This is a genomic window from Rhabdobacter roseus, assembly GCF_014202275.1.
Classification (GTDB): domain Bacteria; phylum Bacteroidota; class Bacteroidia; order Cytophagales; family Spirosomataceae; genus Rhabdobacter; species Rhabdobacter roseus.
This window is the reverse complement of sequence record NZ_JACHGF010000003.1, coordinates 402,960-757,355: the sequence shown is the minus strand read 5'-3', so window position 1 is coordinate 757,355 and position 354,396 is coordinate 402,960. Positions and strand designations below refer to the sequence as shown.

The following is a 354,396-nucleotide window of genomic DNA, read 5'->3' as shown; positions in this document are numbered from 1 at the left end:
TACTTACAGGTACTTACAGGTACTTACAGGTACTTACAGGTACTTACAGGTACTTACAGGTACTTACAGGTACTTACAGGTACTTACAGGTACTTACAGGTACTTTACAAAGTACCCAGGGCGTGAAGTAGCGCTTCGATCTGCTCGGTGCTGGTAGCGGGGAAGTTGGCAATCCGAATCTGCGACGCTTTAAAATCACCGTACCCGCTTCCTACTACCAGGCCTTGGGCTTTCAGAGCCTGGATGACCTCCGCCGACGGCTGGGCCGTATTGGCTACCACGACTGTCTGCGAGCGGTGCCGGGCCTCCTGCACGAAGGGCGCGTAGGCGTCGTGCTGCTCCAAAAATTTGTACAGCAGTTTGGCCTTGTGCTCGGTCTCTTTCCGAATCGTATCCACGCCGACCCGGTTCATGTCTTCGGCTACTTTTCCCAGCGTATAAATCCCCATGACGTTGGGCGTCGACGGGGTTTCGTTGGTTTGGGCAAATTTCCACAGCGTAGGCAGGTCGTGGTGGGCACCGATGGTGAGGTTGTCGTACTTGCGCAGGCGCTGGGCTTTTTCCAGGCATTTTTCGCTCACAATCCACACGCCCAGGCCCGCGGGCAGGCCAAAGGCTTTTTGGACCGAAAAGAACGCCGTATCCACGAGCTTGAAGTCCAGGTCGGGGTAGGGCGCCGACGACACCATGTCCACGGCCACAAATTTACCGGGATGGCTGCGCTTGAGCTTATGGATGTCCGAGACGCGCATCTGCACGCCGCCGCTGGTTTCGTTGTGCGTGAGGGCAATCACCTCGGCGTAGTCGGGTACTTCCAGCTCGGTGGCGTCGAAGCCCTCACCGAGCGGTTTTTCTACCTTGTGGGCAAACTTGTGCAGCGCCTGGGCGTACTGATAAAACTTCTTGGAAAAAGATCCGTTGACCGCATGAAAGCTCTCGTGTTCCACGCAGTTGAGCAGGATGCGCTCCCAGGCTTCCGACGCCGACCCCAGAAAAAACACCTGGTGCGTGTCGGGGATGTTGAGCAAGGTACGGAGCTGCTCCACGGTGAAGCGGTGGAGGTCGCGGTAGGTTTGGCTGCGGTGCGAAACAGAACCCAGCTGCTGCTCCAGGAACGAGTGGACGTGCTGCGCAAAGGTAGGATACAGCGCGGCCGGACCGGGCGTGAAAAAGGTGTATTGCATAAAACCCCTAACGGGAAATCATAAAAAGTAGTAATGACAAAAAGCCGGATCAGGTACCTGGTTGATTGAAAACTAGTACAGCATCCGGAACCGGATGGTACCTTCGATGGCTTTCAATTCCTGCACAAACTCTTCCGAGTAGTTTTTAGCAATATCCACGATCACGTAGCCAATGTGCTCGTCGGTTTTGAGGTACTGGCCGGTGATGTTGATATTATAGTTGGCAAAAATACTGTTGAGCTTTGCCATAATCCCCGGCACGTTGTGGTGAATGTGCAGCAGCCGGTGCGAGGTACCTGGCTTGGGAAGCTGTACTTCGGGAAAATTGACGCTGCCGTAGGAGCTCCCGTTGTTGATGTACTCCAGCAGCTTGGCGGGTACGTAGTGGCCAATGTTCACCTGCGCTTCCTCGGTACTACCCCCGATGTGCGGCGTCAGGATCACGTTGGGCAGGCCTCTCAGCTCGCTTTCAAACGATTCATCGTTGGTTTTGGGCTCTTTCGGGAACACGTCCACGCCCGCTCCGGCTACGATGCCGCTTTCGATGGCCTCGCGCAGCGCCGGAATATCCACCACGTGGCCGCGGGCCAGGTTCATGAATATCACGCCCCTTTTCATGAGGTCAAATTCCCGCTTGCCAATCAGGTTGGTATTTTCCTTGCGGCCATCTACGTGCAGGCTTACCACGTCCGAAATCCGGAGGAGCTCTTCCAGGCTCTGTACCTTGCGGGCGTTGCCGATGGCAAGTTTATCCACCACGTCATAAAAATACACCTCCATCCCCAGCGCTTCGGCTACCACCGACAGCTGCGTGCCGATGTTGCCGTAGCCAACGAGCCCGAGTTTTTTACCACGTACCTCAAAACTACCCGTGGCGGATTTGTCCCAGTTGCCGACGTGCATCTGGTTGCTTTTGGGCACAATGTTCCGGATCAGCATGATCATCTCGCCCACGGCCAGCTCCACCACCGAGCGGGTGTTGCTGTAAGGCGCATTGAACACCACCACGCCGCGCCGGGCGGCCGTTTCGAGGTCAATCTGGTTGGTGCCGATGCAAAAGGCCCCGATGGCCATCAGGCGGTTGGCGCTCTCAAGTACCCGTTGGGTAATCTGGGTTTTGGAACGAATCCCGATGATCGAGACGTCCTTGATGCGCTCACAAAGTTCGTCTTCGTCGAGTGCGCCTTTCACAAATTCTACCTTGAAGCCTTCTATCTCAAAGGCCCGTACCGCGGCCGGGTGTACGTTTTCCAGCAAAAGTACCTTGATGCGACTCTTAGGATACGACTGGCTGCGGCTCAATTTATTATCGTACAGGAATTCATCCAGCGAAGCCGAGATATGGTCGGCTACCTGCGTGACGCGGGGCCGGGCAATGTTTTCGGTAAAAGCATAAAAACGGTTGGCCAGGCCCGCTTCGCGTAATTCGTAGTCGGTGTAGCCGTCGCCGATCACGTATACGTCGCCGGGGAGGCTGAGCGTGCGCAGCAGTTTTATTTTACCGCCGTCGGTAGACAGCACGTTGGTTTCGTCAATGCCGATGATGTGCCCCTGCTCGTCGAACCGGAACTCGTTGGCGTAGACGTGGTTGGGTAAAATACCTAGCTCAGTCACGATCGGGACGATGAATTCCTTAAAGCCACTCGATACAATAAAGATATGCTCGGCGTGGTCGGTCAGGAACGACTTATTGCGCTGAAACGAATCGGATATCTTGGTACGTAGAAATTCAACCAGCTGCTCAATGTGCGGACGCCCCGCCGACAGCAACTCGATGCGGCGGCGAAGCCCTTCGGCAAAGGACATCTCGCCGTTCATGCCTTTGTCGGTCAGGTCACGGATGTGTTGCACCACGGCATCACGCTCCGGATGACCGGCTAGCGCAATATGGGCCAGTTCGTCGAGCCCTTCCACCTTGGTGAAAGTACTGTCAAAATCGATAACGAAGTACGTGGGGGTAAGTGTTTGAGTCAGCATGCAGGAAAAGAAAAGCGAATGTCTGGTTTGGAACGGCCAGGTACCTTGCTCCGTGTAAAGCACACAAGTACCCGGATTCTTTGTGACAAAATTACAAATCGGAAAGGTACCTCACTAGAAATATTTTTTCTAAAAGACACAACTTGTTTTTGTCCAAAACAAAAGTAAAAATATTTAATGGAAGGAAGGGTGCTTTAAAAACTGGAGCGCCCGGGTTTCGGACCAGTAGGTGCCGTCGCGGGCGAGCCGAGCGGGGCGGAAGCCGCAGTGCCCACCGTGCAGCGTAAGCTCGAGCCACACGTTCGGCAGGTCGGCCATGAGGCTTTGGGGCAGGCTGTCGGCGGGTACGAGCGGGTCGTTGAGCGCATTAACAATGAGTGTAGGTACCTTGATGCCCTCCACAAAGTACTTGGCGCTGCACTGGGCGTAGTAGTGGTCGGCGCCGTCGAAACCGTGCAAAGCGGCGGTATAGATATGATCAAAATCGTAGAAAGACTTCACGCGGCGGTACTGCCGGAAGTCGATCTGGTCGGGGTAGTGCTTGCCTTTAAGCTCCACTTTGGGCCGTAAAGTACTCAGAAAGCGCCGCAGGTACACGCGGTTTTCGGCCCGTTCGATGGCCCGGCTACAGGCCAGGAGATCCATCGGTACACTGAAAACCACCACTTTCTCTACGGCCGGAGGCAGCAAACTACCCTGCTCGCCCACGTACTTGAGCGTAAGGTTGCCGCCCAGACTGAACCCCATGAGCTGAATGGACAAGTACCCCTTCTGGAGCGCGTGCTGCACCACCAGATCGAGGTCGTCGGTAGCACCGCTGTGGTAGAAGCGCAGCTGCTTGTTCATTTCGTCGCCGCAGCTGCGGTAGTTCCAGGCCAGGCAGTCGTAGCCCTGGCGCGTGAGCAGCCGCACCATGCCCAAAATGTACTGCCGGGTACTGTTGCCTTCCAGGCCGTGCGAGAGGATCACCAGCGGCGCGGGGCCGTTTCCCTGTGCAGTAGCGTAGGCCCAGTCCAGGTCGAGAAAGTCATCGTCGGGCGTCAGGATGCGCTCCCGGCGGTAGGGTACGTCGGTGATTTTACGAAAAAGCGCCGGGTAGATACTTTGGAAGTGACCGTTAGGGAGCCAAAAGGGCGGCTGGTGGTGATCGGTACGAAGCAGCGGCATTGAAGAATCAACAGAATGAGGTACTTGTGATTATTGTAAAGTACATGAAAAGTACCCGTTTCGTTCCCGGTTGTCGGCAGAAGCTCCTGCTTGGCGGCTTCCGTAGGATAGGAGCGCGCAGTAGGTACTTGCGGGAAAGCATTCAATTATTGATTTTTTTTAAAAATACGGGAAGAGTTCCAACCTCTGAACGGGTAAAAGGATCATACACAAGTATTACCAGTAGTTGACCATGAAAAAAGTACTTTTATTTTTAGTATTAATCAGCCTATTGCCCGGCTGTAAAAAAGACGAGCTGATGAGTGCCGATGAAATATCGCTGATTGGCAAGTGGAATTTAACCGAATTTTGCGTCAGCGCGGGGGCCGGACCCTGTGAAACCAAGTTTTCCACGGTAAGCTATGCGCAGACGGTTCAGTTTCAGAAAGACGGCTCCTTCATTCAGTCCGTACCCGAGCCCGGCAAATTCCAGACGCCCCTAATCAGTTCGGGACAGTACCGCCTCCTGAACCAGAGCCAGATCGAGCTGCAGTTCGACCAGGCTTCCAACCTAGAGTCCCGTACCGTCTGGACCTACGAGCTCGCGGGGAAGCGGCTGACGCTCTATCCGCTCTGTATCGAGGGTTGCTATTACACCTACGTAAAAACGAATTAGCGGGGCTAGTTCCGGCGCTTCCTTTCGGACTGCCGCATGGGCATGCCGTCGATGAGCCCGAAGAGCTCCTGGGTACTTACGGGTTCCGTTTTGCGCAGCTTGATCCCCGTATCCTTTCCAATCAAGAACACCCCAAAAGTACCCGGTTGGTACTGAAAACGGGCCTGAAGGTAGTTTCGATCGGGGGTACTTAGCGTATTTTCAAATAGCTCCACCAGTACCAGATCCCGCTCGTTCACGCCTGAACGGGCTTCGGTCCATATTTTTTTCTGCGCCAGGTACCTGGCGTCCGCCTCAGAAGGTGCGCAAAGTACCACCACCCGCTTTTTCCAGGCCAGCGCCGCTAGCTGCGCTTCCAGCTCCGGCGGCGCAGAAAGCGGTTGTAGCAAACTACCCACGAAAAGTACGGACCAGAGCCACATGGTTTAGTTCAGTTTTTGAGGTACTTACAAAAGATCCTCGCTGCGGTCTAGCAGCAAGATCGACGACTGGGGCACGATGACGTACTTTTCGTTGTCGTATTCCAGCTCAATGGCGTTGCGCTGGAGGTACAGCGCCAGGTCGCCTTCCTGCGCTTGCAGCGGCATGTACTTCACTTTTTCTTCGGTTTCTTTCCAGGGCTCGTCCTCGGCGGCCGTCGGAATGGGATAGCCCGGCCCTACTTTTACCACGTAGCCGCTCTGGATCTGTTCTTTTTCGGTTACCGTCGGCGGCAGGTACAGGCCGCTGGAGGTACGGTCACTAGGGTTTTTGGGCCGGATCAGGACCCGGTCGCCCACGATGATGAGGCGGCGTAAACGGTTATCGGAGGTTACTTCGTACATGGTATCAATGTCAATTGGGGGAAAATCGTTCGAAATTGCTTTTTCGTAAAAAAGGCTACGAAAAAATGATGCGAAGTACCCCCTTATGCCAAGATGGCAGGCTTAGAACTGGAAATAGATAAACTGGTTGGAGGTAAAAACGCCCAGAAAGTACGTCAGAAAAGCAATCAGGACCAGTAGCCCAAAGAACGTAGGGGTACTTTGGGTAGGAATTTTGAGGTAAAAATGCTCCTTGATTAACAAAAAAAGTATAAGTACCAGGCAGAACACAAACTCGGCAGTATTGAAGGGTATGCGCAAAGAGTCGCTCCAGGAAAGGGTGAAGATCCGTCCCAGAATCATGAACGCCTGCCCGACGGGCGCTTTGTCGTTTCGGAAAAAGACCCAGGTCAGCATTACCAGTCCGAAGGTAGCCAGGATGCTGAGGGTAGTGATCAGTAGGTTGTTAGGCAGCCGGATGGCTTTTTTTCGGAGCCACTTGTCGCGCAGGCCGCCCAGCACCGAGTACAGGCCGTGTAACCCGCCCCAGATCACGTAGTTCCAGCTGGCCCCGTGCCAGAGGCCGCTTACCAGAAACACCGTAAAAAGGTTGAGCTGGCGTCGGCCTTCGCCGCGGCGGTTGCCACCCAGTGGGATGTAGAGGTAGTCGCGAAACCAGGTGGAGAGCGAGATATGCCAGCGGCCCCAGAAGTCGGAAATGGAGCGGGCTTCGTAGGGGCGGTGGAAGTTTTCCATGAGCGTAAAGCCCATGACGCGCGCCGCGCCGATGGCGATGTCGGAGTAGCCCGAAAAGTCGCAGTAAATTTGGAAAGTAAAAAAGAAGGTAGCCACCAGCAGCGTGAGGCCATTGTGCTCGGTGGGGTTGTTGTAGGCGTAGTCTACCACCAGCGCCAGCCGGTCAGCAATGACTACTTTTTTAAAGAGCCCGAAGGCCATCTGCATGAGTCCTTCCTTGACCTGCTCGAAATCGTACTTGAAGTAGCTATGGTACTGAAAGAGCATGTTTTGCGGCCGCTCAATGGGCCCGGCCACCAGCTGCGGATAAAACATCACGTAGAGCGCGTAAATGCCAAAGTGCCGCTCGGCGGGCTGGTTGTGGCGGTACACCTCGATGGTGTAGCTCATGGCCTGAAACGTATGAAACGATAGCCCAATGGGCAGAATCACCTGTCCGGCGCCGTTGGTGAGCCACTCGGCTATGCGTGAGGGGATGAGCCCCCCCAGCGGCGGAATAAAGCCGCGCAAACCTACGGTAGTCAGGAGTTGATTGACGCTATCTTGCAAAAAATCATAGTACTTAAAAAAAGCCAGGATGCCGATGTTGGAGATCAGGCTAATAACCAGCAGCGCTTTTCGACGGCGCTGGTCGGACGCTTTTTCAATCCAGATACCGGCGAAGTAGTCGATCACGATGGTCCCGAACAGCACCAGCAGGTAGATCGGCTTGAAGACCATGTAAAAGTAGCAGCTCGCCGCCAGTAGCAACATCCACCGTCCCCGCCACGACAGGCTGAAGTACGCCAGCGTCACCACCGCAAAGAAAATCAGAAACTGAATGGAATTAAAAAGCATTGGCTTAGACGTACTCGCGGTTGACGATCTCTTCTTTTATGATGAACAAAGGACGATTTTTGGCCTGAAAGAAAATACGAAGTACGTACTCGCCGATGATACCCAGCGCTAGGAGCTGCACGCCACTGAACAAAATAATGACGAAGAGCAGCGCCGTAAAGCCTTCGATGACCCCTGTAATGAAAAAGCGTTTGATGAGAACCACGATCAGGTAGATCAACGCGACGGTAATGGCGGTGGCTCCGGAATAAGTCATGAATTTGATGGGAAATTCACTGAAATTGAAGATACCGTTGTAGGCCAGCCGCAGCAGCTGCTTAAAGGAATACTTGGACTCGCCCGCAATGCGCCCGTCGCGCTCGTATTCAAACCCGATTTGCTTAAAGCCAATCCAGGAGCGCATGCCCCGCAAGTACCTACTCTCTTCGGGCATTTTGATCAGGACATCGGCCACGCGGCGGCTAATGAGCGCAAAATCACCGCTATCCAGCGGAATATCGACGTAGGAGATGGATTGCAGGAGGCGGTAGAAGAGGTAGTAACCGGTGCGCTTGGCCATGTTTTCCTTGCGCTTGCGCCGCACGGCGTACACCACGTCGTTGCCTTCCTGGAAGAGCCGGTAAAAATCCGGCAGCAGCTCGGGCGGGTCTTGCAGGTCGCCGTCGATGATGAAGAGCGCCTCGGTACCCCGCGCGGCGGCAATGCCCGCCGAAAGCGCCAGCTGGTGGCCGTGGTTGCGGGAGAGAAACACCCCGTGGTAGCGGTCGTCTGTGAGGGCAAGCTGCCGAATCAGGTAGGCGGTATTGTCGCGGCTACCGTCGTCGATCAGCACTACCTCGATGGATAGCGGCAGGCGGTCCATGAGCGCGTTGAGCCTTTCGATCAGGTGCGGCAAGGATTCCGACTCGTTGTAGAGAGGGGCTACGATGGAGAGCTGGGGCGTTTTCAAAGAGGTGTGCAGTTTGTTGGTTTTAAGTGTTTAATTAGGTCGAGTGATTTCCAGACTACGTACAATCCCGCCTTGAGTACTTCCGTCCCGGATTTTGAAAAAGCCTACTTCGTAGGTACCTGGCGCAATGGCGGCGCGGGGTATTTCGATTTTCATGCCTTCTTCGTAGCGAATAAACGGATTCCGGCCCATGTATAAATTCTGATTCATTTTGAAGGGATAGAAGTTTTCCTGGTTTCGCAAGAAAACGTAGGTACCGTCGTCGTCCGCTAGAGACGTGTTCCAGCCCCGGGGCTCCTGGATCAGAATTATATCCTCAAGTACCTCCGTCTGAATGTCGTCCGGCTGCGCGTAGGGGGTACTTAGTTCTAGCATGGCGTTGAAATACCCGTCGAACTCCCTGGGGTAGGTGTAAATGCCGCGTTGGGTTACGTCCTTCATGAGGTCGTCGGTATACTGGGCGGCCTCTGATCCGGGTTGAAAGCCCAGCCCGAAGGCATGGTGCTCCTGGTTGTAGGCCGACACCAGCAGGTTTTTTCGGCGCTCAATAATACCTGGGAGGTAATGCAGCATGCTCATGGCCCAAATGCCCATACTCAGCACCAGTGCTGCTTGTACGCCTTTTTTCTGCCGGGTACCTGAGTAGGTACCATTGAGCCAGGCCAGGTAGCACGTAATCAGGAACAGCGCCGGGTAAATCTTATAATTACTCACCACCATTACCATAAACCCAAACCGGGGCCTAAGAAAGCCGATGATGGCGGCGTTAGCCAGCAGAAAAAACAACAGACCGAGGGTGAAATCCCGCAGTACGGGACGCTGCGCGCTGGAGGTACCTAGCTTGCTCAGCCAGCCGGGTACTTGGAGGTTTTTCCCGAAATTGTTCCTAATCCAGGGCAAAACCAGGCCCAGCAACCATGCAAGTACCCCCGTCATCAGGACGATCGCTACCAGAATGGGCACGGCCGTACGTACTTCGATCGACCGTTCGGGGGCAAAATCAAAGAGCCCGCCCAGGAAAGCAAAAAAGCCCAGAAACGACAGATGCGGGTGCTGCATAAAAAAAGAAATGCTTTCCTCATTGCCCTGGGTTTCCATGCCCCGAAAATAAAGTACCCCCGAAACCAGCGCGGTACCCACCCAGGCGGCCAGGTACCTGTATTGGGAACGCAGCAGCAGGATGGCCACGCCGCCCGTCCAGACGAAGAGGCCGCTGCTCATAGCAAAACTGGCACATACGGCCGCCAAGATAGCCCAGCCCAGGCGGTTGCGGGCCAGCAGGTACATGCTCAGGCACACAAAGAAAACCACCGGCTGATGCTGAAGCCCACAGATGGCCCACAGGAAAATCATGCTAGGCTGGAGCTGGAAAAGCAGGAACGCGGCGGGGATGAAGTACCAGGCGGGAAACGCGCTCTCTTGAAAAACCCGCCACAGGATCCAGAAAGTACCCATGGTAAAAAAGGCCCCCGCTACGTGCAGAAACGTAAAATTGAGGGATTGGGTAAAGGAAAAGTACCCTGCCGTGAGTAGCTTAGCAAAGACCATCCGGTGTTCGTTATTGGCTTTGATCAAGAGCTGCCAATGTTGTCCGAGGCTCTCCGCAGCTAGCCATTGGCGAAGAAAATCTGGGAAGACCTCGAAGTCGTCGAACCAGGGCACATTTATGGAGTAGCGCAGCAGTACGTACCACCAGAAAATTAGTGGCAACGCCAGGGCTATTCCCGTAAGTAGTTTCCGGTAGGGCTTCATTCGGTCGTGGGCTTTTCGAGTAGGTGGATGGTTTGTTTGCCAAAGTACCCGGCGGTACATTTATTCCACCAGTGGCTTTCGCTTTTTTCAATATCGCCCACAAACAGCGACGGCGGGCGGTGCTGGATGGCGGGTAGGTACACTTCACTGGCTTCCGTTTGCTTGATAAGCGCGTAGCGGGCGTACATTTCACGGTCGAAGGCCGCCGCTCCGCCCCGCAGCCAGTCGGTGTAGAGCATGCGTACCTGCGGACTTCGGTAAAACGATAGCGCCACCAGCAACGCCAGCACCACGCATACCCCAACGTAGAGTAGGGGCGGGAAGGCAAAGGTTCTTTTTTGGGCTAAATAATGAAAAACTACCCCCACTAAATAAAACCATCCCACCAGAAAGAAGAAGTACACGCAGTTGATCACCCGGAGGGTAGGCTCGATGCCAATGCCGTAGTACGATGGAAACAACTGCGCCGAAAGTACCCCTACGTAGAGAAGCAGCACGTACAGCGGAGGTACCGCAAAGTACGTACGGGCCTGAGGAGCCATGCGCGAAAGTACCAGCAGCCATACCACCGAGAAGAGCAGCAACGGTGTCCGGGTGATCCACTCGATGCTTAGCACGATGAGTTTCCGGAACGAAGAAAGTGCCGAAGCCACCACGTTGCCGCTGAGGGGATTGCCACCCAGGCGGGCTTCGTTGCCGGGGGCCGAAAAGAAAAGGTAGCAGGAAAAAACCGCCACGACCACCATGCCGAGCATGAAGGCGTCCCAGCGCCGTTGGAAAAGTACCCGGTACCCGCACCAACCCGCCAGCAGCAGCATGATCACCAGCAGGTTGGTTTCGCTGCTACCGATGGTGGCAAACAGTAAAAAACCAGCGAACAGGGCCGTAAGCCAACGCATGAGGGACGTTTCGAGCCGGTACCAGCGCAGCACCACCACGATCCAGCAGAGGGTGAGTAGGGTAGGTACCGTGTAGGTGACGAAGGCGGCCATCCAGTAGTAGGCCTCGGCCACGCTGGGTATTTTGAGCAGGTACAAAAAGAAAATGACCCCGGCAAAGCCCGCGTGCGCCCAGCGCGAGAGCGTGGGCGTCAGCTGGCGCGCCAGCCAGTACAAAGCCCCGACGGTACCCGCGAGTAGTACGACAGGAAGTACCTTGAAGCCCTCGATCCAATGAAAAAGCAGGGGGTTGGAGTGGTTGAGCAGAATGCCAAAGTACCTACCCGTCCAGCCGGTGTAGTAGTAGTTCATGGCCTCCAGCCAGCCATATTTAAAAACCGTATCGATGTAACAGTAGTCGTCGACGGGCGAGGGATGGTTGTAGTAGGAAAGTGCCAGCAGTGGCAGCATGACGCTACCCAATAAGAGGAGGTTGATCCAGTTGCCGACGGCTCTGTATTTTCTGTAAAAATCAATCATGAATTACTTTTTCGATGATATAACGAGGGCGCGCCTTGACCTCTTCGTAGATCTTGCCAATGTACTCGCCGATGAGCCCCAGCGCCACCATGTTTGACCCGCTAAAAAACGTAACCGGCAGCAGGGTGGAGGTCCAGCCCGGTACGGTGTAGCCAAACAGATACGAAGTTAAAATGTAGGTAACGATGAGCAGGGCCACCAGAAAATTGATGAAACCAAAGTACAGTACCAGGCGCATCGGGAAAGTAGAAAACGAGGTGATGCCGTTCCAGGCAAAAAGTACCATTTTGTGCAAAGGGTACTTCGTCTCGCCGGCCAGGCGCTCAAGGCGTTTGTAAAAAACTTTTTCGCTCTGAAAACCGATCAGCGGCACCACTCCGCGCAGGAAGAGGTTTACTTCCCGAAAATTACCCAGCTCCTGAAGTACCCGGCGGTCCATGAGCCGGAAGTCGGCGTGGTTAAATACCACCGGTACGCCCATTTTCTGCATGACGCGGTAAAAGCCTTCGGCCGTAGCGCGCTTGAACCGGCTGTCGGAGCTCCGGTCGTTGCGAACGCCGTACACAATCCGGGCCCCCTCGCGGTGGCGCTCCAGCATGGCAGTGATGGCGTGGATGTCGTCCTGAAGGTCGGCGTCGATGGTAATGAAGCAGTCAAAATCATCGACGTGGTGCTCCAGCCCCGCCATGATGGCGCTCTGGTGGCCGAAGTTACGCGAGAGCTTCACTCCGATCACCACCGGGTCTTTTTGCCCGAGCTCTTCGATGATCTCCCAGGTACGGTCGCGGCTACCGTCGTTGACGAAGCATAGTTTACTGTCCGGAGCAATGAGCCCGCTGGCCATGATTCCGGTGTAGTACTCCCGCAGCGTGGCAAAGGTATGGTGCAGAATGGCTTCTTCGTTGTAGCAGGGAATAACCAGAAGTAAACGCGGAGGTTTCATGGACGCTGAATGGTGATAGTCGGGCAAAAATAATAGTATATACGGAATAGTAGCAGGCAAAAGTAGTAAATGGTCAACGAAGGTACCTCAGGATTGCCGCGATCCGCGCCGCCCGAGGCGGGTATTGGCCAGCGTGGGGTACGCCACTACGGCCAGCAGAATGACCAAAGTACCCAGGTAGAATCCGAAGGTCATGCGTTCTTTTTCCCCAAAAATAAGGAAGGCCAGCGCAATGCCGTAGACGGGCTCCAGGTTGATGGTGAGGTTGAGCATGAAGGCCGAGAACTGCTTCATGAGCTGGGTACCCATGGAGTAGGCGTACACCGTACACACCCAGGCCAGCACCAAAATCCAGAGCCAGTCCTGGGCGCGGGGCCAAAGGGGTACTTCGCCGCTCCAACCCAGGCCGTGAAACACCAACACAAACAGCAGCGAGCAGACACTCGCGCCGATCATCTCGTAAAAAGTAATGACGAAGGCATCGTACCTTTTGACCAGGTGGCTGTTGGCTACGGTAAAAAGGGCGGCCAGAAAAGCCGAAGCGATAGCCAGTAGCAACCCCAAGGCGTGGTCGAATTCAAACCGAAAGACAATGTAAAGCCCCACTACGGCCACCAAACCCAGGCCTACTTCCAGCGGACGCACCCGCTGCCGGTTGATGAGCGGCTCGACGACGCTCGTCCAGAGCGAAGTCGTGGACATGCCCGCCAGGCAAACCGAAGCCGTAGCTACCCGCGCTGAGGCAAAGAACAAAATCCAGTGGGTAGCCAAAAGCAGCCCAACCAGCAACATACGGACCAGGTCGCGACGCGGCACGTCGAACGACTGCTTCCGCACAAGTACCACCACCGCCAGGCCCACGGCCGCCAGCGCCGTGCGGTAAAAAACCAGCGCCACCGACGACACCGACACCAGTAGCCCCAGAATAGCCGTAAACCCCCAGATAAGTACCAAAAAGTGCAGCTGCACGTACGCGCGCAGCGGCGGCGTGGCGGGGCGGGTCATCGGGGCAGGGTTTTGAAAAGAACCAAACCTATGAAGGAGAAGATGATGTTGGGCAACCACACGGCCAGCAGGGTATTGATGTTCCCGGCTTCGGCTACGCCTTTAGATAGCAAAAAGAAAAGGATATAAATAAACGCCAGCACAAAACCTACGGCGATTTGCCAGCCCACGCCCCGACGGCTTTTCCGGGCCGACACGATCACGCCGATGGCCGTCAGGATCAGGATGGCGAAGGGCTGCGTGAAGCGCGTGTACTTCTCGATCAGGTACACTTCCAGGCCGTCGGCACCCCGGCTGCGGAGCCGCTCGATGTACTCGTTGAGCTCGGGCAGGGTGAAGGTTTGGAAGAGGTTGTAGTTGCTCTCAAAATCCTTGGGCGATAGATTGAGCGTGGTGTCGATCAAAGTACCGTAGCTGAGGCTTTCGCGGGGGCTGAGGCTGTCCAGGGTACGGATGCGGTAGTCGTGGATGGCCCACTTGTTTTTGTCGGGCTGCCACACGATCCGGTCGGCCGAGAGCTTGGCGCGGAGCGAATTGCCCTCGATGGTTTCGAGCGTAAATTTACTCCCCGTTTTGGTGGCTACGTTGTAGCTTTCGAGGTAGGCGTACACCTGCGGGGCAATCTTGATGTGGACATTCCGGCCGCTGAAATAAAATTCGTCCTTGACGTACGTTTGCTCGAAGCCGTTCCGAACCTTATTGGCCTTGGGCAAAATCCAGCCTACCATGATAAACGTAATAATACCCAGCACGGTAGCTCCCGCAAAGTAGGGGAGCAGGATGCGCCCGAAGCTGATGCCACTGCTCAGCATGGCCACGATTTCGGTCCGGGCGGCAATGCGGGAGGTAAAAAAAACCGTAGCAATAAAGACCATCAGCGGACTGATGTAGTTGATCCAGTAGGGAATCAGGTTCAGGTAGTAGTCTAGCAGGATGGCCCGCACGGGTGCTTTCTTGTCCAGGAAGTTATCGATCTTCTCGGTGTAGTCGATCATACAAATGATGAGTACGATCACAAAGGCCACAAAAAAGTAAGTGAGGAGGAAGTTCTTGATTAAGTACCGATCCAGGATTTTTAGTTTCATGGCAGCCTCAGAGGCGTTGAACGAGTAGGTTTTTGGATACTTCTTGACTTACAAACAACGTACGCTGACTGCTCAGTAGTACCACAATGGACTTATCGTAGTCATTTATTTCCCGAATTTCAAGCTCACAACCCAGCGTAAGCCCCGAGCGGTCGAGGTGTTGCAAGAAGGACGGCGTGTGCTCCAGCACGCCCATCATCAGTACTTTCCCGCCGGGGGGGACTTCGGAGAGCTTCAGGTAGTCGGGCTTGGGCATGTTGCCCTTGGCATCGGGAATGGGGTCGCCGTGGGGGTCAAACTGGGGATTGTCCAGAAACGAATCCAGCCGCTCCACCAGGCGGTCCGAGGGGATGTGCTCCAGCTCTTCGGCGATGTCATGTACCTCATCCCAGCCAAAGCCCAGCTTCTCCACCAGGAACACTTCCCACAGACGGTGTTTTCGAATTACTTTTAGTGCCACCTTTTCGCCTTCCGGCGTGAGGCGCACGCCCTGGTACTTTTTATAATGAATAAGCCCCTTCTCGGCCAGCTTCCTCAGCATGTCCGTCACGGAGGCCGCGCGGGTAGAGGTACTTTCGGCCAGGGCGTTGGTACTTACTTCCGCCCCCTCGCGACCCGACAGGCTGTGAATGATTTTCAGGTAGTTTTCTTCGGTGAACGAATTCTGCATGGAACGGCGATCAACAACAGGACAAGCGATGATGAAAGCAAAAATACAATTTACTTACGGGATTTAAAAAAATTTAGATTAACCTAAAAAAATATTTAAATATATAATTACATTTGCTTTCGACTTTTGAGGTACTTTTTTCTCGGGATAATATAAAGAATAAACTAGCTATGACTAACAAGGTACTTTCCCGTACCATTGCTGCCGACGCCGACCGATTTGCCGAGGTAGCCCGGCCTTCCCTGCCCGAAGTATATGCTACCATTCCGGTACCTGACGGGGCCAGCCGCTGGAAAAAAATGATGGCTTTTTTGGGGCCCGGCCTAATGGTAGCCGTGGGATACATGGACCCCGGCAACTGGGCCACCGACATCGAGGGCGGCTCGCGCTTTGGGTATCTGTTGCTGTCGGCGGTGCTGATTTCGAACCTGTTTGCGATCCTGCTGCAGCACCTGGCCCTGAAGCTGGGCATCGCCACCGGGCGCGACCTGGCCCAGGCCTGCCGCGATTACTACTCCCGGCCGGTGTCTTTTGCGCTGTGGGTACTTTGCGAAATCGCCATTGCAGCCACCGACCTGGCCGAGGTGATCGGTTCGGCCATTGCGCTGAACCTGCTCTTTGGCTTGCCGCTGTCGGTCGGGGTGGTACTTACGGCCTTCGACGTACTGTTGATCCTGTACTTTCAACACAAAGGTTTTCGGGTGCTGGAGAGCATCGTGGCCGGGCTCATGGTGATTATCCTCATGAGTTTTCTGTACGAAATCGTAGTGTCGCAGCCTTCGCTGGCGGGGATTCTGGGCGGACTGGTACCCCAGGCGCAGATCGTCACGGACTCCTCGGCCCTGTACCTGGCGATCGGCATCCTGGGCGCAACGGTGATGCCGCACAACCTCTACCTGCACTCGAGCATCGTGCAGACCCGCGCCTACCGGCGCGACGACGCGGGCAAGCGGAGCGCCATCCGCTACGCCACCCTAGATTCTACGTTGTTTCTGGGTATTGCTTTTTTTATCAATGCCGCCATCCTGATTCTCTCCGCCGCCGCTTTTCACGAGAGCGGGCGGCTGGAAGTAGCAAACATTACGGATGCTTACCACCTGCTGGACCCCGTGCTGGGCGTGAAGTTGGCCAGTATTTTGTTTGCTGTGGCGCTGCTGGCTTCGGGGCAAAACTCCACCCTGACGGGTACTTTGGCGGGGCAAATCGTCATGGAAGGCTTCCTGAACCTACGCCTCAAGCCCTGGATTCGGCGCCTCATTACCCGGCTGATCGCCATCGTGCCCGCCCTGATCGTGACCCTGCTGTACGGCGAGGCAGGTACCACCGAGCTGCTGATTCTCAGTCAGGTCATTCTCTCGTTGCAGCTAAGTTTTGCCGTCATTCCGTTGGTACTTTTTACCAGCGATCAGGGCAAAATGGGGCGTTTTGCCAATTCCCGGCCCCTGAAGGTACTTAGCTGGGCCATTGCCGGTATCATTGTGGTACTGAATGGGTACTTGCTGATAGATACCTTTTTTTGAACCGAAAAAAGTATCCTTAAATTTAATAGGGAGTACGGTAACATCTTTGCGGGCGGTTTCCTAACTTTCGCCGTTTTTTTAGGCTGAAAGTACATGGATACCCACAAACACATTGACAAGATTTCGGCGGCGGGCGCCCTGGTCGCCTTAGGTATCATCTACGGCGACATTGGTACTTCACCCTTGTACGTGATGCAGGCCATCATCGGAACCGAAGACATTACTCCCGAAATTGTATACGGCGCTTTATCCTGTATTTTCTGGACCCTCACGCTACAAACGACCGTCAAGTACGTGACGCTCATCCTGCGGGCCGACAACCGCGGGGAAGGAGGGATTTTCGCGCTCTACGCGCTGGTGCGTCGCCACGCCAAGTGGCTCACCGTACCGGCCATCATTGGCGGAAGTACCCTCCTGGCCGACGGCATCATTACGCCGCCCATTTCGGTTTCGTCGGCCATTGAAGGGCTCCGGATCATCTACCCTACCATCGAGACCATCCCCATCGTACTGGGGATCATCACGCTGCTGTTTTTGGTGCAGGCCTTTGGTACCAAGATCGTGGGCCGGGCGTTTGGTCCCATCATGCTCATTTGGTTCACGATGCTGGCCGTGCTGGGCGTGAGCCAGATCATCCTGCATCCGGAGGTATTTAAGTCCATCAACCCGTACTTTGCGTACCAGCTACTGGCAAAACATCCCGAGGGCTTTTGGCTGCTGGGAGCGGTATTTCTTTGTACAACGGGGGCGGAAGCGCTGTACTCAGACATGGGGCACTGCGGCCGAGGAAATATCCGCATCACCTGGGGGTTTGTCAAAGCGGCGCTGCTGCTCAACTACATGGGGCAGGGAGCCTGGCTGATCCTGCACAGCGGGGAGTCGCTCCACGGGCGCAAGCCTTTCTTCGAGCTTATGCCCGACTGGTGGCTGCTACCGGGCATCATGATCGCCACTTCCGCGGCTATCATTGCCAGCCAGGCCATGCTAACGGGTTCCTTTACGCTTATATCGGAGGCAATCCGCCTTAATTTCTGGCCTAAGGTACGGCTCATCTACCCCACCAACGAAAAAGGCCAGTTGTACGTACCCAGCATCAACTGGCTACTCTGGACGGGCTGCGTGGCCATTGTACTTTACTTCAAGGAGTCGTCCAACATGGAAGCCGCCTACGGGCTGGCCGTGAACATGACCATGATCATGACCACCTTCCTGATGTCGTACTACCTGTACGTACACCGGGTCAATATGTGGTGGGTCATTGGGTTTCTGGTGCTGTACCTGTCCATTGAATTCTCTTTCCTGGCCGCCAATCTGCTCAAGTTCATGCACGGAGGCTGGGTATCGTTGCTGCTGGCGATCCTGGTCACGAGCCTGATGGTGGTGTGGCTGCGGGCCTTTTACATCAAGCTGCGCCTTACCGAGTACGTGAAGCTAGACACCTACCTGCCCGCCCTGCGCGAGCTAAGCCGCGATATTAGTATTCCGAAGTACGCCACCCACCTGATTTTCATGACCAACGCCTCGCGGGTTAACGAAGTGGAAACCAAGGTGATGTACTCGATTTTTCAGAAGCGCCCCAAACGTGCCGATGTGTACTGGTTTGTGCATGTCGACACCACGGATGATCCCTACACCATGGAGTACAAGGTGAACGTGATTGAAGAAGACAACGTCATCAAAGTGACCTTCCGCCTGGGCTTCCGGGTCGAGCAGCGCATCAACCTCTTTTTCCGGCGGGTCATCGAAGACATGGTGAAGAACAAAGAGGTGGATATTACGAGCCGCTACGAATCGCTGAGCCGCCAGAACCGCACGGGCGACTTCCGCTTCGTCGTGCTGGAGCGCTTTCTTTCCTTCGAAAATGACCTGCCCGTCATGGAGCAGCTGGTGATGAAAGCGTACTTCTTCATCAAAGATTTTACCACACCCGAAGACAAGTGGTTTGGGCTGGACAGCAGTTCGGTAAAAGTGGAGAAAGTACCCCTGATCATTCGTCCGGTCGAAAACGTGAAGCTACGGCGGGTATACAGCTAGGTACCTGGAGGGGTAGTTTATAGAAATCGTTTTTGCATGAAAGGTCGTTTTTTGAGGTACCTGCCGGTCATTCTTTCCGTAACTATTGTGGGTGGAATAGCCTTGGCGTACGGCTTGTGGCCGGCGTTCCGAACCTTTGGACAAGAAGCCTGGGAGATCCTGACCAGTAACGAAGAAGCCCGCATTGCCGACTGGATCGGTGGGTTTGGCTTTTGGGCTCCGCTGTTACTGCTGGCCCTTTTCCTGGTGCAGATGCTGGCCTTTGTCATCCCGTCCTGGCTGCTGATCCTGGTGTGCATCCTGGCCTACGGCCCCTGGTGGGGAAGCGGGCTGGCCCTATTGGGTATTTTGTTCGCTTCTACAGTTGCTTATGTACTGGGCCACTCACTCAGCAAAGATGTACTGGTGAGGATGCTTGGTAAATCCAAAGAGAAAAAAATGGAGCAGTACCTCGACCACTACGGGCTGGGCCTGGTGGTGGTGGTGCGGTTGGCACCCTTTCTGTCCAACGACACCGTCAGTTTTGTGGCGGGCCTGGTGGCCATGTCCTACGTACGTTTTTTGCTGGCTACGGCCGTAGGCATCACCCCGCTGATTGCCCTGCTGGCGTACCTGGGCGAGAATACCGACCAGCTCAAGCGCGGGCTACTCTGGGCCAGCGTAGTGTGCCTGGTGGGGTTTGTAGGGTACATCTGGTGGGACCGGCGTCAGGGGGCCAAAAGCGAAGGATGAGGGGTACTTTCGGGGCGAATCCTGGTGGCCAGGTTGCGGAGCATGCCGTCGAAAACGAAAAAGTGAAAGGGAATTACCGCGTACCAGTACAATCTGCCCAGCAGTCCTTTGGGGCGAAACGTAGCCGTTTGGTGCAGTACGTTCTGCTCGTCGATCCTGAACTCCAGCCAGGCTTCGCCGGGTAGTTTCATCTCGGCAAAAAGCAGCAGCCTTTTTTGTTTTTTATCGGCCAAAAGTACCCGCCAAAAATCCAGAGAATCGCCCGCATTGATGTGGCGCGGCGAAGTTCTGCCGCGGCGCAATCCTACGCCTCCGGCCATTTTGTCCATCATACCGCGGATTTTCCACAGCCAATTGGCGTAGTACCAGCCGTGGGTACCTCCCAAGGCCCAGATGTTTTCCAGTACCTGCTCGGGCTCCTCGACCTGAATCTGACGCTCGTCTTTGAAGCAGCCGTGGGTAGGTACGGTGATGTAGTTCGACAGGCGCGTCCGGATGCGCCCGCTGACGAGGGAGTCTTTCCAACTGGAGATAATTTCGTTTTGCTCGATCTTTTCAAAGGCCGACCGGATGGCTTCTTCAAACGAAAGTAGCTTGATTCCCAGTACCCTGGCCAGCTCATTTTCTTTTCCAATTACCTCTACGGTCATGCTGTTGACCAAATTCACCGCCAAAGAATACGAGGTAGAAGTAACGAAGTAAAGCCAGTACGACGACAGCCGGGGCGTCATGACGGGCACGGTGATGATCCAGCGGCGAAGCTGGCGAAAGGCCGCCAGCCGGAGTAGCATTTGCTTGTACGAAAGTACCTCCGGGCCCACGATGTCAAAATGCCGCTGGTAGGTTTCCTCTACCAAAAGTACCTTGGCCAGGTACTCGATGACGTTTCGTACGGCAATGGGTTGTGAGCGGGTGTTAAGCCAACGCGGCGCGATCATCACGGGGAGTTTCTCCACCAGGTCACGCATGATTTCGAAGGAAGCGCTGCCCGAGCCCAGAATGATGCCCGCCCGCATGGCTGTGAAAGGGTAGCGTCCCTGGGCCAGAATATCCTCTACTTGCTTGCGGGACCGCAGGTGCTTGGAAAGCTGGCCGTCGTTGACGATGCCGCTCAGGTATACCACGTGCTTCACCGAAGTGCCCTCCATGTAGCCACAAAAATGACGAGCTGCTGTGGATTCCAGCTCGTCAAAGTGAGAGGAGGAGGAGGACATGGAATGGATTAAAAAGTAGGCCGCGTCAATATCTTTGGGAATAACCCGCAGGCTTTCTTCTTCCAGAAAATCTACCTCTACTACAGAAATCCGGGCGGACTCACCGTACTCGTAGCTAAACCGGCCGGCGTCCCGTACGCAGCAAACTACCTCGTGTCCCGCCTCAATGAGTACGGGCAGGAGACGCTTGCCGATGTAGCCGGTGGTACCGGTGAGTAGTATTTTCATGTAAGGATAGGACGCGCTGGTCTACCTCTCCTTAAACCACTATAAATAAATATTGTTTAACGAAACCTCTACACAGTTACTCAGCAGGTACCCTGCTAACCCGGCAGGAGCTACTTGTCTTCGTCCCAGAGGTCGGCCAGCAAGTAGGGCGAGCCTTCGCGTGCCCAGGTACTTCCGTCAATGAACCGCAGGTGGGCGTCCAGCATACTGATTTGCGCCATGTCGTCGGCGTCGAGCTCAAGGGTTGTGGCCTCAAAGTTTTGGCGCAAACGCTCGGGACTCACCGACTTCGGAATCACCGAAGTACCTCGCTGCAGCGCCCAGGCTATAAGTACCTGCGCGGGCGAAGCGGCGTGCTTCTCGGCAATGGAAGCGACGATCTCGTCTTTGAGCAGTACGGGTGCGTCGGCCTTGATCAGGTGCGGGGGGCGGTCGTTGGAGCCCAGCGGCGAGTAGGCCGTCAGGATGATGCCCTCCTGCTGGCAGAATTCGAGCAGCGGGGTTTGGGGTAGATAGGGGTGCGACTCCACCTGATTTGCCTCCGGTGCGATGCGGGCACTGGCGAGTAGTTGTTTTATTTTATAGATACTAAAGTTAGACAGACCAATGTGCCGCGTCAGGCCCTGGTCTACGCCCGCTTCCATTCCGGCCCAGGTTTCGGTCAGGGGTACTTCGTCCAGGCTCACAAATTCATCGAGGCTGGTGGGGAAGCCAATGCCGTCTTTCAGCGCCACCGGCCAGTGGATCAGGTACAGGTCCAGGTAGTTGAGCTGGAGGTCTTTTAACGTTTTTTCCAGGGCGGGTAGCACACTGGCCTGCCGATGGGCGCTGTTCCACAGCTTGGAAGTAATCCAGAGCTCCTCGCGCGTGCAGGTACCTTCAGCCAGGGCGTCGCGCAGGGCCTGGCCTATTTCGGCTTCGTTGCCGTAAATAGCCGCGCAGTCGATGTGGCGGTACCCGATCCGGAGCGCCTGCCGAACGGCCTCGTATACTTCGCCTTCTTTGGATTTCCAGGTACCCAGGCCGAGGGCGGGCATGGCGTCGCCGTTCTTAAATGATAATGTTTTCATGATTAGTAGGTTCGTTGTGGAAAGGGAGCAGATTCAGGGATTGTTTAGGTATGCATGATGAACCAAAGGTACTTTGCGGGACTGATCAGAACCGGAACCCCCAGGTACCTTGTTCGTAAAGGTCCCCAAATTAGTGGGACTGCACCGATCTTGCAAAAAATAGACCTTTATTCCCGGCAATTTACCGAATGGTTTTACCTTTGAAGGTACAAAGTAGGTACTTTGTTTTCGAAAAGAACATTCCGTTTCGTTAATCATACGCTGTATTCATGAAAATTCTTATTACCGGAGGAGCGGGCTTTGTGGGCTCGGCGCTGGCCATTGCCCTCAAACAAAACTACCCCCACTACCAGGTACTAGCCCTGGACAACCTAAAACGCCGGGGCTCGGAGCTGAACCTGAGCCGCCTGAAAGCGGCTGGCGTGGAGTTTACCCACGGCGACATCCGTAGCAAGGAAGACTTCGACGCCCTACCCGCCGTAGACGCCGTCATCGAGGCCTCGGCGGAGCCGTCGGTGCTGGCCGGGCTGGACGGTACCCCCGATTACCTCATCAACACCAACCTCTTCGGGACGGTCAATTGCCTCAACTACGCCCTCAAGCACAAAGCTAATTTCATCTTTCTCTCCACCAGCCGCGTGTACCCCATCAAGACCATCGAAACGCTGAATTTCGTGGAGGAAGCAACGCGCTTCGCCCTTTCCGACGAGCAGCCCGTACCGGGTGTATCGGCAAAGGGCATCGCTGAGAATTTTCCGCTGGACGGCGCCCGCTCGCTCTACGGTACTACCAAGCTGGCCTCAGAGCTTTTGATCCAGGAATACAACGAGTTTTACGGCCTGCGCACGGTCATTAACCGCTGCGGGGTACTTACGGGCCCCTGGCAGATGGGAAAGGTAGACCAGGGCGTGATGGTACTCTGGATCGCCAAGCACTACTTCCAGCAGCAGCTAGGGTACTTTGGCTACGGCGGTACCGGCAAGCAGATCCGGGATATGCTGCACGTGGCCGACCTCTACCGGCTCATCGACTGGCAGCTGCACCACCTGGACCAAGTCAACGGCGAGATCCTGAACGTAGGGGGTGGGCTGGAAAGCAGCGCCTCGCTCCAGGAGCTCACGCAGGTATGTCAGGAGGTGACCGGCCACACGATCCCGATCAAGGCCGTGGCCGAAACCCGCACGGCGGACATCCGGCTGTACGTAACCGACAACACTAAAGTAACCAACCTCACCGGCTGGAAACCCGAAATCGGCATCCGGCGGATCGTGGAGGACATCACGGCCTGGCTCGCCGAAAATGAAAAAGACCTGGCCCCGATTCTTAAATAAGGAAGCAAGCTGAATGATCTGTGGTACTGCTAGAGAGCGGTACCACAGCTATGGACTCTTTTATGTCAAATTGCTTTTTGTGAGGCACTTACGTTTTTTTTAACCTTCGTTTACCCTGGGCAGTGCATGCTCTTAATTTAAAGAACAATCTGATTTTAATCCGCTAAGGCTTTCTGTATCTCCCGTTCCAGTTCGTCAGAAAATCCTTCACTCAGGTACACCACTTTCCCGTATTTGTCAATCAGTATATAAAGGGGAATCGCGGACAGATGGTAGGCTTTCCTGGAATGCTCATTGCCCATAAGCATCGGGAAAGTGACCTTGCTTTTTTCCACACGTTTACGGGCTGTTTCCAGCTGATCGGCCTCATGCGTAATCCCGTAGACCTGAAGCCCCACTTCTTTATAACGATCATAAAGCTGCTGGACCTTCGGCATTGAGGCTATGCACGGAGCGCACCATACTTCCCAAAAATCCAGTAGGGTTACTTTTCCTTTCGCTAGAATGGGATATTTTTTTGTGTCTTCAAAAGAAGGTAGCTCCATTACCGGGGCCATGTTACCTTTTAACCGCAGTAGAGTATTCTCAGCCCGGATCGGGACGGCTTCCTGCAGGTAGTTCCTGAGGAACAGGGGTTCTGAAAAATCATACTGCTGCTCCTGGCTCGTTTTAAGTTCTAGAATCTGAAAGTTCAGATCTTGAACCTTCCCGAGCGTTTCCTGGTGCTGTTTCACCGAAATAGGCAACATCGTCTTTTTGTCAATCGTCACTAGCTTGTAACGCTTTATGACATCATGTTCCCTTAAATCAGGGTAGTTAAGGGTAAGAGAATAGCTATCTTGGTTCTCGGAAGCCGTAATTCCGACGGCACTGCTAGTATCCAGCTGGATCAGATCTTCTACGATCATCTGTCCGCCGGTAGTACTGAAAAAGAGGTTCGGAGAAGGGTTTGATATCATCCGGTAGGTTCTTTTGGAAGTGTCTGCTACATAGGCGACGCGCCCGTCGTAGACGGTTTGCTGGTCAAATCCATCTCTCTGCGCCCAGAACAAAAAGCCGATCGGTTTGTCGCCGCTGTCTTTTTCCAGTATGGCCCTTCCCGACATATTCCGTAAGTCCCCGGTTACCAGCGTATCTGTCCGGTTTAACCTATACGAAAATGATTTTAACTCAGCCTGACGGCTTTTTACTGCGGCAATAATGTCAAAAACATTCTGACCTTTGGCTAGATCATGAAGTACAAGACCAAAAAATGCAATTAGGAAAAATGCCCGTCTTTTCATCTGAAATAAGGTTTATGTCTTGGCAAAATAAATCCTATTCAAAAATGTTTCCTTTACGTTTAGTCCAGACAGACAGTTATTTCGACCTAAGCAGTTTTCGTGTTGTTTTGTCGAAATATTTGCCGGTTTTGTCGAAAATGAAGGGCTTTCCGGAAAGAAGGTCGCTAGGTTATCAAAACTCCTGATAAATTTCTTGAAATGAAGTTGTTTAAAAATATCCTGAAGCCAGAGATCAGACCTGTTGAAGTCGCGTTCTTCCTCATCTACTTTATACTTTTCCCTGTATTGAGCAGTTTGGAATACAATTTCAACGAACGGAATTCAACTGTACTTTTCTTCCGGGAAATTCCTGAACGGGTGCTTTACGGAGCACTCAACATCCTTCCGTTCTGGCTTTACTACAAGTTCCTTGTTGAGCGGTATCTTTTTTCAGGGAATCGGGTTTATTTCTCTCTGCTGCTGATCGGGTTCCTGATTTTATTGAACTACTACTATGTGCTCAATTACAGGTTGATCTCTCATATGCATTTTCTGCCGGAAAGCATCACCTCCCGCGCAGAAAGATGGTACAAAACGAATACCGTTATTCATTTTAGCGTCGTCTATATTTTACGGGAGTTGCTGGTCATCACCGCGTTAGCCTATTATATAAGAGCCGCTAGGCTGTCGAAACAGGTAGAGACGCTACGCCGGCAGCAACTTGAAATGGAGCTTGATTCTCTGAAAGCTCAGCTCCACCCGCATTTCTTTTTCAACACGCTGAACAATATTTACGGACTGGCCTTGCAAGGATCAGCTAAAACTGCCGACCTGGTTGCTAGGCATACCGGGATCATGCGATACATCCTCTACGATTCCGCCCGTCCCCATGTCGGTCTGGAGCAGGAGATAGATTTTATCCAAAACTATGTGAGCGTAGAATCTGTGCGGTTTTCTGAAAGAATTTCTATTTTATTTGACACGCAAGGGATTACAAACAAGGTCTGCATTGAGCCGCTCCTACTTTTACCATACATTGAAAATGCTTTCAAACATGGTATCCGAAATGAAATTGGCACCGGGTATGTACAAATCATCATTTGTCTTTTGGGAAATCAATTAGTTATGGAAATCAAAAACAGCAAACCAGCTATAGAGTTAACTGACGCCCGATCCGGCATTGGCCACACAAACGCCCAAAAAAGGTTGGCACTACTTTACCCACAAGCACATTGGGTTGAGATAATAGAGAATTCGGATCACTATGAAGTACACCTTAGCATTAATTTGAAGTCGCGATGATAACCTGTATTATTGTTGACGATGAACCTCTGGCAAGGCTGGTGCTGGAAAGCCACATTTCTAGGACACCGAAACTTCATCTTCTGGGAAAATATGCCAATGCCGTTGAAGCTTTTGAAGCAATTGCCAACACCTCACCGGATCTGATTTTTCTCGACATAAAAATGCCTGTTATAAGTGGAATAGATTTTATCAAAAGCTTAAAAAATCCACCGGCAGTCATCTTCACGACTGCTTTCCCGGAATACGGAGCCGATAGCTATGAGCTGGAGGCTGTTGATTACCTACTTAAACCGGTTACGTATGAAAGGCTTGCTAAGAGCATTTCGCGCTTTCAGAGGCTTCAGGACAAGAAGCCTGAAAGCACCTACTCCTATTTCAAGGTGAATGGAAAGTTGTTAAAAATTGAACATCAGGATATCTTGCTGGTCCAATCAATACGAGACTATTTACTTCTTAAAACCATCACCGGCAACTATATTACGCACATGACGATGAAAGCCGTTTGCGATTTGATGCCGCAGGGGCAGTTTTGTCGAGTCCATCGGTCGTATTTGGTTAACTTGTTACGTCTGACGGTGATAGGTAAAAATGAGGTATATATCGGTGAGATCCGTATTCCAATAGGTGGTCACTACAAAGGAAAGCTGCCTGAGCTGTCAGACTTGCAATGAAGAGGAGTATTCTATAGTGATTAAATCCTTCATTCTGACCGGGATCGTAGGGTAACGGCCCTATGCCAAACAAAGGGTACATGCTGGGGAGTTTTTTGCGCCTTATACCTCACTTACTTATTCTATCAAGTAGGGTATAATAAAATCAGGATAAATAATGATTTTCTTCACTACAGTTACTACGCGGCCTATTTGTACCCATACGTATATCAGTAGGCAGTTGTGTTCTGGGTTGAGATAGGGAGGTACGTGGCAAGATTCTTTTTCTTTAACCAGTCTTTCAATCTAAAAACTCAAACTAAACTTAGTAGCTATGAAACGCACCATTTTTTTTACGGCTCTGATGGCATCTGTTGTCTTCGGAACCATGGCACAGACAACGCCACAGGGCACACCAGCACAGACTACGCCACAAAGCACGCCGGGAACTACGGTACCACAGAACGCAGGCAACCGCACATCAACGACTCCCTACATGGGACAGGGTACCTACAATTCGATGGATATGAATAGAATTCCCCAAAACATTCAATCCAGCTTTGGTACTGATTATTCGGGCGTTACCGGTGCCACTTGGGAATACAATAATGATGTTTACAGGAGTTCGTTCACCCAGGACGGCAAAAACAGGTCGGTTCTCTACGGGCAGGATGGTCGGATGATCGAAACCCGGACCAGTACGAATACGAGCGATCTGCCGTCTTCCGTACAGAGTGCACTTAAGAAACAAAATGCAACCTCAGCCTACGAAATTCAGGTAGGAGACAATACGTACTATTCCACGCAGGTAGGTGGAAAAGAAATGTACTTTGATTCAAAAGGAAGCGCCGTGAAGATGCCGAAACGGTAGGAAGAAGTAAGCTTGAACTAACGGAGCCGGAGTGCGTACTCATGCTGCACCTGGCGACCAAAAATAAAGCGACCGTCCCTGATTAATCAGAGGCGGTCGCTTTGTTTCTTGTAGTTTCGTACTACGCTTTTCAAGTTATTCTTAAATAAGGCGTAGTCTGAGACGGCACGCAGCGTAGAGCAAGATTTCATTTTGGCTCTAAGTACCTAAAATACTACCTTTAAAGTCCAATAAACTTTATGATGCTATGAAGAAACTGATCGGTAGGCAGAGATCCTGAAAACCTAGGCTTCGATAAAAACAATGGTTGAAATTATCTTAACAATTTTAGGAGTTTGCTTGATAATCGCTGGAATCGAAAAAATTCGGGAGAATAATTATTTGAAGGTCTACGGTATAAAAGTGAGAGGGGTAGTTTACTCATTAAAGATGAGAGAGGAATTTTATTATCCTATTGTCAGGTTTCGGACAAGAGAGGATGTTTGGATAACAAAAGAATTAGGATCTGGCTCTAACCCAACTCGTTATCGTGAGGGTACTCATGTTGATTTAGTCTATGACCCCGAAAATCCCGAGCTGGTCGAATTAGATTCTTATTTTAACTTAGCAATAGTACCCATACTAGTTATTATAATCGGTATGGCGTTGGTCGTTTACGTCTTCTTGGCTTTATTCGATATAGTATAAAAAAGGGTTAATCGAAAAGACCTAAGCAGGGCTTGGTGCTAGCTGTGCTACTACTATTTAGAAGTACCACAGGCTATGCAAGGCATACAGCCAATCCAGGTACTTCAACCCATCGCCTCCCGCAACATCGCAATGCTCTTCCGGACGCCGGACTCGGCGGCCTCTTTGCCTTCAAATTCCAGGGAAATGTATCCCTGGTAGCCTGCTTCGCGCAGGATGCCAAATATTCGCTTGTAGTCGAGGTCGAGGGTGTACCACTCGCCGCCGCCGTAGTAGGTTTTGGCCTGTACGAAATTGGCGTGGGGCGCTACCATTTTTAGCTTGTCGTAGGGGTTTTCCAGGAAGTTACCGGTGTCGAGCAGCACGCCCATCCAGGGCGAGTCGATGGCCTTACGGATACGCAGCAGGCCTTCGGGCGTGGAGGTGAGGCCCCAGTGGTTTTCGAGCGCTAGCACCACGCCGCACTCGGCGGCTTTGGGCAGGCACTGCTCAATGCTGTCGATGCACCATTTGAAGCCGTCGTCTTCGGTGTAGCCTTCCAGCACGGACTCCACACCACGGTTGGCCATGAGGTCGTCGAACGATTGGATCGTGTTCCAGCGCCCGGAGTTGAGCCGGATACTCGGAATCCCCATTTTATAAGCCAGCTCAATGCAATTTTTGGTGTGCTCGATGTGCTTGCGGCGTTCGGCGGGATCGGCTTCCACAAAATCCTGATGGATCGAGAGGCTAATCAGGTCCACGCCGTTTAGGAAAGCGTGGCGCTTGAGCTTTTGCAGGTAGGCATTGTCCTCGCTTTCCATTTGCCGGTGCAGGATGTCCACGCCCTCCACGTCCAGCGCCGCGGCTTCGTCGATCACCTTCTCGATGGGTACTTTGGGCGTCCGGAAGTGCCAGTAGGAGTAGGTAGAGATACCCAGCTTGAAGGGCTTGGGAGCCGCCAGCGGCTGGCTGTACGCCAGGGAAGAGGTAGCTGCCGCCAGGCCTAGGGTACCTGCCAGCGATTTTTGCAGAAAACGACGACGTGCAAGCATAGGGATAAAGGGTTAATAAATTTTTTTAATAAGTACCAAGATGGTCTTTTTTTCTCGACTTACCTAGTACGGAAGCCGGAAAAGTAGCCAGTGCCGTCGTTTTTTTGTTATACTTACGAAAGCAACTACTTCATCCGACAGAAAAATGAAAATCATCGAGTGTCCGAGGGATGCCTGGCAGGGGTACCTGCCGTTTATCCCCACGGAAGAAAAGATCAAGTACCTAAGTACCCTTCTGCGGGTGGGCTTCGACACCATCGACCTGGGTAGTTTTGTGTCGCCGCGCGCCATGCCGCAGGTACGCGACACGGCGGAGGTACTTAGGGGCCTAGACCGGACGGGTACTTCGAGCCGCCTGCTGGCCATCGTAGCCAACGAGCGGGGCGCACAGGAGGCCTGCCAGTTCGACGCGCTGACCTACCTGGGGTACCCCTTTTCGATTTCGGAGACCTTTCAGCGGCGCAATACCAACGCCACCATCGAGGCGTCGGTGGGGCGGGTGGAAGCCATGCAGGTACTTTGCGAGCAGTACGGTAAGGAGCTGGTGATCTACATCTCGATGGGCTTCGGAAATCCCTACGGCGACCCCTGGGCCCCGGAGGTGGCTTTGGAGTGGATCGAAAAACTGGCGGCGCTGGGCATCCGGACTTTCTCGCTGTCGGATACCGTGGGCGTGGCTACTCCGGAGACAATTACGGAGCTATTTACCGGACTATTAAGTACCCCGGAATCTAGGACGGCGCTGGAATTTGGGGCGCATTTCCATACTACCCCGCAGCACTGGCGCGAAAAGGTAGCGGCGGCCTACGCGGCCGGTTGCCGCCGGTTCGACGGCGCGCTGCTGGGCTACGGCGGCTGCCCCATGGCACAAGACGAGCTCGTGGGTAACATGCCTACCGAGAACCTCGTGGCTTTTGCCCAGGAAAAAGGCGAGGCGCTGGCGCTGGACGAGGTACTTTTGGCACAGGCCCGCCAGCAGTTTGCGGCCTTGGTACAGTGAGCTAATGGTTGAACCAAAGTACCTTGAGGGTAATGTGCTAAGGTACTTTTTGAAACATAAACAACGATGCGTTTTTATTCCAAAGAAGCGGTTCAAGCCTTTGAGCTAGGTAGATTAAAGTACCTCCAAACGGCTCTGAACGGGCACGTATTCACCATCACGCTGGCGCGGCCCGAAAAGCGCAACGCCTTCACACCCACCATGGCCGAGGAGATTGCGTTCGCGTTGGCCTATGCGCATTACACCCCAGCGGTACGTTGCGTGGTGCTGGCCGCCGAAGGACCGGTGTTCTGCGCCGGGGCCGACCTGAATGCCTTTCGGGATGCCGCGGCTGATTTGAAAAATCCGGATTTACCTCTTCCTCAGGTACCCATTACGCTCGGCGACGCGTTCATCGACTTACAGAAGCCGTGTATTGCACAGGTGGAGGGGCCGGTATTGGCGGGGGGATTTTTGCTGCTGGCGGGCTGCACCCTGGTGGTAAGTACCCCCGAGGCTACCTTTGGCCTGCCGGAAGTGAAGCGCGGGCTGTGGCCCATGCAGGTGATGGCGTCGCTGCTGCGCATTTTGCCACCGCGCCGGGTACTTGAGCTGTGCCTGACGGGGCGGTCGTTTTCGGCCCAGGAGGCCCTGGCGATGGGGCTAGTTACGGGCCTGTCGGCGCCGGACCAGATCGGGCAGGAGGTACAGACCCTGGCGAAGCAGATCAGCGAAAACGCCCCGCTGGCCATTCGGGTGGGTATGGAAACGTTCAACGCGCTCTTTGAAGTACCCCCCACCCAGCAGCACGCGTACCTGAAAGCCCAGCTCGACCGGCTGGTGCAGTCGGAAGATGCGCGGGAAGGCATCGCTGCTTTCCGCGAAAAGCGCCCTCCCCGCTGGGAGGGGAAGTAGGTACTTTACTGCTTCGGACGAATAATCTTCACCTGCTTGGGCGCACTGATGTCTGACTGCACGCGGCCGTCGGGGCGTTTGGTGTGTTTTACTTTCACGAGCCCGTGCGGGGTAGGGAAGGTACCTTCGGCAAAGGTGAGGTCGCCCAGGTGCGGCTCCACTTGGATCACCTTACAGCCCGGCTCCATCACCTTGATGCCCAGCACGTGCTCGGTGAGCCAGGGCGTCGGTCCGGAGGCCCAGCCGTGGGCCAGGCTATGCCGAAAACCCACGTAGCAGTAAGCACCGTAGTCGCCGTGAATATCCTTCTGTCCCGGCTGAGCGAGCCGGTCGATGCGCGAGGCATTGGGAAGCCAGTCGAGATTAAAATCTTCCCAGAAGGTAGTGGCACCGAGCTGGAGCATGGCTCCCCAGTACTCCCGGATGTTGTCGAGGGCACCCTGGTAATCACCGGCCTGGGCTTTGGCCTGTAGCATGTAGTAGCCGTAGAAAGTTGAAAAGTGGCGCGCGCCGTCTACCGCAAGTACCTCCCGGTTGGCCTGCTCGGCGGGCATCAGCCCTGCCAGTGCCAGCAGCGCCGCTGCCTGCTTGGAGTGGTTGGGGTTAGGAATGTACCTGCGCAGCCGACCGAGTGCTTCTTCGCAGGTACTTACCGCTGCTTTTTCGCCCAAAATACCCGCCAGCTCAGCTCCCGCTTGCAGCGCCAGCACCATCATGGCCTGCAGGCCCGCGTGAATGCCTTCCTTGTTTTCGCTGGAGGGCCAGTCCAGAAAGCGGCCGTCGAGCTTTTCGCGGTTTTGTTCATCGATTTTGGTACTTAGTAATTCCAGCAGCTTCACCAGGTACTCGCGCTGCTCGCGGAGGTACTTGAGGTCGCCGTGCTGCCGGTACCAGTCGCGGTGAATGATGATCCACCACATGGAGTAGGTACTGATGCCGTTCATCCACTGGGGCAGGGGCGTGATGTCGCGCGAGAGGTCGAGGCTTTTCGGAACAACGTCATTGTACCCAAAAACGGTATTGATGGTTGATACCTCCGGGTGCATGTCGCCTACCCACACGAGGCGGTCGCGCTTGATGCCGTCCCAGAGGTAGTCTTGCATGTTGAGGTGTACGGTATAGGCACCGGTTTCCCAGATTTGATTTAGGAGCGTATCGCTACTCCGGAAGGAGCCCAGGTAGGGAATATCGCGAAAGATAAAAATGGCGCGTACTTCCTTCAGCGCCAGCTCCACGTTGCTATCCACGACGTCGATGCGCACGAAGCGAAAACCCGTGTTGCCAATCTCGAGCTTTCCCAGCCAAGGTACCTGTACGATGAGGTCGCGCATGGCGTGGTCGTTGGTGGCGTTTTGGGTAGGCTCGATGTCCGACATGGCTTCGCTCACCGACTCCCCGAAGCGCAGCCGCACCGTAATTGGCTTGTTGCCGGGCCACATGCCCGTCACGATTTGCAGGCCACCGTGCAGCTCCTTGCCAAAGTCCAGCAGCAGGCCCGGTTTCTGGGTGTCGGTACTTTTGAGGCGGCAGAGGTCTTTGCCCGAGAGGTCGGCCTGGCCGTTGCCGGGCTTCAAAAGTACCTGCTCGTTCTGGATGGCGGCGTTGGGTGTTTTCCAGAGAATGCGGACCGGCGGCAGGTACCTTCGCGTTGTGGCTTCGGTCTGGGCCTGCGGTGCCCGGGTGGCTTCAAAGATGGGTGGGAGCTGGGCCAAAACGATGGTTTGGTTGAGGAACCCAATGATAAGCAAAATCCAGGTACTTGTTTTCATGCTGCGGTAAAAGGTCAGGGTAGTTGGGAGGTAGTGCGGGTTGAGTGCACCCTCGGAAAATAGGAATCCGCAGGAAGGCGCAAGTCGTTGATAAACAAGATTTATACATAACCATGGTAGACTGGCTGTACTAGTACGGGTATTTTTATGAATCACTTTCATGCGGTATCCTACTAGCATAGAGTACTTTACTTTTAAAAAGTACTTAATTTTAAGTACCTATTTTTTGAATCGTTGCCCTCGGGACGATGACATGCGTTACAAACGCAAGAGATCGGGGAGGATTCGCGTTGCAAACGCGAACCAGCGTCGAAAAAAAGCCCCCCTTCGGCTAGGAAAGGAGGCTTGAAATGTCTTGGATGATACAGGATAGAAGTAGCGATGATCTTAATTGACCTGGGTGATTTCTATCTCTTCCCCAAAGCGGTTGTGAAATTTAAATTCCACGACACCAAGGGAACTGTCCTGCATGAGCTTTACCCAGCTTTTGTATTTAAAGAACCACCGTACCTGCTCGGAGATGAATCCTTTGGTAAAGTACGCGTACAGAAACGGATGCAGGGCCACCGTAATTCCGCGCTCATTCTGCTTGGTAAGGATGTAGTCCAGGTTATTAAGAATAATATCCGATACCAGGATGCTGGCCTGAATGGTGCCGGTGCCACCGCAGGTAGGGCAGGTTTCGCGGGTAACGATGTTGAGCTCCGGCCGGACCCGCTGCCGGGTGATTTGCATCAGACCGAACTTAGAAAGCGGCAGGACGGTATACTTGGAGCGATCGTATTTCATCTCCTCCCGCATGATGTCGTGGATCTTCCGCTTGTTTTCGGCTTTCTTCATGTCGATGAAGTCCACCACGATGATACCCCCCATGTCGCGCAGGCGTAGCTGACGGGCAATTTCCTTGGCGGCTTCGATGTTGACACTGACGGCCGTGGCTTCCTGATCTTCCTCGGTGTTGGATTTGTTGCCGCTGTTGACGTCCACGACGTGCAGGGCTTCGGTATGCTCGATGATCAGGTACCCTCCGGCGGGCAGGCTTACCGATCGTCCAAACAGCGACTTGATCTGCTTTTCTAAACCGAATTGTTCAAAAAGCTTATTCTTGCCGTTATGAAACCGCAGGATATTTTCTTTGTCGGGCGCAATGGTACGGATGTACGTTTTGATGTCGTCGTATACCTCCTTGGAGTCTACGGTGATGCTATCGAAGGATTCGTTGAGCATATCCCGCAGGATCGAAGACGCCCGGTTCATTTCACCGATGATGCGGTCGCGGGGTTTGGCGTCGCGCAGGGCTTTGATGCCATTTTCCCACTTTTCAATGCAGGTTTGCAGGTCACGATCCAGCTCTTCCACATCTTTACCCTGCGCCACCGTACGGACGATCACGCCGAAGTTGGCGGGTTTGATGGAAGACATGAGCCGCTGGAGACGGGTACGCTCCTGCTTGTCGGTGATCTTTTTGGAAAGATTGACAGAATTGGAAAAAGGAACAAGTACGATATAACGGCCTGCGATGGAAATATCGCAGGAAAGGCGAGGCCCCTTGGTAGAAATGGGCTCTTTGACAATCTGCACCAGAATGGGCTGATTCTTGGAAAGTACCTTGTCGATTTTACCCAGTTTTTCAATTTCGGGTTCCATCTTGAAGTTTGCCAGCTTCCCGGAGTTGACGCGTTTGGCAACGGCGTCTTTCGTCAACTTGTTCAGGGAGTTGATGTTGGGTCCTAAATCGAGATAATGCAGGAAAGCATCCTTCTCGTAGCCCACATCCACAAAAGCGGCGTTAAGTCCCGTGACTAACTTCCGAACTGTACCGAGGTAGATATCGCCAACGGTAAAGTTCTGATCGGGTGCTTCGACGTGGTATTCAAGTAGACGTTTATTCTGCAAAAGGGCTATACGCTCCCCCTTTTGAGTAGAATTTATGATTAATTCGTTACTCAATGTATAACCAATTGATTGGTCTTTTAAAGTTGATAATTAGGCACGGCATTTCGAAGAGAAATGCGGAGGAGTAGGAAAAATACAAAGCGTGAGACCAGATCTCTGTACCTAACGGCAGCCCCCAGTCTCACGCTTGTCCTTACTTCTTCTTATGTCGGTTCTTTCTTAGACGCTTCTTTCTCTTGTGCGTTGAAATCTTATGTCTCTTTCTTTTCTTTCCGCAAGGCATAGCTTATAACGGTTAAATGTTAATGTGAAAAATTACTTGAATACCTTCTTCGGTGCTTAGGGCAAGCACCTGTTTACTTTGATCATTCATCGAGCCGCTGCTCCAACTCGCCAATGGCCTGCTGAATCACCGGATCTTTTTCTTTCTTTTTGACATCGGCCAGTACTTTACGAGCTTCGTCGTTACGTCCCAGCTCCACCAGGCACACGCCCAGGTAAAACTGCGCCTTCGTGTTGGAAGGGCTGTTGATCAGGATTTGCTGGAAGCGCTCCACCGCTTTGGTATACTGGTTAGAACGCATCGAGAGTATACCCAGATTAAATAACGCCAGCTCATTGGTAGGGTCGGCATCGAGTACTTCGCGGAGCAGCATGATTCCCTGCATGGGTGAGGCCGTGTTGACGTAGGTCATCGCCATGTTGGCTTTGGCTGCTAGTAGCTCGGGATTCAGGTCGAGCGCTTTTTGGTAAGACGCCCTGGTTTTTACGCCCAGCTGAGCGGCTTTGGTTTCTTCTACCGCAAACCCGTAGGCTTCGTAGTAGCGATCACCGGTCCGCAGCCAGTTCTCCACCGACGGGATAAGCAAGGCTGCTTGCTCAGCGTAGTAAGCGGCGCTGTCTAACCGTTGCAAACGGCTGTAGGCGTCGGATAGTTTTATGGCCGCCTCGGGGCGCTCCCCGGGCCCGGCCTGGGTGTAAGCCCCGCGCAATTCTTCAATTTGCCGGAGCTGCTCAGGCGCCAGAGGCTGAGCCGAGTGGTTGTCGGCCGGGGCCCCATCTCCTCTCGCGTCATTTTCTGGTGCCTGAGCTGTACTTTGTCCGGCATCCACATCCTGGTTTTTAGTATTGACTACCACCTTGGGTAAGCTGTACAGCGTACCCACTAACGTAACGGCCAATACGCAAACCAACACAATGGACCTCTTCATACTTTGCTTTTGTTAGTGCAAATAATCTCCTTCGGGTAGGAAGGGAAATTACTTTTCAACGACGGCTTTTAACTTGTCGCTCGTTTTTACTTGCTCAACGAAAATTTTGGCCGGCTTGAAGCTGGGCACAAAGTGCTCGTCGATGATCATGGAAGTACCCTGCGAGATGTTGCGAGCAACCTTGCGGGCACGTTTCTTGTTGATAAAACTACCGAAACCCCTTACGTAAAGATTTTCGCCATCAGCGAGTGAATCTTTAACCACGGTGAAGAATGTTTCCAGGGTCTGCTGAACATCAGCCTTTTCTACACCGGTTTTTTCAGAAATCTGAGCGATTACGTCTGCCTTAGTCACTGTGTTTACTAACTTTAAAATGAATATTACTCCGTTTGAAAAAAATTGTCTTTCCGTTTTTGGGAGTACAAAGGTAGCGTAATTTTACTAAAACTTAAAAGTATAGCCTTTTCATTTTTTTTATAATTCACTAAAAAACAGCGAGTAAAACTTACTAATGAGCTTGGAAGTAGAGATAACGCCGTCCGAATTTAGCGAAAGAATTATCCGCTGGTACCACCATCATCATCGCGACTTGCCCTGGCGGCATACCACCGATCCCTACCAGATATGGCTGTCGGAAGTCATCCTGCAGCAGACCCGCGTGGCGCAGGGGTTGCCGTACTACCTCCGGTTTGTGGCGGCCTATCCTACCGTAACCGACCTGGCCCAGGCCGACGAAAAAGACGTACTGAGGCTGTGGCAGGGGCTGGGCTACTACTCCCGCGCCCGCAACATGCACCAAACGGCCCGCCAGATCGTGGCGGAGCAGGGAGGTACTTTCCCAACTACCTACGCCGGGTTGCTCAAACTAAAAGGAATTGGTACCTACACGGCAGGAGCCGTAGCCTCTTTCGCTTTTAATGAAGCCGTCGCGGCCGTGGATGGAAACGTGTACCGGGTACTTGCCCGGATTTTTGGTATCCGGACGGACATACTAAGTACGGCAGCCAAGAAAGAATTTGCCGACCTGGCCCAGTACCTTATGCCTGCCGACGACGCAGCTACCTTCAACCAGGCCCTCATCGAATTCGGAGCCATTCAGTGCCAGCCCGTAGCACCCGACTGCCTGCTGTGCCCCTTCAATACGCTGTGCTACGCTTTTCAGCACGGGGCGCAGGCGCTGCTGCCCGTCAAGGCCAAGAAAGCTAAAGTACGCGACCGCTACCTGAACTACATCGTGCTTGAGCAGCGGGGAAAACTGGCCATGCGCGAACGCACCGGAAAGGACGTGTGGCAGGGAATGTACGATTTTTACCTCGTAGAAACAACCCAGGAGGTCGAACTACTCGACGACTTACTCCCTGACGCGTACCTCACTAGCTGGGCGCAAGCCGGAAAAGGACTACCTGTACGGGGGCCTTACGTACATTTGTTGTCGCACCAACGCCTGAAAACGCGTTTTTGGCGGTTTGAGCTGCCCGAGCAAACGAGTCTGCCACTGCCCGTCGGCATGGTCTTTTACGACGAAGAGGAGATTGAGCAACTACCCAAGCCCGTTTTGATCGATGCGTATGTGAAAGAATATTTTTTTTCTTAACTTTATAAAATAGTTCAAACGAGCAACGGCTCACGTAATACTACTTTTGACTAACTGATAAAATATGGCAGGAAGCGTTAATAAAGTGATCTTGATTGGAAACCTCGGTAGCGACCCGGAGGTAAGGTACCTGGAAGGCGGCTCGTCGGTGGCCCGCTTCAACATCGCTACGTCCGAATCCTATACCAACAAAAGCGGGGAGCGGGTCGAGCAAACCGAATGGCACCGGATCGAGCTTTGGGATCGACTGGCCCAGATTGCCGAAAAGTACCTCCGCAAAGGAAACTCCGTTTACATAGAAGGCCGCATCCGGACCGAAAACTGGACCGATAAGGAAGGGCAGCAGCGGTCGGGCGTGACGATCCGGGCCAGCAGCATGACCCTACTGGGGGGCAGCGGTGCCGGCTCCGGTGGAGGAGAGTCCTCCGCACCAGCGGCAGCGGCTCCCAGGGCTACTACCGGTAGTGCTCCGGCGGCACCGCGTACCCCCGACCCCGTACCGCCGACGATGGCCGCCGGGAGTGCCGATGACGACGATCTGCCCTTCTGAGCTTAGGTACTTTATACAAAGCCCCGCTGCGGCGGGGCTTGCTTCTTTTTGACAATAGCCCTATACTTGCTCCATCAGATTTTATAGCCCCAGTGGAAGAAATACCCGATAGTGACGATCCCCTATCCCGAACGTGCTTTCGCACCGTTTTTTACCGCAATGCCCCCCTTCCTGCTCTCGGGCTTGTCCCCGAGATGGTTCAGATACCTACCCCCGAGGTTGTTGCCGTAGCGGTACTTCTGCTTTTTTCTCTCTTTTTTTCGGCTGTTCGGGCGGCTTACGCGGCCATCCCAACCGTGGAGGTACCCTGGGAAAGAAAACCCAGCGCTGACTATATACCACTCGACCAGGCCCAAAGGCTTACCCTGTCGCTGGTTCAGCGCGTCTTTACCTTACTCGCCTTTTTGCTGGGGGCCCGGCTGTTTTGGACGCTGCTGGAAACGGCGGAGCTCCGTACCTACCCCTGGGTACCGGTGGCAGTACTGCTCTTTTGGCTTTGGCTGGATGCCCTGGTGCGCTTTTATGCGGGGCGCCACGCACTGCCCCTGGTGCAGCGGGTAGGGGCAGTGCTGGGGCCCGTCATGCGGCTGGCCAATCCCCTCAACCGCCGCCTGGCCGCGCTGGCTACCCGCTGGGGTGTACTCCTGCCCGAGGGAGCCGAAGCCGCCGCCGAACGCCTGGAGAAGCAGTCGGAAAGCGAGGAGGAGCGGGATTTGCTGCGCGGACTGGCTACTTTCGGACAAACCACCGCCCGCCAGGCCATGAAGCCACGGCTGAATATCACCGCCTTTGACATGGAGCTGGATTTTCACGAGCTCATGGATAAAATCAACAAGTCGGGCTACTCGCGGGTACCGGTATACCAGGAAACCCTCGACTCCGTAGAAGGTATCCTATACGTGAAAGATTTATTGCCGCACCTGCACCGCGACGAGCACTTTGCCTGGCAGAAGCTGATGCGCAAAGCTTACTTTATTCCCGAAAGTAAACGCCTCGACGACCTCATGCAGGAGTTTCAGAACCGGCGCGTACACATGGCCATCGTGGTGGATGAGTATGGCGGTACCAGCGGGCTCATTACCCTCGAAGACATCATTGAGGAGATATTCGGCGACATCAACGACGAGTACGACGAAGAAGAGGAAGTGAATTACAACCAGGTAGACGACAAAACCTTTGTTTTTGAAGGAAAGGTACTTATCAACGATTTTTGCCGTATCCTGGGTTTGGAGTCGGACTACTTCGAGGAAATCAGGGGGAGTAGCGAGTCGCTGGGCGGATTACTGCTTGAGCTCTTCTCGCGCCTGCCCCGCACGGGCGAGCAGGCTACCCACCGTGACCTGACTTTCAAGGTACAGTCGGCAGACAAAAAACGGATCAAAAAAGTACGGGTGCTGGTGAGCTAAGTAGCTCGCGAAAAAATAATATTGCAGCAACAACAAATTGTTTTCGGATCTGCAAACTTCTACGTAATTTTGCCCGGCAAATAACAATATGATTATTTGCCCATGAGCACAGACCCATCCAAAGTCCTTTACGAGGCGCTTACCTACGACGACGTACTACTTCTTCCTGCTTACTCGGAAATTCTCCCGCGCGACGCATCTACGATTACCCGTCTTACCCGCAACATTCAACTGAACATTCCGCTCGTTTCAGCGGCTATGGACACCGTGACTGAATACGAGCTGGCCATTGCGATGGCCCAGGAAGGGGGGATTGGCATTATCCACAAAAACATGACGCTGGAAGCACAGGCGGAGCAGGTACGGAAGGTCAAACGCTCAGAAAGCGGCATGATCCTGGACCCGATTACGCTCACCGAAGGAGCTACCCTCGGCGACGCGCACCAGATCATGCGGGAATTCAAAATAGGGGGGATTCCCGTGGTGGATAAACAAAGTCGGCTGATCGGTATCCTAACCAACCGCGACCTGCGCTTTCAGCGCGACATGGGGCGGCCCGTTACGGAGATCATGACGAAGCAAAACCTGATCACGGCTTCCGAAGGGCTCTCGCTCGATGACGCCGAGTACATTCTTCAGGAATATAAAATCGAAAAATTACCCATCGTGGATAACGAGTACCGGCTCACGGGACTCATTACCTACAAGGATATTCTCAAACGGAAATCACACCCCAATGCCTGTAAGGACGAGTACGGTCGCCTGCGGGTAGGTGCCGCCGTGGGCGTAACGGCCGACCTGCTCAAGCGGGTAGAGGCCCTGGTGAAAGCGGGGGTCGACGTCATCAGTCTGGATACGGCTCACGGGCATTCCAAAGGGGTACTTGATGCCGTCCGAACGATCAAAGAGGCCTTTCCGAAGCTGGACGTGATTGCCGGCAATATTGCCACGGGCGAAGCCGCCAAAGCGCTGGTAGCCGCCGGAGCCGATGCCGTGAAGGTAGGCGTAGGGCCGGGAAGTATCTGCACTACCCGGATCATCGCCGGGATCGGGGTACCGCAGCTGTCAGCCGTGATGGCCGCTGCTGAGGCCCTAAAAGGCACGGATGTACCCGTCATTGCCGACGGTGGCGTGCGCTTCTCCGGGGATGTAACCAAGGCCCTGGCCGGTGGGGCCAGCACCGTCATGATCGGCTCTATGCTGGCCGGGACCGACGAAGCACCGGGCGAAATTGTCATTTATGAAGGGCGTAAATTCAAAGCGTACCGGGGCATGGGCTCGGTGGAAGCGATGGAGGAGGGCTCCAAGGACCGGTACTTCCAGGATGCCGAAGACGACGTGAAGAAGCTGGTGCCGGAGGGAATCGTGGGGCGGGTACCTTTTAAGGGAAAAGTTTCCGAAATTCTGTACCAAATGGTAGGAGGCCTCAAAGCGGGCATGGGCTATTGCGGCGCGGGCGACATTTCGGCTCTCCAGAAAGCGCAGTTTGTGAAGATCACCACCGCGGGCGTGAAAGAAAGCCACCCGCACGACATCATGATCCAGAAGGAAGCTCCCAACTATTCCTCACGCTAGGGGTACTTTGGTGCTGTTTTTTGCAAACTTTCAGAAGGAGAACCGGAGAGTCCGATTCTCCTTCTGGCGTTTTCAGGTACCTAAAAATCCATTTCACACAATACTTTTGATAAGTTCATTTTCATTCGTATAACTTTGTGACAAACACAGTTACTACACCCTAAGCCCTTCTTTTATAGATAGTATGAAAAAACTTTTCAAAGTACTGGGTATCGTCCTGGCAGTGGTAGTCGTTGCCGTTGTCGGAATCGTAGGCTATATTTTTCTCTTTTTGCCCAACGTAGGTGACGCCCCCGACCTCAAAGTAGAATTGACGCCGGAGCGCGTCCAGCGTGGCGAGTACCTCGCCAACCACGTGATGGTTTGTATGGATTGTCACAGCCGTCGCGATTTCACGGCCTTTTCGGGCCCTTTGCGTCCCGAAACCTTTGGGGCGGGTGGTGAGAAGTTTGATCATAATGAGGGTTTTCCGGGTACGTTCTATTCGCGCAATATTACCCCCGCAGCCCTTAAAGACTGGACCGACGGGGAAATCTACCGGGCCGTAACTACTGGCGTGAGCCGCGACGGCCACGCGTTCTTTCCGGTGATGCCGTACCAGTATTATGCCAAAGCCGACCCCGAAGACATCAAGGACATCATTGCGTACCTGCGTACGTTGCAGCCCATTGACAACGAGGTACCTGCCTCCAAGCCTGATTTTCCCTTCAACGTCATCCTACGCACTATTCCGCAAAAGGCGGAGCCTAGCCAGCGCCCGGCCGTGACCGATCGGGTAGCGTACGGGAAGTACCTGGCCAACGTAGCGGCCTGCTACGAATGCCACACCAACAACGACGACAAAGGGCAGAAAATACCCGGTATGGACTGGGCGGGAGGCTGGGAAATGAGCCTGGGCGATGGCCGCATAATACGTACCTCTAACCTAACCCCGGACCCGGAAACGGGCCTTGGTGCCTGGACAGAAGAGGCCTTTGTAGCCCGCTTTAAAGCCTATGCCGACAGCTCCTATCGACCTCATGCCGTAAGTAACACAGAGTTCCAGACGATTATGCCCTGGATGATGTACGCGGGCATGAAGGAAGAAGACCTTAAGGCGATTTTTGCCTACCTCAGAACGGTACCACCCATCAAGAATAAGGTGGAGAAATTCTCGATCGAACCGGTCGCAGCGAAATAAAGTTGCTGTCAGCTTCTGTAAGTAAGACTAGGTACTTTGATTCATGCCAAAGTACCTAGTCTTACTATCCCCCAAAGCCCAACAATCCATAGTGGAGTACGTACAGCCCCGCCAGCCCCAGCCATAGCAGGTACCCTACCTGTAGTAGCGCGGCGGCACTTTCGTGCAGAAACCGAAAACCCAGGTAGAGTAAATACATCAGCGGAAAAAAAGACAAGCCCAGCATGGCGGTGGCTGGGCTGGCGTTTCGGAAAAACCACACGCCAGTCAGTACGAGCAGCAGCAGCCAGGTACCTTCTTCCAGCCGTTTGGCGAAGTACGTGCGATTGCTTTTTTTGAGCTTGCTTAAAAACCGAAGCACCGATACGCTTTTGACCACAAAACCCAGCAGTATGAGCAGCGTGGGCAGTAGCGCCAGCAGGAAGATAACGGGGCGCAGGTACCTGCTGCTCAGCGATGAAGAAGTACCCTCAGCCTCGGGTTGCCAGAAGGCCGAATACAAAGTACCTGCCTGCGCCAGGAAAGTACCCAGCGGCTCTGACGCCATCGCCGGATCAGGGATAAAGAAACGCCCTTCGATGTAGTAATTTTCGAGGTACTTGTAGGTACCTATGGTGAGGGCGATGAGCGCAAAGAGCAGCAGCCGAAAGAAAATTAGCTTGGCGGCGGCGTCTACTTTCCAAAGTACCAGTGCTACCACCACTACCAGCGGCAGGCCAAGTACCAGAAAAGTACCCTGCGTCAGGATGCCCAGCCCCAGTACTACCGCCAGGGCTATCTCGTGGGTTTGGGAGGGCTGGTGAATGTACTTTGAAAGCACCCAAAGCAACAAGATGCCCAAAAAGTACGTCAGGGCGGTGTTGGATACCGTCAGGGAGCCCAGCAGAAAGGAAGGCAGCACCGCCGCGAGCAGGAAGCTGCCGTTGCGCAGAAGTACCTCCGAAAGGAGCTGTTTGCTCAGCTGGTATAAAAAGTACAAACTACCCACGGAAAGTAGCAGCGAAAGTAGCTGCTGGGCCTTTTGGCTACCCGGCTCGTCGAAACGGGCAAAGAGGCTGGCCAGCAGGTAGTAGAGAGGGGGCTGCCCGGCGGCGGGCAGCTCGCTGGTGAGGGGAAGTCGTCCTTTTTCCAGTATAAATTGAATGACGTCGGTTTGGGCGGAGTCGCCCAGGGGTGGGAGGATAAGGTAGACCAATACCCTGAGCGCTATGCCCAACAGGAGCAGGTAAAGGAGCGCATCTTCTCTTTTAAAAAAAGTAACCAAGGGGGTTCAGTAAATAGAAGTTAACGAAAGGGTACTACAAGGAACGCTGAGGAGGGCAAAAGTAAGAATATTCTTGATAAAGTGCTGAATAGGTACCTTAGGAAGAAATTTCTTTCAGATACCTGCGCTTTTTGTCACTGAATACTTCCCGTTATCATGAAGACGAGCAGGTCTTTTTTCATATTTAGTTAGTAATATTGGGCAAAAAAACGCTTGATCCTTGATAATTGAAACGCGCGCCTACGCCCGTGCCGGGCTGTTGGGTAATCCTTCCGACGGTTTTTTTGGTAAAACCATTTCCATCTCGGTCCGAAATTTCGGTACTTCCATATCCCTATACGAGTCGCCCGAGCTGCACATCGAGCCCCAGCCGCAGGACGGAAGTACCTTTAAGAGCATCTACCACCTCCGTGACTCGGTGAGTATGCTGGGCTACAACGGCGGCATACCGCTCATCAAGGCAGGTATCAAGAAATTTGGCGAGTATTGCGAGGGCGCGGGCATCCGCCTGCCCAACCGCAACTTCACCGTGCGCTACCGCTCCACCATTCCGCGGCAGGTAGGTATGTCGGGCTCGAGTGCCATCGTGGTGGCGCTGATGCGCGCGCTGATGCAATTTTACAAAGTAGAGATTCCGCTTGAGCTATTGCCTCAGCTCGTCATGACCGCCGAGACCGAGGAGCTGGGCATCACGGCCGGCCTGCAAGACCGCGTGATCCAGTGTTACGAAGGATGCGTGTACATGGATTTTGACCAGGAGCTGATCGCACAGCGGGGCTACGGGCAGTACGACCGCCTTGATCCGGCGCTGCTGCCCAAGATTTACGTAGCGTATAACACCCAGCTGAGCAAGGTCTCGGGAAAGGTACATAGCGACGTGCGCGCCCGATTCGACCGCGGCGATGCCGACGTGATAAGTACCCTGGGGCAAATTGCCCAACTAGCCGCTGAGGCCAAAAAGGCTTTGCAGGAAGGCCGCCCCGACGACCTGCACGAGCTCATGAACGAGAACTTCAACCTGCGCACCAAGATCTATACCATTTCAGAAACCAACCAGCAGCTCATCCGGGCGGCGCGGGCCTGCGGCGCTTCGTCGAAATTTGCCGGCTCGGGCGGTACTATCATCGGTACCTACCGCGACGACGAAATGCTGAATCGTCTGTTTGTGGAATTGAAAAAATACAACGCCCGCGTCATCCGGCCCTTTATTGTTTAAGAGAAGAAAGCAAGAGGATACGAAATTTATCTTATTTGATTAACCCAATTGATTGACTACTACTCCCATGATTCGTAAAGCCGTAATACCCGCCGCCGGACTAGGTACCCGTTTTTTGCCCGCTACGAAGTCGATGCCGAAAGAAATGCTGCCCATCATCGACATCCCGACGATCCAGTACGTGGTGCAGGAGGCCGTAGATTCGGGAATTGAAGATATTCTGATTATTTCGGGAAAAGGAAAACGCGCCATTGAAGACCACTTCGACCGCAACATCGAGCTCGAATCGCGCCTGGAAGAGAAGGAAGACCGGCTGTGGTACAACGAAATGCGCCGCCTGGCCGACATGGCCAACGTGCACTTTGTGCGGCAGAAAGAAGCCAACGGCCTCGGTGACGCCATCTACTACGCGCGCCACCACGTGGGCAACGAGCCCTTTGCGGTACTCCTCGGTGATACCATTATGGACTCCGTCATTCCCGTGACCCAGCAGCTTATGGATACCTACGAGCAGTACGGCGGCTCGGTGATTGCGGTGGAGGAAGTACCCGCCGACAAGGTGAATCGCTACGGCATTGTGGGAGGTACTTCGCTCAGCGACATCATCATGGAGCTGACCACGCTGGTGGAAAAACCGGCCGTGGACTTGGCACCTTCCAACCTGGCCATTGCGGGGAGGTACATTCTCTCGCCCGAGATTTTCCAGGCCATCGAGCAAACGCCCAAGGGTAAAAACAACGAGATTCAGCTGACCGACTCGATGCTGCTGCTCCTGAAGCGCGAAAACATCTACTCGCACCTGATCGAAGGCAAGCGCCACGACATCGGTAACAAGCTCGACTTCCTGAAAACGACCGTGGAATTTGCGCTGAAACGTAAAGAATTTGCGGCTCCCTTCCGGAAATTCCTGGAGGAGATTCTGGCGGAATAAAAACGAACGAACCCAGAAAGGTACCTGACGATGGACTTGCTGCACGAGCTTACCGAAACCCGCCGCGAAACGCTGGGGTACTTTGCGTTGCCGGAGGAGGATCTGCAAAAGACCTACCAGCCCGGTAAGTGGAACGTGCGGCAGCTCCTGCACCACCTGGCCGACGCCGAGAGCGTGCTCTACGACCGTGTCCGGCGCGTCATTGCCGAGCCGAAGCAGGTGATCTGGGCGTTCGATCAGGATGGTTGGTGCCAGCAGCTCGACTACCTGACGTTTCCGCTGGAGATCAATAAAAATATTTACGCGTCGATTCGCGAGGCGGTGATTCAACTGGCCCAAACCCACTACGCCACCGCCTCCGACAAGACCTTCGTCCACAGCGAAACGGGCCTGCGTACCCTAAAAGACGAATTCGAAAAAATTACCTGGCACAACGCCCACCACCTCAGCCAGATCCGGCAGGCGTTGGGTTAGTTCGCGTTTGGGGTTAGTTCGCGTTTTCAACGCGAATTTTGCGTGAAACCGCGTTTGTAACGCGAATCCTTCCCTAATCGGCTATTACTTGAATACTGATGTTTTGGCTGGATGTGTACTTAGGATAATTTATCTGTTTTGAAAGTGCCTCGGCCGGATACTTTGCGTTGGAAACGCTTTGTTCGGGAAGTTTGCGTTGCAAACGCGAACCAGCCACCCGTTAATACATAAAGCCAAACAGCCATAAAGGTACCCTCTGGCCCGAACCCATCTCGATGTCATCGGCGGCGATGAGGTAGTTGGGCGTGTCTTTAACTTGAGCAGACGTTTTGCCTTTCCCCCCCACTTCAAGCACGAAATCCTGAACAAGAAAGTCCCCGCTTTTGGGGGCAAGTACCTCGGCCGCTATGTTCTGAAGCTGACTCAGCAAGAAGGTTTCCCTAAGATTTCCTACGTCGGGGTTCGCGCGTAAAGCGTATGCGAGGTTAGGATTCCCAAGATACACTTTATCGGGCTTTTGCAAGGTAGCCACCCCTTTACCCTCGGCGACGAGTGTATTGAGCAGGCGCGCGTCCCTTAGTTGGTATAAGTATTGGTACACACTGTCCCGACTGAGGTCAAGCTTTCGGGCCAGGGCCGAAACATTAGGTTTAAAGGGCACTGATTCTGCAATGACGCCTAGCAATTTCTTTACCTTGATCGCCGTTCCGGTGTTGTAAGAGGCTATATAGGCAAGATCGGTATCAACAATGGCGTTGATGATCTGTTCTAGCTTGGGAAGGTACTCGTCTTCCCCCTCAGCAATGATGGGCAGATAACCCTTTTGCAGGTACTTTTTGAAATGCGGCAAGGGCTGTACCTTTTCCAGTACGCTTTGGGAAAAGGCACGGTGCTGGGTTGCCACATCTTTCAAAGCAAGAACCTCGTAGCTAATCTCCTGAGTAAAAAGCAAGTATTCCCTAAAAGAAAGCCCTGCCAAAGAGTAACTAATGACGCGTCGGCTCAAATCGGCTTCACCCCGGTAAATATCCAGCGCCGAGGAGGCCGAGAAAACGACTTGCAGTTCGGGTAGTCCATCGTAGATATTTTTCAACTCCCTCGACCACCGGGGGTACTTGTGTACCTCATCAATAAAAAGTAACCTCCCTCCCTGCTTGTACCAATCCGTGGCAGTTTCCAGTAGCGTGTGGGTGTAAAACCACGTATGGTCAGCAGTAATATACAGGGCATGGGCAGGTAGTCCTAGGTCAAATTTCAGGTGCTGGAGCATGAGCGTTGTTTTGCCCGCCCCGCGGGGTCCCTTGATGGCGATCATACGCTGTTGCCAATTGATCTTTTGGTGAAGGTACCTCCGAAAAGTATTGGTTAATTGCCGTACAAGATTATCCTGAAATTCGATAAGAATATCCATAATTGTCGATTAGAAAAGACAAAAATACATTAAAAGTGTCGACTGAAAAAGACAAAATTTGGTTTTTGCCCTTTGGTGAATTGCATTTATAGGATCAAAGTTCGGGTCGGTTCGCATTTACAACGCGAATTCTTCTGCATCGCTCTGAAGGTAGTACAGGTTGTGGGGTACTTTCAACGGAGCATTTACCAACGAGAATAAGCCGTAAAACTTATTATAATGATTCTCTTTCAGCCTTTTAGAGATACAGCCGCCCTCCAGGGTGTCAACAATTTTAACCCGTAGGCGTTGTGTTACTACGACCTGACCCTATAAACTACCTCCGCCATGGAAGCAGACGTAACCATTGAAGTAAACGGCAAAAAACACATGCTCCGGGTAGACCCGGCCACGCCACTACTATACGTACTCCGAAACCAGCTGGAGCTCAATGGCCCCAAGTACGGCTGTGGCCTGGAGCAGTGCGGCTCCTGCATGGTCCTGATGGACGGCGTGGCCATGCCCAGTTGCCGGGTACCCGTGGAGTCGATGCAGGGCCGCGCCATCACCACCCTGGAAGGCCTTACTCGTGCCGATGGCGCGTTGCACCCGGTGCAGCAGGCCTTCGTAAACGAGCAAGCCGCGCAGTGTGGCTACTGCCTCAACGGTATGGTCATCTCGGCGGTGGCGCTGCTCCAAGCCAACAAAAAGCCCGATGAGGCGGCCATCCGGGAAGGCCTGCAGCGGGTACTTTGCCGATGCAGTGTGCAGCCGCGCGTGATCCGGGCCGTCCAGCGGGCAGCGGGGACGTTACAGTAAGTCGTTTTTTAACTGATTTTCCAGTATGAAAAGTACCCCTTTCAATCCCGAGCTATCCCGGCGAAAATTCATCAACAGCCTCGGTTGCCTTACCATTGGCTTTTCGCTCACAAGTACCCCCTGGGCATCGGCAGAGCCCCTGCTGGCGGAAGAAAAACTACCCGGCAGCTTGCAAAAGCATCCGCGCATCGACGCCTGGCTCGAAGTACTGGGCGACGGCCGCGTGCGGGTACTAACCGGGAAAATGGAGCTCGGTCAGGGGCTCCGCATCGCCATAGCGCAGGTAGCCGCCGAGGAGCTGGACCTGGAGGTGGAGCAAGTGGAGGTACATTTGGCCGAAACCGGCCGCACGCCCAACGAAGGCTACACCGCCGGGAGCGGCTCCATGGAAAACACCGCCATGTCGGTGCGCTACGCGGCGGCGGCGGCCCGGCAAGCGCTGCTCGAACTGGCCGCCAAGCAGTGGGACGTAAGCACTGACCGGCTCAGCATGGCGAGCGGACGGGTACTTTGGGACGCCAGCAAAGAGCCGCTTACTTTTGCTGAGCTCCTGAACGGAGCCCAGCTTGAACAGGAGGTAAAACTACCCGTCCGGCTCAAGGCGCGGTCGGAGTACCGCTACGTGGGCAAGCCCATTCTCCGAAAAGACATTGAGCAAATGGTGCGGGCGCAGCCCTTCTACGTGCAGGACCTGCGGTTTCCGGGCATGGTGCACGCGCGGGTGGTGCGGCCCCCGGCCTACGAAGCCAAGCTGCTGGAGTTTAACGAAAGTACCTTTCAGGCCAAAGTACCCGGACTGCTGAAAGTCGTGAAAAACGGTAGTTTTCTGGGCCTCATCACCACCGACGAGTACCAGGCCGTGCAGGGGCAGCTCTTGGCCAGGGAGCACGTGCGCTGGTCTACGCCCAAGCCACTGCCCCAGGGCCAGCCACTTATAAACTACCTCAAAAAACTACCCACCAGTAGCCGTACCGTCAAGGAAAAAGGTGCGGTGGAGGTGTTGGATAAACCTACTAAAAGTACCTGGAAGGCCGAGTACTTCAAACCTTACCAAATGCACGGCTCCATTGGGCCTTCGTGCTCGGTGGCGCTCTACGACGGCCAGGTACTTCACGTCTGGACGCACACGCAGGGCGTATTTCCGCTCCGGGACGCGCTCAGCAAAATGCTGGGCATGAAGCCTGAAAGCCTGCACGTAATCGGCGTGCCGGGTTCCGGCTGCTACGGGCACAACGGCGCCGACGACGTAGCCGCCGACGCGGCCCTGCTGGCGCTGGCCTACCCCAACAAGCCGGTGCGTCTGCAATGGTCGCGCGAGGAAGAGCATGCCTGGGAGCCCTACGGCAGCGCTATGTGGATGGCCGCTGAGGCCAACCTCGACGCCTCGGGGCGGATCACGCACTGGCGCTACGGGCTGTGGTCCGACAGCCACAGTACCCGGCCGGGTGGCAACGCGGGCAATCTGCTGGCGGCCAGGTACCTGGAGAAATCCTTCGAGCGGCCGTCGTCGGGCTACAGCGGCGGGGCCTACCGCAACTCAGAGCCTTACTACGCCATTCCGAACTTGAAAGTAGACTCCCATTTTTTCGAAGGGCCGCTGCGGGTGTCGGCACTGCGGAGTTTAGGAGCCTACGGCAATATTTTCGCCATTGAATCTTTCATGGACGAGCTGGCGCACCGGGCCCAAAAAGATCCCATCGAGTTTCGGCTCATGCACTCGGAAGACGAGCGGTCGATGGAGGTACTTAAAAAACTACAGGAGGTACTTCGACCCGAGAAGCTAAACGCCAACGAAGGCATTGGCGTGGCTTTTTCGCGCTATAAAAACGTGGCCAGCTACTGCGCCGTGGCGGCCAAAGTAGCCGTGGATAAAAAAACGGGTGACGTGCGGCTGCTCAAGATGTGGGCCGTCATCGACGCGGGCGAGGTCATTAATCCCGATGGCGTGAAGAACCAAACCGAAGGCGGCATGGTACAGGCCGCCAGCTGGACGCTCAAAGAAGAGGTACTTTTTGACAAACAGCACGTCAGCAGCCGCGATTGGTACTCGTACCCCATTTTCCGCTGCGGCGAAGTACCCGAGGTTGAGGTGGTGGTGATCGACCGGCCCAACGAGGAGCCACTCGGAGCAGGGGAGGCCGCCCAGGGACCCGCCGCCGCTGCCGTGGTCAACGCCATCTACCGGGCCTGCGGCAAGCGGGTGCGGCATTTGCCGGTAAAAGCGGCTTACCTGAAATAGCAGGGGGTACTTTGAAGCAGGGAGCAAAGGGCAGAGGGCATGGGGTACTTTGGGGAGAGGTACTTTGGAGCGAGAAAGTTGGTGCGGGGTACTTTTTATTCATGAATAAGGTATTTTCGTTTTACCGTAAGCAAGAAATTTTGTTTTCGTAGAATTAGGCTTAGTACAATCATGCACGTAGAGCAAATCTATACCGAGGGACTGGCGCAAGCCGCTTACTACATTGAAAGCCAGGGCGAAGTGGCAATCATCGACCCGCTGCGTGATGTTGAACCCTACCTACGGCGGGCCGCCGAGCGCCAGGCTACCATTAAGTACGTATTGCAAACCCACTTCCACGCCGATTTTGTGTCGGGGCACCTGGAACTGGCCTGGCAAACGGACGCTACCATTGTGTATGGCCCTACGGCCAAGCCCGCTTTCGATGCCTACGTGGCGCAGGATGGGGAGGAACTGTGGGTAGGTGCATGTACGCTCAAAGTACTGCATACGCCTGGCCACACGATGGAGTCAAGTACCTACCTGCTGCGCGACGAAGCAGGCCGTGACTACGCCTTGTTTACGGGCGATACGCTCTTCCTGGGCGACGTGGGGCGACCCGACCTGGCCGTCAAAACCGACTTGTCCGAAGAGGACTTGGCCCGGTACCTCTACGATAGTCTTCGCCACCAGATTCTGCCCCTGCCCGACGACCTCATCCTGTACCCCGGCCACGGCGCGGGCTCGGCTTGCGGTAAGAAAATGGACGACGCCAAGCAGGGTACTTTGGGCGAGCAAAAAAAGAAAAACTACGCCCTCCGCGCCGATATGAGTCGGGAGGAATTTGTTCAGGAAGTACTGGAAGGCCAGGAAGACCCACCCAGGTACTTTCCTTTTAACGCCGCCCTGAACCAATACGGCTACGAAAAGCTGGATGTAGTACTGGCGCGCGGCCTTCGGCCGCTGGACGTGGCTAGCTTCAAAAGTACCTGGGCCGCAGCCGCAGCGCTGGTGCTGGATACGCGCCCGCAGGCCCAGTTTGTGGCGGGCCACCTTCCGGGGAGCGTGTTCATCGGGCTGGACGGCCATTTTGAAACCTGGGTAGGTACCTTGCTCCCCGACCTCCGGCGGCGCATTCTGCTGGTAGCGGAGGCGGGCCGCGAGCAGGAGGCCGTGACGCGGCTAGCGCGGGTAGGGTACGACCAGCCCGCAGGGTACCTGGCGGGCGGGCTCGACGCCTGGCAGGTAGCCGGTGAAGCAGCCGAGCGCACGGAAGAAATTTCGGCGGAGCGCTTCGCGGAGCTTTTCGACGGCCCCAACCTGGATGTACTGGACGTGCGCAGTTCGCGCGAATACCAGGAAGCACACGTGCTGGGGGCGGCGCATTTTCCCCTCAATGCCCTATCTAAGAAAAGCCACTACCTCGACGCCAACGACCGCTACTACCTCTACTGCGGCAGCGGCTACCGCTCCCTCATGGCTACGTCTTTCCTGCAAGCTCAGGGCCTGGACGTGGTCAATATCCCCGGTGGCTACCAGGCCCTGAGCCAAACCAGCCTGGCTACGGAAGCCGGGAGCTAGGGTACTTTTTCCAAATCCAGTACAGCAGGTACTTGTGTCCCCAGGCAGGCATCGGGCTACCCGGATACATTTTACAAGATGGTGCATAGTTTTTGACGGCGCTTGCCTTTTAGGACCAGGTACCCTCAGCCTTAGGATAAGTAATCCTCCTCGTTTGCTAAAATATTTCCGGAGATTAGGAGTTATTTTTGTAAAATTGGGATCTAATCCGTTGAGTATTGCTGGTTTGGGGAGTTTATTGAAACGTCCATGTCTTTACAGGTAGGTGATTTTTTTGAAGGATCGTACCAGCTCCAGGAAGAGCTTGTGCCCGGTCGGAGGTGGTTATCGCTGGATTGGACCCTCGATCAGCCTGCCCCCGTCGTGATCGAGCTCATCCCGGCCCACTACGACGAAAACCTGCATTGGCACCCGGCGCAGGTACCTGGCCTGCGTAGGCTCGGGCAGTCGCGGGCGCTCGGTGCCAGGTACCTGGTATGGGAAGCAGACCAAAGCCGCGAAAGTACCCCTCTGCTGCTCGAACAGCTAACGCCCGACGAAAAACGGGCCATTTTCCAACTCATCGATACCCTGCCCGTTGCGGCTGGTGAGGCCATTTTGTCGGTCAATACGCCCGAATACTGGCGGCTGGGCCCCGATCGCCTGCTGCTTTTTTACCGCAAGCAGCTCAGCGTACGGGCCAACGCCGCCGAAAATGAAGAGATCAAGCGTTTCTGGAAAGAGACACTACCCGGCGACAAGCCCGTTGCCCTGCCAGAAGTACCTCAGGTAGAAGATGCGCCCGAGGTGCAGTCGGCCGAGACCACTGCCACCACCACTGCCGCTGAAACCAGCCCGGCTTCTCCTAAGTACTACGCCTACTTTGTGCTGGCCATTGGTACGCTGCTCGCCATTGCGGTGTGGTACACCAAGGAAAGCCAGGGCGCACCGGACCCCATCCACGTGCCCGTTTCGCCATCGCTGGCGGCCTTTGACCAAGCCCTGAACCGGGGTATTGCCGAAGAAAAGCGCGGGGAATTTCAGCGGGCTATGGAGTACTTTCGGATGGTGGCCCGGATGCCCTATTCGCCCGAGATCCGGGTAAAGGTAGATAGCCTGGCGCAGGTCTACGAAGCACGCGCCCAGGCCGACTGCGAGCGCTTCCGTGAAAGTAACAGCCCCAACCTGTACCATATCCCCGACCAGTACTACCAGTACGCCGCTTTGCTGGCCGAAACCACACCGAAACGATGCGAATAAAACGTCTACTTTACCTCTTTTTTGCGTTAACATTAGCCCAGAGCGCGCAGGCGCAGCTGTTTCAGAACCGAAACCTGTACGATGTATGGATTACGGCCGAATATAAACTGAATGCGGGGCGGTTTGAAGAAGCCCTGAAACTTTACGAAACGGCCCCCGAGGTACCGGAGTTTCGGAAACGACTCGCTACGGCCCGCGAACTACACGCCCTGTTTCAGCAGGCAGAGCGCCTGTATCGTAGCCAAAAATACGCCGAAGCCCTTGAGATATACAGCCAGTACCGTGCCGTGGACAAAGCGCTGGAAGTGGCAGTTTTTGAGCGCCGAATCCAGGCGTGTTTGCAGCAGATCGACAAGGTACTTAGCAAAAAACTAAGCGAAAGTACCCGCGTGGTGGCGGGGTTTGAGTGGGCCTACAAGGGCGAGCGGCAGCTTTCGGTGCTGGATACGGCGGGAGCTCTGCGGAGCTTTACCAAAGCCCGCCAACTGGGCGCTAGCCTCAACTCCACCCTGCGCGAGCAGTACCAGGAAGGGCTACGGGAAGTGCAGGCCATGCGGGATTGGGGCGCAGCCTACCGGCAGGCCCTGGAAACCCGCGACCCGGAGCGGATTGCGGCGCTCCTGAGAACCTACCGCCTGGTTTCGAAGTACATCATCGGCACGCTGGAGTACGAAATAAAGAGCCAGGAAGAAATACTATCAGGCGGAAATGCGCAGGACCCCGCCACGCGGCTTCAGCGGTACGCGGCGGAGTGTAGCAGCGAAAACCTCCTCAATTACATCCGAAACAACCAGGCGCAGCTGACGCGGGCCCACGACATGCTGGAGGTGCTCCGGGAGTACCGCCAGATCGAAGCGAATATTGCCGGCTTGAAAAAAGATCCGGAAAATGGGGCTTTTCTGGAAAGTGCCTACAACAGCCTGATCCATAAAGGAACCCAGGTACCTCAGGTAGGTACTTTCCTGCAACTTTGCGCCCAAAAAGAGTACTACCACTACCTAATGCAGGCAGCCCGGCAGCTGGAAAAAGAAGGGGACGAAAGTACCCAAAAAGACAAATACGAAGCCGCTACAAGGTACCTGGTGAACGCCCGCCAGCTCAACCTGCCGGAGTACTGGCTCGAAATTGACGAAATGCAACGCCGGATTTCCGACAAGCTGGGCTGCGAAAGCTCCTTGCAGGATTTTGAACGGGCCGTTGTGGACGTCCGGCAAAACTTAGTGAATTGCCGCATCCAGGAAGGCAAGCGCGGCTGGGACGAAGCCTGGGCCAAGCTAAGCGCCTGTGCGCCCAACGAGACGGGTTTGTGGCTCCGGCACCGCTCCTTGCGTGACTCGCTCTACTACCTGGCGCGCGCCGACAGCCTGTTTTCGGTACTATCTTCGCAGGCCAACCGGGAGCTACAGCTCAAGCAATGCAGCGAAGCCCGGCAGCTGTACCTGCGCATGAGTAGCCTGGCCGTCTGTGACGCGCCAGCCCGTGAGGTTTTAGTGGCCGACGGCCTGCGAGCGGTGGCTGAGTGCGAAAAAAGCATTTGCTACGCCGTGGCCAAAGACCAGGCTACCGCCGCCGCCGCTGCCAAAGAATGGCAGCAGGCCTACGACTACTACCAGCAGGCCCACGACTGCGCCAGTCCGGCGCAGCAGGAGATTATTCGGCAAATCATGGCTGATCTGGAATGCGACGCCTACCCCAGCCGCTGCTACAAAAATGTATTTTTTGTGCGCTTGGAGCCTACGCTGCGGGTGTCGCTCAACAAGCCCGCTTATACCGAAAACGACGTGAAGGAAACTACCGGCGCGGGTTACCATACCGCAGCGGGCCTGCAGTTGTCCTTCATTACCCATAAAAATCCCGTCGACTTTGTGGTAGGTGCTGATTTTTTTCGGACTCAGTACCAATCCTTAGGCACGGTGCAGGGCACGAGCTATGCTACCAATGAATTTGATATTTCCGGCTTGAATGTACACGCGGCCATCAAGCTGCACCGGCCCAATACCGCTCCCGAACGCCTCCGTCCGTACCTGAAGCTGGGGGTAGAAAGTATTTTTCCGTTGAGCTACCACCGCCAGGACTTCATCTCTGCACGCTCTACCAATGACCGCTCCCTGCTCAAAAAGCAATCGCTGGCCGCTCTGGGGGCCGCAGGAGTTGAAATCCAGCGCAAGAAGTTTGGCTTTTTTGCGGAAGTAGCCGGTACCTATAATTTTTCGGGTATTTACAACACCAACGCCATAAACGGCGCCAGTACCCAGAGCAGATCCGAAGCCTACTTCCGTACGCTGGGTGTACGTGTGGGCGTGCGGCTCTGGTAAGCCAAAGTACCCCTGCTTGTGATCCAATAGGATTATTGCCGGTTCCCCACCGAAAGCCCAAAGGTGATGCGGGTGTCATTCCGCTGGCGGCCCACTTCCACAATACTCTCGTACGAATTCTCGAAACTCGTTCGCAGCGTGACCCAGCGGTTGAGGGGTAGTTCCAGCGAGAGGAGCGTATTCCAGCGTAGGTTGGAGAAATCCGTAATGGAGGGTTGAAGAAATGTGATATGATTGATCCGGATTTTATCCTGCAAAAAAAGATGCTTCCCTTTGACCCGGAACGAATTCCGCTGGATCACCACCGAAGACCGCTCCCGGAAGTCGGTCGACTCGTGAATGATGGCGTTGGTGAGCGTGATGATATTCTTGTCGGTTTGCAGGAGCCGGTAGCCCACACCCGCCCCGGCCAGCTGCCGGAGCGCAATGCCGCGCAGGTTGCTGGTTTCGACGGTACCCAGGCCAAAAACGTAGGTTTTTCGTTTCTTGAATACATCAATAAACAAATCCAGGTAGGTATCGCGCTCGGCCAGTACGTTGTTTTGTTTGCCGTAGGTAAAGCGCGGATTGGTGGCCATGGAAATGACCGGTCCCGTGGCCAGGATTTCCGCCCGAAGTACCATCAGGCTGCGGTTGACGTTGCCGCGGGTAAAGTTGCCGTCGCCGATGAAGCGGTAGTTGAGCGTGTCTACCAGCACAAATCCTCTCAGAACCAGGCTGTCGGCGGGTTGGAGCAGCAGCGAGTCGGGGCGGGGTACTTGCGTCGTATCCGGGCTGGTTTCTTGCGCGTAAGCCGCTGAGGTACTTAGGGCTACGCCAAAAACCAGGAATAGGTACTTTGGAGAAAATCGAAGGTACTTTTTCATCTAGCATTAATTTTATTCTACGGGAGTTACAACTTCTTCAGAGAACCAAAGTTTGTCCTGATGAGTAGTTGTTTTAAAATTCACTTTCCCGAAATAAAACTATGCGAAGTACTCTTTATCTACCTACGTTTTTATAAAAAAAATGTCTAAAGGTACCTTTCCTGCCTCAAAATCCTACTTCAACCGTCAGTCCCGGAAGTACCTCTTCGCCGCTAATTTGGAGAGAAGTACCTTTTTTTATCTCGATGGAGCCATCGGCCCGGTACACGAAGACTTGTTTGTTTTCCCGGTCGATGAGCCAGCCCAGGCGGGCCCCGTTGGCACGGTAGGCTTCCATTTTGCGCTGAAGATCGGGCAGGGAATCACTAGCCGACCGTACCTCCACCACCAGGTCAGGACAGATGGGGGCAAACCGGCTCCGCTCGGTGTCGGTAAGGGCTTCCCACCTATCCTTGACGATCCAGGAAACATCCGGTGAGCGAACGGCGCTGTCGGGCAGCGTAAAACCGGCGGACGAATCGAAGACGTAGCCCAACCCGGTTTCGCGGTTCCAGAGGCCTAGCTGAAATCCTAATTCAAAATTGTAGTTGCCTGTATCTGATCCGGTTGGTGCCATAACGATAATATTGCCGTGCTTGTCTCGTTCCATCAAAAGCTGCGAATTGGCCTGGCATAGGTCAAAAAACATATCGTCCGTCATACCCGCTACCGAACGTATTTTTAGGGGTAGTTCCATATCCTGATTGCCTAATGATTTATGCAAAGTAACGAATTAATGGGACAAAACGTTTGAGAAAACAGGCCTCTCGACACGGGCTAAGACGAAAATTATAGAATGGAAGTTACTCTGCCAAGTACCCCAGCAACAGCCGGGCCAGCAAGCCCAGAAATACCAGCAGACCAAGCAGCCACCGGCGTTTGGGAGGAGACACAAAGCGCATAGAGCAGGGGCATTAAGGTACCTGAGCAAAGGTACTTTAAAGGTACTTTTACTCAAACCCGTTTTTCCACTTCTGCGCAATCTGGCGGGCCGTTTCGAGCATGGAAGGTACCCAGGCTTCGACGTTCCAGGCGGAGTGGCGCAACGAGGAGGCGGCTAGTAAATCGCGCGCTTCGGGGTAGCTTTTGGCGTTTTCCAGGATGTGGGAGAGCTCCCGCTGTTGCTGATGGAGCGAAAGATCTTCCAAAGGTAGGGTAGTGGGTAGGCCGGTCGGTAGTGGCCCGAAGTCGTTTGTTGCGGGCTGGGGTAGTTTGTCGTTCAGGCGCTTTACCAGGGTATCCATCCGGATGAAGTCCCGCTGAAAAGCCAGCCGACGCGCGTCGGTGTCGAGGGCGGTACCCAGTTGCTCCATCACCACGTACTTGAGGTTGGGGCACATGGGCAGGGTCGTTTCCAGAAGTGCGAAAACTGCCTCGGGTACGGCGTCGTCGTGGGTGTCGCGCCGGATGGGGTACTTGTCGTCGGTAGTAGCGGGCTCCCAGCTTCCGCCCGAAATATGAATTTCCCGTACGCGTTCCAGTGGGTACAGCCGGATCACCTCCTCAAAGTCCAGCCGGAAGTTGTGCAGCTGGCAGTAAAGATTATGCAGGTCAAGGATGATAAACCCGTTCACGGCCCCCACGAGTTTTTCCAGGAATTCGCCGTGTTTTTTAACCTCATCCAGCGAGTAGGCAAAGGCCAGGTTTTCGAGCCCGACCGGGCATTGGCCGGCCTCTTGAATCCTACGCAGCCGGTCGATGCCCAGCTTCAGGGTGGTGCTGGTGTAAGGTACCCCCAGCGGAGCTCCCTTATGAAAATCAGCTCCGGTCATGTACCCGAAGTGCTCCGTGATGTGGTCGAAGGGGTACCTGGCCGCCAGCGATCGAAGTTGCCGGAGCCATTGGTCCTGCTGCTTGGACCACTTTCCCGCAAACAGCGAAAAGTACACGCCGTGGCCGATCAGCCGGTCGTTTTCGGCAAAGGTACCGATGAGTTCTTCGAACCAGCCGGGCAGGGTAGGGTACTTGTAGAGCGCGTCAAAAGACCACTCCACCGCCTCTACCCGCTCCGCCTCAAAAAGCGGCAGTGCCGCCAGCAGGAGGTTGGGGTCGAGGTTGCAGGCGATGGAGGAAAGTACTTTAGGCATGTCCAGTGGAAATCAATTACCCCATGCCGCAGGCCGGGCAGGAAGCTAAGGTTTTTTCTTCTTTTTTCTTCCCGTTTTTCGGGCCAATGTCCTCACCCGTGCAGGCAGTGACTGATGCCACAATGACGGCGGCCGCCATGGCTTTCAGGACGGAAGCAGGTACTTTCATACAATACGAGGTTAGTTATTTTATGATTACAGCTAAGTGTAGGCCGGAGCGCGCCCGCCTGAACAGAAGAGTCCTTTTGGAGCGAGATGGTTGGAACGGTAACATTTTTTGAGGCGTGTATCCTGCTTTTAGCCATCGGAAAAGTACCTGCCTACCAGTAAAATGTGAATAAAGCGGGTAATTTCTCAACAAAGTGTTCCCCAGTAACACCCGGTATCCCGCTTTGAGTGCTTTTTTCGCCTATAGGTACCTCAACCCGCGCGTCTCTATACGTCAAAGTAGCGTATTAGATAAAGTTCAATTGTGTAAATTATTGATAATTAGCGGTTTATTAATTATGGCGATGTGCTTTACAGTTGCTATAGGTTACAAAGGCGTGCTTAAAGGCTCCCCAATGTACTGGAACTTCCGGTTTTAGGCACTTTTCTTTATGGGCAAAGTGTAGAAAAAAACCTACTAACTATGAAGCACCTTTTTATGAAGCATCTGTTGTATGCAGGTGGGTTGGCCTTACTGACTTTTCTGAACGGCCAAGCCCAGGTGTTGCCTGGAAACACTACCTCCGGTAGTCAGGATACTCTAAGCACTACGAGCAGCGATTCCGCCAAAACCATACAAGGCCGGATTATCGACGCTGCCAACCGACCCCTGCCCGGGGTATTCGTTTCTTCTAACGACAGTACCATCACGACCCGCACCGACAGCCTGGGTGAATTCCAGCTACCCTACGAAGCAGAAATCGATACGCTACGCCTTTCAAAACCGGGCTACAACGCGCGCAAAGTGGCTGTGCTCGGACGACTCATGATAACGACCTTTTTGACGGGCGGACCACCCGTGCCGCAGGCTGCTGCTACCGACAGCCTTACTGCTCTGGGCCAGGATACCGCCGCTACGAGCCAGGGAGCCGTGGTACAAGGTGACTCTGCGCAAGCAGCAGTAACCGGCACGGGTGCCCGGGGAGAAATACGAGGTAACGTAAGCGCCAAACAAGAAGGGCCGCTACCCGGCGTGAACGTGGTGATCAAAGGCTCGACCCGGGGTACCAATACCGACGCTCAGGGGAACTACGCCCTGGTACCGCTTAGCCCGACCGACACGCTGGTTTTCTCCCTAATTGGGTACCCGACCCGGGAAGTACCCCTTGCTAACCAGACCCAGATCAACCTGGTGTGGGAAGAAAATGCCGGACAGGTACTGAAAGAAGTGGTGGTGATCGGGTACGGTACCATGGACCGTAAAACCCTCACTAGTTCCGTCTCTTCTATTGGTAAAAGAGAGATTGAAAATGAACCCATGCCCAGCATTACCCAGGCCATCCAGGGTAAGGCGGGAGGCGTGCAGGTGACGCAGCGGGGCGGGAGCCCCGGCGGGGGGGTAAGCATTCGGGTGCGGGGTACTACCTCCATCAACGCCAGCTCCGAGCCTTTGTACGTGGTAGACGGAATCCCCGTCAACAGTACCACCAACTTCGTGGGCGGCAGCGACTACAACCTGGGCGGAGGTACCCAGGGGATCAACATCCTGGCGTCCATCAACCCATCTGACATCGAGTCGGTAGAAATACTCAAAGACGCTGCCGCTACGGCCATCTACGGGTCGCGGGCGGCCAATGGGGTGGTGCTGATTACGACGCGTCGCGGCGATGCCAACAACAGTACCATTAGTGTGAACGCCTACGCCGGAGTATCGGAAGTACCCCGTAACCGCCGGTATGACATGATGAACACGCAGGAGTACATTTCCTACATGCAGGATTACTACCGCTACGCCGGAACGCCCATCCCCGCCAGCGTAACCAGCACGGCCGCCGACGTCAACTGGCAGGACCAGATTTTCCGGACCGCGCCCATCCAGAACTACGAGCTCTCGGCCCGGGGCGGCTCTGACAAAACCCAGTACTTTGCCTCGGTAGGGTACTACAACCAGCAGGGTACCATCCTGAACTCGGGTTTCAGCCGGATTAGCTCCCGCATCAACCTCGACCACCAGCACAGCGACAAGCTGAAACTGACCGCCAACGTAAACCTAACGCGGGCCATCAACAACCGGATTCAGGAAGAAAACTCCAACCAGGGAGCGACCAAGAACGGAATCAGCTCCCCGCCCAATATTCCGGTGCGCAACCCCGACGGCTCCTGGGCTTTTGACCCCATCAATACCCGGCGCGAAAATCCGGTGGCCTTTCTGACGCTGGCTAAAAACGACGCTGAAACGTTCCGGATACTTGGTAATGTATCGGCCGAGTACTTCTTCACGCCGAGCCTGAGCTTCCGGAGCAACTGGGGCGCCGACATGAGCTATATCAATGAGGACTTTTTCATGCCGCCCCGCTTCATCCGAAACTTTGCCGCAACGGGTGGGCTGGGGTCCAGCCGGGTGTCGCGCGATCAGCTTTGGATCAACGAAAACATGCTCACCTTCGACAAGCAGCTAGAATCCCACCATTTTAACGTGCTGGGTGGGTTTTCTTTCCAGGAATCCAAATTTACCTTTACCGAAGCCCGTCGTAATAATTTTTCTTCTAATGACATCCCGGTCATCTCGGCAGGAGGTACCATTGCCGCCGCCAGCGCGGGAATCGAGGAATGGGCCATTGCTTCCTACTTCGGTCGGTTGAACTATAGTTTCAAGGACAAGTACCTCTTTACGGCCAACTACCGGATCGACGGCTCCTCTCGCTTTGGTAGCAACCGGCGGTACGGAAATTTCCCGTCGTTTGCGGCCGCCTGGCGGATTTCGCAGGAAGAATTCCTGATGCAGAGTAACCTCATCAGCAACCTCAAACTACGGGCCAGCTGGGGGATCACCGGAAACCAGTCCATTCCCAACTACGTAGCCCGCTCGGTGTACGGTGGTGGTGCCAATTACATTAATAATCCGGGCTTTGTGCCCGGAAATCTCGGCGATTCGAACCTGGGTTGGGAAACAACCCGCCAAACGGACATCGGGCTGGACCTGGGGCTTTTCAACGATCGCATTACCATCCTGGCCGACTACTACATTAAAAATACCTCCGACCTGCTCATCAACGTACAGATTCCGCGGACTTCCGGTTTCCAGACGGCCTTCAAAAACATCGGGGAAATCCAGAACCAGGGTTTTGAATTTGAACTGACTACCAACAACCTCGTTGGGGCCTTCCGGTGGACTACCTCGCTGAACATGACCTTTAATCGCAACAAGGTACTTTCCTTGCCCGAAGGCGACCTATTCGGCGGTACCGGCAACGTTAGCCTGGCCCGTGAAGGGCAGCCACTGGGGATTTTTTACGGCTGGGAAATGGTAGGAGTGAATCCGGAAACGGGCATGATCGACTTCGCAAAAAGGGATGGTACCGTAGGTGCCCCCACCGACCCGCTCGACCGCAAGATCATTGGCGATCCGAACCCGCTTTTCTTTGGGGGAATTACCAATAATTTCAACTACAAAGGATTCGATCTCAGCATCATGGGGCAGTTTGTGTACGGCAACGACGTATTCAACTACCAGCTGGCCGAAATCTCCGACGGCTTCAACGCCAGCAGCAACGGCCTGAGCGACTGGACCCGCCGTTGGCGCAACCCCGGCGACATTACCGATATGCCGCGCCCCACGCCGGGCTCGTTCGACAACGCCGCCATCTCTACCCGCTGGGTGCAGGACGGTTCCTTCTTCCGGTTCCGGAACGTAACGCTGGGTTATACGTTTCCCCAAAGCATGATGGAAAAAATTGGGGTGAAAAACCTACGCATCTACGGTACCATCCAGAACGCGCTGCTCTTCACCAAGTACCGAGGCTACGACCCGGAAGTGGCTACGCAGGCGGGTTCAAACCTGGGCCTGGTGTATGGATTCGACTACGGAAGCTACCCCCAGCCCCGGATTTTTACGGGCGGGATCAACCTTTCGTTTTAACCTAGAAGTACCTGAAGTTGCTATAAAAATCCCCGGAGTAGAAAGGGACCCATTCCATAAAAATAATTGAGACATCCGATGAAAACCAACATAAAGTACCTGTTTTGTATGCTGGCCGGTCTGAGCCTGTCGTCCTGCGACAACTACCTGGACAAAGTACCCATCGACCAGATCGGGGCCGAGCAATTTTTTAATAACGGCGTCAACGCCCAAAGTGCGGTCACGGGTGCCTACCGCACGCTGGAGTCGTCGTACTACTACGGGCAGGCGTTTATCCTCATTCCGGAGTTTGCGGCGGGGCACATCCGGCACTACCTCAGCTTTCCCGAATTTCTGGAGTACACCGAAAACCGCATCCGGGTAGACAATCCCTGGTCGTTGAATATCTGGACGGCCTCGTACACCACCATCAATGCCACCAACAATATCATTGAAAGGGTACCTGGCATTGAAACCGACATCACCGAGGAGCTCCGGCAACAGCTGATCGGCGAGGCGAAGTTTATCCGGGCGTTGGTGTATTTCAACCTCGTCAGAAGCTGGGGCGACGTACCGCTGGTACTTACTCCTACGCAATCGTCGGAAACGGCGGGGCTACGGGTGTCGCGGCAACCCGCGGCCAACGTGTACGCACAAGTCATAGCCGACCTCCAGGACGCCGCTACCAGCCTGCCGGAGGCATACAGTACCCCTGAGCAATCCAAGGGCCGGGCTACTTCCTGGGCGGCCAAAGCGCTGCTGGCCAAGGTGTACCTCTACCAGGAAGACTACGCGCAGGCCGCCCAACTGGCCGAGGAGGTCATCGAGTCTGGGCGCTTCTCGCTGGAAAGTGATTACTCCACTATTTGGGTGAATGAGAACAGCAACGAGGCCATTTTTGAGCTACAGTTCAACGAGCAGGCTACCAACGCCCTGGTGGGCGTAAGCAACCCGGTGGGGGCCACCCAGTTTTACGCCAGCGACCTGGCCTACCGCCTGTTTGAACCGACGGACCGACGCCGCAACTTTGCCATCAATACCGTGGTCGACAACGGCGACACGACTTTTTACATCGGCAAGTACCGGAACGTGAGCCCGCCCACGCAGAATGTTCCCGTGCTCCGGCTGGCGGAGCTGTACCTGATCCACGCCGAGGCCACGGCCCGCGCCGCTGGTAGCGTGAGTACGGCCGCCTACCAGTCCTACAAAGCCGTCCGCGACCGCGCGGGGCTCACTACTCCGGCGGTCGCTACCTTCACTACGGTAGCCCGTTTTGTGGAGGCCATTCAGCAGGAAAAACGGCTGGAGATGATCTTTGAGGCCGAAACCTGGTACGACTACGTACGCACTGGCTTGGCCCAGGAAGAGCTCATGCAGGTACCTAATGCCAACTTTTACCTGTTCCCCATTCCCCAGGGCGAGCGCGACCTTAACCCCAACCTGACCCAAAACGCGGGGTACTAAACAGAAATGAAAGAGAACGTGGGGGAGTGCAGGCACGCAGCGTAGTAGTAGGATAGAGCGATAGGAGCGTGCCGCCTCCCCCATTTAGTGGTATGTAAAGTAAGTTAGGGTATTTATTGCCTTATAACGTTGCCGGAATAGTCAGAAGCTTTGGAGCTGGAGACGTATTTCGGCAACGTTTTGTATATAGAGGAAGTAAGCAAGCTTCCTAACTTTCTAACTACAAGGGGGTCTTGTGCCATGGCGGTGTGCGAGTACTGATGCTTTTTATTAAATTGCCAACGGGTAGTATTTTACGCAGTATTAATTGACCCCACCCGTTATCCCACACAAATACACATGCTAACCAAGAAAACCCTCTCGGAGCGAGACATCTGTACCAAGTTCATTACTTCTGTGCTGGTAAAGGCGGGCTGGCAGGATATGTTTTTGGAAGAAGTATAGATACGTTGTTTAACTTCTATAAGCACTATGGCAAAACCACATCTACTCTACACCAAACCGACAGAAGCTCAGGGAACCTATAAACAGCCTGCCCGGAACCCAGGAAATCAGCCAGAAGATAAGCCAGAGCCTAATTATGGACCGATGCAGGATGACTTTAGAAAGTACCTCAGCGCTTTTCAGGCAGCTCGTATGCATCGGCATCAGGCTAGGTCGCTCCAGGTACCTGCGCATCTTGATTACATCCGAATCACTTTTTTTGATGTATTTGATAATGCCGGATTTGAAGCACGTTACCGGGACAAGTTTGGATTAGTGGCCGTGCAGGTAGATCACTTTGGCCGACGGGTTCTTTTTGCAATCCAGAGTGAGAGTAGGTTCCGTACTTTCTTGCATACGCTGCAAGCGTTTGTCGATACCATTTCGCCATGGGGAGATTTATCCAATCCAGATAGGGATATCCTCTTCATAAAAGAATTTGAGCTTTTGACCACGGTTGATATACTACCTAATATAGATGAGCCAAGCGATGTACTGTTAAGTCTGGTCGAAAAACAGCTAGAAATTAACACATCTTTTGTGGAAATTCAGCGTGCCCTTTTCTCTTACCTTGACAGCCAGTCTATAGATTATGAATCAATACCCGAAAACAACACCATACAGCTTTGGAACGTAGCGCTGGAGCAACTTCGTGAGCTGGCTGATAATTTTGACATTCTTTATTCTGTGTACCCTAATTCACTGGGTCTTGTTTCACCAGGGCGTTTTGGAACGGCTACCCGTAGCTTTGGTTTCACTGCTAATCTTCCCCCTGACAATGCACCTATCATTGGTGTCATAGATACCGGAATAAGCGACCAGACTCCATTAGCTGATTTGATCATCAATTCCCAAGAAAACGATCCTTATGACCTCACGGGTACTAATTCGCGAGTTGACAACTGGGACAAGACCTGGGGGCATGGAACGGGAGTAGCTGGCATTGCCGCTTTTGGTGAAAAGTTATATCCAGCCGCGCGTGGAGCGATTCAGGCTGATGCTTGGCTGCTTTCCATCAAAGTACTTGATGACCGTGTTTCACGCGTATCTGATAGAGCTATCAGGAAAGCCATCATGAGAGCATATCACGAACTAGGTGTGCGCATTTTTACTCTCACCATTTCAGAAAGAATTAAGAATGACAATGAGACAGTATCCGCATTGGCCTACATGCTAGATGTATTAGCATGTGAATGTGACTTAGATATTTTGATTTGTATTGCATCGGGTAACATGCGTCGCGAAATAATAGACTTGAATACGAACACTTGTCTGCCTTACCCAAATCATTTTATCCACGCCGATAATAATATTCATGTTCCAGCAGAAAGCATGAACAATCTGACGGTGGGGGCGACAGCAAATAATTTAAACCCGACTCTTCAAGTTGCTGGCCTTGCCAATGACGTTTCGTTCCCAGCCGTTTTTACTACAAAATGTCATGTGGATTTTGATACTTCGGGTCTTACTCAAAATCAGAGAAATAAACAATTTGGGAAGCCAGATATACTCTACTACGGTGGAGATCACGAAAGAAATGGAGAAAAGCAAGTGACAGGTATTTCGGTACTTACCCCTAAAATAGGTCAGTACTGGATGAAGGAAACAGGGACAAGCTATGCTACCCCCTTTGTCGCAAACTTGGCGGCTCGTATTCTATCAGCTTACCCAAAATTATCCATGCAAACGGTAAAGGCTCTAATTATAAATTCGGCCTCTCTACCTCGACTTGACAATACATTCGCTGCTCTCCCTAAATCTTTACTTAATCGGGTATTAGGTAAAGGAACTCCTGATGCTTCGAAATGCCTTTCCTCGACTGATCACCAAGTCACTATTATTTTGGAGGACTCTATAGTACCGGAACATATAGGCACATATACTTTAAAATTTCCCGGCTACCTTCAGAAGTCAGGTCGTGCAACGGGATTATTGGCATTTCACGCTACCTTATGCTTTAAGTTTAGGCCTATTCAGCATCGTCAAAGTACCTATTGCCCTGTTCATATAGCTTTCGGTATTTTTAAAAATAAACCGCTAGATGAAATAAATGGGAAGGGCATGGGGCCAATACGAGATGAAAAGACCAAAGAGGTAATTGAAAAAGGCTATAAATTGAGAGAACCGTGGTCGCAGGACCCTTACTACAGAGGTAAGCTCCTATGCAACACGCAAAAGGTTTCTTTTGTCGTAGGGAAGAAAGATATTCTCAATGAGGACTTTACTTTTAAAGTGGCCGTCAATTCGAAATTGAACAAGCTACTAACAGCAGCTCAGAAAGCAGCGTACGCCACCACTGTGGAGTTTTCATTGGTGATCCGGATCGAGGAGCGACCCTATAAAAATCAGTATATTGGTTCGCTCTACAATGGGTTAAAAGTAGAAAATGATCTACAGGTACTTACAACCCTGGATGCTGATCTGGAGGCAGAGGCTGAAAGCGAATTATAGTTTACAGCAGATGGTGGCGTTCCTGTGCGATGAGGTTGGCCCATATCTCCGTTTGAATGCGTTGTTGTGCTTTGACAAAAGGTGGTTTCTGAGCTAATAAACTACGTTTAATGGCTGTTAGTAGTGTCTTTTGAATAGAATAGTAGGACAAGCCAATGGAGTCTTTCATTATCCTTTTGGCTTTATTCGGATTATCGAAGGTAAAGGAAGAGTCTTTAAGTGTCTTGTCAATGAGCTCCTTAATCTGTGCCTCCGTTGGCAAGTCTAGCTGTACTGAAAGGTCAAAGCGGCGAAGTAAAGCATCGTCGATCATATCCTGCTGATTGGTAGCTGCAATAACAATACTACTTTGGGGCAAGTAGTCGAATAGTTGCAAAATCGTATTAACAACCCGCTTCATTTCGCCATGATCCTGGCTATAGTCCCTGACTTTCCCTAGGGTATCGAACTCATCCATGAAAATGATGCAGTCCTCAGTGGCAGCTCTTCGGAAGATCTTTGCCAAGTTCTTACTTGTCTCTCCGAGTTTGGAAGAAACAATAGCGCCCAGGTTAATAACAATCATCATTTTTTCTAGTTCGCCCGCGAGCACGTAAGCCGCCAAAGTCTTACCGCATCCGGAGGGTCCGTAGAAAAGTACCTTATTGGATATGGGCAGTTCGTATTTTTGGAGTATATCAAGCGAGCGGTGCTCCTGAACGAAGTAGTCCAGGTTCTCCCGTACTTCACTACTACATACAAGGTGGCTGAGCCGGTAGTCGGAAGTCAATTTTTCGAGGATAAAATCAGCTACCTCGCGATCTTCCTCTCTAATGGAATGCTTTGATGATCCGTGTCTTAGGATGCCTTTAGTCTCCTGCTGCCGGATGGCATCCTTCAGAATTGATTGCAATTGGAGGGCGAAATTGACTTTCCGGGACTGTTTAGAATGCTCAATCAGCTCATTTAAGGTAAACAGCAGCTTCTCCTGGTCATTTTCCAGACCATACTTGGCAATCTCTTTTATGTAATCAGCTTGCTGCATTGCCTTTTAATTAGAGCTTTGTATGCAAAAATATAACGGTACTAATTATAAAAGGTTAGTATCACGCGATAAGTAACTTCAAGAGTTGGTCATGAGAAGTACTTACAAATTTCATACTAAAAAAAGTGTTTCTTGGCATCTTTGAGATTAAAGTACCATTTTTTTATTAAAGCTGCTCTTAATTAGGCAGATATTTATTCTAAGGACGTAGAGCGGGCGCTGAAAGAATAGCGTAGCTACGGCCGAGAAGTAACCAGTACCCCACAACACCTTCCTTCGCCGTACCCCCCAACACTCACACCCGCAGCAAACCCCGGAACGCCCGCGCCCCGTAGTACGACTCCGCACCGTTGTGGTACACAAATACGTGGTCGAAGCGGCGGTCGCAGAAGAGCGCGCCGCCGAGTTTTCGGATGTCGTCCGGGGTTTTTATCCAGCTCGACGTTTTGGTGTCGAACTTCCCCAGCTGCTGCAAGGCCCGGTATTGTTCTTCCGTCAGCAGCTCCACGCCCATCTCCGCGGCCATACCCAGGGCGCTATTAGCCGGTTTATGTTCTTTCCTTGATTCCAGCGCCTGGTGGTCGTAGCAGATACTGCGGCGGCCCTTGGGGCTTTCCGGCGAGCAATCACAAAAAAGGTACTCGCTCGTCGCTTCGTCGTAGCCAATCACGTCCGGTTCGCCGCCGGTTTCTTCCATGTCGTCGAGTGTCCAGAGTTTTTCCGGGTTGGCTTCCAGCCGGGCCTGTACGTCGGCCCATTGGAGGCCCGGGTGGCGGTCCGTATTTTTCTCAAAACGGGCTTTCAAAACGCGGAGTAAATCCTCGCGCTGCTGCGCCGACAATTCCTTATTGGAGTTTGTGTTCATTGGGTCGTTTTTAGGACAGGATTACGGATGAATGATGCATCGAAACAACTTTTCGGTCGGCGGGCCTAAAGTACCACGACACCACCGTTAGCGCGAGCAGGAGCAGCGAGGGGGCTATTTCGGCCAGAGAGCTACCCGCCGCCAGGTGCGAAAATACCGCGCCCGACATGGCAAAGAAAAAGCCCGCGTAGGCCCACTCTTTCAGTACCGGAAACCGCGGGATGAGCACGGTTACCGCACCGAGGAGCTTCCAGGTACCTAGCAAAGGGATGAAGTAGGTAGGGTAGCCCAGCTTGGTAATGACCGCCACCTCCTCTTCCACGTGGAGGAGCTGCACCAGGCCGGTCGATACCATGCCCAGCGCCAGCCAGGCGGTCGCAATCCAGTAGATGATTTTAGTCGTTCGCTTGTTCATAGGTACTTTAAATTAATGTACGGGACGCAAAACGGCTTGTAATTTGTTATGGGCCATGTTGAGGCCCTGCGCAAAGGGTAGTTGCAGCATCTGGTCGCGCAGGGCCACGGACCGGTACACGATCTGCATGGTGAGCAGGCTGGTGTCGTCAGTGCGTTTAGTAAATTCCAGAAACTCCAGCTGCACATCAAAAGGCGTGTTTTCCATCTCAAAGGTCCGGGTGATTTTCTGGTTTGGGACAAACTCATGAATTGTCCCGTTGGCCCGAAATACCACGTTTCCCTGGGCGTCGGAGGTCTCGAATTGGTACCCGCCGTGCGGCTTGTTATCCAGCTTAAGTACCTTGGTGCCCATCCACTGCTCCACGATCTCGGGCTCCACGTACACCCTGAAAAGCAGCTCTAGGGGTAGTTCAAATTCCCTCGTGATCGTCAGTTGCTGTTGGCCGTCTTCGGCCTGAATTTTCGTTTTGTGCGGCATAGGGTTTATGGTTTGGGTAGGTGGTTTTTCATGATGGCCTCCAGTTTGTCAAAGCGCTCGTCCCACATCGCGCGGAAAGGCTCCAGGAAGTCGGCGATTTCCCTCATTTTTTTAGCATTCAGGTGGTAGTACATTTCCCGGCCACTGGGTTCTTGTTTCAGCAGTTCGCACTCGGTGAGTATGTGCAGGTGCTTCGATACGGTGGGCCGGGCGGTATCAAAGTGGGCGGCGATGGCCCCAGCGGTCATGGCCTGGGAAGCCACCAGCAGCAGGATAGCCCTCCGGGTGGGGTCGGCTATGGCTTGGAATACGTCTCGTCTTAGGTTCATCGCGTAGCTATTTGACTACAAATATATATGTAGCTATTTAGCTACGCAATTTTTTAGAAAAAAAAGAATGAGAGGGGAAGTTGGTATTGGTGATCGTAGTGGTCAAGGTACTTTGAAACTTTATAAAAGCGGTACCTCAATTATTGGCACTAGGCTTTCGTAGCTTGTTTTAGGGATGAGTCATGCGAACATTGGTGATAGAAGAGGCTTTAAAACACAAAAAGGGCTCGAAAAAGCCCTTTTTGACGGTACCTGGTATTAGAAAAGTGACCCCGACGGGGTTCAGCTATTTACATCAGCTATGTATTAATAATCAACATTTTACATCTGTGAAATTATAGGATCCCTGAAACGCCCCTGAAACATACGCCATAGGTACTTTCTGAGCCCTGCAACTTTCCGTTTCTTCGTGGCCAGGTGGCGGTAAAATTGTGCTCACTTTTAACTCCAAAAGCACATGATTACTGTCATCAAAAAGTACATAGGTGGGCCTACGAGCAATGGTTATTCCTGCGATACCTACGAGGTCACCATTAAGGTCTTTGGCTGGGTGATCTTCCGGAGGGAGCACCAACGGCGATAGGCCAAAAACCTGACTCTGATATTAATTAGGGCTTAAAAAGGATTGATGCCAGGAAGATTTTCTCGTGGTAGTTGCCATCAGGACTATACCATATGCAGTTGTAGGCTTCGCCTTCTTGAAGGCCAAAATACTCAAATTGTACAGTCATCTTTGGTCCACCAGAAGATAGTTGTACTACGTCGCCGGGCTTGAATTTTTTTTGTGCTTCCATAGGGGTTTGATTACCGTTTTAGTTCTATTTTATTCTGCGGCCGCAACTGATCTACCCTTGCAGGCCGACCAGGTACGCGGAATATTGTTTGGTTCAATTTATTTCAAACATTCACTACTAACCTTCAGAAGTAGACTCTATGAATAGCTCAGACAATAACAATTATCTGCCAGGTAGGTACAACTACATAAAAGAACATCAGATCCATAATGAAGATATTCAGTCACTAATTGACAAGGTATACCATGATGAGAGAAATTTTATGTTGGAAGCATTTGATAGAGGAACGATTATGAAGGCAGGAGGGGCTGTATTTATTACCTGTTTGGTGGAAAGGATAGATGACGAATCTATGTAAAAATTAAAGTATTGTAATGAGAAGCAAGCTCATCATCTTTTTTCATAAAAATTTCTCCATCCTCAAATAAGACTTTATTTAATATTTTTCTAACTATGTCATCTGTGCTTTTAGATATTCTACACAGTTCATTATAATCAATATTCTTTTTTAAGGCTTGACCATGCATATATTTTGACCTAATATCGTACGCCTCTTTTATACGTTTGAAATTATTTAATTTAACATTTTTATCTCCACCTAAATATATCGTTGCTCTTTCAGAAACTTTGTGGGTAATTTCATGGTTTTCAGTAGTAAATAAACATTCTAATATTACTATGTAGAAAGATATTTTCATAGGTAGAAAAGAATGAGACCTGGCTAAGTGAAGGAATTTAAAAGCTCTCTCCACTCTATTATAAATATATTTGGCAAAATTTAAGTCAGATGGGTTTATAGATGGCGAACGTAATATTGGATCATCAAGATTTATATTATTACCATAATCCTTTTTTGATATAAATTCAGTAAGTCTTTTATGACTTGCAACTACTTTATTAAGTTCTGCAAGGCTAAATGCTACATCACAATATGTTCCATTACAATTACTAAAAAAATCTCTTCTACTATTTCTTGATATTTTACCATCTACATTTAACCAGCATTGTGTGCTACACACACTATTGTCCTTTATCAACCATAGCAAATTAATATATGCCGCAATAGCTTCATTAATTTTTAAGCAAAGCTTATTTGGGTCAATAATTTCAAAATATGTACATAATTCATCATAATTATACTCAACGGTAAGGATTGGGTTTTGTGCCATCGAAATCAGATCAATTCCACCAATTTGTTGTATAATGCTTGGCGTATTAATAAAATTACTTATTAGCCCCCCCCCATTTTTTCTTATAAATATATATGGATACCTACCATCTTTTAGGTCTATTTCTGTTTTGAAATAATTAAGTGTTGAATATGCAATAGCATTCATAGGGTGGATTTGTGTTTTTATAAGTACCCCCTATTTTTAGGGGTTTGCACTATTTCTTCTTTTTCTTATACTTAGCCGCTGTATCAGGCCTGAACCAGAACCAGCTAATCATTTTTGAGCTGAGAAATCTGCTTCTTTAATTCCTCGTTTTTTTCTTCTTCCCTTTTCAAAGCCTTTCGCTGAAGATCAATCAGCTCATCTTTCAAAATCGTGACGTAGTTTGAACTAGGCTCACTGACAATATTTTTCTCTCGATTTGAAAAAACTGGGTCTTCACCGCCTTCACCAAGCAAGAGCCAATTAGTATCCACTGAAAAAAGCCTAGCAATTTTTGCTAATGCTTCTCCAGGCAGACTGGTTAATCCCTTTTCAAATCGGTTGTATGTTGTTTGGGCTACCCCAATTCTTTTAGAGAACTGATTTTCACTTAGTTCTAAATATTCTCTAAGTCTCTTAACTCTCAGAAAGTCAGACATATACCCGATTTGACTAAAAAATTATTCAAATATGCTTGCTTTTTACCCAATCTTGCTAGATCTTTGGGCTGTACTTATTCCAATACGCAATGTACAATAAGGCAAACCAAGAAGCAAATACGGAAGTGCAAGCGGGCGGCTCGATAAAAGAGCGGCTGCTGAGCCGGTTTGAGCGGGCTCGGGAGGCAGTAGGCCCACATTGGCGCAAAGCCCTGGCCGAAGCAGATGCCTACTTTAACACCAAGGCGGGCTACGACACCATGATGGCCGTATCTGGAGCGGCATCTTCACCCCGCCAAGCCAACGTAGACCGCATCGAGCGCGTAACGCTGGCCCTGGAAAAACTAGCAGGGATTGAAAACGGGCCGGTGGTATGAGGTGGCGGTGGTTAAAACGAGCCTGGCATAGGTACCTGGGCTTTGATGAGCAAGAACTGACGCAAACGGAGGCCTTCACCAGGGCCTGGATGGAGCACTTACTTAATAATAAATACTTTATGAAACCACGCTCAATCATCGTCATCAGAATCCCTGAACGGGAACAACAAAGATGCCTTGACTACCTGGAGTCCAGCGCGCATGAGAGCAAGATTATAACGCCGCTCTGCCGCCAGATCAACCTCACGGAGGCGCTGTACCAGGTACTCACCGACCTGGTAGATGCGGGCTTCGAGCTGCTGGACGTAGAAGGCTACACCATCACGCGGTACGAGAAGGAAACAGGTGAGTGGAAGTACCCCTTTGCGGTACTGCTCAATCAGGAGCTCTCGGAGTTTGACCCCGCCCAGCTCCTGCCCGAAGAAAGGCAGGTACTGGAAGTGCTTCATGCCTCACTAGCCGCCAAGGGGCTGCTCCACCCCGACCTGCTGGAGCAAGCACCCAACTACCTGGAGCTATGCAGGCTGCTCAGGATGCCGTTCTTCCTGGTGGTGCAACCTGATAAACTGGCTCACTTCAGCACGCTCGACCTGCAAGCACTAGGCATCGGGCGGCCCTGGGAGCAGAGTCGGCTCATCCGGTTCGGGCCGGGGGTTATCTAGTCCAGTGGGGTGTCCAGGGGCGCTATTTTGAGTACCTGACTGCCGTCCGGTAGGGCTACTAGCTTGAAATGATAGCCTTCACTAGCCAGTAAAAAAACAGGATGGTCAGGCCTGAATAGTCCAGCAGCGATAAGCTTCTCGGCGGGTTTTTGAAACAAAAGCTCACCCACCGAATGCTCCAAAACGGCAAGCTCAGTGACGGGAGGAAAGACAGGTTTCGTAAATAAGTGGGGGTACAGCGCCTGGAGCTTCTGGGCTACTAAGGGATGATAATCAAAGTACTTGACCTGTTGCTTTTCACCGCGGCGAATCTGAATGAGGCCTCTGGCGTCGAGCTGATTGAGATAGTTCCAAAGTTCTCGTCCAAGTGGGGTTTTGAAATCTTCGCCTTTGAAGATAGCCGAGAGGGCGGCTTTGGGATTGCCTTTGGCTTCACAAATCGAAATGAGGCACTTTAACTCAGGGCCATCAGGGGGTAGAATCTCCCACAGTCTATTTCGGTAGGCAAATTCCAGGCGGGATGAAATGGCTTGGTTTGACATGGAGTACTTAAAGTTTTGATTGTAAATGAACGAAAAGTGGGCTTCACTCACAACAGCCCGGTAAAATCTGACAGGCCGCTATGAACACAAACACCTTCACCGTACTCCAGTCCCTACCCGAAGACCAGGTGGAGCTGATGCACCAGGTGGTAGATACCAACCGGGCGCTTTTTGAGCTACTGAACGGCAGCGTGTACCTCTCGGAAGAGCAGGCCGCGCAGCGCCTGGGCGTGAGCAAGAACACCTTCCGGAAGTGGGTGGATGCCGGGAAGTTTCGGCAGTTCAAAATCGAGGGCCGCAACCAGTACCGGGCCTCGTACCTGGACGAGGACTTCGAGAAGCACTTCCTGGTGCAGGCCTACCTGGAGCCCTCCGTGCGGCCCGCCCACCGCCCCGCCCGCCGTACCACCCGCCTAGCCGAACGCGCCTTATGATCATCGTTTTTTCACTATACACTACACTATACATGCTGCTGCTAAGCCTGGGCCGGTACGTTACCGCCCGGGCCGAGCGGCCACCCGAGCCGTAACCCATTTTTAACCCCGGAGCCGTGGCTCCATAAACATCTGAGCACGTATGAGTAAGCCAAGTAAGAGCGCCGTCCGGCTGGACGGCGTGCAGGTGGGGTACATCCCTGCCGCCCGCCTGAAAACTGCCCTGGTAGAGCTGGGGGCCACCGGTGGCTACCGGTGGGAGAACAACGTAATCGTAGCAACGCCTATGCTGAAGTACCGGAGTACCCTTGTGAGAATCTTGAACCGGCTGGTGGTATGAAACTCCTGAACAAACGAACCCTGCCGCAAGTATCGCGGAAAGAGCCGGAAGGTGCTCTCTTGTCGGTGAAGCCGACGGGGATGATTTCCCTCATTGGGGCTGCCAAGGAGCTCCTGGATGTATGCTCTGGAGACTGCGTATCGTTTGGGCAGGATGACGACGGGCAGCTGTTCATTTTTCCGAAGGCACCTGAGGGCTTTCTCCTTCGTGGCACCAGCTCGAAAAAATCGCTCATCTTCAGCCATGTGGTATTGGCGGATTATATCCTGAAGATGGTACCTGAGAAACTCAGAGGTACCGACGTGGCCTCATACAGGCTCATAATTGGGAAAGTAGCTACCAAGCACACTGTCGACGGAAAAAACTACAAGGGGTACCCGGTGATTACCAACTCGGCATTAGCCATGCCCAAGAAAGGAGGTGAGCAATGACAGAGCAAGAACGACTGGTTGAGCTGGGTGAGCGCTATTTGAAAGCCGCGATTGCTGTGTGGGAGAAGGACTACCAAAACCACCGCAAGCTTGGAGCATGGGTACATGAGCAGAGAGTAGAGCGAATCATTGCCGTGGCGCAGGTGATCGCGACGGCTGACCTGGCAGCAGCGCAGCGGGAGAGTGAAGTACCCCAAACTGTGATCGATGTGGAAGCTTTGACGAAAGGAGGTGAGGGACAATGACGCACGAACGCCTACACCTATTTTTTGAGGAGTACCCTGGGAGCCAGGAGCCGGAGGACTGGCATACGCAGCTGGCCGTGCGGGCCCAGCACATGACGCTGCACCGGTGGCGGATGGTACCCCAGCTCGACGGCATGACCAAGCCCGAGGAACAACGACTGGCCTTTTTCTACTTGGAGGGCGGCGAATGGCGCGTTTGGGTACGCGACGCCCAGGGCGAGCTCCAACTGACCGACTTCCGGGCCAAAAACCAGCTGGAAGCGCTCAATGAGGCCTACAAAATCCTAGGACAGTATGAACTACTATGAAGCCAGAAAAAGGAACGATCGGCCAGTCGAGGGCTTGGGCCGAAGACTTGTGCAAGCGCTTAGAGCAGCTTGCCAGGCCATTGGAGTACTGGGACCAGGTACTGGAGCTCTGGCGCACCGGAGCCGAAGAAGCCCGCAAACGCGACCAGCTGGAAAGGTACCAGAAGTATTGGCCGGAGGAGCGATTCATGATCCGAAACCGGCAGAAGGCGCTCAGCGCCTTCCTTGAAAGCAAGTTGTAAGAAAGTTCATGATTTGGTGTGGATTTAGTGCAGGGGGCCCCATGCCTTACGACCGCGCGGCGGTCCGCAGGGGCAGGAGTGGTGTGGAGTAGCTTATGGAAGCTCGCCGGCGCTGCATAGAATATTGAGGGGAGCAGCCCGGAGGCGCTGGTTCGAGGCCAGCCACCACTACAGGGTAGAGCAGAAGCCTACTAGAGTGCCCGAACCGCGCTGGGGTAACGCCCGGCGCGGGTAAGGGAAGGTACTTTCAAATAACCACTAAAAACCTACGAAAATGGCTACCTGGCATCTGGGCAAAATCGCCTACATGAAAGAAGACGAGACCGGCCGTCTGAAACAAATCCGGGAGGCGCACCTGATCGACGCCATGAGCTTCACGGAGGCCGAAGCGCGCCTGATCGAGCTCCTGACGGAAGAACTGGAGACGAGCTTTGAGGTGAAAACGCTGACGCCCTTCCCGCTCACGGACGTGTTTGGCCTGGATGATGATGTAGTAATGGGCGACGAGAACACCGTCTGGTACCAGGTCAAGGCCTCATACCAGACGGTAGACGAGCGCACCGGCAAAACGAAGCGTACGGCGAATAATTTTCTAGTATATGCTTCCAGCGTCCGCGATGCCTACGATGCCCTCAGCATGGCCCTGAGAGGTTTCCTGCTCCCTTACGAGATCGAGGCCATCCGGCGTACATCGATCCTAACCGTACGACCTTATGCTGCCACGAATTGAGATTTCGGAGGTAGTACGGCGGGCCTTCCAGGCCATCGATGCGCACAACCGCAGCTGCCCCACGCAGCCCGTGACCCGTACCACCCACACGCCCGACGGTGAGCCCGTGGTGCAGGTGGTACACCGGAGGGTAGGGCTGATCCCGGAGGCCATCAGCACCACGTACCACGCCCTGGTGACGGAGTACGTGCGGAGCTACAACCGCACGGCCTCCATTATGCCCGCCGGTGCCTACACCCAGGAGAGCCCGCCCAGCCTGCGCACCAACAACGTACGCCTGGCTCCCTACTGCCGCTGCACCGATAGGACGGTCAGGAACCACCTGAAGCGCCTGCGGGAGCTGGGGTTCATCCGGACGAAGTTTCACGGCACACGGCAGGATTTTGAGGTGTGGATAAGCCCAAAATTTTTGTTCGGGCCGGAGCCGGAAGCACCCGCCCGCCCGCTCGAAGCCGCCCCCCATGGCCTTTTTGAGGGGCAAAACCCGAAAGATTTTCCGCTTAAGAGTACTCACAGAGAGATAATAGAAAAAGGAGAAACTACGAAAGCGGATATGTTTGTGGGGCACGGAGAGAACAGTCAGGGACAGAGGGGTCGAGCAGAAACGCCCGCCCTACCCCTAGAAGCCCCGGTGGTTTCCGGACGGAGAGAAGATCAAGCTGGGGGGGGCGCGGCGCCGCGGCGGGCGGCGATGGCCCCGCAGCGGGCCGCGCAGGGGCCAATGCCGCAAAGCCCGAAGGGCCTGCCCCAAAAGCACCTCAAGATGCTGGTGGAGTTCTGGATCTACGCCTGGCGGGTGATCTACCCCGGCCGGGAGTTCAGCGCCCAGCAGCAGGAAAAAGCCCTGGCGGCGATCATGACCGGCGTGTACAACAACTTCACCGACCCCCTGACCGACGCCGAATGGCTTAACGTACAGGTATACCAGCTCGGCAAGCTCGACAAGGCCGGGCGCTACTACGAAAACCACCCCGACGCCTACCGACCCGATCCCTACGCCGTGCACAAGGCCGGGAAAGGGTACTTTGATCGGGAAAACCACCGCGGATTCATCGGCATTGAGGCCTGGGTGAAGAAAGACAAGATAGAGCTCAAGAAGCGCCGGGATGACTACGCCCACCAAAAGCGCTGCGACCGCCTGCTGGTAACCGCCCGGCGCGACTTCCTGAAGCTCCGCACCGGCCAGCCGCCGCGCAAAGAGGTAGCGGGCAAAACCGAGATAGGCCTGTACCTGTACTACGACGCCATTTTTGCGGGGCTGGGTACCCAGTACAAGGATCGGTTTAACCGGATGTACCAGGACCGCTACAGCACCGGATTCAAGCCCCCCAGCTTCCAGGCCGCGAAGCGCGCCCGGCGTGCGGCCGGTGAAGTAAGCCCGGCCACGATCGTGTACGTGGAAGACTACATGCAGGGCGACGGCGAAGGGTACTACAGCAGTTAATTTTTAAGCGTTTTTTATAACTAATTTTTTCATTTTTTATTCCAACCATCCATAAACATCTGAGCAACAATGCAAATGGAACCACAAACCCAATTTCTTTTTTTGCCTGTTTACCGACCTTCCTACCGATTCTTCCAGGCCGTCCTGGGGCTGATCTGGCTCATCGCCCTGGTGGTGGCCACGATCGTAACCCTGGCCGCTGCGCCTATAGTACTGGTGGGTGGAGCCGGGTACCTGGCCTTGCGCCGCCTGGTGCAGAAAGGGGGTGCTGCACAATGAAGCATCGTAGATTCGTAGGTCAGCAGACCTCCAACCGCAAGCCCCTCACCGAGGAGCAGAAGGCGAAGCAAAAAAGCATGGCCAGCTGCTACATGGTGGTGAAATTTCACGACGGGAACCAGTGGAGCAAGTGGAGTAACGAATGGGCCCAGCCCCGAATCCGGAACATCAATGACGCCATCAACGAAATGTTCCGGATCATGGAGCAGTACTTCAAGGGCCGGGTACATAGCGCGGCGATCTTCGACACCCGGATGACCAAGGACGCCCGGGCCGACAACAAGATCTACCAGTACGAAAATGGATGCTGGCAAATCGAAAAACCTTTTACCTGGTAAGCTATGCTACAGCAGCGCTTTGCAACCCCCGCCAAAAACCTGGAGCCCGCCAAACTGAAGCTGACCTACTACGAGGCCAACGCGGTGTTTCTGTACATCCAGGAGAAGGCCAGCAAGGTAGACGGGCCCAACGTGCACGACGAGCTCATCGTACTGGCGGAGTACTACCGCTCGGGCAAGCTGCTCAGCCAGGCGGTGCGCCACGAGCAGCGCAAGAAAGCCAGCCTGATGGTGTACACGATCCCGATCAGCATAGTACGCCTTCTCCACCGGCGCTGGCAACAGGAGCCGATCAGCATCCTGATGCAGGCCGCGCTGAGCGCCTTCGATTGGGTACTTACCCAGCGCGGCCTGAAGCCGGACCCGCGCGAACCCGAAATTTTCTCGTAACCACTTTCAAACCCCCAAAGTACCTATGCAAGATCCATTCAAAACCATCGTTGGCGCGGCTAAATCGCGCACTAGAGAAGATAGCCAGAAGGCCATCCAGGAGCACCTGGATTCAGGCGGAGATTACATCATGATTACACTGAAGCCAGCAACTTACGAGGGTATTCATGCGCTCGAATTGCACGTGCTATCAAGCTTGTGCAGGGAGCATACAGTCTTGTTGCTACAAGAAGCCGCCAAGTGCCACAAACACGCCCGGCCAGGTACGGATAACTAAGGAGCTATGGAAAAGTCCGATTACTACCATCGAATGTACTTCATTCAGATGCTATTGAAGTACTTCTGGGATGTGGGCAAGCTCCAGCAACTGCGGGCCAAACGGCTACCCTACATGGCCCCCCTGGAGGCCGCCCTGGCTGAGCGCCGATCTGGAGTACCTCCGAAGCCCAACATAGTGGAGATATGTAGTAGCAGGTCTTATGAGGAAAACCTACAGTACCTGCCGCTAACGAGCCTGGAAAATATCCACGAGCGATACACCACTGAGCTGAAATGCATCGACGAAGCCCTGAAGCAGCTGGAGCCTGAGCCTGCTTTCTTGCCGGGCGGCGTGTCGAAGGTAGTGTATGTAATCCCGGAGGTACTTTATGTCCCAGATCAGCCATGAAAAAGACCATCTTCTACGTCGATGAGCCGAAGTACCAGGAGCTGAGCAAGGTACTTTCATCCAGTGAGATTTCGCAGTACGAGCGTGTGAGAGGTACCGTGTTCTTACATTCCAAGGAGTACGTGGTACACAGCGCCATTAGTGAGCCTCCCCACCAGGGCTGGGCTCGTTTGTGGGGGCATGAGGTAGTGGAGCTGAGCCAATACGAAGGTACCTTAATGCCACTACGGCAGAAAGACCACCGCTGCGAAGTGGACTTTGGACGTCGGGAACGCGGCTACGCTGGCCAGATCGTGGACCACGGCAAGCGCCAGCTGGTGATGACTGGCCAGGAAATAGAGTTTCGGAGCTCCGGTACCGGACAGCAGATTAGCTTGTTTTGAAATAAAATTTGGTTAGGCGACCAGGTCCTTGCCATGGTAACAGAATTTACTACTGTCAAAATTTAAATTTTATGAGTAGAAGACAAACCTACTACAAGCACCCCGAAGCGGCGAGTGCCTTTAATGAGCTCATGATCGAGCTGAAGAAACAGGCACTGGGGCATACTACCGTTCCTCTCACCCTGGAGCAGATCGAGAAGGTAGAGCGGCTGGTGTTCCCGCTCCTGGAAGAGCGCCAGGATACCCCACCTGGTGCATATTACCACCGAAGATAATTCTGAATAGCAGCTGACCAGGCGCGCGGTTTTCGGAATATTATTTGGCAGTTCAGTTATAAGTTAATTTTCTTACATGAAGACGCATATCCTTAAAGTTGATAAAGACTTGTTTCCGGACCTGGAAACGGGGGTCAAGAATTTTGAGGTTCGGCTCAATGATCGTGACTTCAAAGTACATGATTACCTTATCCTGAAGGAGCACTGCCGGGAAACCGGGAAATTCACCGGAAACATAGCCCGGCGAATCGTCAGGTACATTCTGCCCGGTGGCCAGTACGGCATTGAGCCCGGCTACGTAGTGCTAGGCTTGCAGTAGCTTGCCCTAAACAGAAACGCCCCACCTGACGGCGGGGCGCTTTCCGGATACCAATGTTTCCATCGACATCTGAGCGGGAGTAAAAGTACTATTTTAACGGTGAATAATGAATGGAAGCAACGGAAAAAAATCAGGAGCTGGAAAGGGAAATCGCTGAGTACGAAAAATCCAGAGCGGAACTATGGGGGAATGTGAGTGAACTGGTGATTGCTATATGCCAGGTAAGCATAGGGTTGCAGATCAATGGCTTCCTGATCTACCAGCTTTGGAAGTGGATTATCGTGCCTACGTATGGGGTAGAGCCGATCACAGTAGGGCAGGGATTTGGGGTAGGGATATTTTTGGCACTTTTCCGAGGTGAGATTCCTAGCCTTAAGAAGGGGAACAAAAGAATAACGGTGGCTGAATACAGGCACAGGATACGATACTCCTTGCAAAAACTAGCGTTATTCTTACTTCTGGGCTGGCTTGCTTCACTTTTTGTGTGATCTCGTAGCTGATTTTGGTCACGAATCAAAATTTTTTACAGGTATTTTAGCGAACGTAGAAACTAAAATTAGGGAAAAATTGTACATTGGCGGATAACCTTCCTCCATTGCACAACTCAACGGAATTTCTACGGACAATCTCCCTCACCAGGGTGGCGGGCGCGTATATGCGGTACCGCTTGGGCGGGGGCCTGATGGCGCTAGGACTGGACGTCCCCACGGACCCGCTGGCGCAAGACCTCTGGGTGATGGTGCAGGCCCCGAAAGTACTGGTACAGTACGGTGCCCGCGACCTCATGACAACGAAGCTGGATGGCGACCTGCCGATCCAGGTAGACTACTACCACCATACCCGCCGCTACGGCCTCCTGAGCGACTTCGAGAGCATTGTATTTTCGCAGAAAGCGGAAGCACACCTGCGGGTAGACATCTACATCGAGCTGGCCCAGCTGGGGCTGCCGTCGCCGACCAAGGTGGTGGAAAAATGGAACGAGCTACTTAACTTAGGTGACCCGGACTGGGCGGAGCGTGTGGTACGGACCTACCGAAACCACAAGAAAGCTAGCTACCCGGTGCTGGGCGCTGAAACCGAGAAGACCACGACGCTATGATCTTAGAAAGCCTGAACCGGGGCGACGGCCAGAACGCGGCCGCGATCCCGCGGATAGAGCTGCTGCCCTGCCGGTACGTGACGCGCTGGCCCGGTAGCCGAAACGGCATCCTGAGCGGAACCATTGGCCTGGCCACGACGGCCCAGTGGGTGCGGCTGTACCTGACGGACCAAACGGCGGGCTTTCAGGAGTCGATGAAAAACACCGTGCAGGGGCGGCTGCATAGCTTCCGGGTGGAAGGCTTCTACCCCGGCGACTCCGAGGAGCTGCGGCGCTTCCTGGGCCTGACGGACTGGGAGCGCCTGCTGTGCCGGATCACCGACACCCAGGACCGGACGCGCGTGATAGGCTCCAGGGACAGCGGCCTGGAGCTGGACTACGATAGCGTGATCGAGGCGGAAATGGGCGGGCGTAGGGGCACGCGGATGGCCTTCGCGGGCGAGATGGCCATAGGGAGCGCGCTGTACTTCTGGTAGGTACCCTAGCAACTTTCCTTCACTATTTTTTGGCGAGTGCGTAATGTTGTAGCCGACATTAAGCACTCGCCTTTTTTTATGCTCAGGAATTATCAATTGTTGACGTCGTTGCTCCTCGAACCCTGGTTCGTGGATGCGGCCTATGCCGAAATGATGTTTCCCTGGGTGATGGAACTGCTGGAGGGTAAGCTTGAAAAACCTAAAACCAACGCTCAGGAGTATGAGAAACCTGTATGTTATTTTTTGGACGAGCAGCTTGCTGCTGTTGATCTGGCTACCGTGGGAGCGGGCGGATCTGGAACCGGACTGTTCGGAGGCGTACCTGCCGGTAGTACCGCTGTCGTACCGATTCGTGGAGCCATTACCAAGTACGACGGTATATGCAACCATGGCGTCGAGACGTACCTGCGCTGGGTGGAAGCAGCTGATAGCGCGCCCAACGTCAGCCAGGTGGCGCTACTCATCGACTCCCCCGGTGGCCAGGCTAACGCCAGCTTCATGCTGGCCGAGCGGATTGCCCGTATGCAGAAGCCTACTCTTGCGTACGTCGACGCCGGAATGGCGGCATCCGCGGCATACCTCATTGCCAGCGCGGCCGATCAGATCCACGTAAACACGCCGGTGGACCTGGTGGGGAGCATCGGGGCGATGATCACCCTGAGCGACTACGGTGCCCGGATCCAGGAGTCCAGCGCGAAGGTGTGGGAAATCTACAGCCGCCTGAGCTCCGAAAAGAACTTGGCCTACCGCCGCCTGCGGACCAACAACGATACCTCGCTGTACGAGGACATGCTGGACCAGGCGGCTGGAGAATTAATCACCAGCGTAAAAAAGTACCGGGGTGACCGACTGAATCTGTCGGCCGGGGACCCCTTCAAAGGCGCTACTTATAGCGCCGTGCAGGCGCTTAAGCTGGGCCTGATCGACGGCATAGGCCCCCTGAATGAAGCCCTCCTCTCTCTCGAAAAAATGCCGAAAGGCAAAAGTACCATTAGTAACACAACTCAACTTTCCAATCAAAACGAAGAAACAGATATGTCTCTTAGAAAGGCCTTAATGAGCTTCTTGACTAGCTATCAAGAAGAGTCACCCGAAGTAGAAGCCGAAGCGACTACGCCGGAAGCTGCTACTGGAACCCCTGCGCCTGCGGCAACCGCCGAAACCCCAGCCGAAACGCTGGAAGCCCGCCTGGCAGCCCTGGAAGCCAACGCTACTGAGCTGGCTACCCTGCGCCAGGAAAACGCCAACCTGACGGCCCGGCTGAAAGACAAGCCCGCCGCTGCGCCTACCGCGCCGGTGGTGGCCCAGGAAACGGTACCGGCTCCGGTGGAAGTACCGGCGGGTGTAACGGACTTTACCAGTGAGACGGACGAGCTGATAGCTGGCCTGAAAACCAAGTAGCCGGAAGTACCCCTGAATAGGCGGTTTTAACTATTAACACACACTTTTTTTCTAATTAATAATGGCACTTACAGACATTCAAGCCATTGCCGGGTACGCCGGTATGTACTACCAGAAGATCATCCGGGAGATCATGAACGGGCTCGACATTGCGAACGACCTGTACCTGATGCGCAACGTAACGGCTCCCCGCAACCTGTGGGGCTTCGACGCCGCCGAAGGGATGCGCCCTCTGGACTACACGGTGGAAGACACCAACAAGGGGAACGGTACCTTCAACTCGCGAAAACTCGAACCCGAGATCGCGATGAAGCTGCTGAAGATCTACCCCGAAGAGCTTCGGGACACGTTCATCAGCGAAGTGCTGAGCGAAAAAGCGGTAGACCTGCCCGCCAGCTTCGCGGCCTACTTCTGGGCCGAGCACGGCAAGAAAGTAGCCGCCGAGATCAACAACAACGCCTACATGGGCATCAGCGCGGCTGGGGTAGCGGCCTTCAACCCGGCTACGGTATACACCGCGGGCAACAAGGTACGCTACACCACCAGCGAGGGCAAAGAGTACTTCGAGGCCACGGCTACTACCCAGGCGGGTGAGACGCCGATCAGCCACCCTGGCAAGTGGAAGAACATCAACGCCAAGTGCCTGGCCAAGGGCTTAGGTACCCTGATCGCGGAAGAAATCACGGCTAACAAGCTGACGAACGTATCCAGCACAGGGGCGATCACGCAAGCCGATTCACTCGACCAGATCGACGGCGAAATGTGGGCAGACATTCCGGAGCTGGTGAAAAATGCACCGGGTGGGGTGACGTTCCTGATGTCGCACGCCAAGTACGACCTGCGCGTGGCCAAGCTTCGCTCGTTGAAAAATGCGGGGGGCTTCTACACCGAAGCGGATATCGATCGCTACAAAAACGAGATCATCGACTCGCACGGCCGGGGTAAGATCAAGCCGGTGAGCTGGCTGCACGGAAGCGGGCGGGTGATCTGGACGATCGACAAAAACCTGGTGATGGGTACCAACCAGCTACCTGGTGCGAACCCCTTCTCTCGCTTCATTGAGGGCCTTCAACACACGAAGACGATCATGAAGGTGATCACCTGCTACCAGATCCAGGATCTGCGGTACATGGGCGTGAACGACGTCGCTTAATCATTGTTCCCACTAGCCCCCGGCCGGCCACGGATCGGGGGCGCTATTGCTACAAAATCATGTCAAAAGAAACGAATAGATTCCTGACGAAGGAAGAGCTGGAGAAGCTCTCGAAAGAGGAGCTGGTGCAGCAGGTGCTGAAAGCGGACGAAGAGATCAGCACGAGCGAAGCCATCATCCAGGAGCTGAAGGCAGAGCTGGCCAAAGCGGCCGACGAGATCCTGACGGCCTCCGGAGTACCTACGGTGAAGGTAGGCAAGGATACCTACGAGGTGGTGATCCCGACCTTCCGGTACAAAGGTAACCAGTACACCGCGCTGGACGTGGTGAAGGACGACAAGCTGGCCGCTGAGCTGGTGAAGCGGGGATCGGGCGTACTGCTGAAGAAATCGAAGTAGGCCCTGCCAGGGAAAATTAGTCATTAACACTTAACGCTATACACACATGAGCGAATACGCAGGTATTATGCAGCCCCCTTTCGGGACGGGGCCCAACCTAATGCCCGGCCTGGCGCAGGTACTGTACTTCGCGTCGGTAAACGACATCGAGACCTTCGGGACTCCGGAAGCCAACCCAGCCAACGCTGTAGACAAGTACGTGATCAAGACGCCCCACGTGATGAAGGTCGGGAAGATGTTTCACAAAATGTACGTGAGCATTGAGAAGGGGCAACTCAAGTACGAAAAACTGGGCGGCCGGGACGCCACTGGCTTCAACGTGAACGCTACCAGCTATATGCCAGGTGACTCGCCGGAGCAAAACTACTTTGCCAACGAAGCCCAGGGCGACCGGTTCATCATCCTGGCGAAGCGCGCCGACGGGAAGCTGGCGCAGGTAGGTTTGGAGGATTTTCCGGCTACGATGCACGCCCTACACGACTCGGAAACCGTGACCGGCGACGGATCGGGCTACGGCGTGAACATCCAGGCGTACATGCCCTTCAAACTGCTGTACGACGCGGCAATCCCGCTGACTCCAGCCGCCGAAGAGTAACATGGCCAAGAAAAAGAAAGCCGCCGAGCCAACGCCTAAGCCCTACGAGATCGTGGGGCTTAGGAAATCCGACCGGATGCCGGTGGTGATCGATGGGCGCGAGGTAGACCTGGCCCGGATCACGCCAGAGCTGGAAGCCTGGCTCAGGGCGCGCAAGGACATTTGTCCTTACATACGATGGAATAATGGGTAGTTTTTTCATAGGTTAAAGAATGGGTTTGTACAAGAAAGGCCGGGAGCGTTGCACCTGGCCTTTCTTGTACCCCACGCACGCACATGATACAGGAAATAGAAGCCTGGCTGGCCGAGCCGGTGTACTGGACCGGCGTGGAGCTCTACCAGGCGCACGGCAGCAACGCCGTGCTAAAACGGCTCTTTGCGGGCTCCAGCGACGGCTACAACAAGCGCAAGCTTACCGAGGAGCTGGCCAGGATCCTGGACGAAGCCCGGGAGCGGGAAGCGGCCAAACCGGTGGTGGAAGAAACCGACGAGATCCGGACACTGAAGGCCCGCGGCGCTGCACTGATGGATGAGCGCAGCGCCCTGAAGGAGCGCGCGCGCACGCTGATCAGCCAGGGTACTACCCAGGGCGACGAGCTGAAGGAAATGGCGCACCGGCTGGCCTACGGCCTGCGCCAGGAGCTGGATGACGTGTACGGCCGGGTGAAGTTCTGGGAAACGCATGGGTACCTGCCCGAAACCTCCGAAGCGGCCGTGCAGAGCGTGGCCGACCTGGTGAAGCGCCGGAATACCCTGCGTACCTACCTGACGCCCAGCCGGGGCGGAACGCCGGAAAAAATACGGCTCTGGCAGGCTGAGCTATTCGAGAAAGAGGCACTAATCAAGAAATTGACAGAAAATGATACTAGCGAAACGCGATAGGGATCTGGACGTGCTGGTGAAGGCGGCGAACGAAAACGCCCTGGACAGCCTGGAGCCGCGCCTGAAGGAAAAGATGGAGCGCATCGAGCACATCAGCCAGCTTTACTTTTCGAAGGATTTCAAGTTCGAGTCGGAAGCGGAGTTGGCAAGGCGAGTTGCAAAAAAATACGGGATCACGGCCATGATGGCCCGCAAGGAAGTGGACCTGTGCAAGCAGCTGTACGTATACGCCAACCCGATAGACTGGAGATTTGAGCGGGCGCTGCTATTGCACTCCATCAAGGAGAACATTAATACCTGCCGGGCAATTGGCGACGAGAAAACGGTCCAAAGAGAGCACAAGAACCTCATTTCAATGCTGCCTGAAGACCCAGGCGACAATGGTGTTAGTATGGTCAATATTAACGTGATCAACTACAACCCGACGCTGGTGGGCGCGGTGGAGATCCCGGATCTGGACAAGAAGATCGAGTCGATGATTGCGAAGGACAAGCGGGAGCAGGAGAAGCTGTTTGAGGACCAATTTGACGCCTGGGAGGACGTGAAAGATGAGTAACGTAGTTGCCTCGTTGGACCTGGATGAGTTGCTGCTGAACGACCGGGAGGCCGCGCTGGCCATGGCCAACCTGAACTGGAATCCGGAAGATCTACCGGCCGACGTGCAGGTGACCCACATGCACTACAACAAGCCCCAGCTGCGGAGCATGATGGTAGGGGCCAACGTGGAGTACGCCGTTTGGGGCCGCGGTACCGGCAAGTCGGAAGGCTTGATTTCGCCCAGGACGAAGCGGAACGTGGAAGTGATGCCGCAGGGGCACGGCTGCTTTGTGGGCGCGACCTACCTGCAATTGCTGGAACGTACCCTGCCGCCGGTGGTGAAGGGCTGGGAAGCCATGGGCTGGAAGCGCGACCGGGACTTCTGGATCCGGAAGACACCGCCCAAAAGCCTGAACGTACCCCAGCCGATCGTGGGACCCTTGACGCCGGAGCACTGTATCTTTTTCCGGAACGGAGCCGTGGCCAGCCTGGTGAGCCAGGACCGGCCGGGCTCCGCCAACGGGAAAACGGTACACTGGATCGCCGGGGACGAAGCGAAATTTCTGGACAAGAAAGCGCTGGACAATGAGCTGCTGATGACCAACCGGGGCGATGATCAGTATTTCGGCGGTATTCCGGAATTTCACTCGATGCTATTCTGTACGGACATGCCGACCTGGAAGAGCGCCATGTGGATCCTGGAAATGGAAGATAAGATGAAGCCGGAGCGCGTGGAGCTGCTGAAGGGCATCCAGGTCGAGATCTTCAAGCTCTGGCAAAAGTACCTGGTGTACGAGGGGCGGAAGAAAGCGGCGATCTTTAACCAGATCCGGCAGTACCAGAAGTACTGGGATGAGATCCGGGCCAACACGACCTACTTCTCCGAAGCCAGTACCTGGGAGAACGTGGAAGGCTTTGGGCGCAAGAACATCCTGGCCATGAAGGAGCGCCTGCCGAAGTTCATCTACCGGACGGCCATCCTGAACATGCGCCCGGGTGCGGGGGAAGAAGACTTCTATCCGCACCTGAACGACCGGCACCTGTACGATGCCTACGATTATGGCCACTTGGATAAGCTGGAGTTTGGCACGACGGCCGACGATTGCCGGAAGGACGCGGATCTGGATCCGGGGCTACCCCTGCATACGGCCCTGGACTACGGAGCGCACATCAACAACGTGGCCACTGGCCAGCTGAAGGGCTTCCAGCGCTTCGACGTGATCAGCGGGATGGACGTGCTGCAACCCCAGCGCCTCAAAGACCTGGCCAAACGTTGGTGTGATTACTACGAACCCCACCGGCGCACGAACAACATCGTGTATTACTACTACGACCATACGGCGCTCCAGGGCAATGCCATCTCGGAGTTCAACTATGCCGATGAGTGGATCGCCTTGGTATCTAAGCGGGGCTGGAAGGTGAAGAAGATCTACCTGGGCAGGACCCCAGCACCGAAGAGCCGGTACGAGATGTGGGGCGATCTGCTCCAGGGCAAACATGCGAAGATACGGGCGGTTCGATTCAATCGCAACAATTGCAACTACCTGCTGGAGAGTATGCGTGGTGCCAAGGTGAAAGCCGGAACCAAGAACGGTGAGTACGAGAAGAACAAAGCAGATGAACGCAATCCGGAGCTCGACCAACGTACCACCACGCACTACTCGGATGCAGCTGACACCCTGCTCTGGGGCGTGACTACCAACCAGGTGCGCAAGCTCAGTGGGGTGGCAGTAGTAACGTCATCGTAGCCAGGCACAGGCCTCTTACCTATTGCACTATCTCAGACCTGGGATAGTGCAATTTTTGTATTAGCTCAATCATATATCGCCCCCCAGGCCCCTACTGCAATTGCAGTTGGCGACAGTGCACGGTGGGGTGTCGAGAGAGACAAAGTACCTTTTTTGGAAATTTGCCGGGGGCCAAATGGCTGCGAGTAAGTAAGTTGAGTTGTGCTAGTAGTGTAAAAAGGGCAGTTTATGCGTTGCAAATCTGTAACGCTGCAATTTTTCACTTCAGCGCCCACTTTTTTTCTTGTACCACGGTGAAGGATCCAGCGCTCTCCAGGAGCTTTTCCATCTTGTCCAGGCTGGGCCACTCGTCTTTGTCCAGGCGGTGCTTGTAGCTGCGGCGGCTGGCGCTGGTTAGGCTGGTTTTTTTCCAGAGATAGGGGTTATTCACCAGCTGACGGAAGGCTTCCTGTGTCGTCATTAAAAAATTCCTTACACTCATCAAATGTTATATAATCAATTTGAAGGCCTCCTGACTGGGCAGGTTGGTCCATTGGCTTCCATGCCTTTTGGCCCAGGGCGCGCTGAGCGCCTTCGATTAGGTACTTACGTTGGTCCATTGGCTTCCATGCCATTTGACCCCAGCGATTAACGGGTCCATAATCAACCGGACCAAGAGCGGGTAAGATGCGCGAGTCGGATGGCGAAACGGCTGGAATTTGCTCGAAAAAGCGTTCCCAGAAATTCATAAAATCGGTTTCGCTGCCCGTTGCGTCATTTTCTGTCACCTGGGCTGATTCGGGATTGAGCGAGCTTGGAGATTGTTTTCGGGGGGCCATCAGAAGCTTTTGGTTTTGTGATTCAAACATTCCAAAAATTTGAGTTCTCCCAAATCTACGAAAAAAGAAGGTACCTGGCCAGCCTTGCAACTTTCCTTTCCTTCGCTTGCCGCTGGGTGTAGCTTGCACCCATGAATAAGCCGTACATCAAAGCCAAAGACATGCTGGAAGCCATGAGGGAGACGAAGGCCTCCGGCGAGGGCGTGCCGTTTGTGGTGGGCTTCCTGACGGCCGACCGGCGGCGGCGTACCGGTGGCCAGTACCGGGTCATGAAAGCCACGCTCAGCCAGGGCGGGAAGCGCTCCGGAAGTGTGGCACAGCGCGTGATCAACCTGGTACCCTTCGGCACCCATGATGTACAGCCGGTGCACTTCGACAATATCCTTTTCTTCAATGATCATCCTGTTTCATGAGCCAGATTGAATACCTCGTTGATAGTAATAGCCTGCTCGTGGCGCATTCTGCGGCGCATGGTGTGATGTTCACCAGCGGGCGACCGGCGGCGAACCCGACCATGCCCCGCACCGAGAATACGACCTACGGCTCGACGGACGAAGTGGAGTTTTGGGGAGAAGGGAACGACTTCCCGCAGCAGATCATCGACCAGTACTCGAAAAATACGCTGATCCCGCGGCTGCTGGGGGATCGTACTTCGGAGCTGATTGGCGGGGGGCTGGTGGCCATGCGCCGCGTGGGCGTCGATGAGCGCGGGAACGACGTATTCGAGTGGGTTGATGACCCCGAGATCACGGCTTTCCTGGACGATTTTCAGGTAAACCGCGCGCTGTACGAGCTGGCCAACGACCTGCTGTGGTTTTTCAACGCCTGGGTCGAACTCATCCCCAACGAGGACCGGACCAAAATAGTCGGTTTCGTGCATCAGGAGGCGGCTTTTTGCCGGTGGAGCAAGCAGAAAAAAGGCAAGTGCGAAAAGGTGCTGATCTCCGCGGATTGGCCCAATAACAGCCCGGATACGACGATTACACTACCGGCCATCGATCCCTACGCTTGGGGCTCGATTGACCAGGTACGGGCCGACACGAAAACCAACTACATCTACCCGATCAACATCCCTACGGCCGGGAAAGTCTTCTACCAATTACCTTTTCATGTCGCAATTATTTTATCAGGCTGGCTGGACATTGTGCAATCTGTACCGAGCCTTAAGAAGTACTTCATGAAAAATGGGATGTCGCTCAAGTACCACTTCGAGATCGACAACGAGTACTGGCCACAGTACTTCGGGGAAGCCGCCTGGGATGAAGCCAGCCCGGAGGAGCAGCTCAGCCTTAAGAAAAAATGGCTGGACGGGATGCTAAAGGCACTCACGGATATTGAGAAGGCCGGGAGCTCCATCATCACCGAAAAAATCTACGACATGCAGGGCATTAAGGGATACCGCAACCTGGTAACGATCACGCCCCTTAACGACCTCACCAAGGACGGCAAGTACCTGGCCGACGTGCTGGAAGGTAACGCCCAGATAGCCTACGCCCTGGGCGCGGATCCGACCGTTTTCGGCTTTGCCGGGGGCGAGAAAATGGGCGCTCGTAGCGGTGGATCTGACAAGCGCGAAGCCTACCTGATTGAAAAATTCCGTCTCCAGCCCATCCGGAAGTTCCTCCTGGAGCCCCTGGCCTGGATAGCCCGCTACAACGGCTGGGAGCAGCGCTACCCCGGCCTCAAAATACTGACTCGAGACTCTATTCTAACGACCACCGACACCGGCTACGGTGCCAAACAAACTGCCCAATGAAAATACTTTTCTGCTCGACCGAGGAGCTGCGCGAATTCGTGCCGGTAGGCGTGAACGTAACCTTCGAAAACCTAAAGCCCTCGCTGCTGGAAGCCGCGGAGTCGATCCTGATCCCGTACCTGAGTGAGGAGCTCTACGACCGGATCCTGACCAAGTACCAGGCGGCTAATACCGAAATGTCGGAGCCGGAGCAGGTACTGTTCCAGCGGATGCGCCTGGTGGTGGCGCGCTTTGGCCTGGCCATGTACGTGCCGGAGGGTGAAGTGAAGGTGACGGACTCGGGCATTAGCACGATCGGGAAAAGCGAGAACCTGACGGCGGCTTATGATCACCAGGTCCTGCGCCTGGTGGAGTCGCTTATCCAGAAAGGCTTCGACGCCCTGGAGCGCCTGCTTACCTGGCTGGAAGCTGCGCCGCAGCTGACGGCTTTCCCGGAATTCGCCAACTCGGAGCAGTACACGCGCTCGCTGCGCGGCCTGGTGCGGAAGGCGGGGCAGCTGTCGGACATCTACCCGATTGGCGGTAGCCGCATGACGTTTAACTCGCTGCTGCCGGAGCTGCTGAACGTGGAAGATGACCGGCTGAAGCCCCTCATTGGCCGCGACAAGTACGCTACCATCAAGGCTGCGGCTAACCTGGCCGACGAATACGACGACCTGCGCCGGGTAGCCTGCAAGGCAGTCGTATTCCAGGCGGTGGCGAACGTGATCCGGCTCCAGCAGGCGATCCAGCTGGACGCCGGTGGCCTGCGGGTGTATGGCACCACCATTTCGGGGACCAACAACACGAAGTTCTACAAGGTACCTTCGGAAAAGGACCGCCTGGCGGCCGCGGCCGAAGCCCAGGCCCGGGCAGACTTCTACTGGGACGAAGTAAGTACCCTGCTGGCCGAAATCAACAACCCAGGCGGCGGGCGCTTCGAGCCGGATTTTCTATCCATTGGCGGCTTAACGATGTTCTAAGATGAGAGAAATTAAGCTACTTATTGGCGAAAAAGAGCGCGTTTTTAGGGGGCCATCCTGCTACGCGGAAGTACCCGAAAAGATGCTCCTGCCCCTGCGAGGGTTGCTGAGCGCCGGGCAGCAGCAGGCGCATTACCGCCTGGCCATTCCGTGCCTGCTGTACGGGATCCCAGGCGATGTGATTTCGATTTTTTTCGACGAAAAAAAACGCCACCGGTACCAGGCCGAAGATGGCGAGCCCGCCACGCTGACCCTGCTTGGCGAAGAGCTGCTGAATACCTGCAACTGGGTGTATACCGAAGCGCCGCCCAGCTTCTGGATCCTGCAACGAATCACGGTGGATAAGCGGGTGCAATGGGCACCGGCCCACCAGCTGGCCAACCTGACGTTTGGCGAATTCATGCTGGCCGAAACCTACCTGAAGCGTGACCTGGCGAAGCTCTGCGCGCTGCTCTACCGGCCGGGGAAATCGATCTGGCCGTACAGCCGTCAGGATGCCCGCAGGCCCTTCGACGAGTCGCGGGTAGAGCCGGATGCCGTGCGCTTCCGGAAGCCGGAGTACCGCGCGCTGTGCGAGACTATTGCCTGGAACTACCAGGGCATGATCCCGCACCTGATGCAGGTCTTTCCGCACGTATTCCAGAAAAAAAAGCCGGACGACCTGGCGGTACCGGAAGCGCCGAACGCGACGCCCTGGCTGGATGCGGCGCTGTCGATGGCCAACGAGGACCCGAACCGCTTCCGGGCGCTGGAACACGAAAACCTGTACGTGGTGCTGAAAATGCTGGATAACCGGATCCGGCAGAATAAGGAACTGGAAGAAAAATACCGCAAGTAATGTACTCCGGAAACCTATACGAAACCTACTTCCGCGGGCTGGCCGAAAAACTGGCGGACCTGGGCCATACCGAGGCCAAGCCGCGCTTTTGGGTGAACCATGAGCTGGGCAGCCTGAGCGAGCTAAACGCCGCCCTGCGCTCCAATTTGCGGGTACCGGCGCTGGTACTCGAGGTAGAAGAGCTCGATACCGACGGCTCCGGTACCGGGCAAAAGGTTAGCCTGGTGGGCGGCTTCACGGTGCTGGACAAGGTGCAGTCTGCCAACGCACTGTCAGTCCGGGACGTGCGCCACAAAACCAAGACGATAGCCCGCAAGCTCGTCAACCGGATGAAGCGCGACAGCCGGGCCATGTACAACGAAGAAAGTACCCTGCTGCTGGCGAACGCCATCCAGCTGGGCAATATTAAGCAGTACCCCGCGCCGCTGATTTTGAATGAATTTACGGGCTGGTGCGTCGAATTTGAGTGGCTGGTACCGGACGATATTTCGTTTGGGATGGGCGATTTCGCCTAGCAACTTTCCTTCCTTTCGCCTGGTGATGCACCTACCTTCGATCCATTAACCTGAAAGGTAGTATGGCCATTACGATTGTCCGCGAACCGGACGAACTAAGCTTTTCCCTGAATAAGATCCTGTACGAGTTGCAATCGGACGCCCGGGTGGTGAATCCGGGCCAAACGGCCATCAACAACGTGATGGTACAGGGGCCGCTGGTGGCCGGTACCGTGATCGCGCTCCGCTGGAATGGCCTGGAGGTGCGGATGCAGGCCGTGACTACCGTCACCAACCAGGGCTTTGAGTTTCCGGCCGGGGATGGCTCGGCGGCTTACGTGCAGTCGATCGTGGAGTATTTCGCGGAAAACTACTACCTGTCGCGGGATTTCGAAGTGAGCTACCAGGCCATTGGCATCTACAACTACATCCGTTTTGGGGCGCGCCAGGTAGGCCGGGCGTACGAGTTCCTGTTGCAGGATCCCCCCGGCGCGCACCTGGTAACCATGCGCCAGGGCATAGAAAAAGTGGTGCGGACGAACTTCCGGATCCACGTAGAATGCTGGATGGAGAAGGTAGACGGGAGCGGCTTCGAGCAGATCCTGTCGGAAGCCCTGGACACCGACGAGTCGGGCGGGGCGCAGTGGAACCTGTCGGAGCTGCTGCATCCGCAGCTGGCTCCGGATCTGCCGGTCTGGGCGGGCATGAGTACCCAGACCAACACGAAATCAATCCGCCGGTACTACATCCGCTACGCCGAAGCCTGGGGTGATCCCTTCCAGATCGGCAAGATCCAGAGCGCGCAGCCCAAGCACGTCACCCTGGGCGGCACGCCCTACAAAGACGGCGCGGCCGCCACGGTACTGGAAAAAGTAAGCGGTGGCCAGCCCGATAAAGACTTCGCGCTCCGCTATGGGCCCGAAACCCGGACGGTGTTCCCGGATGAACCCCAGTACCTGACCTTCCTGAACGTACGGGACGACATCGACGCGCTGAGCGTACGCATCCGGGCGCAGGTAGTAGGCTCCGGCGAAACCGAGGTGAAGGTACTTTCGCACGGCGAATGCCCGCGCTACGGCAAGGTAACGGCCGCGGTGGGCTTCGCGCAGCTGAGCCTGCATACGCTGCTGACGACGCAAAACGTGAAGCAGTACACGGTACAGTTTTTCAGTGGCGCTACGGCGGTGAGCCGCAAGTATGCCTTCCTGCTGGACGTGTCGTACCGGCCGTACCGCCGGTACTTTGCCTTCCTGAACTCCCTGGGAGCCATGGACGTGGTGACGACCTGGGGCAAGCAGAGCTCAGAGCTCCAGCTGACCAAGCGTACCGCCGTACGCTTCCTGAGCCCGGATTACCTCCTGACCGACGGTACCTACAGCGACTGGAATATCTCCGGCCGGCAACGGTTCGACGCCGCCACCGGCTACCGTACCCGGCGCGAAATAATCGCCTTCCGGGACTTCTACCAGGCGCGCTACAAGTACCGGCTCACGGCCGGAAAAGCGCTGCCCATCAGCCTGGTGAACAGCAGCGTGAAGGAAGGCCAGGACGGCGACAACTACTTCGCGGCGCTCTTTGAATACACCTACCAGTACGAAGACGATACCTGGTCGGAAGACCGCGACGCCACGGAGGCCGAAGAGTACCTGCCGCCTCCGGGCTTTCAGGGCGTCACCGGCGACCCGATCCTGATCCAGGTACCGCCGCAGCAGGGTTTCAACGAGGACGGTTCCCCTCAGTTCGATAGCGAACCTACCGAGGGCAGCCCTAATATCGTGCGCTCGGGAGCCATATTCGAAGAGCTGAAAAAGAAGCAGGAGAAGCTACCCGCGGGCTCGCTGGGGCAGTACCTGCGCGGCAATGGCACCCTGGGTAGCCTGGCCGGGGACGTGATCCCTCTGATCGGGAACGAACTCCAGGTCTTCAAGGCCGACGAGCTGCCGGAGTGGATGAGCTCCGCCAACTTCGCCAAGAACCTGAGCAACATGCCCCTGGACTACCAGGTACCTTCGGGCTTCTACTTTTCGCCCAACGGCACCCTAGAGCAGGGTTGGCCCATCGAAGGGCGCGTGGTACTCCAGCGTACCCTGGGCGGTGCGGCCGGGGGCCGGATGGGTGCTGACCTGGTGCAGGCCGAAGGCGGCGGCGTGTACGCCCGCACCATTAACGAGGCGGGCGAAGACAGCCCTTGGGTGGAGCTGGGAGGCGAAGACTTGCGCCCCCCCCGCTTCCCTGACCAGCCAACCCTCTTTTTCACGACCGGACAGCCCTTCTCCCGAATCATCAACCTGGCCAATCAGCAGATTTCGCATCATACGAACGAAGAAATGTATATCAAGGCATTGATCAAGGGGCCCGCCTGGGCTGAAGCGGCTTTTGAGGCGCTTCAGGCAACCATTACCGGCACACCAACCGAAACCGGGCCGACTGAGCTCATCTTGCTCGTAACGGACCAGGACGGCCTCGAGCAGCACGTTATTTTCAGCGTCGACGTCACCGATAAGCCGGTCAGCCCGGAAGTGACGATCGCGGCGGAGCTCTACGACATGGCCACCGGCAGCCCGGTTTTCGTGGGTAACATCACGGCCGGGATAAGCCTGAAGTGGCTACCCAAATTCAACATTCTCTTCAAGGTCACGGGCCAGCACAACAAGGTTGGGCAGGCCATCGAGGGGCCGGAAGATACCTTTCAGTGGGGTATTCCCAATGGCGAAAACGCCGTACCTGGTGGTGCCATGGTAGGGAGCTCTCAGCACTGGATTTTCGGACCGGGCGGGCACTCCAACAGCCAGCCCCAGGGTGCCTACATAATTCAGCCCCGCGCCTACGTAGACGACCAGGTGGTGGCTCAGCCTTCCATTGCATTCACCCTGACGGACAACGCCGTCAACATTACGGCCCGGCTCTTCGATATGTCGGGTAGTACGCCCGTTGATAAGGGGCCCATTTCCAACGGAGCGGAATTCGACTGGCTCCCGAAGTTCAATATCCAGATGAAGTTGTCGGGAGGTACCTTCGACCAGGTGAGCTCCAAGCTTACCGGACCCAATGGAATAGACCAGTGGGGACCGGAGAATACCTTCGGCGATACGCACTGGGTATTTGGTCCGGGTAACCACTCCAACGGCCGCCTGCCTGGCGAATATGTATTCGAGCCGAAAGCCTTCAAAACGGGCGACGTCGTGGCTCAACCCTCGATCTCCTTTTCGCTCAAAACGGACCAGGTGCAGGCCTGCGGAATACGGCCGGTGATCCAGAGCATTGATTACGCCAACGCCACAGGCCTGGGCTTCACGCTTAGCCCCAGCAGTGCTACCCGGATCGACTGGGCCATCAAGCAGGGGAATAACATCATCCGGGAGGGTACCGAGCTGGTGCCTACCCAGGGCGGTGGTGTGGGGCTGAGCTTCGGCACGATCCAGCCAGGCAATTATATCCTGGACGTTAAGGGCAAGAGCTGTACGTCCATTGTATCGTCTGCTTCGTTCACGGTGGCGGCGGCTCCGCAAAGTGGCATCTACATTACGTCCGGATTCGGGGCCAATGCTATCGTGAAAGTACCCAGCGTACCCACGTCGGGCGGGGCCTACCCCTTGCCCGTCGATTGGGATGTATTTTGCGACTTCGGGGCCATCACGGCCAACCTGGCTACGGTGCAATTAGAAGAATTTCTGAATGGGCAGTGGGAGCCTTGCATGATTAGCATCCAATCCACCACGTACCAATACCCCGGAACGGTACAAGGAGAATACGGATTTTTCACCTCGTTCTTAGGGGGCGAATTAAATAACCGGACCATCCTCAATGGCCCCAATGCTCCCCGGAGCGTAGATCGGAGCTCAACCCGCTGGCGCGTAACCTTCAGGGCGTATCAGGGAGCTACATTGGTCACTACCAAGCAGGCCGACTTTTCGTTCGTGAGTATTCAGCCGCGGGTAGCCTCGCAAGGCCGCCCCGATGTACTTGACCTTACTATTACCGGTGCTCCGGGCGCGTGGTTGCTAACGGACAATAACACCTCACAGCCGCAGGGCGGAAAGGAGTGGTGGTACCGGATTGGCAACGAGTTCGTGAAGCAACAAAGCAGGCTTATTAACTACCCCTGGAACAGCAACAATCCGGGCAGCGTGATGAAAATGGGTGTGAACATCGGGGCGTCAGGTATCGGCGACGGTACCGAGGGCTCCGGGCCGGTCAACTTCCAGTTTTTCAACTATGCCGACGTAGGCGGAGTATCTGTATTCTTTTTCAATTAACCACCAGTAACCACCAGCATGAAAATGATCACGTATCTGTTTTGGGACTCGTTCAGAAACGAGCTCTTGGAAGTAGTCGAGTTGGATGCCAAGCTATCCATGGAGGCGCTTATGGCGAAAAGCGCTGAGCTCAACCAGAAGTATCATCTGCGGCCGGGGCGAGGGCTTTTGATCGAAAAACCCTTAAATCATCAGCAGGATGCCTAGTATATCTTTCGTAGAGCTTGTTCCGCCCGACTGGAATGCGCCACAAACGCAAGTTTCGGAGTGGGCCGACATAAGCCCCAATATTACGCTACCTGCCGGGCACGCGCACATCATGACGCCGAACCTAAGCAAGTGGTCGGTGGCGCACATCCTGCAAAAGGGCGTGACACACTGGGCTGAACGATGGATGCCCGAGAACGAACGGGCGGCGTTCCGCGCCGCTAACCCCGACAACGAGTACAACGATGTACCCCGGATACGGGAGTTGTTTCCCGAGGCGAATCCCAATGTGACAGATGGCCCCTGGTGGCCCAATGGTATCCCTAGTTACCAGCAAGCCGCCGACCGAGGATCCAGTATCTCCATTCGCCACGACGTGTGGGTCGGGGAAACGATGGAGGGCGAAGACTACGTACCCGAGACGTCGTCGATGTGGACGGGCTTTTATAGTACCCTTATGCCGCGATATGACGCCAGAAAGCTACAGACGGGCAGGCAGCACCTGGTGGCACACAACTACTTTGCGCGCTGGGGCAATGCCAACGACAATGCCTACAACATTACCTTGGGGGCGAGAGCGAACAAAAAAGCGCTCTATTCCACCGACCCGGCCAATATGCCCAATACGGTGTACAAGCCAGGTAACTCGCTTGGGCTTACGAACCTGATCGTCATGGACCTGTACATCAATCTTCGTGGTGTCGATCCCGTGGCCAGTTATATCTACGGGGCTATTCACCAGATGCACATGGCCGAGCGGCTCGGGAAATTTGCGGGGCTTTTCTGGTTCGACGTACACGAATGGTTGCCTGGTTATGCCCATAACGTCTACACGCCGGAAGGCCGCTTCGAGCGTAGCGACAAATGTCCGCTTGACCCTGCGATCCAAATGCTCATTCCCATCCTGGCCCATGAGTATGGCGTGATTTCGATTCAGTGGGGTTTTTGGGCTAGCAGCAGCGATGACAAAAAGCGAATAGGGGACATCTCCGAGTGGGCCCCTGGCAAGGATCGTTGGTATCCGGGCAACGGAACGTCAACCGCACCCTATCCGTACTACTCGGGCAGCCCCAACTACATCATGCCTTCCTATGCGGCCGATGTACCCCACTTCGGCCTGAGGGCCTGGGTTGAAACGGGCGGACAAACAGTAGGTGGTACAGATTACTACTGTGACTACCGGATTAACAACGGTACCTGGGTGAATAAGCAGGCTGACGGTAGCGACATCCTGAATGCCTACTACGATGGCACCTGGACGGTGAGAGCACGTATCAAGGACAACCTGATGAGCGTCCTGGTATTCAATGTGCGGAACGGTAACACGCCCAAAACAATTGAGTTTCGGCACCCTACCAATAACGGTATTACTTACACGGGAACAGTCTGCGGGTGTGGAGCACATATGGTCTTAATTAACTTGTAATGAAACAGCTTCTAATCCTACTTCTGATCTGCACGGCGCTGAGCTCCTGCCGATCCATCCAGCGCTCGCTGAGCCAGGCCGACAGCACGGCCGTCCGCAGTGAGCAGAGCGCCGAAAAATGGAACCGGGAAATCATCCGGGAGTACCAGCCGTACCCGGTGCGGCTGGACAGCCCCATCTACCACCCCCCGCAGATCCACGTGCTGGAAACGAAAGTACCTGGCCAGCCGGTGCTGATCCGGGAAGTGATCCGGGACCAGGGTGAGCGCAGCCAGGCGAAGCAGGAAGAGAAAACGGTGGCCACGGTGGAGCGGGCGGTGGAGAAAGACTACAGTACCCTGATCCAGATCGCGCTGGCGCTGTTCGCCCTTTTCCTACTGCTGCTGGGGGTGGGCTTCCTGATCGTGGTCTGGGCGCTGCTCATCCGGAAGCGCTAGCCTGGCACTGGCAACTTTCCTTCACAATCTGAGCACGGGGCGGCAACTTGCCGCCCTAATTATTTCTGCAATGACCTTCCTTGATTTCCTTATTGACAACTGGGATAGAATTTTCGGGCTTGGCGGCACGATTACCGGCCTGGTGGGTTGGATCTCGGAGCGAGGTAAGCGGATGCGCGATAACCGCAACCACGACGTAGCATTCTGGGAAAAAACCATTGAAGCCCAGAACGCGCACATCGAGCGCCAGAACGCCCGTATCGAGGCACTCGAGAACAAATACGAGCGCCGGATCAAGGAGCTGGAAACGCACAACCAGCAACTACAGGAGGAAGTGACTGAACTCTCTTCCCGCTTGGAAAAGTACGAATCGACGAAGCGTAAACCAATCCCCCAAAAAGCAACCACCTAACATGAATATACAGGATATTTTTCTGGATCCGGTGCAGGCTCCGGCCGCGCCGGTGCTACTCTCCAACCGCGACATCCGCCGGGCGCACAAGCGCCTTCAGCTGGCTTGGGAGCATCTTCTACGGGTATGGGCCCAACGGCACCCGGACGACCCGGTACCCTTCCTGAGCCAGGTATACCGCTCGGCGATCGAGCAACGGGCGTACTACGCCCAGGGGCGCGAAAGCCTGAGCGTAATTAATGAGCTCCGGGATAAAGCGGGACTAGCTCCTATTGATGCGGAAGAAGCCTGGCGTAAGGTAACAAACTCCCCCCCCGGCCGCTCCAAGCACGAGCGCACGCCTAGCGAGGCCATCGACGTGGCTTTCGTGAAAAAAGGCACTAAGCGCGACCTGGACTGGACGCCGCGGCTCTTCCTACAGGTCGCTAAGATCCTGCGCGAATTCGACCCCAAAATAACCTGGGGAGCGGATTGGAACCGCAACTGGAATACGAAAGACGAACGCTTCATCGACAGCCCTCACTTCGAAATCTAACCTCCTACTATGGCACTTACGAGTACCCCTAAGCTACCTGAAGCCAATTTTGAGCGGATCAAGTCCGACGACTGCCAGGTGGCGTATAATTTTTTTCGGGACGGCCAGGCCGACAACATTGCGGGCAACGTATACAAGCTGCGGTTTCGGGCCTCCGGCGTGCAAGCGCTGGAAAAAACCGGCGTGATCACCAACTCCCGCGTGGTTTTTGCCCTTACGGGGCCAGACAAAAGTACCCTCTCTGCCGGTGAGTATCAACTCACCCTGGTGCAGATCCTAGCCGGGGGCGTGGAGCGGACTCTTTGCCGGGGTACTTTGAGCTGGTACGTATCCAAGGGCGGGACTTTCGGGATGATAGACCCCCAGGATATTACGCTCAATTTCGTGACCGCCAGCCAGGAGCTCATTGCCACGCTTGGCATCGTAGACCTGGGCACGCTGGGCTCCACGGCCGCGGCCGCTCAGGCCGGTACCTACGCCCAGCAGGCCCTGGACGCGAAAGTCCTGGTAGAGCAGAAGATTACGGAGGCGAATACCCTGGCTGTCCAGGTTTCGCAGGATAAGGAAGTGGTGGCAGGTGATAAGGTGGCGACTCAGCAGGCAAAGAGCGAAACGCTGGCTATCTACCAGCAGGCACTGGCGGTAAGTACCCAGGCGCGCGTTTTCAAGGATGAGTACAACGCGGGCACCAATACGCCGAACCTAAGCACCATTACCAAGGCCGCGGGTGATTTCTATAAGGTTTCGGTACCGGGCACGACGACCATCACCGGCGGTAGCATTGCTGCCAAGGTCGGCGACGAATTCACCTGGAACGGAACCAAGTGGGTTCACACCCCCGCCAGCGATGACTCGTCTGGAAAAATTGCCTCCCTGGAAGAGCGCTTCCTGGCCTCCAAGAACCTGTTCAACCAGGCTACGCTGTCGGCCAGCGGGAATTTTATCCACGGAGGTACCGGCGTGGTGACGGCCGGGGCTTCGTACGCCTATTCGGATTACATTCCCGTCACGCCCGGCAACTACTACGGTAAGGGTGTCATTTTCCACCCTGGCGCTACTGGCGTGGGCGATGGGATGCGCCACGTGGCCTTCTACAACGCCAGCAAGGTGTTCGTTTCGGGGGGCTACGATGCCTGGACCAAGACGGTTATGGTGCCCGAAGGGGTAGCCTTTGTGCGCATTTCGATCACGGTTGGCAATGCGGATACCTTCCAGTTCGAGGCGGGCAATGCGGCCAGCAGCTACGTACCCTACAGCCAGAAAACGCTGGGAAGTACCTTGGTGCCTGCGGAAGCTGTGAAGCAGGACACGACTCACCGCCTGGTGACCGACGCAGAAAAGACAGCCTGGAGCGCCAAGCTGGGTGATGGCGACCTAATCCATGAGACAGTTCCGGCTTCGAAGAATCTTTTCGATCAGAGCGCCGCGACTATTGGTTTTTTTATTCACGGGGGCACCGGAACTGTAACATCCAATGCCCAATATGCTTATTCAGATTACCTTCCCGTAGCCCCAGGCAGCTACTACGGGAAAGGAGCTATCGTACAAGCAGGCTCTTCGGGGTTAGGCGATGGTATGCGCCACATAGCCTTCTACAATGCCAGTAAGGTATTCGTGGCGGGAGGTTATGATGCCTGGACCAAGGCGGTTACCATTCCGGCCGGGGTAGCTTTTGTGCGGATCTCGATCAGCGCCCTGAATCTGGATAGCTTCCAGTTCGAAGCGGGCAACGCGGCTACCGATTACGTACCGTTCTATCCGGAAAGAAACATTCTAACAAAAATCAAAACCTTTGAGCTGTCGCAGCCGCAGGCTACGCTACCCGACGCCGGGCGGCGGATCGGTCTGATGGACGTGGAGCGGGTACTGGTGATCGGGGACTCCTACTCGGAGAGCTACTCCACCCTGGTGGGCAAAAGCTACCTGGCCGTGCTGTCGATGTACTCGGACTGGAACGTGGAGAACTACGCCAAGTCCGGCGATGATTATGATTTCATCCTGACGCGGATTAAGAATAACGATCCTACCTACAAAGGTGTGGGCATTAAATCCTTTACGGGAGGCGGGTACGCCTTCCTGATCAGCTTCACCAACGATAACAATAAGGGCGTGATCAATAGCACCGATCAGCTCAACAACTACGTGGTGAACCTGAAAAAGGTAATGGCGGCCGTGAAAGCCCTGGGCTACCGTCCGGTGATTTGTACGGAGTACCACAACATCAACGGGGCCAACGGGGGCGCGCTGGTGCAGGCCGTGCTCAGCCAGGTGGCGGCTCAGGAGGGGGCTATCTTTGCGGATGTCTACGAGAAAACGCGCTACCTGCGGGGGAGTGACTACGCGCCGTTCTGGGAAGGGTCGCACCCCGGCCCTCGCACCTGCACGTTGTTTTGGGCTAATTTGTTGCCCTACCTAAAATCCCTTCCCAGACCCAAATGGGGTATCAAGATATACCGCAAGCGTGACGCGGTGGCCGTGGCCACGGTGGCTGATCTGCGGTACACAGACCCCGTGGAGCGGGCCAGGAAGTTCAAGGAGATCCTGGTTACCCAACGGGCCATTGCCACCGACAAGCAGAACTACTACGATGCCCTACCGACCTGGTATGCGTTGCCCACCGGGCGCATCCAGACCGTGGGCGAGTACCTGGACCTGATGCTGGGCAGCACGCTAGCCATGCCGGACTACGCCCTGCTTGAGTTCGTGATCAACGCCACGGCGGCGACTACAAAGAAGCTGCGGCTCTTTGTGGGTAGCACCACCGCTACGGTCTACCTGTTCAACCGGATCTTGAACCAGTGGGACGCCGTGGCCAACCAGGCAGGCTTTGTGACCCTGACCAATTTGCAGGACTACCTGGAGTATGACAAGGTATCGGTACTGCTGCACCAGGTGGGTGGGTTCAACTTAGCGGCTCCCTACCTGGAGTTTACGGGCGTGGAAGGCAAGGACTACTACGCCCGACCCCTGCCCCAGGAGCTGCGGACGTCGGAGCTGCTCACTACCCGCAATTTCAACGCAGGTACCACCGGCTGGACCGTGACCGGGGCGCTGGCACCCTTCGTGCCGACCGACGGGGCCCGGCCCACGGGGATTACCCAGGTGGTGCCCGTCAGCGCGGGCAACTACCCCTCGCAGACGGTTACCTTCTCCGCCGCCGCCTACAAACGGAAGGCGCAGCTGAAGGTGATTGCGCGCCGGAACCCGCCGATCTTCGACTACAACCAACCTTTTCCGGGTAGTGCGCCCATTACGCTGGACACCTACGACAACGCCAACGTGAGGCTGCATATCGTGAAGGGCACCAACAATGCCACCTTCCGGGAGCTGATTGGGTTGCACTGGACGGAGGCGGTTTTTGAGTTCGATTTGGCGGCCGGGGATACGACCTTCACCTTTTCCATAATGCGCGATGATGCTGATTATGAGCTGGCGGATGTGAGCTTGAAAATTGAATAGTATGCTAGAAATCCGCAACGAAGCCAACCTGCTCCTCGATCTCGACCCGGATACGGCCGTCGAAATCGAGTACAACAACTGGCTGCTGGGTAGTGGCGAGGAGCTGCCGGGTACCTTTAGTTATCCCGTGAGCTTTCCGTTGTCGGATAACAACAAGCGCTTCCTAGGGTACTCGTACCTGCCCGAAACCCGCCCGCGCGACGTGAAGGTGGCCGTGGCCCTGAACGGGATGCCGCTCAGCCGCTGCACGCTCAGCTACCGCGTCCAGCGCGACGGAGCCAGCGGGTACCTCAAGATCGACTCCGGCGAGCTGGCCAGCCGGGTGAAGGGCCGGTACCTGCACGAGGCGTTCACGGAGCGCTTCTGGCTGTGCAACAACGCCACGGACATCCGCGCGCGCATGAAGGCCATTGCCCAGGCCGCGCCGGGTACTTTCCCCGTTACGTTTTTTCCGGTCTACAGCCCGCTCTTTGCCCCGAAGCAAAGCGAAGCCCCCGACGTGCAGTTCTACTACTACAGCCAGTACCTGAACGCCTGGAATGGCCAGGATTTCGTCACCGACTTCACGACGGGCTCCGTGTTCGGCGTATATCCGCGCGGCTTTCACGTGGTGCCTTACCTGTACCTTACGTACGTCATTGAGCGCGTCTGTGCGCTGTTTGGGTACCGGGCGGTAGGTACCTTCCTGCAACACCCGGAGGTACGTACCTGGACGGTAGACAATACCCAGACCATCGACAGCGCCATCCGGACGCCGCCCCCCGGTGGGGTGCGGATCAACCTGGGCCTGCACGTGCCTTACTTGCCCATTACGGATTTTTTGAAAGCCCTGCGAGACGACCTGGGCGTGGGGATCTACTTCGACTCCGGTACCCTGGAAGCGCGCTTCGAGCTGCTGGATACCATCCAGCGCGCCCCCGCCCAGGACCTGTCTCCCTTCGTGCTGAAAGGCTACGACAACGAGATCCCCGACGAGAAGGGGTACTCGGTACTTTCGTACCAGGATAACCTGGACGAAATCTACAAGGACACCAACCCCGTCACAACGAAGATCAAGCAGGCGCAGAAAGAAGTGAAGTGCAGCATAGGTACCCTGGCCATGCAGCGCGTGCCCAACAGCGAGGGCAACAACGTAAACTGGTACGTGCCCAGCGCGCGCATGAAGGGCAATCTGAACTCGGGCATCTACCGCGGGCTGAGCGACTACTTCAGCACCGGCTACAAGCACAAGAATGAGTTTGGGCTGCGGCTCCTGAGCTACCGCGGCTTCCACCGCGCGGCCGACAACCAGCAGTACCCCCTGGGCACGAGCATAAGCCGGAATTATTTCCAGGAAAAAATAGGGGACTGGAGCCTGGATCCGGAGCAGAACGACAGCGTGTACCGCAAGCTCACGCTGCCGTACTATTTTTTCCAGGCCAACGCCCGGCAGATCCGGTACGAGCTGCTGCTGCCGCTCCGGCAGCTGCGGGCGCTCCGGATGTACGAGCCCCAGCTGATCCGGGGTGAAAACAGCGTGCTGACCAGGTACCTGGTGCAGCGCCTGAACGTATCGCTACCAGGTTGGCGGGGGCAGATCCCGGTCAAGGCTTCCTTGCTGGTACTGCTCCCTCCGGATGCGGTACCCAACCGGCCGAGCACGGAGGAATTCTACGTAGAGCTGCTACTGGAAAACTACGAGTACATCAACAGCGCGGCCGCGGACATTACCTACGCCGACGTGGTGATCCGGGTCTGGGCTGACGCGGGCAAGACGCTCCCCGCCAACCCGTCGAACCTGCCGGTGACCTACGAAGAAACGTCCGGGATCCTGTCGCCCTGGGGTGGATCTACCTCCATGGCCACCATCACGGCGCAGGTATCGGGCCACGAGTACCGCCGCCCGCGCGTGGCCATCCGCTACGAAGACCATACCGAGGATGCCAACGGGGACGTGATCACGACCCTGGACTACCTGCTGCTGCCGGGCGCGGGCTATGTGGCCTTGTAGATCAGTTCCCAAAACTTAATTTTGTTTTGGGAGCTGGTACCTGGTGCCGGTGCCAAATATAATTCCGCGGTAGCGGGCTTACCAGTCGTCCTTGCTGTCGGCGACGTGCTTCTGAATGGAAGAAAGTACCCCCTTGAAGTACGCGTCCAGGTAGTCGTACTCGTCGTTGGTGCTCTTGATCAGGTTCTCCTTCATCCGTTTGCCGCCGCCCGTCGCGTTATGGGCGTCGAGTACGGCCTGGCGGGTAGGCAGGGCGGCCGTCAGGCCCGCCTGCGGGGTCGAAACCGTGATGTTATTAATCGAGAGCCGGTACCGGCCGGGCTTGGCTTCTACCGTAAGTTGGTAGGTGTAGTTGCGGGGTACCACCGCCGCGGTGAGTCCGGACCCAACCGTAGTAACATGGCTGAGCGCGCCGTTGAGCACTACTTGCGACGTGTCGCGGTACTGGATGGTTTTCTGGTAATCCTTGAAGGCCTTGACGGCCCACTGGTTGGCCTTTTCCAGGATCTGGGCCTGGGTTAGTTTTTCAGCGGTAACTACTTCCTGGTAGGTGACCGGCTCCTGGGCCAACAGAGGGGCGCTGACCAGGATACATAGGCAGAAGAAAAGCTTTTTCATGTTTTGGATAAATAGGTGTAGTTGATTCGAAACCTTAAGTAAAGTACCTGCCTACGCCTATTTACCCCTGCATCTTTCCTTCACTATCCAGATCAGGCTGTGTATCTCGCAGCCTGATCATTTTTTTACTATGGCCATAACGAAAGGGGTACTCAGCCGCGCCAAGCGCTCCAAGGCGCTGGGCAGCACGGAGCGTGTGATTCCCGACCTCCCCAATAACCAACTACCGGAAATGGTGCTGGACCAGGTACTGGAAGGTACCATGCGCGATTTTGTGAAATTCTCTACGGAGAAATACCAAAAGAGCATTTGGCAGCTGGATGTCCGGCATGAGGGCGATCTGTACGAATCTTTCAAATCCCGGATCACGAAGGGTACCGGCAAGGTGACGGGCGAGATCCGGTTCAACTTCTACGGCCGCTTTGCGGACATGGGTGTAGGGCGGGGCATCACGCTCATTGAGCGCCAGACCGGCCGGGCGCTCACCGACGGCCGCAGCCCCGGCAGGATCACCCGCAGGCCGAAGCCCTGGTTTAGCCAGGTGTGGGGCCGCGAGCGCCACCGCCTGGCCGAAGTGGCCGCGCGCGACGTGGCCCGCGCCGTGCAGGAAAACCTGGCGCAGAATCTACCCTCCGGACAAATCCCCCTTGAATTCTAATTACCATGGGAAACACACCCCAAAAATCGGTCGTACAGCTCGTCATCGATGGCGAAGCGGGCAAGGCCTCCCTGAAGGAACTGGGTACCGCCCTTCAGCAGGTCCGGAAGGAGCTGCGCAACATGAAGCAGGCTGAAGGCCAGAGCGACGCCGACTTTGCCAAGGCCTACGCCAAAAAGGCGCAGGAGGTAGAAAAGGTAGGCGTGGCCTACCACCACGAGGCCGAGCGGATCAAGGAAGTGACGAGCGCCCAGAGCGCCCTGGCGAAGTCGACGGTACAGCTGATCGTGGACGGCAAAAAAGCCCAGGTGAGCATGAAGGACATGGAGAATGCCGCCAAGCAACTCACCAAAGAGCTCCATAACCTCAAGCAGGCAGAAGGCCAGAGCGACGCCGACTTCGCCAAGGCTTACGCCGAAAAAGCCCGGCAGGTGAAGACCGTCAACGAGGAGCTGCACAGCAGCAAAACCCGCGTGAACGACCTTACTGCGGCCGGGAAAAACTTGAAGGCAGGTTGGAAGGATGTCTTCGTGGGTTTCCTGGGTGGTACGGCCGTGACGTACCTGACGGATCAGCTCATGCAGCTGGGTAGCCTGGTGAAGGATAAGGTATACGCCGTGAGCGATTCGTTCGCCGACGTGGCCAAGGCCGCCGACATGTCAAAGCAGGAGGTAAAGGAGCTGAATAGTGAGCTGGGCAAGATCGACACCCGCACGCTGAACGAGGATCTGCGCAAAATGGCGGAGTCGGGCGGGCGCTTCGGCGTGGCCAAGGAAGAGATGCAGGGCTTTGTGGATAGCGCCGACAAGCTCAACGTGGCCCTGGGCGACCAGTTCGACAGCGTGGAAGACCTGAGCGAAAGCGTGCTAAAGATGCGGAATATCTTCTCCGATATAAAAAGCGACAATATCGGCGAAGACCTGCTGCACATCGGGAACGCCATGAACGTACTCGAGGCCTCCGGCGCGGCCAGTGGGAAAGGCCTGGCCGACTTCGGCAGCCGGATCGGTGGGGTGGCCATTCCGCTCGGATTCACGTCTGGCCAGGTACTGGGGCTTTCTGCCACGCTCGAAAACCTGAACGTGACGGCCGAGCGCGGATCCACCGCCGTGAACACCATCTTGCAAAAAATGCTCAACGACGTCGAGGGCTTTGCCAAGGTAGCCGGGATGTCGACGAAGGAGTTTGAACAGCTGCTGAATACCGATCTTTTTGGGGCTTTTGTGAAGGTGGCTCAGGGGGCGAAGACGAGCGGCGCCCAGGCTACCACGTTTGCCAAGATCCTCTCCGACCTGAAGCTGGAAGGCTCCGGGGCTAGTGAGGTGATGATGAAGATCGGCGCCAACGGTGAAATGCTGGCGGATCAGGTAGGGCTGGCCACGAAAGCGATCGGGGAGAGCAACAGCGTCCTGGGCGAATTCGAGAAAAAAAATAACAACGCGGCGGCGGTTATCGACAAGCTGAAGAAAAAAGCCGATAGCTTCCTGGAGTCGATTGCGTTGGTAGGAATGGCTCTGGTAGAATCCTTCGGGAAGGTTACGGGCATGATCTCCGGTACCGGCGAACAGCTGGAACAGCTGAGCGCGCAAATGGATAAGGTAGCCCGGGCCGAAAGCAAGCTACCCCCGTTGCTGAAGCGCTTCGACGAGCTGAAGGCCAAAACTACCCTAACGAAAGAAGAGCAGGAGGAACTTAATAAGGTCCTGGACGCCATCGCGGACCTGGTGCCCGCGGCCGTTACGGAGTTCGATGCCTACGGCCGGGCGCTGGACATTAATAAGGAAAAGGTAAGGCTGTATACCGAAGAGCAGAAAAAGCTGCTGGAGACCATGCGCCAGAGCCGGATCGAAACGCTGCGAACCGAAACGCAGATGCTGGGAGGCCGGGCCGCGCACCTGCAAAACGTGCTCAACCGGGGCTACGAGGATGTAGACCTGGGCATGGGGCAGCGGGGAAAGCGCAACCTAACCGACGCCGAGCGCCAGAGCATGCGGAACGAGCAAGCCCAGATCCAGGCACAGATCAAGGCCCAGCAGGGGGAGCTCCACGACCTGGAAATGGTAGACCGGCGCAAACGACGCGGCTATGAACTACCCTCAGAAAAGCCTACCTCCGGCAACAACAAGCAGCCGAAAGTACCGGGGGACGATACTACGTCAACCACCTACACACCAGGGAGCGGCGATGATGACGACGATAAGAAAGCCGACCAGCGCAGGCAACGCCAGCTGGATGCCCAGCGGCAGCTGGAGGCCGACCAGCTCGACGGTTTGGAACGGGAGCTCCAGATAGCCCGGAACAAGTACGCCAAGCTGCGCGACGAAGCGAAAGGGCATAGTGACGAGATCGCGAAGATCAACCAGATGGAGGCCGACGCCCTGGTGAACATCCGGCACAAGTACTACGAAAAAGCCGAAGAGCAGTACGACAAGCAGCAGGTCCATGCTCAGGAGAAAGCGGCTCAGGAGAAAGAAAAAAAAGCGAAGGAGGAGCAAGCCAAGCGCGATAAGGAGCTGGAAGAGCAGCAAAAAGCCGACGAAGCTCTGCTGAAGGCAGCCTACGGCGAAAAGACCACCGAAATAGGCAAGCAGGAGCTAAGCGGCGAGCTGCTGGGGCCGGACGCGCACCAGGCTAAGCTCGATGCCGAAGAAGGGTACCTGATTTCGCTCTTCCTGCTCCGGCAGGCCTACGGCGAGGACACCAGCGACCTGGAGCAGCAGATTGCCGAAAAAGACATTGAGCGCGCCAAAATGCGCCGGGATGCGGCTGTACAATTTGCGCAGGAAATGCAGGCGGCGGAGTTTGAGCTGGCCGACGCCAAGCGGGAAGCCCTGACGGAAGGCGTATCGACGCTGAAAGGGTTCTTCAAGGAGTCGAGCGCCATTCACAAGGGGCTTTTTGTGTTCGAGAAGGCCATGGCCATCTCGGATATCATCGTGAAGACCCAACGGGAGATCGCGGCCATCAAGCTGGCCTACGCGGCTATACCCGGCGGCCAGGCTATATCGACGCCCCTGGTGGTAGCGGCCAAGATACGCGCTGGTATTAGCATAGGTACCATTGCCGGGCAGACGATCCAGTCTTTCATGCCGGGCCGGGAGAAAGGTGGCTACACCGACATGGCCAGCCTGCACGTTTCGACCCAGCCCGCGGGCTACGTGAACCGGCCTACGCTCTTCGACCTGGGCGGCCGCAGCTACATCGCGGGCGAGAAGTACAAGCAGGAGTACGTCATCCCGAACGACATGCTCAAGGACCCCGTAATGGCGGCCACCGTGGCCCAGATGGAGCAGTGGCGGCTCAGCGGCACCAAGCCCAGCCAAGCCGTGGCCCAGGGCGCAGCCGGTACCGAAGGTGGTACCTCCACCGCCGCCCTCGAGAGCCTGATGATGATGCACATCGAAGAAACCCGCTCGCTCCGGATGGCCATGCTGTCGGGGGCTATCAGTACGCAGCTGAACTACCGGACGGTGGAAGAAACCCAGGCGTACCTGAATCATATCAGGCAGGAGACGGCGATGTAGTTTTTTTTTCAAAAAAAACGTTGATAGCGCTTGTTATGTAACATAACAAGCGCTATCTTTATGGAGTCAATTAAACATATCAGAAAGATGAATTTATTTCAACTCAAAATGCTGAGAGCCGCCCTTAGGCAGTCCCTGCGGGATCAGTCGGAGGTACTGACGGAGGAAGAAATTAACCAGATCCTGGACCAGATCAGTACCCTCACAAAACTGATCCAACGATTAGAAGAAAAGAAAGATTAAAAAATGGGGAGGGCTTCGGCCCTCCCCCCTAACCCAATCATTGCTTATGAAAACGAAAGAAGAATTAAGGACCGAAATCCTGAACCTGATGAGCCAGGCTGATAGTACCATTAAAGAGGCTCAGAAGTACCTGATCGCTCAGGGCGAAGTGGTAGACCTTACCGAATGGGTAACGATCAAAGAGTACTGCAAGCGCTTCGGCATCAAAAACACTGAGACGGTAAGTAACTGGATCAAGCGAGGCGTGATCCCGGCCGAAGATACAATGGTGATAGAAGACCTGAACAATATTCGCATGGTAAGAGCGAAAGAGTATCATGTTGGGGCCGCGAAAGCGACCTGATATGTTTAATTGACAAATAGTGTCAAACCCCCGCTGGCTTTGCTGGCGGGGGTTTTTTTATTTTATTGAAAAAAATATTTGCCATAGCTTGCATATATTAGTTATAGCATATACATTTGTACTGTTGATCGGTTGATCAACCCGGCTGGCGGGCCGGACCATAAACCTCAAATTTCTTACAATCATGTTAACCGTAACCACTTCCGCTTACAACCTTTCCCAAATCATGAACGATGCCTGGGCGCTCGTACGCCAGGCCGGCCAAACGCTCTCCGAAGCTCTTCGGGCCGTATGGGCCCAGGCCAAAGCGGCCGTAAAAAAACTGAACATTGACTTGTCAAAAATATCCGAGCTCAGTGTTACCGACTTGCTTTCGCTCCGCAAAGCCATCGATGCAGAAATTGGCTCACGCCCGGCCAGTGAAGATCCTGCTCCCGAAGTACCCAATACTCCTACTTACACCTTGAGCTGGGATAGTGGCGTGTGCGACACCCGTAAGCACGGTAAGCCATACATTGCCCGTATTGTGGGAATTGCGGATAATAAGCTGGATCGGGAATTTATTGGCCTGCCCATGAGCTATGGAAAAAAAGGCGCTGTACAGGTAGCAGGTACCTTTACGGCGAAGGAGGGAGAGATCCTGGAGGCCCGCGAGGGCGGCAGCTGGAAAAACGAGTACCGCTACTTCTATGTAGTAAGAAACGGCGAGCTCATCAATTTTGCGGATGCTACCGAGGCCTCCAAAAAAATGGATGTGATGAAGTATATGATGGGGGCAATTAGCCTTGAAGAACTAACGAAGTAACCAAAAAGCCCCGGGCGCTGGCGGGCGACCCGGGGCAAAAGTTGATCATAAACCTCTTAAATTTACAATCAATGGCAAAGATAGATAAAAAAACGAAGTACCTGGTGCTCGACACCGAAACCACCGGGGTTACGCCTGAAGACGAAGCGCTCTCGATCGCGATCGTCGACCAGGACGGCCAAGTAATCCTGGATACCTACATCCGCCCTGAACGCCATACCGAATGGCCCAAAGCGATGGAAACGAACGGCATTACCCCAGAATTCATTTTTCAAGGTACCTTCCCTACAATGGCAGACCTTACGCCGGTGTTGGAAGTTCTACTGCAAGGCCAAAGGGTAGTGATGTACGGAGCCGATTTCGATACGCGATTCTTACCCATTTCGTCCCTGGAAGGTAGTGAGGTAATCTGCTGCATGAATCGCTTTTCTGAGTATATGGGTGTACCAGATCCGAAGCGCCCAGGTGAATGGAAACGGCACAAGCTGATACTGGCAGCGGAGCACGTTAGGTACGAATGGATAGGTACCCCTCACGGAGCCCTGGCCGACGCCCTGGCCACGCTGGCCGTGTGGCGGTTCCTGGAGCTCAACGATACCGCCGACCCGGAGACGGTAGTAATCTAATGGCCTCCGAAAATAATAATCGCCCGTTCCTGGACTTCTACCAGGAACGGCTGATCGGCATGAAAACCGGTATCGTGAAGTCGATCCATGGGGACCTGCTTTCGCCGCGCTCCATTGGCTCCTACGAGACGATCTACAACCATGCTGTCAGGTTCATCGGTGACAAGGTGGTCTATCCGGACGAGATGGACGAAACCTGGTATGAAGGCTTCCGGGACTACTTAATATTTCTGGATCTCCGAAAAAACACCATTTCCAGTACGCTGGGTAAGCTGAAGACCTTTCAGCGGAAGCACTGCAAAGCCGAACGCATTTTCTTCCCGGCCGACGATTTCAAATTGAGCAATGAGCTCACGACCAAAGTATTCGTTGGTCCGGAGGAAATACACAAACTCCTCCAAAGCAGGTACAATTGGGGTCGAACCCGAATCCGGGATGCCTTCGTGCTGCAATGCCACTGCGGGCTACGCTTTTCGGACATGCGTCGGTTGCTGAAAGAACCCCGGCTCTATGTCATCCAGGTACAGGATCGGCTCTTTTTCCGAATAACAACCCAAAAAACGGACCAGGACGTGGTGATACCCATCTCGAAAATAATGCTGGAGATCCTGGAACGGCGCAACTGGGACTTTGGGGGAATGATGTCGATCCAGCTCTATAACCGGTTTATCAAGGAAATCTGTAAGCAGGCTGGGCTGACGACGGAGGTGGTGGAGCGCTACACGAAAGGAGGGAAAAAACACGCCGTGGTACGACCCAAGTACGAGCTGGTAAGCTCCCATACCGCCCGGCGTAGCTTCGCCACTAATGCGTTTCTGGCGGGTGTGCCCAGCATGAAAATTCGGAAAATCACGGGCCATACCACCGAGCAATCCTTCCAGACCTACATTCGGGCTGATAGTCTGGAGTCAGCCCTGTCATTGGTCGATCACCCGTTCTTCCAATAACTTGTATATATTTGCTCTAACTAACATTCCTGACATGACTGACGAGCAGAAATACAAGATCATCAAGGCGAAGCACAAGCTCATTGATAAGGATATAGCCGGGTGGTTTGGCTACTCGTCAGTACAGAGCTTCAACGCTACGCTCAATGGTAAGCGGAAAATTATTGCTGGTGTAGTGAAACTATACGAACATCTTTTTGGAACTATTGAATAAGAAAAATATGAAATTTCAACGCGTTAAAAAAATAATTACGAATCCTTGGGGACTGCGGGGCTTCATGGTGCTGGATCAGGACGGAGAGCAGATCCCTGAGCTCAACTGCGCCAACGAAAAAGTAGATAATCTTGATTTTTTCAAGAAGCGCTTGGAGGAATATTGGGCCGATGAAGATACCGAATGGATCGACGGCGGGAATTTACCCCTGCCCAAAAACCTCCTGAAATAACAGTTACTCCTTCTCCGGTACCCTGAAAACGACGTCCACCAGGTCGTCGTTTTCGGCTTTGGAGGCGGCGTTGATGTAGTTGATGGTGACGCTGGGGCTGGAGTGATCCAGGGCACCGGACACGGCATTGAGGTTCCCGCCCGACCTCCGGAGGGCAATGTCCGCGAAGCTATGCCGGGCCACGTGAGTACTGATCGAAGGGAGCCCTAGCCGGGCGGCTACCTTCTTCAGGTTGTTGTTCACGATCGAGATCTTGGCGTCGAGCACCTCCCGCCAGCGATCTTCGGTATAGTCCTTGGGCTTGTATTTTTTCAGAAATGGAAAAATATAGTCATCGGCTCCCCGCTTCATGGGCTGGTAGTGCTCCAGGATTTCCTGCGCCCGGGCTACTATTTTTTTCGATCGGGTTTTTTCCGTCTTCGATGCCCGGTACTCACAGCGGCCGTTCCGGATGTTGGTCCAGCGGAGCTGGAGCAGGTCGCTGGCCCGCATCCCTTGCAGGAAAAAAGCCAGCATGAAGAAATTCCGGGCGTGCAGCATGTTCCCGCTCAGGCCTTCCATGGTATCCAGCGCCAGGATCTGCTCCTCGTTCAGCTTGGCCCGCTTCGAAATCGCTTTCTTAAGCTTCACTACCCGCCAGGGGTTGTTGTCCGCGCGAAACATCCCGGCGTTCAGGGCCTCGTTGTAGATGGCCTTGATGGTTTTCATGTTGGCGTGTACGGTATTGGTGCTGTTGCCCAGGCTCCGAAGGTACTTTTGGTAGTCCAGGATGAAGTCGTAGGTAATGTCTTCGAAGTAGAGCGCCCGCTTGCTGCAATAGGTTTCGAGCTTATCGACGACGGAGGTCTGGGCCTTCCGGGTGGACGGGCTTTTCAGGCGCGCGATCCGGCGGTCGGCGAACTCGAAAAAATTTTCGGTAAGCGACACGCCCCGCAACTTTTTTTGCATGTCTCCGGACGAGATCCGGGTACTTCGTAGCTGGGCGCTCAGCTGGGTTTGCTCTATTTCGAGCATCTTCGATTTTAGCGCCGCATTTATCTGGGCAGCGTGGGGGTGGGACTTCCGGACTTGTTTTTTTTCCGGGTTCCACTGGTGGGGCAGTAAGGCGAAGCCCGTCGACACGCGCCGGAGCCGCCGGTTCTCCGTGATCCGGATCTGGATGTTGTGGGTACCATCCTTCCGTTTATAGTTATCTAGCTCGAGCTCAAATGTCATTTCCCCTGAAACATCCCTGAAACATTTTGTTGTATATCTTGCTATATTCTGATATGGATACAGCTCCGAAACGACCAAAAAGGGCCTCTACTAGCCCTTTTTGTAGCAATTTGTATCAACTGATGTCAATTTTGTGACCCCGACGGGAATCGAACCCATATCTAAAGTTTAGGAAACTTCTATTCTATCCGTTGAACTACGGGGTCGTGGTGAAGGTGGTGGAGAAAGTACCTGTCAAGGTACCTAATTATAAAAAAGACACCTTCCGGGGCCGAAGACCAACCGAAAGGTGTGCGAATTTCTACAATTTTCCTTTTTCTACCAAATCCCTACGCGTCCCAGTCGAGATCGGTGAGCTGGATGTTCTCCCAGTTGGGGTAGATCCGGAAGTGTTTGTCCTTCACAAGCTCGGCCAGATGGTCCCGCAGGTCGTTGAGGTTTTCCTTTTGCTCAGCCGAGATAAACACCACGTGGTCGGCTTTCTGGGCAATGTAGCTGCGTTTGAGCTGCTCGATGAGCGTTTCGGTGGGAAGTACGTCCACAGGCTGTGCGGGCTCCGTTTCTTCGTCCCACAGACCCGCCTCGGCGGCTTGCTGGTACAAATCTATTTTGTTAAATACCAAAATGACGGGCTTGTCGGCGGCCCCGATTTCCTGCAACGTGGTATTGACTACCTCGATGTGCTCCTCAAACGAAGGGTGCGAAATATCCACCACGTGCAGCAGGATGTCGGCCTCGCGCACCTCGTCGAGCGTGGATTTAAACGACTCAATGAGCGTAGTAGGTAGTTTACGAATAAACCCGACCGTGTCGGTAAGCAGGAACGGGATGTTCTCGACGGTCACCTTGCGCACGGTAGAGTCTACGGTGGCAAAGAGCTTATTTTCGGCAAAGACGTCCGCCTTGGCCAGGCGGCGCATCAGCGTGGATTTACCTACGTTGGTATAGCCCACCAGCGCTACGCGCACGAGCCGGTTGCGCTCCTTGCGGCGGGTAATGCTCTGCTTGTCGAATTTCTCGAGCTTGTCTTTCAGAAGGCTCATCCGATCCTGCACAATCCGGCGGTCGGTTTCGAGCTCTTTCTCCCCCGGTCCGCGCATCCCCACGCCCGCCTTGATGCGGCTCAAGTGCGTCCACATGCGGGTCAGGCGCGGGTACATGTACTGGTACTGCGCCAGCTCCACCTGGGTTTTGGCCTGGGCCGTTTGGGCGCGCATGGCAAAGATGTTCAGGATCAGGAGGCTACGATCCAGTACTTTTATTTCTTCCTCTTTAAAAGTACCTTCCAGATTCCGTACCTGCGAGGGCGAAAGGTCATCGTCAAAGATGATCATGTCCACGGGATTGTCCGTCACAAAGGCTTTTATATCCTCCAGCCGCCCTTTGCCTACGTAGGTTCGTAGGTCGGGGCATTCGAGTTTTTGGGTAAAAGTATGGAGCGTTTTTACACCCAGCGTACTGGCCAGAAAAGCCAGCTCGTCAAGGTACTCCTGCGTTTTTTCGGCGGTTTGCCGCTGGGTACTTACGGCCACCAGCACGGCAGTCTCCTGCTGCTTGGCGGTGGAATTCATTTTTGATTTATCGATCATGCGGTGTCGGAATCGGTACTAAAATTACAGGTACCTTGGGCAGGTGCCTGCTACCCGGAAAAGGGTAGATTTTTAACCGAAACAGGGGCGTAAAAGTTCAGGGGAAATTTTCGAAAAGGGAGTTCACATTGAATTTTTTTGAGAAAAAAAACGGAACCTTCGCAGAATATACGAGGAGTTTTTTAGTTTTGTCAAAATTTCTACGCCCATGTTTGTGCTCGCTCTGGCTTAATAAAGCCTCTCGGCCTTAAACGGCCTTCCCACGTTGGTCCCTGCTCCGTTACCCAAAACGTACCGGACCCGTCTTCCTTTTCTTTCTACGTAATTTCTCTTTTTTATCATGAAAAAGTGGCTTAAGCTGCTTCGTATGTCCTTGGATGGCTCGGAGCAAACCTATACCCAGGGCAGCATCAATCGCGCTATTTTTCTTCTTTCCGTTCCCATGATCCTGGAGATGGTCATGGAGTCGCTCTTTGCGGTGGTAGACGTCTTTTTTGTTTCCAAAGTCAGTACCGAAGCCGTAGCTACCGTAGGCCTCACCGAGTCGGTGATCACGCTGGTGTATTCCGTGGCCATAGGCCTTAGCACGGCTGCCACGGCGGTAGTAGCCCGGCGCGTGGGCGAGGGCAACCCCGAGGAGGCGGGGCGGGCCATTGGGCAGGTGATCCTAATTTCGCTGGCGATATCGCTGGTCATGGCGCTGGCAGGTACCTTGGGTGCCGGGCACGTGCTGCGCCTGATGGGCGCCGACCAGCGGGTGATCGAAGAAGGTACCACCTACGCCCGCATCCTATTTCTGAGTAGTCCGGTGATTGTGCTGCTGTACTCGCTGAGCGGGGCACTTCGGGGGGCCGGGGCGGCGTCGGCGGCGATGCGCTCACTCTGGATCGCCAACGGCCTGAACATCGTCCTGGACCCGCTTTTTATTTTTGGATTGAGCGTCTTTCCCGAAATGGGCGTCACGGGGGCGGCCGTGGCTACTACGCTGGGGCGCACCGTGGGCGTGGGCTACCAGCTCTACTACCTCTTTGCCAACAAGAAAGCCGTCACCATCCAGTGGCCCGACTTTAGGCCGGCCTGGGACGTGATCCGAAACATCATCAGCATCGGAGCGGGTGGTACGGGGCAGTTTTTGATTGCCTCGGCCAGCTGGATTTTCCTGACGCGCATCCTGGCGGAGTTTGGCAGCGACGTGGTGGCGGGCTACACCATTGCCATCCGGGTGATCATTTTCACGCTGCTACCCGCCTGGGGCATGGCCAACGCCGCCGCTACCCTGGTAGGCCAAAACCTGGGCGCCCAGCAGCCCGACCGCGCCGAGACCTCAGTATGGCGAGCAGCCCTCTACAACATGGTGTTCCTGGTTACGCTGGCGGTACTTTTCTTCACCATGGCCGAGACGATCATCGCCTGGTTCAGTCCGCTTCCGGCCGTAGTGGATACGGGGGTTATGGCCCTTAGGGTACTTTGCCTGGGGTACGGCTTCTACGCCTACGGCATGGTGGTGGTCCAGGCCATTAACGGTGCCGGTGATACGCGTACGCCGATCTACCTCAACCTGATTTGTTTCTGGCTGATCGAGATCCCCGTCGCTTACCTACTGGCATTGGTGCTGGAGTGGGGGCCCGTGGGGGTATTTGCGTCGGTACCCATTGGAGAATCCATTCTGGCCATTCTGGCCATCCTGGTTTTCCGGCGCGGCCGCTGGAAGCTGGTGAAGGTATAAAGTACCCCTTTTGTAAGCACCATAAATAAAAAATCGGCGGGGAACTTCCCCGCCGATTTCCATAAAAGAGCAATACGATGTCAATAAAGTGGAGTAAAAAAAGGTAGATGAGCCCCGGTGTTAGTAGCCGTCGTTCTGGTACATGCGCGCGGGGTCGAGCTTGTTTTCGTCGAACGGAATGGGGTAGTAGCGGTCTTTACGGGTGAAGTTGGCCAGGCGGGCGGTACCGTAGTCGGCCTGGTTTTTGGCCCGGAAGTAGCTCACCAACTCGTCGGTGTTGAAGAACCGGAGCAGGTCGTACCAGCGGTGGCGCTCAAAGGCCAGCTCCACCCGCCGCTCGTGCAAAATCGCCAGCTTCAGGCTGGGGTACTTGCTGCGGTAGGTTAGGTCGGTGATGGCCACGGCGTATTTGGGCAGCTGAGCGCGCTCCCGCACCATATCCAGGTACTCGATGGCCTTGGTTTCCTCGCCCAGGTACATGTGTACCTCGGCCAGCATCAGGATGACGTCGGCAAAACGGAGTAGAATCCAGTCGTTGCCGCCGAAGCCGTTGGTACCGGCCGCCGCGCTCACGTCCCGAAACTTGGTGATGAACCAATCTTTCACGGCGGGATCTTCGGCGTACTTCACCGAAAAGGTCTTGCGCAAATCGCCCGCTTCGTACTCCTTCACCAGATCCAGCGAAACCCGCGCGCCCACGCCCGTACCGGGTTTGAGGGAGTTGATGGTCTCGCCCTTGGCCTGCTGGTTGGCGGCAATGGATGAAGAGTAGTTGACGTCGCCCTGGCGGTTCACGATCTGAAAAATCACCTCCTGGTTGGTGGCCTTCTTGGCTACATCGAAGACATCGGCGTAGGGGATTTCCTTCAGGCTGCCGAAGGTACGCATCCCGTAGGCGGCGGTGAGGTAGTTTTTGGCTTCGTTGAGGTAGTTGGTGCGGTTGGCGGCATCGAGGGTGGTGGCCATGGTAAGGTACACCTGGCCCAGCAGGGCGTTCCCGGCGGTTTTAGACACCCGCCCCACGTTGGCACCGGTTTGGCGGTTGGGCAGCGGGCTGCTGGCTACCTCCTTCAGATCCGCCACGATTTGCTGGTACACCACCTCCTGTTTTTCGCGGAAGGTGTTGGCCGTTACTTCGTCGGCGGTACGGAGCTGGGTAGTTACCAGGGGTACATCGCCCCACTTGCGCACCAGGTGAAAGTAGATCAGCGCCCGGATGAATTTGGCCTCGGCGGCGTACTGCGCCTTGGTTTCGGGATTGCTAAACGGGATATTATCAATATTAGACAAAACGGCGTTGCAGCGCGTAATGGACTCGTACATAGCCAGCCAGTGGCTGCGCAGGTAGGTGTTGCTGGGCAGCAGCGAAAAATCGTTGAACTGGAAGGGCTCCCCGGCGTTGGACTGGTTGTCGTTGCGGCCGGCGTCGTCGGAGCGCTCGTCGGTAAAGAGGGCGCTGTTTTCGCCGATGGTGTTGGAGCTCCGTAGCGACTGATAAGCGCCATTCAGGGCGAGCAGTACGTCGTTTTCGGTTTTGAAAAACTGGGACGTCGAGATCGCGTTCGGATCGTACTGCTCCAGGAAGTCGCTGCTGCACGCGCTCAGCGCCAGCAGAGCTACCACGGAAACTACCTTTATCAATTTCGTTTTCATTTTTACTTTATATAAAGATCTTGAATACTTAGTCAGGTACTTATCAGAAAACCACTTTGGCTCCCAGATTGAAGCCGCGCACCAGTGGGTACTTGCCGTAGTCGACGCCGGGCGTGAGGTTCGCGCCGTTGTTGTAATCCACCTCGGGGTTGTAGCCCAGGTACTTGCTGAAGGTAAAGGCGTTGTCCACGCTGGCGTAGAGGCGCAGGTTGCTCAGGCCCAGGGCCCGCAGGCCGCCGGGCAGCGTATAGCCCAGCGTGAGGTTGGTGCAGCGGAAGAACGAACCATCTTGCAGGTAGAAAGTCGAGAGGCGGGTGCTGTTGCTTTGGGTACCTCCGCGGGCGGCGCGGTACACCCAGCCGTTGCCGGGCTCGGCTTCGGAGCGGTAGCGCTCGTTGACCTTGGAATACTGGTTGCCGGAGCCTTCCAGGTTGTAGATGTAGTAATCCTGTCCGTCAAGTACCTGGTTGCCGTAGGAGCCGTTGAAGGCGGCGCTGAAATCAAAGTTCTTGTAGCTCATGGTCAAAGACAGTCCGTAGGTAAACTTGGGGTGCGGGTTGCCGATCACGCGCTTGTCTTCGTCGTTGACAATACCGTCGCCGTTGACGTCCTCAAAGTACAGGTCACCGGGTTTGAGCGGATTGCTCGACGCCGCCGAGCGCGCCGGGCCTTTCAGCACGTAGCCCGCGGGGAAAGACTGCGTGGCGGCGTTGAAGTTTTCGTTGTCGAGGGCGATGTTGGCCAGATCCGACTCCCGCACCATGCCCATCACCTTGAAGCCGTAGAACATCCCGATGGGCTGGCCCGTCTGCGTGACGTGCGTTACGTAGGAGCGCTCCGCGCCGGTGGAGCGGATGGTACTGGCCCCACCCATGTCAAGTACCTTGTTGCGGTTGAGGCTGAAATTTCCGCTTAGGTTCAGGTTGAAGTCGCGCGAGGAAATCACCCGGCCGTCAAGTTGCAGGTCGAAGCCCTTGTTCTGCACCTTGGAGTCGCGCAGGTTAGTCAGCATGGTCGAAGCACCCGACACGGCCGAGATCGACTGGTTGAAAAGCAGGTTGAAGGAGTTACTGAGGTAGAAGTTAGAAATCACCTGCAAGCGGTCGTTGAAAAGACCCAGATCCAGGCCCACGTTGTACTGCGAGGTGGACTCCCAGCCCAGGTTCTGGTCCCGGAGGTTGCCCGACCACATGGCCGTAGCAATGGTGTTGGTTCCAAAAACGACCCCGCCGGGGTTGGCCATCACCTGCTCGTGGTTGTAGTTCCCGATGTTGTTATTGCCGCTCAAACCCCAGCTGGCGCGCAGCTTCATGGTCGAGGCTGTGCCGAGCAAACCAGCGTAGAAGGATTCATTGGAAATATTCCACCCCGCCGACACCGACGGAAAGTACCCCCAGCGGTTGAGCGGACCGAAGCGCGAGGAGCCGTCGGTCCGGAAGGAACCCGTGAGGAAGTAGCGGTTATCGTACTGGTACACGGCGCGCGCCAGGTAAGACAGCAGCGTGTGGGTCGATTTACCCGTACCCGAGTTCATGAAAAAGTGCGCCGGATCGGCCCCTTTGCCCGTAATTTCGGGAATGCGGTCGTTCTGGAACCCCTGCGCCGACACGCTGATGACGTCGCTGGTGGTTTGCTGGGCGGTGTAACCCGCCAGCAGGTCGGCGCTGTGCTTGCCCAGTTGTTTTCGGTAGTTCAAGGTAAACTCCGCCAGTTGGTCCTGCTGCGCGAGGGTCTGGGCCGTGGCGCGGGCGGCAGCAATGGCCTGGGGCGAACCGGGCGGGTTGGCCCCGCTGCTCAGGCTGGTGGGTAGGTAGTATTCGTACTTTTCGTTGTAGGTCTGCATACCCAGGTTAACTTTCGCCGCCAGACCGGGCAGGATTTCGTAGGTAGCATGGCCGTTGTAAGTACCCCGCAGGCCTTTGCGCGTGATCTTCGTCTCGGTAGCCAGGGCTACGGGGTTTTCGATGCTCTGGAAGCCGTAAGCCGCCTGCTGCGAAGCCGCCTCGTACTTGGCCAAAGTACCGTCTTCGTTGTAGGCCCGGAAGAACGGCATGTACACCAGCGCGCCCAGGATGGGCCCCTGGTTGAAGCGGCCTTCCTGTACCTCGCGGTTGTCCGACGACGTAAGGGCCAGGTTCACGCCCACGCGCAGTTTCTTATTGATGTTGGCATCGACGTTGCCGCGGAAGTTGATGCGCCGCTGGCCCGTACTCAGGATAATCCCTTCCTGGTTCTGAAAACCGCCGCTCAGGGCGTAGCGTACGTCCTGGGTACCTCCCGAAAAAGCCAGGTTGTGCCGGTGTACGGGCGCATTGCGGTAGAGCGCATCCTGCCAGTCGGTGTCGTACTGGGGCTTGATCATCGTTTGGGTGGGGAAGTCGTAGAGGTAGGTCGGGATGCTTACCGCAGAGGCGTTGCCTACGTTGGCGATGCGGGTGGGGTTGTCGTGGGAGTACATGGCGTCGTTCCAGGGCTTACCGGCGTTCACGACCAGGTCGCGGTAGGTACCGTTGCGGGCGTCGATGACCAGCTGCGCAAATTCCTCGGCGTTCATCAGATCTACTTTTTTGCTGAGCTGATGTACCCCAAACATGTAGTCGTATTCCAGGCGGCCTTTGCCTTCTTTGCCACGCTTGGTCGTGATCAGCACCACGCCACCGGCCGCGCGCGAGCCGTAGATGGCCGCCGAGGCGGCGTCTTTCAGAATGTCGATGGACTCAATGTCGTTGGGGTTGATGAACACGTCGTTACCCGCCGGGTAGCCGTCGATCACGTACAGTGGATCGGAGCTGGCGTTGATGGAGCCCACACCCCGCACCCGGATCTTGGTCCCCACGTAGGGTGCGCCGCTCACCTGCGCGATCTGCACCCCGGCTACTTTTCCCACCAGGCTTTGGCCTACGGTCGGGGCGGTGAGGTTTAGTTCCTTGGCTTTCACGCTGGAAATGGCCCCCGTCAGGTCGCTTTTTCGCATGGTTTGGTACCCTACGGCCACCACCTCTTCGAGCATACTGACGTTTTCTTTGAGCTGCACGTTCAGGGTACTTTGGGTGGTCACGGAGATTTCCTGTGTGATGAACCCAATGAACGAAAACGTCAGTACGCTGCCCTCGGCCACTTCCAGCGCGTAGCGCCCGTTCTGGTCGGTGACGGTACCTTTGCGGGTATTTTTTTCGATGATACTCACACCCGGCAGGGGCTGGTTGCTCTCGTCGGTGACGGTACCCGTGATTTGGCGCAGCGTCTCAAAAGTACCCCTGGCGGTACCCAGGGCTTGCGTGGCGGCACCAAGTAGTACGACCAGGAGCGGTACCATCAGTGCCCGGATTTTGGTAAAATTACCTTTCATGGGAAGCGATTGATTAGTTGTATTTTTTGGATAATAAATAAAAGAGGAATGGAGGGTTCGTCTTCCGTTAAAGGGACGCCAAAGCGCCCGGAATTAACCAAGTAGTACCCTTCATACTTCTCGGGTTATTTTTGAAAATGAAACCTCAAAGGTACCTGAGTGGTATTAAGCAAAAAGTAACCAAATGTTAACGAACCATTATCAATGGGTAAAGGGGCGGGAAGGGGTACTTTTGAATGCCAGTAAAAGGGTTGTTTTGTTTTGGTACTTTACCAGGAGTGTTTAGTGAAGTGCACGTTGTTTCTTCGGGCCGATGATACGGCAATCCCTCGTTCTGAGGTACCTACCAGCGCGAAGCCCTCCAGTTCGTCGGTGGGGGCCAGGTCTACGATCTGGAGCACCACCGCCTGGCCCGTCTCGACGGACTTCGGAAAGTCCAGGTAGGTGAAGCGCCAGCGGCGGCCTTCGATCTGGTTCTGGATCAGCACCAGGATGTTCTTTTCGGGAATCCAATGAAGGTTTTGGACCCAGGCTCCGCAGCTGAATTTCTTGAAAAGTACCCCTTTTTCGCTCGTACGCTTGGCCTGGCGGAGTGCCTCCGGGTCGTAGAGCCGCACTTCGTTGGCGCGGTTGCCGTAGTCGGCCGTGGCGACGTAAGGCTTGCCCCGGTACTGCACGTATTCGGGCCGGGTACCCTGGATGCAGGCGTCGTCGTCGATGGTTTGCCGCAGGTTGCCGTCCAACGTACCCATTTTCAACAGCCCTTCCCAGTCTACGGCGTAAATCACCGCTTTCCACAGGGTACCTTCCGGGTTGAGCCGGATGCTGTTGCCGATGAAAGTAGGCTGGCCGGGGTGGTAGGCCAGGCCGGTGGGGTGGTTGATCACGTCCTGCCCGTCGATGGTGAGCTTGACCTCCCGCCGCGTGTAGGCCAGGCTGTCGCCCTGCGGGCGGTATTCCCGGATCATACCCACCTCGCGGTCGCCGTAGAGGTACACCCGCTTGTTGAGGTAGGCCACCCCCTGGCAGGCCCCGAGCGAGTCGATGGTGACCGAGCGCTGAAGCTGCACGGCGGGCACGAAGGTAGTAAGCGCCAGGGTACTTAGTGAAAGAAGCAGGACGGCGGTTGATTTGGCAAACATGGCGATGATGCGGGTAGTTTAGGGGTCCAGAGGCTCGAACGGATTACTGTGCAGGGCGCCCAGTACGGGGTAGTACTCGGTTTCGGTGTTGGAGAGGCGCTTGCCCGGCCGGTAGGGTAGGTGGAGTAGTTCCTTTTGGCAGCGTTCTTCGAACGTGGAGCTTGAAATATAAAAACTTTGCGACTTGGACGTAGAAATGAGGTAGGGCTTGTCGAACGGCAGGCCGTAGCGGTAGATCAGCCGGGCGCAGTTGCGAAGGTTGGTGGTGGTGTGTCGGGCGTGGGGTTCCATCAGGATGGCGCTCTCGGGTACTTTCATCGTTTCGACGAGGTACTTTTTCATTTCGTAGGCTTCGGAGTAGGGCGTCTGGTAGGGATGTACCCGCCCGCCCGACACCATGATGAAAGGCGCCATTCCCTCAAAGTACCTCAGCGCGGCCGTGCGGCAACGGAGCAAGCCAATGCCGCTCAGCGCTACCTGCGGCTCGCTGGGTCCGGAGCCCGGCACCAGAATGAGCGAGTAGGGGTACTTGTCCCAGGAGGTACTTTTCAGGCGGTCGTAGGCGGCTTTGTTTACCGTGGCCGTCATGGGCTCGAAGTCGGCGGCTTCGGAACGGTGGTTGATTTCCAGAAAACGCAGCGCGGCGTTGAGCGTGGGCTCGAAGAAGAGCGTCGCCTTTTGGCTTTCGTCGGCAATGGCTTCGGTGGCGGTATACACGAGGTCAAAGTACCGGCGGCCGCGCGGGAGGTAGCTGATGGAGTCGATGTTGGGGTAGTGGGGTTTTTGGCCTTCGGCGTACACGCCCAGGGCGTAGTTGAGGCCGCGGGCGTCTTGCTCCCAAGCCTTCACCAGCAGCTCGGCGGAAGGTACCTTGCCGAATAGAATGTACGTACCCGATGGCACCAGATGCTGCGCCACCAGCTTTCCCAGGGCGTTTTGGGGCTGGTAGAGCTGCTTGAGCCGATCGCTGACGCGGCTGATTTCCGCCTCGCTGAGTTTCATGCGCTCCGTGAAGCAGGTGTGCGTTTTTTCGCATTCGGTGAGGGAGCGGCTCAGTTGGGTTCGTTTCGCGCGGGCCATTTCGGCCAGCTCGGCGTCCTTTTCCAGCAGCCGTTTTACCTCATCCACCTGCTGAAAAAGCGTGAGCAGGTAGTAGTTTTTGGTTTGCACTACGGAGGTACCTTCTAGCAGCACGTAGCTGGGTACCTGGGCTGAGCTGGGGAGCGACCCCAGCAACAGGGCGGCTACCAGCCAGTAAAAAGGAAAGAATCGGGACACGGGGCAGTGGGTTGAGAATAACGACGCACAAAGTAACCGCTCTTGTATTAAGCCAGGATGAAGGGAATGTTACCGGGAAAAAAAATTGCTTTGTGTGACGTTCGTTACAAAAGTGTTGTTATGCTTCCCGTAGGTTTGTACCGAAGAAGTACCTTATTCTCTACTTATGAAGATTGAACAAATTTATACCGGATGCCTGGCGCAGGGTGCGTATTTCATTGAGTCGGCCGGAGAAGCGGCGGTGATCGACCCGCTGCGTGAAGTAACGCCCTACCTCAAACGCGCCGAAAAGGACGGGGCCACGATCAAGTACGTCTTTGAGACCCACTTCCACGCCGACTTCGTGTCGGGTCACCTGGACCTGGCCCAGAAAACCGGCGCGACCATCGTGTACGGCCCTAACGCCCAAACGGGTTTTGCGGCTCATATCGCGCACGACGGTGAGGAATTTCGGGTTGGTGAAGTCACGATCCGGGCACTGCATACGCCCGGCCATACCCTGGAAAGTACATGCTACTTGCTGCTGGACGAAAACGGCAAGCCGACGGCGCTCTTCAGCGGCGATACGCTCTTCATCGGCGACGTGGGCCGGCCCGACCTGGCCCAAAAGACCGACCTGACCATGAACGACCTGGCCGGGTACCTGTACGACTCGCTGCGCAATAAAATCATGACCTTGCCCGACGACCTGATCGTGTACCCGGCGCACGGCGCGGGCTCGGCCTGTGGCAAAAACATGAGTAAGGAAACCTCCGACACGCTGGGCAACCAGAAGAAATTCAACTACGCCCTGCGGGCCGGACTCACCAAGGAGGACTTCATCCGGGAAGTGACCGACGGCCTGCTGGCTCCGCCGAAGTACTTCCCGCAGAACGTCCGGCTCAACAAGGAAGGCTACGATAGTTTCGACGAGGTACTTGAGCGCGGAGCGCAGGCGCTGAGCCCGGAGGAATTTGAAGCGGGCGCCAACGAAACGGGCGCACTCGTGTTGGATACGCGCGCCGCGCGCGATTTTGCCCAGGGCTTCATTCCCAACTCCATCAATATTGGCATCGACGGGAGCTTTGCGCCCTGGGTAGGGGCGCTGGTACCTGACCTGGAGCAGCCGCTGCTGCTCGTTACGGAGCCGGGGCGCGAGGAGGAGGTGATTACGCGGTTGGCGCGCGTGGGCTACGACTTCACGCTGGGGTACCTGGCGGGTGGCTTCGAAGCCTGGCAGCAGGCGGGCAAGGAGGTCGATTCACTGCCGTCGATTTCGGCGTCGACGTTTGCCCAAAAGTACCAGACGGGCCTGGACGGCGTGGTCGTAGACGTGCGCAAGCCGGGTGAGTTTGAAGCCGAACACGTCGAGGGGGCGATAAACCTACCGCTCGATTTCATCAGTGAGCAGATGGCCGAATACTCCCGCAGGGGTACTTTGTACCTGCACTGCGCCGGTGGGTACCGCTCCATGATCGCCGCCTCCATTCTGAAAGCGCGCGGCTTTGAGCAAATCGTGGACGTGGCGGGTGGCTTTGGGGCTATTGCTCAAACCGAAGTACCCCGTACGAACTTTGTGTGCCCCACCACCCTTCAGAAAAGTTGAGTAAGTTGGATTAACAAACACCCATTGATCAAGCATGAATTTACTCGAACTGATCCGCGAGCCCTGGCCCTGGTACGTGGCCGGGCCGCTCATTGGCCTTACGGTGCCCGCGCTGTTGCTGCTGGGTAACAAATCCTTCGGGATTTCGTCGTCGCTGCGGCATATCTGCGCAGCTTGTTTCCCGGCCGATATTCCGTTCTTTACGTACAACTGGCGGAAGGAAGTCTGGAATCTGTTCTTCGTGCTGGGTATCCTGCTCGGCGGATTCATCGCTACGTACTTCCTGGCTAACCCCGCCGACCTGGTGGTAGCCGAAAGTACCCGCGCCGAATTATCGGCCTTGGGCATCCGTGATTTTTCGGGCCTTATGCCCGCCGATATTTTCACCGTGGAGAATATCTTCACTCCTACGGGGCTGATCTTCTTCGTGCTGGGGGGCTTTTTGGTGGGGTTTGGAACCCGCTACGCCGGGGGCTGTACTTCGGGCCACGCCATCATGGGGCTCTCCAACCTCCAGTGGCCGTCGCTGGTGGCCACGATTTGCTTCATGGTGGGCGGCTTTGTAGGTACCCATGTGCTGTTGCCGTGGCTGCTGAACCTCGCCCCCTAAATCCCCCTCTCCTTTTAGTAGAGGGGGACTTGCTTAGTTAGTGCGCTTTTTGGGACGGTCCTGAACTTCAACGCACGGTCCCTTCTCCTAAAAGTCCCCTTTCTTTCAGTAGAGGGGGACTTTTAAAAGTACCTATAAAATCTCTGAACGCTATGAATAAAATTGAAAAAGACCTGGAGCTAAACGCGACCCTGGCGGAAGAATTTGTTTGTGACGCTCCTAACGAGCAGGCGCAGCCGGAAGGACCGGTGGCGAACCTCAAGTACCTTCTCGTGGGGGTACTTTTCGGGATTGTGTTTGTTAAAGCCGAGATCATCTCCTGGTTTCGGATTCAGGAAATGTTTCGTCTGGATTCCTTCCACATGTACGGAGTCATTGGCTCGGCGGTGGCGGTAGGCATGCTCTCCATCTTTTTGATCAAGAAATTCAACATCAAAACCCTGAGCGGCGAGTCCGTTCATCTGACGCCCAAGACCTTCAACCGCGGACAAATCTACGGTGGGGTACTTTTCGGGCTGGGGTGGGCCATCACGGGGGCTTGTCCGGGTCCGCTCTTCGCCCAGATCGGCAGCGGGTACCTGGCCGTGGTCGTGACGCTGCTCAGCGCCATCCTGGGTACCTGGACCTACGGGTACCTTCGCCCCAAACTACCCCACTGAGTGGCAGAGGGTACTTTTAGCAAGGGGCAGAGGGCTCGGGGCATGGGGGTACTTTTGGGGAAAGTACATTACACTTTGCGTTGTTTCATTATTTAAGTGCGTGAAAGAGAGGGGCGATGAGTCCCTTGCCCTTCACGCAGGACTATGAGGTATTAATCGTTGACTGGCATTCAATGCTCAAAGTATTGTTGCACCAATGAGCGGTATTGCTCACCAATTGGGATTTCATGTTTTTCAATTTCTACGTCCTGCTTCGTATAGGCCGTGACTTTATGTACATGAACGATGTAGGATCGGTGAATACGGAGAAAACGATCGTCTAGCAATTTCTGAAAGGAAGAGATGCTGTATTTAATAGAGTGCTTTTCTTCGAGCGTATGAATGGTGATATAGTCTTTGAAGCTTTCAATAAACAAAATGGAGTCCAGTAATAATTTTACCTGTTTTCGGTTCTTTGGAATGAAAATATATTCTTTCTTATGTCCTCTGGGAAAATCAGGAAGTATGTCGGGTTGCTGACTCAGGAATTTTTCGGTGGCCTGAAACAAGCGCTCGAAGGTAATCGGTTTCAGTAGGTAATCTACGGCGTTCAAATTGAACCCGTCGAGCGCGTAGTCCCGGTACGCCGTAGTGAAAATAACGCTGGGTTTGTGATGCAGGTTCTTGAAAAAATCGGTCCCCTTCATCAAGGGCATTTCGATGTCTAAAAAAAGCAGATCCACGGGTGTCTGCTGTAAAACTTTTCTGGCTTCCAGGGCATTAGCACAAGTGTCTACGACTTCGAATTCCGCCAGCTTATTCAAATGGGTGGCAATCAACTCGCGGGCGAGTTCTTCGTCATCGACAATCAGGCAGGTGTAGGTCATGGTGTTTTCAGTTCTAGAGTAACCCTATAGGCATCCATCGCCTCGTCCAATTGCAGTTGATGCGCGTTGGGATATAACAGTTCCAGTTGCTTTCTGACATTGATCAGGCCAATTGCCGGTTTTGCTTCGCGATCCTGGGCTGCGTCGGCCGGGATGGTATTGTTGATAGAAAAGGCAATGGTGTTTTTATGCGCATGTAACTTGATGTCAATACGTGCCTGGTTGATCTCCTGGCTGACGCCATGCTTGAAGGCATTTTCTACAAAAGTCAATAGTAACAAAGGGGCGATCCGAACATCCTGTCCATAAGATGGATTAAATGTAATAGCAACCCGCTTTCCGTAGCGTATTTTCTCCAAGGTTAGGTAGTTTTCGATCAGCTCTACTTCCTTCCCCAGTGGTACGTAATCTTCGTTACACCGGTACAAGACATAGTCTAAGATATCCGATAATTTACTGATAACCTCGGGCGTTTTATCTGATTTTTTGACAGCCAGAGCATACACGTTATTCAGCGTATTGAATAGACAATGAGGATTTAGCTGGTGCTTCAAGGCAGTGAGTTCGGCCGTCTTTTTCTGCTCGTTGATTTCCGAAAGGCGCTGCTGGTCACGGTAAAACTGAAAGAGCAGCAGCAGAACGGTAGGTGAGAATAAAAAAATGGTTTTGCTGGCGGTGAGGGGAATATCGGTAATCCGTTCGAACATGGATTGGTAGCCAAATGCCTCAAAACGTGTTGCGTAGGATTGAGGGTAAGTGGGTTCAAAGTAGTAGTAATTGGCCGCGTGGTAGCCAGCCGCCGCAAAGCATAGTAGTACGATCAGCAAAATGGCAAAGACCAAAAAACGCTTTTTGTTCAGAAAATAGGGAATCAGTCCGTAGAGTGTGGTGTAGGCGACTCCGATTTGGAGCAACGTGATGAGGGACATGGCCCCCACCAGATGCGTAGCGTTGCTGTAAAACGCCTGGTTGGTCGTAATGAGGTGAAATAAATAGATCACCGCCCAGAAAACCAGGTTCCTGAGTAAAGGGGTGTCCCATCGATGGTATAAGCTTACTAGGTGGTTCATTGCGATGTAGCAAGGTAACGACAAATAAGACGGTACTAAACAAAAGTAGTCAATGGAACCATGCAAGGTGTCAGACAGGCCATTTGCGTGGATGAAAACCCTCTTTCCCCGCTCAAACCTCCGCTGGCTGCCCAAAGTGGCGATTGATCTACTTTTCGCTTGCGCGAAGACTTTCATGGGTTCTTTTGCGGTCGTACTGATTATTCGCCGTTTACACAAGTCCTATGACAAGCCGTCTGACCATCTTCCTCGCTGCCTGCCTCTTCGCTTGCAGCCTCTGTTCTAACGCCCAAACCATTACCTCCGTAAAGGGCTATGTTATCGATACGGGGGGAGAAGCCGTTTTGGGTAACGCGATCATCATCAATCCCCAAGATTCCAGCCTTATCAAGGGAACCTCTTTTCTGGAAGGCCACTTTGAACTCTCCGGGTTAAATCAGCAACAAGTACTTCTAAAAATTACTTCCCTTGGATTTCAGGATACCTACTTAACCCTTCTGTACGAAGACAGTACCCAGGTGGATGCAGGGAATATCGTACTGCGGGCGGCAGCCAACGCATTGAACGAAGTGGTCGTGATGGCCAAGGCACCCCTGGTACGGGGAAGAAGCGATGGATCGATTGAAATAAATATCGAAAACACCCCCCTTGCCACCAGTACGTCGGTTGATGAGATACTGAGCCGGTCTCCCGGTGTGGTGTACGATGCCGAGGGCCAGATCGGTATTTTCGGCAAGGGGGCCGCCATCCTTTTTATAAACGGAGTCCGGGTGTCGAACGACCAGCTGTCCACCCTTTCGCCCACCCAGGTGGTCAGGATCGAAATCATTAGCAATCCCGGCCCTCGCTACGACGCCCAGGGCCAGGCGGTCATCAACATCATTACCAGGCGTAATGAAAACGAGGGTGTTCAGGCTGTGCTTAAAAACTACTATTCGTACAGTACGTTTGCCGGGTATGATAACCGAACCAATACCGACCTCAGCTATACCAAGGGAGCCTGGTCGGTAAACGGCAATTATGGTTTGCAGGTAGGTAACGACCGTATGATATTAACAACGACCCGGGTCCGAAACGCGCCGCACGATCTTTTTAGCTCCGAGCTCACCACCGACTGGCGATACAAGTACGACAACTACTCCAACTATGGCCTGGGCCTTCAATACGACCGGAACCGAAACAGTTACTTATCTCTTCAGTACACCGGGGCTTACGAAAAACTGGGTGGCGACCAACTGAGCGCCAATACCATCATCGACCACGAAACCGGGCTTTACACGAGCACGTTGGCCTGGGATGAGTTGTCGTTGGACAACACCCTCAATGCCAACTACGTCTGGACTATCGATACGTTGGGGGCAAACCTGTTCGTTGGGGGGCAGTACGCGTCATACCGGCACGATTTCAACAACGACATCCGCCAGTCGGCAACCGTGGCAAATACGAAGAATACCACGTTAATCAACAACGTGGGAGAAGGCAACATCCGTATCCTGAGCATCCAGGCCGATTACACGAAGGCTTTAAAAAGGGGGGGCACCCTGGAAGCGGGCGGCAAGCTGGCTTACGTAAACAATTACTCGTTTACCACTTTCCTGAATATCGACAAAAACGGAACGGCAACAAAGGACGACCAGCTATCAAGCGATTTTGACTACACCGAGCGAGTACCTGCCGGATACGTTAATTTTCGGGGCCGCATCAGAAAAGGATGGGACTATAGCTTAGGCATGCGGGCAGAATGGACCAACTATACGTTGCTGACCCGTATGGAAGAGGAGGCCGCCCTCACCGATCGGTATGGTAATGTCTTTCCCAATGCTTCGCTGACCGCGAAATTTTCCGAGAGTGTGAACGCCTACTTTACCTATTCCTCCCGCATCAACCGCCCTTCCTACCAATCGCTCAACCCATTTGTTATTTATCAGGACAGCTTCACGTCCATTCAGGGGAACCCCAGCCTTCAACCCGCCCAAGTGCACGCTTTCGAGCTTGGTGCTGCCCTACATAGCTGGAGTATAAAAACCGGCTACAACCATACCCTGAATCTGATCAGCGGCGGTGCCTTTCAGGCGGAGGATGACCCGCGCGTGTATATTCTGCGACTCTCCAATATCCGTAAAGAAGATGCCTACTTTGCTTCGATCAGCAAAACGGTCAGCACAAGGTGGTGGAACTCGACCAACACGGCGAGCATGAGCTACAACAATGTCATCGACGATACGGGGATTTTTGCCAGAAGGGCTAACCAGCCTTACTATTACCTCTATTCTCAGAACCGCTTTAACGTAGGTAAATGGATCACGCTGTACGCAATGGCATGGTACCAAAGCGAAAAACAAGATGGCATTTATTTACGGGAAGCACAGTCTTCGGTGAATTTTAGCCTTGAGAAGAAGTTTCTCAAAGATGCATTAACCTGCAATCTTGAAGTCAACGATCTTTTTCACCAGGTACGGGCCGCCGGAGCGTACCGGCTAGGTACAACCGACATCCTGTACGGCAGAAAGTACAATACCCACTACGTTCGGTTTTCGATATCGTATCAGATGGGCCGATTGAAACAATCCGGCTACCGGAACAAAGATGTGGGTGCATCCGAGAAACAACGGGCGCAGTAAGGAAGAAAATTCCCTACTTCTCGTACAACAATATCGTCGCGTAATCCTTGATTTTATACTAACAAGCTACCGATGTAGTCAACGGCCGTTTCTCTCTGAGTGCCCCCTAAAGGTCTGGTATCCTGAATTCGGATACAATCCTCCCGAAAACGGTTAATCGGCACCCGCAGCGCTTCCCTACTTTTGCAGGGTCAACCAAAACAATTATCGTATGAAACAGGTAAAATTAGGGAGCCAGGGACTCGTGGTACCTGCACTTGGTCTGGGCTGCATGGGTATGACAGCGATGGCTCACATGGATATTTATGGGAAAGCGGACGAAGCGGAGGCTATTGCAACGATTCATCGCTCCCGCGAATTGGGGGGTAACTTTCTGGATACGGCGGATCTATACGGGCCCTTGATCAACGAACAATTGATCGCCAGAGCGATCAAAGGCCGACGGGACGACTACCTTATTGCCACCAAATTTGGTTGGGAAATTGATGATGCCGGTCAGATAACCTGGCAATTCCGAGCCGACAAGGCCTATGTCAGGAAAGCCGCCGAACGATCGTTAAAAAACTTGGGCACGGACTACATGGATCTGTATTATCTGCATCGCCTGGATCCGACAATCCCCATTGAAGAAACCGTGGAAGCGATGTCCGAGTTAGTCAAGGAAGGGAAGGTCCGTTACATTGGCTTGTCAGAAGTGTCTTCCGAGACAATCAGGCGGGCCCATGCGATCCATCCCCTTACGGCTGTCCAAACCGAATATTCGCTTTTCGAACGCAGCGCGGAAGAAGCCGGTATTTTGCAGACACTCGATGACCTAGGCATTGGCTTTGTGGCCTATTCACCCCTTGGCCGCGGCTTTATTACGGGCGAATTAAAAAGTCCGGACGATCTGGACGCCGCTGATTTCAGGCGTTCTATACCCCGCTTTCAGGGTGAGCAGTTTTATAAGAACCTGGAACTGCTTGCCGAGATTCAGACCATGGCGGTTAACAAGCAGGTCACCACGTCACAACTGGCCCTGGCCTGGGTGCTGGCGAAAGGCGTGGTGCCGATCCCCGGCACCAAACGTCGGAAATACCTGGAAGAAAACATCGGGGCTACCCAAATCCGGCTTACTGAGGAAGACTTGGCACGTCTGGAAGCGATTATCCCGCTAGGAACCCTGACGGGTGATCGGTATGATCAGGCGGGCATGCAAGCCATCGATCAGTAACCACGTATGCAGTCAGGGCTTAAATCCTGACTGCTATTTAGTTTCAATATATGAAAAAGTCATCACCTTATCTGATCCCTTCCATTTCGGAACAACACCGGATCCTTGGATTACCCAAACCGGTGCATCCCTTGATCAGCGTGTTCAATTTCGATGACATGGATCATACGCGAGCCGACACCCGCCCGCAAACGCTTGTGCTTGACCTGTTTTGCATCTCGCTCAAACGCAATGTAACGGGTAAAGTACGCTACGGACAGGGCTACTGTGATTTCGACGAAGGCGTCCTGTTTGGCACTGCACCCGGCCAAGTAACGAGCAATATTACCGACGACCACAAACCAAGCGGCTGGTGTGTGGTGTTTCATCCCGACTTCATCCGAGGGCACCCGCTCGGCCAGCGAATCAAGCAGTATGGGTTTTTCGACTATACCGTTCATGAGGCACTTCACTTGTCCGATCAGGAAGAAACGATGATGATTTCGGTGATGACGATGCTTCGTGATGAACTTAACGCCCGGATTGATCTGTATTCCGAAGCGGTGCTGATGGCTCATCTTGACCTGCTGTTGAGTTATGCCCAGCGATTTTACGGTCGGCAGTTTATGACCCGAAAGCCCATTAGCCATGATGTACTGATCCGGTTGGAAGCCGTCTTATCCGATTACTTTTCCCATGATAAGGCCCTAAGCAAGGGGTTACCTTCAGTCTCCTATCTGGCCGAAAAGCTGAATTACTCGGATAGCTATTTAAGCGACCTTCTGAAAACGTACACGGGTCAAAACACCCAGCAGCACATTCATCGCTACGTCATCGAAAAGGCCAAAGAACTCCTCACGCAAACGGATTTAACTATTAGTGAAATTGGCTTCCGACTGGGTTTTGATTTTCCCCAATCGTTCAGCCGGTTGTTCAAGAACAAGACCAAGCTGACTCCTTTACAATACCGACAATCGTTTAATTAAGCAATAAACAATACGATTGCCGCTGCCGCGGGCCCCTCGAAGGGAGCAGCCCCGCCGAGTCCTAACAAGCGGCACGGATCAGCTTCTTAGAATATTCTTGCTACAAAACCTCAAGGCCGATGGGGTTGCAGCCGGAAAGACAATGTTGCAGCTTAAAGAACTTCTTACTCTTTGATGGCCAATAAATAAAGCTGCTCATCGCCCAGGGTGAAGGCATCGCCTTCAAGGCTGCTGAAGGTTTCGAGGACGGTGAGCCCAGCCTGCTTGAGCATGGCCGTGAGCTCCGCCAGCGTGAACACGTACTGCCGAATGGTGCGGGTGGTTCGTTCGGCACCGCGCACGTAGGTGAGATGCGATTCGATGTAGCCCTCCAGCGGCAGGTACTCGTTCTGCGACAAGTACTGTATGTCCTCGCCCACGGGCATCCAGCTCCGCTCCTGAAAGTGCGGGAACACGCTTTCGGCCAGTTGCTGCGTGTGCGCCACGAAGCGCCCGCCCGGAGCCAGCGCCCGGCCGATCTGGTTCAGGAAAGCCTGCATCTCTTCCCGCGGAAAAAAGCTAAAGCTATTGCCCAGGCAGTAGGCCGCCGGGTAGGTACCTTCGGGCAGGGGCGTTTGCAGGAAGTCGCCCTGAAGTACCTCCAGGGGTAGTTGCTCGGCTTGGGCGGCCTGCCGTAGTTCTTCGCAGTATTCTTCCGATATATCCACGCAGCGGAGCAGGTACCCCAAGCGCGCCAGCGGCAAAGCGTGGCGCCCGTAGCCCGCCAGGACGTCAAGTACCCGGTCGGCGGGAGCCAGCTCCAGCACATCGACCAGGAAATCGACCTCCCAGTCGGTATGCTCTTCGTCCTGATTCTGCTTCCAGGCTTGCTGCGGAAGACCTTCAAAAAACGTATGGTACCAAGCCATAGTAAGTACGTAAAAAAGTAGGTAAAATTGTGGCTGCGAAGGTAGACCAAATTCTGCTCAGGTTGTAGAAAAGATTCCTTTCAATTCCCCGCATAGCGCTCATGAGCCCGGTTTGGCTCCACGGAATAGCTTTTTCAACGGAGGGTATTATTAAAACAACATTAGGAGTTGACTACCATGGAAAAGCTTAGAGAACAAAAAGAATACGAAGGCAACCCGATTGGTTTGTCCAAAGATACGGCCACTAAAATGGCTAAAGAACTGGATCGGCACCTGTCGTCGTTCATTACGCTGTATCAGCAGTACCACAAGCACCACTGGCTGGTAGAAGGCCCGCAGTTTCGGGACCTGCACCTCTTTTTTGAGGCCAACTACACGGAGGTACACGAGCAGTACGACAAAATCGCCGAGCGGCTAACCGTCATGGGCGTAGCGCCTACCTGCCACCCCGAAAACGTGTATAAGCTCTCCTACGTGGAGCACGAGCCGGAGGGTGTCTTCCGGATTCGGGAAAGCTTGCAGAATGACATGGAAGCGGAAAAGAAAATTGCCATTGAGCTGCGTAAGACCATCGGTCGGGCCTTTGAGCTAGGTGACTACGGTACCAAGGCCCTGCTGGAAGGGATCTTGTATAAAACCGAAGACCGTGCGCACCACATTGAGCACTTCCTGGGCGAAGACACCATTTTTGCCCCCGAACCCGGTCTGATCGAAACCTAGTACCTTACGAAAGATCCACACCGAACAAAAGGCCTGCCCCATTGCGTGGGCAGGCCTTTTGGTTTTTTGGAAAGCGTAAAGAAGTACTAAGCCTTGATTTGCTCGGCCAGCAGCGCGATGCCTTCCTGGAAGCTGTGCGGCTGGTAGCCAAGTACCCGGTAGGATTTATCCAGGATAAAGCCCGTCCGGGCGGGACGGCGGGCAGGCTGTGTGAAGGTACTTGAGTCGGCCTGGGCAATGAGGCTTTTATCCAACCCGAAGTAGTCGGCCGTCATTATGGCCATTTCGTAGGGTGTGAGCAGGTCCTTGCCCGAAATATTAAAGGTACCTTCGGCTTCCTGGTCGGCCAGCAGGAAGCAGCCCGTGGCCAGGTCTTCGGCCAGGGTAGGCGTGCGCCACTGGTCGGTTACTACCTTGATGGACTTGCCTTCTTCCAGCGATTTTTTTACCCATAGAATAATGTTGCTCCGGCTCATGTCGTGCGCGATGCCGTACACCAGCACCGTGCGGGCAATGGCCCAGCGGATGCCGGAATGCACCACGGCTTTTTCGGCGGCGTACTTGCTCCAGCCGTAAAAGCTCAGCGGGTTGGCCTCGGCATCTACGTCGTAGGGGCCCGCCGCACCGTCAAAGATAAAGTCCGTAGAAACGTGCACCAGAAAGCTGTTCGTCTTTTTACAGGCCTCTACCAGGTACTGCACGGCCGTGACGTTCTGAGCCCAGCAGGCGTCCTTCTCCGTCTCGCACTGGTCTACGTTGGTCATGGCGGCGGTGTGGATCACCACCTGCGGCTGGTACTTGTCCAGTACCTGGGCTACTTGCCCGGCGTCAGTGATGTCCAGCGGGGCGTACTCGTAGCCGTCGGTAAAGGGCAGGCGGTTGGCACCCCGGGCCGTGGCGATGGTCTGTATGTGCGGCTGGGTAATCAGCAACTCCACCAGCTTTTGGCCCAGCAGGCCGTTGGAACCGGTAACAAGAATTCGTTTTTTCTCCAAAACAAAGGGTACTTTACAGAATGATCGAACTAGGAGCCAGGAAGCGAAGCAAGTACCCCGCCTCCGAATCGCTTACAGGAAAGCGTAGTTGTATTTTTTGGTAATTTTCTTTTTACGTACCTGCTCCACTGATACTTGCATCGTAATGTCTTTTTCGGGGCGGTCGCGCGGGTCCTTAGGCTGAGCCGCAATTTTATCAATGACCTCAAGGCCGTCAATCACCTGTCCAAACACGGTGTAAGCCCCGTCCAGGTGCGGAGAGCCGCCCAGGTTTTGGTATACCTGTTGCTGGGCTTCGGTGGGTTTGCGGGTGGCGCGGGCCAGCTGCCGGGTCAGGTCGGCTCCCGTTAGCGGGCGGCCATCGACGAGGTAAAACTGGCAGCCGCTGGAGGCTTTCTCGGGGTTGTTGTCGCGGGCGGCGGCCAGGGCCCCCTTGCGGTGAAACAGCGCCGGGTGAAATTCAGCCGGAATTTTGTAACCCACATCGCCCCCACCGAGCATCGCGCCGGGCTGGGCATTGCGGGAATTGGGATCACCGCCCTGGATCATAAAATCTTCGATGATGCGGTGAAACAGCAGGCCGTCGTAAAACTTCTCCCGCGCCAGCTTCACAAAGTTGGCCTTGTGCTGGGGCGTTTGGTCAAAAAGTACCAGGCGCATGGTGCCGTAGTCGGTCTTGATGGTGACGAGGTAGTCTTTCTTGCTGGGTTTCTGTGCGTAGCTGGCGGTAGTGGTCAGTACACATAGCCCAAGGAGTAATTTTCGCAGCGTTTTTTTCATCGAATAGAAGCCAGAACGGTTTTGTCGGTAGGTTCAAAGGTTAGTTTCAGGCCGTGGTCTTTGCCGTCGGATACGTTGTCGAGCGTTAGGAGCACGGGGGCTTTTTTCCAGACAATGCGCCGGGGCGAATCTTCGAGCGGGGCGGTGTACCGCTCGCTGAAGTGCGCTTTGCTGGCGTTCCAAAGCTGCCGGGTGGCGGCGTCGCTGTTGAGGTACACGTCCACGGTGATTTTATTAATACGCTTATTTTGGGCGTAGAAGTACTGTACATCAATGGTTTCGAGCTGCTCGGTGTCCAGCGTAAAGCCCACGTGGTCAATGGTGTCCTCGAACATCTCAAAGCTTTCGCTTGCCTTCACCTTACTGACCCGATCGCCAAAGGAAATACCCCGGATCACGCCCTCGGAAGAGTTCCCCACGATCGTTTGGAGCAGTTCGGACTGGTTGCTGTTGAGGTCGGGCGCGGCGGGGTCAGACAGAACCACCGAGTCAGGGGTGGCGGTGGTTTCTTCTTCGGAAGAAGTGTTGGTGCGGCAGCCCGCCCAGGTACCTGCTACCACGATCATGACCACCCACATGCGCAGCACCGTAAAGTTGTTCATAAAGAAATGGGGATAAGTTGTTTGTGCAAAAGTATATATAACAGCTATTAAAATTCGAACGTTTACTCAGAATTCTCGGGCCAGGTTAAAAAAGAATCGGTGTTCGCCCAGTCCGTTGAGCGTATAGTTAAGCCGAAAAACCATGTTGTAGAAGGTTACAAAATCCAGGCCAGTACCGGCACCGTACAAAACGGTGTTACCGAGGCGGGTATTGCTGAATTCGGGGTAGTAGTTCCGGACGTACCCAGCGTCGGCGTAGGCGGTGAGGTAGGCCGCCAGCGGAATGGTATTAAACTGCCGGATGGGAATCCAATCAAACGTTTTCTGAACATTGAAGAGCCGGTATTTTACTTCGTTTTGCCAGAGCCCGTAGTGCTGGCCGTCGATGACGTACAGCTCGTAGCCCCGCACCAGGTCGGACCGGTAGCCCAGCCCGGAGGTTTGGAGGTAAGGCTGCCGCCGCGGGGCCGACAGGCGCATCCGTGCCCCGCTGCTGGCGTACCAGCGGCCACCCAGCGGAAAGAATTGCCGGTACCCTCCGTAGAGGTAGGCCTGGTTGAGGTCGTCGGAGGGGAGCAACCCCTGCTTGCTAGCCTGCACAAAATACTGGCGGCCGCGCAGGGGGTACTGCACGTTATCCCGGCGGTCGTAGCTGAAGCTATACGTAAGCTGGAAGTAGTTTTGTTGGTTCTGGGCCCGTAGCAGGTAGTTAGGATTCAACCGGCTGAGCGTGTCGGACAGCTGGGTAGAATTCCAGCGCAGGTCCAGGGAATGGAAAGTATAGAACTTGTTGCGGCGGATGAAGTTCACGTAGGTATAAAAGCGCTCCCGGTTGAGATTCTCGCTGTTGAAGTAGTCCAGTTTGTCGTTCCAGGTCCTGAATACCGTCGTTTTGTTGGTGGTGTAGGAAATCCCCGTCGAGACGCCGATCTTCATGGCCTTGTCGATGTAAGGAATGGAGTACGCAATTTCATACTTGGGAATAAAGCCAAACTCGGCCAGCACGCGCAGGCGGTCGGCCCGGCCCGTCACGTTGGCGTAGCTGATGTACAGGCCGTAGGTCGTTCGGCGTAAGTCGCGGTTGCGTTCGTACCACCACTCGTTGAAGTTTCGGTCGGCGATCTGAAACACCGGCATGGCCAGGAAGTACCAGCGTTCTTTTACGACGACCCGCACATTCAGGACGGCCGGATCGTCGTCGTCGGGGATAAGCTGCATGGCCGCCGTGATGAACAAATTGGTGTTGATGATCTTGCGGCGGTCTATCTCCAGGCGCTCGGGTAGTTGAAAAAGCCGGAGCGTATCACCCTCATGCAGCGCCATTTCGCGCAGCAGAATGTTGGTTCGGGTTTGGTAATTTCCTTCTATACTAATACTCCCGATGGTAATCAACCCGCTGCTGTCGGCAGGTATGGGTTCGGTCTGGGCAAGAACGGGCACGGCCAGCAGGAGCCACATCCCCAACCCACACAACCCAAGATAACGAAGCATACAATGGAACAATTCGTATAGTAGTTTCAGCCAGCCGTAAAAAAAATGTAAAGCCTCCCCAGATTACCCCAAGGTACCGGTAGCTACGTAAAAGTAGTTCAAGATTGTGTTTTTTCTACGGTAAGCGGGTAACAATTAAAAACATAATGCATACTTAACGCCAGGTACCTGCCGGGGAGTAGTACTCAGAAGCTACCTTTTTTTGAATCAGGCATATCCCTAACGAGACAATATACTCTTTCCTTTTATATTTCTGGCAATAATTGTAACCACTCGTCGCTATTGGAAGCCAGGTACCCCCCTGCATTCGGGCGGCAGGTACCTCGCCCCGGCTCTCTGGCTATATACGAGCAAAGGCCCCTCTAAGTTTAAATTGGCCAAGCAAACTACTTCTAGGCAATACGCAAGGTACCAAAGTAGGCTGGCCGGTGAAAAGCCGGTCGCTCTCCGCTCAGGGTAGATCGCCAGCCCAGGAAAGCGCAGTTGGTAGGGTCGCACTCCCAGCGTTTTGTTTCGGGCTGGTGCAGGAGGGTGATTCTGTAAAAGTTCAGCCGGTAGATAGAGGTACTTTGCGGTCCGATCAGGGACAGAGGTACCTCCAGTTCGCCCGACCAACTCCCGGCCTGCCGCGTCACGCGGTGCCGGATGCCCGCTTCGGCGTAGGGTACAAAGGCGAGATGGTCGGGCCGAAGGCCGTTCGGGTTGTCGATCCAGCCCACAAAGAGCGCGTTGTTGGGGTTGAGCTCCAGTTCGAGGTAGCGCGTGGGCGTAGCGGCCCCTTCGGCAATAAAAAGCTCGAAGACTTCCTGCCGCCACAGATCGGTATTGTGCTCGTGGTAGGTATTGGCCCCGTGGAAGGGGGCGTCGAGGCAGTCAAAGGCCAGCTGTAGGGTACTTGGCGTCAGGCGCAGCCGCACCTGCGTGCGGTGGGTGGCGGGCTGGCCGTCGGTAGCGTGGTAGAAGTACGGGCTGGGCAGGTGGTGCCACTGGCCCGGCTGGACGATAATCTCAGAGTCGGTCTGAAGCATGACGAAAGGACAAGAATAGCAAAGGTACCTGGAAGCGATGCGCTACCCGCTCGACCGCGCAGGTACTTCTGCACGAGCACGCGGGTAGCGCGTAGTCACGTCAATAAAGAAAGCGGCGGGAGAAAAGCTTCTACTTCCGGGTGATCGAATAGCCGAGCGTTACGAAGAAGATTTTTGACTCAATGCCGTCGTAGGGCTTCACGCCGTTGGTCTCGAAATCGGCGTTGAGGAAGTCGGTGACGTAGTACTGAAACTTAATGGTAAAGTTTTCTTTGGTCTGGAAACCCAGAAAGAGCGCCGGCATGAATTTGCTGCTGCGGTCGCTGAACCACTCGTTGAACTTGTCTTGTTTTTTGTTATCGATAAATAGCTTCTCCTTGTAGTTGATGGGCAGGGCCGCCTCGGCTCCGGCGTAAACGTAAAAGCCGTTGAGGTTACCTACCTTTATTCCCACGGGTACCCCCAGGGTGTACACCCGCTGCTTGAGCTTGACGCTTCCCTGCCGGGTGATCATCCCGATGTTGGTCAGGTTCAGGCCCACAAACGTACCAAAGTGCTCGGAAGCGTCGTAGTGGGCATTGGTGCCGATGTTAAAAAACAGCGTGTAGCGCGGAATAGAGCGCACGTTGTCGCCGTTTTGCTTCACGGAAGCGAAGGACAGAATCCCGCCGTTGCCGCCGTTGGTGAAGTACACCTTGCGGCTGTCGGCGGTACGCGAGTAGGTGGTACGGGTAGAATCAGCATCCTGAGCCAGGGATACGACCTGGACAATAAAAAGGACAATTACGGTGGCAATACTCTTTTTCATGACTACGAGATTGTTTAGGTACTTGGTACGTTGTTTTCTGCTGTGAAGATGCCAAACGAAGCAGATATGGTTGCGCGGGAGGGGCGTATTTTTTTTGCATTTTTTACAATCAGCTCATTCTCACGGATGGCTTTGTTAAAAAAGTATGGCTTGTCTCCGGCAAGCCGTAGGAAGTACCCATAAAAAAGCCGGAAGGCTTGCGCTCGTCAAGCTTCCCGGCGGTGGTGTGCATAGTGCGTCGGTCCTGGCAATGGGACGTCCGGCGTTACTCCAGTCCCTTTAATTTTTTCAGATCAATGTCGCTCAGGCTACCCTTGAGCTGATCCATCGTTACGTTGTATCCCTTTACGTTCACGATGAAGCGATCGCCCACCAGCACGTTCAGTTCACCTGATTTGTCTTCGGTGTTGTATTTCTCGAAAGCCTTGTGGCCGTCTATTTTAGTTGTTTTTTCGTAGCCGCGGGCGGTTTCCTTATCTACTTCGGCCAGTGCCCAGGCGGCCATGCCCATCATGGCCATGCCGCCGATCCCGCCCGTATCGAGCAGGTCAATATCGATGGTGGATTCGCCGTTGGCGTCGCTGTACTTTCCTTCGGCCTGCGAAAGGCTAAAACCCATCGCGCCGTTTTTCTCGCCGGAAGCTTCGGTGCGGGGCAATCCACCAGCTTCGGTAGGCAGAAATTCTTTCAATTTACGAAAATCAACGGGCTCCACGGGGCCGTTCTTCTGCATATCTTCGGCTTTCTCGGCCATTTTCTGAATGGCTTCAAAGGCGTTTTTCGGCTCTTCTTTTTCTTCTTCGGCCTGGCTCTTACCACCACAATTCCAGAACAGCAGCGATGACGCCACCAGACAGGGAATAACTAGTTGCTTTTTCATAAGGAAAGGAGAATTGATTGGGACAGGAATACGAAGCAAGTTACCAAGATCCGGCGGAAATAACGAACCCAACGATACGCCTTCTATTGAACGTATCGTTGGGTTGGGTAATTGGCTCGTTTAGCTTAGTAAATTACAGCCGGGATGGACTGGCGGGCTGGGCGGGTAAGCGGCGGGAGCGCCAGATAAAGTAGATACCCAGCAGCACCGCCGGAATACTAAGTACCTGCCCCATATTTAGGGCCAGGTTGTCTTCAAAGGCCACCTGATTTTCTTTCAGGAATTCGTAGAGAAACCGCAGCGTGAAAACCCAGACCAGGAAAATGCCCAGCAGGCTGCCCTGAGGGGTACTTTGCTTCTGGCGGTTCCAGACCCACAGCAGCAAAAAGAATAGAACCAGGCAGGAAATGGATTCGTAGAGCTGGGCTGGATGCCGGGGGATCTGCAGGTACTCGGTATTGCGCATAAACACAAACGCCCAAGGTACATCCGTGGGCCGTCCCACGATCTCGGAGTTCATGAGGTTGCCAAAGCGAATGAAGGTTCCGGCCAGCGCGACCAGGATCACGATGCGGTCAGTGACCCACAGAAACGACTGCCCCGTGGCCTTACGGCTGCGGGAGTAGAGCCAGAGGCCCGTCAGAATGCCGATGATGGCGCCGTGGCTGGCCAGCCCGGCGTAGGGGGGGAGGATTACTTCCAGCGGGCGCGAAAAAAGTACCTCAGGCTCGTAAAAGAGAAAGTGCCCCAGCCGCGCGCCAATTACCGTCGAAATAACCATGTACAGCGTAAGCGTATCAATATCTTCCAGCGGCTTGCTTTCTTTTTTGAAAATGTGAATCATGATTTGCTGACCAATCAAAAAAGCCGATGCGAACAGCAGACCGTACCAGCGTACGGTAAAAGGCCCCAGGCCGGCGATTTCGGGAATGGTGAAGAGGTCGGGGCTGGCATTCCAGATAATGTAGGAGATCATGCGGATGGGTTTGTAATAGAATGCTTGATTGAAGGGTATTTTTGTTGTTGCTTTGAGCAAAGTTAACAACTTTCGACCGATATGAAATTTTTGTTCATTGGGTTCGTGAAAATGTACCAGGCTGTGCTTTCGCCCTATTTCCCCAACGCCTGCCGCTACTCGCCCACCTGCTCGCAGTACATGATCGAGGCGATCCAAAAATACGGCGTCTGGAAGGGTACCCGTCTGGGCCTGCGGCGGCTGGGGCGGTGCCATCCCTGGGGCGGCAGCGGGTTTGACCCCGTGCCCTGAAGGTACCTAGCCCCCGATGGCGACCTTCCGCAATATGGAATCAATGATGGCCAGCGTCCGTACGCCGTCGGCTTCGGCCTCGTAGTTGAGCAGTATCCGGTGGTTCATGATGTCGGGGGCCAGCTCCTTGATGTCCTCCGGCAGTACGTAGTCGCGGCCTTCGAGGTAGGCCAGCGCCTTGGCGGCCCGGTTGAGGTAGATGGTAGCCCGGGGCGACACGCCAAACTGGATGTACCGGGCTTCGTCGCGGAGGTTATAGTCCAGCGGGCGGCGGGTCGCAAAAACCAGCTCGATGATGTACCTTTCCAGGGTTTCGGAAATATTGACCTGATTAACTTCGTTGCGAATCGCAAAAATATCTTCCTTGTTGAGAATGGGCTGCGCTTGGTAGTTGAAGTTGAGGTCGGCCATGCGCCGCATCACTTCCAGCTCCTGCTGCTTGTCAAGGTAGTCAATGTAGACCTTCATCATGAAGCGGTCGAGCTGCGCCTCGGGCAGCGGGTAGGTACCTTCCTGCTCCACGGGGTTTTGGGTAGCCAGCACCAGAAAGGGCCGATCGAGGGGGTAGGTACTATCGCCAATGGTCACCTGCTTCTCCTGCATGGCTTCCAGCAGTGCCGACTGCACTTTGGCCGGGGAGCGATTGACCTCGTCGGCCAGGATGATGTTGGCAAAAATGGGGCCCTTCTTTACCTCATAATCGCCAATTTTGGGCTTGTAAATCATGGTACCGATCAGGTCGGCAGGCAGGAGGTCAGGCGTGAACTGAATTCGATGGAAGTCCAGCTGAAGTACCCTGGCCATGACGTTGATCGTGAGGGTCTTGGCCAGGCCAGGTACCCCTTCCAGCAGCACGTGGCCGCCCGTAAAAAGACCAATGAGCAGCCGATTGAGGAGCTTTTCCTGCCCCACAATGATCTTGCTCATTTCGTCCAGTACTTCTTTTATCTTAGGTAAATACATGGTTTTTTATCTAACGGCCCGGATAAAACGATCCTTGCCGTGGATGTCGCGCAGGAGCTCCACGGGACCATAGCCTCGTTCCTGAAATACGTTTTGGGTTTCGGCTCCGAAGTGCTCGTTGATCTCTACGTAGCAGCGCCCGCCCGCTTTGAGGTGGTACTTCCCAAAGTCGGCAATGGCTTTGTAGAACAGCAGCGGGTCGTTGTCTTCCACAAATAGCGCCTCGTGTGGCTCGAAGCGCAGCACGTTGGGGCGCATGTGGTCGGCTTCTGCGTAGGTTACGTAGGGCGGATTACTCACCAGGCAGTCAAAAGCCTCGGGCGTGGTTTCGTCCGGGGTACTTGGCATGGGAAACGCGATGGAGAGCATATCCTGCTTGGCAAAATGCACGTCGGCCAGCAGCTGGCGGGCGTTTTCGCGGGCTACGGCCAGGGCTTCTTCCGAGACGTCCCAGGCGTGCACCGAGGCGTGCGGCAGAAAGCGGGCCAGCACAATGGCAATACACCCGCTCCCGGTACCTATGTCCAGAATGGTGGGCTTATCTTCCGGCTCGGCGTAGTCCCGCGTCACGAGCCGTACCAACTCCTCGGTTTCGGGGCGCGGAATGAGTACCGACGAAGATACCCGAAACGTGAGCCCGCAAAACTCCGTGGAGCCGATGATGTGCTGTATGGGTTCGTTGTGGTTGAGCCGCGCGATGATGCTTTCCCAGTCGGGCTGCACCAGCGAGTCGGGCAGGGGACGGTCTACCAGTACATCCACGTTGCGCAGGCGCAGGTAGTGTTCCAAAAGCATGAAGGCAATGGCTTGGGTTTCTTTGGGCGGATAGACGTTGATCCGGCTTGTAAGGTACTGGTATAACTGGCGCGCCGAGGACATTGGCTACTGGGTTTCGTTTCTGGTGCGGGAAAGTTAACAAATTTATGACAACTCCCGAACAAAGCCGGGCGGGGAAAAAGCTAAAGGGTACCTTTAGTAAGCTTAACTGATGGGCAAGTGAGTGCGCATGACCCGCATCAGATCGTCTAGTTTGAAGGGTTTTGTGATAAAATCGTTGAAATGGCAATCCATGATTTCGGGAGTACTTTGGGCAAAGGTATCGGCGGTAAAAGCCACCACCGGAACGTCCGCCAGCTCCAGGAAAGAGTTGCGGATGATGCGCGTGGCCGTGATACCATCCATCACGGGCATTTGGAGATCCATCAGGATGAGGTCGTACCGCTGCTGCCGCAGCGATTCAAGCGCCTCTTGCCCGTTGTTACAAATAGTAAATTCCGCACCCCATTTTTCCAGTAGTCTCTTGAGTAAGAGCTGGTTAGGTGGCATGTCTTCCGCTACAAGAATGGTATACCCTTTCAGTGAGAACGGCACGGCCGGGGCCGCGGCGGGCTGCAGCTGCTGGGTCTTTCCTTTTTTGAAATTCAGCCTTACCGTAAACAGCGAGCCTTTTCCCAATTCGCTTTTAGCGTTGATCGAGCCGTTCATGAGCTCGGTGAGTTTGCGGGTAATCGTCAGGCCCAGGCCGGTACCACCAAACGACTTGGTGGAATTGTTGGTGTGGGCCTGCGAAAAGCTGTCAAAAATGAGGTTAAGTTTATCCTTGGAAATACCAATCCCGGTGTCTTCTATTTCGATGCGCAGGTCCACGCTATCTTCGTATTCTTTTTCGACGCTAACACCCAGCCGAACGGTACCTTCCGGGGTAAATTTCAGGGCGTTTCCCAGCAGGTTCATCAGGATCTGGTTCAGGCGGTGGGTATCACCTACCAAGAGCAACGGCACATTTTCGTCCAGTTGGAAATGAAGATTGATCCCCTGTTCGCGGGCTTTAAATTCGAAGGTACTTTTAAGGTAGTTAAGCTTCTCGGCCAGATTGAACTCAAAACTTTCCAGGCTGAGCTTACCCGCCTCGATCTTGGAAAAATCCAGGATGTCGTTCAGGATCACCAGCAGGTTGTCGGCCGAGTACTTGATCATCTTAAGGTTTTCCAAATCCTGGCCCGCAAAACTACCCCGCAGAAGCAGGTCCGTGAAGCCAATGATGGCATTCATGGGAGTCCGGATTTCGTGGCTCATGGTGGATAGAAAATCCGACTTAATGCGGGCGGCCTCCTCGGCGGTTTTTTTGGCTTGGAGCAGTTCGCTCTCCACGCGCTTGCGGCTGGTGATGTCAATGGCCGTACCCAGCACCTGGTATACTTCCTCCCGGTGGTTGCGTTTAAAAGGTACTTCGCGCGTAATGACCCAGATCGTGGAGCCGTTTTTATGTTTCAATCGAAATTCCCGCTCCGTTACTTCGCCATCCTTCAGGTGATGCCGGATGTACTGGTAATGCCGACGGAAGAGGCGGTGATCCTGGTGGTCGATGATGCGGGCAAAGAGGCTTTTGTTGGTTTGGACGTCCTCAATGTCTTCGGCGTTGTAGCCGAGCATGTTCCAAATCTGGTTGTTGTCAAATATGTTGGTCCATTCTTCAATGTCGATCACGTAGATGATATTGGGAGAAAGCTGCGTGATTTTCTGAATGGTGGCCTCGGTTTCCTCCAGTTGCGACTGGGCCTTTTCGCGCTGCCTTTCTACTTCCAGTACCCTGGCGATCGAATGGAGCGTTTTGGCCATTTTCTCGCCACTAATCTCCGACTTAGGGAAGTAATCCAAGGCACCGGCCTTCATCATTTCTACCGCAATCCGCTCGTCTCCCTGGGAGGTCAGCACCGTAACGGGCAGCTGGGGTGCGATCTGCTTGATCTTTTTAAGAAGTTCAAGCCCATTGGTTTTGGGGAGCTGGTAGTCGATAAAGATGCAGTCTGGCTGCCAGGATTCCAGCACCGTCAGGGCTTCCTCGGCGTATTTGCATACGCGGATATCTTCCACCGTTGTTCCGGATTTATGGATTGCCCGTTTGAATTCCATGACGTCAATGTCATCGTCTTCCACCAAAAGTATACTCAACGGACTCATAGGGGTGATCGTACTAAAGGTAGTTGATGTAGGTCAGTGAGGAAATTCGCACAGGGTCCAGTAGCTGTTTAGCGTCGATACCGCGGCGATGAACCGGTCCAGCGACAAGGGCTTGAGAATGTAGCCGGCCACGTTCAGATTAAAGGCTTCCACTTTATCGCTGTCTTCGTTGGAGGTAGTCATCACAAATACCGAAAGTGAGCTCAGGTTAGCATCTTTACGGATTTCTTTCAAAAATTCAATGCCTCCCATTTTGGGCATATTCAGGTCCAGGAGTACAATTTTAGGCTTGGGCGCGTCAGGCAAATCATTGCGAAGTACCTCCAGGGCTTCCAAGCCGTTGTGGGCCACTACCAGCGGGTTCGATATGTTGTTTTTTTTGAATGCACGCTTCACATTCATGATATCAACTTCATCATCTTCAACTAGTAAGATTGTCATGGGGACGAGATTTGATGGAGACATTGGAACAGTCAAACTGGATTAGTTAATAGAATTAAAAGACAAAGAAAGAGTAGGAACGGGTTTACTACCTCACACGGTTTCTGTTTTTTCGCTTTTGGGCCAGCTAAAATAAAAGGTGGTACCTTCTCCCAGGGTAGATTCCAGCCGCAGATCGCCGCCCTTTTCGTCGATGATTTTCTTCACAATCGCCAGACCCACGCCGGTACTTTCCAGTTCATCGCGCGATTGGAGCGTCTGAAAGATTACAAAAATGCGCTGATGGAACTCGGGCTTAATGCCCGGACCGTTATCGCTCACATAGAACTCTACCACTTCTTCTTTTTCCGACCAGCCAATGGTGATCTCGATGCTTTCCTTGTCGTTGTATTTAATGCCGTTGGAAACCAAATTCTGCAACACCTGCACAAGCGTAATCTTCTCGGAGAAAATCTGTAGTTGTTGGGGGCCTTCCAACCGAAAGTGGATCGCCTGGCTGGTGTTGAAAATATCGCAGAGTTCATCCACGACATTTTTTACCAGGAAGTACTCTTTGTTGGTTTTAATACGGCCCGCCCTCGAGTAGGTCAGAATACCGTTGATGAGGTTTTCCATGCGGTGTACCCGTCCCCGCAGCAGCGTAAACTGCTCGCGGGTGTCGCCCTCCAGCAGGTGGCTGATGTCCTCCTCGATCCATTCGGAAAGGTTATTGATGGCGCGCAGGGGGGCTTTCAAATCGTGGCTAACCACGTAGGCAAACTGATCCAGCTCGGCGTTGATCCGTTCCAGATCCCGCATGTACAATTTTAGCTTTTTCTCGGCTTCGCGGCGTTCAGTGATGTCACGTATAAATGCCAGCACGTAGCCCTGGCCCTCCTCAGACTCGTGGTACTTGACGCTCGCCTCTACGGGGAAGGTACTTCCGTCTTCGCGCTTATGAATTCCCTCGATAATCATCTTGGAGCGGCTCTTGAGGTCTTGCACGTGCGCGCTCCAGGTACCTTCCTGCTCAAAAATTTTCTCGATGGTACTGATGTGCGTACCCGTAATTTCCTCGGGGGCTTTCCCGATCCGCCGCGCTGCTTCCTGGTTCACAAAGAGCAAGGTGCCTGATTCGTCAGATACCTGCACGGCTTCGCTGGATTCGTTGATCCACACCACCAGCTGGTTGATGCGTTCCTCCTGCTTTTTTCGGGCGCTTACGTCGTTTTCTACCGCGATGAAGCCGATGTGGTTGTTCTCTTCGTCAAATAGCGGTTCGATCAGTAACTCCACCCAGTACTCCTGACCGGCCTTGTTGTAATTGATCAGTTCGCCGTGAAAGAGCTCTTTGGCCCTGAGCTTCTGGCCAATTTCTTTACGTACCTCTGCGGACGTTTTGGGGCCTTGCAGGAAGGTACCCGGCATTTGACCCCGCGCTTCCTCAAAGGAGTATCCGGTGAGGCGGCTGAATGCTTCATTGACCCAGGTGATCTTGCCGTCGGCGTCCGCAATGACGATGGAGTTTTTGGTTTTCTTCACCACCAGCGCCAGCCGGTTGAGCTCGAGTCGGGCCAGGTAGGGCGCTGTGACGTCCGCCAAAGTACCTATAAAACCGGCCCGTCCGGCCTGCTCGGAAGTATGGCGTCGCAGCGACAGGTTGAGCCACTTGTCGGTGCCCCCGGCGGTAGGAAACAGAAAAAAATCTTTGGTCGATTCGCCTCGGAAAGAGAGCATGCAGGCTATTTTTTCGGCCGAGGAGGGCCCCAGCGAAAATTGAGTCAATTTTTTACCCAGGCTTTCAGCCACGGGGTAGCCGGTGATGGTTTCCCAGGCCTGATTGAGGTAGGTGATGATACCGGCCTCGTCCATTTGAATAAGTACCTCCGAGATACTCCCCACGACCTCCTCGAGGCGGCGCGAAGTGGTGGCGGCTTCTTCGGTTTTTTCCTGCGCAATCCGGGCCAGCTCCCGGTTGGTCTTAAATAGCTCGTTGGAGCTTTGCTCCAGGATATGTTCCACCCGGCCCAGGTCATCCTCAAACTCGGCATAGGCCTGATTGATCGAAGCCAGGAACTCGGTCATTTCCGGCCGCTCCGCTAGCTCGGGCGGTAGGAATTTTCGGATTTGGCGCTTTAAAAGCCGGTGATGAACGGTATCCGTATTATCAAGAGTAAGCATATTTAGGCTTCACTAAAGGTCGTTATGGTCATCGTCTGATTATGGAGCTCGCACACGGCGTTGCGGCCAAAGGGGGCCAACTCGCCGTAGGAATAAAAGCCGGTCAGTACCGGTCCCTTTAGCACCTCCGATACGCTCTCTACTTCTTCTTCTACCATTTGCTTAAGTACCAGCTTGCGTCCGACGCAGCTTACCAGCAGGGCAAATTCGGGGGAGGAACTGAGCCCCTCGGAAGAAGCTACGGCGGCCTCTTCGGCTCCGTTGATGAGGCGGTCGATGTTGGCTTTCATGAGCCGTACGAACGATCCTTCGGGAATATCACCGGCAAAGGTCAGGCTTTTTTCTTCTTCGTTAATGCCTAAGATGGTTCTGACTACCGGTACGCTGTTTTCCCGGTCTCTCATGCTGAGCGGAAAGAGCAGCCCCGAGGCGGGCAGCTCCTTGGCTTTTTCGCCCAGAAAAGATTTGTACAGATCCAGGGCGGGTTCCCCGTCAATTTCAAACAGTACGTTTTCCACCGACCGGGTCACGCGGCGATCCAGCCCGAAGCTGTCCCATCCTCCCCGGGAGCCGAAGCCAATGGTGAGGGCGTCGCCGTAGAAACCCAGGGCGGCTACGCTTTCGGCGGCTACCGTGCCATCTGGCTCAACAATAACTGTCTTGCTAAAATTGGGGCCGTCTCCCGCCAGTCCCCCGGTTACGGTTACTTCGGAAGCCAGCTGTTGGGTCATTCCCTTTACCAGATCCGTACCGTTTACTTTGAGGCCATCGGACACCACAAAAACGTGTCTTAGTCCTTCGGTTGGGAGCTGTGCTACCAGCGTACGGCCCGCTTCTACGCTGCTGTAACCAACGTCCTGGAGGGATACGGTGGCGACTTCCAGCCGGGTGGAGCTAAACTGAATACCCGTCACCACGGCCGAGCCATCCTTCACGGATTCGTTGGCTATTTCGCCCGCCGTGGAGCAGCCGCAGAGCCTGGCGGTAGGGTAGGCGGCTACTAGCTTCTGCGTGAGGGCTTCTTTTTCCAGTAACTCTCTATGGCCAAATACAAAGAGCAGATCGGGTATGAAATCGAAGGCAGGGAGGGGCGTTTCGTCCTGCGAATTGTCGCCCAACAAAGTGTCGCCCAGCGAGGTGTCGCCCAGCCAGACGAATTGATCAATTTTCATGATAGGGTAGGGGAGTAGTACAGCGTTAAAATTTGGTTACAATTTAATGAAATATATTTCAATAAAAATACGGTTACGTGCGGAAAATTGATAACAGTCTTTGATAACCGGCTGCAAGCTAATGGGCTGGATTTCCATTGGGCTTTAACGGTACAAAAATTAAGCCAATTTTTCCCGACGGGCCTACGTATATTTGACGCATGAATAGCGACCTGAAGTACCTTAAACGAGCTCTCCAGCTGGCAGCATACGGCCTGGGTCAGGTAAGCCCCAATCCGATGGTAGGCTGTGTGCTGGTACACGACGAAACCATTATTGGGGAAGGTTGGCACCAGCAGTACGGCGGACCGCACGCCGAAGTACAGGCCGTTCGGGACGCGATAGGCCGGGGAAACGAGCACCTGCTGGCCGGAGCCACCGCCTACGTGACGCTCGAACCTTGCTCTCACTACGGCAAAACGCCCCCCTGCGCCGATCTACTGGTGGAAAAGCGCCTCCAAAGGGTAGTTATTGGCCAGGGTGATCCAAATCCGCTGGTGGCGGGGCGAGGGGTAGCCCGGCTCCGAGCCGCCGGGATTGCGGTAGAAGAGGGATTGCTGGAGGAAGAGGGTGCGGAGCTAAACCGTCGCTTTTTTACTTTTTTTGGCCAAAAAAGACCCTACGTGATTTTGAAGTGGGCCGAGACCGCCGATGGTTACCTGGCCGGTGAGGATGGAAAGCCCCTGCCCATCAGTGGGGAACTTTCGGGAGTAGCGGTGCATCGGTGGCGCTCGGAGGAGGATGCCATTCTGGTAGGTACTACCACTGCGCGGGTAGACAACCCCCAACTCAACGTGCGCCGCTGGGCGGGTCGGAATCCCGTTCGGGTGGTGCTCGACCGCCGCGGTAGCCTCCCGCCCAGCTTGCACCTTTTTGATGGCCGCCAGCCCACGCTGGTACTTGGGTACCAGCGCAGCTCCGCCCTGGACAAAGTACCCGCCAGGTACCTGGACTCCACTCCGCACCCGATCGCATACGGACGTCTTGAGCCGGGCACGCACGAACACGAAATAGATCAGGTACTGCATCAGATGTACCTCCGTAACATCCAGTCGGTCCTGGTAGAAGGGGGCGCTACCATCCTAAATGCTTTCTTAGAACGAGGCCTTTGGGACGAAATCCGCCGCTGCCAAAGTACCCAGAAAAGGGGCGGAAGCATTCGGGCACCGTTGCCACAAGGTACCTTGCGCGCCCACGAGCAGGTGCAAGAAGATCTATGGACCTACTACCGTAAATCCGGAGCCTGACTCTGCCCGGCTACCCATACCTCCTGCACCCGCCAGTCGGCGCTAAGCGCCACCAGGTTGGCCTCGTAGCCGGGGCGCAGGTACCCCAGGCGGTGGTCGAGCTGTAGCTGCCGGGCCGGGTAGGCCGTAGCCATCCGGATGGCTTCCGCGGGTTCGATACCCACCTGCTCAACGCACTTTTTTACGGCCTCCAGCAGCGTAATGGCCGATCCGGCCAGGCGACCTTCGTCGTTGACAAAGCGCTGCCCGTCGTAGTTAAGGGTAAAACCTTCCAGTTCCAGGCGTCCGCCCGTATAGTGGGCAAAGGTAGCATCCGAGATCAGGAACAGGCGCTCACCGAGTAGCTTCTTGGCAATACGAACCGAGGCGTAGTCGCAGTGGAAGCCATCCACAATGATGCTCGCGTGCACGTCCGGCCGGTCGAAGAGGGTACCTACCACGCCCGGCTCGCGGCCTTCGAAGGGCCGCATGGCGTTATAGAGGTGCGTAGCCAGGTGAAAGCCCTGGTCAAAGTACCGGTTGAGCTGCTCATAGGTGGCGTCGGTATGCCCGGCAGAAATGGCCCAGCCCGTTTTTTGGAGCCGCGCCAGCAGCGCGTCGTCGAAGCATTCCGGAGCGATGGTCATCACCTTGATCACGTCCTTCCCTTTCTCTGCCAACACATCCAGCTCCCGGTCCGAGGGCGGACGGACCATCGCCGGGCTATGGGCACCGCGCTTGCTCGGGTTGAGGTAGGGGCCCTCCACGTGCAGCCCCGCTACACCCGGCAGGCCTTGGTTCCAGTAGGTTTGGACGGCCTCGATGGCGCGCAGGATGCGTTCCAGCGAAGTAGAAAAGAGGGTAGGTACGATCGTCGTGGTGCCGTCCAGGAGGTGGGTCTGGTACATGTTGGCCAGCGAATCCACGGATAAGTCGCGCGTAAAAAAGCCAGTACTTCCTCCGTACAGCTGGAAGTCGACCAGGCCCGGGATCAGCCGTGCACCGGCCAGGTCTCGTACGGGAATTCCCGCCGGTAGCTCCTGGGGGTCAATCAAGGCTTTGATCAGTCCATTTTCCAGCCAGAGGGCTTTTGTCTCAAGTACCTCATCGCCCGTAAATAACGTAGCGTTGGTAAGAATCAACGATTCCATAAATCTTCGTCGTTATTCCAGATTTCCCAGGCTTTCTCGGCTTGTAAGTAAAGCATTTTCAGGCCGTTTTGGGTAATGGCCCCTTTTTCAGCCCCTTTCTTCAAAAAAAGCGTCTCCACCGGATTGTACACCAGGTCATAGAGGAAGTGCTGGTGCGTGAGCCGGTCGTACGGAAGGGGCGGGCATTCTTCGGTGTTGGGGTACATGCCCAGGGGAGTCGTATTGATGATCAGCCGGTAGGTATCTATTATCTCTTCGGTAATATCCTCATAGCGGAGGCTATCCTCACCCTCCTGGCGCGAGACAACCTTGTAGCTGGTTTTCATATCTTTGAGGGCTACCTTAACCGCCCGGGCGGCACCCCCGTTGCCCAGTACCAATGCCTTAAGGTTTTGCTGGGATTCGCCCCGCCGATCCAGCCATTCCTCCACCGACTGCCGGAATCCGTAGTAATCGGTGTTGTACCCTTTGGTGGTACCGTCAGCAAAAATCTTAATGGTATTGACCGCCCCAATGCGCCCGGCTGACGCCTCGTCCAGATCGTCCAGCAGCGGCACCACGGCTTGCTTGTGCGGAATCGTGACGTTAAGACCCCTTAGGTTGGGGGTTTTAGTAAGTAAATCGGGTAAGCTATCCACCGAGTTCATTTCAAACAAGTCATAGCGACTGTTGGAGATGCCTTCCTTGGCGAATTTTTCGGTAAAAAAACGCTTCGAGAAAGAGTGGGTCAGCGGGTAGCCTATGAGGCCGTACAGATTCATTGTGAAGGGGCTAGTGGTACAACGAAACCGCCGCTTAAATAGCATGGAGCGGTTTTTAAAAAGAACGAATAACGACAAAAATAAACCCAAAACCTTATCCCGAAATAGGATAAGGTTTTGGGCCGACGGACAAAAAACGTTTTTAAGCCGTTTTGGGGCTCAGAAAACGGGTCTTTACAAATTGCCAAATAATGGGTAGTATCGAGATGCCAATGATGATAAAGATGACAATCTCAAAATTGTTTTTGACAAAAGGTATGTTGCCAAAAAAGAATCCCAGCATGGTGAGCGAAGGTACCCACAGCAGGGCACCAATGATGCAGTACACAATGTACCTTGAGTAGTTCATGCTTCCGGCTCCGGCCACAAAGGGCGCTACCGTGCGTACAATTGGGATGAAACGGGCCATGATGACCGTTTTTCCGCCATGTTTGAGGTAGAAAGCCTCGGTTTGTTCCAGGTACTCGCGCTTAAAAAACAGGATGCGCTCTCGCTTCCGAATGGTGCGGCCCAGGTACTTGCCCACAAAGTAGTTGACGTTATCCCCGAGCAGCGCGGCTACAATCAATAGCACAATCACAAACCACACATTCAGGGCTCCGGTAGAAGCCGCCAGGGCTCCCGTGGCAAAAAGCAGCGAGTCACCGGGCAATAAAGGCATAAACACCAGACCGGTTTCGGTGAATACAATCAGGAAAAGAATCAGGTAGGTAAGGGTACCGTATTCCTCCACAATAGCAAACAGATGCTTATCCAAATGAAGAAAAAAGTCAAGAACCTGTGTGAGAAATTCCATGTGTTTTTAAGTTAGTTCAAACTATGAAAAGGGAATAGAAAGCAATTGAAATAAGAGTTGGGAGGCCAGGGGTGTGAACGACTATTTTTTTGGGGTCATTTTCCACTCCTGGATGGTATCTTGATCCAGAAAATGCGTAAAAGTATCCCCCCGCAATCCCAGCCGAATTGTTTCCAGCGGTATGAGCTCGTTAGGGGCAATATTGCCCAGGTTTACGTTGGCTCCCAGCAGCTTTACAAACCACACTTGCTGGGCTTTTTGAGGCGCTTCCCACAGTATTTTATCAAAGGGAATCTGCGTCAGAATCTCCTCGACCAACCCCTGGCGTACTTCGCCACTGGCCCGGAAGAGGCCCACGTTCCCGGCTTCCCGGGCTTCACCGATGACCTTCCAGGCCCCGGCATCCAGCTCCGACTGCATGAGCTGAATCCATTTGTAGGGCGGAATAATCTTTTCTTCATCCTTAGACCCTACCTCCGACAACACCGTAACCTGCTGAGCCAAAGTGCGTATGTATTCGCATTTTACATCCTGTGGCATATCCATCGACCCGTCGGAAACCTCCGCATACTGCAACCCGTAGCGGTCCAGCAGGCGGCGGTAGTCGTCGAACTGATTCCGTACCACAAAAGCTTCGAAAAGAGTACCTCCAAAATAAACCGGAATCTGAGCGCTCCGGTACACGGCCAGCTTCTCATCCAGATTGGGCGTCACGAACGAGGTAGCCCAGCCTAACTTAACAATATCGATGTAGGGGGTTGAAATGGAGAGCATGTCCTCTATTTCGCGCGGACTCAATCCCTTATCCATAACCATCGTAATTCCCTGCTCACGGGGCTTCGCGGTGCGGTCAGGTACTTGTGATAATGTAAAATTCATATATTGGGGCAATAATACAGCGTGTCAAAAAACGCCCAAAGGTAGCAATTACCTTTAATACGTAGCAATAAAATACAGGGATTCAACACTTTTTGACTCGTAATTCTATAATTATTCCTATTTTTAGGACCTCAAAAGTACCTTAGTATACGTTTGGCTAAATCTTAACTTGGCATGACTGACGCCGCCGGAATGAATCCTCGCCTGGAGTTTTTTCGTACCCAAATCGGGAACGACATGAGTACGAGTATCTCGCCCTTGGGCCGCTGGCTCAACGGCACGCTGCGCGAAGTAAGCTTTGGGGCTATGGTGGTGGACTTTACCATACGTGAAGACATGACCAACCCCATGGGCGTACTGCACGGGGGCGCAGCGTCGGCGATCATGGATGAGGTAGTGGGGGCGATGGTATTTGCGCTGGGCCGGGAGTTTGGCTATACCTCGGTCAATCTCAATTGTGACTTTCTGAATCCGGCCCGTCGGGGTGAGGAGATTACGGCGCGGGCCAGGGTAGTACGGGCCGGTCGCAATATTATTCACTGTGAGTGCGAAATCAGTAGTGCGGAAGGCCGGATCATTGCCAAGTGCGCTACCAACCTGGTCCAGACGGGTGTGCGGCTGGAAAACTAAGGGGAACCTGCCGGGGAATTTAGCTATCCAGGAGCCGGTTCTGGTAAAGAATCCGGACCATATCCGCCGCGTTTTTGGCCCCTAGTTTGCGCTGGGCTTTGTCTTTGTACTCGTTGACGGTATAATTGGTCAGGTTGAGCTTTTCGGCAATCTGTGTACTAGTGAACCCGTGGCTTACCAGCTTGGCGACTTGCTTCTCGCGCGGCGTCAAGAGCCCCACCAGGGCCTCTTCTTCGTCGGTTTCGCCTTTGACATTTATTTGCTTGGCTACCTCTTTTTGCAGGTAAATACGCCCAGCTCGTACTTCTTCGATCGCTTTCAGGAGTTCCTCCGAGGACGTGTTCTTAAGGAGGTAGCCCGAAGCGCCTTTCCGGAGCGCCAGGGTAGTTAACTGAAAGTCATTAAAGCTGGAAATAATAATGATTTGCGCCTTGCACAAGCTATCCTTGCGCAAATGTTCCAAAATGTTGATGCCGCCCATCTGCGGAGTTTCCATGCGCTGCTGCGGAATGTTCAGGTCCAGCAGGAGAATGTCTACTTCGTGTTTCTGAAGCATCCAAAGGGTTTCGTGCGCATTCTGACAAATTCCCACGAGCGTATATTGAGGCAGCTTTTTAAAAAGCTGACCCACGGCTTCTGCAAAAAGGGTGTGATCCTCGGCAATTAAAATACGTATTGGAAATTCATTCATGTAAGCGCGCTACTGAGATGGGATACCGGCAAAGAACAGCATGGTACTTTTAATGATAACGGATTTTAGGAAAAGAAAATTAAGAAATGGTGTGAATAGAAATAATGGTGTGAATAATTAACATTCTTGTACCTAAAAGCAGTTAGTGTGTGTATAGTTGCTAAGAGTACTAATGATGTGGACGTTACAACTAAAAAGCAAGTGTGGATGTATGATGGCACAAAGATGCAGGGTCTGGCTAAGTAGGTAGACCCCTATTTTTAGGGGGTAGGCAAAATATTTTTCAAATTTCTACAATAATAATATTACATCTGTTTGTTTTATAAACACTGTTTAGTATGTTTGTATTGTTAATTTAAGTAGCTCATGGGCGTCAACGAAAGAAAAGAAAGAGAACGGGAAGAGATGCGGGAGCTGATTTTGCAGGCGGCCCGAAAGGTATTTTTGACGAGAGGGTACGAAAAAACCAGCATCCGGACCATTGCGGACGCCATCGAGTACAGCCCGGCTACGATTTACCTGTACTACAAGGATAAAAACGAGCTGCTGTTTTCGCTGCACGAGGAGGCCTTCCGCAAAATGATGCAGGAGCTTTCGGTCGTAGTTAATATCACTGATCCCTTTGCCCGGCTGGTGGAGATGGGGCACCAGTACATTCACTATGCCCTTTCGAACCCCGAGTTTTACGACCTCATGTTCATCATGGAAGCGCCCATGGAAACCCTTGCTTGCCGTGATGAAATCTGGGAGGATGGCATGAAGTCCTTTGGCTTGCTCATGCGGGTGATTGAGGAATGCGTGGCGGCAGGGTACTTTAAAGCAAATACCGACGTAGAAAACACGGCACTTACCATTTGGAGCTACATGCACGGCCTGGTTACTATTTATCTCAAAAAACGCATGAATATGTTTGAGGATGGTCGGGAAATGGAGCGTATTCAGCAGTCGTTCATGCTCTTTATAAAAATGATAAAGGATTCCCTTTAATAGTACAAGTACCATGAAAAACCTGCTCAAAGCGGAAGAAGCCGCGCAGTGGCTGCTGTCCATTTTCCTGTTCAGTAGGCTGGAATACGCCTGGTGGGTGTACCCGGCGCTCATCCTGGTACCTGATTTCAGCATGGTAGGTTATGCTTTCAATTCCCGCCTGGGTGCGCTAACCTACAACTTTTTTCACCACAAGGCCCTGGGTATTGTGGTAGGTACTTTGGGCTTACTGTTGGGGCATCCGGCTTTGATGCTGAGCGGAATCATCCTGTTTGGGCACTCGGCCCTGGACCGGATGCTGGGCTACGGCCTCAAGTACCCCAGCGACTTTAAGCACACGCATCTGGGTAATGTAGGGAAATGAATTTTTTTTGCTTATTGTGTGAACACTGTTTATTATATGAACTATGATTAAAGCGACTAAACTTTTGCTGGTGGTACTGAGCCTGTCGGCCCAGGCCCAGGATTCGCCGATTCTGAACGCTTACGTGGAGGAAGGGCTGCGCAACAACCTTTCGCTCCGGCAAGAAAGCGGTGAAGTGGCTAAGGTAGCCGAAACACTCCGCCAGGCCAAGGCGCTGTTTTACCCGCGCGTCACTTTTGCTCCTACCTACTCGCTGGCCGCGGGAGGGCGACGCCTGCAGTTCCCGGTCGGTGACCTGCTCAATCCCGTCTACCGGACGCTCAATGAGCTCACGCAGGGGGGAGGTACCTTTCCGCAGGTAGAAAACGTAAACGAACTCCTGGCTCCCACTAATTTTCACGATACCAAGCTATCCATTCAATACACTCTTTACAATCCGGAAATCCAATACAACTACCTCATCACTAATAGCCTGCTCTCGGCGCAGGAGGCCCGCCAGCGGGTAGTTGAAAACGAGGTACGTTACGCCATTGAGGTAGGGTACTACCAGTACCTACAGAGCCTGGAGGCAGCCCGGATTACGGAAAGGAGCCAAGGTACCCTAGCCGAGCTGGTACGCCTGAACCGGAAGCTGGTGCAAAACAACGCCCAAACCCTGGACGCCGTATACGCCGCCGAGTACGAGCAAAGTACCCTCGAACAGCAGCGTGCTGAGGCGGCCAAAAACAGCGTAGTGGCCCGCGCGTACTTCAATTTCCTGCTCAATCGGGATTTAAACCAGGAGATCCGGGTAGATAGTACCCTTTTGCAGAGGGCCGAGCCGGAGCTACTTCCGACGGAGCACTGGTCTGGGCTGGCCGTGAGTAACCGATCGGAACTCAGGCAACTACAGCTCTCGGTGGTGGCTTCGGAGCAGACGATCCGCCTGCACGAGCTGGCCGCCAAGCGCCCTACGGTGTTTGTGGGAGGCAACGCGGGTTTTCAGGGTTTTGGCTACACCTTCAAAGGGCAGGAGTATGGCATCGCGCAGGTAGGGATGAGCTGGGATTTGTTTAAAGGATACGAACGTAAATCCAAGATTCAGCAGGCCCGCATCCAGACCGATTTACTCAAAACCAAGTACGAAGAATTAGAAAACCAGATCCGGCTGCAGGTGATCCAGGCCGAGCAGGACCTGCTGGCCAGCCGACAGTCGTGGCAAGCGGCTACCCAGGGCCTGACCAAGGCCGAGCAGTACTTCAAGATTGTGGATAGCCGCTACCGTAACGGCAACGCCCTGCTGATCGAATACTTAAAGGCCCAAAACGACGTGCAGACGGCCCGTCTGCGGCAGTCGCTAACCCGCTACGAGGTACTTATCAAGACGGCCACGCTCCACAAAACCAGTGCCTTGCCATGAAGAAAGTATTGATTATCAACGGTCACCCCGACGGTGAAAGCCTGGGAGCCGCCCTAGCGGCCGCTTACCGACGGGGCGCTAGCCAAACGAGTGCCGACATTAGAGAAATAACCCTGGCCGAGCTGGACTTTGATCCTAACCTGCGGCACGGCTATCGCCAGCGGACCGAGCTCGAGCCAGATCTGCTCCGGGCGCAGGAGAGCATCCGCTGGGCTGAGCACCTAGTGTGGGTGTACCCGGTGTGGTGGGGCGGCTTGCCCGCTCTACTGAAGGGCTTCCTGGACCGCACGTTTCTGCCCGGATTTGCCTTCAAACACCGTCCTGGCTCGCTATGGTGGGACAAGCTCCTGGTAGGCAAAACGGCGCGGATCATCAGCACGCTGGATCAGCCCGCTTGGTACTACTGGCTGGTCAACGGACGGCCTACCTACCACGCCATGAAAAAAATGACGTTGGAATTTTGCGGTATCAAACCCGTGCGCACTACCACCTTCGGCCCGGTGCGGCTCTCGAAAGAGCAGGTGCGGCTTTCGTGGCTGCGGCAGGTAGAAAAGCTAGGAAGAACCCTACGGTAGTACGGGGCTAACGCTACACACTATACACACTTTTTCTTTTTGTAGCCAATCGCTCCCTGTGCACGAGCAGGACGCTACCCGGCCAAGTACCTTTTTTTTTACAAATGATTGTTTTTAAAAAACTTAAATAGAGATGGTTATGAAAAGTGCCTGGATGATCAATACCCTGCTGGGCCTACTGCTGGTAGCCGCCTGCCAGCCCAGCAAAGCACCCAAAACGGAGGAGCCCGACGAGGCGGTGGTACCCGTCCGGACGGTGAAAGTAACCGAGGAAACCCGCACGGAGCCTATTGTGGTGGCGGGTACCGTGGCTTCGAAAGAAGAAGCCCGTCTGTCCTTTAAAGTAGGCGGAATGGTGGCGCGTGTGCTGGTGCGGGAAGGGCAGGCCGTGCGGCAGGGACAGCTGCTGGCTACGCTGGATATGACCGAAATCGACGCGCAGGTGAGCCAGGCGCAGTTTGCGGCCGATAAAGCCGGGCGTGACCTGAAACGGGTACAAAACATGCTGCGCGACACGGCCGCTACTCTAGAACAGATGCAAAACGCCAGCACGGGCTTCGACCTGGCGCAGCAGCAGTTGCGGATCGCGCAGTTCAACCAGGCACACGCCCGCATCGTCTCGCCCCTGAACGGCACCGTAACCCGTAAGCTCATGAACGAAGGCGAGCTGGCCGGAGCCGGGAGTCCGGTGCTGGTGGTGTCGTCGACGCAGCCCAACGACTGGGTCGTGCGGGTAGGCGTGTCGGATCGGGACTGGGCGCGGCTGCGCGTGGGCGACAAAGCCACCATCCGGCTGGACGCCTACCCCGAAAGTACCTTTCAGGGTACCGTCACGCAGCTGGCCCAAGCGGCCGATCCGACCAATAAACTGTACGAAGTAGAAGTACGTATAGCCCCCGCCGGAAACCGGCTGGCTACCGGGCTCTTTGCGCAGGTGGAGCTTCAGTCGTCGCGAAGCCGGAGCTACGTGGTAGTACCCGTGGAGGCGCTAGTGGAAGGTACTGGGCGTCAGGGTTTTGTATACGTCCATGATCAGGGCAAGGCCCGGAAAGTACCCGTCACGATTGGGTACCTGGACGGCCAACAAGTACTGCTGGAAGCGGGCCTGGAGGCCGGTAGCGAAGTGATCACGGCGGGGAGTGCCTTCCTGACCGAGGACGCCAAAATCAATCTGCGCTAGGCAGCGGGGGTACTTTCCTTTAAAAAATACCAAGAAACCATTACGATGAACCTTTCCGAATTTTCCGTCAAAAACTGGCAGTTTATGCTGGTGCTGTTTGTGGGCGTAGTGGCGCTGGGGCTCAACTCCCTGCTGAACATGCCCCGCGGCGAAGATCCCGAGTTCTTTGCGCCCACCTTTGCGGTGATCTACGTGTACCCCGGTACCGACGCCCTGGACATGGAAGAGCTGGTGGTAGATAAGGTAGAAGAGCGATTCAGCGCGCTGGACAACGTCAAAACCATCAAAACCAACATCGACGACGGCTTGGCGGTGGTACAGATCGAGTACGAATACCGCGAAGATCCCGACGAAAAGTACCAGGAAATCGTGCGGGAAGTAGGAGCACTACAAAGCCAACTACCCGCCGATATTTTCCGGACCGAGATCCGCCGCTTTTCGCCCACGGACGTCAACATTGTACAGTTGGCGCTGCTTTCGGAGACGGCTTCGGCCAAGGAGCTGGGCGATCAGGCCGAGCGCCTGCGCGAGGAGCTCTCGAAGGTGAAAAGCCTCAAAAGCGTAGCCGACTGGGGCTACCCGGCCAGTACGGTGCGGGTAGCGTTGCAGCTCGAAAAAATGGCGCAGGAAGGCATTGCCGTCAACCGCGTCCTGGGCGCTTTGCAGGCCGAAAATACCACCATTCCGGGGGGGAGCCTCCAGGCGGGTACCCGCCGCTTCAACGTCAAGACCTCCGGCGACTACCAGTCGCTGGCCGAGATCGGGAACACCATCGTGGCTACCAACGGCCAAAAGATCATCTACCTTAAAGACGTAGCCGAGGTGGGCTTCGATTACGCCGAAGAAACCCACATCACGCGCCTAAACGGCCACCGCTGCGTACTCGTAACGGCCGCACAAAAGGAAGGACAGAACATCGAGCAGGTAGGGGCGGCGCTCAGGCCGGTGGTGGAGCAATTTTCCCAAACCCTACCACCGCACATCGAGCTGGTGAAGAATTTCGACCAGGCCGAGAGCGTGAGCAAGCGGCTGGGCCGTTTTGCCAAAGACTTTGCCATTGCCATCTTCCTGGTGTCGCTCACGCTGTTGCCGCTGGGCTTTCGGGCGGCGCTGGTAGTGATGGTGTCCATCCCGCTGTCGCTGGCCATCGGGCTGGCGGCCATCGACTACCTGGGTTTTAGTATCAACCAGCTCAGTATTGTGGGGCTCATTGTAGCGCTGGGAATCCTGGTCGACGACTCCATCGTGGTGGTAGAGAACATCGAGCGCTGGATGCGCGACGGCTACGGGCGGCGCGAGGCGGCGGTGCGGGCTACGAAGCAAATCACCCTGGCCGTGATTGGTTGCACCATCACGCTGGTACTGGCCTTTTTGCCGCTTAATTTCCTGCCCGAGGCCTCGGGCGATTTCATCCGTAGCCTTCCCATGGCCGTCACCATGACCATCCTGGCTTCGATGGTGGTGTCGCTCACCATTGTACCTTTCCTCAGCAGCCGAATCTTGAAAGAAAGCCACAACCCCGAGGGCAATATCTTTCTTCGGGCGCTCAAAAAAGTCATCAGTGGCTCGTACAGTAAGCTATTGCACTGGTCGCTGCGCCACCCGCTACCCACGCTGCTGGTAGCGCTGGGGCTTTTTGTGGGTTCGCTGGGACTTACCAAGATCATCGGGTTTGGGCTTTTTCCTAAATCGGAGAAACCCATGTTCCGCATCACGCTGGAAACGCCCGAAGGTACCTCTTTGGAAGAAACCAACCGTCTGGCGCGCACCGTGGAGGCGGCCCTAAAAAAAACACCGGAGGTCAAGTACACCACCACCAACGTGGGCAAGGGCAATCCGCGGATTTACTACAACGTGATCCAGCGCTCGGAAGCCACCAACTACGCCGAGTTTTTTGTGCAGCTGCACGATGTACCCCCGGCCGAAAAGGAACGGATCATCGATCAGCTGCGGGGGGAGCTGGCGCAGGTACCCAACGCCCGCGTGGAGGTGAAGGACTTCGAGCAGGGGCCTGACACCGAAGCGCCCGTGGCCATTCGTATTTTCGGGGAAGACCTGGACACGCTCCGGCACGTAGCGGCCGAGGTAGAGCGGCTCGTGAGCAGCACGCCCGGTACGATTTACGTCAATAACCCCCTGGCCAACCGCAAGACCGACCTGCGCGTCAAGATCAACAAGGAGAAAGCGGGGTTGCTGGGGATTTCCATCGCCGACGTCAACCGGACCGTCCGCCTGGCCGTGGCGGGGCTCAACGTAGGTACCTTCAAAGATCAGGAAGGCGACGACTACCTGATCAACGTCACGCTACCCAAGGGCAAAGTGGCCGACCAGCAGGTACTTAACAGCGTGTATGTCAATACTCTCACCGGCGGCGCGGTACCTCTGCGGCAGATCGCCGAGCTGCAATTTGAAAGTACCACCAACCAGATCCGACACTACGACAAAGACCGCTACGTGACCATCACGGCCTACGTAAAAAATGGCTACCTGGTGGATAACGTATACGGCCAGGTACTTAAGAAGCTGGATCAATATACCTTCCCGGCGGCGTTTGGCTACCAGGCGGCCGGTGAGCTGGAAGCCCGCGACAAGTCGTTCGGTGGACTGGGTACCATCATCCTGATCACCGCCTTCGGGTTTCTGGGGGTACTTATTCTGGAATTTGGTACCTTCAAAAGTTCGCTCATCGTGCTGTCGGTGATTCCGCTGGGGATGATCGGCGCGTTCAGCGCGCTGTACCTGGTGGGGTACCCGTTGTCGTTCGTAGCCGTGATCGGGCTGATTGCGCTCATCGGGATCGAGGTCAAGAACTCCATCCTGCTCGTAGACTTTACCAACCAGCTCCGGGCCGAAGGGGTACCTTTGCTGGCGGCCATTCAGCAGGCGGGTGAGATCCGTTTCGTGCCGATCGTACTCACGTCACTGACGGCCATTGGCGGGCTCACGCCGCTGGCCATGGAGGGCAATCCGCTGTACTCGCCCCTGGCCTGGGTCCTGATCGGCGGGCTCATCAGCTCCACGCTGCTCTCCCGCATCGTGACGCCCGTGCTGTACAAGCTCTTGCCGCCCAAGGTAGAGCCGGTGCTAGTAGCCACTTCGGAAGAATCGCAGCTTGTGGAGGTGGAGTAGGGGCAAAGAGGTACTTTATTATTGGGGGAGAAAGCTTTTCTTTGCCCAAAAATAACCTGAAGCATTACGGCATGATTGAAATCACCGAAGCAGAGCTTTCGCAACTACCCCTGGTGCAGGACATCGCGCACCGCACCTGGCCCAGTACCTTCGGGCACATCCTGTCGGGCGAGCAAATCGCCTACATGCTCGACTGGATGTACAGCCCGTCTGCCCTGGAGCGGCAAGCGCAGGAAAAGGGGCACGTATTCCTGCTGGCGCGGGATACCGACACCGGCCAGTGGGTAGGGTATGCTTCCTACGAAGTACATTACCAGGCGCAGCCGCGCACCAAGCTGCACAAGATCTACCTCCTGCCCAACCAGCAGGGGAAAGGCGTGGGTCGGGCCTTGCTGGAGCACGTGGAAAAAGCCGCCCGCACCCACGGCGACCAGTACCTGGCCCTGAACGTGAACCGCCACAACCGGGCCGTGCAGTTCTACGAGCGCGTGGGCTTTAGGCAGGTGGGCCAGGAGACCATCGACATCGGACAGGGCTTCGTCATGGACGACTACGTGATGGAAAAAGCCCTGGAGTAGGTACCTGGAGGCATCACCCAAGTACCTGGCTAGGGTTTGGAAGTACGCAGATCCAGATTGTGAAAGAAGAAAAGCCGGACTACGTGATTATTCGTAAACTGGTTTCCGGCGGCGTGCTGCTGAAACAAATTCATGTAGCCAAGCTGTGCGTTGACCGACTTGGAAAACTGGTAGCCCAGCCCCACAAAAAGGCGGTTCTGATCGAAGTAGTTGTAGGTAATATTTTTGCCGGCGTTGATGTGAAGTTCGTCATTGAAGGCAAAAAACAGCGTACGGGGTTCGATGTAATCGCGGTTGAGCGGAACCATCAAGGTGAGCAAATACCGGAATTTCCAGTTGAACAGGTACCCATCCTGAAGTTCATCGTTCACGACCCGGCCGTTGAATCGCTGTTCCAGCCGTACCCACTGCTGGGTTTGCAGGCGCTTGCTGCGGCTCGTCCACAAAATCTGCTGCCAGGGCCGGTGCTCGGGGCGCACCGTCGTAAGGCCCGGCGCGGGATGGTGGGCTACGTACGCATAGCCCGCGGTGAAGCGCAGGTGGTCGTTGAAGTAGTAGGTTACCCCCGGGCGGACAATCTGCGTACTCCACCGATCCAGGAAATCGGTTCGGCGGGCGTGAAGATCGAGCCAAAAGCCCCAACGATCCGATAGGCGGGTCTGGTTAAAATAGCCCGTCCAGGCTTGCGTTTGGTCATGTACCTGCTTCTGCCCCCAGGCCGGGAGCGCTAAAATCAGTAAAAAGAAGACGCTTTTTTTCATGCTGTAAAGAGTTAGAACGTACAGTTATCGGCCTGAATAATAAAAAATGAAGCCCAGCAGAGCCGCGGCCAGAATGATCAGGGGCTCGCTGGCTTTTTTTACGGAAAGAAGTCCCCCAATGCTAGCCAGCGCCATCAGCACCGAAGGGACGTCCGAAAGAGATCGACTGGCAAGTACGAATACGGAGCCTACCAAAGCCCCGACTACCGCAGCCGTAATGCCTTCGACAAAAGCTTTGATGCTGGTATTGTGGGCTATTTTTCGGAAATAAGGGGCGGGTAGGACCGTACATACATAGCACGGAAAAAACACGCCCAGGGCCGCTACCAGGGCCCCCGGAAAGCCCGCTACTAAAAAACCAATAAAGGCTACCGTAATAACCACCGGACCAGGGGTGATCATGGCCACCGCCACGGCATCGAGAAATTGCTTTTCATTGAGCCAGCCGTGTTCATGGATCACGCCATGTTGTAAAAAAGGAATGATGGCCAGGCCGCTACCGAACACAAACGCCCCCGCCTTGACAAAGAAACGGCCCAGTTGCCAAAGGGTGTCGGGTTCATACTGCCAGAAGCCCGCCTGGAAAAGGAACACTACGGACATCGTTTTGCCCGAGCGCCGTAGCCAGGCGGGAGGAGCCTGAACGGCCATGTAAACCAGGCCCATCAGTATAAAAAGCCATACTACTTCCTGCTGGGTAATGACCGTAACGACCGCCATGATCAGGAAGAAAAGCCACAAAAGCCACCGGTCTTTCATGGCTTCGAGCCGGAGTGGGCTAATCGCCTTAGTCGTAAGCTTATAGGCACTAAGGGAGATGATGCCAATAACGGCCGCCCCCACGCCGTAAAAAACGGACTGCATCCAGGGCAAGCCCCCATAAAGGGTATAGGCCATACCCAGCAGCACGACCATGATGAAGGAAGGCAGCACAAACGCCAGGCCGGTTAGTGTAGCCCCCCAAACGCCATAGTGGACAAACCCCAGGTAGATGCCCAGCTGAGCGGCCAGGGGGCCGGGGGCGAGTTGGGCGAGCGTAAGGCCCTGCCGATACTCTTCTTCGCTAAGCCAGCGGCGGCGCTCCACCAGGTCGCGGTGCATGTAGCCTACCAGCGCTATGGGGCCACCAAAGCCTAAAGTACCCAGCCAGAGAAAGTAGCGCACCAGCTCGGCAAGCCGGTAAGTGGGTTGTAGCGGTAAAACGGGTGCTTCCATAGGGTGATGAGTAGTAGGTAGAAAATATCCACAATGGTAAGCAGGCCGATCTCCACAAGTATAGCATGAAATTTACCTCCTAGAACGGATTTTACTTTTTGGGTACATTTTTTCGGTATTCAGCCGGACTCTGGCCCGTATGCCGCTTAAAGACCCGGGTAAAATGGCTCTGGTCCGAAAAGCCCGTAAGGTAGGCAATCTCCGCGAGGGAATGGGAAGGGCTATTCAGCAGCTCCAGGGCTTTTTCGATCCTGAGTTTCCGGATGTATTCCCCAAACGAAAGGTTGTTGAAGTACTTGGAAAATTCACGCGAGAGGTAGGCGGGGTGAATATCGAGCCCTTCCGAAATCTCCTTGAGGCTCAGGCTCAGGTTGGTATCAATCTGATCCTGAATAATGGCTTTGAGCTCCTGAGCCCAGCTGGGTACCTTGGTCTTGGCCGACGGGGGCTTATGGAGGTAGTCATGAAATACCCGCAGGAAAAGCCGCTCGGTGGGGCTTTGGGTGTGGCGCTCGTGGGGTAGGTACCGGGCCCAGCTGTAGAGGGCGTCGTAGATGGGCATGGCCTTTTCCAGCAGCTCGTAGTCGTTGGGCGTATTGTAAGCCAGCCCGGCCGAAATGGCCCATAAACCCGCCGCCTGACTAGCCAGCGTATGGTCGTCGGTATCGGCCCCCCGGACGATGGGGGCCAGTAGATGCAGGGCCGGATCGTCCAGGGCGTATTTTTCCAGAAAATAATCAAAGGTACAGCGATCGTCGTAGTGCGTAAACTCCACTTCGGGCAGATCGAACGGCGTGGCACCAAGCGCCTGAGCCTGGGGAAGTACCTGGTCGTAAGGGACAAAAAAGAACTCCGCTTCCGGGTCAATGAAGCGCCTTATGAGCCACGGGCAGGCCAGCCGGTCTATTTTGGGGCGCTCTCGGGTAATCCATCTCATGGTAGGCAAGTAACTGGCTAGTGAAGGAAAGAAAGACGTTCACAAGGTAGACGCTCAGCTACCCCCTTTACTCGTACATCCGCTCCGGGTCGGCTTTGGCAAGTTCGTAATAGAACGTACCTAGTTTTTCGGTCAGGCCCTGAAAGTACCTGGCGCCCTTTTCGGCGGTGGCTTTCTTGGGGTTTCCGATGCCCGTGTCGGCCGATACCTGCGACCACCGGCGCTCGCTCCAGGCCCAGCCTTCCCGAAACGCCGCCACGCTAGGTACCTTGGCTGAGCCGTCACCGGCTTCGTCGAGCGGCAGCACCAGGTCGGGCCGCAGGTGGAGCATCAGGCTGGTTTCGAGCTCGTCGGCGTGGTCGCCTTTTTCTTCAAAGTACCGGGTGCGGTCCAGCACCGTGAACCAAAAGCACAGGCTGAGGTGCACCTGGGGGTACTTGACGCCGAGCTCACGCAGCAGGGGCTTAAAGTCGTTGCCGCCGTGGCTGTTGAGTACCAGCAGCTTCCGGATGCCCTGCCGCTGAAGTACCTCCACGAGGTTGTCCAGGATCAGCAGCTGGGTACTTGGGTACAGGTTCAGGTCCAGCAGGATGTCGGTTTGGCCGGTGTTGACGCCGAATGGTACCGTGGGCAGCACGATCACCCTCGCGCCTTTTTCCCAGGCAATCCGGGCCGACTCCGCCGCAATGTGGTCGGCCTCGATGACGTCCGTGGCGTAGGGCAGGTGGTAGTTGTGGGCTTCGGTAGCTCCCCAGGGCAGGATCGCCAGCTCGAAGGTGGCATCTTGCAGGGCTTTCCAGTTGGTTTCGGCTAAAATATACGGGCGCATAAGAGATCGTTTTTTTGCGTGGGGCAGAGGGGTAGGGGCGTAGGGTACCCTGCCTCTTTTTTGTTTCAGGGAACAAAGTAGTACTTTGGATAAATATAATGGTATCTTTTGTGCCTAAACGTTCTGTGTACTTTTGTAGCGTCAACGAAATCCTTCCATGAAATTCCTCCGAATCTTGCTAAAAATACTGGCTGGCCTGCTGGTACTTCTCCTCGTTTTGGTAGCCGCTACCGTCACCACCGTAGACCGCACGCCCTACCAGCAAATGCCCTACTACCGCGCCTGGAAGCAGATCATCGGTCAGGTACCTGGAGCCGATAGCGTGCCCAATGCAGGTACTTTGCGGGTAGGCTGGGCCAAGCGCAACATCACCCCCGCCGAGCCCACGCCCATGGCGGGCTACGGCAACCGCTGGGGCAAACCTTACGAGGCCGTGCACGACTCGGTGTACGTGCGGGCGCTGGTGCTGGACAACGGCGCTACCCGCGTGGCCCTCCTGGCGGCCGATCTGCTCATCGTGCCCCCTACGGTCACCGAGCGGCTGAGGGCCAAGCTGGCCGCCATCGAGATTCCCTTCGAGCAGGTGTACCTGGGCGCTACCCACAGCCACAACAGCGTGGGCGGCTGGGGCGATACCGTCACGGGGCGACTCTTTGCGGGTAAGTACAACGAAAACACCGTGGAGACCCTCGCCGAGGCCATGTTTCAGGCCATTCAGGAAGCCCGCAACCGGCTGGCTCCCGCCACGCTCACCTACCAGGAAGCCGTTGATTCCGTCGATATTCGCAACCGGCTGGTGGGCGAAGAAGGTACCATCGACCCCGAAATCCGGATGCTGCAGATCACCACCGCCACCGGGCGCAAGGCGTTGCTCTGCTCCTATGGCGCGCACTCGACCGTGCTGAGCCACCGCGACTTGCAGCTCTCGCGCGACTTCCCCGGCGCGCTGGTCGACTCGCTCGAACAAGGTACCCAGGACTTCGCGCTGTACTTGGCCGGGGCCGTGGGCAGCATGGGGCCCGTGGCCGAGGGAGCCAACAACTTTGAGCGCATCCAGAACCTGGCCGAAAACGTAGAGCAGGCCATTCTTTCGGCCGAAACCGTCAAAGTACCCCAGCCAAGTACCTTCCTGCGGGCCCTGACGATCCCGCTGCCGCTGCGTGAGCCTACGCCGCGCCTGAGCCCCACCTGGGCGCTGCGATCCTGGGTATTTCGCTGGGCTTTTGGAGATTATCCTACCTTTATCAAGGCCTTGCGTGTGGGCAACGTGCTGCTGGTGGGGGTACCTTGCGACTTCTCGGGTGAGCTCATGACGGAGCTGGACCGGTACGCCAAACAGAAAGGACTGGACCTGATCGTGACGAGCTTCAACGGCGGCTACGCGGGCTACATCACCGACGACCGGTACTTTGAGCGCGACCTCTACGAGACCGTCACCATGAGCTGGTACGGGCCCTACAACGGGGCGTACTTCCAGGAGGTGATCCGCGACGTCATCGACCGGATGCAGTAGGTACCTGGCGCGGGTGTCTTTTTTAGAAAAGGTACTTTAAATCCAATAATCCCGCGTCATCAGCCTATGCGACTCTCCCGTAGTGTATTTCGACCCCTAGCCCTCGGGCTGCTGCTAGGTACTTTGCTTCTGACCGATCTCCGGGCCCAAAAGCCCCTGCGGGTAGCCGTGGCGGGGATCAGCCACGGGCATATCGGTTGGATCTTTAATCGAAAAGACAAAAAAGACATCGAGCTCGTGGGGATTTACGAAACCAATCCCGAACTGCGGGCCGCCTTCATCAAGCGCTACGCCCTGGCTCCGGAGCTCTTTTACGATAATCTCGAAAAAATGCTCGACGCCGTAAAACCGGAGGCCGTGACGGCTTTCGGGCCCATTAGCGAGCACGTGCAGGTAGTGCGGGCCAGCGCCCCACGCAAGGTACATGTGATGGTAGAAAAGCCCCTGGCCACTACCCTGAAAGACGCCCGGGAAATAGCGACCCTGGCTCAAAAACACCGCATAAAGGTACTTACCAACTACGAAACCTCCTGGTACGCCAGCAACCAGTACGTGGCCGAGCTCGTAAACGCCGGGAAGCTGGGCGAAATCCGGAAAGTGATGGTGAACGACGGCCACCAGGGCCCGAAGGAAATCGGCGTGAGCAAGGAATTCCTGGCCTTCCTGACCGACCCGGTTCAAAACGGCGCGGGTGCCCTCTACGACTTTGGCTGCTATGGGGCCAACCTCATGACCTGGCTCATGCGGGGCGAGCGGCCGCAGTCGGTCACGGCCGTGACGCAGCAAAACAAGCCCGACATCTACGCCCGCGTGGACGACGAAGCCACGGTTATCCTGCAGTACCCGCGCGCGCAGTGTGTGATCCAGGCTTCGTGGAACTGGCCTTTTGGCCGTAAAGACATGGAAGTGTACGGTACCCAGGGCTACGCCGTGGCCGTAGATCGCCTCACGGTGCGGCAGCGCCTGCGGGAGAAGGAGCCCGAAGAAAAGCTGACGCTCACGCCGCGCCCGGCCCCGTTTGAAGATCCCTTTTCGGTACTGGCCGACGTGGTGCAGGGCCGACTGACGCTGGAGGCCAACGATCTCTACGAACTACCCATTAACATAACCGTAGTGGAAATCCTGGAAGCCGCCAAAGAGTCCGCCCGCACGGGCCGGAGCGTACCCTTGAAATAAGGCATAGCGAGTACATAAGACTATTTTTTGTACAACATGGGGAAAAAAGGCCCCGAAGGATTGGTCCGGATACGTATAGGGTAGGTGGCATACTTTTCATGCTTCCCAATCCCGATTATTCATTCAACTGTACCATCCTTATGCAAAAGAAAATTACCCTGTGCCTGCTTGGAGCCACATTGCTGCTCGGCGGCTGCGCGCGTCAGTACCCCGTGTTCAACCAAATGCCAACCCAAGGCTACCTCACGCAGGTGGAACGAGCCACGAAGGTAGATCAAGCCGCTCCCGTGCAAGAAAGTACCCTTGCTCCTGAACAAGAAAGTACCCCCGCCACCCGCATGACCATGCAGGAAAGCGAAGCGCCCGCCGTAGCGGTTCAGCCAGAGGCCGTTCAGCCGGAAGCTCAGCCCACCAAAGCGCCAGAGGTACTTTGGAAAAGTACCCCCAAACAACTCAACGAAGACCTTAGCCGCGCCCTGGCTACCACGCAGGGCCAGAAGCTGATGACCAACGCTACCATCGCCGACCAGATCCAGAAGGTACAAACCATGCTGGAAAAAGCGGATGCCAAGGCGGCTCAGCCCACCCAGGCGCAGATCAACAAAGCCAAGAAAATGGCCGATAAGTCCATCAAACAGCACATGGGCCCCGAAGCGGCCAAAGCGCTGAACCGCGACCTCCGCATCGGTCTGATCCTGATCGCGGTAGCCATTCTGCTTTCCTTGATTCCCGGCTTCTACTGGGTAGCCAGTATCGTGGGGGTAATCGGGGTGGTGTTTATCATCTTGGGGCTGGTGAATATGTAGTGTTTCACCGCCTTACGTATAGGCTTGGATCGCCGACTAGGTACCCCCTAGCCGGCGATCTTTCTTTTTAACCCACAAAAAAATAACCATGAATTACAGCCTTTCCCTCATGGGCCTGTGCCTTACCTTGCTGCTTATGAATAACTTACCCGCAGAGCCAGCCGCAAGTACCCTGGTGGTAGAAGTAACCAACCTGAAAAGAAGCGGAGGGGTACTTCGGGTAGGGGTGTATAAGCCCACGGCCCAATTTGCCTCCGAAACCGCCAAGCCGGACTTCTTCAAAGTAGTACCCATCCCGAAGCCGGGAGATCAGCAGGTACGTTTTGAGCTACCACCGGGCCGCTACGCCGTGGCCATTTACCACGACGTCAATAACAACGACAAGATGGATAAAAACATGGTAGGGTACCCCAAGGAGCCCTTTGGGTTTAGTAATAATTTCCGACCACGGGTGTCAGCTCCCAGCTTCAACGACTGCGCCTTCGAGGTAGGTACTTCCGAAAAAAACATTTCCATTAAGCTTATTGATTAACGAAAAGTACCCCCGAAGGTACCTTGTAACTGGGGTACTTTCGGGGGTACTTTGTTTGAACTACCGGGGCCTAAAGGTACCTCGTGAGCGTGGGCTACGAGGTACCTTTAGGGGGTACTTACTGGACTTTTTTGTGGCGGTCCAGTCGTTTGTCTTTTTTGAGAATCGCTTCTTCGGCTTTGCTGACGTCTTTCATCATCGTGAAGTGGTCCCGGATTTGCCCGTCGGAGCAGATCCATTTCATTTCCAGCCTGTTGCCCTCTACTTCCAGCATCACGGCTCCGCCTACTTCGTTGTTGGAGTAGTACATGGCATTGTGCGGGTAGCCGGGCTTGTGCCCTCCCAGCGCCCCCGCCGAGCCGCTCACCACGTACACCGTGCCCTGGTTGTTTTGTGATTTTTTTAAGTAGGGTGCTGAATTCTTGCTTTCGTCGTAGAGCGCGCTGGAGGTACTTAGTTCGTGCTTTTTCGAGTCAAAATCGGCCTCCATGCCGTAGTAGCCCTTCAGGAGGCGGGAGCGCTCGTAGACGTGGCTGTGGCCGCAGATGATCAGATCCACCCCCTGTTCTTCAAGTACTTTAATGAAATTCTCCCGAATACTGATCAGATCCTTTTCCGTATCCGAATTGTGCGAGCCCATGGTGTAGGGCGGGTGGTGCCAGTAGGCTACTACCCACTGGCTTTTGTTGGCGGCGAGGTCTTTTTTTACCCACTCCACCTGCTCGCCTTCGTTGTACATGTAAAGCCCTTTGAAATCAGGCCCGTACGAATCCAGCGACAGAAAATGAACGTTGCCGATGTCAAAGGAATAGTAGGACTGCGTACGGGAAGGTACCCCGCCGCACTCGCCTTGCGTGGGCATGGTGAAGTTCTGAAAGTAGGCCATTTTGTACTGGTCGGAGGCCGACGCCGAGGGGAAGTCGCGGTAGTCGTGGTTGCCGGGGCAGGGAAACAGCGGGTAGTTCTTCAGCAGGTTGTCTTTGTAGTTATTGAAAAACTTGGACTGGTACTCAGCATCCGTCCCGTCGGAGTAGGCGTTGTCGCCCATTAAAATCCAGGCATTCAGGGGCTTGTCGCCAATGGCCTTCACCACCTCATCCCGTACCTTTCGTTGGTTGATGGAGTTGTTGCCGCAGTCGCCAAAGCCCGCGATCCGGATCAGTTGCTCGCTGTCTTTTTCCGGCAGGGTGTAAAAGAAATTGGTTTCGTCGCCCTGGAGGGTGGTATCTGCCAGATTCCCTACCGTGTAGTAGTACTTGGTGTAGGGCTGGAGGCCGGTAAGCTTTACGATGTGTTCCGAAACCAGCGTGGAGTCGTCGGTTTGCCATTTTAACTCATCGCTACTGAGGCCATAGCGTACGCGGCTGCGGTCGTAGACGTTGGTACGCCAGCGTACCGTCATGCTGGTGGACGTGGCCATCTGCAGGTAAGGGCCACGGATCAGCTCGGCCTGAATGCCTTTGAGGTGCTTGCTGGTAGGTTTGGGCAGCGGCCTCGATTGGGAAACCGCCATCAAAGGCAGCAGAAGTAGCAGGAGGATTTTAAAGGGTGTTTGCATGAGTAATGGAATTAGTAATCAAGGGAATCGGTAAGTGAATCAATGAAAGCAATGAGGTGCTCTATTTCGGTGGCTGTGAGTCCCAAAGGCTGAGCGGGTAAAGTCTGGTCGGGCGTGGCGAGTCCCAGCCCGCGGCCGCCGCCCCGGTTGTAAAACTCCATGACGCTGTGGAGGGAAGCAAAAGCGCCATTGTGCATGTAGGGAGCCGTTTTGGCGGCATTCCGTACCGTAGGCGTTTTGAAGGCCCCTCGGTAGTAGCGCATCTGAAAAAGCGCGTAACGACCCGGATCGCGATCGGAGCGGGGGCGGTCGGGGTCATCGTTGGCGGGGGTACCCAGTACTTCCACCTCCGATACATCGTAGAGCGGAGGCAGCAGGGAGTTGAAGTAGGGAATAAAGTGGCAGGTACCGCATTGGGCTTTTCCCATAAAGAGATTGAAGCCGTTGATCTGGGCGTCGGTCAGGGCTTTTTCGTCGCCCCGGAGGTAGCGGTCAAAGGGCGAGTTCATGGGGGCCAGACTACCCAGGTAAGCGGCAATGGCCGCCGCGACTTCCTCTACGCCCCTTTCGGCCGGAGCTTTGTGGGGAAAGGCCGCCCGAAACAGCGGGCGATAGGCGTCCTGCTGCCTGATCCGGCCCGCAAGTACCTCGGCGCTGCTGCCCATTTCCAACGGATTGAAAAGTACCTCCTTGATCTGCTCTTCCAGACTGGCGGCTCGGCCTTCCCAAAACAGCAGGTGTTGCCGTCCGGCGTAGAGCAGGCTGGGGGTATTTCGTTTTAGCGTAGAGTCGGGATGGAGCGAGGGACTTTTAGTAAGGTTATCGCTAAAGTACTTGTCGGGCTGGTGGCAGCTGGCACAGCTGGTGGAGCCCGGGCCGGAAAGTACCTTGTCGGAGAAAAGCATTTTCCCCAACGAATCCAGCGCGCTAGGCGAATCGGAGCGGGTACCTGGCCCCAGGTTTTTGAAGGCATCGGGGCTGAAGAGATGCTCGGCCTGGTGGTTTAGGTGCTGGGTGGTGTTGAGGTCCAGGTTCAGGGCGCGGATGAGTTGGCCGAGCTTTTTCTGGAGCGGCAGCGCAAAGCGGGTAAAGTACCCCAGCCGGTCGAAGGTGTCGAAGTCTGGGTGGGCAGCCAGGTACTTCGTGGCTTCCAGGAGCAGCTCGTGCAGGGCGGGGCCATGGATAGGCTCTTGCCGGAGGTACGGTTGCAGGATTACATGCAGGGACTTGGTGGCCTCCGTAGCCTCCCTGACGCCGCTTTTGAGCAGGGGCGCGTCGTAGCCCGACAGCGACAAGGCCATGATGCGGATCAGCTCGATGCGCAGGCTTTCCAGGATCTGGGCGTCGGTGGCTTCAAACTGGTAGAGTAACGTTTTCAGGTCCCGGACCGAGCTGTGCAGCGCTTCGGCCTGCATGACCAGCTCCGGCTGGTTGGCCAGTACGTCCGCCTCATAAAGCAAGCTCTCGATTTGTTGCAGGCCCATGGGTTCTACCAGCTCCAGGGTAGGTTCTTCTACCTCAAAAACCGGCGCGGCATTGTACAGACGGGTTTCGCTACGAAAAAAATAGTCCGTAAAGAACTCGACTCGTTTAAAGCTCAGTCGGCATTCGGCCAGCTTCTTGCGCGCATATAAGACGGAAGTACGATCGGAATTCAGTATTCGTACGGCTTCTAGTAGTTCCTGGGTCGATTGGGTGAAAGTGGCGGTATTGGCTACAAAATAATCCACCGTAGGCTGCACCCCGATGGAGGGATCGTTCACCGCCCGGCTAGCCCGGAAAGAAATGAGCACAAAAGCCGGTACTACCAGAAATAGAAGCATTCTCTGTTTCATCAACCCGTTTCTATTTCCTATAGTACTACCCTTAAGAGCAAAAAGACCCCTTCCTTCAGGAAATTAACCGGGACTTACTCTTCGCGCTTAGGTACCTTTCGGTTGGTTTATTGATCGGCAATTGATATATTTAGGGACCGTAAATCCAAACTTATTGTATTCCTCCTAGCTCGTTAAGATCCTCCATGCCTACCTCTACCCGCCTGAAAATTGCCTGGCTTAGCCTTGGCTTATGCTGCTGTTTCAGAATAGCAATAGCGCAACATATCATTGAATCTCCCAGACCATTCGCACCAGAAGGAGGCGTGGTGGCTTCTAGCTACGGGGGATTTTTCTGGTATCCGGGGAACGGAAACGACGAGCCGGTAAAATTTCGCTTTTTTCTCCGGGACGTTACAAGTGGCGATACGCTCGTCAATGACGAGGAAAAAAATCTTTCGTACGGCATGTCGGGCCTCCTGGTAGGCCATACGTACGAATGGCGGGTAAAGGCCGTGAGCACCGTTGATACTTCTGAGTACACAAGCACGGGTGATAATAATCCTAACTTTATATTTACCTGTGTAGACCCACAGGCGAACGCTATCCAGATTCGCCCCCTCCCATCCACTAGTTTTTGTGCTTCCAATACACTTAAAGTACCTTTTCAATACACCGGATTTGACGCCAGTTCGGGGTTTTATGGTAATATAGGAAGCTCCTTGAAGCTAATGCTGTCTGATGAGCAGGGTAGTTTTGACCAGCCTTACCTTTTCTATTATTCGATAACTACTAATGATACGGTGGCGGTTACGTTGCCTAGCACGATCAAGCCAGGATCAGGGTATCGGGTAAGGATCATGGTGCAAACCTACAACGGTAGCTATAACCAATTCAAATCGGGCTTCACCTACTATAGCGAACCCTCCGAGCCTTTTGAAATTAAAGCGTTCAAGCCCTTTTCCATCGTAGATGCAGCGGGAAATACCAGGTATGGTGGGTTTTGTGCCGGAAAAAGTATACCCCTTAAAGTGAGCTTTGGAGAAGGTGTTGAGATACCCCAGGCTTCTTACCAATGGATGCGCAACGGAGCCGCTATTCCGGGTGCCACAAACGTTACGTATACGGCTACTGAGGAAGGTGCCTATACGGTAACGAGGCAGGTAGGTACCTGTGCCGCGCAAACGTCGTTGGATTATGTAACCTATAATTCCTTTGGTGTGGCAGCGTTCATTCAGAAGGATTTTACAGAACCCCTTTGCCAGGGCAATGAGGGGATACTGCGGGCTACCTACGTCACCAGCTCGGCTACCTACGCCTGGTATCGCAATGATACCTTATTGACGACGCCTGCCAACCAGCCTTATCTGGTAGCTACGAAGGGAGGTACCTACGGCATGACTGTTACGGATGCAGGTTGTGGCACGAGAACCACCACGACGACGGTGCTATTTTTGCCGGGGTTGCTATTTACCATCTCTGATTGGGGCTATACGCTTTGTAGCGCTCAGTACAACGGGCGGGTCCTTCTAAGGCAGGGTAATACCTATCCTGGCGGGGTATTTTTCCAAAATGCAAACTACCAATGGTTTCGTAATAATCAACCCATCGAAAAGGGTACCCAAAATCAACTCCTCACATTCAAAGGAGGAGACTATCACCTACGCGTTAAGCAGGGCCAGTGTGAGGGAATTAGCAATACCGTACACGTTGATAGTGGCGGAATGCCTAAGCCAATCTTGATTGCTCAGTTCAATCCTACATCTCGCCATATCGAGTTATGTCCGAACGAAAGTACCACGCTGTACGTTGAAAATCAATTTCTTCCGGCTGAGTACTATGTCTGGAAGAAAGAAGGACTCGTGGTAGCCGAGGGCTACCGGCTTTATGCTTACGAGGCCCAAGGCCCCGGTACGTATTCCGTAGGGGCTTATAGTAGTAGTATAGCCTACCAGCAAGGGTACTGCGGGGCCGAATCCGATCCGATTGTAGTGACTTATCGTAATCAAACCCAAGTTAGGATTATTCAAAGCGCCGAAGAGTGTTTTAAAGTTCGCGGAAAAACGCTTTTCTACCAGGCCCCCAACCAGGCGCCGCGTACCCGGCAGTGGTACCGCAACGGCGAGCTGATTCCCGGGGCTACGGAGACTACCTACGAAGTACCCCAGGCCGGTACCTATCACCTCCGCACCGAAAACCAGGCGGGCTGCGTGGGGCTTTCCGATTCGATAGTGGTGAGTGAGAATCAAAAATTTACCTTTCCGGGGAGAATCCTGGCGTACGGCGGAACGGATCGTTGTGCGGGCAATGGGGTACTTTTAGCCTTTGAGCAAAATATCCCGCCCTATGGGTACAGGTATACCTGGAAGCGAAACGGCCAGCCCATTCCCGGCGCGAACCAGTACCACCTGGAAGTATTTGAATCCGGTGATTACACCTTTATGGCCCGCTTTGATACCTGCTGGGCGGAGTCGGCACCCATTCCGGTGAGGATTGGGGAACCGGTCACGGCCACGCTCAGTGGCGATACGGTACTTTTTAGCGGGGTGGCCCGGCTTCCGGTTCAGCTGACGGGCCTGGGGCCGTTCACGATCCGTATGTCGGATGGAAGTACCTCGCTGGCGCAGGTTACTTCGTATACCCATTCGGTAGCTCCTGCCCAAACGACCACCTACACCCTGGCCCAGGTCAAAAACCCCTGCGGAACCGGGCTCACCTCCGGCTCGGCGACGGTCACCGTGGGTATTTACAGTGTACAAAGCGGCGATTGGCAAGATCCAGCTACCTGGTCGTGCGGGTGCGTGCCAACGGCGGAGGCCGAGGTAGAGATTCGGTCCGGACACGTCGTGAACCTCACCAATGGCACCGGCCGCGCCCGAAACCTCTGGTACGCCGGAGGTACCTTGGCCTTGGGCGGGGCGGGACAACTGGTGCTGAATCAGTAGGTGGGGTACTTTATTGCGCGAAATATGTTTTAAAGTACCTTTTAAAAATCCGTATTGGCTTCTTTCAGGTCCAGCTCCTTGATCCAGATGTTGCGGTAGAGTACGTCGTGGCCTTCGGCCTGGAGCTTGAGGCCGCCGGGCGTGTCGGTGATGCCCTTGCCGCCGTCGTTGCCCCCGTCGATCCCCGAGTTGGGGCCGCCCCAGACCTGGTTGATGGGCTGGTTTTCGTGTACTTTTTTACCGTTGAAGTACATCGTCACCATCGCTTTTTCGGTGCGCTGGCCGTTCTGAAAGCGCGCCGCCCGGAACACGATGTCGTAGGAATTCCACTTCCCAATCCCATGGTAGGCGTGGTAGGGCGAGGGCGATTCGTTGATGACGGCCCCCATGCCGTGCGAGGTGGTGTCGCCGTCGAGTACCTGGATTTCGTAGCGATTCTGCAGGTACACGCCGCTGTTGCCCCCTTCCTTCGTGATAAAAAACTCCACGTGCAGGCGGAAGTCGCGATAGGCCTGCTTGGTCACGATGTCGGCGGTACCGTACTTGCCACCCGCCGCCGTGGGGTCGTTGCTGTTGAGCACAGTTCCTTTGCCCGCTGGATCGCTGACGATGGTCCACTTGATGGGGGGCGTAGCCGCCAGGCGCGGGCCTTCCCAGTAGGTCCATTTCTGGTCGAGCATCCGGCGCGAGCCGTCAAAAAGTACCTCCGCGCCTTTGATCGGTTTGGTACCTACTCCTACCTGCGCCTGAACCAGACCAAAAGTAGCCAAAATGAATAAAGCCAGCAGGCCCACGGGACGTCGTTTTATGTTTTTCATACAGGATGTTTCTTCTTTTTTATAAGGATAAAGAAAAGTACCCCCCGGACCTACTCATGCGGGCAGCGTCAAGGGAGGTCGATGGGTACTCCTTGTTCCGGGAAAAGGAAGGTGAGGCCCAGGGTATTTTCCTGTCGGAGCTGCTCCCGAATCCGGGTCTCGTTACCTTCGGTGGGTTTCATGTGCGTAATGATGATGGGTACTTTCCGCAGGAGCTCGGGCGTCGTGAGGTGGGCCAGCGCTGCCATTTCGTGCAGGAGCCAGCGCGGAGTCAGGTGTCCGTAGAGGTGGCGGTCGGGCTGCTCGTTGGGGTAGGAGGCTTCGATAAAAATACCCTTCAGCTGGCCCGCCCGCACCAGCGGGGCCAGCGCCGCCCAGAGCTGGGCCAGCCGGTTGGATTGTTCCACGTCATCGGGGCCGGTGTCGCCCAGGTACAGGACGTAGTGGGTGTTGTGCCGTACCAAGAAAGCCGCGCTCTCGTAGCCGCTCCCGTGGCTCAGCGGGTAGGCCCGCACGAACATGGCGGTGCCTTCCACCGGCATTTCTTCCGACGCGGCTAGCGCCACGTAGCGGTACTTGCGCAGTACCGGCGGTTGACCGCTGTCGCCGAAGTTGGGCCAGCTTTGGCCGTTGAAGTAATGATCCCGAATTATTTCCAAACAACTGGGTAAAGCGTAGATGGCCTTGTTGGCATCGTCGGGCGCGTTGGAGATCATGCCCGCCAGGTGGTCGAGGTGGGCGTGGGAAATCAGGTACCCTTTGACCTGCTCCCGAAGTACCTGGTGCGCCGGGCCACTGAAAGTACCCCGCTCGACGGCCTTCTGTAGGCCGTGGTAGAGCGTCCCGGCGTCCAGGCAGAGGTAATCGCTACGCCCGGCGGGCGCCAGCAGGTAGGCCGAGAGGTTGCTTTCGTCGAGCCCGCCTTTGGTACCCAACGGTACTACCCGAAAGGTACCCTGCGCCCGGAGAGCCCAGGGGACCAGATGTAAAATGAATAAACAAGCCAGAAAGCGCATCGCGGAGGGTACTTTATACATACTTACCATAACGGCCCGGCTCAATTCTGGCCACAGGAGCAGCCTTCGTGCGTGTGGGCTTCCTGGTGCCAGTGGAAGCTCTGCCCGAAGCGCACGTTTTCCCAGTAAAACTTCGTACGGGGCTGGTTGGTATGGCCCGTTTCGTGCAGGGTTTCGGCGTCGTAGAGCCGCCCGTTCACCATCGTGTACCGGATGCTCTCCGTGTTTTTGATATCTTGCAAAGGGTTCTTGTCCAGCACCAGCAGGTCGGCCAGTTTGCCCGCTTCCAGCGAGCCCAGGTAGGTATCCAGTCCCAGCGACTGCGCCGGATTGAGCGTGGCGGCTCGAAGTACCTCGTGGGGACTCATGCCGCCCTGCGCCAGCATCCACATTTCCCAATGCGCCCCCAAGCCCTGGATCTGCCCGTGGGCGCCCATGTTCACTTTTACGCCCGCGTCGGTTAGTTTTTTGCAGCTTTGGGAGGTCAGGATGTGGCCGTTTTGGTACTCTTCTTCGGGCAGCATGGTGCGGTGGCGCGCGCGGCTGTCGATCACGGCGCGGGGCGTAAAGCGCAGCAGCCGCTCTTTCTCCCATACGTTGGTGTGCTGGTACCAGTAGTACTCGCCCGACACCGAGCCGAAGTTGACGATCAGCGTGGGTGTGTAGGCGGTTTTGGCCCTTTTCCAGAGCTCGATCACGTCCTGGTGCAGCGTGGCTACGGGGAGGTTGTGCTCGATGGTGGTGTGGCCGTCCAGGATCATGGTAATGTTATTGTAAAAAGAAGAACCGCCCTCGGGTACCACCATCACGCCCAGCTCCCGGGCCGCCTGGATGATCATCTGCCGCTGCTCGCGCCGGGGCTGGTTGTAGCTCTTGACCGAAAAAGCCCCGTAGGCCTGCGTCCGGCGAATGGCGCTGCGGGCGTCGTCGAGGGAGTTGATGACGGCCTTGGTACTGCTTTCTGCCCCATATAGGATGGTGCCCGTCGAGAACACCCGCGGGCCTACCATCTTCCCGGCCTTCACGAGCTCACTCTGGGCAAATACCAGCTCGGTGTTGGCCGAGGGGTCGTGCATGCTCGTGACGCCGTAGGCCAGGTTGGCGTAGTAGGGCCAGTGCTTCTGCGGCGTGAGGCCCTGCCGAAAATGGTTGGCGTGCGCGTGGGCGTCGATCAGTCCGGGCATTAGGGTCTTGCCGCGGCAGTCGATCACTTTGGCTCCGGCAGGTACCCTTACGCCCCGCCCCACGGCCACGATCCGGTTGCCTTCTACCACCAAAGTACCCCCCTGGATCACCTCGTTGCCCTTCATGGTAATAATGGTGGCGTTGGTGAAGGCCAACGTACCCGGCGGCTGGTCGGCAGGTACTGCCAGCGCCACGTCGAGGCCTTTTTCAGGTACCTGAAAAAGCGAATCGGGTTTATTGGCTACAAAGCCAAACCGATCTTCGAGCTTGATGCTGAAGTACTGGCTGCCTAGCGTGTAATGCAGCGTACGGCCATCGCCCGACCAGTGCAGGTTGGTACCGGCGTCTTTGGCAACGACTTTCAGCGGGAATTCGGACGTGCCACTGCCGATGTCCAGCGGCGCACCCGTTTGCGGGAAAGTACCTACGTACACTTTGTGCAAATCCACGAAGGCCACCCACTGGCCGTCGGGTGAGAGGCAAAACTGGCTGCCGTACTTGCTTTTCAGGTGCGTTTGCTCGTCGGAGCCGTCGGGAGTACAGCTTTCGTAGCTTTTGGAGAGGCCGCCGCCCGTTTGGTAGTAGATGCGGGTACCCTGGGCGTTGAAGCGCGGCAAAGTACCCTGGGCGCGCACGAAGGTTTGGGCTGCGCCGGGCTGCGCCGCCATGCGATACATGCCGGGTTGGGTGGTGTAGGCGTTGCCCAGGGTACCGTCGTCGCCTTCCTTCACAAATACAAGCTGCTGGCCGTCGGGCGAGAAGGCCGGTGTGCGGTAGATTCCCTTCGTGCTGGTGAGCTTTTGCGGGGTACTTCCGGGCCGCTGCCAGTCGAGCTTCCAGAGGGCTCCGGTTTGTTCGTCGTTCCAGCTGACGTAGGTGAGCCAGGTACCGTCTGGGGAAAAGGCCGCTTCCGATTCAAAGTCCAGTCCCTGCGTCAGGCGCTCGGGCGGGCCGTCGGGTAGTTTCTTTTTCCAAAGGTATCCCACCGCGTTGAACACCAGCCACTGGCCGTCGGGCGAGGTCACGGCTCCGCGTAGCGCATTCACTTTAAAGCGCTCGGGACTGATGTCCTGCTTAAAGCGCAGCGCGTCGTACACGCGTTGCTGCACCGGGGCCGTAAACGGAATCTCCACGCTCTGGTTGGGTACTTCGACCGACACTTTATGAATTTTTCCGTTGGCCCAAATCACCAGGTGGCGGTTGTCGGGCGTCCAGGCGAAGCCTGTGTACAGGCCGTAGATGCTCCAGGCCTCCTGCTGGTCTTTGGAAAGTTTGTCGTACAGGGGCCATTCTTCGCCGGTTTCGAGGTTGTGCAGGTACAGTACCGTCTGGGTACGCACGCGCCGCACGAAGGCCAGCATTTTGCCGTCACGCGAGAGCTGGGGCCGAAACGCGCCACCCATACCGCCGGTCACGGTTTCGGTGGTACCCTTCTGGCGATCCAGGCGCTTGATGACAAAAATCTGGTTGTTGGGGTCTTTATTGTACTGAAAATACCCGCCGGGGTACATGTCTTCGCTGTAGTAGACGTAGCGGCCGTCGGGCGACACGCAGGGCTCGTTCACGTCCTGCTGGTCGTTTTTGCGCTTGGTAAGCTGTAGCCCTTTGCCGCCGTGCAGGTGGTAGAGCCACATTTCGCCCGCGCCCAGTGAGCGCTGCGAGGTGAAGTGCTTGCGGGCCACGATGTACTGGCCGTCGGGCGTCCAGGTAGCGTTGTTGATGAGGCGGAAATCTTCCGTCGTGACGGGCCGGGCCTGGGAGCCGTCGCGGTGCATGACCCAGCTATTCTCGCCCCCCCCGGCATCGGACGTAAACAGGATTTGCGTTCCGTCGGGGCTGTAGCGGGGCTGCACCTCGAAGGCGTGGCCACCGCGCAGGAGCCGGGCCGGGCCTCCCTCGATGGGCAGGGTGTAGAGATCGCCCAGAAGATCAAAAACGATCTCCCGGCCGTCGGGCGAGACGTCCAGGCTCATCCAGGTACCTTCGGTGGTGCTGAAGGATACTTCCTGAAAAGTACCTTCCGGCTGGCTGACGTTCCACTTCTTTTTGTCCTGAGCGAGGGTACTTAGTATTCCAATACCCCAACAAAGCGCCGTCAATATCGTTATTTTCATGGATCAAGGTTTACGTGGCATAAAGGCCACTAAAAGTATCAAGGAAATGCAGCATTAACAAAGCGAGCGTTCAAATAACGATAGTCCGCCGGGTACCTACCGCAATGACGCGAAGGTACCCGGCCCGCCTGTGATACTTGTCAGCCGGACAGTTTTTTCGTTTTTATTTTTGAATCTAGGGGTGAACCTCTACATTTAGCCGTCGATACGACATAGCAACATGACCAGGTAAGATATATGGCAACCAAGGCTACCAGACCCATAGTAACGCTTACGGTAAATCCAGCCGTGGACAAAAGTACTACCGTGGAGCGGCTAGTACCCGATGATAAGCTCCGCTGCGCCAAGCCCCAGTTTGAGGCCGGTGGCGGCGGAATCAACGTAGCCCGGGCCATTCACCGGCTGGGCGGCAATCCTATCGCGCTCTTTACGGCCGGCGGGCCCACGGGCCAGCGCCTGCAAGCGCTTGTGAAGGCCGAAAAAGTAGAAACGCTGGTGGTAGAAACCAAAGAATGGACCCGCGAAAACCTCAACATCATCGAGACCACCACCGGCCTGCAGTACCGGTTCAGTATGCCAGGCTCGGCCCTGATGCCCACCGAAGTAGAGGCGATCATGGATACGCTTCAGGAAATGGACCCCGCTCCGTCGTTCATTGTAGCCAGTGGTAGTTTGTCGCCCGGTATGCCGCTCGATTTTTACTGTCAACTGGCCCGCATGGCCAAAGCGCGGGGTACCCGCTTCATCGTGGATACCTCGGGCGAAGCCCTGCGGCTGGCCTGCGGCGCGGGGGTATATTTACTCAAGCCCAACATTGCTGAGCTCAGTCAACTGGTGGGAGCCGATAAACTGGAGATGGACGAGGTCGACGACGCCGCGCGGGCGCTAATCATCCGGGGTAGTTGCGAGGTAGTGGTGGTATCGCTGGGCCCGATGGGGGCCATGCTTGTTACCAGCGACCAGGTGGAGCACATTCCGGCCCCGCCCGTAACGAAAAACAGCACCGTGGGTGCGGGCGACAGCATGGTAGCCGGGCTGGTCTGGACGCTCTCGCAGGGCAAATCCCTCCGCGAAGCGGTGCGCATGGGCGTAGCCTGCGGCTCGGCGGCTACCATGAGCGCGGGCAGTGAGCTCTTTAAAATGCAAGACGTGCAACGCCTCCAGGAGTGGCTTAACCGCTACGGCCAGCGCTACGCCGTGGCCATTAACTAGGGTACTTTGGGCCGCTAGTCCGCTTTCAAACAGGTACTTCCGGAGCGCTACGTACGCCCGGAGGTACTTTGTTCGTTGGGAGAAAGTACCTGGCAAAAGGTACCCCCCAAAAAACGCCTCCACTCCTTTTGCTGTAAGTACCTTTTGCCACTAGCCTGCGTGGGGTTGGGGCAGCGGCTGGTTTATGGTTTGTTGAAGGCTGAAATATCCCAGAGACTGGCTGAAATGGTCCAGGTACGTAAAAATAAAAATAGAGATATTTGTAGGTAAAATACGAATAAACCTCGTCGTACTGTAAACCCTGAAATACATGAATCTTAATTTGAAAGCCAAGCCGGAAAATACCTACGATGCCATCGTGGTAGGCTCGGGCATCAGTGGTGGTTGGGCGGCGATGGAGCTGACCAAAAAAGGGCAGAAGGTACTTTTGCTGGAGCGCGGACGGGATGTGCAGCACGTCACCGACTACCCCACGGCCATGAAAGCGCCCTGGGAGTTTGAGCACGGTGGCCGCCGGACCGACTACGATGATAAACACTATAGGATACAGGGCCGCAACTACAACGTCAACGAAACCAACCGGCACTTCTACGTCGACGAGGTCGATTACCCGTATATACAAACCAAAAACGAAGCCTTTGTGTGGGCGCGGGGGCACCAGGTAGGGGGGCGCTCGCTGATCTGGGGGCGGCAGTGCTACCGCTTCAGCGACCTCGACTTTGAAGCCAACGCCAAGGAGGGCGTAGGGGTGGACTGGCCCATCCGGTACAAAGACATCGCGCCCTGGTACAGCTACGCCGAGAAATTCGTGGGCATTACCGGCAGTAAAGAAGGACTTCCGCACCTGCCCGACGGCGAATTTCTGAAACCCATGGAGATGACCTGCCTGGAAAAGCACGTCAGCGCCGAAATCCGGAAAGTATACCCCGACCGCCGCATGATCATTGGCCGCACGGCCAACCTCACCGAGGCCAAAGTGGGCCGGGGTGTGTGCCAGTTTCGAAACATGTGCGACCGCGGCTGTCCGTTTGGGGGGTACTTTAGTACCAATTCGGCCACGCTGCCCGAAGCCCTGAAAACCGGTAACCTAACGCTGCGGCCGCACAGCATTGTGTTGAACGTGATTTATGACGAAAGTACCCAAAAAGCCAAGGGCGTGACGGTACTGGACGGCGAAACGGGCCAGACTTACGAATACTTTGCCCGGGTTATCTTCCTGAATGCCAGTACCATCAGTACTACGCTGATCATGCTTAATTCCATTTCTTCCCGTTTCCCCAATGGCCTGGGTAACGACTCCGGAGAGCTGGGCCATAACCTCATGACGCACCACAAAAACACCGTGGGAGGTACCTACGAAGGCTTCGCCGACCGCTACGTGTTCGGGCGCCGGGCCAACGGGATTTATATTGTACGCTTTCGCAACGTCACCGACCGCCACCCCGACTTCCTGCGGGGCTACAACTTCCAGGGGGGCGGCAGCAGGCCCCGCGCCAACGGCGGTGGCATGGAGCTCTTTGGGGCCGAACTAAAAGATCACCTGACGGCCCCGGCCGACTACTGGCAAATGGGCCTGACGTCTTTTGGCGAGCAATTGCCCGACCACAGCAACTTCGTCCGTATTAGCAAAGATGTAAAAGACAAGCAAGGAGCACCCGTGGCCGAGATCACCTTCGAGTGGAAAGAAAATGAGCTCAGGATGTCGAAAGACTCGGTGGAGCAGGGTATTGAGATGCTGGAAAAAGCCGGGCTCAAAAACGTACGAGGCAGCGACTCGGCCGTACCCAAATCCACCGTGCACGAAGTAGGTACCGCCCGCATGGGCCGAGACCCCAAAACGTCGATACTAAACGGCAACAACCAGGTCTGGGGCTGCAAGAACGTCTTCGTAACCGACGGGGCCAGCCTGGCGTCCTCTTCCTGCGTGAACCCCTCGCTGACCTACATGGCCCTCACGGCTAGGGCTTGTGACTTTGCCCTTCGGGAAATGAAGCGCAAAAACCTCTAGTACCCATTAGAGTATAAATAGAGACTTTTTTCTTTAGTTATACTAAAATCTAAAAGGTACTCGAATGAATGGGTTTCAACTGAGCAACCGATTGCATAACTTTGTAAAGTAAACTTATAAAGGTAGGTATGGCACGAACAAAGGTCACGATCCTGACTACCGGCCTGTTGATTACGGTCGTTTGCACCCTCAGTGCCTGGCAATGGTGGGGAGGAGGGGAGGTGGACTTCAATAGCCAGATACGCCCGATCTTAAACGCGAATTGCACGGGCTGCCACGGGGGCGTCAAAACGCAGGGAAACATCAGTTTGCTGTACCGCGAAAGCGCGCTGGCCAAGGGGAAGTCCGGTAAACCTTGTATTGTGCCTGGTTACCCGGAGCAGAGCGAGCTGATCGCCCGCATCAAGTCGCACGATCCCGACGACCGGATGCCGCTGAAAGCCCCGGCGCTATCGGAGGAGCAGATCGACCTGCTGGAGCGCTGGGTCAAAGAAGGTGCCGAATGGGAAACGCACTGGGCCTACGTTCCGCCACAGCCACAGAAAGTACCCTTCGTGCTTTCGCTCTGGCCCGAAAATGACCTGGACCACTTTATTTTTAAGAAACTCAAAGAGCAGGACCTCAGCCCTTCCCGCGAGGCCGATAAGGCTTCGTTGCTCCGGCGCGTCACGCTCGACCTCACGGGGCTGGCCCCCACACCCGCCGAGTACCAGGCCTTCCAAAATGATCACTCCGGCCAGGCCTACGAAAAAGTAGTGGATCGGCTGCTGGCCGCTCCGGCTTACGGCGAGCGCTGGGCCGCCATGTGGCTGGATCTGGCCCGCTACGGTGATTCGCAGGGCTACCAGAAAGACCGCCACCGCGACATTTGGCAGTACCGCGACTGGGTCATTGAGGCCTTCAACCAGGATATGCCCTTTGACCGCTTCACCATTGAGCAACTGGCCGGAGACCTGCTGCCTCAGCCCAGCGTGGACCAGCGCATCGCTACGGCTTTTCACCGCAATACCAACACCAACGACGAAGGAGGTACCGACGACGAGGAGTTTCGCGTTGTGGCGGTGATCGACCGCGTGAACACCACGATGGAAGTGTGGCAGGGAACTACCATGGCCTGCGTGCAGTGCCACAGCCACCCCTACGATCCTTTTCCGCACAAGGACTACTACCAGCTCATGGCGTTCTTCAATACCTCCGCCGATACCGATCATACCAGTGACCGCCCCACGCTGCGGGAGCTGTCGGGCATACAGCAGCGACGAAAGGAGGAACTGCTGGCTTTTCTAAGTACCCATAGCGACACAACGAGCCGGGAGTACCTGATGGCGCAGGAAAAGCTGAGCCAGATCCGCCCCTCCCGCACGCCCGTCATGGAAGAACTGCCCGCCGACAGTACCCGCCGCACGTACGTCTTTACGCGGGGCAACTGGATGGTCCATGGCAAGGAGGTATTTCCGCAAACGCCCAAAACGCTCTCGCAACTACCCAAAGACTTTCCTAAAAACAGGTTGGGACTGGCCCAATGGCTGGTAAGTACCCAAAATCCGCTGACGGCCCGGGTGATGGTTAATCGCTACTGGGAGCAGCTGTTTGGCCGGGGACTGGTAGAAACCCTGGAAGACTTGGGCACCCAGGGCGCCAAGCCCACGCACCCTGAGCTGCTGGACTGGCTGGCGCTGCGGTTTCAGAACGAGCACGGCTGGAGCGTGAAGCAACTGCTGCGGGAGATGGTGCTGTCGGCCACGTACCGGCAAGCTTCGGAGGTAAGTACCCCAGTGCTTGAGAAAGATCCCTACAACTTATACCTGGCGCGCGGGCCCCGCGTGCGGCTCACGGCGGAGCAGGTACGTGACCAGGCCCTGACGGCCTCATCCTTGCTGTCTGCCAAGATGTACGGCCCCAGCGTGATGCCCCCCCAGCCGGACGGCGTGTGGCAAGTGATCCGGAACGTAATGCGCTGGCGCACCGCTGAAAACGAAGACCGCTACCGCCGCGCGCTTTATACCTACTGGCGGAAGTCGAGCCCGTACCCCTCCTTCACCACCTTCGACGCCCCCAGCCGGGAGCTGTGCGTGTCGAGGCGGGTACGTACCAACACGCCCTTGCAAGCGCTCGTAACGCTCAACGATCCGGTGTACCTGGAAGCGGCCGAAGGCTTAGCCTGGCAAATGAAGCAGGAAAAAGGGTTTCATCCGCGGGAAAATATAAAAGCGGGCTATGAGCGCCTGATGGGCTACGCACCAAGCACCGAGCGCCTGGCCCTGCTGGAAAGCTACTACCAGCGCTCGATCCGGCACTACCGCCAGTCGCCCGCCGATGTACGGGAGTTTCTGGCGCTGGGGTACCCTAAAACGCCCCACCTGGCGGCGCTCAAGGCCACAGCTAACGTCATGCTGAACCTGGATGAGGTAGTGACCAAGCAATAATAGGGAAAGGTACTTTCCAAGGTACCTCCCGCTGGATTTTTTTTTGAAAGGATCGTACGAAGGTACCCTATGGAAAAGCTATTAAAGGAAGTAGAGAAGGCAGAGCGGGAGGCCACGACCCGCCGCTATTTTCTGCAACAGAGTATCGGCCACGTGGGTGCTATGGCGCTGGGTGGGATGCTAATGGGCTGCGATGCCTTTACGAAAAGTACCTCTACCGACTCCAAAGACAGCTTCCGGCTCAGCCACTTTGCGCCCAAGGCCAAGCGGGTCATCTTCCTGCACATGTCGGGAGCGCCCTCGCAACTTGAGCTCTTTGAAAACAAGCCCTTGCTCCGCGATCTGGACGGGAAGGATTGCCCGCAGTCGCTGCTGGAAGGCAAGCGCTTCGCTTTTATCGTAGGTACCCCCCAAATGCTGGGTCCCTACGCCGAGTTTGAGCAGTATGGGCAAACGGGTAGCTGGGTGTCGCACCACATGCCCTACTTCCAGAGCGCCGTAGACGAGGTGACCTTCCTGCGGGCCATGCACACCGATGAGTTCAACCACGCGCCCGCGCAGCTTTTTATGCATACGGGCGGGCCGCGCACGGGGCGGCCCAGCTTTGGCTCCTGGGTGACCTACGGCCTGGGTACCGAGAACGCCAATTTGCCGGGTTTTATCGTACTGGCTTCCGGCGACGCCATCCCCAGCGCGGGCAAGAGTATTTGGGGGAGTGGCTTTTTGCCCTCACAGTACCAGGGTGTACAATGCCGCTCGGAGGGTGATCCCGTCCTGTACATTGGTGATCCAAAAGGAATGCCGCGCGATTTGCGGAAAGCCGCCATCCAAACCATCAGCGAGATCAACCGGGTGCAGCACCAGGAAATGGGCGACCCTGAGATCCTGGCCCGGATCGAACAGTACGAATTGGCCTTCCGGATGCAAACTACCGTGCCGGAGGCGATGGACATTACGCGTGAGCCCGACTACATTCACCAGCTCTACGGTACTACGCCCGGCCAAAATTCGTACGCCAACAACTGCCTGCTGGCGCGTCGGCTGGCGGAGCGTGGCGTGCGTTTTATCCAACTCTACCACGCCGACTGGGACACGCACGGCAGCAGCCAGAACGAAGCCCTGGAGATAGGCTTCGTGAACCGTTGCCGCGAAACCGACCAGGCCACTACGGCGCTGCTCACCGACCTCAAGCAGCGCGGACTACTGGACGATACGCTGGTAGTATGGGGCGGAGAATTTGGCCGAACGCCCATGGCCGAGAACCGGGGCGGCAAAAAAGCCCCCTACCGCGGGCGCGACCACCACAAAGAGGCCTTCACCATGTGGATGGCGGGCGGCGGAGTGAAGCAAGGCTTTAGCTTTGGCGAAACCGACGAGATCGGGTATTACGGCGTGAAGGACCGCGTACACGTGCACGACCTCCAGGCCACCATTCTGCACCTCCTGGGTTTTGACCACGAAAAGCTCACCTACCCCTTTCAGGGTCGTAATTTTCGCCTCACGGATGTGCACGGAAAAGTAGTGAAACCGATTCTGGCGTAGGAGCCATTTTTTTCTTATCTTTTGAAGAAAAATGCAGTAAGCTACCCATGAACCCCTCTTCCTGTAAAAACTGTGACGCCCCCTTGGGCCAGCAAAGCGATTTTTGCTCTCATTGCGGACAGGCGGCCCATGTGCATCGGCTCGACATGCCCCATATTATGCACGAGGTTGTACACGCCGTGATTCACGCTGACAAAGGGATCTTTCACCTGATGAAGCTGATGGCGCTCCGGCCGGGAATCGTGGTAAAGGAGTACGTAGCAGGGAAGCGTAAAAAGTACTTCAACCCTTTCAACTTTCTGGTACTTTCGGTTGCCGTTTCGACCTTTGTGACCGGGTACTTTCACCTCATGGATATGGCTCCCGAAGCGCCAAACAAAGCTTCGGCCCTCATAAACAAGCACATCAACCTGATCTTTTTCGTGGCCGTGCCCGTTTCGGCGCTGTTTAGCTGGTTGCTTTTTCGCAAAAGCGGCTACAACTACGCCGAAAATCTGACGCTGCACGCCTTCCTGGGTGGTTTTCGGATTGTCTTTTTCCTTTTTCTGTTCACGCCCTTGATCGTGTTTTACCGCGAGTACTACTACCTAATGCTAGGGCTATACATGGCCATTTGGGTAGCCTTCAGCACCTGGGCCTTTTATCAGTTTTATGGCGGGAAGCTTTACGTAGTCACTTTAAAGAGCCTGCTCACGCTGTTTCTTACCCAAGTTACCATTACCCTTTTTATATCCCTGATGCTGTGGATTTATTTTATGTTTTTAACATGATTTTTAGTTCAATACAGGAGAAAACGGCTAAGCAATTCTTTACTAAAAAAACGAAGTACCTTTCTAATGGAAAAAAGCTCCCGCCGACAATTCACCAAGCTAGTAGCGGCTAGTGCCGCAGTACTTTCCTTTAAACCCTTTTATATCTTGAACGCTAAACCCAAAGCCGATGGCGAGATCATCGGGCACGGCTCGCACCGCTACCGTGTACAACAAAGCTGGGGCAAGCTCGATGCCTCGAAATTTCCGGTCAACAACTGCCACGAAATGGTGCAGGATAGCCAGGGCAGGCTCATCATGGTGGGCGACGAAGTAAAGAACAACATCCTGATTTACGACCGGTCCGGGAAGCTACTCGATAGCTGGGGGCACGATTTTCCCGGTGGGCACGGCCTCACCCTCTGGAACGCCAACGGCGAGGAATTTCTGTTTATCTGTGATCCTAACTTAGGAAAGGTATTCAAGACCGACCTGAAGGGTAAGGTACTTCTCACCATAGAGCACCCTTCTAAAGTAGGGGCATACGAAGAAAAGATGGCTTTCAAACCCACCGAAACGGCCATTGGGCCCGACGGCACCATCTACATTGCCGACGGCTACGGCTCGCAGTGGGTACTTCGTTACAGCATGAAAGGCGAGTACATCGATAAGTTTGGGGGCCCCGGTGACGCCGACCATCAATTTGCCACGGCGCACGGCGTGGCCATCGACACCCGCGACAAAGCCAACCCTACGGTACTGGTAACCTCCCGCGTGCATAATTCCTTCAAGCGTTTCACGCTGGATGGCAAGTACCTGTCCACGATTTTTCTACCCGGGGCTTTTGTGTGTCGGCCCGTGATCAAACAAGATACCTTGTACGCGGGCGTATGCTGGTCGCGGTTGCGCTACCTCAATCAAACCCCCAACTCCGGATTTGTGACCATCCTGGACAAAAACAATAAAGTAATTTCCAACCCCGGCGGCACCAAACCCGAGTACAAAAATGGTGAGCTTCAGTTGATGGTTCAGGAGAAGTCGCTCTTCATGCACTGCCACGATGTGTGCATAGACCAGGACGAGAACATCTACATCTGCCAGTGGAATGCCCAAAAAACCTACCCCGTAAAGCTGGAGCGAGTCTGAAAATTGAGGAAGATCTATGCTTGCTACCCGGTGCGTAACAGTACCGGGTATTTTTGTTGTATCCCTTGCTAACTAGCTGCGCTTCACCGACAAACTTTATGGTTGATTTCACGTATAAAATGGTTGATTTCGTGAATGTGGGTTATTATTATACTGTTTCAAGTCATAATTTCGTCACGGGTTCAAAAAATGTAACTGCTAAACGAAATTATGAAAAAAGATTCGACCGATGCCTGGTCATTGCGAAAATTGGACACCACAGTACTGGTGGCCAAGGCCGAACCTTTTACGTGTGAAGTGCTGGGTAGTTTGTTGAAGCGAGAAGGATTTGATGTAGTAGGGCGCGCATCCAAACTGGATGAACTCATCAGTAAAATCCAAACCAAGAAGCCGGAGTGTGTGATCACCGAAGTAGGGCTTATAGGAAAAGAAGCGAAACAGCTGGTGGATAGCCTGAACGAAATGAAGAAGCGGCCCAAAGTGGTGCTTTATGTGAACTCCCAAAATGCCGGCGACATTGCCAATGTACTGGAAGCGGATTTTAGCGCCTACCTACACTCCGAAGATGAGCTCGATGAATTGTACCTGTGCCTACAGTCCATGAGCCGGGAGCGTACCTATTATAGCTCTTGCTTCAAAGGGCTGATTCAAGAGCTGGGTATTACCGAAGCCGACTCAGAGACGCTGCAAATGCTCAAGTCTCTGACCAAGCGCGAGCGTCAGGTACTCTATTACATGACCCAGGGACTACCGGGCCAGGAAATAGCCGAAAAAATGAATATAAGCTACCGAACCCTGGCGACCCATAAACAGAACGTCACGCAGAAATTTTGCCTCGATAGTGGAAGGATGTTGCTAAGGCAGAGCTTGCTCATCAAACGCTTCTTGAAAGCCCCTCAGTAAGGGATAAGCTGGGAGCAAGCGCCCGGTTGGTTGTGAGGGCCGCTTTAAAGCTCTGCATACGCGCCCTGGGCATCAGGAGTTCTTTATCGGGTAAGACATCGCTATACAGAATGTACTTCCCTTTTTCCCAATAAGCGTAGCTGTCCAGGTAGTTAAGATTGATAATGTAGTTTCGATTGCCCCGGAAGAAGATCTTAGGATCCAATTCGTTTTCCAATACCGTCAAGGGTTTTGATACTCTGAAACGTCCATTTGCATGCTCAACGTTATGATCGTGCCCCGTAGTCTCAAAAAGGTAACATTCATCGACATTAAGCAGTGTTTCGCCGTTTGGCCCTCTTGCTTCAATGACCTTTAAATAACTATCCGATGAGGCCGGGGCACTTATATTTGAAATCTCGGCGTTCAGTTCTTCCAGCTTTTCCTGATGTACCCTGGAGCTCTGAACAAAATCGATAACCAGCGAAATGTTCAACAATAAGTACCCCAAAATCACTACAAAAGGGAGGTAAACAAAGTAAGCATCGATTTTATAGAGATAAGGTAGATAATCTCGCTCATAAATATCCAGCTGGTAGTTTGGAAATTGTCTAAGCAGAAATCGAGCATGGAGCGTGATAGGAATAAAAATATAGTAGGATATTAGGAAGAGAGGTAGAAAAGAAAATTCATAAAGAAGTAGATGCTTGATGTTAAGACGCACCTTCTTTATTTTAAAAATACGATGATAGACATTAATGAGGAGAAATAGAATATATAAGGTAATGATCTCAGGGGCATATACACCCAGAAACCAATTTACTAAATAAGGAAAAAATCCTCTATAAAATATAGTTCGGCCGGAAGGATTTACCGCCCAAATGATCATTTCAAACAGCGCCACGATAATAAACAAGGCAATGACCCCATTAAATGGCTTTTTCAGGAAAGATCGTTGTAGGACTAGCTCTCTCATGGCTTAACGGGGACAGGGTTACCAAGCTTGATAATGCTCCTGAATACGGACTTTTAGCAATTGAAATACGAAAATACGGATAAAACTAGTAAAAAATGACTACTAAATGAGCTGAATATAGAAAAAAACGCCGATTACCCAGCGTAGCCCGTCGAACTACCTTTGCAAATGAAAGTTGTGCATGATTTCTGCCACTAGTTCATTTGCAGGTATGCATGGCTTTTGAGAAAACTGTTCATTCACTCAAAAAGTCAAAAAAACATGAAAACGTTCGACATCAAAGCCAAAGGTTCGCTGACCAATTACATCCAGAACAACAAGATCAAGGCTAAGGGAGAAACCATCCTATTAGCAGCAAGCAAAGGAAAGGATGATTTTAATCCTATGAATTCTTGCTACGGTATCCAGATTGAGCTGCCATTTAGCAAAAAGTTGACCATAGCCTAGGGCGAAGCACTCACGATCATGACAGAGGCATTCAACCAATACCGCTATACAGTACGCGATTACGTGGAGGCGTTTGATCGCCTTGATCTTAGCCGCGAAGAAGGGTACTGCGTTAAGCTAGGCTTGTTTTCAGCTAACTTGACTAATTTTTTGCCCAAAATACCGGAGGCGAGGCATGAGTCGCTGTATGTCAATCTACAACGAAATCTGGCCCTCGAGACGTTTGATCGACAGATCATGTCTCTCAGTGATGTGTCAGCATTTGAAGGAAATATGTCGTTCATAGATGGCGAAGCTAAAAAACCGTTCATCTTTTGTACGTTTCATTTAGGTTCTTATAGGCTGATAGCCAACTTGTTGATACGAAAAGGGTATCATTTTTCTACCCTGGTGCGGCAAGGAGTTTATGAGCATCAGAAAGAAGAGTTTCAGAATTATTGCGAGGGCATGCACCAACGATTTGGGACGCCCAGTACCGTAAACATCCTGAACGCGCAGGATCCCAGGGTTTTGATGAAAATCTTGCGCGAGTTAAAAGAAGGACGATCATTATTGGTGTACCTGGATGCCAGCACGGGCTCCGGAGAAGAAAATTGTGAAAGTATCGATTTTCTAGGCCAGCAAATTGAAGTGCGTAAAGGGATTCCGTATGTAAGCTACCTCTCAGGGGTGCCTATCCTGCCCATCGTGCAGTACCGTAAGGAAAACCTTCAAAACGTACTGCACGTTGGAAAGCCGATTGAGGCAAAACCCAACGAGACGAGGGAGGCCTTTTCAAAACGTTCGATTAGGGCTGTATACCAATCGTTTGAGAAGTACATAGCCCGGTATCCGGATCAGTGGGAAGGCTGGAATTACATTCATAATTCGCTGGTACTACCTCAGGAAAACGTCCGGAAAATCAGTTCTTACGCGAGATCGGTGAACCATACGTTCCATTTCAACCGAAACCGGTACCGGATTTTTGAGCTGGAAGATAACTATTTGTTGTTTGACCGCGCAGGCTACCAGACCTACGAAATTACGGCCGACCTGAAGGCCTACCTGATGGCGCCGGTGGTGAAAAACCCGAAGAAGATCCTCGGAGAAAATGTTTTCGGGGAACTACTCTCAAAGAGTATCTTGATTTAGATTTAATCAGAATTGATTATATAAAGGTTTTAGTGTGTGTATAGTGTTGCAAACATCCCGTCCTTTGGTCGGGATGTTTTGTTTTAAAATAAAGGTACTTTACACCAGGTACTTCAGGTACCTAAAACACCAGATTGTCGATCAGGCGCACAGGTCCCAGGTAAGCGGCCACACAAAGCGCCGTAGCACCTGGCTCCTGTTCCTCCGTTACGGGTTGGAGGGTTTGAGCGTGCACTATTTCGAAGTATTCCAAGTTGAAATTGGGAAAAGCCGCCAGGCGGTTGCGTAGGTGCGCTTTAACATCCTCCACCGAGTGGCCGTTCAAAAAGCTGTTTTTGGCCTGTTGAAGTACCTCGGAAAGAAGAGAAGCCTGCCCGCGTTGCTCCGGGCTCAGGCGACGGTTACGGGAAGACATCGCCAGTCCGTCTGCTTCGCGTAGGGTGGGGCAGCTAACGACCTCAATCGGGAAGGCCAGGTCCTGCACCAGACGCCTCACGACGGCTACCTGCTGCAGGTCTTTTTGTCCAAAGTAGGCGCGGTCGGGCTGTACGAGGTGAAACAGGCGCGCCACCACCAGGCCCACGCCGTTGAAATGGCCGGGGCGAAAGGTACCTTCCATCACCGTTTCGAGGGCACCAAAGCCCAGGCTAAGTACCGGAGGAGTGGGGTACATCTCGGCTGCGGAGGGAGCAAACACCACATCACAGCCCGCCGCTTCCAGCAGCGCCCGGTCGTTGTCGAGCGTGCGGGGGTACTTTTCGAGATCTTCCGGGTTGTTAAACTGAATGGGATTCACAAAAATGCTACAGACCGTCAGGTCATTGGCGCGCCGGGAGGCTTCAATCAGGGAAAGGTGCCCCTCGTGCAAAGCCCCCATCGTGGGCACAAAACCAATCGTTTTTCTTTCACGACGCGCTGCCGCTAAATAAACGCGCAGGTCTGATGAAACCTTGAAAAGCTGCATAAACTACCAGATAGGTTCAGAAGGTACTTGTGGAGAATGGCCACGACGGACCGATGTACAGAAAATAGAACTTGTTTTGGCAACAAAACAGCAGCAAGTGAAATTAGAAAGCATAGAATGGGCCAAACTGCGTGCAATATTACAATATGTTCGGATATATCATTGAATATCGGTTTTTTTTTGTATAATTTTGCAAATCTTTTTTTGTCACAAACAGCCTTTATTTTTATGGACAAACTACGCATTCTGTATGTAGCTAGTGAAATCAATCCCTTCCTCCAAACTACTGATGTTGCCGATTACGTAAGAAGACTCCCCCAGGCCATGCAAGAGCGCGGTGCCGAAATCAGAATCCTGGTACCCCGTTTTGGCCTCATTAACGAACGCAAAAACCGTCTCCATGAAGTTGTACGCCTTTCCGGAATCAATATTACCGTAGGCGAGGAAGAAAAACCATTGATCATCAAAGTCGCTTCCATCCCTAATGCCAAGCTCCAGGTTTATTTCATAGATAACGAAGACTATTTTCACCGCAAATCCGTTTTTTTTGATAAGCAAAATAACTTTTACGACGACAATGACGAGCGCGCCATCTTCTTCTGTAAAGGGGTGCTGGAAACGGTTAAAAAATTAGGCTGGGCCCCTGATATAGTGCACTGTAACGACTGGATGACCTCGCTCATTCCGATGTATCTCAAGACTACTTATCGGAATGATCCCATGTTTAAAGACACAAAAAGCGTATTTACTGTGTATAATAACGCATTCAGTTATAAATTTGACACCGATCTGCTGAATAAAGCCAAGGCCATGGACGTTAGTGACGAGGCACTGGCGCACCTACGCACGGCGGATTTTGAAGGATTTGTAAAACTAGGATGTGCCTATGCCGATGCGGTGGTGAAGGCGGACGAGAAATGCAGCGATAGCTTAAATCAAATTTTTAATGACTCTCCCAAACGCGTTGAACTTGCTGAAGAAGACGAAAATTTCTCGGAAGCGTACTACAATCTGTACACCGATCTGGTTAATTAGTAAATATACTGCCGTCGGGGCGGTCGTATTGGCCGCCCTGCTCGCGGCCTGTGACCCTCCCCAAGATATTGGCGTTGTTCCGCTTACTCCCGTAGGTACCTTCTATACCGATACGCTTACCATCCGTACTTCTACCGTTCTGGCCGACTCGGTGCATACCGGCAATCCCGACGTATTTTTGATGGGGAAGTACCAGGACCCCGTCTTAGGGAAAGTAACTGCTTCCAGCTTTACGTCCGTCCGGCTGGTAGGTGCCCAGGAAATCCAGGCCGGGGCCGTGTATGACTCCCTGGTGCTGCGCATGGGGTATTCGTATACCTACGGCGATACGTTGCCTGCTCAAAAAATGGCCGTGCATCGGCTTACGGAGGTACTTTCGCGCACCACCAGCTACTACAATAACAGCTCGGTAGGTTACGAAAGTACCCCCCTCGCTACCACTAGTTTCAATGCAAGGCCCGTTAGCAATAATATCTTACGGGTGAAGCTACCCAATACGCTGGGCACGGAGCTGATGACGCTCCTGGCAACGACCTCCAACCAAACTACCGAAACCCTGCAAAATGCACTAAAAGGGCTGGCCTTCATTCCGGATGCCTCCAATACGGCCGTGGTAGGGTTTCAGGGGGCTTCGGTTTGGGTAACGCTCTACTACCATAACTCCTCCACGGATACCACAGCCCGGTCGTTTTTCATCTTGACGAATTACAACTACGAAGCAACTAACCAGTCACCTCCCCGGACCGATCGGGCGGCGTTCAATCGCGTTACGGCTGACCGCACGGGTACCCCGCTGGAAGGCATTCGTCCGCTGACTCCTATTCCGGCGGCCATGACCAACGGCCTTACTTACGTCCACGACGCCCTGGGTATTCGAACAAAAATCGAGATTCCGTACCTGCACACGCTACGCCGAAACGGAGCTGCGGCTATTAATCGCGCCGAAATCAGAATCAAGCCCGACCAAAGTCTGGTGAAGCCAGGATTGGGATTACCCCTCAACCTGGTGCTGCTGGAGACAGACTCGACCAACCGCCAGTATAAAAGTAGCCTGGGCTACGAGCTCATCGTCAATACCGATGAAGCGGGTTACAGCGAGACCCCCGCCCCGCAGGTAGCTACATACTCTACCCGCTTCCAGAACTACAATTTTTCTATTACCACGCAGCTACAGGCCATCCTGACGGGTTACAAAAAACGTAATAGTTTCTTAGTAACACCCGTATATACGGGTAATCTGGGTGCCGACGGTACCCGTTTCGAATCTCAAATGAACAACAACGTGAGCCGTCTGGCCATAGGTACCCAGCCGGAAGACGTGAAGCTGATCGTTTTTTATACCGTGGCCCAGAACTAGGATATTACGTACCCGTGCAAAAACCGGCAGGAAGCGCTTCCTGCCGGTTTTTTTTATACGGTTTTGCATAGATAAATCAATTGGCTTTATTTGTACTTAACAAAGGCTAGTTATTAAAATTAATTAATAAGTCTATGTGTGGAATCGTTGCGTACATAGGTCATCAAGAGGCCTATCCATTACTGATTAAAGGCCTAAAAAGGCTCGAATACCGGGGCTACGACAGCGCGGGAGTCGCTTTGCTAAACGGCGACGGATTGAACATTTACAAGAAGAAAGGCAAAGTCTCTGACCTGGAAAGTGAAGTAGGAGGCCGGAAGCTAACCGCAACCATTGGGATTGGGCATACGCGCTGGGCTACCCACGGCGAGCCCAACGACGTCAATGCGCACCCGCACTATTCCAACGATCGGTCCCTGGCGATCATCCACAATGGCATCATTGAAAACTACGCTTCCATCAAAAAGCAGCTCCAGCAAAAAGGCCACGTGTTCCGGAGCGACACCGACTCGGAGGTGCTGATCCATTTCATCGAGGATATTCAGCAAGAAACGGGGCAGACCCTGGAAGAGGCCGTACGGCTGGCGTTGCAGGAGGTAGTAGGAGCGTACGCCATCGTGGTACTTTCCAAAGAGGAGCCCCGGCAGCTCATTGCCGCCCGCAAGGGGAGCCCGCTGGTGATAGGGATCGGAGAAGATGAGTACTTTTTTGCGTCCGATGCGTCGCCCATTATTGAATATACCAAAGACGTGGTCTACCTGGATGACTACGAAATGGCCGTGGTGAAAAATAACGAGCTCAGCATCAAAAACCTGGATAGCGTCCAGAAGGTACCTTACATCCATACCCTGGAGATGGAGCTGGAAGCCATTGAGAAAGGCGGCTACGAGCACTTCATGCTGAAAGAAATCTTTGAGCAGCCCCGCTCCATCGCCGACAGCATGAGGGGACGACTGAAAGCCGACGAAGCGCACCTGCAGCTGGGGGGCCTGCGCAACTACCTCGACAAGCTGGCTAGCGCCAACCGCATCGTGGTGGTGGCCTGCGGTACCTCCTGGCACGCCGGGCTGGTGGCCGAGTACCTGTTTGAAGAGCTGGCCCGGATTAACGTGGAAGTAGAGTACGCTTCGGAGTTTCGGTACCGCAATCCGGTCATCAACGAAAACGACCTGGTGATCGCCATCTCGCAGTCGGGCGAGACCGCCGATACCCTGGCGGCCATTGAGCTGGCCAAGTCCAAGGGCGCTACCATCTTTGGGATTTGTAACGTGGTGGGCTCGTCCATTGCGCGGGCTACGCACGCGGGAGCCTATACCCACGCCGGGCCGGAGATTGGCGTAGCCAGCACCAAAGCCTTCACGGCACAGGTCACGGTGCTCACGCTGATGGCCATCGCGGTGGCCTGGCGGCGGGGTACTTTGTCGGAAGAGCTCTACCGGCAGCTGCTCATCGAGCTGGAGACCATCCCCAGCAAGGTGGAAAGGGTACTTGCCAAAGCCGCGCCAATCCGGGAAATCGCCTCGATCTTTACCTACTCCCGCAACTTCATCTACCTGGGGCGGGGACTCAACTTCCCCGTAGCCCTGGAGGGCGCGCTTAAGCTGAAGGAGATTTCCTACATCCACGCCGAAGGGTACCCCGCCGCCGAGATGAAGCACGGCCCCATTGCCCTGATCGACGAAGACATGCCCGTAGTGTTTCTGGCCACCAAAGACAACTCCTACGATAAAATTGTTTCCAACATCATGGAGGTAAAAGCCCGCAAGGGGCGGGTGATTGCGATCGTCACCGAAGGCGATGCGTTGATTCCTGGCATGGTGGATTTTGTGATTGAAATACCCAACACGCACGATGTCCTTACGCCACTGCTGTCGGTGATTCCCTTACAGCTGCTCTCGTACTACATAGCCGTGTTGCGTGGCCGCAACGTAGACCAGCCCCGCAACCTGGCTAAGTCCGTAACGGTCGAGTAAAGGCAGAATATTCCGTTCGGGTTCGCCGCTGTTTTTTAAAATTCGTATATTGAGGTGATTTTTCACCCAAGCTTTAATCCTTTTGAAAACGCTTTCCCTGCGCGAACCCGGACGGTTCGAATTCATAGACACACCTTTTGCGCTTGACCTGACCGAGGGCGAGGCGCTGGTCAAAATAAAAAAAGTAGGCGTGTGCGGTACCGATCTGCACGCTTTTCGGGGTCGGCAGCCCTTCTTTAACTACCCCCGCGTGCTGGGCCACGAGCTGGCCGTGGAGGTGGTCGAGATCAAGGGAGATTCGTACGGCCTGAAAGTGGGCGACCGCTGCGCCGTGGAGCCCTACCTGGACTGCGGCCAGTGCCAGGCGTGTCGCCGCGGCCTCACCAACTGCTGCGAAAAACTCCAGGTACTTGGCGTACATACCGACGGCGGTCTGACCGAGTATCTCAAACTACCCACGGGTAAGCTGCACCCTTCCAACCGCCTCAAGGAGGAGCAGCTGGCGCTGGTGGAAACGCTCGCCATTGGGGGGCACGCCGTGGAGCGGGCGGCCGTGAGCTACGAGGACATCGTGCTGGTGATTGGGGCGGGGCCCATTGGGTTGTCGGTGATTGAATTTGTCAAGATCAGCGGCGCGCGCCTGCTGGTGACGGACCAAAATGCCGATCGGCTGCGATTCTGCCAGGAGAGAATGGGGGTACATGAGGTACTTGTGGCCGACGAAACCCTGACCACCCGCCTACAGGACCAGCTCGAGGGGTACTTACCCACGGTAGTTTTTGACGCTACGGGCAACCCGGCCTCCATGATGAAAGCCTTCGACTACTGCGCCCAGGGTGGGAAGCTCGTTTACGTGGGGCTTTTTCAGGGCGAGGTTAGCTTTCATGATCCGTCCTTTCACCGCAAAGAGCTCACCCTGCTGGCCAGCCGCAACGCTACCACGCATACCTTCCGGACCATCATCAATTACATCGAAAACGGGCGCATGGACACTACGCCCTGGATCACCCACCAGCTGGATTTCGATACATTGCCATGTACCTTTCCTTCGCTGCTGGACCCGGCCCAGGGGGTCATCAAAGCCCTGGTGAAAGTAGCCTAGCGCAGGAGCCGTAGCGTCAGGCCGTTGAGCAGCATGGTACCTACCGTAAGCAAACCGTAGGCCCAGCCCACGGGCATACCAGGTACCAGCCAGAACACCCCCACCAAAAAAGCCACAAAACCGTAGCCCGCCAGCATGAGCCCGTACAAAATGCGGGCGGAGGCCCCGGCACCCTGCTGGGCGTGGGTAAATACCGCCAGCGTGGAGGTCATGATGGGAAAGGGGGTCAGCAAGCCGCTCCAGGCCGGTCCTAGCCGCTCCGCCGCCTGCGTGAGCACCAACACAAAGCCAGTGGCTACGGCCATCCGGAGAGGAATGTCAAAACGCGGCTGCTTGATGATGGGGGGAATGTAGTCCGGCCTGGGAAAAAAATAGAGCGAGGCCGAAAGTACCCCCAGGTTGAGAAGCAGCGCCAGCGGAAGCGCCGGTGTGTGATGGAGCGATAGCAGAGCGACGGCAAAATAGGCCAGATAGCTGAGAAGTACCGTAGGCAACCAGGACATGCGGCTGGCCAGCGACGCGTACACAAAAGCAAAACATACCGTACCGATGGAGCCCATCAGCGCCGAAGGGATGGTCGAGGCGGCAAAAGAAGTACCTTGCTCCAGCGCCATAAAAAAGGAAATGGGCCCCGCTACCCACGGAAAGCCGCCCACCCAGCCACCAATGCCCGCTCCCCAGCGACGCACCGCCAGCGTCACGCCCGCAATCAGGGGCGGCATCAGAAGAATTTTAATCAAGAGGAGGTAAGACATGCTCGGCGCTAACACGGATAGAAACCGGCGACAAAGGTAGTATCATTTCGTGTTCAGGAAGAAAAAAGTTGCCGCTACCGTTTGCAACGGCGTTGCATAAAACGTATTTTTGCAACTATGTGACAAAAAGTACTTGTTCTTTTGGTGTCACTGGGGCTTTTTGTATGCGTGTTATCCAAATTTGTTTGCTCTTTTTACTAGGTACTTTGGCCGTCCGGGCGCAGGTACCTTCCTGCGACTGCTTTGTGAAAGGAGTCGTTCGCGACCAGCACACGGCGCAGCCCATTCCCGGGGCTCTGGTGCTGGTAGTAGGGCAAAACAAAGCCGTCACTTCCGACGAAAAAGGCCGCTATGAGCTTTCGGGGCTTTGCCCGGGGCACTACCAGCTGGAGTGCCGCATTGTGGGGTACCAGTCCATTCGGGAAGATATTGACCTTAGTGCGGGGCACGAGGAGAATTTTTCCCTGGCCGAAGAAGAAATTCACTTAAAAGACATTGAAATCACCGCTCACCGTACGGACGCTCCCTTGCTGATGCCGGTGGAGGTACTTTCCGGGAGTGACCTGGCCCAAACGCGCGGACAGTCCCTGGCCGAAAGCCTGAAAGGCCTCACGGGCGTCACGACGCTACAAACGGGGGCTTCCATCGCCAAGCCGGTTATCCACGGACTCCACAGCAACCGGGTGCTCATCATGAACAACGGCGTGCGGCAGGAGGGACAGCAGTGGGGCTCAGAACATGCCCCCGAAATTGACCCCTTCGTGGCTACCCGGCTCAGCGTGGTAAAAGGAGCGGCCGGAGTGCGCTACGGCTCCGATGCCGTGGGGGGCGTCATTCTGGTTGAGCCCGAGGAGCTTCCCATCGACAAGCCACTGAGCGGGGAGCTCAACCTGGTTGGATTTTCCAACGGCCGTCAGGGTATTACTTCAGGTACCTTACAGGGCGGTGTTAAGGGGTGGGCTGGCGTGGGCTGGCGGGCGCAGGGTACTTTGAAGCGAGGGGGGAATGTGCGTACGCCCAACTACTACCTGGATAACACGGGCATTCAGGAAAAAAACTTTTCGCTGGCGGCAGGCTATCGTCACCAGGGCTTTGGCGTCGATCTGTTCTACAGTCGCTTTGACACCCAGCTGGGCGTTTTTTCAGGCTCACACATTGGGAGTGTCACGGACCTGCTGAACGTCATCGAGCAGGGCGAGCCGCTGATTAAGTCGGGTTTCAGCTATGAAATTAACCGGCCGTTTCAGGATGTATCCCACAACCTGGGCAAGATGGAAGCGCACTACCATTTTCCCGACGGCAACCGGCTGCAGTGGGTATCTTCCTGGCAGTACAACCAGCGGGGCGAGTACGACCTGCACCGCCCGCGCAACGACTCCCTGGCGGCCCTCAACCGCCCCGAGCTTTCCTTTCGGCTTACTACCTTTACCAACGAGTTTCTCTGGGACCATAAGCCCTTGGCGCAGAAGTTTTCCGGTCAGATCGGGATCAGTAATTTGTACCAGTATAACCTCATGCAGGGCCGTCCGCTGATTCCCAATTTTGACCAATGGAGCCTGGGGGTATTTGCCATCGAGCGGCTGGTACACAACGGCTGGGAGCTGGAAGCAGGCCTGCGCTACGACTACCGCCACCTAACTACCTACCGCGTGGTCAACCGTCAAAAAATCACGGACGTATTTGCTTTCCGCAATGCGTCAGGTACCTTGGGGGCCGGGCGGGCGCTCGGCGATCACCTGTCGCTGCGGCTCAACCTGGGTACCGCCTGGCGCGCGCCCAACGTGAGTGAGCTCTTCAGCGACGGGGTGCATCACGGCGCGGCCGCCTACGAGCGGGGAGATGCCTCCCTGCGCCCCGAGCAGGCGTTCAACAGCATTGGGAGTATTCAGTACAGCCGCCCCAGCCTGACGGTAGAACTGGGAGCGTACTACAACTACCTCCGCCGGTACATTTACCTCAAGCCCCAGCCGGAGCCCATCCTGACCGTGCGCGGAGCCTTTCCTTTTTTCCAATATACCCAAACCGACGCCAGCTTTCGGGGTGTGGATGCTTCCCTGAACTGGAAACCTACCGCGCGCCTAGCCTGGATCAGTAAGCTGTCTTACCTGCGCGTCTATGACGAACGCAACAACGCCTACCTGGTGCAGATCCCCTCCAACCGCTGGGAGAATCAGCTCCGCTACGAAGTACCCCAGGCGGGTGGCTGGCAGCAGCTGTTTGTGTCCGTAGGAAACCTGTGGGTAGGCGAGCAGCGCCGGGTACCTGTCAACAGCGACTTTGCCCCGCCGCCCCCGGCCTATGCCCTCTGGAACGTGCAGCTGGGAGGTACTTTGCCCATGGGAGAAAAAAACGACCTGGAAGTGGGCTTGACGGTCCACAACGTTTTTGACACGGTCTACCGCGACTACCTCAATCGGTTCCGGTACTACGCCGATGAGATCGGGCGAAACATTTCGCTGCGGGTGAAGTGGAAATTTGGGGCCTGAAAAAGAGTGACTAAATAACTATATAACCAATTCAATAAACGGAGAAACCATGAAGATGAACCAAAAACTGAGCTGGGTACTTATGCTGGGTGCTACGGTACTTTTTAGCCAATGTAAAAACGCCGATAACCCCGAGCCGGAAGATCCCAATGAGCTCATTACGACGGTACGGCTGCATTTTACGCAGCAGGGTACTACTACGCCCGTTAGCTTTGCCTGGCGCGATCCGGACGGAGAAGGTGGGAACCCGCCCACGCAGTTTGATGCCATCACGCTGAAGGCCAACACCACCTACACCCTGGAGATTGAGCTGCTGGACGAAAGCAAAACGCCCATCGAGGAAATTACCCAAGAAATTGAAGAAAAGAAGGAAGAGCACTTGTTTGTGTTCACTACGAGCCCCACGGGTCTGCTCACCTATACCTACGGAGACCAGGATGCCCGGGGATTGCCCGTGGGCTTAACCGGCACCACCCGGACCGGAAACGCCGGCACGGGTACCTTTAAAGTACAGCTTCGGCACCAGGCCCCGGTTGGTGGCGTAGCGGTGAAAGATGGTACGCCCGGCCCCGGAAGCGACGACGTCAACCTGACTTTTAACCTCACGGTGCAGTAGCCACTCAGAGTTATAAAAAAGCCCGATCCGGCAGGTACTTTGGCCGTGATCGGGCTTTCTTTTTGGCTTAGGCCACGCACTCCGGGCAGCGCCCCTGAATCAGCAGGTTCAGCTCGTTGGCGCGGTAGCCGTCGGGTAGTTGTACGGCCGGAATGTGCACGTTCTCCAGGCAGTTGGTCTGCCCGCAGTTGGTGCATTTGAAGTGAATATGATCGTGGTGGTGATCGTGCTCCGTGCAGCGATCTTTGCAAAGTGCGTAGCGAACGCCTTCGTCGTCCAGTACTTTGTGGATAATGCCTTTCTCCAAAAAAGTTTTGAGCGTACGGTAAATCGTCACCCGGTCGAACTGATCGCCCAGCGCTCCTTCCAGATCACCGTGCGAAAGCGCCACCTCTTTGTTCAGAAAAGTACCCAGTACCTCCGTGCGGCAGGTAGTGGTACGAAGATTATGATCTTTTAAGGTATCTGCTACGAATTGTTCCATGTTGTTCAGGATCGAGCCTTTTGCCAGGTAAAGCTACTATTTTTACTTTAAAAAATATAAAGAGTAGCCAAGGGTTTGAATCATTTACCATGCAACAGTGTTGCAGATCATATAGTTTCCTAGTACCTTTGCCGAATCATTCCGTTAGTAGCTTATGATTACACATCATCCCCATAGACGCGCCGATTACCTGGGTATAGTAGGGTCAGTACTTTGCTTGGTGCACTGCCTGGTCACGCCCGCCCTGGCCGTTGGCTCTTCACTGCTCGTGGAGCACGAAGCCCACGTAGGCAGCATCCCGCTCGATTATCTTTTTATTCTGGTCAACGGCCTGGCCGTATACTACGCCACGCGCTCGCACGAGGCCAAATGGCTCAAGAATGTACTTTGGGCGGCTTACCTCCTTTTTTCGGTCTCCCTGGTTCTGGAAGAGCATGGCCGCGTTTTTGCCTGGCTGGGGTACCTGGGTTCCGGCCTGCTGGTACTTGGGCACGGCCTCAATCTGTACTTTTGCCGGTGGGCTCCGCGCCAGTGGTCGTCGCGCACTCCCATGAAAATATCCTAAGCAGGTACTTTGTTAAGGTACTTTAGCCGTACTTAAAGTCCCCCATTTCGACTCGGAATGGGGGACTTTTTTTATAAATAAGAGTCATAGTACTTCCCATGCAGCTTCCCAGAGGTGCTTTCTTGTCCCTGGATATCTAAGCCCGCCGACCCGACTCCTTTTTTCTGGTTGCTCGGGGCAAGTCCCGAAAGTCATGGAATGCGCTTGCTATAAGAAAAACTAAAATATTAGTTATATTGCGCCTGCATTTTGTAAAGCCAATCCCAGTCTGTTACCTATGAAATTAGCGCGAATCGCAGGGGTATTTTTAATCTGGGGCCTTAGCTCCCAAGTCTTTACCTCGTGTAGATACAGCCGCAGTATTCAAAAAGCTAATAAAATTCACCAGGGGTACATGAATCACTATTCAAATGCGGCTATCAATACCAGCATGGCGTTCTTCGGTGATTATACTTTTTCTTCAAGACTATCCCCTCGTTTTAAAGAGTACAAGCAGTCTACTTTTTGGCCCAGCCGAAGTACAAAACTATTTTATGCCAAAACCACCATATCACCCTTTATCCATTGCGTAGGGTACCTGCTGCCTACAAGTGATAAAGCATTGTATATCAAGCATGGTTTTTCTAGCCTCCATGAGCAGGTATTAAAAGGAGAATCCAGAAAGAAAGGTACCTATTCCCTGGAAGAGTTTATCATACTAAGGCCATCCCACGCCATTGGTTTAATAGCCTGGAGTGATCTTCGGGAAAATGCAGGCGATGTGGCCGATATAAACGTGCAATCCGACCTACTTATCGAGGAAATGTCCACGATAAGTAAGTCCGCCCAAAACTACGTGGAGTATTCCCTCAAAAATCCATTTGAAGTAGCAGAAAGAGTATTTAACGAAAAAGCAATGGGTAATTATCTAGCGCCGATCGATACTTTGCTCAAGCTGGAAGAATCCTATGTACAAGATGCGGATTACCAAGATGTTTATTTCCAAACCTTGGCTACCTACTATTCCTTTTTAGGTGATAGCAAGCTGGTTCAAAACATGCTTTCAAAAAGGGCAAATGATAGTACTGCCAGCTCGAACGTCATTCCGAATGCGCTTTTTCATTCTGTGGCTGGTATGGACACGCTGCTGTCCCTACTAGGAAAGCAAAAAGTGGCCATGCTGAACGAATCCCATTTTTTCCCGGCTCATCGTCAGCTCGTTTCGCTCCTTTTACCTGAACTGAGGCAACAGGGCTACCAATACCTGGCGCTCGAGGCCATCGGCGAAAGGGATAAAAAGCTAACTAAAAGAGGATTCCCGACGGCAGGCTCGGGCTTTTATACGCGGGAGTACCACATGGCCAATCTCATACGCTTAGCCCTGAACCTCGGTTATACCTTAGTCAGCTATGATACGCATAGCGGCAATAGAGAACAAAAGCAGGCGAGTGCCATTTATACCAGCACAATAAAAAAAGACCCAACGGCCAAAGTACTAGTGCTTGCGGGGCATTCTCATATCAACGAAACTTCAAGTGAAGGAAAGAAATGGATGGCGTCCTACTTTCGTACTATTTCCGGCATAAACCCACTCACCATTAATCAGGAGCGGTATTTTGGTTATAGGGTAGGTAACCAGCAAGATTCTTCGGAAGTACTACTCGTAACGCCCAAAAGACCCGCGCCGTTTGCAAACGACCTGTATCTGATCAATAATACTAAAACGGAAGAAATCATTCTTTCGGATAAAAACAGGTCCGAGATCAACATTAGCCTTGATGTGCCAAGTGATAGTGCTCTGGATTCCCGGCTGGTGAAAGTATATCTATTGAAAGAATACCAGCTGGTGAATGATCCATTGCCCTGTTTTGTAAAGTACGGCAATGAAAGGTTTTTGAAAATAAAAATTCAGGATGGCGAGTACGTTTTGGTCATAGAGACTAAAAATAGTTCGACGAGAAAAAAGCTTTCGGTGCTAAACGGATCTGGATCTGTGGAAGACTTTGAGACCCTCCAGAAATAGCCGGCCGTGGAGTATGCATTAGCAAAAATAACACGCTGATGAACTACTTTCCGGATGCATGGGTACATCCGGAAAGTAGTTTTTTTTAGCCACAAAGTACCCCTACGCGTGTTCCGATAGCCCGGTTTTGATCAACTCGGTATTGATAAAAACCCCCACTTTGTGTCCGGCCGCTACGGCCGCCCAAACGGCCCGCATGGGCGTGGTGTTATCCCCGGCGGCGTACACGCCGGGCACCGTGGTAGTGTGAAAATCGTCGATCTGGATGTACCCTTGCTCGGTGAGCTGGCAACCCAGCTGCGCGGGCAGGTCGCAGTGCTGCACGAAGGGTACATGGGCGTAGAGTGCCCGGAGGGCGCGGCTGCTTCCATCGCTCAAAAGTACCTTGCTGAGGTACCCATTTTCGTGGACGACGGACGTGACTTCCGGCTGCACGATGTCGATCCCGAGCGAATCCAGGTGTTGGGTTTGGTCGGCGGTGAGCTGCGACGGGCCGTTAGTAAACAGCGCCAGGTTATGCGACCAGTGGTGAATCAGCCGAACGTAGTCAAAGGCCTTTTCGCCGTTGGCAAGTACCCCCAGCGCCTCGTGGCTTACTTCGTAGCCGTGGCAGTAGGGGCAGTGCAGCACCGAAATCCCCCAGCAGTCGCTGAAGCCCTCGATGGCGGGCATCTGATCCCAGACGCCCGTGGTAAAGAGTACTTTCGGTGCCCGGAAAGTACCCCCTGACTCCGTTCTGACCCAAAAATCTTCCCCCTCTTTGCCCGCCTCAATGGCCTTGTCGTAGCGGAGCTGGACGCTGTCGTAGCGAAGTACCTGCTCGGTAGCCCGGGCCGTGATGGCGGCGGGTACTTCGCCGTCGTGGGTCAGGAAGTTGTGCGAGTGGGGTGTTTGGCGGTTGCAGGGTAGTTGGCTGTCTAGGACCAGTACCTTGCGCAGCGAGCGCCCCAGCGTCATGGCGGCCGCCAGCCCGGCGTAGCTACCGCCTACAATAATCACTTCAAAGTCTTGTTGATGAGCCATCGTGGTCGTGTCTATTTTATAATCCAAAAGAAGTACCCGAATGAGGTACCTGGCGAGGTACGTTGCAAAGGTAGCATAAATGCAACAATGTTGCATTTATGCTACCTACATTTTTTTATAAACACTGAAAACAATCAATCCAGCAAGAAGAGGAGAGACGGAAGGTGCCTTGGGGCTACTTGTCGTATTCTACCTCGTAGCGGCTGAGGTCGGGGCGGTCGCGGCGTTTGCGCTGGAGCTCGTAGTCGAAGATGGTTTTGCCCAGACTCTCCATGAACGGAAATCCCACGGTATCGTAATCGTACTTGTTGTCGTTCAGGATTTGATCTTCGTTGCAATAAATGACCGCCGATAGCAGAAACTCGATGCCTTTCTCAAAATCCACGATGTAGGCGTTGTCGAGCAGGTACCCGTAGGCGTCACCTACTTTGTTAAAAAGCCGGATGTGGCGGGGCATTCGTTTCTTGGTGTTGCCAAAGATCAAAAACTTGCAGTAGCTGTCGTGGTAGTCGTCGGAGTAGTGCTCGGGGTACTCGGTTTCCATCGGCAGCTGCGACATGTACCTATACAGAAAGGTGTAGTCGTCGGGGGTGAGCTGAAAGCGCTTTTGCGGAGCTATATGTTCCGGAAAGAAGATCGCCTTCAGCAGCTCGTGCTGATCTTCCAGGGCAAAGGCGTTTTTTTGGGTAAAATCAAAGGGTTCATGGACCAGCACCCCGTTTTTCAGGTACCCTTTGCCGCGCAGAATGGGCTCCGCGGGGGCGTAGTTTTTTTCGGAGTAGGCCATCGGCTGCTCATAGACCGGCTGCTCTTCTCCCAGAAACCGGACCGGATTGGTGTAGCGGTTGTTCTCGGCCGACATCGCCAGCTCCAGGCGGTGCAGGGCGCGGGTGTTGAGGTAGCCCTTGGCCTGCATGCTGTCGTTAAAGGCCTCCTGGCCAATGAATTCGTACAGGCGGTTGAAGGCATCGTTGTCGCTGGCGAGGAGTATTTTTTTGGCGTAATGGGCCACCGAAGGCAGGCCGTCGGGCGAGGTAGTATCCATGCGCACGGCCGTTTGCTCGGGCCGGGCGGCGTCGGTAAGCATGGGCGTGTACTTGTCGATGCCTAGCTTGTTGAGCTTTTCTAAAGCCAGCAGCACGGCGGGTAGTTTGATGGTACTGGCCGGATAAAAGTACCGGTTGGCGTCGACCCGGTAGCGGTAGGTCGTAAAGCGGGGTTCGTTTTTGCGGTTACGATCAATTTTGGTGTAGAGGATCTGGATATCGTACTGCGTAGGATTTTTGAGAAGAGCGCCAAAACGATCCGGATTGTGTTGTAATAATTTCTCGAGAAAAGCGTCGGTAGCGGGCTGGGCGGCAAGCCGCGAAAAAGGAAGCATACAAAGAAAAGCAAGCAGGTAGCTGAGTTGTAAAATAATTTTCATTGTAGGATTCGACTGGTGCATACAGAAATAATAACGAATTATAGCCCGACTATGTTAAAAGCGGCGGATTAAATACTTTACCTTGTAGTTTTACCCTTCGGTTGCTGGTAGTAACCAAAAGGTAGATAAATAATACTACCAAACCTACACATCTTTTTTTAGTAAAAATCCAGATTTGCTGCGTAAAATCAGCAGATCCTTAGTTAGAAACAAACAGAATGGACAAAAAAGAACTACGTAGCCGGGGCTGGTTCGGCAAATCGGGTAAAGACGGTTTTATTTACCGGGCCTGGATGAAAAACCAGGGTTTTCCGGCCGACGAATTTGAAGGTCGGCCCGTGATCGGGATTTGTAACACCTTTTCGGAGCTCACGCCTTGCAACGGGCACTTTCGTGAACTGGCCGAATCGGTGAAGCGGGGCGTGTGGGAAGCCGGGGGCTTTCCGCTGGAGTTTCCGGTGATGTCGCTGGGCGAAACGCTCATCAAGCCCACCGCCATGCTCTACCGCAACCTGGCGAGCATGGACGTGGAGGAATCCATCCGGGCCAACCCCATCGACGGGGTGGTGCTGCTTTGCGGCTGCGACAAAACAACCCCCTCGCTGGTGATGGGCGCCAGCAGCGTGGACATCCCCACCATTGTGGTATCCGGCGGGCCCATGCTCACGGGCAGGTACCGCGGAAAAACCATCGGTACCAGCGACGTGTGGCGGTTTAGCGAAGCCTACCGGCAGGGGCAGATTTCGCAGGATGAACTCACCACCGCCGAAGCCTGCATGTGCCGCAGCAGCGGCCACTGCGCCGTGATGGGTACCGCTTCTACCATGGCCTGTATGGTGGAGGCGCTGGGCCTGACGCTGCCCGAAAACGCGGCCATTCCGGCAGCGGACTCGCGCCGCAAGGTCATTGCGCACTTGTCGGGCCGCCGGATCGTGGACATGGTGAAAGAAGACCTGCGCCTCTCGCAGGTACTTACCCGCCAGGCTTTCGAAAACGCCATCATGCTCAACGCCGCCATCGGCGGCTCTACCAACTTCGTGATTCACCTGCTGGCCATTGCCGGCCGCATTGGGGTAGAGCTCAACCTGGACGACTTTGATCGGCTGTCGGCGCAAGTACCCCTGCTCGTCAACCTGCAGCCCTCCGGAGGGTACTTTATGGAAGACTTCTACTATGCGGGGGGCCTGCCGGTGGTGATCAAAGAAATGCTTTCCCGGATTCACGGAGACATCATCACGGTGAACGGCAAAACCGTGGCCGAAAACTGCGCCACGGCCGAGTGCTTTGACCCGGAAGTGATCGGTTCGCTGGAAAAACCCGTGAAGGAGCTCACAGGGCTGGTGGTGGTGAAAGGCAACCTGGCCGAAAACGGCGCGGTCCTGAAGCCCTCTGCTTCGCTCAAGCCCGAGCTCATGCAGCACCGCGGCCCGGCTATCGTTTTTGAGGACATCGACCACTACAAGGCCCGCCTCGACGACCCCAACCTGGAAATGGATGAGAACTCAGTGCTAGTGCTGAAAAACGTGGGGCCCAAAGGGTACCCTGGTATGCCCGAAGTAGGCAACATGTCGATTCCGAAGCGATTGCTGGAAAAAGGCGTGATGGACATGGTACGCATCTCCGACGGCCGCATGAGCGGTACGGGCTTCGGCACGGTGGTACTGCACGTATCGCCGGAGGCCGCCGTGGGAGGTACCTTCGCGCTGGTGCAGGACGGCGACATGATCGAGCTCGACGTGGAGAACCGCCGCCTGCACCTGGACGTATCCGACGAGGAGCTGGCCCGCCGCCGCGCCAACTGGCAGCCGCTGGATTTGGGCTACGACCGGGGCTACGTCAATCTGTACATCAAGCACGTCACGCAGTCGCACGAAGGGGCCGACATGGATTTCCTAATCGGGGGCTCGGGCGACGTCGTCACGCGGGATTCCCATTAAGGTACTTTATTTATCAATGATAAAAGCGTAGTCGTTGGGAAAGTACTTCACTCAAAGTACCCCCTCCCGGCGACTACGTTCTTGCTTAGCAACGCATGGATACGCATTTATTAAAAGATCAGGTCGCGATCGTGACGGGCGCGGGGCAGGGCATTGGCTACGAAATAGCCCGCCAGCTGGCTGCTAGGGGTACTTCGGTGGTATTGAATGACCTGGACGCCGCCCTGGTGGAAAGAGCCGCCGCGGAGATCCGGGCGCTGGGAGGTACCTGCGTGGCCGTACCCGGCGACTCGGCCCAGGAAAGTACCATTGAGCTGCTCGTACAAACCGCCGTAGGTACCTACGGACAGGTGACTATGGCCGTGGCCAACGCGGGCATTACGCTCTTTGGTGATTTTTTCGAGTATCCGGGCCAAGACCTGCGCCGGGTGCTGGAGGTCAATATCGTAGGTACTTTTCTGCTGGTACAAGCGGCGGCGAAGCAGATGCGCGCGCAGGGACGCGGCGGACGTATTTTGCTGATGTCGTCGGTGGTGGGGCACCAAGCACACCAGTACCTGGCGGCCTACGCCACCACCAAAGCGGGCCTGGAGATGCTAGCCAAGAACCTCGTCATTGAGCTATCACCGCACGGCATCACGATCAACGCCGTGGCTCCCGGGGCTACCCTCACCGAACGTACCCAGCAGGAAGATCCTACCTACGAGAAAACCTGGTCGGGCATTACGCCGCTGGGACGGCCCGCCACGCCCGCCGACATTGCCCACGCGGCGCTGTTTCTGCTTTCGCCGCAGGCGGGGCACATCACCGGCCAAAGCCTGGTCGTTGATGGTGGCTGGACGTCGGTAAGCCCACTGCCGGATCTGAGCAATATGGATTTGAAGTAAGTTAAAGTACCTTGTCTAGGTACCTTTAGGATTCCGGAGGAATCCCACGTGTATAGAATTTAGTCACAATCTAAATCTGATTCCAGCGGAATCACACCATCTACGTTGAGGTAGTTTTTAAAGAAGTACCTACTTCACTACCTCAAACCATCGGCTGCCCCGGCCGTTATTGGGGTTGTAGTTAGCCGAGGCGATTTTAAAGTCCCATTTCAGTTCCTGGTTGTACCAGATTTTGGTGCAGTAGCGGGAGCTTCCCTCATGAGTAATCTCACAGGTGATGGTATCGAAGTCGGCTTGGCCCCACTGGATTATGGTCGTACTGAGCGGGAGGTCGTCGTAGGGGAATAGCACGAGCATATACTCGTTTTTTTTTAGCTCATTCTCCTCAATACGAAAGCCCTTGGGAGCATTCAAGTGGGGGAAGTATACCTGTTGTTTTTCCCCCTCTTTGAGGTAGTACAGATTGATTCCCGAGGCACTAAATCTCCCCGTGGTCGGATGAAGCAAATCGGTGCCGCTCGAATCCCTAACGAGCAGGATCATGCTGGTGTCGATGTTCACAGGGCCAACTTTGATGCAGCCCGTTAATAGTAGGAGTAGTGTGGAGATAAGTACTTTCATTTTTTCTGGTGGGATTTAGTCAAATAATGGCTTAATCGACTTCCTGCGCAATCACCCGGCTATAAAAGATGCAACCACGCTGTGGTCGGAAGGCTTAAAAATCCTCGTCCTGGCCGAAAAGCTGCGATTCCAGATCCTCCATGCTCCCTTCCTGCGTAATGAACAGCTCACTGGGCTTGGTGGAGGCAATGGGGGTGACGGTCATGAAGTTGCGGTACTGTTCGTCGCTGACGATGCCCAGCTGCAGGGCTCGCTTAAGTACCATGGGGAAAGGTACCTTGAAAAAATCGGCGATGTCGGCCGCTAGAAACGCGGGGATTTTGGTAATGCCTTCGTAGAAAAAGCTCTGCACGTCTTTGGCCGGGAGGAGCGTCTCGAAAACCAGGTGCTCGGCGCGGGCGGCGAGCGCTTCGGCGCTGGAGTAGGAGGGGTACAGGCCCAGCGAAGCGGCCAGGAGGTAGGTTTGGTAGCAGCGCTCGTTGGCCTCGGAGCGGGCATTGATAAAGATCCAGCCCTTTTGCCGGTAAATGGCCGAGAAGCCCGTAAAGCTTGCTTCTACGTCGTGTAGCTGCGCAATTTTGATCGTCTCGGGGTAGGGTAGTTTGTGCCCCATGTGCCGCACAATCACCTGCGCCGAGGAGATGTCGGCTACTTCGCCCGCCGGTTCGAGCATCCAGCGGCCCTGCACCAGGCCTTCAAAGAGCTGCTCGGCGGCCTGCTGGCTGGGTACCTGGCCCAAGTGCAGCACGATCCGGTCGCCGCGGGACGAGAAATCAAGGGGTAGTTGGTTCTTAAGTTGCTTCTTGCCCATAGCCTCGAAGGTGTGAAAGTAAAAACGTATTCTTTTCGGCGAAAGTACCTTTAAGTCTTTGAATCTCAAAGATACACGCTTGGTGCAAATACTACCAACTCCTGGCCCTTATTTTCTCCAGCTCAGGGTATTGAGCAGCTGCATCATGTCTTTTTGCAGGTACTCGATCACCGGGGCCAGTGAGTCGTTTTTGGTGGCCGTTGGGAAATAAATGGCGCCCCGCAGAAAGTGGGTGGTGCTGTCGGTGGTATAAAACTGGAACGGACTGGGTACGTCGCCTTCCAGGCGGAAGAGCGTGGTGGTGCGGCCACTCTGCGACACCAGCGTTTGCGCCTGAATGGACGAGGCCCGAATGTGGTGCTTGCCCGAGAGCTTGTAGGCGTCGTCGATGTAGTCTTTCAGCCGCCGGGGGTCATTCTGGACGCGCTTGTAGGTGATCTGGATGTTGGCCTTGAAGCGGGGATAGTACACAAAAATCCAGTTTGGCTCGGCCAGAGCAAAGGTATCGGGCAGGATGGTCGCGTGCCTAGAATACTCAAACGAGTAGGGATAGGTAGCGGGCAGAGGCTGGTAAGCGGGCGCGGGCAGGGCAATGCGGTTATAGCCTTTTGGCTTGGGTACGTAGCTGGCTTCCGGGGAGCTACACGAAACGATTAAAAAACTAATGAGCGCTACTGAAAGAAACGAGACCGGCTGCATGGAGAAGGGGTACTTTACAGATTTTTTTATTTGCAAAACTAACGAAAAGGAACGGGGAATATTTTGAAAAGTATCCCGGCCACTCTGCCTCCACCAAGTACCTTCCTAAAAACAAAACTCCGAGAGGTAAGGTACCTTCGGAGTTTTGGGGTAAGGGTTGTTTACGAAAGGCTTACATCAGCTTCCAGTCGCCGCGGTACTTGCGTTTCACAAACTGGTTGGCTTCGTCGAAGTTAGTGACTTTCATGTTCTTGCCGTCCCACTTCATCTTCTTCCGGCCGGGGTAGGTAAAGCCCTTGCCGTCGGCGGTAGGTTGGCGCAGGCCGTAGCTCCGGATGGCCAGGTTGCCCATGATCACCGTTTCGGTCAGCGGACCGGAGTAGTCAAAGGTAGACGTGAGGGCTTTATGCTCGGCGCTGTTGAAGCCCGCCTTGCAGGCGTCGGTCCAGGCTACGTGGTGGCCGTACTCGGGCATAGGCGTGTACTTGGTGTTGAAGGAATTGGGCTCCATCTCCACTTTTTTGCCTCCTTTGAGGTACAGCTTGGGTACCCGTCCGTAGGTACCGCACATCATCACGCCCTTGTCGCCGATCATGAGCACGCCGTTGCTGCTGTCGTCGTCGCCAATGGGGTCGTCGGCCGGTACCAGGTCCGGGTGGAAAGGCCGCAGACCGCCGTCGTGCCATATCATTTTTACCTCGGCGTTGTTTTGCTTCGTGGCGGGGAATTTGAGCTCCACGCGCGAGGAAGGCGGGCAGCCTTCGGGAATAAACTCGGCCGTCCAGTCTTTGATGAATACTTGCCCTACGCTGCATTCTACCTCAGTAGGGTACCCCAGACCCAATACCCGGAAGGGCGAGTCGATGAGGTGGCAGCCCATGTCGCCCAGGGCGCCGGTACCGAAGTTCCACCAGCCGCGCCACTTGAAGGGGTGCCAGGCGGGGTTATAGTCCACCCAGTCGGCGGTACCTACCCACAGGTCCCAGTCCAGGGTGTCGGGTACGGGCTGCTTGCCGGTGGGCACCGGAATGCCCTGCGGCCACACGGGGCGGTTGGTCCACACCTGTACCTCTTTCACCGTGCCGATGAGCCCTTTCTTGAACCAGTCCACCATCTGCTGCTGGCCGGGGCTGGAGGCCCCCTGGTTGCCCATTTGGGTTACTACCTTGTACTTGCGGGCGGCTTCGGTAAGCATCCGGGCCTCGTAGATGTCGTGCGTGAGGGGTTTCTGTACGTACACGTGCTTGCCGAGCTGCATGGCGGCCATCGCGATCACGGCGTGCTGGTGGTCGGTGGTTGATACCGTCACGGCGTCGATGTCTTTGCCCATTTCGTCAAACATCCGGCGAAAGTCCTTGTATTTCTTGGCATTCGGGTGCTTCTCAAAGGTACCTTTGGCGTAGTTCCAGTCCACGTCGCAGAGGGCCACCATGTTTTCAGTGCCTTTGTTCCAGGCGTTATTGACGTCCGACGATCCTTTACCGGCTACGCCCACACCGGCAATGTTCAGCTTATCGCTGGGCGCCCGGTAGCCTTTTCCTAATACGTGCCGCGGCACAATAAAGAAACTTCCCACGGCCGCCGCCGCGCCTGCCTGGATAAAGTTTCGGCGTGATACACCGTTGGGTTCGTTTTGTTTACTCATTTTAGTCTGTTCTATTTTAGAATACTTACGAATCAGTAAATGCTATTTATTTAGGTAGCAAAGTAGGCGTTAGCTCAAAATTACTCATAGCGGGCGATAAATTACCCGACTTTTTACGGCCCGCCGCCGATCATTTCCTCAGATTCTTTTTAAGTACCCATACGGCTTCCTCCAGCTTCTTTTTGTAAGCCGTGAGCTGGCTGAACCCGGTGCGGTCCATAATGGACTCGTTCAGGTAGGTGTTTCCCATGCGCTTGCCCGTAAGAATATTCACAGGCCGACGCATGTACATTTTTTCAATGGGAAGATCTGACCAAAGCGGCGTGTAGTACAGGCAGTCGTTGAAGAAGTAGTGCGTGACCTGGCTGTGGCGGCTGCGGCCGGGCTGCAAAATGGGCTCACCGCCGTGAAAAAGATTCGCCGACCAGATGAGCGCCTGCCCTTTCTTGACTTTAAAGACCTGCTTTTGCTGTCCGGTGGCTTCCATGAGCGCCTGCACAAAATTCTCGTAGATCAGGTACTGGTTATACTCCAACACGTGGTCGGAGCCTTTGATCCCGATGGCCGCCATGTCATAAAAAGGTAGTTTGTGGCTGCCGGGGTAGTAGTGCAGTGGGCCGTTGTTTTCGTCGATGTCTTCCAGCGCTACCCACACGCCGCACATAAAACGCTCCGGCACGGAATAAAAATGGATGGCATCGCTGTGGGTCTTTTGCTGCGAACCAACGTGGAAATTGAGCGTTTGGAAGGGGAAGGGCTCGCGCCGGTACAGGATCCGGAGCATGTCCAGTACCTTGGGGCAAGCCGCTACTTCCCTGACCAGCGGCGTGATGGTCCAGGCGTCCTGCAGGCGCGGGCTTTCAAAGTGCGGTTGCAGGAGTTCCACGATTCGGTCAAAGGTACTTTCGGGAAGTTCGGTGTCGATGATCAGGTACCCTTGCTCGGCATAGTGCCTTACCTGTTGGCGGGTAGCTTCATCCAGAGTGGATTTTTCAAGCTCTTGCTCGAAAAAGGGGGAATCTACCCAGGGTAGATTGACGTGAAATGGGCTTGGTTGCATGGGCGAAAAAGTTAGGAATAGGAGTGGAAAGGGACTCAGGAGGGAAAGGTACTAAATAATTACAAGCATTAAAAAGTACTAAGAAAAGGAGCATTTCACCGGAGTGGCAGAAGTACCGGCATCGTACCTGCCACCCAAAGAACTACCTTGCTTTTTGTGATGTTTTGAATATTGAATGCGAAGGGTGTAACTTTGGCGGCTTATTCGCCAGGTACATCACCAGCTAGCACTAATTCGGAACAGAACCATGCAAATCACGTTGATGAAGTCGAAAATCCACCGGGTGAGGGTGACGCAGGCCGAGCTAAACTACGTAGGCAGCATCACCATCGACGAAGACCTGATGGACGCGGCGGGCCTCATTGAAAATGAGCAAGTACATATTGTTAATAATAACAACGGCGAACGGTTGATCACCTACGTCATCAAAGGGGAGCGCGGCTCGGGGATCATCTGCCTCAACGGCGCCGCGGCCCGCAAAGCCCAGGTGGGCGACATCGTCATCATCATTGCCTACGGTAGCCTGTCTACCGAGGAAGCCAGTACTTTCAAACCCAAGGTGGTCTTTCCCGACGACGACAACAGGCTCGTCATTGCGTAGCCAGCCTTCTTTCCTCCACCTCGTTCCTTCAGGTACCCTATGAAAAATTTTCTCCGATACACCATTTCGCTAGGTCTGGCGGGCGTGTTGCTGTGGTTTGTCTTTAAAGACATTGACCTGGCCGCCATGCTGAGCCGACTGGCGCAGGCCGACTGGCGGTGGATCGCGGTATCGTGTACCTTGCTCATGGGCGCGCACCTGGCGCGGGCCTGGCGCTGGCAGATGCTCCTCGAGCCGCTGGAGCACCGTCCGGGCCTGCTCGACGCCATGCTGGCGGTACTGACGGGGTACTTTGCCAACTACATCATCCCCCGCATGGGCGAGGTAACGCGCTGCGGTACGCTCTACCGGCTGGAGCGCATTCCCGTCAACCGGAGCTTCGGGACGGTCGTGGCCGAGCGCATCTTCGACGTGGGGGTACTGCTGCTGCTGATCGGGCTCAATTTCATCCTGGAGTTTGAGCGCCTGCGCGATTTTTTCCTGGGTTTTTTCGGAAACAAAGTACCCGCCGACCAAGCTGCCGCGGGTACTTCGGGCTGGGTACTTGGGCTACTGCTGGCGGCCGTAGCGGGGCTATTGATCGTTATTTTTATTTTTTTTAAGAAACGAAACTTCCGCGAGAAGGTACTTGCCAACGGTTTGGTACAGAAAATCATCACCTTCAGCAAAGGCATGCTCGACGGCCTCCTGAGCGTGCGGAAGCTCCGGCAGCCGGGGCTTTTTGCCCTAAGTACCCTGCTGATCTGGGTATGCTACTACCTGGTGTCGTATGTGCTTTTCTTCTGCATTCCCGAGACCGCCGACCTGGGTCCGTTGGCCGGCCTGACGGTACTCGTGATCGGGGCCATCGGCATGACGGCCCCCACGCAGGGCGGCATCGGGGCGTACCATTTGCTGGTCGGTAACGTGATGGTCCTGTACGGACTGACGCAGAAAGATGGCATTACGCTGGCTACGTTTATTCACGGTGCGCAGATGCTCTTCATGCTGGCCGTAGGAGCGCTGGCTTTTTTGGTGGTGCTCTTCCGAGATAAAAAAACGGTGGGCGAAGAGGTACCTTCCGCCCCCTAGATCAGTAGTATGAGGTAGGTACTGCCGTCTACAAGATCCCAGGTGCCTGGGCCCCATGCGGCAAGTACCGGCTAATTTACAACTTCCAAAACACTGCACGAAATGATTCCTACCGAGTCAAAAATTATGCGCCTCGACGAGGCCGCTGCAACCGTGGCCGACTGGCAACGGGCCGGACAAAAAGTAGTTTTTACCAATGGCTGCTTCGATATAGTACACCTGGGGCACATCGACTACCTCGAAAAAGCCCGCGCCCTGGGCGACCGCATGGTACTGGGCCTGAATACCGATGCCTCTGTGAGCCGCCTGAAGGGCCCGCTGCGGCCGGTGGTCAATGAGTACGCGCGGGCGCGCCTGATGGCGGCGCTTTCGTTCGTGGATGCTGTCATTTTGTTCGACGAGCCCACGCCTTTGCAGCTCATCGAGGCCGTAAAACCTGACATTTTGGTCAAGGGTGACGATTATTCCATCGAAACCATCGTTGGTGCAGATTTTGTAATAAACCGAGGAGGCGAGGTGAAAACAATAAGCCTGGTGGAAGGCTATTCGACCACAAAGCTGATCGAAAAGATCAAAGAAGGCTACATACAGAATAAAAGAAGGCTACATACAGAATAACTGAGAAAATTTTTTGAAGCTATTTTCGTATAATTACCTAGTAAATTCACCTCCCGTTAAGAAATTATTAATCGCTTAAACCAAAAGAACGATGGCAGGAGCATATTTGATAGGTATTATTGTCATGGCCGTGAGTATGTATGTGCAGTGGCGGCTGAAAAGAAAATTTGAGGAGTATTCGCAAGTTGGGTTGAGCATTGGGCTAAGTGGGAAAGAAATTGCCGAGAAGATGCTGCGCGAAAGTGGCATTTACGACGTACGGGTACTTTCGGTGGAAGGCCGACTGACGGACCACTACAACCCGCAGGACAAAACCGTAAACCTGAGCCCGGACGTATACCACGGACGTAGCGTAGCGGCGGCGGCGGTGGCCTCGCACGAGTGCGGCCACGCGGTGCAGCACGCCACGGCTTACAGCTGGTTGCAGCTGCGCTCCAAGATGGTCCCTTTCCTGACCATTTCGTCGCGCTACATGCAGTGGGTTATTTTGGCCGGTATCCTTATGATCAATACCAGCATAGTACCCCTGGCGATCGGGGTAGCCCTTTTTGCGGCCACTACGCTGTTTAGCTTCGTGACGCTGCCCGTCGAGTACGACGCTAGCAACCGCGCCCTGGCCTGGATCCAGCGAAACCGCGTGGTGAACGAGCGCGAGTACGTGATGGCCGGTGACGCCCTGAAGTGGGCGGCCCGTACCTACCTGGTAGCGGCCATTGGTTCACTGGCTACGCTGCTCTACTACGTGAGCATCCTGATGGGCCGCCGGGACTAAAAGTACCCCCGCAGATCTTCCTGAAAGTTATAATATTAAAAGGCGCAACTCATAACGGGTTGCGCCTTTTTGTTTGGCAAAAAATAGGAAGCCACAGGTACATCTTACCCATTTACCAGAAAGGTACTTTAAAAGTTTAACTCAGAAGTACCCCTTCCCAAATCCCCTTGGCCCCATGCCTCACTCCACCACGTGCCCCACAAACTGGGCGGTGTTGTCCAGGATGCGCCCGCCGCGCCGGAAGCCCAGCGCGCAGGGCTCGCCCGCGTAAAATACCCCCGCCTGGTACGAATGCCCGTCCGCGTCGGTTGGGAACTCGATGTACTCCTGGTAGATCCGCGCCTGATCGGCGTAGTCGCCGTCGGCGGTTTCGAGCGGTTCGCCGCCCTTTTCCAAAATACTGACATTCGCGCCTTCGCGGCCAAAAAGTACCTTGCTCACCGAGCGCTTGTGCGGCAGTACGTACCGCTCGGTCTGGAGCAGCAGCGGGTGGTAGGGGTACATATCCCAAAGTACCTTCAGGAGGTACTTCGACTGGAACAGCAGCGTGTAGGCCGGATTAAGTACCAGCACGCGGCGGCTCTGCACCAGCTGCGTCAGGAGCTGGGCCAGCTCAGGTTCGTCCCAACCGATGTACTCCCAGGGCACGAGCTTGAACCAGAAATCGAACCGGACAAAATTACCGCTCGTCGCGTCTTGCTTAAAAACGCCCTGCTCTGCCGAAAACTCTACTTCGTCCATGTACGCAAACTCCACGTCAAAGCCTGCTTCGCGCGCCGCTTCGGACAGGATGGCCACGTTGGTTTCGTCCTCGGGGCTGTCGCGCAGGGTGGTGAGCAGCAGGCTGGGCGTGAGGTCGTTGTTTACCTCGCGCAGGTACACAAACTGCCCCACCAGGGTTTCGTACAGCGTATTAAACTGCCGGGTATCGTCGAAGCCGTTGGCTTTCAGGTGCGCCCACTGTACAATGGCCGTCTCAGGCAGGCAGGTGGCCGTGTCGGCGTTGAACTCGATGAGCTTGATGGGCTGGCCGTTGAGCCCGCCCGCCAGGTCGAAGCGCCCGTAGAGGTGTACGTGGCGGTCGTCGTCCCAGGAGGTTTTGATGAGCTCCACCAGGTTATCCGGAATGCCCAGCTCCCGGAACAGCTGCTGGTCAATGACGTACTGGCCCGCTTCTACATACATGTCGTAGAGCGTAGCGGCGGCTTCGTGGTAGGCCGTGGCTTCGTCTTCCTGCACCACCACGGCTTCCTGTACCAGGTAGGGTAGGGTGTCAGCGCCCAGCATCCAGTCCCAGCCCAACGAGCGCAGCGTGGCCTCGGGATGCCGGGGCAAAGATTGTAAGGATACCATAAGATAGGTTACTAAAAAAGGTAGATCGGTTCGGGACGAATGGCGCAGGTACCTACCCGCCGCTGCTGCTGGAGCGCTTGCCGAAGAAGCCGCTACGCCCGCCCGCCGGACGGCCGCTCACCACGCGGGTACTTCGGGAGGTATTGACGTCCTGCACGGCCCCCTGCGCCCGGTTGTAGGCATTGGGGTTGCTGTAAAAGCGGGAGCTTTCGCCCGCGCTTCGGTACGAATTGATGTAGCCGTGATTCATCGTGCGGCCCAGCAAGTACCCCATGCCACCGTACAGCAGTACGTTGGACAAGCCGCCGTGCCTGCCCACCGACGACTCGTCGGAACGGATGTCGCGGTCGATGAGGGCCTTGGCCGTGGTGGTACTTAGGGTATCTACGTGGCCGTCGAGGTAGGTGACGATCGCCGCCGATTGGTCGGCGGGTACACTTTGCTCGTCGGTGATTTTAAATTCGCCCGGTTCTACCTCTTTGATGTAGGAGCGAATTCCCTTGGAGTAGGTCGTTTCTTCGTAGCTGTGGGCCTCGTCTTCCGAACCGGAGCAACCCGGCAGGGCTATTCCGCTCGCCAGAATCGCTACGGCCAGCGTACCGCTGATGGTAATATCCTTGACCCGTCGGATAAACGAGCCCGTACGTAAAGGTGTCATACGTTATTGCGTTAATTGAAAAAAATGGCCAATCTCTTTTTTAAATTGGCGCTGTTGTACCAAAAATCCAAGGAAGACTCGTATTTATACTAACGAAACAAAGATAAGATTCTATTCGATACTGCCTTCTATTTTTCTGGTTAGACGGTCAGTCCCAGCGGGTCCGGCAAGAACTAGCCCGGATGAGCGGCGAACCGCTGCTGACCAGGTACCTTGCCAGGAAGTACCAAAAAAAGTGAGCCACAACCCCTTAACGGGCCGTAGCTCACTTTTGCTAGCACAACAACTTTTTAGTTTATGCCTGAGATTGGCGGCCTTTATGATGAATGCTCATGTTTGCATTTTTTGCAATACCGGATGTTCAGGATATGCCCCGTGATCAGACCCAGGCTGGCCAGGTAGCTTACTTCGTGCAGCCATTCGAAGTAGTCTTCCAGCAGTACCGAAGCGGTAAGTACCAGCAAGCTACTACCAATGAGCAGCAAGATTCTCCGATTGGTGCAGTGTCGGCTTGTTTCGTACAACGCATAGTAGCTGATGAGCAGAAACACGTAGGATACTTCGTGCCACCAACCGGCCGAAGAGGCCGCCAGCACCAGCAAGATGGGCGTCAGCAGGCAGTGTACCACGCAGAGGGAGGCACTGGCTATGCCCAGCAGGTCTGATTTGGTTTTAAAAAATGAGTGAGTAAGCATGAATTTCATAGTTTGGTAAGTACCCTGTGGATCAATGTCCTTCGCTGGATTCCATACCCACTACCGCCAGGCGGTAGGGCGTAGGCGATACTTTGATGCGGGAGGTAGTACCCAGGTTAGCGATTTCGACGGTCAGGAGCTCGCCGCTCTTAGGCTGGGTTACGTACAGGTACCTCGAGGTAGCCTCCAGCTGGGGCTTTTGTGTTTCTTCCTTGGTGGTGGCGGGCAGAATAGAGCCTTTCTTGACCAGCGTATTGGTTTTTAGATCAAAGATATGGACCTCCCCGCTGTGCAAAAGTACCACCAGGTGGTTGCCGGCCAGGTCCATTTTGCACTGCATGATGTCGGTGTTTTCGATGATAGGCGTCACCTGGTTGCCGGCGATGTCGATGAGGTAAGCTCCTTTGGCGGCAGTATAGCCCACAAACTTGTTGGCTCCGCTCGCCTCCAGGATGGTACCAAACCAGGCCGTTCCGAAGCCCGCAGGGTGATTGATGAGGCGCTGCGCTCCGCTGGACTCTACCACTAGAATTCCGCTGGCCGAGCCAAACACGGCTACGTTGCCGTTGGTGGCGTTGCCGTGGATACCCTGCGTTTGCACGGTAGAGGCATGAAGTACTTTGCCGGTGGCGTCGATGATTTTGACCCGCTCGGGCAAAGTACCCGCTACGGAGCCGTCTTTTTGCGTCACGGCGTAGTTGCCGTTGTTAAATTTGGCCATCGCGCCGTGGTGAGCAATCCCCCCCGCCGGAAGTACGCTTTTCAATTTTGCGCCCGCTACGTGAAAATCGGCTTCCTTGCCCAGGCTTAAGGAGCCGTCGCCATCGTTAAAGAGGATCACTTCGTCCCCTTTGCTTTTGAAGTGCGTGGGGCGGTTGCTTTCGCCGACCATAGCCGCCCACTTGGGGGTACCTTTCACATCCACGTGATCGCCGTGCCCTTCCAGTCCGGTATCAAAAAACTGAGTGTGGTTGTTGGCACCGTTGACCACTGCACCGAAACGGCCGGCCTGGGTGGTATACAGCGCCGACTTGGCAAACTGCGCTTCGAAGCTTTCGGTTGTTCCCGTGCGTGGATTCACCAGCATAAGCTGTTTCGTGTTTTCATCATTGACAAGTACCCGCACAAAGCGGTACTCCTGGCGGTCGTTGGGATCGACCTCGTGATCGTGGTCATGCTTGTCACAGGAAGCCAGGACCGACACAAACAAGGCGAGGATCGAGAGTTTTAATACATTCTTTTTCATACAAAAACGGAATAAGTTATATGCAACATGGTTGCAAATTTAGGGAAGTATTTTTTATATTTGCAACCATGTTGCGCAAAATACTATGAAAAAAAGGATAAAGTACCTGTACCTCAGCACTTCGATGAAGGTAGTCTTGACGGCCGCGCTCGTCATGGCGCAAGCCAGTTGTGCGAGCCATAAGGAGCCCAATGAGCTTTTACAAGAAGCCCACCGGTACCACGTAGAGGCCGTAACGACGCAGGCGGAGGTGGAGCAGCTGCTGGGTACTTTGCGAAGTACCGGCAGGGGAAGCGAAGCGGATAGCCTGGCGGGGGTACTTGAAGACTGGGAAGAAGGCCTGGTAGAGGTACCTGGCTTCGAGCATGAGCACCATCACGAAGGGCACGAAGGTCATCACCATGACCATAAACCAGCCCCCCAAATGACGGATGCTTCCCTGCTGGACTACCAGAAAAGTACCTTGCAGGCCATTCAGGAATTGAAAAAAGACGTAGAGGGACGACTGGCCGCACCCAACTGAAGCACCGGCCTGGGGTACTTTACTTGTTATTTTTCTGGTTCCAATAAATCACCAGGTTGTGGGTGCTGCGGCCCGCCGCAATGAGGTCCAGATCGCCGTCGCCGTCAAGGTCGGCGGCCTGGAGGTCTTCGCAGGCCATGGGTACTTTGTTATCCAGCGAGTACTCCTGCCACTGCTTGCCCTCGGCGTCGGCGCCCAGGTAGAGGCGCAGGCCCATTTGGCCGGCGTCGTTTCTTTCGCGCCAGCCCACTACTACCTGGTCGCGGCCCTGGCCCAGAAAGTCGCCACACACCAGGCCGTGGCCCTGCTTTAGCTGGTTGGTCAGGACGGTGCGGCTGTCTTTGGTATACACCACCAGCTGGGTGCCGTGCATGGGTTCAATGGTAGCCGTAAAGAGCTGGTTTGCGCCCAAGGTACCCGTCCGTACTTCGCCCACGCCCTGCCCGCCCGCAGGTACCAGCCAGTTGCCCGACGGGGCCCAGCCGTCCACGCCCTTCAGAAACACCTGCGCCCCTTGCTTGCCGCCTACGGCCAGGCCCAGAAAGCGGTTAGGTACTTCCATGGGCTGGAAGTTATGCGTGAGGTGCATCTGGGTATCCAGGAGCTGGTAGCCCCAGAGGCCCTGGCGGTTTTGGGGTACGTCAAAGGCTATGAGCTGCACACCCGCTCCTTCGCCGTTGGCGTTGCCTTGGCCGTGCAGCGGAAGTACCATGAGCTGGAAGTTATCGTCGGAGTCTTTCACCCAGTGCATGCGGTGGATCGTCACCTCGTGGTGCAGGCGTACCGGCTCCCAGGGCTGGGTGCGGTCTTCCGGCGCGTGCAGGTAAAATACCGCGCCCGACTGCTTCTCGTTGGTGGTTTCGGCGGGATTCCACTGGGCTCCCACGGCTACTTCTACCTTGCCGTCGCCGTCGATGTCGCGGGCGGCAATGCACACGTTGTCGCGCTCGGTGAGGTCTCGGGCAAGGACGTGCCGCACCCAGGTACCTTGGGCCTGGGCGGGATTTCGGTACCAGACAATCTCCTTCTGGTCGGCCAGCAGGATGTCTTTATGGCCGTCGCCGTCTACGTCACCAATGGCCAGCCCGTAGCCAATGCTCACCTTGGCGTCGATAACCTCGGCGCGGAAGCTGGGCGTTTGGGCGGTCAGGGATAGGGTGGAGAGTAAAAAAAGACCCCCGGACAAGTAGGTTGAGTAGCGCATGGTTTAGAAAGCAAAGTTTGGAACGCAAAAGTACCTTTATACCAAGAAAAGCCTGGGGCGTCGCTTTTCTAATGTACTCCTTGTTTGCTTACTGCCTGGTGCACCTGGCTCTTGTACTCGTCAGGGGGTACTTTGATGCTTTGATGGGGAGCCTATTTAGCTGGTACGGGAGCCGCCGCCGAGGTACCTTGCAGGGCCGCTTTGATGGCTTCTACCTCGGCGCGCAAGGTATCTATTTCGCGCACGTCGGCGGTGAGCTGCTGGTTTTCCCGCGTGAGTTTATTGACCTGGTTGAGCAGGAGCGGAATGAGCTCTTGGTAAGCTACCGTTTCTACTTCTCCTTTGCTGTTATAAACCACCAGGTGCGGGTACACCTTGGCTACCTCCTCGGCAATGAGGCCGTAGTGTTCCACATCCGCTTTACCCTTCAGGAAGTCGGGCCGGTAGTGGTACGCGACGGGCCGCAGGTCAACGAGTTTATCCGAAAAAGTACCCAGGTCCCGGATCTGGTGCTTATACCGCTGCGAGGAAGTAAGATAAGTGAGCTCGCCGGTTCCGAGGTCGTAGTTAACCGCCAGGGCCGTTTCGGCACCGCGCAGGGGCATAAATACCCCTCCGGTATGGGTACCCATGGTACCTATTTTCACAACGGCCCCGGCGGTATTAACCCCAGGGTTGCCGATGTGGATGCTGTTATTATCCGTGGTGATATTCTGTGCCGCAAAGCGACCGATGGCGATATTGTTACTACCAGAGCTATTATTGTATAAAGCGCGGTAGCCCAGAGCCGTGTTTTCGATGCCGCTGGTGTTGAGGCCCAGAGCATTTACACCAATGCCCGTATTATACACGCCGGAAGTGTTGTTGTAAAGGGTTTTAAAACCCAGGGCGGTGTTGCCGTGACCAATCGTGTTGGCGTACAAGGTCTTGGAGCCTACTGCCGTATTTTGCGTCGCTTCATAAGCAAGCGACGTCCCCTGCCCGTTGTTGTAGAGCGCCGAGTCACCCACGGCCACCAGGTTGCTCTGCGTACTATTGCTATGGAGCGAGTAGGCTCCCAGGGCGGTATTGGAGTTGCCGGTGCTGTTTTGGAGCAACGACTGGTAGCCGTGGGCCGTGTTTTGGCTGCCGGAGGCGTTTGCCAGCATGGCATACGAACCCGTGGCCGTGTTGTAGTAGCCGGAATTATTAAATAAAAGCGCCAAAGTACCTACGGCCGAATTCCCGTAGCCGTCCATGTTATTGCTCATGGCCTGAGCTCCCACGGCGGTGTTATCAAAGCCCGTGGTGTTGGTCGCCAGGGTGCCAGATCCATTCGCGGTATTAAAACTACCCGTTGTGTTGCCATAGAGCGCGGCGGCTCCCTGGGCCGTGTTGCCAATGCCACTGGTATTGGAGTAAAGTACCTCAAAGCCTTGTCCCGTATTTTGGTAGCCGAGGGTATTGGAAAAAAGCGCCTTGGAGCCTACGGCGGTGTTGCCGGTACCTTCCAGGTCCGAGGCCCCCTGCCCGTTGTTGAAGAGTGCCTGGTGGCCCACGGCCACCAGGTTGCTTTGACTATTGGTCAGAAAAAGCGCTGAGTTTCCTACGGCTACATTGGAGAGCCCCGAGGTGTTGCTAAACAAGGAATTGTGCCCATAAGCGGTATTGAAAAACCCGATGTTGTTGGAAAAGCCCGACTGGTGCCCCACAAACGTGTTTTGGTTGTCGGTCAAATCGTCGTTGGCTCCGGCTCGGTCCCCCACAAAAACCGACTCCCCCGTGTTCAGAATTTCGATTTGCCCCTTGTTGGTGAAGCGGGCGCGTAGGGTACCGTTGGTACGTACATCAAGCGCCTGGGCGTCCGTGGTCCCGATGAAGTTGAGGCCCGCCGAAGTACCGGCGTTGCCCGTGAGCCCCCAGGTACTTCCCGTAACGGCCGTCCAGGCGGTACCGTTGTAGTAGTAGAAGCCGGGCACGAAGTCGGTTTGGTAAATAAGCAGGCCCGTAGCCGGGCTGCCAATGGCGTTGCGCTGGCTTTGCGTCAGGCGGGGCACCAGCACCCCTTTGTCCGGGGCGTTTACATCCAGCATAGCCGAGGGATGCGGTTCTGAGCCCGTGGAGTTTACGCCCATTTGAGCCTGCGAGAAATGCGTAATCAGGAGGGTAGTCAACAATAAAACGTAGCGCACAGTCCTTTTCATAACGTTGATTTTAATTTTAAATAGTTAGCAGGGTAAAGCTAAATTGAAAAATTAAGGATGAATACCAGGGCGGCAACTATTTTTTTTACGTGATGCCAGCGTAAAGCGCAACTATTTTAAACCAACGCGGCTAAAAGGCGTTTTCAGATAGGTAGACTACCTTTACGTAGTATCTTTGTCAGCATCATTTTTTTGATACTAGGGGTAAGAAACCTGTAATGCCAATACGCCCAAAGAGGAAGGTACCTGCTTTCTTCCCGGCATCATTTCACTTTTTTACTACTTTAATCGTCAATACGAATTTTAGAAACCTTTGGGTTTATGAATGAAAAGAATACCGTTGGCCGTAGCTATACGTTCCTTCCGGCGGAAGGTGAAATGAGCGCGTTAATTCAAACGTTTAATTGGTCAGAAACGCCCCTGGGTGCGCTGGATAGCTGGCCCCAAAGCCTCCGCACTACGCTTAGTATTGTACTTTCGTCCCGTTTTCCGATGATGCTCTGGTGGGGGCCGGAGCTCATTCAGTTTTACAACGATGCCTTCCGGGAGATCTTGGGAAGTACCGGCAAGCACCCCAAAGCCCTGGGGCAGCGGGGTGAAATCTGCTGGCCTGAGACCTGGGCTACGGTGAAGCCGCTCATTGAGCAGGTATGGAGCGGAAAAGGAGCTACCTGGAGTGAAGACCATTTAATTCCCATCTACCGCAACGCCCATATTGAAGATGTGTACTGGACGTTTAGCCACAGCCCGGTCATCGACGAGCAAGGTACTGTAGGAGGTGTGCTCGTCGTGTGCCATGAGACAACCCATAAGGTACTTAACCTACAGAAAGCAGAAGAGAGCGAGGAGAGCATACGGTTTGCATTGAATGCCGCCGGCATAGGTACCTGGGACTTGGACACGATTCGGCGCACCGTGAGCTGGGACGAGCGCTGCCGGGATCTGTTCGGGGTCGGACAGGATGGGGATATTTTGTACGAAAACGTGATCCAGTGGATCCACGCCGATGATCAGGAGCGGGTAACCCGGGCCGTGGACCAGGCCCTTTCTCCGGAGTTGGACGGGAAATACGATATTGAGTTTCGTACGATTGGGGCCGGAGATGGCCGCCTCCGTTGGTTACGCTGTAAAGGCAATGCATACTTTAATGATCAAGGGATTGCTTATCGTTTTTCGGGTACGGCCCAGGACATCAGCCAGGAGGTAGCCCTGCGGGAAGAACAACAGCGGCTGCTGTTGCTGGTTGAGAACAGCACCGACTACATGGGTATTGCCAATGCCGAGGGCTACATTGTGTACATCAACCGAGCGGGACGCCGGTTGCTGGGGATACCCGTTGACCAGCCCCTGCCCGCGCTGACGGTACCTTCTTTTTATTCGGCTGCGCAAGCCGCTGCGATGCAGCAAGAGATACTTCCCCAATTAGAAATCGAGGGCCGCTGGTCGGGTACTATTCAGTTGCGGCACTTCACCACCCACGAAGAAATCCCCTGCCACGCCGAGTTCGTGATGATCTATGACCCCACCAACGGAAAGCCTCTGGGGCGGGGGGTGACCATCCGGGATCTACGGCCGGAACTGATGGCCCGCGAAAAGCTGGAAACGAGCGAAGAGCGTTTTCGGAGTTTTGTCCTAAGCTCGCCCACGCCGGTCGGGGTTTACATTGGCTGCGAAATGCGGGTTCAGATTGTCAACGACGCTATTCTGAAAGCCTGGGGAAAAGACGCTTCCGTAGTAGGCAAAACCTACCGGGAAGCCCTGCCGGAGCTCGAAGGGCAGCCTTTCTTTCAGCTATTGGACGACGTGTACCGCACGGGGGTATCTTACGAGGCTACCGAAGACCGCGTGGATCTGCGGCACGACGGCGAAATGCGTACTTTCTATTATAATTTTACCTACAAAGCCCTGCGCGATAGTAACGGCGAAATTTACGGCGTGATCAACACCGGAACGGACGTGACGGATTTGGTACGAGCCAAGCATAAATTAAAAGAAAGCGAAGAAAATCTGCGGGAAGCCGTGGATCTGGCCGAGCTGGGTACTTACGAAATAAACCTGAACACGGGGGTGGTACATCTCTCGCAGCGGGCGCGCGAATGGGCTGGCTTTGAACCGGACGAGCCCATTGCACTTCGGGATTTAACAAGCCTTTTTGTTGATCCCACCAAAATGAAGAGGGTACTTAAAGAGGTACTTCAGCTAGCGCCGGACACGACCACCGAAATTCACTACGAAATGATCAATTCCCAAACGGGCCAGGTAAGTACCTTCTACTCCCAGGCGCGGGTTGTGATCAGCGAGCAAAATGGGGCTTTGTGCCTGATGGGGGTCAGTAAGGATGTGACGGCCCAGAAAGAACTGGAACAGGAGCTCGAGAAACAGGTACGGGAACGGACGCGCGCCCTGGAGCAGGCCAACTACGACCTTCAGCGCAGCAACGAAAGCCTGGAGCGGTTTGCCTACGTAGCCAGCCACGACCTGCAGGAGCCGCTGCGCAAGATTGTGTCGTTTGGTGATATGCTCAAACGAAAGTACGCCGGGGAGCTTCGGGATGGGGTCGATTTGTTGGAGCGAATGCAAAATGCCGCCGGACGCATGTCCGTTCTTATCGACGACCTTCTGGTGTTTTCTCGCCTCACTACCCAGCGCCAGGCCTTTGTACAGGTACCTCTGGGCAGGGTAGTCCGAGAAGCCCTGCACGACCTGGAGCTGCGCGTGCAGGAGTCGCGGGCCAGTATTGAACTGGGCGAACTGCCTACCGTGCCGGGAAACGTAGGCCAGCTACGGCAACTCTTCCAGAATCTGCTCTCGAACGCGCTGAAATTTAAGCTCCCGGAAGTACCTCCGACGATACGAATCCACTCCCAGCGCATCCGGGCAGAAGAAGTACCTCAAGAGCTAAAAATTACGACTGATGCGGGTTATTTACATAAAATTGAAATAGCTGACAACGGCATTGGCTTCGACGAAAAGTACCTACAGCGTATCTTTCAGGTGTTTCAGCGGCTACACGGCAAAAGCCAGTACGTGGGTACGGGCATCGGGCTGGCCATTGTACAAAAAGTAGCCGAAAACCACGGCGGAGCCGTGACGGCCCGAAGCCAGCCGGGTCAGGGGGCTACCTTTGTGGTGTACCTGCCCGAATAAGTACCTCCGGGAGAAAAGCGCCAAGGTACTTTTTCTCCCGGAGCCAAAACGAGCTGCGACTACACGTCCCGCTCACTGATCTTGCCAGAGTGTTTATTTTTCAAAATGAGCTTGTTTCGGCCGTCGTGCGTCATTTCCTGTTTGATGAGGTAGTGGTCGTCGTCGTAGTCTACCAGGGTGGAGGGCTTGGTGAGGCCTTCCTGGCCCCGCCAGACGGGCAGCTGCACGGGCTCCCACTGCTTGCTGCGGGACGAGCGGTAGGCCGCGTCGATCACGGCGTTTACTACGTAGCCGTCGTAAAAGGTTTCGGCGGGCTCACGTCCCGCTTCGGCGGCGTTGAACATGTCGGTGAACATGTGGTTGTAACCCAGATCGTTGACTTCGTCGCCCACCGGGAATAGCCAGCCGGTGTTGCTTTCGGCCTTTTCGGCTACGTAATCCGCTCCCTTGCCGGAGGTATACATTTCCAGGCCCGTCCGCAGGAAATTGTTGATCCAAATAGTACCTTCGGTACCCATTACTTCGTCGCGGAGGTCCATGCCACCCCGGAACGTCCAGCTGGTTTCGAACTGTCCGATGGCTCCGTTTTCGTATTTCACCAGCGCAATGGCGTGGTCTTCGGCGTCGATGGGTTTCACCTGGGTGTCGGCCCAGCACATCACCTCCACGGGCTTGATGTCCTTGCCAATGAAGCCTCGCGCAATTTCAATGCAATGGCAGCCCAGGTCCAGGATACACCCGCCGCCCGCCTGCTCAATGTCCCAGAACCACTCACTGTGGGGGCCGGGATGCGCCTCGCGTGACTTGGCCCAGAGTATCCGGCCCAGCGCGCCATTTTTTACGCTTTCCAGCGCCTTCAGAAACTTCGGCGTGTAGCAGAGGTCTTCCAGGTACCCACCAAAAATCCCCGCCTCCTCCACGGCTTGCATCATGCGCAGGGCTTCTTCGGCGGTCCGGCCCAGCGGTTTGGTACATAGCACGGCCTTTTTGTGCTTCGCGCACAGCAGCACGGCTTCTTCGTGTACATTATTGGGCAGGGCTATACACACCATGGTGGTATCCGGGTGCGCAATCACCTCTTCCATGTTGGTGGACCAGAAGTCACAGCCGTAGTCGGTAGCGAATTTCCGGGCGCTGGCTTCGCGCCGGGCGTAGATGGCCGTAACGCGGTCGCGGCTGCGCTGCCCGTGAATGGACTCGGCGTAAAAGCGTCCGATAAAACCGGAGCCCAGCATTGCTATCTTTTGCATAGTGAGTACATTAGGTATAGTATTTCAGACCAAATAGGTACTTAATAAAGTAATTGACTACCTCCAAAAGAGCCGTAGGTGATCAATATAATGAAGCCGCTGCCTATTTATCCAAAAAGGCGCTGATCCAGCGAAAAACGGCCCGGCCCGGTAAGCAGCAGGGCGAGGTAAGGAATGAGAAAAACGAGGGGATGCTCCCGCTGGTCGAAGGGATCGTCGGCATGGATGACGAAAAAAGCAACGAGCATGGTAACGATGAGCGGGATTAGCACCAGGCGGGTACCTGCGCCCAGGATGAGCAACAGGGAGCAGCCCACTTCGGCCCCAATGGTAAGTACCAAAGACGCCTCTTCGCCCCAACCGAAGGGATCAGCAAAGCCCGTGTCGCCCGCCAGATAGCTTTCCAATTTGGCGTAGCCATAGCGTAGCATGAGCAGCGAAGTACCCAGCCGGAGTAGCAGTACCGCCCAGTCGGCCGGGAGTGGCAGAGGCAAGGGGCGTACTATTTTTTTGATCATTTTAGTAGCCATAAAAGTATTCAGGCCGGTAAAGTAAAAGAAATAAAAGTACTTTGCATAAGATGCAACAATATTGCATTTTTAGCTAAGCCTAAATTATATTTGTAGCATACTTAAAATTTTATTTACATTTGTCAAATAACTAACCCAAGCGCCCACGTTGGGTGGATAAAGCTGCAGAAAGAATATGCTATGAAACAGTACATTTTAGTGGTAGGATTGATCTTGCTGAGGGTAGTAGCAGTGGCCCAAACGGCCGAGCTCTCCGGCCGGGTTACCGCAGGCGAAGCAGGGTTGGCCTACGCGACCGTAGCGCTCAAAGGTACGTCATACGGTACTACCTCCGACTCCCTGGGTACTTTTCGGCTCCGGGCTATCCCGCCGGGCACCTACCGCCTGGTGGTCTCGATGATGGGTTACTCGTCGTACCAAAAGTCCGTAACGCTGGGGGCGTCGGCCTCGGTAGAGATACAGGCCGAGCTGCAGGAGCTGGCGGGTAGTTTGGAAGAAGTAGTGGTGACGGGTACCATGAAGGAAGTATCCAAGCTCGAAAGTGCGGTACCGGTGGATATTGTCACGCAGAAATTCCTCTATAAAAACACGGTCCCGAGTATTTTTGAGGGGCTTTCGTACGTCAACGGCATCCGGCCCCAGATCAACTGCAACGTTTGTAACACTGGCGACATCCACATCAACGGGCTCGAAGGGCCGTATACCATGGTACTTCTGGACGGCATGCCCATCGTGAGCGGACTTTCGACGGTGTACGGACTCATCGGAATTCCGAACAGCCTCATTGAGCGCGTTGAGATTGTAAAGGGACCGGCCTCGACGCTCTACGGCTCCGAGGCCGTGGGTGGGCTCATCAACATCATCACCAAAAGTACCACCAAAGCCCCTACCTTCTCGGCCGATGCCTTCAGCAGTAACTGGCGGGATTTCAACGCCGATCTGGGTTTTAAGTTTATGCTGGGCTCCAAAGTATCTTCGCTGACGGGCATCAACTACTTCAACTACCAGAACCCCATCGACCGCAACGGCGACGGCTTCACGGACCTAACCCTCCAGCACCGTATTTCGGTGTTTAACAAGTGGTCGGTGCAGCGGCCCTACAACCGGCAGGCGTCGCTGGCGCTGAGGTACTTCTACGAAGACCGCTGGGGCGGGCAGGTACACTGGACCCCCGCCGACCGGGGGGGCGATGAGGTGTACGGCGAAAGCATCTACACCGAGCGCTTCGAAGCCATAGGTACCTACCAGTTACCGATGAAGGAGAAAGTAACGCTGCAGTACTCGCTCAATACGCACCGACAAAATTCTTTTTACGGCGATCTGCCCTTCGAAGCCGATCAGCGGATCGCTTTTGGGCAGCTCCTCTGGGACAAACAGGTCGGGAAGCACAGCCTGCTGGCGGGTATTCCGCTGCGCTACACCTACTACAACGACAACACCCCCGCTACCACCAGCGCCCTGGATACCGACGAGCCCAGCCGGATTTTTTTGCCGGGGCTTTTTGTCCAGGACGAAATCACGCGGGGGCCGCACAAAGTACTGCTGGGTATGCGCTACGACTATAACTCCCGCCACGGGAGCATTTATACGCCCCGGCTAGCCTACAAGGTGGCCCTTAATACCACCGACGCCCTGCGGCTCAACGTAGGCCGCGGCTACCGGGTCGTTAACCTTTTCACCGAAGACCACGCCGCCCTTACCGGCGCGCGGGAGGTGGTGATCCGGGAAGCGCTCCGGCCCGAGCAAAGCTGGAATGCCAACCTGAATTTTGTAAAGAAAATCGTGCTGCCCAATGCTTTTGTGGGGCTGGACGCTTCGGTGTTTTATACGCGCTTCAGCAACCGCATCCTGCCCGACTACGACACCAACCCGAACCAGATTATCTACGACAACCTGCGCGGCTACGCCGAATCGAAGGGCATCAGCCTCAACCTGGACGTAAACCTCTACGCCCCGCTCAAACTCGTCGCGGGCGTAACGCTCATGGACAACGTGCAGGTAGACGAAGGCCAACGCATACGGCCCATCCTCACCGAGCGCTTCATGGGTACCTGGGCTATCACGTACGAGTTTCGGAAGGCCGGGATGGTACTTGACTATACCGGCAACGTGTACGGCCCCATGCGGTTGCCGCTGCTGAGTGAGGACGACCCGCGCGCGGAGTACTCACCGGTATGGTCACTGCAGAATATTCAGCTTACCAAAAACCTGGGTACGCGCTGGGAGCTGTACGGAGGCGTCAAAAACCTGCTCAACTTCCGTCCGCCCGCCAATTCCATCGCCCGGGCGTTTGATCCGTTCGACAAGAAGGTACTTTTTGATACCGAAGGAAATGTACTGGCTACGCCCGACAACCCCTCCCGCCTCACCTTTGACCCGAGCTATGTGTATGCGCCCAATCAGGGGATACGAGGCTTCCTGGGCGTGCGCTATACCTTGCCCTAAAATTGTACTATACCAAAAAAAAGTAGAATAGGTATGACTATTTTAAGTAGTTAAATAATTACAATATTGATTATCATTGACTTAAAATATTTTTGATTGTATATTTGTTGCGTCAACTAAAAAAACACCACCAATTATGGCATTGACAAAACAGTATCTCAAAAGCAAGCCTATTTGCAAAGTGACGTTTACCCTGCCGGCTGAGGCCGCCGCAGAGGCCACGAAGGTATCCTTGGTTGGAGACTTCAACGACTGGAATCCGGAAGATGCTGCCCCTCTTAAGAAGCAAAAAGACGGTTCATACAAGGCCACGCTCGAGCTCGAGCCCGGTAAAGAATACCAGTTCCGTTACATTCTGGACGGCGAGAAGTGGACCAATGACTGGGAAGCTGACAAGTATGTTCCTTCGGGCGTAGCGCTGGAAGACAACTCCGTAGTGGTGATCTAAACCCACCTCTATTTTGTACAAAACGGGCTGGTGGGAGCGCTTATTTTTCCCACCAGCCCGTTTTGTATTTTTCTAATAATGTGCAAGGTACTTGCTACACCGCGAAGCTGTCGCTTTCCACGTAGGCCTTGATGAGCGCGTTTTCGCCGTCTTTGCCGGGGCTGAAATTGCCGTGCTCCATGCCCATGATGAAGCTTTTGTTCTCTTTTTTGCTGCGGTCGTGGATGTACTTGAAGATATTCTTGTAGTTGATTTCCCCGGTAGTAGGCTCTTTCCGGCCGGGGTTGTCGCCGATCTGGAAGTAGGCGATTTCGCTCCAGGTCCAGTCAATGTGCGGGATGATGTGCCCTTCGTTTTTCTGCATGTGGTAAATATCAAACAGGATTTTGCAGGCCGGACTATTGACCCCCCGGCAGATCTCGTAGGTCTGGTCGGAAGTACGCAGGAATAGGTTCGGCGTGTCGCTCAGGGGCTCAAGTACCATCGTGAGTCCGTGCGGTTCCAGGATTTCGGCCCCCCGGCGCAGCGCGTCGATGACGTGCCCCGTCTGCACGCCAATGGGTAGGTTACGCTCGAAGTCACCGGGGACGACGGTCATCCACTTGGCATTGACGCGCTTCGCCACCTCAACGGCCCGCTTACAGCCGTTCAGGAAAATGTCGATGTATTCTTTCTTGCCCGCGGCGAGGGTGTTCTGGCTGTTGCCCCCTTTATCTACCACAAATACCCCCATTTCCATGCCCAGGCGCGTCATTTCTTTGGCGATCTTCTCCTGCACCTCCACGGGGCGGCCCATCATGCCGTTGTCTTCCAGAGCCATAAAGCCCATGTCGGCCATGAATTTGAGCTGGTCGACGAGGTCGTCGCCCGCGCTGTTCTTGAACATCCCGAAGTGGGGGGCGTATTTCAGTTTAAAGTTGTTTTTGCCGGAGGGGGCACTAGCCGCCGTCTCGCCCGCTGCTAAGGCCGCGCCCGCCAGGCCCAGGGAGGATTTTACGAAGATTCTACGATCCATGAGTAGTCAAGTGATTTTTTTATTTATGATAAGCAAAAGGGAAGCCGGGGGCGGATTTACTGTTTTTTCGGGGGTACTTTATAATTCCGGCTCCACGGGCTATTCCTCAGGTACCTTATCAGGTACCTTGGTTTTATGCCTCGGTGCGTGGGATGGGTTGACCTGCCAGCAGTAGGAACACGCTCAGCCGGTCGGCCAGGGATTCATCCGTGGCGTAGCCAACTTTCACGTGTTGCAATTCGGAACCCCGGTCCGTAAAGAATTTTTTCACGGCCATAAAGGCTTTTCTTTGCTCGCCGATGGTTTGGGGTTTGGCGGGGCCGTCGGTGAGCAGAATCAGGCTACTCTTCCAGTCCAGGGCGGGATGCGGCACGGCAGTGAGTTGCTCCGTGGCTTGTTTGAGAGCTTGCTCGCTCCGCTCCGGGCCCGCCCCCATTCCCTTGGCCAGGAGGAAGTACCGTCCTTTTTTGAGCATAAACAGTAAGTCCTGAAAATCAATCGAGACCGCGGGAGATAAAGGCTGGTAGATCTCCAACAGGAGTTCCAACCGGTCTGCGCAGGCGCGCAGGGTACTTTCGGCTGGTGGTGCCGATTCTGCCCCCGCCAGCGAGAGCTCACCCGCAGCCAGGAGCAAGCCGTTGAAGTAGGTAGGCAGGGTACTTTCGGGAGGTACTTGGGCCGTTACGGGTACCAGCAGAAAGGGTATTTCCCGTTGCTGCACCACCTGGGCAATCACAGGCAAGGTACCCTTGACGAGAGGCTCGGACAGATCGCCCACCAGGATCACCAGGGAGGTATCTTCGTCAAGGAGTTCTTCCAGGGATTCTTGCTGGAGGAGGGCGCTGAGCTGAAAGCCCGTTTCGTCCAACCCGTCGGCGGGCGGGAGGAGGACCAGAGCAATCCGGTGGTCCAGGCCGGGTGCTTTCGGCCTAGCGGGGGTCGTGTCGATGCCGATGAGGCTCACCTCCCGGGGGCTGCGTTCAGAGAGGTAGGTTAGGGTGCGAATCCCGGCTGCGCCCAGCCCCAGGATTGTCGTGCGTGGTTCCATGCCGATCGTATAGCGTGTAAAGGGTTCTATAAAGGGTTTTCCGCTACTACCCTGGAGGGTACTGGCCGAGCCGTTAAGGTACCTCGCTTCCTGTCCCTACTTCTCCGACGAATCCTCCGCAAATTCGGTATAACGGTCGGCTTCGGTGCGTATTTCTTTTCGGAAAGCATTGCGAATGCCTTCTACGGCGGCTGCTTTGATATCGCCTTCCAGCTGGCCGCTTTTTAGGAGGGTAAGTACCATATCTTCCCCTTCCCAGCTACCGCTCAGGAAACGAATGGCCTCGCGCCGTACTTTTCGAGACTGGTGGTCGCTGAGTACGACGTTGCTCAATATATTCAGGGACTCCCGGCTTCCTATCAGCTGTAGCGACGACAGCAGCGCAATCCGGCCGTCGTCGGGACCGGTATTTACTTTTTCCCACACAAAACCACTACCGGCTTGTTTCAGGAGCTGCCGGCCCGCGTCGCGCCCGATGGGCTCCGCGTACTTGGCCATGGCGAGCTGGAGCAGGCGCTGGTTTTCGGACTCGGGCGAGTACCGTACTACCAGGTCTATGTAGTCGGAGGTACCGTAGTTTTCGTCCAGGAGTTTTTGCAGGGCCGTCATGCCGCGCGGCGAATCCCGCACGTAGTCAGGGTCGAGGTGAAACAGCGCCATTTTGTGGGCCGCTACCTGCTGGGGCGAATCACCCTTGGCAATATCCAGCAGAGCCAGGGTTTTTTCGTAGCCACGGGGAATAAAATCAAAAGCCCGGAAGTACCGCGCCCGCTCGTTGAGGGCCACGGCGCTGTCGCCCGCCAGGGTGGCGAGCCAGGGAATGGCCTGCTTGGTACGGGAGCGCCAGATGATGTCTCGGCTGGCCGCCGTTGCGAGCGGATTGCCCTGGGTAGTAGCCAGCCAGGCCGGAAAAAGCCGCTCCCATTGATCAAAAGCGCCAATACCCAGCGCCTCCAGGTACCAGCGATCCTGGCCGTTGTACTTTTTGGCCAGGCTCACCCACACGTCTTCGGCTTCGTAGGTGTGGTTATGGTTGATGGCCAGGGCGCACTCACGGCGTACCTGCGGGTCGCGGTCGCTGACGAGCAGCTTGATGTACTCGATGGGGTCGCTGTTGCGCTGGCGGACGGTACGCAGGGCGGTGATCCGGAGGTTGGGGTTGATGGCCCTAAAGCAGGCTTCGTGGTGGCGGGTGCTGATGCCCTCGATGCGGTTAAGTACCCACAGGGCCCGGGCCCGCAGGCGCGGGTCGGCGTAGGCCGAGTGCAGGAGTTTGCCCAGCTCGGGCTCGGCCCGGCGGCCCATGGCTACGAGGGCGTTCCAGGCCATATACCGTACTGAGAGGTTGGGGTTCTGGAGGGCCAGCGTGGCTCCTTCGGGGGTGGTGTAGTCGTAGGTAGGGGTAGTGTAGGAGGTACCTGGAGGCGCCAGGCGGTAAATCCGCCCCCGGCGGAAGTCACCCGCCCGGTTTTCGCTCGCTACGGGGTCGTACCAGTCCGACACGATGAGGGAGCCATCGGGGGCTACGCAGACATCCGACGGACGAAACCAGTGGTCGCTGGTACCTTCCAGGATGTTCGTCATGGAGGCTTTGTAGCCCGCGCCGTCGTTTTCGACGGTATAAGCCCGAAGCGCGTTGGCCCCGGCGTCGCAGTGGAGGATTTGCCCCCAGTAGGTACGGGGTAATAAAGTACCTTCGTAGATGGCCATGCCCATCGGGGCTCCGTTGCCCGTCTGGAGGAGGTTAGGTACTACGCCGGGGTCGTTTTGGTGCCAGTGCCGCCGCCCGATCTCCTCTTCCAGGTTGGTGCGGTAGATGCGCCAGCTGGCGCCGGTCATTTCGTCCATGTACCCAAAATTCCCCCCTTCCATCACGTAGTTGATCCGCACGCCTTCGTTGCCTTCTTCGTCGCGGTCAGACTGCCACACGCTGCCGTAGCTGTCTACGGCTACTTCGAAGCCATTGCGAAAATTTTCGCCCAGGATCTCCACGTGGGTAAAGTCCGGCTCGCAGCGAAACACCAGGCCGTTGCGGTACTTCCGGAAGTCAATGGGGCGCTCGTATTTGTCGAGCAGGCGGCGGCCGCGGCCGTCGAGGAGCTGCTTGCCTTTGCTGCCGTAGCTGAAGTAAAATTTCCCGTCCGGCCCGAACACGAAGGCATGGATACCGTGGTCGTGCTGCTCGCCGCCCACGCCCCGAAACACAATCTCCTTGCGGTCGGCCTTGCCGTCGCCGTTGTCGTCGGTGAAGAGCCACACGTAGGGGCTCTGCGACACGAGGGCCTGGTTGCCCATGACCCAAATCCCCAGCGGCGCGTTCAGTTCTGGTCCCTGGTAGAAGGTCGTCGTTTTGTCGGCCTTGCCGTCGCCGTTGGTATCTTCTAGGATCAGGATGCGGTCACCCAGGGGGCTTTTTTGCGTACCATTGAGCGAAGGCCGGTAGTTATAAGCCTCCAGTACCCATACTCGCCCGCGGTGATCCACGTCGATGTTGATGGGGTTGGCCAGCAGCGGTTCGGACGCAAAAAGCGAGGCTTCGAGGCCCGCGGCGACGGTGAGACCCGTCAGGGCGTTTTCCGGAAAACGCTTTTCTTGCTCGGTGAGGCTGTCGTGTGGGGCGCTGCCGAAGGCTTGTTTGGAAAAAGTGGGCTGGGAAAAGACCGGCGAAACTACCCACAGGAGGGCTACTGCCAGGAAGAGGGAGCAAGGAAAAAACTTCATTCGTATCAACACATACCAGATTGGAGATGCGAAAATAAGAAGTTATTAAAGATTATGAAGGATAGATCCCAAAGATTTTATCACATTGGCCGGTACTTTCTCTTTTTTTATTCGGTGAGCCAAGGCCAGGTACGGGCGGGAAACTACCCGTGGCCTGGTCAATTGGGACGGCCCCGCTCCAAAACAAGAGCGACGGCACAAACTACCAGTATAAGGGTACTTTGGGGGTTATTTTGAGCCAGTGCAGATTCGGAGGAAGTAAATTATAAAATTTCAAGTATTTTTTTTAGGTCGTTTTGTCAACTCCACTTTCTTTATAGTATTTTTGTAGTATCATATAAATGTATGTTATTTGCGGTATATAGTTATAGCCTATTCTTATCTTCCCTCTGCTCACCAGCTAAAATAGCCGTATTGTCTGTCTAGACACAGAAAGAAATCTCCTTTACGGCTTGGCTGAGTAAGATTCTTTGCCACTACCCTTTACTATACAGAAAGCATAACCTACTTTTTTGTCATTTGGACAAAGTACCTTTGGATTAATTAGCCATTTTTATATTGATTAGGGATGAAATGAACGAGGAGATAGAACGATCAGTACCTAGTTCCCTGTTTCATGAGCCCTGTTTTGGCCGTGATTGAAGAGAAAGTACCCTGGTTGATCCTTTGCCGATGGGTACAAGTACCTTTTAAAAGGGAAAAATAGGAGTCCGATTAATTTCCACCGCCCCATTTTCAATGGCCAAAAAAGAAAAATCCCCCCCCTCAAAGCCCATTTCTGCCCTTTCGCTGGCTCCCGTACCTCTGGTTGCCGTTGGTGCTGCTGCCGGGGGCCTGGAAGCTTTCTCGGAACTACTGAAAGAGCTCCCACCAAGCACGGGGCTGGCTTTCGTGTACCTTCAGGCACATGTGGGCGGCATCGACACGGCCACCCTGCTTACTACGCTGGGGGCCGTCACCGCAAGGCCGGTTCAGGAAGCCCAGCCGGGTACTTTGCTTGCACCTGATCAAGTATACGTGTTAGCCTCAGGCCGGGAACTGGAAGTAAGCGACCAGGAATTTACGGCCGCCGAGAGCCTTGACGAGGTACCCGTTTCGATGCCCATCGACTCGTTTTTTTTCGCGTTGGCGGAGCGACAACGGGAGGGGATCATTGGGGTGCTTTTGTCGGGAGCCGGTACGGATGGTGCCCAGGGGTTAAAGGCCATCAAAGCCGCCGGGGGCATCACCTTCACACAAGATACAACCGCCCTGTACCAGGAAATGCCCAAAGCCGCCATCGGCGAAGGGGCGGTTGATAGGGTGCTTCCGCCACTGGAAATAGCCCGGGAGCTGGTGCGGTTGAGTAAGCGGCTCGAGGCGTTTCGGCTCGAAGAGGGAGTGGAGGTAGAGAATACCAGGGCCGAAGAGGATCTAAAAACCATCATTCAATTGCTGCGTCGGGTGCTGGGGGTGGATTTTAGCCATTACAAAATGACGACCATCCGTCGGCGAATCATCCGGCGGATGCTGCTCTACAAGCTGGAAACGCTCAAGGACTACGCGGAGTACCTCAGGCAGGACCCTACCGAGGCGCACGTACTTTATAATGACTTGCTGATAAACGTCACTAGCTTTTTCAGAGATCCAGAGACGATGGATCACGTAAAAAAAGTATTACTTCCGCAAATCATCAAAAGTAAGGCGGCCCGGGAGCCAATCCGGATTTGGGTACCGGCGTGCTCCACGGGCCAGGAGGCCTACTCCCTGGCTATGCTGTTGCTGGAAGCCCTGGGCGACCGGGCCGCTCATGTACCCATCCAGATCTTTGCTACTGATCTGAGCCAGTCCGTCATCAACAAAGCCCGCCAGGGGAGCTACTCCAGCAGTGAAATCGTAGGGGTATCGCCCCGGCGGTTGCAGCGTTTTTTTAGCAAGATTGACGATCAGTACCGGATCAGCAAATCCCTTCTTGACCTTTGCGTGTTTGCGCAGCACAACCTACTGAAAGATCCGCCCTTTTCCCGGCTGGATATGATCAGTTGCCGGAACCTGCTCATCTACCTGGACGATGTATTTCAGCAAAAAGCGTTTTCCATTTTTCACTACGCGCTAAATCCCAACGGGACCCTGTTGCTGGGCAATTCCGAATCCGTAGGAAATGCCGTGGCGCTTTTTTCGCAGGTCGATAAGGCCTATAAAGCGTATATCCGGAAGAATGACGTATCCAGTAAAGGAGCCTTCAATATCACTCCCCATGCGCGGGACGTAGCGCGTCCCAAACAGTTTGACTACCTGCGCCTGGCCTCGAAAGTGACGGAGCCGGTCAATGACCTGGACCGGTTGGTAGATGGGATACTGCTGAGCCAGTATGTACCCGCCAGCGTGGTGGTGGATCAGGATCTGGAGATTTTACAGTTCCGGGGTTCTACGGGACTTTACCTCGAGCCCTCGCCGGGAAAAGCCAGCCTGAACCTACTAAAAATGGCCCGTTCATCGCTGGTGTTTGAATTACGCAATACCATTCATAAAGCCCGGAAGACGGGAAAGCCGGTCCGAAAGGCGGGATTGGAAATTAAAGACCGAGACGCCACGACCCATCAGGTAGCCATCGAAGTGGTACCGCTTCGAAACCAAGGCGAGCAATTCCTGTACCTGGTCCTTTTTGAAGAAATGCCCCCGAGCTTCGTCAGCGATACCAAGTCGACTACCGTGGGCAACCGCCGGATCAAAGAGCTGGAAGAAGAACTGGCGGCGGTGCGGGAAGATATGCACTCGATCATCGAGGAGCAAGAAGCCAGCAACGAAGAGCTGCAGTCGGCTAACGAGGAGATCGTGAGCAGCAGCGAAGAGTTACAGAGTATCAACGAAGAGCTCGAGACCAGCAAGGAGGAGATCGAGTCTACCAACGAAGAATTACTGACGATCAACCAAGAGCTGCAGCAGCGCAACGACCAGCTTACGGAAGCCTACAGCTACGCGGAGGCTATTTTTGACACCATTCGGGAAGCTACCCTGATCCTGGACAAAGACCTGCGGATAAAGAGTGCTAACCGGGCGTTTTACCAAATGTACCGGGCCGATCGCTTGGAGATTGAAGGAAAGCTGATCTACGAAGTAGGCAATGGGCAGTGGAATATTCAGCGTCTGCGCGAACTCCTGGAAAATACCATTACGGACAATTCGCCGGTAACGGGCTTTGAGGTATCCCATACGTTCCCGTTTATTGGGGAAAAAGTAATGCGCCTCAATGCCCGGAAGGTGATATACCAGCACCGCCAGGAGGTTATTCTGCTGGCAATCGAAGACATCACCGAGCACCGGCTGGCCCAGCGCCTGCTGGAAGAACGGGAGGCCTGGTTCCGGACCATCGCCGACCACGCCCCCACCATGATTTGGGTGGCTAATGAGGAAGGACGCTACAACTACCTGAACCAAGCCTGGCTCAACTATACCGGCCGCACGCTGGAGGAGGAAATGGGCCACGGCTGGGCGCAGGGTATCCACCCCGACGACTGGCTGGGGTACTTATCCATCTACAACGCCAAATTTTTACTCCGGCAGCCGTTTCAGACCGAGTACCGCCTTCGCCGACACGATGGCGAGTACCGCTGGATGCTGGAAAATGCCAAGCCTACGTTTCTGCACGATGGTACCTTCAGCGGCTACATGGGTACCTGCGTCGATGTACAGCTCCAGAAAGAGCTCAACCAGGAGCTGGATCGGCGGGTGAGGGAGCGTACCGAAGAGCTCCACCAGGCTAACCGGGAGCTAAAGCACTCACACGATGAGGTAGCGCAGGTAGTCAGCCGCCTGCAAAGTGTGCTCAATGGGGTACCGGCCGCCATCACGCTCATGGAAGCGCTCTATGACTCCACTACCCGCGAGCCGGTGGACTTCAACACGGCAGTTTTCAACCAGTCAGCGCTTGAGTTATTAGGAAGAACCGCGGAGGACATCCAGGCCCGGACTATGTTGGAAGCGCATCCCGAAACGCGGGAATCCGGCGTTTTCGACATGTACATGGAGGTACTTAGGACGGGTGTGTCGGCCTACCGTGAGATAAACCTCAGACCGGTTGGGTCCGAGCAAGAACGTTGCTACGCCCTGTTTGTGACCCAACAGGTTAATGAAAATGGCGTGGTATCGACGCTGCTTGACATTACGGACCGCAAAGATGCCGAACAGCAAGTACAGCTAACGGCCGAAAACCTGCAGGCCGTACTGGACAGCTCGCCCGCGGCGATTGGTTATTTTAAGGCCATCCGGGACAAAGAAAAGCTTATAAAGGAATTTAGACTGATGGTCTGTAATGATAAGTTTGCCCGCCTCAAGGAGAAACCCGTATCGGAGCTGATCGGGAAAACGGCTACCCAACTGGCCAACAAACTATGGCAGGAGAAAACCTTTGAGAATGTACTTGGCGTCCTGGAAACGGGGCAGCCATTTTATGAAGAACGCCAACTCCAGAGTGAAGGGGAGGTGAAGTGGCTGGGACTATCGCTTACCCGGCACGACAGCGGCGTGGTACTTAACGGGCTGGACATTACTACCCTGAAAAAAGCGGAGATACAGCATGACCAGTGGCTGTTGGAATTGAAGCGCTCGGACAAAACCATGCAATCGCTGGAGCGTATGCGCCAGTACGTGCAGCACCGGGCCGAGCTTCTCCGGGCCGCTTCCCACGACTTGCGGGGGAGCTTTGGCGTGGTGGTGGTAGCGGCTTCACTGCTGGATATGCTCGATTCGGAAGAGGAGCGTACCCAAACCCTGACTACCCTGCAGCGTAGCGTGCGGCAAGTGACGCAGATGCTGAACCAGCTACTGGATCATTCGCGCCTGGAAGCCGGAGAAGAGGAACCGCAGCTAACCACTTTTGACGTAGCCAAAATACTCCGGGAACTAGGTGAGAACGTAACGCTGCTCGCCAACGAAAAGCACTTGAAGATGGTACTGGAAGGCCCGGAACATTTACTGATTCGTGGGGATGTGATAAAAATACACCGCATTGCGCAGAACCTGATTTTGAATGCCATTAAATATACTTCCCGTGGTAGTATTGAGGTGAGCTGGGGCCCTACGGAAGGTGTGATGGAAAAGGGAGCAGAAGTACCCACAACCAGCTCTTGGTTTCTGGTCGTCAAAGATTCCGGACCGGGTATGCCTGAGTTGGTGAAGAATAAGCTATTGGATAAACCGTATTCCACTCAAGAAACCGCTACGGATGAAGCCGAAGCAACATCCACGGCAAATCAAGCAGAGCTTGATACCCAAATAACTACGGGTGAGGGGATTGGGTTGTTTATTGTGAAACGGCTGTGCGATATGCTGGGCGCAAAAATGGAAATTGAAACCGAGGCAGAAAGGGGTACTTTGTTCCGTATTCACTTTCCGCGCCAATACGAAGAGGACTAGGCTAAGCTATTGGCACGCATTTAGTTCAGAAAAGAATCATTGGCAGGTATTCCTCCTTTCTGCGAAGTGACTTTGATCAATTCCAAAAACTAGTATGGCAACACGTGATATTGTCGTTATTGGGTCTTCCGCCGGGGGCGTCTACGCCCTAAAAGAGCTGGTTGCTTCCTTACCAAGTAGTTGCCAGGCTTCTATTTTTATTGTCCAGCATGTGGCCGCTCATGCACCAAGCTACCTACCTACGATCCTCAATAATGTCGGACCGCTCAAGGCAGTACACCCTCAGGACGGGGAGGCAATTCGGCCGGGTTGTATCTACATAGCTCCGCCCGATCACCACATGCTCATTGAGAATGACCATATTCTTATCAAAAGAGGCCCCAAGGAAAACCGGTTTCGTCCTTCCATCGATGCGCTGTTTCGCTCCGCGGCCTATACTTATGGTCCTCGTACCATCGGCATCGTGCTCACGGGGCTGCTCAACGACGGTACTTCGGGCATGTGGTCCGTAAAGCGCCTGGGTGGCCTAGGGATCATTCAGGAGCCAGAGGAGGCCATGTACCCTAGTATGCCCGAGAGTGTACTCGAATATGTGGACGTAGACTACATAGTTCCCATTTCCGAAATGGCCCCGCTGGTGTGTCGGCTGATCGAAGATACCTTAGAACTGGTAGATCCGGCTTCTTCTTCTATCGAAACGGATCGTATGAACCTCGAAATCCACACCGCCGCCCAGGCAAATGCCAGCATGGACATCCTGAAGATGGGGGAGCTCACCCCCCTTACTTGCCCGGATTGCAACGGTACTCTGGTAAGCATCAAAGAGGGAAAACTGATCCGCTACCGCTGCCATACGGGCCATGCCTTTACGGCCAGTGCGCTACTGGCCGAAGTATCCAAATCGGTGGAAGATAAGCTCTGGCAAAGCGTTCGAGGTTTGGAAGAAATGATGTTGCTGCTCGAGCAGGCCGGGAAGCAACTGGAAAAAGGCGGAAACGCCAAGGCGGCGAAGCTATTTAATGAAAAAGCCCAGCAGGCTAATGAGCGCGGTAAGCAGCTTCGGAAATTTATCTTTAGTCAAGAGCAACTAAGCGAAGAAAAGATCCGGGAAGAGTAAACGGGCAGCGGAGATAGTCTGAGGCAAGTTCCTGAAATGCTCAGAGATCCTTAGCTCAGCTTTGAAATATACCCCTACAAAAAGCGCCCCGCTACTGGACCAGTAGCGGGGCGCTTTTTGTGGGGGTATAGAAGATTATTTTTTCCGCTTGAGGCTACTCAAGTACTCTACCAGGCCGGTGAGTTCTTCGGTACTCATGGCCTCCTGTAAGCTGGCGGGCATCATGGACTCGTCGAGCTGCTTGATGGATTTCACCTGGGTCATTTTATATTCCTGGGTACTTCCGCCCGGAAACTTCATCAGCAGGTCGCTTTCAGTTTTGGAAGCAATGATCCCTACTACCTTCGAACCATCTTTCATTGTTACTTCGTGGCCCTCGTAGCCAAAGCTAATCCCGGCGCTGGGGTAGTAAATAGCCAGGTACTGTCCTTCCTTGGGTAGTTTGCTGCCAATCTCGGAGAGCTTGGGCCCGAAATCCATCCCGTCGCCCTCTACCTGATGGCACACGGCGCAGTACATCGAGAACACCACTTTTCCCTTGGCAATGTCGCCCTTGACGTTGAGTAGCTCTGGCATGGGCGGATGTTTCCGGGTGGAGGAAGTGGCGTCGGCGTCGAGGTACTTGGCGGCTTCGGTGCGTACGGCCCGGCGCCAGGCGTTGCTCACGCCCTGCACGGCAGCGTCTTTTAGGTCTTTATTAAACTTGTTCTCTTTCAAATAAGCCAGGATCTGGTCCTCGCCACTCTGGCTGCCCCCAATAGCCCGGGTGGCGTCGCGCCGTAGCGCCAGGGGGTACTTGCTGTCCAGGGCTACCTGCGTCAGCAGGGCCAGGGATTCCTTGCTACCCACGCCCCGGATGGAAGCCAGGGCGGCGCTGGCCTTGGCGGGGTCGGAGCCGTTGATGGCACTGCGGAGCAGGGCCTCCCCGCCGGGTTGTTTGAGCAGCAGGCGGCCCGCTTCGCGCCCGGTACCTTCGTAAGGTTTGGTCGTGGCAAGCTGTAGCAGGCGTTTGTTTTCGGTGGTAGGTTCGTAGCGGGTCACCAGCTCCATGTACTCGGGGCTATCGTAGGTGGCATCCAGCAGCTTTTGCAAAGAGGCCATCGCCACCGGCGACTGCTTCACGAAGGCTGGGTCGAGGTGGCGCAGCACCAGCTTGTTGATTTCGAGTTGATCAGCGGCCTTGCCTTTCATCATCTGGAGCAGGGCCGTGGATTTTTCTTTGCCGCCGGGGTTAAAATCAAACGCGCGGAAGTACCTCAGCCTACTTTTCAGATCCACCGAGGCGTCACTGGCCAGCGAAGCCAGCAGCGGCACCGACTCCTTTGTGCGGGCCCGCCACACGATATCCCGGCCCGCGGGGGTACCTGTGGGGGTGGAGCCAGCCGTTTTCAGCCAGGCTTTGAAGGCCTGGTCCCAGTTGTTGGCGGCCCCAATTCCGAGCGCTTCGAGGTACCAGCGGTCCTGGCCGTCGTACTGCTGCGCCAGCGAAGCCCATATACCCGCCGCCTCGGAGGTGGGTAGTTCGTGCAGCGCGAGGGCGCATTCGCGGCGTACGTGCGGGTCAGTGTCGTTGGCCAGGCGCTTCACGTACGCGATGGGGTTGTCGGTGAGTTGGCGGGCGGCCCGCAGGGCTGTAATGCGCAGGTCGGGGTTGGCGTCGCGGAAGGCGGCTTCGAGGTAACGGCTGTTGAAGCCCCCCATTTTGCTCAGTAGCCAGAGTGCCCGCGCCCGCATCCGTGGGTTGGCGTTTTGATCCTCAAAAAGTTTGGCAAGAGAAGGCTCCGCCGAAGTACCCATTTTCAGGAGGGCGTTCCAGGCCAGGTACCTTACCGAAAGGTTAGGGTTTTGCAGGGCTTCGACGGCCGCCTGCGGGGTATTTAGGCTCAGCGGGGGCGTTTTGTAAGATACGTTGGGCGGGGCTACCCGAAACACCCGCCCGCGCTCGAGGTCACCGGCCTGGTGGCCACCCACGCCCGGATCGTACCAGTCGGATACGAAAAGGGAGCCGTCCGGCGCTACGCACACATCCGACGGCCGGAACCACTGGTCGCGGGTACCTTCCAGCAGGTTATTGATGGTCGCGGTGTAGCCCGCACCTTTTTTCTGTACGGGGTAAGACCGCACCACGTTGGGGCCCGCGTCGCAGTGAATCATCTGGTCCCAGTAGGTACCGGGCAGCAGCCGACCTTCGTATACTACCATGCCTGTGGGCGAGCCCGCGCCGGTTTGGAGCAGGTTAGGTACCACGCCGGGGTCGTTGAGGTGCCAGTGTCGAAACGGAATCGAATCCTCCACGTTGGTGCGGCCCGCCCGCCAGCCCGCGCCCGTCATCTCGTCGGTGAAGCCGTAGTTGCCGTATTCCATCACGTAGTTGATCCGCACCGCCTTGTTGCCGTCGTCGTCGTTGTCCGACTGCCACATGGTACCGTAGCTATCTACGGCTACTTCGTAGTTATTCCGGAAGTTGTTGCCCAGTACTTCGATGTTTTTAAAATCCGGGTCGCAGCGGAACACCATGCCCTGCCGGTACTTTTTAAAATCAATGGCTTTGCCTTTTTTGTCCAGAATGGGTTTTCCCTGGCCGTCTAGGAGTTGGGTACCTTCGTTGCCAAAGTTGAAATACAGCTTGCCGTCGGGCCCGAACACAAAGGCGTGCATGCCGTGGTCGTGCTGCTCGCCTTTGATGCCCTGGAAAATAATTTCTTTTTTATCGGCCTTGTCGTCGCCGTCCTCGTCAGTAAAGAGCCACACGTAGGGGCTCTGCGACACGATGGCCTGGTTGCCCATTACCCAGATCCCCAGCGGCGCGTTGAGCTCGGGGCCCTGGTAAAAGACCGTCGTTTTGTCAGCCTTGCCGTCGCCGTTGGTATCTTCCAGGATCAGGATGCGGTCGCCCTGCTCGTGCGTAGGATTGCCCGTGATGGCCGGGCGGTAGTTGTACGCTTCGCACACCCACACCCGCCCGCGGTGGTCTACGTCGAGGTTGGTGGGGTTGGTCAGGGTAGGTTCGGAGGCAAAAAGCGTCGCTTCCAGGCCTTCGGCTACGGTGAGGCCCGCCACGGCGTACTGCGGTGAGCGCTTGTCGTCTTCCGACAGCTTGGCGTACAGGCTATCGAGGCCCGCGCTCCTAACGGTGCTGGGGTTGGTACGTTGGTAGGAAGCAACCAGGCCTACGGCCAGTACCCCGGCTACGGCCAACAGAGTAGATTTTGAGGGTTTCATACGTTTGGGTAATAAGGCCTACATAATTGTTTCAATGACAAGTATTGGCATTCCGTTTTAAAAGCAACTCATTCGCTTGTTTTACCATTTTATCCCAATTAATTTTGAGATTGATCTTCTCGTCGGCCCCCACTTTCACCCAACCAACTACCCATCTACATGAACCATTGGCATTTAAAAAATAAGAAGGTACTTGTTACCGGCGGTACCAAGGGCATCGGGGCGGCCTGTGCCCGGCTGATGGCCGAAGCGGGCGCCGAGGTACTGGTCATAGCGCGCGACGAAGCGGGCATTGCGCAGCTGGTCGCCGAGGCCCAGGAGCGGCAGCTTTCCATCACGGGCCGGGCGTTTGACCTGGCCGCAGAAGGCGCGGCGGCAGCCGTGGTGGAGTACCTACAAAGTACCTGGGGCGGGCTGGACGTGCTGGTGATCAACGCCGGGCGCAACATCCGGAAAGCCACCGTGGACTACAGCCCCAGCGAGTACGAGCAGATCATGCAGCTCAACCTCCACTCGGCTTTTGCCCTGAGCCAGGCGGCCTACCCGCTGCTGAAAGCCAGCCGTGGCTGCATCGTCAACGTAAGCTCCGTCTCGGGCCTGACGCACATCAGCAGCGGCTCCGTGTACGGCATGACCAAGGCGGCGCTGATCCAGCTCACGCGCAACCTGGCGGTGGAGTGGGGGAGCGACGGCATCCGGGTCAACGCCGTGGCACCCTGGTACATCAACACGCCCCTGGCCGCGCCGATATTGAATGATCCCGCCCGGCTGGAGAAAATCCTGGCCCGCACGCCCATGCAGCGCATCGGTACCCCCGAGGAGGTAGCGGCGGCGGTACTGTTTCTGAGCTTGCCTGCGGCCAGCTACATTACGGGCCAGTGCCTGGGCGTGGACGGTGGCTTTCTGGTCAATGGGTACTGATTGGAAAGGAATGTAGGGCGTGCCTCTTGGGGTAGAACTGGGGTACTTTAAGAAAGCAAGCAGGACAATATCGACACTTGGGAGACCTAAGAAGCATACTCTGAATTAGTTAAACACTGTCTTTAAGAAGAACTCCGCTTTTACTTAAAAATCGCTATTTCTTTTCAATAAAATCGAGCCGATACTTCCACGGGAGCTCTGCCAGGCTTGCTTTTATGCCATGAACAGATCCTAATAGAACATCGAAGCTAGGCGGATTTTCTTCATAGATCATCTCTTCGAGCATTCTCCCATAATCAGCAGCCCAAGCACCTACGACTTCCTCTGGCGGGGTTGGGTTCAACGTTTTGGGGTTATGAAGATTATAGTCTACCCCACCCATTTTGGAGAAGACATACCGGTGATACACTATTGTCTCATACAGGTCTTGATCATTCAGAGCTTTAGCTGCCTCGGATCTGCCTAAATGATGCACATCGTACAAATGGCGGCTCAATCGATTTACTCTCACCTTTTCGGCGGGTCGGTGAAATTCCTCATGAAGCAAAAATAGCTTTTCCAGGAATGTTCGCTCGGCATAGACTGTCGGTATGGTAATGAAGGGCGCTGCAAACTCTCTTCCCGCATATTCTTCATCTACCAGGGAGCCAAACGTACAATAGGCAAAGGGTTCTCTCAAAGAGCGGCATCCTATCTCAACCTGTACCCGAGCCTGCATATATCCCGGAGCGGATATGACGTTTGGGTAATAAATTTCGATGATCCTTGGATCTTGATCACTATCAGGAGATTCAACCACATTGAAATCAACCTGGAAGCCGCGCTCAGCAAACTTGCTTTGAAGTTGCTCAAAGAAAGGGCCACTTGAGTACTCTCCTGCCCTTTTTCTAAGAGCGGTCTTTTGTCTTTTGGAGAGCTCGCCGTCGTAGCCAAAGTAATTCCGGTCTATCGCAAGGTCAATGTCTTCAGAAAACCGATGGATGAGCTTCCAGGCTTTGCTTAAGGATGTACCTCCTTTGAAAACGAGGTGACTGGCCACCTTCATCTCAAAGATGATTGCGAGCGTTTCCGTTACCCACCAGTCTTTTTCAACCGCAAACGCAGGCATTCCGGTCTTGTTACTGATGTCCTCAAAAATGCTTCTTTTGTCTTCGGCCTTCAGGCCATGAAATTTACTGCGTGACATCTGGTAAAGCCTTACTCATTATTTTTTGAATCCATACTGGCGCAAGGCCAATATCATGTTTTAACGTCGCGATATCCTCCGTGCGTAGCTGCTCTATAATCTTTTCTTCTTCGTGGGCGCTCACCTGTCCATTCCCGAGCTCTTTTAAAGCCTGGATAGCAAGCCTGCTTACCTTCCCCTTTGCGAGAAGGTTTTTGGGGGCCACCTTTTTGAACTTGATACTCCTCTTGCCGACTTTGATCTCGCGCGGCGATCCATCGGTTAACAGTACGATCTTCATTGGAACCTGAGTACTTAACCCCAGCGCGTTTAAGGCGTAGCTTCCACTCGGAACAGTTCTTATCCTATCCCGCTTCGCAATGGCATCCGCTACCTCCTCGGCAGTCGGGAGCACAGTGCCGACAAGTTCACTTTCCTTAGGCCTTACATATATTCCATGCGCTACGCGAACAAGCATACGTTTATCTTCCAAGCGGGTGAGGGCTTTCCTGACTGCATCAGACGAGCCATAGGACGAAAAATCCTCCGGGAACACTAGCGTGCCCCTTGGTTTTGCCTTGATCGATCTTTCTATTTGCCTCTCAGTACTTAGCATCTATATACATTTAATGTATTTGTCACAAATTTAGGCAATATTTGTGACACTGACAGTATCAATATTTTTGACATTATTAGTGTCACAATTCTATTTCAATTTTCAAGCGGAAAGAGCACCTCACAAACCATTTTAAAATTAAACGTTTTTCGCTTTTTTTAATATGGCAAAAAGTAGGGGGTAGTTTACCTTCTAACTTAGCTTTGAATTAAATTGAAGAATGAAACGGAATAAAAACGGTATAGGATAAAACGAGTACTTTACGTAAGTGAGGTCCCACGCATCACCAAACCAAAAGACATTGATATTGACCAACTAAATAAACCAAATCATGAAAACAACCCTAACCTGCGTAGCACTACTCCTGGCCAGCCTGGGGGCCCACGCCCAGAAGGTAGTACCGCCCGCCATCCAGATCAAAACGGCCGTACTGGCGGCTCCCAGCGACAAGCGCGACGGCGCGCTGGTGTACGGCTACGGTACCGACGGGAAGTTTACGGTACTGCGCAAGGGTACCAACGACCTGGTGTGCCTGGCCGACAACCCCGCGCAGAAGGACATCAACGTATCCTGCTACCACCATACCCTGGAGCCCTTCATGGCGCGGGGACGGCAGCTGAAGCAGGAGGGGAAATCGGCCCAGGAAATCATAGAAATTCGCGAGAAGGAAGCCAAGGCGGGCACGCTGGCTATGCCCAAGGCACCCGCTTCGCTCTTTGTGTTTTCGGGTACTGACGACAACTACGACACCGCCACCGGCGAGCTGAAAGACGGGTACCTGCGCTACGTGGTGTACATCCCGTTGGCCACCGCCGAAAGTACCGGCCTGCCCCTCAAGCCCGAAGCGCCGGGTATGCCCTGGATCATGGACCCTGGTACGCACCGCGCCCACATCATGATCAACCCGCCTAAGAAATAGAGTAGTAGGGTACTTGGGGTACTTTTAATTTTTAATAAAGTACCCCAAGTACCTACGCCTCGTCGGTTTTGTCGACGACCTGGGCCGAGAAAGCCACGGGCTTTTCGGCGAAAAGTACCTTGGTGCGCGCCCAGGTACCCCGGAAGAGCTCCGACTGCCGGTACTGCTCCAGGGCCGCTTCCGACACCCAGTGGCTGTGCGTAACGAAGACGTGCGACTGCTGCATATCCTGCCAGAGCTCCAGGTAGGTACAGCCCGGCTGGGCGCGGATTTTCTGTTTGGATTCGTCAAAAATAGCCCGGAACGTAGGTACTTCGTCGGGCCGGAACGTCATGCGGACAAGGCGAATGAGCATGGGAAATCAGGTTGATTTGGGGAACGAAAAAAGCGTATTCTTTTTTTCGGGCCTCTACTTTTGTCAAATTTAATTCTAAAAAGGAGTGGTAAGAAGTACCTCACCTAGCCTTTTGTTGGGCAATAGCTCTTCCGGAACCAGCTTTATTGACATGAAAAAGAAAATATACATTCCGCTGCTTACCCTCACTATGCTTTACGCCCTGCCCAGCCTGGCCCAGCAGGAGGTACTTCCCCTCTGGCCCGCCGGCAAAGTACCCAATGCCCTCGCAAACTCTGCCGTCGTAGAAAAGTCCGAAACGACGGGCGGCATCATGCGCATCAGCGGTGTGACGGTACCTACCATGACGGCCTACCTGCCTCCCCAAGATAAAGCGACCGGCGCGGCCGTGCTTATTTGCCCCGGTGGGGGCTACGGCATCCTGGCCGCCGAGCACGAAGGCAGCGAACTGGCCGAATGGTTTAAGGCGCGGGGCGTGGCGGGTATTGTGCTCAAGTACCGGCTCCCCAACGCCCAGGCCATGACCAGGCAGCACGAAGTACCCCTCATGGACGCCATGCAGGCCATGAAGCTGATCCGGCAAAACGCTCAGAAGTGGAACCTGGACCCGAACAAGATCGGCGTGATGGGCTTCTCGGCGGGCGGGCACCTGGCGGCTACGCTCTCCACGCATTTCGACAAAGGCCCCAACGCTTCCGAAGAAGCCCGGCCCAACTTCGCCATTTTGCTGTACCCGGTGATCTCGTTTTCGCCCACGCTGGCGCACGGGGGTTCGCGCAAAAACCTGCTGGGAGCCGATGAGTCGGAGGAGCTCATCCGGTACTACTCCAACGAGCAGCACGTTAGTGAAAAAACCCCACCTACCTTGCTGGTACACGCCACCGACGACACCGGCGTGCCCGCCGAGAACAGCATTGAGTACTACCTGGCGCTCAAGAAAAACAAAGTACCCGTGGAGATGCACCTCTACCCGCGCGGCGGCCACGGCTTCTCCATGCGTACCGAGGGCAAAGGCTCCGTGGCCAACTGGCCGCTGGCCATGGAGGCCTGGCTGAAGGCGCTGGAGTACGTGAAATAAAAAAAGTACCCCGCCGGGAATGGACTTCCGGCGGGGTACTTGGTAGTAGGGAAATGAGGTACTTAGTTCATCGCTACCAGCGTGCGGGCGGGAGCTTCCACGATGCCCTGCGTCGAGAGGTTGATCTGCTTCACGATGCGCTCCTGGCCGTTGGTGATTTCAACCGTGTAGCGTCCGTCTTTGATTTCTGAGAAATCCAATCGCCGGGCGTACTTTTTCTGCTTTTTGGTGAGCAAGTCCTCGTGCAGTACCTGGCCCTGCTCGTTAAGCAGCCGTACCGTCAGCCGCTCGCCTTCCTGCTTCTCGATCAGCAAGTTCATCTTGAGCGTATTTTGTATGCGGTACATACCCACGCCGAAGGTTTCGCAGCGGTTGTTTTTGCATTCCTGGGTAGGTTTCACCGTTTCCGACTGGCCGGGCTTGGGCTGAAGCGTAGCCGCCGAAATCATTCCGCTCATCAGTACTCCGCAGGCAGCGGCCATCATGGTTTTCAATCCGTTTTTCATGGCTCTTGAAGGTTTTAAAAGTTTGAGTGTTTCTGGCTAATTACACTCCAATGATTCCTTCGGGGCCGGGTTCGTGACAGCGATTAGCATGAACGGCAAAAAAACGGGATGAGCGGTAAAAGTACCTAAAGTACCCCCGTTACTGCGACCACTCCGTAGGCGTACGGTCCCAGCGGTGCTTAACCAGTTCACGGGCCAGTTCCTCGCTCAGGCGCTGCCCGTCGCTCACGGCCGTGTTGGCGCGTACGTGGGGTAGTTTGCGCATGCCGGGGATGGTCGTGTGCACGTCGGGATTATTCAGGATGAAGCGCAGGGCCAGTTCGGGCATGGTCATGCCGTCGGGGACGAGCGGGCGGAGCGCCTCGGCGTGTTCTACGCTGCTGTGGAGGTTGGCGGGCACGAAGTAGGTCGAGCGCCAGTCGTCGGCGGGGAAGGTGGTTTCGTTGGTAAAAGTACCCGTCAAGGTACCTTCGTCGAAAGGTACCCGCGCAATGACGCCGATGTCCAGCTGGCGGCAGAGCGGAAAGAGGTTGTCTTCCGGGGCCTGGTCAAAAATATTGTAGATGACCTGCACGGCGTCGATGAGCCCGGTTTTCAACGTCTCGAGCGAATTATCCGGCTCCCAGCGGTTCACGCTGATGCCCCAGCGCTGTACTTTCCCCTGCTCGGTGAGCCGGGTGATGGCTTCCTTCCATTCGTCGCGCTGCGCCCAGTGGTCTTCCCAGACGTGAAACTGCATGAGGTGGATGGTCTCTACGTCCAGGTTTTTCAGACTCTTTTCGGTATACTCCACGATGTAGTCAGCGGGAAAAACGTCGTCCAGCGTAAATTCCCGGCGCGAGGGCCAGGTGCGGTTCTTGGGCGGAATTTTGGTGGCCGCGTACAGCTCTTTTTCCGGGTAGCGTTTCAGGAGTTTGCCCAGAATGGTCTCGCTCATGCCTTCGGCATAGCCCCAGGCGGTATCAAAAAAATTGCAACCCCGTTCTACGGCTTCATTCAATGCGTTATCTACTTCCTCCAGGTCGGAGCCGGTCCAGCCGGCCAGGCCCCACATGCCGTAGCCAATTTCGCTGACCAGCCAGCCGCTACGTCCAAATCGACGGTATTCCATAGGTTGTTGGGTTAGTTGTTTTTGTAATCAAGAACGTGAAAGTAATAATTTATAGCAATCATTTGAAAACATTGCCCCGATGAAAGCTTGTTTGTATTTTGGAGCCTATTTTGAAAACAAAGATCAGTGAGCACGAGAATTTGGATGAGCATGGGGCGGTTGTTGGGTATAGGTATGATTATGGGGCTGTTAGGATGGAGCCGGGTTGTTACTCCGGCCGAGCAATTGCTGGATTACTGTCGGCAGTTTAGAGCCATTCACGAAGCGATAGGTGCGCAGGCCATTTCACCCGACTCGGCCGAGCGGGCCTTTCAGGAAGTGATGGTAGGCCTGCGGCAGTCTTTCGGGAGCCGGAGCGACTCCTGCCGGGTGGGCAGCGAGGGGTACTTTGTGTTTCCGCTGCGCGGTCAGGTACCTCGCTACTCCATTGGCGGGCGGGGGCGCGGGTACAAGCCCAATGGCTTCGATCTGTTCGACAACGAAGTACGTGGCAGCCACCCCGCCCACGACCTGTTCATCCGCGACCGCAACCAGGACAACATCGACGATGTGATGTGCCAGCCCGTAGATGTCCTGGCTTTTACGAGCGGCATTGTGCTGGCGGTAGAAAACAACTGGCATCCCGAGAGCGAGCGCCGCGGTGGCAACTACGTCTGGATTTATGATCCCTGCCTGGACGGACTCTTTTACTACGCCCACAACAAATGCGTGGCCGTGGAGCCGGGCCAGTGGGTATGGGCGGGGGATAAAATTGCCGAAGTGGGCCGCACGGGCTTGAATGCCTTTCAGGAAAGATCACCCACGCACCTGCACTTTATGTTTTTACGCCTCACCCCCAACGCCCTGCCCGAGCCGGGCAATACCTACGACTGGCTGCTCAGCGCTTCGGTGAAAGAGTGGGAGTGGTGGGGGATCCAGGAGGAAGGTGAGGGAGAAGAAGAAAGCCCATGAGAAAATGGATTGCTGTTTACCTACTACTTTTAGGTACTTTGGGGGCGTCGGTGGGGCAGATCATGCTGGAAGACAGTACTGCCGAGGCTGTGCCGGAAAAGGTACCTCAGCTTACGCTGCGCGGCCACTACGGTACCCTCTTCGCGCATTCACAGGATGTACAAAATACCGCCGGGGCCCGTCCGGTGGGGCTGCACGCAGAGCTCGGGCAGCAATGGTACGGGGCCGAAACCTGGCGGCGCTTTGGGTGTTTTCCCCGGACGGGCCTGGCGCTGGCCTACTACCACTACGACAACCGCATTTTGGGCCAAGGCCTGACGGCCGCCTACTACCTGGAGCCGACCTTCCCGATTTCGCGACGACTGGTACTTGGTGCGCGCGGGGCCGCCGGAGTTTCGTGGCTTTCCAATCCGTATCATCCCGAGCGCAATCCGGCCAATATGTCGTACAGCACCGCACTGAGCGCGTACCTGGCGCTGGGACTAAGTACCTACTACCGTTTCCAGGAGCAGTGGGCCGTCACGCTGATGGTCGACTACCAGCACGTTTCGAATGGGGGCTTCAAGCAACCCAACAAAGGCATCAATTGGCCTACTATTGGGCTGGGGCTAGATTATACCCTGGAGCCGCTTCGGCTGGTACGTCCGCCGCGGGGGCAGAGAGCACAGGAATGGCGGGAGGCACCGCCCCGGCGCGACGTGTACCTGTTTGGCGGGGTGCGCAACGTGGCCTCGGGCGAAACCCGCCGCTACGTACTTGGCGGCGGCGGTGTGACTTACAGTAGGCAAGTGAGCAACATCAACAGTCTGACGGCGGGGGTGGAGGCCTATGGCGATTGGGCCCTGCGCGAGCAACTCGTCCGCGACTCGCTGACCGACCGGAGCCACGTGCGGGTCGGAGCCATGGTAGGGCACGAATTTCTGCTGGGAAAAATCATTTTCAGCCAACAACTAGGTGTCTATGTATTTAAGCAGGTACCTTACTACTCCCGACTCTACCACCGCTGGGGATTGCTCTACCGGATCAACCGCTCGCTGTCGGCGGGGGTGAATCTGAAAGCCCACAGCCATGTGGCCAACTTCTGGGACCTGCGCCTGGTGACGCATTGGTAGTTCAGCAAGAAAGCCCGACCAACCGGCCGGGCTTTCTTACTATTTAAGCAAAAAGGTACTTTTAAACGACCTCCACCTTCACGCGGAGCGTAAATTCATCCATCTCGATTTCGGCGGCCTGGCCGTTGAGGTCGGCTACGAGGTCGAGGCTCACGGCCTGTACTTCCTGGCAGATGTAGTCCTGGTTGGTCAGTACGGCCTCGGCCAGGAGGTTGTCGTTGTTTTGGAGCGTAATCTGAATCTTGTCGCTCACGCTGAAGCCGCTGTCTTTCCGCAGGTTCTGGATGCGGTTCACGAAGTCGCGGGCGATACCCTCCTTGCGGAGCTCGTCGGTGATGGTGACGTCCAGCGCCACGGTGAGCCCGCCCTCGCTGGCCACCAGCCAGCCGGGTACATCTTCCGCGATGATTTCCACATCCTGCGGAGTGATCCAAATGCCGTCTTGGCCGGTGGGTAGTTTAAATTCCCCGGTACTTTCGAGCGCTTTGATGTCGGTTTCGGTCATGGTCGAAATCGCGGCGGCTACTTCCTTCATCCGCGGGCCGAATTTGGGACCCAGGGCTTTGAAGTTCGGCTTAATTTTCTTCTTTAAAATACCGCTGTCGTCGTCCACAAACTCGACGGTTTTCAGGTTCACCTCCGTAAGGATGATCGGAACGACCTGCTCGATGTGGCGGCGCGTTTTTTCGCTCAATACCGGAATAAGTACCTTCGAGAGCGGCTGGCGTACCTTGATCTTGTGGCCTTTGCGCAGCGAATGCACCAGCGAACTAATGTTCTGCGCCAGCTGCATGGCTTCCTCCAGATCCGAGTCGATCATGGCATATTCTTCAACCGGCCAGTTGGTCAGGTGAACCGACGCCGCCAAAGTACCTTCAGGCGCTTCGTCCGGGCTGGTCAAGTTGCGGTAGAGCCAGTCGGCAAAGAACGGCGCGATGGGCGACATCAGCTGCGACACCGTCACCAGGCAGTGGTGCAGGGTTTGGTAGGCGGCGCGTTTGTCGTCGGTAAGTACCTTCTCACCGGCTACGGTGCTGGGCGTCCAGAAGCGGCGGCGGTTGAGGCGCACGTACCAGTTGGAGAGGTGGTCGCAGACAAAGTCCGTCACCAGGCGTCCGGCCTTGGTGGGGTTGTAGTCGTCGAACTGCTCGCCTACCTCTTTGATGAGCGTATTGAGCCGCGACAAGATCCAGCGGTCGAGCTCGGTGAGGTGCTCGGTAGGTACTTTCTCGGCGGCGGCGTAGCCGTCCAGGTTGGCGTAGAGCGCAAAGAAGTTGTAGGTATTGAACAACGTACCAAAAAACTTCCGCTGGGCTTCGGGAATCCCTTCCAGGTTGAACTTGAGGTTGTCCCAGGGCTCGGCGTTGGTGATCATGTACCAGCGCGTGGCGTCGGGGCCGTACTTAGCCAGCGTCTCGAAGGGGTCGATGGCGTTGCCCAGGCGTTTGGACATCTTGTTGCCGTTTTTGTCCAGCACCAGACCCGTCGAAACGACGTTCTTGAAGGCCACCGAGTCGAACAACATCCCGGCGATGGCATGCAGGGTAAAGAACCAGCCGCGGGTTTGGTCTACGCCCTCCGAAATGAAGTCGGCGGGGTAGCTTTCGTTAAAAATATCCTGGTTTTCAAACGGGTAGTGCCACTGCGCGTAGGGCATCGCTCCTGAGTCGAACCACACGTCGATGAGGTCGGGCTCGCGGTACATGGGTTGGCCCGTGGCCGACACCAGCACGATGCGGTCAACGTAGGGGCGGTGCAGGTCGAAGGAAGCCTCATCCCCCAACCCCTTCTCCCGCGGAGAAGGGGCTTTCTTTTCTTCTTTGGAGCCTATGGGCTCTAAAGAAGAAGTATTCTCTTCGACCGCTTTTTTAATTTGAACAATGACCTGATCAAGATTATCCAGTACTTCTTCGTTTGAAAAACGGATGACTTGGTAACCAAGCGCTTCTAGATATTCAGTTCGGACCTGGTCATATTCTTTATAATCGGGCAAGGAGTGAATTTCACCGTCCACCTCTACCACGAGCCGGGCCGGGATGCTGACAAAATCAGCGATAAATTCGCCGATAGCGTGTTGGCGGCGGAACTTAATCCCCAGCTTGCTATTTCGAACTACCTCCCAAAGTACCCCCTCGGCTTCCGTTTGATTTTTACGGTTTTCCCGGGCGAAATCTTTTAAAGCGTTAAACCACTTTTTCTTATCCGCCGAAAAAACATATTGCTCCACACTCCCCTCTCCGCCGGAAGTACTCGTTTCCAAACTACCCCCCTCTCCGCCGGAGAGGGGCCGGGGGTGAGGCTTAAGAGGATTCTCCTCCATCAACCCCGCCTCCATAGCCTTCTCGATCTCCTGCGAGAGTTCCTCCAGGGAGCCAATGCAAATTTCTTCGCCCGCTTCGCTGCGCCAGATCGGCAGCGGGGTACCCCAGTAGCGGCTGCGGCTGAGGTTCCAGTCTACCAGGTTTTCGAGCCAGTTGCCAAAGCGGCCCGTACCCGTGCTGGCGGGCTGCCAGTTGATGGTTTTGTTGAGCGCCACGAGTTTGTCCTTCACGGCTGTGGTACGGATAAACCAGCTGTCGAGCGGGTAGTAGAGCACGGGCTTGTCGGTGCGCCAGCAGTGGGGATAGGTGTGCTCGTACTTCTCCACCCGGAACGCCTTGCCTTCCTCCTTGAGCTTGATGGCGATCAGCACGTCCGTGGGCCGGAAGTCCGGGTCGGCCTGCTCTTCGGCGGTGTAGTATTCGGGTTTCACGAAGCGTCCGCCAAACTCTCCGATTTCCTGCACGAAGCGCCCCCGCCGGTCTACTATAGGTACTTCCTTGCCCGTTTCGTCGCGCACCATGATGGCCGGAATGCCATTGGCCTGCGCGACCCGGAAGTCGTCGGCTCCGAAGGTAGGGGAAGTATGTACCACGCCGGTACCGTCTTCGGTGGTCACAAAATCACCCAGAATAACCCGGAACGCGGGCTGCTCGGGTGTGACGTACGGCAGGAGCTGCTCGTACTCGACGCCCGCCAGTTCCTGGCCTTTGCATTCCTTCACGATGGTCCACGGAAGTACCTTTTTATCGCTGGTTTCGTAATTCTCAAAATCGCCGTCGCGGCCTTTTTCCGAGAAGTACTTTCCTACCAGATCCTTGGCCAGCACGACCTGCACGGGCTCGTGGGTGTAGGGGTTAAACGTCTTCACCACCACGTAGCTAATGTGCGCCCCCACCGTCAGGGCCGAGTTGGCCGGAAGGGTCCAAGGCGTGGTGGTCCAGGCCAGGATGTGTACCTGCGGCAGCGGCAGGTTTTCAAAGACCGAATAGGTACCTGGGTTTTTCACCCGGAACATCGCCACGATGGTCGTATCCTTCACGTCGCGGTAGGTACCTGGCATGTTGAGCTCGTGCGAGGATAGCCCCGTACCCGCCGCCGGAGAGTAGGGCTGAATGGTATAGCCCTTGTAGAGCAACCCCTTGTCGTAGAGCTTTTTGAGTAGGTTCCACAGGCTCTCGATGTACTTGTTTTCGTAGGTAATGTAGGGGTCTTCTAGGTCCACCCAGTAGCCCATTTTTTCGGTCAGGTCGTTCCACTGGTCGGTAAATTTCATCACCGTAGCGCGGCAGCGGGCGTTGTACTCTTCCACGCTAATGGTTTTCCCGATGTCCTCCTTGGTAATGCCTAGCTCCTTCTCCACCTGGAGCTCCACGGGTAGCCCGTGCGTATCCCAACCGCCTTTACGCTTTACCTGAAAGCCCTGCAAAGTTTTATAGCGGCAAAAAATATCTTTGATGGTACGCGCCATCACGTGGTGGATACCCGGCGTACCGTTGGCCGAGGGCGGCCCTTCGTAAAAAGTAAAAGTAGGTGCTCCTTCGCGCGTATCGACGGAGGCCTCGAAGATCTGGTTTTCTTTCCAAAAACGAAGTACCTCATCGGCGACCTGCGCGTAGTTGAGGTTTTTATATTCTTGATAGCTCACGATGTAGTCTAAAATTTGCGTCTTACTTCCAAACGGAGGGCAAATTTAAGGATTTTTTGGGGGAATCGGAGCAGGTACTTGGGGGTGGTGGGGGAAGTACCCTATTTCTTCTGATACACCCGCACGTAGTCAATCTCGAAGCGCGACGGAAACGTGGTACCCACCGGCTCCCCACCGTTGTCGCCGCCGATGGCCAGGTTCAGAATCAGGTAGTGCGGCTGGCGGAACGGGTTCAGGCGCGGCTCGGCTTCGTTGTAAGTTTCTTCCAGATCCACGGCGTTGAGTAGTTCGTCGTCTACGTACAGCTGGATACTCTGTGCATCCCAGTCCATGCGCCAGACGTGAAATTTCTGGGCCCAGTCGGGGTCGTCGAAGGTACTTATGGGCTTTTTGGAGTCGTCCCACTTGGCCTTGTAGCGTTCCTTGGTACCCCAGGCAGCATTGGCCAGGAGCATGCCGCGGTAGTACTCCATGATGTCGATCTCGCCGTTGCTGGGCCATTCGCCCTTTACGCCCAGCGTCCAGAAAGCCGGCCAGATCCCCGGCTGCGTATCGATTTTGCCGCGCATTTCGAAGCGTCCGTACTGCCACTGGTGCAGGCCGCGCGTGAGCAGGCTGGCCGCCGTGTACTCGATGTGCTCGCGGTTTTCCCGCCACTGGGTACTTCCGGCTTTGTAGTTGGGGTTGGAGCGTTTTTCGCGCCGCCCTTCGATGATCAGCAGGCCGTCTTTGCACACCGCATTTTCGGGCTGGTACCATTGCAGCTCGTTATTCCGGACAAAACCCTTTTCAAAGTTCCAGTTTTGGGCGTTAGGTGGCCCGTCTTCGTTGAATTCATCGGCCCATACCAGCTGCCACTGCTGCGCTGGGGCGGGTATGCAGGTACCTAGCAGGAATACACTATGGAGCAGCAAAAGGCTAGCCGTTTTCATACACAAGGGGTACATTGGTTTTATTTTTTTAGCGAAAAAAAGGGCCGAGAGACCGGGTACTTAGGCAGGTATTGCCAGGACAAATTTGATTAAAAGTAGAAACTTTTTTGAAGAAATGAGGAGGTACTTGCCAAACCAACCCAAGCCAAAGTACCTGCCCTGGCAAGTGCCCCCGGCGTCGGGGTACTTTTTTAGCTTGGTTCAAAGCGCAAGAAGTACCTTGTGATGTCGGGACGAAACAATAAATCCATAATTTGGGCCTAAAATCAATCAGCCACACTAGTACCACGATCCGTTCGATCTTCTTTTCTTAGGCATGAAAAATACATTTTTAGGAGTAAGTCAGCGCGTGCTGAGCGTGGCGGCCAAGGCCGGTTTGGATGGTTTTTTGCTGGCGCTGCTGGGCATGATTGGCCTGGCGTACCTGTGGCCCTATCCCGGCACCGAGCAGAGCCCCGTGCCCCTGGCCGACATCGCTACCTACGGCGTCTCGCTGATCTTCTTTTTTTACGGACTGCGGTTAAGTCCCGAAAAACTCCGCGCCGGGCTCAGCAACTGGCGCCTGCACACGCTGGTACACCTGGCTACCTTCGTGCTGTTTCCGGTACTGGTGCTGCTGATCCGGCCCTTTTTTCGCGGCGCGGACAATGAGGTACTTTGGTTGGGGATTTTCTTCCTGGCGGCGCTACCTTCCACGGTCTCGTCGTCGGTCGTGATGGTGTCGATGGCGGGGGGCAACATTCCGGCGGCGATTTTCAACGCGAGTATTTCGAGCCTGCTGGGTGTATTCATCACGCCGGTCTGGATGGGGCTGGTGCTGGATAAGTCCTCGACTTCCTTTGAACTGGGCCCGGTGATCATTAAGCTAACGATACAGGTACTGGTGCCGGTGTTCCTGGGTATACTGCTGCACCGCCGCTGGGGTACTTGGGCCGAAAGACACAAGCATACATTACGCGCTTTTGACCAAACCACTATACTGTTGATCATCTACACGTCGTTTTGTGAGTCGTTCGATGAAGGGTTGTTTGCCTCCTTCAGCTGGGGGCACTTGGGGACGTTGGCCGTGGGCATGGTGGTCCTTTTTTACCTCATTTACGGCCTCATGATCCTGGGTAGCCGCTGGCTGGGTTTCCGTCGGGAAGACCGGATCACGGCCGTATTTTGTGGGTCCAAGAAATCCATGGTGCAGGGAGCCGTCATGGCCAAGGTACTTTTTGGCGGCTCGGCCGAGGCGGGCATCATCCTGCTGCCCATCATGCTCTACCACGCCTTGCAGCTCATCATGGCCAGTATGCTGGCGCAGCGCATGGCTCGGGAAACCGCCCGGCGGCTGGCTTCTGAAAGTACCCGTTGAATGTTGTCTGGCTCAGGTTTGTTGGGTACAAGTACCCTTTTCCTTTATTTTTGAAACTCATGCGTATCGTTCGATTAATTCTTCAGCTCGCCATTTTTGTATTACTCATTCTGGGGGCCATTACCCTCTGGGAAAGCTTCCGGACGGGTAGCTGGCTGCCGGGCTGGCTGGGCGGAGAAAACAAAACCGAAACCCTGCACACGGTGGTGCTGGAGGAAATTACGGCGCTGGGTAAACTGGAGCTGGTGCGCTACAACTTCAAGGACGTGGTAGAGCAGGAGGTGGTGAAGCAATGGCTGCCCAACGCCAAGGCGGTACTCATTGTGCAGGGCGAGGCCATTGGCTGCGTGGATCTGACCCAGATGAGGCTAGCCGACATCACGTCCGAATCGCAAATGCTGGTGGTACACCTGCCCGAGCCGGAGCTCTGCGTATTCAAGATCGACCACGAGCGCTCCAAAGTATATAACACCGAGTACGCTTTTCTGGAGGAAGCCCAGCTGGTGCAGGAAGGGTACCGGCAGGCCGAGCGGCAGATCCGGCAGTCGGCGCTGGAGATGGGGATTTTGGAACAAACCGAAGAGAACGCCCGCAAAATGCTTACGCCGATGCTGGAGAAGATTTCGGGGCGCAAGGTACTGGTGAAGTTCCCGATGACAGCCCGCTTGCCGAAGCTACGCTAAAAGTACCCCCGCGGGTAGTCCTTTGCGGGCGGTTTTGCGTATTGGATTGGAGATTTTGGCGGTTATCGCTATCTTGGAAGCCATTCCCAACGACCCCTCTTTTCAGTACCATGACCTACCCTGGATTTCTTTCTTCCGACGAACTGGCCCAACGAGTAGACGACGGCACCATCGAGACGGTGATCGTGGGCTTTACCGATCACTACGGCCGCCTGATGGGCAAGCGCATGGATGCCGAGTACTACCTCGACACGGTGCGGAAGTCGGGTACCCACGGCTGCGACTACCTCCTGACCACCGACATGGAAATGGAGCCCGTGCCGGGCTACCAGTACGCCAACTGGGAACGCGGCTACGGGGATTTTCATTTAGTCCCCGACCCCACGAGCCTGCGCGTAGCCGACTGGCTCGACAAAACGGCCCTGGTACTTTGTGACGTGCACGACGAGAAAACCCACGGGCTGGTGTCGGTAGCGCCGCGCTCCTTGCTGAAAAAACAGGTGGAGGCGGCCCAAACAATGGGGCTGGACTGCTCGGCGGCTTCGGAGCTGGAGTACTACCTCTTTGAAAACAGCTACCGCCAGGCCCACCAGCAGCAGTACCAGGACCTGACGCCCGTAGGCTACTACCTCGAAGACTACCATATCCTGCAAGGTACCCGCACTGAGAAGTTTACGGCGGCGGTGCGGCGGCACCTGAAGCGCTCGGGCATAGCCGTCGAGAACTCCAAGGGCGAGTGGGGGCTAGGGCAGCACGAGCTCAACGTGCGCTACGCCGAGGTACTTCGCATGGCCGACAACCACGTGGTGTACAAGCAGTGCCTCAAAGAAGTAGCCGACGCCATGGGGCTGTCGCTGACGTTTATGGCCAAGTATGCCACCGACCAGGCGGGCTCCAGCAGTCACCTGCACATCAGCCTCTGGAAAGACGGCCAGAATGCCTTCGTGGAGGATCAGGCGTTCGGGCCGGTGAAGGGCTCCGACGTGTTTCGGTGGTTTTTGGGCGGCTGGATTGCGCACGTACCCGACGTCATGCCGTTTTACGCGCCTACCGTCAACTCCTACAAGCGCTTCGTGGACGGCTCCTGGGCGCCTACCCGGCTGGCCTGGAGCTACGACAACCGCACGGCGGGTTTCCGGGTGGTGGGCCACGGGCCGAGCCTGCGTATCGAGTGCCGTATCCCCGGTGCCGACTGCAATCCGTACCTGGCCTTTGCGGCCTCGCTGGCCTCGGGGCTGGACGGCATCAAAAACCGCATCGAGCCGCCCGCCTGCTTCGAAGGCGATATTTACGCGGCGGCGCACCTGCCCCGGGTACCTTACACGCTGTCGGAGGCGGTGGCGCTTTTCGAGCGCAGCGAATTTGCCAAAAGTACCTTCGGACCCGAAGTCGTGGAGCACTACACGCATTACTTCCACACCGAACAAAAAATGTACAATACCTCCGTGACCGACTGGGAGCGGAAGCGGTACTTTGAGCGCATTTGATTTTCTTTAGGGCAGTAGTTGCCAGCTATTGGAAACGACTCGAATAAGCAATGACTGAAGAAGAAATATTAAGTACGCTTGATAATTCAAATGACGGATATTATTGTTCATTTGTTGAACTTGGCCATGTATATTCATACCTCATTGACTCAAGACTCAATGTTTTTCGTGACGACAACCACCGTTGGGCACTTGCCATTGAGAGACTAGGGTATAACCCGAGAGCAGGAGCTATTACTCTTGATATCAATTATTACGGAAACTGTTTGACAAATTTAGAATTCTACAACGGACGCCCAACAAGTTATTATAGTATACAACCAAATGATGCCGACAACTTCAACCAAACAATTGATGATGAAAGCCTAAAGTCAGATGCGAAAATTTGGTTAGTTCGTGGACAGGAGGTTTATTTAAGCCACAACAAACAAGATTACGTAGACGCCGGAATTAAATTGAAAGAATATGAACAAAATGAAATAAGAGTTGAAGAAGTTGGAAGGTTTGTTGTTTCTCAAAATCGAGATTTATTTCGTGCAACGGACAATGAATTACACAAGTCTATTCCGGCCGACTTAAAAAAAATATTAGTACTTGACGAGTGGTTTCATAAAGACTTTAAATTGCAATTTTCATCCGCAATAACAGACGATCATTTGCGTCAAACATACGAATTAAATAGACGCTTCACAGAGCTTAGCGAAATGAATTTTGAGAATTTTGCAAAATTATTTCGACTTCAAGAAGTACTAGAAGATGACTGGAATAGAGATATTTGGGAAAATAACAGACCAAGCTCTTATGAAACCTGGAAAATGCTTGCTAAAGTTATAGTGGCAGATGACTCCAATCAATATAAGCCTACCTTGGAACCAAATACGCATTGGATAAATTGGCCCGAATCGGGAAGTATGTAATGGGTAAATAAGTGAAAGAACTGTAGATAATAAATAAAAATGTAATTTGGCGAAAGCGGTGGTTTAATAGCAGTTGTGTAGGTAGACAAACAGATATGCTTCGAATGAATATTTAGGAGAAAGTGCTACAACTTAGCCAAGCCCCAAACCTTTATAATATATAGTGATTAACCCTTTTTATATCAATCAACTTCGAATACCCAACCTCTATGCGTTTAGAAAATAAAGTCGCCCTCATTACGGGGGGTGGAAACGGGATCGGCCGGGAAACGGCCTTGTTATTTGCCCAAGAAGGTGCTCAGGTCGTGGTGACGGACGTCAACGACGAAGCGGGTCAGGAAACGGTGAGCCTCATTACGGCGGCGGGCGGCACGGCCAGGTACTTCCGGGCCGACGTATCCAAAGCCGCCGACTGCGAGGCCATGGTCGCCTTTGCCGAGGAGCAGTACGGCAAGCTGAACGTACTTTTCAACAACGCGGGCATCATGCACAGCGACGACGACAACGCCATGACCACCGAGGAGGCCGTCTGGGACCTGACCATGAACATCAACGCCAAGGGCGTATTTCTGGGCTGTAAGTACGGCATTCCGGCGCTGCGCCGGGCGGGCGGCGGTTCCATCATCAATACGGCTTCCTTCGTGGCCATTTTGGGTGCGGCCACGCCGCAGGTAGCCTATACGGCCAGCAAAGGGGCCGTGCTGGCCCTCACCCGGGAGCTGGCTACCATCCACGCCCGCGAGAATATCCGCGTGAACGCACTCTGCCCCGGCCCGCTGCGGACCGAGCTACTGATGAAATTCCTGAATACCGAAGAAAAAAAGCAACGCCGCCTGGTGCATATCCCGATGGGTCGCTTCGGCGAAGCCAAAGAGATGGCCTACGCGGCGCTGTACCTGGCCTCGGACGAGTCGTCCTACACCACCGGGGCGGATTTCCTCGTTGACGGCGGGATCACCTCGGCCTACGTCACGCCGCTTTGATTCGCGCCGGGAGGTACTTTGAGGCCGTTTTTTTCTTGATCACTACCGGCATGGAGGTACTTGGCACGAATGATCTTTTTGGTGCCAAGTACCCTGAATGATGTACCTTACCGTACACGTTAGATTTTATTACATCAAACCAAATGAACGTACCAGAATTCTTATACCATTACTACGAACTTGCAAATGGTCCATTCCGAAATATCACTGAACATGGATATGAAAAAGCGGTAAAGATCCAAAATCAACTCGTAGAAGGTTTTAACAGTAAAAGGCCTGGTAATTATATTGAATTAAGATTTTCGCTGGAGACGAGAATCAAAGAACAGTTTATCCTGAAAGGGGGAAAGCCAACCAGGAATGATCCTTTCTACTTTACCTTAGGAGCCTGTGAATGGGCAAAATCATGGTACGTAAATCCTGGTGTTATAAAAATACCCGTAAAGGACTTTAATCCTGACCATGTAAGTTTTACGTATCCAGATAGCATGGTGTCCTTTCAGTTTTATGATGAACCTAAACTTGAAGTGTACAGGAAGGCTTGTAACGGACAAATCTTTCTACTCCAGGAAGTACCTGAGCTGATTAGTGAGTACGGACAGCCCTCCGAAGAGAAATGTCAAGCCGAGGAAAGATTCAAATATGACAAGTACATAGAGGTCCAGGTTTGGGACGATCGCGTAATAAAAAAATACATAAACAAAGCCTAACCGTGGATATGACTTATGGTGGGCCAAGTGGTAAATTCAAACGGTGGGCTTTTAAGTAAGTTTGTAGCAAGCCGAAACGAAATTGCTCCAAAAACCGCCCCAAGTCTTATACGCAAAACCTTCTTCTTCCCGTGAGTATTCAAAAAACCATCAGCCCCATCGACGGCTCCGTATACGTAGAGCGCCCCCTCGCTACGGGCAATGAAATAGAAAAGGTACTGGCTAAGGCCGAAAAAGCCCAGCAGCACTGGCGACAAACGAGCCTGGCCGAGCGCGCCGCCGTATGCCAGAAAGCAGTGGAGTACTTCCTGCTCCACGCCGACGCCATCGGGGAGGAGCTGACCTGGCAGATGGGGCGGCCCATTCGGTACACGCCCAACGAAATCCGGCGGGGCTTTCAGGAGCGGGCGCAGTACATGATTTCCGTGGCCGAAGAGGCCCTGGCCAACGTGCAGGTACCGGAGCTGCCGGGTTTTCGCCGGTTCATCAAGCGCGATCCGCTGGGCGTTGTCTTCGTGATAGCGCCCTGGAACTACCCCTACCTGACCTCCGTCAACTCGGTGATACCGGCCATCATGGCGGGCAATGCCGTGGTCCTTAAGCATGCCCAGCAAACGCCCCTCTGCGCCGAGCGCTACGCGGCGGCTTTTGCCTACGCCGGGCTGCCCGAGGGCGTATTTCAGTACCTGCACCTGAGCCACGGGCAGGTAGCGCAGGTCATTACCGACCCGCGCATGGCGTACGTGGCCTTCACGGGCTCGGTGGAGGGCGGTAAGGCGGTGCAGCGGGCTATCAACCAGCGCTTTATCGTAGGAGGCTTGGAACTGGGCGGTAAAGATCCGGCCTACGTACGGGCCGATGCCAACCTGGCCGACGCCATCGAAAACCTCGTCGACGGTTCTTTCTTCAACTCGGGGCAGTCGTGCTGCGGTATCGAGCGGATTTACGTACACAGCTCCGTGTACGAGCCCTTTGTGGAGGGCTTCGTCGCCTTGACCAAAACCTACCAACTGGGCAACCCGCTGGAGGCAGGTACTACGCTGGGGCCGATGGTACGCGCTTCGGCGGCGGCCTTTGCCCAGCAGCAAATCGATGAGGCCCTGCGGCAGGGCGCGCGGGCGCTGGTGGACCCCGCGCTCTTTGCGGCGCACGCGCCAGGTACCCCCTACATGGCCCCGCAGGTACTCGTGGACGTACACCACGGCATGGCCGTCATGGCCGAGGAAAGCTTTGCGCCGGTGGTGGGGATCATGGCCGTGCCAAACGACGAAGAGGCGATCCGGCTCATGAACGACAGCCACTACGGCCTGACGGCCTCCATCTGGACCAGCGACCTGGAGGCGGCCCTTTCGGTGGGTGAGAGGGTCGAGACGGGTACCTGGTTTATGAACCGCTGCGACTACCTGGACCCGGCCCTGGCCTGGACGGGCGTCAAGGATTCGGGCCGGGGCTGCACGCTCTCCCGGGTAGGCTACGAGTCATTAACCAGACCGAAATCATTTCATCTCAAACTTTAAAGTACCTGGTCGGCCTTTGATCAAGTACCTAAAAACCAGGCACAAGTACCTATGAAAATCGGACTGCTGGAATGCGATCACGTGCGGGAGGAGTTTCGCCACATCGCGGGCGACTACCGTGACATGTTCCCGGCGCTTTTTCGGGAAGTAGCTCCGTATTGGACGTTTACGTTTTTCGATGTGTGTAACGACGCGTTTCCCGCCTCCGTCCACGACTGCGACGCCTATATCTGTACCGGCTCGAAGTACTCCGTCTACGACGACGAGCCCTGGATTCACCGCCTCCAGGAGTTTGTTCGTCAGCTTTATAACAGCCAGAAGCCCTACGTAGGCGTGTGTTTTGGGCACCAGCTGCTGGCCGAGGCCCTGGGCGGAAAGGTGCAGAAAGCCGAAACGGGCTGGTGCGTGGGGGTACATGGCTTTGAGTTGGTACAGCCGGAAGCCTGGATGCAGCCCGCGCTACCGGCCTTCAATAGCCTCATGATGTGCCAGGATCAGGTACTTGCGCTACCGCCCGAGGGTACTTTGCTGGCCCGCACGCCCAGCTGCGCCGTCGGGATGTTCCGGGTAGGTACTTTTATGCTGGGCATCCAGGCGCATCCGGAGTTTACGAAGGAATACGACGAAGCCCTGATCCGGGCGCGGGTGGACCGGATAGGTACCTTGGGCGTGGAGGCGGGGCTGCAAAGCCTGGCGCTGGCGACCGACCAGCTCGTTTTTGCCGAATGGATCGTTCGTTTTGTGGAAGCCGCCCAGGGTAGTTTAGGGGGTACTTCCCCAGCAGCCCCGCGCGATTTAGGCTTTTCACCAAACCATATTCCTGGCTAGAGCGTTGAGAAGTTTTCATACCTGCTTACTTTTGCGGTAGAATCGTGCTTTTTACTATACACCCATGGCTACTCCCGTTGCTTCGTCGTTTCGTCAACAAATCCTGACGCCCTTGCAGGCTCGCCAGAAGATCCGGCGCATCGCCTTTGAAATCTACGAACAAAATTTTGAAGAGTCTGGCGTGGTGATAGCCGGAATCGTGGGCGAAGGCTACGCGTTTGCCCAGCGCCTGGTGGAGGAGCTACGGGAAATATCCCCCCTAAAAACAACCCTCATTGAAGTACGTTTTGACAAATCGCTCGCGTACCAAAGCCCCATTGCGTTTGGGGGCGAAGACGTAGCCCTGGACGGGCAGGTGGTGGTGGTGGTGGACGACGTGCTCAACACGGGCCGCACGCTGGCCTTTGCGCTGCAACCCTTTCTGAAAGTACCCATCAAAAAGCTACAGGTGGCCGTCATCGTGGACCGCAACCACCGCTGCTTTCCCGTATCGGCCGACTACGTGGGCTACTCTTTAAGTACCACCTTCAACGAGCACGTAAAAGTAGTCCTCAGCGATCCGGAGCAGGAAGGCGTGTATTTGCAGTAGCTACCAAAGTACCTTTCTCGGGTCCACTTTGCCTCCGTTTATTCCAGCAGGGCCAAGACGTCCTCGCGCGAGAGCGCTTTTATGAAGCCGTCCTCGTTGGAGATCAGGTCGTCGGCGAGCTGGCGTTTGGTACGTTGCAGGGCCAGTATTTTTTCTTCTACCGAATTTTTGGTAATGAATTTATAGGTAAAAACCGTCTTGTCCTGACCGATCCGGTGGGCGCGGTCGATGGCCTGGGCTTCGATGGCGGGGTTCCACCAGGGGTCCAGGATAAAGACGTAGTCGGCGGCCGTGAGATTGAGGCCCAGGCCCCCGGCTTTGAGCGAAATCAGGAAGAGCTTAAGGGACTCGTCGTTCTGGAAGTACTCTACCTGCGCCTGCCGGTCTTTAGTAGAGCCGTCGAGGTAGGCGTAAGGTACCTGCTGCTGGTCGAGGTACTTTCGGAACAAGTCGAGGTGACGAATGTACTGGCTAAAAATCAGGATCTTGTGGTTTTCACCCACGGCGGTTTCGAGCTTTCGAAGTACATCCTCAAACTTACCCGAATCGCCCTCGTAGCCCGGATCGACCATGCGGGGGTGATTGGCCAGCTGCCGCAGCTTGGTCAGGCCCTGAAGCACCACCATCTGCGAGCGCGCCATGCCTTCCTCGTCGATGCTCTTCAGAATGAGGTTTCGGTAGTACGACTTCGCCTCTTCGTACTGCTTTTCCTGTTCCGGGCTCATTTCGGAGTAATGAATGCTCTCGATCTTCGCGGGCAGGTCGGTGGCGACCTGCGACTTGTGCCGCCGCAAAATAAAGGGCTTAATGAGGTTGTAGAGCCGCTGCATCCGCTCCTCGTCGTTGCGCTTCTCGATGGGTACCTGGTACTGGTCCCGGAAAAACTTCTGGCTGCCCAGTAGGCCGGGATTGATGAAAGTCATCTGCGACCACAGGTCCAGGGTGCTGTTTTCCAGCGGTGTACCCGTCAGGATGAGCCGGTGGGCGGAGTTGAGCTGTTTTACGGCCTTAGTGATGTTGGAAGAAGGATTCTTGATGGCCTGCGACTCGTCCAGAATCACGTAGTGAAAGCGGTAGGTTTTCAGTAAGTCAATATCCAGCCTCACAATCCCGTAGGAAGTCAGGATGAGGTCGTAGTTTTCAAATTGCTCCGTATTTTTATCGCGGTAGGTACCCGTATACATGCATATCCGTAGCTCGGGGGTGAAGCGCTGCGCTTCCAGCGCCCAGTTGTAAAGCAGGGAGGTGGGCATCACCAGCAGCGACGGCTGGGTACTTCCGGCTTCCTTCTGCGACTGCAGGAAAGCCAGCGTTTGCACGGTTTTTCCCAGCCCCATGTCGTCGGCCAGGCAGCCGCCGAAGCGGTACTGATTCAGGAAGCGCAGCCAGTCGTAGCCCGCCTTTTGGTAGGGGCGCAGCAGGCCCTGAAACCGCTCCGGGGGCGCGTACTCCTCGATGCGCTGAAAATCCCGCAAGTTTTCGAGCCGTCGGCTCATGACCGTGGCCGCGAGGCTTTCTTTTTGGAGCTCCTGCACCAGCATGAGGTGGTGTTTGCAGAGCCGCAGGCTATCGAGCTGGGGGTCATGCTCGGCAAAGGCAAACAGCTCGGAGTACTTCGTAAACCACCACTCGGGGATTACCGCCACCTCGCCGTTCGGCAGGAGGAATTCCCGTTTTTGGTGCAAAATGTACTGCCGCAGCTTAATGAAGGGGATCTCGTACTCACCAAACCGCACCCGCGCCTGGATGTCGAACCAATCGTGGCCTTCGGTAATGGACACGTCCAGGGACGAGTACCCCAAAAAGTAGCGCTTGGCATCGCTGGCGTTCTGCTGCACCTGGATGCCGTGCTCGGCCAGTTGAGGAGCCATGCGCTGGATCCAGCCAAAGGCCCGGTTGCGGGGCATTACCACCCGGCCTTTGCGCAGGTCGAGCTCCCATTCTTTCAGCTGGTTGATCCGCTGGCGTTCGGCCCGCAGGTCCCGCCGGATTTTATGAAAAATATAATCTTCGTCGCGTTTCTCGAGGCTCACGTTGGAGTCGTGGGCGAAGCTGTCGAAGTGAAACGAAAACGAACCGTACTGAAACGACAGGTCAATCGCCAGGTCGCTTTCTTCGTCCTGCTCGCTTTCTTCGGGGGGGGCATCTTCGTCCAGGCCAAACAAAACCGGCGCCGAGGAAACTTTGGAGTTGAGTTCGGTCAGGGTTAGAATAGGCCTGGGTAGTTGCGATTCGTTTCGGATTTCGATGCCCCGTCCCTTCACGTCGTAGGAGGCAATGAGCGGCAGCACGAATTTACGGTAATACTGATCCTCCACCTTCCGCGGAATCACGATGAAGCGCTTGTTGAGAAAGGGGCGGAGTTTTTTGCCGTCAACTTTACCTTCAAAGTGGTACAGCTGATCCTTCACGACCAGCCAGGCGGGTTCGTCACAAATGATGATGCCGTCGTTATACTGAAAGTCAAGCTTTTGTCCGGCGTGCTTGAGCGTCGGGTAGTAGTGGGTATTTTCTTCGTTCCGAACCAAGTGAAACCGTACTTGGGCCTTTTCGGGCTGCCAGTAGATCTGCTTCCAGGTAGGGTTGCCGTCGTTGCCCATCACGAAGATTTCCTTGCCTTTCAGGTTGTCCAGAATTTGCGCTTTGATTCCTTCCAGGTACCCCGCGATGGCTTCCTGAAGTACTTTGTCGCCCTTTTGCGCGTCATACACTTTAAAAAAGAAATCAACGGGAGACAGCTTACGGGTATTGAATTTGCGCAGGATGACGTCCTGCTGGATTTCGTCGATGAGCCGTACGAGCTCGAAGTCAGCCTCGTCGAGGCCCGCCGCAAACTCATTGACATTTTTATACGAAATATTTTGGATCTGCAAGGTAAGGTCACCCCGGCTGTCGAGTTGTACTACAAAGGATTCAAAGAGGTAGCCCAGAAATTCGTGTTCCAATAAGGAATAAATAATTCGAAAAGGCGCAGAAGTAGATACCTTCATAGACAGGCACGGTGATGGTCAATTGCAGCTACGGTAACGTTTCGTAGTGCAAGGGTTTAGGAATAAGGATCTAACGAAAAATAAAGAGTACTTTCTTGAGGGGGCGCATTCGTTTCCAAAAAAACGATACCAAATATAAGGGCCGGTACGTCAAAAACCAACAAAACATCCATACGACTTTACTTTTTACGTTTCAGGCCATGCTTTTGCTTCCTGCCTCGCCGCGCGGCCAGGTACTTCATCGGTTTAGGTACCCGGCCGGCCCTGCTGCCGAGGCTGGGAAGAGGAGGAAGGCGTGGGTACAGGGGCCTTTCGTGTGGGTAAAAATTTGGTTTCTGGCGGTTATTCTACGTACGAAGGTACTTGGCGCAATTCAGGCGGTCAAAGTACCAATTATTGCTAGGTGAATTAGTTTATAAAGTACCTTGTAGGGTTTCCCTTCTTTTGATTCAAGGAGTCTACTTTACGCTTCAGAAGGGTTTACAAACGAACTCACATACCACTAACTTTTGTGGCCGCGTAGCGGTCGGATGTTTATAGAAAAGAAGACGTAGGGAGGGAACCCGCGTGCCGTCAGGTACGCAACCAGCGTTGGGCTTGCGTACCTAACGGCACGCCGACGGATTTGGGGGGGCTTTTAGCTATAAACATCGCGTGCCTACGGCACTGATTCGGCTCAAGCTTTTTGGTGAGGGATTTAGCTCTTGAAGCTTTTCCGCCGTGAGTGTACAGGGAACAAGGATCACAGCTTTAAGAAAAATAGTTACAGACTCATTCACTCACCAAGTAAACCTTTATTGGCATGATTTGTAAATGGATGATAATCAGTTTGTTGGTGTCTACTTTGTCCTGGCATCAAGAGGTTTCTGGCTGTTGGTTTGATTTCTAGTTCGCTGCTAAGCAGCTATTCAAAAGAAGCGTTATGACTAGTTTTCGGCGAGAACGAATGCTCTAATGGAAGGGGTTAGTGTAACGTAGTAAGGTCTTCTTTCTTAAAGAAAGTATTCTCTAGAGAACAGTAGCCGGACGATTTGATTCTATGATATGTGGAAGTAGAATAATATTTAACTCGGACAACGAGACTAGGCTATTGATAATGTATTGAATAAGTGCCATAGGTGCGCTATATTTATAGCCAAGATTCCCGCATTAATCCCGCCTTGTGCTTTTAGGTACTTATTAATGAGTGAATAGGAGCGTAAAGTATCCTACTAGCTTTCTCTTCAATAAAATGAAGGAGTTTTGTCAACTACCGGACTGACTTTATAGGCTAATTTACGGAGCAATAGCTAGTGGGATGATCCATCCATAAGCCTATTTTTCTTTCTACTGACCCGGCGGACCGGAAATGTTCGACCGCTACGCGTCCAAATAAGATCATAGTTTTTGTATTACTTAATCTTTTCTTGATGAAAATATACCTTAAAGGTCTTATTAAAAAACTCAAACACCGACCATTAGAATTTGAATTGAAGGACGCAAAAGTGCTGACCAAAGCCCTTCGACAAAAGCTTCTGCCTGATACAATCATTCGGGAAACGGCCATTCAGATTTTAGATTTATCGGAGAGAGGTATTTTTCGCTCAACAGCTGCTGATGGCGGATTAGGCTTTTTCAACAAAATTAGCCGGGCCAAACGACAGGATCTATTTTGGGATAGAATGCAAAAGGATTTTAGGAAAGAGAAAAGCAATATTGTGGTCGTCGCGGAAGGGGACTCATGGTTTGAACACCCCTTTTTGCAAGACATCGTTGACCATATCAATCGTAATGAAGACATCGCCGTTTACAGCCTAGCCTCTGCTGCCGATTGGCTCGATAATATGCTCTTTCAGGGCGAGTATATTGATATGCTGTCGGTTATTAAACCCGATGTCTTTTTGGTCAGCGCGGGTGGGAACGACCTGCTGGGCGACAAAAAAATTGGAATTATGTGCCGGGGCATTGTACAGGGTATCACTGAAACAAATGTGCAGAACTGCCCCAACTACATCTATACCCAAACTATTCCTGAGCGTTTCAAACAAGGCTTAATAGATCTTGAGAAAGAAGGCAGGCAAGCAGAAGCCGATGCCATCAGGGCGGGCGTCAAACACCTGACCAAAGAATTTTTTGGCTTTCTCAATATCATGCAGTGGCAGTACGATTACCTCTTTGCGTGCCTTCGTGCTAAATATGAAATAATGCCCATTTTTACGCAGAGCTACGACTATGCCATTCCGCAAATACTGATTAAAAGGCCTTTCGAACTAGCATACTGGTACCAACGGCCACTTAATGAAATACTTCAAAGTGGCAAATGGATTGAAACCGCCATGCGCAATGCGGAGTTTTATGAACCCGAAAAGATGCACAGTTCTATTAAAGCGATGCTGTACCTGTTCAAGCACATGGTTATAGAAACGGCCGCATCGTATAAATACGTCTATCATATCGACAGCCAGGGGCTAACCAAACCCAATGAATGGTTTGATGAAATCCATATCAAGAGCCACAAGTTTTTGCAGGTTGGGCAAGCATACGCCAACGCCATGCGTAAGGCGGTAGCTTTGCGAAATGAACTTAAAAAAGGCAGTACCATTACCGAAGAAATACCGCGCGTCTATAGGTCAATGGATACAACCGAACAACCCTCCTTTGAACAAGCCTACAGGGCCTTTAGAAGCGAAAAAAGCCCGTCAAACTGGCGCTTTATCGGGCTGAAATTACTGGCTTTTGGCCTTGTCTTCGGCATTTTGTATTGGTTTTCGCAACCTGTTGCCTGCAAACTTGCCACCCTTGTGATTGGACTCTGGATTTTAATAAAATTATATGGCTTTTTGAGAGCAGTGGTCCTGAGCTATGTCTTTTCTAAAAAGCGAGAGTAAATCAAGTCAACTGTTAATTAGTTGCCCACTACTTAGCGCAATTCAGGCGGTCAAAGTACCAATTCGCCGGGCTTCTCGGGGGGTTGGTACGGAGGGTACTTGGATGTCCCTGGGGTGGAGGGTACTTTTGTGTCAGCCAGACGGCCCAGCTGCCCGGCGCTAAGTACCTTTTTATTTTCACCCAAACTATTTTACTAAGCCATGAAAAATGTACGCTTTACCCTGCTACTGCTGTGGGCCGCCACCGCGCTGCTGAGCTCTTGCAAGAAAGAAAAAGACCCCGCCCCCGACCTGGCTACCCGGGTAGCCAGTACCTACGTTTTCTCGGAGCTCTTCTACGACGGCCGCACCATCCCGGCCAAAGATACCGATCTGAAGGGCAGTGTCCGGATCACCCGAAAAACGGAAACGACCGTCGACATCCAGCTCGACATCCGGCAGAAATCCACGAATGACGACTTCATGGCGTACGACGTAGAGGGAGTAATCTTGACCGAAAACGGAAGCGAGGTCTTTTTGGCTTACGAAGGCGAGCAGTTTGCCAAGATAAAAGGCGATGCTATCACGGTGACGGGCGAGGATAGCGCCGGGGAGCGCTTTGCCATCATCGCCAAACGATGAAGATGGCCAACCACCGGAATTCCTACCCGAGATAGGAAGGAGTAAAAAAACACCGACAGCAAAGCAACGGCTAGGAGCATTCAGGGCCGTTGCTTTTTTTATGGATAAAATAGCCGTGAGAAGGTCGTTGAAGGTAAGCACGCAGGCTGTTTTCCCTTTTTTGTAAAGGTACCCTGGTCGGTTAAACCGTACACCTCTTTTCGTTTTTTTTGGCCGCCAAGTCCCCCCCCGCGGCGAAACAGAAGGCTGCCAGGGCGAAGTTGTGATTAATTTTGCCGAAAGGCTATTACCCTAAATAAATAACGGCGTTTTGCTGATTACCTAAAATTTTATGGAAATTATTTGCCGAATAGTTGTGCCTTTAATAAATGTCGTTTACTTTTACGTGTACGTTAACGTTAAACTCAATGCGCGTTTATCTCCTAACTTCAACTAGGTAGTTTGTCCATGAAAAGTACCTCCCTTGACCGCCGAGCCTTCCTGCAACGTACCGCCCTGGGTACCCTGGCATTGGGTACCTATTCCATCTCTTCGCTGGCCGGGGCGGAGCAGGGTAAGCGCATTGGTATCATTGGCCTTGATACCTCGCATAGCGTGGCTTTTACCAAGGTACTTAACGCGGCTGACGCCAAGCCGGAGTACCGGGGCTACCGGGTAGTAGCGGCCTACCCGCACGGCAGCCACGACATCGAGACGAGCGTAAAGCGCATCCCCGGCTACGTGGAAGAAGTGAAAAAGCGGAACGTCGAAATTGTGGAGTCGATCGAGGTACTTTTGACAAAAGTGGACGTCGTACTGCTCGAAACCAACGACGGGCGGCGGCACCTGGAGCAGGCCCGGCAGGTACTCCAAGCCGGCAAGCGCGTCTTTATCGACAAACCTATCGCCGCCTCCCTGGCCGACGCCATGGCCCTCTTTAACCTGGCGGCCCAGCACAAAATCCCCGTCTTCTCGGCCTCGTCGCTGCGGTACATCCAGGGCCTGGACCAGGTGAATAAAAAAGAGGTAGTGGGAGCCGATACGTTCAGTCCGGCTACGCTCGAAAAAACGCACCCGGATTTGTTTTGGTACGGCGTACACGGCGTTGAAATGCTTTTTGCGGCGATGGGTACCGGCTGCCGGGAGGTAGTGCGGGTACATACGGAAGGCACGGACGTGGTGGTAGGTACCTGGGCCGACGGCCGGGTGGGTACTTTCCGAGGTACCCGCACGGGCAAAAATGGCTACGGAGGTACCGTCTACACCGAAGGGGGCGCGGTGGTGCTGGGGCCGTACGGCGGCTACGAGCCGTTGCTCAGGGAAATCATTGGGTACTTTGAAACGGGCGTGTCGCCGGTCGCGGCGACGGAAACGCTGGAAATTTTTGCTTTCATGGAAGCGGCCGACGAAAGCAAGCGCCGAGGAGGAAAGACCGTGAGTATCGAAAGTGTGCTGGGAAAAGCAAAAACCGCCGGTTAGCGCCACCTTTTATTTGCGTTCGTAACGTGTACGTACACGTTACGTTTTTATACCAATTACTTGACCAATTAACCTAGTACTACTATCGACTACTTCTATGCAAAACTCCCGATGTCCAAGATTCTTTGCCCTTTTGCTGGCAACGCTAATGTTCCTGAGGTGCAGCACGGCCTTCGCCCAGGAAGCACGAGAAATAACGGGGAGCGTTCTGGACGCTCAAAGTAAAGAGGCCATTCCCGGCACCAACATCCTGATTAAGGGTACATTGACGGGTACCTCCACCGACAAGGACGGCGCGTTCAGGCTTTCCGCCCGGCCCGAGGATATTCTGGTGTTTTCCTTCGTAGGCTACGAAACCTACGAGGAAGCCGTGGGGAACCGAAGTACCCTGCAGGTGAGCCTGAAGCCCGGCGACGCCAACCTCAACGAAGTGGTGGTAGTTGGGTACGGGTCGGTACGGAAAACCGACCTGACCGGCTCGGTGGGGCAGGTGAGGGTAGATGAGCTCGTGAAAGCGCCTGTCACTTCCTTCTCTGACGCCCTGGCCGGGCGCGTAGCGGGCGTGCAGGTATCGGCCAACGACGGCCAGCCGGGCTCGGCCCCCAACATCATCATTCGGGGCGCTAACTCGCTCACGCAGAATAATTCGCCCCTGTACGTCATCGACGGCTTCCCGGTCGAGAACCCCAATGCGGCGGCCATCAATCCGGAAGAAATTGAATCCATGAACATCCTGAAGGATGCCTCCGCCACGGCCATTTACGGCTCCCGGGCGGCCAACGGCGTGATCGTGATCGAGACCAAGCGTGGCAAGAGCGGGCGGCCCGTCGTGACGCTGAATACCTCCTACGGATTTCAGGAGGTACGTAAAACCATTGACATGATGAATCCCTACGAATTCATCAAGTACCAGTACGAGCGCCGTCCCGAGATCACCGCCGAAAGGTACTTTACCGAAGGGCGCACCCTGGAGACGTACCGCAACGAGCCCGCCGTAGACTGGCAGGACCAGGTACTTCGGCGCGGCGGCATGACCATCAACAACCTGGCCATCCGGGGCGGTACTGACAAAACGCAGTACTCGCTTTCGGGCTCGGTGGTGGACCAGCAGGGCGTGGTGATCAATACCAACTACGGCCGGTACCAGGGCCGCTTCACGCTGGACCAGACCATCAACGATAAAGTAAAAACGGGCGTGACCGTCAATTACAGCAAGCTCAATACTTTCGGCCAGCCCGTGGCGTCCAATCCGGGCTCTTCCTCCATCTCCACCTACCTGTGGTTTCGGGTGTGGGCGTACCGGCCTTTGTCGGGCAGTGAGTTTGATCTGGTGGATGAAATCGCCGACCCGGCCAACATCACCGCCTCCGACGTGCGCCTGAACCCCCTGGTAACCGTCCAGAATGATTATACCAAAGACGTGTCGACGGATTTTTCGGCCAACGGGTACCTGAGCTATGCCATCACCGATGCCCTCACGCTCCGGCTCACCGGTATTACCAATAGCCGCATCAACCGCGCCGACCGCTACTACAACAGCAACACGCCCCAGGGCAGCCCCCTCAACCCCAACAACGTGCGCGGCGTCAATGGCTCGGTGAGCTACGGCGAGATCAACGTGTGGTCCAGCGAAAATACCCTGACCTACCACAAGGAGCTCAACGCGCAAAACACCTTAAACGTAGTAGGCGGCTTTTCGTTGCAAAGTACCAAAACCGAAGGCTATGGCTTTGCCGCGCAGAACCTACCCAACGAGGGGCTCATCATGAACGGCCTGGACGAAGGGGTACCTTACTCGGGCACAGCCTACTCAAGTGCCAACACGCTGGCATCGTTTTTCGGTCGGGCCAATTTTAACCACCAGTCCAAGTACCTGCTCACGGTGACCTTCCGCGGCGACGGCTCCTCCAAGTTTGCGCCCCAGAACCGCTGGGGGTACTTTCCGTCGGCAGCCGTGGCCTGGAACATGTCCAACGAGGATTTCCTGAAATCAAGTACCCTTATATCCAACTCCAAACTGCGCTTCAGCTACGGCGTAACGGGCAACAACCGCGTGGGTGACTTCGACTGGACGGAGCGGCTCAGCCAAACCATCAACGGCTATTCCTATAACAACGGCACACCTACCTCGGCCATCAACCCCGCCAACATGGCCAACCAAAACCTGCGCTGGGAGAAAACGGCTCAGATGGACCTGGGCTACGACCTGGGGCTGTTCCGGAACCGCGTGGAGCTGACGGTGGATTTGTACCAAAAAATAACCAACGACTTGCTGCTGCGGGCCGACCTACCCACGAGCTCGGGTTTTTCGTCGGCTTTTAAAAACATTGGTAAACTAAAAAACGAGGGAATTGAGCTGAGTCTGTTCACGGTCAATATGGCCAAAAAGGATTTTAGCTGGCGGAGCAATTTCAACATCAGCTTCAACAAAAACCAGATCCTGGAGCTGACCGAGGGCCAGCAGCTCCTGCAAAATTCCGTTTCGTTTGAATCCCAATTTTCTGCGCCGCTGTATGTCTCCGCCATCGGCCAGCCCGCCGGGATGTTTTACGGCTACGTGTTTGACGGCGTGTACCAGTACGAGGATTTCCTCAATCCGGCCCCCGGCGTGTACGTACTTCGCAACGAGCTACCCACCAACGGCAACGCCCGGACGGCCATCCAGCCCGGCGACATCAAGTACCAGGATACCAACGGCGACGGCGTTGTGAACAGCCTGGACATGATTGTGATTGGCCGCGGACAGCCTATTCATACGGGTGGTTTTTCCAACAGTTTTACCTACAAAGGATTTAGCCTGGATGCTTTCTTTCAGTGGTCCTACGGCAACCAGATCTACAACGCCAACCGCCTGACCTTCGAAGGCAACAGCAACGGCCGCCACGAGATGAACCAGTTTGCCAGCTACGTGAACCGCTGGTCGCCCGAAAACCAAACCAACGCCAACTACCGGGCGGGCGGACAGGGCCCCATCGGGTACCATTCGTCGCGGGTACTTGAGGACGGGTCGTACCTGCGGCTCAAAACCCTGGCGCTGAGCTACAGCATTCCGCAGCGGATCGTGAGTAAGCTTTCGATTGCCAATCTCAGCCTGACGATGTCTGCCCAAAACCTGCTGACCTGGACCAGGTACTCCGGCATGGACCCCGAGGTATCGGCCCGCAACTCGGTGCTAACGCCGGGCTTCGATTTCTCGGCCTACCCGCAGGCGCGTACCGTGCTGTTTGGCCTCAACGCCACTTTTTAGGAAGACAACCATTCACCGAGCAACAACAATGAAAAAGATACTCTTGATACTGACCGTACTCTTCACCCTGAGTTCCTGTGAGGATTTTCTGGAAACAACCCCGACGGACTTCCTGGCTCCGGCCAACTACTATAACACCGAAGCGGAGCTGGAAGCCGCCCTGGCGGGTGTTTACAACATCCTGAGCCACAATAATCTTTATCGGGGCGGGATCGTGTACCTCAACGGCTTCGAAGGCGACGAGTCGTACATCAACCGCGCAACGCTGATCAACTACCCCTTCACCTACGACTACACCGCCACCAACAGTACCATCGAAGGCTACTGGAACGGCTGCTACAGCGGCATTGCGCGCGCCAATTTGTTGCTGAAGAACATCGACAACAACGCGTCCATCCGGCAGGAAATCAGGGACCGGGTGCGCGGGCAAGCGCTTTTCTTGCGGGGGTATTACCACTTCTTGCTAGTGCAAAGCTTTGGAGGAGTACCGCTCCTGCTGGAGCCTACGGCCTCGGTGGAGGCGGTAGACGTAGCCCGGTCTTCGGCTAAGGAAGTGTACGACGCAGTGCTCCGGGACATGGAGCAGGCCGAGGCGCTGGTGGCGCCCATCAGTACCTACGGGCATGGCAGTCGGGTGAGTAAGTCGGCGGTGCGGGGCCTACTGGCGCGGGTGTGCCTGCACATGGCAGGCCAGCCGGTGCGGGACGAAAGCAAGTACGAAGACGCGCGAAAATGGGCCAAAATGGTGATCGATGACGCCACGGCGGGTCACCAGCTCAACCCCAGCTATGCCGATATTTTCATCAAAATTGCCCGCGATGAGTACGACATCAGGGAGAGTATCTGGGAAGCGGAGTTTTGGGGTAACGGCGCCGACGCCTATTCCATGTCCGGCAACAACGCCCGGATCAACGCCCCGGCCTCTTCCAACCCCAATACGGGTACCTCGGTGGCCTACCTGAACGTAACCGGCAAGCTGTACGACGCCTTCGAAAATGGTGACCTGCGCAAGCCTTGGAGTATTCCTAATTTTAGATATAATACCACCGGTGAGCGCGGAGCCAAAACCTTCGTGGATCCCCCCACCCGCGCGGGGGTGTACCTGATCAATACCGGCAAGTACCGCCGCGAGTACGAAACGCTTTTGCCCCAGAATGCCAATACCAGCCCTCAGAACTGGCCGATCCTGCGCTTTGCCGACGTACTCCTGATGTACGCCGAGGCGGTGAATCACCTCAACGGGCCTACCGCCGAAGCCGTAGAGGCCGTGAATCTGGTGCGGCGCCGGGCGTGGTCGAAGGGCATCAAGGAGGTGACCATCACCAACGGCGGGAGCGGCTATACTTCGGCCCCGACGGTGACCTTTAGCGGCACGGGCGGAGCCGTGGCCACGGCTACGGTAGAGGGCGGCCGCGTGACGGGCCTGGTGTTTGCGCCGGATGCCGTCATTGGGGCCAAAACGGGTAGTTATACTTCCGCGCCCACGATTACCCTGAGTGGTGGGGGTGGCAGTGGAGCCACGGCTACCGCTACTGTGTATACTCCCACCGACGCCGACGTACCCGCTTCGGCTACGGCTTCCAAGGGTAGTTTTCTGTGGTTTTTGCAGGAGGAACGCCTGCGGGAGCTCAATACCGAAGGGCTGCGCCGACACGACTTGATCCGCTGGGGCATTTTTGTGCAGGCGCTGCACGAAGTGGCCGATAGGATTGCGCAGGATGTGGGAAATCCCAGCTACCTGCAGCGGTTTCGGGACGTGACGGAGCGCCATGTCATCTGGCCCATTCCCACCCGCGAGCTAACCCTCAACCGGGCCATGACGCAAAATGAAGGCTGGAACTAAGTATAAATCAGATTTAAACGAATTTTAGATATGAAACGCATACTCTGTTGCCTAGTAGGGGCCGCTTTGGGGTTGGCCTCCTGCCAAAATGAATTAGACGTAAACGGCGGCACGCCGGACTTCGAGGTACCTGCGGTTACCGGTACCTTACAAGCCGGGCGGCCGGTCACGTTTCAGTTTGCGGGTGATGCCGGGCTGATCTCGTTCTATTCGGGAGAGCCGCTGAAACAATACGAAAAGAAGGAAGGCCGGACCGAGAAAGCCACGGGAGGTACCCTGACGTTTACGTCGGCGGTCACCGGAGGTACCCAGGCCAATCAGCTGTCTGTACTGGCTTCGTCGGATTTCAACGGAAACTACGCCGATCCGGCCAGCGTTCAAGCCGCCAGCTGGACCGACATCACGTCGCGATTCACCCTGGGTACCTCGGCTTCGTTTACCAGCTCCACGGCCAAAAGCATTTCGGATTTGATGGTACCTGGGAAGCCCCTTTACGTAGCTTTTAAGTATACTACCAAACCGCAGGCCGACCACGGGGCCGCCCGCACCTGGATGATTCAGGGCCTGACGCTGCAAAGTACCACGGCCATCGGTACTGTGACGGCGGCCGATATGTTCACGGCGGGGCTGCGGCTGGTAGGTACTTCGGCGGCGCGCTCGTCGGCCACCACGGCCCGCGTGACCTTTCTGGCTAACGAAAACAGCACGGGCAGCGACCCGGCCTCGGAGATCTGGGCCATCAGTGCGCCCCTCCCCTGGGAGAACGTAACCCTGGGCCCCGACCGCCCCGTGGGCATCAAGGGCAATACCGGCGCGCGGCTGGAAAGCTACACCTATACCTACACCCGACCCGGTACCTATAAAGCCACCTTCGTGGCCCAGAATGCCAACATTGACCAACGAAAAGAAGTGGTGAAACACGTAGACATTACCATTACCGAATAAAACCCATGATCCTTTTTGCCGCATGAAAAGTACCCTGAAGAATCACGTCTCCCGTCGGGAGTTTATCAAACGAAATGCCCTGGCGGGTCTGGGAACCGTCGTGGCCTCGGGCTTGTCCGCTCCGGTACTGGCCAAAGCGCTGGAAACGACCCCGCAGCCCGCGTTGCTGGGTGGGCCGTCGGCCTGGAGCGAACTACAGTGGCCGAAATGGCCGCAGTGGAACCCCGAAACGGACGAAAAACGCCTGCTGGAGGTCGTTCGGAGTGGGGTGTGGTCGCGCGCCAACGTCGTGACGGAGTTTGAAAAGGAATGGGCCAGTGCCGTAGGTACCCAGCGCTGCCTGGCGGTAGTGAACGGCACCAATGCCCTGGTGACCGCCCTATCTCAGCTCCACATTCAGGCGGGCGACGAGGTACTGGTGCCGCCCTACACGTTTATTGCTACCGTCACGGCGGTACTTTCCAACGGCGCGTTGCCGGTGTTTGTGGACGTCGATCCGGAGACTTTTCAGATGGACCCCAAAAAGATCGAAGCCAAAATTACCTCCCGCACCAAAGCCATTGTGCCGGTACACATCCTGGGGCTCCCCTGCGACATGGACCCGATCCTGGCCATTGCCAAAAAACACAACCTGGTGGTGATCGAAGACGCCTGCCAGGCGCATTTGGCCGAATACAAAAAGCAGAAAGTAGGCAGCCTTGGCCACGCGGGCTGCTTTAGTTTTCAGAATTCCAAGAACCTGGCCATCGGCGAAGGTGGCGCGGTGGTGAGCAACGACGACGCTTTCATGGACCGCTGCTTTTCCTATACCAACTTTGGCAACCCCTACGGTACCGCCGTGGGTGCGGTAGGAGCCGGGAGTGTGATGCAGGGCACCAAGCTGCGCTTCACGGAGTACCAGGCGGCCATCGGCCTGGCGCAGCTCAAACGCCTGGACGCCCAGACGACCACCCGCCACGAAAACGCGGAATACCTCAAGTCCATGATCAAGGATATTCCGGGTATAGTGCCGTACCGGCTCTACGACAACGTCACCCGGGGGGCGTTCCACCTCTTTCCGTTTCGGTACAAGGCGGATGGTTTCAAGGGGTTGTCACGCGATGGGTTTCTGAAAGCGCTGCGCGCCGAAGGGGTACCTTGCTCCAGCGGCTACACCGTGCTGAACACCCAGCCTTTCCTGCAAGATACCTTCGCGACCAAGGCCTATCAGGCGGTTTATCCCAAAGAGTTATTGGATATAAAAAAGTACAACGAGCGCAACCACTGCCCCCAAAACAACCAGCTGTGCCGCGAAGCCGTGTGGTTTACGCAAAACATGCTGCTGGGTAGCCGCTCGGACATGGAAGCCATCGCTTCGGCTATAGTGAAAATACACAAAAACGCGGAGCAGCTTAAAAGTACCAGCCAGAAATGAGAAAACGAGCTACGTTTTTAGCGCTCAGTTTGGCGCTGCTTTGGGTACTTGTAGGTACCTGTCCGGCCGAGGCTCAGGTACCTGGGGGTTGGAAGGCGGGCGTAGCGCGGGCCGTCATTACGCCCAAAGAATCCCTTTGGATGGCGGGCTTTGCCGTGCGTAGCCGCCCCTCGGAGGGGGTACTTCACGACCTGTGGGCCAAGGTACTGGTGCTGGAAGATGCCACCGGCCAGCGGGCCGTGCTAGTCACGACCGACCTGCTGGGCTTTCCCAAGGGCGTCTCGGACACGATCCGGGCGCGGTTGCAGGCGCGTTTTGCGTTGACGAAGGCACAGGTGATTCTGAACTCATCGCATACGCACTCGGGACCCGTGCTGGAAAATGCCCTCTCGGACATCTACCCGCTGGACGACGAGCAGCGCCGCCGCATCAGCCGCTACTCCCGCCTGCTGGAAGACCAGCTTGTGGCGCTGGTAGGGCAGGCGCTGCGTACCCTGGAGCCCGTAACCCTCCACGCCGAAAGCGGCGTGACGCGGTTTCAGGTAAACCGGCGCAACAACAATGCCGCTACCCTGGCGCGGGTGCCGGAGCTACGAGGCCCCAACGACTACGCCGTGCCGGTATTGAAGGTACTTGGTGCCAAAGGCGAGCTGAAGGCCGTGGCCTTTGGCTACGCCTGCCACCCCGTGGTGCTGGACCTCTACCAGTGGTCGGGCGACTACGTGGGTTTTGCCCAGCTGGAGCTTGAAAAGGCGCATCCGGGTACCTTGGCGATGTTTTTTCAGGGAGCCGCCGGAGACCAGAATCCATTGCCCCGCCACACCGTGCCCCTGGCGCGGCAGTACGGCCGCGAACTGGCCGCCGCCGTGGAGCGCGTGCTGGAAGACCCCATGCGGCCGCTAGCGCCCACGTTGGCGATGGCGTATTCGGAGGTAGACCTGGCGCTGGCTAAGGCTCCCACCGAGGAAGAACTGACCCAGCTGGCTAGCTCCACCTCGGTGGAGTACTACAAGCGCTGGGCCAACCGGATGCGGACGAACCTCAAAAAAGGAGAGACTTTCCAAACAAACTACCCTTACCCGATCCAGGTATGGCGGCTGGGCGACCAACCCCTGGTGAGCCTGGGGGGCGAAGTGGTGGTGGAGTACGCGATCAAGATCAAGCAACTGTTGGGTCCAGGTACCTTTGTGATGGCCTACTCCAACGACGTGATGGGGTACATTCCTTCGGCCACCGTGTTGCAGGAAGGAGGCTACGAAGGGGCTACGTCCCAGATGGTGTACGGACTACCCGCGCCCTGGCAGGCGTCCATCGAGGCAACCATTTTAGCTGAAATTGTGAAAGTAGCGCAAAAGGCCGGAGTACCTACCCATTAACCCACCCGATTACACCATGAATACAGAGAAATCGTCGTCCTTCCTCACGCGCCGGGGCTTTTTAGCCAGCACCAGTCTAATGCTGGCCGGAGCTACCTTCAAACTACCCTTTGAAAAGCGGGAAGGAACTCAGGCTGAACCCATCATCGACATTCACCAGCATACCGACTACATGGGCCGGACCCACGAGCAGCTGATCGCGCACCAGCAGGCCATGGGCGTCACCACTACCTTTTTGCTGCCCGCTGGTACTCCCGCCTTTGGTTTTTCTACGCACAAAGGAATTTCCAACGGCTTACAGGCCAAGTGCAGTGGCAACGAAGCCTGCTACGGCCTGGCCCAAAAGTACCCCGGGCAGTTCACCTTTGGCGCAAACGAAGTACCTGATTTGCCGGAGGCCGTGCAGGAAATTGAAAAGTACCTCAAGCTGGGAGCGCCCATTATCGGTGAGTCCAAGTTTGGCCTCGAGTGCGATGCGCCCGAAATGCAGCGGATCTACGAGCTAGCCCAAACCTACCGGGTACCCGTGCTGATGCACTGGCAGTACACCATGTACAACTACGATTTCTACCGCTTTCATACCATGCTGGAAAAGTACCCCCAGGTGAATTTTATCGGGCACGCCCAAACCTGGTGGGCCAACATTGACAAAAACCATCAGGACCAAAACGTACTGTATCCCAAAGCCAAGGTAACGGCCGGGGGCCTGACCGACCGCCTGCTCAGCAAGTACCCCAACCTGTACGGTGATATGTCGGCCGGGTCGGGCCTGAACGCCCTGCTGCGCGATGAGGAGCACGCGCGGGGCTTCCTGGAGCGCCACCAGGACAAGCTCCTGTACGGGAGTGATTGCCTGGATGCGTTCGGGCACGGACCCAACTGCCAGGGAGCCCAAACCATCGCGGCGATTCGTAGACTCGCGCCCACGAAGGCCATTGAAAGAAAAATTCTGTACGAGAACGCGAAAAAGTTATTCCGGCTCTGATTACCCCATTTTGTTTAAAGTACCCAACCTGTTTTTAAAAGATGATACAATCCCAACCATACGAAGTAGATACGCAGGAAGTACCTGCCAAACAAGCCTTGGTTGCTACGCCTTACTATTCGGGTTTTGCATTAGCCCACGACACCTACAACGCCATCACGGCCGCCAGTGATGGGAAAATCTACTACGTACTGTGCTCGGAGTCGCACCAGATCGGCGGGCAAATGCACGTGTACGATCCGCTGACGGACCAAACCACCTTCCTGGCCGACCTGACGGAAATTTGCGGCGAAAAAGACCTGAAAGCCATCCCGCAGGGCAAAAGCCACGTTCGGTTTTATGAGCACAACGGCAAGCTGTACTTTGGCACGCACGTGGGCTACTACCAGATGATCGACGGCATGGAGCGCCTGCCCGAAAACGCCCCCGACGGCTACCAGCTGTACCCTGGCGGGCATATTGTTTCGTACGACCTCGCCACGGGCGAGTTTGACGACCTGGCCCTGGTGCCGGAAGGGGAGGGGCTCCTGACCATGACCCTTGATCGGGAACGGGAGCATATTTACGCCCTCACCTGGCCGCTAGGGTACTTTCTGGACTATAATCTGGCTACGGGTGAGCTGAAAAACCTGGGCCTGACCTGCGGCCGCGGCGAGGCCGGCGAAGTAGGGGAGGATTACCGCGTCATTTGCCGCTCTCTATTTGTGGACCCCCGCGACGGCCTGGTGTACCTGTCGACGGGCGAGGGGGATATTCTTTCGTACGGTCCGGGTAGCCCGAGCCTGGAAAAAGTACCCGAACTGGACCTACGGCTCGACTACTTCGGCAAGTACGACCCCACGCGGCCCGGCAGCATGGGCTACAACTGGCGCAAGATATTCTGGTATGCGCCCGAGCAGGTAGCCTACGGGGTACATGGCAACTCGGGGTACCTGTTCCGTTTCGACCCGCGTGCCCGCAAAATCGAAATCGTGGAGCGCCTTGCTTCGGAGCCTTCCCAAAAGAGCGGCATGTTTGATCAGTTCAGCTACGGGTACCTGGGCTTCCAGCCGGGGCCCGACGGCCAGACCATCTACTACCTCACCGGCGGGCCCATCTACATTGACGGAAAGCGTGTAAAGGGAGCCGAGGAAATTGCCAAAGGCGCCGCCAAAGGGCTGGAAAACCTGCATTTGGTCACCTACCATATTCCGTCAGGTACCTACCAGGACCACGGCCCCATCTTCTACCCCGATGGCTCCCGGCCTACCTACGTCAACTCCGTGACGGTGGGAGCCGATGGGGCGGTTTATACCCTGGCCCGGTTCGATCACGACGGCAAGGAGATTCAGGATTTGGTAAAAATCCCCAACCCTTTTGCGCAGCCCTAACCCCAAGTACCTATACCCATTTTAGCCCTTGTTGTATTTATGCATCGCCTCGTTGTTTCGCTTTTTGTACTAAGTACCCTACTGGCTTCGTCCTGCTCCGAGAAGCGGTACCACGGCCCCCTGACGCCCGAAGAAGCGTTGGAAAGCTTTGATTTGGACCCCGATTTTACGGTGGAGCTTTTTGCTGCGGAGCCCCTGGTCACGAACCCCGTGGAGATGGTTTTCGACGCGGAGGGGAATATCTTCGTGATCGAAATGCCCGACTACCCCTACAAGCCAGCCGAAGGCCAGGGAACCGGGCGCATCCGGCGACTGATCGATACCGACGGCGACGGGCGCATCGACCAGTCCACGATCTTTGCGGATAGCCTTTCGGAAGGTACGAGCATTTTGCCCTACCAGGGCGGGTTGCTGGTTACGGCGGCACCGGATATCTTCTTCATGAAAGATACTACCGGCGATTTCCGGGCCGACGTCAAGGAGGTACTTTTCACGGGTTTTTTCAAAGACAACTCCGAGGTCCAGATTACTAACCTGCGCTACGGCATCGACAACTGGATCTACGCGTCCAACCACGGGCAGGCCGGGGAGATTACCTACCGGCGTCAGCCAGGTACCCCGGCGCTGTCGGTCAAAGGCGGTGATTTTCGCTTCCGGCTCGACCGCGACCAGTTTGAGGTAGAAACGGGCCCGGCGCAGTTTGGGCAAGCGCTCAACGACTGGAACCACCGCTTCGTGACCCAAAACACCCTGTACCTGCAGCAGGCCGTGATTCCGTGGCGCTACCTGCACCGGCACAACCACCTGCCTTCTACCAAAGGCGTGAAGAACATCGGCGATCCGGCGGGTATTATGTACCAGCGTACCCCGCCGCCCTACTGGCGGGCCGAACGTACCCGCCGCCGGCAGGAGCAGTACGCCGAGCAGGGCCTGGACCGGAAAGAGTACGCCGACGGCCATTTCACCGGGGCGTCGGGAGGTACCCATTACGGCGGGCACACCTTTCCGGAGGGTTTTTACGGCAATATCTTCGTCGGCGACGTGGCCGGTAGTCTGGTGCACCGGGCCGTGCTGAGCCTGGCCGACGACAGCGTGTACTACCACAGCCAACGCGCCGCTTCCGACCAGAACCGGGAATTCATGGCCTCGAACGATCCCTGGTTTCGGCCCGTGAATTTCAGCGTGGGTCCCGACGGGTACTTGTACGTACTCGATATGTACCTGCAGCACATCGAGACGCCGGTCTCCATTCCCGATGATCTGAAAGAGGACATGGATTTTGATTACGGCAAGCAGCACGGGCGTATTTACCGCATCAAGCCTAAGAATCCTAAAGCCCAGGACAAACTAACGGCGGACTTATCCAAACAAGTACCTGCTGACTACATAGCGCTGCTGGCACACCCGAGCCAGTGGTGGCGGCTGCAGGCCCAGCGTCTGTTGCTGGAGCGGCGGGACCGCTCCGTGGTACCTGCCGTGGCGGAGCTATTCCGTACCCACGCTGATCCCCGCGTAAGGCTGCACGCACTCTACACGCTGGAAGGCCTGGGTACTTTGTCGGCGGAGCTGGTGAAGCAAGCCCTCGACGATCCGCATCCCGGCCTGCGGGAGCACGCGATTATCCTGGCCGAACGCTTTCCCGACTGCCTGCCCGCCTTGCTGAAAAAAGCCGACGACCCTTCCGCGCGGGTAGTTTTGCAGGCGGCTTTGAGCCTGGGCGAGTTTCCGGCCCGGCAGGTACTTCCTGCCCTGGCCGCCATCGCGGAAAAGCGGGGCGATGATCCCTGGTTTCGGATGGCGCTGCTGAGCTCGGAAGCGGGCTCGTCGCCGGAAATGCTGCAGCGGCTCGTGGAGCGGGGTACTTTCTTTCAAGAAGAAGTACCGGGCCGGAAAAAATTCGTGGAGGACTTGGCCTACGTCGTCAGCTCCCGGAATCGCGAAGGCGAGCTGGCCCGCCTGATGGCCTTGCTGCCCGCTTCCGACGGGCAGAATTCCTGGCAGCTGGCGGCTTTGCAAGGCCTGGGCAACTACCAGAAAAAATCCGACTCCAAAACCCCGCCTGACCCTCGGCTGAAGCGCTCGCTCCTGGCGCTACAGGCCCACGCCAGTCCGCCCGTGCAAGAAGCCATCCGGGAGATCGTTCAGTCCTGGGAGTAAGTACCTTTACTGATTTAATATGTCGAAGAATACCATTTTTTCAAGACGTCTTTTTTTGATCCGTTCGCTGGGAGCAAGTACCTCCCTGACGGCCGCCGCTCTGCTGGCCAGTAGCTGCCAGAAGAAAGAAGCCTCGCAGGAAGCCACCTCCCAAGTACCCCTGGACCCGTGCGAAGATTTCTCGGGCCTTACCGAAAAAGACCTGGCCGCCCGTAAGCAACTGGGGTACGTCGAATCCTCGCCCATTGCCGACTCGCGCTGCGGCAATTGCCAACTGTGGCTGCCGCCCCAAAACGGCAAGGCCTGTGGTACTTGCCAGCTCTTCAAAGGCCCCGTGTACACCACGGCCTACTGCACCTACTGGGCCCCGCAACATTCCGACAGTTAGCAAGCATCGCTCGTTCAACAATACATAGTTAAGGTGGATAAACAGAAAGTACCCTGGCGCTACCGGGGTACTTTTTTGGTCGTTTTATTTGTAGGTACTTTATGATCAGAAGTAGTCTTTGTAGCTTCGCTGAAACAAGAACGTTTGCTTGAAGTTTCGAAAGCCAGGAGGTACTTTACAAACATTTTTGAATAGAAATTTACCAAAATTTACTTACCCAAAAAAGTACATAAACATGCGAAGCAAGAAAATGCGTCTGGGGTTGATGAGCACACTGCTGGTACCGGCGCTGGCGATGGTAGCACCCTCCGGGACGGGCCCCGGCAAATGGATCACGCTCTTCGACGGCAAAACGACCCAGGGCTGGCACAGCTACAACCAGCCCACGGCCACGGGCTGGCGGGTAGAAGAAGGTACCCTTACGCCCGACGGTACGGGCGGTGATCTGGTTACGGATCGGGAGTTTGAAAACTTTGAGCTGGAGTTTGAATTTAAGATCCCGACCGGTAGCAACAGCGGCGTGCTGTACAAAGTACTGGAACAGCCCGAGATCAAGCGCACCGTTTTTTCCGCCCCCGAGTACCAGATCATCGACGACACGGGCTACGCCTGGCGCGACGCCCAGGGAAACCCCCGGCAGGTAGATGCCAACGGGCAGCCGCTGAAACTGAAACCTACCCAGCTAACGGGGGCCAACTACGACCTGCACCCGCCCACGGATGCTACGGCCGCCAAGCCCGCCGGTACCTGGAACAAAGGCCGGATCGTGGTGCAAAACAACCAGGTGCAGCACTACCTCAACGGCAAAAAAGTGGTAGACTATACCTACGGAAACGACGCCTGGCAGGCCCAGGTGGCCCAGAGTAAGTTTGCGGAATGGCCCTACGCCACGCCCCGCGCCAAGGGAAAAATAGCGCTGCAAAACCATAACGTACACGAGCCGGTATGGTACCGGCGCATCCGCATCCGGGAGCTCTGACGCTAGTTTTTGTAGAAGCTGTAGTTCTCTTTGGTGATGATGTCGATGGGCATGAAGCAGATTTTCTCTACGGGGGCCGAAAAAGCCAGGTGCTGGTACAGCGCCATGACGCCCTTGTAGGCCTGCTCCATCGGTTTTTGGCAAATCAAAAAATCAATCTGGCCTTTGTCAAGGTAGTCGAGGTTTTCTTGCAGAAAGTCGTAGCCAATCAGCAGTGCCTTTCGGTTAGCTTTGGCCAGGAACTGGGCCACGATGGACACCCGCGAGTTGGTAACAAAAACGACCCTGATGTCGTCGTGCTTTTCAAATTGGGCCGCCAGGTACTTTTCAACGGATAGCGGATCGGTTTGGGTAATGTCCACCTTCAGGATCGTATCGGCCGCCCGACGGTCTTTGAAGTAGGCCCGAAAACCCTCCTCCTTTTTCAGGAGGTGGTGGTGGTCGTCGATCTCTTTGGAAATATTCACAATAAGTACCTTCTCCTCGGGTCGGGTAAGGTAGCTGATCAGGTGAGCGCTCAGGTACCCGCTGTGGTAGAGGTTGGGGCCAATGTAGCTCAGGCTGTCCTGGTTGGGCAGGTCCGAGTCGATGAGCACGTAGGGGATTTTTAGTTTTTTGCAGGTACTTGTAAAACGTACCGACTCCTCCATGAAGGAGGGCGCCAGCAAAATGCCGTCGGGCTTACTAGCCAGTATCACCTCAGTTTGCGCCACAAAGGAGTCGATGGAGTTCTGGTCGTAGAAGTACTTATCCACGATGATGCCGAGCTGACTAATCTCCGCAGCGGCCTGTTCAATGCCCTGCAGGGGCGCGTCCCAAAAGCTCGTTTCGTCGGAGCCCTGCGGAATGAGCGTCGCCAGCCGGAAGGTTTTGCGGGAGGCCAGGCGCTTGGCCAGCAGGTTGGGCTGGTAGTTGAGCTCCCGAATGATCTGATTGATTTTTTCTTTCGTCTCCTCGGATACCCCTTTTCGGTTGTGCAGTACCCGGTCTACCGTCCCGATGGACACCTTGGCCCGGCGGGCAATTTCTTTGACACCAATCAGCTCAATCTCTTCCTTTTTTTTCATGCTTGTCATCTACCGCTTTTCGGGTTTTGGGCCTACGAGGATACAAAGATCTTTACCAAAGCGGTATACTAGCCTCAAGAGGGGGATTTTTTGTGGGGGAAGGTACCTGGCGATGGGAACCTCACCTGCTAAGGAATGCATGAGGTGCTATTTTGTAAAATGACAATATAAGCCGATTTGTTGCATGGTTCTATAAAAGTTGATTATAATCTTAATCCACTTTCTTGACATGTCTTTCAATGACTTATAAGTGTTAATCAAGTATAAATTTAACTTGTTATAAGTATAATTTTTAAACCCAATTAATATAGTTGTCCTGACTAACTAGTAGCCGTGCAACAAAGCTATACTAGGCTATTCTTCTGATATTTTCCTTTTAATATCCTTAATTAAATTGTAATAAACTAAATCTTGCTCAGGATCAGTCATTGAATTAAGAGGGTTGTCAGGAGTATTTGGCTTTACAGTTTGATACTTTCCCAAAGGAGTATCTTCGAAATGACACTTTTGAGCAACAACTATTAAAAATCTTGTTCCTTTTTCTGCCGCGGCATCTAATAGAGCAGGTAATTCTATTTTTTGAATAAATTCAGAGGCCATAAAGCTCCTTGATACAATAATAATTGCAATACTGGCCTTATTCAATTTTTCTTTAATGGTCACAAGGAAATCGTCCCCCGAATGCAACTTGTCATCTACCCAATAAGAAATGTCTAGCCCTGTTTGCCGTATTCCCTCTATAGAAGAAACTATTTCATTTTTATATTTTTCTTCATTATGGCTATAGTATATAAATATATTGTCTTTTTTCTCAGTATCATTTTTGATAACTGCTATTGGTGTTTGCTCAACTTTCATAGAAGATAATAATTTAAATAACCTATAAGAATTGCCCTTTTCTCTTTGAAGTAATTCAAAATATTTTTCATACTGAGCGTCAGCTTCAAAACTAGCGTTAAAGCAATAAATTCTTTTTAGTCTTTGAAGATCTTGACCAATTTGCTGAATAGGTATTGATTTTAGCTTCAAGTTATTTATGTATAGAGTGTCCAAGTTTGAAAGACCTAGAATTGGGTCAGGGAAAGACTCTATTGGATTATTAGATAAATTTAAAATCCGTAATTTATTCAATAATGCGATTTCTATTGGTAAATTTTCAATCAAGTTGCCAGAGCAGAAAAGCTTTTCAAGTTTTGATAACCTGCCAATCTGTTTTGGTATTTTTTTTATTTTATTTTTGCTGATGATTAGAGTTTTAAGCTTTTGAAGTTCAAAAAATTTTGAACGTAAATCTGAGATTTTATTATGAGATACATCGAGTAATATTAAATTACTTAGCTTAGAAAGCTCAGTTGGTAATAATTCAATATTATTATTACTCAAATTTAGCTTCCTGAGATTTTTGAATTTAAAAACCTCTGAAGGAACCTCAGTAAGACATTGGCCAGAATAGTCTAACCTTGTAGTAAGATATATATTACCCATAAAAAATGAAATTGTAAATCTAAGATTTATTTCTTAATATTGCAATTCTTGCGGAGGACAAGTTTCAATAGTTATGTAAAGAGCTAGATCGTACTTAATGTATGATATAAATAAGCTCTCTAAGTAACTTAAGATAACGACTGAGGGCATAAAAGAGTACAATGAAGTGGTAAGTTACAAGGACGTAACTAAGAGTCTGCGGATTCTTCATTTCAGGGTTCTCTTTGAATGAACTCATGTAGCTACGGCAACCTCACTACAAAAAATTTTTCCTCCAAGCCGATTCGTTCACTTGGAGGTTTTTTTTGTACAAAATGCTGAGGAAGTTGCCTGGCTTATAGGCTAATCACTCTCAAATCTACTATAATTGAATTTGCGACAATCAAGAAATTTAGTGGCTTAACTGTTTACTATCGGTTGAAAATTAAATTGGTATATTATTTTAGACTCGTGATCATCAAAATTAACTTTTGAAGGAATATGCGTAGTAAATTTTCTGCCGAATCCTATATTCTAATGTTGAAATGAGTTTTAGAAGAAATAACATACCCACACATAGGGTAAAGTATGATAAATCCAAAATATAGTTAAAGGGAGAATGCGCTTTTAATACTCATCCTTTTTAAATGCCTATATCCTTAGGGCAAGATGCCCGACTGCATCGAGCAAGGGATGTACTCGATCCAACGAGTTACATTAAGCAGGTTGGGAAGAAAAACCTACAGGCTGCCAAAATACGGTTACGCGGCTTATGTCTACTTTTTGCCTAGCCTTTGCCAAGTCATAGTTTTCCTGTACCGTCAGCCAAAATTCCGCAGAGGTGTTGGGAAATGCCGCACCCAGGCGGATAGCCATTTCGGGCGTGACGCTCTGTTTACCATTGATAATGGCAGATAAAGTTTTGCGAGTAGTACCTAAACCTTCAGCTACTTCCGCAACAGTTAATTTTTTGCCTGTTTCTTCAAAGATGCCTTCGAGTGTCTCACGAATGAGTGCGCCGGGATGAGCGGGGTCAAATAATGCCATGATTTTTTCGTCTTTTCTTAGTGATAGTCTGTATAATCCACATCACAGGGTTTTCTTATAAAACCACTTGTTGGGTCATAAATTGAATTAGTGCATTGAAATTATCGGCAAATTTATCGATTTGAGCGGCCATGTTCTTCGGCTTCATTCGCTTCAATAAGTTGACTGTCAGTGTCCTCAAACTGCTCATTATCTTACTGACAGGCTGGCTCTTAGTTTTCAGGTCATCCTCGGCCAGAGTCACGTCCCGGTAGTGGTGCGTCACTTCGAGGAGCCAATGTCGGCGGATGGCGTCGAAGAGCTCCTCAGCCTCTTTCTGATCAGCAGGACGGGCGTTGCTGACGTAGTACTGCGTCTGCTGGCTTATGGGTTTACCTTCTAGACTATTACGAGTACGGGTAACGGCGACGCAGGTTCCCATGCCGACCTTGCGCCAGCGGGCGGCCAACGCGTTGGCTGGTAGACTGTGGCAGGCGTAGCTACGCTGGTCAATGCGTCCGTGGCCGCGTTGCGGCTCGTCGATTCGCTCATAGGCTGCCTTGCTCGTCAGGCATTTGCATAGGCAGTACCTGTACAGGTGTGCTTGGTTTGACTTGAGGCCGATCAGGTATACGCCCTTCGAGCCATCAATGGCTTTGGTTGCCTTCGGCGTCAGGTGAAGGGCATCCAGGGTGATCTTCTGACTGCACAACCCGCTGTCATTCAGCAGTCGAAGCACGGCTGGCCGCTCGCTTTCCTTGGTGCCGTTGAAATAGGTTTGGCCCACAATCTGCCCCGAGTCGTGTGCTTGGGCCGAGACGCACGCCTCACCCCGCTGGTGGCCCGACTGAATGCTGCCCCTGAGCTCCTTGCCGTCGAAAGTGAACCAGCGCTTGGCCTCCTCGCTAAGAATCAGGCCGAACCAGGCGTAGAGCACCTGCGCGAAGACCTCGCCGTCGACCTTAGCCAACAGCAGCGGCAGTTGGGCGCGTGAAATCGCACTCTCCGGCCAAGTCTGGGTGGCTGAGCAAAGTGCGTCGAAACGATTGACCATGTGACGCCGGGTGGCCGGAGCCATGCAAACGGGAAAGGTTACCGTCTTTGCCGCAGCATAGAGCCAGAGTCAAGCCTGTGAGTACGAAGGCCATATCGTGAATTTTACCCCGGTTGTCTCGCCTGTCAAGGGCACGGGTGTTTTGAAGCAATTGAAAAAAAGAGGTAGCTTTACCTTGGCAAGGAGCAGTAGTCATGATTTTGTAGTCTGGTAACCACAAAGGTATGACTTACTAATCCTTGCCAATTTTTATAAGAAAGCCCTGATCCACATCATAAGCATTTTCGCCTTCAAAGCGGAAAATAATGCGATAATTACAGACACCTTGACCGCATAAAAACCCTGCCGATCGCCTGATAATGGGTGAAAGTTATAGCTGGGCTAGTTCATCATCTGCACCGATGTTGCGGCATTAAGGCGTGTCAAAATCAACTTAATACGTTCAACATGCTTCTGCTGTAACTTGGAGCGGTCGCCCTTGGTAGCATATAATTCCAAGCCTTTGTGCCGATAATTTATAATCATAACACAAATGTAACCTGAAACGTGTCAAGTGTCAACGGGGTATTTTAGAATATGTTAAAAAGTCGATGCACTTTCTAAATATATATTCTTCATTAAAAAATTATTGCAGATCTTCTTCGAAAGGGGTATTATTTTAATTGCAGCAATAAGATATTGTACCAAAAAAAAGGAGCTGCGATTTAAATCACAGCTCCTTCATAATCAGTACCGGGGACGGGGGTCGAACCCGTACGAGCGTTTCGGCTCACAGGATTTTAAGTCCTGCGTGTCTACCAATTCCACCACCCCGGCAGCCTGGCAGCGGGCGGGAAAGTACCCACCCCTTATCCAAAAGAAAAGCACCGTTTCCGGTGCTTGCCTTTGTGGAGCAGAAGACGAGGTTCGAACTCGCGACCTCAACCTTGGCAAGGTTGCGCTCTACCAGCTGAGCTACTTCTGCGTGTATCATTATCGTGTAATGATGGGGCAAAGGTATGCTTTGCCAGGATTGAGCGCAAGTGTTACGCCTAAATTATTTTTTGAAAAAAGGTGCCTCTGAAAGTAAATAATTGGGAATCAGAAGAAGTCCAGACAGAGAATTCCGAAAAAAAAGTTGAGCCCCAGGCCCGCCAGGAGGTTCATGCGCATGGTGTGGCGGAAATTGGCCTGGCGGGCGTCGCGAGTAGTTAGCACCCACCAGTACCCAAAGTACCCCAGCACGGGGCCCATGCACAGCAGCAGGGGGATCAGGCTGCTCGCCGAGCCGTAGGTAAGAAAGTAGTACAAAAAGCCCCCGAACGAAAGGCTGAAAAATACGGCGGCGTTCAGGAAAGTACCCTGAATACCCGCCAGGCGGCTAAAGGTGAGGTCGCCGCGGCGGGCGTCTTCGTCGTGCTGGTAGATCTGCGTGAGCGGGTACACAGCCCAGAGGTTGGAGGTGCAAATGAGCGCGGGTACCAGGTACTTGGCCCGGAATAGCTCCGCCAGGGGTACTTCGCTGACGGCCTCCACCGTGGCCAGGTACGTAAAAGCGCCCTGAAAAAAGCCCACCACCAGCCAGCTCAGGATGGGGTACTTTTTGAGCCGAATGGCCGGGTGGCTGTAGGCTTTGGAAATGGTGCCGTAAATAATCAGATAAGCCACAAAAGTACCCCCCAGGCCCAGCCACAGGGCCAGCGCCACGGCGGCAATGTCCAGCGCCCAGGCGGTGTAGAGCAGCTCGCGGCTCACGGGGGGCGGGGTTTCGAGCAGGCCGATGCTGCCTTCGTCCTTGTCGTAGTAGCTGTTGTAGGCGTTGCTAGCCGGGTACAGCAAGAGGTGGATCAGCCAGAATACCCACCAGGCTTTGGCGGCGTTGGGCTGGGGAGCCTGGCTCAGCGCAAAAAGGTAGACGGGCAGCAAAAAGAGCGAAAACGGAATTCGCAGGTGCAGCAGGACGCTTCGGAGCATGGGCTAGCGCTTTTTCTTTTTAGACTGGCCGAAAAGCCACGGCAGGTACTCCGGCTCGGCGAAGGCGTTGTCCCAGCTGTTGTGGTTCACGCCGGGGTACTCGGTGTACTTCACGCGGGCCTTTTTTTGCTGCAAGGTACGGTACATGCGGCGCGACTCTGCTACGCCCACCACCTGGTCGGCGTCGCCGTGAAAGATCCAGAACGGCAGGCGCTGGACGTAGCGGTCGCAGTAGGTGGTGTCGCCGCCGCCGCAGATGGGCGCGGCCGCCGCAAACAGCTTGGGCTGGCGCGAAATAGCCTCAAAAGTACCCATGCCGCCCATCGAAAGGCCGGTGATGTAGAGGCGGTTTTTATCCACCGCTTCTTTTTTGCTCAATTCCTTTACCAGCGCCAGGGCGGCCTCCAGCGGCCAGGTCATGGGCCGGGCGGCGTAGTCGAAGTCCAGCGTGATGGGGGCGGTACTTCGGTCAATCTTCACCGACGACCAGTAGCTCTCCGGCGGGCACTGGGGCGCTACCACGATGGCCGGAAAGTCGGCTTGCTGCGCCACAAAAAGTTTGGCACCGTGTGCGAGCTGCTTCTCGTTGTCGGTGCCGCGCTCGCCGCCGCCGTGCAAAAGCAAAACGAGGGGGTACTTTTGGGAGCGGTCGTAGTTGGCTGGGTACAGAATGCGGTAGGGGAGCGTTTGCCCGTTGGCGTGTGAGTACTCGCGCTTCTCGAAGGCCTCCAGCGACTGCCCGCACAGGGGCCTGGTCAGGAGGCTTAGGACGACGAGCAGGCCGCCGACAAATCGGAATAAAAGCATGGGATGTGCGTGTTTAGAAGCATCCATAAAAAACAACTCACCGTACATACGGTTTTATTGGCACTGTATTTTAGTGGCTTTTCAACGTAAAGTACCAAAGTAACGACTTTTCATCCTAACTACCCGAAGCGCGTGAGCGAAACTACTCAGCACCCGGCCTACATCACTTCCGTGGGCACGGCGGTTCCGGCCCATTCATTGGATCAAATGCGCATTGCTGAGTTTATGAGCCGAGCGCTACAACTGGACGCCGACGGGGATCGACGCCTGCGGGCGCTGTACCGAAGTACCCGCATCCGGCAGCGCCACTCCGTCCTGCCCGACTACGGCGCGGAGCCGGGCCACTATACGTTTTATCCCAACACGCCCGATCTGGAGCCTTTCCCAACCGTGCGCCAGCGGATGCAGCAATACCAGCAACTAGCCGTGCCCCTGGCCGAGGCCGCCATTCGGGATTGCTTGCGCCAAAGTACCCTGCCGCTGTCGGACATCACGCACCTCATCACGGTGAGCTGCACGGGCATGTACGCGCCTGGCCCCGACATCGAGCTCATCCAGCGGCTGGGACTCCCTACCTCCACGCACCGGCTGGCCATCAACTTTATGGGCTGCTACGGGGCTTTCAACGGCCTTAAGGCCGCTACCGCGCTGGTGCAGGCCAATCCCGCCGCCAAAGTACTTATGGTGTGTACGGAGCTGTGTACCCTGCATTTTCAGAAAAAAAACGAGGAAGATCACCTGCTGGCTAACGCCCTCTTTGCCGACGGCGCGGCGGCCGTGTTGCTGGAGGGTACTTCGCGCTCGGCGGCGCTGGAAGTGGCGGCCTTTGCCTGCGAGCTGCTGCCCGAAGGCCGGGACGACATGGCCTGGCACATCAGTGACTTTGGGTTTGAGATGAAACTCACCTCCCGCGTGCCGACCATTTTGCGTACCGGCCTGCCCGCCGTGCTGGACCGCCTCGTGGCACTAAAAGGCCTCCGGCGCGAAGACGTGGGCCTGTACGCCATCCATCCCGGCGGGCGGCGCATTCTGGAGGTCGTCGAAGAGGTACTTGGGCTGTCGCCGGAGGCCAACGCCGCCGCCTACGAGGTACTTCGCGACTACGGCAACATGTCGTCGGTGACGATTCTTTTTGTCTTGAAAAAGCTCTGGGAGCAAAACCGGTCGCGGCCAGGTACCTGGCTGTTTGCCAGTGCCTTTGGGCCGGGGCTTACCGCCGAGACGGCCCTGCTTCGGCTGGTGTAGGTACCTGGGCCGGGTCGCCTGGGTACCTTGGGTCAAGCGGCGGTAAAGTACCCCCTCAAACAGAATATTCTCCTTCCGACATATTTTATTTTTTCCGTACGTGTAAAATGAGAACTTTGTGCTCGTTTAGCAGTGCAGATTAGCGTTTACATATTATTCAATAAAGAACTTTTCTCCCGTTCATGTTTTCAAACGAAGTACTATTTTTCGTCGGCTTCCTGGTCGCCATCGGCTTCATGCTCATGCTCGATCTGGGGGTTTTCAGTCGTAAAGACCACGTCGTAAAATTCGGCGAAGCCGCCGCCTGGACCGTCGCCTGGATCGCCCTGGCGCTGGTTTTTTACGTCATCATCAACACCCACGGCGACCTCATCCACGGCATCGAAAACTACGCCGACCTGGAGGCCGTCAAGAACAAATACGCCCCGCACCTGCGGCTCATTCCGGGCAATTTTGCCGAGAGTCTCGACATCTACCGGCGCAACATGTCGCTGGAGTTCATCACCGGGTACTTGCTCGAATATGCACTTTCGGTGGATAATATCTTCGTGATTATCTTGATATTCAGCTCTTTCTCCGTGCGCGAGAAGTACTTCAAGAAGGTACTTTTCTGGGGCGTACTGGGAGCCATCCTGATGCGCTTCGTCTTCATCTTTGCTGGCTCGGCCCTCATCCAGCGCTTCGAGTGGATCATCTACCTGTTCGGGCTGCTGCTGGTGTACCAGGGTGGGAAAATCTTCTTCCAGGGCGAGGAAGACGAGAAAATCGAACCCGCCAAGCACCCGGTGGTTCGCTTTGCGTCCAAGTACCTGCCGGTGTACCCGCGCTACGTCCGGGAGCATTTTTTCATCGTCAAAAAGGGCAAGCGCATGGTCACGCCGCTCTTTGTGGTGGTGCTCATCATCGAGTTTACGGATTTGATCTTTGCCGTCGATTCGGTACCGGCGGTTTTTTCTGTCACCAAAGATCCGTACGTCGTTTTCTTTTCCAACATCTTCGCCATCATGGGGTTACGGTCCATGTTCTTTTTCCTGAGCAACGTCATGGGGCTGTTCCGCTTCCTGAAGTACGGCCTGGGTGTGTTGCTGGTATTTATTGGCGGAAAAATGCTGGCGCACTCTTATCTTGAGGATGTCGGCTTCAAGACCGTTTATTCACTGTACGTCATTCTGGGGATTTTGGCGGTGAGTATTCTGGCTTCGTTGATTTTTCCCGAAAAAAACAAGGAGGTGGAGCCGCTGATTACTAATAAGGAGCCCGAGGACGGCGTTTAGAAGCTGTTTGATTCATGCTATGGTCTCAAAAAGTTGCTTTTGGCCTCATGCGGCGGTCTTAAAATCCTCATGTAGCGCTGCTACACTCCGGTTTTAAGATCTTGCCTGAAACCAAAAGCCTTCTTTTTGAACCTCATATTATAACGCAAACATCTTCTTAGTTACCGATGAATCGGATCCTGAAGACGTACCTCAAGCGGCTCACCAACCTGAGCAGCCGCAACAAGTCCCTGCTGCTGACGCGGCTGCCCGCCGAGCAGTTTCTGGACCTGCACGAAACGGATTTCCTGCTGGGGAAGTCGTCGTTTGAGGTACTTCGGCAGCTGATTCAGCGCAAGGCGCGCCTGCCGCTCTGCGACGTCCAGGACCCGCGCTTCGACCGCGTCAACGAGCTGAGCCGCCGGTTGCGAAAAATCGCCCGTACCGAGCGCTTCATCGAAGAAGAGCGCGGCTCGCGCGACTTGTACGTAGGGTACCCGCTGGTGCGGGGGATGCTGGCCGACGGCTCGGTGATCCGGGCTCCGTTGCTGTTCTTTCCCGTCACGCTCCGGCAAGACCGCGAGCAGTGGTGCCTCTTCGTTCGTGACGACACCAGCGTGGCCCTCAACCGCAGTTTTGGCCTGGCCTACGCCTACTTCAACGAGACAACTATTCCGGACGAAATCCTGGAAAAAACCTTCGACGAAGCCCCCACCGACGCCCTGGAGTTCCGGACCTACCTGTACGAATGGCTGAAAGAAACGCCCTTCCGGCTCAACTTCAACCAGGCTTTATTCGAAGATAAACTGCAAGCCTTCGAGGTACTTTCGAGTGGTATTTTGCAGGTGACGGAGCGCACCGGCGAACTGAAGCTCTACCCCGAGGCCGTGCTGGGGATTTTCCCGCAGGCGGGCTCCTACCTCGTGCCCGACTACAACCACCTGCTCGAAGCCGCCGAAGCGGGTACGTTGGCCCTGCCGCTGCTCCCGTCGGAAGGGGCCGAAGCAGGTACCTTAGAAGTACCTTCCCAGGTACCTGTGGCCCCGCCGGGGGTACTTCGCGAAGAGCACATCCTGACGCCCTTCCCGGCCGATGTGTCGCAGGAGGGCGTGATCCGGGCCGTGAAGCAGGGGGCGTCGGTGGTGGTGCAGGGGCCGCCGGGTACGGGTAAGTCGCAGCTGATCTGCAACCTCATGGCCGACATGGCCGCGCAGGGCAAGAGGGTACTTTTGGTGTGCCAAAAACGCGCCGCCCTGGACGTGGTGTATCAACGCCTGCAAACGCTGGGACTGGGACCATTTGCGGCCTTGATCCACGATTTTCAGAACGACCGCGCCGGGCTCTACCGGCAGCTGGCCACGCAGGTGGAGCAGGTTGATGCCTACCGGCAGCAAAATTACAGCCTGGACGCCGTGGTGCTGGAGCGGGAGTTTACGCAGGAAAGTCGGCAGATCGACCGCCTCGTGGCCGAGCTGGACGACTTCCGCCGGGCGCTCTTCGACGAAACGGACTGCGGGCTGTCGGTGAAGGAGCTCTACCTCACCAGCAACCCCAGCCAGCCGCACCTGGACCTGCAAGGTACCTACCGGGCCTTTCCGCTGCGCGAGGGGCACGACTTTAGGCAGCGGCTGGGTACCTACGCGTCGTACGCCCTGCGGCTCACGGCGGCGCACCCCTGGCAAGCGCGCCGCAGCTTTGCGGCCTACAGTCTGGCCGACCTGCGCACGCTAGGGCAGGTACTTACCGCCTGGCCTGCGTTGATAAAAAGCCAAAAAGAGCAATTTGAAACCACCACCCAAGTACCCTTTGACGCTCCACTCACGGCCAACCGCCCCGAGAGCCGCGAGCGCCTGACGGATCTGCTGGCTTTGCTGACCGACGAAAGTACCTTCCGGCTTTTTCAAAAGTACCTGTCGGCCCCGACGCAGGCCGCCGAGCGGCTGGCGTTTGTGCGGCAGGTAGGCGAGGCCCTGGCCGGAAACCTGGCCGAAGGCGGGTTGGAAGGTACCTTGGCGGCTTCGGAGCTGGGTACTTTTCGGGGCTGGCTGGCCAAAGCCCTCGACGCCAAAGCCGCCTGGGCTACCGGCAAATGGTGGGATTTGTTCGGAGAAAATAGCGCGGCCGTGAAGCAAACTGCCCACCGAAACCGCCTAAGTACCCAGCTGCCCGACCTGCAACGCCTCGACGTAAAACTCCGCAACCGGCTGGAGCTGGAAAGCTGGCTGCAAAACCCACTGTTGGGCTTTGAGCCGGGGTACTTGGATGCCACGGCCGATTTTGCCGAGAGGTACCTGCACTTTTTCCAAACCAGCGAAAAAGCCGCCGACGCCGCCCTGCGGGCCGACTGGGCACCCTGGCGCGCGGTATGGGGTACCTTGGCGCTAGGGGCTACAGGTTTGGCGGAATTGAAAGAAAAACTCACGGCACTGCTGCGCTGGCTCGACGCCTGGGAGGAGCCGCTGGGTACTTTAAGTACCTACCTGCTGCCCGAGCAGCTGCACCAACTCTTTGCCGAGCCGGATGCCTACGCGGCCCGACTGCACGACGCCCTGCGCGAAGAGTTTGATTCACTGGTAGAAATGGACCGGCTCTGGGAACAGATGAATGCTACCGAGCAAGCCGTGATCCGACAACTGCTGGACGCAGGTACCTTACCGGAAAATCCGCTGGCAGAAGACGTACTTAGGCTTTTTGACAACAGCCTGCGGCTGGCCTGGATTGAGCATATTGAAGAAAAGTACCCCGTATTACGGGCGGTATCGTCGCTCCGGATGCAGCAGTGGGAGGAAGCCTTGCAAACGAGCATCGGGCGGAAGCAGGCCCTGAGCCGGGATATTGCGCTCATGAAGCTCCGCGAGGCCATGTACCAAAACGTAGAGACCAACCGCCTCGGCCACCGCGTTACTTACCGCGAAGTACTGCACCAGGTTACGAAAAAGCGCAAGATTTGGCCCGTACGGAAGCTGCTGCACGAGCACGCCGAAGAGGTATTTCGGCTGGTACCTTGCTGGATGGCCTCGCCCGAAGCGGTGTCGGCGCTGTTCCCGATGGAGCCGGGGCTTTTTGACCTGGTGATTTTCGACGAAGCCTCGCAGTGCTACGCCGAGTACGGCCTGCCCGCGGCCTACCGGGCCCGGCAGGTGGTGATTACCGGCGACAGCAAACAACTACCCCCGAGCGATCTGTACCGGGTGCGGTTTGAGGAGGTACCTGAGGAAGAAAGTACCGTGGCGCTGGAGGTAGACTCGCTGCTGGGCCTGGCGGCGCAGTCGCTGGAACCTTTTCAGCTCACGGGCCACTACCGCAGCCGCTCGCTGGATCTGATTGATTTTTCCAACCACCATTTTTACAAAAGTACCCTCCGCCTGCTGCCCGACTTCCGGCACGTCAACGACGCCGAGCCGGGCATCAGGTACCTTCACGTGGCGGGCCTTTGGGAGCAAAATACCAACCGGGCGGAGGCCGAGCGGGTGGTGGAGCTGGTACGGGAGCTAAGTACCCAGGCGCTGAGCGTGGGCGTGGTGACGTTCAACTTTCCCCAGCAGCAGTTGATCCAGGAGCTCCTGGAAGGTACCTCCACGACGGCGCCGGATCTTTTTGTAAAAAACATCGAAAACGTGCAGGGCGACGAGCGCGACGTCATTATTTTCTCAATAGGCTACGCGCCGGATGCCCAGGGACGGCTGGTGATGCAGTTTGGAACCCTGAATACCGCCGGGGGCGAAAACCGCCTCAACGTGGCCGTGACCCGCGCCCGCGAGCGGATCTATGTGGTCACGAGCCTGTGGCCCGCCCAGCTCCAAACCGACCACACCGCCAACGAAGGCCCCAAGGTACTTAAAGCCTACCTGCAGTACGCCCTGGACGTGTCGGAAGGGCGGTACCGTGCCCAGCCCGCTGCTACCCGTACCTACCGCACCGACTGGCTGCTGAAGGCCCGCCTGGCTAGCCAGCACCCCGATTACCACCAGGAACTACCCTTCGCCGACCTCACCGTCCGGTCCGAAAGTACTTACGAAGGCCTCATCCTGACCGACGACGACCTCTACCACCAAAGTACCTCGCCCAAGGAGCCCCACGCCTACCTGCCCCTCTTGCTCCGGCAAAAGCACTGGCCCTTCCGGCGCGTATACAGCCGGGAGTACTGGCGGGGGCAGGCTGGGCAGGGGGCATAGGGTTGGGGGCATGGGGTGTGGTATTTTAGAAAAAAAAAGTACCTCAAAGTACCTCCTAAAAAAGGTACTTTGAGGTACTTAATGGGTGGGAGGAGCGGCTCGCGAGGGGTACTTTATCAGTAAACTAGAAACTATCCTCTGCCCCAAGCCCTCTGCTAAAATTATAGCTCGCGGATGCGGATGTTGCGGAACCACACTTTGTCGCCGTGGTCTTGCAGGGCAATGTGGCCTTTGTCGAAGGCCGCGAAGCCATCCCAGCCTTTGAATTTACTCTTGGCCACCATGGCGTCCCATTCGGGGCCTTTGGTGGGGAAGTCAACCACCTTCTTGCCATTGAGCCAGCTTTCGCCTTTTCCTTTCTTGATCACCAGCCGCATTTTGTTCCACTGTCCGGCGGGTTTTACCACGGTGAGGTCGTTGGGCGGCAGCAGGTCATAGAGCGAGCCGGCCTTGTGGTTTCCGTCGGCACCCTTGAAGGAATCCGGGTGCTTGGCGTCGTCGAGGACCTGAATCTCCGGTCCGGTAGAGTAGGGGCAGCAGTACTTTTGGCCTTCCTGCACGTGGTACATCACGCCGCTGTTGCCGCCCTCGCTGATCTTCCATTCCAGTTCCAGCTCAAAATCACCGTACTGGCCTTCGGTCAGCAGGTCGCCACCGCCCTTTTCGGCCAGGACCATCGCGCCGTCTTCCACCTTCCATTTGGTGATCTCGCCGCCCTTCCATTTCTTCCAGCCGTTCAACGTTTTGCCGTCAAAGAGCTTCACCCATTTGCCTTTTTTATTGATTTCCGAATCGGGCTGTACAAAAGCGGCCAACGCCAGGGTGAGCAGCAGAGCTACGCTCCAGGTAATTGATTTCATAGGTTTTGGTTAAAACAAGTTTGGTACTAGTGAATACTTCATAAAGCAGCGAAGGTACTATACTTCACCATACGAAGGAAGAAAAGATTTATTTTATGAGAGGGGAGAAGCGGAAATGAATACCAGAGCAGTACCGGGTAGACGGGCTGCGAAAAGGGGTACTTTGCTTTCCGATTATAGCGGGCCTGCGTACCTTTGGGGCGTCAGCATTTTTTACTTTAATCCACCTTTTCACGCATGGCTTCCCTATTCTCCAAGATTGTAGCGGGCGAGATCCCCGCCCATAAAATTGCCGAGACCGACCAGTACCTGGCTTTTCTGGACGTATTTCCCGTCGCGCCGGGCCACACGCTGGTAATCCCCAAGCAGGAAATCGACTACCTCTTTGACATGGACGAAGCACTGTACACCGGTCTGATGCAGTTTGCGCGGCAGCTGGCCCCGGCTCTTCAGCGGGCCGTGCCCTGCCAGCGGATCGGCGTCAGCGTCATTGGCCTGGAAGTACCCCACGCCCACGTGCATCTGATTCCGCTCAACAGCATGGCCGACATGGATTTTTCAAAGAAACTCAAGCTCTCTGCGGACGAACTGGCCGATACCGCCGCTCGCATCCGGGCTGAGCTTTAAGTAGGATTTCCCGCGTAAAGTACTTGCCGGGGGGTACTTTACTGTCCCAGCAGCCCGTCTTTGCGCAGCCCCAGCCGTACCCCATAAGAGACCGGATACAAATCGCCGACGTCGGCGGCCAGGGAGCCGAATACCGTCGCGCCGCCACCCAGCCAGTTGACTTTGGATTGCAGGTTCAGGATGCCGGAGAATTGATATACCTCAGGAGGGTCAAAAGCTAGATCATATGTACCTCCGTTGCTGGAATAGGAAAGCTTGGTACTCCATTCTATTTTTTGTAGCAAAGTACCCCTCACCCCCAAATGAAATACCCACACGCGGTTATTGCTCGTAAAGGCATCGCCGTAGTTGGGCCAGCGCCAGCGGGTATCGGAAGTAGGAGGGATAAAGGGGGTACCAATGCCACGGTCAAGGTACGACCAGCCGTCGCGCACCTGAGCGTTATTGAAGTAGTTGTCCCGTCCGCGTTTTTTATCCTTAGTAATAATAAAGTCGGCACCACCCTGGCTTTTGGTGTAGAGGCCTTCAAAGACAATTTCCCGGATTGAAAAGGCTGCTCCAAAATTATTCTTACGCCTGATTCGAAGGCCATTCAGGCCATCAGCGATATTGGTTAAGTAATAAAGAGATCCGTCTTCATACAAGCTTTGACGGTACAAAAACCAGTTGGCATCATAGCCATCTATTTCAATGGCTAAGTCCACCGAACCCAGGTGGTTACCCACCCGGTTTTCCTGGTCGAAGTCACTGGCGGTGCTATCCAGCCGCCCTCTGGATAGTGCAGCTGTAATCACGCGAACGTAGTTATTCAATCCTTTTGGCATTTGCTCATTTCCGTCGGTTAGGTAGGGCGATCTGCCCCCCCATTGTACCTGATGGTTTAATCCTCCGTATAGTTTCAGCTTCCCGGTGGGCTTACCTAAGCGTATGTAGAGGGCTTTTTGATGAAGCTTAAGTTCGCTGGTAACCGGCCTGTTGTTTTCAAACCAGCCGTCGGCGTAGAAGCCTTTGAAAGCCACCCATTGACGGGTAAAAGGTACGGGGGTGAAGCGAGTTACGCCAACTTGAACACGCGGGAGGGGCAGAGCGTTGCCCGACCATGAATAGGAGCCCGTACTTAACGTCGAGTCAGCAAGTCCTACCCACTGTTTTCGGCGCCCTACATACAGTTCCCAAGGGCCATACTGCACCGAGCCGTACGCCTGGGGGAGCAATAGATGAGAATTAGGGTTAAGATTCCCTACTACTTCTAAGCCACCTCCGGCCGTCCAGCTGTGCTTAGAGGACGCATTTCCGGAAATCCGCCATTGTTGTTCCCATCCTACCCGAGCCTGTAGAGTCGAGCCCTGTTTCGGAACTATTCCAAACTGGTTGGTATGAAGCCAGAAGGGTACCCAGGAATCGGTAGCCAGGAAGGTAGAGAGCTCGGCCCAGGAACGCAGGCTATCAGGATGGGGTGAATGGGATTCAGGCTGAGCCTTTACGAAGGGCGTTTCAGAAAATAAAAGGAAACACAGCAAGATAACACATTTATTCATTAATGGGGTAGTTCAGAATATCTCTTACCAGATGCTTAGAATGACTCAGCCAAATGTAAGATTAATCATTTATTTGTAAACCATCCAGATTTTTTAATTCCCAATTGAATAGCGGTTGACGGCCTGTACAGACTGCCAACGTCAGAGGCTAAGCTGATATTTCCTTCTAAAGATCCTAATCGGGAAGTATTAAACGGAAAAGTGAGACGTAGCAACGACGAAAATTGGTTGGTTTGGGGTGGGAAAGGTCTACCGTAGGTACCCAGATTCTGTGAATAAGACAATTTTAGCACGTAGCTTATCCAGGAGATTCCCCCCGAAATACCCAGGTGCCACAGCCTAACGCGGGTATTATTGGAGAAATTCAAGGTACCTGAGTCGGGAAGCCCGTCCTGAGTCTGGGACGTAGGGGGAATAAAAGGGGTACCTATGGTATTGCCTTTGTATACCCAGCCGTAGTACTGGGCGTGATTGAAGTAGTTGTCCTGCCCCCGTGGGCCACCGTCCAGAGAAAAACTGGATCCGCCCTGGCTGACGGTGTGGAGGTATTCCAGCAAAATATTTTTTACAAAGAAACCCGGCTTTTCCGCCTGGGAAGTCCAGGCCAGGCCGTGAAGGCCATCTACAATGTTGGCCAGGTAAAAGAGCGAGCCGTCGTCATACACGCTTTGCCTATACAAGCGGAGGGTACCCTGGCGGAGCCGAATATCCATGCCTATATCCAGCGAGCCAAGGTGGTTGCCAATCCGGTTTCCGCGGTCAATGGCATCGTACTTGTCGGGATCTACAAAGCCAAAGGTAGGAATACGCTTACCAGTGATCACATACCAATAGTCGATCCAGTCCTGAGGTAGTTCGTCACGTACCGTGTACTGGTTTCGGATCAGTACTTTGCCGCCCCACTGCACGTTATGGTTCCCCCCTCCGTATAGCCTTACGGGCCAGGTTGGTTTCCCTATCCGAACATAGAGCGTTTTTTGGTGTAGGTAATGATTCTTTACCACCGGGTTGGCATCAAACCAGCCGTGGGCCAGAAAGCCTTTAAACGAAATCAGCCCTTTAAAGAGAGGCACGTATTCTGGAAAGCCGATCTGAACTCGGGGCATTGGTACCGCATTGCCCGATTCGATGTAGGAGCCACTGGTTAGCGTAGAATCGCCCACCCATCCCACTAGTTGCCTTTGACGCCCCCCCCAAAGCTCTATCTTCCAGGCCTGCATTTTTACGTAGGCTTCCGGTACAACCAGTTGCTGTCGTTGGCCCAGCAATGCATTGGCATCGACGCCGTACCCCCAGCTCCCGAATTTGGTGGGGTAGTTTGCCTGGATTTTTCCACCCAGAAGGGCGGCAGGGGAATGGAGCGGCACGACGCCAAACTGATTGGTGCGTAGCCAGAAAGGGGTTTGGGAAGTAGTAGCCAGCACGGTTCCTGCGGAAACAGAATACAGTAGCTCCGGCAACGCAGCGCTGTCCGATCTGATTTCCTGAGCTTGGCCCTTTTGGAAGAAAAGTAGAAATATACAGCCAGCCCTGAAAAAAAGAAATCGGGTCATGTAATGAATGGTCGTTGAATGGTAGCTTGGCTATGGCAGCCTGACTCCCCTGGCCCGGCTATGCCAGCCGATAGCTATCTTCCTTTTCCTTGCACCATAACCCGGACCGTCTGGGCAATCAGCCAGAGGTCTGTCTGAAGGCTGGGGTTCTCCAGGTAGGCCAAGTCATACTGTAAGCGTTTTACGGAGGTAGTAGGATTATCGGCATAGCCCACCTCGATTTGCCCGATGGACGTAATTCCCGGCCGCACGGTCAAAATTTTGCGGAAGTCGTTCGGGGCCGCCAGCATGAGCATATCGACATCGTACCGTACCAATGGGCGCGGACCTACAATGGACATATCACCCCGAATAACATTATAGAACTGCGGGATTTCATCCAAACGGGTTTTGCGTAAAAAACGGCCGATCGGCGTAATACGAGGATCATCGTCGCCCTGCGAATGCTGCTGGGCTAGTTTATCGGCGTTGTTGTACATGCTCCTAAACTTATAAATCCGAAAAGGCTTTCCCCACCGCCCCGAGCGTTCCTGCACAAAAAGTACCGGGCCCGAAGAAGTAACCTTAACCAAAAAAGCAATGAACAGGAAAATGGGGAATCCAATTAGAAGCGTCAGTGAGGAAAAGGTTACGTCAAAAATTCGTTTGGCTACCTCCTGCTGAACGTTCGAAAAAGGCTTGGTAGAAAGTTGAATAACGGGCAGGTAATCGTGGTATTCAATGGAAGCCTTGTTGGTCAAGAATCCCCGGAAATCCATCACCAGCTTTACCTGAACGTGATTTCGCTCCGATAGCTCAATGATGGATTTTAATCTTTTGTTTTCTATGTAAGGTTGGCAGCAGTATACAAAGTCAATATGATTCTGCTGAATAAAAGATTCTAGCTGTTCGTAGCTACCTCGCGTTCCTACTGCTAGCGAATTGCCCTCACGCTCGCCAAAGTACCCGCAAAATTCGTATCCCAATTCGGGGTGATTTTCATAAAAGGCCGTTACCGACTGCGATAAATCCCCGTAGCCGACCACAATAAACTTACGGGTATTATACCCTCTGGCCCGGTACAGTTTCAGGAAGACCAACGCTCCGAACCGCCAAATGATACCCAGCAAGTAAAAGAAGCAGTAGGCCATCAGGAGCTGCCCGCGCGAATAGTAGTACCCCTGCACCATAACCCAGAACAAAGCGATGATACTGGCGTGCAAGAAGGTGATTTCGGTAAGCTTGGTAAGTAGATTATCTGCGTTAAACGTAACCCGAGAGTAGCGGTAGGGCTTAAGGATCAGCAATAAAAACAGCCATACCAAGTTGAAAACCAGCGCCAGTGTTACGTACTCATGAGCCGGTACTTCGGGGGTCCTGAATCGAATGAGGTAGGCAAGAAAGAAAGCAATATTCAGCAGTAAGGAGTCAACCAAAAGCTGAAAAGGCAGGAATAGTTCTGAGTAACGATACCGCATCCTTATAGCTAGTTGAATTATTTAAAAGATGAGCTAATTCTGTAACGTTGGCACAAGATAAAGTAAAAAGCCTACATAGTTGTTTGAAACTGACCTTAATTTAATTCAAAATTTACTAAAAGGTCAATAACGGCACTCCCTGGGTCAAGAACTTCTTCATACTCAAAAAAGTAACTTTATTATTCCATTAAAGGCTACATAGGTGTGAAGTACAATCTCTTAAGTTAAAGTTTCAAGTTAATGTAGCCAAAAGAGACTTCTCAAAATTTTCTAATATTTCATTTTTGTCGAGCTTTTTTTGAGCGTAGGTTAGTGCGTTTCTTTTTCGCGTTTCCTGGGTTTCGGACAAGGCCGTTTTAATGGCATTGCTGAGCGCTTCCCCATTCTCCGGCTCCACGACCAGAGCCAGGGCGTGGTCGTGGATGGTGCGGTAAAGCGTCGTACCTTCTTCGGCAGCTACAATCGCCAGCCCACCGGCGGCTAGAATCCCCGTTAATTTCGAAGGGAGTACCAGATCGGCCGCGGCCCGCTTCTGAGGTACCAGGTGAACGTCCCCCAGGGCCAGCAGCTCGGCCAGCCGCTCGTAAGGCAGCAGCGTCTTGAAGTACACATTGGTAAGACCTTCCTTTTGGGTCGCTTCTAGGAGGGCCCGTTTGGCTACTCCTTCACCACACAGTATAAACTTCCAATTGCTATGCATTTGAAGCCGGGCCGCCGCCTCCAAAACAACCTCCAGTCCTTGCTTTTCACCCATATTTCCCGAATACAGAATCACTCGATCTTCGGCTTCCAGCCCCCATTCTCTTCGGAGCATTTCTGTTTCGTGACGCGCTAAAGGTTTGATAAAACTTGTATCCACCCAGTTTTCCAACATTAGGTAGCGCTCTTCGGCCACTCCTTTATAAAACAGCTGCTCTTTCATCCCCTCGCTAATACTCGCTACCCTATAGGCTTTTCTTAGCAAAAATCGCTCCGCTTTTTTTAACAGAGCGATCAAAAATGTATTTTTCAACAGCCCCAACTGAATGGCGGCGTCTAGCTGTAAATCCTGAAAATGATACACGAAACGCGTGCGTCGCAAACAACTGTACAGGTAGGGGTACCAGCCAATAAACAGGGAAGGACAAACGGCCATCACTACGTCATAGCGGGGCCTAAAAAAGAGACGTACCCAAAGAAAAGCCGAAAAAAAGATAAAGGAAAGGTCGCTGAGTATTCTGGTTTTGCCCGTAATATTTTTAGGTACATACATGGGGCAGCGGTACACGGTGAGGTTTCCATCTCGTTCCGTACGCCATCGCTGGCCTTGGTAGTCGGGATGAACCCTCCATTCAGGATAGTAAGGATTCGTAGTGATGACATCCACCTTATGCCCACGGCGCGCCAGCCAGACTGCTAACTCCCCGTTGTACTTCCCAATGCCGGTCTTCTCAGGAGAAAAATTATAGCTGTAAAGTAAAAAGCGCACACGTTTTCAATTTTATTTGTAGAGCTCATTTCCAGGGAAAATAGCTAAGTCATTTGGAAGTGCCTGAGCAGGCTTATGAAATAAGCTCTTTTTTATACAGCATATCCATCTGCACAATTTGTTCTTTATCCGTTTGGAGGGAACCCACCGGTCCCACCAGCCTGAAACCCAGTCCCCTTACGAAGTCGTGCATTTCCTCAAATAGTGGCTCTCCTTCGTACATACTCACAAAGGAAGCTTCAAAAAGTAAATAATCTACACGCTTGATGAATTCCGAAGCACCCTTAAGGACTTCTTTTTCATAACCCTGTACATCCAGCTTGAGAAGAATGGGGCCGTCCAGACTCATGTTCCATTCTTGTACTACATCATCCAGGCGTTTGATAGGTACCTTGATCAGGGTCGTTTCAGCCGTTATTGGAATCTCATTTTTTTGAAAATCAGAAACCGGTAAGGCCGAACTGGCGTGAGAGTGAGCATTCTGGTAAAAATTGATTTCTCCATTGGTGCTGCCTAAGCCATACTGAAAAGCTTGTATTTGAGGGATTTTTCGAATATTCTTTTCCAGACGAGTAAAAGTTTCAGGAACGGGCTCAAAAGAAAAGACCCGGGCATTAGGAAAGAAACGAGTAGCCGCAAAAGCAAATTGACCTTTATTGGCACCTACGTCAACAATCGTTGAAAATGAAGATGATAATGCAAATAGCTTGTGGGTTATAAGAAAGGATGAAACAGAAGCTAGTGAATTTGATAAATAGAATATCCCGCCGGTTGGATTGAATAAGATCTTAGTTAAATTAAATAAACGGATTATAGAATTAAAATTCATAATTAAATATATATTATTCAATATTAGAAGAAATTTCTTTATAAAGATTTGAAATAGAGATTTCCCAGGAGATATTTTTGGAGAAATCTATTAAAGTATTTAAGATTTTACTTTTAGAATTCTTGTATTTAATATTATTTATATGGCGAACCCATTCATTAGGTAAATTAGAGTTTAAACAATAGGGAGGGAGAGGTTCATCAAGTGCTTGTATAGTTTCTGTACTTAAATAAGGGATTCCATTTGAAATACTCTTTGTTTGCTTTAATTTTGCACCGGTAGAGTATTGAAAGGGGAGAATAGAAAAGTCAGAGGCTTGTAATAATCTATTTAACTCTTCATCACTAACATTAGGATATAAGTGCCAATCAAAAGTTTGGCATAGAGAAATAATTTTATTATTTGGGTTGCTACCAACAATGGTAATTTTTAATTTTTTTCCAAATTCACTTTGTAAAGTCGGAAAAAAACGCTTGCTAAACCATAATAATGCATCAAGATTCATTTTTACATTTAGTGAACCAATAAAAATAAGTTTTACAATTTGATCACTATTGTCAGTGGTGCTACATAATTGCTCTTGCTCAGTTCCAATTCTAATTAAATGGCTTGTATGTGAAGGAAAGTAAGATAAATAGCTATTTCTATCAGTTGTTGAAACATGTAATAAAGTAAATTTATTTATATTGGATGTAAGGAATTTAATAATCCATTGCCAAGATAACTTTGAAATTCTTTTTAATAAGAAATTATTAGTTGAAGAATAAATATCTCTGAACCACTTAACTTCGTCGTTGTGTGTAATTATATAAAGTTTATCTTTATTTAAATTAAGATTATGATTTAATACGATCTCAGCGGTGATTATATAACTGATGAAAATAAAATCATAATCATAATTATTTAGGATGTTTTTTAACTCTTTAGTAAAATTAATGGTAATAAATTTTTCTTTTAAATAATGGCTTTTAAAAAATAAAGTCCTTATAGATGCATAATGCCTACTTCTGATAGAATTATTAAATAGATTAATAAGCTTTTTTTGCTTTTCGGTAAAGCGGTAAACTTCTTTTTCTGAAATTAAATCAACACATTCAACATTAGCACTTATGTGTACAGATAGCTTATCAATAAGTATATCTGCCCCATTTCTACAAGGGTATCTAAGATGTGGAGCTATAATTAGTATTTTATTTCTTTTTGAATCCATTAAAATTACTTTCTAAAACAAGCTAAAATAATAAAAGTAAAGCACCAGTAACGAGGCGTTTCAAACGTACCAAGGGTCTGGCTTAATAAGAACCAAAGAAAAAAAAACAAAACTACATCGCTTTTTGAATTTGATTTAATATATCTATGTAAAATATAAAGAAATAACATTGCGCCAATAATACCTAAGTACGCAAATATTCTAGCAAAAGCGTTTGCACCTTCAGTAAAGTCCAAATTTACATCATTTGATGTAACTCCTTGACCATAGATTAAGCTTATAAATTTCTCTCTGCCTCCAAACCCTATACCGAATAATGGATAATTTTTAAAAATAAATGGAATTAAAATAAAATATGGAAAATAAATTCTTGCATATACACTTGTACCCTCAGATGCAATTTCGTTAAATATCCTATTTATAATTTTTGCGTATATATCATAAAAAAATGGAATCTGGAATAGGATTAGTAATAGTATTGGTAGAAAAAATAATATTAAAGATAAGTGTAAGATTTTACCTTTGGTATTTCTAACCCAAATGCCTAGCCAACTTACTAAAGAAAAAAAACCAATTGGGCTTCCAGATAAAGTTATAAATATGAGGCAAGCGAAAAGGATATATAATAATGTGCGCTTATTGTCTTCTAGAAGAGAAAGAGAAGTAGAAAAAACATAAAAACCAACAGCAACTAGTGAGGGTTCAGATGTGAATAGAATTGGTCTTATAAAACCAGAAATATTTAAATCTCTAAAGTCATAATTAGAATTATTTCCATACCTAGTACCAGAGTAAACAAAATACTTATAAGCCAAAGTTAATGGCCTGATGATCCCAATCCTTTCGAGAGTACAACCAATTAAAATGCTAAAAAGTGAAATCCATAATATTTTTTTTAATTTAGGCTTGGGAATGAGCTCTATATACTTTTTTACACAGATGCCCATTAATATTGCTACTAAGAATTGTATGGCTTTAAAAAGAGAACTTATAGGCCCATAAAGATAAATTTTATTAATTATTAGAGAAAAAGATATTAATAACGCAAATGAAATAAAAAGTATAATATCGTCTAATTCAAAAGTATTCTTTATAAATATAAATATTAAAGGAAGAATCAAAAGTGTTGTAAAACTGGGAATCCATTTTCCATTGGGTAAAATCAGGGGGACGTCAGAGTAAATGCTAAAAAAGATAATAAATATTAGAATATAGCTACTTGAAGTTGGACTTAATTTCAAATACAACTTTTTTTTGCTTTTATTATAAAGTAACGTCTCTAGCATCTCATAATTATTATGTAAACCATAAGTTATTGTTTAAATTATATTTAAGGCTATTACTTCGATAGCCTATAATTTTGCCAGGCACACCTCCCATAATGCACATACTTGGAACATCCTTAGTAACTACACAATTAGAAGCGATAATAGCGCCTTTACCTATACGTACTCCTGGTAATATAGTAACACGCGTTGACACCCAAACATAATCCTCAATGATTATATTACCTCCTTTTACAGAATGAAGGTCATCGTTTGGATCATGTTCTAACGTCCACATATTCACTTCTTGAGAAATATCGACGTTATCTCCAATAATTATTTCCCCGCCACGACTATCCATTAAAACCCTATAATTAATTACACAATTTTCACCAAGTGATATTCGTCTATTTTTTCCTTTAAAATACACCCCCATTGAAATATAGCAATTTTTTCCAATAAATTTAAAGAGGAAAGACTTTAGTATGAAATGTCTAATAAAATGAAACGGGATATACATCAAATAAAAATTTAACATATATCTTGCAAAACCTGAAAAAACAATTTTCATAAAATTCCAAATCTATAATGTAATAAATCCCATTATATTCTCAATATGAATTTAATCATTTAATATTTGATCAGTAAATTTTTTTATAGTGTGATCATTCACATATGTTTCCCTTCCTAGCTTATTGATACTTAGATTATTATTAAATAAAAGTGATAATTTGATAATTATATCATTATAATCGTTTGGATCAGCGCTATAACCTAATCCATATTTTTTAACTATATCTGCTGTTAATCCTGTACTTGAAACTAAAACTGGTTTATTATAGTAAGCTGCATGACCTAATACACTACTTGAATAATAAAATTTTTTATAGGGCATAAGTACAACATCTATTTGTTCAAAGATAGTTTTAATTTCATTTTCGTCAATATACCTATCATCAATTACTATTTGAGTATTTTCAATTGCATTAAAATTGCCCTTAATGGCGCTTAAAATTTTACTTTTATATTTACTTGAATTCCATTTACCAACAATTAGTAATGTAAAAGTTGGATTAGACTTTATTAATTCGAAATATGTTCTTAAAATGGTTTCAAGGTTCTTGATTTTAGATATAACACCAAATACTAGAAGGATTTTCTGTTCCTGACTTATGCTATATCTGTTTTTTAAATCATAGTATAATTGATTTTTAGGGATATAAATGGGGTCAGGAAGATAGGTAAATTTAGAGCAATGATTTAAAATGTTGAGTTCATTAGCAGATTCAACATCGTTTAAAACCCAAATCCTTTTAATTACATCATTTCTTAACATCCAATTAAAAATTAGATGTTTTTTAATATAATAAAAATTACTAAGGACTTTGCCAAAATACTTACTTCGCCGGAGGTATGGTTTGAAATATATTCCTTTAACTTCTACATTTCTTAACCAATATTTTAATCCTAATGCAATTTGATAATAATCTAAAACTAAAAATATTACAGTATTAATACCAAATTTATGAGTAAAATGGTTGATGTACTTTATCTCGTAAAACGTTTTTAATAATAAACTACGGTTAATTAATTTAGAATCGCTTTTATTTATATAACTTATATTTATATTGTTAATTCCATCAATAGTACTTAGTTTGGGATACATGTCTTTATTTAATAAAAGATAATACTGAATATTTTCATTAGTATTATCTTTTGCAGAATTTATTAAATGGTTTATGTACTCCCAATGATGTCCTACGTCATTTGATGAATCGAAAATTAGTACTTTTTTAATCATTTTTGAATTATATTCTTAATATTTTCTTTCTATCCTTTCAAACTATTTATTACTTCTAAAAATGATTCTCGATATGTTTCAAGAGAATAATTACTTTTAGCATAGTCGAATCCATTTTTTTGAATATTTAGCCGTAATGCACTGTTGTCTATAACTAACTTAATTGCTTCTTGTAATTCATATTCTCCTCCTCGATATAATATCCCTGTAACATAATTATTTATAATTTCAGAATTCCCGGCTGAATTGTAAGCGACCACTGGTATATAATTTAACATACTTTCGATAGATACCCTTCCCATTGCTTCATTTTCTGAACATACTAAACTAATAGCGGTATCATGAAAAACTGTTGAGATATTATTTTTAAAGCCACAAAATTCGATATAGGCGCTTAAATTATTTTCTTTTATAAATTCAATTAATTCTAAATAATATTCTTTATCTCCGATCCCCCCTATTATCCTTAAATTAATATTTTCACCATTATTTATTAATAATTTAGCGGCTTTAATAGCTACTAGCTGGTTTTTTGCAGGATGGATTAGCCCGATTATTGCTATATTATATGGCTTGTGCGTATGACTGCTTATGCAATCCAATTCTTTATTAGATTTATAATTTATTTCAATCCCATTATATATTACTTTGCATTTCGTCTTTAGTTTATTAAGTAGCACTTTATGTTTATAAAGTGCTTTTGATACACAAATTATGTACTCAGATTTATTAGAGAAATATTTGAAAAATCTATTGCCAAAATTATAAGTGAATCCATAATCAATATCGCCAAATTCTCTAAAATGCCATACATGCGGTCTATTTGTTATTAAAGATGTGAAAGCACCAATCAGTATAATAGAAGAATTTGAATGAATAATTTTTATATTATTTCTTATAACTAGTATATATATATAAGGGAGTAAAGCAATATTAATTAGTAATTTTACTACACTTTTGATTATTGTTAAATTGCCTTTTTTTTCATAAATATCTAAATTATAAGGTATTACATAGCACTTTACATTCATTTCTCTAAGAATTTCTATAAATTCACCTTCTTCTCTACACACTACATACCACTCTATATCACTTGTAGTAGTCTTAATTAATGATAAAAGAGACTTATTGGCGCCATACATCAATCCATAATGGCTAAATGATAATATTTTTCTCTTAGTCACTATTTATTTTATTGCTTTAATATATAATGATACAAAATCATCATTTCTATGTGGAAATTCTGGGAACCTATCGTTGAATATCTTTTCATTTACTTTAACGACATCTCTAAAATTTGACTTAATGAGCACCCATTTTAGCAATTCAAAATCAAATAAATTTTTATGCTCACCGTTTTGATGAAATAAGTCATTTATGATTTGCTGAGTAGGTAATTCACCGATGCTAAAATCTGGGTATCTTTTTAATCTATCAGCCAATAAATCTTGCCCTTTATTTTTTAAATATTCATTACAGATCTTTTCCATATCGGGGCAAGAGAGCCATAATTCCCCATTTACCTCTAATGTTCTATTTATTTCTTTTAAAAGCGGAAGTAGTTCATTCTCTATATACAAATGCTCAATAACATGCTGGGAGACTGCCACTGAAAAAATTTCATTTGGAAATGGAAGAACACCACAAGCCAAATCAACTATTAAATCAGAGTCTGTCAAATCAACATTTAGCCAACCATTAATTTTATTGTTTCCACATCCGAAATGAAGTTTTTTGCTCTGTATCTTTGATTTTTTAAAATATTTATATAATCTAGCTCTTATCCGTAAAAGCTCAAAAATTATTTGTTTTTTACTTTGTCTGGAAATTAGATTCATTTTTGGCATATAGAGCTAGTTTACTTTTAATATATATTAAAATGATGACCAGATTGATGAATAGAGAAATTGCCAAAATTTATAAAGGATATGTTGTATTTCTTAGTCCAATTCTTTATAGCTATTTGCTCTCCTTTTCTATTAGTGTCATCCAAAAACACAGATTTAGTATTGTCTAATAGTTCATAAAATTCATAAAGAGTTTTCTCTCTTGAGTTTTCTTTACCTTTACTATGAGCAATAGGGCCATCAATTATTAAACAATCAATTAAACCAATTGATTGTTTAATAATATTTATTTTTTGTAAATCATACCAATAATAATTTTCACTTTTTTTTATAGGTATATGCATTACATTGCAGTATTCAATTAAATTTTCTTCAATTAAACAATTATTAATATAATTAGCCCAGTCTTCATTTTCTTCTATTGATGTAAATTGTGCTTTAATAGAATTTGTTTGCAAAAGCTTTGCAATAATAATTGTCGAAATACCAGAACCTAGCTCAACTATATTTCTTCTTGTATTTATTATTATATCGTTTAGAACTAGATTTAGATGTACTGGACTAAGAGCTGATGATGTATATGGATATACTTTATTTAAGCTATTTGATAATTTCGAAATTTTTTGATAGGCCAATGACTCTTGTGCAATATTAATATCTAAACCTAAAATTTTTTTTAATAAACTATCTCTTTTACTTTTAATAATATTTTTCATAATCATATTTATAGCTTATTTTTATTTGATAATTTTTCTTTTATTAGTAAATATGCAAACGGTTTAAATGTTAATGATAGCAAAATCCATGTGGAAATTCCTATGACTATTTTTAGTGTCATACTTATTGGATGCTGAAAATTCCATATATCTATTAAATGGCCTATGATTAATACTGGAAAAGCGATTAATAGAGCAGGGTAATTTACTAGTACAACTTCAGATATTAAAATGCCTAGGTACTTTTTTACGTAAATAGAGAAGACGAAAAAGTTTATAAAATTTGATATAATAATCGATATTGATATTGATATTATATCTCCTTGGATTGAGCCAATTAGTATTCCTGTTAAGGTTATAAATTTGGTAAGGAGCATTGTTTTTAAATTTAAATCTGCTCTCCCAATAGATTTAAATAAGGTACTTGGGATAATCGTTATTTCAAATAATGAAGCAATGCAAAATATATGTACTAGTGGTATAGCAGCGTTCCATTTATCACCTACTAGTATTGGGATTAGATCACTAGAAATTATATATAAGATAAATATCAACGGGAACCCAAAATAACTCAAAGCTCCTGAGATATCAATATACATTTTGTTAAGCTTTTTAGTGTCATTTTTTATACTAGACATAGTTGGAAACAGTACCTGCACTAATTGGCTCTTAATCATTATGCTCGGTAACATAAGAAAATTGTAAGCGAATGAGTACAGACCTAACCCATATAAGCCTATAAATCTAGCGATTATTATATCATCTATTTTTCTTGACCAATATCCAATTGTGTCAGCCAATGTTTGATTTATGCTGTATTTTCCACTTTTTTTAAGTTCTATCCAACTGAATTCTAGTTTTATTTTCCAGGAAACGCTTAATGAATATATTGTTGTATTTATAATTTGAAATAATAATAATTTGGATAAAATTGCCCAAATTCCATATCCAACGCTTAATTGATAAAAGGCAACTATTAATGATATTAAATTAGATGTTAAATTTATTATTGATATTTTTTGAAAGTTGTAGCTTTTATTAAGTTTTACTAGTGGAATTGTCCTAAGAGGGAGGAAGAGGAAGCAGATTGTGCAATAATTTATTAACTTTTCTAATACAGGCTCTCCAAAGTATATTGATAAATGTTTTGATGTTGCCAAAAAGAAAAGTACAAAAAGTAGGCTAACAAATAAATTAGAAAAAAAAATTGTAGAATATAAAAGTTCACATACCCTTCTTTCTTGTATTAGATATGAAACAAAACCTGAATTTATAAAGATCTCTGAAAATCCAATTATAATAATTATAATTGATATTAATCCATACTCGTTAGGTGTTATAGATCTACTTGCATATATTAGAAAACCTATATTAAATGCTTGGTTAAGTATTGAGCTTATAGTAACCCAACCTATATTTTTTATTGATCTATAAATTTCCAAATTTTCTTTTTAATTAATTGAGGCAATATATGTTCAATATATTGCCTCAATTAATTATTTAATTTTTAGAAGAACTTTCTAGAACTTTGACCCTACTCATTAAATCTCTATTCTCTTGATTTATTTTCTCATTTTGTTTTGATATTTCAATTAAATGTAATGTTAGTTCTTCAATCTTTTGTAAAAGGATTGCATCCATTTTAGCCAAATCTATTCCTGTTTCAGTGACTTCTTTTGCAGAAGGAACCCCAGGCAAATGTTTATTTTTCTTAATATATTGTTCTACCTTGTTTAGTGGCAGTAAGTTGTAGTCTTTATTAAATACAAAGTCAGACCAGTCACTTGTATTTTTAATAGCTACTTTTACTTTTTCTGTTAAAATTCCATCTGATACGAATAATTTATAACCCTTTGGAGTATTATTGATACTATTACCAATAATAACATTTCCTGAATTGGTGTTAAAAATATCATTTTTTTGATAGATCCAATTCTCTTTAACATCTTCTGTTACTGCTTCTCTTGCATTAGATGTTGAAGCTCTCACAATACGTCCATCAGCATCAGTATATAAATTATATAATGTGCCTGATGCGACTGGAATATTTGCAAAATTTATTCGTATTGTACCACCGCTTATATGTAATTTTTCCAAAGGGGTGTTTATTCCAATGCCAACTTTTGCACTAGGATCTCCAAGTACTATACAGCTTGAACAGTTTACCGTTGAAAAGGCCCCAATAGCTGTTGCCCTTGTTAAGTTATTAGTTCCAAAATTAGCACCATTGCCAATAGCGGTATTTTCATTACCTATTGTATTTATAATTCCACTACCATTTCCTAAAAAGACATTGCGTATCCCAGTTGTATTATTTAAACCTGTATTTGCTCCAAAGAAGGTATTTCCAGATCCTATATTATGATACCCGGCAAATGTGCCAAAAAAGGAATTGCCTGTTCCTTCAGAGGTAGTATAACCAGCATTGGCTCCAAGAAATACATTATCTGCTGCTGTGTTAATGCTATAACCAGCAGATGTTCCTATAACAATATTTCTAGTCCCCTTTGCACTTAAAAAAGGCACATTATTTATCCTTAACCCACTTCCCGTAGATAAATTAATATCGCCGTTCACATGGAGGCGTTGCAGGGGGGTTGCGGTACCGATACCCACGTTGCCCAGGAGGTAGTTGATGTTTGAGCCGGCAGTATTCCACTGGCTGGGGGCACCACTTTGGTCGGGGGCCAGAAAGAGTAGGCCGTTGGCGTCTACACTCAGCACTTTGCCGTTGGAAGGAGCGGTGGCGGTACCGCTGTTGAGGTTGGAAAGCTTCACGCCGTTGTTTCCAATGGTGAGGGGCTGGCCGCTGGGGGTGGTGATTTGGTTTTGGGCCTGGCTGCTAAGACCGGCCAGAAGAAGCATGGCGAGGATCGTAGAGTTCTTTTTCATACTGTAGCAGTTCTAATTAGATGGTTGGTAAATGATTGGTTAATGGATATGGCCTTCATAAGGTGTCGCCTCTATTTCCTAAACATGGGATGAGAGTAAGGCTCTAAAGGCCTTGTTTGCTTGGCTAGGCTGTCCCGCCCACATGTTCAGGTAAGAGGAGTTTCCCCGAAGGGTCTTAAAATTGATTAAAGATATAAATATGTTTTAAAGATAGAAAAATATAATTACCAAACGGTACCCGAAAGTTCGAAAAGATAGCCCATACCTTAAAGCTGAACCAGGGATTTTTCTAGCCCAAAATCCGCCGGTGTACCTTTTCGGCCACAAATAAAAGATACAGGAGGGTCAGAAACCCGCCGAGCAGAGCGTAGCCCAGGGCGTAAAGTACCCGGCGGGGCTTGCTCTTCCAGTTGGGTACCATGGGGGCCTCCAGTACTTTGAGGATGGGGGTATCTTCCTGGGCCTGCAGCCGGGAGGCTTCCAGCTGCCGGGATAGCTCTCCGTAAAGCGTTTGGGCCTGGAGGTAGTCGTTCTGGAGGCGCTGCTCTTCAATGCGGGCTACGTTGGTGTAGGCGTTGACGTTGCGGTCGCGGTAGGTATTGAGGGCCACCTCAGCACGCTGGTACTTGCCTTTGGCCTCGGCTACCTGCCGCCGGAGGAAGGACAGCTTTTCGTTTTCGCGAGCGGTGCGGTAGTCGGCCACAAAGTCTTTGAGGTAGCTCACGGCCAGGTTGGTGCAGGCGGCGGCCAGGACGGGGTCGGGCATTTCGGCCCGGACGTTCAACACGCCCGACATTTTTTCCATGGAGGCCGTCAGGCGGGAGGCCACGTCTTTCATCACCCGCTCCTGCGCCTTGGTCATAGTGATGAGGGAGTCGCTCTGGGCCACCTGCGTGGGACTGAGGGGCTCGGCTTCTTCGTCAAGGTACTGGGTGAGCACGATCATTTGCCCATTCTGGAGTTGGAAGGGCGTGGACATAATCTTGAGCAAAAAGGATTTGCTGCCGATGATGTCGGGGTAGAGGTCGGGGCGGATGGCCTCCGAATTGTTTTTGAGGGATAGTCCGGCCAGGCTGGCCAGGTCGCTTAGGCCACCGCCGCCCAGGCCGGAGCTGTATTCGGGCAGGATGCGGGCCGTGGCTTCGTACTCAATGGGAGCCAGGTGGGACAGGCCGTACCCGGCAGCTCCCGACAAAAAGCCCGCTACCAATAGCTTGAGCCAGTGCCTTTTGAAAAAAGCGGCGATGTCGGCCAGACTGATTTCAATCACTTCCTCGGCTTGGGGTTGGGGTGCTTGCATGGGAAAGGGATCGATTAAAAGAGTCGGATAAGGGTAATGACCAAAGTACCTAGCAGCGACAGGATGGCGACGCGCTCGCCGGGCGTGGTTTCCCGCCCGACGCGAATGGGCTTAGCCGGAACGTTGACGGTGGTGCCGGGCACAACTTCGGGGCGGTTGTGGAAGAACAGGAAGCGCTTGGTGCGGTCCAGACGGCCGTTGGCGTAGGAAACAAAGACCTTGCTTTTGCGGGCGTTGTCGGTGTAGCCCCCGGCCTGCGCGATGTAGTCTTTAAAGCGGAAGGCGGGGTCGTAGTTGACAATGGAGGGGTTCAGAACCTCCCCGATGATCCGGACGGTTTCGACGATGCGCGGGATGATGAGCGAGTCGCCGTCCTGCACCAGTACGTTGGAGGGCAGGGCCGGGTTTTGTAGGATGGAGGCCATGTCCAGGCCCACCAGCTCCCGGTTGAGGCGTTGAGGAGGCTCCGGAGCTGTTTCCGGATCACCATCGGCCTGAGTAGCCCTCCGGAGGAGTTCATTCTGGTTTAGCTTTTCCAGGAAGCGGTTTCCCATCAGATCGGTATTGGGTACTTTTCGGGTCAGGCGGGCCCCCGAGAGGTAGGCGGCGCTTTTGAGCCCGCCCGCCCGCCGAATGAGGTCGGTGATGCGCTCGGTGTTGTTGTCGATGGTATACCGGCCCGGAAAGCGCACTTCACCCTCCACCACGACGGTTTTCTGGGCTTCGTACCGGGGAGATTTTCGAATAAAAACAAGGTCAAACGGCTGGAGCACGAAGCGCTGCCGGCGGTCGGCCATGGCGAGATCGTCCTGCACGTCAAAGGTAAAGATGCGGGTGTTTTGGGAGGGCATCAGCCCGACGGTATCTTCCTTGACCCGGCGGGACACCTCGACGCGGTAGGGCACGCCCCCTTCGGTATAGCCCCCGGCCAGGTAGATCAGGTCAGAGACCGTCATGCCTTCGGAATACAGGAATTGGCCGCCCTTGTTCACGGCTCCGGCAATGGAGACGGAGTAGGCTTCGCGCAGCTCCTGCACGGACTTGATGACCAGGGAGTCTTGGCGCTGTAGGGGGATGTCTTCGGTCTCGCCCCGCATCAGCTTGCCCAGGTCAAAGGCCAGGATGCTGGGCTCCATGTTGGGCTGGAAGCGGTGCAGCAGCGCGCGGTTGAGAAAGGCCTCCTCGCGCAGGCCCTCGGCTTTGGCTAGCAGCTGCCGGACGGTAGACGTACCGGGCTCGAGGGCGTAGTCGCCGGGGCGGTACACGGCTCCCCGAACGGCCACGACGTTTTCGTAGCGATCCAGGATTTTGCCTATTTCGTAGCGGTCGCCGTTTTGCGGAACGAAGGTCGTTGTTTCGTTGGCGGCGATTTGCCCCATCCGCCATTCTTTGGGGGTATTGCGGCGGTACCGGACGGAAGCCGTGTAGGCCTCACTGGTGTAGCCACCGGCGTAGTGTAGCAGATCGCCGAAGGTATCGCCGGGGTGGGCCTCAAAAATACCCGGCCGCTTTACTTCGCCCAGGAGCTCCACCCGTGCCTGGTAGGGGTAGATCATGATGATGTCCTGGTCCTGTAGGCTGATGTTGTCTTTTAGATCGGCGTTGACCAGAAACTTGTACAGGTCGAGCTTGCTGACGACGTTGTTGTTCCGGATTACTTCAATGCGGCGGAAGGAGCCGTTTTCGGTGGGGCCGCCGGAAAGGTACAGCACGTTGAAAGCGGAGGCAAGCGACGAAACCGTATATGTACCCGGACGCATGACGTCGCCGGTGACGATGACCTTGATGCTGCGGACGTCGCCCAGGGTGATGTTGGCGTAGGTACCTCCGCCGGGGCGGTTGAGGGACGAAAAGGCCTGCCGGAGCCGGGCCACGATGCGCTCGGAGGCCTGCTCGATGGTGAGACCATTGACGTAGACGGGAGCCAGGTTGAGCATTTTGACGGTCCCTTCGGGGCTTACTTTGAGCCGGTAGTTATCAACGGCGTTGCCGTAAATATCCACGATGAGCTCATCGTCCGGCCCCAGGATGTAGTTTCGGGGCGTCGCCATGCGGAGGTTAGGCTCGAAGGTCAGCGAAGCGTTGGCGAAAAAGGAAGCCCCAAAGATACGCATACGCCGGGCTTGCAATGAGTCGTAGAGCGTGTCGGCCCGGGTGGGCAAGTCCTGGTAGCCCAGGGAACGGCCCGTCGAAACCGTGTCGCGCCGGAAGGTACCCCGGCCCGAACCGTCCTGTTCTTCCGTGAGGCGCCTCCGTAGCTTGGCGATGTCGTCCAGGGTGAAGCCCTGGGCCATGGCGGCCTGCTCAATCTGCATGTCTGACATTCCACTGGCTTTGGCTTTCTGGTAGTACTGCAGCAGTTGACTATTGGAAAGCTGGGAGGGGTTGGGTAGGTTTTGGGCTACCGCCAGCCCGCTGCCCGCCAGGAGCAAAAATACCCCCATCATCATGGAATGGAATCGCATCTTAAGATTTTTTCTAAGGTTCATGGTTGGTTTACGCCTCGGCCCTGTTCACTCATCCTTTTACCGCTAAACGAATCGAAAGTTCCTCCAACTGCTGGTCGGCCAGGGAAGAAGGCGAGTCGATCATGACGTCACGTCCGGAGTTATTTTTGGGGAAGGCAATAAAGTCACGGATGGAATCGACACCGCCGAAGAGCGAGCAGAGACGGTCGAACCCAAAGGCGATCCCGGCGTGCGGAGGCGCACCGAACTCGAAGGCGTTGAGCAGGAAGCCAAACTGCGCCTGCGCTTCTTCGGGCGTGAAGCCCAGTGTCTCGAACATTTTTTGCTGCAACTCCCGCTGGAAAATCCGCACGGAGCCACCGCCTACCTCCACGCCGTTGATGACCAGGTCGTAGGCGTTGGCCCGGACGCTTCCCAAATCCTGGTCCAGGAGCGGGACGTCTTCCGGCTTGGGGCTGGTGAACGGGTGGTGCATGGCAAACCAACGGCCCTGGCCGGGATTGTGCTCGTCTTCGCCGTACTCCAGCAGCGGGAAATCCACCACCCAAAGTACCCGGTAGTCGTCCGGTTTGCGAAGGCCGAGCCGGGTACCCATTTCCAGGCGGAGCTCGTTGAGCTGCTTGCGGGCTTTGTCGGTAGGGCCGGAGATCAGGAGCATCAGGTCGCCGGGTTGGGCGTCCATGGCGCTGGCCCAGGCGCGGAGTTCTTCCTCGCCGTAGAATTTATCCACCGACGACTTGAGGGTGCCGTCGGCGTTGTAGCGGACGTAGATCAGTCCTTTGGCTCCGATCTGCGGGCGCTTCACCCAGTCGGTGAGCTCGTCGAGCTGCTTGCGGGTGTAGTCGGCGCAGCCTTTGGCGCAGATACCCACCACCAGTTCCGCACTGTCAAACACCCCGAAGTTTTGGCCCGTGGTGAGGTCCCGGTCCTGGCCTTTGAGCTCCACAAATTCCATCCCAAAGCGGATGTCGGGCTTGTCGGAACCGTAGCGCTTCATGGCGTCGGCGTAGGTCATGCGGGGTACTTCGGGTAGTTCCAGGTTTTTTACTTTTTGGAATAGGTGCCGGATCAGCCCCTCAAAGGTATTGAGTACGTCTTCCTGCGTCACGAACGACATCTCGCAGTCGATCTGGGTGAATTCTGGCTGGCGGTCGGCGCGCAGGTCTTCGTCGCGGAAACACTTTACGATCTGGTAGTAGCGGTCGAAGCCCGACACCATCAGCAGCTGCTTGAACGTTTGGGGCGACTGCGGCAGGGCGTAAAATTCACCAGGATTCATGCGGCTGGGTACCACAAAATCGCGGGCTCCTTCGGGCGTGGATTTGATCAAAACGGGCGTTTCTACTTCAATGAAATGCAGCTCGTCGAGGTAGGCGCGGGTGTGGCGGGCCACCTGGTGGCGCAGCTCCAGGTTGCGCCGCACGGCGTTACGGCGCAGGTCCAGGTAGCGGTACTTCATCCGGATGTCGTCGCCGCCGTCGGTATCGTCTTCGATGAGGAAGGGGGGGAGTTTGGCCGGATTGAGTACCGTCAGCTCCGAAACCCGAATCTCCACCTCGCCGGTGGGTAGTTTATCATTTTTAGCTAATCGCTCAATCACTTGTCCCTTAGCCGCTACCACAAACTCGCGGCCCAGCGTGCGGGTACTTTCCAGCAAGGCGGCGCTGGATTTGCCTTCCTCAAACAAGAGTTGGGTGATACCGTAGCGGTCGCGTAGGTCGAGCCAGATCATGCCTCCCTTGTCGCGAACGCGCTGGACCCATCCGCATAGGGTAACTTCTTGGTTTACATGCTCTAATCGTAGTTCGCCGCAGGTATGTGTTCGTAACATAAAATGGAATTAATGCAATAATGTAAGGGGCTGTTTATGAGTTACGGGCCAAAAGTACGTATTTTTACAAATCTAACGAGCCTGTCAAGCCATGAAATGCTATTCTATTCGTATATGGTTCACCCGTAGCTTCCTGCTGGCGCTGAGCCTGGCAACGGTGGCCTGCTGGGAGAAAGCACCCAACCCAGGGGGCGGTCTTTCCGATGATTTTGAAACAACGCCCCTGCGGGCACCCATCGAGCCGGGCATCATCGACGAAGCCTCCGGGCTGGCCGACAGCCGCACGCTGCCGGGGTACCTCTGGACGCACGAAGACGCGGGCGAACCCTCCCGGCTGTACTTGCTTCGCCACGACGGAAAGGAGATCCGGAGCTACGAACCCGAGGGCATTCATAACCGCGACTGGGAAGATATCGAGGTAGGGATCGGCCCGCAGGAGGGCGTGAGCTACATCTACCTGGGCGACATTGGCAACAACGACGCCAATCCGGCCACGACGATTCACTACATCCACCGCATCCCGGAGCCGACCAGCCTGGAAGGTACCCTGCGCGGCATCGCGACCATCACCTACCAGTATCCCGATGGTCCGCACGATGCCGAAACGCTGCTTTTTGACCCGCAGACCAAAGATCTTTTTGTGGTATCCAAAGAGCTGGATAAGGCCATACTGTACCGGCTTCCGTACCCGCAGCCACTGGACGGCGTCATGACGGCCGAGCGCGTGGGGCAGGTACCTTCGGTGATCCTGGCTACCGGCGGGAATATATCTACGGACGGGACCGAAATCCTGATCCGGACTTATACCAACATGTACTATTGGCGGCGCGGGGAGGGGGAATCCATCGGGCAGGTACTTAGCCGGGCAGCCCGCAAGTCGTTGCCGTTTGAGCTGGAGCCGCAGGGCGAGGCCGTCTGCTTCGACCGCGAGAGCAAGGGGTACTTTACCCTCAGCGAACGCCGCACCGCCGCCAGCGTAAGCCTCAACTACTACCGCCGGAAGTAGCGCTTCATTTCGGAACGAACACCGGCCTGGCTTTTTCGGGTAAAGTACCTATTTTGTGACCAAGAAATTAAACGTAAAGTACCCTTCAACCCACAACCTATGTTCCGAAATCTACTTACGCTGGTCGGTCTGGTACTGTCGGTAGCGGCCTTGGCGCAGTCCGCATCCGACGAGGCCTACATCCGCGAACACTACATCAAAGCCGAGTACGACATCCCGGTGCGCGACGGCGTGAAACTCCATACTATAGTGTACGCGCCCAAGGATGCTTCGGCCACGAAAAAGTACCCCTTCCTGATGCAGCGGACGTGCTACAGCGTGGCCCCCTACGGGCCCGACAAGTACCCCCCTCGCCTGGGGCCGAGCCCGCACCTGATGCGCGACCAGTACATTTTTGTGTACCAGGACGTACGCGGCAGGTACCTCAGTGAAGGTACCTGGACCAACATGACGCCGCACCTCCCGAACAAAAAAGCTAAGACGGACGTCGACGAAGCCTCCGACACCTACGATACCATCGAGTGGTTGCTCAAGAATGTACCTCATCACAACGGCCGCGTGGGGCAATGGGGTATTTCGTACCCCGGTTTCTACACCACGGCGAGCTCGCTCAGCGGGCATCCGGCGCTGAAAGCCGCCTCGCCGCAGGCGCCCATCGCCGATTTTTTCTTCGACGATTTTCACCACAACGGTGCCTACACCCAGGGGTACTACCTCACGTTTCCGGTGTTTGGGGTTCAGGCTCCTAAACCCACGACCGAGTCTTGGTTTAACGAGGGTTTTATTAATGCCAAACCCGACGGCTACACCTTTAACCTGAACCTGGGGCCGCTCAAGAACTTTGATCAGTACTATAAGGATAATTTCTTCTGGCAAGAAATGGTGGCGCACCCCAACAAGGATGCGTTCTGGCAAAAGCGCGACATCCTGCCGCACCTCAAAAACCTAAAACCCGCCTACATGACGGTAGGGGGCTGGTTTGACGCCGAAGATTTGTACGGTCCTCTTAATACCTACAAAACCATTGAGAAGAATAACCCCAACGCCTACAACACGCTGGTGATGGGGCCCTTTGGCCACGGCCGCTGGAGCCGCGAAACGGGCCCTACGCTGCACAACGACATCTACTTCGGCGACAGCGTCGCTACCTTTTACCAAACCAACATCGAGCGGATTTTCTTCGAGCATTTCCTGAAAGGAGCGGGCGACGGCAAAACCGGCCTGCCCGAAGCCTACCTGTTTGACACGGGTAAAAAAGCGTGGCGTACCTTTGATCAGTGGCCCACTACCCGCGCCCGCAAGCGCACGCTTTATTTCCAGCCGGGCGGAAAGTTGGGCTTTGAAGTACCCCAAGGTACCTCTTCGTACAGCGAGTACGTGAGCGATCCGCTCAAACCCGTACCTTATACCGAAGACTATACCCAAATGACGGGCTTCACGCCCTTTGCGTACATGTCGGAAGATCAGCGCTTTGCGGCCACGCGCCCCGACGTGCTGGTGTTTCAGACGGAGGTACTTACCGAAGACCTCACGCTGGGCGGCGAGCTGACGGCCCAGCTCAAAATCAGTACCAGCGGTACCGACGCGGATTTTTTCGTGAAGCTCATCGACGTGTACCCCGACGACGAGAAAAACCACGCCTACCTCACCGACAAGGAAGTTGTACTGGCCGGGTACCAACAGATGGTGCGCTCGGAGATCATGCGGGCGCGGTTTCGGAAGAGTTTTGAGAAGCCCGAGCCGCTGAAAGCCAACGAGCTGACGGACGTGACCTTCCGGCTTCAGGACGTGCTGCACACCTTTAAGAAGGGCCACCGCCTGATGGTGCAGGTACAAAGTACCGCCTTCCCGCTCTTCGACCGCAACCCGCAAAAGTACGTCGAGAATATATACAAAGCCGAGGCTTCCGATTTTATCAAGGCTACCCAGCGCGTGTACCACCAGGCGGGTGCCGCCAGCGGGCTGACGGTGGAGGTACTTGAGTAAACCTCAGGGGGTACTTTTAAGGTACTTTGACAGAAGGTACTTGGCCGCAGGTAAAAAAGAATTAACGTTCTCTTTACGTAGAGCCAGGTACCTGAATTACTTTTTTGCGTACATTTAAAACGCATCAAATCCTCCATCCAAGTACCTTTGAAAAAGAACCTAAGTACTTTGGGGCCAACGCTGCTGGGAGCGGTAGCGGCCTTCTGTACCTACACCAGCATGTACGGCTTCCGGAAGGGCATCACGGCCGTCAAGTTTGAAGGCCTGGATTTCCTGGGGGTCGATTACAAGATCTGGCTCATTACGGCGCAGGTACTTGGGTACGCGGTTTCGAAAGGCATTGGCGTGAAGGTCGTTTCCGAAATGCAGCCCCACCAGCGGCCCTGGTTCGTGCTGGGGCTGGTGGCCTTTGCCGAGCTGGCGTTGCTGGGTTTTGCCGTCATTCCCGCTCCTTATAATATTCTTTGTCTGTTTCTGAACGGCCTGCCGCTGGGCATGGTGTACGGCACGGTGCTGGGCTTTCTGGAAGGCCGTCGCCAAACCGAAGTACTGGTAGCGGCCCTGACGGCCTCGTTTATTTTTGCGTCGGGGCTGGTCAAAACCCTGGCGCTGCTGCTGATGCAGCAGGGCGTTCCGGAGCTGTGGGCTCCCTTCCTGACGGGCCTGCTGTTTGTGGTACCCCTGGTGCTTTCGGTCTACGGCTTGGCCAAACTACCCCCACCCACGATCGAGGATAAAATAGCCCGCACCGAGCGCTTGCCCATGAACCGCGCCGAGCGGCAGCAGTTTCTGGGTACTTTCCCCACGGGCTTAGCCCTGCTCATTCTTTCGTACGTGCTGCTGTCGGCCTTCCGGGACTTTCGCGACAATTTTGCCCCCGAGATCCTGAGTAGCGTAGCGGTGGGAAATCCGGCGCTCTTCGCCCAGACCGAGACGCTCATCGCGCTGGTGATCCTGCTGCTGATGGCCGGGCTCCGCTGGGTACCTGATAACTTCCGCGCCTTCACGCTCATCAACGGGCTCATGCTGGCGGGCGGCGCGCTGGTAGGCCTAAGTACCTGGTTTTTTCAGCTGGGGGTACTTTCGGCCGGGGCCTGGTTTATGCTCACGGGCCTAGGGATGTACATGGCCTACGTACCCTGCAACGGCCTGTACTTCGAGCGGCTGGTGGCGTCGTTTCGCTACGTGAGCACGGTGGGCTTCATCGTGACCCTGGCCGACTGGTACGGGTACCTGGGTAGCGTGGCGGTATTGCTCTACAAAAACTTCGGTCAGGCTACCATCAGCTTTCAGCAATTTTTTGTGTACGGTTGCTACGTACTCAGCGCCGCGTACCTGCTGCTCACGGTGTTTTCGTACGGGTACTTTAGGGGAAAGTACAAGGCGGCAGCTCCGGTGGTGGTGTATTAAAAAGGAGTTTTAGCCAAGATGGATACAAAATCCCTCGATTAGCTCATTGACCCGATCCGGCTTCTCGTGATGCAGCCAGTGCGTGGCGTCTTCGATCAGGACCAGCTTTCCCTGGCGACATTTTTCCAAACTCTGCTGTGCCATCTCAGTTCCTAAAAACGTATCGCGAGTACCCCAAAGAATCAGCGTGGGTAGGTCAATGGGAGCATGGGTAGGTAGTTTGTTCAGCCGGAAGGCGCGGTACCAGTTGATCATCGACCGCAGCGCCCGCGGCTGTCGCCAGGCGTTTTTGTAGGCCGCCAGATCCTCCGCCGTGAAAGTACGGGCGCGGGCCGTTTTGCGTAGGCTCCGTTCCAGCAATGCGTAGTCAAAAGCGGCGCAAATTAGTTCGGGAAGAAAAGGTACCTGAAAAAAAGCCGCGTACCAGCTCTTTTTTCTTTGTTTCGGATTGTGCCGGAGGTTTTTTTTCATGACCTGCAAATGGGGCATGTTCAGGATCACCAAGCCCTTTAGCAGCGACGGATGCTGCTGCGCCAGCGCCCAGGCCACGCCGCCGCCCCAGTCGTGGCCCACCAAAATCACCTGCCTATCCGTCAGGCTCCGGATCAGGGCTACTATGTCTTCTACCAGCGTCGCGAGCGTATAGGCTTTTATCCCGGCAGGCTTGCTGCTGAGGTAGTAGCCCCGCTGGTCGGGCACGACGACCTGGTAGCCTTGTTCGGCGAAATACACCGCCTGTTTTTTCCAGGCGTAGCTAAACTCCGGAAAGCCATGCAGAAACAGCAGGATCTTCTCCGGTTTTGGTGCCCCAAGGTGGCCTACGTGCAGTTGAATGCCGTTCAGCGCGTGGTATTGGTAGTTAAAATCCATAGAAAACCTTGGGATAACGGGTACTTTCAATCAGCCGGGCCGATGGGTTAATGGCTACTGATTTCCATGAAAACTCATTTCTTTTGGCTTTGTTTTTTTTGCTTATCAGGTAAAAAGGTATTTTGGGGTAAAAATGCGGTTAAGAAAGGGTGTTTTTCCCGTAGCAAAGCTAGTATGAATGTGCGTAATTTTACTTTTTCTCTCATATAACTAACTCCATAACTACTTATGCTATTAGCTACACTTAATCAGAAAAAAAAATTAGGCCTTACTCTATTAGGGAGTATCATTACTAAAGAAGATTTTTTATCCTTCAGGAATAATTTTGAGGTTCTAATGACCAAACACGGTTATCAAGAAGATAATCGGGTACTTTACTTTGATAAGTCGGTTTTTGTTGATCTTAACCTATACCGGTACAAAAAGTGCGTATTTTTCTATATAGTTGATAGTGAGTCAAAAGGATACAAAAATTTACGGCCTACCTTAGCGGGTGTAGATGAAAAAAACAGAATTGTAACGAGTATTTATCTAGCGTCAGCTATACCTAAGAAAAATGAAATAATCTACCAAAGTGCATTAAGGGAAGGCCAAGAATTTTACAGTCAACGGTTGAAAACGGTAGAACACCCCTATGATCCTACTAAGGATAAAGGGGTAGCTCATGACAAAGCTACTATAAATGAATGGGTGAGCACATTAAAAGGAAATCAGGTAAATGTATATTTCGGGATAGATAAGAAAAATTACACGGGAAATGGATTTCAAACAATAATGCTTTTGGATAGTGCTTTACTTGAAAATGACGAATTATTAGAAGATAAATATGCTTATGATCATGGCTCTCAGTGTTGTGCTACTGATTCGTAATTAAAAAAGTAATGTTTCAGCTTTTTCAATATTTCTACGTAGCGATCCTTACTTTATGCCTGGGAACGGCGCTCTACCATTGGAAGCAACTAGACGCCACTTATAGATGGTTGAAGTACCTAGTGGCTATTACCTGGCTGGTGGAGGCCTGGGGTTTTTACCATCTGTGGCACCTTAAAAAAGTGGCTCACGGCATATTTCACGGCTTTACGCCGATCGAGTATGCACTGCTGGCACTGTATTTTGCGGCTACCATCCGCAATGGCCGGGTTAAGCAACTTATTTACGTTTCTATTCTGCTGCACGTAGTTTTGAGTGTTCTCAACACCATTTTTTTTCAACCCATTCAGGGAGTAAATTCCAACAGTTTTTTGCTAATGGCTTTCTTTCTGGTAGCCTGGGCTTTATTTTACTTTTATGAAATGTATTTGCTCGATGAACCCTGGACGGTCTACCGCAACCCCGACTTTTGGGTAGCGACGGGCGTCCTGTTTTTCTACGGCGGGAGTTTCTTCGTCATGGGATTGATCGAGCTCGTCCGGCGCTACGACCTGGAGCTGGCACGGCAACTGTACATCATTAACCTCATCTTAAACATGGCTTACTATAGTCTTTTGATCGTTGGTTTCAAGCTGAAGATAGGTACTTTACTGCGTGGATAAGCCTCTCACCGCCAGTCCGCTACCTTGGCTTCGGCATAGCCCAGGCTGGAGGTCATGCCCTTGCCGCCAATGCCGGTGATGATGTGCAGGTGGGGGGCGAGGTCATGCTCGTAGATTTCGTCGGGGTGCTGGGCGTAGTACCCCGCCCAGCTACGGGCGATGCCCCGCACCGGAAACTGCACGATCCGTTCGGCCTCGGCCAGCATCAGCTCATTGAGGGGCTCTTTAAGATCAAAGCCCAGGTCGTCGGTTTGGGTGGCGCTGGCGTACTCGTGGGAGTCGCCGATGATCACCGAGCCATCCAGTGCCTGCTTGAACAGGATATGGACACCCCATTTTTTGAGCTCTTCGTAGTGCGCGGGGGTACTTAGGCTGGCAAAGGACGGGCACTCCTCAAAGGATTCGTACCGCCGGAGCGTGAGTCCCGTCAGGACGTTGCCCTGCATGTGTAGCTGCGGCAGCGGAGCCGTTTGGAGCATTTGTAGTTTGCTGACCACCAGCCCACTCTGGGCAAATACCTCTGGGAACAGCAGGCGAAATTCGCTGCCGCTACATACCATCACGCGGCCCGCCTCAAAACGCTCGCGCCGGGCAGTAAGTACCTCCACGTGGTCGGCGTAGGGCTGGCAGTCGAGCACGGCCGTGTGCGAGAGGTACTTGACGCCGTGCTGCTGCTGGGCGTACTCGATGAGCCGGTGCACCAGGCGGTCGGGCTCCACGCTGACGTCGTCTGGGAAAAAGATACCGCCCCTTACGTAGGGTACTTTCAGAAAAGGGTACTTGGCGAGCGTCTCGGTCGCCGACAAAAGGACGCAAGGGTAGTCTTTGGCCCGAAAGAGCTCCGCCGCCTCCTGCGCCAGCTGCCACTCGGCGGCGTCTGACGCCACATACACCGAGCCGTGGGGGCGCACCGAAATATCATACTGCGCCTGGATGGCCTTGTACTGCTGCACGCCGCGCCGCCCGTACTCAAACCAGCGCCCGGCCAGGCCGGAGGGCACAACCTGCCCAAAGTTGCGTACGGTAGCGCTTACGGGGCGGTTGTCTTTTTCCAGCAAAAGTACCTTCAGCCCCCGGCGGGCGGCTTGCAGCGCGTGGGAGGTACCTAAGATACCGGCACCTACCACAATCAGATCGAACGATTTCATCGGGTTGCGTTGATTTCCTGAATAAGAGGAATAAGGTCAAAGAGCGAATCCAGCAACCGGTCGGGCTGATGGGGAGCCAGCTGATCGGCGCGGTGGGTACCGTTGATGACGGCCACGCTCAGGCGGCAGCCCGCCGCCCGGCCCGACTGGATGTCGGAAGGCGTATCGCCCACGTTGATGACCTGCGCCGGGTCGGGGACACCGAGTACCTGCATGGCCTTCTGGATCATGAACGGGTGCGGGCGTCCCTTTTCCACTTCGTCGCTGGTGACGGAGGCCTGGATGCGCGAGGAGGTACTTCCTACGCGCTGCTCATTGAGGCCGTTGAGCCAGCCGAGGCGTTGCAGAATGATGTCGGCCACTTTGCGGTAAAAACCCGTGGTGAGGGCAATGGCGATGCCCTGTTCGTGCAGAAAATCAAACAGTTCCGGGCAGCCTTCGGTGGGGGTAATGGAGTGGGTGAGGTAGTGGTTTTCAAGTACCTCCGTAAATACTTTATAGGATTTATCGACCCGCATTTGCCACTCGGGGTGCGTGGTACTTCCCAGCGTTTCTTCCCAGAGGGTCTGGAAAACGGAGTACTTGTGCAGGCCCTGCATGGCCAGGATGCGGTCGTCACTAACCACCAGTCCCGTTTTTCGGGCAGCTTCGGCAAAGCAGGCTTCTACTTCGTGCTGGTCGGTGACGGTGGTACCGGCCATATCAAGCGTAACGAGTCGTATCATCGGTAGTTGGTTTGGGTTTACGAATAAAGTACTTTACTCAGGTACCTGAAGTTGACGGAGCGTATAGGTACCCAGCAGCGGGTAGTGGTCGGAATAAGGTACCTGGCGCAGCGTTTGGAAATCGGTCAGCGTAAGGTGCGCCGGGTCGTAGTACTGGTGGTCGATCCGGATGAAGTAAGGGAGTTGGTTAAAAGTAAAACCAAAGCCCCGCCCCCGCTGCTCGAAGGCGTTGGTAAGCTGGCGGCGTACCCGGCCGTAGGAGTAGCTGTAGGCGGTTTCGTTGAAATCACCACAGACCAGCAGCGGGTAGGGCGACTCCCGAATCCAGGCTTCCAGCAAATCGACCTGGTCGGCCCGCTCCACGAAGCCCGTCCGGATCCGACTCAAAGTACCCCTGGTTTCGCGCTTCACGCCCCGGTACTCTTTCTGGTTGGCCAGCTTATCCAGCTTCAGAGTCATGGAGTAAAGGTGGACGTCGATGAGCCGGATGGTATCCTGCCGCCAACGAATATCCACCTGAATCAACCCGTTTTGGTCGCCAAAGAGGGTATCGCGCTTGGCTATAATGGGGTACTTGGAGAAAACCGCCAGGCCCGTGACGGTCGTGGGGGTACTTTCCAGGGGGTACTTGGGAAAAGCCGTGTAGCGGTAGCCCGCGTTCCGGAGCTGCTCAACGACGTCGAAGGGCGGCCGCTTGGGAATATTGTAGAATTCCTGAAAACACATGACATCCGCCCCGGACCGGGCCAGCCATTGCTGGAGCTGCTCGGGGGTACTTTTATCGGTGCCCTGGTAAAAATTTTGAGAACCAAAATGGTACACATTATAGCTAAGTACCTTAAGCGAAGGCGGCGCCAGGGAAAGCGTGTCGGCTTGTTCGGAAGAAGGTACCTGGAAGGTTCGGGCCCAAAAAGGGTAGCTCAAAGCCAGCAGAAAGGCGGGGAGCAGGGCGCGCCGGAGATCCACCACCGCCCAGAAAAACAGCGCCCCAAGATGCGCAGCCAGCACCAGCGGGAAGGAGATCATCAGGAAACCCGCCAGCCAGTGCGAAGTAGGTACCCAGTAGCACAAAGCATAGACGACCAACGTATAAAAGGCAAAGAGCACGTAAAAGAAATAGAGAGTACCAGTGAGCCAGCGCATACAGAAAAACGGGTTTCGGCACCAAAAATAAGGGAAGCAATTGAATATGTCAGGCAAGTGGCCTGGGTTTGTACATATTGTAAAATAATGTTATATTTGCGGCATATTTCGGTTTAATTGAATGATCGAGGGGATTAAAATCCCCTTTTTTATTGCGGTACAAGGATTCATGACATTACAAGAGCAAATAGAAGTTCTACTAGAACCCCACCTGGAGGAAGGAAGGTACTTTTTGGTCTCGCTGAGTCTGCCTGCTTCCAAGATAAACCAAAAGGTGAAGATCCTGCTGGACAGCGACGAGGGGATTACCATCGAAGAGTGTGCCCGCATCAGCCGACGGTTGGCCGCCGAGCTGGAAGAAAAGGAAATTTTTCAGGAAGCCTATACCCTGGAAGTATCTTCGCCGGGCCTGGATCAGCCGTTGTACCTGCCTCGCCAGTTTAAGAAAAATGTGGGCCGGGAGCTGAAAGTGATCCTGAGCACGGGCGAGACGTTGGTAGGCAAGCTGGAGGAAGTAAAGGAAGACAGCATCGTACTCCAGCTTCCTCCTCCCAAGAAGAAAGCAAAAGTACCGGCGGACGAAATAAACCTGCGGCCCGAAATAGAGCGGAAAAACATCGCCAAAGCCGTGGTGCAGGTATCGTTTAAGGAGTAGTGGTAAAAAGCCTGTTGTAACAAGCAGCGAGATTATTTTATAACTTAGTATCAGCAAATATCCTAAAAACAAGCAATGGATAGCGGAATATTAATCGAGTCATTTGCAGAGTTTGCCCGCTCGAAAAGCATTGATCGTCCGACGATGATCAGCGTTTTGGAAGAAGTGTTTCGTACAATGATCCGTAAAAAATACGGCACCGACGACAACTTTGACGTAATCATCAACCCCGAGAACGGGGACCTGGAAATGTGGCGCACCCGCGAAATCGTGGACGACGAGTCGGAGGACATCTGGGACTATGACAAAATCCCCCTTTCGGAGGCCCGGAAGATCCAGACGGACTTTGAGGTAGGGGAAGAAGTAGCCGAAGAGGTAAAGCTCGTTGATTTTGGCCGCCGCCTCGTTCAGACCGCCCGCCAGACGCTGATCCAGAAGATCAAAGATCTGGAGAAGGAGATGATGTACGAAAAATACAAGGATCAGGTAGGGGAGTTGATTACGGGAGAAGTGTACCAGACGCTTCGGAACGAACTGATCGTGGTTGATAGCGAAGGAAACGAGCTGTCGCTGCCGCGCACGGAGCAAATATCCAAGGATCGGTTCCGGAAGGGAGATTCCCTGAAGGCCGTCATTCATAAAGTAGAAATGCTGAACGGTACGCCCAAGATCACGCTGTCGCGGACCTCGCCGGTGTTTCTTGAGCGCTTGTTTGAAATTGAAATCCCTGAGATATACGACGGCCTCATTTCGGTACGCCGGATTGTGCGGGAGCCGGGCGATCGCGCCAAGGTAGCCGTGGAGTCGTACGACGACCGCATCGACCCGGTGGGAGCCTGCGTGGGAATGAAAGGCTCGCGTATCCATACGATTGTACGGGAGCTGGGCAACGAGAATATCGACGTAATCAACTACACCGATAACCTCGAACTGCTCATCAGCCGCGCCCTGAGCCCGGCCAAGGTGAGCTCCATGCAAATCGACCGGGAGACCAAGCGGGTATCCGTTTTCCTGCGCCCCGATCAGGTTTCGCTGGCCATCGGAAAAGGCGGACAGAACATCAAGCTGGCCGGGCGACTGGTAGGCATGGAGATCGACGTATTCCGGGATGTGGAAGAGCTCGGCGATGAGGACGTGGATCTGTCAGAATTCACGGACGAGATCGACGAGTGGATGATTCAGGAACTGCGTAAAATAGGATTGGATACCGCTAAAAGCGTGCTGGCCCTTAGCCGGGACGAACTGGTACGGCGTACCGATCTGGAAGAAAATACGGTGGAAGAAATCATGGATGTACTTCGGAAAGAATTTGAGTAAAGTGATTTAAAGCTTAGCTTCGTATCCTCGGATTGCATTATTAGTAGCCATCGAAAGAACTGCGGCAAACCAGCCTACCAGGTAGGCTCCCAAAAACCGCAGGGAACTATTTTATATATATTTGATTACCCTTAAGAGAAAACTTTGTTACTAATTGCTACGTATGGCAGAAGATAAAATGATGCGCCTGAGCCAAGTGGCACGGATCCTGAATGTAGGTATTTCTACCATTGTGGATCATCTGTCTGCCAAAGGGTTCAAGGTGGAAACCAATCCGAATACTAAAATTAACGCTGCGCAAATTGAATTCCTGGCGAAGGATTTCAGGTCAGACGAGCTACAGTCGGAACTGAAGCCTCGGAAACCTGTAGAGGAAGTCGTTGTAGAAAAGAAGGAAGAAAAGCTCAGAAGTGAATTCGACGAAATACTGTACTTTAGAACTCCACCCCCCAAATCGACTGAAAAAGCGGACGAAGAACAACCCGCCGAAAAGCCGGTGTCTTCCAGCGAATCCAGACTACCGGGTATTAAGGTAGTGGGTAAGATTGATCTTCGCAGCGGAAAACCGATAGTCCCTACTTCTACTGAAGTGGAAGCTCCACCGGTGGAGGCTGCTCCCAAGGAGGTACCTGCTAAGGACGTGCCTGCCGAAGTAAAGGAGGAAGTGCCGGTGGCCGCGAAGTCGACCGAAAAAGAAATAGTAAAAGAGGAACCCGTAAAGTCTTCGAAGGCAGAAGAAGTACCCGCGCCGGTAGTACCCCCCGTAGCCGAACAACGTCCGGAACCCCCGGTACCGGCTCCTGCTAGCGAAGAAGCACCTACTGCTGCAAAAGAAGAAGTACCTGTTCCGGAGAAAGCAGCCGACCGCTCGCCGCAAGTAGAGGTATCCGTGGAGGCGAAAGCGCCGGAAGTACCTTCGGTTGCCAAAGAAACCCCCGGCAAGGCTGACGAAGCTACTGAGCCTGCCAAAGAACAAAAGGAACAACCAGCTCCGGTAAGCGCCAGCCCTCAGGTACCTCAGCCGCAGGAAGCAGCTGCTCCGGAAAAACCAGCCGCAGAACAACCAGCCGACGGCCTTATTGAAGCGAAAGGAGAACAACTACGGGGCCTGCGGGTCGTGGGTAAAATTGAACTACCTTCGGATCGTAACCGGAAGAAAGACCCCGTGGCTTCCAGCAGTGATGCGAATGCCGACAAGAAACGCCGCCGCAAACGGAAGCGGATTCGTGAGGGAGGAACGGAAGTAAAAGCGGATGCTGCGGCAACACCGGGAGCCACGACCACACCCAAGCCCAAGGAAACGGGAACGGGAACAGGTACTCCGGCCGCTAAGCCCGCTCCGGCCGCTGGCACGGCCGCCAACAAAGATAAAGCAGCCCCCCGCGGAGGTCGTCGCCGGGATCGGCGCGACGAGGTATCGGAGAAGGAAGTATCCGACAATATTAAAGCCACGATGGCGCGCATGGGGGGAGGAACTACCCGTGGCGGCGCGCGAGGAAGAGGTCGCCGCCGTGATCGCTCCGATCAGGATGATTACAACGCGGGCCACGAAGAAGGAAAAGTACTGCGCGTCACCGAGTTTATTTCGGCGAACGATCTGTCCTCTTTCATGGAGGTAACGGTGCAGGAAGTAATCTCGGTCTGCCTGAACATGGGTATGTTCGTTTCGATCAACCAACGCCTGGATGCCGAAGCCATCACTTTCATTGCCGATGAGTTTGGCTATACGGTGGAGTTTATCTCGGCCGAAGAAGAAGTACAAAACGAGGTCGTTGAAGAAGTCGATGATCCCAATGATCTCATTGAGCGGGCACCCATTGTGACCATCATGGGGCACGTCGATCACGGTAAAACGTCCCTCCTGGATTATATCCGCGAGGCCAACGTAGCCAGCGGTGAAGCGGGGGGCATTACCCAGCACATTGGGGCCTATAGCGTCAAAACCAAAACTGGAAAGCTGGTTACCTTCCTGGATACCCCTGGTCACGAAGCCTTTACGGCCATGCGGGCGCGGGGAGCCAAAGTAACAGACGTCGTTATTATTGTCATTGCGGCGGACGACAGTGTCATGCCCCAAACCCGCGAGGCGATCAACCACGCCCAGGTAGCCGGGGTACCTATAGTATTTGCTTTTAGTAAAGTAGATAAGGCCGGGGCCAATACCGAAAAAATTCGCGAAGAACTGGCCAACATGAACCTCCTGGTAGAAGACTGGGGTGGCAAGTACCAGGCTCAGGAAATTTCTTCCAAGAGTGGACTGGGGATCGACGATCTGCTGGAAAAAGTGCTGCTGGAAGCCGAACTGCTGGAACTGAAAGCCAATCCGTCCCGACGCGCCTCCGGAACGGTGGTAGAAGCCATGCTCGACAAAGGCCGCGGCTACGTAACGACCATCCTGGTACAAAACGGAACCCTGAAAATGGGCGATGTGGTACTGGCCGGGGCAAACTTTGGCCGCGTAAAAGCCATGACCGACTACCGGGGCAAGCGCCTCAAAACGGCGGGGCCTTCTACGCCGGTTCAGTTGCTGGGCTTGAGTGGAGCACCGCAAGCGGGGGATAAATTCAACGTAATGGAGAACGAGCGGGACGCCCGTGACATCGCCAACAAACGGGAGCAGATTCTGCGCGAGCAAAACATGCGTACCCGCAAGCACATTACCCTCGAGGAGATCGGACGCCGGAAGGCGATCGG

305 protein-coding genes, 3 tRNA genes and 1 pseudogene (1 of these 309 cut by a window edge) are annotated in these 354,396 nt (G+C 54.0%); 171 read left to right on the top strand and 138 right to left on the bottom strand.

All coding sequences use genetic code 11. The features are described from left to right. Positions 1–104: 104 nt before the first annotated feature. From HNQ92_RS13075 to HNQ92_RS13065, 3 genes are all read right to left on the bottom strand, one after another. The gene (locus HNQ92_RS13075) at positions 105–1,184 is read right to left on the bottom strand and encodes an aminotransferase class V-fold PLP-dependent enzyme (protein ID WP_184174461.1); all 1,080 of its coding nucleotides are present in this window, start codon (positions 1,182–1,184) and stop codon (positions 105–107) included. A gap of 72 nt (positions 1,185–1,256) precedes the next feature. Continuing rightward, positions 1,257–3,161, bottom strand: coding sequence for a phosphoglycerate dehydrogenase (gene serA, locus HNQ92_RS13070; RefSeq protein ID WP_184174460.1), 1,905 nt, complete (start codon positions 3,159–3,161; stop codon positions 1,257–1,259). A 174-nt stretch (positions 3,162–3,335) separates the two neighbouring features. Beyond that, positions 3,336–4,328 carry a YheT family hydrolase gene (locus HNQ92_RS13065; protein WP_184174459.1) on the bottom strand — a complete coding sequence of 331 codons (993 nt, stop codon included), beginning with the start codon at positions 4,326–4,328 and terminating at the stop codon, positions 3,336–3,338. Between the two features lie 232 nt (positions 4,329–4,560). Between HNQ92_RS13065 and HNQ92_RS13060 the strand changes: the two genes are divergently transcribed. Then, positions 4,561–4,983 carry a hypothetical protein gene (locus HNQ92_RS13060; RefSeq protein ID WP_184174458.1) on the top strand — a complete coding sequence of 141 codons (423 nt, stop codon included), beginning with the start codon at positions 4,561–4,563 and terminating at the stop codon, positions 4,981–4,983. A 5-nt stretch (positions 4,984–4,988) separates the two neighbouring features. Here HNQ92_RS13060 and HNQ92_RS13055 read toward each other — a convergent pair whose 3' ends face one another. The 10 genes from HNQ92_RS13055 to HNQ92_RS13010 all read right to left on the bottom strand — a co-directional run bounded on the left by HNQ92_RS13055 (position 4,989) and on the right by HNQ92_RS13010 (position 15,201). Beyond that, a complete protein-coding gene (locus HNQ92_RS13055) occupies positions 4,989–5,405 on the bottom strand; it encodes a DUF4174 domain-containing protein (RefSeq protein ID WP_184174457.1) in 417 nt (138 codons plus the stop codon). A 24-nt stretch (positions 5,406–5,429) separates the two neighbouring features. Continuing rightward, positions 5,430–5,807 carry a co-chaperone GroES gene (locus tag HNQ92_RS13050; protein WP_184174456.1) on the bottom strand — a complete coding sequence of 126 codons (378 nt, stop codon included), beginning with the start codon at positions 5,805–5,807 and terminating at the stop codon, positions 5,430–5,432. A 102-nt stretch (positions 5,808–5,909) separates the two neighbouring features. Continuing rightward, positions 5,910–7,379, bottom strand: a complete 1,470-nt coding sequence (locus HNQ92_RS13045) for an MBOAT family O-acyltransferase (RefSeq protein WP_184174455.1) — start codon at positions 7,377–7,379, stop codon at positions 5,910–5,912. A 4-nt stretch (positions 7,380–7,383) separates the two neighbouring features. After that, complete coding sequence (locus HNQ92_RS13040; protein ID WP_184174454.1) at positions 7,384–8,328, bottom strand: glycosyltransferase family 2 protein; 945 nt, start codon at positions 8,326–8,328, stop codon at positions 7,384–7,386. Positions 8,329–8,358: 30 nt separating this feature from the next. Further along, entirely contained in the window at positions 8,359–10,080 is a 1,722-nt protein-coding gene (locus tag HNQ92_RS13035; RefSeq protein ID WP_246440052.1) for a hypothetical protein, read from the bottom strand. Continuing rightward, a complete protein-coding gene (locus HNQ92_RS13030) occupies positions 10,077–11,498 on the bottom strand; it encodes a DUF6056 family protein (protein WP_184174453.1) in 1,422 nt (473 codons plus the stop codon). The genes HNQ92_RS13035 and HNQ92_RS13030 overlap by 4 nt, the downstream gene beginning before the upstream one ends. Beyond that, positions 11,491–12,441 carry a glycosyltransferase family 2 protein gene (locus HNQ92_RS13025; protein ID WP_184174452.1) on the bottom strand — a complete coding sequence of 317 codons (951 nt, stop codon included), beginning with the start codon at positions 12,439–12,441 and terminating at the stop codon, positions 11,491–11,493. The genes HNQ92_RS13030 and HNQ92_RS13025 overlap by 8 nt, the downstream gene beginning before the upstream one ends. An 87-nt stretch (positions 12,442–12,528) precedes the next feature. Then, positions 12,529–13,446: a DMT family transporter gene (locus tag HNQ92_RS13020; RefSeq protein WP_184174451.1), complete on the bottom strand. Its 918-nt coding sequence runs from the start codon at positions 13,444–13,446 to the stop codon at positions 12,529–12,531. Beyond that, the gene (locus HNQ92_RS13015) at positions 13,443–14,531 is read right to left on the bottom strand and encodes an LptF/LptG family permease (protein ID WP_184174450.1); all 1,089 of its coding nucleotides are present in this window, start codon (positions 14,529–14,531) and stop codon (positions 13,443–13,445) included. Before HNQ92_RS13015 ends, HNQ92_RS13020 begins: the two co-directional genes overlap by 4 nt. Positions 14,532–14,538: 7 nt before the next feature. Beyond that, positions 14,539–15,201: a metal-dependent transcriptional regulator gene (locus HNQ92_RS13010; protein WP_184174449.1), complete on the bottom strand. Its 663-nt coding sequence runs from the start codon at positions 15,199–15,201 to the stop codon at positions 14,539–14,541. A gap of 170 nt (positions 15,202–15,371) precedes the next feature. Here HNQ92_RS13010 and HNQ92_RS13005 point away from each other — a divergent pair, with 170 nt between their 5' ends. The 3 genes from HNQ92_RS13005 (at position 15,372) to HNQ92_RS12995 (ending at position 19,487) form a co-directional block, all read left to right on the top strand. After that, on the top strand, positions 15,372–16,721 hold the full coding sequence (locus tag HNQ92_RS13005) for an Nramp family divalent metal transporter (RefSeq protein ID WP_184174448.1): 1,350 nt from the start codon (positions 15,372–15,374) through the stop codon (positions 16,719–16,721). A gap of 93 nt (positions 16,722–16,814) precedes the next feature. Next, positions 16,815–18,755: a KUP/HAK/KT family potassium transporter gene (locus tag HNQ92_RS13000; RefSeq protein ID WP_184174447.1), complete on the top strand. Its 1,941-nt coding sequence runs from the start codon at positions 16,815–16,817 to the stop codon at positions 18,753–18,755. A gap of 36 nt (positions 18,756–18,791) precedes the next feature. Continuing rightward, positions 18,792–19,487, top strand: a complete 696-nt coding sequence (locus HNQ92_RS12995; protein ID WP_184174446.1) for a TVP38/TMEM64 family protein — start codon at positions 18,792–18,794, stop codon at positions 19,485–19,487. On the opposite strand, the gene HNQ92_RS12990 is transcribed toward HNQ92_RS12995, so the two are convergent. Together HNQ92_RS12990 and HNQ92_RS12985 are read right to left on the bottom strand one after the other, a co-directional pair. Beyond that, entirely contained in the window at positions 19,463–20,929 is a 1,467-nt protein-coding gene (locus HNQ92_RS12990) for an SDR family oxidoreductase (protein ID WP_184174445.1), read from the bottom strand. The two genes, HNQ92_RS12995 and HNQ92_RS12990, sit on opposite strands and share 25 nt — an antisense overlap. A 110-nt stretch (positions 20,930–21,039) precedes the next feature. Next, complete coding sequence (locus HNQ92_RS12985) at positions 21,040–21,999, bottom strand: aldo/keto reductase (protein ID WP_184174444.1); 960 nt, start codon at positions 21,997–21,999, stop codon at positions 21,040–21,042. Between the two features lie 269 nt (positions 22,000–22,268). Here HNQ92_RS12985 and HNQ92_RS12980 point away from each other — a divergent pair, with 269 nt between their 5' ends. Continuing rightward, the gene (locus HNQ92_RS12980) at positions 22,269–23,330 is read left to right on the top strand and encodes an NAD-dependent epimerase/dehydratase family protein (RefSeq protein ID WP_184174443.1); all 1,062 of its coding nucleotides are present in this window, start codon (positions 22,269–22,271) and stop codon (positions 23,328–23,330) included. Between the two features lie 155 nt (positions 23,331–23,485). Here HNQ92_RS12980 and HNQ92_RS12975 read toward each other — a convergent pair whose 3' ends face one another. Next, positions 23,486–24,613, bottom strand: a complete 1,128-nt coding sequence (locus HNQ92_RS12975) for a TlpA family protein disulfide reductase (protein ID WP_184174442.1) — start codon at positions 24,611–24,613, stop codon at positions 23,486–23,488. Between the two features lie 198 nt (positions 24,614–24,811). Here HNQ92_RS12975 and HNQ92_RS12970 point away from each other — a divergent pair, with 198 nt between their 5' ends. The 4 genes from HNQ92_RS12970 to HNQ92_RS12955 all read left to right on the top strand — a co-directional run bounded on the left by HNQ92_RS12970 (position 24,812) and on the right by HNQ92_RS12955 (position 28,105). Next, positions 24,812–25,894, top strand: a complete 1,083-nt coding sequence (locus HNQ92_RS12970) for a sensor histidine kinase (protein ID WP_184174441.1) — start codon at positions 24,812–24,814, stop codon at positions 25,892–25,894. Beyond that, on the top strand, positions 25,891–26,568 hold the full coding sequence (locus HNQ92_RS12965) for a LytR/AlgR family response regulator transcription factor (protein WP_184174440.1): 678 nt from the start codon (positions 25,891–25,893) through the stop codon (positions 26,566–26,568). Before HNQ92_RS12970 ends, HNQ92_RS12965 begins: the two co-directional genes overlap by 4 nt. A 313-nt stretch (positions 26,569–26,881) precedes the next feature. Further along, a complete protein-coding gene (locus tag HNQ92_RS12960; protein ID WP_184174439.1) occupies positions 26,882–27,418 on the top strand; it encodes a hypothetical protein in 537 nt (178 codons plus the stop codon). A 303-nt stretch (positions 27,419–27,721) separates the two neighbouring features. Continuing rightward, positions 27,722–28,105: a DUF3592 domain-containing protein gene (locus tag HNQ92_RS12955; protein WP_184174438.1), complete on the top strand. Its 384-nt coding sequence runs from the start codon at positions 27,722–27,724 to the stop codon at positions 28,103–28,105. Between the two features lie 104 nt (positions 28,106–28,209). Here the strand turns inward: HNQ92_RS12955 and HNQ92_RS12950 are convergent, their stop codons facing one another. Then, entirely contained in the window at positions 28,210–29,139 is a 930-nt protein-coding gene (locus HNQ92_RS12950; RefSeq protein ID WP_184174437.1) for a sugar phosphate isomerase/epimerase family protein, read from the bottom strand. 145 nt (positions 29,140–29,284) lie between these two features. Between HNQ92_RS12950 and HNQ92_RS12945 the strand changes: the two genes are divergently transcribed. Together HNQ92_RS12945 and HNQ92_RS12940 are read left to right on the top strand one after the other, a co-directional pair. Next, positions 29,285–30,139 carry a hydroxymethylglutaryl-CoA lyase gene (locus HNQ92_RS12945; protein WP_184174436.1) on the top strand — a complete coding sequence of 285 codons (855 nt, stop codon included), beginning with the start codon at positions 29,285–29,287 and terminating at the stop codon, positions 30,137–30,139. A gap of 66 nt (positions 30,140–30,205) precedes the next feature. Then, positions 30,206–31,033: an enoyl-CoA hydratase/isomerase family protein gene (locus tag HNQ92_RS12940; protein WP_184174435.1), complete on the top strand. Its 828-nt coding sequence runs from the start codon at positions 30,206–30,208 to the stop codon at positions 31,031–31,033. 5 nt (positions 31,034–31,038) lie between these two features. Here the strand turns inward: HNQ92_RS12940 and HNQ92_RS12935 are convergent, their stop codons facing one another. The 4 genes from HNQ92_RS12935 to HNQ92_RS12920 form a co-directional block, all read right to left on the bottom strand. Next, complete coding sequence (locus tag HNQ92_RS12935) at positions 31,039–32,802, bottom strand: alpha-L-rhamnosidase-related protein (RefSeq protein ID WP_184174434.1); 1,764 nt, start codon at positions 32,800–32,802, stop codon at positions 31,039–31,041. A gap of 387 nt (positions 32,803–33,189) precedes the next feature. Beyond that, positions 33,190–34,752 carry an Rne/Rng family ribonuclease gene (locus HNQ92_RS12930; protein WP_184174433.1) on the bottom strand — a complete coding sequence of 521 codons (1,563 nt, stop codon included), beginning with the start codon at positions 34,750–34,752 and terminating at the stop codon, positions 33,190–33,192. A gap of 311 nt (positions 34,753–35,063) precedes the next feature. Further along, complete coding sequence (locus HNQ92_RS12925) at positions 35,064–35,909, bottom strand: tetratricopeptide repeat protein (RefSeq protein ID WP_184174432.1); 846 nt, start codon at positions 35,907–35,909, stop codon at positions 35,064–35,066. Between the two features lie 48 nt (positions 35,910–35,957). Next, positions 35,958–36,263, bottom strand: a complete 306-nt coding sequence (locus HNQ92_RS12920) for an HU family DNA-binding protein (RefSeq protein ID WP_184174431.1) — start codon at positions 36,261–36,263, stop codon at positions 35,958–35,960. Positions 36,264–36,420: 157 nt separating this feature from the next. On the opposite strand from HNQ92_RS12920, the gene mutY reads away from it, so the two are divergent. The 5 genes from mutY (at position 36,421) to HNQ92_RS12895 (ending at position 42,214) form a co-directional block, all read left to right on the top strand. Beyond that, positions 36,421–37,503 carry an A/G-specific adenine glycosylase gene (mutY, locus tag HNQ92_RS12915; protein WP_184174430.1) on the top strand — a complete coding sequence of 361 codons (1,083 nt, stop codon included), beginning with the start codon at positions 36,421–36,423 and terminating at the stop codon, positions 37,501–37,503. Positions 37,504–37,567: 64 nt separating this feature from the next. Beyond that, the gene (locus tag HNQ92_RS12910; RefSeq protein WP_184174429.1) at positions 37,568–38,053 is read left to right on the top strand and encodes a single-stranded DNA-binding protein; all 486 of its coding nucleotides are present in this window, start codon (positions 37,568–37,570) and stop codon (positions 38,051–38,053) included. 194 nt (positions 38,054–38,247) lie between these two features. After that, positions 38,248–39,459, top strand: a complete 1,212-nt coding sequence (locus HNQ92_RS12905) for a transporter associated domain-containing protein (RefSeq protein WP_221307438.1) — start codon at positions 38,248–38,250, stop codon at positions 39,457–39,459. Positions 39,460–39,561: 102 nt separating this feature from the next. Beyond that, the gene (guaB, locus tag HNQ92_RS12900; RefSeq protein ID WP_184174427.1) at positions 39,562–41,034 is read left to right on the top strand and encodes an IMP dehydrogenase; all 1,473 of its coding nucleotides are present in this window, start codon (positions 39,562–39,564) and stop codon (positions 41,032–41,034) included. Positions 41,035–41,218: 184 nt separating this feature from the next. Continuing rightward, positions 41,219–42,214 carry a c-type cytochrome gene (locus HNQ92_RS12895; protein ID WP_184174426.1) on the top strand — a complete coding sequence of 332 codons (996 nt, stop codon included), beginning with the start codon at positions 41,219–41,221 and terminating at the stop codon, positions 42,212–42,214. Positions 42,215–42,278: 64 nt separating this feature from the next. Here the strand turns inward: HNQ92_RS12895 and HNQ92_RS12890 are convergent, their stop codons facing one another. After that, positions 42,279–43,478, bottom strand: a complete 1,200-nt coding sequence (locus HNQ92_RS12890; protein WP_184174425.1) for a glycosyltransferase family 39 protein — start codon at positions 43,476–43,478, stop codon at positions 42,279–42,281. A gap of 220 nt (positions 43,479–43,698) precedes the next feature. On the opposite strand from HNQ92_RS12890, the gene HNQ92_RS12885 reads away from it, so the two are divergent. From HNQ92_RS12885 to HNQ92_RS12875, 3 genes are all read left to right on the top strand, one after another. Next, positions 43,699–44,694, top strand: coding sequence for a mevalonate kinase family protein (locus HNQ92_RS12885; RefSeq protein ID WP_184174424.1), 996 nt, complete (start codon positions 43,699–43,701; stop codon positions 44,692–44,694). Positions 44,695–44,761: 67 nt separating this feature from the next. Next, positions 44,762–45,625 carry a UTP--glucose-1-phosphate uridylyltransferase GalU gene (galU, locus tag HNQ92_RS12880; protein WP_184174423.1) on the top strand — a complete coding sequence of 288 codons (864 nt, stop codon included), beginning with the start codon at positions 44,762–44,764 and terminating at the stop codon, positions 45,623–45,625. A gap of 30 nt (positions 45,626–45,655) precedes the next feature. Further along, the gene (locus HNQ92_RS12875) at positions 45,656–46,099 is read left to right on the top strand and encodes a DinB family protein (RefSeq protein ID WP_184174422.1); all 444 of its coding nucleotides are present in this window, start codon (positions 45,656–45,658) and stop codon (positions 46,097–46,099) included. Between the two features lie 220 nt (positions 46,100–46,319). Here HNQ92_RS12875 and HNQ92_RS12870 read toward each other — a convergent pair whose 3' ends face one another. Next, positions 46,320–47,414, bottom strand: coding sequence for an ATP-binding protein (locus tag HNQ92_RS12870; RefSeq protein WP_246440051.1), 1,095 nt, complete (start codon positions 47,412–47,414; stop codon positions 46,320–46,322). 423 nt (positions 47,415–47,837) lie between these two features. On the opposite strand from HNQ92_RS12870, the gene HNQ92_RS12865 reads away from it, so the two are divergent. The 5 genes from HNQ92_RS12865 (at position 47,838) to HNQ92_RS12845 (ending at position 55,661) form a co-directional block, all read left to right on the top strand. After that, positions 47,838–48,308 (top strand): (2Fe-2S)-binding protein, encoded by a 471-nt coding sequence (locus HNQ92_RS12865; protein ID WP_184174420.1) that lies wholly within the window; start codon positions 47,838–47,840, stop codon positions 48,306–48,308. 25 nt (positions 48,309–48,333) lie between these two features. Beyond that, the gene (locus HNQ92_RS12860) at positions 48,334–50,547 is read left to right on the top strand and encodes a xanthine dehydrogenase family protein molybdopterin-binding subunit (protein ID WP_184174419.1); all 2,214 of its coding nucleotides are present in this window, start codon (positions 48,334–48,336) and stop codon (positions 50,545–50,547) included. 171 nt (positions 50,548–50,718) lie between these two features. Then, positions 50,719–52,107 carry an MBL fold metallo-hydrolase gene (locus HNQ92_RS12855; RefSeq protein ID WP_184174418.1) on the top strand — a complete coding sequence of 463 codons (1,389 nt, stop codon included), beginning with the start codon at positions 50,719–50,721 and terminating at the stop codon, positions 52,105–52,107. A 249-nt stretch (positions 52,108–52,356) separates the two neighbouring features. Further along, a complete protein-coding gene (locus tag HNQ92_RS12850; protein ID WP_184174417.1) occupies positions 52,357–53,346 on the top strand; it encodes a hypothetical protein in 990 nt (329 codons plus the stop codon). Continuing rightward, positions 53,337–55,661 (top strand): hypothetical protein, encoded by a 2,325-nt coding sequence (locus tag HNQ92_RS12845; RefSeq protein WP_184174416.1) that lies wholly within the window; start codon positions 53,337–53,339, stop codon positions 55,659–55,661. The genes HNQ92_RS12850 and HNQ92_RS12845 overlap by 10 nt, the downstream gene beginning before the upstream one ends. A 32-nt stretch (positions 55,662–55,693) precedes the next feature. Here HNQ92_RS12845 and HNQ92_RS12840 read toward each other — a convergent pair whose 3' ends face one another. From HNQ92_RS12840 to HNQ92_RS12825, 4 genes are all read right to left on the bottom strand, one after another. Next, the gene (locus tag HNQ92_RS12840; RefSeq protein ID WP_184174415.1) at positions 55,694–56,527 is read right to left on the bottom strand and encodes a DUF481 domain-containing protein; all 834 of its coding nucleotides are present in this window, start codon (positions 56,525–56,527) and stop codon (positions 55,694–55,696) included. A gap of 166 nt (positions 56,528–56,693) precedes the next feature. Then, positions 56,694–57,263: a Uma2 family endonuclease gene (locus HNQ92_RS12835; RefSeq protein WP_184174414.1), complete on the bottom strand. Its 570-nt coding sequence runs from the start codon at positions 57,261–57,263 to the stop codon at positions 56,694–56,696. A 253-nt stretch (positions 57,264–57,516) separates the two neighbouring features. Continuing rightward, positions 57,517–58,653 carry a multinuclear nonheme iron-dependent oxidase gene (locus HNQ92_RS12830; protein ID WP_184174413.1) on the bottom strand — a complete coding sequence of 379 codons (1,137 nt, stop codon included), beginning with the start codon at positions 58,651–58,653 and terminating at the stop codon, positions 57,517–57,519. Between the two features lie 16 nt (positions 58,654–58,669). Then, on the bottom strand, positions 58,670–58,822 hold the full coding sequence (locus tag HNQ92_RS12825; protein ID WP_184174412.1) for a chryseobasin-related MNIO class RiPP peptide: 153 nt from the start codon (positions 58,820–58,822) through the stop codon (positions 58,670–58,672). A gap of 462 nt (positions 58,823–59,284) precedes the next feature. Here HNQ92_RS12825 and HNQ92_RS12820 point away from each other — a divergent pair, with 462 nt between their 5' ends. The 3 genes from HNQ92_RS12820 (at position 59,285) to HNQ92_RS12810 (ending at position 67,096) form a co-directional block, all read left to right on the top strand. Continuing rightward, entirely contained in the window at positions 59,285–62,719 is a 3,435-nt protein-coding gene (locus HNQ92_RS12820; protein WP_246440050.1) for a SusC/RagA family TonB-linked outer membrane protein, read from the top strand. Between the two features lie 78 nt (positions 62,720–62,797). Next, the gene (locus tag HNQ92_RS12815; RefSeq protein WP_184174411.1) at positions 62,798–64,162 is read left to right on the top strand and encodes a RagB/SusD family nutrient uptake outer membrane protein; all 1,365 of its coding nucleotides are present in this window, start codon (positions 62,798–62,800) and stop codon (positions 64,160–64,162) included. 471 nt (positions 64,163–64,633) lie between these two features. Further along, positions 64,634–67,096 (top strand): S8 family peptidase, encoded by a 2,463-nt coding sequence (locus HNQ92_RS12810; RefSeq protein WP_184174410.1) that lies wholly within the window; start codon positions 64,634–64,636, stop codon positions 67,094–67,096. 1 nt (position 67,097) lies between these two features. Here HNQ92_RS12810 and HNQ92_RS12805 read toward each other — a convergent pair whose 3' ends face one another. The 5 genes from HNQ92_RS12805 to HNQ92_RS12785 form a co-directional block, all read right to left on the bottom strand. After that, on the bottom strand, positions 67,098–68,120 hold the full coding sequence (locus tag HNQ92_RS12805; protein WP_184174409.1) for an AAA family ATPase: 1,023 nt from the start codon (positions 68,118–68,120) through the stop codon (positions 67,098–67,100). Between the two features lie 295 nt (positions 68,121–68,415). Then, positions 68,416–68,985: a DUF4256 domain-containing protein gene (locus HNQ92_RS12800; protein ID WP_184174408.1), complete on the bottom strand. Its 570-nt coding sequence runs from the start codon at positions 68,983–68,985 to the stop codon at positions 68,416–68,418. Between the two features lie 10 nt (positions 68,986–68,995). Next, complete coding sequence (locus HNQ92_RS12795; protein ID WP_184174407.1) at positions 68,996–69,400, bottom strand: DoxX family protein; 405 nt, start codon at positions 69,398–69,400, stop codon at positions 68,996–68,998. Positions 69,401–69,412: 12 nt separating this feature from the next. Then, positions 69,413–69,880 carry an SRPBCC family protein gene (locus tag HNQ92_RS12790; protein WP_184174406.1) on the bottom strand — a complete coding sequence of 156 codons (468 nt, stop codon included), beginning with the start codon at positions 69,878–69,880 and terminating at the stop codon, positions 69,413–69,415. A gap of 5 nt (positions 69,881–69,885) precedes the next feature. Then, positions 69,886–70,209, bottom strand: coding sequence for an ArsR/SmtB family transcription factor (locus tag HNQ92_RS12785; protein WP_184174405.1), 324 nt, complete (start codon positions 70,207–70,209; stop codon positions 69,886–69,888). A gap of 457 nt (positions 70,210–70,666) precedes the next feature. Here HNQ92_RS12785 and HNQ92_RS28930 point away from each other — a divergent pair, with 457 nt between their 5' ends. Then, on the top strand, positions 70,667–70,792 hold the full coding sequence (locus tag HNQ92_RS28930) for a hypothetical protein (protein ID WP_281380745.1): 126 nt from the start codon (positions 70,667–70,669) through the stop codon (positions 70,790–70,792). A 25-nt stretch (positions 70,793–70,817) separates the two neighbouring features. Here HNQ92_RS28930 and HNQ92_RS12780 read toward each other — a convergent pair whose 3' ends face one another. The 3 genes from HNQ92_RS12780 to HNQ92_RS12770 all read right to left on the bottom strand — a co-directional run bounded on the left by HNQ92_RS12780 (position 70,818) and on the right by HNQ92_RS12770 (position 72,816). Next, the gene (locus HNQ92_RS12780) at positions 70,818–71,003 is read right to left on the bottom strand and encodes a YodC family protein (RefSeq protein ID WP_184174404.1); all 186 of its coding nucleotides are present in this window, start codon (positions 71,001–71,003) and stop codon (positions 70,818–70,820) included. A gap of 350 nt (positions 71,004–71,353) precedes the next feature. Then, positions 71,354–72,340 (bottom strand): HEPN domain-containing protein, encoded by a 987-nt coding sequence (locus tag HNQ92_RS12775; protein ID WP_184174403.1) that lies wholly within the window; start codon positions 72,338–72,340, stop codon positions 71,354–71,356. 104 nt (positions 72,341–72,444) lie between these two features. Then, positions 72,445–72,816, bottom strand: a complete 372-nt coding sequence (locus HNQ92_RS12770; RefSeq protein WP_184174402.1) for a helix-turn-helix domain-containing protein — start codon at positions 72,814–72,816, stop codon at positions 72,445–72,447. An 89-nt stretch (positions 72,817–72,905) separates the two neighbouring features. Between HNQ92_RS12770 and HNQ92_RS12765 the strand changes: the two genes are divergently transcribed. Together HNQ92_RS12765 and HNQ92_RS12760 are read left to right on the top strand one after the other, a co-directional pair. Beyond that, positions 72,906–73,193 carry a hypothetical protein gene (locus HNQ92_RS12765; protein ID WP_184174401.1) on the top strand — a complete coding sequence of 96 codons (288 nt, stop codon included), beginning with the start codon at positions 72,906–72,908 and terminating at the stop codon, positions 73,191–73,193. Continuing rightward, positions 73,190–73,855 carry a hypothetical protein gene (locus HNQ92_RS12760; RefSeq protein ID WP_221307437.1) on the top strand — a complete coding sequence of 222 codons (666 nt, stop codon included), beginning with the start codon at positions 73,190–73,192 and terminating at the stop codon, positions 73,853–73,855. Before HNQ92_RS12765 ends, HNQ92_RS12760 begins: the two co-directional genes overlap by 4 nt. Here HNQ92_RS12760 and HNQ92_RS12755 read toward each other — a convergent pair. Next, complete coding sequence (locus tag HNQ92_RS12755) at positions 73,852–74,397, bottom strand: hypothetical protein (protein ID WP_184174399.1); 546 nt, start codon at positions 74,395–74,397, stop codon at positions 73,852–73,854. The two genes, HNQ92_RS12760 and HNQ92_RS12755, sit on opposite strands and share 4 nt — an antisense overlap. Before the next feature lie 80 nt (positions 74,398–74,477). Between HNQ92_RS12755 and HNQ92_RS12750 the strand changes: the two genes are divergently transcribed. The 27 genes from HNQ92_RS12750 (at position 74,478) to HNQ92_RS12620 (ending at position 89,511) form a co-directional block, all read left to right on the top strand. Beyond that, a complete protein-coding gene (locus tag HNQ92_RS12750) occupies positions 74,478–74,831 on the top strand; it encodes a helix-turn-helix domain-containing protein (protein WP_184174398.1) in 354 nt (117 codons plus the stop codon). Between the two features lie 142 nt (positions 74,832–74,973). Beyond that, complete coding sequence (locus tag HNQ92_RS12745; protein WP_184174397.1) at positions 74,974–75,171, top strand: hypothetical protein; 198 nt, start codon at positions 74,974–74,976, stop codon at positions 75,169–75,171. Next, positions 75,168–75,602: a hypothetical protein gene (locus tag HNQ92_RS12740; RefSeq protein ID WP_184174396.1), complete on the top strand. Its 435-nt coding sequence runs from the start codon at positions 75,168–75,170 to the stop codon at positions 75,600–75,602. The genes HNQ92_RS12745 and HNQ92_RS12740 overlap by 4 nt, the downstream gene beginning before the upstream one ends. Continuing rightward, a complete protein-coding gene (locus HNQ92_RS12735; protein ID WP_184174395.1) occupies positions 75,599–75,847 on the top strand; it encodes a hypothetical protein in 249 nt (82 codons plus the stop codon). Before HNQ92_RS12740 ends, HNQ92_RS12735 begins: the two co-directional genes overlap by 4 nt. After that, positions 75,844–76,155: a hypothetical protein gene (locus HNQ92_RS12730; RefSeq protein ID WP_184174394.1), complete on the top strand. Its 312-nt coding sequence runs from the start codon at positions 75,844–75,846 to the stop codon at positions 76,153–76,155. Before HNQ92_RS12735 ends, HNQ92_RS12730 begins: the two co-directional genes overlap by 4 nt. After that, positions 76,152–76,397 carry a hypothetical protein gene (locus HNQ92_RS12725; protein WP_184174393.1) on the top strand — a complete coding sequence of 82 codons (246 nt, stop codon included), beginning with the start codon at positions 76,152–76,154 and terminating at the stop codon, positions 76,395–76,397. Before HNQ92_RS12730 ends, HNQ92_RS12725 begins: the two co-directional genes overlap by 4 nt. Before the next feature lie 274 nt (positions 76,398–76,671). Then, positions 76,672–77,127: a DUF4494 domain-containing protein gene (locus HNQ92_RS12720; RefSeq protein WP_184174392.1), complete on the top strand. Its 456-nt coding sequence runs from the start codon at positions 76,672–76,674 to the stop codon at positions 77,125–77,127. After that, complete coding sequence (locus tag HNQ92_RS12715; RefSeq protein WP_184174391.1) at positions 77,111–78,571, top strand: hypothetical protein; 1,461 nt, start codon at positions 77,111–77,113, stop codon at positions 78,569–78,571. The genes HNQ92_RS12720 and HNQ92_RS12715 overlap by 17 nt, the downstream gene beginning before the upstream one ends. A 75-nt stretch (positions 78,572–78,646) precedes the next feature. Beyond that, positions 78,647–78,850 (top strand): hypothetical protein, encoded by a 204-nt coding sequence (locus HNQ92_RS12710; protein ID WP_184174390.1) that lies wholly within the window; start codon positions 78,647–78,649, stop codon positions 78,848–78,850. Then, the gene (locus tag HNQ92_RS12705) at positions 78,847–79,188 is read left to right on the top strand and encodes a hypothetical protein (RefSeq protein ID WP_184174389.1); all 342 of its coding nucleotides are present in this window, start codon (positions 78,847–78,849) and stop codon (positions 79,186–79,188) included. Before HNQ92_RS12710 ends, HNQ92_RS12705 begins: the two co-directional genes overlap by 4 nt. Before the next feature lie 3 nt (positions 79,189–79,191). Further along, on the top strand, positions 79,192–79,578 hold the full coding sequence (locus tag HNQ92_RS12700; RefSeq protein WP_184174388.1) for a hypothetical protein: 387 nt from the start codon (positions 79,192–79,194) through the stop codon (positions 79,576–79,578). A gap of 25 nt (positions 79,579–79,603) precedes the next feature. Further along, the gene (locus HNQ92_RS12695) at positions 79,604–79,855 is read left to right on the top strand and encodes a hypothetical protein (protein WP_184174387.1); all 252 of its coding nucleotides are present in this window, start codon (positions 79,604–79,606) and stop codon (positions 79,853–79,855) included. Positions 79,856–79,861: 6 nt separating this feature from the next. Beyond that, positions 79,862–80,245, top strand: a complete 384-nt coding sequence (locus HNQ92_RS12690; protein WP_184174386.1) for a hypothetical protein — start codon at positions 79,862–79,864, stop codon at positions 80,243–80,245. Next, positions 80,242–80,628 (top strand): hypothetical protein, encoded by a 387-nt coding sequence (locus tag HNQ92_RS12685; RefSeq protein ID WP_184174385.1) that lies wholly within the window; start codon positions 80,242–80,244, stop codon positions 80,626–80,628. Before HNQ92_RS12690 ends, HNQ92_RS12685 begins: the two co-directional genes overlap by 4 nt. Positions 80,629–80,699: 71 nt before the next feature. Then, positions 80,700–80,903 (top strand): hypothetical protein, encoded by a 204-nt coding sequence (locus tag HNQ92_RS12680; RefSeq protein ID WP_184174384.1) that lies wholly within the window; start codon positions 80,700–80,702, stop codon positions 80,901–80,903. A 76-nt stretch (positions 80,904–80,979) separates the two neighbouring features. Then, positions 80,980–81,222, top strand: a complete 243-nt coding sequence (locus HNQ92_RS12675; protein WP_184174383.1) for a DUF3850 domain-containing protein — start codon at positions 80,980–80,982, stop codon at positions 81,220–81,222. Between the two features lie 110 nt (positions 81,223–81,332). Then, positions 81,333–81,710: a hypothetical protein gene (locus HNQ92_RS12670; protein WP_184174382.1), complete on the top strand. Its 378-nt coding sequence runs from the start codon at positions 81,333–81,335 to the stop codon at positions 81,708–81,710. 167 nt (positions 81,711–81,877) lie between these two features. Then, the gene (locus HNQ92_RS12665; protein WP_184174381.1) at positions 81,878–82,321 is read left to right on the top strand and encodes a hypothetical protein; all 444 of its coding nucleotides are present in this window, start codon (positions 81,878–81,880) and stop codon (positions 82,319–82,321) included. Then, a complete protein-coding gene (locus HNQ92_RS12660; protein ID WP_184174380.1) occupies positions 82,318–82,797 on the top strand; it encodes a hypothetical protein in 480 nt (159 codons plus the stop codon). Before HNQ92_RS12665 ends, HNQ92_RS12660 begins: the two co-directional genes overlap by 4 nt. Before the next feature lie 78 nt (positions 82,798–82,875). After that, positions 82,876–84,198, top strand: a complete 1,323-nt coding sequence (locus HNQ92_RS12655) for a S49 family peptidase (RefSeq protein ID WP_184174379.1) — start codon at positions 82,876–82,878, stop codon at positions 84,196–84,198. 61 nt (positions 84,199–84,259) lie between these two features. Beyond that, the gene (locus HNQ92_RS12650) at positions 84,260–85,351 is read left to right on the top strand and encodes a hypothetical protein (protein ID WP_184174378.1); all 1,092 of its coding nucleotides are present in this window, start codon (positions 84,260–84,262) and stop codon (positions 85,349–85,351) included. 59 nt (positions 85,352–85,410) lie between these two features. Beyond that, complete coding sequence (locus tag HNQ92_RS12645) at positions 85,411–85,749, top strand: hypothetical protein (protein ID WP_184174377.1); 339 nt, start codon at positions 85,411–85,413, stop codon at positions 85,747–85,749. 46 nt (positions 85,750–85,795) lie between these two features. Beyond that, positions 85,796–86,344 (top strand): hypothetical protein, encoded by a 549-nt coding sequence (locus HNQ92_RS12640; RefSeq protein ID WP_184174376.1) that lies wholly within the window; start codon positions 85,796–85,798, stop codon positions 86,342–86,344. A gap of 1 nt (position 86,345) precedes the next feature. Beyond that, entirely contained in the window at positions 86,346–86,537 is a 192-nt protein-coding gene (locus tag HNQ92_RS12635; protein WP_184174375.1) for a hypothetical protein, read from the top strand. 83 nt (positions 86,538–86,620) lie between these two features. Beyond that, positions 86,621–87,226, top strand: coding sequence for a hypothetical protein (locus HNQ92_RS12630; protein WP_184174374.1), 606 nt, complete (start codon positions 86,621–86,623; stop codon positions 87,224–87,226). Next, positions 87,204–87,782 carry a hypothetical protein gene (locus HNQ92_RS12625; protein WP_184174373.1) on the top strand — a complete coding sequence of 193 codons (579 nt, stop codon included), beginning with the start codon at positions 87,204–87,206 and terminating at the stop codon, positions 87,780–87,782. Before HNQ92_RS12630 ends, HNQ92_RS12625 begins: the two co-directional genes overlap by 23 nt. Continuing rightward, complete coding sequence (locus HNQ92_RS12620; protein ID WP_184174372.1) at positions 87,775–89,511, top strand: hypothetical protein; 1,737 nt, start codon at positions 87,775–87,777, stop codon at positions 89,509–89,511. Before HNQ92_RS12625 ends, HNQ92_RS12620 begins: the two co-directional genes overlap by 8 nt. A 259-nt stretch (positions 89,512–89,770) precedes the next feature. Here HNQ92_RS12620 and HNQ92_RS12615 read toward each other — a convergent pair whose 3' ends face one another. Together HNQ92_RS12615 and HNQ92_RS12610 are read right to left on the bottom strand one after the other, a co-directional pair. Beyond that, complete coding sequence (locus HNQ92_RS12615; RefSeq protein WP_184174371.1) at positions 89,771–89,971, bottom strand: hypothetical protein; 201 nt, start codon at positions 89,969–89,971, stop codon at positions 89,771–89,773. After that, complete coding sequence (locus HNQ92_RS12610) at positions 89,934–90,359, bottom strand: hypothetical protein (RefSeq protein WP_184174370.1); 426 nt, start codon at positions 90,357–90,359, stop codon at positions 89,934–89,936. Before HNQ92_RS12610 ends, HNQ92_RS12615 begins: the two co-directional genes overlap by 38 nt. 101 nt (positions 90,360–90,460) lie before the next feature. Between HNQ92_RS12610 and HNQ92_RS12605 the strand changes: the two genes are divergently transcribed. The 13 genes from HNQ92_RS12605 (at position 90,461) to HNQ92_RS12545 (ending at position 107,101) form a co-directional block, all read left to right on the top strand. Next, entirely contained in the window at positions 90,461–90,742 is a 282-nt protein-coding gene (locus tag HNQ92_RS12605; RefSeq protein ID WP_184174369.1) for a hypothetical protein, read from the top strand. Continuing rightward, the gene (locus HNQ92_RS12600; RefSeq protein ID WP_184174368.1) at positions 90,739–92,085 is read left to right on the top strand and encodes a hypothetical protein; all 1,347 of its coding nucleotides are present in this window, start codon (positions 90,739–90,741) and stop codon (positions 92,083–92,085) included. Before HNQ92_RS12605 ends, HNQ92_RS12600 begins: the two co-directional genes overlap by 4 nt. Continuing rightward, a complete protein-coding gene (locus HNQ92_RS12595; protein WP_184174367.1) occupies positions 92,082–93,047 on the top strand; it encodes a DUF6712 family protein in 966 nt (321 codons plus the stop codon). Before HNQ92_RS12600 ends, HNQ92_RS12595 begins: the two co-directional genes overlap by 4 nt. Before the next feature lies 1 nt (position 93,048). Next, positions 93,049–93,885, top strand: a complete 837-nt coding sequence (locus HNQ92_RS12590) for a hypothetical protein (protein WP_184174366.1) — start codon at positions 93,049–93,051, stop codon at positions 93,883–93,885. Then, positions 93,885–94,400 carry a hypothetical protein gene (locus HNQ92_RS12585; RefSeq protein ID WP_184174365.1) on the top strand — a complete coding sequence of 172 codons (516 nt, stop codon included), beginning with the start codon at positions 93,885–93,887 and terminating at the stop codon, positions 94,398–94,400. The genes HNQ92_RS12590 and HNQ92_RS12585 overlap by 1 nt, the downstream gene beginning before the upstream one ends. 62 nt (positions 94,401–94,462) lie before the next feature. After that, positions 94,463–98,635, top strand: a complete 4,173-nt coding sequence (locus HNQ92_RS12580) for a hypothetical protein (RefSeq protein ID WP_184174364.1) — start codon at positions 94,463–94,465, stop codon at positions 98,633–98,635. 18 nt (positions 98,636–98,653) lie between these two features. Then, on the top strand, positions 98,654–98,842 hold the full coding sequence (locus HNQ92_RS12575) for a hypothetical protein (protein ID WP_184174363.1): 189 nt from the start codon (positions 98,654–98,656) through the stop codon (positions 98,840–98,842). Beyond that, complete coding sequence (locus HNQ92_RS12570) at positions 98,835–100,268, top strand: hypothetical protein (protein WP_184174362.1); 1,434 nt, start codon at positions 98,835–98,837, stop codon at positions 100,266–100,268. The genes HNQ92_RS12575 and HNQ92_RS12570 overlap by 8 nt, the downstream gene beginning before the upstream one ends. Further along, complete coding sequence (locus HNQ92_RS12565; RefSeq protein ID WP_184174361.1) at positions 100,268–100,705, top strand: hypothetical protein; 438 nt, start codon at positions 100,268–100,270, stop codon at positions 100,703–100,705. Before HNQ92_RS12570 ends, HNQ92_RS12565 begins: the two co-directional genes overlap by 1 nt. Positions 100,706–100,775: 70 nt before the next feature. Further along, complete coding sequence (locus HNQ92_RS12560) at positions 100,776–101,117, top strand: coiled-coil domain-containing protein (RefSeq protein WP_184174360.1); 342 nt, start codon at positions 100,776–100,778, stop codon at positions 101,115–101,117. 1 nt (position 101,118) lies between these two features. Further along, entirely contained in the window at positions 101,119–101,652 is a 534-nt protein-coding gene (locus HNQ92_RS12555) for a M15 family metallopeptidase (protein ID WP_184174359.1), read from the top strand. A 9-nt stretch (positions 101,653–101,661) separates the two neighbouring features. Next, positions 101,662–105,111, top strand: coding sequence for an SGNH/GDSL hydrolase family protein (locus tag HNQ92_RS12550; RefSeq protein ID WP_184174358.1), 3,450 nt, complete (start codon positions 101,662–101,664; stop codon positions 105,109–105,111). Between the two features lies 1 nt (position 105,112). Further along, the gene (locus HNQ92_RS12545) at positions 105,113–107,101 is read left to right on the top strand and encodes a hypothetical protein (protein WP_184174357.1); all 1,989 of its coding nucleotides are present in this window, start codon (positions 105,113–105,115) and stop codon (positions 107,099–107,101) included. A gap of 78 nt (positions 107,102–107,179) precedes the next feature. Here the strand turns inward: HNQ92_RS12545 and HNQ92_RS12540 are convergent, their stop codons facing one another. After that, on the bottom strand, positions 107,180–107,719 hold the full coding sequence (locus HNQ92_RS12540; protein ID WP_184174356.1) for a DUF4468 domain-containing protein: 540 nt from the start codon (positions 107,717–107,719) through the stop codon (positions 107,180–107,182). Positions 107,720–107,849: 130 nt separating this feature from the next. On the opposite strand from HNQ92_RS12540, the gene HNQ92_RS12535 reads away from it, so the two are divergent. From HNQ92_RS12535 to HNQ92_RS12495, 9 genes are all read left to right on the top strand, one after another. After that, the gene (locus tag HNQ92_RS12535) at positions 107,850–108,377 is read left to right on the top strand and encodes a hypothetical protein (RefSeq protein ID WP_184174355.1); all 528 of its coding nucleotides are present in this window, start codon (positions 107,850–107,852) and stop codon (positions 108,375–108,377) included. Positions 108,378–108,382: 5 nt separating this feature from the next. Next, the gene (locus HNQ92_RS12530) at positions 108,383–111,901 is read left to right on the top strand and encodes a phage tail tape measure protein (protein ID WP_184174354.1); all 3,519 of its coding nucleotides are present in this window, start codon (positions 108,383–108,385) and stop codon (positions 111,899–111,901) included. A gap of 87 nt (positions 111,902–111,988) precedes the next feature. Beyond that, positions 111,989–112,144 (top strand): hypothetical protein, encoded by a 156-nt coding sequence (locus HNQ92_RS12525; protein ID WP_184174353.1) that lies wholly within the window; start codon positions 111,989–111,991, stop codon positions 112,142–112,144. 46 nt (positions 112,145–112,190) lie between these two features. Continuing rightward, entirely contained in the window at positions 112,191–112,487 is a 297-nt protein-coding gene (locus HNQ92_RS12520; RefSeq protein WP_184174352.1) for a hypothetical protein, read from the top strand. 184 nt (positions 112,488–112,671) lie between these two features. Continuing rightward, entirely contained in the window at positions 112,672–113,292 is a 621-nt protein-coding gene (locus tag HNQ92_RS12515) for a hypothetical protein (RefSeq protein ID WP_184174351.1), read from the top strand. A 71-nt stretch (positions 113,293–113,363) separates the two neighbouring features. Beyond that, positions 113,364–113,918, top strand: coding sequence for a 3'-5' exonuclease (locus HNQ92_RS12510; protein WP_184174350.1), 555 nt, complete (start codon positions 113,364–113,366; stop codon positions 113,916–113,918). Next, positions 113,918–114,865: a tyrosine-type recombinase/integrase gene (locus HNQ92_RS12505; protein ID WP_184174349.1), complete on the top strand. Its 948-nt coding sequence runs from the start codon at positions 113,918–113,920 to the stop codon at positions 114,863–114,865. The genes HNQ92_RS12510 and HNQ92_RS12505 overlap by 1 nt, the downstream gene beginning before the upstream one ends. 34 nt (positions 114,866–114,899) lie before the next feature. After that, positions 114,900–115,079, top strand: coding sequence for a hypothetical protein (locus HNQ92_RS12500; protein WP_184174348.1), 180 nt, complete (start codon positions 114,900–114,902; stop codon positions 115,077–115,079). Positions 115,080–115,086: 7 nt separating this feature from the next. Further along, positions 115,087–115,311 carry a hypothetical protein gene (locus HNQ92_RS12495; RefSeq protein WP_184174347.1) on the top strand — a complete coding sequence of 75 codons (225 nt, stop codon included), beginning with the start codon at positions 115,087–115,089 and terminating at the stop codon, positions 115,309–115,311. A 3-nt stretch (positions 115,312–115,314) separates the two neighbouring features. Here HNQ92_RS12495 and HNQ92_RS12490 read toward each other — a convergent pair whose 3' ends face one another. From HNQ92_RS12490 to hflX, 3 genes are all read right to left on the bottom strand, one after another. Beyond that, positions 115,315–116,526 carry a site-specific integrase gene (locus HNQ92_RS12490; protein WP_184174346.1) on the bottom strand — a complete coding sequence of 404 codons (1,212 nt, stop codon included), beginning with the start codon at positions 116,524–116,526 and terminating at the stop codon, positions 115,315–115,317. Positions 116,527–116,660: 134 nt separating this feature from the next. After that, positions 116,661–116,732, bottom strand: a tRNA-Arg gene (locus HNQ92_RS12485). A 123-nt stretch (positions 116,733–116,855) separates the two neighbouring features. Beyond that, complete coding sequence (hflX, locus tag HNQ92_RS12480) at positions 116,856–118,115, bottom strand: GTPase HflX (RefSeq protein WP_246440042.1); 1,260 nt, start codon at positions 118,113–118,115, stop codon at positions 116,856–116,858. Between the two features lie 340 nt (positions 118,116–118,455). Between hflX and HNQ92_RS12475 the strand changes: the two genes are divergently transcribed. Next, positions 118,456–119,841, top strand: coding sequence for an MATE family efflux transporter (locus HNQ92_RS12475; RefSeq protein WP_184174345.1), 1,386 nt, complete (start codon positions 118,456–118,458; stop codon positions 119,839–119,841). Positions 119,842–119,961: 120 nt separating this feature from the next. On the opposite strand, the gene HNQ92_RS12470 is transcribed toward HNQ92_RS12475, so the two are convergent. From HNQ92_RS12470 to HNQ92_RS29060, 4 genes are all read right to left on the bottom strand, one after another. Beyond that, positions 119,962–121,494: a RagB/SusD family nutrient uptake outer membrane protein gene (locus HNQ92_RS12470; protein ID WP_184174344.1), complete on the bottom strand. Its 1,533-nt coding sequence runs from the start codon at positions 121,492–121,494 to the stop codon at positions 119,962–119,964. Between the two features lie 43 nt (positions 121,495–121,537). Beyond that, positions 121,538–124,843: a SusC/RagA family TonB-linked outer membrane protein gene (locus HNQ92_RS12465; RefSeq protein ID WP_184174343.1), complete on the bottom strand. Its 3,306-nt coding sequence runs from the start codon at positions 124,841–124,843 to the stop codon at positions 121,538–121,540. Between the two features lie 269 nt (positions 124,844–125,112). Continuing rightward, entirely contained in the window at positions 125,113–125,985 is an 873-nt protein-coding gene (locus HNQ92_RS12460) for a hypothetical protein (RefSeq protein WP_184174342.1), read from the bottom strand. An 18-nt stretch (positions 125,986–126,003) separates the two neighbouring features. Next, positions 126,004–127,263, bottom strand: a complete 1,260-nt coding sequence (locus HNQ92_RS29060; RefSeq protein ID WP_221307436.1) for an ElyC/SanA/YdcF family protein — start codon at positions 127,261–127,263, stop codon at positions 126,004–126,006. Between the two features lie 166 nt (positions 127,264–127,429). Between HNQ92_RS29060 and HNQ92_RS12450 the strand changes: the two genes are divergently transcribed. The 3 genes from HNQ92_RS12450 to HNQ92_RS12440 all read left to right on the top strand — a co-directional run bounded on the left by HNQ92_RS12450 (position 127,430) and on the right by HNQ92_RS12440 (position 130,117). After that, positions 127,430–128,848 (top strand): MBL fold metallo-hydrolase, encoded by a 1,419-nt coding sequence (locus tag HNQ92_RS12450; RefSeq protein ID WP_184174341.1) that lies wholly within the window; start codon positions 127,430–127,432, stop codon positions 128,846–128,848. Positions 128,849–128,882: 34 nt separating this feature from the next. Next, positions 128,883–129,458: a YeeE/YedE family protein gene (locus HNQ92_RS12445; protein WP_184174340.1), complete on the top strand. Its 576-nt coding sequence runs from the start codon at positions 128,883–128,885 to the stop codon at positions 129,456–129,458. Positions 129,459–129,610: 152 nt separating this feature from the next. Then, positions 129,611–130,117, top strand: a complete 507-nt coding sequence (locus HNQ92_RS12440) for a DUF6691 family protein (RefSeq protein ID WP_184174339.1) — start codon at positions 129,611–129,613, stop codon at positions 130,115–130,117. 170 nt (positions 130,118–130,287) lie between these two features. On the opposite strand, the gene HNQ92_RS12435 is transcribed toward HNQ92_RS12440, so the two are convergent. Together HNQ92_RS12435 and HNQ92_RS12430 are read right to left on the bottom strand one after the other, a co-directional pair. Then, entirely contained in the window at positions 130,288–130,983 is a 696-nt protein-coding gene (locus tag HNQ92_RS12435; protein ID WP_184174338.1) for a LytR/AlgR family response regulator transcription factor, read from the bottom strand. Continuing rightward, entirely contained in the window at positions 130,980–132,230 is a 1,251-nt protein-coding gene (locus HNQ92_RS12430) for a sensor histidine kinase (RefSeq protein WP_184174337.1), read from the bottom strand. Before HNQ92_RS12430 ends, HNQ92_RS12435 begins: the two co-directional genes overlap by 4 nt. Positions 132,231–132,277: 47 nt before the next feature. Here HNQ92_RS12430 and HNQ92_RS12425 point away from each other — a divergent pair, with 47 nt between their 5' ends. The 3 genes from HNQ92_RS12425 (at position 132,278) to HNQ92_RS12415 (ending at position 136,852) form a co-directional block, all read left to right on the top strand. After that, on the top strand, positions 132,278–134,674 hold the full coding sequence (locus HNQ92_RS12425; protein ID WP_184174336.1) for a TonB-dependent receptor: 2,397 nt from the start codon (positions 132,278–132,280) through the stop codon (positions 134,672–134,674). Positions 134,675–134,885: 211 nt separating this feature from the next. Beyond that, positions 134,886–135,887 carry an aldo/keto reductase gene (locus tag HNQ92_RS12420; RefSeq protein ID WP_184174335.1) on the top strand — a complete coding sequence of 334 codons (1,002 nt, stop codon included), beginning with the start codon at positions 134,886–134,888 and terminating at the stop codon, positions 135,885–135,887. Positions 135,888–136,045: 158 nt separating this feature from the next. Beyond that, complete coding sequence (locus HNQ92_RS12415; RefSeq protein ID WP_343062995.1) at positions 136,046–136,852, top strand: helix-turn-helix domain-containing protein; 807 nt, start codon at positions 136,046–136,048, stop codon at positions 136,850–136,852. A 164-nt stretch (positions 136,853–137,016) separates the two neighbouring features. Here HNQ92_RS12415 and HNQ92_RS12410 read toward each other — a convergent pair whose 3' ends face one another. After that, positions 137,017–137,760, bottom strand: coding sequence for a methyltransferase domain-containing protein (locus tag HNQ92_RS12410; RefSeq protein ID WP_184174333.1), 744 nt, complete (start codon positions 137,758–137,760; stop codon positions 137,017–137,019). A 177-nt stretch (positions 137,761–137,937) separates the two neighbouring features. Between HNQ92_RS12410 and HNQ92_RS12405 the strand changes: the two genes are divergently transcribed. Then, positions 137,938–138,480: a Dps family protein gene (locus tag HNQ92_RS12405; protein WP_184174332.1), complete on the top strand. Its 543-nt coding sequence runs from the start codon at positions 137,938–137,940 to the stop codon at positions 138,478–138,480. A gap of 86 nt (positions 138,481–138,566) precedes the next feature. Here the strand turns inward: HNQ92_RS12405 and HNQ92_RS12400 are convergent, their stop codons facing one another. From HNQ92_RS12400 to lgt, 8 genes are all read right to left on the bottom strand, one after another. After that, positions 138,567–139,475, bottom strand: coding sequence for an SDR family oxidoreductase (locus tag HNQ92_RS12400; protein ID WP_184174331.1), 909 nt, complete (start codon positions 139,473–139,475; stop codon positions 138,567–138,569). 72 nt (positions 139,476–139,547) lie between these two features. After that, a complete protein-coding gene (locus tag HNQ92_RS12395; protein ID WP_184174330.1) occupies positions 139,548–140,255 on the bottom strand; it encodes a peptidylprolyl isomerase in 708 nt (235 codons plus the stop codon). Further along, on the bottom strand, positions 140,252–140,857 hold the full coding sequence (locus tag HNQ92_RS12390) for a hypothetical protein (RefSeq protein ID WP_246440017.1): 606 nt from the start codon (positions 140,855–140,857) through the stop codon (positions 140,252–140,254). Before HNQ92_RS12390 ends, HNQ92_RS12395 begins: the two co-directional genes overlap by 4 nt. A gap of 66 nt (positions 140,858–140,923) precedes the next feature. After that, positions 140,924–142,348 (bottom strand): BamA/TamA family outer membrane protein, encoded by a 1,425-nt coding sequence (locus HNQ92_RS12385; RefSeq protein WP_246440015.1) that lies wholly within the window; start codon positions 142,346–142,348, stop codon positions 140,924–140,926. A gap of 392 nt (positions 142,349–142,740) precedes the next feature. Next, complete coding sequence (locus tag HNQ92_RS12380) at positions 142,741–143,376, bottom strand: carbohydrate-binding family 9-like protein (RefSeq protein ID WP_184174329.1); 636 nt, start codon at positions 143,374–143,376, stop codon at positions 142,741–142,743. A gap of 130 nt (positions 143,377–143,506) precedes the next feature. Beyond that, entirely contained in the window at positions 143,507–144,184 is a 678-nt protein-coding gene (locus HNQ92_RS12375) for an outer membrane beta-barrel protein (protein WP_184174328.1), read from the bottom strand. Between the two features lie 265 nt (positions 144,185–144,449). After that, on the bottom strand, positions 144,450–145,064 hold the full coding sequence (locus tag HNQ92_RS12370) for a hypothetical protein (protein ID WP_184174327.1): 615 nt from the start codon (positions 145,062–145,064) through the stop codon (positions 144,450–144,452). A gap of 133 nt (positions 145,065–145,197) precedes the next feature. Beyond that, positions 145,198–146,040, bottom strand: coding sequence for a prolipoprotein diacylglyceryl transferase (gene lgt, locus HNQ92_RS12365; protein ID WP_184174326.1), 843 nt, complete (start codon positions 146,038–146,040; stop codon positions 145,198–145,200). 81 nt (positions 146,041–146,121) lie between these two features. On the opposite strand from lgt, the gene yidD reads away from it, so the two are divergent. After that, entirely contained in the window at positions 146,122–146,331 is a 210-nt protein-coding gene (gene yidD / locus HNQ92_RS12360) for a membrane protein insertion efficiency factor YidD (protein WP_184174325.1), read from the top strand. 6 nt (positions 146,332–146,337) lie between these two features. On the opposite strand, the gene HNQ92_RS12355 is transcribed toward yidD, so the two are convergent. From HNQ92_RS12355 to HNQ92_RS12330, 6 genes are all read right to left on the bottom strand, one after another. Continuing rightward, the gene (locus HNQ92_RS12355) at positions 146,338–147,294 is read right to left on the bottom strand and encodes an AAA family ATPase (RefSeq protein ID WP_184174324.1); all 957 of its coding nucleotides are present in this window, start codon (positions 147,292–147,294) and stop codon (positions 146,338–146,340) included. Between the two features lie 6 nt (positions 147,295–147,300). Continuing rightward, positions 147,301–148,173, bottom strand: a complete 873-nt coding sequence (prmC, locus tag HNQ92_RS12350; RefSeq protein ID WP_184174323.1) for a peptide chain release factor N(5)-glutamine methyltransferase — start codon at positions 148,171–148,173, stop codon at positions 147,301–147,303. 102 nt (positions 148,174–148,275) lie between these two features. Further along, positions 148,276–150,255 (bottom strand): response regulator, encoded by a 1,980-nt coding sequence (locus HNQ92_RS12345; RefSeq protein WP_184174322.1) that lies wholly within the window; start codon positions 150,253–150,255, stop codon positions 148,276–148,278. 33 nt (positions 150,256–150,288) lie between these two features. Then, the gene (locus HNQ92_RS12340) at positions 150,289–150,696 is read right to left on the bottom strand and encodes a response regulator (protein ID WP_343062994.1); all 408 of its coding nucleotides are present in this window, start codon (positions 150,694–150,696) and stop codon (positions 150,289–150,291) included. Between the two features lie 93 nt (positions 150,697–150,789). Beyond that, positions 150,790–152,856, bottom strand: coding sequence for a PAS domain-containing sensor histidine kinase (locus HNQ92_RS12335; RefSeq protein ID WP_184174320.1), 2,067 nt, complete (start codon positions 152,854–152,856; stop codon positions 150,790–150,792). A 2-nt stretch (positions 152,857–152,858) separates the two neighbouring features. Further along, positions 152,859–154,028 (bottom strand): FIST signal transduction protein, encoded by a 1,170-nt coding sequence (locus HNQ92_RS12330; RefSeq protein WP_184174319.1) that lies wholly within the window; start codon positions 154,026–154,028, stop codon positions 152,859–152,861. Positions 154,029–154,228: 200 nt separating this feature from the next. Here HNQ92_RS12330 and ribD point away from each other — a divergent pair, with 200 nt between their 5' ends. Further along, a complete protein-coding gene (gene ribD / locus HNQ92_RS12325) occupies positions 154,229–155,314 on the top strand; it encodes a bifunctional diaminohydroxyphosphoribosylaminopyrimidine deaminase/5-amino-6-(5-phosphoribosylamino)uracil reductase RibD (RefSeq protein ID WP_184174318.1) in 1,086 nt (361 codons plus the stop codon). On the opposite strand, the gene nagA is transcribed toward ribD, so the two are convergent. The 4 genes from nagA to HNQ92_RS12305 form a co-directional block, all read right to left on the bottom strand. Then, complete coding sequence (gene nagA, locus HNQ92_RS12320; protein ID WP_184174317.1) at positions 155,293–156,444, bottom strand: N-acetylglucosamine-6-phosphate deacetylase; 1,152 nt, start codon at positions 156,442–156,444, stop codon at positions 155,293–155,295. The genes ribD and nagA overlap by 22 nt on opposite strands. Beyond that, positions 156,432–157,205, bottom strand: coding sequence for a shikimate dehydrogenase family protein (locus HNQ92_RS12315; RefSeq protein WP_184174316.1), 774 nt, complete (start codon positions 157,203–157,205; stop codon positions 156,432–156,434). Before HNQ92_RS12315 ends, nagA begins: the two co-directional genes overlap by 13 nt. A gap of 142 nt (positions 157,206–157,347) precedes the next feature. After that, positions 157,348–158,001: a DedA family protein gene (locus HNQ92_RS12310; RefSeq protein ID WP_184174315.1), complete on the bottom strand. Its 654-nt coding sequence runs from the start codon at positions 157,999–158,001 to the stop codon at positions 157,348–157,350. Between the two features lie 81 nt (positions 158,002–158,082). Next, positions 158,083–158,880, bottom strand: coding sequence for a phosphosulfolactate synthase (locus HNQ92_RS12305; protein ID WP_184174314.1), 798 nt, complete (start codon positions 158,878–158,880; stop codon positions 158,083–158,085). A gap of 174 nt (positions 158,881–159,054) precedes the next feature. On the opposite strand from HNQ92_RS12305, the gene HNQ92_RS12300 reads away from it, so the two are divergent. Then, a complete protein-coding gene (locus HNQ92_RS12300; RefSeq protein ID WP_246440013.1) occupies positions 159,055–159,510 on the top strand; it encodes a PaaI family thioesterase in 456 nt (151 codons plus the stop codon). A 19-nt stretch (positions 159,511–159,529) separates the two neighbouring features. Here the strand turns inward: HNQ92_RS12300 and HNQ92_RS12295 are convergent, their stop codons facing one another. After that, entirely contained in the window at positions 159,530–160,201 is a 672-nt protein-coding gene (locus tag HNQ92_RS12295; protein ID WP_184174313.1) for a response regulator, read from the bottom strand. A gap of 366 nt (positions 160,202–160,567) precedes the next feature. Between HNQ92_RS12295 and HNQ92_RS12290 the strand changes: the two genes are divergently transcribed. The 7 genes from HNQ92_RS12290 to HNQ92_RS12260 all read left to right on the top strand — a co-directional run bounded on the left by HNQ92_RS12290 (position 160,568) and on the right by HNQ92_RS12260 (position 168,413). Then, the gene (locus HNQ92_RS12290) at positions 160,568–161,188 is read left to right on the top strand and encodes a TetR/AcrR family transcriptional regulator (protein WP_184174312.1); all 621 of its coding nucleotides are present in this window, start codon (positions 160,568–160,570) and stop codon (positions 161,186–161,188) included. A gap of 13 nt (positions 161,189–161,201) precedes the next feature. Further along, on the top strand, positions 161,202–161,552 hold the full coding sequence (locus tag HNQ92_RS12285; protein WP_184174311.1) for a DUF4260 domain-containing protein: 351 nt from the start codon (positions 161,202–161,204) through the stop codon (positions 161,550–161,552). A gap of 43 nt (positions 161,553–161,595) precedes the next feature. Further along, positions 161,596–162,951: a TolC family protein gene (locus HNQ92_RS12280; RefSeq protein WP_184174310.1), complete on the top strand. Its 1,356-nt coding sequence runs from the start codon at positions 161,596–161,598 to the stop codon at positions 162,949–162,951. Then, the gene (locus tag HNQ92_RS12275) at positions 162,948–163,526 is read left to right on the top strand and encodes an NAD(P)H-dependent oxidoreductase (protein WP_184174309.1); all 579 of its coding nucleotides are present in this window, start codon (positions 162,948–162,950) and stop codon (positions 163,524–163,526) included. The genes HNQ92_RS12280 and HNQ92_RS12275 overlap by 4 nt, the downstream gene beginning before the upstream one ends. 133 nt (positions 163,527–163,659) lie before the next feature. Continuing rightward, positions 163,660–164,706 carry an efflux RND transporter periplasmic adaptor subunit gene (locus HNQ92_RS12270; protein WP_246440011.1) on the top strand — a complete coding sequence of 349 codons (1,047 nt, stop codon included), beginning with the start codon at positions 163,660–163,662 and terminating at the stop codon, positions 164,704–164,706. Positions 164,707–164,751: 45 nt separating this feature from the next. Then, complete coding sequence (locus HNQ92_RS12265; protein ID WP_184174308.1) at positions 164,752–167,835, top strand: efflux RND transporter permease subunit; 3,084 nt, start codon at positions 164,752–164,754, stop codon at positions 167,833–167,835. A 71-nt stretch (positions 167,836–167,906) separates the two neighbouring features. Then, positions 167,907–168,413, top strand: coding sequence for a GNAT family N-acetyltransferase (locus tag HNQ92_RS12260; protein ID WP_184174307.1), 507 nt, complete (start codon positions 167,907–167,909; stop codon positions 168,411–168,413). A gap of 29 nt (positions 168,414–168,442) precedes the next feature. On the opposite strand, the gene HNQ92_RS12255 is transcribed toward HNQ92_RS12260, so the two are convergent. The 4 genes from HNQ92_RS12255 to HNQ92_RS12240 form a co-directional block, all read right to left on the bottom strand. Further along, entirely contained in the window at positions 168,443–169,174 is a 732-nt protein-coding gene (locus tag HNQ92_RS12255) for a DUF2490 domain-containing protein (RefSeq protein ID WP_184174306.1), read from the bottom strand. A 24-nt stretch (positions 169,175–169,198) separates the two neighbouring features. Then, on the bottom strand, positions 169,199–170,389 hold the full coding sequence (locus tag HNQ92_RS12250; protein WP_184174305.1) for a chromate transporter: 1,191 nt from the start codon (positions 170,387–170,389) through the stop codon (positions 169,199–169,201). A 91-nt stretch (positions 170,390–170,480) separates the two neighbouring features. Then, the gene (locus tag HNQ92_RS12245; protein ID WP_184174304.1) at positions 170,481–171,326 is read right to left on the bottom strand and encodes a chromate resistance protein ChrB domain-containing protein; all 846 of its coding nucleotides are present in this window, start codon (positions 171,324–171,326) and stop codon (positions 170,481–170,483) included. A gap of 67 nt (positions 171,327–171,393) precedes the next feature. Next, a complete protein-coding gene (locus tag HNQ92_RS12240; RefSeq protein ID WP_184174303.1) occupies positions 171,394–172,155 on the bottom strand; it encodes a creatininase family protein in 762 nt (253 codons plus the stop codon). 157 nt (positions 172,156–172,312) lie between these two features. Here HNQ92_RS12240 and HNQ92_RS12235 point away from each other — a divergent pair, with 157 nt between their 5' ends. From HNQ92_RS12235 to HNQ92_RS12220, 4 genes are all read left to right on the top strand, one after another. Next, positions 172,313–173,668 (top strand): neutral/alkaline non-lysosomal ceramidase N-terminal domain-containing protein, encoded by a 1,356-nt coding sequence (locus HNQ92_RS12235; RefSeq protein ID WP_184174302.1) that lies wholly within the window; start codon positions 172,313–172,315, stop codon positions 173,666–173,668. Positions 173,669–173,734: 66 nt separating this feature from the next. Beyond that, complete coding sequence (locus HNQ92_RS12230; RefSeq protein WP_184174301.1) at positions 173,735–174,844, top strand: Gfo/Idh/MocA family protein; 1,110 nt, start codon at positions 173,735–173,737, stop codon at positions 174,842–174,844. Between the two features lie 140 nt (positions 174,845–174,984). Further along, complete coding sequence (locus HNQ92_RS12225; protein ID WP_184174300.1) at positions 174,985–175,650, top strand: RAD23 family protein; 666 nt, start codon at positions 174,985–174,987, stop codon at positions 175,648–175,650. 88 nt (positions 175,651–175,738) lie between these two features. Continuing rightward, the gene (locus tag HNQ92_RS12220) at positions 175,739–176,182 is read left to right on the top strand and encodes a DUF2141 domain-containing protein (RefSeq protein ID WP_246440002.1); all 444 of its coding nucleotides are present in this window, start codon (positions 175,739–175,741) and stop codon (positions 176,180–176,182) included. A 118-nt stretch (positions 176,183–176,300) separates the two neighbouring features. Here the strand turns inward: HNQ92_RS12220 and HNQ92_RS12215 are convergent, their stop codons facing one another. Both HNQ92_RS12215 and HNQ92_RS12210 read right to left on the bottom strand, forming a co-directional pair. After that, positions 176,301–177,740, bottom strand: coding sequence for a purple acid phosphatase family protein (locus HNQ92_RS12215; RefSeq protein ID WP_221307435.1), 1,440 nt, complete (start codon positions 177,738–177,740; stop codon positions 176,301–176,303). 11 nt (positions 177,741–177,751) lie between these two features. After that, entirely contained in the window at positions 177,752–179,575 is a 1,824-nt protein-coding gene (locus HNQ92_RS12210) for a cytochrome-c peroxidase (RefSeq protein WP_184174299.1), read from the bottom strand. Between the two features lie 1,010 nt (positions 179,576–180,585). Between HNQ92_RS12210 and HNQ92_RS12205 the strand changes: the two genes are divergently transcribed. Continuing rightward, a complete protein-coding gene (locus HNQ92_RS12205) occupies positions 180,586–182,499 on the top strand; it encodes a hypothetical protein (RefSeq protein ID WP_184174298.1) in 1,914 nt (637 codons plus the stop codon). 41 nt (positions 182,500–182,540) lie between these two features. On the opposite strand, the gene HNQ92_RS12200 is transcribed toward HNQ92_RS12205, so the two are convergent. The 3 genes from HNQ92_RS12200 to HNQ92_RS12190 all read right to left on the bottom strand — a co-directional run bounded on the left by HNQ92_RS12200 (position 182,541) and on the right by HNQ92_RS12190 (position 187,632). Continuing rightward, positions 182,541–183,317, bottom strand: coding sequence for a 3-keto-disaccharide hydrolase (locus HNQ92_RS12200; RefSeq protein ID WP_184174297.1), 777 nt, complete (start codon positions 183,315–183,317; stop codon positions 182,541–182,543). Positions 183,318–183,385: 68 nt separating this feature from the next. Further along, entirely contained in the window at positions 183,386–184,354 is a 969-nt protein-coding gene (locus HNQ92_RS12195) for an MBL fold metallo-hydrolase (protein WP_246439999.1), read from the bottom strand. A 20-nt stretch (positions 184,355–184,374) separates the two neighbouring features. Further along, positions 184,375–187,632 (bottom strand): amidohydrolase family protein, encoded by a 3,258-nt coding sequence (locus tag HNQ92_RS12190; RefSeq protein ID WP_184174296.1) that lies wholly within the window; start codon positions 187,630–187,632, stop codon positions 184,375–184,377. A 237-nt stretch (positions 187,633–187,869) separates the two neighbouring features. On the opposite strand from HNQ92_RS12190, the gene HNQ92_RS12185 reads away from it, so the two are divergent. From HNQ92_RS12185 to HNQ92_RS12155, 7 genes are all read left to right on the top strand, one after another. Continuing rightward, positions 187,870–188,844, top strand: coding sequence for a 1-phosphofructokinase family hexose kinase (locus HNQ92_RS12185; RefSeq protein ID WP_184174295.1), 975 nt, complete (start codon positions 187,870–187,872; stop codon positions 188,842–188,844). A gap of 310 nt (positions 188,845–189,154) precedes the next feature. Beyond that, positions 189,155–190,852, top strand: a complete 1,698-nt coding sequence (locus HNQ92_RS12180) for an FAD-dependent oxidoreductase (RefSeq protein WP_184174294.1) — start codon at positions 189,155–189,157, stop codon at positions 190,850–190,852. A 128-nt stretch (positions 190,853–190,980) separates the two neighbouring features. Next, positions 190,981–193,278: a PSD1 and planctomycete cytochrome C domain-containing protein gene (locus HNQ92_RS12175; RefSeq protein WP_184174293.1), complete on the top strand. Its 2,298-nt coding sequence runs from the start codon at positions 190,981–190,983 to the stop codon at positions 193,276–193,278. A 69-nt stretch (positions 193,279–193,347) separates the two neighbouring features. Further along, entirely contained in the window at positions 193,348–194,820 is a 1,473-nt protein-coding gene (locus tag HNQ92_RS12170; protein ID WP_184174292.1) for a DUF1501 domain-containing protein, read from the top strand. A gap of 47 nt (positions 194,821–194,867) precedes the next feature. After that, positions 194,868–195,590, top strand: coding sequence for a DUF3667 domain-containing protein (locus HNQ92_RS12165; protein ID WP_184174291.1), 723 nt, complete (start codon positions 194,868–194,870; stop codon positions 195,588–195,590). A 66-nt stretch (positions 195,591–195,656) separates the two neighbouring features. After that, positions 195,657–196,715: an NHL repeat-containing protein gene (locus tag HNQ92_RS12160; RefSeq protein WP_184174290.1), complete on the top strand. Its 1,059-nt coding sequence runs from the start codon at positions 195,657–195,659 to the stop codon at positions 196,713–196,715. 210 nt (positions 196,716–196,925) lie between these two features. Beyond that, positions 196,926–197,618, top strand: a complete 693-nt coding sequence (locus tag HNQ92_RS12155; protein WP_184174289.1) for a response regulator transcription factor — start codon at positions 196,926–196,928, stop codon at positions 197,616–197,618. Here HNQ92_RS12155 and HNQ92_RS12150 read toward each other — a convergent pair. Further along, entirely contained in the window at positions 197,590–198,573 is a 984-nt protein-coding gene (locus HNQ92_RS12150; protein ID WP_184174288.1) for a LytR/AlgR family response regulator transcription factor, read from the bottom strand. The genes HNQ92_RS12155 and HNQ92_RS12150 overlap by 29 nt on opposite strands. 261 nt (positions 198,574–198,834) lie before the next feature. On the opposite strand from HNQ92_RS12150, the gene HNQ92_RS12145 reads away from it, so the two are divergent. Both HNQ92_RS12145 and HNQ92_RS12140 read left to right on the top strand, forming a co-directional pair. Further along, positions 198,835–199,020 carry a hypothetical protein gene (locus tag HNQ92_RS12145; RefSeq protein ID WP_184174287.1) on the top strand — a complete coding sequence of 62 codons (186 nt, stop codon included), beginning with the start codon at positions 198,835–198,837 and terminating at the stop codon, positions 199,018–199,020. An 18-nt stretch (positions 199,021–199,038) separates the two neighbouring features. Beyond that, positions 199,039–200,151, top strand: coding sequence for an LpxL/LpxP family acyltransferase (locus HNQ92_RS12140; RefSeq protein WP_184174286.1), 1,113 nt, complete (start codon positions 199,039–199,041; stop codon positions 200,149–200,151). Positions 200,152–200,272: 121 nt separating this feature from the next. On the opposite strand, the gene panC is transcribed toward HNQ92_RS12140, so the two are convergent. Beyond that, complete coding sequence (gene panC, locus HNQ92_RS12135) at positions 200,273–201,115, bottom strand: pantoate--beta-alanine ligase (RefSeq protein ID WP_184174285.1); 843 nt, start codon at positions 201,113–201,115, stop codon at positions 200,273–200,275. Positions 201,116–201,343: 228 nt separating this feature from the next. Between panC and HNQ92_RS12130 the strand changes: the two genes are divergently transcribed. The 4 genes from HNQ92_RS12130 to HNQ92_RS12115 all read left to right on the top strand — a co-directional run bounded on the left by HNQ92_RS12130 (position 201,344) and on the right by HNQ92_RS12115 (position 206,582). After that, positions 201,344–202,150, top strand: coding sequence for a glycogen/starch synthase (locus tag HNQ92_RS12130; protein ID WP_184174284.1), 807 nt, complete (start codon positions 201,344–201,346; stop codon positions 202,148–202,150). Between the two features lie 28 nt (positions 202,151–202,178). Continuing rightward, entirely contained in the window at positions 202,179–203,507 is a 1,329-nt protein-coding gene (locus tag HNQ92_RS12125; RefSeq protein ID WP_184174283.1) for a DUF4270 family protein, read from the top strand. A gap of 134 nt (positions 203,508–203,641) precedes the next feature. Beyond that, a complete protein-coding gene (gene glmS, locus HNQ92_RS12120; RefSeq protein ID WP_184174282.1) occupies positions 203,642–205,480 on the top strand; it encodes a glutamine--fructose-6-phosphate transaminase (isomerizing) in 1,839 nt (612 codons plus the stop codon). 82 nt (positions 205,481–205,562) lie between these two features. Then, complete coding sequence (locus tag HNQ92_RS12115; protein WP_184174281.1) at positions 205,563–206,582, top strand: zinc-binding alcohol dehydrogenase family protein; 1,020 nt, start codon at positions 205,563–205,565, stop codon at positions 206,580–206,582. Here the strand turns inward: HNQ92_RS12115 and HNQ92_RS12110 are convergent. Next, the gene (locus HNQ92_RS12110; RefSeq protein ID WP_246439997.1) at positions 206,579–207,322 is read right to left on the bottom strand and encodes a hypothetical protein; all 744 of its coding nucleotides are present in this window, start codon (positions 207,320–207,322) and stop codon (positions 206,579–206,581) included. The genes HNQ92_RS12115 and HNQ92_RS12110 overlap by 4 nt on opposite strands. A gap of 61 nt (positions 207,323–207,383) precedes the next feature. Between HNQ92_RS12110 and HNQ92_RS29165 the strand changes: the two are divergent. From HNQ92_RS29165 to HNQ92_RS12095, 3 genes and pseudogenes are all read left to right on the top strand, one after another. Continuing rightward, a pseudogene (locus HNQ92_RS29165) lies at positions 207,384–207,437 on the top strand (putative cross-wall-targeting lipoprotein signal domain-containing protein); the annotation flags it as partial. Between the two features lie 64 nt (positions 207,438–207,501). Further along, positions 207,502–209,823 (top strand): TonB-dependent receptor, encoded by a 2,322-nt coding sequence (locus tag HNQ92_RS12100; RefSeq protein ID WP_184174279.1) that lies wholly within the window; start codon positions 207,502–207,504, stop codon positions 209,821–209,823. 49 nt (positions 209,824–209,872) lie between these two features. After that, complete coding sequence (locus HNQ92_RS12095) at positions 209,873–210,439, top strand: hypothetical protein (protein ID WP_184174278.1); 567 nt, start codon at positions 209,873–209,875, stop codon at positions 210,437–210,439. Positions 210,440–210,506: 67 nt separating this feature from the next. Here HNQ92_RS12095 and HNQ92_RS12090 read toward each other — a convergent pair whose 3' ends face one another. Further along, positions 210,507–210,923: a Fur family transcriptional regulator gene (locus tag HNQ92_RS12090; protein WP_184174277.1), complete on the bottom strand. Its 417-nt coding sequence runs from the start codon at positions 210,921–210,923 to the stop codon at positions 210,507–210,509. A 154-nt stretch (positions 210,924–211,077) separates the two neighbouring features. Between HNQ92_RS12090 and HNQ92_RS12085 the strand changes: the two genes are divergently transcribed. Together HNQ92_RS12085 and HNQ92_RS12080 are read left to right on the top strand one after the other, a co-directional pair. Next, positions 211,078–211,488: a MerC domain-containing protein gene (locus HNQ92_RS12085; protein ID WP_184174276.1), complete on the top strand. Its 411-nt coding sequence runs from the start codon at positions 211,078–211,080 to the stop codon at positions 211,486–211,488. Between the two features lie 277 nt (positions 211,489–211,765). Continuing rightward, positions 211,766–213,490, top strand: a complete 1,725-nt coding sequence (locus tag HNQ92_RS12080; RefSeq protein ID WP_184174275.1) for a hypothetical protein — start codon at positions 211,766–211,768, stop codon at positions 213,488–213,490. 102 nt (positions 213,491–213,592) lie between these two features. Here HNQ92_RS12080 and HNQ92_RS12075 read toward each other — a convergent pair whose 3' ends face one another. After that, on the bottom strand, positions 213,593–214,609 hold the full coding sequence (locus HNQ92_RS12075; RefSeq protein ID WP_246439995.1) for an NAD(P)/FAD-dependent oxidoreductase: 1,017 nt from the start codon (positions 214,607–214,609) through the stop codon (positions 213,593–213,595). A 79-nt stretch (positions 214,610–214,688) separates the two neighbouring features. Further along, positions 214,689–215,939 (bottom strand): serine hydrolase, encoded by a 1,251-nt coding sequence (locus tag HNQ92_RS12070; protein ID WP_184174274.1) that lies wholly within the window; start codon positions 215,937–215,939, stop codon positions 214,689–214,691. A gap of 218 nt (positions 215,940–216,157) precedes the next feature. On the opposite strand from HNQ92_RS12070, the gene HNQ92_RS12065 reads away from it, so the two are divergent. Both HNQ92_RS12065 and HNQ92_RS12060 read left to right on the top strand, forming a co-directional pair. Next, entirely contained in the window at positions 216,158–217,876 is a 1,719-nt protein-coding gene (locus HNQ92_RS12065; RefSeq protein WP_184174273.1) for an IlvD/Edd family dehydratase, read from the top strand. A gap of 95 nt (positions 217,877–217,971) precedes the next feature. Further along, complete coding sequence (locus HNQ92_RS12060) at positions 217,972–218,763, top strand: SDR family NAD(P)-dependent oxidoreductase (RefSeq protein WP_184174272.1); 792 nt, start codon at positions 217,972–217,974, stop codon at positions 218,761–218,763. Positions 218,764–218,892: 129 nt separating this feature from the next. Here the strand turns inward: HNQ92_RS12060 and HNQ92_RS12055 are convergent, their stop codons facing one another. The 5 genes from HNQ92_RS12055 to HNQ92_RS12035 all read right to left on the bottom strand — a co-directional run bounded on the left by HNQ92_RS12055 (position 218,893) and on the right by HNQ92_RS12035 (position 223,599). After that, complete coding sequence (locus HNQ92_RS12055; protein ID WP_184174271.1) at positions 218,893–219,384, bottom strand: hypothetical protein; 492 nt, start codon at positions 219,382–219,384, stop codon at positions 218,893–218,895. 94 nt (positions 219,385–219,478) lie between these two features. Further along, on the bottom strand, positions 219,479–220,195 hold the full coding sequence (locus HNQ92_RS12050) for a hypothetical protein (RefSeq protein WP_184174270.1): 717 nt from the start codon (positions 220,193–220,195) through the stop codon (positions 219,479–219,481). A gap of 108 nt (positions 220,196–220,303) precedes the next feature. Beyond that, positions 220,304–220,894 (bottom strand): gliding motility lipoprotein GldD, encoded by a 591-nt coding sequence (gene gldD, locus HNQ92_RS12045; protein ID WP_184174269.1) that lies wholly within the window; start codon positions 220,892–220,894, stop codon positions 220,304–220,306. Between the two features lie 172 nt (positions 220,895–221,066). After that, positions 221,067–222,539 carry a Gfo/Idh/MocA family protein gene (locus HNQ92_RS12040; protein WP_184174268.1) on the bottom strand — a complete coding sequence of 491 codons (1,473 nt, stop codon included), beginning with the start codon at positions 222,537–222,539 and terminating at the stop codon, positions 221,067–221,069. Between the two features lie 130 nt (positions 222,540–222,669). After that, a complete protein-coding gene (locus HNQ92_RS12035) occupies positions 222,670–223,599 on the bottom strand; it encodes a phytanoyl-CoA dioxygenase family protein (RefSeq protein WP_184174267.1) in 930 nt (309 codons plus the stop codon). Positions 223,600–223,846: 247 nt separating this feature from the next. On the opposite strand from HNQ92_RS12035, the gene panD reads away from it, so the two are divergent. The 4 genes from panD to HNQ92_RS12015 all read left to right on the top strand — a co-directional run bounded on the left by panD (position 223,847) and on the right by HNQ92_RS12015 (position 226,661). Beyond that, positions 223,847–224,200, top strand: a complete 354-nt coding sequence (gene panD / locus HNQ92_RS12030; RefSeq protein WP_184174266.1) for an aspartate 1-decarboxylase — start codon at positions 223,847–223,849, stop codon at positions 224,198–224,200. Positions 224,201–224,239: 39 nt separating this feature from the next. Next, positions 224,240–225,271, top strand: coding sequence for a lysylphosphatidylglycerol synthase transmembrane domain-containing protein (locus HNQ92_RS12025; RefSeq protein WP_184174265.1), 1,032 nt, complete (start codon positions 224,240–224,242; stop codon positions 225,269–225,271). Positions 225,272–225,373: 102 nt separating this feature from the next. After that, the gene (gene rfaE2 / locus HNQ92_RS12020; protein WP_184174264.1) at positions 225,374–225,889 is read left to right on the top strand and encodes a D-glycero-beta-D-manno-heptose 1-phosphate adenylyltransferase; all 516 of its coding nucleotides are present in this window, start codon (positions 225,374–225,376) and stop codon (positions 225,887–225,889) included. 91 nt (positions 225,890–225,980) lie between these two features. After that, positions 225,981–226,661, top strand: a complete 681-nt coding sequence (locus HNQ92_RS12015; protein ID WP_184174263.1) for a zinc metallopeptidase — start codon at positions 225,981–225,983, stop codon at positions 226,659–226,661. A gap of 180 nt (positions 226,662–226,841) precedes the next feature. Here HNQ92_RS12015 and HNQ92_RS12010 read toward each other — a convergent pair whose 3' ends face one another. From HNQ92_RS12010 to HNQ92_RS11995, 4 genes are all read right to left on the bottom strand, one after another. Further along, positions 226,842–228,014: a glutathionylspermidine synthase family protein gene (locus HNQ92_RS12010; RefSeq protein ID WP_184174262.1), complete on the bottom strand. Its 1,173-nt coding sequence runs from the start codon at positions 228,012–228,014 to the stop codon at positions 226,842–226,844. Positions 228,015–228,066: 52 nt separating this feature from the next. Further along, positions 228,067–228,672 carry a Cj0371 family chemotaxis-regulating polar lipoprotein gene (locus tag HNQ92_RS12005; RefSeq protein WP_184174261.1) on the bottom strand — a complete coding sequence of 202 codons (606 nt, stop codon included), beginning with the start codon at positions 228,670–228,672 and terminating at the stop codon, positions 228,067–228,069. A 317-nt stretch (positions 228,673–228,989) separates the two neighbouring features. Then, positions 228,990–229,367, bottom strand: coding sequence for a MerC domain-containing protein (locus HNQ92_RS12000; protein ID WP_184174260.1), 378 nt, complete (start codon positions 229,365–229,367; stop codon positions 228,990–228,992). A gap of 31 nt (positions 229,368–229,398) precedes the next feature. Further along, a complete protein-coding gene (locus HNQ92_RS11995) occupies positions 229,399–230,613 on the bottom strand; it encodes a hypothetical protein (RefSeq protein ID WP_184174259.1) in 1,215 nt (404 codons plus the stop codon). Positions 230,614–230,698: 85 nt separating this feature from the next. Here HNQ92_RS11995 and HNQ92_RS11990 point away from each other — a divergent pair, with 85 nt between their 5' ends. Beyond that, positions 230,699–231,136, top strand: coding sequence for a hypothetical protein (locus HNQ92_RS11990; RefSeq protein WP_184174258.1), 438 nt, complete (start codon positions 230,699–230,701; stop codon positions 231,134–231,136). A 19-nt stretch (positions 231,137–231,155) separates the two neighbouring features. Here the strand turns inward: HNQ92_RS11990 and HNQ92_RS11985 are convergent, their stop codons facing one another. Next, positions 231,156–232,340, bottom strand: a complete 1,185-nt coding sequence (locus HNQ92_RS11985; protein ID WP_184174257.1) for an FG-GAP repeat domain-containing protein — start codon at positions 232,338–232,340, stop codon at positions 231,156–231,158. Positions 232,341–232,492: 152 nt separating this feature from the next. Beyond that, entirely contained in the window at positions 232,493–234,523 is a 2,031-nt protein-coding gene (locus HNQ92_RS11980) for a tail fiber domain-containing protein (protein WP_184174256.1), read from the bottom strand. A gap of 321 nt (positions 234,524–234,844) precedes the next feature. On the opposite strand from HNQ92_RS11980, the gene HNQ92_RS11975 reads away from it, so the two are divergent. After that, on the top strand, positions 234,845–237,670 hold the full coding sequence (locus HNQ92_RS11975) for a PAS domain-containing sensor histidine kinase (protein ID WP_184174255.1): 2,826 nt from the start codon (positions 234,845–234,847) through the stop codon (positions 237,668–237,670). A gap of 59 nt (positions 237,671–237,729) precedes the next feature. Here HNQ92_RS11975 and HNQ92_RS11970 read toward each other — a convergent pair whose 3' ends face one another. Beyond that, a complete protein-coding gene (locus HNQ92_RS11970) occupies positions 237,730–238,920 on the bottom strand; it encodes a Gfo/Idh/MocA family protein (RefSeq protein ID WP_184174254.1) in 1,191 nt (396 codons plus the stop codon). 107 nt (positions 238,921–239,027) lie between these two features. Continuing rightward, on the bottom strand, positions 239,028–239,438 hold the full coding sequence (locus HNQ92_RS11965) for a DoxX family protein (protein ID WP_184174253.1): 411 nt from the start codon (positions 239,436–239,438) through the stop codon (positions 239,028–239,030). A gap of 192 nt (positions 239,439–239,630) precedes the next feature. Here HNQ92_RS11965 and HNQ92_RS11960 point away from each other — a divergent pair, with 192 nt between their 5' ends. Continuing rightward, positions 239,631–241,895 (top strand): TonB-dependent receptor, encoded by a 2,265-nt coding sequence (locus HNQ92_RS11960; RefSeq protein WP_184174252.1) that lies wholly within the window; start codon positions 239,631–239,633, stop codon positions 241,893–241,895. A gap of 136 nt (positions 241,896–242,031) precedes the next feature. After that, positions 242,032–242,343 (top strand): isoamylase early set domain-containing protein, encoded by a 312-nt coding sequence (locus HNQ92_RS11955; RefSeq protein ID WP_184174251.1) that lies wholly within the window; start codon positions 242,032–242,034, stop codon positions 242,341–242,343. 94 nt (positions 242,344–242,437) lie between these two features. Here HNQ92_RS11955 and HNQ92_RS11950 read toward each other — a convergent pair whose 3' ends face one another. The 3 genes from HNQ92_RS11950 to HNQ92_RS11940 all read right to left on the bottom strand — a co-directional run bounded on the left by HNQ92_RS11950 (position 242,438) and on the right by HNQ92_RS11940 (position 247,127). Then, positions 242,438–243,358, bottom strand: coding sequence for a hydroxypyruvate isomerase family protein (locus tag HNQ92_RS11950; RefSeq protein ID WP_184174250.1), 921 nt, complete (start codon positions 243,356–243,358; stop codon positions 242,438–242,440). A gap of 133 nt (positions 243,359–243,491) precedes the next feature. Further along, positions 243,492–244,406: an FtsZ/tubulin family protein gene (locus tag HNQ92_RS11945; RefSeq protein WP_184174249.1), complete on the bottom strand. Its 915-nt coding sequence runs from the start codon at positions 244,404–244,406 to the stop codon at positions 243,492–243,494. Between the two features lie 96 nt (positions 244,407–244,502). Then, complete coding sequence (locus HNQ92_RS11940) at positions 244,503–247,127, bottom strand: PVC-type heme-binding CxxCH protein (protein ID WP_184174248.1); 2,625 nt, start codon at positions 247,125–247,127, stop codon at positions 244,503–244,505. Between the two features lie 738 nt (positions 247,128–247,865). On the opposite strand from HNQ92_RS11940, the gene HNQ92_RS11935 reads away from it, so the two are divergent. Next, positions 247,866–252,521, top strand: coding sequence for a CheR family methyltransferase (locus HNQ92_RS11935; RefSeq protein WP_184174247.1), 4,656 nt, complete (start codon positions 247,866–247,868; stop codon positions 252,519–252,521). 94 nt (positions 252,522–252,615) lie between these two features. Continuing rightward, positions 252,616–253,638, top strand: coding sequence for a chemotaxis protein CheB (locus HNQ92_RS11930; protein WP_184174246.1), 1,023 nt, complete (start codon positions 252,616–252,618; stop codon positions 253,636–253,638). A 135-nt stretch (positions 253,639–253,773) separates the two neighbouring features. Here HNQ92_RS11930 and HNQ92_RS11925 read toward each other — a convergent pair whose 3' ends face one another. Next, the gene (locus HNQ92_RS11925) at positions 253,774–256,860 is read right to left on the bottom strand and encodes a PVC-type heme-binding CxxCH protein (RefSeq protein WP_184174245.1); all 3,087 of its coding nucleotides are present in this window, start codon (positions 256,858–256,860) and stop codon (positions 253,774–253,776) included. Between the two features lie 159 nt (positions 256,861–257,019). On the opposite strand from HNQ92_RS11925, the gene HNQ92_RS11920 reads away from it, so the two are divergent. Next, entirely contained in the window at positions 257,020–257,781 is a 762-nt protein-coding gene (locus tag HNQ92_RS11920) for an SDR family oxidoreductase (protein WP_184174244.1), read from the top strand. Positions 257,782–257,935: 154 nt separating this feature from the next. On the opposite strand, the gene HNQ92_RS11915 is transcribed toward HNQ92_RS11920, so the two are convergent. Continuing rightward, positions 257,936–258,967 carry a nucleotidyl transferase AbiEii/AbiGii toxin family protein gene (locus tag HNQ92_RS11915; RefSeq protein ID WP_184174243.1) on the bottom strand — a complete coding sequence of 344 codons (1,032 nt, stop codon included), beginning with the start codon at positions 258,965–258,967 and terminating at the stop codon, positions 257,936–257,938. Further along, positions 258,954–259,562, bottom strand: coding sequence for a DUF6088 family protein (locus HNQ92_RS11910; protein ID WP_184174242.1), 609 nt, complete (start codon positions 259,560–259,562; stop codon positions 258,954–258,956). The genes HNQ92_RS11915 and HNQ92_RS11910 overlap by 14 nt, the downstream gene beginning before the upstream one ends. Positions 259,563–259,893: 331 nt before the next feature. Between HNQ92_RS11910 and HNQ92_RS11905 the strand changes: the two genes are divergently transcribed. Then, positions 259,894–260,481 carry a hypothetical protein gene (locus HNQ92_RS11905; protein WP_184174241.1) on the top strand — a complete coding sequence of 196 codons (588 nt, stop codon included), beginning with the start codon at positions 259,894–259,896 and terminating at the stop codon, positions 260,479–260,481. 52 nt (positions 260,482–260,533) lie between these two features. Here the strand turns inward: HNQ92_RS11905 and HNQ92_RS11900 are convergent, their stop codons facing one another. After that, entirely contained in the window at positions 260,534–260,836 is a 303-nt protein-coding gene (locus HNQ92_RS11900; RefSeq protein WP_184174240.1) for a putative quinol monooxygenase, read from the bottom strand. A gap of 151 nt (positions 260,837–260,987) precedes the next feature. Between HNQ92_RS11900 and HNQ92_RS11895 the strand changes: the two genes are divergently transcribed. Then, on the top strand, positions 260,988–261,914 hold the full coding sequence (locus tag HNQ92_RS11895; protein WP_184174239.1) for an alpha/beta hydrolase: 927 nt from the start codon (positions 260,988–260,990) through the stop codon (positions 261,912–261,914). A 62-nt stretch (positions 261,915–261,976) separates the two neighbouring features. On the opposite strand, the gene HNQ92_RS11890 is transcribed toward HNQ92_RS11895, so the two are convergent. Together HNQ92_RS11890 and HNQ92_RS11885 are read right to left on the bottom strand one after the other, a co-directional pair. After that, positions 261,977–262,420, bottom strand: a complete 444-nt coding sequence (locus tag HNQ92_RS11890; RefSeq protein WP_184174238.1) for a hypothetical protein — start codon at positions 262,418–262,420, stop codon at positions 261,977–261,979. Positions 262,421–262,559: 139 nt separating this feature from the next. Then, positions 262,560–263,531 carry an aldo/keto reductase gene (locus tag HNQ92_RS11885; protein ID WP_184174237.1) on the bottom strand — a complete coding sequence of 324 codons (972 nt, stop codon included), beginning with the start codon at positions 263,529–263,531 and terminating at the stop codon, positions 262,560–262,562. A 126-nt stretch (positions 263,532–263,657) separates the two neighbouring features. Here HNQ92_RS11885 and HNQ92_RS11880 point away from each other — a divergent pair, with 126 nt between their 5' ends. Together HNQ92_RS11880 and HNQ92_RS11875 are read left to right on the top strand one after the other, a co-directional pair. Continuing rightward, positions 263,658–264,482 (top strand): M23 family metallopeptidase, encoded by an 825-nt coding sequence (locus tag HNQ92_RS11880; protein WP_343062991.1) that lies wholly within the window; start codon positions 263,658–263,660, stop codon positions 264,480–264,482. Then, positions 264,479–265,594: an acyloxyacyl hydrolase gene (locus tag HNQ92_RS11875; protein ID WP_184174236.1), complete on the top strand. Its 1,116-nt coding sequence runs from the start codon at positions 264,479–264,481 to the stop codon at positions 265,592–265,594. Before HNQ92_RS11880 ends, HNQ92_RS11875 begins: the two co-directional genes overlap by 4 nt. Positions 265,595–265,655: 61 nt before the next feature. On the opposite strand, the gene HNQ92_RS29055 is transcribed toward HNQ92_RS11875, so the two are convergent. Further along, positions 265,656–269,561, bottom strand: a complete 3,906-nt coding sequence (locus HNQ92_RS29055; protein ID WP_184174235.1) for a class I tRNA ligase family protein — start codon at positions 269,559–269,561, stop codon at positions 265,656–265,658. A 101-nt stretch (positions 269,562–269,662) separates the two neighbouring features. Beyond that, positions 269,663–270,493, bottom strand: a complete 831-nt coding sequence (locus HNQ92_RS11865) for a glycoside hydrolase family 16 protein (protein ID WP_184174234.1) — start codon at positions 270,491–270,493, stop codon at positions 269,663–269,665. Between the two features lie 316 nt (positions 270,494–270,809). Between HNQ92_RS11865 and HNQ92_RS11860 the strand changes: the two genes are divergently transcribed. The 9 genes from HNQ92_RS11860 (at position 270,810) to HNQ92_RS11820 (ending at position 279,564) form a co-directional block, all read left to right on the top strand. Continuing rightward, entirely contained in the window at positions 270,810–271,850 is a 1,041-nt protein-coding gene (locus HNQ92_RS11860; RefSeq protein WP_184174233.1) for a bile acid:sodium symporter family protein, read from the top strand. 59 nt (positions 271,851–271,909) lie between these two features. Beyond that, positions 271,910–272,533 carry a DUF4230 domain-containing protein gene (locus HNQ92_RS11855; protein WP_184174232.1) on the top strand — a complete coding sequence of 208 codons (624 nt, stop codon included), beginning with the start codon at positions 271,910–271,912 and terminating at the stop codon, positions 272,531–272,533. 110 nt (positions 272,534–272,643) lie between these two features. Next, positions 272,644–274,020, top strand: coding sequence for a glutamine synthetase family protein (locus HNQ92_RS11850; protein ID WP_184174231.1), 1,377 nt, complete (start codon positions 272,644–272,646; stop codon positions 274,018–274,020). Positions 274,021–274,070: 50 nt separating this feature from the next. Then, on the top strand, positions 274,071–274,937 hold the full coding sequence (locus tag HNQ92_RS11845) for a DUF7003 family protein (RefSeq protein ID WP_184174230.1): 867 nt from the start codon (positions 274,071–274,073) through the stop codon (positions 274,935–274,937). A gap of 209 nt (positions 274,938–275,146) precedes the next feature. Further along, complete coding sequence (locus tag HNQ92_RS11840) at positions 275,147–275,920, top strand: glucose 1-dehydrogenase (protein ID WP_184174229.1); 774 nt, start codon at positions 275,147–275,149, stop codon at positions 275,918–275,920. Positions 275,921–276,063: 143 nt separating this feature from the next. Beyond that, complete coding sequence (locus HNQ92_RS11835; RefSeq protein ID WP_184174228.1) at positions 276,064–276,630, top strand: hypothetical protein; 567 nt, start codon at positions 276,064–276,066, stop codon at positions 276,628–276,630. 131 nt (positions 276,631–276,761) lie between these two features. After that, positions 276,762–278,147, top strand: a complete 1,386-nt coding sequence (locus tag HNQ92_RS11830; protein ID WP_184174227.1) for an aldehyde dehydrogenase family protein — start codon at positions 276,762–276,764, stop codon at positions 278,145–278,147. Between the two features lie 51 nt (positions 278,148–278,198). Then, positions 278,199–278,975 (top strand): glutamine amidotransferase-related protein, encoded by a 777-nt coding sequence (locus HNQ92_RS11825; protein ID WP_184174226.1) that lies wholly within the window; start codon positions 278,199–278,201, stop codon positions 278,973–278,975. Between the two features lie 64 nt (positions 278,976–279,039). Further along, positions 279,040–279,564 (top strand): phosphoribosyltransferase family protein, encoded by a 525-nt coding sequence (locus HNQ92_RS11820; protein ID WP_184174225.1) that lies wholly within the window; start codon positions 279,040–279,042, stop codon positions 279,562–279,564. A 38-nt stretch (positions 279,565–279,602) separates the two neighbouring features. Here HNQ92_RS11820 and HNQ92_RS11815 read toward each other — a convergent pair whose 3' ends face one another. Further along, entirely contained in the window at positions 279,603–282,554 is a 2,952-nt protein-coding gene (locus HNQ92_RS11815; protein ID WP_184174224.1) for a DEAD/DEAH box helicase, read from the bottom strand. A 1,409-nt stretch (positions 282,555–283,963) separates the two neighbouring features. Here HNQ92_RS11815 and HNQ92_RS11810 point away from each other — a divergent pair. The 13 genes from HNQ92_RS11810 to HNQ92_RS11750 all read left to right on the top strand — a co-directional run bounded on the left by HNQ92_RS11810 (position 283,964) and on the right by HNQ92_RS11750 (position 302,204). Further along, entirely contained in the window at positions 283,964–285,421 is a 1,458-nt protein-coding gene (locus HNQ92_RS11810) for an SGNH/GDSL hydrolase family protein (RefSeq protein WP_184174223.1), read from the top strand. A gap of 201 nt (positions 285,422–285,622) precedes the next feature. Continuing rightward, the gene (locus HNQ92_RS11805) at positions 285,623–286,042 is read left to right on the top strand and encodes a hypothetical protein (protein ID WP_184174222.1); all 420 of its coding nucleotides are present in this window, start codon (positions 285,623–285,625) and stop codon (positions 286,040–286,042) included. Positions 286,043–286,489: 447 nt separating this feature from the next. Beyond that, positions 286,490–287,500 carry a Gfo/Idh/MocA family protein gene (locus tag HNQ92_RS11800; RefSeq protein WP_184174221.1) on the top strand — a complete coding sequence of 337 codons (1,011 nt, stop codon included), beginning with the start codon at positions 286,490–286,492 and terminating at the stop codon, positions 287,498–287,500. Between the two features lie 133 nt (positions 287,501–287,633). Then, a complete protein-coding gene (locus HNQ92_RS11795; RefSeq protein WP_221307434.1) occupies positions 287,634–290,747 on the top strand; it encodes a SusC/RagA family TonB-linked outer membrane protein in 3,114 nt (1,037 codons plus the stop codon). A gap of 28 nt (positions 290,748–290,775) precedes the next feature. Next, a complete protein-coding gene (locus tag HNQ92_RS11790) occupies positions 290,776–292,590 on the top strand; it encodes a RagB/SusD family nutrient uptake outer membrane protein (protein WP_184174219.1) in 1,815 nt (604 codons plus the stop codon). Positions 292,591–292,620: 30 nt separating this feature from the next. Next, positions 292,621–293,535: a DUF5017 domain-containing protein gene (locus HNQ92_RS11785; RefSeq protein WP_184174218.1), complete on the top strand. Its 915-nt coding sequence runs from the start codon at positions 292,621–292,623 to the stop codon at positions 293,533–293,535. Positions 293,536–293,557: 22 nt separating this feature from the next. Then, positions 293,558–294,949: a DegT/DnrJ/EryC1/StrS family aminotransferase gene (locus HNQ92_RS11780; RefSeq protein WP_184174217.1), complete on the top strand. Its 1,392-nt coding sequence runs from the start codon at positions 293,558–293,560 to the stop codon at positions 294,947–294,949. Next, a complete protein-coding gene (locus tag HNQ92_RS11775) occupies positions 294,946–296,325 on the top strand; it encodes a neutral/alkaline non-lysosomal ceramidase N-terminal domain-containing protein (protein WP_184174216.1) in 1,380 nt (459 codons plus the stop codon). The genes HNQ92_RS11780 and HNQ92_RS11775 overlap by 4 nt, the downstream gene beginning before the upstream one ends. 16 nt (positions 296,326–296,341) lie before the next feature. Continuing rightward, the gene (locus HNQ92_RS11770; protein WP_184174215.1) at positions 296,342–297,310 is read left to right on the top strand and encodes an amidohydrolase family protein; all 969 of its coding nucleotides are present in this window, start codon (positions 296,342–296,344) and stop codon (positions 297,308–297,310) included. A 41-nt stretch (positions 297,311–297,351) separates the two neighbouring features. Then, complete coding sequence (locus HNQ92_RS11765; protein WP_184174214.1) at positions 297,352–298,680, top strand: Kelch repeat-containing protein; 1,329 nt, start codon at positions 297,352–297,354, stop codon at positions 298,678–298,680. Between the two features lie 39 nt (positions 298,681–298,719). After that, positions 298,720–300,837 (top strand): PVC-type heme-binding CxxCH protein, encoded by a 2,118-nt coding sequence (locus HNQ92_RS11760; RefSeq protein ID WP_184174213.1) that lies wholly within the window; start codon positions 298,720–298,722, stop codon positions 300,835–300,837. A gap of 19 nt (positions 300,838–300,856) precedes the next feature. Next, a complete protein-coding gene (locus HNQ92_RS11755; protein ID WP_184174212.1) occupies positions 300,857–301,225 on the top strand; it encodes a high-potential iron-sulfur protein in 369 nt (122 codons plus the stop codon). Positions 301,226–301,460: 235 nt separating this feature from the next. After that, positions 301,461–302,204: a 3-keto-disaccharide hydrolase gene (locus HNQ92_RS11750; protein ID WP_425504284.1), complete on the top strand. Its 744-nt coding sequence runs from the start codon at positions 301,461–301,463 to the stop codon at positions 302,202–302,204. Positions 302,205–302,206: 2 nt separating this feature from the next. On the opposite strand, the gene HNQ92_RS11745 is transcribed toward HNQ92_RS11750, so the two are convergent. From HNQ92_RS11745 to HNQ92_RS11710, 8 genes are all read right to left on the bottom strand, one after another. After that, positions 302,207–303,271 carry a LacI family DNA-binding transcriptional regulator gene (locus HNQ92_RS11745; protein WP_184174211.1) on the bottom strand — a complete coding sequence of 355 codons (1,065 nt, stop codon included), beginning with the start codon at positions 303,269–303,271 and terminating at the stop codon, positions 302,207–302,209. A gap of 354 nt (positions 303,272–303,625) precedes the next feature. Beyond that, entirely contained in the window at positions 303,626–304,756 is a 1,131-nt protein-coding gene (locus HNQ92_RS11740) for a leucine-rich repeat domain-containing protein (protein WP_281380735.1), read from the bottom strand. Between the two features lie 696 nt (positions 304,757–305,452). Continuing rightward, entirely contained in the window at positions 305,453–305,782 is a 330-nt protein-coding gene (locus tag HNQ92_RS11735; protein WP_184174209.1) for a HigA family addiction module antitoxin, read from the bottom strand. A 55-nt stretch (positions 305,783–305,837) separates the two neighbouring features. Next, positions 305,838–306,815 carry an ISAs1 family transposase gene (locus HNQ92_RS11730; protein WP_184174208.1) on the bottom strand — a complete coding sequence of 326 codons (978 nt, stop codon included), beginning with the start codon at positions 306,813–306,815 and terminating at the stop codon, positions 305,838–305,840. 730 nt (positions 306,816–307,545) lie between these two features. Then, positions 307,546–307,631: transfer RNA gene (locus HNQ92_RS11725), tRNA-Leu, on the bottom strand. Positions 307,632–307,703: 72 nt separating this feature from the next. Beyond that, positions 307,704–307,779, bottom strand: a tRNA-Gly gene (locus HNQ92_RS11720). Between the two features lie 116 nt (positions 307,780–307,895). Further along, complete coding sequence (locus HNQ92_RS11715; protein WP_184174207.1) at positions 307,896–308,768, bottom strand: UbiA family prenyltransferase; 873 nt, start codon at positions 308,766–308,768, stop codon at positions 307,896–307,898. Between the two features lie 3 nt (positions 308,769–308,771). After that, positions 308,772–309,575 carry a carboxylesterase family protein gene (locus HNQ92_RS11710; protein WP_184174206.1) on the bottom strand — a complete coding sequence of 268 codons (804 nt, stop codon included), beginning with the start codon at positions 309,573–309,575 and terminating at the stop codon, positions 308,772–308,774. A gap of 132 nt (positions 309,576–309,707) precedes the next feature. Between HNQ92_RS11710 and HNQ92_RS11705 the strand changes: the two genes are divergently transcribed. The 3 genes from HNQ92_RS11705 to HNQ92_RS11695 all read left to right on the top strand — a co-directional run bounded on the left by HNQ92_RS11705 (position 309,708) and on the right by HNQ92_RS11695 (position 316,248). Beyond that, positions 309,708–310,820, top strand: coding sequence for a type III polyketide synthase (locus HNQ92_RS11705; protein ID WP_343062990.1), 1,113 nt, complete (start codon positions 309,708–309,710; stop codon positions 310,818–310,820). A gap of 182 nt (positions 310,821–311,002) precedes the next feature. After that, on the top strand, positions 311,003–312,094 hold the full coding sequence (locus HNQ92_RS11700) for a TerC/Alx family metal homeostasis membrane protein (protein WP_184174205.1): 1,092 nt from the start codon (positions 311,003–311,005) through the stop codon (positions 312,092–312,094). Positions 312,095–312,261: 167 nt separating this feature from the next. Next, on the top strand, positions 312,262–316,248 hold the full coding sequence (locus tag HNQ92_RS11695) for an AAA domain-containing protein (RefSeq protein WP_184174204.1): 3,987 nt from the start codon (positions 312,262–312,264) through the stop codon (positions 316,246–316,248). Positions 316,249–316,409: 161 nt separating this feature from the next. Here the strand turns inward: HNQ92_RS11695 and HNQ92_RS11690 are convergent, their stop codons facing one another. Continuing rightward, entirely contained in the window at positions 316,410–317,108 is a 699-nt protein-coding gene (locus tag HNQ92_RS11690; protein WP_184174203.1) for a 3-keto-disaccharide hydrolase, read from the bottom strand. Positions 317,109–317,345: 237 nt separating this feature from the next. On the opposite strand from HNQ92_RS11690, the gene HNQ92_RS11685 reads away from it, so the two are divergent. Continuing rightward, positions 317,346–317,735, top strand: a complete 390-nt coding sequence (locus HNQ92_RS11685) for an HIT family protein (protein WP_184174202.1) — start codon at positions 317,346–317,348, stop codon at positions 317,733–317,735. A gap of 38 nt (positions 317,736–317,773) precedes the next feature. Here the strand turns inward: HNQ92_RS11685 and HNQ92_RS11680 are convergent, their stop codons facing one another. From HNQ92_RS11680 to aspS, 17 genes are all read right to left on the bottom strand, one after another. Then, positions 317,774–319,273: a capsule assembly Wzi family protein gene (locus HNQ92_RS11680; RefSeq protein WP_184174201.1), complete on the bottom strand. Its 1,500-nt coding sequence runs from the start codon at positions 319,271–319,273 to the stop codon at positions 317,774–317,776. Positions 319,274–319,338: 65 nt separating this feature from the next. After that, positions 319,339–320,826: a capsule assembly Wzi family protein gene (locus tag HNQ92_RS11675; RefSeq protein WP_184174200.1), complete on the bottom strand. Its 1,488-nt coding sequence runs from the start codon at positions 320,824–320,826 to the stop codon at positions 319,339–319,341. A 74-nt stretch (positions 320,827–320,900) separates the two neighbouring features. Next, on the bottom strand, positions 320,901–322,283 hold the full coding sequence (locus tag HNQ92_RS11670) for a sugar transferase (protein ID WP_184174199.1): 1,383 nt from the start codon (positions 322,281–322,283) through the stop codon (positions 320,901–320,903). 232 nt (positions 322,284–322,515) lie between these two features. Continuing rightward, positions 322,516–323,751: a WcaI family glycosyltransferase gene (locus tag HNQ92_RS11665; protein ID WP_184174198.1), complete on the bottom strand. Its 1,236-nt coding sequence runs from the start codon at positions 323,749–323,751 to the stop codon at positions 322,516–322,518. 73 nt (positions 323,752–323,824) lie between these two features. After that, the gene (locus tag HNQ92_RS11660) at positions 323,825–324,580 is read right to left on the bottom strand and encodes an FkbM family methyltransferase (RefSeq protein WP_184174197.1); all 756 of its coding nucleotides are present in this window, start codon (positions 324,578–324,580) and stop codon (positions 323,825–323,827) included. 13 nt (positions 324,581–324,593) lie between these two features. Further along, positions 324,594–325,790, bottom strand: a complete 1,197-nt coding sequence (locus HNQ92_RS11655) for a glycosyltransferase (RefSeq protein WP_184174196.1) — start codon at positions 325,788–325,790, stop codon at positions 324,594–324,596. Between the two features lie 5 nt (positions 325,791–325,795). Then, a complete protein-coding gene (locus tag HNQ92_RS11650) occupies positions 325,796–326,911 on the bottom strand; it encodes a hypothetical protein (protein WP_184174195.1) in 1,116 nt (371 codons plus the stop codon). A 175-nt stretch (positions 326,912–327,086) separates the two neighbouring features. Beyond that, on the bottom strand, positions 327,087–327,626 hold the full coding sequence (locus HNQ92_RS11645; RefSeq protein ID WP_184174194.1) for an acyltransferase: 540 nt from the start codon (positions 327,624–327,626) through the stop codon (positions 327,087–327,089). Positions 327,627–327,677: 51 nt separating this feature from the next. Next, positions 327,678–328,856, bottom strand: coding sequence for a glycosyltransferase (locus tag HNQ92_RS11640; RefSeq protein WP_184174193.1), 1,179 nt, complete (start codon positions 328,854–328,856; stop codon positions 327,678–327,680). 29 nt (positions 328,857–328,885) lie between these two features. Continuing rightward, positions 328,886–330,040, bottom strand: a complete 1,155-nt coding sequence (locus tag HNQ92_RS11635; protein ID WP_184174192.1) for a glycosyltransferase — start codon at positions 330,038–330,040, stop codon at positions 328,886–328,888. Between the two features lie 3 nt (positions 330,041–330,043). Next, the gene (locus HNQ92_RS11630; protein ID WP_184174191.1) at positions 330,044–330,694 is read right to left on the bottom strand and encodes a class I SAM-dependent methyltransferase; all 651 of its coding nucleotides are present in this window, start codon (positions 330,692–330,694) and stop codon (positions 330,044–330,046) included. 26 nt (positions 330,695–330,720) lie between these two features. Next, complete coding sequence (locus HNQ92_RS11625) at positions 330,721–331,419, bottom strand: hypothetical protein (protein ID WP_184174190.1); 699 nt, start codon at positions 331,417–331,419, stop codon at positions 330,721–330,723. Between the two features lie 8 nt (positions 331,420–331,427). Next, the gene (locus tag HNQ92_RS11620; RefSeq protein WP_184174189.1) at positions 331,428–332,861 is read right to left on the bottom strand and encodes an oligosaccharide flippase family protein; all 1,434 of its coding nucleotides are present in this window, start codon (positions 332,859–332,861) and stop codon (positions 331,428–331,430) included. Positions 332,862–332,919: 58 nt separating this feature from the next. Then, complete coding sequence (locus HNQ92_RS11615; RefSeq protein ID WP_184174188.1) at positions 332,920–334,311, bottom strand: hypothetical protein; 1,392 nt, start codon at positions 334,309–334,311, stop codon at positions 332,920–332,922. 289 nt (positions 334,312–334,600) lie between these two features. Continuing rightward, positions 334,601–335,611: a GumC domain-containing protein gene (locus HNQ92_RS11610; protein WP_184174187.1), complete on the bottom strand. Its 1,011-nt coding sequence runs from the start codon at positions 335,609–335,611 to the stop codon at positions 334,601–334,603. Positions 335,612–335,625: 14 nt separating this feature from the next. After that, on the bottom strand, positions 335,626–338,100 hold the full coding sequence (locus HNQ92_RS11605) for an SLBB domain-containing protein (RefSeq protein WP_184174186.1): 2,475 nt from the start codon (positions 338,098–338,100) through the stop codon (positions 335,626–335,628). A gap of 28 nt (positions 338,101–338,128) precedes the next feature. Next, positions 338,129–339,910, bottom strand: coding sequence for an aspartate--tRNA ligase (gene aspS / locus HNQ92_RS11600; protein WP_184174185.1), 1,782 nt, complete (start codon positions 339,908–339,910; stop codon positions 338,129–338,131). A 91-nt stretch (positions 339,911–340,001) separates the two neighbouring features. On the opposite strand from aspS, the gene HNQ92_RS11595 reads away from it, so the two are divergent. The 3 genes from HNQ92_RS11595 (at position 340,002) to HNQ92_RS11585 (ending at position 344,312) form a co-directional block, all read left to right on the top strand. Continuing rightward, positions 340,002–340,916, top strand: a complete 915-nt coding sequence (locus HNQ92_RS11595; RefSeq protein ID WP_184174184.1) for a PE-PGRS family protein — start codon at positions 340,002–340,004, stop codon at positions 340,914–340,916. Between the two features lie 99 nt (positions 340,917–341,015). Beyond that, a complete protein-coding gene (locus HNQ92_RS11590; protein ID WP_184174183.1) occupies positions 341,016–342,902 on the top strand; it encodes a CocE/NonD family hydrolase in 1,887 nt (628 codons plus the stop codon). 147 nt (positions 342,903–343,049) lie between these two features. Next, positions 343,050–344,312 (top strand): DUF5690 family protein, encoded by a 1,263-nt coding sequence (locus tag HNQ92_RS11585; protein ID WP_184174182.1) that lies wholly within the window; start codon positions 343,050–343,052, stop codon positions 344,310–344,312. Positions 344,313–344,321: 9 nt separating this feature from the next. Here HNQ92_RS11585 and HNQ92_RS11580 read toward each other — a convergent pair whose 3' ends face one another. Next, complete coding sequence (locus HNQ92_RS11580) at positions 344,322–345,182, bottom strand: alpha/beta fold hydrolase (protein WP_184174181.1); 861 nt, start codon at positions 345,180–345,182, stop codon at positions 344,322–344,324. Between the two features lie 228 nt (positions 345,183–345,410). Between HNQ92_RS11580 and HNQ92_RS11575 the strand changes: the two genes are divergently transcribed. Both HNQ92_RS11575 and HNQ92_RS11570 read left to right on the top strand, forming a co-directional pair. Continuing rightward, a complete protein-coding gene (locus tag HNQ92_RS11575) occupies positions 345,411–346,052 on the top strand; it encodes a hypothetical protein (protein ID WP_184174180.1) in 642 nt (213 codons plus the stop codon). A gap of 11 nt (positions 346,053–346,063) precedes the next feature. Beyond that, complete coding sequence (locus HNQ92_RS11570; RefSeq protein WP_184174179.1) at positions 346,064–346,714, top strand: hypothetical protein; 651 nt, start codon at positions 346,064–346,066, stop codon at positions 346,712–346,714. A gap of 5 nt (positions 346,715–346,719) precedes the next feature. Here HNQ92_RS11570 and HNQ92_RS11565 read toward each other — a convergent pair whose 3' ends face one another. Genes HNQ92_RS11565 through HNQ92_RS11555 form a run of 3 tightly spaced genes read right to left on the bottom strand, consistent with a single transcriptional unit; the run spans position 346,720 to position 349,730 of the window. Beyond that, positions 346,720–347,862 (bottom strand): TIGR03364 family FAD-dependent oxidoreductase, encoded by a 1,143-nt coding sequence (locus HNQ92_RS11565; protein ID WP_184174178.1) that lies wholly within the window; start codon positions 347,860–347,862, stop codon positions 346,720–346,722. Then, positions 347,859–348,587, bottom strand: a complete 729-nt coding sequence (locus tag HNQ92_RS11560; protein ID WP_184174177.1) for an HAD family hydrolase — start codon at positions 348,585–348,587, stop codon at positions 347,859–347,861. Before HNQ92_RS11560 ends, HNQ92_RS11565 begins: the two co-directional genes overlap by 4 nt. A 33-nt stretch (positions 348,588–348,620) precedes the next feature. Then, on the bottom strand, positions 348,621–349,730 hold the full coding sequence (locus HNQ92_RS11555; protein ID WP_184174176.1) for an endonuclease/exonuclease/phosphatase family protein: 1,110 nt from the start codon (positions 349,728–349,730) through the stop codon (positions 348,621–348,623). Between the two features lie 169 nt (positions 349,731–349,899). On the opposite strand from HNQ92_RS11555, the gene HNQ92_RS11550 reads away from it, so the two are divergent. From HNQ92_RS11550 to infB, 3 genes are all read left to right on the top strand, one after another. Continuing rightward, complete coding sequence (locus HNQ92_RS11550) at positions 349,900–350,385, top strand: ribosome maturation factor RimP (protein ID WP_184174175.1); 486 nt, start codon at positions 349,900–349,902, stop codon at positions 350,383–350,385. Between the two features lie 75 nt (positions 350,386–350,460). Next, positions 350,461–351,702, top strand: a complete 1,242-nt coding sequence (nusA, locus tag HNQ92_RS11545; RefSeq protein ID WP_184174174.1) for a transcription termination factor NusA — start codon at positions 350,461–350,463, stop codon at positions 351,700–351,702. Between the two features lie 163 nt (positions 351,703–351,865). Then, positions 351,866–354,396, top strand: the 5' portion of a protein-coding gene (gene infB, locus HNQ92_RS11540) for a translation initiation factor IF-2 (RefSeq protein WP_184174173.1). 619 nt of this gene lie beyond the right edge of the window; the window shows 2,531 of its 3,150 coding nt (coding positions 1–2,531); its start codon is at positions 351,866–351,868; its stop codon lies beyond the right edge, outside the window.

What these genes read in the sequence shown, in the direction of transcription:
- HNQ92_RS12220 (WP_246440002.1), top strand. Translation starts at nt 175,739, where the DNA reads ATGAATTACAGCCTTTCCCTCATGGGCCTGTGCCTTACCTTGCTGCTT.
- HNQ92_RS11560 (WP_184174177.1), bottom strand. Translation starts at nt 348,587, where the DNA reads ATGATACGACTCGTTACGCTTGATATGGCCGGTACCACCGTCACCGAC.
- HNQ92_RS12715 (WP_184174391.1), top strand. Translation starts at nt 77,111, where the DNA reads ATGCTGCCACGAATTGAGATTTCGGAGGTAGTACGGCGGGCCTTCCAG.
- nagA (WP_184174317.1), bottom strand. Translation starts at nt 156,444, where the DNA reads ATGGAATCGTTGATTCTTACCAACGCTACGTTATTTACGGGCGATGAG.
- HNQ92_RS12005 (WP_184174261.1), bottom strand. Translation starts at nt 228,672, where the DNA reads ATGACACCTTTACGTACGGGCTCGTTTATCCGACGGGTCAAGGATATT.
- HNQ92_RS12845 (WP_184174416.1), top strand. Translation starts at nt 53,337, where the DNA reads ATGCGAATAAAACGTCTACTTTACCTCTTTTTTGCGTTAACATTAGCC.
- HNQ92_RS11755 (WP_184174212.1), top strand. Translation starts at nt 300,857, where the DNA reads ATGTCGAAGAATACCATTTTTTCAAGACGTCTTTTTTTGATCCGTTCG.
- HNQ92_RS12090 (WP_184174277.1), bottom strand. Translation starts at nt 210,923, where the DNA reads ATGGAACAATTCGTAGCAGATACCTTAAAAGATCATAATCTTCGTACC.
- HNQ92_RS11805 (WP_184174222.1), top strand. Translation starts at nt 285,623, where the DNA reads ATGAAAAATGTACGCTTTACCCTGCTACTGCTGTGGGCCGCCACCGCG.
- HNQ92_RS11550 (WP_184174175.1), top strand. Translation starts at nt 349,900, where the DNA reads ATGACATTACAAGAGCAAATAGAAGTTCTACTAGAACCCCACCTGGAG.
- HNQ92_RS11685 (WP_184174202.1), top strand. Translation starts at nt 317,346, where the DNA reads ATGGCTTCCCTATTCTCCAAGATTGTAGCGGGCGAGATCCCCGCCCAT.
- HNQ92_RS12225 (WP_184174300.1), top strand. Translation starts at nt 174,985, where the DNA reads ATGCAAAAGAAAATTACCCTGTGCCTGCTTGGAGCCACATTGCTGCTC.
- guaB (WP_184174427.1), top strand. Translation starts at nt 39,562, where the DNA reads ATGAGCACAGACCCATCCAAAGTCCTTTACGAGGCGCTTACCTACGAC.
- HNQ92_RS12870 (WP_246440051.1), bottom strand. Translation starts at nt 47,414, where the DNA reads ATGATCGCCATCAAGGGACCCCGCGGGGCGGGCAAAACAACGCTCATG.
- HNQ92_RS12785 (WP_184174405.1), bottom strand. Translation starts at nt 70,209, where the DNA reads ATGAACCTAAGACGAGACGTATTCCAAGCCATAGCCGACCCCACCCGG.
- HNQ92_RS12790 (WP_184174406.1), bottom strand. Translation starts at nt 69,880, where the DNA reads ATGCCGCACAAAACGAAAATTCAGGCCGAAGACGGCCAACAGCAACTG.
- HNQ92_RS12960 (WP_184174439.1), top strand. Translation starts at nt 26,882, where the DNA reads ATGAAACGCACCATTTTTTTTACGGCTCTGATGGCATCTGTTGTCTTC.
- HNQ92_RS11995 (WP_184174259.1), bottom strand. Translation starts at nt 230,613, where the DNA reads ATGAAAAAGAATGTATTAAAACTCTCGATCCTCGCCTTGTTTGTGTCG.
- HNQ92_RS12240 (WP_184174303.1), bottom strand. Translation starts at nt 172,155, where the DNA reads ATGCGCCCGTATATTTTAGCCGAAACCAACTGGAAAGCCCTGCAAGAT.
- HNQ92_RS12470 (WP_184174344.1), bottom strand. Translation starts at nt 121,494, where the DNA reads ATGAAAACGAAATTGATAAAGGTAGTTTCCGTGGTAGCTCTGCTGGCG.
- HNQ92_RS12910 (WP_184174429.1), top strand. Translation starts at nt 37,568, where the DNA reads ATGGCAGGAAGCGTTAATAAAGTGATCTTGATTGGAAACCTCGGTAGC.
- HNQ92_RS11700 (WP_184174205.1), top strand. Translation starts at nt 311,003, where the DNA reads ATGTTTTCAAACGAAGTACTATTTTTCGTCGGCTTCCTGGTCGCCATC.
- HNQ92_RS11615 (WP_184174188.1), bottom strand. Translation starts at nt 334,311, where the DNA reads ATGAAAAAGAACTCTACGATCCTCGCCATGCTTCTTCTGGCCGGTCTT.
- HNQ92_RS12655 (WP_184174379.1), top strand. Translation starts at nt 82,876, where the DNA reads ATGCTCAGGAATTATCAATTGTTGACGTCGTTGCTCCTCGAACCCTGG.
- HNQ92_RS11640 (WP_184174193.1), bottom strand. Translation starts at nt 328,856, where the DNA reads ATGATTAAAAAAGTACTAATTTTCGATTCATCAAATGACGTAGGACAT.
- HNQ92_RS12995 (WP_184174446.1), top strand. Translation starts at nt 18,792, where the DNA reads ATGAAAGGTCGTTTTTTGAGGTACCTGCCGGTCATTCTTTCCGTAACT.
- HNQ92_RS12440 (WP_184174339.1), top strand. Translation starts at nt 129,611, where the DNA reads ATGAATAAAATTGAAAAAGACCTGGAGCTAAACGCGACCCTGGCGGAA.
- HNQ92_RS12800 (WP_184174408.1), bottom strand. Translation starts at nt 68,985, where the DNA reads ATGAACACAAACTCCAATAAGGAATTGTCGGCGCAGCAGCGCGAGGAT.
- HNQ92_RS11835 (WP_184174228.1), top strand. Translation starts at nt 276,064, where the DNA reads ATGAACGTACCAGAATTCTTATACCATTACTACGAACTTGCAAATGGT.
- HNQ92_RS12805 (WP_184174409.1), bottom strand. Translation starts at nt 68,120, where the DNA reads ATGCAGCAAGCTGATTACATAAAAGAGATTGCCAAGTATGGTCTGGAA.
- HNQ92_RS12060 (WP_184174272.1), top strand. Translation starts at nt 217,972, where the DNA reads ATGGATACGCATTTATTAAAAGATCAGGTCGCGATCGTGACGGGCGCG.
- HNQ92_RS11945 (WP_184174249.1), bottom strand. Translation starts at nt 244,406, where the DNA reads ATGGAACCACGCACGACAATCCTGGGGCTGGGCGCAGCCGGGATTCGC.
- HNQ92_RS12740 (WP_184174396.1), top strand. Translation starts at nt 75,168, where the DNA reads ATGAAACTCCTGAACAAACGAACCCTGCCGCAAGTATCGCGGAAAGAG.
- HNQ92_RS12600 (WP_184174368.1), top strand. Translation starts at nt 90,739, where the DNA reads ATGAGCCAGATTGAATACCTCGTTGATAGTAATAGCCTGCTCGTGGCG.
- HNQ92_RS13005 (WP_184174448.1), top strand. Translation starts at nt 15,372, where the DNA reads ATGACTAACAAGGTACTTTCCCGTACCATTGCTGCCGACGCCGACCGA.
- HNQ92_RS12420 (WP_184174335.1), top strand. Translation starts at nt 134,886, where the DNA reads ATGAAACAGGTAAAATTAGGGAGCCAGGGACTCGTGGTACCTGCACTT.
- HNQ92_RS12835 (WP_184174414.1), bottom strand. Translation starts at nt 57,263, where the DNA reads ATGGAACTACCCCTAAAAATACGTTCGGTAGCGGGTATGACGGACGAT.
- HNQ92_RS12825 (WP_184174412.1), bottom strand. Translation starts at nt 58,822, where the DNA reads ATGAAAGTACCTGCTTCCGTCCTGAAAGCCATGGCGGCCGCCGTCATT.
- HNQ92_RS11655 (WP_184174196.1), bottom strand. Translation starts at nt 325,790, where the DNA reads ATGGATTCAAAAAGAAATAAAATACTAATTATAGCTCCACATCTTAGA.
- HNQ92_RS11715 (WP_184174207.1), bottom strand. Translation starts at nt 308,768, where the DNA reads ATGCTCCGAAGCGTCCTGCTGCACCTGCGAATTCCGTTTTCGCTCTTT.
- HNQ92_RS12615 (WP_184174371.1), bottom strand. Translation starts at nt 89,971, where the DNA reads ATGACGACACAGGAAGCCTTCCGTCAGCTGGTGAATAACCCCTATCTC.
- HNQ92_RS12465 (WP_184174343.1), bottom strand. Translation starts at nt 124,843, where the DNA reads ATGAAAGGTAATTTTACCAAAATCCGGGCACTGATGGTACCGCTCCTG.
- HNQ92_RS12525 (WP_184174353.1), top strand. Translation starts at nt 111,989, where the DNA reads ATGAATTTATTTCAACTCAAAATGCTGAGAGCCGCCCTTAGGCAGTCC.
- HNQ92_RS12475 (WP_184174345.1), top strand. Translation starts at nt 118,456, where the DNA reads ATGAAAAAGTGGCTTAAGCTGCTTCGTATGTCCTTGGATGGCTCGGAG.
- HNQ92_RS12065 (WP_184174273.1), top strand. Translation starts at nt 216,158, where the DNA reads ATGGACAAAAAAGAACTACGTAGCCGGGGCTGGTTCGGCAAATCGGGT.
- HNQ92_RS11735 (WP_184174209.1), bottom strand. Translation starts at nt 305,782, where the DNA reads ATGGCATTATTTGACCCCGCTCATCCCGGCGCACTCATTCGTGAGACA.
- HNQ92_RS12430 (WP_184174337.1), bottom strand. Translation starts at nt 132,230, where the DNA reads ATGAAAGTCTTCGCGCAAGCGAAAAGTAGATCAATCGCCACTTTGGGC.
- HNQ92_RS12555 (WP_184174359.1), top strand. Translation starts at nt 101,119, where the DNA reads ATGAATATACAGGATATTTTTCTGGATCCGGTGCAGGCTCCGGCCGCG.
- HNQ92_RS12950 (WP_184174437.1), bottom strand. Translation starts at nt 29,139, where the DNA reads ATGCTTGCACGTCGTCGTTTTCTGCAAAAATCGCTGGCAGGTACCCTA.
- HNQ92_RS12100 (WP_184174279.1), top strand. Translation starts at nt 207,502, where the DNA reads ATGCGTGTTATCCAAATTTGTTTGCTCTTTTTACTAGGTACTTTGGCC.
- HNQ92_RS12735 (WP_184174395.1), top strand. Translation starts at nt 75,599, where the DNA reads ATGACAGAGCAAGAACGACTGGTTGAGCTGGGTGAGCGCTATTTGAAA.
- HNQ92_RS11690 (WP_184174203.1), bottom strand. Translation starts at nt 317,108, where the DNA reads ATGAAATCAATTACCTGGAGCGTAGCTCTGCTGCTCACCCTGGCGTTG.
- HNQ92_RS12290 (WP_184174312.1), top strand. Translation starts at nt 160,568, where the DNA reads ATGGGCGTCAACGAAAGAAAAGAAAGAGAACGGGAAGAGATGCGGGAG.
- HNQ92_RS12140 (WP_184174286.1), top strand. Translation starts at nt 199,039, where the DNA reads ATGACAGAGGCATTCAACCAATACCGCTATACAGTACGCGATTACGTG.
- serA (WP_184174460.1), bottom strand. Translation starts at nt 3,161, where the DNA reads ATGCTGACTCAAACACTTACCCCCACGTACTTCGTTATCGATTTTGAC.
- HNQ92_RS12925 (WP_184174432.1), bottom strand. Translation starts at nt 35,909, where the DNA reads ATGAAGAGGTCCATTGTGTTGGTTTGCGTATTGGCCGTTACGTTAGTG.
- HNQ92_RS12775 (WP_184174403.1), bottom strand. Translation starts at nt 72,340, where the DNA reads ATGAATGCTATTGCATATTCAACACTTAATTATTTCAAAACAGAAATA.
- HNQ92_RS12765 (WP_184174401.1), top strand. Translation starts at nt 72,906, where the DNA reads ATGTACAATAAGGCAAACCAAGAAGCAAATACGGAAGTGCAAGCGGGC.
- HNQ92_RS12390 (WP_246440017.1), bottom strand. Translation starts at nt 140,857, where the DNA reads ATGAACAACTTTACGGTGCTGCGCATGTGGGTGGTCATGATCGTGGTA.
- HNQ92_RS11800 (WP_184174221.1), top strand. Translation starts at nt 286,490, where the DNA reads ATGAAAAGTACCTCCCTTGACCGCCGAGCCTTCCTGCAACGTACCGCC.
- HNQ92_RS13000 (WP_184174447.1), top strand. Translation starts at nt 16,815, where the DNA reads ATGGATACCCACAAACACATTGACAAGATTTCGGCGGCGGGCGCCCTG.
- HNQ92_RS12150 (WP_184174288.1), bottom strand. Translation starts at nt 198,573, where the DNA reads ATGAGAGAGCTAGTCCTACAACGATCTTTCCTGAAAAAGCCATTTAAT.
- gldD (WP_184174269.1), bottom strand. Translation starts at nt 220,894, where the DNA reads ATGCAGCCGGTCTCGTTTCTTTCAGTAGCGCTCATTAGTTTTTTAATC.
- HNQ92_RS12770 (WP_184174402.1), bottom strand. Translation starts at nt 72,816, where the DNA reads ATGTCTGACTTTCTGAGAGTTAAGAGACTTAGAGAATATTTAGAACTA.
- HNQ92_RS13045 (WP_184174455.1), bottom strand. Translation starts at nt 7,379, where the DNA reads ATGCTTTTTAATTCCATTCAGTTTCTGATTTTCTTTGCGGTGGTGACG.
- HNQ92_RS11680 (WP_184174201.1), bottom strand. Translation starts at nt 319,273, where the DNA reads ATGAATAAATGTGTTATCTTGCTGTGTTTCCTTTTATTTTCTGAAACG.
- HNQ92_RS12235 (WP_184174302.1), top strand. Translation starts at nt 172,313, where the DNA reads ATGAAATTCCTCCGAATCTTGCTAAAAATACTGGCTGGCCTGCTGGTA.
- HNQ92_RS12505 (WP_184174349.1), top strand. Translation starts at nt 113,918, where the DNA reads ATGGCCTCCGAAAATAATAATCGCCCGTTCCTGGACTTCTACCAGGAA.
- HNQ92_RS11765 (WP_184174214.1), top strand. Translation starts at nt 297,352, where the DNA reads ATGATACAATCCCAACCATACGAAGTAGATACGCAGGAAGTACCTGCC.
- HNQ92_RS12860 (WP_184174419.1), top strand. Translation starts at nt 48,334, where the DNA reads ATGAAAAGTACCCCTTTCAATCCCGAGCTATCCCGGCGAAAATTCATC.
- HNQ92_RS12415 (WP_343062995.1), top strand. Translation starts at nt 136,046, where the DNA reads ATGGATCATACGCGAGCCGACACCCGCCCGCAAACGCTTGTGCTTGAC.
- HNQ92_RS11670 (WP_184174199.1), bottom strand. Translation starts at nt 322,283, where the DNA reads ATGCGGTATCGTTACTCAGAACTATTCCTGCCTTTTCAGCTTTTGGTT.
- HNQ92_RS11675 (WP_184174200.1), bottom strand. Translation starts at nt 320,826, where the DNA reads ATGACCCGATTTCTTTTTTTCAGGGCTGGCTGTATATTTCTACTTTTC.
- HNQ92_RS12630 (WP_184174374.1), top strand. Translation starts at nt 86,621, where the DNA reads ATGATACAGGAAATAGAAGCCTGGCTGGCCGAGCCGGTGTACTGGACC.
- HNQ92_RS12725 (WP_184174393.1), top strand. Translation starts at nt 76,152, where the DNA reads ATGAAGCCAGAAAAAGGAACGATCGGCCAGTCGAGGGCTTGGGCCGAA.
- HNQ92_RS12255 (WP_184174306.1), bottom strand. Translation starts at nt 169,174, where the DNA reads ATGAAAAAAAGCGTCTTCTTTTTACTGATTTTAGCGCTCCCGGCCTGG.
- HNQ92_RS12260 (WP_184174307.1), top strand. Translation starts at nt 167,907, where the DNA reads ATGATTGAAATCACCGAAGCAGAGCTTTCGCAACTACCCCTGGTGCAG.
- HNQ92_RS11745 (WP_184174211.1), bottom strand. Translation starts at nt 303,271, where the DNA reads ATGAAAAAAAAGGAAGAGATTGAGCTGATTGGTGTCAAAGAAATTGCC.
- HNQ92_RS12855 (WP_184174418.1), top strand. Translation starts at nt 50,719, where the DNA reads ATGCACGTAGAGCAAATCTATACCGAGGGACTGGCGCAAGCCGCTTAC.
- HNQ92_RS13025 (WP_184174452.1), bottom strand. Translation starts at nt 12,441, where the DNA reads ATGAAACCTCCGCGTTTACTTCTGGTTATTCCCTGCTACAACGAAGAA.
- HNQ92_RS11695 (WP_184174204.1), top strand. Translation starts at nt 312,262, where the DNA reads ATGAATCGGATCCTGAAGACGTACCTCAAGCGGCTCACCAACCTGAGC.
- HNQ92_RS13050 (WP_184174456.1), bottom strand. Translation starts at nt 5,807, where the DNA reads ATGTACGAAGTAACCTCCGATAACCGTTTACGCCGCCTCATCATCGTG.
- HNQ92_RS12035 (WP_184174267.1), bottom strand. Translation starts at nt 223,599, where the DNA reads ATGCAACCAAGCCCATTTCACGTCAATCTACCCTGGGTAGATTCCCCC.
- HNQ92_RS12435 (WP_184174338.1), bottom strand. Translation starts at nt 130,983, where the DNA reads ATGACCTACACCTGCCTGATTGTCGATGACGAAGAACTCGCCCGCGAG.
- HNQ92_RS11660 (WP_184174197.1), bottom strand. Translation starts at nt 324,580, where the DNA reads ATGAATTTTAATTCTATAATCCGTTTATTTAATTTAACTAAGATCTTA.
- HNQ92_RS12530 (WP_184174354.1), top strand. Translation starts at nt 108,383, where the DNA reads ATGGGAAACACACCCCAAAAATCGGTCGTACAGCTCGTCATCGATGGC.
- HNQ92_RS13015 (WP_184174450.1), bottom strand. Translation starts at nt 14,531, where the DNA reads ATGAAACTAAAAATCCTGGATCGGTACTTAATCAAGAACTTCCTCCTC.
- HNQ92_RS11910 (WP_184174242.1), bottom strand. Translation starts at nt 259,562, where the DNA reads ATGCTAAGTACTGAGAGGCAAATAGAAAGATCGATCAAGGCAAAACCA.
- HNQ92_RS12840 (WP_184174415.1), bottom strand. Translation starts at nt 56,527, where the DNA reads ATGAAAAAGTACCTTCGATTTTCTCCAAAGTACCTATTCCTGGTTTTT.
- HNQ92_RS12055 (WP_184174271.1), bottom strand. Translation starts at nt 219,384, where the DNA reads ATGAAAGTACTTATCTCCACACTACTCCTACTATTAACGGGCTGCATC.
- HNQ92_RS11785 (WP_184174218.1), top strand. Translation starts at nt 292,621, where the DNA reads ATGAAACGCATACTCTGTTGCCTAGTAGGGGCCGCTTTGGGGTTGGCC.
- HNQ92_RS11630 (WP_184174191.1), bottom strand. Translation starts at nt 330,694, where the DNA reads ATGAATCTAATTTCCAGACAAAGTAAAAAACAAATAATTTTTGAGCTT.
- HNQ92_RS11980 (WP_184174256.1), bottom strand. Translation starts at nt 234,523, where the DNA reads ATGAAAAGGACTGTGCGCTACGTTTTATTGTTGACTACCCTCCTGATT.
- HNQ92_RS12935 (WP_184174434.1), bottom strand. Translation starts at nt 32,802, where the DNA reads ATGAAAACAAGTACCTGGATTTTGCTTATCATTGGGTTCCTCAACCAA.
- HNQ92_RS12405 (WP_184174332.1), top strand. Translation starts at nt 137,938, where the DNA reads ATGGAAAAGCTTAGAGAACAAAAAGAATACGAAGGCAACCCGATTGGT.
- HNQ92_RS12695 (WP_184174387.1), top strand. Translation starts at nt 79,604, where the DNA reads ATGCAAGATCCATTCAAAACCATCGTTGGCGCGGCTAAATCGCGCACT.
- HNQ92_RS13060 (WP_184174458.1), top strand. Translation starts at nt 4,561, where the DNA reads ATGAAAAAAGTACTTTTATTTTTAGTATTAATCAGCCTATTGCCCGGC.
- HNQ92_RS11960 (WP_184174252.1), top strand. Translation starts at nt 239,631, where the DNA reads ATGAAACAGTACATTTTAGTGGTAGGATTGATCTTGCTGAGGGTAGTA.
- HNQ92_RS11940 (WP_184174248.1), bottom strand. Translation starts at nt 247,127, where the DNA reads ATGAAGTTTTTTCCTTGCTCCCTCTTCCTGGCAGTAGCCCTCCTGTGG.
- HNQ92_RS11860 (WP_184174233.1), top strand. Translation starts at nt 270,810, where the DNA reads ATGAAAAATACATTTTTAGGAGTAAGTCAGCGCGTGCTGAGCGTGGCG.
- HNQ92_RS12330 (WP_184174319.1), bottom strand. Translation starts at nt 154,028, where the DNA reads ATGAAAATTGATCAATTCGTCTGGCTGGGCGACACCTCGCTGGGCGAC.
- HNQ92_RS12515 (WP_184174351.1), top strand. Translation starts at nt 112,672, where the DNA reads ATGTTAACCGTAACCACTTCCGCTTACAACCTTTCCCAAATCATGAAC.
- HNQ92_RS12285 (WP_184174311.1), top strand. Translation starts at nt 161,202, where the DNA reads ATGAAAAACCTGCTCAAAGCGGAAGAAGCCGCGCAGTGGCTGCTGTCC.
- HNQ92_RS12545 (WP_184174357.1), top strand. Translation starts at nt 105,113, where the DNA reads ATGCTAGAAATCCGCAACGAAGCCAACCTGCTCCTCGATCTCGACCCG.
- HNQ92_RS13030 (WP_184174453.1), bottom strand. Translation starts at nt 11,498, where the DNA reads ATGATTGATTTTTACAGAAAATACAGAGCCGTCGGCAACTGGATCAAC.
- HNQ92_RS11920 (WP_184174244.1), top strand. Translation starts at nt 257,020, where the DNA reads ATGAACCATTGGCATTTAAAAAATAAGAAGGTACTTGTTACCGGCGGT.
- HNQ92_RS11885 (WP_184174237.1), bottom strand. Translation starts at nt 263,531, where the DNA reads ATGGAATACCGTCGATTTGGACGTAGCGGCTGGCTGGTCAGCGAAATT.
- HNQ92_RS12025 (WP_184174265.1), top strand. Translation starts at nt 224,240, where the DNA reads ATGAAAAATTTTCTCCGATACACCATTTCGCTAGGTCTGGCGGGCGTG.
- HNQ92_RS13020 (WP_184174451.1), bottom strand. Translation starts at nt 13,446, where the DNA reads ATGACCCGCCCCGCCACGCCGCCGCTGCGCGCGTACGTGCAGCTGCAC.
- HNQ92_RS12450 (WP_184174341.1), top strand. Translation starts at nt 127,430, where the DNA reads ATGAAGATTGAACAAATTTATACCGGATGCCTGGCGCAGGGTGCGTAT.
- HNQ92_RS12965 (WP_184174440.1), top strand. Translation starts at nt 25,891, where the DNA reads ATGATAACCTGTATTATTGTTGACGATGAACCTCTGGCAAGGCTGGTG.
- HNQ92_RS11780 (WP_184174217.1), top strand. Translation starts at nt 293,558, where the DNA reads ATGAAAAGTACCCTGAAGAATCACGTCTCCCGTCGGGAGTTTATCAAA.
- HNQ92_RS12305 (WP_184174314.1), bottom strand. Translation starts at nt 158,880, where the DNA reads ATGAATTTTACATTATCACAAGTACCTGACCGCACCGCGAAGCCCCGT.
- HNQ92_RS12850 (WP_184174417.1), top strand. Translation starts at nt 52,357, where the DNA reads ATGTCTTTACAGGTAGGTGATTTTTTTGAAGGATCGTACCAGCTCCAG.
- HNQ92_RS12185 (WP_184174295.1), top strand. Translation starts at nt 187,870, where the DNA reads ATGGCAACCAAGGCTACCAGACCCATAGTAACGCTTACGGTAAATCCA.
- HNQ92_RS12570 (WP_184174362.1), top strand. Translation starts at nt 98,835, where the DNA reads ATGCCTAGTATATCTTTCGTAGAGCTTGTTCCGCCCGACTGGAATGCG.
- mutY (WP_184174430.1), top strand. Translation starts at nt 36,421, where the DNA reads ATGAGCTTGGAAGTAGAGATAACGCCGTCCGAATTTAGCGAAAGAATT.
- aspS (WP_184174185.1), bottom strand. Translation starts at nt 339,910, where the DNA reads ATGTTACGAACACATACCTGCGGCGAACTACGATTAGAGCATGTAAAC.
- HNQ92_RS12080 (WP_184174275.1), top strand. Translation starts at nt 211,766, where the DNA reads ATGAAATTAGCGCGAATCGCAGGGGTATTTTTAATCTGGGGCCTTAGC.
- HNQ92_RS12500 (WP_184174348.1), top strand. Translation starts at nt 114,900, where the DNA reads ATGACTGACGAGCAGAAATACAAGATCATCAAGGCGAAGCACAAGCTC.
- HNQ92_RS12085 (WP_184174276.1), top strand. Translation starts at nt 211,078, where the DNA reads ATGATTACACATCATCCCCATAGACGCGCCGATTACCTGGGTATAGTA.
- HNQ92_RS11955 (WP_184174251.1), top strand. Translation starts at nt 242,032, where the DNA reads ATGGCATTGACAAAACAGTATCTCAAAAGCAAGCCTATTTGCAAAGTG.
- HNQ92_RS11990 (WP_184174258.1), top strand. Translation starts at nt 230,699, where the DNA reads ATGAAAAAAAGGATAAAGTACCTGTACCTCAGCACTTCGATGAAGGTA.
- HNQ92_RS12875 (WP_184174422.1), top strand. Translation starts at nt 45,656, where the DNA reads ATGGACTTGCTGCACGAGCTTACCGAAACCCGCCGCGAAACGCTGGGG.
- HNQ92_RS11855 (WP_184174232.1), top strand. Translation starts at nt 271,910, where the DNA reads ATGCGTATCGTTCGATTAATTCTTCAGCTCGCCATTTTTGTATTACTC.
- HNQ92_RS12985 (WP_184174444.1), bottom strand. Translation starts at nt 21,999, where the DNA reads ATGAAAACATTATCATTTAAGAACGGCGACGCCATGCCCGCCCTCGGC.
- HNQ92_RS12580 (WP_184174364.1), top strand. Translation starts at nt 94,463, where the DNA reads ATGGCCATTACGATTGTCCGCGAACCGGACGAACTAAGCTTTTCCCTG.
- HNQ92_RS12160 (WP_184174290.1), top strand. Translation starts at nt 195,657, where the DNA reads ATGGAAAAAAGCTCCCGCCGACAATTCACCAAGCTAGTAGCGGCTAGT.
- HNQ92_RS11930 (WP_184174246.1), top strand. Translation starts at nt 252,616, where the DNA reads ATGGCAACACGTGATATTGTCGTTATTGGGTCTTCCGCCGGGGGCGTC.
- HNQ92_RS12375 (WP_184174328.1), bottom strand. Translation starts at nt 144,184, where the DNA reads ATGAAAAAGAGTATTGCCACCGTAATTGTCCTTTTTATTGTCCAGGTC.
- HNQ92_RS11730 (WP_184174208.1), bottom strand. Translation starts at nt 306,815, where the DNA reads ATGGTCAATCGTTTCGACGCACTTTGCTCAGCCACCCAGACTTGGCCG.
- HNQ92_RS11645 (WP_184174194.1), bottom strand. Translation starts at nt 327,626, where the DNA reads ATGAAAATTGTTTTTTCAGGTTTTGCAAGATATATGTTAAATTTTTAT.
- HNQ92_RS11875 (WP_184174236.1), top strand. Translation starts at nt 264,479, where the DNA reads ATGAGAAAATGGATTGCTGTTTACCTACTACTTTTAGGTACTTTGGGG.
- HNQ92_RS12000 (WP_184174260.1), bottom strand. Translation starts at nt 229,367, where the DNA reads ATGCTTACTCACTCATTTTTTAAAACCAAATCAGACCTGCTGGGCATA.
- HNQ92_RS12095 (WP_184174278.1), top strand. Translation starts at nt 209,873, where the DNA reads ATGAAGATGAACCAAAAACTGAGCTGGGTACTTATGCTGGGTGCTACG.
- HNQ92_RS12560 (WP_184174360.1), top strand. Translation starts at nt 100,776, where the DNA reads ATGACCTTCCTTGATTTCCTTATTGACAACTGGGATAGAATTTTCGGG.
- HNQ92_RS12155 (WP_184174289.1), top strand. Translation starts at nt 196,926, where the DNA reads ATGAAAAAAGATTCGACCGATGCCTGGTCATTGCGAAAATTGGACACC.
- HNQ92_RS12945 (WP_184174436.1), top strand. Translation starts at nt 29,285, where the DNA reads ATGAAAATCATCGAGTGTCCGAGGGATGCCTGGCAGGGGTACCTGCCG.
- galU (WP_184174423.1), top strand. Translation starts at nt 44,762, where the DNA reads ATGATTCGTAAAGCCGTAATACCCGCCGCCGGACTAGGTACCCGTTTT.
- lgt (WP_184174326.1), bottom strand. Translation starts at nt 146,040, where the DNA reads ATGATCTCCTACATTATCTGGAATGCCAGCCCCGACCTCTTCACCATT.
- HNQ92_RS12660 (WP_184174380.1), top strand. Translation starts at nt 82,318, where the DNA reads ATGATCTTAGAAAGCCTGAACCGGGGCGACGGCCAGAACGCGGCCGCG.
- HNQ92_RS12990 (WP_184174445.1), bottom strand. Translation starts at nt 20,929, where the DNA reads ATGAAAATACTACTCACCGGTACCACCGGCTACATCGGCAAGCGTCTC.
- panD (WP_184174266.1), top strand. Translation starts at nt 223,847, where the DNA reads ATGCAAATCACGTTGATGAAGTCGAAAATCCACCGGGTGAGGGTGACG.
- HNQ92_RS12980 (WP_184174443.1), top strand. Translation starts at nt 22,269, where the DNA reads ATGAAAATTCTTATTACCGGAGGAGCGGGCTTTGTGGGCTCGGCGCTG.
- HNQ92_RS12335 (WP_184174320.1), bottom strand. Translation starts at nt 152,856, where the DNA reads ATGCTTACTCTTGATAATACGGATACCGTTCATCACCGGCTTTTAAAG.
- HNQ92_RS11890 (WP_184174238.1), bottom strand. Translation starts at nt 262,420, where the DNA reads ATGAAAAACGGATTGAAAACCATGATGGCCGCTGCCTGCGGAGTACTG.
- HNQ92_RS12230 (WP_184174301.1), top strand. Translation starts at nt 173,735, where the DNA reads ATGCGACTCTCCCGTAGTGTATTTCGACCCCTAGCCCTCGGGCTGCTG.
- HNQ92_RS12385 (WP_246440015.1), bottom strand. Translation starts at nt 142,348, where the DNA reads ATGCTTCGTTATCTTGGGTTGTGTGGGTTGGGGATGTGGCTCCTGCTG.
- HNQ92_RS12250 (WP_184174305.1), bottom strand. Translation starts at nt 170,389, where the DNA reads ATGGAAGCACCCGTTTTACCGCTACAACCCACTTACCGGCTTGCCGAG.
- HNQ92_RS11565 (WP_184174178.1), bottom strand. Translation starts at nt 347,862, where the DNA reads ATGAAATCGTTCGATCTGATTGTGGTAGGTGCCGGTATCTTAGGTACC.
- HNQ92_RS12270 (WP_246440011.1), top strand. Translation starts at nt 163,660, where the DNA reads ATGGTTATGAAAAGTGCCTGGATGATCAATACCCTGCTGGGCCTACTG.
- HNQ92_RS12040 (WP_184174268.1), bottom strand. Translation starts at nt 222,539, where the DNA reads ATGAGTAAACAAAACGAACCCAACGGTGTATCACGCCGAAACTTTATC.
- HNQ92_RS12300 (WP_246440013.1), top strand. Translation starts at nt 159,055, where the DNA reads ATGACTGACGCCGCCGGAATGAATCCTCGCCTGGAGTTTTTTCGTACC.
- HNQ92_RS12200 (WP_184174297.1), bottom strand. Translation starts at nt 183,317, where the DNA reads ATGAAAAACATAAAACGACGTCCCGTGGGCCTGCTGGCTTTATTCATT.
- HNQ92_RS12410 (WP_184174333.1), bottom strand. Translation starts at nt 137,760, where the DNA reads ATGGCTTGGTACCATACGTTTTTTGAAGGTCTTCCGCAGCAAGCCTGG.
- HNQ92_RS11965 (WP_184174253.1), bottom strand. Translation starts at nt 239,438, where the DNA reads ATGATCAAAAAAATAGTACGCCCCTTGCCTCTGCCACTCCCGGCCGAC.
- HNQ92_RS11970 (WP_184174254.1), bottom strand. Translation starts at nt 238,920, where the DNA reads ATGCAAAAGATAGCAATGCTGGGCTCCGGTTTTATCGGACGCTTTTAC.
- HNQ92_RS11895 (WP_184174239.1), top strand. Translation starts at nt 260,988, where the DNA reads ATGAAAAAGAAAATATACATTCCGCTGCTTACCCTCACTATGCTTTAC.
- HNQ92_RS11580 (WP_184174181.1), bottom strand. Translation starts at nt 345,182, where the DNA reads ATGGATTTTAACTACCAATACCACGCGCTGAACGGCATTCAACTGCAC.
- HNQ92_RS12640 (WP_184174376.1), top strand. Translation starts at nt 85,796, where the DNA reads ATGAGCGAATACGCAGGTATTATGCAGCCCCCTTTCGGGACGGGGCCC.
- HNQ92_RS12685 (WP_184174385.1), top strand. Translation starts at nt 80,242, where the DNA reads ATGAAAAAGACCATCTTCTACGTCGATGAGCCGAAGTACCAGGAGCTG.
- HNQ92_RS12425 (WP_184174336.1), top strand. Translation starts at nt 132,278, where the DNA reads ATGACAAGCCGTCTGACCATCTTCCTCGCTGCCTGCCTCTTCGCTTGC.
- HNQ92_RS12705 (WP_184174389.1), top strand. Translation starts at nt 78,847, where the DNA reads ATGAAGCATCGTAGATTCGTAGGTCAGCAGACCTCCAACCGCAAGCCC.
- HNQ92_RS12215 (WP_221307435.1), bottom strand. Translation starts at nt 177,740, where the DNA reads ATGCAAACACCCTTTAAAATCCTCCTGCTACTTCTGCTGCCTTTGATG.
- HNQ92_RS12690 (WP_184174386.1), top strand. Translation starts at nt 79,862, where the DNA reads ATGGAAAAGTCCGATTACTACCATCGAATGTACTTCATTCAGATGCTA.
- HNQ92_RS12970 (WP_184174441.1), top strand. Translation starts at nt 24,812, where the DNA reads ATGAAGTTGTTTAAAAATATCCTGAAGCCAGAGATCAGACCTGTTGAA.
- HNQ92_RS11905 (WP_184174241.1), top strand. Translation starts at nt 259,894, where the DNA reads ATGAAAACAACCCTAACCTGCGTAGCACTACTCCTGGCCAGCCTGGGG.
- HNQ92_RS12745 (WP_184174397.1), top strand. Translation starts at nt 74,974, where the DNA reads ATGAGTAAGCCAAGTAAGAGCGCCGTCCGGCTGGACGGCGTGCAGGTG.
- HNQ92_RS12620 (WP_184174372.1), top strand. Translation starts at nt 87,775, where the DNA reads ATGAGTAACGTAGTTGCCTCGTTGGACCTGGATGAGTTGCTGCTGAAC.
- HNQ92_RS13035 (WP_246440052.1), bottom strand. Translation starts at nt 10,080, where the DNA reads ATGAAGCCCTACCGGAAACTACTTACGGGAATAGCCCTGGCGTTGCCA.
- HNQ92_RS12700 (WP_184174388.1), top strand. Translation starts at nt 79,192, where the DNA reads ATGCTACAGCAGCGCTTTGCAACCCCCGCCAAAAACCTGGAGCCCGCC.
- HNQ92_RS11770 (WP_184174215.1), top strand. Translation starts at nt 296,342, where the DNA reads ATGAATACAGAGAAATCGTCGTCCTTCCTCACGCGCCGGGGCTTTTTA.
- HNQ92_RS11605 (WP_184174186.1), bottom strand. Translation starts at nt 338,100, where the DNA reads ATGAACCTTAGAAAAAATCTTAAGATGCGATTCCATTCCATGATGATG.
- HNQ92_RS12180 (WP_184174294.1), top strand. Translation starts at nt 189,155, where the DNA reads ATGAATCTTAATTTGAAAGCCAAGCCGGAAAATACCTACGATGCCATC.
- HNQ92_RS12015 (WP_184174263.1), top strand. Translation starts at nt 225,981, where the DNA reads ATGGCAGGAGCATATTTGATAGGTATTATTGTCATGGCCGTGAGTATG.
- HNQ92_RS12495 (WP_184174347.1), top strand. Translation starts at nt 115,087, where the DNA reads ATGAAATTTCAACGCGTTAAAAAAATAATTACGAATCCTTGGGGACTG.
- HNQ92_RS12605 (WP_184174369.1), top strand. Translation starts at nt 90,461, where the DNA reads ATGAATAAGCCGTACATCAAAGCCAAAGACATGCTGGAAGCCATGAGG.
- HNQ92_RS11595 (WP_184174184.1), top strand. Translation starts at nt 340,002, where the DNA reads ATGAAATGCTATTCTATTCGTATATGGTTCACCCGTAGCTTCCTGCTG.
- HNQ92_RS11975 (WP_184174255.1), top strand. Translation starts at nt 234,845, where the DNA reads ATGAATGAAAAGAATACCGTTGGCCGTAGCTATACGTTCCTTCCGGCG.
- HNQ92_RS12490 (WP_184174346.1), bottom strand. Translation starts at nt 116,526, where the DNA reads ATGACATTTGAGCTCGAGCTAGATAACTATAAACGGAAGGATGGTACC.
- HNQ92_RS11625 (WP_184174190.1), bottom strand. Translation starts at nt 331,419, where the DNA reads ATGAAAAATATTATTAAAAGTAAAAGAGATAGTTTATTAAAAAAAATT.
- HNQ92_RS11900 (WP_184174240.1), bottom strand. Translation starts at nt 260,836, where the DNA reads ATGCTCATTCGCCTTGTCCGCATGACGTTCCGGCCCGACGAAGTACCT.
- HNQ92_RS12940 (WP_184174435.1), top strand. Translation starts at nt 30,206, where the DNA reads ATGCGTTTTTATTCCAAAGAAGCGGTTCAAGCCTTTGAGCTAGGTAGA.
- HNQ92_RS12340 (WP_343062994.1), bottom strand. Translation starts at nt 150,696, where the DNA reads ATGACAATCTTACTAGTTGAAGATGATGAAGTTGATATCATGAATGTG.
- ribD (WP_184174318.1), top strand. Translation starts at nt 154,229, where the DNA reads ATGAATAGCGACCTGAAGTACCTTAAACGAGCTCTCCAGCTGGCAGCA.
- HNQ92_RS11575 (WP_184174180.1), top strand. Translation starts at nt 345,411, where the DNA reads ATGCTATTAGCTACACTTAATCAGAAAAAAAAATTAGGCCTTACTCTA.
- HNQ92_RS11775 (WP_184174216.1), top strand. Translation starts at nt 294,946, where the DNA reads ATGAGAAAACGAGCTACGTTTTTAGCGCTCAGTTTGGCGCTGCTTTGG.
- HNQ92_RS12720 (WP_184174392.1), top strand. Translation starts at nt 76,672, where the DNA reads ATGGCTACCTGGCATCTGGGCAAAATCGCCTACATGAAAGAAGACGAG.
- HNQ92_RS11810 (WP_184174223.1), top strand. Translation starts at nt 283,964, where the DNA reads ATGAAAATATACCTTAAAGGTCTTATTAAAAAACTCAAACACCGACCA.
- HNQ92_RS11915 (WP_184174243.1), bottom strand. Translation starts at nt 258,967, where the DNA reads ATGTCACGCAGTAAATTTCATGGCCTGAAGGCCGAAGACAAAAGAAGC.
- HNQ92_RS11840 (WP_184174229.1), top strand. Translation starts at nt 275,147, where the DNA reads ATGCGTTTAGAAAATAAAGTCGCCCTCATTACGGGGGGTGGAAACGGG.
- hflX (WP_246440042.1), bottom strand. Translation starts at nt 118,115, where the DNA reads ATGATCGATAAATCAAAAATGAATTCCACCGCCAAGCAGCAGGAGACT.
- HNQ92_RS11825 (WP_184174226.1), top strand. Translation starts at nt 278,199, where the DNA reads ATGAAAATCGGACTGCTGGAATGCGATCACGTGCGGGAGGAGTTTCGC.
- HNQ92_RS12670 (WP_184174382.1), top strand. Translation starts at nt 81,333, where the DNA reads ATGGAAGCAACGGAAAAAAATCAGGAGCTGGAAAGGGAAATCGCTGAG.
- HNQ92_RS12310 (WP_184174315.1), bottom strand. Translation starts at nt 158,001, where the DNA reads ATGGAATTTCTCACACAGGTTCTTGACTTTTTTCTTCATTTGGATAAG.
- HNQ92_RS12710 (WP_184174390.1), top strand. Translation starts at nt 78,647, where the DNA reads ATGGAACCACAAACCCAATTTCTTTTTTTGCCTGTTTACCGACCTTCC.
- HNQ92_RS11935 (WP_184174247.1), top strand. Translation starts at nt 247,866, where the DNA reads ATGGCCAAAAAAGAAAAATCCCCCCCCTCAAAGCCCATTTCTGCCCTT.
- HNQ92_RS12195 (WP_246439999.1), bottom strand. Translation starts at nt 184,354, where the DNA reads ATGTATAAAGTACCCTCCGCGATGCGCTTTCTGGCTTGTTTATTCATT.
- HNQ92_RS12595 (WP_184174367.1), top strand. Translation starts at nt 92,082, where the DNA reads ATGAAAATACTTTTCTGCTCGACCGAGGAGCTGCGCGAATTCGTGCCG.
- HNQ92_RS12575 (WP_184174363.1), top strand. Translation starts at nt 98,654, where the DNA reads ATGAAAATGATCACGTATCTGTTTTGGGACTCGTTCAGAAACGAGCTC.
- HNQ92_RS11925 (WP_184174245.1), bottom strand. Translation starts at nt 256,860, where the DNA reads ATGAAACCCTCAAAATCTACTCTGTTGGCCGTAGCCGGGGTACTGGCC.
- HNQ92_RS12540 (WP_184174356.1), bottom strand. Translation starts at nt 107,719, where the DNA reads ATGAAAAAGCTTTTCTTCTGCCTATGTATCCTGGTCAGCGCCCCTCTG.
- HNQ92_RS11985 (WP_184174257.1), bottom strand. Translation starts at nt 232,340, where the DNA reads ATGCGCTACTCAACCTACTTGTCCGGGGGTCTTTTTTTACTCTCCACC.
- HNQ92_RS12050 (WP_184174270.1), bottom strand. Translation starts at nt 220,195, where the DNA reads ATGGGCAAGAAGCAACTTAAGAACCAACTACCCCTTGATTTCTCGTCC.
- HNQ92_RS11950 (WP_184174250.1), bottom strand. Translation starts at nt 243,358, where the DNA reads ATGGATCGTAGAATCTTCGTAAAATCCTCCCTGGGCCTGGCGGGCGCG.
- HNQ92_RS13010 (WP_184174449.1), bottom strand. Translation starts at nt 15,201, where the DNA reads ATGCAGAATTCGTTCACCGAAGAAAACTACCTGAAAATCATTCACAGC.
- HNQ92_RS13065 (WP_184174459.1), bottom strand. Translation starts at nt 4,328, where the DNA reads ATGCCGCTGCTTCGTACCGATCACCACCAGCCGCCCTTTTGGCTCCCT.
- HNQ92_RS12865 (WP_184174420.1), top strand. Translation starts at nt 47,838, where the DNA reads ATGGAAGCAGACGTAACCATTGAAGTAAACGGCAAAAAACACATGCTC.
- HNQ92_RS11710 (WP_184174206.1), bottom strand. Translation starts at nt 309,575, where the DNA reads ATGCTTTTATTCCGATTTGTCGGCGGCCTGCTCGTCGTCCTAAGCCTC.
- HNQ92_RS12280 (WP_184174310.1), top strand. Translation starts at nt 161,596, where the DNA reads ATGATTAAAGCGACTAAACTTTTGCTGGTGGTACTGAGCCTGTCGGCC.
- HNQ92_RS11820 (WP_184174225.1), top strand. Translation starts at nt 279,040, where the DNA reads ATGGCTACTCCCGTTGCTTCGTCGTTTCGTCAACAAATCCTGACGCCC.
- HNQ92_RS13075 (WP_184174461.1), bottom strand. Translation starts at nt 1,184, where the DNA reads ATGCAATACACCTTTTTCACGCCCGGTCCGGCCGCGCTGTATCCTACC.
- HNQ92_RS12295 (WP_184174313.1), bottom strand. Translation starts at nt 160,201, where the DNA reads ATGAATGAATTTCCAATACGTATTTTAATTGCCGAGGATCACACCCTT.
- HNQ92_RS12590 (WP_184174366.1), top strand. Translation starts at nt 93,049, where the DNA reads ATGAGAGAAATTAAGCTACTTATTGGCGAAAAAGAGCGCGTTTTTAGG.
- HNQ92_RS12145 (WP_184174287.1), top strand. Translation starts at nt 198,835, where the DNA reads ATGAAAACGTTCGACATCAAAGCCAAAGGTTCGCTGACCAATTACATC.
- HNQ92_RS11850 (WP_184174231.1), top strand. Translation starts at nt 272,644, where the DNA reads ATGACCTACCCTGGATTTCTTTCTTCCGACGAACTGGCCCAACGAGTA.
- HNQ92_RS28930 (WP_281380745.1), top strand. Translation starts at nt 70,667, where the DNA reads ATGATTACTGTCATCAAAAAGTACATAGGTGGGCCTACGAGCAATGGT.
- HNQ92_RS12585 (WP_184174365.1), top strand. Translation starts at nt 93,885, where the DNA reads ATGTACTCCGGAAACCTATACGAAACCTACTTCCGCGGGCTGGCCGAA.
- HNQ92_RS12165 (WP_184174291.1), top strand. Translation starts at nt 194,868, where the DNA reads ATGAACCCCTCTTCCTGTAAAAACTGTGACGCCCCCTTGGGCCAGCAA.
- HNQ92_RS12130 (WP_184174284.1), top strand. Translation starts at nt 201,344, where the DNA reads ATGGACAAACTACGCATTCTGTATGTAGCTAGTGAAATCAATCCCTTC.
- HNQ92_RS12550 (WP_184174358.1), top strand. Translation starts at nt 101,662, where the DNA reads ATGGCACTTACGAGTACCCCTAAGCTACCTGAAGCCAATTTTGAGCGG.
- HNQ92_RS12345 (WP_184174322.1), bottom strand. Translation starts at nt 150,255, where the DNA reads ATGAGTCCGTTGAGTATACTTTTGGTGGAAGACGATGACATTGACGTC.
- HNQ92_RS11570 (WP_184174179.1), top strand. Translation starts at nt 346,064, where the DNA reads ATGTTTCAGCTTTTTCAATATTTCTACGTAGCGATCCTTACTTTATGC.
- HNQ92_RS12355 (WP_184174324.1), bottom strand. Translation starts at nt 147,294, where the DNA reads ATGTATTTACCTAAGATAAAAGAAGTACTGGACGAAATGAGCAAGATC.
- HNQ92_RS12610 (WP_184174370.1), bottom strand. Translation starts at nt 90,359, where the DNA reads ATGTTTGAATCACAAAACCAAAAGCTTCTGATGGCCCCCCGAAAACAA.
- glmS (WP_184174282.1), top strand. Translation starts at nt 203,642, where the DNA reads ATGTGTGGAATCGTTGCGTACATAGGTCATCAAGAGGCCTATCCATTA.
- HNQ92_RS12510 (WP_184174350.1), top strand. Translation starts at nt 113,364, where the DNA reads ATGGCAAAGATAGATAAAAAAACGAAGTACCTGGTGCTCGACACCGAA.
- HNQ92_RS12265 (WP_184174308.1), top strand. Translation starts at nt 164,752, where the DNA reads ATGAACCTTTCCGAATTTTCCGTCAAAAACTGGCAGTTTATGCTGGTG.
- HNQ92_RS12975 (WP_184174442.1), bottom strand. Translation starts at nt 24,613, where the DNA reads ATGAAAAGACGGGCATTTTTCCTAATTGCATTTTTTGGTCTTGTACTT.
- HNQ92_RS12895 (WP_184174426.1), top strand. Translation starts at nt 41,219, where the DNA reads ATGAAAAAACTTTTCAAAGTACTGGGTATCGTCCTGGCAGTGGTAGTC.
- HNQ92_RS11815 (WP_184174224.1), bottom strand. Translation starts at nt 282,554, where the DNA reads ATGAAGGTATCTACTTCTGCGCCTTTTCGAATTATTTATTCCTTATTG.
- HNQ92_RS12680 (WP_184174384.1), top strand. Translation starts at nt 80,700, where the DNA reads ATGAGTAGAAGACAAACCTACTACAAGCACCCCGAAGCGGCGAGTGCC.
- HNQ92_RS11750 (WP_425504284.1), top strand. Translation starts at nt 301,461, where the DNA reads ATGCGAAGCAAGAAAATGCGTCTGGGGTTGATGAGCACACTGCTGGTA.
- HNQ92_RS12645 (WP_184174377.1), top strand. Translation starts at nt 85,411, where the DNA reads ATGTCAAAAGAAACGAATAGATTCCTGACGAAGGAAGAGCTGGAGAAG.
- HNQ92_RS12795 (WP_184174407.1), bottom strand. Translation starts at nt 69,400, where the DNA reads ATGAACAAGCGAACGACTAAAATCATCTACTGGATTGCGACCGCCTGG.
- HNQ92_RS12565 (WP_184174361.1), top strand. Translation starts at nt 100,268, where the DNA reads ATGAAACAGCTTCTAATCCTACTTCTGATCTGCACGGCGCTGAGCTCC.
- HNQ92_RS12730 (WP_184174394.1), top strand. Translation starts at nt 75,844, where the DNA reads ATGACGCACGAACGCCTACACCTATTTTTTGAGGAGTACCCTGGGAGC.
- HNQ92_RS12175 (WP_184174293.1), top strand. Translation starts at nt 190,981, where the DNA reads ATGGCACGAACAAAGGTCACGATCCTGACTACCGGCCTGTTGATTACG.
- nusA (WP_184174174.1), top strand. Translation starts at nt 350,461, where the DNA reads ATGGATAGCGGAATATTAATCGAGTCATTTGCAGAGTTTGCCCGCTCG.
- HNQ92_RS12445 (WP_184174340.1), top strand. Translation starts at nt 128,883, where the DNA reads ATGAATTTACTCGAACTGATCCGCGAGCCCTGGCCCTGGTACGTGGCC.
- HNQ92_RS12245 (WP_184174304.1), bottom strand. Translation starts at nt 171,326, where the DNA reads ATGAGATGGATTACCCGAGAGCGCCCCAAAATAGACCGGCTGGCCTGC.
- HNQ92_RS12665 (WP_184174381.1), top strand. Translation starts at nt 81,878, where the DNA reads ATGCGGTACCGCTTGGGCGGGGGCCTGATGGCGCTAGGACTGGACGTC.
- HNQ92_RS12170 (WP_184174292.1), top strand. Translation starts at nt 193,348, where the DNA reads ATGGAAAAGCTATTAAAGGAAGTAGAGAAGGCAGAGCGGGAGGCCACG.
- HNQ92_RS12395 (WP_184174330.1), bottom strand. Translation starts at nt 140,255, where the DNA reads ATGAAAAAAACGCTGCGAAAATTACTCCTTGGGCTATGTGTACTGACC.
- HNQ92_RS12760 (WP_221307437.1), top strand. Translation starts at nt 73,190, where the DNA reads ATGAGGTGGCGGTGGTTAAAACGAGCCTGGCATAGGTACCTGGGCTTT.
- HNQ92_RS11790 (WP_184174219.1), top strand. Translation starts at nt 290,776, where the DNA reads ATGAAAAAGATACTCTTGATACTGACCGTACTCTTCACCCTGAGTTCC.
- rfaE2 (WP_184174264.1), top strand. Translation starts at nt 225,374, where the DNA reads ATGATTCCTACCGAGTCAAAAATTATGCGCCTCGACGAGGCCGCTGCA.
- panC (WP_184174285.1), bottom strand. Translation starts at nt 201,115, where the DNA reads ATGCAGCTTTTCAAGGTTTCATCAGACCTGCGCGTTTATTTAGCGGCA.
- HNQ92_RS12650 (WP_184174378.1), top strand. Translation starts at nt 84,260, where the DNA reads ATGGCACTTACAGACATTCAAGCCATTGCCGGGTACGCCGGTATGTAC.
- HNQ92_RS11590 (WP_184174183.1), top strand. Translation starts at nt 341,016, where the DNA reads ATGTTCCGAAATCTACTTACGCTGGTCGGTCTGGTACTGTCGGTAGCG.
- HNQ92_RS12675 (WP_184174383.1), top strand. Translation starts at nt 80,980, where the DNA reads ATGAAGACGCATATCCTTAAAGTTGATAAAGACTTGTTTCCGGACCTG.
- HNQ92_RS12520 (WP_184174352.1), top strand. Translation starts at nt 112,191, where the DNA reads ATGAAAACGAAAGAAGAATTAAGGACCGAAATCCTGAACCTGATGAGC.
- prmC (WP_184174323.1), bottom strand. Translation starts at nt 148,173, where the DNA reads ATGTCCTCGGCGCGCCAGTTATACCAGTACCTTACAAGCCGGATCAAC.
- HNQ92_RS12830 (WP_184174413.1), bottom strand. Translation starts at nt 58,653, where the DNA reads ATGCCTAAAGTACTTTCCTCCATCGCCTGCAACCTCGACCCCAACCTC.
- HNQ92_RS13055 (WP_184174457.1), bottom strand. Translation starts at nt 5,405, where the DNA reads ATGTGGCTCTGGTCCGTACTTTTCGTGGGTAGTTTGCTACAACCGCTT.
- HNQ92_RS12810 (WP_184174410.1), top strand. Translation starts at nt 64,634, where the DNA reads ATGGCAAAACCACATCTACTCTACACCAAACCGACAGAAGCTCAGGGA.
- HNQ92_RS12460 (WP_184174342.1), bottom strand. Translation starts at nt 125,985, where the DNA reads ATGTTTGCCAAATCAACCGCCGTCCTGCTTCTTTCACTAAGTACCCTG.
- HNQ92_RS12625 (WP_184174373.1), top strand. Translation starts at nt 87,204, where the DNA reads ATGATACTAGCGAAACGCGATAGGGATCTGGACGTGCTGGTGAAGGCG.
- HNQ92_RS12315 (WP_184174316.1), bottom strand. Translation starts at nt 157,205, where the DNA reads ATGAATCTGTACGGCCTCATAGGCTACCCGCTGACCCACTCTTTCTCG.
- HNQ92_RS12635 (WP_184174375.1), top strand. Translation starts at nt 86,346, where the DNA reads ATGGCCAAGAAAAAGAAAGCCGCCGAGCCAACGCCTAAGCCCTACGAG.
- HNQ92_RS11865 (WP_184174234.1), bottom strand. Translation starts at nt 270,493, where the DNA reads ATGAAAACGGCTAGCCTTTTGCTGCTCCATAGTGTATTCCTGCTAGGT.
- HNQ92_RS11555 (WP_184174176.1), bottom strand. Translation starts at nt 349,730, where the DNA reads ATGCGCTGGCTCACTGGTACTCTCTATTTCTTTTACGTGCTCTTTGCC.
- HNQ92_RS12815 (WP_184174411.1), top strand. Translation starts at nt 62,798, where the DNA reads ATGAAAACCAACATAAAGTACCTGTTTTGTATGCTGGCCGGTCTGAGC.
- HNQ92_RS12380 (WP_184174329.1), bottom strand. Translation starts at nt 143,376, where the DNA reads ATGCTTCAGACCGACTCTGAGATTATCGTCCAGCCGGGCCAGTGGCAC.
- HNQ92_RS12190 (WP_184174296.1), bottom strand. Translation starts at nt 187,632, where the DNA reads ATGAAAATAACGATATTGACGGCGCTTTGTTGGGGTATTGGAATACTA.
- HNQ92_RS12210 (WP_184174299.1), bottom strand. Translation starts at nt 179,575, where the DNA reads ATGAAACAGAGAATGCTTCTATTTCTGGTAGTACCGGCTTTTGTGCTC.
- HNQ92_RS11845 (WP_184174230.1), top strand. Translation starts at nt 274,071, where the DNA reads ATGACTGAAGAAGAAATATTAAGTACGCTTGATAATTCAAATGACGGA.
- HNQ92_RS12070 (WP_184174274.1), bottom strand. Translation starts at nt 215,939, where the DNA reads ATGAAAATTATTTTACAACTCAGCTACCTGCTTGCTTTTCTTTGTATG.
- HNQ92_RS12755 (WP_184174399.1), bottom strand. Translation starts at nt 74,397, where the DNA reads ATGTCAAACCAAGCCATTTCATCCCGCCTGGAATTTGCCTACCGAAAT.
- HNQ92_RS11740 (WP_281380735.1), bottom strand. Translation starts at nt 304,756, where the DNA reads ATGGGTAATATATATCTTACTACAAGGTTAGACTATTCTGGCCAATGT.
- HNQ92_RS12075 (WP_246439995.1), bottom strand. Translation starts at nt 214,609, where the DNA reads ATGCAACATTGTTGCATTTATGCTACCTTTGCAACGTACCTCGCCAGG.
- HNQ92_RS12275 (WP_184174309.1), top strand. Translation starts at nt 162,948, where the DNA reads ATGAAGAAAGTATTGATTATCAACGGTCACCCCGACGGTGAAAGCCTG.
- HNQ92_RS11760 (WP_184174213.1), top strand. Translation starts at nt 298,720, where the DNA reads ATGCATCGCCTCGTTGTTTCGCTTTTTGTACTAAGTACCCTACTGGCT.
- HNQ92_RS12535 (WP_184174355.1), top strand. Translation starts at nt 107,850, where the DNA reads ATGGCCATAACGAAAGGGGTACTCAGCCGCGCCAAGCGCTCCAAGGCG.
- HNQ92_RS12370 (WP_184174327.1), bottom strand. Translation starts at nt 145,064, where the DNA reads ATGAAAAAGCAACTAGTTATTCCCTGTCTGGTGGCGTCATCGCTGCTG.
- yidD (WP_184174325.1), top strand. Translation starts at nt 146,122, where the DNA reads ATGAAATTTTTGTTCATTGGGTTCGTGAAAATGTACCAGGCTGTGCTT.
- HNQ92_RS12820 (WP_246440050.1), top strand. Translation starts at nt 59,285, where the DNA reads ATGAAGCACCTTTTTATGAAGCATCTGTTGTATGCAGGTGGGTTGGCC.
- HNQ92_RS12905 (WP_221307438.1), top strand. Translation starts at nt 38,248, where the DNA reads ATGGTTCAGATACCTACCCCCGAGGTTGTTGCCGTAGCGGTACTTCTG.
- HNQ92_RS12750 (WP_184174398.1), top strand. Translation starts at nt 74,478, where the DNA reads ATGAACACAAACACCTTCACCGTACTCCAGTCCCTACCCGAAGACCAG.
- HNQ92_RS11610 (WP_184174187.1), bottom strand. Translation starts at nt 335,611, where the DNA reads ATGCAAGCACCCCAACCCCAAGCCGAGGAAGTGATTGAAATCAGTCTG.
- HNQ92_RS12780 (WP_184174404.1), bottom strand. Translation starts at nt 71,003, where the DNA reads ATGGAAGCACAAAAAAAATTCAAGCCCGGCGACGTAGTACAACTATCT.
- HNQ92_RS12955 (WP_184174438.1), top strand. Translation starts at nt 27,722, where the DNA reads ATGGTTGAAATTATCTTAACAATTTTAGGAGTTTGCTTGATAATCGCT.
- HNQ92_RS12010 (WP_184174262.1), bottom strand. Translation starts at nt 228,014, where the DNA reads ATGGTATCCTTACAATCTTTGCCCCGGCATCCCGAGGCCACGCTGCGC.